We start from the raw sequence: 432,086 nt of genomic DNA on the forward strand, positions 1-432,086 counted from the left end.
AGAATCCGGAGCCGATGCTGCAGCAGATCCTCGATGATCAGCTCGATCTGCTGATCTTCACCGATATCGGCATGCACCCCGCCAGCAAGGTGACCTCCGTGTTGCAGTTAGCACCGGTGCAGGCCCAGGGCTGGGGCCATCCGATCAGCAGCGGGTCCCGCACCATGCACTACTACCTGTCGGGGGCGGGCATGGAGCCTGACGGCAATGAGGCCCACTACAGCGAAACCCTCTACCGGCTGCCAGGCACTGGCCTCAACTACGAAACCCCGGCCGCCCTCCACGACGGCCAGCTGCTGTTCGACAAGTTCGATCTTCCCCGCGATCGCCCGATCCTCAACTCCCTGCAGAGCACGTTCAAATACCTGCCGCGCAACGACTGGACCTTTGCCGAAATCGCCAAGCGCCACCCCGAGGCATTCATCGTGCTGGTTGGTCACATGGGCAGCGGAGGCATCGCTGAACGCCTGTTCGAACGCCTGCGTCCCCATTTCGAGCAGCGCGACCTGGTGATTGAGGAACATCTGCGCATCCTGCCCCGGCTCGATTACGGCGATTTCATGGGCTTGTTCTCCATCAGCCACCACACGATCGACACGATCGACTGGAATGGCGGCAACAGCTCCTTGCAATCGTTCTCCCTCGACTGTCCGGTGGTCACCCTGCCCACCGCCTTCATGCGCGGGCGCCATACGGTGTCGATGCTCGAGGTGCTCGAGCTTCCTGAGCTGATCGCCAGCAACGTCGACGACTACATCGCCATCTCTAGCCGCCTGCTCGACGACGAAGCGTTCTACAAGGCGATGCGCAGTGCCATCGCAGAACGCAAGCAGCGGCTGTTCCACGACAAGCGTGTGGCGGAGGCGTTTCAGGTGGCCGTGGAAACCATGTGCCGGCAAACGCCCGCAGTGGGTCAGCAACCCGCAGAGGTGTTGCCTCTGGCCATGGCCGCCTGATCTTCATGCTCAGCCTTCAACCCTCGGATCCTCTCCCAGGCTTGCGTGTGCGCACCAATGCCGATTGGGCGGCGGTGCAGCAGGCGATGCAAGCCGGCGCCTCGCTCAGCCCCCTGCTCTCCCTCGGCGATGATGCGGGTTTGGTGTGGATTCCCAAGAATGGCTGCTCCAGCCTGAAGCGGGCCTGGCTGCAGCTGCGCTTTGGGGTGATGGCCAACGACGCGCTGCTTGATGATGTGCATGGGGCCGTGCAAGTGCACAACCACTGGCTCAGGCCTGAAGAACGCAAAGCCGTGGCCCAGCACAGGGCCATCGTCGCCATTTGGCGCGATCCGATTGATCGCTTTGTGTCGGCCTGCCGAAGCCATCTGGTGGAGCTCACCACCGGCCGGATTGTGGTCAAGCTGTGCAGTCACGCTGGTGGCGATGAGGAAGCGCTGCAGGCGTCGTTGCAGTTCCATCAGCAACTGTTCAGTCGGCATGGCGTCAGCAGCTTCAGTGATGACGCTGATCCTGTGGCTGTGATGAATCAGGTGGCGCAGCAGCTCCCCGCCTGGATCCCGTGCCACGTCGATTGGAGCCACCACACCCTGCCGCAGGTGAGCTTCCTGGGGGGTGATCCCTCGGATTACTCCACAATCCTGGGCATGGAGCAGATCCAGGGCCTGATCAGCCATTGGGCCCAGGCCTCCGGTGTGGCCCTCGACCTGGCGCCCCAGCACGTCTCCCAGCCCCTGGAGGCCGCCGATCCCTGGAGACGGTTGCGCCGCGACCAGCTCACCTCGGAGGCCCTTGCGACGCTGGAGCAGTTTTATGCCGCCGATTGGGCTTTTCTGGAATTAGCCCAGCAGCAACTGGGCGCCTGGCCGGCTCAGCAGCGCGAGGTGGCATGAGAGGCATCCCGGCCTTTCCACCGTTGTTGCGTGATCGCCCGGAAGCGGAACGGCAGCAATGGGTCCGCTGGGTGCTGGGTAGCCACAGCGATCAGTTCCTGCCGGAGATGGTTGCTGCGGTGGATGCGATGGAGCGGGACGATCCGATTGCCCTGGGCCAAACCGTGGTAGCCCCTGGAGCCCGAGGCGATGACCTTGTCGTCATCGCCTGTCAGCGCGGTCGCCACTGTGTGGTGTTCGACCAGCCGTTGCCCTGTCGTGTCGTGTTGTTCGACTGGACCGGGGAGGGCCTTGAGCCAGGCAGTAATCCCCAAGGCATTGATGTCATCAGCGTGGCGACCGAATGCAAGGGGCATTTGATGGAGGAAGCCTGGCGGCGTCTCGGTTCTCCGGCCTCTGGTCACTACATGGGTTTCATTGACGATGATGTGTTGCTGCGCAGCAGCGACATCCACACGCTGCTGGCGGTTGCGCGTATCCATCAACTCAGTGCGGCCCAGCCGGCGGTGAGTTTCACCAGTTCCCTCTGCCGCGAATACGGCTGGCTCCGCCAACGGGCCGGAAGCAGCCTGCATCGGGTGCCGATCGTGGAAATCATGGCTCCCTTCATTCGAGCTGATCTTCTGGATCTCGCGATCCCGTTTCTCCGTGGCGTGCGCAGTGGCTATGGCCTGGATCGTTTTGCCTTGCCCCTCTGTGCCGATCACCTCGGCGCCTGGCGGTTTGCGGCCGTTGATCTCACGCCGTTGTCCCATGTGCGCGTGTTTGGTTCACTCGAAAAGCGTTTCACCAATGGTTTGCTCAGCAAGGAGGAGGAGTTGCTGATCCGTCAGCGGTTGATGCTGGCGATGGGTTTTGATGTGGATCAAGTGCTTTATGGACGACTGGAGGGGGCAGCGAACTGATGACGGAGACTTCTCCTCTTTCTGTCAGCTTTGCTGCGGCTGCTGAATCTTCGGGTAGTGATAAGTTTCATCAGCATGGTTATCACCGCTTTTATCCCCGTCATCTTGATCGCTTTCGCCACCGGAAGGGGAATCTCGTGGAGATCGGTGTTGATGAAGGTAAAAGCCTGCAGCTTTGGCGCCAGTACTTACCAAACGCATTTCTTCATGGTGTCGATATTGGGATGGAAGGCGAAGGAGATCGCTTCCTGGTTCATCGCTGTGATCAGGGCGATCCTGGCCAGTTGCGAGTGGTTGCTGAGCGAATCGGGGCTGCTTTCGCGATCATCGATGATGGATCCCATATTCCCGAGCATCAATTGCTCACGTTTGATCTCTTTTTTAGCGCTGTGCTGGAACCCGGAGGGGTTTATATCCTGGAAGATATCGAGGTTTCGTACTGGCGGCGTGGAGTTCTCTACGGCTATCCAACCCGGTACGGGCTGCATTATTCACGCACTCTGATGGCGGCCATGAAGCTGTTGGTGGACTGGCTGAATCGTGAATTCCTCTCTGATGCGGATCGCTCTGTGTTGTCCACACGGTTGCAAGACGCAGGATTGAGCATTGCAACCTGTCATCAGGTAGCCTCAATTGAATTTGCGCAGAACTGTGTGATTCTGCGGAAGCGCGAGCCGTGGGAGCAGGCTTTTGATGGACGGCCCTATCAGTTTTCTGAGTACGTATAGGGGCCAAGCACGGATTTCTATTGCAGTTCAGTCGAGATTTCTCATGCTGGTGCAGAGCCAAACCGCTCATAAAACCAGCCATACCGCTGGCGAATCCAGTCGCAGAGGTGTGCGCATAGTACCTCTTCTCCGCGGCTCGGTTGAGGCTCTACCTTTCGACGGATTGTGTGATCGCCGAACACGCCATACACCTCATCATCTTCCACCGTGATTTGCTCCACATTGTTGAAATCGTGGTCTTCGTAAGACGGCAACCCCAGGTAGGCATAAAAGCGTTCCAGCTCTTGGCCGGGGTTGGCACAGAGATCCTCATAGCGAATGAACAACATCTGCTGATCGATGCCATGACGCAGGATCTCCAGTAGCCGCTCCATCGCCAGCCCCACTGGTGGCGTCACCACCCAATGATCCAGGCGTTTCTCCAGGCTGGTGTTCAACATCTCGCTGTGGTTCACCAGGCCTGGATCCCGCAGCGTGGCCTTGCGGTAATTACGTTCCATCGAGCAGAGAATGTCCACCGGATCGCGCAGCATGCACACGATCTTTGGGTTTGGATAAAAGGCATCCAAAAACGTGTAGTGCACCCCCCAACCGCGGCTTTTGTCCAGGAGCCAAGGCTTGCTTGTCAGCGCCGAGGCATAGCCCTCCAGCCCGCCGCGGCAGAATCCGATGAAGGCCCGCTCCATTTCATCGCGGTTTTGCGCTTTGAATTCCTCGCCCCGGCTGAACTGGCTTCGGGCTGTGTAGAGGAGATCCAGCAACCCCGATGTCGGTGTCACATGAAACTCGGGATTCTGCCCCACGATGTTGCTGAGCAACGTCGACCCTGAGCGCGGCAACGACGACTGAAAAGCGATCCGCGGCGGCATGGGTGGTGTGGTTCTTAACCCATCATCGCTCTTAAAGGCGATTCAGTGGCTTGCCATGCCCCTGCCTTGAGCTAGGGGACGTTGTTCGTGCTCAAATCGAGTCGTGATTTGCGTGAGCAAAGCCCGTTCGGCTGCCCATTGATCGCCGGTAACGGTCATCAGCAGCACACTCAGCTCCACCGGGTTTGTTGATACCGTGGTCTCGACCCCTTGGATGGCCGGTGCTCTTTGCCGATGCTCAGGGCTTGGCGCACCCTCTTGGATAGGGAAGCCGCGCATGCTTGCCCACGCAGATGCTGTTGAGCCCACCGATTTCATTGAGGGAGCTGAAGCCGTACTCCTTCAGTCCCCACATCGTTCCCGAAGTTATCTCGCGCATCTCTAATCCACCTGATTGGTCACGGGCCTGGCTGATCGGTACCCACTGAAAGATCGGTTGATCACCGTGGGCAAACTCGTGCAGGGGGTCTTGTAGTGGCTGGTTCTGGCAACGGGCGCTTCATCCCGTTGTGCATGGGCCGCTGCTGAGATCACCACCATCCCAACCACGATGAGTGCCCGGCACAGCTTGGTGGCATTGCGGTGGGTGTTCGTCATGGCTCGGAGGGCCTGGGCCCGGGCAGCTCTTGGATCCGCTCCATCTCAGCATCAACGCCGCACGGCGGTGCTTAGCGGATCGTGTTGCATCAGATCAGCGCAGCACTGTTGCCATCGCCGCTTGGCCGTGGCTATGGCCTGGATAGTGCTCAAGATCCCCTCCAATGAAGTCTGTTGCGCTGTTGATGGCTGGAAGCCTCCTGGTTGGTAGTGGTTTCGGAATGCATGCCTCGGCCATGGAGCCGATTGTGCTGGCCACCACCACACCAGAGGTGCAGCAGCCTGTGGCTCAAGAACAGAACCACCTGCAGGCCGCGTCATCGGAGATGCGCCAGGGCGTCACGCGTGATGGCGATCTGCCGCTGGAATTCAAGAAGCCCACAGGCCCGAAGGCTCATCACGTGATCAATCTGAGCTTTTAGGCGTTTCATCACTCAGCCCCAGCAGCTGCTGCACGGTTTGAAGAATCTTGCGGCTGCTGCTGGCCACGCGTTCGAGGTCTTGCAGTGTGCTGAGCAATAAGGGCTGGCTCTGTTGCAGGAGTTGCTGAGCTTGGCGGGAGGTTTGCTCGGCGCTGCTGCCGGTTGAACGCAGCTGTTGCAGTGTCTGCCGCAGCTGAGGTGTGGTGGTTGCCGTTTCCCGTTCTAGCGTGGAGGCCAGCTTGTTGATCCCGCGAAGGGTGGCGGGGATCTCATGGCTGGTGAGGCGCGTTGTGTTTTTGAGCGTCGCCAGCAGTTCGGTTTGCGTGTCGATCAAGCGATGCATCAGGTTGTTGATCGCCACGGGTTGCACATAGGGCAAGGTGCGCTCTGCCAATTTGGCGCCAGGTTCAGTGGCCTGTGGATCCGCGCTGATGATCACGAAGTGATCACCCACAACGCCTTCTTGGCCAAGGCTGGCCATGCTTTTGGGGCCAATCAGATCAGCATGCTGTTCTTGCACCCGCAGGGTGACTTTCACCTTGGCATTGGGTTCGAGCTGTAGGGCCTGCACCTTGCCCACGGGGATGCCTGAAATGCGCACGTCCTGCCCGGAACGCAGCCCTTCGGCATTGCTGCTCAACAGATGCAACAACACCCAGCGTGTGCCCCATTGCTGTTCGCGTGCCATCCCCACCACCAACGCAACTGCCAGCACCAGGCCGGAACCCAAGAACACATAGCGCTCGCGGAGGCTGTTCGGGGGGATGGTGGGACTCATTGCGGGCTTGCGCTTAGGTGCAAGGGATCGATCACGCTGATCCATAGCAATTTGAGTGATAGCAGCAAGAGAAATCCTTCGGCGAGCTGATCGCTCACCAAGAGGCCTGGATCCTGGCCGCGCAGCAGAGCACGTCGGCTACGCCATTGGCACCACCCACTCATTGCGGCAAGAAACACGCCTGCCCGCAGGCACGAGCGGGCTACATCCGGCAGCAGAACTCCATAGAGCAGATCACGAAATTCACCCACCAGATCGCTACGCGGCGTTCCCAGCACCCCGCCACACATCGCGGCTGCCAGAAACAGCAACTGGAGCAGAGCGCCCGCAAGACCTGCCGCTGCGAGCCGCTCAACGCGGTAGGCGTCTCCCACGACTTGAAGACGCTGGATCCAACGGGGCAGGAGCAGTGCCAGCGCAAACAGCGCCACCATCATGGGCCCCACCAGCTGCAGCACTAGCAGGATTAATAACTCCAGGCTGAAGCGGCTGGTTTGTGCCAGTGGCCCGCTGGCCAGCTGCACAATTCCAAGACCCACCACGAAGCCGGCGACAATCACAGGACCACCGCAACGCTCGCCATAGCGCTCAGCCAGCTTGGCCATCGCGGAGAGGCTCTGAAGGCCAGCCATCGCTTTCATGATTCCCTTGATCATTCCGTGATGTGCGTGCACCAGGCACGGCTTACCGCGAGGGCCAGGGCACGCACGGTTGGCTACTCAATTGCGCTGTGGCCGATGAAGCCGATGTGACGTCCCAGGTCGCTCTTACTGGAAAAGAGTATTGAGCAGGTTGCCGAGGGCATTGCCCACAGCGGCATCGCGGTTGCTAGTGGTGTTGCGGTTGGAATTCTCTTGGGTGGCCACCAGCTTGTAGTCACCGAAGCGGAAGATACCGGTGTTGCCGTGGTCGATGAAGGTCACCGGCCAGGTGCCACCAAAACCATCACGAGTCTGGAAGCCCCCACCCACTTGCTGGAAGGTGTAGGTGTTGCCGTTCTGAAGTTGCACCTCGTAGCGGTTCTGGCCGCCCTGGCTCACCTGCTTGAGTAGGCAGGGGCCGTCGTAGACGCGTTGGCTACCGCGGCTGAGGCTGCAAAGCCCTGTATCTCGGCTCACCTGGGCCTGGCCGGGCCTGGTGCTGGAGCCGAACAGCTGATTGGTGAGTCCGGCTGCCACGTTGCGTTCACCCCATCCGTCGTTCCAGCAGGTGCGCTTGGCCACGCTGCAGGCCTGGCCAGTGCTCAGGCGGAAGTCGCGGCTGCTGGTTTGGCTGAGGTTTTTGGAGAGATGGTTGGCGGCCTTCTTGCCGTACACCTCTGAGGTGATCCCGATGGAGGGCCCGTAGCTGTCGTAGCAGGTTTTGCCAACCGAGTCGCACACCACGCCAGGACGCGGGTAGCTGAGGCTGGCGGGTTGGGCGAGGGCTGCGCTGCTGATCACCAAAGGGAGGGCTGCTGCCAGGGTCAGCGTGTGTCGGAGCATGGCGAGCAGATCCTTGAGGTGATTGGCAAACCCTAGTGAGCAAGAGTTTGGTTGTCTTGTCTCCTGCTGAGTCTTGCGCTGACAATCCTGGTTGGTGTCATCACAATGACGCCAACCAGGATTGTGTGATGGCAGGCGGTAGTAAGCGACGTGATCGGCTAGCGGCTGGGATTCTCTCCCTTGCCATGGCGACCTGCATGCCGGCGATTGCCAAGGCTGAACCGCAGCAGGCGTTGGCGATCTTGCTGCGTGAGCTCCATGCCAAGCCACTTGGGCTTTACGACGGGGTGCGTCTGTTTCGCATCAACCAACCTGGCGGCGGCACCCTCACCCTCACGGTGAGCTGCGAGCGCGAACAATGGCGTGTGCAAAACAGCGACAGCGCCAAGGGGCAGCCGAGTTTCTACGACACGCCCTTTCTCTCCGCCAAAGGCATCAACCGCACCTGGGTGTGCACGGCGCCAGGGAGGGTGTTGGAGTGACTGCGGTTCAGCTGGCGGCCATGGCCTGGGCTTGAGCCATGGGGAGTTGGTCGCGCTCAAACCGCGCCACGATCTGAGTGAGCAGAGCCCGTTCTGCCGCCCACTAATCGTCGGCATGGGTGATCAACAGCACGCTCAGCTCCACAGCCAGCTCCTGGTGTGGGGGAGCGGCACGGTGAGCTCGATCCCGGAGCGAAGGCGGGTGTGATTCACCACGTGCTCCAGCAGCAGTTCCGAGAGTTGTTCGGCCTGACGGCATAGGGCTTGATTGGCATAGAGCAGCCGTAGCTGCGCATTCACCACCGACTGCTCGCCATGCAGCTGTGGTGACGCCACCACGAGTGCCGGAACCCCAAGGATTCGGATCGGCGCCACCTCGTAGCTGCCGGCGCTGCGGCTGCCCACAACGTGCCGGCTGCCGCGTACGTATAGGCCGTAGAGGTTGGATTCGCGGCAGCGGGGATGCTCGCCGATCACCGCGATCTCCAGGGCTTCGAAGGCCAGGCGGAGCTGCTGCCATTCCTGTTGATCGGTGCGTTCGCGGTGATTGGGCCTGAACAGGGGGATCGGCAGCACAAACGCGAGGGCAAGCAGTGTTGGGATCATGGAAGGCACTTGATCGGTTCTGCTCGCTCAAGGCATGTGATTCATCAGTGTGTGAGCTCAAGGGGCCTTGCACTGCAGGAGTTGGCCGTTCCAGTTGATCTGCGTGCTGCCCTGGTGCTCCCAGAGCTCCACACCCGCAGCGCTGTAGCGAGCGCCGCTACCCGAAGGCGCGATCGGAACCACCAGGGTCTCGTTCCCAATCGCGAGAACAACGCTGGGGGGATCTGCTTGGTTCAGGAACACCACCGATACAGGCGCCGTGATTGGGCCAGAGCACTGAAGCGGTTTGCGCCAGAACACTTGCAAGGTGAACTCCCCTTCTCTGGTGAAGCGGATGCCATCGGCGTTGTCAGCATGTTGGTGGCTGATCCCGTGTTGATTGGCCGCGAAACTGAACGTTCCATGTGGCTGCATCGACACTGTTATGTCTCCATCGCGTTCCCTGAACGCACACGGCCCTCGCTGAATCGGTAGCGTGTCATCGTGGCGTCTCAGGAGGCAGTAGGCCTCTAGCCCACGCCCCTCGGCCGCCCGATGGCCTTTCATCGCCTGGCCGTAGATGAAGCCGATGATGTAGCCCTGGCCCCAGTAAAGGGCGGCTACGGCGGCACCGATGCAGGCTGCCGCCGTGGCCAGTGGTTTTACCACTGCTTGAACTCGTTCACCGTGCCGTCGTAGTTCACATTGCAATAGCCCTTGGCTGTTTTGCCGTCCACGGCCCAGTTGAAGCTGAGGCCGCTGGCCTTCACGTCTTTCATGGTCATCGCGCCGGAATCGAGGCTTTGCTTCAGCGTGGCGCCGAGGCTGATCCGCGCTTCAGCCATGCTCACGTCAAATTGCTCCACCACGCGCAATTTGCATGCGTTGCCTAGACGCTGGCTGACAGCGTCGAGTTTGTTGGCCAGGGCTGGGGCACTGATCACGGTGACTAGTCCGGCCGTTAGGCCAAGGCTGATCAGATGAGGTAGGGGGCGTGTCATGGCGAAGTCGGAGCTCACCGCATTCTGAACATTGGAAAACCTTTTTCACCCCATGGATCGAGTCTTGCGAGTTGGGATCTGAGACCAAGCGGTTGTGGTGTCGTTGTGTTGCTCGCAGTCATCACGGCCAGCGCCAGCTTCCGGTCCGGGTGCAGATGTCGCCAGTGGGACTGCCTGGCCAGGGCCTCTCGCAGGCTGATTTTGATCAGAGCAAAATGCTCTCGGGTCATCGGTGCAACCAAAAATCCCCGCCTTGCGGCGAGGGTTTGAGGACGAACGAGTGATCGAGGCGATCAGTCGAGGACGGGCATGGTCAGAGTGGGCTCGGCCTGACGGACGATGCCTTTCTCGAAGCCAGCAGCAGCGACGCGGGCGCGGCCGGCGTGCCAGAGGTGGCCCACCAGGAAGAAGAAGGCAAGCATGAATTGAGCCGCAGCCAGCCACTGGCGGATGTTCACGAATTTCACCGAGTTGGGCTCGGTGATGATGCCGCCCACCGAGTTCAGAGAGGCGTTGGGTGCGTGGGTCATGTCTTCAGCCGCACGGCGCACTTGCCAGGGCTCAGCGGCCGTGATGTCAACAGACCTGGCTGCAAACAGATGGCTTTTGGGGCCACCATCTCATAGCTGCACGGGATTCTGCCGCCTGCTGCTCCTCAGGCGTGGTGGTAGCCCATTGATTGTGGATGCCTGCACTGCCGGTGTGTTCTGGATGCGCCTGCTGCAGCCAAAGGCTTGGCAGATGTGGCTCAGTCGAGTGCAAACACGTTGATCCCAGGGGCAACCTCACGCATCTCGCGGATCTCCTCGTCGATGGCCGCAAGGATCTCCTGGCTGTAGTCGGGGTGTTGCTTGAGCGTACGCACGATGTTTCGCACGCTGTCCACTGACAAACCACCATGCAATACCTGCTGATGAATCTGTTCGCGGAACTGCTGCAGAGCCAGCTCTTCTTGTGGTGATAGGGGGCGCTTTGGCGCGGGATGGTTGATCTCCATGTTCTCGCGAGCAGACCTCGCTTGAACCGTAGAGAGGTTCAAGTGATCTTCAAGGTTTCAGGGCCTTGGGTTTACGAAACAAACCATGCTGGAGCGGTAGGGGCGTGGCTTGCGCGGGGCGCCGCGCCGTGGCATCAGCGCAGCCGCTGAAGCACTGCCGTGCCAGCAGCGCCACGTCCTGAAGGAGCAGCGGCACCGGTGTCTTAACCGAAGCCGTCAAGCCAAAGTGGCGATGTTGGTAGCAGCGTTTGCGTGGGTCCAAGCTCCAGGCTTCCCTATCCAAGAGGTTGCGCTGCGCATTAAGCACTCACACCTTGTTTGATTCCGGCCAGCGCCAGCTGCCTCGCTCCAGCGTTGTTTGTGCTTGCACCTGGGTGGCCCCCAGCTCTCGTTCGAGTTGGAGATGCCGGCATTGGGGCTGTTGGGCCAGGGCGTTGATCAGCGCTGGGGCATGGGCGATCACCCACACCTGCGTGCGCTCGGCCGCTGCGTGAATCAATCGGGCTAAAGGGGCCAAGAGCTCTGGGTGCAGGCTGCTTTCCGGTTCGTTCAAGACCAACAGAGGCGGTAGCCGCGGGCTGAAGAGCGCCACGGTGAGGAGGAGATAACGAAGTGTTCCATCGGAAAGTTCCGCTGCCTCCAGCGGCCGCAGTAGCCCTGGCTGATGCACATGCAGGCGAAACGATCCGCCATCGGTTTGAACACTGAGATGACAGCCCGGGAAGGCATCATCCATCGCCTGTTGCAGACCGTTGCCATCCCCGTTTTCAAGAATTGTCTGCACAGCGGCTGGTAGATCACCACCATCGCCGCTGAGGGCAAAGCAACGGGTGCCCACCCGCGGCTGTCTGGCTGGCGCCTCAGGATCGGTGCGGAAGCTGTCGTAGAAGCGCCAACTGAGTATCTGCTCACGTAGCAGCATCACCTCCGGTTGTTGATCAGGATCAAAGCCGCGTTGAAACAGTGATTGATCGGGATGGTGTTGAGGCCCTGAGCTGCTGAGCACCGCCCTGGGGTGGAATCCCTCGCCCGCCCAGATCCATTCCCCTTTGAGCTGGGGATCAAGGGCAAAGGCGCTCTGTCGTTCCTGTGGGTAACCCAGTTCCACGGCATAGGAGAAGGGCTCGGCCGCAAACCCCAGCCGCAGCCGCACCGCCTGTTGGCGCGGACCTCCTTGAACGGGCTGCTCGCCTTGGCGCATCGCCCGGCTGAGGCGCTCCGGTCCAGCCCACATCACGGCTGGCAGGCCTCCCTCCTGGGCCAACGCTCCCACCATCGTTCCTCGAGCTGCGGCTGTGAGCAATCGCAGGGCCCGGTAGAGGTTCGATTTGCCACTGCCGTTGGCGCCGGTGACCAGCGTGAGCTGGCCGAAGGGCACGACCACGTTCTGCAGAGAGCGATAGCCGCTCACGGCGAGACGGTGAATCATCGCGTTTGTTCAGCCTGCAGCCTCATCATTCCCTTCTGCTCACACGTTGTCCTCTGGCTGCAGGATCGATCGCAAGGGCCATGCAAGCCACCACTTCCTCGTGCCTGAGATTGTGCGCGCATTGGGCATCAGCAAGGTAGCCGTTGACCAGCTGCGCCGTTTGAAAGATTGAATCATTGATTGCTGAGCAGGGAATGCTCAAAGCATTCCCCTGCAGCTCTCACCAGCGCAGCTTGAGCCCCCCGCCATAGCTGAGCTCGTTGCCATTGCTCCAGAAGGCACCACCCACGCCGGCATAGAGGGAGAGGGCTTCAGACGTTTCGTATTCCAGCGAGAGGCCCACATCAAGCGCATTAGCCCCGCGGTTCTGACCGAGCACATCAACAGAGCCGAGGGCCGGCACGTTTGCGAAGGAAGCGGTGAGCTGGTGCTCCTCGTTGGAATCACCGTTGAAGTCGTACTCGTAGCCGAGGGAGAGGCGCGGGATCAGGCGTGATGTTTTGCCAGTGACGATTGGCGTCTCGATCTGGAAGCCGATGCCGTAGATGAGGGAATCGGCGGTGTGTGAGTTGAGGGCCAGGTTGAGGGAGTCAGCGCCGGTTTCCGAGAACGCTCCTTGGTTGTGGAGGGCGTAGGAGAAGAAGGTGTTGGGCTTGATGCGCACAGCGGAGCGGCTGGTTTTATCGGAGGAGAGCACCCAGTCGTATTCGGCTGCCAGAGCTGCTGTGAAACCATTGCCGCTCCAGTTGGCATTGGCGGTGCGGTTGAGCCCCCCGAAGTTGATGTTGCGGTCTGATTCGTACTGGAGGTTCATGTAACCGGCCAGCGCCGTGAACTTCCAGCTCTCGGATGGGCGATAGATGCCCCATGCAGCACCGGAGTAGGTGGAGGATTCGATGCGAACGTCGGCGTATTCGTAGTTGTAGAGATTGGCACGCCCGTAGCCAAAGGCAGCACCAGCACTCCAGTTGCGATTGAAGTCGTACTGGAGGCCGTAGGAGCTGGAGAAGATGTTGTAGTCGAGGGAAGCGAGATCGTTGGTGCCGTTGAGGGTGGCTTGGGTGTTGGTGCCATCGATCAGCAACGACCAGGGCGTGAGCCTTTGAACGGTGCGCGGCTTGCAATCGGGCTGGAGCTGCTGGGCGCCATCGGCACGGGGCTCGACGTTGCCATCAACAGTGCAGACCTCTTCTTCTGCAATGAAGGGAATGGCCTTGGTGCCAGAGGTGAGGGCGAGTGTGTTGGCACGAAACTGCTCCATCGCTTCCAGGGCCACTGATTGCATGGAGGCGTAGGGCTCAGCGGAGATGGAGTGGAGGGCTTGGTTGAGCTGTTGCCGGGTGGGAACAGCAAACAGCGCAGCGATCACATTGGCGAAGTCAGGCGTGACGAGCGCTGCACTGGTTTGATTGGTGGTGTAGCCGGTTGTGCCGATTGCCTTGCCACCCGTTACACCAGATGTGACAGCTGCACTGACAGAAGCCCAGCCTGCATCGAGTGCCTTGGCAGTAGCCACTGTGTTGTTGTTGTTGCCAGAAGCCCCTGTGCCAGGCTTGTTCTGCTGCTGACAAGCCGATGCAGAACCACCGTTGCTGGTGCAGGTGTTGGTGTTGGAGTTGGGATTGCCGGATGAAGCTGTTGTAATTGCCCCACCAGTCTTATTGACGTTGGCAATGGTTTCCTTTCCGGGCAGCTTGGTGGTATTCGGATTTAGTGGTTGACCGGTTGTGGGATCATTCTTTACCCAGGCGAATTGCAGCTTCGTGCAATTCTTTTGAATATTGGGATCCGAGCTGGTGCAGGTGGCGTAGTAGTTGGGATCGATTTTGCCAAAGAGTTTGTCTGTTTCGCGCGCGAAGGTGAAACCAGATGAGCCAATAACATTAAGACTGGTTGTCAGGCCAATTCCCTCTCCAGTTGAATCGGCACCGGTAACGTCAATAGCGGTATAGATCTTGTTGGCAGAGATGGGTGCACCTTGATAGGAGCTGATGTTCAGCTTGCCTCCCAGGAGTGCAACACGGTTAGGGCCTGTGATCTTCAGCAGGTCAGAGTCTGATCCGTTGACATCGATATTGAGGCTGGCGCTGGGATTTGTTATGCCCTGGAGGTAGTTGCCATCCACGGTGAGCGTGCCGATGTCATCGTTGCCCGGGGATACATTGCCTTCATTGATGACATCTCCAAAAATAGTTCCTGTACCCTGTAGTGTCCCCCCAGTTTCTACCGTGGTCTCTGATGTGATGGATCCGATGATTGCGAGTCTCCCACCTCTAATGATTGTTGCTCCTGTATATGTATTTGTTCCGCTGAGAGCCTGAAGGTTGCTGCCAGTTTTGATGATTTTGCCTTTCCCTGAGGAGTCTATGATCGAGCCTGTAAATACTGCCGGGCTCGATGATGCGCTGCCAAGGGATAGACTATTGCCTTCTAGGTTCACGGTAGCGGTCCCGTGGGTCGACCTTAGTGAGGCAATTGTTTCGTCGCCGCCTAGGATGGCTAGCTTGCTGTCGGGAGAAAAAAGGTATACATCTGAGGAGTCGGGTATGGCACCATAGCGGCTCACTAAAGTACTATCTCCGTCGATAATGGTGATTCCTGTATAGGTATTTCTGCCGCTAATCTCGATGTAGTTGCCGTTCGGTCTGAAGGTGATGTTTCCTGATGCGCCTGACGCGTCGCTAAAAATACCTGAAAACTTAACGGGAAATCCTTTGTTGTTGATGGCATTGTCGGTTGAGCTGCTTAACGTAAAATCTTGGTTATATGTCTGATTGTCTTGGTCGACAGTAAGCGTTCCTCCTTCGAACTGGGGCAGTAATCTGCCTGAAGACAGGTTGCTACTTACATTGTTATTGGTGCCATTAATGTTTCCCGCTGGATTGATCGGAGCAGTCGTCGGTGTAGGTGGAGCGGGATTAGGCACCGGTGATCCAAATGCCCATGGGAAAACGTTGCTATTGGATGTAAATGCTGCAAAACCATCGGAACTGCATTGGGATTTGTCTAGAGATGAGCAAACACCGTATACAGTGGTTTGACCTGCTTTGTAGGCGAAGTTTACAATCTCTGTATCTCCGTATTGCGCACTCCAGCTATCCCTAAAGTCTTTGGCGAGCCACTCATCTCCCCACCAGGGAGAGTTTTCGTATCTTGGATCCTGTTGTGCAGTATTCCAGGGTTGCTTGTTAGGCCCGTAGCCAACTGTGTAGGTTTTGTTGTTGACGGTTATTATATTGGGGTTCGCTGATGCGGCTTGTGGGTTGCCTAGGTAGCAGAGCGCCAATGGCACAAGGGTTGTGCCCATGAGTGAGTGCAGTGAGACTCTTATGGCGTTGCTCAAGACTTGATCTTTTTGAATTTTTCTATTTTATTCTGTGACAGACTGCCTGTCATTATTTCTTTGGCACTTCAAGAACTGGCTCTTTTTCGGGGCTAAGGGTCAGCAGGATTTGGGGGTTGCGGCCTGCAGGAATGCACTGGAGCCCACGCTTTTATGAAATCTCCGCAGAAGATCGGAATCCGACACTAGCGAGTAGACGCTGTGTCCATCACCTCGGCTTGCACGTGTTCTCTCTCGCCTTTTCTGATTGTTTCTGGTGAGTACTGTTTCGGATTCTTTCTTCGCTACAGCTTGATAACTACCCAATTCCAGATAAAAAAGCCCCCGCCTTGCGGCGAGGGCTGAGGGTCGTTCGCTGATCTGAGATCAGTCGAGGTCGGGCATGGCCAGAGTGGGCTCGGCCTTGCGGTCGATGCCTTTCTCGAAGCCAGCAGCAGCAGCGCGGGCGCGGCCGGCGTGCCACAGGTGACCCACCAGGAAGAAGAAGGCGAGCACGAACTGAGTCGCAGCTAGCCACTGGCGGATGTTTACGAAGTTCACCGAGTTGGGCTCGGTGATGATGCCGCCCACCGAGTTGATGGAGGCGTTGGGGGCGTGGGTCATGTATTCAGCCGCTCGGCGCACTTGCCAGGGCTGAATGTCGTTCTGGAGCTTGTCGAGGCTCAGGCCGTTGGGGCCGCGCAGGGGCTCCAGCCAGGGACCACGGAAGTCCCAGAAGCGCATGGTTTCACCACCAAAGATGATCTCGCCCGTAGGGGAGCGCATCAGGTACTTACCCAGACCGGTGGGGCCCATGGCTGAACCGATATTGGCGCCAAGGCGCTGGTCACGCACCAGGAAGGTGAAGCTCTGAGCCTGGGAGGCTTCGGCGTTGGTGGGGCCGTAGAACTCCGAGGGGTAGGCGGTGTTGTTGAACCAGATGTAAGCCGAGGCGATGAAGCTCATGAAGCTCAAGGCGCCCAGGCTGTAGCTCAGGTAGGCCTCACCGTTCCAGATGAAGGCGCGGCGCACCCAGCCGAAGGGCTTGGTGATCACGTGCCAGATGCCACCGAAAATGCAGGTGAGTCCAAGCCAGATGTGGCCACCGATGATGTCTTCCATCGAGTTCACACCGATGATCCAGCCCTCGCCGCCGAAGGGGGCGCGGAACAGATAACCGAAGATCACACCAGGATCAAGGGTGGGGTTGGTGATCAGGCGCACGTCGCCGCCACCAGGAGCCCAGGTGTCGTAGACGCCACCGAAGAACATGGCCTTGAACACCAGCAGCAGGCAGCCCACACCCAGAAGGATGAGGTGGTAGCCAATGATGTTGGTCATCTGGTTTTTATCGCGCCAATCCTGCGAGAAGAAGGCGGAATAGTTTTCCAGAATTTCGGGTCCACGCAGTGCGTGGTACAGACCGCCGAGGCCGAGCACGGCGGAGCTGATCAGGTGCAGCACACCCACCACGAAGAAGGGGTAGAGGTCAACAACCTCACCACCTGGGCCCACGCCATAGCCAAGGGTGGCCACGTGGGGGAACAGGATCAGGCCCTGCTCATACATCGGCTTATCGAAGGTGAAGTGGCTCACCTCGAACAGCATCATTGCGCCAGCCCAGAACACCATCAAACCGGCGTGGGCGACGTGGGCTCCCAGCAGGCGACCCGACAGGTTGATCAGACGAGCATTCCCCGACCACCAGGCATAGCCCGTGGAGTCGAGGTCCTTCCCGCCGATCCCGGAGAGAGAAGGATTAGAGAGCGTTACCACGGGGCAGAACCTCTTCAGGGAAGACGAAGTTTTCGTGCGGCTGGTCAGCCGGTGCCATCCAGGCACGCAGACCTTCATTCAGAAGAATGTTCTTCGTGTAGAAGGTCTCGAATTCAGGATCCTCAGCAGCGCGGATTTCCTGCGACACGAAGTCGTAGGCACGCAGGTTGAGGGCCAGTCCGATGATGCCGATGCTGCTGGTCCACAGACCCATCACCGGCACAAACAGCATGAAGAAGTGCAGCCAACGCTTGTTGGAGAACGCGATCCCGAAGATCTGGCTCCAGAAGCGGTTGGCGGTGACCATCGAATAGGTCTCTTCTTCCTGGGTGGGCTCAAACGCCTTGAAGGTGTTGGCCTGCTCACCGTCTTCAAACAGGGTGTTCTCCACCGTGGCGCCGTGGATGGCACACAGCAGAGCGCCACCGAGGATGCCGGCCACGCCCATCATGTGGAAGGGGTTCAGCGTCCAGTTGTGGAAGCCCTGCAGGAAGAGCAGGAAGCGGAAGATGGCGGCCACGCCAAAGCTGGGTGCAAAGAACCAGCTGCTCTGGCCGAGGGGGTACATCAGGAAAACACTGACGAACACCGCAATCGGGCCGGAGAAGGCGATGGCGTTGTAAGGGCGGATGCCCACCAGGCGGGCGATCTCGAACTGACGCAGCATGAAGCCGATCAGGGAGAAGGCGCCGTGCAGGGCCACGAAGGTCCACAGACCGCCGAGCTGGCACCAGCGCACGAAGTCGCCCTGGGCTTCAGGGCCCCAGAGCAAGAGAAGGGAATGGCCCATGGCATCAGCCGGGCTGCTCACCGCAGCGGTGAGGAAGTTGCAGCCCTCCAAATAGGAGCTGGCAATGCCGTGGGTGTACCAGGAGGTGACAAAGGTGGTGCCGGTCAGCCAGCCACCCAGCGCCAGGTAGGCGGTGGGGAACAGGAGCAGACCCGACCACCCGACAAAAACGAAGCGGTCGCGCTTGAGCCAGTCATCGAGGACGTCAAACCATCCCCGCTGCGGCGCGCGCCCTACAGCGATCGTCATGGGTGGAAAAAACCGCGGGCTGTGGGTTACCGGGCGATGGTAACAACGTTGAACCGCAGCGCGAGGCGGGTTTTGGCGGGCTGACACGGCCCGTCACCATTGCGTTTTGGGTATTTGTGCTCAGGCCCTGGCCAGCCTGGGCGCAAGGCGCGCCAAGATGGCAGGCCACCGGTTGTAACGCCTGTATGGCCTCGGCATCTGCAGCGAAGGCTGCCTCTTCCTCCGAGCTGCTCGAGCAGGATGTGTTGGGCTCCCGCCGTCTGTCCAATGTGTTGGTGGCGGCTGTGGTGAGCACCGGCGGGCTTGGTTTTCTGCTCACCAGTGCCTCCAGTTACTTCGGAAAGGACCTGCTGCCGATCGGCAATCCGGCGGCCCTGAGCTGGGTCCCCCAGGGCCTGGTGATGGGCCTGTATGGCATCGCTGCAGCCCTGCTCTCTTCCTATTTATGGGCTGTGATCGCTCTCGATGTGGGCGCGGGTGCCAACAGCTTCGATAAGAGCTCCGGCACCCTCACCGTGACGCGCCGTGGCTTCCGTCAGCGGATCAGCGTGACCACCCCTCTCAAAGACATCCAGGCCGTGAAGGTGGATGTGCGCGACGGCCTCAACCCCCGCCGCCGCCTGGCCCTGCGGGTGCAGGGTCGCCGCGATCTGCCCCTCACCCGCGTTGGCGAACCGATGCCCCTGGCCGATCTCGAGCGCGGTGGTGCCGAGCTGGCCCGCTTCCTCGGCGTGCCGCTGGAGGGTGTGTGATGCCCGCGATGCGTTCCCTTCTACTGGCGCTGCTGCTGCTGCTCAGCCCCTTCGGCCCCGTGGCCTGCGCAGCCCCTGGCCCGTCTACCAGCGTTGGCTGCGGCAGCTCTGGTGTGCCTTGCCTCAAGGGCACGGCCCTGGTGGAGCTCAACACCAGCAAGGGCAAGGTGGAGCTCAGCCTGGATGGCGCCGCCGCCCCGCTCACGGCTGGCAACTTCGTGGATCTCGTGCGCCGCGGTGCCTACAACGGCACCCTGTTCCACCGCGTGGTGAAGGAGCCCATCCCCTTCGTGGTGCAGGGGGGCGATCCCCAGAGCGCCAACCCCAACACCCCGGTTGATCTGCTGGGCACTGGCAGCTTCATCGACCCCACCACGGGCCAGCCACGGCTGATCCCGCTGGAGCTCTTCCTTGATGGTGAGGGCAGCCCGCGCTACGGCGAAATCACCGTGGGCCCTGGTCAGGCCGAGCGCCTCAAGCTGCAGCATCAGCGCGGAGCGCTGGCGATGGCCCGATCCAACGACCCCAACTCGGCCAGCGCGCAGTTTTATATCGCTCTTCGTGCTCTGCCTGAGCTGGATGGTCGCTACGCCGTGTTTGGCCGGGTGACCAAGGGGATGGATGTGGTCGACCAGATCAGCCAGGGCGACAAGCTGATCAGCGCCAAGCTGCTGCAGGGCGGCACCCTGGTGCAAGACGCCAAGTAAGCCGTTGCCGGCTCAGGCCGGCACGCGCTTATCAAGGCTGGTGACCTTGAGATAAGGGGTGCTCACGCCTGAGGCACGTTCCAGGGAAATGCGGCCTGTGCGGGCGATTTCGAGGATGCCGTAAGGCTTGAGCACGTTTTCCAGGGCGACCAGCTTGCCTGGATCACCCACCACCTCCACGGTGAGGGCTTCGCTGCCGAGATCCACCACACGGGCACGGAACACCTGCACCAGATCGAGGATCGCCGACCGCTTGCTCTCGGGTGCTGACACTTTCACGAGCATCAGTTCACGCTCCACGGCCGGGATGCGGGTGAGGTCGGTGACCTCGAGCACGTTGATCAACTTGTCGAGCTGTTTGCTCATCTGAGCGAGGGTGCGATCGTCGCCCTCCACCACCATCGTGAGCCGAGAGACACCCTGGCGTTCAGCTGGCCCCACCGCCAGGCTCTCGATGTTGAAACCGCGGCGGGCAAACAGGCCGGAGATGCGGCTGAGCACGCCCGATTCGTCTTCCACCAGCACCGACAGGGTGTGCTTCATGCCCAGGGCTGTGCGCGTGGCTAATCAGCACCCAAATTACGCGCCAGCCAGCTCAACACGTGCCGATTGAACAAGGCCGGTTGCTCGTCATGGGGGCAGTGGCCCAGATCGGGCAAGAGCTGCAGCTCTAGATCCGCTTTGTGCCGCCGCAGTTGGCCGCTGATCACCGGCGGCACCAGCCGGTCGCGGCTGCCCCACACCACCAGCAGCGGCTGCTGCATCCGGGCCAGCAAGACCGCCGCTGTGGCGCCATGGGGCCGTAGGGCCATGCCGATGCTCATCGCCCGCAGCGCCTGGGGTGCCCGAGGTCGTAGCGCTGGCCGCGCCACCAGGCGGCGCAGCTCCCTGTCGATCGCTTCGGGATCGGTGTAAGCGCTGCGCAGGCCTAGGTCAAGCAGTGGTGAACGGGCGATCAGTGGCACCAGCAGCTCGAGGGGGAGCAGCCGGCAGAGCACCACCACCACTTGGCGCTTCAGCTGCCGGCGCCAGGGGCGCTGCCGCCGCCGCATGGGCATCAGCAGCGTGGGATCCGGTAGCGGTGCTGCCACCACCCCGGCCACCCACACCGGATAAAACACGGCACAGGTGATCGCCACCAGGCTGCCCAGGGAGTTGCCCACCAGCACGGCCGGCGTCTGCACCACCTGCTCAAGGAAGCCCTGCAGCTGGCGCGCCCAGAGGCGGTTGTCGAGCGGGCGGTGGCGTTGGTGCCCCGGCTGGCTGGAGGCGCCAAAGCCCACCAGATCGATCGCATACACACACCAGCCCGCTGCGGCCAGCTCTGCAGCGTTATGCCGCCAGTGGCCGCTGGCGGCACCGAAGCCATGGATCAGCACCAGAGCTGGATGGCGCCGATCGCCCAGCACGCGCCAATGGCAGGCATGCTCCTGCCATTGCCAGGTGCCGTGTTCACCCCACTGGGACCCCGTGGGGGCAGGCTGGGGGTAGGGCGCAGAGGCTGGGGAAGCGGTGGTGGCCGACACGGCAGAGCGCTCTGGGCAGATGCATCACTATTGCGAAGGTGCTGCGGCGCTGGAGCTGGGGGCCGGATTTTTTCGGCCGGAATCCCGCCCCTCCCGCGATCTGGGGGTGCTGCTGGCAGCTCAGTTGGCCCAGCAGTCGCCGCTGCGGGTGCTGGATCTGATGGCCGGTTGCGGCATCCGCGCTCTGCGCTACGGCCTTGAGGCCAGGGCGGCAACGGTGTGGGCCAACGATGCCGATGGTGAGCGCCTGCCGCTGTTGCAGCGCAACCTCGCCCCCCTGGGCGACGCGGCTGCCATCACGGATCTCACGGCCCAGAAGCTGTTGGCAGGGTGCCTGCTCGAGGAACGCCGCTTCGGGTTGCTCGACCTCGATGCTTTCGGCTGCCCCACCGCTTTGGTGCCCGCCGCGCTGGAGGCCTTGAAGTTTGAAGGAGTGCTGTATCTGGCTAGCACCGATGGCCGCTCCCCCACCGGCCACGACCGCCCTGCCGCCATCCGCTCTTTAGGTGCCGCGGCTCGTGCCCATCCCGCCAGCTGGGAGCTGGCCCTGCGCCTGCAGATCGCCGTGGTGGCCAGAGCTGCCTGGGCCCTCGGCCGAGGTATCCGGCCGCTGTTCAGCTTCAGTGAAGGCCGCACCTTCCGCACCGCCATTCAGTTGCAGCGCCGTGCGGATACCCATCAGGAGAAGCTGCTGGGGTTGCTGGCCCATTGCCACACCTGCGGCGATCAGCTGCAGCAGAGCCTGCTGCAGCTGCGGCAATGGCCCGCCTGCGCCTGCAGCGGCCCCGATCCCGCCCCGCCGCTGGCCGTCTCTGGCCCCCTTTGGCTGGGGCCGCTGCAGCACCCCCCCACCCTGAAAGCGATGTTGGCTGCAGCCGCAGCCGCGCCCGCAGATTTCGTCGCCCCGGCTAGCCGAAGGCTGATCGAGCGTTTGCTCGCGGATCCCGGCGAGCCGGCCCGTTGCTGGCCCAGCGCTGAGTTAGGGCGGCGCTTGGATGGTGGCACCCCGGCCACCGAGCCGCTGCTTCGCGCCCTGCGCGCCGAGGGCTACATCGCCCTGCGCTCTGGGGTGATGGATGGATTGTTTCGCTGCAATGCTCCCTGGCCACGCGTGTTGGAGCTGGCGGCTGCGCTAAACAGGTAGCCGTAACTGCACCTGGTCATGGCCTCGGAGATCTTCGGCACTGCAGCGCTGTTCTGGGTTCTGATCCCCATCGGCCTCGTGGGTGGTGCTCTGCTGCTGAAGCTTGAGGGCAACAGCTGAGGTTCTGGCGAGCGCGCGGCAGCAGGCACACCACTAGGCTCGTGCCTCGCTGAACAAGCCTCATGCAGGTGCTGGTGATCGGTGCTACGGGCACGCTGGGCAGGCAGATAGCCCGGCAAGCCCTCGATGCCGGCCATCAGGTTCGCTGCATGGTGCGATCGCCTCGGCGTGCCTCCTTCCTGCAGGAGTGGGGCTGCGAGCTCACCCGTGGTGACCTGCTCGAGCCCGACAGCCTCGATTACGCCCTTGAAGGCCAAGAGGCGGTGATTGATGCCGCCACGGCCCGGGCCAGTGATCCCGGCAGTAGTTACGACATCGATTGGAGCGGCAAGCTCAACTTGCTCAACGCCTGCGAGCGCGCCGGGGTTAAGCGGTTTGTGTTCGTGTCGCTGCTGGATGCGGCTAAGCATCGCGATGTTCCGTTGATGGACATCAAGCACTGCACGGAGCAGGCTTTGATCGATTCCGATTTCGATTACACGATCCTGCGCTGCGTGGCCTTTATGCAGGGTCTGATCAGCCAGATCGCTATTCCGGTGCTGGAAAACCAAACGGTGTGGGTGAGCGGCACCCCCACGCCGATCGCCTACATGAACACGCAAGACGTGGCCCGTTTTGCCGTGGCCGCTCTAAGCCGGGAAGAAACGATTCGCAAAGCTCTGCCGGTGGTGGGGCCCCGCGCCTGGAGCACGGGTGAAATCACCCAACTCTGTGAGAAGTACAGCAGCAAGAGCTCACGCTTGTTCCGCGTGCGCCCCTTCCTGTTGCGCATGATGCAGGGCGTTGCATCGTTCTTTGAGCCGGCCGTCAACGTGGCTGAGCGCCTCGCCTTCGACAAGGTGATCGGTGGTGGCACCCCTCTCGATGCACCGATGGAGGAGAGCTACGCCGCCTTCGGCTTGGATCCTGCCGATACCACCAGCCTCGAGAGCTACTTACGCGAGTATTACGACACCATTCTCAGGCGCTTGCGCGAGATGGAAGCCGACCTTGATAAGGACGCCAAGAAGAAACTGCCCTTCTGAGGCCTGGCCTAAAGCCGTGACCGCACGGATGGCACCGTCTGTGGTGCGCCTGTACTATTGATTCAGTGTTGGCGCCGGCGGCGCGTGTGTGATGGGCATTGCGCAAACGAAGAATCTCCAGCGCCGCCTCGGTGTGCTCGAGCAAGAGGCCATCGAGGAGATCACTCGTGCCTGCGGTCATGAGCTCTGGCAGAGCGTGGGCTTCGAAGCCCTCGACAGCCTCTCTGATCCCGATCGGCGTGCCCGCGCCAACTACTACTACGGGCAGTTGCAGGTGGTGCGTGAGCTCAAAGACACACTGGGCTGAGGTTGGCGCCTCGTTCGCTAAGCCGCCTTATCCGCCGCCAGCGCCCCGGCCTGATTTCCCGCCTCCGGCTCGGCCGCCGCGACCCGGGGAGCGTCGCCCTGGTTGTTGAAGCAGAGCCTGCAGCCGTCGTTCCTCATCGCGATCCACCCAGCGCCACTCCCCGGGTCCAAGCCCTTCGAGCCTGAGAGGCGGTGCACCATCCATCAGATCGATCCCCACCCGCAGCAGCCTGAGGGTGGGCAGGCCTACGGCGGCCGTCATGCGCCGAACCTGCCGGTTGCGTCCCTCCCGCAGTTCTATCTCCAGCCAGCTGGTGGGGAGATGGAGGCGTTGGCGGATGGGTGGATTGCGCTCCGGCAGGCCCGGATCATTGATCGTTCGAGCCCGAGCTGGCAGGGTGCGCTGTTTCTGGATCAGCAGCCCCTGTTCGAGGCTGCGTAGCTGATCAGGAGCAGCTTCCCCCTCCACCTGCACCCAATACCGGCGCCAGTGGCCCCAACTCGGATCGGTGAGCCGCTGTTGCAGCCGCCCATTGGCGGTGAGCAGGAGCAGACCTTCACTGTCGGCATCGAGCCGGCCTGCCGCGTATACATCCGGGATGGGGATGTGCTCTGCCAGGCAGCCCCAGCGGCTGCCCGGCTCCGGGGTGAATTGGCTCAGCACCCCATAGGGCTTATGGAAGAGAAGCGTGCTCAGGAGGCCTGGCGAGCGCGCCACAAATTCACCACCCCGATCGAGATCAGCAGCAACCCAAGATCCATCGTCACGGGAGGCAGCATCATCAGGGTCTCGGCTTGTGGGGTTGAGCGAGCGCCGACCCTAGCGGTTCTGGTGCGCGAACTAGACTCTGATGAGCAGTACGTCTTTCCAGCGGCAGCCGCGCATGATCGAGACTTCCGGTGTGATCGAGAAGGAGCAGGGCAACGGGTTTTACCTGGTCACCCTCGAGCAGCCAGCAGGCCACCAATGCCTCTGCCGGGCGGCCGGAAAGCTCACCAAGTTCCGCATCAAGTTGCTGGCCGGCGACAAGGTGCTGGTGGAGATCAGCCCCTACGACCTGAGTCGCGGCCGCATCACCTATCGCGAGCGCAATGCTGCAGCGGGCGGCCCTCGCCCCGGTGGCAACCGTCCCGGCGGTCCGCGTCGTCGCTGATCGCTGATGACAGCAGCCGGGAATCAGGTGCTCTGAAGCCCTGACCCGGTTTGCTTTGGGTGTGTGTGTTGATGCTGTCCAAGTCGGGATATCCACGGATATCCCGACTTGGACACTCTGTTGATGGGGCGACTGTGCCGCCCGGCTGGCTCGTCAGCCCACAGCAGCGCCTAGCAGCTGTTCGATCGCGGCCTTGAATTCGCTGCGCTGTTTCACGCCGCGGAATTGCTGCTTGAGCTCTTTCTGGAAGAACAGCTGCACCGTGGGGGTGCCGCTGACGCCAGCTTGTTGCGCGATGTCCTGATCGGCATCCACATCGATCTCAACGCCCTGCGCGCGGCCGCCGAGCTCATCGAGTACCCGTTTCAACTGGGGCTTGAGCACATGGCAGGGGCCGCAGGTGGGTGAGGTGTAGACCACCAGCAGGGGTTTGTCGCAGTCGTGGTACAGCTTGCGCAGGGCATAGCTGCCTTTTTGCCAGAGGGCGTTGGCATCGAAGTTGCTCTCATCGCTTTCGGCGGTGCGTTTCACCTCGCCCACCTCGGCTGGCTCCACCGGCTCCTGGCTCACGGTGACGGCCAGGTTGTGGTGGGTGAGCCAGCGCTCGGCCGCTAGGGCGGCCTGGCAGCCGCTGCCGGCGGCGGTGATGCCTTGGCGCCATTCGGCATCGGCCACATCGCCAGCGGCATACACGCCGTCAATGCTGGTTTCGGGGCGGCCTGGCTGAGTCACCAGGTAGCCGTGGTCATTCACCTCCAGCTGGCCCCGCACAAGGCGGGTGTTGGGGGTGTGACCGATGGCATAGAAGAGGCCCCGCACGGGCACTTGTTCGCTGGCGCCGCTGCCATCGGTGGCCACCAGGTCGATGGCTTCGAGCCATGCGCCGCCGCTGCAATCACGGATCTGGCGGTTCCAATGCACCGTGATGTTGGGGTTGGCCAGCACCCGATCCGCCATCGCTTTGCTGGCCCGCAGCTGAGCGGAACGCACGATCAGATGCACGCGGCTGCCGTATTTGGTGAGGTACACCGCTTCTTCGCAGGCGGAGTCGCCGCCGCCCACCACCGCCAGCTCTTCATTGCGGAATTGAGGGGTGGCTCCGTCGCAAATGGCGCAGGCGCTGATGCCGGCATTCCAGAAGCGCTCCTCACTGGGAAGGCTGAGGCGGTTGGCGCTGGCGCCGGTGGCCAGGATCACCGATTGGGCGCTGATCGTTTGGCCGTCGGCCTGGATGCGGAAGGGGCGTTGAGAGAGATCAATGCTGTCGGCATCAGCCTCCACCAGGCGGGTGCCCCAGCGCACGGCCTGGGCCTTGAGCCGATCCATGAGATCCGGCCCCAGGATGCCGTCGGGAAAGCCTGGGAAGTTCTCCACGTGGGTGGTGGTCATCAGCTGACCGCCAGGGATGCCACCGTCTTGAAAGCCCGTGATCACGATGGGGCGCAAATTGGCGCGGGCGGCGTAGATAGCGGCGGTGTAACCAGCAGGGCCAGAGCCCACGATCACCACGTTTTCAACGGCAGCACCTGCGGCACTGGGAGCGGCATCGGCCACGGCTTATGCGGATCGACTTCGCATAAGAGCCTAGCGGTGTGAAAGGGGCGGTTGGTTGACGCCCGGGGGTAAGCGGCTTTAGGTTTTTTTCAGATTTCTAAAAGTCCGTCGCTCTCGCTGCTGCCGCTTGATTGATTCAGCTTGCTGAAGTCGGGAACCATCAGCACCTGGTCTGCCATCAGCTCCGGATGCTGATCCACGCAGAGGATCCACTCGCGGAATTCCTCGGTGAGTGCATAGCTGTCTTCGTAGCGCTCCCTGTCGTCGAGGCTGGCAATGCGGGCTGCCGACCAATTGATCGCAACGGTGAGGCGGCGCTGGATGGAGCCGTTCATAAGTGTCCCGCGATGGCACCACGCTGGTCGGCAGCTAGGCCGATTGGGGTGCGATTTCGCAAAAGGTCGCACTTTTTGCTGCAATCGAATGTATTTATCGCTGCACAAGGAAGTTCGGCAGCTCCGGCCCGCGCATGCGGATCACGGCCCCGGCGCCATCTTCCACGGCCTGCAGCGGCAGTGATGCCCCTCGCATCGCTCCACTGCTCTCGGGTTCAGCTTCGTTGGTTTTCGGGCGCAGCACGTAGGGCTCGCTCAGCGACCACGTGCGGGCGTATTGCATCAGCAGCGGGTCGGCCGGGGCAAACACATACGACGGCTGGCGTGGCACCGGTTCGGTGGCGGTGCGCTCACCATCCATGCGCACGGCTCGGGTGATGCCCTGCACGAAGCGGGTGCGGGTCACCACGGTGGTGAGGTACGCCACCACCCGCAGACGCGGTGCATCGAAGCCCTCGGCGCACATATCGATGCTCACCAGCCAGTCGGCCTCGCCTGCCTTGAAGGTGTTCATGCGCTGCGAGGCCTCCGGATCCTGGGAGTGCACCAGGTGCACCCGATCGCCTTCTTCTTCGAGTAAGCCGCAGATGCGGCGGGCATGGGCGATGTCGCGGGCGATCACCAGGCCGCCGGCACCGGGGTGCTCCCGCCGTACCGCCTCTAGGCGCCGGCGGGCATTGAGCAGCAGCCGCAGGGCGATGCTGCTGCTGTCGCCCAGGCGGATGGCGCGGCGTAGGTTGCGGGCCCGCCAGCTCTCGCGTTGCTCCTGCGAGAGGGGTGAGCGCTCGCTGTCGCCCAGTTCCCCCTGGCGGCCGTGGTCGACCCATCCATCCTGGAAGCGGAATTCCAGGGGGCGCACATCGCCGGCGGCGATCAGCTCCCGGGGCTCCACGCTCAGGTCTGGTGCGATCTGCTCCACCCAGCCCTGGCCATCGTGCACCTGGATGCGGCGGGCGGCGCAGAAGGCCAGATTGTCGGCTCGGAAGGGTGTGCCGGTGAGCCCCAGCCGCAGGCTGGCCCCCGCGCTCAGCCGACTGAAGGCGTGGCCCCAGGCGGTGGCGTCTGGTTCCTCCGGGTCCATGCCCAGGTGATGCACCTCATCGGCGATGGCTAGCCAGGCCCCCCAGCCGGCCTGCTGCAGCTGTTGCTCGAGCGCTTCGAGATTGCGCCCTGCGGCCTGATAGGTGATCAGCAGGCCGTGCTGTGGCCCCTGGGGACTGCTGCTGGTGGTCCATTCCCGTAGATCCAGCCCCAGGCGCTCGGCGGCCCCCAGCCATTGGCTGGCAATGGAGCTGCGGTGGCAGAACACCAGCAGATGCTGGAGCCGGCCTTCGCGCTCCAGCCGCTCAAAGCTGAGCAGCGCGCCGAGGGTTTTGCCGGCGCCTGGGCCGGCGTTGATCAGCACGTCGTGGCTGCCGGGGCGCTCCAGGCGCCGGCGCAGCAGCTGGATCAACTGCGTTTGCCACTGGCGCGGTTGCAGCCCTGCTTGGGGGCGCCCCGGCGGGCTCAGATCGAACGACGGCAAACCCATCCCGCCATTTTGTGGGTATGCAGCGAAAAAAGTTGAGGGTTTCTACCTATTCGCTTTGGCGCTGGAGTCCTTAACTTCCGGCCATCACCCCCGCTCCGGGCCCCAACCCGTCAGCCCATGCTTGAGCGCTCCCCCTTTTCCCTCAGCCCCGACGAACTGCGTCAGCGCTTTGAGCGTGCCCTCGATCTCGAGTGCGACCTCGATCCGATGATCCTGCGGGCTCGCCAGCTCAGACGGCAGGGCTCCACTCCCCAGGCCCGCTGCCTGGAGCAGGAGCTGCTGCCGCTGTTTTGAATCGGGCCGGGTGCGGACTTGTGCGGATGTGAGCACACGCCCCTGAAAAGCGTTGCCCGTGCGGCCTCAGCAGGCAAACACTGGGCCGTTGTGACATGAAGGCGGCGAAGGATTGACTCGTGTGTTGGTGCCGCGGGAGTGCCGGCCTGGTGAAACCCGTGTGGCAGCCACCCCTGAAACGGTGCGTCGTCTCAGTGCCAAGGGCTGCACGCTGCATGTGGAGCAAGGGGCAGGAGCGGCCAGCGGCTTTGATGATGCGGCCTACAGCGAGGCCGGTGCTCAGTTGATCGACCCCGCTGCGGCGGCCGATCTCTGGCGCCAGGCCGATGTCGTTCTGGCAGTGCAGGCGGCAGCCCTTGCCGAGCAGCGGCCCGAACTCGAGACCTTGCGGCCGGGCGCACTGTTGCTGGGCTTGCTGGAGCCCCATGGCAATGAGCCGCTCAAGCAACGGCTTGAGCAACGGCGCCTTTCGGCGATGGCGCTGGAGCTGCTGCCGCGCATCAGCCGCGCCCAGAGCATGGATGTGCTCTCGTCTCAGGCCAACATCGCCGGCTACAAGGCTGTGCTGCTGGCAGCGGCAGCCCTGGATCGCTACGTGCCGATGCTGATGACGGCTGCTGGCACGATTCAGCCGGCGCGTGCCCTGATTCTTGGGGCTGGCGTCGCTGGCCTGCAGGCCTTAGCCACGGCCCGGCGCCTTGGGGCGGTGGTGTACGTGAGCGATGTGCGCGCTGCCGCCAAAGAACAGGTGGAATCGCTGGGTGGCCGCTTCATCGCACCCCCGGAGCAGGAGCAGAAGCCCGGTGAATCCGGCGGCTATGCCCAACAGGCCACGGAGGCCTTCCTGGCCGAACAGCGCCGCCAGCTCACCGAGCAGTTGTCCCTGGCCGACATGGTGATCTGCACCGCCCAGGTGCCCGGCCGGCCGGCACCGCGCTTGATCGACGACGCCATGCTCCAGCACATGCGCGCCGGCAGCGTGGTGGTGGATCTGGCGGTGGCCCAGGGCGGTAACTGCGCAGGCAGTGAGCCCGGAACCACGGTGGTGCGCCATGGCGTGCAGCTGATTGGTGCTGATCAGCTGCCCTGCAGCGTGGCCAACCACGCCAGTGCTCTCTATGCGCGCAATGTGGCGGCCCTGCTGGAGCACGTGCTCGCAGCGTCCGGCAGCGAGCCCAGCGCACTTCAACTCGACCTGGAGGATCCGATCGTGAGCGGTTGCCTATTCACCCACCACGCCCCGGCAGGAGTGGCGGCATGACCACCCTTTCGCAAGCGCTCTGGGTGCTCCTGCTCGGCAGCCTGCTGGGCCTAGAGCTCATCGGCAAGGTGCCCCCCACCCTGCATACGCCGCTGATGAGCGGTGCCAATGCCATCAGCGGCATCACGGTGCTGGCCTCGATCACCTTGATCGCCAAGGCTCAGGGCAACCCGGCCCTGCTGATCCTCGGTTCGCTGTCGATGGGCTTTGCCCTGTTCAACGTGATCGGGGGCTTCCTGGTAACGGATCGGATGCTCGCGATGTTCAGCCGCAAATCCACCAGCAAGAAGAGCGGAGGCGCACGATGAACGTGCTCGATCTCTTTGGCTACCTGATCGATCTGCTGGCGGTGCTCCTGCTGGCCCTGGGGCTAAAAGGCCTCTCCACGGTGCGTTCAGCCCGCTCTGCCAATGGCCTCGCAGCCTTGGCGATGGGCCTGGCGGTGCTGGGGCTGTTGCTTCAGCTCCAACCCGACCCCATGGCTTGGCTGTGGATCGCCATCGGCACCTCCATCGGTGGTCTGTTGGGGCTCCTCACTGCCCGACGGGTGCCGATGACGGCCATGCCCGAAACCGTGGCCCTGTTCAACGGCTGCGGCGGCATGGCTTCGCTGCTGGTGGCCATGGCCGTGGCCCTCTACGACAGCGATGGCGCTGATTTGGTGGAGCTGATCTCCATCGTGATCTCCGTGTTCGTGGGTGCGATCACCTTCAGTGGTTCGATCGCCGCCATGGGCAAGCTGCAGGGGTGGCTCGGCACCCCAGGCTGGACCCAGAGCAGCGTGCGCCATGGCGTGAACATCGCCCTGGCCATCGCCGCCCTGGTGGGGGCCTTCGCCTTGCCGGGCGATCCCACCGGTTCTCCCCTGTGGCTACTGCTGGTGGCCTCCAGCCTGCTGGGCATCGGCGTGACCCTGCCGATCGGCGGCGCCGACATGCCGGTGGTGATCTCGCTGCTCAACTCCTATTCGGGTGTGGCGGCAGCCGCAGCCGGCTTTGTGGTGGGCAGCCAACTGCTGATCGTGGCGGGCGCCATGGTGGGCGCGGCTGGCCTGATCCTCACCCAGGTGATGTGCACGGGCATGAACCGCTCCCTGGTGAGCGTGCTCTTCGGTGGGGCCCTCGGCGGCAGTGCTCCGGTGGGTGGTGGCGGCGGTGAGGCCGGCTACAGCCGCATCGTGAGCTGCAGCGCCGAGGAGTGCGCCATGGCACTGGAGAACGCCGAGCGGGTGGTGTTTGTGCCCGGCTATGGCCTGGCGGTGGCCCAGGCCCAGCACGCCCTGCGCGAGCTCTCCAAGCTGCTGGAAGCCAACGGCTCTGAAGTGAGCTACGCCATCCATCCGGTGGCGGGCCGCATGCCTGGCCACATGAATGTGCTGCTGGCGGAGGCTGATGTGCCCTACGAGCAGCTGCTCGAGATGGACACGATCAACCCCGAATTCCCCCGCACCGATGTGGTGATCGTGCTAGGCGCCAACGATGTGGTGAACCCCGACGCCAAAAACGACGCCCAGAGCCCCCTCTACGGCATGCCCGTGTTGGAGGTGGATCAGGCGCGCCAGGTGTTTGTGGTGAAGCGCAGTCTCGGCGCCGGCTACGCGGGCATTAAGAATGCTTTGTTCGAGCTGCCCCAGACGGCCATGGTGTTCGGTGATGCCAAGGCCGTGCTGCAACAGCTCTGCACGGAGCTGCGCAGCCAGGGTGTCGGAAAAGCTGCCTGATCACGTGTTGGATTCCAGGCAGGCCGCGGCGCTGCCCGCGGCCCTGGGCCTGCCGCTCTTTCGGCCACGACTGCCCTGGATCAACGGCGACCTGCAGACCCTGCGCGACACCCTGCGGCCGGAGCCCCTCCCGCCGGACACAGGCCTGCCCGTGCCGATTTCCGTGGGGCGTGGTGATCAGCTGCTGGGTTTGCTCGATCCGCCCCTGGATCAGGCCGAGCCGCGGGGCCTTGTTCTGTTGATGCATGGCCTGGGGGGCAGTAGTTCCCGCAGCGGCCTGCGCCGCATGGGCCACACCCTCCAGCACGCGGGCTTGGCGGTGCTGCGGCTCAACATGCGGGGCGCTGGCCCCGGGCGAGAGCTGGCCCGCGGCACCTATGCCGCCAGCTGCAACAGCGATCTGCTGCCGGCCCTGGCCCGCGCCCGCGAGTTGGCCGCGGGCCGGCCGCTGCTGGGCATGGGTATCTCCTTGGGGGGCACCAAGCTGCTCAATGGGCTCCTGGCCTCGCCCGGCCAGCTCGATGGCCTGGTCACGATCAGCTCCCCGCTCGACCTGGCTGCCTGCTCAGCCCAGATCGAGCGGCCGCGCAATCGGATCTACAAGCGTTGGCTGCTGCAGCGTCTGGTGGCCCAAACCCTCGCCGATCCCTTTGGTGTGAGCCAGCCGGAGCGTGAGCTACTGGAGGGCCGCAGTGCCATCGGCCCGATCACCAGCATCCGGGCTTTTGATGCCGCGATCACGGCACCGCGCTGGGGTTATCAGTCGGTGGAGCACTACTACCGCGAGGCCAGTCCGTTACAGCAGCTGCGGGCCCGCCCATCCGGGCTGCCGCCCACCCTGGTGCTCCATGCCATCGACGATCCCTGGGTGCCGGTGGATGGGGCCCGTGAGCTGGCAGCTCTGCAGCTACCGGGGGTGGAGGTGTTGCTCACCGCCGCAGGCGGCCACAACGGTTTTCATGCCCGCTGCGATGGCCGCGGCACTGAGCCGGGTAACTGGGGGGATCGGCTCACAGCCCGCTGGTTTGACCAGCTGCTGCGGGATCAGCAAACGGCATCCGCTTGATGATCCAGGCCTCGATCGGCTGCCGGCCGATCACGTGCTCCCGCAGGATTCGCTCGATCCGCTCGGGCGTAACCCCGCCGTAGACGATCCCCTCTGGCCAGATCAGCAGCACCGGCCCCTCGACGCAGATCCGCAGGCAATCAGCCTTGGTGCGCAGCACGATCCCCTCTGGGCGGGCAGGATCCTCCAGCCCCCATTCGCGCACCAGGCGTTTGAGGGTGTCCCAGCTGGCAGGTCCCACGGCCGGATCTGGGCAACAGAGCGCCTTAGCCGGCGTCGCACAGAGCAGCAGGTGGTGCGAAATCACGCCGGCAGCGCCGCCGAGGCCTGGGAATGAACCGTGGCGTTGAGCCGGGCTGCAGCTTCACGCACCGCCTCACGGCTCCAGGCGTCCACGGCCAGCACGTCGTCGAGAGAGGGGTTGGTTGTGAGGTCGGCCTTGTGGCGATCACACACCACGTCGATCAAACGCGGGATATCGAGGAAGTGGATCTGCTCCTCGAGGAAGAGCGCCACCGCTTGCTCGTTGGCGGCGTTCATCACCGCCGGCATCGTGCCGCCGGCGCGGCCGGCCGCGTAGGCCAGCTCCATGCAGGGGTATTTGGCCGGGTCGGGCTTGCGGAAGGTGAGTTGGCCCACCTCCGTGAGATCCAGTCGGCGCCAGGGGGTCTCCAGGCGCTCGGGCCAGCTGAGGCAGTAGAGGATCGGCAGCTTCATGTCGGGCCAGCCCAGCTGCCCCAGCACCGAGGAATCGGCCAGCTCCACCATTGAGTGGATGATCGATTGCGGGTGAATCACGATCTCGATGTGGTCGTAATCCAGGCCGAAGAGGTAGTGGGCTTCGATCACCTCCAGGCCCTTGTTCATCAAGGAGGCGCTATCGACCGTGATCTTGCGCCCCATGCTCCAGTTGGGGTGGCTGGTGGCATCAGCCACGGTGGCCTTGTGCAGATCGGCGGCATCCCAGTCGCGGAAGGCGCCGCCGCTGGCGGTGAGCTGAATGCGGCGCAGGCCAGGGTTGGGCACACCGGTGCTGAGGCGGGCGGTGTCAGCCCAGGGAGTGCCCTGCAGGCACTGGAAGATGGCGGAGTGCTCCGAATCAGCCGGCAGCAGGCGCGAGCCGCTCTTGGCCAGCTCCGGCAGCACCACTGGCCCTGCGGCGATCAGGGTTTCCTTGTTGGCCAGGGCGAGATCCTTACCGGCCCGGATCGCCGCCAGGGTGGGCAGCAGCCCGGCGCAGCCCACGATGCCGGTCACCACCAAATCAGCCGTGGGCCAGGCCGCGGCGGTGCAGAGGCCATCGGAGCCGCCCACCAGCTCAGGCAGCCTGGCCGGACGGGCGCCGGGTTCAAGCGCGTCCAGCCGCTGGCGCAATTCGGCCACGCGTTCGGCATTGGCCAGCGCCACCACTTCGGGAGCGTGACGTTGGATCTGGCTGATCAGCAGGTCGAGGTTGTTGCCGGCCGTGAGGGCCACCACCCGGAATCGATCGGGGAAGTCCTCCACGATCTCAAGGGTTTGCGTTCCGATCGAGCCCGTGGAGCCGAGCACAGAGAGGGCTTTCACGGCGGGATCGGCGAACGGCGCGGCCAGTCTCCCACTGTTGCGGGTTGCTTCGCCCCGATGCTGAGGCTGGTTAGCCCGGCAACCCTGGCTGCTTCCAGCAGTCTGGGGCTATGGCTGATCAGGCAGGGGCAGCGCCAGATGCGAGCGGCCTCCAGCTCCAGTGCATCCAGGATTGACAGCCACGGGTGCGTTGGCTGGTGCCGAAGTGGCCCCAGCGGCAGAGATCGGATGGCGACGCCGGTGTGAAACGCCATCAGGACCGCCGGCAGGCTGAGGCCCTGCGGTTCTCCCTTGCGCTGGTTCGTTTCGAGGATCTGAAGGGCACGCATCAGCGCCATCTCGCTGCTCACCCAGGCGTCGTTGCTCTGCACAAACCAACGCCGCACTGCATCGCTGGTGGGGCCACTGCCCACAAGCGCGACCAGGATTGTGCTGTCTACGTAGCAGAGGGATGGGCGGCTCATCACTGATCTGCCGCCGTCTGCAGGGCCTCACACAGGGCTAGGCGGCTGCGGCGCGGTGTTGGGGTGAGCAGCAACTGGCCACTCGGGAGTAGCTGAAGCTCCAGGTCATCGCCCAGTTGCAGGCGCAGCAGGTTGCTCAGTGCCTGCGGAAGCCGCACCGCCAGCACGTTGCCCCAGCGTCCGATCCGAAGCCGGCGCGGCTGAACGGGGGTGGAGTGAGCGTTGATGCCGTGCTGTTGGGAGTGGGCTTGGCTGGCGGGATGGGGTGGTGGCGCGTGTCCAAGACGGGATATCCATGGATATCCCGTCTTGGACGGTTCACCAGACCCACCATCGCCCCCCTGTTGAGGGCTGGCTGATCTCCCCAGTTGCAGGCGCGATCGGGTCATGGGCGTCTTGAGGCTGAACTGCCCAGAGCGTTCCCCGATTTGCAGCTCATGCCCCGCAGCCGGGAAACTGGGCACACCTTTCCAGCGGCCCATGCAGGATCAGATCGGTGCGGAGCGGGGACAGCCGCCCGAGCAGTGGGGCTCCTCGCTCGGCTTTGTGTTGGCAGCGGCCGGTAGCGCCGTAGGGCTGGGCAATCTCTGGGGCTTTGCCTATCGGGCCTCGCAGGGGGGCGGAGCAGCGTTCGTGCTGCTCTACGTGTTGATCGTGGTGGTGGTCTGCCTGCCGGTGCTGGTGGCAGAGATGGTGCTAGGCCGAAGCTCCGGCCATGCACCGCTGGTGGCGCCGATGACCGCTGGTGGGCGCCGTTGGGCGCCGCTCGGCTGGCTCTACATCGCCGCCTCGGTGGGGATTCTGAGCTACTACGCCGTGCTGATGGGCTGGACCGGCCGCAGTCTCCTGCACGCCATCAACGCACCGCTGCCTGCCGATATCGCCGCCGCAGAAGACTTCTTTGCAGCCATCAGCAGTGGAGGTGATGCCGTGCTTGGCCTCCTGCTCAGCCTGGCGATCACCGGGTTGGTCGTGGCGGCCGGAATCCGCTCGGGCATCGAGCGACTGTCGCGCTGGGGGATCCCGCTCCTGTTTGTGATGCTGCTGGCCCTGCTGGTGTGGGCGGCCTTCCTACCCGGTGCCAACAGCGGCTACGCCGAGTTCCTCCTGCGCTGGGACATCAGCAAGCTCACCGACCCCACCACGATTCGCAACGCGTTCACGCAGGCCTTCTTCTCAATCGGGGCCGGGATTGGCTGCATCCTGGCCTATGCGTCCTACCTGGATCGGCGCAGCGGCATTCCCGGTGAGGCGGTGGCCGTCGTGGGGATGGATACAGCCGTGGGCCTGATGGCTGGTTGCATCACGTTTCCGATCGTGGCGAGCTTTGCCCTGGGGGATGTGGTGAGCAGCAGCACCGTGGGCACGTTGTTCATCGCGCTGCCTACCGGTCTTGGATCGCTTGGGCTGGCGGGCCGGGTGGTGGCTGCTTGTTTCTTTGGCCTGGCCTATGTGGCAGCGATTACCTCCTCGGTGTCGTTGCTGGAGGTGCCGGTGAGCTCCGTGATGGATCGCCTGGGCTGGAGCCGCCGCCGGGCGGTGTGGCTGATGGTGTTCGTGATTGCTGTGATCGGCCTCCCCTCGGCGCTGGATGTGGGGGTGCTGGAGCGGATGGATGCGGTGTTCGGCGGGGTGTTCCTGATCACTGGTGGACTGCTGATGGCCCTGCTGATGGGTTGGCAAGCCCCGGCACGCTTCAGCGCGGATCTGCGTGCCTCGGGAACCTCTCCGCGCTTGCTGGCGTTGATGCTCTGGAGCTTGCGTTGGGTATCAGTGCCGGTGATCAGCCTGGGCCTTCTGGTGTCGGTTGTGGATCTTGCGAAGAGCTGGTCGGGCGGCTGAGGCAGCAGATGGTGTGGCGGAGAGCGCTTAACTGGCCGCAGCAGGTGGGCCTTTTCCATGGCGCTCGGACCGCAGTGGTTGCAGCGTTTCAATTTCATCGAACGCGCCAAACTCGAGCGCGAGCTCTGGGAGGCCTTCGAGCGAGGTGAGCCGATCGAGCAGCTGGTGGAGCAGTGCCAACCCGGCTTTCGCAAGGAGGTGTGGAGCACCACTGCCGTGCGCATTCGCAAGATCGAAGCGATGATGCGCGATCAGCAACGTCCCTCTGATTGAGGGATCCTTGCGACATCAGCCCTGATGCCCCGCTCTCAGTCGACGGCAGTGGCTTTCCGCACGGCTGTGGGCTCCATGCTGCGGTCCCGCCCCGGGGCCCAGTGGCGTAGCTGAAGTCGTGTGGCAGGAGCGAGGCTGAGGTTGGTGCGCCAGCCGCTGATCCAGTTGATCACCACGTCGGTTCCCTCCATGTGCCACACGCCCCCGGCCTGAGCATCGATGTCGTTGAAGGCCAGTCCGTTGGAGAGGAGCGCAGCGGTGTAGGGCTTCAGATCGCTTTGGGCTGGAGGGAAGAGATAGATGCCCACAGCTTCGGCAGCTGCTCCACCCAGCTTCACCGCCGTGCCGAAGTTGGCGGGAATCTCGCTGCGTACCTGGCCTGGGCGCCAGGCTGCATGACTGAGCCCGCTCGGCCCTACGTAGATCCAGTCGCTCCAGCCATCGGAATAGTCGACCCGGATGCCATTGCCCCAGGCCGACCAGCGGCCCAGTTCGCGGAACTGGGAATTGCGTAGTCGGGCTGATCCAGCGTTGGGTACACCCGCTGTGCCCACGGTGCTCACCGCCTTGCCATCGGGCTGGATCCGCACGTTGAACAGGTTGTTGTTGTTGTCGGTGAGTGCCCAGACACCGATGAAGGCGCGGCTGGCTTCATCGGGTGAGGCGCGCAGTGCGGTGCTCGTTGCGCCCTCTCGCGGCTGCGCTGATACCGGCGCCACCACGAGGCCCGGAGCTGTGATGTGGAGAGCAGCCCCCAGGCTGAGCAGGGCTAACGACCGGCGCATTGGCGGATCAGGGCAGTGGTGATCCCATATTGGGAAGGATTTAGGCGCGAAGCCACTCGGTGACGCCGCCAGGTTGATCGATGAGCTCGATGCCCTGGGCCTTGAGGGCCGCGCGGATGGCATCGGCGGCGGCGAAATCGCGGGCGGATTTAGCGGCTTTGCGCGCTTGGATCAGCTCCTCGATCTCCGCATCGCTGAGGCCAGCGGCGTTGGTTTCACCGCCCGCTTGCTGGCTCGCTTGAAGCTGCTCGTGCTGCAAACCGAGCACTCCCGCAAGCTCCTGAAGAAGGCCGGCCTGGGCCACGAGGTTGGGGGCAGACGCTTCGCTGCGGGCGCTGCTGTCACCACGATCGAGGCGGTTGGCCAGAGCCCGCAGCGGTTTGGCCAGCTCAAACAGCACCGCCAGGCCAGCGGACGTGTTGAGGTCGTCGTTCATCGCAGCGGCGAAGCGCTGGCGGGCTGCGGCCAGCGATGGAGGGAGATCTGAAGAGGTAAGGGCAACCTTGCTGCCGGTGCTGTCCGCCAGGCCCAGGGCGGCGTTGAGGCCCTTCCAGCCGGTGGCAGCTGCTTCGAGGGCTTCGGCGGTGAAGTCGAGCGGTTTGCGGTAGTGGGCCTGCAGGGTGAACAGGCGAAGCGTCATCGGCGAGACACCTGAATCCAGTAGGGCGCGAATGGTGGTGAAGTTGCCGAGCGATTTGCTCATCTTCTGGCCGCCCACATTCACCATGCCGTTGTGCAGCCAGTAGCGCGCCAGCTCCTTGCCGGTGGCCGCTTCAGATTGGGCGATCTCGTTTTCGTGGTGGGGAAACACCAGATCGGCGCCGCCGAGGTGGATGTCGATCGTGTCGCCGAGCTCCTCGCGCACCATGGCCGAGCACTCGATGTGCCAGCCCGGCCGGCCGGCGCCCCAGGGGGAGGGGAAGCTCGGTTCGCCTGGTTTGGTGCCCTTCCAGAGGGCGAAATCAAACGGGTGCTGCTTGCGTGCTTCCTCCTCGGAAGCCACGCGGCCGGCGGCGTTGTCTTGCTGCTGCTCGAGGTCGCGGCCGCTGAGCTTGCCGTAGCCGGCGTGTTTCATCACGGCGAAATACACATCGCCATCGGCGGAATAGGCGGCGCCTTTGGCCTCCAGTTCGCCGATCAGGCTGCGGATTGCATCAAGGCTGCGGGTGGCCCGCGGCATGCGATCGGGGGGGAGGATGTTGAGGCGGGCCATGTCGGCCACGAAGGCCTCGATATTGCGCTCGCTCACGGCCTCCATCGAGCTGCCTTCTTCGGCGGCGCGGTTGAGAATCTTGTCGTCAATGTCGGTGTAGTTCTGCACGAACGTCACCGCGTAGCCACTCCAGATCAGGTAGCGGCGCAGCACATCCCAGGCGATGTAACTGCGGGCGTGCCCGAGGTGGCAGAGGTCATACACCGTGACCCCGCAGCAATAGATGCTCACCTTGCCGGGCTCGAGCGGCCGGAACTCCTCAACGCGGCGGGTGAGGGTGTTGGTGAGCTTCAGGGTCACAGGTGATGGTCGAGCTGAGGTCCGGGTCGCATGGATCGTGGCACACGTGCTGGCGCTGATCCGCCGGTCAGATCAGGTCAACCTGATGAAGTGAGGCCTTGGTTGCCACCGTTTCTTGGGTTGTATCAGTCGCTTTTGCATCCGCCTCAGGCACTGCCCTGCTGGCCGCGGCAGGAAATGATCCAGACCTGATGACGCCCTGAGATGAAGGAGACTGCGGCAAGACGATCTGCGCGCGCGTCGGATCCGGCCTATTGCTTGTGCAGATCTGCTAGCCACTAAGTGGCTGTTGTATGTGATCACTAGATACGACCAGTTGTCCTGGTCCAAGGTGATCTCAACAGCGCATCTGGGCTGGCAGGTGGAGCCTGAGATGGCCGGCTGGCTATCAAGGCTCCAACTGAATCGAGGCTCAGCCTTTGGTGGGTCGAGGATCCGCGATGTGCGATTGGCTGCCTATCGGGGTGCACAGCTTGTGGTCTTGAAGGTGTCGGCGGCTGGGATCTCCGATCTGCGCTTTCGTCATCATCCCGGCATGGTGAGCATCGCGATTCCCACCTGCGGCCGTTTTCAGGGTGTAGCTGCAGGTCGTGCTTTTTCGGCGGTGCTCAATCAAGTGAGCTGTGTGCTGCTGCCCGACGACCCTCTCGCTTTGACGGTGGCATCCGATGTGCTGTCGGCTCTGGTGATGCAGCTGCCGCTGCAGAGCCTCCTGGATGCATGTCGCCGCCAGGGCTTAGTGCAGCCAGATCTGCGCTTGTTGCTGGACGCCCTCACGGGACAGGAAGCGCTGTTAATGGCCTGCTGTGAGCGGTTGCTGGAGCTGGCCCTGCAGCCCGAGGGTGACGCGCGCTCCACATTGGCGCTGCCACTTGAGGCATCCGTGCTTGGTGCGATGGCGAGTGTGCTGGTGGGGCGCGATCAGTTGCCGCATGGTTGTGTGCAGGATCCGCATGCTCTGCATGTGGAGCACGCTATGGCTTACATGGAAAGCCATCTGGCCGAGATGATCGCTTTGCGGGATCTGTGTCAGGCCTGCTACATCTCGGCGCGCACACTTCAGGTGTCGTTTCAGAGGGTGCGTGGCTGCACGCCTTTGCAGGCCCTGCAGGAGATCCGTCTGCTCAGTCTGCGCAAGCATCTGTTGAACCGGGTGGATTTAAGAGAAGCCTGCGCGTTGGTGGGTTTGCCGCCTACAGGTCGGATGGCTGCCAATTACAAGCGACTGTTCGGTGAACTGCCGAGTCGGACCCGTCAGCGCGCAGGCTGGGTGATCAGTCCGGTAGACGGTTTGAGAGCTCCTGCAGCAGACTGCGATGGGCAATGCTCAGATAATCAACATCGCGCCGAAGCCTGGTGATCTGTGCTTCACAGTCGTAGGCAGCTCTGACCAGTTTCTGGGCTTCATCGCTGAGATCAGCAATCGGATAGCTGCGATCACCGATGGTGAGCGTCGCAGCTTTGTTGCCGTTCTCTGTACGAGTGATGGTGGGTTGTTCCATAACGTTGAAATGAAGAGGGGGATGGTCTGATCTTGCTGAGCGTGATGAGCCGGTCTGCTCTTTCAGGGTGAACGTGAGCGTGTACACATCAGCGCCGCTCTGCCATCGGCTTGAAGATGTCCTCAAGAAAATCAAAAACCACGGCAATCACTGGCTTTTCATGCAGCACAACTCGGGCGGTAACGCCCATACCAGATCTCAGAGACTCCGCCGGGTAATGCTCGGGAATACCGCTTTTGTTAATGCGGATGCGGGCGATGTAGGCCTGTGCCTGCCCCTTGCTGTCCAACGCAGATGTGGTGGGAGATAGCGATTCCACGACACCTCGAAGGGTGCCGTGCTCATTGGCCGGGAAGGCATCCACGGTGATCTCCGCTTTTTTGCCCTGGCGGATGGGTGCCGCCAATTTTGATGACACCTGCACCGAGGCAATCAGGCCATCACTGGGCACCACTTTCGCGAGTACTTCACCTTGGTCTACCCGTTGACCGGTCACCTGAATCGCCAGTTGCTGCAGCGATCCTCCAATGGGTGATACCACATCAAATTGTGCAGAGCGCTCGCGCAATTCGCGGAGTTGCATGCTCAGATCGTTAATCTCGATCCTGCGCTGCAGATCCAACTTGGCTTTCTCTTCCAGCAGGGCCTCACGCTCGGCTTTGCTCTGAAAAAGCTCGTTTTCCTTATCGAGTAATTGCACCTCCTGAGCGGAACCTTGCTGCACCAGGTTGCGCAGCCTGGCCACCAGGCCGGTGTTCAGCTGGATACGTGCCTTGGCCTGACTGAGGCGGATGGCAAAGGCGAGGTCATCGCGTTGGCCCTTTTGCTTGAGGAGTTCAAGCTTGAGGGGAATGCTCTCCAGTCGTGGCTGAAGATCAGCACGGCTGAGGGTGAATAGAACCTGGCCCCGTTTCACCATTTGGTGTTGCACGGCATTCACCCGCTCCACAACGGCTGCATCGGGACTTTTGATGCTGGCCTCCGCACGGATCGTCTCGAGCTGTCCAGGCAGATTGCTGGTTTCTTCAATGCGGCTGAGGCATGACCAGCTGAGCAAAGCCAGAGAACCCAGGCCCAGGGACCAGATCAGAGTGCGGCTCCAGCGCGGGGGAGGTGTGAGCAACATCTGGTGACTTGCTGTTGCCTCGTTGGCTTGCTGAAGCTTGTCTTTGGTCAGCTGTCTTAAATCGGATAAGAGTGATTTCATTTAGCCTCCAAACTGTTGTTGGTAGAGGGCGTAGTAGCGACCTGATTGGGCCATTAACTCGTCATGACTTCCTACGGAGTCGATTCGGCTGTTGTGCATCAGGACAATCTGATCGGCGTGAATCAAGGTGGAGAGTCGGTGGGTGATCATCAGTAAGGTTCGGCCTTTGGCATGGCTCCGAAGGTTCCTCACGACCTGCTGTTCTGTATCCACATCCAGGGCACTGGTGGCTTCATCCAGAATCATCAGATTGGGGTTTTGCAGCAGCATCCGCGCCAGGGCAATCCGCTGCCGTTGTCCGCCGGATAGGCCTGCTCCCTTCTCCCCTACCGGTGTGCTGTAGCCATAGGGAAGGCCCATGATGAAATCGTGGGCACAGGCCAGGCGCGCCGCTTCTACCACCTGATCCGTTGCGGCTTCCGGATCGGCTACGGCGATGTTGGAGTAGATGGAGCCTTCGAACAGCAGGCAGTCCTGAGGAATAAAGCCCAGCTGCCTGCGTAGGGAATAAAGCTCCACCTTGCTCACATCCAGGTCATCAATCAGCACCTTCCCCCGACTCGGTTCATACAGCCTGGGAATCAACTTGAGCAGGGTGCTCTTGCCACAGCCGCTCTGCCCTACCAGGCCGGTGAAGCTGCCCTTGGGGATCGTCAAGCTCACCCCCGATAGCTGTGCGGAACTGGTGGCCCCGTAGCTGAAGCTCACCTGATCAAAGCGAATCGTGCCTTCGATCGGGGGCATGCTGATGTTGGTGTCTTCGATGTCCTCGGTTTCCAGCGGTTGGTTCACCACATCCCCAAGTCGTTCCACGGCTAGAGAGACCTCCTGGAAGTTCTGCCAGGTGCCGGCCAGGCGCAGGATCGGTTGGGTCACATAGCCGCTGATGATTCGGAACGCGATCAAACCGCCCAGTGTCAGCTGGTTATCCAGCACCAGCCATGCCCCCACCGTGATCACCAAAATGTTGCTGCTTTTATTGATTAGTTGTAGGGCGTTGGAGCTGGCCGTATTGGCTAGAACCGACCGAAATCCCTTGTTGATGCCATCGAGGTGCCTGTCTTCCCAGTTCCGCCTTGTGCTCAGCTCACTGTTCTGCACCTTCACGGTCTGGATGCCGTTCAGCACTTCCACCATGTAGGACTGGGTTCTTGAGTACGCCTCAGCGCGCTGCCGGATCAGGCGCTGGGTGATCGGTGTCAGGCCAAGGATCACCAGTAGCAGTAGTGGAATGCTGCCAAGGATGATGCCGGCAAGAATCGGCGAGTAGAAAAACATCACGCCGAAGTAGAGCATCGCAAACAGCGCATCAAGCACCACCGTGAGTGCTGTGCCGGTGAGGAAGCTGCGGATCTTGTCGAGTTCATTGAGCCGGCTGGCCAGCTCGCCCACAGGATGCTTTTCGAAATAACGAATATTCAGTCTCAGTAGGCGAGAGATGATTGCTGAGCCCAGGCTGATATCCACCCTGTTGGAGATCTCCATGAACTGGAAGGTGCGCAGATTGCCGAAGATCAGTTCCAGAACCATCAGTAACACCATCACAACAGCAAAGCCGCCGAGGGCATTTACCGAACCCTGGCCGATCACGCGGTCGATGATCTGTTGAAACAGCAGTGGTGTCGCCAGAGCAAACAATTGCGCCAGAAAGCTGGAGATGAATACCTCCACCAATCCCACCTTGTAGCGGCTCAGGAAGGGCAGCACCCAACTCAGGCCAAAGCGCTGCTGTGGCGTATGCCGGCCCGCGCTGATGGTTACAGCCGTCAGATCCAACCCGTACTGCTGGCTCAGGGCATCACTGTTGAGGCGCTTAATCTTGGTGCTTGGGTTAAGAATCAACAGGCCTGATCCATTGGCTTCAACAATCAGGCTTGGATTTCCCTGGGGATCAAGGATCACCGCAGGCGTGGGAATGCGGCTGGCATCGCCAGCGCGAAACGCCACGATGCGCCCGGCCAGCCCGAATTGATCCACAACACTCACCAGCTTTTCAAGGCTGAGGTTCTGTTCGCTGGCGGCGAGAAAATGACCGGCTTTGCGCAGATTGTCTCGCCGCATCGGCAGCCCATAGAACTGGGCCAGCATTGTGAGGACAGCGGTATGGCACTCTGCCGCGGTGCCTCCTCCCACGGGGCGAAACCCTAGTTGTCGGACCTGCTGGGTCAGGCTGGGTAGATGTTCATCTAGTGCTCCGGTCTGGAGCGGCCTGCTGGCCGGGGCCTCTCTTCGATCAAGCGGTTGTGGCTTGATGGCGTGTCGGGAGTGCTGTTTGGTGAGTTGTTCAGCATCGCTCCAGATCAGCACGCGCGGATTGTCGTCACCCAGGAAGCAGCGCAGCGCTTCCGCGGTGATCAGTTGTCCGTAATGAAACCCTTTCTTGGAGCGATCGGCATAGATCAATGGTCCTTTCAGATGGCTTTCGGGTGGAGGATTTCCTGTTGGTAGCAGCTGCCAGCGCCGCAGATAGATCTCAGGAGTTTGCTGATCCGCAGGTACGTTGATCCCGTAGCCCTGGATGTATTTCTGGATGAGCGGTAGTTCACTCGGGGATAGGCCGCTGCGTAAATGATCTAGAACTGCTTCCTCCAGTTTTGGATCCAAGGGCAGCGTGCCGAGCACGATGGCTTCGCAGTCTGTGGAGGCCATCAGCTCTTCCCCCAGGTCGCTATTCAGCAGGGTCAGGGCACCGCAGAGATAGGGACTCTCCGGTCGCAGCACGGTGTGGCTGCCGAACCAGCGATCGGGATCCAGCAGCCGGCAATGCCCTTCCACCACCAGCAGCACTTCGGGACTTGAGCCACTGGTCTGCAAGACCGATCCTGCGGGGAATCGGCGTTGGTCACAACCCAGTTGTTGTGCTAGAGCGCGCAAGGCATCTGCATTCGCCGTTGTGAGTTGCATCACGGAATTGACCCTGCAACCAGCTCGAGAGCTGTTGCAGTTCGGTCTTGAGATCGCCGCAGATCCTCGACTTGAAATTCATTTCCTCGAGAAAGTTTTGCGTATGTGCGTCGTATACGCTGTCGAACCGGTACTCCAAGCGCAGCAGCGTGTGCCACTCAGCGGCTTCAAACGGGCCGATCAACTGGCCGGCCTGAGCCGTGCGCAACCGGCCGGCGATCTCCGGATGGGGGGTGGTCAAGTCGACAGGGCCGACAATGCCCTGGGTTTTTGCTTCCGGTCCCCGTGAATGGAGACGTGCCGCTTCACCGAAGCTGATCTCGCCGGCTTCAATGGCATAGAACAGTTCGCGGCAGAGACCCGGATCATCCACGCGAATCAAGCTGTATAGCACCCTGTCCAGATTATCCTTGTAGCGTAGGTAAAGTGATTCGATATTGCTGCTGGATTGCTCGCGCAGTTCTGTGCGGCGCCAGTCATGAATGGCTTCTGACAAGAGGTCGGCCTGGCTCATGCCGTGCTTCAGGCACCATTGTTGCCGCTCTTGCTCGTTGCTGAGCCCATGTTTGCTGCAATATTCTTTCATGGCAGGCTCGGCAACCTGATTGGGATCGGACAGGTTGTTGTGTTCAAAGACCACGGCTCGTTCTTTCAGTTGCCTTAGGAAAGGTTCCACTAAACCGAAGCGAAATAGCAGTGCAATCAGCTCTAGATTGCTGGCATCCTGAAGCGCTGTGAAAACTGATTCAGCTCCCTGATTCGACTGTTCTGTTGTGCTGGTGATTGCAGTGGGTGTAGCAGTAGTCATGGCAGTGCTCATGGCGATGGCATTCGTTGTGCTTGATGTGTTCAGGTCATGGAGGGCATCAATCCCAGCTGCACTTGGCAGTTGAGGAGTTCACTCACCATCAGGGCATCAGCCATGGCCTGATCAATGCCCTGGGCCAGCAAGAGTGATTGCTGCAACTGCTGCAGTTGGATTCGGTTGTCACGGTTGGCGGAAGGATCGCGGTGCCGTGCCATGTGATCCAGCCAGCTTCGCCAATTCAGCTCCTCCTCCTGGTGGTGGAGCACGCGCTCGAGCATGCGGCTTACCTCGGCCAGCAGCGCGCCTGGATGGCTACTGCCGCAGATCAGCCGCCAGAGAGAAGCCTGCTGATCAAGATCACGGGTGACCAGCAAGCTGGTCGGCGCATGGCTCTGATCGCTCTGCAGGCTGATGCGGCCGTGCTCGATCAGCAGTTGCAGCGGCACTGGAGTGCCGCTAACCGGGCAAAGCCACAGATGCCATGCCGCTTTCAGCTCCGGATTGCGGCGCCGCAGCTGAATCGCCCGGCCTAGTTTCGATTGGAGGACCAGGGAGCGCAGACCACGCTCACCACCGGCAGGCATCGTCATCATCGTGATCACCAGGCCCGCCAGGCTGGCCGGATGCTGGAAGGCCTCGAGCAGATTCCGCAGGATGTTGCTGAAGGCATCGGGTTGGCGCGCTTCCACTCGCCGCCGTTGTTGCCAGGGTTCGATCCCGGTGTTTCCCTGATCATCAGGATCTCCGGTTTGCTGCAGGGGTCGGCGCTTCAGGGCTGACTCGCTCAGGAGAGATGCGGGTTCATCCGTCTGCCTGGACTGGCTTCCTGCTGTGGGCTCGGGTAATAGCAGCGGTTGGTTGTTCCCCCGCATGTCGCGGCGCACTCTTCCGTCGTCCAGGGTCGGGAATTCGGCTGTGCGTGTCTCTGGTCCAGTAGGTGCTGGCGTGAACAGCTGCACCGGAGTGGTTAACTCTGCTGCTGATTCGGGGATCAGTTGGGGCACGATCAGCCTTGTTTCCATCCATGGGCTTTGCTGGATGCCGAAGCGACTGCCGTCATCACCGCGAACCCTGGTCCTGGTGGACACCGCCAGGAAGATGGCACCATCGCTGTTGGATTCAGGGGTGATCTCAAGCCAGTTGAGGTCAAAGATATCGCCGTTGTCTGCCAGCAGGGCAAGTAGCTCGGAGATCGGAATCGTCAGCTGTGTTGTGTCGGAGTCTTCCCCCGATGCACCCGTGTTCTGCCACTGGCGCTCCAACCGCCCAGCCTCAGCTGCGGAGAGGCCTGCTAGCGCCCGGAAGCTGTCGGAGAGGTGAACTCGCACCGGTTGGCTGCTGTTGATCTGGAGTTCGGTGCTATCCGCTTCGTCCTCGAAGAACAAAGGCTGTGCCTGCAGTAGTTTTCCCAGCGGGACGGACTCACCCTGCGTGTCATAGCGCCGGGGGGGGCTGGCATTGATGCTGACCATCTCGGCTGAGGGGATCAGCTCCAGATCAAAACTCTGGCTGGTTGACAGCTGTCCGTCGCTGGCAATGATTTCCACATTGCCACTCAAGATCTCTAGAAGACCTGGTGTCTTGAGCAGCAGCCGTGGTGTTTCAGTTGATTGATCAATCCTTAGTAGCTGGCTGAGCAGCTCGGTTTGTATTGGGCTCTCGCCACGTACCTTGAGGTTGTAGCTCAAGGTTGATCCACGTGATGGTGTTGTGTCGGGATCATCGAATAGCTCAGATAGATCCAGGCTGATGATGCTTTTCTCCTTCAGCCTAGTGCTGCCAATGGTTCCGATCACCAGCGGTGCCAGGTTTGGCTTTGGGTTTGCTTCCCTGATGGGGCTCGTCGTTGCTATCGCACTGAATGAGCTGCTAGCCCTGACGTTGTTGCTCAGCATGGCTATGAGATCTCGAAGGCGAATGTTTTTTGCTCTGTTCTCTCCCTGGCGAATCAATCGATCAATCAACGTTTGACTGCTCAGCGACTTGATCTCCAGTTGTCCTCCTCCACCGCTGCCATCTGCCAGGGCGAGACCCAGTCCACCCGCTGTCTCCTGATTGAGCATCAGATCGAGGCGGATCGGAGCAGTGGGATCCGTGAGCTCAAAATCAAGGACAACAAATGTCTCAGCGCGTTGGTCGCCGAGCGCTTCGCCCAGGCCCAGTGCCGGCAGGCTGGCAGCGCTGAAACGCAGGCGATTCTCATCTAGACGGCTTCGATCCACCTGCCGGAACAGGGGGAACACCTCACTGATCGATTCCTCCAAGGGACGATCTGCTGGCTGTTTCAGCTCCAGACCTGTCCAGCGCAGATCCAGATCAAGCCCGATGACCCCTGGATTGAGGCTGTTCTGTCGCTGGTCAGTGAGTTCCACACGCATGGAGAGTTGGCTGCCAGCCGGCAGGCTCCCCAGCTGCTCCGGACGGATGCTCTCGCCGCTCGCCGAGAGATAGAGGTTGGATTGAATGTTGAGCAGGTTGTCCTCACTGTAGGTCGGCTCCATGTCTCCCCCCTGCTCAGCCGTGATGACATCGAGGTTCAGCTGGTAAAGGCTGCTGGCACCACTGCGATCCGTTGCGGTGAGAAATAGTCGGTGTAGGCCTTTATCGCTTTCATCTGGTGAGAACCTCAGTTCACCTGTGCCAGGATCAAAGCCCAAATTGCTTTTGCGGTTTGTTTGGAGGCTGAAGCTGAGTTCGTCGCCATGAATTAGATCGAGATCTCCGAATAGATCCCTAGCATCCAGCCATAGATCGCTGCTCACCAGTATGGGGCGCTCGTCAAAAGCACCATCCAGGCGAAAGGGGGCCTGGTTGTTATTCTCAACCTGCAGCAAGAAGCGCTTCTCCGCTAGGGATCCAGCTCGATCAATCGCCTGCAGTCGGATGGCATGCCGGCCCACGGCATCGTTATCCGCGCTACCGATCAGGCTGTTGCGCTGTGGATCGAATTGCAGCCAGTTTGGAGCATCCACCTCAAACCTGAGACGGTCACCAATTGGGATATCATCGTCCTGAAAGAGATTGCTGATCTCCAATTGGAATGTCTCGCCTTCCTGCAGGGTGATCTGCTCCAGCTCTGGACCAATCCGATAGGGGCTGCGGTTAAAGTCGTGATCAACCACCCTCAGACGCAGAGGCGCAGAGGCTGACGCACCGGCGAGATCCGTTGCGACCAGCTGAAGGTTCAGCACTCCTGTTTCATTTGCTGGAAGCAGGCCGCTAATCGTCCCACTTCCTGCATCGATTGTCAGTATCGAAGCAAGCTGCTGAGCATCCTGTAGATCCAAGCTGTAGCGCAGCTGATCTCCGGCATCAACATCGCTGAAGCTTTGCTCCGGCAGCCTGATCTCAAACGGACGGTCCTGCCGAACCCAGATCTCCGGCAGAGGTTGACCATTCCAGAGCGGTGCATCGTTGGTGTTGATCACCACAAGCTTCACGGTTTGCTCAGTGGTGGCTTCACTCTGATCCCGGGCTTCCACACCGATCTGCCAGCTGCCCACCTCGCCATTGCCCGGTTGCCCGCTTAGTAAGCCGCTTCGTTCATCCAGCACCAACCAATCCGGAGATCCGTTGCTCAGCTGATACCTGAGGCTGTCACCTACGCTGACATCGTCATCCTGGAAGGCATCAGCCAGGCTGATCGTGAAGGCTTCGTCCTCCAAGATCTCGAACGCTTCCATCGCAATGGCCGTGGGCGCATCATTGACATTGAGAACGTTGAGAACCACCGTCTGCTGCCACGCTTGACCTGCGTTGTCGATGGCTTGTAGAACCAGTCGGTGCTCACCCACCTGTGCCTGCTGGGCCAGGCCGAACAGCACTGGAATGGGGCGGCTCTGACTGTCGACCACCACTATCTGTTCCGCAGAGAGGGTGGTGTTCCCGCGTGCGGGATAGTTGCGGGGAATGATCGTGAGATCGGGGCCTTCTGTCCCATTGCCGAGCAGCCGATAGTTGAGCTGCGCAAAGCTCTCTCGCCAGTTGTCGCCAAGAATTTCACCGTTGCCACTGCTGGGCAGGCTTGCGGCAACCAGCCCACTCAGGCTTCCTGCTGCTGCATCGAGGGTGCCTGTATCACGAAACAGCGGCAGTGATGGTGTGAGGTTGACTCGCTCCAGCTCCACTGCATCGGACTTCCAGAGCAGATCCAGCTCCAGGCCGATCAGGCCGAGGCCGTCATGGCGCGTGTCTGTGACCACCACATCCAACTGCATCCCATCGCCTAAGGGATCTTGGAACAGGCCTTCAATCACCACCTTCTCTGCCAAGGTGGCATCGGGTAATCGCCACTCGTAAGTCAGCCAGTCGATGGGCTGACCGTCTGCCTGATTCAGGATCTGGAGCTGCTCCACGTTCTGCGCTTGCGGCAACAGGCTCTGAAGCTCAAGGCTGAAGGGGCGGTCTTCAAGCACCAGTCTCTGTTGCAGCGCCAGCGGCTGATAGGTCAGAAACGCGTCCTGGCCAATGGCTGATTGCAGAAGGGGGGGGGTGCTGACCTCCGTGGGACCTGTCAGTTGATCCGGGACGGTGGTTGTTGTGATCTCTCCTCCAAGGGCCGCGATGGCTGTATCCAGCTGATCGAACTGCTCTGGTGATCGGACTGGAGGTGTGCTGTCCAGAACTCCCAGCGTGTTCATCACATCGCTGGCTGTCTCAATGGGTTCGCTGAGCGGTGACGTCAGTGGCTCCTGTAGATCAACAGAGGCGCTGAAGTTGCTCTCGGTCTGCAGAGGATCGCTTGTGAGTGCCATACACCAACCAAGACCTCAGCCATGGTGATCAGCCGGTTTGTGAATGGCCTGGCTCAGGCATTGGAACGTCGCTTTTGGGACAAGCCTGCGTTTTGTGCTGCCTGAGTGCGCAGGTTTGTCCGATTTACGCGGTTCTGGCGTTCTGCCCCAGAAGGTCGCTGATCAGCTCGTCATGGTTATGGAGGTCATAGCTGGAAAGGCCTCAGGTTTCGTAGGCCTCCCTTGGCTATGTCACTTCCTCCTGTGCACTTCCTCGGACACAGTTCATGGCCAGTTCATTCCACGTTAATTACGCCGACTTACAACGGATTCTTGAGAATATCAAGATTGCCGAGCGCGAATCTGCCGGTGAGAACCTGCTCGACATCATTACAGAGGTAGCCACTGGCTCCCCTGCGATCACGGGAACAACCTTTGTCAATGCGGCGAATCTTCCCCTGGGCCTGCGCCATGTTGATGGTAGCTACAACCAGCTGATTCCTGGATCGCCAGACGGGGTTCTCACGGGCGCGGCTGATCAATCATTTGCTCGCCTGGTTGATCCCAGCTACATCAGCGAGACCGGAAGCCCCAGCCTGGATCTCAATCCTGATCCCGCCAGTTTGCTTGAGGTCACGAACAGCAGCTATGACCCAGAGTCTCCCAACCCTCAGAACGATCCGGGCATTCATCCCAACAGTGTCGTTGATGCATCTGTTCGCACCATTTCGAATCTGATCGTTGATCAGACCATCAGCAACCCTGCTGCTATCGCATCCGCTCTACGTTTGGCGGGTCACGAGGATCCTGATGGCCAGGCGCTCATCCTGCATGAGCAGGCGCGTGTGCTCCTTGATCCTTTGGCCGCCGAGGCGGACCAGGCTGATGCGCGAACGGCATTAACGAATGCCCTGGCTGAAACCGGTGTCACGATCACGTCGGATGGCTCCATTGTTGTGGAGCATCGCAGCGCTGATATCGGCCTTTCGCCGGGTAACAGCAGCTGGATGACGATTTTTGGTCAGTTCTTCGACCACGGACTTGACCTGCTTGCCAAGGGTGGCCAGGGAACGGTGTACATCCCGCTTCAACCTGATGACCCTTTGTATGTGGAGGGCAGTTCTTCCAATTTCATGGCTCTCACTCGAGCCTCTGGCAACCCTGGCACGAATCTGATCACACCCTGGATTGATCAGAACCAGACCTATACCTCTCATCCCTCGCATCAGGTCTTCCTGAGGGAGTATCAGCGCATTGATCGTGTCACTGGTGCTCTGCTGACCGATCCTGCTCAGCCTGAGTGGGAGGCCGGTCTCACCGTGGCCACAGGCCGCTTGCTGAACGGTGCAGACGGTGGTGTTGCGACTTGGGCTGACGTGAAGGCACAGGCACTCACCTATCTCGGCATTGCTCTGGATGACCGGGATGTGCTCAAGATCCCCCAGGTTCTGACCGATCCTTACGGTCGCTTCATTGCGGGCCAGAACGGCTATGCCCAGTTGCTCGCTGTGGATGCACAGGGTCAGCCGATCACTGTGGAAGGCACTGCTGAGGGTGTGATTCCATCCGCGCTAAATGTGAGCCGGATTGCCCAAGCTTTCCTGGATGACATCAATCGGGCCGCTGTTCCCGTGATCGTTGATGGACAGCTGCTGCCGGATGCCGACATGGCTGTTGGCCTCTCTGACGCGGTGCCGGATGCTCGGGGTGGCTTCACGACGTACGACAACGAACTACTGGATGCTCACTATGTGACCGGCGATGGTCGTGGTAACGAAAATATCGCCCTCACGGCCATCCATAGTGTTTTTCATGGCGAGCATAACCGTGTGCTTGAGGCCAACAAGCTCACGATTCTGCGCAGCGGTGACCTGGAGGGTATCAATGAGTGGTTGCGTATCCCCCTCGCTGACGCTGTTGAACTCACGTCCGCTCAGGCCAGTGATGCTGACCTGACTGCTTTCGCTGCTGGGCTGCAGTGGGATGGTGAACGCCTGTTCCAGGCGGCAAAATTCTCCACCGAGATGCAGTATCAGCATATCGTTTTTGAGGAATTTGCTCGTCGAATCCAGCCAAATATTGCTCCATTCGTGTTTACCAACTCGGCAGATCTTGATGCTCGTATTGTTGCCGAGTTCGCCCACGCGGTCTACCGCTTTGGTCACTCCCAGCTGGGTGATGGAGTCGCCAGACTGGAAGCGGATCTGGCTTCTAGCGATCTCGGCCTGATTCAATCCTTTCTCAACCCGCTGGAGTTTGCCAATAGCGGCCTCGATGCCGAGGCGGCTACAGGTGCCATTGCCCGCGGGATCACGCGTGTGGTGGATCAAGAGATCGATGAGTTCATCGTCGAAGCGCTGCGCAACAATCTGCTAGGGGCGCCGCTTGACTTGGCCAGTCTCAACTTGGCCCGCGGACGTGAACTGGGGATCCCGTCACTGAATCAGACCCGGGCTCAGCTCTATGCGATGACCGGGGCTGTTCAGCTCAAGCCCTACACCGGCTGGACGGTTGATCCAAATCAAGCTGATTCCCATGGTTTCTTCCAACATCTGAAGAATCCGATGTCGGTGGTGAATCTCATCGCTGCCTATGGCACACACACCACTATCACAGAGGCTACAAGCGTTGAGGCCAAGCGTCGCGCCGCGATGTCCATCGTGTTCAACACGTCGCTGGATGGTCAAGTTCCCCCTCCTGATGCTCTGGATTTCCTGAGGGGTACGGGTGCGTATGCCGACCAGGAGACGGGCATCAATGATGTGGACCTCTGGATCGGGGGTCTGGCAGAGCAGGTGAATGAATTCGGCGGCCAGCTGGGAGAAACCTTCAACGCAGTCTTCCAATACCAGATGGAGCAGCTGCAGAACGGAGACCGCTTCTATTACCTGAGTCGTACGCAGGGGATGAACCTACTGACCCAGTTGGAGGCCACAACCTTCTCCGATCTGGTGATGCGGAACTCGGATCTTGGCGATCCCCATGCGACCCACCTGTCTGCGCACATCATGGGTGTGCCGGATCTCATTTTAGAGCTCGATCTGAATACGGCTCAAGCCAATTACAGCGGTGATCAAGCCCTTGATGATTTGGTTGGAAGCCAAAATACAGCTGAGCAACGCGGCTCTCTAGACCCCACGGCGTCCACGCTCTTCGATTTTCTCCTGGGGGGTGCGGCCACGAGCAAGGTTGTCCGTCAGTACGGATCTGTAGATCTTGACGGTAACGGTTTTGTGGATGGCAACGTCTTGCGTTTCACCGGCGGTGAACATGTTGTTCTGGGCGGAACAGAGGGGAATGATGCCATCTATGGCGATAAGGGCATCGATACGCTATGGGGCGATGGCGGTGATGACTATCTCAATGCCGGCATGGAGTCTGATCAGGTCTTTGGCGGCGACGGCGATGACATTATTATTGATCCCTTCGGTGATGATTTTCTCCGTGGTGAAAATGGAGATGACGTGATCGTCAATGGTGCTGGCCTTGATGTTGATTTTGGCGGTGCGGGTCAAGACGCGATGTTTGCCGTCGTTGATAGCACTGAAATGTTTGCCGGTGAGGATAACGACTTTATGCGTGGCGGTTCAGCTCCTGATCTCATGATGGGAGGTGAGGGCGACGACTGGATGGAGGGTGGCGAAGGCTTTGATTACATGGCTGGCGAAAATTCGGAGCTGTTCTTTAACAGCCCCATTGTTGGTCATGACATCATGAATGGCCAAGGTAACGATACTGATTATGATGGTGAAAATGGCGATGATATTATGGTTCAGGGCGTAGGCATTCAGCGCAATAATGGTATGAACGGCTTTGACTGGGCTATTCATAAGGGCGATCCCGTTGCGGCTGATACGGACCTTACGCCGCAGATCCCCGGTCTAGTTGAAATCCCAGATGCTGCCTTGGCGGTGATACTGCGTGACCGTTTTGATTCTGTTGAAGGCTTATCGGGCTGGAAGTATGACGACTATCTGAGGGGATCTGTTCGTTCCATTGACCAGAATCCCTGGTTCCAGAACCAGCTCACACAGGCTGGTGTCGACAGGATTCGTGGCCTGCGCGCTGTGCTTGGTGGTGAAGATCTTGCTGATCCAGATGCTGTTGCCTTCGGTGACCCCAATATCGATGGGAATTCGGACGGCCAGATCTTCCTCGGCGGTGATGGCAGTGACACCATTATGGGTGGAGTTGGCGATGATCTCATTGATGGTGATGCCTGGCTCAATGTGCGTATAGAGGGGACTCGTAAAGACGGTTCTTATTTTACGGTCGACAGCCTTAGCGATTTGTTCGTTGATCTCGTTTCAGGGGCCATTGATCCTGGTGAGATGCATGCTGTGCGTGAGATTCTGTATGACGATCGCGCTGACGGCTCTAACCCCGATGATGTCAATCTCGATGTCGCTGTCTTCCAGGACCTGAGGGACAATTACGACATTGCTTTTGACGCAGACGGTGCTGTCATTGTGTCGCATCTGAATGTTTCCGCGGGCCTGCAGAGTGACGGGACGGATCGGCTTCGCAATATTGAGGTCGCACGTTTCGCCGATCAGGATCTGCGGCTGGTTAATGATCCTGCACTCTCTTCGGGTCTGCTGGCAACCACGGAGCTGTCGACAACTGGCATTTTCGGTTTCTTCGGTGCCGCTAACCGCGTTGGCCTTGCCGCTCCTGCCCTTTTTGACGCGAATAACGTCACACCTGGTAATCCGCTAGGGCTTGTTGATCCAAGCTCAGTTTCTGTTTCCTTCTTTGATGCCGCTGATTCTGCCACTGCGCTGCCGCTCTCGGCTGCCGGTGAGCTGGTGTTGGCCGCCACGCCCGGCCGGCAGCTGTCGATGACAGCCAGCTATATCGATGCAGCTGGTTTCACTAATACCTTTGAGGCACCCATCTTCAATGCAATTGTTGGCACTGCTTCTGCCAATACGCTGACGGGTACGGCTGATCTGGATTATATCTTTGGTGGTGCAGGAGCTGATATTCTGCTCGGTAATGGTGGTGATGACTATCTCTCTGGTGGCGTTGGTTCCGATCTGCTCAATGGCGGTGACGGTGTTGACCTTGCCAACTTTGCCGGAGTGGCCACTAGTCTTTTCAACGCGGCTAATCCTCCAGCACAGGCAGTTGTGGATGCCAGATTCGACCTGAATGGCGTCAACCTTACGGTCTCAACTCTCACCGGCGGTCTTGACACGCTTGTATCGATTGAACGCCTGCGCTTCAGTGATGGCGTCTTTGATCTTGTCGCTGGTGCCACCAACGCTGCTGATGATCTGATTTATAGCGGTGAGCAGCGTGCGTTGCTGTTTGGTGGTGGTGGTGATGACCATCTGCGTGGCGGAGCTGACGATGATGTTTTCACCTACACCGCAGCCGGCACGATTGTCGAGAACGCCAGTAGCGGCGGCGGCCGCGATTCTGTTGACGGTGGTGCTAACCGTGAGCTTGGTGATCGCCTGGTGATTCAAGGTGATAACACCACAGAGACGTTCCGTGTGATTGCCGTGGCAGGGGATGTCAATGCATCACACCGTGCTGATTTAGCGGCGGCAGGTTTTGCGGCCATCGCTGACACTACCGAGATCGTGATTCTTCGGGGTACCGGTAATCTGTCTGCTATTGCGCCACTGACGACCGATAACTTTGCCGTCATCGCTGAAGTGATAGAGATTGAAGAGTTAACGATTAATGTGAGTGGTGCTGGCCGAACTGGTACCCAACGTGTTCAGGTGATTGGTGACTTTAATCCCACCAGCCTGCGCACCAACACCATCACGATCAGTAGTGATGGCGCTGGCGTTGATGTTGATGTGACCAGCCTTGAATCCGATCACCGTGTTGTGCTTGATGCCGGCACGATCCTTGGTCAGCGCCCTCAGGATGTTGTTCAGACAGCTGCGAACGAAATCATGAAAGCTGATCCCATGACGCCTGATCAGAACAATGAACTTGCTGATGGCAACGTGTCTGCATCGCTCACCTTGCGAGACGCCCAGGATCTTCTTGATCTTGTGCGTGGGATTGCCCCAGAGCGTCTCGATCCCGAGAATGCCGATGCGGTTGGTGTTCGTGATCTGGCTGGCGCTGAGAACAATCGCGCCAATGCCTCCTTCGGTGCAGCGAACGAACCGTTCATTCGTCTCACTGAAGCGCGATTTGGCGCTGTTGACCCCGCCTCTGGCACCGCTGAGATCAACCCGATCTTCGCTGGGCTCGACCCCCGCCTGATTTCCAACAGTGTGGCGACCCAGCAGCCGCAGACTCCCCCCAGCAGACAGGCGAACCTGTTCTGGATGTCCTTTGCCCAGTATTTCGACCACGGCCTCGACTTCGTTGTGAAGGGTGGCAATGGGACCATTCCCATCGGCGGCGTCGGTTCTGGTGGTGCCGATAACCCTGCAGATCTCACGCGGGCAACGATCACCGGTTGGGATGCTGATGGCCCGCAGCACCTCAACCAGACATCCCCCTTCGTTGATCAAAACCAGGCTTATGGCTCCACTGCCCTGGTTGGTCAATTCCTGCGTGAATCCGACGGCGCGCGTGGTTTGGGATCTCATTTGATGTCAGGTGGCGATGATCCTTCCGCTCCCGGATTCAAGTTGCTGCCGACACTGCGCACACTGCTGGACCACCACATCGCAGCTCAGACTATTTTCACTGGCACCAAGCTTGGTGACTTGACCCTGACGGAGTACTACCCCGCTCTGATCAACGCTGACACCTCTGACTACGACTCGGCTGTCATCGCCGAGCTCAACCGTGATTTTCTCGGATCGGGCTACTCCCTGCTTGTTGATCTCAACCCATTTGTCTCGCCTCTCGAGCATGTTGTCGCTGGTGACGGCAGGCCGAACGAGAATGTCGCCCTCTCTTCGATTCACTCGATCTGGGCGCGTAATCACAACTATCACGTTGACCAACTAACGGAGCTCTACTCAGCGGCTGGTCTTGATGTTACGCCGGAGGAGGTCTTCCAGGCAGCCAAAACTATCAACGAAACGGAGTATCAGCGCATCATCTTTACTGAGTTTGCCGAGATTCTGTTGGGGAGTGCTGGGATACGTGGTTCTGGCGAGCACGGCTTCGATGATTATCAACCGGCTACGGACGCCCGCATTAGCCACGAGTTTGCAGCAATGGCCTATCGCGTGGGCCACACTATGATTGCTGACGATTTCACGATCCTTGATGCTGACGGGCAGCCAGTGCGCGTGCCGCTGGTGGATCTTTTCCTCAACCCCACCAATGAGGCGGGGGCCTTCACGTTTGACCCTGATGGTCCAGGCTCTGCGGCGCCCCTCACCGGCGATGCCGCGCTGAGTGTCTTGGCCTCTAGGGGTTACACCCCCGTGCCTGGCTATGAGCAGCTTGGCGTTGCCCGCATCCTCGGAGGTATGGCTCTGCAGCCTGCTGAGGAGGTTGATCCGCAGGTGGTCGATGCCGTTCGCAACGATTTGGTGCGGGTGCGTGCTGATCTGGCTGCCTTCAATATCGCCAGGGGCTGGGATCTTGGCCTCGGCACGCTCAATCAGGTCAAGTCCGGCTTGCTTGCTTCCTCTAATCCTTATGTGCAGGAAGCCATCAGCTTTGTGGGTCTTGAGAGCATGACTCCCTACGCCAGCTGGGAGGATTTCCAGCTCCGTAATGGTCTTGCTGATGCGGAGCTGGAGCGGTTGCGTTCCGCCTATCCCGACCTTGAGATTCTGGCCACCGACGTGGAGGCCTTCCGTCAGTTCAATCCTGATGTACACCTGTTGATCCAGGACGACGGCAGTGCCTTGGTTTCGGGTATTGATCGCGTTGATGCCTGGGTGGGCGGTCTGGCTGAGCAGAAATTCGAGGATTCACTGCTGGGCTCCACCTTTTGGACCATCATTCATGAACAACTGGATCGTCTGCAGGAGGGTGATCGCTTCTACTACCTCTCTAGGGTCGATGACCTCGACTTTTATGAGGCCTGGGCCAAGGAACAGAGCTTTGCCGACATTGTTGAGCGCAATACTGGCCTCACAGGTCTACCCAAAGATATTTTTGCAGTCTCTGATTCCGAAGTATTAGTTGGATTGCCTGCTGCGGATGGGGCTCCTGCAGACGGTGGCGCTCCTGCTCCTGTCGATCCTGACCCCGCCGATGGGCTTTTGACTGACGCTGAATCCGATGTTGTGGCTAAGGCTTTGCATCTCGGGCTGAGTTTGCACAAGCTTCCGGATTTCACCGGCGATCAATCGAATGAGCTCGTGCTGCGCCCCTTCGGTTCACAGGCTGAGCGCTCCGCTCAGTTCTACCTGATGCTCACGGCTGAGTCGTTGCGCGATGCCAGCATCGACACCCTGGATGTCACCTTCGACCTTGGTGACGACTTCCTCAATGTCTTTGAGCTCAGTGGGGAGCAGATCTTCTTCTCCGATGACCTTGCTGTGCAGCGTCGCGTCCAGCTTGATGGCAGCACCCTTCGTTTTGAAGGTGCTGGTCTGGGCGCCATGGGCGCTGGCCAGGGCATCTCGGAAAAAGCTCCGATTGCCGTGATCTCTCTCACCCCGCGCGATGATCTTGACCAGCAGATCCTTGCTGAGCGGCTGGCCGATCGCTACGGCTTTACGAACTCTGAATCCTGGCAGCAATCGCTGCAGTTCAGTGTTGCTGCCAATGTTCATGAGATCATGTTCTCTGACCTCATGTCGCTCGGTGATCTCGGCGGCGAGGCGGCCTTGCTCACCGATGAGCTTCAGCTGATTGCCCGTGCTGCGCAGGTGGATCTGTTGACGGATGATGTCTTCGCCTTGGGGACTGAGCGCCAGGTAATCAAGCCGGGTGAAGGAGGATTCACCAATCTGATTCGTTCAGGAGACACTCTAGAGCGCACCACACAGTGGCGTAATGAAGGTGAATTTACCCTTCAGGATCTGTCGCTCACTGACCTCAGCCAGGCTGGCGTTGCCACCTCTAAGAGCTGGATTGCAGGTGGTTCAGACGCCTTGGCTGTTGGTGCTACAGCCGAGATCACCACAGAGATCAATGTGTACGGTGATGCTGGATCGGTTCTTGACAGTGCAGCCCTCGGCTTCCAAATTGACGCGCTCGGTGGCTATCACTGGGATACGGCTGCCATGTCTGCATTCCAGCAGAAAAATCTGGTCACCTACCAGGCCGACCTCAACTATGACGGTCGCGTCAGCATGAAAGACTTGGCCTTCCTGAATGCAGGTGTCAGCCGTGGTTACAGCCGTGATGTTGATGCCAACTTTGATGGTGCCCTCGATATCAATGATCTCGCGGTGATTGATGCCGAATGGGGGCAAAGCCTGCATCAGGGTGAAGGTCAGTACTTAGGTTCTGATTCCATGTCTATGGCTGATCTCTCTCAACAGGGCATGCAGCAGTGGGACAGCTCAGCCTTCATTGGCCAAAACGCCATTGAAGCGGAGCAGCAGGTGCCGGATCCTGTTGCTGAATCCACGGGCACTCTCGTGACGGTGCAGGGCTTTGACGCGCTCCTTACTCAGCTGGAGCAGCAGCAGACTCAGCAGTACGACATGACTTAACGGCGATAGCCCCTCAGCCTTAGGGCTGAGGGGCTTCTCGTCTTCAGAAGCTGGTTAACAGATCGATGCAGGAGGGTGGCGACTCCTGCATCGATTGTTTTGTGTCCTTCAGCGATTGATCTGTGTTGGAGGGTTCCGAGCTGCTAGGTGTTCAGTCTCAGCAGGTTGGTCAGCTGACAAGAAGGTGTGAGGCCGCTACGGGTTGAGGTGCGACCCAGCAACCCAGACCTCACGCCCCATGCATAGCCATCCCAATGCCCGACTGACACAGAAGAGCCGTCTCAGGCTCGTCAATCAACACCTCCAAGACCGTCGTCCCCTCGCTGAACTGGCTGCAGAAGCAGGCATCAGTCTCCGCTGCGCCTACAAGTGGCTGGCCCGCTACCGCTCAGGTGGTGCTGCTTCTCTGGCTGATCGACGGAGTGTTCGCCGCACCCAGCGGCGGACGCTCGATCCGCGGCAACTGCAGCAGGCCGTGGATCTCCGTCACCAACGCCTCCACCTCCGCCACATCGCCAGGCTTCTGGTCGCACCCTTCTCCACCGTGGCCAGGGTGCTCAACCGCCTTGGTCTGGGGCGGTTGCGGAATCTCGAGCCCAAACCTCCAGTCCAGCGCTACGAGCGGGAGCATCCCGGAGAGCTGATCCATATCGACGTCAAAAAGCTCGCCCGCTTTCGCAAAGTCGGTCACCGCATCACTGGCAACCGCCAGCAGGGCCGCTCCACGGGCGTTGGCTACGACCGCGTCCACGTCGCCATTGATGACGCCACACGGCTTGCTTATGTCGAGGTGCTCGCGGACGAGCAGCAGGCCACGGCCATTGGCTTTATGAGCCGAGCTGTGGCTTGGTTCAACAGTCAGGGCGTCGAGTGCCGGCAGGTCATGTCTGACAACGGTCCCGCCTACGTCTCACGCAGCTTTGCCAAGGCGTGCAAGGTCCTGGGCCTCAGGCACATCCGCACCAGGCCCTACACGCCGAGGACCAACGGCAAAGCCGAACGGTTCATCCAGACCCTGTGCCGGGAATGGGCCTACGGGATGCCGTTCCAGAACTCAGAAGAACGCAATCAGTGGCTGCCTCGCTACCTGTCGATCTATAACCGTCTCAGGAAGCACACAGCACTCGGCGGCCGATCACCTCAGCAGCGGCTCAACGAGCTGCTCTGCTGATCAACGTGGTGAGACACAACAGCTAGGGCTGAGAACGCTCTGTCGGGTTGGCTGCGCTGAACACTTGTTCAGCGCCACAGAGTTGATTCGGTAGCTGAAGCGGAGGGCCATGCGGTCTGCTCGCTGTGTTGCTGAGTTCAGACGTTTAACTTGTTTGCAACGGCTTGTGATCAACCGCTGTGCATTTGCCCCGCGGCTGCATCAGTGCTCTTACTTCGCTTCCATCCAGTTGGGGCCGACGCCTGTTTCCACCCGCAGGGGAACAGATAGCTCAACCGCGCGCTCCATGGTTTCACGTGTGAGGTTCAGCACCTGCTCGAGGGCGTCGGGGGCGGCCTCCAGCACCAGTTCGTCGTGCACCTGCAGCAGCAGCCTGGCCGGCAAGCCGCTGGCGATGAGCTTGTGATGGAGCTGCACCATCGCCACCTTGATGATGTCGGCGCTGGAGCCCTGGATCGGCGCATTGGCCGCGGCGCGTAACTGCTGGGCCTCCATGCCCCCTCGGCGGGCGACCTCCAAATCGATCTCCAGCGGGTCTTTGCCCAACAGGCGCCCCAGGCCACTTGGGTCGAAGGCGAAGGGGCGCCGGCGGCCCAAAATCGTTTCCACGTAGCCGCGGCTCAAGGCCAGCCGCTCTTGCAGCTCCAGGAAGGCAAACACCTTTGGGTAGCGCTGCTTGTATTTGCTCAGAAACTCCTTGGCCTGAGCCTGGCTGACGCCGGTTTCACGGGCGAAGCGCTGGGCACCCATGCCGTAGATCACGCCGAAGTTGATCGTTTTGCCGAGGCGGCGTTCATCGGCGCTCACCTCGTCTTTCTCCAGCAGCAGCCGGGCGGTGAGGGCGTGTACGTCGTCGCCGTTGCGGTAGGCCTCCACCAGCACCTCTTCACCGGAGAGGTGGGCCAGGATGCGCAGCTCGATCTGGGAGTAGTCGGCGCTGATCAGCTGCCAGCCGGCTTCCGGCAGGAAGGCCTTGCGGATGCGGCGCGAAAACTCGGTGCGCACCGGGATGTTTTGCAGGTTGGGATTGCTGCTGGAGAGGCGCCCGGTAGCGGTCACCGCTTGGTTGAAATCGGTATGCACCCGTCCCGTTTCCGGTTCCATCAACGCCGGCAGCGCATCCACGTAGGTGCTCTTGAGCTTGCTGAGGGTGCGGTGCTCAAGCACCAGGGCCACCACCGGGTGGGCGTCTTCCAGCTTTTCAAGCACGGCGGCATCGGTGCTCCAGCCGGTTTTGGTTTTGCGGGATTTCTTGCGATCCAGGCCCAGTGTGTCGAACAGCAGTTCGCCTAGCTGCTTGGGCGAGGCGAGGTTGAAGTCCGTCCCGGCGGCTGCTTTGGCTTCCGCATCAAGGCGCAGCAGTGTGCCGCCCAGTTCGGTGCTCAGTTCCGCCAGATAGGCCGTGTCGATGCGGATGCCGGTGGCTTCCATCAGCGCCAGCACCGGCTCCAGGGGTAGCTCCACCTGATCCAGCAGCTGCGGCAACTGCGGGCCGAGCTCTTCCAGTTGGGCCCGCAGCAGCGGTGCCAAGCGGCGGGTCACGTGCACGTCCATGCCGCAGTAGAGAGCGGCCTGCTCGATCGGCACCACAGAAAAATCAGCGCCCTTGGGCACCAGCTCGCTGTAGCTCGTCGGCAGGAAGCCGAAGTTGCGCTGGGCCAGCAGCTCCAGGCTGTGCTTGGCGTTGGCATCGCGTAGGTAATCGGCCAGCAGCGTGTCCATCACCACGCCTTCGAGGGGCAGGCCATGGCGCAGCAGGATCAATCGGTCGTATTTGGCGTTTTGCAGGGTTTTGGGGTGCTGGCGGCTGCCCAGCCACGGCGCCAGGGCGGTGAGCACCTGATCCAGGGGCAGCGGATGACCAATCGGGATGTAGGCCAGATCCGCTGGCCCGTCTCCCCAGGCCACCCCCACCCCCACTAACTCGGCCTGGAAGGGGTTGAGGCTGGTGGTTTCCGTGTCCAGCGCCACTGGTGCTGTGGCGGTGGTGCAGGCCAGCAATCGCTCCGTCAGGGCCGCCAGGGAGTCGGCGCTGTCGATCAGCTGGGGCTCTAGTTGCGGGGCTTCGCTCGAGGGGGGCGTGGTTGTTGCGGTGGTGTCCGCGTCTGGATATCCGTGGATATCCGGCTTCGGAGAGTCCTGCTCAGCGCCGGTCGCTTCCGCTGAGAACACCTCAGCAAACTGGTTCACCTGGCGCCGCAGGCTGAACAGCTCCAGCTCCTCGAGGCTTTCGGCCAGTGCTTCGGCATTCACCGCACCTAGCTGCAGGCGCGGCTCCTGGGGCAGCGGAATGTCCACCAGGATTTCGGCGAGCATGCGCGAGCGGTAGGCGCTGTCACGGTCGGCATCAAGCTTGCCCAGCAGTGCCCCCTTGAGCACGCCTTTGGGGTCCTTGGCCTTCGGTCCCGCGGCCTGGAGATCGGCTAGGGCGGTGTAGATGCCATCGAGATCGGTGTAGGCGTTCAGCAGGTTGATCGCCGTCTTCGGGCCGACGCCCTTCACGCCTGGGATGTTGTCGCTGCTGTCGCCGGTGAGGGCCTTGAGGTCCACCACCTCTTCGGGGGTGACGCCGAGCTTGGCGACCACGCCATCGCGGCGCATCTCTACCGGGCCGCTGCTCTTGGCGTAGGGGCCGCCACCCATGTAGAGCACCGCGATGTCGCGCTGGTCATCCACCAGCTGAAAGAGGTCGCGGTCGCCCGACAGGATCCGCACCCGCCAGCCGGCGTTGGCGGCGCGGTTGGCCAGGGTGCCGAGCACGTCATCGGCTTCGTAGCCGGGGGCCATGCACAGCGGGATATCGAGCGCCTGCTGCAGGATCTGCTGCAGGTTGCCCAAGTCCTGGAAGAAGTGCTCAGGCGCCACATCGCGGTGAGCTTTGTAGGTCTCATCCGCTTCATGGCGGAAGGTGGGCTCGGCCGTGTCGAAGGCGATCACCACCCCCTGCGGGACCAGACCTTTGCAGTTATCGAGCAGGGCCTTGAGGAAGCCGTAGGTCACGGAGGTGGGTACGCCTTCCTTGGTGCTCAGGCCTCCCTCGCCTCCTTTGCTGAAGGCATAGAAACTGCGGAATGCCAGCGAGTGGCCATCCACCAGCAGCAGCAGAGGTTGGGTGCTGGTGGAGTTGGCCGCCGCCACGGTGGATCGCCCGAATCGGCTCAGCCTGCCAGATGTGCTGCGGCGATCTGCACAACAGCTTCTGCGGTGGTCAGTGCTTCCTTGCTGTCGTTCGCGTCAAACAAATCAATGGGGGCCTCGTCTCCATGGGGATAACAGGTCTCACTGCTCATCCTGCTCAAGGGTTTGAGACGAAGAGCACGGATGGCGGCGGTATCGAGGTCGTGTTGCTCCAGAACCTCAACCAAGCGCTCCAACGCATGGCTGTGAGGCGGTGTGATCCCGATGGCAACAACCAAAGCCTTCAAGGCCTTCTCGGCCGCTTGCCCTGCGAGATAGCAGGCCTGCGCATAAAAACCTTCCGACTTCATGCAACGCCCAGCCTTGAGATCGCTCGTGGCTTGACGGATCCAAGCCTCTGCTCGCGGTGTCATGGCCGGACGAGTGGCAGGGCTTCTTGGCCGATCGCGCGCCAGTACGGATCGTCTCCGTTTTTCAGCTGCTGCCAGCGATCGGTGCTGAGGGCAAGGACATCGTCACCAATGCAGGCAGCTTGCAGGGCATCCGCCAGTGCAGCGGCGTCTGCCTTCGAGGGAGCAACCGCGAGCAAATCGATGTCTGAATAGGCATCCCCGTCGCCCCGAGCTAAGGAGCCAAACAGCCAGACCTCTGATCCGGGGTGATGGGGAACAATCGCGCCGACTTCTTTGCGCAGCTGGTCAAGCCTGCTGCTCCGTAGGCGCTCGCGGATGGCGGCAAGGCTGGCCATGGCATCAGGCTAGATGGAATCTTTTCAACGCAGGTGGTTGCGATCGCTCTGCCACACATCCTCTTTGGGGCGCAGTTCAGCCCCTGCGGCCTCTACCGCTGGAGGCTCGAGCGCGTGTGGGATCCGGCCCGGCCGCGGCTGCTGTTCATCGGCTTGAACCCCTCGCGGGCGGATGCGGAGCGCGACGATCCCACCCTGCGCCGCCTGAGTGGTTTTGCCCAGAGCTGGGGGTTTGGGTGCCTGGAGGTGGTGAATCTGTTTGGTCGTTGTTCGGCCAGCCCCGCCGTGCTGCGCCGCTGCAGCGATCCGATTGGCCCTGAGAGCGATCATTGGCTCAGGCAGGGTCTGGCGCGGCTCCAGTCTCAGGCCGGCGATGCCCTGTGGCTGGGTTGGGGCAACGGTGGCACCTGGAGGCAGCGGGATCAGCAGGTGCTCGCGCTCCTGGCGGAGAAGCTTCCCGCGGATCTGCCGCTCTTGGCGATCGGGCTGACTGCCAGTGGCCAGCCCCGTCACCCGCTTTACGCCCCAGCTGCTGCACAACCCTTGCTGCTGCAGCATCCTGGTGCTGCGCTTCGGCTCCTCGAGTCTTTTTGATGGCCCGGACCCCCAGTCGCTACGCGATCCACCTGTTGCTGGCCGGCGGGCACACCCAGGTGGTGCACTTCGCTTCACTCGATGCGTTCCAGCAGTGGTACGGCACCGTGCTCAACGCAGGCCCTGCCGACGCCTTCATCAACGTGCCCATTACCGAGCTTCCCGGTGAATATCTGGTAGTGCGGCCCAGTGCCGTGCAGGGCATCAGGGTGGAGCCCATCTACGGCGCCCTGGATGACGACGAATTCTGAGCTGATCTGGGGCGCGTCTTTCTTCTCAGGCTCTCTGGCTCAGTTGATCGCCCGCTTCAGCGGCTTGCCATCAGTGGTGCTGCTGCTGGCACTGGGGTTGTTTGTGGGCCAGGCGGGTCTGGATCTTGTCCAACCTGAGGCGCTCGGTCAGGGCCTTGAGCCCCTGGTGGGGCTGCTGGTGAGCCTGGTGCTCTTCGACGGCGGCCTCAAACTGCGGCTCGCTGGCCGGGAGCTTCAGCGCACGGTGATCCAGTTGGTGCTGGTGCGCGGGGTGCTGGGGCTTGTGGGAGGTGCCGCACTGGCCCATGAGTTGGCTGGGCTGGGTTGGCCGCTGGCCTGGGTGTTTGGAGCGATTGCACTGGCCACAGGCCCCACTGTGATTTCGCCGATGGTGCGCCAGATGCGGCTGCTTCCGGGCCTGGCGCAGGTGCTGGAGGCGGAAGGGTTGATCCTTGAGCCCGCAGCAGCGGTGCTCGCCCTGCTCCTGTTGCAGTTGGCTCTCGGAGCCTTGCCCGATTGGCCGGCGGTGGCGGAGCTGTTGCTGCTGCGGTTGGGAGGCGGTGCGCTGCTGGGTGCTCTCACGGGTGGCCTGTTGGTGCTGTTGCTGGAGCGACTGCCGGCCGATTCCGATGGTTTGCGGCTGCAGCTGGTGTTGGGTGTGTTGTTTTTGCTGGTGGCCGGCACCCAGATGCTGTTGCCGGAGGGGGGCTTCCCGGCGGCTGTGATGGCTGGTGTGGTGGTGGGGCTACGCCTGGAACAACAGGCGACGCAGCTGGATGAGTTGATTTTTCAGTTGGCCCAGCTGGCGATCACGGTGCTGTTTCCCCTGCTGGCGGCTGATGTGTCGTGGGGGGAGCTCAGCCCGCTGGGTTGGGGCGGGGTGGCGTGCGTGCTCTGCCTGATGCTCTACCGCTGGCTGGTGGTGCAAGTGGCCGGGCTGGGGATCGGCTCGCTGGCCTGGCGAGAGAAATTGATGCTCAGCTGGGTGGCCCCGCGCGGCATCGTCACCGCTGCTGTGGCCAGCTTGTTCGCGCTTCAGCTCGATGCCGCCGGCGTGAGCGGCGGTGGATCGTTGAAGGGTCTGGTGTTTCTCACCATCCTGCTCAGCGTGGGGTTGCAGGGATTCAGTGCCCCATGGCTCGCCCAGCGACTCGGGTTGGTGCAGGTGGAAGCCCCTTCAGAGGCTGCGCTCGATGCGGCCTCGGGCCTCACCGCTGGGCTGGAGCAGCAGCCAGGTGGTGAGCAAATCGGGGCCTTGAAGGCTGCCGAGTAGGGCGGCGCGCAGGGTTTTCATCAGCACGCCTTTCTTCACACCGGCGGTCGCCACGGCTTCGCCCAGCAGAGCCTGGGCGGCTTCTGCGGTGAGCGGTCCTTCTGGCAGGTGCTCCAGCAGCGCTGACAAGGCAGGGCGAGCCCCGTCATTAGCCAGCTGCTGCTGAGCCGCCTCGTTGAGTTCGGGCCGCTCGAAGAAGGGGCGGGCCTGTTCGATGCCGTCTTTCAGGGTCACCAGTGATGGGCCAATCAGGGCGCAGAGCTGCTGGAGCCAGCTGGCCGCGGCGGTATCGGTGCTCCAGCCCTGGGCGCTCCAGAGCGGCAGCAGGTCGGATAGCAGCTGCTCGGGGCCGCGCTCGTGCAGCACCTGGCTGTTGAGCCAGTTGAGCTTGTCCCAATCGAAGCGGGCGCCGGCTTTGTTCACCCGATCAAAAGAGAACACGCCTGCGGCGTCGGCGAGGCTGAAGCGTTCGCCCATGCCCTCCGGCGGCGACCAGCCCAGCAAGGTCATGTAATTGGCTAGGGCCTCAGCGGTGTAGCCCTGGTTGCGAAAGTCGCTCACCGACGTGACGCCATCACGCTTGGAGAGCTTCTTGCCCTCCTTGTTGAGGATCAGCGGCGTGTGGGCAAACACCGGCGCCGAGGCACCAAGGGCCTCGTAGAGCAGCAGTTGTTTAGCGGTGTTAGCGATGTGGTCTTCGCCGCGGATTACGTGGGTGATCGCCATGGCGGCGTCGTCCACCACCACCACCAGGTTGTATAGGGGGTCACCGATCTGATCGGCGGGCGCCCGGCGGGCGATCACCATGTCGCCACCGAGATCAGCGCCGCTCCAGCGCATCTCGCCCCGCACCAGATCGGTCCAGGTGATCACGGCGTTGTCGTCGATGCGGAAGCGGATCGTGGCTTCGCGCCCTTCGGCGATGAAGGCCTGCTCCTGCTCGGGGCTGAGATCGCGGTGGCGATTGTCGTAGCGGGGAGCGCGGTTCTCGGCGGCCTGCCGCTCACGCATCTCGGTGAGTTCGGCCTCGGTGGCGTAGCAGCGGTAAGCCCGGCCGCTGTTGAGCAGTTGCTGAATGGCGGCCCGGTGTTCAGCGATGCGCTCGCTTTGCACCACCGGCTCGCCATCCCAGCTCAGACCAAGCCACTGCAGGCCTTCGAGGATGTTGGCGGTGTACTCCGGCTTGCTCCGTTCCTTGTCGGTGTCTTCAATGCGCAGCAGGAACTGGCCGCCGTGATGGCGAGCAAACAGCCAGTTGAACACCGCCGTGCGGGCCGTACCGATGTGGAGTGTGCCGGTGGGGCTGGGGGCGAGACGCACACGCACCGCCGCTCCAGTTGCCACCACTGGCTTTGTCCTCAGATGAAATGGAACGGGACTGACGGGGCTCGAACCCGCAACTTCCGCCGTGACAGGGCGGTGCTCTAACCGATTGAACTACAGTCCCATGAGTGCTCCAAGAGCTCTCGCAGACAGGGGTTTGAAACCTGCGCTGCATCGCGTCGGCGACCACAAAAGTATCCTCTGTCGCCCTGCCCTCCGTCAACTGGGCTGGGGTAGTGGAGAGGCTGAAGGATGGTTGGCCAAAGCCGTTGCCGTGGTTTTTTGAACGCTCTCCAGATGTGGATATCCATGGATATCCCGAGTTGGACAGTTCCCTTGCACCCCTGCCCCACCGGCCAGCCTTAGTCGTCAACTCGCGATCATGGCGCTCCTACGAAGGAATTCGCTCCAGCAAGCCCACGGGAGCCTTCTTCCAGGATGAGAGGGATCTCGCGCGCATGAAAAAAAGCCCGCCATGGGACGGGCTTGAGGAGTCTGCGGTGGATTCGCAGCTCAATCAGGGGCGAAAGCCAGCGGGTTCGATCAAGCGCACCTGGTTACCGCGAGCAGTGAATTCACGACCTTGATCGCTTTGAACGACGACGCGACCACCAGATTTCACACGGATCACCCGGGCACGAACCCAGCCGAGGGCGGCGGATTCGAGAACCTTGACGACATCACCGGGCTGTAGATCCAACTCCATGTCCGGAACGTAGAAACTGCAGGGAGGAAACACCGAACGCGCCGTGGAGGACTTGAACCCCCGACATCAGGTTTTGGAGACCTGCGTTCTACCAACTGAACTAACGGCGCAGGGCCGATGTTCCCTCAGCCGGATGATTGGGTTGGTGACCAAATCATCCGGCGGGCCGATCAACAAGTGATGGCCAGGTGCTGAAGGCGGAAAGCGATCAGCGATCGAAGCGCTGCTTGACGCGGGTGGCTTTGCCCACTCGGTCGCGCAGATAGAAGAGCTTCGCTCGACGCACCTTACCCCGGCGCTCCACCTTGATGGAAGCCACCTGGGGGCTGTGGATCAGGAACACACGCTCAACGCCCACACCCTGGAAGATGCGGCGCACGGTGATGGTCTCGTTGAGGCCGCCATGGCGCTTGGCGATCACCACACCCTCGTAAGGCTGGATGCGCTCTTTGTTGCCCTCAGTGATGCGCACGCCCACGCGAACGGTGTCACCCACGTAGATCTCGGGGTGATCTTTGGCTTGCTTGGCGATCTGCTCGGCCTCGAAGGCACGGATCAGTTCACTGGCGCTCAGCTTGCCCACACTCACTTTGGCGGCAGGCTTCTCAGCTACGGCCACGCTGGGCTCAGCTGCGACCTCGGTGCTGGTGGTGTCGCTGGTGGTCTCTTTGATGTCGTCAGTCATGTCCTTGGATTCCGCTGCCATCCAGCTCCGAAAAACGCCTGGCCAAACAACCAGTGTACTGGCTCAGGGTGCAGGGGTGCCTCGGGGCTTTCTCTGCTGCCAGCGCCTGATGAGCAGCAGGGCTCCACTGCCCAGCATCCAAAGGAGCCCCAGACCATTGAGCAGCACATAGACGGGTTCTGCCCAGGGGCCGAGCCACTCGCCCTCATGCACCACCATCAGCCAATGCACCTGATCGCGGCCCAGTCCACCCCAATCCTTAAGTAGCCGGTAGCTCATGCCGCTCAACACAGTGATCAGCAGCGGTGCCAGCACCACCGGAGCCACAGCGGCATGCCAACGGCGCAGGTGAACCAACGGCGAGCTCATGGCAAGGGATCGGCCGGGCTGTGGTTTCAGGTTCTAACTTGAACCAAAGGGCCCGTATCGCCGAGATGAACCTGTTCGCTGAACTGCTCGCCGCTACGCAGAAGTCTCAAGGTGGAGCTGAACAAGCTGCAGCCTCTGCGGTCACCCAAACCGGCCCGCGCATCCAGAAGAGCAGGCGCGGTGTGGAGGTGAAGAGCGCTCGCGAGCTCGCCACGATGCGCCAGGCCAGCCGCATCGTGGCCACGGTGTTGCGGGAAATCATGGAGATGGCGGCCCCCGGTATGACCACGGGCGATCTCGATGCCCACGCCGAGAAGCGCATCCGCGAGATGGGTGCGGTTCCGAGCTTCAAGGGGTACCACGGCTTCCCGGCCAGCATCTGCGCCTCGATTAACAACGAGGTGGTGCACGGCATTCCCAGTAACAAGCGGGTGATCAAGGCTGGTGATCTGATGAAGATCGACACCGGTGCTTACTTCGACGGCTATCACGGCGATAGCTGCGTGACCATCTGCGTCGGCGAAGGGGTGCCTGAACACGCCCGCACCCTCTCCCGCGTCGCTCAGGAATCTTTGATGAAGGGCCTGGCCACCGTGAAGGCCGGCAGCACCCTGTTCGAACTGGCCGGTGCTGTGCAAGACCATGTGGAAGCGCATGGTTTCGCTGTGGTGGAGGACTACACGGGTCACGGCGTGGGCCGCAACCTGCACGAGGAGCCTTCGGTGTTCAACTACCGCACCCGCGAGCTGCCCAACATGAAGCTCCGGCCGGGCATGACCCTGGCGGTGGAACCGATTCTCAATGCCGGCAGCAAGGCCTGCCGCACCCTCAAGGACCGCTGGACTGTGGTGACCGTGGACGGCAGTCTTTCGGCGCAGTGGGAGCACACGATCGCTGTGACCAGCGACGGCTGCGAGATCCTGACCGACCGCAACTTCTGATCCAGCCCAGGGCCTGGTGAATGGTGATCAGGTCGCAGCTTTGCTGACAACCCTGAAATACAGCCAGCGGCTCAGGGCGGTCAGCGGCATCACCGCATAGGTGAGCGGGTTGGGGGTCACGATCACCAGCCCGCAGTTCCACTCCACCTGCCGCAGGATCTCGCGGGCCACAAAGGCTGCACTCATCAACCCGATCGGGTTGAGGGCCGAGCGGAAAGGCCCCAGCACCAGCCGGCGCAGCCGCAGCTGTGGTCCGGCCAGGTCGAGGCTGCGCAAACTCAGCAGCTGCCCTTGCAGGCGTTTGCTGATCTCGTAGAGCGGGCTCACGGCGGCCTGGATTTCCGCTTCTGAGGTGTTCATCCACAGCTCGCGGCGGGGGCGACCGGTGGGGTCGGCCCGGGCGATCTCTGCAAACAACTCCAGCAGCCGCCAGCTACTCAAAGCATTCACCTCCAGGGAGCGCCCTACGGCCTCGGGGCTGCGATCGCCATGGCTGTTGAATCCGTGGTTGATCACCAGCACATCGCAGCGTTGCAGCACCGGCTGCAGGGCCTGTTCCGCGCCGCAGCGCCACTGCACCTGCTCCAGCTGGATCGGGCTCCCCTGCGCATCGATCAGCGCCAGCTTGGCTGGGGAGCTGGTGAGCGCCACCAGTGCTGCGCCTTGGTGATGCAGCTCCAGCAGCAGAGCCTGCCCCAGGCTGCCGCTTGCTCCGGTTACGGCCACCGTGCGTCCGCTGAAGGGCTTGTGTGACATCGGCCATGGGCGATGCGGTCAGCTTGCGGCATCCTCTGGGCAGACGGAGTGGTGCGGATGTCGGCGGCATTGGTGGCCCTCTACGCCCCCTATTGCCAAGGCGACCAACTCGAAACTGGGCTGCAATGGTTGGCTCGAGGTGAGCTGCTGGGCCGGCGCCAGCTGCGGCCCGCAGGAGAGCGGCCGTTTGTGTTGCGCTGGCAGCCGGGTGTGGCTCCGCTCGAGACCACACGCGCCCAACTGGAGGTGATGGCTGATGGTGTGGAGCAGCCGGTTCGCTACAGCTTTGAGCTGCCCACCCATCAGCTGCTCAGTTGGCTGATCGGCTGGCTCGCTGCCGGCGGCGGTTCCGCTCAGCCGGCCGACCTGCCAGAGAGCTTCTGGCAGTGGTTGATCCTCGGGCTCGAAACCACAGCGCCGCAGCCCTAGATTCGTTACACCAGCCTTCGTTATATGGGTCACGACAGCGCGTCCACCCAGGCTCGTTCGTCGGCCCTGCTGATCGGTTCGTGTGAGCCCTTCAGCGGTAAATCGGCTGTTGTGCTCGGGTTGGCACGGCAGTGGTTGCAGCGCGGCGTTCCGGTGCGGATCGGTAAACCCCTCGCTGATAGCGCTGAGTTGAGCGAGAGCAGCACGGGTGCGCTGATTGATGACGACGTGCGTTTCGTGGGCCAGATCCTCGGCCTCAGCGATGAACAGCTCGTGCCTTCGGTGCATCTGCAAGGGGCCGACGTGGCTCGCGAGCGTTTACTGGCTGGCAACTTGGACCCGGGTGCTGGCTTTGCCGCCCTCCAGCAGCAGCTCGATCAATCCGGCGACGGCATCACCCTGCTGGAGGGAGCCGGTGGCCTCAGCGATGGCCTGCTCTACGGCCTGAGCTTGGTGCAGGTGGCCCGGGGGCTGCAGGCGCCTGTGGTGTTGGTGCACAGCTGGAGTGGATGCCACAGCGCTGAGTCGCTGTTGGCTGCGCGTGAACAACTGGGTGATCTGCTCTGCGGGGTGGTGCTCAACGGTCTTCCGCCGGACCAGGTGCCACTGGTGCGCGCTGAGGTGGCTCCTGCCCTCGAGCGGTTAGGCGTGCCGGTGCTCGGTGTGATGCCCCGCTCACCGCTGCTGCGCAGCGTCACCGTGGAGGAGCTGGTGCGCCGCCTCGATGCTCAGGTGCTGTGCTGCCGCGATCGCCTCGATCTGCTGGTGGAAACCCTGTCCATCGGCGCGATGAATGTGAACTCCGCAATGGAGTTTTTCCGCCGCCGCCGCAACATGGCGGTTGTCACCGGCGCCGATCGCACTGACATCCAGCTGGCAGCCTTAGAGGCGTCCACCCAGTGCCTGATCCTCACGGGTGCTGGTGAGCCGTTGCCGCAGTTGATCTCCCGGGCAGAAGAGCTTGAGGTGCCCTTGCTGAAGGTGGAGCACGACACGCTCACCACCGTTGAGGTGATTGAAAGCGCTTTCGGTCATGTGCGCCTGCACGAATCGGTGAAGGCCACCTATGCGTTCCGCCTGGTGGAGGAGCACTGTGATTTTGAGCCGCTGCTGACGCGGTTGCGACTGCCAACCCCCGCTTGAACACTGCTAGTTTCAACCCGTCAGCTGGTGGCGTGCGTTGACCCGGTCTCTTGATCTACCGGCCCTCGACCGGATCGACACCTTGGCCCAGGAGCTCGCCTTGCTGCAGGACCGCAGCAAGCGCCGCATTGCGATTCTCGGCAGCCGGCATGTGCCGGTGGTGTCTGTGCATCTGGTGGAGCTGGTGTCACGCTCTCTGGCCCAGGAGGGCCACAGCCTGATCACCTCTGGTGCCCAGGGGGTCAACTCGGCGGTGATCCGCAGCGTGCTCGAGATCGACGCCTCGCGGCTCACGGTGTTGCTGCCCCAGAGCCTCGATCGGCAGCCGCGCGAATCACAGGAGCAGCTCGAGCGGGTGCTCCACCTGGTGGAGAAGCCTGAAAACGACGAGCTGCCCCTGCCCATGGCCAGCAGCCTCTGTAATCAGGAGATCATCCGCCGCTGTGATCAGCTGATCTGCTTTGCGTTCCACGACAGCGAAACCCTGCTGGCGAGCTGCCGCACGGCTGAAGACATGGGGAAGGTAGTGAGTTTGATGTTCTTTGACTGAATCACAGTCAAAGAACGAAACTTCTCAGGCTATCGAGATACAGAATTCCGGTACACACCATCGCCCCGGCCCAGCACAACGACCGCAGTGGCGGCAAGTTGGCCACGTAGGCAGCGATGTAGGCCAGGCGCAAACCGGGGTAGATCCAGGCCGCTGCGATGGCGACGGTGTTGTCGACCTTGCCAATCAGACAGAGCAGTGCGGCCGGTGCAAACAGCACAAACGCTTCGAAGCTGTTGAGGTGCGCCCAGTTGGCCCGTTTGCCCCATTCCGGCAAGCGATCAAACATCGCGCGTGGGGCCGCCAGGTCGCTGATCTGGAAATCGGCTTTCGAACGGGCAGCGCCCAGGGGAACGAGGCTGGCCACCACCACGCCGGCGGCCAGGCAGAGCGACCAGGCAAACGCAGATTGCATCGGGGCTAAACGCCGTTGGGCCGGCGGTTGGAATCAGCCTCCTTTTCTAGGGTGGGCCAAGTTCCCACCGTTGCCGCTGTTCTGCCCATGGCCGACACCTATTCCTTCGACGTGGTTTCCGACTTCGACCGTCAAGAGCTGGTGAATGCCATCGACCAGGCCCGCCGTGACGTGTCGACCCGCTACGACCTCAAGGACTCCAACACCGAGATCGATCTGGAGGAGGCCAGCTTCACGATCACCACGGCTAGCGACATGACCCTGCAGGCGGTGGAGGATGTGCTGCGCCAGAAAGCCACCAAGCGCAATCTTTCGCTGAAGATCTTCGATTTCCAGACTCCCGAGCCCGTGGGCGGCAACCGGGTGAAGCAAGAGGTGAAGCTGCGTAAGGGCCTTAGCCAGGAGCTGGCCAAGAAGCTCAGCAAAACCGTGCGGGATGAGCTCAAGAAGGTCACGGTGGCCATCCAGGGCGACACCCTGCGGGTGACGGGCAAGAACAAAGACGACCTCCAGGCCGCCATCAATCTGCTCAAGGCTCAGGATGTGGAGGTGCCTCTTCAATTCCAGAACTACCGCTGAAGGGCAGCGGCAGCATCTGGATCTCCGGGAGGTGCGAGGCCAACTGGCACAGCCTGTGGTGCAGGGTGGTGGCCAGTTGCTTGAACTGCGGCGTGGAGGCAAACTCCCGCCGCACCACCAGCACTTCCCCCGAGTTCACCGGCAATTGCAGTGCTAGTCGCTGCATCGCCGGGCCCAGCAGCTCCAGGCTCAGCGCTGTTCCGTAGCCGATTGTGAGCTCCTGCTCAGTTTTGCCTTCCCACAGCTGCCGCTTGTAGCGCCGCATTCGCACCGGTGAGCTCCATAGGCCAACCTCCTTCAGAGCGGCCTCCACCAGGGGGTAGGCACCTTGCGGCAGCGCCAGGCTCGGGTAGGGGCGCAGATCCTCAAAGCTGATGCTGCTGCGCTGGAGCAGCGGATGGCCGGGCTGCACCAAGCAGTGCACCGGCATCTGGCAAAGGCTGATGCTGGTGAGCTCCGGGTCATCGGGCTCCGGTACATCCGGCAGGCCTGCTAGCCATACATCCACAACTCGCTCGCGTAGCAGCGCGAAATTGCGCGCGATGCCCACGATGTTGCAGAGCCCCAGCACCCACCCTGGCGGTACCGGTTCGCAGAGCAACGGACCCGACCAATAGGTGCCCTCCAGCCGAAGGGCACGATGGCCGCGCCAGCGGGCCAGCTGATGCACCTGCCGTTCGGCTGCCAGCAAAGGTGCATCACCGATGAGGTCCCATTCCCCCTCGAGTTTTCTCACGTCAACGTCAAACACCCGCAGGCAGCGGCGGGCCTGCCGCGAGACCGACGACTGGCTCAGTGCGAACCGCTCTGCCACCGCCTCACCTGAGCGCAACCACAGCAAACCATCGAGTGCGGCCAGGCTGTCTTGGTCGATCACGGCTCTCAGCAAGCGGGGCTGAATTCAATCAGTCGGCAGGGTGAATTCAGCAGGGTTTCTAAGATTCTTCTTGCCGAACAAGGCGGTGAATGGCTTCGGCTGGCTGGCGCTTTTGGATTGATCGTGGTGGCACGTTCACCGATGTGGTGGGGTGCACGCCGCAAGGTGTTCTGCAGGTGACCAAGGTGCTCTCGGAGCAGCCTGAGCAACAGGGTGATCCAGCGGTGAATGCTCTGCGGGCCATGCTTGGCCTGCCAGAGGCGGCAGCCCCGATCCCCGTTGGCTTGATCGAGGAGGTGCGGCTCGGCACCACGGTGGCGACTAATGCATTTCTTGAGCGCAAGGGAGCGCCGAGCCTGCTGCTGCTCAACAGCGGTTTGGCGGATCTGTTGGTGATCGGTGATCAGCACCGGCCCGATCTGTTTGCCCTGGCGATTGAACGTCTGGAGCCTTTGGCGGAGCAGGTGCTGGAGGTGAAGGGGCGCCTCGCTGCGGATGGCGCTGAGCTCGAGCCGTTGCAGCTGGATGATCACTTGGCTGATCAGTTGCAAGCCGCCCGTTCAGCCGGGGTGCGCAGCGTGGCTGTGGCGTTGCTGCACAGCGTGACCAATCCTGCCCATGAGCTGGCCCTGGGCCGTTGGCTGGAGCGCTTTCGCTTTGAGCAGATTGCGCTCTCTCATCAGGTGAGCCCGCTGCCGCGGCTGGTGCCGCGGGCGCATACAAGTGTGCTTGAGGCCTACGTGGGGCCTGTGCTGCAGAGCTATCTGCAGCGGGTGCAACAGGCCCTCGGCCCCGCTGTGCCGCTGCAGGTGATGCGCTCCAGCGGTGTGCTGGCGGAGCCAGGAGCTCTGCACGCCAAAGACACCATCCTTTCGGGGCCTGCGGGCGGCCTGGTGGGGGCCGTGCGCACGGCTGCCATGGCTGGTTTTAGCCGCATCGTGGGCTTCGATATGGGCGGCACCTCCACCGATGTTTGCTATTGCGATGGGCCCTGGCCCCGACGCGATCAGGTGGAGCTGGCCGGATTGCCGATCCAGGCACCGATGCTCGACATCCACACGGTGGCCGCCGGTGGTGGCTCGCGGTTGCAGTTCGATGGTCTGCGGCTGACGGTGGGGCCTGACTCGGCTGGTGCCAACCCCGGCCCCGCCTGCTACCGCCGCGGCGGGCCTCTCACCATCACCGACGCCAATCTGCTGCTGGGTCGTCTCAGGCCTGCATTCTTCCCCGCGTTATTTGGCGCCGGTGGGGATCAGCCCATTGATGCAGAGGTGGTGCAGCAGGGATTTGCGCAGCTGGCCGAGGCGATGGGCTGCAGCCCGGAGCAGGCAGCCGAGGGGGCGTTAACGGTGGCGCTGGAGCGAATGGCTGAGGCGATCCGCCGCGTTTCGATTGAGCGCGGCCATGATCTGCGCGAGGCGGTGCTCTGCAGCTTTGGTGGCGCCGGTGGGCAACATGCCTGCGCCCTGGCCGATCTGCTGGGGATGCGCCAGGTGCTGTTGCATCCACTGGCGGGAGTGCTCTCGGCTTATGGGATCGGCCTGGCCGAAGAAGGCCGCCTGCTGGAGCAGCCGGTGGGCATGCCCCTCAGCGCGGCGCTGCTGCCCCTGCTCGAGCAACGGGCCAGCAGCTTGCTGGCCCAGCACGGGGTGTTACCGCTTCCTGAGGGGATGGCGATGCAGCGCACCCTGCAGCTGCGCTTGGCCGGCAGCGACCACACCCTGCCGGTGCCCTGGCCTGAACACACCTCACTACAGGCGTTGCTTGATGGCTTTGCGCGGCTCTATCGCCAGAGTTTCGGCTATGTGTCTGCCCAGCTGCCGGTGGTGGATCGCATCAGCCTTGAGCTCCATCGGCCCCAGGATCCGGTGGCGCTGCAACCGCTGCCGGAGGCCTTTGGCGCTGCCCCGCAACCGATCAGCTTGTATGTGCAGGGCGAGTGGCGGCCGGCGCAGCTCGTTCAACGCCAGCACCTGCGTCTCGGCCAGCGGCTGGCGGGGCCTGCCCTGATTAGTGAAGCCACCGGCACCATCCTGGTGCCGCCCGGCTGGAGCGGCCAATGCCTCGAGGCTGGGGTGTTGCTCTTGGAGCAGCAGGCAGCACCTGCGCAGGTGCTGCCCGAAGCATCTGGCCTCGATCCGATCAGCCTGGAGTTGTTTAGCCATCGCTTCATGGCGATCGCCGAACAGATGGGCACCCGGCTGCAGCAAACCAGCGCCTCGGTGAATATCCGCGAGCGGCTTGATTTTTCCTGCGCCCTGTTTGATGCCTGCGGCCAGCTGGTGGCCAACGCGCCCCATATTCCCGTGCACCTGGGTTCGATGGGGGAAAGCGTGCTGGCGCTCCTCGCCGCGATAGCGCGTGGTGATCACCAGCCGCTCGCGCCCGGGGATGCAGTGGTGTCTAACAACCCGTTCAACGGCGGCACCCATCTGCCGGATCTCACCTTGATCACGCCGGTGTTCTGGGCGGACCAGATGGTGGCGTTTGTGGCCTGCCGGGGTCATCACGCTGATGTGGGCGGCATCACCCCGGGTTCGATGCCACCCCACAGCACCAGCATCGAGCAGGAGGGCCTGCTGTTCGACAACGTGCCGTTGCTGCACAACGGTGAATGGTTGGAGGCGATGTGGCGTGAACGGCTCACAACGGGAGCCTTTCCTGCGCGCAACCCCGACCTTGTGCTCGCCGATCTTCAGGCGCAGCTGGCTGCCAATCAGTTGGGGGTGGAGCGCTTGCAAGCCTTGATGGCAGCCCAAGGCACCGATCGGGTGCAGCGGGCAATGCTCCAGGTGCAAGCCCATGCCGCTGAGGCCGTGCGGAGGGTGATCGGCCGCCTGAACAGCGGCAGTGCGCGTGTGGAGCTTGATGCAGGCCTGCAGATCGCGGTGGCGGTGCAGGTGGATCAGGCCAAGCGCTGTGTGCGCATCGATTTCAGCGGCACCTCAGCCCAACAGGCCAGCAACCTCAATGCCCCGCTGGCCGTCACCAAGGCGGTGGTGCTCTATGTGTTTCGCACCCTGGTGCAGCAACCGATTCCGCTGAATGCCGGCTGCTTTGAACCCCTGGAGTTGGTGGTGCCACCGGGCTGTCTGCTCAATCCGGCTCCCCCGGCTGCGGTGGTGGCTGGCAATGTGGAAACCTCACAGGCGGTTGCCAATGCGTTGTTTGCTGCTCTGGGGGTGATGGCCGCGGCCCAGGGAACGATGAACAACCTCAGCTTCGGCAATGGGCGCTGCCAGTACTACGAAACGATTTGCGGCGGCACTGGTGCCGGAGAGGGATTTGATGGCGCTTCGGCGGTGCAATCTCACATGACCAACTCCCGCCTTACCGATCCAGAGATCCTCGAACAGCGCCTACCGGTGCGGCTCGAGCGTTTCGCCATCCGCCGCGGTAGTGGCGGAAGCGGCCGCTGGCGAGGTGGCCATGGTGCTGTGCGGGAGCTGCAGGCGCTCGAGCCGCTCACCCTTTCGCTCTTGAGTGGTAGCCGCCGCGTGCCCCCCTTTGGTTTGAATGGAGGTGGCGCAGGGGCGTGCGGCGAAAACTGGCTGTTGCGCCGGGATCAGCAGCCTGAGCGCCTCGCCGGATCCACTGCTGTGGAGCTGGCTGCGGGGGATCGGGTGCGGGTGCTCACCCCTGGTGGCGGTGGCTTCGGGGCAGCAGCTCCAAACTGATCCCAGTCCGCGCTCCATCTCGCTGTGCTGCATCACCGGCTCTTCACGGTCTGCGCAGCAGCTCTGCTGGCCTCTCCTGCCCACGCCAATTTGCTTCAGGAGCGCTCCCAGCGCTTCCACCCGATCGAATCGGGCGGCGGCATGGTGGCGGCGCAAGAAGCCCAGGCCGCCGCCGTGGGTGCGGCGATCCTTAAGCGGGGCGGCAATGCCGTGGATGCTGCGGTGGCTACCTCGTTTGCCTTGGCGGTCACCTTGCCCCAGGCCGGCAACCTTGGCGGTGGTGGCTTTCTGGTGCTGTGGCTTCCGCGCACAGGCCCGATCAGCACGTGTCCGGCCGTGGCACGCTCCACCCCCTTGCCGGAAACGATCGCGCTCGGCCGCGGCGAGGCAGTGGCGCTCAACTTCCGCGAAACGGCGCCCCAGGCGGCCCGTGAGGATCTCTTCCTCAATCCCGATGGCAGCGTGAACCGCCAGCGTGCGCTGCGCAGCCTGCTGAGCACAGGCGTGCCGGGAACGGTGGCCGGTCTGACCCAGGTGCAAGCGCGCTATGGCTGTTTGCCGCTGCAGGTGGTGATGCAGCCTGCGGTCGACCTGGCCGAGCGCGGCTTTCCGGTGGGAGCTGAGCTCAGCGCCTCACTCCAGGCGGCTGCTCCTCTGCTCAAGGCTGATCCCGCCAGTGCTCGTCAATTTTTCAAGGCCGATGGGGAGGCCTACCAGCCGGGCGACATCCTGCGGCAACCGCAACTCGCAGCCAGTCTTCGCTGCATCGCCCAAGACGGAGCGTCCTGTTTCTATGCCGGCAAGCTGGCTGGTCAGCTTGCCTCGCTGATGCAGGGGGGTGGCGGATTGATCACGGCGGCCGACTTGGCGGCCTACCGAGCTCCCTGGGCTACACCTCTGCAGGGTCAGTTTCATGGCCACCGGGTGCTCACCATGCCGCCGCCAAGCGGCGGCGGCGCCACGTTGCTTCAGCTGCTCAAGGTGTTGGAGCCCCTGGATCTGGCCACCAGCGGAATAAACAGTGCTGCCACGATTCACCTGATGGCGGAGGCGATGAACCTCGCCTATCGCGATCGCAATGTTCTGCTGGGCGATCCCGACCAGGTGGTGATGCCACTCAACCGGCTCCTCAGCGATCGCTATGCCACGGAGCAACGCCGACGCATTCGCCTTGATCGCCACCGCCCTGCGGCGGAGCTCGAGGCTGAGCCGAGGCCGTCTGGTGAAGGAACCAACACCACCCATCTTTCGGTGGTGGACCGTGATGGCGGACTGGTGGCCACCACCACCACACTCAACACCGCCTATGGCAACGGCATCACGGTGCCTGGGGCGGGCTTCCTGCTCAACAACGAGATGGATGACTTCACAGCCAAGCCGGGTGTGCCGAATGCCTATGGCCTGCGCCAGGGGCGTCAGAACGCCATTGCCCCTGGTCGACGGCCTCTCAGTTCGATGACCCCCACCCTGGTGTTCCGCCCGGATGGCGCACCCCTACTGGCCACGGGCAGCCCTGGCGGCAGCCGCATCATCACCACGGTGTTGCAGGTGTTGCTGAACCGCCTGATCCATCGTCTCAACCTGGCCTCAGCGGTGGCGATGCCTCGGATCCACAGCCAGCTCTGGCCGGATCAGATCAGCATCGAGCAGGGCATCAGCCCGGACACGCTGAGGTTGCTCTTGCAGAAGGGACATGCCGTCAAGCTGGTGCCAGCGATGGGTTCTGCTAATTCCGTCGAAGTGCGCTACGGGGTTGAATCTCCTGTTGCGCTCCCGATGGGCAGCTACGGAGTAGCGGATCCGCGTCGCCTGGATGCGGCAGCGGTGCGCGAGCGGCCGTAGGTCTTTGTGTTTGGCTTCGTCTTTCCGGCAAGTGCGCCCTTTGGCTGTTTGCTGGGTGGGGGTGGCTGCCTTTGTGGCAACCGGCAGGCCAACGGGCGGTCGGGATAGGAGATATCGGTTTTGTGATTGTGTTCGGAGGTTTCGAACATGCTGTGTGTGTTCATCGCCGTGATGTTGCGCACGCCGGCGAGAACAACCGGCACGTTTGAGAACACAACAGTGGCCAGCGGGTTGAACCAGTTCACAGCTGAGCCAATGGCTGTCACCAGGGAGGAACCCACGAGGAGGCCGAAATTGCTGTTGGTAACGCGCTGGAGCCGCCGGCTCAGACTGATCATCCGCGGTAGCCAGTGCACATCTGGCCCGATCACGACATCGCAGATGCAGGAGGAGAAGATGCTGTCGGCGTCAACCTCGATGCCGATGGAGACATCAGCCTGCGAAAGGGCGGGCATGTCGCTGAGAACATACCCCACATAGGCCACCCCCTCGTTTTTTTTCTGCAGTTCACGAACAAGATTCATGCGTTCTTCGGCATGAAAGTTGCCATGTAGGTGGCTTTCGTGTTTGATACCTAGTGGTTTGATGAGCTCCATCATTTTTGCGTTGTTATCAACGCCCACCACATGAACTTCCAGGCCCAGTTCCTCCAGCGTTTCGCAGACGCCGCTCCAGCCAGGGCCAGGTTCCGTGATCAGATCGGCGTAGCCGAGGAAGGTTTCACCTTCCCAGATCTGGAGGGGATTGAGATGTCGCTGATGAATGTCTGACCCAGCCTGCCGCAGTTCGCTCATGATCAGCACGCGTCCGTCAGCAAGCGTGATGCGCCAGCCTTCGGTGAGCAGGTCGTTGATTTCCACATCAACAACCTCCGTGGGCGCATTCACTTTGTGAAGCTGGTCTGACCAGATGGGAACATCATCGTTTTCCAGTAGGAAATTCTGAATGCCCGCCAGGATTTTCAGGATGTCACCCTTCTTTGCGCCGCTGCTGAGGTTGATGTGTTCATGGGTTTTGATGCCGCCCATGCGATCCAGGCAGCTTCGGCTGATCACGATGTGCTTCACCTTTCCCAGTGCGATGAGAGCCTCCGGGTCGTTCAGGTGAATGCCATGTAGATGCAGTGTTGCCATGGCGGTGAGCCTGGCGGAAATGCTGCTGGTTTCCCAAGAGTAAACCGGTGTGAACTGCAGAAAACCAAGGGCGCGTTCGGTTGCGCCCAAGACTGCTGATGCGCCGCCCGCGGTAAGGAGGACCGGCGTCATCCAGTTGTAGTAAGTTTCGATGGATTTTTCGGCTTGTACCTCATCCAGAGAAGAGCGCTCGTGGCGGTGAGGGATGTGATAAGTGGAGCATTCTTTGAGTGATTTGACGACCTCCAAAAGGCCATGGCCTTTGACGACGAAACCACCAGCGTGAACCACGTCGCCTGTCTTGAGGTGCAATGGTTTCCAGTCACCATCGTAAAGCCTGTTAATCACAATGAAGTCGCCTTCAATGACCCGGCTTAATAGGAAGATGTGTGATTGCAGTGCTATGTGATAGCGGTCGCCTTTCTTGGCTTCTGATAGTTTGCAGGTGCTGCGACTGCTATTGATTAGATCAAGCTTGATGTGTTCCCCGAGGCGATCGATTAGCTCGTGGGATTCGGCGTGAAATTCTTCCTCTCCAGACACCACGCCTTTGATGGTTTGCGTTGCATCGCCGAACAGTTGATCCAGTAGGGCTTCGCCGGGGAGCCCTTGGCTGATCAGAAGACCAGAAAAGGCCAGTTCGAGAATGCTGTGATTCGATGATTCCTTGTGTTGTAGGCGGTGTTTGATCTCTTTGAGCAGTGGAATCAGGCTCAGGATTGCCCCGGCCGTCATCACGGCTAGAGGCATCGGGAGCAGGATTTCGGCGATCAGTAATGCACCGATGGCTGCGCCATGCCGGGCCGCAAGCCTGCCAGCTTCATTGGCTTGCCAGCGTGCTGCCCTGAGCTCGCCCAAGGGAGAGACCAGCTCGTTATCAATGGTGGGCAGTTGAAGGGCCAGCGTTAGTAGGGCCTTAACGTCGCGCTGGCGGTGCCGGGGGAAGCGGAGAATGATGCTGCCAGTGAGGCCGTTGATCCTGAAGCCCTGCAGCCAGTGGCAGCACGTGAGGGTGACGTTGCAGTGGTGGCGCAGAACCGGGGAGTTGACCAGCTCAGCGCTGTTGACACGGAGCCGCTGCGGCAAGCTGCTCTGCATCACCCACAACGTTTCCCGCGTTCCGGCCTGCGTCGTGCCCTGAGCCGAGCCGGGATTCACGGCAGTTGTCATGGCCCGCGTGATTCCCGAACGGTCGCTCACGTTAACCGCCCAGGAACAAGGTGCCAGCGCCGATCACCGCATACAGGGTGAGGAGAAGACTTCCCTCGTACCAGCTCAACTTGCGGTTTTCCGTGATCCAGTGCACGGCCAGCACGGTGGCTCCCAGGCAAAACAGCGATGTGGCTGGAACGGCGAGATGCAGATAGCGGCCCATCGGCACGCCACAGATCACCAGGAGGGGGAGCACGAACAGCAGGAGCTGCACACTCGACTCGACCGTGCTGGCCATTGCCAGATCCATGCGGTTGGTGGCGGCCGCTTTCACGGCAATCAAGGCCTCAGAGAAGCATCCGAAGAGAGGGAGTAAAAACAGGCCAACAAACAGAGGATTGAGATGGGCTCCATCCACCATCAGCTGAAGCGATTCCACCAGGTTCTCCGACACCCCCACCAGCACGATGCTCACCAAGAGAAGCATGCCCAGGATGACGCTGAGGGGTTTGTTCTCGCCCTCTGGAGGTAGCACGCGCTCTTCTTCTTGTCGCAGGTAGAGGCTCCTGCCTGTTCCCATCTGATAGACGAAAGACAAGAGGTAGAAGGCTAGAACCAGAATGGAGACGATCAGCGAATAAGAGGCAAAAGAGTCAAAGATATTGCTTCCATCGCTGAGAGCGGCTGCTTTTTCGCCGAGGTTAAAATTGTTGGCTAGGTGAAAAATTGTAGGAACGGCAAGAAAAATGGTGCTGATCAGGAGTTGTTGGCTTTGCAGCCCAGTGCTGTAGGGGTGGATTTCGATGGTCGCTTTTTTGCGTGCGCCCACGCAGGTGCTGATGCCCAATACCAGCAGGCAGTTGGTGATCACGGCGCCAGCTACGGAGATCACCACCAGGTGATACAAACCACTCGCCAGTGCCGTGAACGACACCACCAGTTCCACCAGGTTGCCCAAGGCCACGCTGATGAGGCCTCCGATGCGATCGCCGAGCTTGTCGGCGAGGGCCTCTACCATTTCTGCGATCATTCGGGCCAGGGGCACCAAGCCAAGGCCGCAGATCACAAACCAGCCCGCCAGTTGGCTGATGGGTAAGCCTTCTTCAATATGTCCAAACAGCGCTGCGATCGTGAAGATCAGTAGGAGGCTCCAGCGGCTAGACAGCAGGTCGCGGCCGAGCCCTACCCATGCTCTGATCATGTGTGCCTCTCGCTTTACAGCTCAGGTGATGCACCCATGCTGCGCAAGATGGCAAGGAATGTCACCTGGTTGTTCAGCCTCCGAGATAAGCGGCTTTGAGTTGGGGGTTGCGGAGTAGATCTGAGGCCTGGCCGTTCAGGTGCAATCGTCCGGCTTCGAGCACATAACCCCGATCGGCGATCTCTAGAGCGGCCTGGGCGTTCTGCTCAACCAACAAGATGGTGAGGCCGCTGCGATGCAGCTCCGCCAGGATCGTCATCACGTCCGTGACCAGTTTTGGGGCCAGACCAAGGCTTGGTTCATCCAGCATCAGCAGTTCCGGTTGTCCCATTAAGGCTCGGGCGATGGCGAGCATTTGTTGTTCCCCGCCGGACAGGGCTCCTGCCTGCTGCTGCCGTCGCTCCGCCAACCTGGGGAATAAGCCGTAGCACCGCTCGAGATCAGCGGCGATGCCCTCGCGATCGCGGCGCAGGTAGGCCCCAAGCTCCAGATTGAAGGCCACACTCTGGCGGTTGAGCAGCCGGCGCCCCTCGGGACAGTGGCCGATTCCTCGTTTCAAGGTGCGGTGGGCTGGCACGGCGGCAAGATCAGCCCCGTGCCAGAGGATCCGGCCTGCAGTGGCATTCACGAGCCGTGAGATGGCTCGCAGGGTGGTGCTTTTGCCAGCGCCATTGGATCCCAGCAGGGTGACCAGCTCACCGCGCTGCACCGTTAGGGAGATGCCGGCCAGGGCCTGCACACTGCCGTAGTGCACCTGCAGCTGTTCGATTTGAAGCAGGGCGGGGAGGCTTGGAGCGTGGGTGTGCACGGTGCTCATGCGCTGCCCCCCAAATAGGCCTCGATCACGCGCGGATCCTGCTGAATCTGCTCAGGCGTGCCGAGGGCGATCAGACGTCCGAAATCCAGCACCGCCAGCCGGTGGCAGAGCTGCATCAGCAGGGGCACGTGATGCTCGATCACGATCAGGGTGAGCTGGTGCCGCTGTCGCAGCTCGGCGAGGAGGGCGCAGAGCTTGTCTTTTTCGCTGGGGTTCATGCCAGCGGCGGGTTCATCCAGCAGCAGCAGCTTGGGGCTGGTTGCCAAAGCACGGGCAATCTCCAGCCGGCGGCGATCGCCATAGGCCAGTCCTCCGGCCTCACGGTGCGCCTGATCTGTCAGCCCCAATTCCTCCAGCAGGCCAAAGGCGCGCTCCTGAAGCTCCCGTTCACCACGACGGAAGCGGGGGGTGTTGAGCAAAGCATCCACCCCATGGCCCTGGGACCGGCGGTGCAGCGCGGCCATCACGTTGTCGAGCACGGTGAGGCCGGTGAACAGACGGAGGTTCTGAAAGGTGCGGGCGATACCCAGGCGGTTGTGGCGGTCGGGGCTGAGCCCCTGCATGGCCCGGCCGCGCCAGCGGATCGAACCGCTGGAAGCTGGGGTGACGCCCGAGAGCAGATTGAACAGGGTGGTTTTGCCTGCGCCGTTCGGACCAATCAGCCCGAAGATCTCGCCCTCCTGCACGCTGAAGCTCACCTCGCTGAGGGCCTGCAGTCCGCCGAAGCGGCGGTTGATCTGATGGAGCTCCAGAAGGGGAGCTGTGGCCGGAGCAGAGGACGTGGCGCCGCTCATGGCTTCCACCTCCCGATCCGCTCGAGCAGCGCCGGCGTGACCAGCCCCTGGGGGAAACACACCGGACCCAACAGGATCACCAGACCAAACAACACCAAGCGCAGATCGCCCACGGGGCGAAGCAGCTCGGGTAGCGCGGTGAGCAGCAGGCCGCCGATCACGGGGCCGAGCCAGCTGCGGGAGCCCCCCAGGATGACGAAGGCCAGGGTGGTGATGGCCACGTCAAAGCTGCCTTGGCGGGCGTTCCAGGTGTTGAGGTAGTGGGCGGCGATCACGCCTGTGATCCCAGCCAACATGGCGCTGGCCACGAAGGCGGTGAGCTTCACCCGGGTGGTGTTGATGCCCATGCAGCGGCTCGCTAATTCGTCGTCGCGCACGGCGGCCATCGAGCGCCCGAGTGGGCTTGCTTCAAGCCGCTGAAAGAGCCAGCCCACTAGGGCCAGTAGAGCCCCGCTCAACCACACGTATCCCAAGGGCTCCTCGAAGGGTTGGGGAATGCCGAAGATCCCTGTGGCGCCGCCGGTGAAGGGCAGGTTGAGGATGGCCACCCGCACAATTTCCACCAGGGCGATGGTGGCAATCGCCAAATAGATCCCCCGCAGCCGCAGCACCGGCAGTCCCACCAACAGGGCCAGACCTGCTGTGAGTGCCGCTGCAAGCAGCATTTCGCCCAACACAGCCCCCAGGCTGATGGTTGCTTGCGGGCTGCCTTGAGTGGCCAGCAGGGCGGCCAGGGTTCCGCCAATGGCATAGAAGGCTGGCGTGGCTAGCGACAGCTGCCCCGCAGCCATCGGCACGTACACCGATAACCCCAGCAGTGCTCCAAGGAGCATCTGCACCAGCAGGCCGTTATCGATCAACGCAGATCTCCCATCGCTTCAAACCTTCTCCAGCTGTCGCCGCCCCAGCAGGCCGCTGGGGCGCAGCACCAGAACAGCGAAGAGGATGGCGAAGGCCAATGCATCACGCCAACCGGACGCTGACGGCGGGATCAGAGCCTCGGCCATCCCCATCACCAGGCCTCCCACAATCGCGCCGGGCACGCTGCCCAGCCCGCCCAGCACCAGCACCGCCAACCCCTTCAGGCCATAGCTGATGCCGAAGTAGGGCCCCGCCAAGCTCACGCTCATGCCGATCAGGCCGCCGCCTAGCCCCGCCAGCATGCCGCTGAGCAGGAAGGCCAGGCGCACGATGGCTTCGCTGTTGATGCCCAGCAGCGTTGCGGTGGTGGCGTCTTCTGCCACGGCCCGCATCGCCTTGCCGCTGCGGCTGCGCTCGAGCCAGAGGCTCAGCGCGGCAACCGCCAACGCCGAGATCAGCAGCAGCAGCACCTGAATCGTGCGGATCCGGGCACCACCGATCAGCAAGGATTCCGGTAGTTGGCCCAGGGTCGCGGCGCCCTGGGGGAAGGCATAACCCTCTGCTCCCATCAAAATCTGAAGCAGGTTCACCAGCACCACCCCGGCTCCGAGGCTGGTGATGAGCGACAGCAGGGGCTCGGCGCCGCGGCGTCGCAGCGGCGCAAAGGCGATGCGCTCCACCACCAGGCCCACCAATCCGGTGCCCAGGGCTGCCAGCACGAGGGCTAGCAAGAAGGGCAGGCCCACCGGCAAGCCCCAGCCCGGCAGCGCACCGTTCACGCCGATGTTGCCCCCCATGAATAGATACGTGAGGTAGCCCCCCAGGCTGAACAGGGCTCCCTGGGCAAAGTTGATCACCCCAAGCACCGAGAAGATCAAGGTGTAGCCCAGGGCTACCAGGGCATACACCCCGCCGCTGGCGGCGCCATTGAGCAGCGTTTGCAGCAGCGCCTCAATCACGGCCCTCCCTCCGGTAGATCCTGCTCTCGCACCAGGGTGAACTGGCCGCTGCGGCCTGAGGCATCCATGCGCACTTCGGCCACGTAGAAACGCTCCTGCACCACCTCGCCATCGCTCCGAAAGTGAATGGGGCCCAGGGGGGTGTCGTAGTGACCGGCCAAGAGTTCTTGCATCAAGCGCTTGCGGGCTTCGCCCAGGGTCACCCCGTCCAATCCGCCGCGGGCTTGCAGCCTCTGAATCGCCTCAAACAGCACCTGATAGGCGCTCCAGGCCTGGGCCGCAATCTGCCCGGGGATGCGGCCCTTGTTGGCCTCAGCAAAGACACGCCGGAACGTGCGGTTGATCGGGGTGTTGAGCTCCGGGCTGTAGGCCTGGGCGATCAGCACGCCATCGCACCAGCGCTGGCAGATCGGATAGATGTTTGGCGTGTTGAGGCCATTGCCCACCACGATCTGGCCGCGGTAGCCGAGCTCGCGCAGCTGCCGGATCAGGTTGCCGCCATCCACCGCCTGGGCTGAGATCACCACCAACTGCGGCCGCTGCTGTAGTGCGGCGGTGATCGGGTTCTGAAAATCGTTGTCGGCTAGTTGGGTGCGTTGCACGCTCACGGGCTTGAGCTTCCGTGCAGCGAGCGCCTTCTGGAAGATGGCGGTTTCGGTGGTGCTGTAAGCATCATCCTGGGCGAAGAACACAGCTACCCGCTCGGTGCTGGGCTCGCGCCGCAACGCTTCATCGATGGAGAGCGGTGCAATCACTGAGCTCTGCGCAGAAACGCGGCTGATGAACGAGCCGATCTGCGGAATGCCGCTGGCGGTATTGGACGGCGCCACCACGGGAACGGCCTGTCGCTGGGCGATCGGATCAGCGGCGAAGGCCTGCTGGGAGAGGGTGGGCCCGATCAGGGCCACCACACCCTGGCGGATCAGCAGGTTGAAGGCGGCGATGGCGCTGGGTTCGTCCGAGGCACCGTCTTCGAGTTGCAGCTGCACCGGCCGCGTCTGGGGCTTGGCTTTAAACCACTGCCGCGCCAGGCCAATGCCCATGCGCTGGTCTTGGCCATAGACATTGGCGTTGCCTGTGAGAGCTAGGGCTGCACCAAGGCGGAGCGGTGCACTGGATGGCAGCGGTTTGGCGGCCGGGTCCGTGCTGCGTCCCAGCAGGGCGAGCAAGGCCACAGCAACGGCTAGCGCCGCGGCAACGCGTGTGCTGCCGCGGCGTTTGGCCTTGATCGGATCGACGGAACTCAGGCCACCGCCGCGAAGCAGTCGCGGAAGGCACTGATGGTGGTGTCAATGTCCTCGTCGGAGTGGGCCAGCGAGGTGAAGCCGGCTTCGAAGGCGCTGGGGGCCAAATAGATGCCGCGCTCGAGCATGGCGCGGTGCAGCTTGCCGAAGCGAGCGGTGTCAGCCGCTTTGGCTTCTTCGAAGTTGCGCACAGGGCCTTCGCAGAGGAAGAAGCCGAACATGGCGCTGATCGAGCCGCCAGTGATCGGCAGGCCGGCGCTGCGGGCGCCCTCCATAATTCCTTCCACCAGCCGCTTGGTGATCGCTTCGAGGCGCTCGTAGCTACCGGGCTGCTTCAGCAGCTCCAGCGTTTTGATGCCGGCTGTCATCGCCAGGGGATTGCCGCTGAGGGTGCCGGCTTGATACATCGGGCCGGCGGGCGCCACCATGCTCATTATGTCGGCGCGGCCGCCATAGGCACCCACCGGCAGACCACCGCCGATCACCTTGCCCATCGTGGTGAGGTCGGGGGTGATGCCGAATTTGGCTTGGGCACCGCCGTAACTGATGCGGAAGCCGGTCATCACTTCGTCGAACACCAGCAGCGCACCGTTCTCTTTGGTGAGTTCGCGGATGCCTTCGAGGAAACCGGGCTCGGGGGTGATGAAGCCGGCGTTGCCCACCACGGGCTCCAGGATTACGCCAGCGATTTCGCCGGGGTTCTCAGCGAAGAGCTGCTTCACCGCCTCAAGGTCGTTGTAGGGGGCGGTAAGGGTGCTGGCCGCCGTGGTGCGCGGCACGCCCGGGGAATCAGGCAGGCCGAGGGTGGCCACGCCGGAGCCGGCCTTCACCAGGAACATGTCCGCGTGGCCGTGATAACAGCCTTCGAACTTGATGATCTTTTCGCGGCCGGTGAAGGCTCGCATCAGGCGCAGCACCGACATACAGGCCTCGGTGCCGCTGTTCACGAAGCGCACCATCTCCACCGAGGGCACTGCGTCGATCACCATCGCGGCCAGCTGGTTTTCCAGGGCGCAGGGGGCGCCGAAGCTGGTGCCCTTCTCAAGCGCGTCATGCAGGGCGCCGATCACCTCGGGATGGGCATGGCCGCAGATGGCGGGACCCCAGCTGCCGATGTAATCGATGTAGCGGTTGCCGTCCACGTCCCAGGCGTAGGCGCCTTTGACGCGGTCGAACACGATCGGCTGGCCGCCTACGGAGCGGAAGGCGCGCACGGGCGAGCTCACCCCGCCGGGCATCAGCGTCTGAGCGGCACTGAACAGTTCCTGGGACCGGGTGGTGTTGTGCACGGGAGCCGAAACAGGTGCCGAGGTCAAAACGGAATCCGCAGACGGGAGCTAGAGCGCACCATCCTTACGCAATTGCAGGCCCGAGAGTCCAGAGGTGGAACTCTCGTTAAGGTCTTGCCACCGAGACCAATCCTTGTGACGCCTGATTGGGGCTTGCTTGAACGCCGTCTACGGCCCCTGCTGCCGCCGCGTGCGGTGGTGTCCAAGCGTCAGGAGTTGCTGGCCTACGACTGTGATGGCCTCACCCTGAACCGCCATCAGCCGCGCCTCGTGGTGCTGCCAGAAACCACCCAACAGGTGGCGGCGGTGGTGAAGCTCTGCGCCGAGATGCAGGTGCCCTTCATTGCCCGCGGCAGCGGCACCGGGCTCTCGGGCGGTGCCCTGGCGGAGGAGCCTGCCTTAGTGATTGCCACCAGCCGGATGCGCCAGGTGCTTGAGGTGGATCTGGCCAACGAGCGGATCACCGTGCAGCCCGGGGTGATCAACAGCTGGGTCACCCGCGCTGTGGCCGGCGATGGCTTTTATTACGCGCCCGATCCATCCAGCCAGGTGGCCTGCAGCATCGGCGGCAACGTGGCCGAGAACTCCGGTGGCGTGCACTGCCTCAAATACGGCGTGACCAGCAACCACGTGTTGGCGATGGAGGTGGTGCTGCCGGATGGCTCGATCACCACCTTGGGTGGTGAGCTGCCAGACATGCCGGGCCTGGATCTGCGCGGCGTGTTCATCGGCAGCGAAGGCACGTTGGGGATCGCCACGGCAATCACCTTGCGGCTGCTGCGCACGCCGCAAACGGTGGCGGTGTTGCTGGCGGATTTTGCCTCGATGGCAGCGGCTGGAGAGGCCGTGCGCCTGGTGACTGGTGCAGGCGTTCTGCCGGCGGGGATGGAAATGATGGACAACCCCTGCATCCAGGCAGTGGATGATTACTTCGGGGTGGATGAATATCCGCGCGAGGCCGCTGCCGTGCTGTTAATCGAGCTCGATGGCCACGAGCTTGAGGTGAAGGAATCGGTGCAGATCGCCAGCCGCCTTTGTTTGGAAGCAGGCGCCGGCGCGGTGCGCGAGGCCTGGAGCGACGAGGCACGCGCGCGTCTGTGGAAAGGGCGCAAGAGTGCGATCTCGGCCCTCGGCCGGCAGTTCCCCAGCTATTACTTGCAAGACGGAGTGGTGCCGCGCACGGCGTTGCCCGGTGTGTTGGCGGCGATTGATCGGCTGAGTGCGGAGCATGGCCTGGCGGTGGCCAATGTGTTTCATGCCGGTGATGGGAACCTGCACCCGCTGATCCTGTACCGCGCCGGCGAGGCGGGGGTCAACGAGCGGGTGAAGGCCCTGGGTGCAGACATCCTGAGGTTGTGCATTGAGGCCGGTGGCAGCATCAGCGGCGAACACGGTGTCGGCAGCGACAAGCGCTGCTACATGGACTGGATGTTCAGCGTGGACGATCAGGCCACCATGCAGCTGGTTCGCCGGGCCATGGATCCAGAGGGCCTGGCCAATCCAGGCAAGTTGTTCCCCACGCCCAAAACCTGCGGTGAATCGCTGCGGCGCCAGGTGGAGTTGCGGGCAGCGGGCGTGAAGCTACCGGTCGAGGCCTTGGTGTTCTGAGGGCATTCGAGGCCTTCATCCCCAGTCGTCTTGTTCATTCTCTTCGGGGGGCCAGATGAGGTTCACCACCACCGGTGCGTGATCGCTGGGTTGGGTGTTACCGCGAGGTGCCTTATCGATGACGCAACCTGTGGCGCAGCTGAGCAGATCCTCTGAGAGGTAGATGTGATCGATGCGCCAGCCCTGGTCACGGTCCCAGGCGCCGCTGCGGTAATCCCACCAGCTCCAGTGGCCGCTGGACGGTTCGAACACACGAAACGCATCGGTGAGGCGCCCCGCAAGGGCAGCCTGCAGGGCCTGGCGTTCGGGGGCGCTGGCCATGATCCCGCCGGTGAGGCGTTCGGGATCATGCAAATCGCACGCTTCGAGGCCGATGTTGAAGTCGCCCACCATGCAGAGCGGATCAGCCTGAGCTTCCTGCCTCTCCAAATAGCGCTTCAGGCATCCCAACCACTGCAGCTTGTAGGGGTACTTCTCACTGGAGAGTGAGCTGCCATTAGGCACATAAAGATTGAGCACCCGCACTCCGTCGATCAGGGCGCTGATCACGCGCTTCTGGTCACTCAGCGCCGATGCTTCCGGATCGTTGGGCAGCAGGGCGGTGAAGCCGATCTGCTCATCTTCAATCGGTAGCCGGCTGATCAAGGCCACGCCGTTGTAGGCCTTCTGGCCACTGATAGCGCAGCTGTAGCCGAGCTCCTCGAAGGCGGCATGGGGAAACAGCTCATCGGCCACCTTTGTTTCCTGAAGGCAGAGCACATCGGGCTGTGCCTGCTTCAGCCAGGTCAGCACCTGATCAAGCCGCGTGCGCACGGAGTTCACGTTCCAGCTGGCGATGCGCATGGGCGGGGCCGGTGGTGTGGCAAGGCAATCGACCCCAGCTTCTCGTAGCGCCGCAGCACACCATTTGCAAAAAGGGCCCGCCTACGATTGCTGCACCAATCGCATCGAACGGTGATGGATCGCTCCTTGTCATTCCGACGCGGTGCATTCCTGATGGGCGGGGCTGTAGTGCTCATGGCCGCCGCTGCACTGCCCCCGGCAGCCGTTCGCGCTGATTACAGCTCCTGGGGAATGTCCACCCAGGAGCAACAGATTTATGACTACGGCCCCGGGGGGAGCAACACCGGTGGTTCAAAGAGCAACAGCGTGCTGGATTCAGCCAATCCCATTGATCTGATGAACAAGATCCGACGCGGCACCGCGATGGATGACGCCACCCCTCCAGGTGATGCCATCGATGCGGCCCTCAAGGAGCTGGACGCTCAGAATTCGGGGGTGTCGTCCCAGGTGAAGGCTCCTTAGGCGATTCAACCTTGCCTTGCCGCAGTTGGGTGATTCCCCAGCTGGCAGCCACCCGATCCAGTCGTGTGTCCTTGTTGCCGGGCTGACGGTTGCGGGCTTGAGCCAGCGCTTCCTGGGCGGCCTTGCTGTTGCCCTGTTCTTGGCGGAGCAGGGCAAGCGCTAGTAGCGGCCTGGGATCCCTGGGAAACTCGGCCGCCAGCTTGGTGTAGGTAGCGGCGGCTTCGGCCTGTTGCCCCATCCGCTGCTGCAGGTCTCCCAGGAGCAGGCTTAGCGGCAGCACCTGGGGTTGCACGGCCGGCTTTCTACCGTTCACGATCAGCGTCTTCAGCTGCGCCTGGGCCTGGCCGCCTCGGCCCTGCTCCAGTTGCAACAGAGCCATCAGTTGCAGAGCCTCGATTCGGTTGGGGCTGAGGTTGAGCAGCTGGCGCAGCTCCCGCTCAGCCGCCGCGCGATTGTTGTTTTGGCGATGCAATTCCGCCAGCAGCAGTCGCAGCTGCCAGCGCCGGGGCTGCTGATCGGCCAGTTGCTCCAGCAGCGCCGTTGCCTCCTCTGATTGGTTCAACACCAGCAGCAGCTGCACCAGGCGCTGTTGTTCAGCTTCGCTGGCGCCGCCATCCAACAGCTTCTGGCGCAGTTGATCGGCTTGGCGCTCCACCGCGGCCTGGGAGCGGTCGCTCTCCACACCGCGGCTCCGCTGCCCCAGCCACCAGCCGCCCGCCATGGAGCCGCCCACCAAAACAAACGCCCCCAGGCCGAGCAGTAGCCCTCGGGGATTGGTGCTGGCGCGTGGCGGCATGGTTCAGCGCATGGATGTGACTCAGTCTGGGGCCATGGCAAGGGCTGGTTACATTGGCGGCCGGGCCATGGACAACACGAGCGCCCAGAGGGTTTCAGCCACGATGCGTCAACACCCCATTTCCCCGGTCACCGAACCGATGCAGTACCGGGCCATCGGTGTGGTGCGGGGGACCTATGTGCCCGAAGATCCCGAACAGCTCACCCGCGGCACTCTGCAGGCCGAAGACGGCACCGAGATCGAAGCGGTGGTGCTGGGCAGGGTGCTCACGCTGATGCGCCGCCATCTCGATCTGAGCAAGCCTCACCTTTGGGTGGCCTATCCCCGCTTTCGCGACCCCGACAAACTCCATCTGCAGCTGGTGGGTGTATGGGAACCAAGCACCCTGGCTGCCACGGCGATCGCCACCGAGAGCGCTGCTGAAGCCGAGGCCGATGCGCCCCCCAGCGATGATCTGCCGGAGGGAGATGGCTATTTCTCCGTGCGCGGTGAGCTGATCTACACCCGGCCCGAGGATGGAGACCTGGTGGTCAAGATCCGGCAGCAGCCGCGTGCGGACGGCTCGCGTCCCACGCCGTTCAAGCTGCAGCTGCGCGGAGAGATTGCGGCTGAGCATCTGCGTCACTTTGTGTCGCTGGATCTGCGCCGGCAGGGGCAGCAGCTGCAGGTGGAGGAGCACGAAGTGATTGCGCCCGTGCCCCAGCGTGGTGGCAAGGGCCGCGGCCCCGGCCGCGGTGGGCGTCCCGCCGGCCGGCGCTAACCATGGCGCCGCCGGAGCGGGGTCCCAGCTCCGACCAGGGCTCCACGGCAGCCCTCTCTGCCGGCGGCGCTGTGGCGGTGATCACCGTGCTGGCGGTGGTGGGGCCACCCCTCGGCCTGTCGCCTTGGTTGATTGCTGTGGCGGCCGGTGGAGGCTTGGTGGCTCTCACGCTGGATGCGGCCCGTTTCGGCGGGTTGGGTGGCCATCTGCTGGCCGAAGCGTTGCCGGCTGGCATCGGCACCGCTCGTTTGCGGCGTATCGCCATTCATGAAGCAGGCCATGTGCTCGTGGCCGCCGACAACGATCTGCCGGTGAAACAGGTGTTCGTGGGTAGCCGCGCCTGCCTGCGCGAAGGGCTCAGCGCCAATGGCACCACGCAGCTCGAACCTCCGGCCCACGCCAAACTGCCGCTTGAGGATCTGCGCCGATGGAGCCGTGTGCTGCAGGCCGGGATGCTGGCCGAGCAGTTGGTGTATGGCGGATCCCGTGGCGGTGCCGATGATCGAGCCCTGCTAGGCCGGCTCTGGGGGTTATCGGGCTACGACGTGACCACTGCTCAGAACGAACAACGCCGAGCGCGCCGTGAGGTGGAGCAGTGGCTGCGGCAGCGCCGCAGCGAGCTGGAAGAGCGCGCTGAGCGTTTGCTGGTGGAAGCCCGATGAGCGCAGCCCAGCCGCTGGCTTGGGTGGATTGCCCAACGGGTCTGGCCGGCAACATGTTGTTGGCGGCCCTGCTGGATCTCGGGCTGCCTGAGGCGGTGGTGGCTCAACCACTGGCGGCCCTGGGCTTGGGCGAGGCCTATCGCCTGGAATGCCGGGAGACCCGGAGCTGTGGCCTGCGGGGCATGCAGCTGGAGGTGGCACTGACCGAACCTTCTCCGCCCCACCGGCACTGGGGCGAGCTGCGCCAGCAGATCGCAGCAGCGCCTTTGGAGCCGGCGCTGCAACAGCGCGTGCTGGAGGTGTTTGCCCTGTTGGCTGACGCCGAAGCGGCGGTGCATGGTTGTGCGGCCGAGGCGGTGCATTTCCACGAGGTGGGTGCCGTTGATGCGCTGGTGGACGTGGTGGGTGTGTGTGCGGGCTTCCAGCATTTCGGCGTGAAGCAGCTGGTGTGCACGCCGCCACCTGCAGGCCATGGCCGTGTACGCACCGCCCATGGCCTGCTCCCTTTGCCGGCACCAGCGGTGCTGGAGCTCGCCAGGCGCCGGCAGGTTCCGCTCGCCGCCAGCGACGACTTCCCCGCCGCGGAACTCACCACGCCAACGGGCATGGCGCTGATGGCGGTGCTGGCGGATCGTTTCGGCCAGGCTCCAGCACTGCGTCCAGGGGCGGTGGGTGTTGGCCTTGGCACCCGTCAGTTGGATCGCCCCAATCTGCTGCGGTTGGTGCTGGCTGATCCGCTTCAGTCTGGCCAGGGAGAGCTGCAGGAAACGCTGTTGCAGCAGCAGGCCCAGCTGGATGATTGCAGCGCTGAAGATCTGGCGTTGTTGATGGAGGCCCTGCGTAACGCCGGTGCCCTGGAGGTGTTTCACCAGCCCCTGCTGATGAAGAAAGGGCGCCCTGGACATCTGGTGACCGTGCTGGCCCAGCCGGATCAGGGCACAGCCCTACGCTCCGTTTGGTGGCACTACGGCAGCAGCATCGGGGTGCGGGAGCAGCTGCAGCAGCGGCTGAGCCTGCCGCGCGAGATCCTCTCGATCGAGACCCCCTGGGGCGTTGTGCGCGTCAAGCGCTCGCGGCGGCCGGATGGCAGCTGGCTGTGCAAGCCGGAGGCCGATGATCTGGCAGCCATGGCTGCCCGCCATCAGCTGCCGGTGGAGCGGCTGCGGCGTGCTGTGCTGGCCCTGGTGGAGGAGCCCCTGCCATGAAGCGCTTGCCTGCTCTGCCTGGTGGGGCGAAGCTTTGGGTCTCGCTGGTCAGTGGTGGCTTTGTGTTGGCGGCCTTGCTGGGCCATGGCCGGCAGCTGCTGCAATTGAGCCTTGATGGCCAGGGTTGGTGCTGGCTGCTCTTGGGGGTGGGGCTCAGTCTGCTCAGCCTGGTGGCCAATGCCTGTGCCTGGGGCTTCTGTCTGCGCTGGCTGGGGCAGCAGCCCCGCTGGATCGCTCTGATCGCACTTTTTCTCAGTTCCAACCTGCGCAAATACCTTCCTGGTGGGGTGTGGCATCTGGTGGCGCGGCTGCGGGCCCTCAAGGCCGATCCGGGGCCGGAAGCACCCGTTGCGCTTCAGCCCCTGAGCACCCCACAGGCACTGGTGGCGGTGCTGCTCGATCCACTGCTGGCAGCGGTTGCGGCGCTCGCTCTGGTCCCCCTAGGGGGCTGGCAGTCGGGGCTGGCTCTGGGCTGTCTGCTGCCTCTGCTGCTGTTGCTGCCACGCTGGCTGAATCCGCTGATGCAGCGCTTGGAGCAGCAGCGGGCCCAGCAGTTGGCCCAGCGCGGGCTCTTGGACGGTGAGCTCGATGCCTTGCCGCCGGCGCTGCCGGGATACCCCTGGCCGCCTCTGCTGGCTGAGCTGGGGTTTGTGTTGCTGCGCTTCGCTGGATTTGCCTGTTGCGTGCAGGCCTTTGATTTGTCGTTTGCCCTTGGCTGGGGCAGCTGGCTGGCGGGCTTTGCTCTGGCCTGGACCGCGGGGCTGGTGGTGCCGGGAGCGCCTGGAGGTCTTGGTGTGTTCGAGGCGGTGCTGCTGCTCCGTCTGGCCTTTGCGGTCCCCGAAGCGCCTCTGTTGGCGGTGGTGATCAGCTACCGGCTTGTGAGCACGCTTGCCGATCTGATCGGGGCTATCAGCGCCCGTGCGGACGTGGCATCGGTTCGCAACAGCCGTTACTGTTGAGAAGAGCGCCACGTCTGCCTGCATGCCTGCCGTACCGGCGCCCGATCTGCCAGCGGAAGCGTTGCGCAGCAGCCTGCATGGCCGCGGCCAGAGGCTCACGCCCCAGCGTCAGCGGGTTCTGTCGTTGTTTGAGCGGTTGGGCGAAGGCACCCACCTCAGCGCCGAGGAGGTGCACCAGAGGCTCCTGCGCGCCGAGGAGCGTGTATCGCTAGCTACCGTATATCGCACCCTGCGGCTGTTGAGCTCCATGGAGCTACTGCGGGAGCTGGAGCTGCCCGAAGGCGGTCGCCGCTTTGAGCTGGCCAGCGATGACGATCATCGCGATCATCACCACCTGGTATGTGTGCGCTGCGGACACACCGAGGAATTTGAAAGCCAAGCCGTACTCATGGCTGGCGAGCAGGCGGCCGGTGACCACGGCTTTCGTCTGCTGGAGTGTGTTCTCAATGTGAGGGCGCTATGCCCGAGTTGTGCCGCAGCTGAATCAGCGCTGATGCCGAGCTGATCGCACTGGCACCAGCACCGGCTGCATCAGACCGCCACCACCGTTGTCGTCATCAGAGCCGGCAGCCAACCAAGCGATCACTCCAGCCAAGGTGAACACGGCGGAGAGCAGAATCAGATCGGCCAAAGCGCTGGACGCGATTGGGATCACGCTAGCGGGATTGTCCAGCGCTGGTGTTGCAATGGCTGCCGTTACAGCGGCGCGAGGGCCAGAACACCACCGAGCAGAGCAAGCGCACCGGCTGCCCACTGGCTCTGGCGCTGATTGAACTGGCGGCCTGCCAGGAAGCTCAGCCCGATCACCAGCGAGGCGGTGAGCAGCGCTCCCAGCCACCAACCGGCGGTGCCACTGGCTTCTTGACCGTGAAGCATGGCGTGAACGGCCACAGCCGCACCCATCACGCCCCCGAGCACGGGCAGCGGTCGCATCAGGTTGCGGCTCAGGAGCAGTGCTGCACCCAGGCCACTCACAGCCAGGGCTGCTAGCACTTCGGCGCCGGGCAGATGACCGCCAAAGCTGCCGAACACGCTTCCCAGGAGTGCTCCGCCAAGGGCGACGCCCAACAGCAAAGACCCGAACTGGGCAGCGGCAAAGCCCACGCCCACCAACAGCAACAGGTGATCAATGCCCAGCAGGGGATGCAGGGCCCCACCCAAAACGCCGGCATCGGCGTTGCCGTGGGCGCCGGCAGGAAGGGTTGAAAGCAGGCTGAGGCCAAAGCCTGCGGCGCTGCTGAGCAGTAGGGAGCGAGTCAGCTTGGAGGTCATGGGCAGTGCCGGTCCGCGCCGGTGCTGATAAGGAAACGAGAGGCAAAGAGCGGCGAGCGTTCTGACTGAGGGGTCTGCCCTACCGGCAGGCCCCATCACAGCTGCGGGACAGTGCCGGAATAACAGCCAGGGCTGCTCACCGGACTTTCCTCGTTGCCATCCCGGGCTGAATCCGGAAAACCGCTCTTTGCAGTATGGCCTCAGACGAAGCCCTTGCCTGCATCCTTGGCCACGCAGGCTTGGAGCTGCTTGCGCAGCAGGGCATGGTCGAGGTTCTTGCCGATCAGCACCAGCTGGTTCTTGCGCTCAGCGGCTGAGCTCCAGTCGCTGTCGTCGATGGAGAAGCGCTTGCCGGCCAGGTGGAACACGTGGCGTTTGTCGCTTTCGTTAAACCAGAGGATGCCCTTGGCACGGAATACGCCGGCCGGCAGCTGGTTGTCGAGGAAATTCTGGAATTTGCGCAGGGCGAAGGGGCCTTCGCTGCTGAATGACAGCGAGGTGAATCCTTCGATTGCCAGGTGATCGGGATGGTTGTGGCTGTGATCGTGCGCGTGGCTGTGGCTGTGGCTGTGGCCGTGGCTGTGGCTGTGGCCGTGATCGTGGCTGTGATCGTGGTGGTCATGGCTGTGGCCGTGCTCATGCTCATGCACGCAATGGCCGTGGTCGTGATCGCAGTCGTCATGGTTCTGCTTGGCGACCACTTTGTCGCTTTCAAACAGGCCCACGCTCAGCAGCAGCGGCAGGCTCACATCACCCTTCACCGAATGCAGGATGCGGGCATCGGTCTTGATCTCTCGCAGACGGCTTTCCACCTCCGCCAAGCGCTCCTCTCCCACCAGGTCGCACTTGTTGAGCAGCAGGATGTCGCCATACACCACCTGGGCGCGGGCCACCTCACCATCGAGGATCTCGTCGCTGAAGTTCTCGGCGTCAATCAAGGTGATGATTGAATCGAGCCTGGTGGTATCGCGTAGATCACTACCGAGGAAGGTCATGGCCACCGGCAGGGGATCGGCCAATCCAGTGGTCTCCACCACCAGATAATCCACCCGTTCGGGCCGATCGAGGATGCGATACACCGCATCGAGCAGCTCGCCGTTGATCGAGCAACAGATGCAGCCGTTGCTCAGCTCCACCATGTCGTCGCCGGTGGCGATGATCAGGTCATTGTCGATGCCGATCTCCCCAAATTCGTTCACCAGAACGGCCGTTTTCACCCCCTGCTGGTTGCTGAGGATGTGATTCAGCAGCGTGGTTTTGCCGGCGCCCAGGAAGCCGGTGAGGATTGTGACGGGTAGGGGAGCGGTGGTGGCGACGCTCTTGGTCGCAGGGGAAGTCGCGCTGGCGGTCACGTGCGGGCAGGTGTGATGGCGATGGGGAGAGTCTGATCCCTAAAAGGAGAAGCTGGTTTTCACGAGGCCCCCCAATTGCGCGAAGCTCTGGCCAGAGGGTGTGTCAGCCCCCAGTGGGCGACTCAGATAGAACAGCCCCGGAGTGATGCTCACGTTGTCGCTGATCTGGTAGCGATACCACCACTCCCAGATCAGATTCCCATCGTTCGGGGGGGCACCGCTGGTGAGGCTGGTGGCAAAGGTGGGCTCCCCAACGGCCATGCCAAGGATGTTGCCCGGCAAGAAGGCGTCATCCCACTGCAGGCCCACGCTCCACGATTGACTGACGCTGACAAGCGCGGGGTTGCTTGCCTTGGCGCTGTACGTCGTCTGGTTGATCCCCCAGCCGGCACTGATCGACGGCGCCCAGCCACGTTGTGTTGGCTGCCAGTAAGCGCTGACGCCGAAAGCGTCGGTGCTGCCGCTGCGGCTGAGGCTGGTGATGGTGAAGGTGGTGCCGTAAGGAACTGCACGTCTGTCGTTCTCCAGGTGGGAGTAGATCGCTGCGATGCCCCAGCCCGGCGCCTGATAGCCGATCTGAACGCTGGTAGCACCTCCTGAATCAGACGTGGAGGCAAAGTTGGAAGCTCCATTGGCAGCCACGTAATTAGCGCTGATCGCCAGCCCCTGGCGCTGCCACCAGACCCCTGCCCCAGCACCGAGAGTCATGTTGTTGGCCCCGATGGCACCGGCAAACGACATCAGATCGAGGATGCTTTCAGTCGGGTAGAGACTGGGGGTGATCGCCAACATGTTGTCTTGTTCAACCCGGCCACCCAAGGTGAATGTGAAATCACCGATAGGAACTTGGTAGAAGATCCGGTTGATCGCTAGTCGGTTGGGGCCAGACTGCTCTTGAAAGGCAACTTCTAGTTGCGAAAGGGTGCTTGGTCCGGCACCGGAAAAGCTGTTATTTAGCTTCTCAAAGTTTCCGGATCTCAATCGTATGTGGAGTAGGTCGCGCCCTGTGAAGCTGGTATCTAGAATGAGTTTGACGTCGTAATTGAAGGTGGTAGCTCCAAACGATTGCTTGCTTGTATTAACTAGTCTCTTCGCGCTTCCTTGAAAGTGATTACTGCCAGTTACAAAGCTCGAGTTGATGGTGAGGGTGGTGGTGGGTGAGAAGCGCAACGCATCCAGTGCTTGGATGCGTTGTTCAAGCTCAGTGTGCTCGTCTTCAGCTTTTGCGGGGGCCGTGCTGATGCTGAGACCGATCAGCAGGGCAAAAAGGCTTCGAATACGTGGCACGATCGTATGGTTTGTGTGTTATCCGGCTAGTTCTGTAGCGCTAGCTATTGACGGCTCAGAAAGGATTTCAGACGCTCGCTGCGGGGGGTTGTGAAGACATCGGCGGGCTTGCCTTCTTCTTCGATCAGGCCGTTATTAAAGAACAGCACATGATTGGAAACCTCACGGGCGAATCGCATTTCATGGGTCACGACCAACATTGTCATCCCGGTTTCCGCAAGCAGCCGCATGACTTGCAGCACCTCAACGACCAGCTCGGGGTCGAGAGCACTTGTGGGCTCATCAAACAACATCACCGCGGGGTTCATGCACAGGCTGCGGGCAATTGCCACGCGCTGTTTCTGTCCACCCGACAGCTGAGCGGGATAGGCGGCGCTGCGATGGCCCAGGCCGACTTGCTCGAGGTGGTGCCGTGCGCGCTGTTCGCATTCGGCTAGAGATAGTTGCAGCACCTGGCGCGGCGCGAGCACCAGGTTTTCCAGAACGGTGAGATGGGGAAAGAGATTGAATTGCTGAAACACCATGCCAACGTTCACGCGGAGTTGGCGCAGGTTTTGCCAGTGCATGGCCGTGCCTGGAACGGCCTGCCCCATGACCTCCAGGCTGCCCTGCTCAAAGCTTTCCAGCCGGTTGAGGCAGCGCAGAAACGTGCTTTTGCCGCAGCCGGATGGTCCGATGATCGACACCACATCGCCGGCATGAACGGTGGCACTCACTCCGCGCAGCACGCTGATATCGCCATAGCTTTTGTGCAGATCACGGCACTGCAGCACAGGGGCGGAGGTTGATGTGCTGATCATGGGAGCTCTGGGAGGACGCCTCGGTATGGCCCATCCGCTTCGGCGCAGTCTGCATGAACACATCCGCAGGTGGCGTGGCTGGGTTCTGGCCTTGGTGGCGATGGTGGCGGTGGTGCTGCCGGCTGGCAGTGGTGGCGCCTCAGGCGCTCCATGGCGGGTTGGAACCGATCCCACGTTCCCACCTTTTGAGTATCGCAATGCTCAAAACGGCGCGATCTCTGGTTTCGATATTGACCTGATGCAGGCGATCGGTGAGGAAACCGGTCATCCAATCCGATGGGTGCCGCTGCCCTTCGATGGCTTGATTCCCGCTCTGCAGGCTCGCAGTGTGGATGCGGCCATCAGTGCGATGACCATCACGGCTCAGCGCTCGCGTGCGATTGATTTCAGTCGTCCGTATTTCAAGGCAGGCCAGGCGATTGTTGTGCGGGATAACGGCCCTGCCTACGAACAGTTGGCGCAATTACAAGGCCGCCGCATTGCCGTGCAGATCGGCACCACCGGCGCCTTGGAGGCCAGCCAAGTGCCTGGCGCCAAGGTGAGCAGTTTTGATTCCACGCCTCTGGCCCTGCAGGAGTTAGCCAATGGCAATGCCGATGCTGTGGTGAGTGATGTGCCTGCGATTCTCTATGCCATTGACCAGGCCAAGCTCACGGGCCTGCGCATCTCAGGGGAGCATCTCAGCACCGAGTTTTATGGGATTGCGTTGCCCATGAACTCGCCAATCACCGCTGATGTGAATCGCGGGCTGGATGCCCTGATCCGGAGTGGTCGCTACGCTGATCTGTATCGCGAGTGGTTTGCGGCGGATCCTGCAGATCTGCCGGAGCGTGCTCCCGCATTGGATGCTGCCTCATCGCCTCTTGCGGGTCTTGACCTTCATGTGTTGGCGCTGAATCTGCTGAAGGGGGCCGCCATCACTCTGATGCTCACGGCCCTCTCTTTCAGCTTTGGTTTGATGGGGGGAATCGCGCTTGCAGTGTTGCTGCAGGCTCCCTGGCGGTTAGCCCATGGGCTCTGCCGCGTCTATATCGACTTCTTCCGCGGCACCCCAATGTTGGTGCAGCTGTTTCTGATCTATTTCGGCCTCCCGGCGCTACTGCAGAGCATGGAGGTGCCGTTCACGATCAACCGCTTAGCGGCGGCGGTGACTGCTCTTAGCCTCAATGTGGCGGCCTATCTGGCGGAAACCCTGCGCAGTGGCATCGAATCGATCGATCGGGGGCAATGGGAAGCGGCAGATGCACTGGGGCTGAGCCCGCTGGAGCGAATGCGCTTCGTGATCGCACCTCAGGCTCTACGCCGTGTGCTGCCGCCACTGGCCAATGAATTCATCACTCTGATCAAAGACACCAGCTTGGCCGCGGTGATTGGTTTTGATGAGTTGTTCCGCCAGGGGCAGTTGATGGTGGCCACCACCTACCGGGCTTTTGAAATTTATATCGCGGTAGCTCTTGTGTATTTGCTGATGACCACCACGGCGTCTCTATTGTTTAAGCGGCTAGAGGCCCGCTGGCAGCTTCCTGCCTAAGCCCCAGGATCGAAAGGCGTTTCGATCCTGGCGGGACGCCTGAGCATGGCTACGGATCCCTGGTCGCTCGTCGACCTGCTACGCCGGCAGGGCTGACACGGCAGCTTGCGCTAACTAGGGTTTTGACAGGAACAACACGTTCTCCATGATTGCCGCTCCTCCTATTGACATCGGTATCCCTGCCGATCAACGCGCCAACATCGCTGAAGGGCTTGGTCGCGTGCTTGCTGACAGCACTGTGCTGTATGCCAAAACCCATGGCTTCCACTGGAACGTGACGGGGCCGATGTTCAATACGCTCCATTTGATGTTTATGGAGCAATACACCGAGCTCTGGACGGCCCTTGATGAGATTGCTGAGCGCATCCGGGCTTTGGGCCACAAGGCTCCCTTTGGGGGCAGCATCTACAGCAGCTTGTCGACGATTCCTGAAACTCAGGGTGTGCCTGCTGCCATGGAGATGGTGCATGAGTTGGTGCAGGGTCATGAAGCTGTGGCACGCACGATCCGTGTGGTGTTTGCCATGGCTGACGAGGCGAATGATCAGCCCACAGCTGATCTGCTAACCCAGCGACTGCAAATCCACGAGAAGACAGCCTGGATGCTTCGCAGCCTGTTGGAAACCTGACACCCCCTCGTGCCATTGCTTACACGCCCTGTCTCGCAGCGGCAGATCGCTGCTGTTCTGCTGTACAACATTTCAACACTGCTCCGACAGGATGAAAGAGCTCACCCGCGCGATCAACAACCATCTGTCGGCCGAATTCCAGGCCAGTCATACTTACCTGGCGATGTCGATCTGGTTGCGCGAAAAAGATCTGGTGGGCTTCTCCTCCTACATGCTCAACAAGAGCAATGAGGAGCGTGGCCACGCCTCGCGTTTGATTGCCTATTTGGTAGATAGCGATCAGCAGGTGGAATTGCCCACTATCGAGGCCCCCGAGCGCGATTGGCCTTCTGTGCAGACCTTGTTCGATGTGGTCTACGACCTAGAAAAAGGAGTAACAGCCTCAATTCACCATCTCTATACGTTGGCGGAGGGGCTGGGCGAACGCAGTGCCACCGCCATGCTCGATTGGTTCGTCTCTGAACAATTGCAGGAAGAGGCTGAGGCGCGTTTCGTGTGTAAGCGCCTCAGGTTGGCTGGTGAGAACAGTGCAGCGCTGTTGTTGCTTGATCAGCAGTTTCTTGAAGGCACCGCTCTGGCCCACGTGAAAGGCGGCATGGGCGGTGCTGGGGCGCGTGACGTCGGTTGAACTCGGCTCAGTCGCGGCCGCAGCGGCATTGGCCGCCTTTCCAGTGGGAGCACTTCTTTTGCTTGCAACCCTTCTTTTTGGCATGCTCGCCGCTCGGCCGCTTCATGGGGGCTTCGTCGCTGTGGCGGCCGATCTCCTGAGCCATTTTGCTGTTGAGAATCAATCGCATCCTATGGGTTTTTGGGGGCGCCCAGGCTCCTCTGGTGCGGCGATGACGCCCTGATGTGACTTTTGTCACAGGTGCGGTTCAGCGGATTGCATCCCAGCTCTGCACCAGCGCTTCAGCGCCCTGGCGATTGCACGTTCCACCCAGGGCATCCACGATCAAGCAGGTGTTGCTGGTGAGGGTGGTCATCAGGTGGTCGCCAGTGGTGTCAGCCATCAGCGGCTGCGGTGCCAGGCGCACGCCGCTGAGGCTGCTGATGCGCTGCAGCGATTTGCTGGGCGGGCTTTGTTCTGCAAACAGGCTGAGCACCCTGCGTTGCTCGAGCGTGCTTACCGCTGAGGCGAGGGCCTGGGGGCGAATAGATGCGCTGGTGCTGGTGGCATCGATCACTGCTAGCTCTTCCAGGTCGTAGGCCCGGGTGAGGCTGGCAAAGGCGCGATGGCTGCTGGCCAGGATCCGGGGTGAGGGGATGGTGGCGAACTGTTGCTGGTTCCAGCTGTGCAGAGCCTTCAAGCTGGTTTGCATCGCGGCAGAGCGGGCCTGGATCTTCGCCGCTGCTGCTGGATTCAGCGCTTGCAGTCGCTGGCTCACCAGGTCCGTCATCGCTGCGGCCTGGCGAGGGTCGTGCCACACGTGCGGATCCTGATCGCCATGGCCATGGCCATGCCCGTGGTCGTGGTGGTCCGAAGCCTGTTGGGTCTGCAGCGCGGGGCTGTCTGGCACGGCGATTTCTGCCACCTTCACAGCCCCGGGCAGTTGCGCCAGTGCGGGGGTGAGTCCGTAGCCATTGATCAGCACCAGCTGCGCCTCGCGGATCTGGCGGGTTTGCTCGGGCGTGAGCTGGAGCTGGTGGGGGTCGTCCTTTGGTCCCAGTAGGCACTGCACGCGCAGGTCTGCCCCTGCGAGGCGGCGGGTGATGTCGCACAGGGCCCCATCGGCAGCGATCACCTCAGGCTTAGGGGCTCGGCTGCAGGCCTGGCTGATCAGTAGCGCTAGGGCCGCCATCGATACCGCGAACACCCGGCGCATGAGGAGCAATTGGGGTATTTAATGATAACCGTTCTCATCCATGGGCCTGTGCAGCTGTTTCTGGCTGGGGTCTGATGGGGGGTGGTCGGCCTTCGCGCGGTGCTGGTGCAGGTGGGCGATTGAGGTGTGCCCGATCACTAACGTGAGTTCAGTGATGCCGTGATCGGTGCTCAGCGTTCAGCAGCTGTGTGTGCGCCGCGGCCCCGAGCTGGTGCTCGATCACCTCAGCTTTGCCTTGCAACCCGGCAGCCTTACGGCTCTGGTGGGTCCTAACGGAGCCGGCAAGAGCACGTTGCTGCAGACCCTCGAGGGCAATCTCACCCTGGAAAGTGGTGCCATTGCCTGGGAAGGAGTGCCCCTCAGCCGGCCTCTGGCACGGCAGATGCTGGCGCTGATGCCCCAGCGAGGGGAGATTGCCTGGAGTTTCCCGATCACCGTGGGTGAGCTGGTGGCGCTGGGGCGTTTGGCGGGCCAGAGGCCGGGTTGCTGCGATGTGGAGGCGGCACTGCAGCGGGTAGGGCTTGCCGGTTTGGCCGGGCGGCGCCTTGATCAGCTCTCAGGTGGCCAGCAGCAGCGGGCACTCCTCGCCCGCACCCTGGTGCAACCAGCTCGTTTGCTGTTGCTAGATGAACCGTGTGCGGCCATTGATCCGCCTTCCCGTACGGAATTGCTGCGTGTGATGCGCCAGCTCAGTGATGCTGGGCTCACCCTGCTGGTGAGCAGCCATGACTGGGGCCGTGATCTCGATGCCTACGACCGGGTGCTGGTGCTGGATCGTCAGATGCTGGCCGATGGCACGCCGCAACAGGTGCGCCAGGCACTCGGGGATCTACGCGTGGGGAACCACTGCTGCGGCTAGACGCTCTGGCGCTGCTGGCAGTGGCTGCACAATCCGAAGAATTCCAAGGTGTGAAACAGCAATTGGAAGCCATCGGCCTGATCCCCGTGAAGTTTCACGTTATGCATCGGGCAGTGTTCCAGCACCAGAGTGGCGCCGCAGTCCACACAGGTGAGATGGTGCTCATCGCGCTCCATGGGTGCAAACAGGGCTTCTCCGCTCGGTAGGTGGCGACAGCGGATTAAGCCGCGTTGCTGCAGCTGACGCAGGTGGCGGTACACCGTGGCCAGCCCCATGGGCTGTGGCCCCTGGCGCAGCAGGGCGTGCAGGTCTTGGCCGGAGAGTTCTCGATCTGCTCGCTTCAGTTGTTCGAGCAGGAGCTGCTGGCGATCACTCGAAGCGGCAACCTGGGGGGGCATGGCCGAACCAGCGGGGCAGATGCCCTGATCCTATGGAGCGTGTGTGGTGGCTGCTGCCCTTGCTTGTGGCCTTGGTGGTGGGAGGCCTCTGCCCGCTGGCGGGCACTCTGTTGCTGGTGCAGCGCCGGTTGTTTCTGGTGAATCTGGTGTCGCACGCCGTGCTGCCCGGGTTGGCCATAGCCCTGGCGCTGCGGATTGATCCCGGGGTGGGTGGAGTGATCAGCGGCTTGGCGGGTGCCTTGCTGGCTGAGCGCTTTAGCGGCGGATCACGGCCGGGACAGCCTGGCGATGAAGCCGTGCTCAATACGGTTCTGGCTGGATTTCTGGGCCTTGGGGTGTTGCTGATCCCGTTGCTGGGGATCCGTGTTGACCTGGAGGCTGTGCTGTTCGGCGACCTTCTGGCGGCGGCGCCGGTGGATCTGTGGCGCAGCCTGATGGCCTTGGCGGCGATGGTGCTGTTGTTGGGTTTCCGCTATCGCCATTACGTGTATTTGGGGGTGGATCCGCTCGGTGCGGCCAGCGCCGGTCTGCCTGTGCAGAGGCTGCGGTTGCTGCTCACGTTCGTGACGGCGTTCACCGTGGTGAGTGCGATGACGGCTGTGGGGGTTGTGCTGGTGATCGGTTTGATGGGAGCACCAGCCCTGTTGGCCCTGCCCGGTGCCAGCAGCCTGCGTCAAGCCCTGTGGCGTTCGGCCGGGCTCGGCACGCTGCTGAGTGGTGGTGGTTTTCTGCTGGCGATTCAACCCTGGGTGAACCTGCCACCCGGGCCCTTGATCGGCGTGCTCTGCCTTCTATTGCTGCCCCTCCAGCTAGCCAGGCGGTAGCCAGAGGGCCCGGCGCACCGCTTTGGCCAGGGGTTCCAGCTGCAGTGTGGCCACCGGGATCAGCACCGGTTGGGCCTCCTGTTTCCCAGGTTTCCGCAGGGTGAGCAAGAGCTGCTGTCTGGTTGGGTCGTAGGCCATGGGGGCACCTGGCTCCACTTGCCAGTCAGCCAGATCTTTTTGGCGCACGATCTGCCCCTTGCGGTTGATTTCCAGCAGCCGGTTGCGCTGAGCATCACGCCAGTGGCTGAGCAGCAGCCATACCCGTTCCCCACCGCGATCGCAGGCGGTGCTCAGCACGGCATCGCCGCCCAGCCACAACTGGCGTGGCGGCTGCCCAGGCTCGACCAGCTCCAATGAACGGCGGAAATCGGGCCAATGCCGCACCAGCAGTGCTCTCCCGCTCACAGGGCAGAAACTGCTCAGGTCACGGCTACCCGGCAGCAGCTGGCGGCGTTCGGGCCTGCCAGGCAGATTGCGCAGGCTCAAACCCTCCAGCTCAGGAACCACCAGCGCTCCCCCTTCCGGTAGCAGCTGCATGGGACCGGAGGCCTCCAGCTCCAGTTGCTGGCGGTTGCCCTGGCGCGGCCAGAAGCTGGTGATCGAGCGCCCCAGGGTTCGGGCGCTCCACTGCACCAATAGGTCGCCCCGTTGGTTGCTGCTCAGGTGGGCAAAGATCAGGGGCTCCGGCAGCAACGCCTGCAGCGAACCGGCCTGCACCTCCGCGCTGCCCGGTTCGCCCTCACGCTGTAGGGCGCTCTGCTTCAGCGGCAGCAGCCAGAGTTGTTCGCTGGTGTTGTTGCGGCTGGCCATGGCAATGCCCGACCCATCCCCCAGCGGCGTCACCGCTGTGATCCGATCGACTGTCGGGGTGAGTGGCCGCCAGGTGCCGTTGCGCTGCATCAGCTGTAGTTGCTCACCGTTGCCGCTCGGCACCACGGCCAGTAGCCGTGGCCTTGGGTCCCAGCTCCAGCGCTGCGGCTGCATGGCAAGGCCCCGCCGATCTGCTCCGCGAATCAGCATCGCGATCGCGCCGTTGATCGGTTGATTGGCTGCCAGCAACAAGCGCAGGGGATTGTCGTCGCCCAACCATTGGTGAGGCAGGGGAGGTTGTAGGCGGCTGTGCTTCGCCAGGCTGGCGCGATTCATCGGCCGGCTGAAGCGCAGCGAGAGAGCTGCTGGGCCTGAGCTGGCGGTGCTCGATTGCAGCTCCAGCAGCCGCGGCGGGCGGCGCAGCAGCCATTGCTGTTGCATCAGCGCCAGCAGCGCTCCACCAGCCAACAGCAGGGCTGCGGTGTTCATGGCTCGAGCGGCCTCGCGGGGCGAGGGATCGGGCGGATGCGGGCTGGTAACACCACGTTGCGCTGCTGTCCGGCCACGCTGTCCACCCCCATGGCTCCCTCAATGGCAAGCCATTGATCGGGTTTTGGTGTGAAGCCAGGCGGCCACCGCACCGACAGCCCGATCGGCGTGGCATCGGCCAGGCAGCACCGCACCAACAATCTCCCCAGCTGGGGCGGGCCATTCGGTTGCGTGAGTACGAATCCGCTGATGCGCACCGGGTCGCCCTGATAAAGCTGTGGGTCGGGCTGGCTGCGCAGCAGCCGCACCCAGTCGGTGAGGCTGCGCTGGCCAGGGGGCAGCAGGAAATCCAGTTCCACGTCGCTACCCAGATCGCTGTTGCGGTTAGAGGCCAGATCGCTGAAGGAGGGATTCGGTGGTAAGGCCAGCACCGCGATCGCCAGCAGACTGCTCAACGCCCAACTGCGATTCCAGCGCCGCTCGCGGCGGCGCTGCCATGCCTGCTGCAGGGCGATGGCCAGCAGCACCACGCCGCTAAGCCCCACCAGCGGATGAAACACCCCGCGCAGCAAGAGGTCGAGCCGGCCCGAGAGGGTGCTCACCAGCAGCACCGCACCCCAGAGGGCCAGGGCGAGTGGCCGGATCAAAGCAGCCAGAGATTGACCCATTGCCCGATCAACAGCACCACCACACAGGCGCCCGCCGCCGTGAGCGCAATCGCCCGGGGCTGCAGCACCACGCCAAACAACCCCAGCAGTTTCAGATCCACCACCGGGCCCAGCACCAGAAAGGCCAGCAGCGCGCCGGGGGTGATCTGAGATGCAAAGCCCAGGGCGAGAAAAGCATCCACGCTGGAGCACACAGACACCACCACGGCCATCAGCATCAGGCTGAGCACCGAGAGCGTGGGGCCGCCCCCCACAGCCAGCAGCCAGGTGCGGGGTAGAAGGGTTTGTACCACCGCAGCCAGGGCACTGCCCAGCACCAGCAGCCCTGCCAGATCTAAAAATTCCCGGCTGCTGTGGTCCAGCACCGTGGCCAGGCTTGGCTTCTCCGGTTTGGGCGGCGTCGTCGCTGCTGTCGCCGCTCCCACGAGGCCGGTACGGCGCTCGAGCAGCCCCACTTCAGCCAGGGGCTGGCTTAGGCGGCGCTCCTCTAGCAGGGCAGGCTCCAGTAGCTGCCCCTCGGGCCATTGCTGCAAGAGGGCTGAAAGAGCAAGTGCCAGCAGCAGGGCAGCAAGCGGGCGAGCGGCCAGCAGCCAAGGCTGATGCGGAAAGGCGGCCCAGGTGCTGGCCAGCACGATCGGATTGAGCACAGGGGCTGCAAACAAAAAGCCCAGGGCTGAGCCCAGTGGTGCGCCGCTGGCTAGCAGCCGCCTTGCCACAGGCACATTGCCGCACTCGCAGGCAGGCAGCGCAAAACCCAGGGCGGCTCCGGTGAGCGGTGCCAGCAGGGGTTGGCTGGGTAAACGCTGCAACCAGCCCCCACCCGGTGCGATCCAGCGGGCCATGCCTGCGATCAGCACCCCGATCAACAAAAAAGGGAGCGCCTCCAGTAGCAAGCCCTGAAAGATGGCCCAGATGGTGGCCAGCCTGCTCAATGCGGATCAGCCACAGCGGATGGCTTGCAATCAGAAGCCCATCATGGCTTCGTGCTCAGGGCTTCTGGCGAGCCGCCGATGGCCAAGGGGGCCGAGGGTTGGTCGATTGGCGTGGTGGTTGGTGTGTCTTCCTCGATCAGTGAGCTCAGGAGCTCAGGCCGGTTGGATTCGAAGTGGAGGTGAGGCCCGCTGCTCCAGATGCCGGTGTTGCCGCAGGTGCCGATTTGATCGCCCCGTTTGTACGTGCCGGCGGGCATGGCGGTGTGGAGGTGGCTGTAGCTGGTCTCTAAGCCGTCGTCGCCCCGTAGTTCAAAGGTGGTGCCATGGGTGCGGCTGTTGCGTACGAAGCCCCGGCCGTCGTGGGCTGCGCGCACCGGGGTGCCAGTGATGCAGGCGATGTCGATGGCGGGATGGCCCTCTCTCACTCCCTGGGTGATCACCCCGGGCATGGGGTGGAGCAGCTGCAGGGCAGGAAGAAGCAGGGCAATGGGCAACAGGCTTACGCGGGATGAACAACCGCGACGCAAATCTGAAGCAGATCTTAAATTGCGACGTGCTGGTCCCGTCTGTTGTCTACGCGACTGGTTGCCGCCTTCTGGTTGTGGCGTTAGGGGCGCGCCTTCAGTGGGGCTTGTGGTCGGTTGGATGCTCGGCGCAGGGCATCCACAAGGAGCCCATGGCGTGCACGCCCTCGCAACCGAGTTCCCGTGCTTTGTCGAGAGCTACCTGTTTGCTGGGGTAGGCCATCAACTGTTCCTGGGCGGCTCTGCTGCTGTGGTGTTGATGCGCGCTGCCCGGGCTGAGCGACCAGATGCCCATGGCATTGAAGCCGGCCACCACGACGCCCATGCCCACGACGCAGGCGTTGACGACGCCCATGCCTACAACTCCAAGGCTGAGCACCCCCATGGGTACAACCCCGATGCTCACCACTCCCATGGGCACAACCCCAATGGAGATGATCCCTAGTGGGGCGATCCCGAAGGCAACCAGTTTGGGTGGTTCACCGCAGCTGCTCATCGTGTTGGCTCAGTGATGGTTGTTGGCTGAAGGGCTGGTCTGGCTGTGTTGGGCGCAGGGCATCCATTGGTTGCCCATCGGATGGGCGCCGGTGCAGTTGAAGTGCTTTTTGGCTGCCTCTTCTGCTTCTGCCTGGGTGGCGTACAGCGCGGGGACGCCACCGGTGTTGGCATGAACCGCGGCGCCCTGTAGCTGGAGGCCTGTCGCCAGGCCGATCGCGCTCAGTAGCTGGGGCAGCTTGCGGGTTGTCTGAGCTTGGGGCATGGCCTAGCCGAAGCGGGCAGAGGCGCAAGGTAGTGCAAGTCTCTGGCTGGGTGGACTTAGTGGAGGGTTGATGTCGTCAGATCGGCATACGGGCTTGCTCCTTAGGGTTGCAGCAGATTCCTGTATCTGGAGGGTTGTTGCATGGAGGTTCCGGCTCTGCGGATCGGGCAGGTTGCCCAGGCCAGTGGCTTGCCCGTGAAGACCGTGCGCTTCTACAGCGATGAAGGGCTGATTCATGCCGCTGGCCGCTCTCAAGGTGGCTATCGCCTCTTCGATCCCGAGGTGGTAGCTGAGTTGAGCCTGATTCGTGCGCTTCGCACCATGGATGTGCCGCTGCCTGAGCTCAAGCGCATCCTCGATGTTCGCCGGGAAGGTCAGTGCAACTGCAGCGCTCTGAAAAGCAGCATCCAGACCCGCATTCAATCGATCGATCAGCGCCTGACGGAGTTGGTTGCGATGAAAGCTGAGCTGGTGCAGTTGTTGCGTTCCTGGCAGGAGTGCGGCGGTCTGAAGCCCAACGAAGGCTCAGCCCAGGTCCGCTCGCTCAAACCACTCCGGTAGAGCCTCAAAGCAGGCGGCATTCTTCTCATTTTCGCGGGCTTCTACCTTCCAGCAGCAGCTGCGCCCGTTGTCGCGCTCCTCGAGAAGCTCGTTCGCCCAGGTCCACACCAGCTGCGCACTCGCTTCCATTCCCACGTTGTCCATCACCCGTAGATCAAGGGCGCCCTGCGCATGCAGCGACTGCCACTGAGCGAGCAGCGGGTCGTCGGCATTGACCAGAAACGTGTGGTCAAATTGCTGCGTGAGCTGCGTTTGCAGGCTGCTCAGGCTTGAGAAATCCACCACGAAGCCGTGCTGATCGAGCTGCGTGGCCCGGAACCAGCAGGTGAAACTACGGCTGTAGCCGTGCACGAAGCGGCAATGGCCTGGATGGCGCCACTGCCGGTGGCAGCAGGGGAAGCCGCTGAACGTCTTCGTGCAGGTGAAGGCGGCGCTCATTCCCGGGGCCTGACGGTGGTGATTCGGTGTTGCGGGAGGATCAGACCAGATGGTTGGCCACTCCTTGCAGGCATCATTTCAGCTCCCTGATCCGGCCCTGATCGACTCCCTTCGATTTAATGAGGCCGGCTTGATTCCTGCTGTGGCTCAGGACTGGCTGGACGGAGCGGTGTTGATGGTGGCCTGGATGAACCGCGAGGCGATCGAGCACACCCTGGCCACCGGGGAGGTGCATTACTGGAGCCGCTCTCGCCAGGAGCTCTGGCACAAAGGCGCCACCAGCGGCCACACGCAAACCCTGCGGGATCTCCGCTACGACTGTGATGCCGACGTGCTCCTGCTCACGATCGAGCAGAGCGGTGATGTGGCTTGCCACACCGGTGCGCGCAGCTGTTTCTTTGACAACGGACCGGCAGCCACGGCCGGTGGCAGCGCGGCAGCTCCGCCACCGGCGGATGTGTGCACCGAGCTGATGCGGGTGATCGAGGGCCGCCGTGATCGGCCTGAACCTGGCAGTTACACCAACAAGCTGCTGGAGGGGGGCGACAACCGCATCCTCAAGAAGATCGGCGAGGAGAGCGCCGAATTTGTGATGGCCTGCAAAGACAACAACGCCGCTGAGATCGCTGGAGAAGCGGCCGACATCCTGTTTCATCTGCAGGTGGCCCTGGCACATCACGGCGTCAGCTGGCGAGAGGTGCAGCAGGTGCTCGCCCAGAGGCGCGGAGCCCCAAGGCGCGAGTGAGTGGCCTCAGGGCTTGAGCTGCACTGGGCTGCCATGCCGCAGGCCCATGCTGCCGCTGAGGATCACCCGGTTGTTGCTGCTCAGGCCGCTCAGCACCGGGTAGAGCTCCCCCTGCAGAGGGCCGAGGTTCACTGGTTTCTGTAGGGCTAGCAGGGTTCCCTTGGGTAGGCGGCGTAGGGAGGCGAGATCCGCTTTGCCTGGATCACGCTCGAGGTCGCTGAGGGTGCCCACCACAAACACAAAGCTTTGACCGAAGCTGCGGGTCACCGCTGAAAACGGCACCGCCAGCTGCCGGTCTGCACCCAGGATCACGCGGGTGCGGAGCCGCTGGCCGTTGCGCAGCAGGCCTCGGGGGTTCTCGATCGTGGCCTTGGCTAAAAGGGTCTGGCTGGTGTTGTTCACACCGGGGTCGATCAGGTTGATGCGCCCTTCGGCCAGAGGGCGTGGGTTGATGCCATCGAGCAGTTGCACCCGCTGGCCCCGCGCCACAGCATTGGCCTGGTTGGCAGGCACATCGATACGGGCCTGCAGCTGGTTGTTGCGGATGATGCGACTGAAGGGCGTGCCGGCTTGCACCACATCCCCCGCCTTGATGGTGACATCCGCCATTACCCCACTGATCGGGGCGCGTACATCCTTGTAAGCCAGGTCGGCCTGTTTCGAGCGCAGAGCTTCTTGGGAGCCGATGGCCTTGGCGCGCACTTCATCGCGCTGCAGCGCCGTGGCCGCTCCCTGGCTTACCAGCCCCTTGAAGCGCTGATAGGAAATGGCATCGGTTTCGGCCGCGGCCTTGAGGGCCGCCACATCAGCCAGCAGCTGGGTTTGATCAAGCACCACCAGCAGCTGCCCAGCACTGACGGGCTCGCCTCCCTGCACCAACACCCGCTGCACGCGGCCGCCCGCCTGGGACGCCAGTTCGATCTCCGTGGTGGCCTCCAACGTGCTGACAGTGTCGAGGCTGCGCACAAAGGCTTCCTGGCGTGGCTGCTCCGCCAGCACACGCATTGGTGGGCGGGCAGCACGGGGCCTGTTGCAGCCGCTGAGCCCCAGTGCTGCAGCGGCAACGGTGGCAGCGATCACCAGCTTCAGGCTGCTCTGCATCACCATGACCTTCGGTTCAGCCATGCTGGCCTCCATGCACCTGCCGATGGGGCCGTGCAAGCTCCCAGCCCTTGATCAGCCTGTACACCCCCGGCACCACAAATAGGCTTAAGCCCGTGGCCACCAGCAGCCCCGAGAACACCACGGTGCCGATGCTGATGCGGCTGCTGGCGCTCGAGCCCGTGGCCAGCAGCAGTGGCAGGAAGCCAGCCAGCGAAGAGATTGCCGTGAGCAGGATCGGCCGTAGCCGGCTTGTGGCCGCGTCTCGGATCGCCGCATCCAGCTCCAGGCCTTCCCGCAGGCGCTGATTGGCGAATTCCACGATCAAGATGCCGTTTTTGGCGGCCAGGGCCACCAGCACCAGCAGCCCCATCTGCCCATAGACATCAAGGGGGAGCCCGCGCACGATCAGGCCACCGACAGCTCCTAGTAGGGCCAGGGGCACGGTGATCAGGATGATCAGCGGGTCGAGCAGGTTTTCGTAAAGAGCTCCCAGCAGCAGACCCATCACCACCACCGCCAGCACGAAGGCGCGAATGCTGCCGCCGCCGGCCTCACGCTCTTCACGGGCCAGGCCTGCCCACTCCAGCTCCACGTTGGTATTGCCCTGCTGGCGCTGGATTTGTTCAAGAGCGGCCATGGCCTGACCGGTACTCACCCCTGATGCGGGTACGGCTCGGATCGAAATCGAGCGCACCAAGCGGGTGTGGTTGATGGCACTGGGTCCGGTGGACGGCACCACCTGCACCAGTTGGCCGATGGGAATGAGTTGTCCGTTGCGGTTGCGCACCTGGAGGGCGAGCACGTCATTCGCATCCCGGCGCCCCTCGCCCTCCAGCTGCACGATCACCCGCCGCACCTGGTCGCCTTCGAAGCTGTCGTTCACGTAGGTGCTGCCGAAGCTGGCCTGCAAGGTGGCGACCAGCTCATCGAGCTCCACCCCCAGGGAAGCCAGCTGCAGCCGATCGGGCTCCAGGCGCAGCACGGGGGAATCTGCATTGAAGCGAGTGGAGACACGGCTGAACCGCCCGCTGGCATTGGCCGACTGGATGAAGGTCTGCGCCTGCTGGGCGAATTGCTGAATGCTGAGCTGACCATTGCTGGTGTCCAGCAGCTCCACCTCGAGCCCACCTTCGCTGCTGAACCCGCGCACGGTGGGGGCTTCGCTCAGCATCACCACCGCCCCTTGCACGCGCTGCATCAGTTGGCGGTTGAGTCGCTCAGCCACCGCCGAGGTGGAGCTGTTGCCCTCACCCCGATTGCCGATCCCGTGCAGCCTCACAAAAAAGATTCCTTTATTAGGGCTGCTGTCTCCGAAGGAGCGGCCGGCGTAGAAGTTTGCGCTTCGCAGGGCCGGTTCCTGCGCCAGGGTGCTGCGAACTTCTTCCATCACCGCCTGGGTGCGTTGGAGGGATGAGCCGTCTGGCAGCACCACCACGCCCCGCAGCTGACCGTTGTCCTCTTGGGGAATGAAGGCGCTGGGGCGCAGGCTTAACCCAGCAGCGGTGAGCACCAGGCCTAAGGCCAGGGCGATCAACACGCGACCGCGGTGATGAAGGCTCCGGTCAAGCCAGCGGCCGTAGGGCTGCTCCATCGATTCCAGCCAGCGGCGTGGCGGATCGATCCAGCGCAGCAGCCAGGCAGGCTCCTTCTGCTCTGCGTGCAGGATGCGGCTGGCCGCCACCGGCGTGAAACTGATGGCGTTAAGCGTTGACACCACAATTGCGGCCCCGATGCTGATGGCGATCGGGGCATAGAGCCGGCCCACGCTGCCCTCCATGCCCAGCACCGGCAGAAACACCACAAGCAGCACCAGTGAGGTGGCCACCACGGCTCCACCCAGCTCGGCCATGGCCTCCCGGGCCGCTGCTCGTGGTGAGGCGCCCCGCTCAAGGCGCCGTCCGATGTCTTCGCTCACCACGATGGCGTCGTCCACCACCAGGCCTGAGGCCAGCACCATGCCGAACAGGCTGAGGGTGTTGATTGAGGTGCCGCTGAGGTTGATCAACGTGATCGAGCCCAGCAGCGATACCGGCACGGCCAGGGCGCTGATCAAGGCCAGGCGGCTATTGCCCAGGCCCAGCAGTAGGGCCAGAAACACCAGCAGCACTGCATCGCGCAGGCTGCCAGCCGCCTCGCCGATGCTCTGGCGCACCGTGTCGGCTTCGTTGACGATCAGCTGCAGCTCCACCCCTGGTGGAAAGCGGGGCTCCAGGTCAGCCAAGGCCCGCTCCACCGCCTCGCTCACCGTGAGCGCATTGCTGCCATCACGCTGGAACACCCCCAGGGCCACTGTGGGATCGCCTTTGAGGTTCCTGGCGACGCTGCCGTAGTTCTCGCTTCCCAGGGACACCCGGCCGATATCGCTCAGCAGCACCACGCCGCCGTCGGGCCCTTTGCCCACCACCAGCTGCTTCAGCTCCTCGGGGCTGCGCAGCCTCCCTTCCATTTGGAGGGGCAGGGTGGTGGCCTGACCGGTTGGAACCGGGGCATCTCCCACCTGGCCGAGGGCTGCCAGCACGTTCTGGCCTTCAAGGGCACGGCGAACGTCGTTGATCGTGAGCTCACGCTCCAGCAGGGCTGCCGGATTCAGCCAGAGGCGGAAGGCCAGGGGGCTGCCGCCGAACAACGTCACATTGCCTACGCCATCCACCCGCTGTAGGCGCTCCTTCACCACCTGATTCACCCAGCCGCTGAGAAAGAGCTCGCTGTAGCGGCCGTTCTCGGCGCTGAAGCTCAGCACCATCAAGAGATCGTCGGAGCTGCGACGCACCTGCACCCCGAGCCGTGCCACCTGAGCCGGCAGCTGGCGCAGCACCTGGCTCACCTCGTTCTGAGCATTCACCTGATTGAGCTCAGGGGCGCCGCCGCGGAAGCTGAGGTTGATGCTGCTGCCGTTGGCGGTGCTGGTGGAGCGGATGCTGTCGAGCCGCTCGAGGCCATTGAGCTGGCGCTCCAGCAGAGCGGTGACGCCCTGCTCCACCACTTCCGGGCTACCACCGGGGTAGGTGCTGCTCACGCTCACCCGCCCCGGTGCGATGGCCGGCAGGTTTTCCACCTGCAGCGACAGCAGGCTCAGGCCCCCCATTAGGAGCAGCAGGGCAGTGAGCACCAGGCTCAACACCGGCCGGCGCAGGAACAGATCGGAGATGGTGCGCTTGGGCTGGCTCATGGCCTTGCCGGCTGGGTCAGCCCCGGTTGCTGCTGCAGCCATTGAAGGGTGCGCAGGTCACGATCCGTGAGTTGAAGAATGGGTTTGCCTCCCGGGATTGCTGCCATCACATCGCCGGCCTGGTCGCTGTGTCCCCAAAGGCCAAAGGCATGGCCGAGTTCATGCAGAGCTGTGGCCTGAATCGCTGGCTGGGCCTGGCCCGGGCTGATCATCACGGTCACCTTTGGCTCCAGTTGCCAGCGTCCCTGGCGCTGCACCTCCAATAACTGCAGCTCAGCCCGGCCATGGCTGGCGCGGTTGTTGCGCAGGGGAGGGCGTCTGCGTTCCAACAGCACTTGGGCTTGCTCTGGTTGGTCCACCAACGTGATGGCTAGGTGCTGCTGCCAGGTGTTGAGGGCATCGATTACGGCCTGATGCCAGCGCTGCTCCCAGATTCCCGTGGGCCCGCTCGTGTAAGTGGGCTCCACCCACACGCACCAGTGCTGCTGGATCGGCCAGCCCGCCGGGGTGGCTTTTAGGCGGTGGCGGTAGTCGGCTGGATCAGACGCTGCTCGTACGGCGGCGATGGGTGGAGTGGGGTCTGGGGATGTCCATGGCCGGATATCCGTGGATCTCCCGCATGGGACAGCTAATGGTGGTGGTAACTCCACCGCTCTCTCAGGCAGCAAGCGTGCCGGGAAGCCCCACGCCGCGCGCCATCAGCGTGGCCAGCAGGGGGATTAGGGCAAAGCCAACCAGCTCAATATTGAGGATCCACGCCAGCCGGTTGGCGAGGGCTTCGCTCACTTGGGGCAGTTCGCCCTTGCGCAGGGGGATAGCCCAGAGGATGTAGGTGATGGTTGGGTAGAGGGAAAGCCCACCAACGCTGAGGTAGAGGCCAACCTTCCACCAGAAAAGAGGATTTTCTGTGTAAAAACTGCCTCCTTGACCGAAGTACATCACCCGCAGGATGCCGCTCACCAGCAGGGCAAGAGCCGCCAACCCGTACACGACATCGGTGATCACCATCAAGGTGGCGTCTTGCTTACTGGGGTTGGGGCGGATCAGGCGTCGTTCCAGGACCAGAGCACCGAAGCAGAGCATGAAGCTCAGGTAATGCACGTAGGCAACCCCGGCCCTCGGCAGCACGTCGGTGGACAGGTCGGCGAACAGGGCCGCAAGGGCGGACATGGGGCTGTGGGCAGCGCGGAGAAATGACCGTAGCGACATCCCTGATGCGCTGCCGGGCTCAACGCGTTGCTCGGCGTTACCGAGTCAACTTGCCCGTGTGCCGTTCATGGTGCTGGGTGGAGGCAGTGCGGGTGAGCTTTGCACCAGAAGAGTTTCGTTTCCGGTGTGGATTTGTAGAGTTCTTGGGCTGCAACATGCGAAGCAAAGGTGAAACTTGGAAGCCTTTTGGATGCTTTCCTCGATGAGCGAAAAAGCTTCTAGGTTCAATTCAGTGGATGGAACCGCGCATGGCCAGCTCTTTGAGTGCCTTCCTGGGTGAAATTGGCCGGCACCAGTTACTCACTCCGGAACAGGAGTTGATGCTGGGCCGCAAGGTGCAAGCCATGGTGGCTCTGCACGAGCGTTGCGCTAGTGCTGGTGGTGTGGGTGAAGCTTGCACTTACGACGACATGGAAAAGCGCACGATGCGCGTGGGTGATCGGGCCAAGGATCAGATGATCACGGCCAATTTGCGCCTGGTGGTCAACCTGGCCAAGCGCTATCAGGGCAAGGGGCTTGATCTCCTCGATTTGATCCAGGAAGGCACCCTGGGCCTCACTCGGGCTGTCGAGAAATACGATCCCACCCGCGGCCATCGCTTCAGTACCTATGCCTATTGGTGGATTCGGCAGGGTCTCAATCGCGCGCTCTCTACCCAGAGCCGCACCATTCGCATCCCCGTGAATGTGAACGAAAAGCTCACGCGCCTGCGTGCCGCCAAGGCGCGCCTGTTGCAGAGCAATGGCATTCAGCCCACAGCTCAGCAGCTCGCGACGGCGATGGATCTGCCGCTTGATGAGATTGAGGATCTGCTGGGTTGTGAGCTGCGCAGTGTCACCGTGAGTTTGCAGGGGGTGGTGAAGTCCAAGTCAGATCCCACTGAGCTGGTGGATGTGCTCCCCAGTGAAGATCTGCCGCCCATGGAGCGCTGCGAGCGCGCTGAACGCAATGCCGCGGTGTGGAAGCTGCTGGATCAGTCGAATCTCACCCCCAAGGAGCGCACTGTGGTGATGCTGCGTTTTGGCCTCGACGGCAGTCATGAGTGGCGCACCTTGGCTGAAGTAGCGCGTCTGCTCGGGTGCAGCCGAGAATATTGCCGCCAGGTGGTGCAACGTGCGTTGCGCAAACTGCGCAAAGCCGGCATCCAGACCGGGCTGGTTGAGGTCAGCTGAGCGTTCATCTTCAGCTGCGCCAATCCATGATGGAGGCATCGGTTTAAGGAGGCTTTGCCCGTGGCCGCCAATTCCTCGGCTCGCATGGACGCTGACTGCGTGGATGCGGAGGTGCTCGGGAGCACCGAGGTTGACGAAGGGGCGCTGCGACGCCTCTTGCGTCGCGCCGGGCGCACCCTGGCTCGCCCCGCCCTGGAGTGTCTGGAGCTGTTGCTGGACGCCAACACCCCTCCCCAGGTGAGGGTCACCATGCTCGCTGCACTCACCTATCTGCTGATGCCGATGGATCTGATTCCGGATTTCATCCCAGCAGCTGGTTTCAGCGACGACCTGGTGGCCCTGACCGCCTTGCTTGGGCTGTGCACCACCCACATGAGCGATGCCATCCGCTTGCGCGCACAGCGCAAACTGGATCGCTGGTTTCCCCTGGGGCGCTGATGACCACGCTCACCACTGAGCAGCTGGATGACCTGCAGGTCTTCCTGAAGGATTGGTTGCGTCACAGCGGCCGTACCCAGGCTGATCTGCGCAGAGCCCTGCGCGCTAGCTCCATTCGTATGCCTGTGTTGCTGGAGGAGCTGGCCGGGGTGTACGGCCGTGATGGCCTCACTGGGCTGGCCCAGCGCTTGTGCGAGATCGAATCCCTCTGGCAGGGGGAGGATCAGGGCGGCGAAGCCGACGATCAGGTCTCAGCATCTCTTGACGACTCCCTCGGCCAGCTGGATCTGTTGCTCCAGGAGATTCGTTTGGATTCAGGCGAAGCCTGACGGTGCTGCGCGGACACGTCAAAGTGGGTGCACGCTCCGCTGCCGTTATGTCGCTGCATCGTCTGTTTGTTACGCCGCTCACCACCGCTGGATCGATGCTCATGGCAGGTGCAGCGGCTGCCGTGATGGTGCTGCCGGCCCAGGCTCAGGTGGAAAGCTTTCTCTGGGGGCCGGGCAGCAACGTGGGCCCTGCAACGAAGGTGGAGCCGCAAAACTGCGTGACAGCTCCCGATGGCAGCATCACCTGTGACACCAAAATCGTGAATCCACCCGGCGATACCCCCGCCAAGCCTCAGTACCGACCGTTCAGTTACTGAGCGGGAGGGGTAGATGCGCTTTTTCGACGACCGGGCTTTTCTTCGGGCGATCACGCTGTTTGAGCGAGCCCTGGCCAAGGTGCTCTCCGTGGTGCTGACCGGTGTGCTGGTGGTGGCCACCTTGCAGTTGTTGCTGTTCCTGGGCAGTGATCTGCTTGATCTCAATGTGAACTGGACCGGCGAAGGGCTGGTGACCCTGCTGGATCAGGTGCTGGTGATCCTGATCGCGCTCGAGGTGTTGCAGAACCTCACGGCGTATCTGCGGGAGCACGTGGTGCAGATCGAGTTGGTGCTGGTGACGGCGCTGACCGCCGTGGCACGAAAAGTGATCGTGATGCCGCCCGGCGTGCAGAAAAATCCCGCCGATCTGATCGGCTTGGGCTTCGCAATTTTGTCGCTGGCGGGGGCTTACTGGCTTGTGCGTCAGTCCCACGTCAGGCGTCTGCCGACCAGAAGAGAGCAAGCCACAGCGTTCCAGGATCCGGATCTGTTGTGACCACGCGGTGACGGCGATGCGGGGCAATCAGCAGGCTGTCCCCCGCGCAGAGATCCCTTGGTTCTGCTTCGTCGTGAAACTGCAGCTTGGCGCTGCCCCGCAGCACCATCACCCACTCGCTTTCGCTCTGGTCATACCAGAACCCCTCGGGGCTGCTGGCCTGGCAAGAGTGAATGCGTTCAAGCCGCCAGCCAGGCCCCTCGATCAGGAGCTCCACCCGCTCCTGCCCCGTTGGGGGGCAGGCACTGGCTAGCAGATTGCTCTGGTCGCTGGAGCTTGTGTGCTGCTGCGTGGCCGCGGGGCCGCTGTCACCCCAGCGCCGCCCGATTTCGAAACCGTTTTGTGCCGCCAGTGCCACCACTTCATGGTGGTTACTACAGGCGCTGAGTGCTTCCCTGACATCGGTTTTCGCTTGCGTCAATGCCACAAAGGCATTGAGCTGACGCACCTTCTCGAGAAACTGTTGGAGTTGGGCTTCGGCCATCGGCTCAGTATCCCCGTTGCAGCTGTTTGTGCATGCGGAAGCGCAGGAAGGGCACGCCACCAATGCGCAGCTCCTCTCGCCAGCTCACCAGCCAGCCCAGCTGTTCAAACAGGGGTTTGGAGATCAGGCTCGCTTCGGTGCTCAGCACCTTGACGTCAAGAGCCTTGGCCTCTTGCTCCACCGCCTCAATTAATCGGCGGCCGAAGCCCTGGTGTTGTGCAGTGGGATGGCAATAGAGAAGAGCCAGGCGGTCATGGGGATGGCGCAGGCTAAAAGCCAGGGGCTGATCCTCTGCATTGCAGATCACGAAACCGTGGCCCTGGCTGAGCAGAGGCTGCAGTGCCTTGCTCTGTTCAGCCCAGGCCCTTTGCTGTATCTCGCTGTAGTGCTTGGCGGTGCTAAGCAGAATGGCCTGGCGATAAATCTCCGGGAGCGCATCGTGATCATGAGCTTCGAGGCGCCGCAACCGATTGGCCATGGTTACTGCTGATCAGTGCTGAGTCATTGTCGACCCCCAAGGCCTGGATCTTCGATATCTCAGCCATGGCAACACAGGCATTGATGTTGTAGGTTCGGATTGTCTTCTTAAACAACCCACTCCGGCAATGCTCACAGGAACGGATCTGCTGGCCAAAGTCAAGGAAATGGGCGATGTAGGCAAATCAGAAATTGTCCGCGCTTGTGGCTACGTCTCCAGCAAGAAGGATGGCGGCGATCGTCTGAACTTCACTGCCTTCTACGAGGCTCTGCTCGAGGCCAAGGGCGTTGAGCTTGGCGGCTCCGGCAAGGTTGGTAAGGGCGGTCGCAAGCTCAGCTACGTGGCCACCGTGCAGGGCAACGGCAACCTCTTAATCGGCAAGGCTTACACCGCCATGCTTGATCTACAGCCAGGCGATGAGTTCGAAATCAAGCTCGGCCGCAAGCAGATTCGCCTGATCCCTGTCGGCGGCACCGACGAAGACGAGGAGTGATCCTTCGCCGGCAGCTTTGCTGATCTCCTCAGCTCAGTTCCACCAAGACACGCTCTCTCTGCTCTCCCAGCTCTGCTGAGATCCCCTCGAGCTTCTCGGGGGGATTTTTTTTGTCTGCATCGAGCGTCGCCGGCAGCAGAGAGAGGTAGTCCGTGGGGTGGCAGGTGAGCAGCACAATCTGCGTGCCCTGGTCGACGCCTCGTTGCAGCATCCGCCGGAGCCCTTCCAGGCGCTGGCGGTCACTGTTGGTGAAGGCGTCATCGAACACCAGCGGCAGCACATCGTCGTAGGCCGGTTTGAGCACCTGAGCCATGGCCAGTCGTACGGCTGCTGAGAGTTGCTCACGCATGCCTCCACTCAAGCGCTCAAAGGCAAAGGCTTCATCGCCCTGGCGTAGTTGCAGTTCGTGGAATCCCTGTTGTGGGTCAAAGGCCAGCAAGGGCTGCTGGGGATCGGTGGCTAATTCCGCCAGATAGGGCGCGATCGCGGCGCGAAGCGGTTCGCTGTAGCGGTTCGCTAAATGACTCTGCTCGCTGTAAAAGCGCTCGAGCAACAGCTGCAAAGCCTGGCCGCGCTGCTCGAGCGATTGACGTTCTGCATCGGCTTCAGCCAAGGCGGCCTGCCGCTGTTCGAGTTCGGCCACCGGGTTGATTGCTCCCAGGCTCTGGCAGCGCTGTTCGGCTTGGCCCCGCTGGCTGAGCAGTTGATCCTTTTCCTGCTCCAACCTCTCGAGAGAGGCTCCTGCATCTGTATTGCCGCGGCTGTTGGCTAGGTGCTGAAGTTCTCTTTGCAGGGCTTGCAACTGCTGTTGCTGAGCCTCAAGGTTGCTGTTGGGGTGTTGCTGTTGGCGGAGGGCTTGCAACCGCTGGCTGAGCACCTGCAGTGATCCCTCGAGCTGGTCCCCTCGGCTGCGAAGTTGCAGCAGGTTGCTCTGGATTTGTTGGAGGGTCTGATCCAGATCTTGCAAGCGTTGCTGGTTGCGCTCTTGATCTGTGATGAGGTCAATGGCGCTGTTGCGCAGCTGCTCCTGCAGATCATGCAGGGCTGCTTGATCCATCTGCTGGGGGGCGCAGCCGTCTTGCGCCTTAGCCATGGCGATCAGCAGCGGCTGTTGTTGGTGAAGGGCCTGTTGCAAGCGCTGGCGCCGGGGGGTGAGTTGCTCTAACCGCTGCTGCAGCCCCGACCAGGGAATGGCCTTGGCGGCCTGGCGCAAGTTGGCCAGCTCCTGCTCGATCGCCTGGCGCTGCCGTTCAATCGCTTCGGCCTGATCGCTGCTGTTGAGTTTCAGCGCCTGTTGCAGCTGGGCCAGTTGTTGTTGCGCGCGCTGCTGGAGATTGAGGGCCTGGGGCAGGGCCTGGCCGCCGCCGGGCGTGATGGTGATCTGCACGCCCGCTCCCACCTCGAGCTGCGCGGCTTCGCTGATGCGGCGACGCTCCCCTCGGCTCAGGGGTTTGCCGTTGAGGCGGATTGTTTGATCACTGGCCAGCACCTCAAGGTTTGAGGCCATCGCTTCGCAGCGGGCAGTGGCCTGCGCCAGGGCCTGCTCTGCCTGGCGCAACTCACGCACTTGATCGGCGCTGATCTCCGGCAGCTGCGCCAGCTGTTGTTTGAGCGTTTCGGCCTGTTCCTGAAGCCTCTGCAGCTGTTGCTGGTGTTCCCGCAGTTGCAGTTCCTCGCTCTCCAGTTGCTGCAGATCGAGCAGCAACTGCACGAGCTCCTGGCGCTGCGCCTGTTGCTGCAGCTGGGCGCTGAGCTGTTGCGCCCGTTGTTGCAGCTGCTGCTGCTCAGCCAGGAGCCGGGATTGCTCCTGGCTGAGGCTGTTCAAGCTCTTCTGCAGCTGCGTGTGCTCGTTCTGCTCTTGACGCTGCTGCTGCTCTAGTTGCTGGCGCTCCTGCTCCTGCCGCAGCATTGGCGCGAGCTGGGCCTGAAGCAACGTGATGTGCTGCTGCAGCTTCAGCTCACGCTGCAATGCCGGTCGCTGTTCAGCTTCGATTGTCTCCAGCCGTTCGTTGATCCTGCGCCATTGCTCCATGGCGGCCTCAAGATCAGACAGCTGCTCTTGGGCGTTGTGGTGGGCTGCCTCAGCTTCCTTGCAGCGGCGCTGCGCTTCGGCCAGCACTGAGCCCGCCTTCACCCGGCCTGTGGCGGTGTAGAGCTCGGCCACCTGCTGCTGGATCTGCTCCATCACCAGCCGATCGAGGTTGGATTCCAAGGCGCTGCTACTGCCTTGCAGCTGCAATTGCTCTACCAACCGGTTGTGGTCGTAGCGCTCCTGGTTCCCACCCAAGGGGTTCAGCCCGCCATCCCCCTGACGCACCCAGAGGTGTGCCCAGCGCTCGGGTAGCTGGGCGATGCGACGCCCTTCTACCGGGGCTTCGAAGCCCAGCAGCCCCGCCAGGTGATCTTCGGCCGTGGCGCCGTTAAGGGCCAGGCCACTGCCGTTGCTCAGCTGGCAGGTGCCGCTGCTGCCGGCGAAGCGCTTGCGCAGCCGCCAGAGATCCCCCTGCGCCGCGAAGCTGATCTCCACATCCGGCAGGCCTGGATGCAGCCGAGAGCGCAGCTCCTCCACTCCCCGCCCAGTGGCGGTAGCCCGCAGAAACAGCACCTTATGCAACGCCTCCACCAGGGTGCTTTTGCCCGTTTCGTTGGCGCCGCCGATCAAGGTGAGCTCCCGCCCGAAGCGCAACGCCAGCTCCCTATGGCGGCGCACGTTTTGCAAGCGGCAGGCAATCAGGCGCATGGCATTGCCCCCACGGCACGATGCAGTTCCGCCATCGCCAGCTGCAGCAGGCGGCGTTTGTGGGGATCTTCTGCGGTTGCAGCCTGTTCCAGCTCGATCTTCAAACCATGGGCCACACGGGCAATCAGGGGATCTTCCGCCCGTTGGAGCAGTTGCTCGAGTTCGGCGGGGTCTGGGCTGTGCTCGATCACGCCGCGTCGCTTCAGGCGCAGCAGCTGGGCTTCGAGCCGCTCTAGCAGCTGCGCATAGCGCTGGTGGGCTTCCAGGCTGAGGCTGCCGCTCTGCTCAAGCAACAGCAGCTGTTGGCCTGGTTCGGCTGCCAGCAGCGGTTCAAGCCGCCGTTCCAACTGCTCAAGATCCTCAGGGCTTAACAGTGCTGCCTGGAGCTGCTGCCAGTTCAAGGCAGCTGTGGGCTGGGGAACAACGCTGATGCTGCCGGCGCGCTCAACGCTCACCTCCAGAACCTGGCCGCCTTGGTAGTCATTGGTGCGCGGAAAGCGATCCGGCTCCGGTGTTCCGGAATACCAGGTGCGTGGATTGACCTGTTTCAGCCCGTGCCAGTCGCCCAACGCGACGTAATCAACTTGCTCGAGCAGGCCGCCATCGAGCTGCAGACGATTGTTGGCACTGCTGGGGTTGTCATCGTCGGCATCGAGATCAGCTGCAGCGAAGCCATGGACCGAGCCATGGGCAAGCAGGATGCGCGGTTTGGCCGCTGGAAGCCTCTCCCAGTTGAGCTGCCGCATCCATGTGGTGGGATCGGTGCTGTCGCTGCGGCGCAGCAGGGGGCAGGGCAGCACCACGGCCTCCTCCAATTCCACAGGCTGCCGCTCCAAGAGCACCTGCAGGTTGGCGGCGCGCCGCTGCTGCTCAGCAAGGAAGAAGGGGCTGTGCCACACGCTGCCGGGTGCTCCGTGGTCGTGGTTTCCAGGAATCACCAGCACCGGGATCTCCAGCTTGCCGATGGCCTGACACACCGCGCTCACATCGCTGTTGCTGGGGGTTGGCGAATCAAACAGATCGCCAGCCACCACAAGAAAACGCGCCTTTGATCTGGATAGCAACGCGCCGATGCGGCTGATCACGTCGATGCGGGCCTGCCGCAGCCGCGCGCGCTTATCGGGGTCTTGCACCCGGGCGTAGGGCTTGCCGATCTGCCAGTCGGCGCTGTGCAGAAAGGTGAGCATGCATCAGCGCATCAGCGCACCCATTTCAGCGTGCCGGGGCCATCGGTGCGCCGGGATGGATCGGCAGACTGATGGGAGCCATTCACTGGGCCTTTGATCTTTGTTTCCGTGTTCTGGCGCCGCACCTGCCGCTGCTGGTGGGCGATGGTGGCCGCGGCAGCCCTGCTGATGGGGCCTGCCCAAGCTTTCGCGGATGGCAGTGAGCTGTTTCAGCTGCACTGCGCCGGATGTCACGTGAATGGCGGCAACATCCTTCGCCGCGGCAAGACCCTCAAACTGGCGGCACTGGAGCGTCAGGGTTTGGCCTCTGAGGAGGCCATCGCCAGCATTGCCGCCGCGGGCGTAGGGCAGATGAGCGGATACGGGGCTGTCCTCGGAGAGCAGGGCACTACTGATGTAGCGGCCTGGGTGTGGCAGCAGGCCCTGGCGGATTGGCCCAAGACCTGAATCAGAAGGCTTGGATCCATGGATACACCTGGAGCTCCGTCCAGATGCCATTGCGCCAGTACACATCGGTGTGCAGGAGGTTCTCCACCTGTGTTTTGGTTTCCGCTTCGTAGATGCCGAACACATGGGTGCTGCCCTCGGTGGGGCCGAGGGTGATCAGCACACCAGCATCTTTCTGCTGCTGGAGCCCGGCCAGATGCTCCTCGCGGTAGGGGGCGCGCTTCTCAAGAGCGTTGTCGCAGTAGGTGCCCCAGAGAACAAACCGCATGGCCAGGCCTTCCTAATGAACGGCCGAACCTACAGCCAGCCTGCGGCGAAGATCGGCTGACGGATCCGCGATGGGAAGAGAATCGGGCGGTCGGTGGGCTGGGCTTTCGCGCTGTCGCTCCAGCGCACCTTGCAAAGGAAGGTGTTCCCGCTCTTGTTGGTGTTCACGCTGTAGCGAAACTCTTGCACCACGGCCTTCTCAGGCATCAGGTATTGGGCCTGATTGCAAGCATCCACCTCTGAGATGGCTGAGCTGTACTCGCTCCAGCCCGCCAGAGCTGCAGCAGGTGAAAGGGCAATGCCGCCCGCTATCAAACCGGCGGTGAACAGAAAACGGTGGGCCATCGATGCGGCTGAAGCGGAAACGGATGGCCTGATTCTGACGGCTTCGGCAAGGTTCAGCGGGTGATCACGCCCCAACGCCCCATGAACGGCCAACGAGCCAGAAGGCGCTGGCGGCCATGACCAGGCCATAAGGCCCGCATGGTGTCGACGAGCTCGGGCAGGGGATCCACCCCGGCGCGCCGCGCCGTTTCCACGGCCGACCAGGTGCCCAGATACCCAGCTAGATCGTCGAGGGTCCATTGCCGTTCGATCCAAAGGTCTTGCGGGAAAGGCCACTCCTCACCAGGAAACGGCAGGCCTGCATAGCGCTGATCGACCCAGCGGCGCTCGTTGGGCCACCAGGGTTCAAGGGTGGTTGCATAGAAGCCATCGAGGCACGTCTGCAGCACCTCCGAGGTGAGCTGTAGTGGCAGATAGCCAATCCAGGCCATTACGGCTCCCGCTTTGGCGACACGCCTTACCTCTGTGTTGAAGGCATCGCCTGCAAACCAGTGGACCGCAGCTGCAACCAGCACACCATCCACGCTCGCGGCCTCGAGCCCGCTTGCCCAGGCGGAGGCTTGGCGGTAATTGATGCGCGGATGAGGTTGGGCTTGCTCGAGCTGAGCGCCACTGGCATCGGTGGCCAGCACCTGATCAAAGTGCTGCGCCAGGGTGAGTGAGGCTTGGCCGCTGCCGCAACCGCAATCCCACACCCGCTGGTGACTCGGGCAACGCTCGGCGAAGGCCGTGAAGAAATGATCGGGATAGGTGGGGCGGTGGGCGGCGTAAGCCTGCGACACCGCACCAAACAGCTCGGAGGCGCGATCAGTCATCTAGGGCCTTGCGCAGCAGCCGGCAGAACTCTCCAGCTGCTGCTGCCACATCGCCTTGTTGGGCATAGGCCTCGGCCATCACCTTCACCAGCGCGCTGCCCACGATGGTCCCATCAGCCCCCCAGTCGCGCACCTGGCGCGCCTGGTCGGGACCTGAGATGCCGAAGCCCACGGCCACCGGCGTGGGCCCCATGCCCTTCAGCTGTTGCACCAAACCGGCCACCCGGTTTTCCAAGTTGGTGCGAACGCCTGTCACGCCGGTGACGCTCACCAGATAGGTGAAGCCTCGGCTTGCCGCAGCGATGCGGCCCATGCGATCGGCGGGCGTTGTGGGTGCCACCAACAGCACCAAATCCAGGCTGTGTTGCTGGGCGATCGCCGAGAGTTTCTCCGCTTCCTCCAAGGGGAGGTCTGGCACCACGAGCCCGGCGGCACCTGCTGCTGCTGCGTCGCGGCAAAAGCTCTCCATGCCGCGGTTGAGGAGAGGGTTGCTGTAGGTGAACAAGATCACCGGAATGCGCAGCTCGCCTTTGAGGCTGCTGAGCATCTCCAGCACGCGGCCGGGGGTGGTGGCTGAAGCCAGTGCGCGGCTGGCAGCTGCCTGAATCACAGGCCCGTCGGCCAGGGGATCGCTGTAGGGAATACCCAGCTCGATCATGTCGGCCCCGGTGCCCTGCAATGCCAGCAGGGTGGCGCGGGTGGTGGAGAGATCCGGATCGCCAGCCATCAGGAACGGCATCAGCGCACATTGGCCGCGCTGCTGAAGCTGACTGAAACGCTGCTGAATCGGGGTGCTGGTGCTCACGGCAGCGCTGGATCTGCCGGTGAGCCTATGGGGTCGTGTTCAGCCCGGCCCTAAAGCTCGCTGCTGTCTTGCAGCTGTCCCAGTTCCTTCAGCAACGTCTCCTGCTCTTCAGGAGTGAGCGCATCAAAGCGCTTCTGCAGTTCTTCGTCGGTAGCGCTGTCGTAGGCGGAGCGATAGCGGCGGCGTTGCTCCATATAGGTCATGTTGCCGGTCACCACTCGGAACAGGTAGGAGCCCGTCCACACCAGCACAACCGCCACCAGCACGGCTTGGGCCGCAATACCGGCACTGAAACCCTCAAGGCCTACAGCCTCGAAGCCCCAATAGCCAAGCCCGCCAAGCCCAAAGATCGCCAGGCCTACCAGCAGAGCCTTCCCACGCGTAATCCCTGGGTTCATCCCACTTGCCCCTGACCCTGCATCCGCAGATTCACGAACGGTGCGAACACGATCAAGCCAGGGAAGAACAGGAACACCAACCCGTACACCGCCGTGCGTTCAATCTTCCCCATCGCCGTCCAGCGCTTGGTCATCCAGGCCATCAGCGCGAGAGGCACCACCACCAGATAGGCACCGGCGAGGGCTACATAAGCTGCGATCACCAGCAGCGTTTCGCTCGTAAGGGAGCTGAGGATCCCAGGCAGGGGCACGGCGCTGAAGCGGTTGCTAGGGAAATCTAGGATGAGCCTCCGGAAGCCGGGTTGTGCTTCCGGCCGCGGGAGCATGGCGGAATTGGTAGACGCAGCGGACTTAAAATCCGCAGACGGCAACGTTGTGGGGGTTCAAGTCCCCCTGCTCCCATCACGCGACAAACGCTGCTAGGCGGTTGTGTCGCCGTAGCAGTTGGCAAATCATCACAGCCGGATGCCGCTGCTTGAGCTGCTCGCCAAGCTGGAGGTAGTGCTGGTTGGACCGCCCCCATGCTTGAGCTGCTGCCGCCGCTCAACGACAAAAACCTGCCCTGGCTCGACGTCATTCACCCGATCGTGGTGCACTTCGTGATCGCGATGGCGCTGATCAGTGTTGTGTTTGATCTGATCGGTGTCGTGACCCGCAGGCAAAACCTGTTTGAGGTGAGCTTCTGGAATCTGCTGGTCGCCACGGTGGCGATCTTCGTGGCGATCATTTTTGGGCAGGTGGAAGCTGGCCTCGCCAATCCTTACGGTGCTTCCCGCGACATCCTCAACATCCACAGCACCATCGGTTGGTCGTTGGCGGGTGTGCTGGCGGTGCTCACCGGTTGGCGTTATGTCGCGCGACAGAAGGATCCCACCGTGTTGCCAGGTGGATTTCTGGTGGTGGATGGCCTCTTGGCGGCCCTGGTCTTCACCCAGGTGTATCTAGGTGACAAGTTGGTTTGGGTGTATGGCCTGCACACGGTCCCGGTGGTTGAGGCGATTCGCAGCGGGGTGATCTCATGAGCCTGCTATCTGCCATCACGTCGCCCATCAACGAGATCGTTGACTCGCTCGGGCCTAACGATCTTCCTTACGCCATCCCCATTCATCCCAACCTGGTGCACCTCACCATTGGGTTGTTCTCCATCGGTATCGCGTTTGATTTCGCCGGGGCGTTCTATCCGCTAGAGAAGCGTGTGTTTCGCTTTCTCGCCCTACCTGTAACCCGCACGGGGTTCCATGACGTGGGTTGGTACAACGTGCTGGCCTGCAGCATTATTACCTTTTTCACGGTGGCAGCAGGCTTCTACGAAATGCTGCTGGCGGTGCCTCTGCCAGGCGTGAAAACGATCCTGGGCCAAGGTGCGATCACCACCATGCTTTGGCATGCCGTGGGCGGTGTTGCCCTGCTGCTGATCATCGTGGCGATGACGATCTGGCGTGGTTACCAGCGCTTTGTTTGGCGTAAGGATCTGGGCCGTCAGGTGAGCTGGATTTATTTGTTTTGCGGTGTGCTGATCCTGCTCGTGATGGGTGTGCATGGAAGCTTGGGTGCCTGGTTGGCCAGTGAATTCGGGGTGCACATCACGGCTGACCAGCTGATCGCCTCCGGCGCCAACTTGCGGGAGGCGCTGCCATGACATCCACCACACCAAAACCCTCTGGTGGTCTGCCCATACGGCTCGTGCTTGTGGTGCTGGTTGCCACTCTGCTCGATGCCCTGGCCAGCGTTCAGATCGCGCGCGCTTCCCTGGGTTGGCTGCCCGTTCCAGCTTCGACGGCCGCTCCCTATGTGGATGGTCTGTTCCAGGTGGAAGTTGGCATTGGCGCGTTCATCTTCCTGGGGTGCGTTGGTTTCATTCTCTGGGCCGTAATCTTCAATCGTGCTGAAAAGTACGACGAAACGGATGGCCTGCCGATCGAGGGCAACACCAAGCTGGAGATCATCTGGACGGTGATTCCGTTCGTGATCGTGATGGTTCTGGCGTATCAGGCTATTCATGTGAGCGAAACACTGTCGGCTCTGGGGCCCAAGGCGAAGTACGACGTGGAGGGAGGGCTGAGCCCGGAAACGAAGGAGCGAGTTGACCCCATCCAGGCTTACGGCCCCATTCAGGTGCTCGCACGCCAGTGGAACTGGGAGTTTGTCTATCCCAATGGTGTACGCAGCTCAGAGCTGCATCTGCCGATCGATCAACGGGCCAATTTTCAGCTCAGCAGCGAAGACGTGATCCACGGCTTCTATGTTCCGGCCTTCCGCCTCAAGCAAGACATCATTCCTGGCAGCGTGATCTCCTACAGCATCACGCCCACTCGCGAAGGGCGTTATCGCCTTCGCGATTCACACTTCAGTGGCGCTTACTTCTCACAGAACCAGGCTGACGTGGTGGTGCAGTCGCCGGAAGCCTTCAACACCTGGCTTGATCAAGCAGCCCGTCATCCTTTGGTGCCTGGGTTCAGTCCAGCCACAGCTCTCTATGCCGACAGACTCGCTCGAGGCGATAAAGGTTGGGCCACGGTGAAACCGGCGCCTCCTCCCATGGTCAATGACCCCGGCACTCCCGACGCTCCCCACGACGCCTGATTCACCATGACCACCACTAACTACGACCCGAGGGTGCTGAAGGCCCAACACCCTGTGCCAGGTGCCCCCGATAATTGGAAGCGCTTTTTCACCTTCAACACCGATGCGAAGGTGATCGGCATTCAATACATGGCGTTGGCCTTGTTTTTCCTGCTGGTGGGAGGGCTGCTGGCGATGGTGATGCGTGGTGAATTGATCACGCCCCCAGCTGATCTGGTGGACCCCACTGTGTACAACGGTTTGTACACCATGCATGGAACAGTGATGCTGTTCCTCTTTCTGTTTCCGATCCTCAACGGCTTTAACAACCTCCTGATCCCCACCATGATCGGCGCCCCCGACATGGCCTTCCCCAAGGTGAACGCGGCAGCCTTTTGGCTGGTGCCGGTGTTCGGTGTGATCTTGATGGCAAGCTTTTTTGTGCCGGGTGGTCCAGCCTCCGCGGGCTGGTGGTCGTATCCGCCCATCAGCATTCAGAACCCTCTTGGCCATTTTATTAATGGCCAATTCCTGTGGATTTTGGCGGTGGCCCTTTCGGGGATTTCGTCGATCATGGGGGCGATTAATTTCGTGACCACAATCATTCGGATGCGAGCCCCCGGCATGGGCTTCTTCCGTATGCCGGTGTTTATCTGGACCGCTTGGGCTGCTCAGACCCTGCAATTGATTGGCTTGCCTGCGCTCACCGGCGGCGCCATCATGCTGCTGTTTGATCTGAGCTTCGGCACCAGCTTCTTCCGGCCTGAAGGTGGTGGTGATCCGGTGCTTTACCAGCACTTTTTCTGGTTCTATTCGCACCCGGCTGTGTATGTGATGGTCTTGCCGGTGTTCGGGATTTTCTCAGAGCTCATTACGGTGTATTCGCGAAAGCCACTGTTTGGTTATAAGTTTGTGGCGTTGGCTTCATTTGTGATCACGTTCCTGGGGTTGATTGTGTGGGTGCACCACATGTTTTACTCGGGTACACCTCAGTGGATGCGCAATATCTTCATTGTGACCACAATGCTGATCGCTGTGCCCACTGGTGTGAAGGTGTTCGCTTGGCTGGGTACCCTTTGGGGCGGCAAGATTCGACTCACGACCCCCATGCTGTTCGTGCTGGGTGGGCTGGTGAACTTCATTCTCGGTGGCATTACGGGCATCATGCTTGGCACAGCTCCTGTGGATATTCACGTGGGCAATACTTATTTCGTGGTTGCTCACTTCCACTATGTGATCTTCAATACAATCGGCTTTGGAATCTTTGCTGGTATTTACCACTGGTTCCCCAAGTTCACCGGTCGTATGTACTACGAAGGTTTGGGTAAGGTGCACTTCGTGCTCACCTTCATCGGTGCAACCCTGAATTGGCTGCCGCTGCACTGGGCCGGTCTTTACGGCATGCCACGACGGGTGGCCTCCTACGACCCTGAATTTGCAATCTGGAATGTGATCGCCAGTATTGGCGCTTTCATGGTGGGCGTCGCCGCCATTCCTTTCATCCTCAACATCGTGAGCTCCTGGGCTAGGGGTGCGAAAGCACCGCCTAATCCTTGGAATGCCATTGGTTTGGAGTGGCTTTTGCCGTCTCCCCCACCATCTGAAAACTTCGAAGACGACGTGCCCACCGTCATTAGCGCTCCCTATGGCTATGGCTTGGGTCAGCCCCTCGTGGAAGACGAGGAGTACTACGTGCGCCGTGCTCTTGAGGCTTAAACCATGACCACCGCGAACCCTGATCTCCCTCTCAAGCACCGTCCAGGTCACATCAAGCATGATGGTCATAATCTGACGGGATTTATAATCTTTCTGTGCTCTGAGAGCATTATCTTCTTGGCTTTTTTTAGCGGGTTTACTCTGCTGAAAATTACTTCACCCGAATGGCTACCTCAAGGAGTTGAGGGTCTTGAGACACGCCTGCCGCTGATCAATACCGTGATCCTGGTGAGCTCGAGCTTCGTGGCCTACTTCGCGGAACGCTATTTACACAAAGAGAACCTCTGGGGTTTTCGTGCCCTGTGGCTGCTCACGATGGCGATGGGTAGTTATTTCGTGTATGGCCAGTATGTGGAGTGGTCAAATCTTCCGTTTGATCTGACGAGTGGTGTTTTTGGGGGCACCTTCTATCTCCTCACTGGCTTCCATGGTCTTCACGTGATCACTGGCATCCTGCTCATGAGCCTGATGCTCTATCGCTCCTTCCTCCCAAACAACTATGTCAAGGGGGAGATGGGCGTCACGTCAGTGAGTCTCTTCTGGCATTTTGTGGATGTGATCTGGATCATCCTCTACCTCCTCATTTACGTCTGGCAACGCACCACCTAAAGCCATGATCATCGATGACATCCACTACGACGTAATTGTGATCGGCAGCGGTGCCGGTGGCGGCACGATGGCTTCCCAGTTGGCGGCTGCTGGTAAGAGAGTTTTGTTGCTTGAGCGCGGAGGTCCACTGGCGCTCGCTGATCAAAACGTGGCTGACACGGATTTGTTCCGCAAAGACCGTTACCACCCAGGTGAGCAATGGTTTGGCCCCGACGGTGATCCCTTTTATCCACAGACCGTCTACGCCCTTGGTGGCAATACCAAGATCTGGGGCGGAGTCTTGGAGCGCATGCGCGAGCGGGAGTTCACAGGTTTGACCTATCAGGAGGGGGCTGTTCCCGACTGGCAGCTGCGCTATGCGGATTTTGAGCCCTATTACGCCAGGGCTGAGCAATTGTTTCGTGTGCATGGTGAGGCGGGTATCGATCCCTCTGAACCACCCCGGACTACCGCCTACCTCCACCAACCCAAGCCGATTGAGCCCTTCATGCAGGAGCTCAAGGCTTCCCTTGAACGACAGGGCACCCATCCCTATCTGCTTCCGCAGACCTGGTCGGAATCGGCTGCTGATCCCAGTGGTGATAGTGAGCTGTTTGGGGTGGATCCTGCGCTGCAAACCCCTGGGTTTCAGCTGCGTGATCGCGCCCGTGTACGCCGCCTGCATGTGAATCCCACGGGCACCGAGGTGCGCGGTGTGGAGGCCGAAATTGAGGGGGTCACCTGGTTGTTCCGATCCGATGTGGTGGTGTTAGCCGCCGGTGCGATCAACACGGCTGAGATTCTGCTCCGCTCCGCAACGGAGCATCACAGTCGTGGCTTGTCGAATGGGTCCGATCAGGTGGGTCGCAACCTGATGAAACCCCAGCTCACCTCGGTGATTCAGCTGGCGACCGAACCTAATTCTGGTCGTTATGGCCGCAGCCTCGGCATCACTGACTACTACTGGGGGGATAAGAATGTGAGCTTCCCCCTGGGCTCTGTGGCGACAGGGGGCGGGGTGCTCCAGGACGCTTTGTTTGCTGAATCGCCACCAGTGTTGTCGCTGGTCACCAAGTTGCTGCCGAACTTCGGACTCGAGCAGCTGGCGGCGCGATCGGTGGTCTGGTGGGCGATGAGTGCAGTGTTGCCCGATCCCCATAACCGCATCACCCTGCGCGGTAACCAGCTGCAGATCAACTATCTCCCGAATAACCGGGAGGCTCACGACCGCTTGGTCTATCGCTGGATCGACACGCTTAAACAGGTGGAAAGCGATCCCGACTGCCATGTGGTGAAACCAGCGCCCACCCACCCTCGCGGTGAAGCTCCACTCACGGTGATGGGGAGCGTGTGTGGCACATGTCGAATGGGTTCTAACCCCGCTACCTCCGTTGTTGATCTGCAGGGACGTAGCCATGAGCTCAATAACCTCTACATCGCTGATGCCAGCGTTTTCCCGAGTTGTCCTGCAGTGGGACTTGGGCTCACCGTCATTGCTAATGCCCTTCGGATCGGTGATCAGGTGGTAGCTGCATTGTGACTGCACCGATCCCTCCATCAGCGGGCGCTTCCGAACACCGCCGCATAGCTGAGCGCGATCGTGAAAATGTGCCATGGAGGCGTTGGGGTAGTTATCTGCCAGAACGGCAATGGGGCACTGTCCGCGAGGATTACTCGGCTGATGGCAATGCCTGGGCGTCCTTCCCCCACGATCATGCTCATGCTCGTGTCTATCGCTGGGGAGAGGATGGTCTGCTGGGGATCTGTGATGACCAATGTCGACTCTGTTTTTCCCTGGCTCTCTGGAATGGTCAAGACCCCGTCTTGAAGGAACGTCCATTTGGCCTGGCCAATGGAGAGGGCAATCACGGTGAAGACATCAAGGACTACTATTTTCATTTGGCTAATACCCCCACCCATAGCTTTATGCGGGGGCTTTATAAATATCCGCAACAACGTTTTCCCTATGAGCAATTGCTTGACGAGAACCGCAGCCGGGGGCGTGATCAACCAGAATATGAATTAGTGGATACCGGCATCTTTGATGAGAGCCGTTATTTCGATGTCTTTATCGAGTATGCCAAGGCTTCGCCGGATGACATCGCGATCAGGGTTCGTGCGATCAATCGCGGGCCCGATCCAGCACCACTCACCCTTCTGCCCACGCTCTGGCTGCGCAACACCTGGAGCTGGGGCTACCCCGATGAGCACGAGCATCCCATGCAGCTCGATGGCGATACCGTTATCGCCGACGTGGGTGGGGGATTAGGCCAGTACCGCTTTGCATGCCGTGATCAGGGTGAGTGGCTCTTCACCGATAACGAAACCAATACGGAGCGCCTCTACCAACAACCGAATCGAAGGCCTTTCCAGAAGGACGGCTTCCATCGCTACATCTGTGAGGGTGAAGAAGCGGCGATAAATCCACTCCTTAAAGGCACCAAAGTGGCCCGATTGCTGCAAAAGACGCTGCAGCCTGGAGAAGAATGGCAGCTTGAGTTACGCCTTGTTGGTCCTGAGACCAGCAGCCAACTTGAATGGTTTGGCGAAGGTTTCGATGCCTTGTTCCGTGCCCGAGAGCAGGAATGGCATGATTTCTTCGAGAGCGCTGTTCCCAATCTTTCGCCAGACGATCGCCTCATCCACACCAGCGGTATGGCTGGTTTGCTTTGGTGCAAGAAGTATTACGGCTGGAGTGTGCTGCGTTGGCTGGATGGTGATCCCACCTCACCTCCTCCCCCTGCGCAGCGCTGGCATACACAAAATGGAGGTTGGCAACGCCTGCATGCCCATGATGTGATTTCCATGCCGGATGCATGGGAGTACCCCTACTTTTGCCAGTGGGATCTCATGTTTCACGCAGTGGCCTTCGCGATTGCTGATCCCGCTACGGCCAAGCAACAGTGCATGTTGCTGCGTTCACCCCACTACACCGCGCCCAATGCGCAGACCCCTGCTTACGAGTGGGCGCTTTCCGATCCCAATCCGCCGATCGGTGCTTGGGCGGCCATGCGCATCTTCCAGATTGAACGCAAGGCAACGCAGGAGCCTGATTATGGGTTTCTGAGGGCAGCTCTGCGCAAATTAATTTTGGAATATGGCTGGTGGGCTAATCGCAATGACCGATCTGGCGATAACGTTTTTGAAGGAGGTTTTCTGGGCCTCGACAATATTGCCGTTTTTGATCGTCGCTTTCCGCTTTCTGACGGCAGCCGCATTGAGCAGTGCGACGGCACCGCTTGGATGGCCTCACTTAGCCTTAATCTGCTGAACATTAGTGTTGAGCTGAGCCGAGAGGAGCCTGAATACGCCGATATCTGCGAGCGATTTGTCTATGACTTTGTGCAGTTAGCGCTAACTCTCAATACCCAGGGAAGTCGTGGGTTTGTTAATTGGGATGAAGAAGATGGATTCTACTACGATGTGATCAAGCGTCCTGATGGCAGTACAACCTTTCTAAAGACGCGCTCGCTGTCTGGATTGGTTCCTCTCCTTGCTGTGGCTAGTTTCGATGTGGACGCAGTCAAGCGTTTGCCGGTGTTAAACGTTCCTGAGAGTCTTCGTTGGTTCCTGCATGAGCGCACCAGTCCCAAATGGCTGATCGACAACTTTGGCCAGTGGCGCAACGATCGGCTTTTATTTTCGCTGGTTCCGGAGGATCGTCTGCGCAGGATTTGTACGCGTTTGTTTGACGAGGCCGAGTTCCTTTCGCCCTATGGCATTCGTGGGCTGTCGAAGGTCTATGCCGATCATCCCTACACCTTCACAGAAGGTTCAGAGAGTCAAACTTTGGCCTATAGCCCTGCCGATAGTCCTGTGCCGATGTTTGGTGGCAATTCCAACTGGCGTGGGCCCGTATGGATTCCCGTCAACTTTCTCTTGATTGAATCACTTCAGAAGTTTGGTCATTACTATGGTGATACCTTTAAGGTTGAGTTTCCTACAGGCTCTGGTCGGTGGGTGAATCTCTGGGATGCCTCGCTACTCCTGCAGGAGCGTTTGGTTAATATTTTCCGCAGAGGCCAAGATGGCCGGCGACCCTTCAATGGGTCTGTGGATCTACTGCAACATGATCCCCATTGGCGTGATCTGATTTTGTTTAATGAATACTTCCACGGTGATAATGGCTCGGGTGTTGGAGCCAGCCATCAGACCGGCTGGACGGCCATGGTCTGCAAGATGATCAACCAGCTCAGCCGCTACAGCAACGCTGCCAAAGGGTCGTGACAATCTGCGGACAGAGTGAGCGCTCGCTTCTAGTTTGCGAGTATTGATGATCGTCCTGTGGAACACCTCCAGTCGCTTGGTCAGCTGAAGAAGCCTGATGCTTTGCACTTCGATGTGTTGATCATTGGCAGTGGCGCTGGTGGCGGCACCTTGGCGCGGGTGTTGGCTCCAACGGGCTTGCGGATTTTGATCCTCGAGCGCGGTGACTGGTTGCCGCAGGAGCCTCAGAACTGGGATGCCGATGAGGTGTTTCAGAAAGGCCGCTATCTCTCCAAAGACATTTGGTACGACGGCAAGGGCAAGCCCTTTCAGCCAGGTACCCATTACTTCGTGGGTGGTGCCACCAAGATGTATGGCGCCCACCATTTCCGCTACCGTCAGCGCGATTTTGAAGAGCTGGAGCATCACGACGGCATCTCACCGGCTTGGCCTCTGCGCTACAGCGACTTTGAGCCTTGGTATCAGCAGGCCGAAGCGATGTATCACGTGCATGGCCTGCGCGGCGAAGACCCAACCGATCCACCCAGCTCATCGCCTTACCCCCATCCGCCGATCAGTCATGAGCCTCGGATTCAGAAACTCGCCGATGATCTGCGCAGTGCTGGCCTGCATCCGTTCCATGCCCCCAGTGGCGTGATGCTGGATGAGGGCAACATGCCCTACAGCCGTTGCCGGCGTTGCAATAACTGTGATGGCTTCCCGTGCCTTGTGCACGCTAAGGGTGATGCGGAGGTATGTGGTGTGCGCCCGGCGTTGGCGGCCAGTGCCAATGTGTCGCTGCTCACCAGGGCGGAGGTGAAGCGCCTGGTTACGGATGCGGCTGGCACCACGGTTAGCGCAGTGGAGCTCGTTCGCGATGGCGAAGAGCTGCGTTACAGCGCCGATCTTGTGGTGGTGAGCTGTGGTGCTGCGAACAGCGCTCGGCTGCTGTTGATGTCGGCCAATGACAAGCACCCGAACGGCCTAGCCAACGGCTCCGATCAGGTGGGTCGCAACTATATGTTCCATAACAGCAAGGCGGCTGTGGCGCTCTCCCACGAGCCCAATCCCACCATCTTCCAGAAAACGATCTCGATTAACGATTGGTATTTCGGTGACGCCGACTATGACTACCCCATGGGCAATATCCAGATGACGGGTAAAACCCGTGGGGCGATCATGAAGGGTTATGCGCCCCTGGAAACCTTCCTGATGCCCAACTGGGGCATGGATGAGATCGCCGCCCATGCGTTGGATTTCTGGATTACGACGGAAGACTTGCCGGATCCAAACAACAGGGTGACCGTGGATTCAGCCGGTCATGTGCATCTTAATTACACCGTGAACAACCAAACTTCTGCTGATCGACTCTGGAGCCGTCTGCAGGGGTTGCTCGACAAGCTTTATCTCAAGAAGCACTTGGTTGAACGCCAGATCTACATCAAAAATCCGATGGGCATTGCAGCTGTTGGCCACCAAGCCGGCACCTGCCGCTTCGGCATTGACCCCTCAAGCTCGGTGCTTGATGTGAATTGCAAAGCGCATGAACTCGATAACCTTTACGTGGTTGATACCAGCTTTTTCCCCAGCATCGGCGCTGTGAATCCCTCCCTCACGGCCATTGCGAACGCGATTCGCGTTGGGGAGCACCTCAAGGAGCGTTGTGCTGTGTAGGTGGGGGGTTATATCCCCAGCCAGATACGGATCAGATCCTCGATCAGCAACGTGTCGAGCGAGAGCAGTCCACCACCGCAAAACATGAGCACCAGGCACATCACCACATACATGGCGGCTTTCTCCCAGCTGGGAGGCTCACCCACTCCCATCGGGCCCGCGTAATCACCTTCGGGAATCAGATAAGGATCGGCCGCGATAAACGGAAAGCCAGCGCGGATTTCCAGAACCATGGCGTAAGCCATCGACACCAAAATCGCAAAAGAAGCTAGTGGGGTGAGAAGGCCCACGATTAAGGCAATGCCACCGGCCCACATCGATCCAGCCGAGAGAAAGCAGAGCCAGGCCGGTGTTTTCAACATTTGGGCCCAGGTCTGAAGGTTGCGCAGCTTCGGCCAGCCATGGCGGATGAAGCAGATGCCCATGAACACCCGCAGCACGAACAGGGCGGCCTGGGCAAAGGTGGATGGTGCGGCTGGCACCAGCAGCTCCACAACAGTGATGTCCATGGGTTTGCGGGGTCTTGAGAAAAGTTAGATGGGGTTGTTCAGCAGCGCAGCGCAGCTGTGATCAGCTGCACACCAACTGCAGCTGATGGCCGTCGGGGTCGCGGATCTGCAGTGCTTGGCAAAAGCCCAGCGCTGTGGCCTGGTCGTTGCTCAGCTGGATCGCCCCTGGGCTCACCATGCTGCCGCCGAAGTGCTCTAGCTGGGAGGCGATGGCCTCGAGATCGCTCACCTCCAAACGGATCTGCCAATGGGCGGTGTCGGCGGCGTTTTGATCTCCAGGTAAGGAACGTCCGCCGCCAGGGTGGAGGTAGTTGAGGCACTCCACGCCAGCTCCTTCAGGGCAGCGGTGGCCTGTGATCCGCACCTCTGTGCCGTTGAGGCCATCGAGGTGATCTTGTTCCATCCCGCTGTTCACACCATCGCCGCCGAGGCGTAGGCCCAGCAGCTCTTCATAGAAGCGGCAGCTCCGCGGGGTGTCGGCATTGGCGATGGCGCTGTGGTCGATCCCCAGATATGGCGACGCTGCAGCCGGAGCGTGCCAGCGCGCCTCGCCTTTATCGGCTGGAAACTGCAACAGCTCGAGGCAATGGCCTTCCGGGTCGTGAAATTTGAAGGCCTGGATTCCAGAGGCGGCTTTGTTCCAGCTGGGGAGCGTTTGGGGGCGGCTGGAGATCGTGCGCAGTTGTCCTTGCTCGATCAGAGCTTGGATGGGTGCTGCGGCGGCATCCATGTCAGCCACCACAATGCAGATGTGCTGAAACCAGAGGTCGTTGCTGCGGGCGTCGGCGGGAATGGGCCGGCCAGGGCGTAGGCCTGGACCCAGCTCCACCACCTGCAGCAACTCCAGCTGTTCAGCCCCAAGCTGCAGCCGCACCAGCTTGAGTTGGCTGCCGTTCAGCCCAACAAGCTCGGCATAGTCGCCGCCGTTGATCTCCAGCGTGCTGCTGTGCCGGCAGCCCAGGTGCGTGCTGTAGAACTTCGCCACTGCCTCGGCGTTCTGGCAGGTGAAGCCGATACTGCGGATGTGAGGCGTTGCCATGCTCGAGGGTTAGCGAGACGTGCTGGTTAAGGCGTAGGCACCTGCGGCGGCAATAGCCGCATCGAGCTCGGGTGTCATGCCCGACACGCCAATGGCTCCGATGCACGCACCGTTGTGCAGCAGCGGCAGGCCGCCGCCCATGGCGACAGCTGCTTCCTTGAACACGGCTGAGAGTTGCAGGAGTGCAGGCCGCGCGCCATTGATCGCCGCTTCCTGATCAGCGGTGGGTTTGCCATTCAGCGCTGCCATGCGAGCTTTGGCCAGGGCCACCGAAGCGCTGGATGGGCTGGCCCCATCCAGGCGTAGCAGCAGCAGTGGATGGCCACCCCCATCGCAGATGGCCAGGCTCACCGTGGCCTGATGTTGCGCGGCCATCGCCTCCGCGGCGGCGGCGATGTGTTGGCAGTCGGCGAGCTCGAGTGCGGGGATCGTGCGCATTGGCCCTTCAGCTCCACACGATCTTCATCAGCCAGAGGTGGCCCTCCAGCTCCACCCCAGCGGCTGCAGCCTCAAGATCGCTGTCGCTCAAGCGCAGGGTGGCCTCGGCTTGATGTTTGACCAGATCCACGCCGGTGAAGCTGAAACCCTGTTCGGCCCCGAGCGCGGCGATCGCGTTGAGATTGGAACAGCTGCTGAAGCGTTGCAGCAAGGCGGCGTCGCCTTTCACCTGGTTGAGAAACGCTTCGAGTTGGGGATTGGCCATGGGACTGGAAGAATTAGCGCTGCCAGGTGGCACCGCGTGTGTTGGTGAACAGGGAATAGATCGCCGTGGAGGCGCACAGGAACAAACGGCTGCCATAGCGATCGCCGAAGCAGAGGTTTGACACGCGCTTCGGCACGAGCACTTTGCCGATCAACACCCCATCGGGTGCGATCACATGCACCCCATCGGCCGCGCCGCACCAGAGGTTGCCGTGCTCGTCGACGCGGAAGCCATCGGCCCAGCCTGGGCTGATCTTGTGGAACACCTCTCCACCGCTGAGGCTCATCCCATCGCTGTTGACGTGGAAGCGCCGGATGGATTGCCGCGGCTCGCTGGCTCCCGGCGCGCCGGATTCGGCCACATAAAGCAGTTGCTCATCGGGCGAGAAGGCCAGGCCGTTGGGACCGTCGAAATCGGTGGCCATCGCCTGGGCTACACCGGTGGCTGGATCGAGCCGGTACAGCGCTGGCGCTTGCTCGGAGGCTTGGCGTCCACCCTCGTAGTCGTTCATCAAGCCGTAGAGCGGATCGCTGAACCAGATGGAGCCATCGCTCTTCACCACCACGTCGTTGGGGGCATTGAGCCGTTGGCCGCGGGCCTGGCTCACCAGCGTGGTGATCGCACCGTTGTGTTCGTGGCGGGTGAGGCAGCGGCTGCGGTGATGGCACTGGATTAGCCGACCCTCGAGGTCACGGGTCTGGCCATTGGCGAAGTCGGATGGCTCGAGGAAGGTGCTGATGCCGTGTTGGGCGCTCCAGCGCAGGGTGCGGTTGTTGGGGATGTCGCTGAAGAGCAGGCATGCGTGGTCGCCAAACCACACCGGCCCTTCCAGCCAGCGGAAGCCCTCGGCTAGTCGCTCGAGCTCAGCGTTGAACAGCACCAGCTGCTCAAATCGCTTGTCGTAGCTCTCGGTACAGGTCGAGGGATACGTGGTTGCCATCTCAGCCAGCTAGCTCCGGGATCGGGGGCGGAGGCACCTCCGGGCCGAACTGCACCAGCATCAGCACCGCCGGCTGATCGCCCACCGTCCAGGAACGATGTCCGCGCTTGCCGTTGTGCTCTGTGGTGGCTTGGTCGGCGCCGAATGACACCATGCCCGGCCCCATCTCCACCCGATCGCCATCCATGGTTTCGACGCCCCAGCTGCCGCTCAGCGGCACGATCCATTGCGGAGCGGGGTTTTCATGCCAATCGCCTTGCCAACCTGGGGGCAACACGGTGAACAGCAGAGTCATGCCGCCTTGAACGCGCTGGCCAATCCATTGGGCGCTGGCCCCGGCGCTGATCGCGTTCATCACAAAGCCATCAATCCGGCCCTGCCGTTGGCGGCTGATGCCCTTGGCATCGGTGAACACATGCCAGTAGGGAATGGAGGGTGGATCTTGCTGAGCCATTGGAACGTGCCCCTGCCTGCTGGGGTTGTTGCTGCAACGTAGGGATGCTTCGCCAGTTGTCAGCCGATTGTCATCGCAATGGAGAGGTCGGTTGGCTCAGCAGGTGTTGCGAGTGGTGTTGCAGCTTGCAGCGCAAGATCGATGAAGTCTCTAGGTTCTGATGAACAACATCGATGGCCCGCCATCATGACCACCACCAATCCCTACGCCCTTGAGACCCTCTCCAACCTGCTCAAGGGCAAGGTGATCGTCGTGACCGGTGGCAACAGCGGTATCGGTAAATCGATTGTGGAAGTGGTGGCGCGCCTTGGCGCCAAGGTTGTGATCGACTACCGCTCCCACCCCGAGGCCACCGAGGCGATTGAAGAGGAGATCGGTGAGCTGGGCGGTAGCTGCTGCGGCGTGCAGGCCGATGTGTCGAACCTCGACGACCTACAGCGCCTGGTGCAGGAAGCGGTCAATCGCTACGGCCGTCTCGATGTGATGGTGAACAACGCTGGTATCGAAACCCGCACCTCGATCCTCGACACCACGCCTGAGGATTTCGACAAGGTGCTGAATGTGAACCTGCGCGGTGTGTTCTTTGCCACGCAGTACGCCGCCAAGCAGATGATCGCCCAGGGCAGCGGCGGCCGCATCATCAACATCTCCTCGGTGCATGAAGACTGGCCGATGCCAAACAACACGCCCTATTGCGTGGCGAAAGGTGGTGTTCGCATGCTCACCCGTACCGCCGGTGTGGAATTGGCTTCCCAAGGCGTGTCGATCGTGAATGTGGGCCCAGGTGCAGTGGCCACTCCGATCAACGACTCCACGATGAACAATCCAGAGCTGCTTTCCAAGCTCAACGCTGCCATCCCCATGGGGCGCATGGCCCAGCCTGAAGAGATCGCCAAGGTGGTGGCCTTCCTGGCCAGTGATGCCGCCAGCTACATCACCGCCACCAGCATCTTTGCCGACGGCGGCATCATGCAGAGCAGCCCTGGTCTGTGAAGCTCACCCGCGAGCAGCTGCAGCGGATCCGCCATCGCCATCTCGGCTATCGGATCACGCTGGTTTACGAGCTGGTGCTGTTGCTGATGCTGCCGCTGGCGCAGCTGTTCATACCGCTGTTGTCGCTGTTGCTCATCGGCCAGGCGTTGGTGCTCATGGTGTTCGTGAGTCGGTTCAGTTCGTTGAAGCGCACGCGTCCATTGATGTACGGCCTTGGCTGCACGGCCATCGCCTTAGAGGTGATCTGGCATCTGGCACTGACCTTCAGCCCGGGCTTCGGCCGAGCGCTCACCCTGCCTCATGTGGTGGTTTGGGTGATGTTTCTGCTGGTGGCCGTGGTGCGCAAAGTGCGCTCCTTGATCCGGGAGCCTTTCGTCACCATGTCGGTTGTGCTGGGTGCGGCATCCGGCTACCTCACGGTGGGGATTGCTGGCGGTGTGTTGCTCACGGCGATGTGGGTGCTTCAGCCTGCGGCTTTTTTGACATCGGCGTTGCCAGCCCTCACGGCCAGCGGAGATGCCAGCGTGGCGATGGCGCCTTCCCTGATGGCAGCCTCCTTCGGCTTGCTGACCACGGTGGGCACTGACGTGCTCACCCCCAGCAACGTGGCTGTTCAGGTGATCGCCAACGTGATCACCATTGCTGGTCAGCTATACGTGGCCATCTTGATCGCGCTGATCCTGGGTCGCGTTCAGAAACGGCTCTCCTGACTGACTGAATGACGCAATTGAAGGCATTGATCCGGCGGCTGCTCCAGCTCGGGATCCTGGGTTTGTTTGTTGGTCTGCTCTGCTGGCCGTTCAACCTCTTGGATCGTTGGGGCGATCAGCTGCTCGAGCTGTTGCCAGCGTTCAGTGGCACCCCCTGGCGTCCGCTCACGCTGTTGCTTGCACTAGCCCCTCTGCTGGTGCTGCCTCTGCTGCTGGTGCTTCAGAGCAGATCGTTCAGTCGCGGTAAGGGGTCGGGTATACCCCAGGCGATGACCAGCATTGAGCATCCCGACCAGGCTGGATCGCTTTTGGGGCTAGTGCCCACTGTGCAGCGGTTGCTGTTGTGGGGCCTGGCCACCCTCAGCCTGATGCCCTTGGGGCGGGAGGGTCCGGTGGTGCAGGTGGGTGCGACAGCGGCTTATTGGTTGCGGCGCCGCTTTCCTGGTTGGCTGCGTGAGTTGAACCACGCAGATCTGCTTGCGGTGGCTGGTGGTGCAGGCCTGGCCGGAGGTTTCAACACCCCGCTGCTGGGGGTGGTGTTTGTGGCGGAGGAGTTTATGGGCACCTTCTCGGTGGGGTTGATCTGGCCAGCTCTGGTGATCGGGGCTTTGGCCGCAGCCTTCAGCAGCGTGGTGGGCCAGCCCGAATTTGCTCTGGGCATGGTGGGCGTCGCTCCCTCTGAATTGAGCCAGCTGGCCTGGGCCCTGCCGATCGGTGCTCTGGCGGGAGGGCTTGGCGCTCTCTTCGCGCGTTTGCTCCTGGACGCCACGCGCCGCTGGCGCCGCATCGTTCAGCAGCAACCACTGCGCTTCGGGTTGCTGCTGGGGGGGGTGCTCAGTGTGTTTCTGCTGATCAGCGGAGGTGCCGCCGGCTGTGACGGAGAGCTCTTGATGACCCACATGATCGAGGGCGGCTCACCCACGAATTTCCTGCTGCCAGGGCTGTTTGGTGATCTGCTCACCCTTGTGCTGCGGGTGGTTGGGCCCATCCTGGCCCTGGGTGCAGGCATCCCCGGCGGCCTGATCGACCCTTCCTTCACCTTCGGTGCTGTTCTGGGCCACAGCCTGGGAGATACCGCCATGGCCGCTCAGCTCGGCCTCACCCTCGGGATGGTGGCTGGATTGGCCGGGGCCACCCAGTTGCCCGTGCTGGCCGTGCTCTTCGGTGTGCGCATGGCCGGTGATCAGCAGCTCTTGCCCGGATTGTTGTTGGCGGCCGTGATCGCGGCTTATGTGAGCCGGCTGGTGGTGGCCAAGCCGGTGTATCACGCCCTCAAAGATCTGGCCGATCAGCCGATGCCAGCTGCTGAGCCCGCTCTATGACGGTGCGCCAGTAATCACGAGGGCCGAGCGTTCGCGGGTGAAGATCAGCCACAGCCATTTGGTGAGCAGTGTTAACCGGTTTTCGCGATCGGGCATGAAGGCCAGGTGAGCCAAACCCCAGAGCAGCCACCCGAACACGCCACTCACCTTGACGCCCCGAAGGTCTGCAACGGCGAAGAGCGAGCCCACAATCGCCATTGTGCCGAAGTCGGTGAACGCAAAGGCGGGGTGCTGTTGGTTTTGCTGTTTGGCCAGGATGTCTTTGGCGACCCACACGCCCATCTGCACAGCTGGGCCAGCCATCCCGGGTAGCGGTTTGCCGTCTTTGGTGTGGGTGTAACTGCAGAGATCGCCCAAAACACGAATCTCTGGATGCCCAGGGATGGAGAAATCGGGCTCCACCGGGATGCGGCCACCGCGATCGGTGTTGCAGCCGGTGCGATCCGCCAGCAACTTGCCCAGAGGTGATGCGGCTACACCAGCGGTCCAGCAGATGGTTTGGGCCTCCAGGGTGACCTCACCATCGCTGGTGGTCACCGTGAGCTTGCCCTCTTCGATCGTTTTCACCCTGCCCCCTAGCAGCAGTTCCACGCCACAGCGCTTGAGGTGGTCGCCGGCGGCTTGCGAGAGCTGGGGGTCCATCGCCCGCAGCACCCGATCGCCGGGGTCAACCAACGTCACCTTGCAATGGGTGGGATCGATCTGTTTGAAGTCGCGCTCAAGGGTGTGGCGCATCAAATCGTTGAGGGAGGCCGCGAGCTCGCAGCCTGTGGGGCCGCCGCCCACCACCACCACGGATTGCAACAGGCGGCGCTTGTCGAGATCGGGGGTTTGCTCAGCTTCCTCGAGGGCTCCCAGCACCCGCTTGCGAATGCCGTAGGCATCTTCGAGCGATTTCATCGGCGTGGCGTATTGCGCCCATTCGTCGTGGCCGAAGAAGCTGCTGGTGGCGCCGGTGGCCAAGATCAGATGGTCGTAACGCAGTCGCCGGTCGTTGAAAACCACCTCCTTGGCGTTGGCGTCGATGTCAACCACCTCCCCCATCAGGATCTGAACGTTGGGGGCCTTGCCGATCATGATCCGCAGCGGTGAAGCCACGTCGGTCTGCGACACCAGGCCTGAGGCCACCTGATACAGCATGGGCTGAAACAGGTTGAAGTTGCGTTTGTCGATCAGGGTGACCCGCACGGTCTTGCCGGCGAAGGTCTGAGCCGCCTTCAAGCCCGCGAATCCCGCGCCCACGATCACCACATGGGGCGCTTGCCTGAGCAGCTCAGACGGTGGTGTGAGTTCGAGAAAGAACCGCTCCGGTGCCATCGATGCCTACAGCGTTAGCCGCACGCTAACGAGACTTGCCTCGAATCACAGCCCGATCTTCACGTTGACGGGAGCCTTGGGCTGTACGTCAACCTCCATAGGTTTGTCCTCACTCATTTTGATTTGAATCGGATTGGGATTGCTGACTTCCACCTGCACAGGGGTTCGGTTGTTCACGCTCAACTGGATCGGTGATTGCTCGGTGACCTGAACCTTCACGTCTCCGCTGTGGAGCATTTGTAGTGGCTTCGGCATGCTCAGCACACCTTCAACCTGACCAGCGAGGTTGAGCGGTTCGGCAAAGCTCAGCACCAAGCGCAGCTGGATCGGATGTTGGCTGCTGCGCAACAGAACCCCGATCAGCATCGTGCCAAGAGCCAGCACCGTGAGAGGCCAGCGCAGCTTCAGCCAGTAAGGATCCATCGGCCCATGGGTGCAGGGGCCCATTCAAGCGAGTGAACGTTGTTGCTGCAGGCGTGCCTCAGCGGCGGCCCAGCAGCTCTTCCCACGTGGGTTGGTGGGGTGTTGGACGCTGTTGTTGGGCTTTGGGGCGGTGGCTAGGGGCCTTGGTTGGTTTGTGGGTGGGGATGTGAATGGTCATCGTTGTGTTGCTTTGAGTTATCTGTCGCTTTGCCTCGATGACAACCGAGATGACGGCTGCCGTTCAAACTCCCTCTCAAGGGAGAGCGGATCGGGCGTGAAGGGATGCGGCGCGTTGGTGCTCGCCGATCGGTTCACAGAGTCACCATAGACCCTGTCGAAAGAGAGCGCTACACGTGCCTGCTCAACCCGTGCTGATTCTGGGTGGATTTCTGATCACCGAAGAGGCCTATCAGCCGATGTGCAGCTGGTTGCAGCAGCACACGCATCAGCCGGTTGAGCTGGTGCCAGCCAACCGTTTCGATTGGCTGCTCACTTCCTGGGCCTTCGGCTGGCGGCGCTTGTTGGATCGGGTGGCCGCTCAAGCAGAGGTGTTGGCCGCTCGCTCAGCCACAGGCAAGGTAACGCTGATCGGCCACAGCTCTGGTGGTGTGATGCTGCGCCTCTTTCTGGCAGATACTCCCTTCGCTGGGCGCCGATACGACGGCAAGCGAAGGGCTGATCGGCTTTACACGCTGGGGAGCCCCCACACAGCTCTGCGGGCCACACCGCTGCGGCAGATGGTGGATCGCCTTTACCCCGGAGCCTGCTTCGCCGATCAGGTGCACTACCTCTCTGTGGCCGGTGCCTTGTCGGCCGGTGATGGCTCGGCCCTCAGTCAACGCATGGCCCCGGGCTCCTACCAAGCCATCGCTGGTTGCCGTGATCTGAAGGGGGATGGCCTGGTGCCGGTGCAGTCGGCGCTGCTGGATGGTTCGGAGCAGATCACGCTGTCGGGCGTTGCTCACGGGGGTGCCTTTGGTGCTCACTGGTATGGCACACCTGCGGTGGTGCAGCAGTGGTGGCGGGGCTGAGGCCGAGCTGCTGATCGGCCCAGTGGGCCATCAAAGCCGCCATCAGGCTTTGGCGGTCGCCATGCAAGCGCAACATCGACGGAGGGGGGTCGCTCCCGGAAGCATCTCGCCGGCGCTAGATCCCTGCGGAACGATTGCTGCCGGAGGGAGCAGCAAAAGACACACCCCGAGGTTCAGCGTCGCTCGAGCCGCTCCAAGCTGGGGATCAGCGCTATGGCAGCCAGGATTCCCAGCGCCAGGATTAACAGGGCTGGAACCAGGGCTGCCCCCACCCGCTCATCACTGGCGTACTGGTATACCCGCACAGCCAGGGTGTCGAAATCAAAGGGGCGCAGGGCAAAGGTGAGGGGCAGCTCCTTCACGGTGTCCACGAACACCAGCAGTCCACCCACCAGGAGTGGACCCCGCAGCAATGGCAGATGCACACGCCGCAAGACTCCGAGCCAGCTGTTGCCGAGGGAGGTGGCGGCTTCATCCACGCTCGGTGGGATCCGCTCCAGGGCGGCATCGAGCCCGCCCTTCGAGACCGCCAGGAAACGATCGCTGTAACCCCACACCAGCAGCAGCAAGGGAGCCAGCGATAGCGGACCCCCGATCAGCATCAGGGCTAGGGCCAGCACCGTTCCGGGGATCGCGTAGCCCAGACCAGCGATGAAGGTGAGACGGCGCAGCGCGCTATTCGGGATCCAGCGCTTGGCGATGGCCAAGAGCAGGCCGCCGGCCACGGTGAGGGCCGCTGCTAGGAGGGCCAGGCCGAAGCTGCGACTACCGAGTGTCAACAGTTCGGTGGTGTCTTCAGCGGGGATCTGATCCCAGCTCAGGGCAGCCCAGATCACCGGGAGCCCCAGGGTGATCAGCGGTGGAATCAGGCATAGAGCCTGGCCGAACCAGCGTCGCTGCCCCTCAAGGCGCCACTGGGGGTCGACGTCGCCGTCGTTGCCAAGGTTCCAGCAGCGGCTGCGCTGGCGCAGGTTGCGTTCAGCGCCCACCAGCAGGGCCACGATCACCAGTGCCATCAAGGCCAGAGCTACGGCACCCTGTGGATCGCCATCCTGTTGCCAGCGATTGAGAATGCCGGTGGAGAGGGTTGGCACGCCGAGCAGCTGCACCGCGCCAAGTTCATTCACCACCTCCATTCCCCCCAAAGCCACGCCGGCACCAATGGCCGGTAGTGCCATGGGCAGGGCGACACGCCAGAAACTTCCCCAGGGGCCCACGCCCAGGCTGCGGCAGGCTTCGAGCTGGCGGCGGCCGCTCACCGAGAAGCTCTCAGTCGAGAGCAGGAACACGTAGCTGTAGGTGCTCAGCACCATCACGATCAGCGCGGGGGTGAATCCGTGCACCCGTACGCCATAGCGGCTGCCAAGGTCGATCCAGGTTGCGGCCAGCAGATAGCTGGGGGTGGCCAGGGGCAGTAATTGGGCAATGCGCAGCCAACGGCGGCCTGGAAAGGCGCAACGGGCCGTGAGCCAGCCTGTGGCGGTGCCCAGTAGAGCGGTGAGCAGTCCCACCAGGGCCACCAGGGCGAGGGTGTTCACCACCTGCTCCACCCCGCCGTAGCCGAGATCGAAGCGGGATCCCTCGCTGGCAGCGAAAGCAAACCAGCCCAGGCTGAGCACCGGGGCCAGGGCCAAGCTGCAGAGAAGCAGCACGCCCGCCCCAAGCAGGCCGCGCTGTGGACTTTGTGGCGCTGCCTGGTCTGGGAGAGGAACCATCGCCAAAAAGCCTACGGGCAAGGCCTTTGCACGCGTTGATGTGACATTTGTCACACCCTCGGGTTGGCAATGATCGCTCTCCTACTCCTGAGGAGTTGCTGCTGGCCATAGTGCCGAGCAAGAACACATTTCATCCCTTGACGTTCCCTTCGTTGCGTTCATTGCGCCGACCCGAATCCATCGGTGCTTTCGTCCTGTTGGCGGTGACCGGGGCCGGTGCGGCGATCATGGCCACCGGCGTGGTGACAGCCCAGGGCCAGAACCAAGAGATCGGGGTCTACTCCGGCCGTCACTACAACACCGACAAGGAGCTCTACCGGCAGTTCACGGCTCGCACGGGCATCAAGGTGAAGTTGCTCGAGGCCAAAGACGATGCCCTGATCGAGCGGGTGCGTACCGAAGGCCAGAACAGTCCCGCCGATGTGCTGGTTCTGGTGGATGCCGCCCGTCTCGACAAGGCCTCCGACATGGGTCTGTTCCGTCCCACCTCCTCGGTTGTGCTCAATCGCGATGTGCCGGCCAATCTGCGCGATGCCCAAGGGCGCTGGTTCGGGCTCACTCGTCGCGTTCGGGTGCCGGTGGTGAACCCTAAGTTGGTGAACCCAGCCAGCATCCGCAGCTATGCCGACCTGGCCAATCCGGCCTTGAAGGGCAAGCTCTGCCTGCGGGATAGCAAGAGCGTTTACAACCAATCGCTCGTTGCGGATCAGATGATCCTGCGGGGTGATGCCGCCACGGCGACCTGGGTGAAGGGCATGACCTCCAATGTGACCAAGCCCTACTTCACCTCCGATACGCCCTTGATCCGCGCTGTGGCCAATGGCCAGTGCGGCGTGGGCCTGGTGAACACCTATTACCTCGCTCGGATGATCTCGGGTGACAACGGTGCGGCCGATCAAGCCATGGCAGACAAGGTGAAGGTGGTGTTCACCAATCCGGCACACGTGAATATCTCAGGTGCAGGGGTGGTGAAAACCTCCAAGAACCCCCAGGCCGCTCTGAAACTGATTGAGTTCCTGGCCTCACCTACCGGTGGTCGCGGCTACGCCGAGGCCAACAACGAATATCCGCTCAAGGGCTACGGCAATAACGCGATCCTTCAGCAGTTCGGCACCTTCAAGGCCGACGGCGTGTCGGCGGAACAGATGGGTGCCAAGAACAAGGCGGCCGTGCAGCTGATGGCGCGCAACGGCTGGAAGTAGAGGTGATTTGAAGCGGGAGCAGCTCCCGCCTCGCATTGCATCGAGCCGCCTGGGCCATCCGCCCGAGGCGGCTTTTTGATGCCCTAGAGGCCCTTTGGTTCGCAGTTGCTCAATGCTATTGAGAATCGCTTGCAAAAAGCGCCAAGCTTCTCTACATTGCGACGCATTCGCAATTAGCCCTGCTTTGGATGGGTCCATGAGCTTTCGTTTCCTTCCCGAGTCCCCTGTGAGCGCCGTGCGGATGCCGGTTGGGCAGACCGTGCTGCTCGATCCCTCCCTGCGGCCAGAGGGCAGCTGCATCGAAGTGTTGGAGGGGATGGCCCGTGTGTATTGCCCCTGTGAGGAAACCGAGGGCATGACCCTGGCCTTCCTGCAACCTGGTGATCAGCTGCGCACGGATCGCCTCTGCAGCGAAGGCGTGTGCGTGGAGGCCCTCACGCCCTTGTTGTTCAGCACCGAGGCGGAGCCCACCGCTGAGGCTGGCTTTGATCCAGTCAATGAATGGACGCTGCAACTGCTGCGCATCCGCCATCTCGGCAACGCCGAGCAACGCCTGCACGCTTTGCTCAGCCTTTTGGTGCGGCGGATGGGCCGCCGCTGTGGTGATTGGTGCGATTTGCCGTTCCGCCTCACCCACGAGCGCATTGGGGAGTTGATCGGTGCCACCCGGGTGACCACCACCCGGATGATCTCCAAGATCCGGCAAGCCAAGTTGATCGAGGTTCCCGCCGGCGACACCTGCCTGCGGCTGGCTCCGGCGCTGGTGGAGTCGGCACCCCTGGTAGCCGCTTGAGGATTACGCCTCTGGATCGTCAGGGAATTCCCTGTGATGCAGAGCCTTGAGTTGATCGGCTTCGAACCGCCGCCGGTCTGCCTCCTGCAGCTGTAGGGCCTTCGCCATCGGGCACCAATCTTCCAAAGCTGGCTCGTTGAGGGTGTAGCTGCCGAACTCCGCCCGCATCCTTTCCATGCACTCCAAGGAGCAGTGCTGGGGAAAGCGGGGGCAGTGCTCGATGGGCTGCGTGGTTGGTTCAGGCATGAGCTGATGTTCTCGTCCCCGAAGCCAGGGGTGTGACGGTGATGGTTTTACCCACAGACTCCGGCAGGTTTTTGGAAATCGGGCACAGCTTCATCCGCTCCTGCATGTAGGCCATCACCTCGTTGCTGGCATTGGTGTTGCGCTCGATGCGGATGCGGAAGTCGCCCTGCACGTGCTCGATGATCCACTCACTGCTCGTGGTGACGTTGAAATCGGCCTGCACCTCCTGCAAAGCAATGCCCTTCTCATGGGCATTGGCCACCAGGTAAACGTGCTGACAGAGCAGCAGGGAAATCAGATAAATCCGGAATCCCGGCATGGTGAAGCTCAGTTGCTGAGGCTCCCAGAGACCGGAGTCGCTCAGGAACTCCACCACCAGATCACGGGTGCCTCGCTCAGGCGGGCAATGGCTGCTGCGCAGCTTGAAGCGAAAGGTGCGCTGACTCATGGTTTTTGTGCCACAAAAGAGTGCCCGCGGCTGACCAGCAGCTCAGGGGCAACGTGTTGGGCCAGTTCATCGCGTTCACTGGCGGGTTGACGTTTCCAGGCTTCAAGGCCGCTCATCAGCGCTGAGCCGATCAGCAGGATCGAGAACCCTTGGCGTAGGCGGCGATCGCTGAGATGGGGTGCGAGCCGTTGGCCCACCACGGCGCCCACGGCGCCGCCTCCGAGCAGGGGCAGCATCAGCTGCAGGCTCTGGCTAGGCCAGTGGCCGAGGGCGCCTAAGGCCACCAGGGCATTCACGGCGATCAGGAGCAGGCTGGTGCCACTGGCTAGCTGCATTGGCAGACCTGCCAGCAACACCAGGGCCGGCACGATCGCAAAGCCGCCGCCGACGCCGGCGATCCCGGTGAGGAGGCCCACCAGCACGCCTTGTATGGCAAGGAGTGCAGGGCGCGGCCGAGGCGCCTGATCGGAGCCTTGGCCGCGGGTGAGCAGCCAGGAGGCCACCAAGGCCGCCGCACTGAACACTCCCAGCTGCACCGATTCCGGGATCAGGCCGGCCTTCACCCAGCTACCCCCAAGCCAGCTGCCGGCCAAGGCGGGAATGCCCAGGATCAACGCCGGGCGCAGAGCGAACTGGCCGCGGCGCACATAGGGCCCAAGGTTGGCGAGGGCCAGGAGCATCACCACCAACAGCGACAGCGGCACCGCCTCACGGGTGGGCAGGGCCGCACCACTCACCAGCAGGGGCAGCAGCAGGATTGAGCCTCCGGCTCCCAGCACCGAGAGCAGGAAGCCGATCAGGCCGCCGCCAAACCCAAGGAGCAGCAGAGCGCTGAAGGCCATCAGATCGACACCCGATTCCAGGGCATCACGGCCAACAGCCGGGCCATGCCACAGAAGCCACTCACGCCGGCGAAGGTGAGGCCTGCACCCACAAACCAGGTGATGGCAATCCAGCCGGGGGCCACCACGTTGCTGAGGATCAGCCCCAACAGGATCAGCGATCCAGCCGCGATCTGCACCTGACGCATCAGCGGCAGGGGAGCGTTCTTGAGCTTGCGCAGTGGATAGCCGGCCTGCTGCCAGTTGGGCACCCCGCCGGCCAGATCCACCACGGGATGGGGATGACCGCGATCCAGCAGACGATTGAGCCCTTGGGCACTGCGGTTACCGCTTTGGCATACCAGCACCAGGGGGCCTTGGGGTAAGTCGGCCTGATGCAGGCGGTTGAGGGGCACGTTCATGCTCCCGGCGATGTGGCCGCTGGCGTATTCCATCGGCTCCCTCACATCAATCACAGTGATGCGCTTGCTGGCCAGTTGATCGGCCAGGTCTTGGGCGGAGATGCTCTGTGTGCTGTTCATGGTTCGCGTGAAGAGGGTTTGATTCAGAGAGCGGCTGTGCCGCAGAGGGGATAGCCCTCATCGCTCCAGCGGCTCAGGCCGCCGCGCAGGTTGGCCACATCGCCGAAGCCTTCCTTGAGCAGCTGCTGGGTGGCGAGGGCCGAGCGGCTGCCGGAATGGCACACCACCACCACCGGTTGGTCGGAGGGGATCTCCTGGCGGCGCTGCTCTAATTCCGGCAGGGGGATGTTGAGGCTGCCGCTGATGTAGCCATCGGGGCCCTCCAGCTCCTCGGGGCCACGCACATCCAAGATGGTGAGATCGCTCTGATGGGCGGCCACCCAAGCCGGTGCGAGTTCGGGCAGCCCCGCATAGCTGCGCTGCACCGGAGCCCAAGCCACGCGCGCCTGGGCTTCGCGTGGCTTGCCTGCGCGCATGTTGCCCGGCAGGGCCTCGGCGATTTTGTGGGGGTGGGGGAGCTTCATGTTGTGCATGTGGCCCACGAAGTCCCGCTCGGTAGCGGCGCCGCCGAGGCGGGCATTGAACGCCTTTTCCTCCACCACCGACGACACGGTGCGGCCCGTGTAGTCATGCCCCGGATACAGCAGGCAGGAGTCGGGCAGGCTGAAGATCTGCTCGGTGATCGAGGCCCAGAGGGTGTGGGCATTGCCCTGCTGGAAGTCGCAGCGGCCGCAGCCCCGCACCAGCAGCGCATCGCCGGTGAAGGCCATCGATTGATCGTCGAGCACGAAGCTGACGCAGCCATCAGTGTGCCCCGGGGTGCTGCGCACGTCGATAAACCGGCTGCCGAAGGCGAGGCGATCACCGTGTTCCAGCGGGCGGGTGACATTTTGGGCTCGGGCGGCGGCGGCCAGGCCGATGGCACAGCCCGTGGCTTCATGCATCAGCCAACTGCCCGTCACATGGTCGGCATGGGCGTGGGTATCGATCGAGGCCACCAGGTCGATCCCCAGTTCGTGAATCAGGGACAGGTCGCGGCTGTGCTGCTCAAACACCGGGTCGATCAAGAGACCCTGGCGGCTGGCGACGTCAGCGAGCAGATACGTGAAGGTGCCGGTGGCGGCATCAAACAGTTGCCGAAACAGCAGATTGCCGCCACCGGCAGCAGCCATCAGCGAGATGGCGGGGGCGGCGGCCGTGGTTGCGGTCATGGGCGAACGGTCACACACTGGTATGACCATACACGCATAACCCCATCATTGCAATGGCTGTCTGGATGGGCGCGGTGGTTAGTCGCTAGCTGGGTGGTCTGGTTTGCGCCCCAGCGCCTGCACCACGGCGCTCTGGCCGTGGTGGTAGCGACCTTCTTCGATCCAGCGTTCGCGCTCCTGCAGCACCAACCAATCCAGTCCCTGCAGTTCTTGGCGTAGTTGATTCGGTTCGATCAGCAGTTCGGCGGTCGGTGGGCCGCCGCTGCCGTGCGGAAGCTGGCGTGGGGTGTAGGCCTCAAGGATGATGTGGCCGCCTGGGCGCAAGGCCCGCACGGCCCGCCGGTGCACCACGGCTCGCAGCTCCGCCGGCAGGTGCATCCAAATCGCCACGATCAGATCGGTGCTTTGTGGGTCTGGTTCAAAGTCGGCAAGATCGCAGCAGAGGCAGTGCACCTGCACGTTCTTCGCGGCGGCGAGGGTCTGCGCCCGCTCCAGTCCCACGCTGCTGAGGTCTTGCAGGGTCACGTGATGCCCCAGCTCCGCCAAGAAAATGCCGTTGCGGCCTTGGCCTTCTGCCAGGCAGAGGGCATCTCCTTGGGGCAGCAGTGGGGCCTGTTGGCGCAAGAAGTCGTTGGGTTCGCAGCCGTAGGCCCAGTCCTGTTCCCTATAGCGGTTGTCCCAGAACTGGCTTGGGTGGGCCTGAGGAAGGTCGGGCATAATGCGTCTATCGTCATAGGTCATTGTCATGGGTGCCTCAGGCTCCATGCCGTCTCCTCAGTTACTCGAGGAGTACAGCCAGTTTTTTCGTTTGCTGAGTGAGCCGGCCCGGCTGCAGCTGCTGTGTCATCTCAAGCAGGGGCCAACCGATGTGGCCACCTTGATCGATGCCACCGGTTTTTCTCAGTCGCACATCAGTCGTCAGCTCGGTCAGTTGCAGCGAGCTGGTTTAGTGCGCTGTGATCGCGACGGCGCTCGCACCATCTGGCAGGCGGAGGGGGATTTGGTGGATGAGCTCTGCCATTTGGTGCAATCGCGTCTCAAGCAGCGCTTGGAAAGCCAGCTTCAGCAATTGGAGGCGGCCTGATCTGCTGCCTCAGCAGCACCCAAACAGGCGGGCATCGGCTTCGAGAAACAGTTGATACGTGGTTTCATCGTCTACGCCAGCCACAGCGATCGACACGGTCTGGCGCGGCGGGCAGACTTCCACCGCTAGAGACACAGCGCTGTCGCGATGGACGGCGTGAAACGTGGCGCTCTGCGCATCTCCTGAGTAGAGGGTCTCTGCGTCCCGGTTAAACCCCAGTTCGCGAGAGATCAAGGTGATGCCTGCCAGGGATCGGGTTAGCCCAGCGTCGGAATGGAGTGCCGTCACGTACACAAACGGGGCGGTTTGCGGTGTGTTGTCGGCTAACGGACTAGCAAGCGTTTGGAGCAGCTGGCGCATGGCTCGAAATGGGGCTCCCGCAGAGCGACGGGCAGCTCGCGTTTGGCTTGAATTTTATGCCTGATCCACCAGATCTGCAGGCTTGGTTTGGTATTGCCTCCATGGGTGGTGTTTCGTGCGGGTTGCTGGCGTTTGCCTGATCTGGTTCAGCGTTCTTGTCGCCATGCACCGAGGTGGCGGATGGCGCCGACCAACTCGGCCCTAGGGCCCGATGCCAAGCCTCGTAACAATGAGTGGGTGGGCCTCTGGCGCTGGGCTGCACACTGAACGGGTGCGTGATCGCCTGCCCTGAAGCCTGATCTGATTGTTGTTGGCAGCGGCCTGGGTGGCCTCTGTTGCGGCGCCTTGGCCGCATACCACGGCTTAGACGTGTTGGTGCTCGAGGCCCACGACCGCCCCGGTGGAGCGGCCCATGGTTTTGAGCGCCGCGGTTTTCACTTCGAATCGGGCCCATCGCTGTGGAGCGGCCTAGGGCGCTGGCCATCCGCCAATCCCCTGGCTCAGGTGCTGCGGGCGGTGGGGGAAGCGGTGCCGGTGGTGTCCTACGAGGAGTGGGGCCTGCTCTTGCCGGAGGGGCAGCTGCGCATCGGTGTGGGCGCCGAGCCCTTTCTCCAGGCCGTACAGCAGCTCAGGGGTGCTGCAGCTGTCGAGGAATGGCGCACTTTCATGGCGTGGCTCGAGCCCTACTGCCGTGCTGCTGCATCGCTGCCGTTGTTGGCGATGCGTCCGGGCTTAGGGATGGCTGGTGTGTTGGGGGCTCGTGGCTCGGCCACCCTGCTCCGTCAGGCGCCGCGGCTGGCGGCTCTCGGGGGTGCCTTTGGGCCTATGGCGCGGCGGCATCTGAGGGATCCCTTCCTGCTCCATTGGGTGGAGATGCTCTGTTTCCTGATCTCCGGCCTGCCGATGGATCAGACCAGCGCCGCCGCAATGGCCACGCTCTTCGGCGAATGGTTCGAGCCCAATGCCAGCCTCGACTACCCGCTAGGGGGCAGTGCTGCGGTGGCAGAGGCGTTGGTGCGTGGCCTTCGCCGCCATGGCGGTGAGTTGCGCCTGCGCGCGGTGGTGCGCCGGATTCGCCTGGAAGGCAACCGGGCCATCGGAGTGGAGCTCGACAATGGCGAGTTGCTGGATGCACGCCTCGGCGTGGTGAGCAATGCCAGCCCCTGGGACACCCTCAATCTCCTGCCTGAGGAAGGTGTTCCTCGCCGCTGGCGCCGTCAGAGTGCCGCCACGCCGGCCTGCGCCAGTTTTCTTCACTGGCATGTGGGCCTGCGGGGTGAAAGCCTTGAAAGCCTTCCCATCCATCACGTTTGGGTGGGCGATTGGCAGCGCGGCATCGGCGCCGAGCGCAACATGTTGGTGTTCTCAATGCCGTCCCTGCTTGACCCGCAGCTGGCACCAGAGGGCCAGCATGGATTACACGCCTACAGCCCTGCCAATGAACCCTGGGAACTGTGGCGGGATCTCGAGCAGGGCACCAGCGCCTACGAGGCGTTGAAGGCCGAGCGCTGCGGGATTTTCCGTGAAGTCTTCAGCCAGCTGGTGCCGGATCTCGCGGATCGGATTGTGCTGGAGCTCCAGGGCACACCCCACACTCACCGGCGCTATTTGCGGGTGCATCAAGGGAGCTACGGGCCGGCCATCGGCGCTGATCGATCGCCGTTTCCTGGCGGGAGTACGCCAATCGATGGATTACAGCTCTGCGGGGCAGGAGTGTTTCCGGGCATCGGCGTTCCGCCGGTTGCCGTGAGCGGTGCAATGGCCGCCCACAGCTTCGTGCCGGCGGCCAAGCAAAAAGCACTGCTGCAGGAGCTAGGGCTTTAACGCTGCGTCAAGCTCAGCCCGTCAGCTGATCCAGTCGGGGTTGAAGGTGGTGATGCCATCCAACTGAATCTGAAGATTGGCAGCACCGTCTCCATTGAGGTCCCCTTGGAGCAGTCCATCTGCAAAGCGCAGCTCACCAGCCAAGCCGCTGAATGCAGCGTTGGCAATGTATGTCCAACCCTGCCCGACCAGGCTGTCTGACATGCCCAAGACGGCATTGATGCCAAGGCGATCACCTTGCCGTGGATTGAAGTCGAGAATGCGATCAATCTCTCCAGGTTCGGTGTCAGCCTCGCTGAAGCGGAAAAAGTCTGCACCGGAGCCGCCTCTAAAGCGTTCATCCCCTCCTTTCCCTTCCAAGACGTCGTCGCCCCGGCCGCCTGAGAGCAGTTCATTGTTGCCGCGACCGATCAAGACATCATTGCCGCGTCGGCCTTTTAGGATCTGATCATTGCTTTTGCCGATAATCAGATCGTTCTTGATACTGCCTTTCACAACTTCAGCACTGCTCTTGATGGTGTTGGTGAGCGTTGCGGCTGCTGTGCGACTGCGCACACTCTTCAGCGTGAGTTCAACAGCATTGCCCAGCATGTGGTGACCGCTGCTGGTGGGATGTAAGTCGTCGAAGTAGAGGTAGCTGTTGGTTGGTTTGTCGGCCGGATCGAGCGGGCCTTGGGCAGAGCCAAGCGTGTTGTCGATACCGTAGCTGGCAAAATCGCCGAGCTTTTTGCCGAAAGTGGCGTATTGCGCTTGGTATTCGGGATTGAAGTTGATCAGATTTGCGTAGGGGAATGCCTTTTGGACGTCGGCCACCATGGCTGCGACATCATTGCGAAATTGATCAATGATGCCGGCATCGATTTGGTTGCCCCATTCCTTCAGCCAGTCGGGGGCTGTAGGCAGACTGGCGGCCAGGATTAAGCCCGTGAGGAAGGGAGCTTCATAGGTCACACCATTCACCACGCCTCGAATTGGGGACACGGCCGTGAGCATGGCTTGGCGTGCATCGCCAAAGCGCAAGACTGTTTCCAGGTCGTTGCGCAGTTGTTCGACCAGTTGGTTGAGCGATGCATCCAGTGGCTGTTCTGCGGAATAAGCCAGAAGGAGGTCATTCCCTCCCGCCCACGTTACGGCGAGATGATCACTGTCGAGGCGTACGCCCTGCTGGCCCAGGGCGTTGTTGATCTGCGATGCAACCCCGAGATTCTCAAGTTGAAGCTCTGCTGCCGCGGTTGGATCGGCGAACTGATAAAGCGTTGTGGGGCCACTTGTGGCGCCTCCCATGGCATACGACGTACCAGCCTGTGTTTCTGCAGCTAGGTCTGGAGGGCTAACGAGTTCATTGGCATAAAGGTAGTAAGGGTTGGCCGGTAAATCGGCTTGATCTGTGAGCCGCCCTGGGCGTAGGCCTAGGGTTTTGGAAAGGCGAGTTTGCCAGTTGCTTTGACCGTTACTGAAGGTGACACCACTCCAGGTAGGTGAAGCTTCCGGGCTAAGCACATCACGCTGTGCTTCTGCTGCTCGAGAGCCGTAATCGCTGAGGCTGTCGCCAAAAACATACAAGCCATCAAATTGGCGGCTCAGGCTTTTCGAGCGAGAGGATTTTCCCATTTTTATTCCATATCCTTTCTACTCTAGTCGTTTGCGTTGGTTGTGTTGTGATTGTTGCCAATGTTCATTGGCTGCTCGTGTGTTGCTCGGTCTTTAGGCGGCGGAGCGATCCTTTGCTTGCGAGATGTTTGGTGCTGTGGGCGGGAGTTTCTGCCTCTTGCGGCCGCTGGTTTTGTGTTGCCGTTGGTTTTGCTATCGCCGCGTGAGCCTGATGCACTTAGTGAGAGCTTGGTGGTGAGAGTTCCTGGATCTGATCCGCTAATGCCTCGGCGCTACGTAGGGCTCCTTCCACCCTGCCGAAGCCCAGGCCCGCTATCGCATCGCCGCAGAAGCCGATTCGGCTGTTGGCGCAGAGACTGAGCTCAAAAGATAGGCCGGGCGTCTGTGGGAAGGCCGCTCCCCAGCGCATCAGTTGACGCTCCGCTCCGGCGGTGTTGATCTGCAGGGCGTCTTGCACGGCTTGATCCAAGGCCTGCATCACCTGGGCCTCCGCTAGGGGGTCTGGTCCGGCACCCAGCAGTTGCGCCGCGGAGGAGCGAGAGCCAAACACCTGCATGTGTTGCGCCGCAAAGGCAGGGCTCGATTCCACCACGACCCCCCAGCGTCCGCCAGCCATCGCCTGCTGTGAGACGCGCCGGATGCCCCAGCGCTGCTGGGCTGCAGCGCTGAACTGCAGCAGCTGCCAGGGTTGTTGCCGCCAGGCGCCAGCGCTGGCTTCGCTGAATGTGAGCAGCAGATTGCTACTGGCGGTTGATGTGATGTCGCCCAGAGCTGCCGTGGCTTGGAGCAACTGCGGATCGCCCAGCCGAGCCGCTGCTTGTTGCAACGGCACCTCTGACCAGCCGAACACGCTTTGGCAGCGGGGGGAGGCCAGCAGGGTTCCACTCAGCACCAGCCAGCGGCATCTCAGGAGTGCTTGGCCATCACTTCCTCGCAAGATCCAGCCTTCGCCATGGCCGATTGGCTCCAGCTGGCGCACCAAGGTGTTGGTGCGCAATGGCGTGGGCTGGTTCCGTTGCGCCAGGTTTAACAGGCCCCGGCAGAGATGATCCATCTGAGGTGTCCCTTGCCAAGTGGCTCCACTGCTAAGCGGATCGCGCAGTGCTCCCCCGAGCCGCCCTTCGCCATCGAGGCTGCAGATCGCTCCGGAGAAGGGTGATATCCAGCCGGCATCACGCAGAGGGGTCAGCAGCTTGGGCTCAGGCTTGCCGCTGATGTTGAACAGAGGCGCGCCATGGTTGAGAGCAAAGCCTGGATCTCGTCGCGAGCGCCGCGTGGCGGTGCGCCCTCCCGGGCCTCGGCCGATTTCCAGCAGGGTGAGTGAACCGCTCCAGCCCCCGAGGCGCAGGGATGCGGCCAAGGCACACCCGGCGGTGCCGGCACCGATCACCGCCAGGTCTACGGCGTCTGGGCTAGTGACCAAGTTTCTCCAGGAGCACGTCGGTGAGCTTGATCTCGCAGTTGGTTACGAAGATGCCGAAACCGGTTCCTTGAAAGGCCAGGGAATTCATGTAGGCGCAGGCTTGGTTGCGTGCCGCGCGGAACTGTTCGTATTGCACCTGCGGATCGGCGCTGCTTTTGAAAAAGCTCGTGAGGGTGTCACTCCAGAGCGGCAGAAAGCGATGGCCGGGCATCGCCTCCGCCTCGGTTCTGATGGTCTGCATGGCCTGTTTCAGGGCTGCATCCCTGGTCTTCAGTACTGCCATCACGCAGCGCGTCATCTCCACGGTGCTGCCGGCTTCGCTGCACTCAGCTGGCTGCGCTTGAGCTGGATGCACCAGCGCCAGTGGAAGCAAGGATGCTGCAGCGAGGTTGACTAGGTAACGGGGCATAAGTTGCGGTGGGTGTCTGCAGTGTGGGCGCTCAGAGCCTGATCTACACCGTTAGCGTTGCAGCCGATTCGCAGGATGGCGCGTGGCGGTTCAGGTGCTCAGTGAGGCCCAGCGCCGCAAGTGGGATAGCAGCGATGATCAGCTCTTTTACGCCGAGCCCCGCTTCGTGCAGCACCTGGATGCTGGGTTCCGTGACCGCCTCACCCAGCTGTACCGCGATCGAATTCCAGAGAGGGCAGTGGTGCTCGATTTGATGTCGAGTTGGGTGTCGCACCTTCCCGACGAAGTGATCTACGAGCGGGTGATCGGGCACGGGCTCAATGAGAAAGAGTTGGCGGCGAATCGGCGGCTGGATAGCCACTGGATGCAGAACCTCAACCTCAATCAGGAGATCCCTCTGAAGAGCGGCAGTGTGGATGCCGTGCTGATCGTGGCCGGATGGCAATACCTCCAATACCCCGAAGCGGTGGCGGCCGAACTGCTGCGCATCACCCGCCCTGGCGGGCAGGTGATCGTGTCGTTCTCCAACCGTATGTTTTTCACCAAGGCGCCGCAGGTGTGGGCCGATGGCAGTGATCGCGATCACCTCGGCTACGTGGCGGAGGTGTTGATGGCGCAGGGGTGGTCGAAGCCCGAGCTGGTGGCCGAGGAGACACGCGCTCAGGGCTTGAAGGGCCTGGTGGGTGGCAAGGGCGATCCTTTCTTTTCGGTGATGGCCACCAGGCCTGAATGAAGCCTGCTGCTACTCCGCCGTGCTGCGGCCGCCGGCCATCAGCCCCAGCACGGCGATCGCCCCGAATAGAACGCCAACGCCTGCAGAAATGGCCACTGACAGCAGCGGCTTGTCTTGCACCGGCTGGCTCAGGCGAGGGCGCAGGCTGGCATCGAGTTCATGCAGTTTTGCGTCGAGTTGTTTCTGGAGAGGCTCAATGGCTTCAATCACCTGGGACCGCACACTGCGGTTCTCCTGAGTGGTTTGCTGTTCCTGCAGCATGTTGAGCTCCTGCCGCTCAGGTTCCGCCACAGCGGCCTTGCCGTTGCTGGAGATCTCGGTGTTAAAGGGGGGCACCATGACGCATCAATGAGGAAGGTCTACTGATTCACTAGCTCCGTCCCCCCGCCCTGGTGCTGCGACTTTTTGATGCCTTCAGGTTTCCATGCTCATTGCTTTTGAGCGCAATTTCCCTTACAAATCTTGGCTCGATTGATGGCTCTTCGACCCGATGCTGATCGCCTGTTCGTGCTGGAGCAGAAGGCGCGCCAGAGCGGAACAGGCTTGCTGGCTGCGGATCTGCAGGGATGTTGGCGGCTCGAGATGGTGTGGCCGAAGGGTTCGCGCCGTGCCGCTGCCTTCAGTGGCTGGATGTTGAGGGGCCTGGCGGCGCGGCTGGAGATTGGCTCCGATGCCGAGGGGCTGCTCCTGAATAATGCGGTGAACCTTGGCACCATCGAGCTGCGCTTTCGCGGGCGCGGCTGGCTGCAAGGTTCGCGGCCGCTGTTGCAATTCAGCTTTGATCAAGTGCACCTCAGCATCGCTGGCTTCACGCTGTTGCGGCGCAGTCTTCCGCAACCGCCACCCAAGCGGCTGCCTTTTTTTGCCTTGATTCACCGTGATCCCAGCGGTTGGCTGGCGGCAAGGGGCCGTGGAGGTGGCCTGGCGTTGTGGTGTCTCGCCGATGGCGTGGCCATAGCTGCCAACATGGGCCCCACGGCATCCTGAGCTCGCCATGGCTTGTTCGCGCTGCGGAAGCTGGTCTGTTCGTTCTGATCGCAGCTTGGCCGGGCGGATGGTGTGCGGTCGCTGCGGAACTCCGTTGCAGGGGGTGCAACGCGGTGGCGGTCGAAGGATTCTGCCGGTGTTGCCAAGCCGTGGGCGCTGGCGTTGGTGGGTCCTGGCGTTAGTGATTGGAGCGGCTGCTTTGGCCGCGATTGATCCAGGATCACGTCAGCCCCTGATCCCCCATGGTTCCAGCGATCGCCCTCTCGAACGGTGGCAGTGATCGCTCGTCGTATCAGCTGATCTGGCTTCCAACTCTTTTGGGCAAGCTTGGATGCGGTGGTTGATGGGGCTGGTGGCTTGCCGTTGGCGCTCTGCTTGAGCGAGGGGTTAGGTATCCCTCGCGTAGGCAGGCGCCGCGGGATTGGTGTTGTGGCACGAGCCATAGCGCTTGCTTGACGGGTAGTACTCCGAAGCGAGTTGAACCCTTGATGCGGATTCCTCGCCTGCCACTGCTGCAATGAACGCGAGGGTCATGTCAATGCCTGCCGAAATTCCTGCAGAAGACCATAAGTTCTCGTCTTGAACGAAGCGCTCTTCGACTACGGTGACGTTGCCAAGTGCTCGCAATCGTTCAAGTGATCCCCAGTGTGTCGTTGCCTTCTTGCCTGTTAGAAGACCGGCGGCATGCAGCACAAATGAGCCAGTGCAGATGGAGAGAATCGCCTGGCATCCTTTACTGCGAGTAGCAACGAACTCAAGGAGCTTTGTATTCGTGACTTCAACTCGGGTTCCTTGCCCACCAGGCACAAGCAGGTAGTCCAGCGGCGGACAGTCTTCGAAGGTGACGTGCGGGTTGACCGAGAGGCCCTTCGCGCAATTGATTGGTCCAGCATGCTCCGAGACCACGAGGCACTTTGGTCCACCTGCTACCTGCTGCCACGTCGTGAGCATTTCCCACGGGCCAACGAAGTCGAGTTCCTCGACGTTGGGGAAGATGAGTATTCCGAAGGTCATGGCTTGCTGCGAGAGGCGTATTGGGATGCCTAACCACCGTATACAGGGAGACATGTATTGCCCGGGTTTCTTGCTGGAAGATCTGCCTGCCGTCAGACATCACACGAGGTGGTGTCGGATGTATGCAGAGAGATCCATCAGGAGCCGATGGTATCCATCCGCTACGGCTTGGAAACAAACCATGAACGGTTTCTTGTGCTCGGATATGTCAAGGGGATGGCTCTTGGTGGCTGTTGTCTATAGGAGGAAGGAAGGCTTTAGTGGCGAGTTTAGTTTGGGCTAATTGCATGAAAAGATGTTATTCTATGCTTGCGCGTGTGTAGTGGCTGGGCGGGCGCTTCGGAGAATCGCATTGGTGCGATGATTGCGGGATCAGGATTCATGGCGAGACTGGTGCTCGCTACAGGTTCATGAAGGTATTGATCTCCTTCAGTTCTATCTGAAGAGACGGCTTCGTTTTGATCGCATCACTTCTAAGGGCTCGATAGCGATTGACTGTCTCTTGGGTGGGCTGTCTACGGGGTTTGATCCCTTCTGTTTCTAGGTATGGAAGAACTCCCAGCCACATCACCTGTTTTCTCTTCTCGTATGTGCACTGCGAGAACACTCTTCCTCGAACCCTCTTCTCCGAGCTTCTGAGGTGGTCCTCGATCTCCTGCTTGATCGTTCAGCTGACGTCCTTGCGCCTCATGCGGTTCTTCTAGGTCTCAGGGTTGGTATGACCGGTAGTAGAACGCCAAGGGGTCGAGCTCCTAGCTGAGTCCCTCGCCGCTGCCGTTGAAGACCATGGTTCTGCTGTGGAGCTTGGGCATCTTTGGAGACTTCTGACCTCATGGACCGAACCACGCCAGAACTCAATGACAGACCTGATATTGCGCTCACAATCGGCGGTAGTGATTCCGGTGGCGGCGCCGGCATCCAGGCCGATCTGAAAACGTTTCTTGCCCTGCAAGTGCATGGCTGCTCCGCGATCACCTGCGTCACGGCTCAGAACACCTGCGGTGTGAGCCGGGTGGATGCGCTGCCACCGGAGGCTCTCTCGGCTCAGATCGAAGCAGTGCTCACCGATTTACCGGTGGCGGCCTTGAAAACCGGGATGCTGCTGAATCGCTCGTTGATCGAGGTCACCGCTCGCGCGCTGGAGCCACTCACAATCCCTCGTCTGATCGATCCGGTGATGGTGTCGCGCGCTGGATCAGTGCTGCTGGAGCCGGAGGCGATCGAGGCCTACCGACAACGTTTGTTGCCCCTAGCTGTTGTGTCTCACCACGTTGATCAGCAGAGCAGCTCGTTGAGCCGCTGCTGAGGTGATCGGCCGCCGAGTGCTGTGTGCTTCCTGAGACGGTTATAGATCGACAGGTAGCGAGGCAGCCACTGATTGCGTTCTTCTGAGTTCTGGAACGGCATCCCGTAGGCCCATTCCCGGCACAGGGTCTGGATGAACCGTTCGGCTTTGCCGTTGGTCCTCGGCGTGTAGGGCCTGGTGCGGATGTGCCTGAGGCCCAGGACCTTGCACGCCTTGGCAAAGCTGCGTGAGACGTAGGCGGGACCGTTGTCAGACATGACCTGCCGGCACTCGACGCCCTGACTGTTGAACCAAGCCACAGCTCGGCTCATAAAGCCAATGGCCGTGGCCTGCTGCTCGTCCGCGAGCACCTCGACATAAGCAAGCCGTGTGGCGTCATCAATGGCGACGTGGACGCGGTCGTAGCCAACGCCCGTGGAGCGGCCCTGCTGGCGGTTGCCAGTGATGCGGTGACCGACTTTGCGAAAGCGGGCGAGCTTTTTGACGTCGATATGGATCAGCTCTCCGGGATGCTCCCGCTCGTAGCGCTGGACTGGAGGTTTGGGCTCGAGATTCCGCAACCGCCCCAGACCAAGGCGGTTGAGCACCCTGGCCACGGTGGAGAAGGGTGCGACCAGAAGCCTGGCGATGTGGCGGAGGTGGAGGCGTTGGTGACGGAGATCCACGGCCTGCTGCAGTTGCCGCGGATCGAGCGTCCGCCGCTGGGTGCGGCGAACACTCCGTCGATCAGCCAGAGAAGCAGCACCACCTGAGCGGTAGCGGGCCAGCCACTTGTAGGCGCAGCGGAGACTGATGCCTGCTTCTGCAGCCAGTTCAGCGAGGGGACGACGGTCTTGGAGGTGTTGATTGACGAGCCTGAGACGGCTCTTCTGTGTCAGTCGGGCATTGGGATGGCTATGCATGGGGCGTGAGGTCTGGGTTGCTGGGTCGCACCTCAACCCGTAGCGGCCTCACACCTTCTTGTCAGCTGACCAACCTGCTGAGACTGAACACCTAGCTGACCTCATCACCCCCAACATCCATGAGGCTCGCCTGCTTAGTGGCGAGGTGGTGAAGGAGGTGTCGGATGTGGAGCGCGCTGCCGAGCGGCTGCTGGTGATGGGCCCACAGGCAGTGTTGATCAAAGGCGGGGGGCTGCCGGGGCTGCGCGGACGCGACTACCTGCTGCAGAGCAGCGGCTCGGGCCAATGGCTTCAGCATGCCCTGGTGGAAACGGCCCACAGCCATGGCAGCGGGTGCACCCTCGGGGCGGCGATCACCGCCGAGCGGGCGAAGGGGCTGCCCCTGGTGGATGCTGTGCGGGCTGCGAAAACCTTCGTGGAAAACGGTTTGCGCACAGGGCTGGCCATCGGGGCAGGCCAAGGCCCACTGTGTCATTGGCACCCGTTGCTCTAAATCCCATGGCTGACGCTCCTTATCTGATCGCTCTGGCTCTGCTGGAGCAAAACGGCGAGCGGGCGTTGCCGTTGCAGGGCAAATCGTTGCGAGAGCCATTAACGGCCGATGGCGATCCAGGTGAGGTGGGCCGGCAGCAGGCTCTGGAGCTGTTGGTGCGGGTGTGGCAGCGCAGCGATCAAGGCGCGCTGAACCGAGCGGCTGGCGATCACAGCCTTCTGTTGGTGGCAGTGCCGATCGAGGCCTTGCAAGAGGAGTTGCCGGCGCTCAAAGCCCAATGGCTCAACAGCGGCGACACTGCCGTTCTGGTGCAGGGTCTCTCTGCGCTGGCCTCAGGTGTCTGGAGTCTCAATCAGGAGCCGCGTCAGCCGCTCACCTACGCCCGTCTTGGCTAGAGCCGCAACAGAGCGGGCCTCAGTTGTATTCGCCGGGGATGTCGTTTTTGCGCACGGTGACTCGGTCAAACTTTTTTCCTGACACCCGCAGCAGCTCATCCCCAGAGAACTCAAACCCCAGCTTGAGGCCGATCTGAGCGACGTCGTCAGCGGTGGCGGCGGCGAGCACATCACGCTTCAGGGCCGCATCGTCTTGCATCCGCGCCAGAAAAGCTTTCAGCTGATCAAGAGACATGGCAGCGGCTGCGAGTGACCCAGCTTCTCAGGCCACTTCACGGTTGAGGATGGGCCGCTCGGCCAGTTCGTCACGCCAGGCCTGGGCCCAAAGCAGCTGGCTGCGTTCGTAGAGCGCCGACAGCTCTGCTACGGCGGTGTCGTGGTAATCGATGCGGAGGTCGAGCAGCGGGAAGGCTGCTTCGCCGCTCACCTGCAGGGCCGCTGAAGTGGCATGGGGAGAGCGGCGGTCGCCGCCGGCGGTCTCACCGGCCTGTAGGGCCTGCATCAGGCGGCGGCCCAGCTTCCAGCCGGGATCACTGCTGAGATAAGCCTCTTCCATGGCGATCAGCACCTCCTCCCCCACCAGTAAATTGCCGGCCACCGCCATGCCGTCGCGACTGCGGTGTCCGGCCCAGTCGCCGCAATCGGCACCGGTCCAGGCGGCAGTGCTGCCGCGGGCATCGATCAGATGAAACTGGCGCCGATCCCGCTGGGGATCATCGCGCAGCAGGCTGTCTTTCACCTCCTCAGCGCTGCGGTTCTGCTCGAGCCGCTCAAGCCCGCAGATGCCGAGATAGGGGTTGGTGTGGGCCTGGGTGGCCACGGCCCCAACTCCCGAGCGGATGTGTGGCACGGTGGACCCCACCGCTAGATGGCAGGTCGCCACCGCTACCCCAAAACGACCATTGCTGGGATCCCGCGCCAGGATCGAAAAGGTCATGGGTCTCAGCCGGGGTTGAGATCCTGATCGAGCTTCAGCAGGCTGGCGAGCAACACGCTGGTTCCGGCCAGGCATTGCTCAAGGCTGGTGTATTCCGCGGCGGAATGGCTGAGGCCCCGATGGCTGGGTACGAAGATCATGCCCATGGGCCAGCGGCGTCCCATCTCCTGGGCATCGTGGCTGGCACGGCTCGGCAAGGGGCTGGCGCTGTAGCCGAGGTGGGCGGCGCAATCGGCGATGGTTTGCATCAAGGCAGGTGCTGCTGGGGTGGGCTTCACCTCGAACTGCGGCTCGATCAAGACACGGCAGCCACTGCGTGCTTCGACTTCGCTGAGGCGCTGGCGTAGGTCGCCCTCGAGGCCGCTGAGCACATCAGCACTGAGATCGCGCAGATCCACGCTCATCACCACCTCGCCCGGCACCACATTTGCGGCATTGGGCCAAACCTCCAGCTTGCCAACGGTGGCCACGGGGTCACCGGGGTGCAGCGCCGCCAGTTGCTGCACTGCGAGCACCACATGCGAGGCGGCCACCAGGGCGTCCTGACGCTCATCCATGGGCGTGGTGCCGGCGTGATTGGCCTGGCCATTCACGCGAATGGTGAAGCGTCGCTGCCCCACCACGCCTTGCACCACGCCGATGTCGTGCTGGCGTTGCTCCAGCACTCCCCCTTGCTCCACATGCAGCTCAACAAAGGCGGCGATGGCGTGATCGGAGCGGTTGGCACTGGCCAGATGCGCCCAGTCGCCTCCGATGCGGGCCAGGTTGCGCTCGATCGATTCGCCGTTGCTGGTGGCGTAGGCGGCAGGATCAGCACTGGCGCGGCCCGTCATGCCTTTGCAGCCCACCATCGTGGATTCCTCGTCGGCAAACACCACCAGCTCGAGTGGATGCCTGAGGGGATGGTTGCTCTCTTGCAGGCAGCGCAACACCTCCAAACCGGCGATCACCCCGAGGGTGCCGTCGTAACGCCCCCCGGTGGGAACCGTGTCCAGGTGGGATCCGGTCACCAGGGCTGGCAGGCTTGGTTCCAGCCCCTCACGCCGTGCAATCAAATTGCCGGCCGCATCCACCCGCACGCTCAGACCGGCTTCCCTGAGCCAACGGCCCAACAGCTCGCGGCCCTGGCGGTCTTCTGGACTGAAACCACGCCGGCAGATACTGCCGTCAGGTTGGGCTCCAACCTCGGCCATGGCTTCGAGAGCGGCCAGCAAACGCAGGCCATTGGGTTCAAGCCGCTGGGCTTCTTTGGGTTCTGCGTAGGCGGAAAGACTCAAGCCAGGACGCCAACAAAACGCTCAGCGCAGCATCTCTTGTCTGCTGGCGGCATCTTGTAGCGACGGCGACGGTTCGGGATGCCAGCCCAGATCGTCAGCCATGGCGCGAGCCTTGGCGGGGATGTCGCTGGCCACAAACAGGCGATGCAGCATCTGCACCCCCAGCAGGTGGTTAATCACGGCGTCCATCTGCACGCGATCGGAATCTCTGGTAGCCGGGTCATCGTGACGGGCAAAGAGATTGCGCACACCTTCAGCGCTCAGCAAGCCCGCTTCTTCGATGGCTTCATCGCTGAGGTGCCGATCAGCAAGCTCCTTCATCTGCTGCCATTTCTTGGGTTCGGTGTGGGCTGGAGGGGCCATGAACGCAAACTTTTCTCGCTTGTAGAGCACCTCCGGTAGTAGGCCGGCCATCGCTTCGCGCAGCACATATTTTTCGGTTTTGCCCTTGATCCGCAGCTCGGGTGGCACCTGCACCGCTACCTCCGCCAGGTGGTGGTCGAGGAAGGCTGGTCGCGCCTCCATCGAGTGAGCCATATCCACCCGGTCACCCCCCCAGGTGAGGATCTGGCCTTCGAGCATTGTTTTAATCCACACGTATTGGGCCCGATCGAGGGCGTGGCGACCCTCAAGTTGGGTGGGATCGAGCTGATCGGCGATCGCTTTCCCCGGCGAATAGTTCTTCAGCGCTTCACGATGCTGCTCCGCGAGGAGCTCTGGCACCAACGGCGCACAGGCCAGCCACGGTTGCAGGCAGCTCGGGGTGAAGCCCACCACCGCCTCTAGATCGGGATCATCGATCTGGTTGGCGGCCAGCATGGCGCCCTGAACCAGAGCGTTCGATTGCTCGAGCAGTTGCTGACAGGTCTGCCGCTCCTCTTGCGGTAGGTCGTCGAGCCCGTGCAGATACATATCGCGCCGGAAGGCGGGATAGCCGCCAAACAGCTCGTCTGAGCCTTCGCCGGTCATGACAACCTTGTAGTTCACCTCGTTCACATGGCGGCTCATCAGGAATTTGGCCACCGCCAGGGTGTTGTAGATCGTGCGTTCGGTGTGCCAGATGGTGCGCTCCATCCAGCCGTAGAGCTGTTCACCTGACAGGCGCAGTACATCCTGTTCGGCACCTGTGGCCTCCGCCATTTCCCGGGCGACCGGTGTTTCGTCGTAACGGGCGTCGTCGAAGCCGATGGTGAAGGCCTTCACCGGGCTCTGGCTTACGGCTGCTGCCAGGCCGAGGATTGAGCAGCTATCGATACCGCCGGAGAGATAACAGCCCACCGGCACATCAGCCACCATGCGTAGCTCCACCGCCTCCAGCAGTGCTGCTCGAATCGCTTCGATGTGGTGTTGTTCGCCAAGGCTGCGGTCGCGCTCTCCCTCGCGCGGAAAGTTCAAGTCCCAGTAGCACCACTCCGCTACCTGCAGCTCGCCATTGCGGCGCTGCACCTTGAGCACGTGGCCCGGTTTCACCTGTTGAATGCCGGCAAAGGCCGTGCTGCCGGGCACCATGGTCTGCATCAGCTGATGAAACAACCCCTCAGATGTGAGGCGCCGCTCAACAGCCGGGTGAGCAAACAGCACTTTCAGCTCGGAGCCGAACACCAGCCCTTCTGGAGTGTGGCACCAATATTGAGGTTTGATCCCGAAGCGATCGCGCACCAGGTAGAGGCAATCCTCACCGCGGTCGTAGAGCGCAAAGGCGAATTCTCCACGCAGCTGCGGCAGAGTGTTCTCCAATCCAACTTGTTGATAGAGGCGTAGCAGGATTTCAGAATCGCTCTTGCTGCTGAAGCGCAGACCACGGGCGGTGAGATCAGCGCGAATGCGCTGGAAGTCGTAAAACTCACCGTTGTGGGCCATCAGCAGCTGATTGTCGTCGCTGCCGAAGGGCTGGCGCGCCCTATTTTCGTTGAGATCGATAATGGAAAGGCGGGCATGGCAGAAGCCCACGCCTGCATCTTCGAAGTGGCGGATGCCGAAACCATCAGGGCCGCGATGCACCTGGATGGCAGCCATGTTGACCAGCAGTTGTCGGTCAACGGCCTGCTGAGGATTGTTGTGAAAGATTCCTCCGATTCCACACATAGGTCAGATCACATCCATCACGCGGTCGGTGCGGTTCACCAGGCAGGTGAGCAACGCCATTCTTAGAAACACAGCGCCACGTGCCTGGCTAAAGTACCAATTATGTGATGTGTCATCCATGCACGTGCTTAATTCAGGGCCGCGTGCCAGGGGGTGGAGCACGATGGCATCTTGTTTGTAGGGCAGGTCACGGGTGAGGCGGAATGAGCTCCCATGCACTTCATAGCCATCGCCAACCCAGGCAATGGCATTGATGTAAATCACATCTAGGTTTGGGATCTCGGCATGCAAGTTCGTGCTGAGCCGCAGGTTGAGCCCGGCCTCTTGCAGCTCTTCGAGCTGTCCCGGATCGAATAGATCGGTGGATTTGTGAGCCTGATGATCATGAATGATCACCACTTCGCTGGTGATGTAGGGGAATTTCGCCAGGATGTGGAGAAGAGAGCGCACCGTGCGCATCCGATTCGGTAGGCCAACGATGCCGATGCGCACCTTGTGGGAGGCTTCAACCTCTGGAGAAGCAAGTGCTGGTCTCCATTTGAGAATGGTGAACAGGTCAGCCATGGCCTGTGTTGGGTGCTGATCAATGCCATTGCCGGCATTGATGATCGGGATGTGCAGCCCTTCGGTCATCTGGTAGACGGCCTCGGCATGGTTGTCGCGTAGCACAACACAGTCGCCATAGTTGTTGAACATATGTGCGATGTCCATCAGCGATTCACCTTTGGCGATGCCGGTGCTGCTGCGATCGGTGATGTTGATCGAATCGCCCCCAAGTCGGTGCCAGGCGCTGTCAAAGGAGAGGCGTGTGCGTGTGCTGGGTTCGTAGAAGGCGTTGATCAGGATCTTGCCTTTCAGAGGTGTGTTGTGAGTGATGTAGCGGTTGGGGTTGCTTTCAAATTTCGCCGCCAACCGGAAGAGCTGCAACAGGGTTTCCGGCCGGAACTGCCGGATCGACACCACGTGCTGGTCGCAGAGGTCTTGCAGGGCCTCTCCGTCTTCTTGAATGCTGCTGAGTAGTGCCTGCGGTTGCGTGGCGCCGTAAATATCGGGGCCAAGGGGGCGAAACCGCAAGGCTGCGGCGCTGTCGGAACGCTTCTCGGGCGAGAGAATGGTCATGAACTGGGGGGACGACAACAGGGCCGCATGAGCCCTGATTGACGTGGAAGAGCGCTGTTCACACCCTGCACGACCGCTCTGCCGCATTCACTGAATGACCAGTGAATCTTCAAATTATCACTGGATTTAGTAGCGGTTGCTGCATAAAAGTGGTGAATCGATTTACATCTCTTGGTTTACCAGGCCTTGCCTGAGCGCCATTCGCGCCACCAGATCGCGAGCAGGATCACCACAGCCAGGGCTAAGCCGGCGAGGCTGCCGTACACCACCAGCCGCAGCAGGCCAAGGCTGGCTTGCCAGGTGGTGGTGGCCAGCAGTGCCGAAACGGGAACCTGGGTCATTGGATTAGCCCTCTCGCAGGATGCGCCATTGGAATTGTTCGGGCTTGAGCTGCGTGCCCACAGCCATCACCACCGCGGAGACGGCTGCTGAGAACAAGGCGGCGCAGTAGGGCGCGATCAGCACGTAGGCGCTGAGCCCCACCGCGCTGCCGGTCACCATGGCCGCGATGGCGGCCTGGCGATTGGCGCTGGGCCAGTAGAGGCCGTAGGCCACTGGCCAGATCGTGGAGGCCACCAGGGCGCCGGTGAAAAACAGCACAGAGGCGAGGGAGTCGAGCCTTGGCCATGACAGCGCCAGTGTGAGCACGCCCAGCCCCACAACCACCAGCTTGGTGGCCTGGCGCAGCTGTGCATCGCTGAGTTGCGGGTTGAGCAGTTTGAACACCACGTCTTCCGCCACTAAATCCGCCGTTGAGGCCAGCAGCGAATCAAGCGTGGAGGTGAGTGAGGCGAACACCACGACAAACACCAGCGCCGCTCCGCCAGCTCCCAGGAGCTGGGAAGCCATCACGGGAAACACCATGTTCACCTGGGGGAGATCCAGGTTCTCGGCCAAGGCCACCAGCCCGATCGAGCCAGTCACAATCGGCACGGTCATCCAGGCCAAGCCGCCAAGGATGAAGGAACTGAACACCACCGAACTGCGGCTGGAGAACACCCGAGACCACCAGATGTTGTTGTGAAACACCTCGCCCATCGAAAACAAGGCTGAGTTCCAGGCGATCAGCAAGCCGGCGGGAAGCAACAGGTTGAGGCGGTCCGGGTGTTCGGCGCTGAGGTTGGTGTGCACCAGCTCCAGGGGGAAACGCTGAAAGGCGAGCACCGCCACCACTACGAGGAGGCCCATGATCAGCAGCGACTGGATGAAGTCGGTGCCCACCACGGCGCGCATACCGCCATACAACGTGTAGATCGTGGAGACTCCGATCACCACCACCATTCCCAAGCGGTAATCGAAGCCGGATAGCGCCTCCAAGAGAATGCCGGCTCCCATGGCCTGGGTCATCAAGAAGCCCAGGGTGTAGATCGCGGTGATCACCATGAACACCCACCAGGCGGTGCGGCCGTAGCGCAAGCGGATGAAGTCACCACTGGTGCGGCCGCGGGGCATCAACTGTTTGATCCGGATCGCCAGTGGTGCAAACAGGATCAGGCCAAGACCGGCCAGGGAATAGCTGAACATGCCCCATAGGCCGTTGCGGTAACCGAATTCCGGTGCCAGCAGCGTGGTGTTGCCTGTGACCCAGGAGGCCATCAAGGTGGCAGTGCTCAGGGCCAGGCCGATGTTGCGGCCTGCCAGCATGTAGTCGTCGGCATCGCCCTTGCCGCTCCGCCCCCACGACACACCGAGGGCGATCCATAGCACCGCAAAGATCACCACGAGGGCCCAGGCGATGCCGGGCGAGAGCAGGGGTGTGGTTGCGAGGAGATGCATGGTTTAGTCCTCCCCCCAGGGATCGCGCCCGCGCCAGCTCAGATGCCCCCGCAGGATCATCCCGGCGGTGGAGGCGGTTACCACGGCGCCCACGGTAAAAATCAGCAGGGCTTGCTGGAATTCATTCACAGGTTGAGCTGAGCTGGGCACAAGCTACCCCTCTCATGGCCATGAAAATAGGCTTACGTTTTTGGTGTCTAATTGCGCTGTTTTGCCTGCGTACTCGTTTGTGTGAACGATGCCGAACCGCAACGTTTTGACCAAATCTTTTAGCCGCTGATCCAGGGATCGAGAAAGCTCAGTGGCCGGCTCATCGTGGCGGAAAAGCCCAGGATGCCTTGGTCGCGGTGGCTGTAGAGAAGGCTGTCATTGGCATCGAGTAGGAACGTGCCGCCCCGCTGGGTGATGAAGTCGTCGCGGGGCACATAGGTGCGCCAGTTGCTGAGCACCTCGTTCATGTTGCGCAAGCGCACCGTGGCCAGCTCGAACGGCCGCTGGAAGCCTTCGCCTCCCGCCCAGCGAAACAAGGGGCTATTGATCCGCTGAGGGGCGTTGCGGTCGCCGATGTAGCCGCGAAACACCTCCGCCAGCGTTCCGGGGGAACCGATTCCGGCGCACATCAGCAACAGCCCGGGCCAGGCTCCGCCGGGGCTCTGCAGGCCCTCGTACAGGCCCAGTTCTCGATGCAGCAGTGGTTCTGGATCCACCTGGAGGTTGGCCCGCGGGAAGCCTGTGTAGTGGCAGAAGCGATCGGCGCCGGGGTCGTCGCCGATGGCGATGGCCAGGGTGCTGATCCCGGCAGCCTCAAGTTGCGGCAGTGCAGGCACAAGCGCCTGGGCGTATTCCATGGAGTCGAAGTCGCCCAGCTGGGTGAGCAGCAGCACCAGGCGGCGCCCGCTCTCCAGGCCTGGGGTCTGCCGCAGACGTTGCAGCAGGGGGGCGGGCGCTTGCATGCCAGCAGGGGTGGCGGGTGGCACAAACTACCCAGGCTTCTCCAACCGTATGGATCGCCGCCACTGGCTGCTGTTGTTGGCCGCCGCCGTCTGCATCGCCGGCCTTGTGCTTTGGATCGGGGAGATCGATCTGGGGATGGAGGAGTCGATCACCCCCACACCTGTTCCTGCCACCACCACTCAGCCATGACCGCCCTGCTGCTCACCCTCACCCTGGCGTTGTTCCATCTGATGGGGCCCGTGCCCGCCGATCTGGGGGTGCACAACGGGGCCCTATCGCCCTGCGAAAGCACAGCCCATTGCGCCCGCGCCGAGTGGGCGGTGGCTGATCCCCAGACGGCGCTGGCTGCCCTGACCCCGGTGATTGCAGCCACGCCACGCACCGAGATCGTGGAGCAGGCCGATGGCTACCTGCATGCCACGGCCACCAGTGCCTTCTTCGGCTTTGTTGATGATCTGGAGCTCTACGCCGATTCCACAACAGGCGTGCTGCAGGCCCGCTCGCTCTCGCGGCTGGGGGATTCGGATCTTGGGGTGAATGCGAAGCGGTTGGCGGCTCTGCGGGAGCAGCTGGGCTGAGCTTTCCCGCTGTGACAGCGCATCTCGATCGCGTTGACACCACCCATCAACCTGCAGAGCCTGCGTGAAGAGCAATGCAATGACATGAACGGCGCTCAGGTTTTGGTGAAGCTGCTCGAGCAGCATGGTGTGACCCATGTGTTCGGAATCCCCGGGGCCAAAGTCGACAGCGTGTTCGAGGCCCTGCTCGATTCCTCGATTGAGCTGGTGCTGTGTCGCCACGAGCAGAACGCGGCCTTCATGGCCCAGGCCGTGGGACGTATGACCGGCACGGTGGGTGTGTGCCTGGTGACCTCCGGCCCGGGGGTGACCAACCTCGTGACCGGCCTGGCCACGGCAACGTCTGAAGGGGATCCTGTGCTGGCCATCGGCGGCGAGGTGCCGATCGACGACCGCTTTAAACACACCCATCAGGCCCTCGATGGGGTGGATGTGATGCGGCCGGTGTCGAAATACGCCCAGTCGGCACTCTCCATTCACAGCCTGCCGGAGGTGTTTGGCAATGCCGTGCGCGCTGCTGAGAGCGGGCGGCCCGGTGCGGCCTTTCTGGGCTTGCCCAAGGATGTGGGGCTGGCTGAGTTCCCTGGTGAGCTGTCGCCTGGGTGGGCGCGGCCCATCGTTCAAGGGCAGGCAGCAGCGGCTGAAATCAGCCGCGCCGCTGAGCTGATCAATGCCAGCTCCCGCCCGCTGCTGCTGCTTGGGATGCAGGCGTCGCAGGGGCCCTTGGCTGAGTCGCTGCAGGGCTTTATTCGCAGCACAGGTCTTCCCTATTGCGCCACGTTTCAGGGGCCCGGGGCTTGGGTGGCCCCAGATCAGTTCGCCGGCCGGGTTGGTCTGTTCCGCAATCAGCCAGCCGATCACCTGCTCGATGCCGCCGATTGCGTGATCACGGTGGGTTTTGATGCGATTGAGTTTGATCCGAGCCTCTGGAACAGCGGCAACAACCGCTCCCTAGTGGCGATTGATGTGTTGGCACCGGATCAGGATCAGGCTTTCCTGCCGAGCGCCGAGTTGATCGGCGGCATCGATGCCAACCTCACCGCCTTGGCGCCGTTGATCAAGGTGACGGTGGAGGAGGCCTTCCGCCGCAGTGGAGATACTGCTGCCGCCGAGCTTCATGCCACGGCGGCTGAGGGTGCCCAGCTTGGAGGCACGCCCCTGCATCCGCTGCGGGTGATTCATGAATTGCGTCAGGTGGTCACCCCCGACACCACCCTGGCGCTGGATGTGGGCTCCCACTACATCTGGATGAATCGCTACTTCCCTGCCGGCCATGCCCGGCAGGTGCTGGTAAGCAATGGTCAGCAGACCCTGGGTGTGGCCTTGCCCTGGGCGATGGCCACCAATCTCTGCCGCCCCGGCCAGCCGGTGATCTCCGTATCGGGCGATGGCGGGTTCCTGTTCACCGCCACGGAACTGCAAACGGCCACGCGGATCGGTAGCCGTTTCGTGCACCTCATCTGGAACAGCGGCAGCTACAACATGGTGGCCTTCCAGGAGCAGGCCCATTACGGCCGTACAGCTGGTGTGCAGCTCGGCACGTACAACGTGGAAGCCTTCGCCGAAGCTTTTGGCTGCAAGGGCTATCGCATCACGGCAGCCGATCAGCTGGGGCCAGTGCTGCGGGAAGCGCTGCAGCAAACCGTGCCTGTGCTGATTGATATTCCGATCGATTACTCCCAGAACCTCAAACTGATGCAAAACGTGCATCAAGACTTCATTCACTGAGGGAGCGATTCCGATGACATGCTGCCCGGATTCCCACCACGAGCTCCATGTGCGCCTCGGTGATGGGTTGTATGGAGCTCTCCAGGAGCGCTGTCGGCGCACCGGTGAAAGTGCGAGCCATGTGATGCGTGAGGCCCTGGCTGAATGCCTGGATCTCGAGCATCACACCATCTATCAGGTGTCCACCTCCGGCGCCCTGGTGCAGGGGATCTATCAAGGCTGCGTCACCGTTGGTGATCTGCTCAAACACGGCAACTTCGGCCTTGGCACCTTCGATGGGCTCGATGGTGAGGGGATCCTGCTGGATGGGATCTGCTGGCAGGCCCGCTCCGATGGCACGGTGCAGCAAGCGCCCAACGATGCGCTGGCGCCGTTCTGGGCGGTGACGCAGTTTCAGGCTGATCACACCGATCGCCTCACGGATCTCACCAGTTGGGCTGATCTCACCAGCCGGCTCGATCAACTCCGCGACAACGCCAACTTGTTTGTGGCGATTCGCCTGCGCGGGGTGTTCGAGCGGATCCGCTATCGGGTGGCCTGCAAAGCGGAAGCCGGCGTTGACCTGGTGAGTGCCACCAACGCCCAGGCGATGTTTGATCTGGAGCATGTGACAGGCACATTAGTCGGCTTCTGGACCCCCACCTACGCCCGCACGATCAACGTGCCGGGCTATCACCTACATCTGCTCAGCGACGATCACCGCCACGCCGGCCACGTGCTCGAACTGCAGAGCCGTGAGCTGCAGCTTGAGCTGCATCGCGAAAGCCATCTGCAGCTGGTGCTGCCAGAAACGCCGGCGTTTCTCAAGGCCGATCTGAGCGGGGATCCGGCGGCAGCCCTGGCCAAGGCAGAGGGGGATCACCCCTGAGACATCCGATCAGGGATTGAGCCGCTCTTCCGCCCAGGCCTGATCAGCCCGCCAGCGGCGGCGCTGGTGGGGATGCCCGGTGAGTTCCAGCAGCTCCACCTGCTCGATCGCGATGCGCACCAGCTCAAAGCAGGCCGGCATCGGGCTGCCATCGGCCAACTCGGCTGGAAAGGTGGCATCTGCCTCGAAGGATGCGCCGGGTTCGGGCCAGCCCCAGAGGGATCGGGCTCCTGGATGAAGCTGTTGCCAGTGCTGCTGGCTGGCTTCCTCGATCGCCTGCGCTGTCATCGCCAGGCGCTGGCCCCGCAGGCGAAATTGCGAGCGGGCTTTGGGCAGCAGCCAGCACAGTTCCACCCGTGGTTCGGCCGAGAGCTCAGTGCTTTTGCTGCTGCGGCGATCGGTGAGGAGGTCGAGTTCAGCGGGCCCAGCCCAGCCGCGAAACACCAGGGTGCGAACCCGCGGGGCGCCATCGGCTCCAAGGGTGGCCAGCTGCAGCCAGCGGGCCTGCGGGGATCGCCCCTCCCGCTGGCGAGCGCCGCGCAGCAACGGCCGCCAGGGGGGGAGCGTCATCGCGGTTCAGCCGACAGGAGGCGTGTTCAGTTTGTAGCCGCTGTCGATCGTGCTCTCGGGCAGTGGTTGGCTCTCCTCGTTGGGGATCATCACCTCGATGTAGGCGGCGCCATCGTGGGTGTCGATCTGATCGAGCACGGCATCCAGCTCGGCCACCGTGCTCACGCGGGCGCTCAGCCAGTTCTTGCAGCCGAAGGCTTCCGGCAGCAGGTGGTAGTTCACCGGAGCCAGGTCGTCGTAGCCGTGGCCGCGCTCGCTGATCACATCCTCGATGCCGTAGAGGCCGTTGTTGAGCACGAAGATCCGCGGTTTCACGCCGTAGCGGCCCATCACGGCCAGTTCGTTCAGGGTGAGCTGGTGGGATCCATCACCGGTCACCATCCAGGTGTGCCCTTCGGCTTTGGCCATCACCACACCGAGGCAGGCCGGCGTGGCCCAGCCGATGGAGCCCCAGAGACCCTGGCCTTCGGCGCTCACACCTGCCGGCAGCAGCACTTTGTTGAGGTGGGTCATGCAGGTGCCGGTTTCGATCACCAGCGTGTCGCCGGAGCGCAGCCGCCGCTGCAGACGTGGGTAGAAGCTGGCTGAGCTGGTGGCATCGCCGGGTCCACCCACCAGCGGCATCGCCTCCATCTTCAGGCCGTGATCGTTGCAGCGGGTGGTGACGCGTTCGCACAGGGCATTGAGCACATCATCGATCGCCACATTCACGAACACCTTGCCACCGGCGCGTACGAAGTTGTCCTGAATCGACACCACCTTGGCGGGGTCATAATTACCTGTCCACAGGCCGGTGTTGAGTTCGGTGGTGACGATCCCGCCGATGTCGAGCACGAAGTCGGCATGGCCGACCAGATCGCGCACCTCGTTCGACGATGACCAGTCGCCCGCATAGAGCCCCGCATATTGCGGTATCGCTTCGTCGATGGTGCCTTTGTCGTTCGGGGTGAGGGCGGTGGGCAGGTTGGCTTTGCGGATCAGTTCCAGCGCCTGCTCGCGCACGCCATAACGGCTCACGAGATGGGTGAGCACCGCCACGGGGCGTTGCGCTGCATCCAAACGGGCCAGGATCGTGCCCACCGCGGCTTCCAGTTCTTCGGGCACGCTGTGTTGCCGCTTGATGACCGTGAGCGGTTGTCCGGTGACCGGTGTGCCGAGCACGGGTTGGCCGCCGTTCACCTCCGAGATCACCAGGTAGGCGGGCTTGCTCTGGCGCAGGGCTTCACGAATCACTCGCTCCAGCTCGTCCACGCAGTTGTCGGGCGTGAGCACGGCGCTCACGCAAGCGGCTTCGACGGAGAGGGCCTGGAAGCGGTCGTAGACCGCATCGCCCAGGTTGTGGTGGGTGATCAGCCCCTGCTTCTGGATGCGTTCGCTGGGCATGCCCACCAGATGGAACACCGGCAGGCGATGGGCTTTGCTGCCCATCACGCCATTGATTGCCGACAGCTCACCAACGCCGTAGGTGGTGGAGAGGATGGCAGCACCGCGGATACGGGCGTAGCCATCGGCGGCGTAGGCGGCATTCAGTTCGTTGGCACAGGCCACCCAGGAGAGGCCGGGCACCAGTTCCGCGGCATCGTCGATCGAGAAGGCGTAGTCGCCCGGTACTCCGAAGATCCGATCGAGGCCAAGCTGCGACAGACGGCTGAGGGTGTACTGGGCAACGCTTGGAGCAGTCATGGCCCTGAAGTGAAGGTGAGGGGTCTTACACGGCTTAGCGGGTCTGGTTGCGCTCGACTCTGAAGAGAATCGGGCAATCCGGCTAGTGCTCACTCAAGCCGTGGATTGAAAGCCTATTTCTGTTTTTGCGGGGCCTGTTCTGTTCTGAATCGATGGCTTTGCTGACAGGCGTGACTGGTTGATCTAGATGTCGGTGAGTGATTGCTTGGGAGTCGGGCGTTGTCGATCGGTCGTCCCCGGATTCTGGTGGCTTCGCGCATGCTCACCATGGATCCTGCCTGCCCCATCGCAACGGCGGTGGGGGTGAACCCGGAGGGTCGCATTGCGGCGGTGGGCGATCTAGCAAGCTGCCAGAGGCAATTGCCAGATGCGGAGGTGATTGATCTGGGTTCTGATGTGCTGTTGCCGGGCTTTGTGGAATCCCACTCTCACCCTGTTCTCTCTGGGGTGGCAACGCAGCCTCCGGCTTACTGGATTGCGCCTTATGTGGGCTATCCCACCTGGACGTCAGTTACTGATTTATTCGAGAAACTGCAAGCTGAGGCTCCGGCTGGTCAGGCCTTGCTCTTTAATGGTTTTGACAAATTGCTGCATGGCGCTCCACCGCCAACCCGTGACGTTCTCGATCGCTATTTCCCGGATCGTGAAGCGCTGGTGGTGGATAACTCGGGGCATGGAGCGTATTTCAATTCGGCGGTGATTGAGCGCATGGGGTGGACCCAGGGCCCGCCCCCTGACCCTGTGGGTGGCTCCTTTGGCCGGCATCCTGATGGCACGTCGAATGGTCAGGCTTTTGAAGCACCTCCGTTGATGTTGCTGATGGAGGCCTTGATGCCAGATCTGGTTCCGCATCCTCTCGCCTCGGCGGCTCAGTGGTACGCCTTAATGGCAGGAAACGGCATCACCACGGCCTCGGAGATGACCTACAACAGTTCGCAAAAACAGTCGTTTGAGGCCCTGGCGCAACTGCCTCACTGTCCCTTGCGCGTCTCCCTCTATCACGTGTCGACGGCTGCCGATTGTGCTGGGCCCTTGGAGTCGGATGTTGCGCCCGAGATGCTGTGCAAGCAAGGGATCAAGCTTTGGGCCGACGGCTCCCCCTGGGTGGGCAACATCGCGCTCACATTCCCTTACCTCGATACGCCGGCTGTGCGAGCCGCTGGTATCAAGCCGGGGGTGCCGCAGGAGATGAATTATTCCCGTGAACAATTGGATCAGATTCTGGATCAACTAGCTGGCGATCGCCTTCAGTTTGATTTCCAGGATCAAAGCTCTATTTGCACGCAGAACTGGCAGATGGCCATTCATGTGAATGGTGATGCGGCCTTGGATGTGGTGCTGGATGCGTTTGAGGCGGCTCTCCAACGTCACAATCTGCTCGGCACAGATCACCGCTGGCGCTTGGAGCATCTCGGTGCAGCCAGGCCGGATCAGCTTCGACGGGCGGCTGGTCTTGGGGTGTATGCCTCAATGGGCCCATTCCAATTCCAGTACTGGGGAGATTTATTGGATGGCGAGATGTTTGAACCGGAGCAAGGATCCCAGTGGTGCCGCGTTAAAGATGCCACGGAGGCTGGCCTCAGGCCCTCGTATCACAACGATGGTTCGGTGAGCCCACCCTCACCTCTTGGCAACCTCAAAACGGTTGTCACACGCACCACACAGTCCGGCGCCCTGCATGGCCCTGAACAGCGGGTCAGTCTGGATCAAGCTCTGCGCGCACAAACGATTGATGCAGCCTTCATCCTGGGCCGTGAGCACGAGATTGGCTCGATTGAAGTTGGCAAGCTCGCTGATTTTGTTCAGCTTGATGTTGACCCCCACGATGTAGAGCCGATGCATCTCGAAGACGGGATCAGTGTGCAAGCGACCTGGCTGGGCGGTGAACGCCTTGACATTGCTGCCTTTGAGCGCGCGGCTGGGGTGAGCGACCCCGAGCCCCATCGCCATTTGGCCACGGCTGTGGTCAGACGGTGTTGCTGATCAAAACCTCCTTCTCAAGAGCCACCCGCAGCTTGCTTTGTTCTGATGACTGTCGCCATTGCTGATCTCATCATTCATGGGGGCTCCATCCTCACGATGGAGGAGTCCCAGCCCCGAGCCGAGGCGATCGCCATCGCCGGCGGTGAGATCTTGGCGGTGGGAGCTAAGGCGGATGTGATGGCTCACGCTGGGCCCAACACCCAGCAGCTGGATCTGGCGGGCCGCTCCTTGCTGCCTAGCTTCATTGACGCTCACGGTCACTTCGCCAATGCCCTGCAGGTGGTGGGCTGGGCCAACATTCAGCGGCCCCCGGCGGGGCCCGTGACCAGCATCGCCGACCTGCTGCAGGTGCTGCGCGAGCACGTGGTGCGCCACCCCGTTGCCAATGGCGCGTGGGTGATCGCCTATGGCTACGACCCGGATGGCTTCAGCGACGGCCGCCCGCTCGATAAGGCCGATCTGGATGCGCTGTTTCCGGAGAACCCGGTGATGGTGATCCATAACTCCAACCACGGCGCTGTGCTCAACAGCTGCGCTCTGGCACTGGCGGGTTACGACGCCAGCACCCCCGATCCGGCTGGTGGTGTGATCGTGCGCCGCCCCGGCAGCACTGAGCCCGCAGGTCTGGTGATGGAGACGGCCTTCATCCCGTTGTTCCTGCACATGCCACAGCCCTCCGAGGAGCAGCGGCTGGAGCAGTTTGAGGCGGCACAGCGGCTCTACACCGCGAAGGGCATCACCACCGTGCAGGACGGCGCCACGGTGGCCGCCGATCTGGGCCTGTTTCAGCGGGCGGCGCGCGAAGGTCGCCTCTGTGTCGACCTGGTGTTGCTGCCGCTGGTGCTCGATGTGCCATCGATGCTGCGCGAGCGCTTCCCCGACTTTCACGGCCAACCACTGGAGCTCCCCCAGCCCGCGCGCGAGGCCTTCGGCAGCTACCGCGATCGCCTCAAGCTTCAGGGCATCAAGCTGCTGGTGGATGGCTCACCCCAGGGCAAGACGGCCTTCTGGGGCGAGCCGCTGCTCACACCGGGCCCGAATGGCGAGGCCAACTGGCGCGGTCAGCCGTTGTGTGCGCCTGAGCAATTGATGGAGGCGGTGGCGCGTCTTAGTGCTCAGGGCATTCAGCTGTTTTCCCATTGCAACGGTGATGCTGCGATCGGCTTGATGATCGAGGCCTGCCGCCGGGCCGGGCTTCGGCCCGAGCAGGACCACCGCACGGTGATCATCCACTCCCAGTTCATGGCGCCCGGCCAGCTTGAGCAGTATTCGGAGCTGGGCCTGCACCCCAGCTTTTTCACGGTGCATGCCTTTTTCTATGGCGATGTGCACCTGGCCAACCTGGGGCCTGAGCGGGCTGGGCGCATGAGCCCGATGGCCAGTGCCATGGCTCTGGGGCTGCATTGCTCGAACCACAACGATTTTTCCGTCACGCCGATTGAGCCGATGCGCATGGTGGAAACGGCGATGACCCGCCGCACCCGCACCGGTGTGGTGCTGGGCGCCTCGGAGTGCGTGAGCGCTGAAGCGGCCCTGCGGGCTCTCACCATCGAAGCCGCCTGGCAAATCCGTGAGGAAACCAGCAAAGGCAGCCTGGCTCCTGGCAAGCGGGCCGACCTGGTGATCCTCGATGCAGATCCCACTGCTCTGGCCCCCGAGCAGCTCAATGGCATCGCCGTGGTGGCCACACTCAAAGACGGCGTTTGTGTGTACGGCTCCCTGGAGGGAGGTCAGGCATGAGCAACGCCTCAGCTGTGGCAGGCCTGCGCGGTGTCCCCGTCACGGTGGTGGGGGGCTACCTGGGTTCAGGCAAAACCACTCTGATCAATGGTTGGCTGCAGCAGGGCGCCTGTGAGGGCTGGGCCTTGCTGGTGAATGATCTCGGCCAGATCAACGTGGATGCCGAACGCCTCCGCCAGGGCGATGGTCGTGTGCTGGAGCTCGGCGGTGGATGCGTCTGCTGCACCCTGCGCGATGGCTTGGGAGTGGCGCTCCTGGAGCTGGCCAAGCGCGAGCAGCCCCCCGTTCATGTGCTGATTGAAACCAGCGGCATGGCGGTGCCCCGGCGGGTGGCCAGTCAGCTGCAGCTGTTGGGTTTGACCATCGCGCGGGTGTTGCAGGTGGTGGATTTGGAGCGGATTGAAAGCCTTTGGCACGACCCCTGGGTTGGTGAGGTGGTGCAACAACAGTTCGAGGGGGTCGACGTGTTGCAGTTCAGCAAGGCCGATCTGCTGGAACCGGTGGAGGCCAAGCGGCGTCAGCAGTGGCTGCTTCAGCAGCTGGAGGGCCTCCAACAGCAGCCTGCTCCCCCCTCCCACAGCGAACGGCAACTGGTGCGGAGCGATGTCTGGCTGCAACTCGAAGCGCTCGAGCGCAGTCAGGTGCTGGCCTGGGCCGAGCAACTCGGTCCAGAGGTGCTGCGCGCCAAGGGGGATCTGTGGCTGGCGGATGCCCCCCATGGTCCGGTGAGCCTGGATGTCACAGGCCCTCGGCTCTCGTTGGCTGCGGCTCCCAGTCGCCCCTGGCCCAGCCCTTTGCAACGGCGCGGCCAGCTCGTGGTGATCAGCCGCGCCAATGCGGCTGCGCCCCGTTGGCCAGCCACCGTTTCGTCTCCCCGCCTCATCCCTGCATGAACAAGTCATCACCGCAAGCGTTGGCGGTGCCCTTTCTCGGGGTGCTGGCCAGCTTGCAATTGATCGATCCCACCGTGGCCAACACCGCCTTGGTGAAGGCGGGCGAGGCTCTGAACATGCATGGAGCCACCTTGGCTCTTGCCGCCAGCATCTCCACCCTGGCTCAGGCCGCCACGGTGCTGCTCATGGGTTTTCTTGGCGATCGTTTGGGTCGCCGGCAGGTGTTGATGGCCAGCCTGGTGCTGTCGATCGCTGGCGATGGCATCGCCTTGGCGGCTCCGAGTGCAGGCCTGTTTCTTGTCGGCCGTGCCCTGGTGGGGATCGGCGTGGGTGCGGTGCTGGCGCTCACCTTTGCGTCGGTGCGGTTTGTGAGCAAGCCCGAGGAGCTGGGTCAGGCCCTGGGTGTGTGGAATCTGCTGATCATTGCCGGCTTCATCGGCGGCTCCCTGGTGGGGGGCGTGTTGGCCGACAGCAGCTGGCGCCTGGCGCTCGGCTTGGTTCCGCTGATTGCGCTGCTCTGCCTGCCGCTTGTTCCGGTGCTGTTGCCCGCCATGCCCGCCAACCGCGAGTTGCGGGCGGACTGGCCGGGGCTGATCAGCATCGCCGCGGCGATGGTGCTGTTCCTCAGCGGCATCAGCCATGCGGTGAGCGGATTCACCTCACCCCAGTTCCTGATTCCCACCTTGGCCGGCGTGGTGCTCTTCGGCGTGCATGTGTTGATCGAACGCGGCCGCCAGGCACCGATCTTTCCGGTTTCCCTGTATGGCCGTGGCTGCTTTGCCGCGGCGATCGTGAGTGGCATCGCCTGGAACTTTGCTCAGGCGGTGGTTCAACTGCAGACCAGCAATTTCTGGCAAGTGGTGCAGCGCTACAGCACCAGCCAGGTCGCCCTCGCTCAGGTGCCGCTGCTGATCTGCTTTGCCGTTGGCGGCGTCGTGGCAGGTCGCCTGATGAGCCCAGGCCGCCGTACCACGCAGCTGATGGCGGGCGGAACGATCACCTTGGTACTCGGATTGTTCCTGCTCGCCGGTCTGCGCACCACCACCAGCTATGCCTCGCTTGTGGTGCCGTTGGTGTTGGTGGGAATCGGGTTGGCGTTCATTTCTGTGCCCCAGTCGGCGTTGTTTGTGCAGGAAGCACCGCCCCGCTATTTCGGTTCGGTGACCGCCTTCCGCACCACCACCGGACAGTTGGGCTTTGCCCTGGGCTTTGCCGCCAGTGGCGCCATGGTGAATGGATTCGGTTTTGCCAGCCTGCGCGATCGCTTGCTCAAGCTGGGAGCCTCCCCTGCTGAGATCCCGGAGCTCGAAGCCAAGGTGCGGGCTCTGTTGAGCAGCGGCGCCCTCACGCATCACCAAGACACAACCTCGAAGGCCCTTGAGGTGATCGGCCAGGCCTACGCCAGTGGCTTGGCGGGCACGATGATCGTGGTTGGGTTGCTGGTGGCGTTGCTCGGTGCCATCAGCCTGCTGCTGTTGGTGATTGGTCATCAGCAGGGCAGCCGGGCGGCTCAGGTCTGAGGCGCCCGGTCACAGCTGTAGGTCTCCCAGTCGCCACGCCGCTGGGCGAACTCCGGATGGTCGGGATCCAGCGCCTGCCACCACCAGCGCCCATCGCTGTAACTGGGGGTGCCGGCGTTGTTGGTGCGCGGCAGCTGCAGGCTCACGCCGCGCCACTGCAGCACGATGAAGGCCCCAGGCACGGTGCCGCTGGAGCTGTTGGGGATTTCGGCTGCATCCACGGCGCCGAGATGCACAGACGCCACCAGGGGATCGGCATCGCAGAGGAAGTGCTCTGGAGGCGGATCCGCCAGGGCTAAGCCAGCTGGCGCCGCGATCAGTCCCCAGAGCGGCAGCATCAAGGCCAGGATCAGAGCCAGGAGCTGGGTCACGGCAGAGGGGCAAGCGTCATCAGGATGGCGCAATGACCCTGGTGCTCGTGTACGACGGCGGCTGCCCCTTTTGCCGCCACTTCGCCCTCCGCGCTGAGCTGGTGGGAGGTGTTCCCGGCCTGCAGATCCGCGATGGCCGCGCCGAGCATGAGTTGCGTGCTCAGCTCAACAGCCGAGGCCTGGATCTGGCCCGTGGTGCCGTGCTTCTGGAGGGGGATCGGGCCTGGCATGGCGCCGAGGCCATTGCCGAGCTTTGCAGCCGCCTCCACCCCAGCGATCCGTTGCTGGCCTTGCTGCGGCAGCTGTTCGCCGCGCCTCCGCAGGCTCGTCGCTTGTACCCACTGCTGCTTTGGGCCCGGCGGATGGCGTTGCACTGGAAAGGCCTGCCGGAAGACCCCGATCAAGCGGGGCTCCGGCAGGCCTAGGGGGATCAGCGCTGACCTGGATCAGGCAACAGCAGCAGCAGCCCGATCGAAGTAGGTGCCGATCTCGCTCATCAGAGCGGAGCAGTCGCCGGGGGTGATGCCATTGCGATCGTTAGCGATCGCGATGGCGGCGTCCTTCATCTTGCGCACGCCTTCTGCCACGGAAGCGCCAGGAACGCCCAGGGCCAGGTAGGTCTCACGCAGGCCGTTCAGGCAGCGATCTTCCAGCACAGACGCATCGCCGGTGAACACGGCGTAGGTCACGTAGCGCAGGATGATCTCCATGTCGCGCAGGCATGCAGCCATGCGACGGTGGGTGTAAGCGTTACCGCCGGGGGCGATCAGCGCAGGCTGCTGGTCGAACAGCTCGCGGGCAGCGTTGGTGACAATCTTGGAGGCGTTGGAGGTGATGCGGTTCACCGAATCCATACGCTTGTTGCTCTCGGCCACCATGGCGGAGAGAGCGTCGATTTGACCAGCGTTCAGGAATTCGCCGCGGGCATCAGCCTGAGCAACAACCTTGGTGAAGGCGTCGAACATGATGGACAGCATTCTTCAGATGATTAATCTAAGGAGAGGCTTTGCCGCTTCGCGAGCCTGGAGTGGCTTCGCCGCCCTGGCTGTGCTCGCCTCAGCTGCCCGGGCCGAACTGCCTCCTTCGGTCTACGGCCATGAGCAACGCCAGGCCCCCTACGCCCTGGAGCTGCTGGTGCGCAGCGTTCACACCAGCGGAGCCATCATCGAGGTGCAGGCCCAGGTGCTTGAGGTGCGGCGTCAACCGTCAGGTTCCCTGCTCACGCCTGGCGACCGCATTGCGGTGGTGTACCCCGTGCCGCCGCCGCGCCCACAAGGTTGGGTAGGGCCCTCCCCCCTGCCGCGGGTGGAGCCAGGGGAACACGTGCCGGCCTGGTTAATCACGGATCCGAATCGGCCGGCTGCTTACAAGCCTGCGGCCGGTGGGCGTTCCTTTGGCCCGTCGCTTGAACGGCAGTAGGTGCTGTTCCCTACGGTTTACGAAACCATCGCGAGCCCGGGGATTGATGCAGGAGCTGGTGCAGGCCTACTACGGCCAGGAGCTGCAGAGCAGTGCTGATCTCAAAACGAGCGCCTGCTGCGACGCCGATGCCGTTCCCGCTTGGTTGAAGCCCTTCCTGGCCAAGGTGCACCCCGACGTGAGCAGCCGCTATTACGGCTGCGGTTTGGTGTGTCCGCCTCTCCTGGAAGGCTGCCGCATCCTGGATCTGGGCAGCGGGAGCGGCCGCGATGTGTATCTGCTGGCCCAGCTCGTGGGCGAACGCGGAGAGGTTGTCGGTGTCGACATGACCCCGGAGCAGTTGGCGGTGGCCCGTGAGCATCAGGCCTTCCATGCCGAGCAGTTCGGCTACGCCAATGTGCGCTTCCTTGAGGGGCAGATCGAGCAGCTGGAGGAGCTTGATCTCGAGCCTGGAAGCTTCGATGTGATCGTGAGCAACTGTGTGCTCAACCTTTCCACCGATAAACCGGCGGTGCTGCGCGGTGCCAAGCGGCTGCTTAAACCTGGTGGTGAGTTTTATTTCTCTGATGTGTATGCGGATCGGCGTTTACCTGCAGCTGTGCAGAGCCATCCGGTGCTCTACGGCGAATGTCTTGGTGGCGCCCTGTACTGGAACGACTTTCTGCGCATGGCGCGCTCCGCAGGCTTTCACGATCCGCGTCTGGTGAGTGATCGCCCCTTGGAGATCACGGCATCTGAGTTGGCCGCGCTGGTGGGTGAAGCGCGCTTCTTCTCGGCCACCTACCGCCTGTTCAACATCCCTGAGCTGGAGGATGCCTGCGAAGACCATGGCCAGGCCGTGATCTACCGCGGCTCCATCGCCGAATCACCCACCAAGCTTGTCTTGGATCAGCACCACAGCATCGAAGCCGGCAAGGTGTTCCCGGTGTGTGGCAACACCTATCGGATGCTTCAGCAAACGCGCTTTGCAGAGCACTTCAGCTTCATCGGTGATTTCGATCGCCACTTCGGTCTGTTTGAAGGTTGCGGCAGTGCCATTCCGTTTGACACCGCCGCCTCAGCCTCAGCGGCCGATGAGAGCCTCAGCCAAAGAACCCCTTGCTGTTGAGCCAGAGCCCTAGCGCCAACATCGGCACAAACACAGCCCCTGCAATCTGCAGCTTGATGGTGAGAGCTTTGGGGCTGGATTGGCTTGGCTGTGCAGCCGGAGCTTTTTTCTTGTTGGTGGTGTTGGCCATGGGAGCGGGGTATCGGGGCGTTGGCGGCTGATCAGCGATGTTCGATTAGATCGGCTGCCGAGTAGCGCACTTTTGCGAGGCTTGCGTATTTGTCGCTTGCGCTGCGGTAGCCGCAGGCGCACACCACGCAGCTCTGATACTCGCTGTTCTCCAGGCCAAGGATGCGGTCGTAGTCAGCTGGGCTGAAACCCTCAATTGCACAGGTGTCCACACCGAGCAGGGCCGCACTGGTGAGCAGGTTGCCTAGGGCGATGTACACCTGATTGCCAGCCCACTGGCCGATCTTTTGGCTGCGGGGGCCATCAATTAGATCCACCTGGATCATTTGGCGGTAGCCATCGAGCAGGTTGGCCTCAATACCGCGGGTGGTGGCCGTGGCCTCGATGAGTCGATCGGCGTCAGCGGCCGTGATCGTGCGCTTGTTCAGCAGCACCACCAGGTGGGAGCAGTCGGTGATCTGGCTTTGGTTCCAGGAATGGGGCCGCAGTTCGCTGCGGATCGCCGCATCGGTGATCACGAGAAATTTCCAGGGCTGCAGCCCGTAGCTCGAAGCGGTGAGCACCAGGGATTGCTCGAGGCTGGCCCAGGTGGCGGAATCGATCTGGCGACCTGCTTCAAAAGCCTTGGTGGCGTAGCGCCACTGCAGCGCGTTCAGAAGGGTTTCGGAGCTGGCAGCCATCCGGAATCAAGCCCAAGGCGGTGGTGAGCGCATTCTCCGTCTTGGTGGATCAGCCATGCGAAAAGCCCCAGCTTGCGCCGGGGCGGGGGGTGTGAGGAATGGTGCATCTCAGTGAGGTGCCCCATTGCCGCCGGCTTGGAGCAGTGGGGCGCTGGTGGCCGCGCCGTCACCTCGGCGGTAGTCCATCCCTAGCCACGCTGGTGCTTACTGGGCAACAACCAGGGTGTTGGTGCCGCTGCGGCGCACCAGATCTGCCAGGGCGTGCATGTCGTTGGAGCGGATCAGGCCGATGCAGCCTGCGGTGCCGCTGTTCCAGTTGCGGCCGGCGCTGGGGTCGAGGTGGATGCCCAGTACGCGCCGGCCGGTGGTGAATTCCGGTTCGATGCCGATCCAGATCGGGCCCAGCTCCCTGGGGCCTTGGCGGCCGAGGGGCTCGATGGCGCCGATGCGATAGCTGCCTACAGGAAGGGGCGCCTCGCTACCCATCCGGTCGCGATTGGCGCTCTGCCGGTCGGCCCGGCCACTCACCGCATCGAAATGGCGGTCGGGTTCCCCAGGAATCTGCAGTCGAAGGTCCCAGATGGGATCACCAGTGCGCGGCAGACGGCGTGTTGTGCGCGCCAGCGTGAGCAAGGGGATGGGCTGCAGCTCCGCCGGTGGCGAGGCAAGCCCCACCTGCACGGCGGAGGCGGCGAGCAGCATCGGTAGGGCCATCAAGCGTCACCAGCGCGAAGCTGATGACAACTAGGCGTGATTGTTTTGCTCTAGTGAAACGAAATCCGGTTGGGCGGCTGGCACCCGCCCCTAGAAGCCGTAGGGCAGGCAGGCCTGCTGCACATCGGCCACCGAAGCCATCACCTCGGTAGGCACCGCATCCCGCATTGGCAGCAGCTTGATCACGGCCTCCAGCTCGCTGATCTCCTCTTTGCACAGGTGGGAGCTGTTGGCGTAGGCAGGGTTGCTTTTCAGGGCGTTCACCCGCGCTTCCGCCTGACGGCAGGACTGGGCGCTGCTGCTTTCGATGCAGGCCTGGACGCCGCTCTCCAGCGCCCACAGGCTCTGGCCAGCGGCGGCTGGACCTGCCCCGAGCACCACAAGGACAGCAAGGGCTCGGTTCAGCGGGCGTTGCGGGGAGAGGGTGAACATTGATCGGCTCCGGTCGCCACCGATTGTGGCGTCGTTGCTGACATCGCGCCTGCCCCTGGCCAGCTTGTGGTCAGCTCACCCACGCCTGTGGCTGATCACCAGCACCGCCTCAGCCATCCCTACCGCATCACCAGCGGCGATGGCTTTCAGCTCCATCAGATTGATCCCGGCAGCACCGATCACACCCAGATCAGTGACAAACACGCCGCTGAGGCTGCTCTGGCCAATGGGGTGGAGCGCATGGCCGAGCTGCAAGACAAGCTTTATGCCCAGGACCGCTGGGCTCTGTTGCTGGTGTTTCAGGCGATGGATGCCGCCGGCAAGGACGGCACGATCAAACATGTGATGAGTGGGGTCAATCCCCAGGGCTGTCAGGTGAGTTCGTTCAAGGCACCTTCAGCCCTCGATCTCGATCACGATTATCTCTGGCGGGCTAATCAGTGCTTACCAGAGCGGGGCCGGATCGGCATTTTCAACCGCAGCTACTACGAGGAAACCCTCGTGGTGCGGGTGCACCCAGAGCTGCTGGCACGGCAGACCATCCCAGAGGTTCTCGTGGGCCACGACATCTGGCAGCATCGCTTTCGTGACATTCGTCATTACGAGGATTACCTTAGTCGTAATGGCGTTGTGGTGCGCAAGTTTTTCTTGCATGTGTCGAAGCAGGAGCAGAAGCGTCGTTTCCTTGAGCGGTTGGAGAATCCCGAGAAGAACTGGAAGTTTTCGGCAGCGGATATTCGTGAGCGGGCCCACTGGGATGCCTATATGGAGGCCTATGAGCAGATGATTCGCCACACCGCCTCAGAGCACTCTCCCTGGTATGTGGTGCCTGCCGATCACAAATGGTTCACCCGTCTAGTGGTGGCTGATGCGGTGATTGATGCGCTGGAGTCGCTCCATCTGGGTTATCCAACAGTGAACGACCAGGCCCGGCGCGCCCTCGCCGAAGCTCATCAGCAACTTTTGAACGAATAACAATCCAGGCTCAGCTGACCGCTCGACCGAGAATTAGCAGGCAAAGGGCTCCGGTGATTGTGGTGATCTGATAAACCAAATCAACCCGGTTGATGCGGTCCATCACTTGAGTGTGCTCGGCCTCTGGTGCACGGCTGATCAGATTCGTACCCCACACGAACAGCCAGAATTCAGCTGTTGCCACCAGATAACCGAATAGATACAGTTTGTCGAGAAAGGTGAGGTAATCGAGGGCAGGTAATTGAGAGTGTGCACCTTCCTGCAGAAACACCAGGGTGAGTAGGGCCGTTGAGGGGATCGCCAGGCGGAGGTCGTTGAGATTGCCCTCTAGATTGGGTGCCAAGAGCAGGATCACCATCACCGCTAGCCAGGGCAACACGAAGCGATAAAACGCAGCCCAGCCATTGGTTCGGTAGTTGATCTCAAAGGTGGCCATGCTGTAATCACCCGCATTGGCGACGCCTTCTTCGCCAAAGCCTGTGGTGTAGGAGTGAATGGCACTGGAACTGGTGGCTCCTTCTACTGCGTAGCCGTTGAGATTTACGGAATCACCCTTGAGTTCTGCATTGCTCACCTTTGGCACCAGTACCACTCCCTCAGAGCCCATGGAAAATTGGGATGGACGTGTCTCAAGCATGATCGGAAGCTCCAGGCTTTCGAATGGAAAATTGCGCAGGTTCTGCCGATTGTCGTAGAATTTGCTTGAAAATCGGAACAGCTGTAAGTAACGCCCGCCCGGCAGGGCTAGAGGTTCGTTGCTATCGAGCTCGAGTTGTGCGTCATAGCTCTCCACCTGATTCACCAGCTCCACAAGTTCTGTCAGTGGAATCTGATCAGCCGCAATCAATTGTTGGATGGTTTCGGGCCATTTCAGCCAAAACCATCCCTCGGCTGAGAAAGTTTTGTCTTTGAGCGAAAGATTGTAGATATTTTTGATATGCATGCCCACCTCGATCTGGCGGGTGGCCGGCACCACAGGTGCCGGCTTCAGCTGTGGGTTGGGGTCTTCGGCGCTGCCCAAGGTGGAGATGCTGAAGATCACTACCACCACCAGGCTGATCAAGCCGGCCAGCCAAGACCGTTTGAGCTTCATTGCGCAGCCGGATCCCCTAAGGGGCTCAGGCTACGGGCGGTAGGGATGTGCTGACACGAGCGCTCCGCAGCGCGGCATGGCGGCGAACATGACCGCATGTAAAGGAGATCACGAGATGACCGAGACCAAGCGTTCGCTGGGCTGGCTGAAGAAGTTCATCCCTTCCGCCCTGCGTTCCGGCTCGGCTTCCACGCCCGCGCCTGTCGCTGATGTTCCTCAGGCGCCGTCTACATCCCCTTCGCGAGACCTGGCATCAACGGCCATGAACACCCACGTGGTGTTTCTGCCCCGTGACCCGCAGTGGGCCTACTGCTTCTGGGCCATCAGCGAGAGCGATCGCCACAAGGCCATCGAGGCTGGTGCCACCAGCTTGTGCCTGCGCGTGGCCGATGTCACCGGCCTTGGCCTCGATCAATCCCGCCCCCACGCCTTGCAAGAGCTGGTGGTGGATCAGCACGCCAGCGAATGGTTTCTGCCCGTGCCGGTGGATGGGCGCGACTACCGCGTCGAGCTGGGCTACCGCCTCCGTGGTGGCGGTTGGTATTCCCTGGCCTTTTCGGCTGTGGCCCAGGTGCCGTCCATGGAGCCCAGCCAGCGGGTGGCGGATGCCTTCGTGCCCTTCAGCCTTGATCAGCCGGTTGAAACCTCCACTCCTGAGGCGAGCGTGGGTGGCGGTGTAACCCACGAGCAGATCTATCAGATCGCCACGGCTGCCGGAACCCGCAGCCGCCGCGTGGGCTCCGAAATCCTGCATGAGTCAGAAGGTGGCCAGCAGGGGCTGCTCAATGATTCAGGCGCCGGCATCTGGGTCAGTGGCCGCAGCGAGTCTGGCAGCGGCCTCGTGCGGCAACGCTCTTTCTGGCTGGTGGCCGATGCTGAGCTGATCGTGTACGGCGCAACTGATCCCAGCGCCAGCCTGTTCATCGGTGATCAGCAGGTCCCCCTCTCGACCGATGGCACCTTCCGGGTGCATGTGCCCTTCCGCGACGGACAACAGCTCTATCCCATTCGTGCCATTGCGGCCGACGGCGAGCAGGAGCGCTCGATCCGCTTGGAATTCGAGCGCACCACTCCCGAAGCCCGCGTGAATAGCCGCGAAGACGCCGTGGCTGAGTGGTTCTGAACCCTCAGGCCACGTCGACGGTTTGGGCGATCCGCTGGAACATATAGCCCATACCCCGAGCTGTGAGGATCAGCTCGGGGTTTTCTGGATCGTGCTCGAGCTTGGCCCGCAGTCTGGAGATGTGCACATCCACCACTCGGCTATCAGAGGCGCGCTCAGGTTTGTAGCCCCACACCTTCTCCAGCATGTCGAGGCGGCTGATTGGCTCACCTGATCGGCTGATCAGTAGCTCCAGCAGATTGAATTCCATGCCGGTGAGACGGATGCGTTCATCGCTTCGGAATGCTTGGCGGCGGTTGAAGTCAACGATCAGATCACCCACGACCACGACATTGGCGGCCTTTCCGCCCGCTCCCCCTGCGGCACCATTGCCGGTGTTGGCCCGGCGCATCACACAGCGGATGCGCGCTTCAAGCTCCTTGGGGCTGAACGGCTTCACCATGTAGTCGTCAGCGCCGAGCTGCAGGCCGGTGATCCGATCCGCCACATCCCCCAGGGCGGTCAGCAGGATGATGGGAACTTCGGATTGAGCCCGAATCCGTTCCACCACCGCGAAGCCATCAAGCTCCGGCATCATCACGTCGAGCACCACAAGATCGGGCTCAAAGCCGCGGAAGATCTCCAAGGCTTCAGCGCCGTTTTTGGCCGCCAGCACCTCATGGCCCTGCATGGCCAGACGGGTTTCGAGGATGCGGCGGATATTGGCCTCATCGTCAGCCACCAGGATCTTGAGCCCTTCATCCCGGCTGGATTCACTGATCTGGGTCATTACTACACACCGTCTCTCCAGGCAGTGTCCCTTTGAAGCCAAGCGGAATGGGGTGAATCGGCTGAGGTTAGGGGCGACTGTTACATGGCAGCTCTGGCGCAACACCGGCACGGATATCCGTCATCTGGAGCACCCCCACTCGCTTCAAGGCACACCAGAATCATGGTGGGAACAGGGAAATAGACATGCAAGAGATGGTGTTCGAGCTTCTCAGTGATCAACCCGGGCATCTCCAGGCGCTGGAGCCCCGGTATCGGCTTCGCATCCAGGCCACCAACCTTGAGGAGCTGCAGCATGAGGCGCGTGAGGCCTTGATCGCCCAGTTCGGCCCTTCTCATGTGGCCTACAGGGTGAAGTTGCGTCGTTCGGTGCGGCATCAGACACATGGCCGCGCAGCGGCTGCCGGAACGACTGCAGTTTTCGGCTGATCGGGGCAAAATGGCAGCACTTCATGGTTCAGGCCTTGGCTCAGCCGGATCTGGTGCCGCTCTCCCAGCTGGAGAACGACCTGGGCATCAGTCGGGTCGACCTGTTGCTCTTGCTGCGGCGTTTGGGGATTCAGCCGATCCGGCGCGGCATGCGCACGTTGCTCAGCGCTGATCAGGCTGAACAACTGGCGGCTCACGTTGGTAGTGGTGCGTCGCTGGAAACGATCACGGCTGAACTGGTGCTGGATGAACCAGGCCACGACAACCTGCCAGTGCCGGTGGGTGAGAGCTGGGGTGAAGCGGCCCGCTATGCCCAGTTGCGCCTGCTGCGCGAACGGCTTGAGATCCTGGAAACCCTGATGCGCAGCGGCATCGAGCTCGATAGCCGCCAGCTGTGCGATCTGCTGGAGTTGCGCCGTCTTCCGGCTGCTCAGCCATTGGATGACGGCTCGATGGGTTTTATCCGCTTGGGTCTCCAGTTTTCCCGCAGCCAGCGGCTGGGTCAGCGCAGCAGCTGGCGGATCGCCAAGATTTGAACACCATGGCCCAACATCCGGTCGCCTTTGGGGATCTGGGCCGAGGCCTACGGGCTTTGGTGTTTGGCACCGCAGTGATGGTGGTGGGGCTATTGGCCCAGCTGCACCCCGCTGAGGCACTCACCCTGTCGATCCTCTTCACCATGCTGGTGGATCTGTTGCGCATGGTGCAGGCCTCGCTGCGGCTAGATGCTCAGCGCACCAGACAGGTGTTCTCCACCTGGCAGCCGAATGGCAAGCGGCTGTTGCGCCGCACGGTGTTTCTGGCCTTCTTGAGCGTGTTGGTGCTCAGCTTCTGCGTGCATGATGTGAAATTAGGGCAGGGGCTGTTGCCGCCACCCTTGCGCGTCAGCTTGTTCTTTGCAGCACTATTTACCACTTGGCTGGAGTTGCATCTCAGCTTCGCGGTGTTTTACGCCAAAACATATTTTGCAGGTAATCCTGAGCCTGCAGCAGATGGCGATCAGGCTCAGGTGTTTATCTTTCCTGGCTCTGATGAGCCTCTGTTTACTGACTTTCTCTATGTTGCGTATTCGGTGGCTCTCACTTTTGCCATGAGCGATGTTGACCTTGAAGATGGCGTGGCCCGGCGCATTGTGCTCCTTCAGGCGATTGTGAGCTTCCTCTTCTATTCAACGATCTTTAGCATGGTCACCAATCTCATGGTGAGCTAGCTAGAAGGATTCGCGCGTATGGCTGCGGAAACTATTGATATTGCGCAGCTCCGCCAGGAGCAGGGGTATATCGGCCAAGAGCACTGTTTGCAGCGGGCTGATCGCCATCCCGGCTGTGGCCACCGATGACAGCATATGGGTGAGGCCGATCATGACGGCATTGCCATCAGCGGTGTCTTTTAATCTCCTGCTCAGTACTACCAACCTTGGCAGCCATTGGGGATCTCGGCTTAACGACAGATCGCAAAGCTTGTTGGTGAGCATCCCGGCCTCATCAAAATCAAGGCCGATGGCCACATCGGCTCTGGTCAAGGCGGGGAGGTCGTGGATCACATCACCCATGTAGCCCACCCGTTGGCCGCCAGCCTGGTATGCCTCCACCTTCTGCAGACGTTCGCTGGCCTCGGCTGGATCATTCACGGAGCGGCCCACCACTTCCACGGCAATGCCCAGCTGCTCCAGTTGCTGTTGTACTTGCTCCCAGTTCTGATTGGGGGTGCGTTGAAGGTTCACGGTGCCCAAACAGCGCTCGTTCTCACGGAATTCCAGGGGTTCCACCACCACGCCACGGCTCAGGCCTGAGGCCTCAGGTCGGCTGCCCATCACAACTTGCAGTTGGCGGCCGTCCTCAAGCTCAACCTGCCAGCCCTCTTGGTTGAGATCGTTTAGTTCAAGATGCTTCACCGGGATCGGATTGATCACGTTTTCCAGTTGCGCGTTCCACAGAGGCACGGTGCTGTCTTGCACCAGCCACTGCTGCACGCCGGCCAGGATCCGCACCAACTCGCCGCGGCGGAGCCCGCTATCGGGAGCGGGGGCTTCCATGATCTCGAGTTGAAGGAGCCGCTCCGCGCAGCTGTGGCTCACCAGCAGACGTTGGATCTGCCCCAGATCGCAGAACACATCCGGGTTGGCGATGTTGATCCCATGCAGACGCAGCTCGGTGGCCGCTGCGAGGCGATTGGCGTTGCGGCTGGTTTCCCAGTCGTTGATCGGATTGAACTGAAACGCCGCCAGGGCCTGCTCACTGGCGCCGCGCACCGCCCAGAAGCTACCAAGGGCAAACAGCAGCGGGTTGATGAAGCGCTGGCCGGCTTGCCATCCCAACCGCTTGCTTTGTTCCTGCCGCGGTGGGGGTAGTTGGAACAAGGGGCAGTCGGCGAAGGCCTGCACAACCTCCACTTCTGCTGTGCCCGACAGCACGAGGCAGCCCGGCTCCATTGCATCGCTGGGACGGAATTGGTGCGGATGCCAATCGCCGGTGAGCTGTCGGTTGATGGCCACCAGCGCACCACTCACAATCCGGCAGGGCACGAACACCGGATCGCCCGGCTCTAGCAGGATCCGTTCTCCCTTGCAGAGCTGGCCGATGGGTTTGTCGCATCCTCCAGGTTCTGCTGTGCGCGCCCGTTCCTGTTCGGCCAGCCGGGTGATGAGATTGCGGTAGTCGGCGCGGCTCAGTTCGTGATGGCTCGCCTCTTGCAGGATTTGGCTGCCGTCATCGAGGGCGAGATCCATCAGAGCCTCCCTCGGAAGCCCTTGCTGGAGCAGCACAGCGCTGAAGCCCAGATCCAGCGCTTCCACCGGCACCACGCGCCGGCGCCGCAGAGTTCGGATCAGCTCCAGCAACACCGGCACCATCAAGAGGGCTGTTGTTGCCTGCAAGGCCAGCAACGGCACCCCCACCAGCCAATCCACTCCGAGGAGTCCGGCACAGAGTGCTGCATGGCGCACACTGCGTTGGCTGCGCCGGCTGCCCCGTGTGATGTCTTGCAGGGAGGTGAAGCCGTGGGGAAGCGTGAGGGCCAGCTGCAACAGGGCGTTGAGCCCCTCGCGGCGCCTGGCCGGGAATCGAAGGCTCAGGCATCCGGCAATGGGGTTGATTCGGAAGCCCTCGAGCCAGTGGCAGCCTGTGAGCACCGTGCGGCAGTGGCGCCGCAGGGCTTCCGATTCACTGAGCCCTTGGCAGCGCAGCCTCAGTCGGCCTGGCAGATCGCTGCGGATCTCCCAGGCCGAAGCCACCGATGCCAACGCCACCATGTCCACCACGTCAGAGTGCAGGGGCAGCGGTAAACGGGCGCCGCAGCTTGAAGGCGGTTTCCACCAGGACAAACGCCAGCAACAACAGAGGAAATCCCGGTGCGAGCGGCAGGATCAACCCCACGATCCCTGCGAGCAACAAGAAAGCCGCTAAGCCCAGCAGCCCACTAGCGGCCAGAAAGCTGGCCAGGTTGGCCGGCGCCAGGAACCAGTGCCTGAGGTGCGAAGGCCACTCACGCACCACCTGCACCCGCACCTGCACCACATCGGGTTGAGGTGGCGTGGCGCCACTGCGCGCGAGAGCTGCTACAAGGCTTTGCCAGCCCTGTTGTTGCTGGTGCGGAGCAGAGGTGTTGGCTTCCAAGAGCAGGGTGCTGCAGTGGCGGTTGAGGCGCCAGCGCCATTGGCCGGGGGGGAGAGCTGCCCCAAGCTGCTGCTCCAGTTGATCCCACTGAATCGGCGTTGCGCTGCGCAGCCGATACCGCCACCGATTCGGTAGGGCATGCACCAGCTCTGCGCAAGTCGACACCATGGCTTAGGCCGTTGCGCGCAGATAGCTGTTGGAGCGATGGCAATACGACCACGCATAGCCAGCGGGATCGAGCGACTGAATCCAGCTGCCGAAATCGCCGCGCTTGCGTCGTGCCGTGATGCTCTGGTGTGCCACACCCAACCGCTTTGAGAGCGCCGACAAGCTGATGGCCTCAGGCTGCTGCTGCTCCTGCGTCTCGATCACGGGAGCTGCAGGCTCGCTGGCCGGAGTTGGGGCCGGGGCCGGCGTTGCAGTGACCTTGGCTGGGGCCAGTTGCTTGCCCTTAAAGCCAAGCACGCGCATGGCGTTGGCGGCAGCCACGAGGGCAGAGCCATTGTTGAGCACTACGGCGGCGATTGGGCTCACGGGCAGGAAGGTGCCCAGCAGCAGCGCCGAGAGGTTCGGAACACCCACGATGCCGATGTTTTGCTTCACCAGGCCGAAGGTTTCACGGGCCAGGTCTTGAGCCACGATCAGATCCGACACCTTGTCGTTGGTGAGCACGATGTCGGCCGTTTCGCGGGCTAGATCACTGCCGGAGGCAAAGGAGATCGATACATCGGCGTAGGCCAGAGCGGCGGAGTCGTTGATGCCATCACCCACGAAGGCCACCTTGTGGCCCTGGAGGCTGAGCTCCTGCACGAGCCTGGCTTTCTCATCAGGCAAGGCATCGGCATGCACCTCTTCTGGGCGTAGGCCCAGCCGCTTGGCCACGGCATGGGCCACGCTGCTCACATCGCCGGTGAGCATGTGGGCCTGGATGCCGCGGCGGTGCAGTTCAGCCACCATCGCCTGGCTATCCGGGCGCAGGGCGTCAGCGGCATAGATCACCGCCACCACCTTGCCATCCACGGCCAGATACACAGGGGTAGCCGTTTCAAGCTCCGGATCCACGCTCGGTGTGGCCGGCTCTAGCTGTTCTTCGCGCAGCAACTTGGCATTGCCCACCAGCACTTGGTGGCCGGCGATGGTGGCAGCCACGCCACGGCCGATGCGGTAATCCCAGGCTTCGCAGGCATCGGCTTGCACGCCGAGGTGTTCGGCGTGCTTCACGATCGCTTCAGCCACTGGATGGTTGAGGCCCTGCTCCGCTGATGCCGCCAGCTGCATCAACTTGTTGATCGAGTGGGCACCAGACACCACTTCCACATGCACCACCGAGGGATGGCCCTGGGTGAGGGTGCCGGTCTTGTCGAACACCACCACGTCGATGTCGACGAGTTGCTCAAGCGAACGGCCGCTGCGGATCAGCAGGCCCTGGCTGCCAGCCCGGGTGAGGGCCGCCATGATCGCCGTGGGAACCGACACACGCAGGCCGGTGCCCAGATCAAACATCAGCAGTGAAGCGGCCTGGGCCACGTTGCCGCCGCTGAGTAGGAGCGAGAGGCCTGCCAAGGCCAGGGTGGGCAGCACGAAGCGATTGGCCACCTTGCCCGCCACGTTGCCGACACGGGTGTCGTACACCGGGGCCGATTCAATCATCGCGGTGATCTGACCCACGCGGGTGGCTTCACCCACGGCTTGGGTTTCCACCACGAGGTTGCCTTCGAGAAGAATGAAGCCAGCCAGCACCTCATCGCCAGGGCCGGCGTGGCGGGGCACAGATTCACCGGTGAGCTTCACCACATCGAGTGAACCCTCGCCACTTTCGATGCGGCCATCCACTGGGATCTGATCGCCGGGGAAGAGCGCGATGCGATCGCCGATTTGCAGGCTGGTGCTCGGCACGATCACCTCGGCGCCATCCACCAGCAGACGCACATCGGTCTGCAGGCTGGCCAACAGATCGGTATTGGCGGAGTGGGCGATGCGCTGGGTGGCATCGCGCACAGCTTCGCCCCCTTCGATCATCGTGATCATCATCGCCGGGCCCAGCAGGAAACCCTCCAGGCTGTGAAGGGTTACGGCAAGTGCGTCGAGGAAGTCAACGTTGATCTTGCGTTCTTCCTTCAGGCCCTGCCAGGCACGCTTGAAGCTGAGGTGGGCTGACACCAAGATGAAGCCCGCTACCGCGAGCGGGGGTAGCGCCAGGGGGCCGGCCAGCAGGGCCAGGGCCAAGGAGCTCACCGGCAGGATGATCCGGCTGGGCACGAAGCTCTCGTCGTCTTCGCCATTGCCGCTGTTCTCGGCTTGTTTGGCTGCAGGTTTGTTGGCGGGTTTCTCAGCCAACTGTTCGAGCGCAGGCAAGGCACCGGGCAGCTGCTTCAGCCACTGCAGCGGATCCACCCCGGCCTGCTGGTCAAACTCCACAACGCAGCAGCCGGCGACGCTGTTGAGGCGTACATGCTTCACCTCGCTGGCCTGGCTCAGAGCCTGCTGCAGCTTGGGCCAGCTGTTGGTGGAGCCGCCAACGCGGAAGCGCACCCGCTTAGGTCCGTGGTGCAGCACCTGCTCCACGGTGTAACCCGTTACGACCGAGCTGCCTTTGGCAACAGGCACAACGGAAAGATGGGGCAGGCGGGGCGATTCAGCGAGCACGGTGTCGGAAGCGAGAAGGAATCAGAGGCAAGAGGTGCGCGTGGGCTGAGTCAGTCGACCTTCACCTTGGTGATCGCCTTCTCACTGGCAGGAGCAGCGTCGCTCGCTGCGCCGCTCTCATCCATCTCAGATTTGGCTTCAGCCACCAGATCCACAAACGATTCAGCCGCCTCCGCAGCCGTGCGAGCCACATTGCGGGCTGCCGTGCCAGCCACGCCCGCCACCGTCACTCCCACCTTGATGCCGTTCTTGGCCATGGATTTGCCCACAGTGCTCATCGAGTCGCTGAGCTGGTGATTGCCCATGCGGCGCACCATGGGCGCCATGGCCACGAGGCCGGCGCCAACGCCGAAGGCAAGGGCGGTTTCGAGCTCGAACACTGCGCTAAGGGTTATCAATTTGTGGCTGAGTGTAAAGCTGATTCGGCGCGATGTTGCTGCATGGCGGCATGGATCAGCACACCGTTAAGTGTCAATGCTTTTGCAACGCTTCCAACTGCATTTCGTGAGCGCGGATCTGCCCTCGCTGGCTTGCGCTGTTGTAGCCGCCCAGGGCCGCGGTGCTGTGCTGGATCTCAGCGGCGAGCAATGGCTTTCGCAGCGTGCAGCCCTGCTGCCTGAGCTTGAGCTTGAGCTGCACACCTACCGCGCCGTGCCCTATGCGCTTGGGCTCTGGCAGCAACTAGAGCCGCGCTTGGCCGATTGGTTGCAGTTGCTCGAGCTGCAGGCGTTGCAGCCCTTGCTGATTCCGCCGCTCCCTGGGGTCGACATGCTGCTGCGTTGCCTGGCGCTGGCGGAAGCCTTGGAGCAGAACGCTGAGCTCACAGTGCTGCTGCCGGCCCCCTCTGAGGCAATGGCGTTGCTGGAGCTGGCTCGCACTGGCCCAGCCTTGGTGGAGACGCTCCTGGAGCCCTTGCTCAGCTGGTGGGATCAGACCCGCCAAACGTTGGCCAGTTTTGAACTGGTGCTGCGTTTGCGGTTGCCCTCCGCAGGCAGCCTGCGCCTGGATCAGCGTTGGCGCCAGCGGCTCGAGCACATGGCTGCCCTGCTCGCCGTGGATGGGCCCTGGCAGCTCAGCCTGGCCTTGGAATGCGCCGACACGCAGGCCGAGCTGCTGCGTCAGCGGCTCAGCTGCCTCTGCATGCGCGGTTTTATGCCCAATCGGCTGGGTTTGCATGGCCCTGCAGCTGGGGCTGTGTTGGCCGACCCTCCGAGTTGGTGGCCCCAGCAACTTCCAGGCGTTGAGCTCTCCGATCCCTTCAGCATGGACGCTGCCTCAGCGTTGCTTCATCTCGAAGCTGTGCGTTTGCAGAGCCGGTTTGATGCGGCTGCAAGCATGGTGCGGTTGCCGCTACCAGGGGTCACCAAGGCCGAGCTCGACGTGCAGCAGTGCGGCGCCACTTTGGTATTGATTGTGGGCGGGCAGCGCAAGCTTGTGAGCCTTCCTGATGGGTTGCAGGAGCGGCAGTGCTCAGGCGCCCGTTTGGAGCAGGGTTGGCTCGAGTTGCGTTTCGTCTGAATCCGCCCGCTTTTCAGGCCGCCAACCCAGCCACCAGGCCATTAGAAAAAATGGTGTGCCCGGCAGGATCGGAAGGGCCCAGCCTGCAATCGCCAAGGCCATGAGCACTTTGATCGACCCTTGCCGGGTTTGCCCCAACCACCGATCCATGGGGGTAGGAGGCGCGGCTGGACCATGCACAGCTTGAGCTTCCAGGGCGGCTTGCAGGAGGCCCGCAACCAGAGCAGGGCAGATCACCACATCCGGCTCATGGCAGATCACCACGCCCTGGCGGTGGGCTGTTGCTCGAACCTGAATGCCGGGGTGTAGGCGCTCCAGAACGGAGCTCATCAGCTCCAGCTGAGTTGGCGTGAGGCCTTGGGTGCAATGAAGCCGGAGCCGATGGGGTAGCTGATGGCGAATAGCCAGCGCACCAACGGCTCCGGATCGACTCACTTGGCGGCCTTACCAGGCTGGGCCAGATCGGCTTTGGCTTCGGCCAGCACATCGGTAAAGCTCTCGCCCACCTCGGCCAGGCCGCGGCTGATGCCTTTCACGGCACTGGATGTTTTGTCGGCGACGACCAGGCCAATCTTCAGGCCCTGCTTGGTGATGCTGCGACCGGTGCCGCTCACGGCACCGGTGATTTTGCTGTCTTTGCCGGCTACGGCCGCCACCACGGGCGCCAGTGCCATCAGTCCCGCACCGAGACCAAAGGCCAGCAGAGTTTCGAGCTCCAGCATGACGAATCAGAGTTGATGTGTTGGCGGCAGAGTAACGCTCGCGAGCGGCTCATGCCCTATCGCGGCTTGGATTGAGCAGCATGGTGTGAGCCAGACCACACAAATCGGGAGCTCACGGTGGACGCGTTGCCTCTCCAGTTGATGCACTCCACACCACAGCGGCTGCGGTTGCGTTGTTCAGCCGACCGACCGGTCGAGGTGTTGAGGGAGTTGGTGGCGGCCCTTTCGGCTCAGCCTTGGGTGCAGGCCGTGCAGCTGCGCCAGGCCAGCCGCAGTGTGGTGATTGAACTGGTCGCTGGCTGCTCGCCGCTGCGCTGGCAGCTGGCTCTCTCCGATCTCGGCTGCCACTTGGTGGATCGCCGCCTCCACGACTCTGCTCCCGTTTCCACCTGGGAGCGGATGACGCGCCAGATCGGCGGCAACATCATCGGCGCCACAGTGGGCCAGGTGGTGCTCGGTGGCGGGGCGGGGTTGCTGGGGGCGTGGTTGCTGGGGCCGCGGGTTGGTTTGCTCGCTGGAGCCTGCGGTGCCCTGGTGGGATCGGTGGTGGGATCGGTGGCGGGAGGGGAGCTTGCCGACGGCGAGAGCCCTTTGCGCAAGGGCGATCTTGGTGCCGTAACGATCCGCAAGATCGGCGGCAAACTCGGTGAGGAGGCCGGCTGGAGCACTGGTGCTGCCATCGGAGCGGCCCTAGCCGGGCCCGCTGGGGCCGTGGCTGGCATGACACTTGGCTCGATCGTGGCCGGGCAAGCCGTGGAGGATTTGATTCAGAACCGCGGCCGTGCCAAGGGGGTTGGTCGTCTGAGCTGGCTCGTGAGCCTGAGTGAAGATCAAGCGGGTGAGCGAGTCACCGAAACGGTGATGGCCGGCTTGGGGCGTGGCCTCAGCGGCGGGCATGAGTGGGGGGCTCAGCTGGGTACGCGCCTGGGCGCCTCTGTGGGCCGCAAGATCGACTGGGCCAGTTCCTGGAGCCACCACCAACTGGTGAGCCGGATTAAGCCCCGAGCTGCGCTCCCAGCCACTTGACCTCGAGGTTGTGCAGCTCAAAGCAAGCCGCGTGAACTTCGAGCTCACCGCTGTTTAAACGTTCTCGCAGCAGAGCGCTGCTCTTGATCATCTCCTGCGCTGTGATCTTGGAATGGAGGGTGTAGGCCGCCGCCAAATCCACCGGGGGCACCAGAGCCAGCCCACCGGCTTTGAGTCCGTTGCGGATGTGCCCCACGTGATCCATCAGGTTTGGCGTGAGCAGATGCTCGGGGGAGCACGCGGCCCCCACTGCACCGCAACCGGCGTGGCTCATGACCACCACCACCGGCACGTTCAAGGCTTCAACGGCGTATTCCACCGAGGCCAGGCTGCCGGGTGTGGAGGCGTTGCCGGCGTTGCGGATCACGAACAGATCACCGAAGCCGCTATCAAACAGCAACTCCACGGCCACGCGTGAATCCGAGCAAGTGAGCACGGCCGCCTGCGGGGTCTGGCCGGCCTCCAGCTCATGCAGTCGTGCTTGGCTCGCATGGGGGTGAATGGAGCGCGCCTGGCGAAAGCGCTCGTTGCCCTCTTGAAGGGCCTGGATCACCTCAGCGGGGGTGGCAGTGCAAGTCATGCTGGTTAGTGTGCCGAAATCTGGGCTTTTGTGCTGTGAGTCCATCGCATCCAGCCTGTTTCCGCGATAGCAGCCGCTTTCTACGGTCGCTCTCGGTTGGGATCGTGGTCACCCTGGTGTTGGTGGAGCCACTCCGCCTTAGAGAAGCTTTCCCGATCGGCTTCCTGGCGGCGATTGCCTTCGATCAGACCCTCTTTTTTTTGGAGTCTTTTCGGGTGAACGCCCGCGAGACACGCGAGATCTTCGGCCGCTGGCTACCGAGCCGAGCTTTGTTGCTTGAGCGCACGGTGATCTTCACCTTCATCAGCGTGGGGCTGCTCAGCCTCTGCGTGCGTGATGTGCACAGCACTCAGTCGGTGTTGCCTCAAGACTGGCGCACCTTGATCTACTTCGCTTCGTTGTTTGGGTCCTGGTTGCAGATGCATAACGGCTTTGCGATCTTTTACGCCAAGAAATATTTCAGGCTCAACCCTTTACCATCGGCAGACGGCCCGAATCCCCAGGGGTTCGTGTTCGCAGGGTCAGATGAGCCCGAATTCACCGATTTTCTCTACGTGGCGTATGCGGTGGGGCTCACCTACGCCATGAGCGACACCAACCTCGAAGACAGCTCGATTCGGCGCGTGGTGCTGTTCCACTCTGTGGTGAGCTTTCTCTTCTACTCAACAGTGATCTCGGCGGTGATCAACCTGTTCACGTCTGGCTGAGTGCCGCCTGATCCCGCAGGCTGTGAACGTAACGAAATGCGTGCAAACCCGATCGGATGGCTTGAACGGTAGCGGCGTGAACGCCCCTAGATCGGCCGCGGCCCCAGACTGTGCTCGTAGCAATTGCTACAAAAGCGTTCACCTTGCTTCTGCGAGGCGCAGTTCGATCCAGGCCATGGAACGGGGACCTGGACTTGTCTGTGGACAACAACCATGACCCTCACCTATCGCGGCCAGAAGTACGAGCAAGCCAAGCAGGCTGCTCCTCAGCAGCACCATGCCCTCGCTTATCGCGGCATTCGCTACCAGAAGTGATCCAGCCTCGGTGTTGATCACTGAGCCCCGCTTCGGCGGGGCTTTTTTGTGGCCATCAACCCACCTGGCTGATTCAGCTCACGAAACGCTTGTAGAGCCAGCGCACGAACCCACCCAGTACGGGCACGGGGCCAAAGGTGGGGCCCACAAAATCGAAATAGTCGCGGTGATCCACGATCTTGCCCTCGTCGTTGAGCAGCAAGCGCGTGGCTCCCGGATAGATGAATTCAATGCCCTTGATCTTGAGGCCCATCTCCCACTCCACAAAGGCTGTGTTGCCCTCCAGGGCAATCGAGAGCGGCTTCAGCAGCACGTCATCGCAGCGTTTTAGCAATCCCTCCTGGGCTGCCAGGTAGGCATCGAGCCCTTGTTGTTGTTGGGTGGGGTCTTCAAAGATCACCGCTTCGCTGTAGGCGGCGCGCCACTGTTCGGCGCTTGGGGCTGGTGCTCCGTAAGGCTTGCTGAAGAGGGCGCGCAGGCTGGACGTGTCCACGGTGATGAGCGGCGGTGACCATTGTGGCCAGGCCTTCTGTCTCGTTGCCATCCTGAAGGCAGCTGATGCAGCAGTGGATGGTGGTTTCCGGCGCGATGCAGCGTGACCCGCTCACGCTGCTGCTGGATCAGGAGACGCAGCGCCTGGAGTGGCTGCTGCCGGTGCGCCATAGCCGCATGGCCGAGAGCCCGTTTGCTTACTTCCGCGGTGCGGCGGCCGTGATGGCGGCCGATTTGGCTCGCCACAACCATTCAGGCCTGCTGGTGCAGCTCTGTGGTGATGCCCATCTGCTCAATTTCGGGTTTTTCGGCTCGCCGGAGCGCCAGTTGTTGTTTGACATCAGCGATTTCGACGAAACATTCCCAGGCCCCTATGAGTGGGATGTGGTGCGCTTGGCCACCAGCTTTTTGCTGGCTGCCCGCAGCAATGGCATCGGTGATGCCGAGCAGGAGGCCATCTGCTGCCGGGCTTTGCGTTCCTATGCCAAGGCGATGCATCAGTTCGCTGCCATGCCGTTCATGCCGATGTGGGTGGCGCGGCTGCCGCTTGAGGCCTTGATCAAGGAGCGTGGCAGCCGCAATTTCCGCGAGCACCTGCGCCATGTGGTGGCCGCCGCTCTCCATCGCGATAGCCGGCAGGCCGTGCGCAAGCTCTGTGAAGCCGATGCCAATGGTGGGCTGCGCTTTCGCCACGACCCGCCGCTGCTCTGGCGGCATGTGGAATTACCGCCTGGTCTGCTCGGGGGGCTGCACTGGCGCGAGTGGGCGGAGCATCTGTTCGAGAGCTACAAAGACACGCTCCGCGCTGACATGCGTCATCTGCTCTCGCGTTACCGCTTGGTGGATGCGGCGCTCAAGGCCGTGGGTGTGGGTTCGGTGGGCACCCGCTGTGCGGTGGGGTTGTTTATGGGGGAATCCGCCGACGACGTGCTGGTGCTCCAGAGCAAGCAGGCGGTGGGCTCGGTGCTGGCGCCCTACCTATCGGGGCCGGCGCCGGAGCATCAAGGTGAACGGGTGGTGCAAGGTCAGCGGTTGCTGCAAACCGCGAGTGATGTGTTTCTGGGGTGGACTCGCTCGCTGCTCCATCACGACTTTTACTGGCGCCATTTCCGTGATTGGAAAGGCTCTGTGGAGGTGGAGTGCCTCAATGCCGACGGCCTGAAGGATTACGCCAGGCTCTGCGGCTGGACCTTGGCCAAGGCCCATGCCCGCAGCGGTGATCGCCGAGCGATTGCGGCGGATCTCGGGGCGCCGAAAGCGTTTGCCCAGCGGCTCGGTGATGTGGTGGCTCAGCATGCCCAGTGGGCGCAGGATGATCACGCCCTGTTGCTGGAGGGCATTGCCCGGGGCCAGATCTCGTCGAGCCCCGTCGTTTGATCCGAGCGGGGCAATAGCCTTGGCCCCCAACGATCCGTCAGCGTGGCAAAACCCGACTATCTCTACGAACCACTGGAAGCCTTTGGCGAAGGGCTTACCACGCGGCGCCCTTGGAACACCACCGCATTGGCTGCAGTGGAGCGACTCAATGGCCGGGTGGCGATGCTGGGCTTTGCCGCCGCTCTGATCGGCGAGTGGCTCACCGGCTACGGACCGGCTGGTCAGGTGGTAGCGCTACTGCGCTGGTATCTCTCCTGAGCACAAAAAAACCCGGGTATTAGCCCGGGTTTATGGGGTCAGACGATCGTCTGAAGCTTCAGAAGCAGAACGGCAGGAATTGGGTCCGGCAGGCGGCGTAGCCATCCACGAGTGCACCCAAGCCGATCTGATGGGCAATGCCGGAACCGGTGAGCCCTTCAGTGATGATCCCGATCACGATGCCGAGCATGGCTGCTCGGCCGTTGAACAGTTCAACGCGCTTCAGCTGCTCCATGTGGATTTGCTGAGTGGCGCGATTCCAGTACCACTTCTCGTTCGCGGGAGTGTTGGTCATGGCTTCAGCCCAGTCCGATTTGGGTGAGGATGCCTTGGCCGGTGAGCAGCTCGGTGCCCAGGCCGATCACGAAGCCGAGCATGGCCAGGCGGCCGTTCCAGGTTTCGGCGAAAGCAACGAAACCAAAGCGGGAAGTGGTGTCGGACATGAGACGTTAAGGAACGTTTCAACGACTGTAACGGATCGTGAAACCTTGTGGCCATGGACGTGCGGGTTTCCTGTTTCGATGCAGACACATCGGCGAGTGGATCCCACGAGAATGCCGTCATGGACAACCGTTTCCCCCTCTCGATCCTTTTTTCTGTGCTCGTCGTGGCGGTGCTGCCCCTGATGCTCGGGCTCTACTGGCGTGGACACATGGATCTCGGCGCCGTGCTGAGCCATCTGCGCACCTGATTCGGCTGGTGGGATGAGTCCGATTTTTCCGTGCAAAGGCTGCGGCACGTTCATTGAGCGATCCGCCCAGCACTACCGGCGTCTGAAGGGCATGGTGCTCTGCTCCACCTGTGCCGATGCCCGCAGAGAGCAGGAGGCGCGAGCGCGGTTGCACCCGTTGCAGCGGTTATGGAATCGCTGGTTCAAGGCGGGCTGAGCCTGGTTGACAGGCGCAGGCAGTATGGCTAGTACATGCGTACTTCGCTTGGTTGCTATGGCGGTTGCCTCTCCTTATGCGGTGTTCCGTGCTGCCGATGTGATCTGGCCGCCGCCTTTGCCGCCGCTGCCGCCAGTGGCTTCCGCTGTGCGACCCGCCAAGCGACCACGCCAGCGACCCATCTCGGCGCTGGTGCATCAAGGCGAACTGTTTCCGCTCAGCCCCGTTTCCGTGTGAACTGCGTGAGCCAGTGGTGCGGCATGTCGTTGTCACGCACCTGGAGGCGAAACATCGAATTGGCCAGAGCTCCATGCCCACCGTGCCGTGAATGTTGATCCTGTCTCCGGGTGCCTGGGCCGGCAGGCGAATCCAGCGTCGATTGTGGTTGGCTAATGCCACTACTCCGCTTAGCCATGCCAGAGGAACCAGCGCGGCTACGCCACCATGCAACAGCCGCAGTAAGGCGGGCTGATGCGGAGGCGTAGGAGGCATGGCTGGATGGGGCGTCTAGACGTTGGCTGCGTAGATCTTGCTGACCTTGGTGAAGACACCGTCTTTGTCGGGGTCGCTGAAGGTGCTGATTTCGCTCCCGTAGCGCTCTTGCTCCGTTCTGATCAGGTTGGTGCCGTCAAAGCTCCAGGTCTCGTCGTAGTCAATGCTTTCTGGCTTCCAGTGGCCATCGTTGAATTCCTGAAGATTTGTCACCTGTCCATTCACTAGGTCAAAGCGATAAGCATCCTCTCCGTAGCCTGATCTGTACTTCCGATCATCATCGTGCCAGTCGTCATCGCGGCTGCGATTCATGGTGGATGTTCCGCCAGAAATCACCAGATCGGAGCTGGTCTCTTGGGCAAAATTGTTGGCCTTGCCGAGGTTTGTGCGCTGCCAGATGCCATCGCCATTGTCGTCGTTGTAATAGCGCACACGGTTCCGGCGCTCATGCACCAGTAGGCCATCCTGAAGGTAGTAGCGATCGTTGCGGTCGATGTCTTCGCGCTTCCACTGCCTGTCATCCCATTCCTTCACTTTCACCACCTTGGAGCCGCGGGTGCGGATCTTCAGGGCGTCATCACGATCATTGCTGTAATCGTTGCCGTAGTTGCCTCGAGACATCGAGTGGATTGTTCCGAACTGATGCAAACGTAGCGAGTAACTCGTGAAGAAGTCGTGAGCGGAATTGCTGCAATTAAGGGCTTATTCGCTCTACTCTGTAGCGCCTGATCGTGCTGCTGGCCAAGTCCGGAGGATTGTTGTGATGAACAGGTTGAGGCGTGCGGATTTCTTGACTGTCGTGTTAGGGCTGGTTTTGCTCAGAAGCCATCGCGGTCTATCGGGTTCTCGTGTGACTATTTGAGCCTTTCAGCATGGTTGGCAGCGAAACAGATCGGGTGCCTGGGGTTTGGCAGTGGTCGCTTTGTGCAACAACGTGCAGCTCAGTCTGTCGTTGGTGGGATTGTCGAAGCTCAGCACCAAGCGTTGCGCTTCGCCGTTGCGGATTTCTCGCCGGCCTTTGCGGCCTGAGATCAGTTCTTGGCCGAGGTACCAATTCAGGCTTGGTCGTTCATCCTGCTGCAGTAGAAGCACTGGGGCCCGCGCTAGAGCTTGGGGTTGAGCCTTGATCCCGCTGAGCACCTCTAGTGCCGACCAATTCTCCTGCAATTCCCATAGCCAAAGCTGGCTGGAGAAGAGGCCAAATAGGGCCAACCAGAGCAGCAGCACCAGTGCAGCTGCCCCAAGGCGCCGCTGGCTGGATTGCGGTCTCATTAAGAGCCCTCCACCCACCACGAGGGCCAGGCCAGCCGGTGTGGTGATGGTGGCCGGCAGATTGAGCTCTCCTTGCAGTGTGAGCAGGAGCGCGCCAGCAAGCATCCAGAAGCATGGCAACCACTTGAGTGCATGTGCCAGCCAGATCGGCTGCTGATTCGGGCGGCGGATCAGTTGCGCAAACAGTGGGCCAACGCTCACGGCAAAGGCTGGCCAAAGGAGATGGCTGTACCAAGGCAGTTGTGTGCGCAGCGGCAACACCGCGGCCGCGGTGAGCAGCGTGAGCCCCAGGGCCCAGTAACCCCAGCGCTCATGCCGTTGCCTGAGCGCTGCAACCATCGCGATGGGCCAGAGGGCCAACCAGGGCCAGCCGCCCTCGAGCACCTCCACCACCGGCACGATCACCCCATCCCGGTGCCCTTCAACGGCATTCACGATCCGGGCGAAGCCCTGACCTCCCCACATGCTGAGGGCCTCCGGCCCCCGCTCCAACAGATGCCAGCTATGCCAGAGCACCCCGGGCAGGAGGCCCACGCCGATCCACCCCAGCAGCGGCCACCAACGCTGAAGAGGCCAGCGCCGTTCGCACGCGAGGAGCAAGCAGGCTCCGAACAGCAATGGCAGGGCTGTCGGAGCCTTGATCAGCAGCATCGCCGAACCGGCGAGGCCAGCCACAATTCCCCACGTGCTTTGCTCGGCTGCTCTCGGCTGACGAGGGAGGCTCAGCAGTGCCCACCACTGCAGGGTCATTGCAGCAATCAGGCTGCCATCGAGCATCGCCAGGCGGCCATGTCGCATCAGGGGCAGCAGGGTGAGGCTGACTGCCGCGGTGCACACAGCGGCAAGGCGATCGCCTGGTCTCAGTCGCCACTGCACGAGGGCCACCAAGGGCACGATCAGGCTGGAGCAGAAGGCCGGCACGGCCCTTATTAGCCACTCTGGCGGCACCTGCCGGCTCACTTCAGCCCCATGGCTGCTTCGCCAGAGCTGAATCGCTGCTGCGATCAGCCCGTGGATCAGAGGTGGCTTGTTGAGATAGTGAGCTCCCCAGAGGGTGGGCAGCAGTTGGCCTGGGAAAGGCCGGAGGCTGATCTCCTCGGCCACGCGGGCTACCAGCCCTTCATCCCAGTCGCGCAGGGGCACATCGCCGAGATGGCTGAGCAGCAATACCAGAGCCCCCACCCAGGCCAGGACCACCCACGAACGCCAAGAGATCTGAATGGCGATCACACCAGAGGACGCTGAAGCCTTTCAGGTCTGAGTGAAGAACTGGTGAAGAGCTGGTGAAGAATTCGCCTTCATGGGCAGCTGGGCAAGAGAACCACCATGCGGCAGCCGCCCGAGCTGGTCGACTGCGCTTCGATCGAGCCTCCGTGCACGTCTGCAATGCTCCGTGCGATGGAGAGCCCCAAGCCTGAATTTGGCCCTGTGCGGGATGCATCGGCCTGCCAAAAACGCTCAAAGACCAGCTGCCTTTGCTCGGGCGGAATGCCTGGACCCTGGTCATCCACCACCAGCGCAAGCTGATGCCCTTGTTGGTGGATTGCCACGCGCACGGAGGAGCCAGCGGGTGTGATTTGCATCGCATTCACCAGCAGATTGATCATCAGCCTGCGCAGCTGATCGGGGTCGCCGGTGACCCAGGCGGGCCGTTGCAGATCCAACGCCAGCTGAACCCCCAGGTTGCGGGCGCGCTCCTCATACAGCGCCAGTAGATCCTCCGCTAGCTCCGCTAGGTCGAAGCGGCGCCAGTGCTTGTGATCCGGCATGGTGCGATCCAGCCGAGTGAGCAGCAGCAGGTCGTCCACAAGGGTGGCCATCGCCGTTGTGGCTTGATCAACCAAGGCCAGCTTGTGCGCCAGCTCTGGCTCGGCTCGCTGCAGATAGCCCCGCTCTCGCACGCTGCCCATCACGGCGCGAATGGCGGTGAGGGGGTGGCGCAGCTCATGCGAGGCATCACTGGTGAATCGCACCAAGCGGTGAATCTGATCGCGGATGGGCTTCAAGGAGGTGCCCACCATCCACTGGCTCAACACAGCGGCCGCCAGTGCTCCCATGGCGCTGCCCACCAGTAGTCCATTGCGCAGACGCATGAGTTCGCGATCCGCATTCGCCGTGGAGACAGCGCTGAGCACATAGCCCTCCAATTGCCGATCGGATGCGGATGTTTCGCGCAGATAGACCGGCCGCCAGTAGGCGATTCCGCTTGGAAGATTCAGATATTGGCGCTGATCAAACTGGGATGTGGGCAAGACAGCCTGCAGATCAAAAGGCATCGTGCCGAATTGGCTGAGCACGATGCGGTTTTTGTTCAGCAAGACGATGCGCTTTTGGTCAAGGTTGGTGGATCCTGCATCCAACAGAGCTACATGCCCTGATTCCAGATGAGCGGTCTGACTGGGCAGCAGGTTGTATTCCTCCACCTCATGCAGGATCAGCGGCATCTGGGATGCAGCTGCTGAAGCCAGTTGTTGCACTTGTTCGCGCAACAGGGCTGTGCGTGCCCGGCTGACTTCCAGGAATACCGCCAGGCCGAACACCAGCAAAACAAAGGCAGAGATCACCACATAACGGCCTGTGAGTTTCCGGCGGATGCGGCTGAGATCAGGCTCCATGGCTTGCGGCACCCTCAAGCGTGGCTGGCGTTGAGCCTGAAACCAACGCCATACACCGTTTCCACCAGATCGGGAGGAGCGCCGGCTGCACTGAGCTTGGCCCGGATGTTCTTCACATGCGTTTTCACACTTTCATTGCCCGGCACATCGGCCCAGTGCCACGCCGCTTCGATCAGTTGATCCTTGGAGCAGGTGCGCCCAGCTGCCTTGAGCAGAGATTCGAGTAGGGCATGTTCTTTGGGGGTGAGATGCAGGTCCTGATCGTCGTAGCTGGCGCTGCGCCCATCCAGCGTCAGCATCAGCAATCCCCAGCGCCAGTCGTGTTGCAGCGGTCGCGATGCCCGCCGCAACAGGGCCTGAATCCGTGCTCTGAGCAGGGTTGGTTCAAAGGGTTTCACCAGGTAGTCGTCGGCCCCTTGCTCGAGCCCGGTCACGTTGTCATCGAGGCTGTCGCGGGCGGTGAGCATCAGCACCAGCGGCTGGTTGATGGGCAATCGCCGCAGCCGTCGGCATACCTCCAGGCCATCGAGGCTGGGCAGATTGAGATCCAACAGCACCAGATCAAATGCACCGGCCTCCAGCAGTTGCAGCGCCTTCAGTCCGTCGTCACAGGCTTCGGTCACCAGGCCCCAGTGTTCGAGGAGCTCGATCAGCGCATCTCGGATGACGGGGGCGTCTTCAACGATCAGCACCTTCATGCCAGGGGGGAGAGCTGCCCTGCTCCAGCTGGTGGCTTGATCATCGATCCCCTCCGGTGAAGAACTCGTGAAGCCCTTCACGGTTTCTTTACGCCGGCTTGGGTCAATGGGATGTGTTTCTTGCGCCGATGCGTGCGCCTGTGATCGATGCGTGAGCTTGTTGTGATGTGCGTTGGGGTGTGCGGTGCGCTGCTCGCTATCCCTTCTTCGGTTTGGGCCTCCCCAGATCGCAGCGGCTCCTGCACGGCCCACCTGCAACGCCTTGGCTACACCCGGGTCGACCTCGAGGCGGTAGCGGCCCACTCTTCTCTCTACGAAGCCAGACGGGGCCGCGACGAGGTGAAGCTGATGGTGAACAACGGCAGCTGTGCGGTGGAGCGGGTGTGGCTGGATGACTAATTCCCTGATCTCAGCCACGCCCAGCAACGGCATCTCCTTTGCGCGCCAGTGACAACGTCAGCGGGGCCGCTTGCTCAAGCCCAGGCCACCAGCGTGGCCCCGATGGCCATGAACACCACCCCCAGCCACACCCGCAGCCCCAACGATTCCCCCAGCACCAGCCAGGCCAGGAGCGCCACCAGAACAACGCTCAATTTGTCGAGCGCGGCCACAGCTGCCACTGGCCCCAGTTGCAGCGCGCGGTTGTAGCAAAACCATGACACCCCAGTTGCCAAGCCTGATAGCACCAACGCGGCAAGGCTCATGGCCGGTAAGTGGCGCAGCGCCGCCCAGGTGAACTGGCCGTTACCCAGGAGCACCAGGGCCAGGGCAACTCCCACCACCAGGGTGCGCACCAGCGTGGCCAGGCCGGCATCGATGCCTTGCACGCCAAGTTTGGTGAGAAGGGCCGTGAAGGCCGCAAACAAGGCCGCAGCCGCGGCCCACAGCTGCCAAATCTGCACGGGGAGTGGTTCGATTTCGAGGGGTGCGCATGCTGCACCAGCCAAAAACCCCCGAGCAATGCCCAGGGGTTATGGATGGATCACGATGAACGTGCAGTGGATCGAAGCTGCTGGCGTTGGCGCCTGGGGCCGAACGTTCCAGGTGTGGTGCAGTTGGTTCTCCTGGGGGCACCTGTGGCGGTGCAGATGGAGTGTCGACCAGTCAGACGAACATTCGGGGTCCGCACGGACGACCTGCCCACGGTTGGGTGAAGACTGTTGGAGCAGGGGCCTGCAGTCAGCGTTGCTTCTTGGCGTGCTGCGGTGGGGTATCAGCCATTGGTGGCTCCTCCCTGGGTTGATGGCTGCAGCATCGCCAGAGCCGGGGGGGCAAGGCAATCGGGATTTACACGCATTGCCACGGCGGCGGATCGGGAGCAAGTTGGTTGGTTTGGGCTGGTCGTCAGCGCAGGGCCGCTTGCCCCTGGAGGCTGCCCAACAACCCCATCAAGGTTGCGTAGGCCAGCTCAGCGGATCGAGGCGCAGATGGGCATGGTCTTCCGCGTTGAAGCAGGGCCGCACGCCGGCCTGGCGCTGCTGTTCGTAGTCGTTCAACACGCGCAGGCCGAGCGGCATCAGCAGCACAAGCGCCACAAGGTTCACAAGTGCCAGCAGACCCATGGTGAGATCGGCAAAGCCAAACACGGTGGCGAGATCCTGATTGGCTCCCCAGATGATCAGCACCAAGGTGGTGAGCCGTAAGGCAGTGAATAGTTTTTGGTTGGAATCACTGAAGTAATTCAGCGCGTTTTCGCCGAGGTAATAGTTGTAAATGATTGAAGTAAAGGCAAACAGCACCAGGGCCACGGTGATGAATGCCTGTCCCCACCACCCCAGGCTGTAGCCCAGCGACTGCTGGGTGAGTGTGACACCCATGCTGCTACTTCCGGGTTGATAAAGTGGGGTCACCAGGATCAAGAAAGCAGTGCAGCTGCAGAGCACAATCGTGTCGATAAAAACGCTGAAGGCCTGAATGATTCCCTGCTCCACCGGGTGCCGCACATAGGCCACAGCTGCCACATTGGGAGCACTGCCGAGGCCCGCTTCATTGGAGAACAGCCCTCGCTTCACACCGAACACCACGGCGGCTCCCAGGCCGCCGCCGATCGCTGGCTTCAGCCCGAAGGCGCTACTGAGGATGTCTGCGAGTACGCGGGGGAGTTCACTGGCGTTCATCACCAGCACCACCAACGCCAATAGGAAGTAGCCGATGGCCATAAAGGGCACCACAAACTCAGCCACTTCCGCGATGCGCTTCACACCCCCGAAGATAATCACGCCCAGGAGCACCATCAGTCCTGCACCGGTGATGGCTTCCGAGATGCCGAAGGTGTCGGCCACGGCCGTCGCCACCGTGAAGGATTGCAGTGCATTGAAGCCCAGTCCAAAGGTGAGCAGCAGCAGGATGGAAAACAGCACGCCCATCCAGCGCAGGCCGATCCCCCGCTCGATGTAATAAGCAGGTCCGCCGCGATAGCTGCCATCGCCCTCGGCTGTTTTGAACACCTGGGCAATCGTGCATTCAAAGAAGCTGGTGGCCATGCCGATCAGGCCTGTGACCCACATCCAGAACACTGCACCTGGCCCGCCCAGGCTGATCGCCACCGCGACACCAGCGATGTTGCCGGCACCAACCCGGCCCGCCACGCTGAGCACCAGGGCTTGAAAAGAGCTGAGGTGATTGCCCTCCTGGTGAAAGGCGCTGCCCAGGAGGCCAAACATGGCCCCGAAATAACGCAGCTGCACCCAGCGGGTTCGGGCGCTCAGCACCAGCCCGATCGCTAAGAGCGCCACGATCAATACCCGCCCCCAGAGCAGTTCGTTCAGAGCCTGCACGGGCCTCCGCATGCACAACCCTTCCAGCCTGACGCCGCTTGCCCTTGGCGTCAGTGCCTGAGGCCACTGCTTGGCAGTGATCCATAGCGTTGGGCGATCAGCAGGGCGCGGGCTAAGCGCAGCGCCACGGAAAGAAGCGCTGCTGCGAATGTGATGCCCACTGGCATGACCTCATCGCATCGACCATCAGCCTGTGCACGCCGTTGATGGATGGCGGGAGACGGCGAGTATGTGATGCGTTTGTGCCTAGAACGAGGGTTCTCCGCCGTTGTAGTTGTGTCAATCACTGTCTGGCAGGCCAGGGAACCCGGTGCGCCCCTGGAGCGAGCGGAGCGTCCGATGTTGGAGCCGGCGGTCGATGAGCTGGTGCTGGAGGTGCTGCACTGCGGCCTTTGCCACAGCGACCTGTCCATGCTCGAGAACCACTGGGGCGTGAGCAGCTTCCCCCTGGTTCCAGGGCATGAGGTGGTGGGCCGTGTGGTGCAGGTGGGTGAAGGGGTAGACCCCGGCGTGATCGGGCAGTTGCGCGGCTTGGGTTGGATCAGCGGCAGCTGCTCTCACTGCGGGCAGTGCCTAAGCGGCACCGGCAATCTCTGTCCGTCGCTGGAGGCCACGATCGTGGGCCGCCAGGGAGGCTTCGCCAGCCATGTCACTGCCCGTCAAGACTGGGCCATCCCCTTGCCCGAGGGGATGGATCCGGCCGTGGCTGGACCTCTCTTCTGCGGCGGAATCACCGTGTTTGCCCCGCTGATTGATGAGGTTGTCTCCCCAACAGCCCATGTGGCGGTGATCGGCATCGGGGGGTTGGGTCATATGGCCCTGCAGTTCGCCCGGGCCTGGGGCTGTGAGGTCACGGCGCTCACCACCACCCTGGCCAAGGCGAACGAGGCCAAGCGCTTCGGAGCCCACCAGGTGGAAGCGCTCGACAACCTGGCGAACCTCGCCGGACGCTTTGACCTGGTGATTAACACCGTGAACCATTCCCTCGACTGGGCTGCGGTGATGGCCTCCCTGGCTCCCCTCGGCCGCCTGCACCAGCTGGGCGCCGTGCTGGATCCGATTCAGGTGGGCGCCTTTGATCTGATCATGGCGCGGCGCTCCATCACCGGTAGCCCCACCTCTTCACCAGCCAGTTTGCTGAAGATGGTGGAGTTCTGCGTGCGCCACAACATCCGCCCGCAGGTGGAGCATCTGCCGATGGATCGCGTCAACGACGCGATCGCCCGTTTGCGTCAAGGCGACGTGCGCTATCGGTTTGTTCTGGATGCGCCCGCCGCCGCCAACGGCTGATGCGTTGCCGAGCCATTTCTGAAATGAATGGGATCGACGGCACCACCGATCGCCATCCCTTGCTCCCATTCATTGGTGGGTCAGAGAACGTTCGGTGATGGCATCAGGTTCTGCTTCCTTCAAATGGCCTCATCGGCTTGGGCTTGGGCTGGGTCTGGCCGCTGGCCTGGGTGCGCTGGCGTTTGCCCAGGCTGTGCGTTCGGGGGGCGAAACGTCGCCACGCCCACCGGATCTGGTTGAGAGTGAGCCGATGACGCAGGCTGATGCACGCTTGATCGCCGCCGGCTGGGCTCCTGATCCCGATCGGGAGCCCTTGCCGTTTGAGCGCAAACTCGCGGGAAACAGCCTTGCCAGCCTGAGCGCCTGCTCAGGAACGGGCCTGGGCTTTTGCCGGTACGACTACAAGCGCGGCAGCCAGACCATCGCGGTGATCACGATCCCAGGTGCTAGCGGCGAAGGCATCGTGCATTTGGGGCTGTAGCCAAGCAGTTGTTGCTCTGAGTCTTGGGTTTTGATCGAACGCAAACAAGTTCAGCCGATCTTCAACGGCTCAGGGCCTCGGGCTTGCGAAACAACCCATTGAGGTAGTGCTGCACCACTGGCTTGTCCTGGCAGCCCTGTTGAAAGAGGAATCCCGCTAGGGCGGATTGCATCAGCCGGTATTGATCCCATTGGGGGTGCTGCTCGATGAATCCCACCATCGATTCAAAGAGATCAGTTGGGAATTGGTTTTCCACACTCACATGTGGCGCCATTGCATCAGGAACCTCAGCCAACCAACACCTCATTGCTTTCACCCACCCATCACCGCACGGGAGCCGGCCTGCGGTCAAAGGTCGGTCTCGAGGTGCGATCGCAGGTGTCTTGATTTAAGAACTGCTGCGCTGCAAGCATTTTGGGGCTGGTGTTCATGCATCTCTGGACCTCCCTCACCTGGTGTCCGGCGTCTGTCAAGGGGAGAACTGTTTTCCGGAGAATTTCCTTGAGATGCCCTTGGCGGCTTGAGTCTGTATCGGGACCAATGGGGAAAACCTGTGGAAAACAGCCGCTCCCCTGGGAGTTGATCGGCTCTTCAGGGGTGCTGATCGATCGGGTTGTCTGCTCAAGCAATCCCGATCAGCGGTGATTTCGGTGCATCAGCCCCTTGACCAGCAGCCCACTAGCGCGCTCCAGCGATTGCGGGACCTGCAGCAGCAGCCATCTGGCGAGGCGAAGCTGCGGCCCTGGCGGTACTTGAGGCTTTGCGCGGCGGTCCCCTCAATGTGACGGCTGTGGTGCAGCGCCGGCCAGTGGGATCGCTGGTGTTCAACGCGGTGAACGACAACGCTGTGTTCAAGCTGATGGCTCAGGCTGAGAAGCGGCTGCTCGCCTCCCGCCGTCAGCACTTCGATGCTCTGGCTGCGCGAGATCAGCGTGCGTGCACCTGCGTGAACGCATCACCGGCGCTGGACGGCTTTCCAAATCCACCAGACCACCATCGCCAGGATGACCCATGGCAACAGGGACCTGAGCAGCACAACAGCCAGAAGCAGCACAAGCGCCGAAACGGCCACGCGCTTGGTGAGCGCCTTGGCTTCGTCGGTCATCATTTGCCAACGGGGGATCAAGGCCATGGCGGTGGGATCGATCAGTGCGTTCTGCCTACCGATAGCGCAGACGCCCTTGCCACTGAATGGTCACCTGTGCCATGACCGAGCGGTGCTCGTTCACCAGCCGGGAGAGGTCCTCACCCCCCGGCGGTCCTATGGCGCAGCACCGGGCCGCACTCCTCACACCGCGGCCCCCACATTCGCTCTGGATCTGATGGCTGGGTTTTCCGTGTTCTTCTGCGATGCCCAGCGCTGCAGCATCCAGCCGGTGCGGGCGATGGATCCGGATCACGCCATTGCCCAGGTGCGCAGCGCCACACCCGACCTGCGACGTGTGGCGGTGATTCCTGATGCGCTGCTCGAGGGCGTGGATCCTGAACAGCTGCTGCAGGAGTGGATCCAGGCAACAGTCTGAGCAGCGGCCCATGAATGGTTTCGCCCTCAACCCGATGACGCCATCGATGTTCAGGTCTGCGTGGTCGCTGCGACTGAGTTCATCCAAGGACGTGCCCGCCCTCCTGTGGATCTGGACCGCAGAGGCCTGAGCGGCTGCTCACCAGGGCAGTGGCCCGCGACCAGCGGAGACATTGCACCCCACCTGCGAGCCGAGCAGGGCACCGAGTGGAATGGCCCAGGCGCGGCCGTCATCGCGTGACATGGCATAGGCCACCGCTCCCCCTCCGAGACCGCCGATCAGCCGGCCGGTGTTGCAACGCTGGGCCTGCTGCTCAGGGGTGAGTGGTGGCGCGCCGTAGGCCTGATAGCCACTGCTGGCTGGTGCTCCATAGCTGTCAGTGGCATCTCCCCTCCACCAGGGGCGTGCCATGGCCATCTGGGGAAGCAGAGCGCTGATCGATGCCGAGACGCCAAGGCAGCTGACAACAGTTCGACGCAGCCAGCGGCGCTGAATTGCACGCAAGGTCATGACGGTGATGGAGTGTCTGAGGTGTGAGGGGGCCAGGGAGCGGCAGCGCTCATTGACCTCTCACCAGCCAAATCCGACCTCCTGGAGCAAGCGTGACTGAAGGTTGATCAGGGTCTAACGAGATGTGACTGAAGGGCTCGATCGAGCCTGTGAAAAACAGCAATTCAGGGTCTTCTGTCGATCAGCTCTAAGCACGCATAGGCCGAAACGGCTACCGCATGACTTAGCTGACCTGCCTATTGCAGCCGCCATGACGACAACCAGCCAGCTGGATTGGGCGGACTGCTCCGCCATGGCATGCCTAAGCCGGTGGCTGCCCTGTTTCAGAACCCTGAGGATGGCGTTTCCCTGGCGGAGTTCGTTGAGCTCTTCCTTGGGGTGACGAGGGAGCAAGCACGGCTAATCAGGTGGTGGAGGTGGTGGCTGAACTGACAGCCGGCGACGACCGCGAGCTGCGCATTCCCTGATTCGCCCAACGGGAACAGAAGAAAGGCTGGTCATCGCCGGCCTGGCCCTCGGAGCGCTGATCAAGACGCCTGTCGCTTCATGGCATCTGCCTGGCGTTCCAGCCAGTACGCCGCGGTGTTGGAGAGGGAGCGGCCTTGCTCATCGCTGGTCTGGCTGAGCGCTTGGTAGGTCGACCAGGGCACGGTGATCGTGATGCGCTGCGGCTTGCGGCTGACGAACCCGAGCGACGGGGGAACCTGAGCGCTGATTGAACGGAGACGTGCCTCGGACATCCCAAGAAAATGAATTAGAAAGGGATTCTCAAGGATCGCCTGCTCTTGGAATGTCTCCAAATGGGGGGGGGGGGGGTAGAAGTGTTCTCGAAGCAGTTTTGTGAGCTGGTTTATAAAACTGCTCTATGCAGTTTGCGTATAACTCAGGCCGGGTAGGGCGTCTCGGGGATGCCAAGCAGATCTTGCATCGTTCTTTTTGCAGCAGATCTGCCGCGTCTGATCGATTGCTTTTTTTACCTTCGTGGTCTGCCGCGCTGCGCCTTGCTGCAGCCGCAGCCGCCTGCCCCTGCGGAGCTAAGCCGACATGCAGCAGACCTGCTGGACAGGTGCGATCGAGGCAGCGGCTCGATCTGCTGTTCTTAGCCTGATCTCAAGCTGAGAAGAGGATGGAATGGCGGCCTGTGAATTGACGGTTCCCGAGGCGACGAATGCTTCGGCTGCTGCACTGCATCAGCTCAAGGAGTTGCTCCAAAGCGATCCCGGTTTCGCTCAAGCCATGCGCGCCACGCCGTCTTCGGAGGACGCTGCTCGGTTGGCCGCCGACCATGGAATTTTGGTGACACCGGAGGCTCTGTGGCGCCATCGCGGCACGCTGGGCAGTGGCGGCCTCCCCACCTGGCGCGGCTGAGCGAGCTAGCGATGCCTGGAGCGCCAGTTGGTGAATCGTTGATGCACTTCTCAGTCATGAGTTCGCGTGGACAGCAGCAGGCGGTAGTCACCAGGGCTGGAGCTGATGGTGCTAATCAACAGCAATGTCGGGTCGGATTGAGTGCTTGCTTGCAATGTTCAAGATATCTTCCTCTGTTTAGGCTTTGGATGTGACACGATGGAATGCACATGGATGCAAGCACAATTGCAAGCAGGTCTATCCTCGAGGAAGGTTTCGCTGCAGAGGTTCTGACTCAATTTTCTGAGCGCCTCGCGGCTCTTGAGTTGGAAAAAGAGTTAACCGTTCTGCATCCAACCTGGCAGGCCTGTTGTGGTCGTGCTGGATGTGGCTGGAAAGGTTCGGTAACGAGCCATTACCCAGAATCGATGGATAGCGCCTACGCACATGCAGCCGAGAAGCATGAGGGATCTATCCAGGGCATCGTTGTTTTGAAAGGCTCGTAGTTGCTGAGCCAATGGCTCAAGATCACTTCTGTGATGGATCAGCGTGGGTCCATGGGATGGAACGATTGGCTTCAGGGCTGCCAATGCGGAATGGTTTGGTTGGCCATACAGGCACACAGCGCTTATGACTTCTATCTACTGAAATAGCTGATCACAGCATTCGCCTGTCAATAGCTTGAGCTGTGACCAGGAGAGGCGAATGCCAAAGCGCAGGCTCTGGTCCCTGTCACTCACCATCGTTTACTTGTTGCTATGAATAGCTCCGTGATCGAGATTCTGGTTGCCTATGGCTTCGTCATCGTGCTGTTTGTTGGATTGCCGGCGATTGTTTTTCTTGTCGTATTCATGCCTGCTCTTATGCGTACTGCCGGTGAAACAATTGGAGCCTCTCAGTTGAATCGTAAGGAGTGGCCCGGAGAATCAATGGCAGAGCCTCACGCAGGAAAATCTGCACGGCATTTAACCATGGCGAATACTGCCTAGTCGATCGGTTCTTTGGTGCGTTAGGTGCTTCCTGAATGGGATGAATTGATCGGATCATCTGCTGGTTCAATCTTATGAACCCAAGAGGGTGCCCTGAGTGTTGACGCCTCATTGGTCAGCACCTCGGCAGTCTGGATGTGCTGCTCTGCGATGCGGGTCATGACGTCAGGGATGCAGGCGCTGTTTATGGCGAGAGCGGCTGCTGTGAATCATTGGACAGTTGCGCGATCCTGTGCCATCGCAGGCGACCAGCTCTCAAGCGAACCATCTCCAGGGAGCAGCAAAACCAAGCCGGCAACCGCCGGCCTGGTCCTCGGCGCGCTGCTCAAGCCCCCTGCCGCGTCATGGCACCCGACTGGCGTTCGAGCCAGTAGGCCGCCGTGTTGGAGAGGGAGCGGCCTTGTTCATCACTGGTCTCCAGCAGGGCTTGATACGTCGACCAGGGCACTGTGATGGTGATGCGTTGGGGCTTGCGGCTGTAGATCCCTGCCCTGAAAACCTGGCTTGGGTTGAGCGGCAAATGAGCGTCAGACATGTCAGGGTGAATTGATTCCGAAGAAACTATTAAATAGATCAGGCGAATTCGCAAGTACCCGTGACTAGGTAGGGAGCGCTCTGCCAGTTGTTTCCCTCTGCTTTGCATCGAATTACACATTTGCCTCGCTATGCATGATCTGAATTCGGCCAGTCATGTCAACACATTTCGCGGCTTCTATGCGGCTTCTGCATAGAAGCAATCTGCAGCAGATTTGCTACATCTAATGGATTGCCTTTTTGCTATCGCGATCTACTTCGCTGCGGCTTGCTGCAGTCGCAGCCACCTACGTGTGCGGAAACAAGCCGTCATGTAGCAGGTGCATGGCGTTGAGCAGCACAGTGGATCCCACGGCCCAGGTCAGCGCCACGGCCCTGCCGCGACCACCATGATCCTGCGCGCCTTTTCACATGGCGCCTTGCACCGTGAAGGCGATAAACAGGCCAAAGGCCTGTAGGACCCACAGAAGTGGGTAGTAAGCGTGCATCACAGTGCTGCATGCAAACTGCACTCTTGCGCACCGGCCCGGTTTGCGGCACCCCCTGATGAGGGGATGGCCGGATTGAATGGCCTGATCGGATGGAGTTGGTGGCTGACCGCTTTGCAGGCGACGCCTGCGAATTGCGCATCCCCTGACCTGCCTAACGGGACCAGCAGAAAAGGCCGGCCTCCGCCGGCCTGGCCCTCAGCGGGCCTGATGAGCTTTGAACTCCAGCTCCTGATCGGCCTCAATCGCTCGATCAATCGCATCCACCCTTGCGAGAAACACCGCCATCACGGGCAACAACTCTTCCTCGAGCAATGCGATCTCCTCTTCCGCGTAGGGGTGATCGATCCAGGGCCTGGGGATCAAGAGCCCTTTGGCGGTGTGGGTGGCAAGCAGCCACTCCACGGCCCGATAACAGGACTCCACCAACCCAACCGGATCCTCGGGACCAAAACCAACTGCATGGCTGGCCCTGCTGAACCATGGCCGACCGAGCCAAACACCTGCAGACCCTGGGCGCCATGAGCCGCTGTGATGCCCTGCAGCGTCGGCGCTTACCGGCGCAGCTCGTCCAGGGTTGGAGGCGATGGGGGAGCCATGCATTCATCGCGGCTCCTGGCTGATATGTCGCGAATTCCCTGGTGCTGCGCTCATGGCCATAGGCCTTGAGGTTTTCCCTTCCAGCCCGCACCAGCATCGGCTCACCACACAGCCGCGGCGGGCCTCTGTCGGGGTGTTCCACGCCTTCCCCGAGGGATTCCTGCAGAAGATGCCCATGCCATGGCCCGGCATGTCCAGGGCCAAAAGGGCACCACAGGCTCGGTGACCTGAGCCACCTCGGGAGGTTCCGCCTCCCGCCCGCCGGTCTTGCGGCCGGTTTTCTCAGTGCTGACGAGGGGTCTGGCGGAGTGTGATCTGCGGAACCTGGCGCACTCCAGATGCCCTTGGCATGGTGAGAGGCCCCGGGGTTCCTCTCCCATGAGCTGGTCAGAGCTGGAGCGTTTTGTGGCCGACGTGGAGGCGGATGCAGCGCTCCAACGCGCGCTCAAGCACTGCCGCTCCCGCAAGGAGCTGATCCTGGCGGCAAGGCGCCTCGGCTACCGGATCACGCGCATCGATCTGCAGCGGGCCTGGCAGGAGGAGCAGTTGGAGAACGAGCGGCAGGTGAAGGGATGAACCGATCCCTCCCCCCACAACAAGCTGCAGGTTCACAACTGCCTCTTGCAGCACGGCGAGACTGCCACGGCGCGGGTATGTGGCACCACCGCCGGCGACGGCGTGCATGAGCGCTGGCCTGCTTGGCTGTCGATACCCGCATCGACTGGTCCCGGCCTGGCTTGAGGGGGAGCAGCTTGATTGGAGCGGTAGTCCCACGGCCGCGTCAGGCCACCCTTGACGCTCCACACGCCAAGACTCTTCAGCCGGGCCGCGTTTTCCAGTCGTCCGTAGGTCTGCCGATCACAGCCACTGATGTACTGCCAGTACACAAAGGCCACACCGGAAGCCACGAGGGCCTGATTGAGGTTGCGGCCGCCTCTAGTCAGTTCGGCAACGGAGCGGCCATAGCGATCGGTGGCCTTAATCCTCAGCTCCACGTTGCTTCCGATCGGGGCCAGTGTCTGTAGTTGTTGTCTGGCCTGTGTGCCAAAGGGAGCCTGGCTGGATTCCGGTGCATCGATGCAGGCCAGGCGCACGTTCACGGTGCGATTGCCCTCGCGCACGCGCAGGGTGTCGCCATCGCCGATGGAGAGCACTGTTGCCGTGCGGGTTTGCGCGAGCGTGGCAACGGCTGCCAGCGGCAGGGCCAGGGTGATCATGCCTGAGCTGCCAAGCGATCGGCATACCCCGCTGGAGCTAATCCATCGAGCACCATGTCGCTGGCGTTATGGCCTTTGTCAGCCGCCGTCACCAAGAGAGATGCCTCGGGTTTGTGCTCCAGGGAGGCGATGAAGCGGGTCTTGCGCAGCAGCCAGGGCTCCTTCTCCCCACTACCAGGTGTGCCGCTGGTGTCAGTGCAGTCGCGCACGATGTCGGCCACGGTGCTGCCAAAGCGCTCATCGAAGCCTTGGCTGATGGGTCTCCATCCTGCGGCGGCTTGGCTGGTTTTTGGTTGTGCGCTGCACAAGGAAGTTGCATTCAGCCGCAGACCCGGTTGCAGATCACAAGCACCAGCGGATCGCGCCGTCATCATGAGCTCCGATTCCCGGCCAAGCAGCCGCACGTCACACACCATGAGCCGCACACGCACCTTCTTGACTGATTTCCGAGCCTTCATCAACCGCGGCAATGTGGTTGATCTGGCTGTGGCCGTGGTGATTGGCGGAGCTTTCGGGAAGGTGGTGAATGCGGTGGTGACTTTAGTGATGGAGTCATTGCTGCAACCTGTTCTCAAGGCGGCGAACGTGGACGCCATTGCCAGCTGGCCAGCCGGTGAGGTGCTGGTAGCAGCGATCAATTTCCTGGTGATTTCATTTGTGGTGTTTCTGATCGTGCGCTCCATCGAAGCCCTACGACGCAAGGAAGAAGCCGTATCGCCACCTGATACCCAAGCCCAACTAGCCGCAGCGGTGACGCGCTTGGCGGATGCCCTGGATCGCCGCCAGCTCTGAACCAAGCCCGGTGTGGTTCTCTCCCCCACGAATCCGGTCCCCTGGCCGGTTTTTTCATGCCTTGATCGGGAATAATGGCAACAATGCCTGCACTTAAACGGTGCGGATGGCCCGTGATTTACTGGCTTTGTTGGCTGGTGTACAGAACAGACGAGGAGATGCATTCTATTGCGTGGTGCGAGTGTAAAGGCCGAATATTGACTCAGGCTGTCTTGCCTTCGTTGTCAGTTCTTGCGCACTGTTGGGTGCTTGGGGTGTAGTGCTGCTCGAGCATGTCCTCTTTTCACCTAAAGCAGGAAAAGCGAAACGTCAAATCCACTAAGCGCATCACTATCACGATCCCCTATGCGACTCTCGAAAAGCTTTGGGAGCGAACCAAATTGGAAGGCCGCTCGCTCAGCAACCTTGCCGCGTATGTCTTTGTCTTGGGGCAATGGTGGCAATTGCCGTCATTGCCCTCAAGTTGGTTGCGGCTAATACTCGCCGAGCTCCTGGTCTAGAACCTCCAGTATTAATTCTTCGATGGAGCGCCCGGTCTTCAGGGCAAGCTTCTGAAAATGCTCGGCTAGTTCAGTTGGCAAGTCGATCGAGAGTTGCTTGGGGAACTTTTCGGGATCCAGTTTGTATGGCTGTTCTGAGGGGGATTCGCTTGTCATGCAGGATCCTCCGAACGTTGAGTCTGGATGTAAAGGTCAAAGCCCCCTTCTCGTTTGAGGTAATCGACAAGTGCTTCTTGCACTACAACGTTGATTTTCGCATTCTTTTGCAAGGCGAGCAGATTTGGTGCCAAGTGATTCCTGTCGCTCAGCGTAATCGTGATACGTCCCATCAACGCGTTTGCAGTTCATTCGAGATACTACTAAGAGATGCTTGTTTCTCCATTTAGTGCTTCCGCGCCAAAGTGCAAAAGCACTAAACCTGCTGTTGGCAGTCCTGGGGACCCCGCGGTCGCTCCTGTTCAGAGGAGCACGGAATCTGGCTTGGAGCCTAGTTCTAGGCAGGATGAATAGAGAGGGGCTCTGAAATGGTGGGCTTCAAAGGACTGCAGATGTCATGAATAAAGCCTTGCTGTGAGGACGTCATGCCGCAGAGCTACGGTATTTTATGCGCCAATCTGATGTGTCTCAATTAACACACACGTTACATGGGTAACCTGCCTTATTCGTACTGACTTCAGCCCCTGTGGCCGATCTCATTGACATCCGCTTGCTGACAGTTGCTTGCTTAGAGCAGGCGCGCCTGGCTCAACATCTATCGCCAGGCCTCTCGCGCATCGATCTTCTTGATCGCACCGCTGCCGCCATGAGTGCCCTCGCGCCCCGCCTGCCAGGCGCCGTTCTGGAGTTCGCCATGAATGAGGCAGCCCAACTCCTTATGGCATCCCCGGCCTGATTTACCCGATCAGCGGCTCTTGCGCACGAAGCTGGCAGGCCTCGAGCGATCGATCGCATGGCGCCCGTGATCAGGTTCTTCTGCCTGATCGCCATGGACTTGCTTGTGATCGAGCTTGCGCTCCTCGGCTGGCTCCCAGGTCGTTCCGTTTTCGGCATCTGACTCCGGCATGAACTGGTGATGAGTGGCAGACATCGCCGATCGCGTTGCTGCCGTCATCCAAGGCCCCGTTCTCCACCGAGGCGGGCCCTGCTGCGGATCAGCAGGCTTAATCCATCAATAAGGCGCCCCGTAGCGGGCGCCTTATCACCGGTTGCGGATGGTCACCTTGGCAGTTGGGGTGCCGTCCGGTCGGGTGCCTGTGGTTCAACGATCTCGATGGATTTGATCCTTTCTCTGTCTCCCTGCCGTGTCGCGGCAGGGATCGAATGGACGAGTGACGGCACTGAGCAGAGATGCTCAAGGCTTGGCCTGCTCAGTTGTTCACTCCGCCTGGGTTATGCAGCCCAGGTATGGACGGTGGGGAGTTTGTTGGTGGCCTATGACTCAAGCTCTACGGGATGGCGTTCGCGCCACGCCATCGAGGACAAGGTTTGTGCTGGTGCTTGACGCCTATCGAGCGCACCTCCGTTGTGCGCACCGGCTCGGGTGATCCCTGGCCGGACTCTGTTGGAGGCAGAGGTGCCGGGCTGGTTCCCGCTCCTCCCCTCAACTTCAAGATACTGCGCTTCTCAAAGCCTGAGCGCAGCCTTGCGGTTCCTCTTCCCGTACCTGCCCGTGGCGCTACAGGCTCTCAACTGCCGTCACGAACCAGTGTGATGCGTCATCAGGCCTGGGCTCAGCGGTTCGTTCTTACCACTGCACGCAGATTGTTGGGTGATGTCACGTGCGTTAAAAGACCCCCGGCGAATGACCAGGGGTCGCGGGAATCAAGGGATTGTTCAGGCGATCACTCGTCCTCGTCCACACCACCCACGGGGATCAGGCGCACCTGCTTACGCCCGAGCTTGATTTCAAACTCATCGCCAGGCTTGAGGTCGAGCATCGCGGTGTAGGCCTTGCCCACTAGCAGGTTGCCGTTGCCTTGCACGGTGGCGGTGTAGCTGAGTTTGCGGCCACCCTTGCCCCGGCCTACGCCGTCGTTACCCAGGCTCAGGCCTTTGGCTTCCAACAGGGCTTCATAGAAGGCCGTGAAGTTGAGGCGCTCGCCCCCATCTTTTTTGGTGCTCACGTAGCCGCAGCTGCGCACCAGATCCGATTTGGACACATCGCCCAGCTCTTTCACTTTGGTGAGCAGGTCAGAACCGGTCAGCATGGTGCGGGTGGAGATTGATGGGTTAAGAGTAACGAATGAAGTGACCGTTCTCCAGGTTCGGCCCGACTTTTGTTGCCACTAAAAAAGGAGGTCTCCTCAGACCTCCTTGCATCAGCAGGTGTCATCCTCTGCTGTGGTTCGCTTGTAACACCTCTGCTGGGGTTCGTGCCATCAAAGGCTCTGCAGCCATCGCTCCAGCCGCACCAGCTGATAGCGGTTAGCTTCTGTGGGTAGCGCGTTTTGCATCGCCCAGCACTTGCGCAACTGGCCCTCCAGACCCAGCCGCACGTGGTGATCGCTATGCAGGGGAACGGCGGCCATGGTGGGAGTGATGGTCATGGGTGATTCAGTGCAACTGCTGGAAGTGTTCCCAGTTGTGCTCTGAGTAGCGCCGCGCTTGGCCACTGCCAATGGCGGTGCTCACGTAGTCGCCCCATACCAGGACGGCTTCTCCGTTGGGGTTGTGCATCAGCAACTGGCCCTTGCCTGGATTACAGCCGATCACCAGGCTCCAGTGGCCGCCACCGGAGGGTGAGGAAACAGGGCCTCTGTGTAACCAACCCACGGGTATGGGATCCCTAGCCCTTGAAGACTCCAGGTTTCAGAATGGCAGCAGCCATGGCGTAACTGGAGGAGAAGCACACTCGGCTGCCCTGGCTGGTGGTGCTGTCGTTCTGTCTCAGCTAGGGATCCGTTAGCTGAATGAGGCCAGGTGTGTCCGGTTTAGGTGGCTCATTGGATGGTAACGATGGAGTGCGTAACACCTCCGCAAAGGCACTCCGCTGCTCCGGTGTGAGCGAGCGCTCCAGCTGCAACCAGGCCTCTTGCTGATGCGCCAATCCATTGTGACGATGCACGGCATCGATCAACTCAATGGGCTTGTTGTCGAGCACCTGCGCAGCCGGCCTCAGACGTGGTACCCCTCTCAGGTTTTGAGCAGTGTCCAGCCCTCAGGGGTGAGTGACATTGAGGCGAGAAAGAGAACCCCTGAGGGTTATGGCATCGGCCAACAGGCGCGGCAGGATTGGGCCATGACACACCCGCAACCTGACCTCACTCCCGACGACTGGAGCCGCATCTGTGATGCATTGCGTTATCAGGGCCGCGATCTGCACCACCGCTCCTTTGCGGTGACGGCTGAACGCAGGCAGCTGCTGTGGGCAGAGATGGATCGCTGCCTGGAGCTGGCGGATCGGCTGAGCAGTGCTCAGCTGGCCCCTGCTGATTAGGATGATTAACCCCAGTTCGCCAGCTCCAGTCCTGGCACCCTGTTGACTTCACGCGTGGTGTTGGTGACCAGCGTGCTCTGCTGCAGCATCGATCAGCGCGATTGATAACATCGGCTTTGAGAAAGGTGCACGCGCCTGGAAGGCTATCTCAATCCAGGCGGTTATCTCGTGGTATCGGGCATTACTTAGCTGCCCCCCGAGCGACCCGCCGAACTCACCCAACACTGGGAATTGGAATACTCAGAGATCGGCTTGGCACCTGAGAAGTTTGAGGTCCTCGAACAACTTGGCTACGTCCCGGAGACCTGTTTTGACCTCCCAGACGACTGCTGGATCGATCACGACTACAAGCTGATGCAGGATCGCTTTGCGGCTTACCTCGAGCGCAACAACCGAACCGACGATGCGCGTGGAGTCTTGGCCGACGAACAGGTGGAAATCGATCTGTTCAAGACGTTCAGTTCTTTCTTCAGTTGCGGCATGGATCTGGCCCGTGTGCCTGTGATGAGCGGACTCCGGCCCCCCCCCATCAAAAAACCCCGAGCGATGCCCGGGGGTCATGAGTCAATCAACATTCCAATGGCTTTCGTTGGTCGAAGCTGCTGGCGTTGACGCCTGGGGCCGATCGTTCCAGGTGTGGGTTGGTTGTTCTCCTGGGGCACCTGTGGCGGTGCAAACGGAGTGTCGACGGTTCAGACGTCCCTCATCCAGTGTCCGAACTGACGACCCGCCCACGGTTGGGTGAAGACTGTTGGAGCAGGGGCCTGCGGTCAGCGTGCTTCTGGCTGGTAGCGGGGTGGCGTGTCGTCCATTCGGGCGCCTCCTTGGGTGATGCATTCAGAATCGCTCCGTCTGCTGCGCCAGGCAATCGGCGTTTACACGGATTGCCTTGGCGTCCGAGCGGGAGCAAGCTGGGCTTTGGCTTGTGCCTCCGGCTTGGGCTGGGTCTACGTGGTCAGACCAAGCTCCAGCATGAATGGCGCTCTATGAGTTTCCTGACGTTCAGGCTTGGACGATGCCCACGGTGTCGATCGTCAGCCGCCGGTCGGCAGGCCGTCACTGCGTTGCACTTGATCGGTGCCATACGCGCAACTGCAAAGCTTGCGGTGGCTGCCGTTGAGGACCGCAGGGCTTCCACCCCTCCGTCAAGTGCTGACGCCATGCCTCAACTGCTCGCTCGCGGTTGTGCCGCGCACGCCGCTGTTGCAATGGCACCGGCTGAGCGGGCAACAGCTCCCGCTGGTGATCTCCAGCTCCTGCTGTCACTGATTCCAAATCAACGGCTTGATGTGCAGCACCCGCCGACCATCACTGAACCAGTCCTCAGCTGGAGCCGATGGAATCCGCTGGCCCTTCTGTTTGTCGAACACCCCTCAGTCCTCTTCAGGCGCCCAGCCTCTTTGGCGCACCTGTCATCGGCCCAGTTAGGCAGCGCCGAATCAGCTGCTCGCCCAGGGCTGCACTCGGCACCGGCGTGGTGGCGAAACCAGTGGCAGGTCAAGCAGACCTTGCTGCTGCGGCTCGGGTCCAGCACACCGCCATCAGTCACGGCGGTTACGCCGGTCGCTCCTTTGATCTGATGCTCGCTATCGCTGACGTTCTTGAGGCGGAGCACGGTTGGAGTTTTGAGCAGTCCGATGGCTGGCTCGCGCGGATGGGGCCCTGGGAGGAGGAGGTCTGAAACTTGGTTCCCTCCCCAGTGTTCTCAGGCCAGTCGTTGACGCACCGGTTTCGCCCGGTGCGTTTTTTGTTGGCTGCGTGTGCTCGAGACACTGGGCCCCAGCCGGTGGGCGGAGCGCGCTGTTGCTTCGCTCATGGCGTTCTGGCAGTGATCCAGGTCGTCTCGGTCGACTCCTGTCCAACCCCCTCCGATCAGGGCCCGATCGGGGCTGAATCGGGTCCTTTTCCCCGGCTTTTGCACACATCATGCGCGCATTGACCCAAAAACAGCCACAAAAAAGGACCCTCAGAATCGCTGAGAGCCCTTCTGCTGGAATGAATCGGGGCGACAGGATTCGAACCTGCGACCTAGTGCTCCCAAAGCAGGTTGGTCTGGGGCGCCCAGATTGGTGAGTCGAGTATTTGCAAAGGTTCTGGCTTGGTCTGTCGTGGCCTGTCTGGTCTAAATCGGCTAGTTTTGAGCCCGTTTTGAGCCCGCTTGTCAGATGCCGGTCGTGAAGCGGGCCCAAAGCTGGGAGCTGCTCTTTCGTGAGGAGGCATCGGCGCTGGCGTCCTCCTGGACTGTCCGTGAGCATCGGGGCAAGGTCAAGCTCGTCGTCCGAGCTCCTGGGGCGCCGATGGAGACGGTGACCCTGCCGTTCGCCTGGGAGAAGAGCTCCATGGGAGATGCGTATACGCGGCTTCGCAATATCTATGTGCATTGGAGTGAGGGACATTCCCTGCGTGCCGCCGCGGATTTGGCAGATGGGAAGTCACCGAGCACTGTTCTCAATTGGAGCCAGGCTGCAGTTCATTTCCAGGATCAGAAGCGCAACCATGGCAACCACATCAAAGAAGCCACTTGGAATCACGCCTATGAGCCAGTGGTTTCGATGGCGGTTAGCCTGCTGAACGGCCGCAAGCCCCCTGGCAATCCTGCTGATCTCATGGATGCGTGCATTCGTGACTGGGCTCCCGGAAGTCGGATGCGCCAGATCAGAGCTCAGTCCCTCGCGCAGTTTCTCTCGCATTGTGTTCAGCGTGAGAAGTTTCCAGAGATCTGGCTTCCACCTGCAGATCTCAAGCGTCACGTCGGTCGGCGTGATGCCACGGTCACTCGCGCTCAAAAGGGCGACCCCTTTGCATCTGATCAGCAGATCCTGGACTTGCTTGCCCAGTTGCCCACCGATTCCGCCGCTCAGCGCTGGATCGATGCCCTAAAGCTACTGGCGGAGCTCGGTCTACGGCCGATTGAGCTTTTGTACCTCTCCGTGAGGATCGACGACGCAATTGGCGATCCCTACTGGTGGTGCAGTTATCAGAAGCGCTCGGGTGGCGGCGACACCGCTGAGCGCCGTGTCTTTCCGTTGGTTCTCGATGGAGGTGAAGGCTCACCTCCTGACTGGCAGCTTCTCGAGCGCTGGCAGGCGGGCGACATCGTTCTCCCTCCGCTCCGTAGTGGAAATGGAGCTGGTGATTCTTTTGGCACTTATCTGAATCGACAGCAAGCCTGGATTCAGCTGCGTGCAGCCTGTGAGCAGGGCGGCCGCCGGATTGTTCCCTACAGCTTCCGGCACACCTACAGCCTTCGTGGCCACCGCCGCGGGATCGATCCGGGTGCGATGGCCCACAGTATGGGCCATTCGCTTGAGGTGCATCTTCGTAGCTACCCCTGGGCGTCAGCGAGTAATACGGCCGCAGCCTTTGCACGGGCTAGCGAGGCGGCGGTTCGGTGACCCCGGGTGGCCGGAGATCGCCGCCAGCACCTACGCCTCTTTCTCAACTATTCCTCCCAGAGCCCCATGCGCACCAACCAGGCTTCTGACTGCTCGATGGACCAGCCGTGATCGGCCTCGAGGACGTCCGCGATGCAGACCATCAGGTCAAAGGCACGGCCGTCGTAGGAGCCACGGGCTAGGGCCGAGCGCTGCAGGGCCTGGCCAAGTTGTAGGAGATCCAGTTCAGCCAGCCAGTCGCCCTGCTCAAAGGCGGCGAGGGCGTGCTCCTGCTGGAAGGTCGTGGGCGGCAGGGCTTCGTTGGAGACCGGGCTGGTGGCGGCGGTTGTGCGCGATGGCGCGTGGCAGCTGAACATCGGCAGCAGCGACGGGATCAGAGGAAGCAGAGAACGAAAGAAAGCGACCAAGGAAATCGGCGTGAGGCCCCATAGGGTTCCGAACCCCTTGCGCTGCCCCTGGCAGTTGAGCCATGACGGAGAGGCAGTGCGAGAAGACACAGACCGGTAGGACCCACTTGCCCCGGGCCATGGGCGCCCGGGGCTTCTTCTTGGAGAGCGCCAGCGGAGCCGCGCGCAGAGCCAATGACAACTGGATCAATCCCTGCTAGTACATGCGTACGCATGCAGGGCTGTGATGGCGCGTTTTCCCTTCTCTTCATCCCCCTCGGGCACGTGCCGCTCAGGCGGCGCAGCCCGGGCTGCAGACGACCCCGAGGCCTGGCCCTACCTGGATCAGGGCGTCCTCCGCTCCAGTCGCAGCCGCAAGGTCTGCATGACCTGCCACTGGTTTCGCCACCACGCCGGTGCGGAGTGCATTCCGCTGCTCACCTGCCGGCTGCACCACGGCCTGATTGCCCAGGGTGAGCACCTGATCAACCGCTGCCAGGGTTGGACCGACGACATGGCCCGCCAGCGGGGCTGGGCACCAGAAGCTGGTTGAGGCGTGTTCGTTCATAAGACGGGCCAGCAGATTCCATCGTCTCCGGCTGAGGGCTGGCTGAGCGATGGCCGACAGGTGCTGCATTTCCGGCCCGTGATCTGGGAGCGCTCGCACCAGGAGCTGGAAGTCACCAGTGGTGAGTGGCTGGCGGGACAGGCGGCACCACTGCTCAAACGGCGAAAGCGGCTCGAGCGCCACAAGGCCCTGGCGCTCTGGCGGCAGAAGCGGCAGGAGGGCTGGATGCCGTGCGAACCGCAGTGGCAGCCGCCGCAGCCGCTGCAATGGCCGCATTGGCGCTGACTGCAGCACAAACCATCCACCCTGCTCCCGCTCAGCGCCAGAGGCAATGCGTCTAAATCCCGATTGCCCAGCGCCATGGGCGGCGCGATTCTGTGTCCATCAACCAAGGAGGCGCCCGCATGGACGACACGCCACCCCGCTACCAGCCATAAGCACGCTGACTGCAGGCTCCTGCTCCAACAGTCTTCACCCAACCGTGGGCAGGTCGTCAGTTCGGACACTGGATGAGGGACGTCTGAACCGTCGACACTCCGTCTGCACCGCCATAGGTGCCCCAGGAGAACCAAGAGCCCACACCTGGAACGTTCGGCCCCAGGCGCCAACGCCAGCAGCTTCGACCAACGACAGCCATTGGACTATTGATTGACTCATGACCCCTGGGCTGCGCCTGGGGGTTTTTGATTGAGCAGAGCTAAGTGTTTGTGGATCAGCCCTATTGCTCGCCAGGTTCAACACGTGGCGATGCCTCGTCACCGGAATAACAGCAGTTCGTCGACCAGGCTCATCACACCCATGGGCCGCAGCCCGGGGTGATGCAGTGCTGGTATCTGAACACAGGCGTCAATTCTGGCCGCTCTGACCTGCCCACAAGACCGAGCGATAAACCCGGATCAATCTCTCGCCGTTGATCTCCTGGAAGAGCAACAAGAGCCATGCAAGCATGCCGCCAGAATCAGAACGCCGGTGGACCCTGATAGTCACTGAGACTGGCGAGCTGCTCCAGAGGTTTGACGCCGGAGTCGATCACACCATTGATCTCCCAGCTCGGATAGCCCTCAATCCCTTTCTCCTTGCACAGAGCAGCCTGGTTGTTTCGGCCATCTGGTGCACATTCAATGATTGTTAGTTCAGTGACCGCTGCCTGGCCAAAAAGCTCTTTCTGGTCGTGGCAATGGGGGCACCAATAAGCCGTATACAGCTTGGCGCCGATCCCGGTGAGGTGCTTCGCCAACGCCACCTTGGCGGGCGTGCTCTCATTCCGGACCGGCGGCGGGACACCGGGGCCACCCTCGACAACAGGTTGATCAGCCAGCGAGGCCCAGCCCAGACCGATCAGAAACACCAGAACACCGGTGATCGCCACCCGAAAGATCAATGTCCCGCGGTCTTCTCCACGGTTGAGCACCACGCTGAGCAGGAACAACGCGCCACAGAGTGCGGCGGACAGCACACAGAACGCACAGATCGCCTTGATGGTGAACAGCATCAAACCCACGAGCACCAGGCTGAAACCAGCCATGGCCGTGCACAGAAGCAGCAGAAGCTGTTGACTCCATTCATTCAGGTTCCGGCCACCTTGATGCCCGTGCACCAGCGGGGCGAGTGCCAGAACCAGTGCCAATCCGTAGGCCAGTGCTCCGTAGAGGGAGAGGGGCTGGCCGAACAGCGTGCCCCAGGCACTGCCGAGCACCTTGTCGCAGCCATCGCTGCCGCCAGGGCAGGTGAGGCTGCCGATCAGACCCCAGCGTTTGAGGGTGATCGAGGCGGTGTCGAGCAGGCCGATCGTGGCCAAAACACCCATCGCCACCCGCAGCCAGGGGCCACGCGTTGGGGAGCTGGGCTGCTTCTGCCGCAGCCTCTCACTGAGCAAAGAACTGGTCACGACAGCGTTGGGTGTGGCTGCCTCAGCAAAAACCCTCAAGCAGCTAGAGGGTCAAGATGCTCTGCCCTGGGGCGAACCAACGGGCGCCTCCGGCGGTTTCGCTTGACCCTGCAGCAACTCCAGGGTTGATGCTGCAACTGAACGCCTCCTGCAGCCCGATGGTTCACGACCGCGACCACGGTCACCACGACTGCTGCGGCACTGACCATCGGGCTGCGCAACCAGCTGATGGCTGCATCAGCTCCGCCTCGGCGACTTGTCCGCCACGGGCAGGCGCCGGAGAGGTGCTCTGGCGCATCAACGCCATGGACTGCGCCGCAGAAGAGAACGAAATCCGCCAGGCGTTGGCGGGTGTGACCGGCATCGCTGATCTGCGCTTCCAGCTGGCTTCCCGCACGCTGGCGATCCGGGCCAAGCCGGCCGCTCTGAGCACGGCCGAAACGATCCTGCGTCGGCTCGGGTATCCGCCGCAGGTGCTGGAGTCAGGAAGCCCCGCTGCTCCGGTGACCGGCTCAGTGCCCTGGACACGCCTGATCGCCGCACTGATGCTGGCGGCGGCGGCTGAGGGGATCCATGCGCTGTTGCCTCAGTCCTGGCTGCACGAGGCTCTGGAGATCGCCCTGGCACTGGGAGCCATTCCCCTGGCTGGGCTGCCGGTGTACACCAAGGGCCTGGCGGCCCTGCGCCTGGGGCGGCTCAACATCAACGCCCTGATGACGGTGGCTGTCACGGGGGCCTTCCTGATCGGCCACTGGCCTGAGGCCGCCATGGTGATGGCGCTGTATGCCATCGCCGAGGCCCTGGAGGCCCAGGCCGCTGATCGGGCCAGAGCGGCGATCAGCCGGCTGATGGAGCTGGCACCGGAGCAGGCGCGGATCAAGCAGGACTCAGGCGAATGGGCCTTGGTTGGCGTTGCCGCGGTGGTCATCAACCAGCTGGTGCGGGTGGAGCCAGGCGAGCGCATTCCTCTCGATGGCGTTGTGGCCACTGGAAACAGCGCCGTCAATCAGGCGCCGGTCACCGGCGAGAGCCTGCCGGTTGAAAAGGGAGCGGGTGATCAGGTCTTTGCGGGCACGGTCAACACCCACGGCAGCCTTGTGATCACGGTCACCGCGCCTGCTTCAAAGAGCACCCTGGCGCGCATCATCCATGCGGTGGAGGAAGCCCAGGCATCGCGGGCCCCGATCCAGCGCTTTGTGGATCGCTTCGCAGCGCGCTACACCCCGGCGGTGTTTGTGCTGGCGCTCGCGCTGGCGTTGCTCTCCCCGCCACTGCTCGGTCTCACACCGATCGATGCGGTGTATCGCGCATTGGTGCTGCTGGTGATCGCCTGCCCCTGCGCCCTGGTGATCGCCACGCCGGTCACCCTGGTGAGCGGGCTGACCGCCGCTGCTCGTCGCGGGATTGTGATCAAGGGCGGGCTCTATCTGGAGCAGGCGCGTCAGCTGCGCACACTGGCCTTCGACAAGACAGGCACGCTCACCACCGGCCGGCCAACGCTGGAGGCTTTTCAGGTGATCGATGGACGCGTGCCGATCACGCTGCAACAGCAATGGGCGGCGTCGTTGGCTTCGCGCTCTGACCACCCGATCAGCCGCGCCATTGCAGCCGCCCTCAATGACGAGCGGCTGGCGGTGGAGGCGCTGAAGGCCTTGGGAGGACGGGGCGTCAGCGGAGAGATTGATGGCCAGACACTGCGTCTCGCCAACCACCGCTGGGTCCACGAACTGGGGCTCTGCACCCCGGATCTGGAACAGGCGATGTCGGCCCATGAACAGCGGGGCCGCAGCGTCAGCCTGTTGACGGATGCCCATGGCGTTCTGGCTCTGATCGCTGTGGCGGATCAACCCAGGGCCACGGCAGCAGCCGCCATCACTGGCCTCAGACAGCTGGGGCTGACCCCGGTGATGCTCAGCGGCGACAACGCGCGCACCGCCGGCGTGATTGCTGATCGGCTGGGGATCGAGCAGGTTCGCAGTGAGCTGTTGCCTGAGCAGAAGCTGGCAGCAATCGCGCAACTGCAGGCGCAGGCACCCACCGGCATGGTGGGCGACGGCATCAACGACGCCCCCGCCCTGGCCGGTGCCGCGATCGGAGTGGCGATGGGCGCCGCCGGCAGTGATACCGCCATGGAGGCCGCCGATGTGGTGGTGATGGACGACGATCCGCAGCGCCTCGTGGAGCTGATCCGGCTGTCGCGCTGCACCTGGGCCGTGCTCTGGCAGAACATCGCCCTGGCACTGGGAATCAAGGGCGCCTTCCTGGTGCTCACCCTGCTGGGAACCGCCACCATGTGGCAGGCCGTGTTCGCCGACATGGGCACCAGCTTGCTCGTCATCGCCAATGGCCTGAGGCTGCGGCGTCAGCAATGGGCCTGAGTGAGCTGTTCAAGTGAGGGGGGTGCCTGCACCGCAGTCAGGTAAGGCCAGGGTGGAGTCGGGCTGACAGCTCAATGATCAGGTTGAGCTGCCTGCTCCAGACTCTGGAGAATGCCGCAGTCAGCGGCGGTAGCCGGGGCCGTGCAGCAGGAGCGCAACTGTTGCAGTTCTGCCTGCAGGTCCTGCAACTCGCGCAGGCGGTGGTCCACCTGCAGGAGCTTCTCGTCCAGCAGCCGGTTCACGGCAAGGCAGCTCTGGTTGGGATGGCTCCGAAGTGACAAGAGACGTCGGATCTCGTCGATGCCGATGTCGAGGCTGCGGCAGTGGCGGATGAAGCGCACCTGCTCCAGGTGATCCTCGGTGTAGAGGCGGTAATTGGCGCGACTGCGCCGGGGCGGGGTGAGCAGCTGTTCCTGTTCGTAAAAGCGCAGGGTTTCAACAGCAACGCCGGTCGCACTGGCGAGCTCGCCGATTCGCATCACCGCATCCACCGATGGCTGATCAGGCTAGAAGCAGTGGGTGGTACGTGATCGGGTTCACCAGGGCTGCCACGCGCGTGGCACGGATGCGCTGCGGCTCCTGGCAGAGGTCCGTTCAGTTCAGAGTGGACCCGATGCGTCGGCAAACAATCCACATTGATCCCGCTCAGCGCCAGAGGCAATGCGTCTAAATCCCGATTGCCCAGCGCCATGGGCGGCGCGATTCTGTGTCCATCAACCAAGGAGGCGCCCGCATGGACGACACGCCACCCCGCTACCAGCCAGAAGCACGCTGACTGCAGGCCCCTGCTCCAACAGTCTTCACCCAACCGTGGGCGGGTCGTTCAGCCGGGCATGAGGAGGAATGGTATCAACAGCCGCCTCAACCTGTGCGCCTGACTGATCGACACTCCGTTTGCACCGCCATAGGTGCCCCAGGAGATCAAACAGCCCGCACCTGGAACGTTCGGCCCCAGGCGCCAACGCCAGCAGCTTCGATCCAGACCAAACGCTTCATTTGACGTGAATAGCCAATGACCCTCGGGCTTTGCTCGGGGGTTTTTGATTGACCCTGGCCTGATCTCTCAAGACCTTCCCGCATCACCATTCAGTGATTCAGGCAGGCTTGGTTTCATATCAACCGATCATACAGTCGTCGCCAATCACCACTTCAGGAACCAGAGGAGCGTGTTCACTGGTGTCTGTGACGGTGGTGCGCGTCGCTCACATGGGGATGCTTGTGCTCAAGCTCCTCGTGCTCATGTTCATGGGCATGCCAATAGGGCCGATCGCCTGGATAAGCCAGTTGAGCGTCGGAAGGATGGGCGTGGTTGTGATGGGGATCTGGGTCGCTCGGGTCATGGCGGTGGCGATGGTGATGGCGCTGCGCCGCGTGGTGATGCCTGTGGCTGTGCTCGTCCCTGAGCAGTAGAACCACACCGGCGACCATCAGTCCTGCAGCCATCGCCAATGGCAGGGTGAGTGCATCACGCAACACCACCACAGAGAAGAGCGCTCCAACGAAGGGTGCCGTGGCAAAGATCACGGCTTCACGGGCAGCACCAAGGGCACGCAGTGCCAACAGATCCAGCCAGATCGAGAGGCCATAGCCCAGCGCTCCAATCAGCAGCACCAGAGCCATCTGGGCAGGCGATGGAAAGCGCTCCTCCAGAGCCCACGCAAGCGCAAGCATCGGCAGGGCGGCTCCGATCGCTTTGAAGCTGGCGATCTGCAATGGGTCCCGGAGCGACAGCCGCTGGCTGATGTTGTTGTCGATGCCCCAGGCCAGGGTGGCCAGAGCGATCAACGCCGTGCCTGGCCAGGTGCTTCCTGCCAGCGATCCGCCTGAGAGCAGGGCGGCGCCGGCGAGGGTGAGCGCAGCGGCAAGCAGGCCACGCCGACCCAGATGTTCCTTGCCGATCACTACGGCAATCAACAAGGTGAACACCGTTTCCAGATTGAGCAGGAGTGAACTGGAGGCGGCGGGCAACAGAGCCAGGCCATGCACCAGGGCCAGAGGGCCGATCACTCCGCCGAGCAGCGTCAACGCCACCAGAGCCTTCCAGTCGCTCGGTTGCACCGGGGCTTCCTGCGTCGCCGCTGGCTGCACCAAGCGCAGCGGCCAAAGCACCAGGGCCGCACCGCCATAGAGCAGCCCAGCCAGGCTGAGGGCCGAGCCTGCGTGCGTGAGCGTGCTGATCACAGGAGCACTGCAACCGAACAGCACGGCAGCGATCAGTCCGGCCCACTGGCCTCGCGCCTGCGGATCAGCGTGCAGGCGCATCTCCCTGGAGCAACACAGCCGTGTTGCCACTGAGGATCTGCTCACCGCCCTGTAACCCCTGCACAATCTCCAATTGATCCGATCGGGCTGGCCCGAGTACCACCCGCACCGGCTCGGCGGAGCCGCGCTGATAGCGGTAGACCACCGGCTCACCGTTCAGCAGTTGCACCGCTTGACGGGGCACGGTGAACTGCTGCTCGCTCGACGGCACCAGGGCAAAGGCCGTCACCGCTGTTCCGGTGGGGGGTAAAGCCCCTGCCACGGGCGTGGCGCGCACGATCATCACGCGGTTGGCGCTGGCGGAATCCGGCGCCACGGCCACCACCCGGGCGCGCATTTCCTGGCTCCCTGCTTTCACGCGCAGCACCTGATCGCTCTTCAGGTTGGCGGCCAACAGAGGCGACACCATGAAGCGCAGTTCACGGCCCGAGGTATCGGTGATCTCCGCCAGATCACTACCGGCCGGCAACACCGATCCTGGGGTAGCATCCAGAGCGGCCACCGTGCCGGTGATCGGGCTGCGGATCTGAAGCACACCAGCGCTGGTGGGAGAACCGATGGCCCTGACCTTCGCCTGAGCTGAGCGGGCATCAGTGCGCGCCTTCACGCTGGCGATCCGCCGTGTTTCGAGCTCATGCCAGGCCAGGGCACCCTGGCGTGCCATCGGCAGGGCCCGCTGATACTGCTGCTCCAGCGATTGCGCTGTGGCGGCGGAGCCGTCGGCTTCTGCGCGGATGGCTGCCGCCTCCGGGCTACGCACCTCGGCCAGTACCGATCCGGCCTGCACCCTTTGTCCCGGGGCCACGAGCAAACGCATCACCTGGCCCGCCACCGGCATCCCCACCAGCGCGCGGGCACCCACATGGGCCTCCACGAATCCGGTGATCGGCCGCTCGATGGTGGTGCTCAGTTCAGGCCGGATCAGCGTCAAGCCCGCCTGGCGGAGTTGCTGCTCCGTGAGGGGAATGGTTCGGTTTTCACCTGAAATCTGAGCCGAATCGGCTTGCGGCGTTGTGCTGTTCGGTGATCGGCTGTGGCGGCCCAGGCCGAAAGCGAGGAGCAATGCCACCACGAAAACGAAGGGCAAGGCCACAGCACGGTTGGCGATCCACCAGGCCTTCTGCGGGCTGGCATCCAGCTTCCCGGTGAACCGGGTGAGCGTTCTTGCGAGGGTGTTGGTCATGGGGGATCAGAGGTCTGCAGAGAGCGACGACAGTTGCGCTGCGGGGAGCAACCAGCGTCCGAAACGGGCATAGAGAGCCGGGATCACCAGCAGGGTGAGCGCGGTGGAGGTGATCAGGCCGCCGAGCACCACCACCGCCAGCGGCTGGAGGATTTCACTGCCGGCGCCAAAGGCCACAGCCAGAGGCAGCGTTCCCAGGGCCGAGGACAGCGCCGTCATCAAGATGGCGTTCAGGCGCTCCAGGCTTCCCTCCTCAATCACGGTGTGCAGAGGCTGGCCAGCGGCATGGCGGCGGTTGTAGTTGTCCACCAGCAGCAATCCATTGCGCACGGCCACACCGAACAACGTGATGAAGCCGATCAACGACGCCACCGACAACACCGCACCGCTGAGCAACACCGCCACCACACCACCCACCAGCGCCAGCGGCAGATTGAGCATGATCGCGACAGTGGCGGGCACTGATTTCACGGCCGTGATCATCAACAACATGATCACCACCACCGCCACCAGGCTGTAGAGCACCAGGCTGCCTGTGGCACGTTCTTCTGATTCGAATTGACCTCCGTAGCGGATCGCATAGCCCTGCGGTAGGCGAACCTCGCGTGCCACGACCCGCTGGATGTCCCGCACCACCGAACCGAGAGCGCGGCCGCTCACGTTGGCGGAGACAACGATCAGGCGGGAGACATCTTCCCGGTTGACGATGTTGTTGCCGAGACCCTCCTCCACCCAGGCCACGCTGCCGAGGGGCACGGTCATGCCATTGGAGAAGGCCACCGGCAGGGCCCGGATGGCGTCGAGACTGCTGCGGCTGGCGGCATTGAGCTGCACGAGCACATCGCTGCGCACGCCGGCTTCCACAACATGGCCCGCCACCTTGCCGTTGAGGGCGATCTCCACGGCCTGGGCCAGATCCTCGATGCTCAGTCCGAGGGCGGCCGCCAGGGGGCGGTCGTAGTGGATCTGAATCTGGGGGATGGGCAGTTGGGGCTCAAGCTGCAGATCCACTACCCCCTCAATCGGCTCCACCACCTTCACCACGGCTTCGCCGAGGCGCCGCAACTCCGCCAGATCGGTGCCATAGATCTTGATGGCGATGGCGCTGCGCACACCGGAGAGCACCTCATCCATGCGGTGCGAGATGAAGCCACCGATGTTCGGGGCCACACCGGGAATCTTCAGGAAGGCCTTGCGCAATTCCGCAAGCGCGGCGGGCCTGTTGTCCATGGCCCTGGCGCTCAGCTCCACATCCACGTGGGCCAGGTTCACCCCGGCTCCGTCGGCATCGCCGGGAGCACGGCCGGTGCGCAGCTGCACCCACTCCACCAGCGGACTGTCCTGCAGCGAGCGCGTCAGCGCCAGGCCGGCGCGATTGGTCATCTCCAGCGACACACCTGGATAGAGCACCATCGAATTCACCAGCGACTGCTCGCGGAACTCCGGCAGGAACACCCGGCCCAGGCTGGGCAGGATCAGCGCGGTGCCCACCACCAGGCTCAGGGCGATCGCGAGCAGCCGCTGCGGTTGCGCCAGCGCCATCGCCAGCCAGGGCCGATAGATCCGTTCGCAGCGGTTGGCGATCCAGGTGTTTTCGGGCGGCAGCTGCACCGGCGCGAGCAAAATGGCGCAGAGAGCCGGCGAGAGCGTCACCGCCACCAGGGTGGACGCGCCGATCGAGAAGAGATAGGCCAGGCCCATCGGCGCAAAGATGCGGCCCTCCACCCCCGTGAGCGAAAAGATCGGGGCAAACACCACCGCGATAATCAGGGTGGAGAACAGCACCGGCTGACGCACCTCCACCGAGGTGTCGAACACCACCTGCAGCGGCGACCGTGGTGTGGGACTGCTCTGATTGCGGCGCAGACCGCGGTAGCAGTTCTCCATGTCGACGATCGAGTCGTCGACCACCGAGCCGATCGCCACCACCAAACCGCCCAGGGTCATGGTGTTGAGGCCAAGGCCAAAGGCCTTCATCAACATCAGGCCAACCAACAGCGACAGGGGAATGGCGCTGAGGGTGATCACGGCTGCGCGCCAGTTCATCAGAAAGGCCACGATCACCAGGGACACGATCACAATCCCGAGCAACAGCGATTCGCTCACATTGCGCAGCGCAGTGTCGATGAAATTGCTCTGCCTGAAGGTGCGCTTCACCCGCACATCCGTCGGCAGGGTGCGATTGAGCTCAGCGATGCGCTGCTCCACCGCACGGGTGACCGTGGGCGTATCCACATCCGGCTGCTTGATCACCATCAGCACCACCGCCGGTTGACCGTTGAAGCTGGCGTCGCCCCGTTTCAAGGCAGGCCCCCGCTGCACCTCCGCCAGGGTGGAGAGCAGCACAGGCCGGCCCTGCTGATCGGTCACCGCTACATCCGCCAGATCGCTCGTCTGCTGGATCTGAGCCAGCGGCCGGATCAGGCGCTCCTGGCCGCCAGCTACGAGGAAGCCTCCCGGGCTGGTGGACATCGCCGCAGAGACCCCCTGCATCACAGCTTTGAGGCTGACCCCTTTCACCTGCAGTTCCTGCGGATCGAGGAGCACCTGATACTGCGCTTCTTCCCCGCCATAGACAGTGATCTGCGCCACCCCAGGCACCGCCAGGATCGGGTTGCGATAGGAGCGCAGCACCAGCTGTTGCAGATCCATCAGCGACGTGGTGCCGCCGGGTTCCACTGTGAAGGCGACCTGAAGAATCGTGCCCAGGGGCGATACCAGCGGTGAGATCTCCGGCGCTGCGGCATTGGCCGGCAACTGGGTCTCCACCTGCTGCATCCGCTCGGACACCGATTGGCGGGCCCGATAGATGTCGGCGTTCTGGTTGAACACCACCTGCACCATCGAGAGCCCCGCCTTGGAGGAGGAGCGCACGGTCTCCACGCCGGCGATGCCATTCAGCGCCGATTCCACCGGCAGGGTGATGCGCGTTTCCACCTCCTCCGGCGACAGGCCATCGGCTGTGATCTGCACATCCACCTGCGGTGGGGCGAACGGCGGAAACACATCCAGCGGCATCTGGCGGAGCATCCCCAGGCCAGCAACGCTGACCACCACGGCGGCCACCACCACCAGCCAGCGGCGGGCGATCGAGAAGCGCAGGGTGGTGTTGAGCAGCGCTTCGATCATTCGCCCTGCTGCTTGCGGCGCAGGGTCAGCGTTGCCCCGGCGGCCACCACCAGGGCAGCAGCGACGCCACCGGCGATCAGAGCGCTGTTGCCTTCAGGTTGATCAGCTGGGCGATCGGCGCTGGCCTCAGCGGCGGAGGGTTCGGCCTGCTGCGTTTTTTTCGATTCGGCATACAGCGAGAGGGCACCGTTCACCACCACGTCGTCGGTGGGATCGAGGCCCTCGGTGATCACGATCTGATCGCCAAGGGTGGGACCGGTCTGAACGAAGACCGGGTCGTAGGTGGTGGCCGTTTTCACGAACACCAATGGTTTGCCATCCGCCTGCACAACCGCGGCCGTCGGCACACTCAGACCCTCCGGGCCCTGTTGTGGTTGCGTGGCCGTCACACCCAACAGGGCATCGGTTTCGGTGTTCGCCTTCACCTGGCGCACATCCCCTTGCTGCTGAAATTCATCCCCATGGCCCACGTGGGACCAGGCCGGGGCCGTCAGCAGCAACGCCGCGGAGGCGACCAGAGCGGAGGCACTCCCTTGAACAATGCGGTGGATCAAGGCTGGACAGAACAACACTGCGCGGAGGATGGCGCAGGCGCGATGAAAAACAGATGAAATCCGCTGCCCCACCTAGCCTTTTGGCGATCTGAACCGCACGCCATGCCCTTGCGGATCCTGCTGGTGGAAGACGAGCCGGATCTGGCTGAATCCCTGGTCGCCGTTCTGGAGCAGCAGGGCCATGTGGTGGACCACTGCAGCGATGGCCTCTCCGCCTGGACCTTGCTCAGTGGTGATCTGGCGCGCTACGAGCTGGCGCTTGTGGACTGGATGGTGCCGCAGCTCAGTGGTGTTGAGCTCTGCCGGCGCCTGCGCGCCGCAGGCTTCACCGTGCCGGTGTTGTTGTTGACGGCCCGCGATGGCACCGCCGACCGGGTGGAAGGACTCGATGCGGGTGCGGACGACTACCTGAGCAAGCCGTTCGCCATGGAGGAACTGCTCGCCCGGGTGCGCGCCTTGCAGCGCCGCCATCCGGGCTACCGCGAGCCGCAGCTGCAGGTTGGCAGCTACAGCCTGGATCCCTCCCGCAGCGAGCTGACGGTGCAGGCGCCAACTGGCGCGGTGCGTGTGCCGCTCTCGGCCAAGGAATTGCAGCTGCTCACGTATTTCATGGAGCACTCCGGAGACATCCTCAGCGGGTCTCGCCTGCGCAACCAGCTCTGGGACCTGCATCAGGACCCGGTGAGCAATGTGGTGGCGGCGCAGGTGCGGCTGTTGCGCCGCAAGCTCGCCGATCACGGTCTGCCGTCGCCGATCACCACGGTGCCCTCCCGCGGCTATCGCTTTGATGCAGACGCCACGGGCAGCGCCTCGCAGCCGAGCTGATGGCAGGGCTTGAGCACAACTTGATCCGGCGTGCACGCCTGCGGCTGGCGGGCCTCTCCCTGCTCGTGATGGGGAGCATCCTCTATGCAGCGGGATTCTCGATGGGCCGGCTGTTGCTGCAGGCCCAGGAACAGGCCCTGCAGAGCGAGCTGGTCAACCTGGCCGGCACCCTGCACGACAGTCTCAAGCCCGTGCTCCCGCCGCCTTCGGCAGGACCTGCCTCACTGGCCACGGTGCTGCCTGGGCTTTGCCTGGCGGATCGCCCCTGCCCTGCGCCCACAACCCTGATCGAGCGCCATGCGCTCGGCGTCACCGATCCGGAACGGTTTCAGCTGCAGATCCTCAACGGTGAGGGAGAGGTTGTGGCCACATCCCCACCATCTCGGGAGCCAACCCCCGGTTCGCTGATGCTCACCACCAGCGTTGTGCTGCACCGCTCTCACGGCGATCAGGAACAGGACTGGGGCAGCTTGCGCCTCAGCCGCAGCCTCGCTGGCCTGGAGGCGGAGGCACAGCGCCTGTGGTGGCTCGGCCACGGCGTGTTTGTGCTGGCGTTGGTGGTGATCGCGCTGGCGAGCTGGTGGCTGGCCGGCCTGGCGATGGCACCGTTGATCGAGGCCTACCAGCGCCAGGAGCAATTCAGCGCGGATGTGGCCCATGAGCTGCGCACGCCCCTGGCCAACTTGCTTGCTGTTGCTGAGGCTCAACGTGCCCAACCTGGAATCGAGCGGGTTCTGGCTCAGGGCCAACGGCTGCAGCAGCTGATCGCCGATCTGTTGCTGTTGGCCAGCCTGGAGCGGCCCGGCGCCAAGACGCCGATGCAGCGCTGCGACCTGGCTGAGATCACAGCGGATGTTGTGGAGGACTGGTCCGAGATCGCGGTGGCATCGGAGCAGACCTTGTCGATGGCGCTGGAAGCAGAGACCACCACGCTGCGCGGAAACGAGCGGGAACTGAGCCGGCTTCTGATCAATCTGATCAGCAATGCGCTGCAGCACTCACCCTGTGGTGGAACGGTGGAAGTGCGCCTGGAAACTCAGGGCCGCTGGTTGGCTTTGAGCGTTCGCGATCAAGGCCCCGGCATCTCGCTGGAGGATCAACAGCGGATCTTTGAGCGCTTCACACGCCTGCAACCGGATCGCTCGCGTCAGAACGGTGGTAGTGGCCTGGGGCTGGCCATCGCTCAGGCGATCGCAAACCGCCATGGGGGAGAGATCCGCGTGGCGTCAGAACCGGGGCACGGAGCCACATTCACGGCACTGCTGCCAGCGATCGGCTGAAGCCGCCCAATCGCCTTGACTCTCCACCCACTGGAGACTATACGGTTGATGGAGATGTCTGATCCCGTGATGCCCGCGCTCCCCCTAGCCCTCGCCCTGGCGGGCCTCTCCGTCGCCGCCGCCGCACCAGGTCACGCCGCTGAGGTGGTGTCGGCCTACCGCTCCGCCAGTTGCGGCTGTTGCAAAGGCTGGCTCGATCACATCCGGAAAGCCGGCTTCACGGTGCAGGACCACGTTGTGAACAACCTGCCGGCGATCAAGCAGCGCTATGGCGTTCCCGGCGCCCTCGGCTCCTGTCATACCGCCACGATCAACGGCTACGTGATCGAGGGGCATGTACCGGTGTCGGCGATCCAGAAGCTGCTCAAGGAGCGCCCCAAGGTGGCTGGCATCGCTGTGCCAGGCATGCCCCTGGGCTCACCCGGCATGGAGTCGGCGCTGCGGAGTGAGACCTACACCGTATTCACCTTCACCAGAACAGGGGTGATCAAGCCGTTCCAGACGGTGAAGGGTTGATGGAGCAGACCCCGACCAGCGGCAGCGCAGCTCTGCGCGATGTGCGTCTCTACCGAATGGACACGGCTGATCACGCCTGCCCGTGGGGGCTGCGGGCGGTGGCGCTGCTGCAGAGCCAGGGCATTGCGTTTGAGGACCACCGCCTGCGCAGCCCTGAGGAGGTGGAAGCGTTCAAACGCGCCCACGGGGTGAGCACCACCCCGCAGGTGTTCAGCGGCCAGCAACGCATCGGTGGCTACAGCGATCTGGCGGCACGGCTGGGGGTTCGGGCCGAGCGAGCAGACGTGAGCTACACACCGGTGATCGTCGTGTTTGCCACCGCGGCCTTGATGGCCCTTGCCCTTGGCGTGGGTGTGCGCAGTTTCATGGGCCTGGCCATCACTCTGCTGGCCATGCTCAAGCTGATGGATGTGCCGGCCTTTGCCGCCAGCTTCCTCAAGTACGACCTGCTCAGCCAACGCTGGCGAGTCTGGAGCCGCCTCTATCCAGGCCTTGAACTGCTGGTGGGGCTGGGCATGCTCACGCCGCCGTCCATCTCCGCTCTCGATGGGCTGGTGGGAGCGGTGGCGGTGTTGTTGGGCGGAATGGGCATGCTGTCGGTGGGCAAGGCGGTGTTCATCGATCACCTCGCCCTCAACTGCGCCTGCGTGGGTGGCAACACGCGCACACCGCTTGGCGTGGTGAGTTTTGCCGAGAATCTGATCATGACCTTGATGGGCGCGGCGATGGCACTGGATGCCGTTGCTCATCGCTTGCCGTGGAGTGGATTGCCATGAATCGCCGCTCGTTTCTGGCGTTGACGGCCGGTGGCGCCGCCGCCGCTTCTGCAGGGCTGGTGGGTCAGCGTTGGCTGAGTCATGCCCGTGAGGTCGCTGCGGCCGGTGCGGCTAGGGCTGTGCGATCCAGCCAAGGTGTTCTGAACCTGGATCTCGTCGCGCAGGAAACGCGGATCGCGATCCCAGGAACGGCTGGTCGCGCTCTCACCTACAACGGCCTGCTGCCAGGGCCGTTGCTGGAATTAGAGGCTGGTGACGCTGTACAGATCCAACTGCACAATCAACTCAGACAACCCACCAACCTTCACTATCACGGCCTTCATGTCTCGCCAGAGGGGAATGCCGACAACGTATTTCTGAGTGTTCAGCCCGGGGCCAGCCAGAGCTATTCCTTCCGGATTCCCGAGGATCACCCTGCTGGCCTGTTTTACTACCACCCCCATCACCATGGAACGGTGGCCGATCAGGTGTTCGGCGGGCTTGGTGGTGCCCTGATCGTGCGCGGTGCTCTCGACCGCATTCCGGAGGTGCAGGCCGCCCAGGAGGAGGTGCTGTTTCTCAAGGATCTCCCAGCCGATCGGGAGTCATCGATGGGTGGAGCGATGCTTGGCCGCGAGGGTTCGGTGCTCACCGTGAATGGGCAGTTGAACCCCAGGATTGAGATCCCTGCCGGGGGATTACTCCGGCTGCGATTGGTGAATGGCTCCAATGCACGCTTCTGGCGCCTGGCGCTGGAAGGGCATCGTCTTCATCTGATCGCCACCGATGGCGGTGCACTGGAGCGGCCGGTTGCGGTGGAGGATCTGCTGCTGGTACCCGGCGCACGCGCCGATGTGCTGGTGCAGATCTCACCGAGTGGCGGACGATTCCGCTTGCGCAATCGCGCCTACAACCGTGTTGGCCGGCGCATGATGGGAATGAGGCGGATGATGGCTCCCTCCCAGGGTGAGGAGACCATTGCCACGGTTCAGACCGATGGCACCACAACGCCAAAGCCGCTCCCTCAGCAACTGCTTCCCGTCCAGCCGCTCAACAATCCGGTGCGCACGCGCCGCTTTGTGATGAACCATGGCATGGCCCCAGGCATGGGCATGGTGTTTCTGATCAACGGGCAGGCCTACGACCATCAACGCATCGATACCCGGGTGCGCCTGGGTGAGATCGAGGAATGGGAGCTGATGAATACCGGGGTGATGGATCACCCCTTTCACGTGCACGTGAACCCCATGCAGGTGATCAGCCGCAACGGACAGCCGGAGCCATTCCCGGCCTGGCGCGATGTGGTGTTGGTGCGGGCGGGAGAAACGGTGCGGGTGCGGACGCAGTTCCGCGATTTCCCTGGTCGCAGCGTGTACCACTGCCATATCCTCGATCACGAGGAGCTGGGCATGATGGGCAACCTCCTGATTGAGGCCTGATCAGCGGCCCCCGCAGGATTGCCAGCCGGCGAGCATCGCCTGCAGATCCGATTCCAGGCTCTGGAGAGCTTCGATGCGGCTTTGGATCTCACCGAGCTTGCCGCGGATCGTGGCCTGCAGATCCGCGCACGTGCACACCCCGGAGCGGCGCGCGCTGAGCACGCCATGAATGGCGCTGAGGGGAAGATCCATCGCCCTGAGATTGCGTATCAGCGCCAGGTCGGCGAACACGCTCTGATCAAACAGGCGGTAGCGCCCCTCCGAGCGCGAGGTGGGCTGCAGCAGGCCCTCATCGCAGTAGAAGCGGATCGTTTTCACCGGCACGCCCGAGCGCTGCGCCACCGCACCGATCTTGAGGAGCTCATCGGCCACCGCTGCACCCATGCGTCTTGACTCTCCACCTGCAGGAGAGTGCATCGTAGGAGGACTGTGCCACCGCTCATGCGCCTTCTGCTTGCACTCGCGGCCTTCGCGCCCCTTCTGGCGCCCCCGGTCCTGGCTCAATCAGGCCATGAGCACCACGATCATGGGCAACACGCGATGCCGATGCCGGCAAGCGGCGCGAGCGACCATGGCGCCCACGGCAGCCATGGCCATGACGTTGGCCCCGCCGGAAGCACCTACGACCTGCGCTGGATCGACGCGATGGTGCAGCACCACACCGGCGCCCTTCGCATGAGTGAATTCGTGTTCAACGTCGGCTCCCCGGGAGTGGGGGCTCTGGCGAACACCATCTGGAGCGATCAAGCCCGCGAGATCAAGGCGATGGGGCAATGGCGCAAAGCTTGGTATCCCCAGGCGCCTGTGTATCCGGTGACGCTGCCGCCGGGCGGCGACCCCAACAGCTTGGCGGCGCTCAGGCGCATGTCTGCCGCGCAGATCGCGGCGATGCAGATGGCGGGAACGGCACCGAGCCCCGACACACGGGTGACTTGGTTCCTCGAGGGAATGCTCGAGCACCACGGCGGGGCGCTGCAGATGGCCCACGACGCCCTGGACAAGAGCACCACCCCCACCATCCGCCGCCTGGCGCGGGAGATCATCGTGGCCCAGCGCCGCGAAATCATTGAGCTGCGGCGCATGCTCCGCCACGACGGGCTCAACAAGCCCGCCTACTACCAGTACGACGCGCTTTTTTCCCTGTGAATCAGCACGTGCTTCACCGTTTCAGCCTCGCCGCTGTGGCCATTGGCATGGCGTTGCTACTGGGCCCCGAGGCCGGCTGGTCCCACAGCAGAGGTCTGTACGCCACCCAGGCGGAGGCTGAGCAGCGCGCCAAGCAACTGGGCTGCAAGGGCGTGCATCAGAACAACGGTCAGTGGATGCCCTGCAGCAATGAGTCGATGTTGCATAAGGAACTGCGAGAGGAATGAAGCCTGTGTCTCGCGCTCGCAGGCTGCATCGGCTTCTGGTTCCCCTGGCCGCTGCGCCTCTGCTGCTCACTGCGGCCAGCGGATCGCTCTACAGCCTGTTGCTCGAGCAGGGGGTGGATGCCTTCTGGCTGCTCAAGATCCACACGGGCCGCTTTGGACCGGTGAATCTCCAGCCCTACTACTCGATCCTGTTGGGCCTGGCCACGCTGGTGGTGATCGTCTCCGGGGTGGTGCTTCTGCTGCCGCGCCCGCGGAGCTCGGTGCGCTGACGGCAACCGCAGGGTCTGTATCAGCGCCTCTGCAACATTGCCTCCCCAAGAAGCACGCTGACAGAAGGCCCCTGCTCCAACAGTCTTCACCCAACCGTGGGCGGGTCGTTCAGCCGGGCATGACGAGGAAGGGCATCACAGCCGCCTCCACCTGTGCGCCTGACTGATCGACACTCCATCTGCACCGCCACAGGTGCCCCAGGAGAACCAACTACCCCACACCTGGTACGTCCGACCCCAGGCGCCAACGCCAGCAGCTTCGACAAGCCACAGCCATTGGAATGTTGATTGACTCATGACCCCTGGGCTGCGCCTGGGGGGGGTGATGGGCGCGCCGGCATCAGCTCACCGCAGGCACGCGGGCCACATACACGCCGTAACTGAAGAGGGATCTGAACTTTCTGTACAGAGCGATTTCTACCTCCATGTCGGCGACCACAGCACGTGCTTCGGCTGAGTGGTTGTTGCGCTCGAGGTAGGCCGCGAAGCGCTCCTGCATCGGCATGTAGAAGTGATCGATCCAGCAGTCTTCTGGAAGCGCAAAGTAGGCCTCCGGCGCATATCCAAGCTGCTCCAGAACGGCTAACTTCTCAGAAGCCAGGCCAATCTCGGGGTATTCCGTCTCCCAGTGCTGGCTGAGTTCGGCGGGCCGCTCAGCGGTGAGCCAGGTGATTTCCGAGACCACAAGCCATCCGCCGGGCTTGAGATAGCGCTTCCAGGTACGCGCACCTTCGGCAAAGCCGATGTTGTAGATCGCTCCCTCCGACCAGATCACATCCAGCGATTTGTTCTCGAAGGGAAGCGCATCGATGCTGCAACAGAGGGTCTCAATTTGATCACTAATACCTCGTTCTCGAGAGCGGCTTATAAGCGTATCGAGAAAGGGTTGCAGGAAATCAACGGCGATCACTTTGGCGTTGAGTTCTTCCGCTAGCACCATCGCTGATGCGCCGGTGCCGCAGCCAAGATCTGCAATCTGCAAGGGATGCTCTCGGTTCAGTCCCGTTAGCTGCAGGGCTTTTTTGGTGCAGGCGTCGCTTCCCGGTCCCTGACGCTCGCCATCCACATGGAGATCGATCAACAGGCTCAGATCATCCAAGGGGGGATCAATCGCTCTCTGCAATTGTAGTCCGCCATAGCAAGCGCTATTGAGACTGGTGGCTGCCTACTCAGGTGTGCAGCAAAAAGCCCCAGGCCTGAGCCTGGGGCATGGGAGAGCCGGTGTCTGGAGTCCAGGCGTCAACCCTTGGTGGCTCTGACCTCCCAGAATGCCGCGCCGAGGCTGTAACTGGCGAGACCGCTCTGTTGTTCATAGCTCTGGCGTGCCTTGAGCTGGCACTCGATCTCCTTGCAGTCGATGGAATAACGCCACTGCTTGCGGCCGGGGCGGCGGTTGAGCACCAGGTCCGGGGTGATCTGATAGCCGTTGCCGTCTTTACCGGCAGGCATGCAGGTGAGCAGGTCGCCGCGCAGGTGGGCCAGGCGCAGCTGCTCGTTCAGTTCCTTCTGCTCGGAAGCCAGGAGGTCCTGCTGCTGCTTGACCTCAAGCAGGCGACTGACGCAGCTGGTGATGGCATCGGCGGAGAAGCGCGGGTCGTCTGCACCGGCACCGGCCGGGAGAACACCTGCAGTCGCAAGAAGCAACAGGGCCTCGGGGGTTCCCGGTGCCGGTTCGCCGAGTGCGGCGGGAGCAGTGGTCGTGACGGTTGCGGTCATGTGCGTGTGTGAGGTGTGAGCGAGTGGACGTGGCCTGAATTGCAAGGGGCCCCTGGCCCCCCACTGGCCCCTCAGACGCCGAGGGCCTGGATCTGGTTGAGGGCCTCGATGAGTTCGTTGCGGCGCAGGCGTTCGATGGCGGAGGGCAGGGAGGTGCGATCGATCGGGTAGCTGCGCAGCAGGGAGCGGAGTTCGACCACCGAGAGCTCATCCCAGAGGGGCGAGAGGTTTACCGGGCAGCAGGGGGCTGGCTTGGTGGTGCTCCGGGTGGGGACCTCCTCCATCCAGGGCTCTGCCGCCGCGGCGGTGGGCTGGTTGATCGGGAATTGCTGGCTGAGCTGGCTCACCAGTTGGGTCAGCCCTGTGATCGCCTGTAGGAGTGCGCTCTGGAGCTCGGTGGCGGCCAGCTCAGTGCTGAGCTGGGCAGTGGCGCAGGTGCCGATGGCACCGGTGGTGGTGGAAACGGTCATCAGACAACAACCTGGAAAACGACAGAAGGGGTGTGGAGCTTGCGCTCGCTCTTGGGGCAGTAGGCCTCCCATTCGGCGGCAAAGGGGTAGGGCTCGATGCCGGTGACGTCCTGCAGGTCGACCTTCATCCCATCGATGGCGCCAGAGCCTTTGGCATCTGTGCCTTTGGCACCGGTGACGATGTGGATGTTCTGCGCGGCCTTGCTGCAGAAGTTCAGACCGGCTTCTGAGTAGGCATTGCTGCCCACCAGCGAGGCATTGCGGGCGTGGTAATCGCCGATGGCGCTGGCGTGTAGGTGGCCAAACAGCGTGTAGTCGACCGTGATGCCTTGAGCGGCGTACTTGCCGGTGATCTCTTGCACCGACTTCTGCACATTCGCGCCGATCTGGTGGCCGTGCAGGCACAGGAAGGTGCGGCCCATCACCTCAAAGAGGAGCTCGTTGGCCCGGAAGCCGCAGAAGTTGATCCCCTCTGTGCCGGCAAAGCCGCGCTTGAGGATCTCATAGATCATCAGGTCGTAGCTGTCGGTGGCGAGTGCATCGCTCCAGCCCAGCTCTTTGTTCACGCGGCTTTCGTTGCCGGTGATGCCATACACCTCCAGCTCGAACTGCGCGCGTAGATCGAGCAGAAAGGCCCGCAGGATGTCGACGGCAAGCAGGGTTGCTCTGGAACGGTTGGTGCTGTTGGAGAGCAGCTCATCGAGGCGCCGGTCGCTGTTGAGGAAATCCCCCAGACAGGCGACAACGACTTTGCGGGCGCCATAGCTCTGGCCCAGTTGCTTGACGCGTTGGGCGAGCTTGGCCAGGCGCTGCGCGGCGACGGTGAAGTCGTAGCGATTGGACGGCAGTTCAACCCGCTCGTTGAAGTGCAGATCGCTCAGTTGCACGATCAGGACGGAATCCCCGCCTTCCGGGATGCGGGAGAGCGTCACGCCCTGGGTAAAGCCCCGCTCATCCAACAGGGAACAAAGTTCCCGGGTGTAGGCGGTGACGGCGTTCTCGATGCGGGCGTGTTCGCGGAAGGCCTTGCGCTCAATCCGGTTGGTGTCGGCCTGGGCCTGGCGTGCCTTGGCGAGCCGCACGTTGAACTGCAGCAGTTCGCGGTCTTGATCGGTGTTGCTGGCCGGTCGTGCTCCCCGTCCGGGGAGATGACGGGCTGGTTGGTGGCGGTGCTTGGCTGAACCCATAGGAAAGTGCAGGTGCGGGAGGCTACTGGGGGTGGTTGAACAAACTGGTGAGACACCAAAGGGTTCCGGCTGGATATGCACAACGCGCTCAATCGCGCTGGAGTTCATGCAGCGGAATCGGCCGTTGCGCGCAGGCGCGGCGACAATCCAGCCAGCGCTCCAAGGGGACGTTGAGTTGATCGGCGATCTGCTGATCGCTGAGGCCCTGGGCCACCAATCGGCGGGCTTTGATCCACAGCTCCCGCAACCGATGGCTGATGCGCAGCGAGAAGCCCGTGTCGCGCAGGTAGTGCAGCAACTCGCCTTTCACCTTGGGCACGAGATAGCTGGAGGGGCGATACCCCAGCGTGGGATCAAAGCCAATAGCGCCCTTACAAAGACCCTCGTAGGCGGGGCCGATCAGGTCGTCGACCGCCATCGACCAGCGGCGGGCAAAGCGGTGCGCCTGTTGATGCGCCAGCCCCAGGTGTTGGCAGGCAAAGGCCCGCTGCTCACTGGTCATCGGCCGGCGCAGGCAGCGTCTTGGCATTGAGGTGTTGCAGGTGCGGGAGGCTATTGGCCTTGCCTTGAACTCCCTGCGCTGCAAAGGATTGGCGGGCATGCATGGGCTGAACCAACGCCCCACGCACCACCGCGCCGAGCGGTGTCGGCCCACACGCCTGCATCACCAGAGCGATCACACCGCCAATGGCGGCACCGCGAAACACAACAGGCATCAACAGATCGCAACTCCCCAAGGGTTCCGGGGGGCAGAGCCCCCTTTTCGGTGGGATTGGGGCTGCGGTTGAGGGGAACTGGCTGGAAGAAAAGCTGACGGAATGGCTGGTTGCCAGTCCCACTCGGTGCGTCAAATCACGCATTCCAACTGGCAGGTGCTGTTCCACCACCTCCGGGCATGTCACACCTGTGGCTTGCTCATCCCACGGCTGTGGCGCAGGTGATGCCACACCTGTGGGCGGTGCCGCTGAGGGCCTCAAAGCCAGAACAGGTGCAGTGATTCCTGACTGCCATGACCACCAAGGTTCTGCTCACCCATCACCACCGCGATGCGATCGAGAACGCCGCCGATCGCGGCTTCTGGATGCCACTGCCCCTTGAGGCCGAGCAACTCAAGGACGTGATGTACCTGACCTGCCTCAGCTACGGCGAGATCACGCTCAAGCAGCTGGTGGAGGTTGTCAGCTTTGAGCCCTGGCGCGAGGACGATGGCCTCGAGCGCTGGTTGCCGTTCCTCGGTCAACGTCTCGAGCTGCCCCGCCCGCTGCCGCTGGGTGATCGCCGTCTCCTCGCCGGCTGGCTGCCCCGTCAGCGGGAGGCGGTGCAGATCGTGGAACTCGATGCACTGCTGGAGGCCAAACGTCTCAGCGATGTGTTGCCCGGCTCCGGTGCCTGCTGCCACCTGCCGCGGCGGAACGAATTGGTTTCCGTTTCAGCTGCAGTGCACCGTTCAGGAGCTGCGGCCTGAAACCGTTGACGCTGATCAGCGTTCAACGGTGGATCATCAAGAGGCTGGCTTGAGGAGAAGGAAGCCAGCTTCTGGATGGTCGTTGAAGTAGCGAATCTCCTCCAGCCTTGAAAGGATGAGCTGGGCTGTGGCTGCATTCGAGGCATTGCCAATGGCCAGGCAGATCACCTTCGGAGGCCAGCCGAGGCTCAGGCTCATTCCAAGGAAGTCGTCATCCTTGGTCAGCAGCAGATAGCCCCCGGCTCTTGCTTGCTCCCACACCGAACGGTCATCGACACCGCCCAGGCCAAGGATGCGGATGTGGCTCGAATCTGGAAACGCTTCGCTGAGTAGTGGAAGCAAACGCTCAGAAAGGTTTTGTCGAGAAGCAGCTTGATGCTCAACCCACCCCCGTGGACACCATCAAGGTGCGTTCACGTTCAGCGGCAAAGGCTGTGCAAGCCAACACATCCTCATGGCTGAGCTGTGGGAAGTCCTCAAGCAGCTCGGTTTCGCTGCACCCGGCAGCCAGGGTGCCCAGAACATCACCAACCGTGAGTCGGGTCCCCCGCACGCAAGGCTTGCCAAACCGGATGGCGGGGTCGACGGTGATGCGATCGAGCAGATCCATTCCTTCACGCTAAGCCCGTTGTGTGGGCTTGGCGGAGGTGATGCCGCAGGCGGCCAAACGGCTCAGCGATGTGCTCCCCGGCTCCTGTGCCTGCTGCCACCTGCCGCGGCGCCCTGCTCTGGCCCCGGCCGTTGATGCAGCCCGCAGGCGAGATCTGGCTGCTTGAGCACCCCGTGCTCGAGGCCCCATACCAGGAGTCCGCCTTGGTTGCGGGCTCCGGTTTTGCCGTACAAGGCACTCAGCCGGCGCCGCACCGTGTCGGTGCGCACCTGCAGTTGTGAGGCGATCTCGCGGGTGCTGCGGCCGCCCGCCACCAGGCGCACCAGTTGCTCCTCTTTCACAGACAGCACAACGGCTTCTTGTTGCAGCGGCGTGTTGGCGAGCAGTTGGCGGATGCGATCAGAGAGCTGGGGGTCTTCATAGCGGCCGTTGCGCAGGAGCACAGCTACGCACTGGAGCAGGCGGCCACTGCCGCAGCTTTCGCGGCAACTAATCCCATCGGGGCGCAGACGCCACAGGCGCACCAGCCGTTCACCGCTGATCGCCGCATCCAGGCAGAGCAGGAAGCGGCAACGCTGGGCTCCGTGGCGCTCGCGCAGTTGCGTGATCAGCTCGGCGGCCCCGCCATCGGGGCTTTCGTCATCGCAGAGCACCAGCAACTGCCCTGTTTCAGGTAGCGGCAGTGCCAGGAGTTCTGCGGTGCTGCTCGCGCTGTATTGCAGCTGCGGGAGCAGAAGCGCTGTGGTGTCCCGCATGCGCTGGTGGTGACTGCAGACCACGACGGTCCAGCCATCGAGAAGGCTCGTAATCGCGCTTTGCAGGGTCTGAACGTGACGCCGTAAGTCCTCGGGTTGCATCACCCCCAAGCCAATCACCCACTTGTAGCCACGCTCTACAGAAGCGCGCAACAACAGCACAAACGCCCGAGGACGACTGGCCCCCGGGCGTTGTACGGCCAGCCAGTGGCTGGTGATGGATCAGAGCTGAATCTTGAGGTTGTGCTCGGTGGCGACCTGGCGCAACTTGCCAAGGGCGGTTGCTTCCAACTGCTCCAGTTGCTCGTTTTGCATCCCGCCCATCGAGCGGCGCAGTTGACAGGGACTCAGGGGCGGCCGGCGCAGGTAGCGGTTGCGAATCAGCCGGTGCTCCTGTTCATCCAGGCAGCTCATCAACTGCGGCAAGGCCGCGTGTTGTGGGTCTGATTCGGACTCCTGCTCCTGTGCGCTTGCTTGCAGCAGAGACGCCTGATCCAGGCGGGTGCATCCACCCTTGTCGTCACTGTCATCCTCTGCGCCATCCAGCGAGCCGGTGCGGGTGGCATCCCACTGGCGGATGAACTCCGCCAGGCGCTCAGCGCTCATCGCCTTGCCATCGAACTTGAGCTGGGCTGCTAACCACTCCAGCGCTGGCTCATCGCCCGTGCTGGCCTGATGTTGTTGGCTCAATCGCAGAGCCTTGAGCACCACCGCTGCTTTCTCCGCCGGGAAGCGAATCGCGCGCTTGGCGCGTTGTTCGAACTCCGCGAACCCCCGCCGCACCCAGAAGGTGGCGTAGGTGGAGAAGCGATAGCCCTTGGCCGGATCGAATTTTTCTGCTGCGCGCACCAGATTCAACGCTGCTTCCTGCAGCGCATCGGCGGTGGTGTCGTCATGGGCAGGCAGGCTGCAGCGATGGCGGCCCCAGGTGTGGGCCACCAAGCCGAGGTTGTGGCGCACCAGTTGCTCCCGCGCCCGCAAGGCGCTGCGGCGCACGGGCTTGGGGGCATGGCTTGGGCCATCGGGGTGTTGTTGCCAGCGCTGAATCCGGCGGGAGAGTTCCATCACCGTGCGCTCGCACAGTGGGCGATGGGCACTGCTGGTGTTCAGCCAGGTTTTGACGGTGGAGGCAACGGGGGCATGACGGGGAGGCATCAGAAACAGCGGCAACTGCTGCGAGCATTCCCCGTGGTTTCACGCTTGCGCCGTTGACCTGTGTTGGGTTACTGCGATGGCGTGTGCAGTGCGCTGCACTCAGAGCTCAGAACGTGGGAGGGCCCATCGGCTGATTCCACTTAGGCTTGATCCATGAGCGAGCGGATCACCTACAACCCGCAGCAGTGCGGCGGTAAGCCCTGTATTCGGGGAATGCGGATCCGCGTGGCCGACATTCTCGAGCTCTATGCCGCTGGCCTGAGCAGCGCGCAGATCCTTGAGGATTTCCCGGATCTTGAGGCCGAGGACCTAGAGGCTGCCCTGCGCTACGCGGCCCATGAGGTGGATCACCCCGTCCTCGTGGCATGAAGCTCTGGCTGGATGCCCAGCTACCACCGTCTCTGGCGGGGTGGATCAACCAGCAGGGTTTAGGGCTTGAGGCTGTTGCGGTCCGCGAGTTGGGTTTGCGTGACGCACTCGACCCCCAGATCTTTCAAGCGGCTCGGCAAGCCAATGCGCTGGTGATGACCAAGGACCGTGACTTCATCAACCTGCTCGAGCAGTACGGCCCGCCGCCGCAGGTGATCTGGCTGCGCATCGGCAACAGCAGCAATCAGGCTCTGCAGGAGACGCTGGCCAGCACATTGGCTCCGGCCCTCGACTTGCTGCGTAGCGGAGAACCCTGGGTGGAGATCCGTCCCCGTTGATGCTCTCTTTGGTGATGCACCCCATGCCTCACCTCCGAGTTGGATGGTGTTGAGCAGTGCTGCACCCCGTGTATCAGTGACTGCTGCACCCCGTGCATCAGGGGTGATGCATCCCGTGCAGCACATCTATATCTCTCAAAGGTTTTAGAGAATCAATCCAAAACAACAGCCCAGAGCAGACCAACAGCCGGCTTTGTGGGGAAGAGGGAATCAGGGGAAGCGCTCGATCAGAGCAAGTAAGCGCTCTCGATGTCGAGCAACAAGACACCACCAGTAGCCTTCCGCACCTCGTCAGGAGCAGGTCCTCCTGAGACCACCGTGCAGTTCTTCTGCATCCGCAATGAGGCGATCCGCCAGACCTACAGGGCCTTGCAATCCCTCAACGAGCAGCGCCAGGGATCACTGCGGCCTGGACGGGTGATGCGCGTGGCGCAGCTCTACGGCTATCTGCAGTGGCGCAGCCGGGGCAAGCGCCAGGTTCAGGTGACCTTGCGGGATCTGGGGGCGGCCTGGCTGGTGCAACCACGCCTGTTGCGCGCTGATCTTGACGACCTGCAGAGCCTCGGCTGGTTGCGCTTTCGCAGTGATGCCAACGGCACCACGGTGCAACTCCTGAGCGATGCCCAAGGCGACGAGATCACGGCGGAGGACAGCAACCCTGCGGTGGAGGAGCGCTGGGAGAACGGTTCGGATGTTCAGCCCAAGGGCAGAGCTGGGGACCATCGGCCGGAGACCAGCACGACTGAGCCGGTGTTGATGACTGGCGGGGCAGAGCCGCAGGTGATGCCCGCTACCAGGCCGGAACCCTCAGCTGAGCCAGAGAGCACACCCGCGCACAACCCGTTGATCGCTCAGTTTGTTGCCACCTACAACCAGAACAAGCCCCAGAGCTGGCCGGCTTACAACCCCACTGGATCGGCCTTGGCCCGCCGGCTGCAGAAGGCGATCCGCCACGCCGGTGGCGCCGAGGCCTTCTGGGCGGTGCTGATCCAGGCGCTACGGCGCATGCCTGAGTTCTGGCGCCTCACCTACCCCCAGGGCCGCAGCGGCTCTGACTGCGCCATGGCGTTGCTGAGCGCTGATCGCAAAGCAGCAGGCCTGGGGGTGGAGTTCTGGCATGTCTTCTGCTGGGGCAGCCAGGGCCAGACGGCTGGTTTATCGGGTCCGTACACCCAACGGCTCAACGGCGGCATCGGTGGGAACACTCCAGGAGTGGGCCAAAAACGCCAGGCTCCCGCCTTCCACCCCGACCACCTGCGTGCCTGTGAGCTTCTGCTCTGGGACGGTCATGAGTGGAAGGGGAAGGGCATGGCGGGCCGCGAGCTGCCGGCGAGCGAAAAACAACACCTGGCGGAAGTTCTGGAGGCCGCCGGTTTCGGAATTCCAGGCAAGGCGGCCGAGCAGTTCGCCGCGGAGGCCAAGCGCTGAATCCAGGGCCCACACGTCCCATCGCTGTTCACCGCCATGACCACCACCCCCAATGCCAACTCCTCTGCCGGCACCAACGACCCCGGCAACGAGGAGCTCAAAACCACGATGCCCGGCGCCTTCGACCCATCGCTGATTCAACGGCTGATCGATGAAGGCGTCTTCATTGAGACCGCCGCCGGGTTGATGGCAGCTGAGGTCCCGGACGTGCCTGCTGATCACTCCCTGGCGGAGCACGAAAAGAATCTCCTGGCCGCTGTCCTGGTTGGAACGGACGATCAGCGCGAGCGCTGGGGCCTCTTCCGCCGTGCCATTGGGCTGCGGTTTGACGAGGTGGTGCCGGGCTCGATCTGGACCCAGCCGGGCCTGCGCGCTCTTGCGCTGGAAATCGACGAACTCTTTCGCGGCCGCCGCGACATCGATGTGCTGAACGCCTATGCGATCCGAGAAGACGTGCGCCAGCGCGCCCTGGAGGGTCGTTTCCGGGGCTCGCTCCTGCAGATGGAAGAAGCCCTCTCGGAGGTGATCGCCTGGGGGGATGACGGCCTGATCCACCCGGAACTGGACTTCAAGATCGCCTGCCGGCTGTTCCAGAGCGCCAAGGCCCGGGCCCTGTTCTATTCAGGCGTGCGCAAGCTCCTGGCCCGTGAGGAGATCGATTGCAGCATCGACGGCGAACTCGAGCGCTGCCGCGAGTTGTTGAACGCGGCCACCTCAATCACCGCTGGCCGTTACCGCCAGAGCTTTCAGGTGTGCACAGCGAGCGATGCCGGCCGCGAATGCCTCGCGCTGGCGTCTCTGCCCGCTGACCAACGCCCCAAACCGATCTCCACGGGTATCCCCTCGCTGGATATCGACATGCGCGGTGGCGTGATCCCGGGGACGGGCGACAGCACCTGGGTGTTGGCTGCAAAGTCCGGCGTGGGCAAGACCACCGTGGGCATCGCCGCAGCGATGGGGCTGGCCTACAACGGCGCCTCAGTGCTGGTGCTCTCCTGCGAATTGAGCCGCCGCGCGATCGGTGCTCGCCTGTTTGCCAATTACTGCCGTAAGGCCAGCGGGGTCTTCTCCTCCCGCTATTCGGCCAACGAACTGGAGGGCCGCGGTGAGGTCATTGAGGGCCGTGATCTGGAGCGGCTCCAGGAACTGGAGGCACAGTTCTCCGCCGGCATCGCCCCCAATGGCGAGCGCATGGGCAAGGTGCTGTACCAGAGCCAATTCGCAGCCACGGTGGAGGAACTCGCCGCGCTGGTGGAGGACTGCAAAAGCGCCAACCCGAGCCTTTCGGCTGTGTTCCTGGATCACTTCCACGCCATGGGCCCCACCCCAGGCTTTGGGAGCAACACCACGGCTGAATTGGCGGCCCGGGCCACCACGATCAAGGCGATTGCTGGACGCTGTGAGCTGGATGTCTTTGTGATTGCTCAGCTGAACCGCGGCGCCTACGGCAATCCCACCGGCCCCGATGTCTCCCACCTGGCGGGCACATCAGAACTGGAGCGCTACGCATCGGCGGTGTGGCTGATCGATCGTCCCAAGCTCGATGAATTCACTCCCGCTCAGCCGGGCCTGCTTGATGTGCACCACGGCAAATACCGCCACGGTCAGATGGCCGCCGGATCTGACCTGAGCAAGACCACGATTCGCCTGGACCGCAGCCACTGCTATCTGGAGGGCGACGAGGCCCGCAAGCTGTTCACCGGCAGCGACCTGTACCCAGGGGTGGAGTGCCTATGAGCAGCAGTGGCACAGCCAGCGGCGTGGCCGCAGCTCATCGCGGGTTTGCAGGGGCAGTTCGGCGTGCACCCAGCGGGCACCCCTCGGGTCGCCCGGCTGGGCTGCTCACGCCAGCGGTGTTGGAGAGCGTGCGCGAACGGGCCCAGGTCATGGATCTGTTTGGGCCCACGGAACTCAAGAAGTCCGGGCATGAGTTCCTGACCCGCTGCCCCTGGCACGACGATCGCCGCCCCTCGCTGACGGTGAGCCCCAGCCGTAATCGCATTCACTGTTTTGTGTGCGGCAAGGGCACCGATGCCATCGGCTGGCTGCAAGACCGGCAGGGGATGTCGTTTCAGGAGGCGGTGCTTGAGCTCGCTCGGCGCACCGGTGTGACTGTGGCCGAGGGAGATCCCGAGGCCCAGGAGCGCTTTGAGCAGGAGTGGCGGGAGCGTCGTCAGCTGATGGCCAAGCGCACCGAGCAGCGCACCCAGTTCCATCAGGCGCTGGTGCAACAGCTCGAGCAGGGCGGCGATGGCGCCGACTACCTCCAGGCCCGTGGCATCAGTGCCGACACCGCTCGCGCCTGGCAGCTGGGTTTTGCCGGTGGGCGCCTTGTGATTCCCCTCAATGACGCCTCCGGCCAGACCGTGGGCTTCTGCGGCCGGGCTATCGGGAACCAGGAACCCAAGTACCGCAACAGCGCGAACGACCTTTTGTTCCAACGCAATGGAGTGGTCTTTGGCCTGGATCAGGCGGCCGAGGCCATCCGTAAGGAGGGCACAGCGCTGTTGGTGGAAGGCCCGCTGGATGTGATCCAGCTCCACCAGGCTGGGTTCACCCATGCGGTGGCCTGCCTGGGTACAAGCGTCTCGGAGTTGCAGCTGCAGCTGCTCAGGCGCCAGGGGATGAAGCACCTGGTGATCGCCCTCGATGGAGACAGCGCAGGTCAGGCCGCCACGGAACGCCTGATTGAGCAGTTGCAGTCGCAGCTCGTGGCTGGTGGGTTGAGTGCCTCTGTGGTGCAGCTGCCCGAGGGCCAGGACGCGGACGGGCTGATTCGCAGTCAGGGGACAATGGGCCTTGAGGGCTTGATTGCCTCAGCCCGGCATTGGCTGGAGTGGCGATTGGACCGGCTTCTGGCTCCTCTGGCCGCAGACAGTGCTTCCCTATCACTGAGGACTCTCCAAGCGGTTGAACAGGCCGGTCAGGCCCTGGTGGAGCAGCTGCCCGATGGGGTGCTCCGGCGCTCGGCCGAGCAGCGGTTGGCGCAAGCACTGGCCGGTAATGGCTTGGCGAGTAGTGATGAGTTGATAGCAATTCCAGAAGCGCTCGAGGTCGGCGCAGGGAACGCGCGCCAACGTTTTGAGCGCCGTGCCCTGCGGCTCTTTGTGCATGCCCCGGAGTGCCGGGAGCTCCTGCAGTGCCTCAATCTTCAGGCCCCGACTTGTCGCGTGGCGATGGAGTGGCTGGGCAGCCTTGAGATGGTCGCGGTTGATGGCTCGATCGCCGGCTTGGCACTGGAGCTGGCGGGGCAACTCCATGGAGCTGTGGGAGCAGAGCTCAGCCAAGCTGCAGCTCCAGGGCTAGACGTGATCGCGGTGTTGCAGCGGGAGCCGCAGGCGGAATTGCAGGCGGTGTTGGATGTGCTGGAGCCCAGTCATGACGGTGTGGTGCTCGCACCAGCCACCTCAACGGCTGACGCCTGGTTTGACGGGCTGTGACGGAAGAGGCTCCTTGCATTCACGTTGCACCGACACCCAGTAGGTGTCCCAACCGTCGCGATCGCTCAGGGGTGTGATGTCGATCTCCACCCAGAACGGTCAGCCATTCTTTTGGTAGTTGAGCACGGTCTGGCGCACCGGCTGCCAGTGGCTCATCGCGTCTCGAAAGGTGCGCAAGTCCGCAGGATCGGTATCAGCGCCCTGGAACATTCTTGGGCTGGCCCCAGGGACTGTGGGCATAACTCACCAGGAGATCCTCATGCTCCATGGCCGGCGGTGGGGCTGTCTCCGTCATGGCGATGCCCATGTGCTGCGCCAGGGCTGATGCGTTCTGAACGGCTGGGGATGGCCGCACCCGCATCCAGGTTCTTCAGGAAAGCTTTCGCTTCCCGTAGCTGTTGGGGCTCACGCCTGAACCACAGCAATCCGTAGGGTCAAAGCCATACCCGCTCCAGACCATGACCCCCGCTCACCGTGCCGTGGCTCCGGCCGCCCTGCAGTGGCAGGACGACGGTGCGCTCATGCCTGATGAGCTGTTCCAGCTGGTGCAGCGCCTGCGCAGCGTTGAGCCTGGTCACACCAGCAATGAACTCTGGCGACTGGGCCACAAATATCCGCAGCGCTGTCACTCAACCCCAGTGGGACAGAGCCAGCTGCAGCACCACCAGGCCCATTAGCGCTGAGGCCACTAGTAGAGACAGGCTTGCCGCCATGGGGGCCCTCTGGTGAGGGATCAAACCTAAAGCGAATCAGTAGGGCCAGGGTTCAGCGTTTTGACTCTTCACAGAGGTGCAGATCTTCAGCGTTTTGTAACGTCGCTGCGTTGCTTCTTGAAACGGTCATATATTTCCCCGGCAGGTCATGATTCAGGCCCACGGGCCTTGGCAGAACATGGCGTGGATTGAGCCGCTTCGTGGTGGTCAATTCAGCGCTAACTATGCGGCAGATTGTTTTGCTGCGGCCGCTGATCGGCGCCTGTGATCCTTTGCATTCGCTTTGATGACTCTGGTGCGCGCCGCTCAACTGGGCATTGATCGCTTTGCTAATGACGCCGGCAACGAGAGCTGGTCCCTGGCCTCTACAGAGGAACAAAGCACTCTGATCCGTGCTGTGTATCGGCAGGTGCTCGGCCAGCAATACCTGATGAACAGCGAGCGTCTTGTCGGCGCTGAATCCCTGTTCCGCAATGGCTACCTCAGCGTTCGCGAGCTGGTGCGCACCGTCGCCCAGAGCGCTCTGTATCGCAGCAAGTTCTTTGAGCACAGCAATGCCTATCGCTTCATTGAGCTGAATCACAAGCATCTGCTCGGCCGCGCGCCCCATAACCGCGATGAGATGCTCCACCACTTCACGATCCTGCAGGAGCAGGGTGTTGAGGCGGAGATCAACTCCTACATCGACAGCGCTGAGTATCAGCAGCGTTTCGGCGAGACCACGGTTCCCTATCTCCACGGCTGGGGCTACTCCAAGGGCCATGAGGGACGCCAGTTCTCCTGGCTGATGCAACTCGCCCGTGGGGCGGCTGCCTCCGTGAAGGGCTCCAGCACTGGCCACCAGTCGGCCCTGAATCGGTTCCTGCACCAGAACCGAGCCGTGGCCGTTCCCGGTGCACTGCCGGCGGTGGCGGTGGGTCATGCACCCGCCAACCTCCAGGATCAATACCGCTACATCAGCACCGACGGTCCCTTCCGCGCCCAGGTGTCTGAGGAGACCCATCTCTACGCCGGTGAGCTTGTGGGTGGTAGCCGCAACACTCCGGCCCAAACCCATCGCCAGGCGGCCCTGCTGGGCAGCTCCGGTTATCGCGGCAGCCAGGCCCGTACGGCCACGATCAGCATCAGTGGCGTCGTCAACCAGGGCTATGTGCGCAGCGGCGACTACGTGATGCGTGTGCCCCTGGCCCGCTTGAACGAGGCGCTGCAGCGCGCCACCCGTCTGGGCACGGTCACCCAGGTCTCGGTTCACTGAGCGCCGCAACGGCGCTGCACATGCCGGGTTGTGGAGTTCAATGAACGCCCTGACGATCTAAACTCCACCCCACGCAGGCCCCATGAGTCGGCTTTCTGATGCGGAAAGCCGCTTGAACAACGCAGCTCTCTCATCCATTGCTGTGAACCACACCAGGTTGGATCCCTCAACACCGCCCGGGCTCCACATGGCGGAGCGCTTCACGGCTGAGCAACGCGCAACGGCAGAAACCATCTGGTTGCCTCTGTTGAGGCGTCTGCTGCCGGCTTTGCCTGGCCTGACGCGGCTGGAGTGCGCTCACAGCCCCAATGGACTGGTCTTAGAGAGCAGCGAGGGTTGGGTCATCACCTTGTGCTCACTGGAGGGGCAACGCCTGCCTCATGTCATCGGTGTCAGGAGGCTCGACCAGGGGGAGGAGGTCTCAGCCGTCAAAGCCTTTCTCCTTGAGGGCGGCTATGGCCTGCAGCCCAACGCTGACGCTGACCCTGTCTTGATGCGGGTGCTCCGCCAGTGCCTCAATAGCCTGTCCGCCTTTCACGTGGATAGCGATGGTGTCTCGCGGCGGGTTCGCTCGCCGCGGCTGCAGCGGGCCAACCGATCTAACCGTGCGGCTTAGCTGCGAGGGCTGAAGGCTTCTGCGGAGCTGATGGGTTGGCGAGGCGCTGGAACATGTAGCCCATGCCCCGGGCCGTGAGGATCAGCTCTGGATTGAGCGGATCGGGTTCCAGCTTGCCGCGTAGGCGGGAGATGTGGACATCCACCACACGGCTGTCGGAGGCGCGCTCGGGCTTGTAACCCCAGACCGCCTCCAGCATGTCGAGGCGGTTGATGGGTTCGCCGTTGCGGCTGATCAACAGCTCCAACAAGTGAAACTCCATCCCCGTCAGGCGGATGCGCTCGCCGCAGCGGAAGGCCTGCCGGCGGTTGAAATCAACGCTGAGATCACCAACCGCGGTCACATTGGAGCTGGCTGAGCCGACGCCGGATCCGCCCTGGCCCTGACTGGCCCTGCGCATCACGCATTGGATGCGTGCCTCCAGCTCCTTGGGGCTAAAGGGTTTGACCATGTAATCGTCGGCGCCCAGCTCCAGCCCAGTGATGCGATCAGCCACGTCGCCCAGTGCGGTGAGCTTGATCACCGGCACCTCCGATTGCGCTCGGATGCGCTCGAGCACCGCAAAGCCATCGAGCTCGGGCATCATCACGTCGAGCACCACCACATCGGGTTCAACGCTGCGGAACAGCTCCAGTGCTTCTGTGCCATCCTGAGCAGCAGCCACCTGGTGGCCTTGCATCGCCAGGCGGGTTTCAAGGATGCGGCGGATGTTGACCTCATCGTCCGCGATCAGGATTTTGAGGGGTGTCTGCGCTGTGTCAGTCATGGAGAATCTGGTTTTAACTGTGTTCAGCTAGCAACGGCCTGGTGGCTCTCAACATCGCGCTTGACCATGGCGTAATGCACAACAGGGTCGCGGTACTGACGGGGCAGGGTGGTGTGGAGCAACTGCAAGCGATCCCAGCAAACGGTGCGCTTGATTTTGTTTAGTGAGAGACCGTCTTGCACCAACATCCTCAGGGCTTTGCAATAGGCCGGATAACTGGCTTCCAGCTGCGCCACGGTGATCGCCGGAGCCGCGGAAGTATGAATCGCGATCATTAGTGGTGGGCTGGAGCCGCTGACGGGCGGATTTCGAGCGAACCTACGTGTCCTGAGACCAGCACAAAAGTCTTGACAGATTAACGAGCACATGCTGCAGCGATTGCCCTTTGTCGCTAGCGCTGCATCAGGTCAGGGCAAAGCCAGTGACAGCCAAACGCAAGGCCACACAACTGCAGTAATCTAAAGAAATCCCAAAGAAGCGGTTCGCGGTCTTTGGGCGGTGGATTTGCAGCCTTTGCGGCCAACAGAAAGCCCTCGGCGGGTGAACCGAGGGCTTTCTGTTGGCCGGGCAAGGGAGATGGGCGCTCAAGCAGGTATGGCTGTCTCGTCAGCACCTGCGTGGATTGTGCGTCTGCTCTACGGCTGCGTCATCCCCGTGCAACGAATGCTCACCTTTGATCGCTGTAAGGGCTAGACGCAGCAAGCCCTTGCACTTTGGTCATCACCTGAGCCATGAGTGGGCGGTGCTCGTTCACCAGCCGGGAGAGGTCCTCACCCCCCGGCGGTCCTATGGCGCAGCACCGGGCCGCACTCCTCACACCGCGGCCCCCACATTCGCTCTGGATCTGATGGCTGGGTTTTCCGTGTTCTTCTGCGATTCCCAGCGCTGCAGCATCCAGCCGGTGCGGGCGATGGATCCGGATCACGCCATTGCCCAGGTGCGCAGCGCCACACCCGACCTGCGACGTGTGGCGGCGAGTCCTGATGAACTTCTGGAGGATGTGGATCCCGAGTGATTGCTGTAGGAATAGACCCAGGTCCAGGCATGAAAAAGCCCCGCCTTGACGGGGCTTAATGGTCAACGGATCGGGTAGATCACATCTTGTAGGCAACACCGCGGTAAAGGAGAACAGGGTGCTGTTCGGGAGCAGCTTGCTTGGTCTGCACGTACTTCTGGCCGCGATAGGTGAGGGTCATGACCTTGATCCACAGGTAAGTCCAGATCCCCGTTCCATGGCCTGGATCGAACTGCGCCCCGCGGGTGCGAGGTGAACGCTTGGTAGCGGTTGCTACGTGCAAATCATCCGTCCGGGTGAGCAGAGCTGTGGTTCGCTGGGTTACACAGCGAGGGCACCAAGGCGCTTTGCACGCACTTCTTCATGCTGGCCTCGGCTGAGTAGAGCATCAGCGCTGCTTGAGCAGCTGCCTCAGCTCGGTGTCTGAGATCGGAGCCAGATCCCAGAGTCCATTCCAGCCAGGCCTAAGCAGACCGCGCATGACCAGCGCATCAAACACCTGCTCCGCCTGTTCCGCGCTGGTGGGATCTCCCAGCCTCAGGGCAAGGGTGAGAAGCATCTCGGAAGCACTCAAGTAGACAGCCACGGGCCATAGCGCCGCTGCGCCTGTCGTAGCAACAGCAGCTGGCCCCTGGAGGACTCCATGAAGAAGTGATTCGCGCTGATTTCTGCATGCAGAACCTGCATCAAGCGATCGAGCAGGTCTGGATGCGCTGAGTGCCCTGATGATCAGATGAAGGTGGTAATCGCGCCACCGGGCACTCCTGATCGCCACCCGGCGGCAGGGAATTCAGGATGTCACACGGCGCCAGGGCTTCGCGAGCCGGTGGTCGCTGCGCGGACACCGGCCCTGGCGCTCGTGTGATCGTTATTTTCCTTGCCGCCGCCGGGATGTGTGGCGTTAGTTCATCACGCACAGCGTCCTCCCGCGGCTGCGGTGGCCCAGCGCATTGGGGCCCGTCTGAGGCACTTAGAAACGGCAGTGATGGCTGCGTTCTGGGTGCTTGATGGATGCTCGCCTTTCAGAAGAGTTGCCCTGCTACTGATGCCCCAGGTGCCTGGATCTAGAGCCATAAAGATTCAAGAAGAGAGCCTCGCAGGCCCCGTCTCATCTGGCGCAAAGTACGCCTGTACTGATACAGTAAAAAGGTGATCAAGGGATGGTCTCCGCTGTTGCTGGAGCCCTTGAAAGAAATCCTCCTGCGCTCATTTTCTTCCCATGCTTTCGCTAGCCCAGGCCGCCGCATTGGCGCCGCCTGATCCTTCCCTGTTTGCCTCGATCTTTCTGCCAGGTAGTGGCCAGCTGGTGATCGTGGCCGGTGGTGGCCGTGATCTCACCTGGCCCTCCGAATCGATCGCCACCCATCTCCTGCGCGCCACCCGTGGCCGCTTGGTGCAGGCCCTGCTCCATGGCGCTGCCCGCGGGGCTGATCAAGCCATCGCCGCCGCTGCCGATCAGCTCGGCTGGCCCCAGATCGCCTGCCCTGCTGCCTGGCAGCAGCACGGCCGCGCCGCTGGCCCGATCCGTAACCGCCAGATGCTCGAGCGCTCGTTGGATCTGGCCTCCGCTCTTCCGCTTGGCGATGGCTTGCTCGTGGTCGCTTTCCCGGGTTCCCGCGGCACCGCCTCGCTGGTGGATCAGGCCCATCGCCTCAGCCGGCGTTCGGCCATCCCCATCGAGGTGATCCAGATCCCCCAGGAGGCGTAGGCCTCCCTTCTTCTCCCTCCCATTCCTCACACACCTCATCCATGTCTGTCGCCATTCCTGTCACCACCCCTCCTGATGTCACCCCCGAGCTCCCCACCCTCTGGGAGCTCGGGGCCGATCTCCAAGCCGAAACCTCTTGGATTGCTCGCCTCTCCGAACGCCTCGACACCGAGGACGACGACGAACGTGCCCTCGCCCTTGCTGATCTCGAGGAATCCCTCGCCCTGGAAGACAACAAACGCGAGGCCTTCCTGCGCAAAGCCGATGCCACCTGTTGGGTGATCGAACGCCTCCGCGCAGAAGCCAACTACCACTCCGGCCAATCCAAGCGCTTCTCAGCCCTCGCCAAGCGAGAAGACAACCGCGCTGACGCCCTCGAATCCACCCTCATCCACCTGCTCTCCCGCCTCGATCCATCCGCCACCGCCCACAACCTCCTCGATCACCGCCTCACCTCACGCACCACAGAAGCCATCGAGATCGATGACCCCGATCTCCTCCCTCCAGATCTCCTCACCACCCAAACCACCACCACACCCAACAAAACCTCCATCAAGGCCCGCATCCGCTCCGTCATCTCCTCCGCCATCTCAGGCCTCCCCAAACCAGAGGCCACCCACCTCGCCTTCTCCCTCTCCTCCACCGCCGTCCCCGGCGCACGCCTCATCAAACGCCGCCACTGGTCCATCACCTGAGGGGGCCAGGGGCCCCTTCTCGATGGGGTTTTGCAGGTGCGGGCCCCATTCCCTTTTCTCCACTCCACACATACGGATTCATCGCCATGGCCATCACTTCCACAGCCACAACCGCCAACATCCACACGGCCCCGCTGCGCCGCTCAGCCCCAGGAGCGAATCGCTCGGCCTCAACGCTGCAGGCCCTGCGCGACAGCCTCAGCGAGGAGGCCAGCAGTGCTCAACCATCGACTGCACCTGCAACCGCCCACTTCGAGGGGGCCCCTGGCCCCGCCCCCGGCGGGGGATTTAGTGAGAGGCAGGTGGCGTTGCTTTCGGCGCCGTTGGATCGGGCCAATGTGCGCCAGCGGGAGCAGGGGCGCAGCCGGGTGAGCTATCTCGAGGGGTGGCAGGTGATTGCAGAGGCCAACCGCATCTTTGGTTTTGATGGCTGGGAGCGCTGCACCCTGATCAGCCGTTGCGTGGCGGAACACGAGCGCCCTGTTGGGCGGGATCGCAAAAACGGTTGGGGCGTGACCTACACGGCCCGCGTGCGCATCACGGTGACCGCTGGCCACCGCACCTTGATCCGCGAGGGCTCTGGCGCCGGCCATGGCATTGATGCTGACAAGGGCCTGGCGCATGAATCGGCGCTGAAGGAAGCGGAGACCGATGCCACCAAGCGGGCGTTGATGACCTTTGGCAATCCCTTTGGCCTGGCGCTCTACGACAAACAGCAACGCCAGGTGAGCAGCTCAGGTGCGCCCATCACGGCGACATCGGCTCCTCTTGCCCAGAAGGTTCGAGAGGCCGTGGCTGACATCCCACTCGAGCCCGCAGTGATTGCTGGGCTCCACGAGCGCATCAAGGCCCTGGCCCCTGCTCAACTCGAGGCCTTCTCCAAGGGCTTCCGCGCTGCCTTCCAGGTGCCCGAGGCTCAACACTCCCTGGCGGGGCTGATTACCACCATGCGCCACCAGCGCTGGATTGAGGGCTTCCTGTCCCAGAGCTCTGGGACCTGATCCGTTCACTGGGAGCAGCAGAAAAGGCCGGCTCCTGCCGGCCTGGCCCTCAGCGGGCCTGATGAGCTGCCACCTCAGCCTCCTGCTCGGCTTCGATCGCCTGATCAATGGCCTCTACCCGCTCCAGGAACCCAGCCATCGCTGGCAGCAGCTCCTCCTCGAGCAGGGTGATCTCTTCCTCCCCATAGGGGTGATCGACCCAGGGCCTCGGGATCAACAACCCCCGGGCGGTGTGGGTGGCCAGGAGCATCTCCACGGCTCGGTAGCAGCACTCCACCAAGGCAACGGGATCTTCTGGGCCACCAATGAATTCAGGGCTGAGCATGACGACCTGACGCCCTACGGCGCAGCGACGGGACGCCTACAGGACCGCTCCGCCAGTCAAGGGGCGAGTCCATCCGTTGATGCGCGGTGAGCACCGGCAAAGCCGGGGCGATCGCGCCACACCAACCAGTCCGCTCGCCTCGCGTCAGCCCTTGACCAGGGGCGATCCTGGAGGTGCCCGGCGCGGCGCATCTTGCGGTGCGTCTTGAGCCGGTGGGGTGCATCTGGTGCACTGCTCACACCTCTGGTGATCCGCTCATGGCCATAGGCCTTGAGGCTCTCCCCTCCGGTCCGCACCAGCAATCGGCTCACCACACAGCTGCGGTGGCGCGTGCCATGGAAGCGGCGTGGCCCCTCCCAGCGTGCCCACTGCGTCGAAGGCGGCAAGGATCAGGCCGGGCCGCTGCGCGGTCCTTGCCGCCTCCGCCACAGCGGGCCTCGGTCGGGGTGTTCCACGCCTTCCCCTTCCATGGCACGCCCCACCGCTCCCTGCTGTGAGATCCGCTTCCTGGTGCTCCACACCTATCCCGATGGCATCAAGGCCTATGGCCATGAGCGCATCACCACCCCCATCGGTCGCCGCGGGAAGCCCGTGAAAAAGCTCCGCCTGATTCCTGCAGAAGATGCCTATGCCATGGCCCGATATTTCCAGGGCCAAAAGGGCACCACGGTCTCCGTGATCTGAGCTGCCTCGGGAGGCTCCGCCTCCCGCCGGCCGGTCTCCCGGCCGGTTTTCTCAGTGCTTATGCAGGGGCTCAGAAAGTTTGATCCAAGACACTTCCGCACTTCAGGGATCTTTGCCGGAGCCGAGGGACCTTGGCTCCGGCATGTCGTTAGCCAGTCAGTCGCTGGGAAGCCCTGAAAGGGCTTGGTGGCTCTAACCACCCACCACCAACAACAACTTCATCGGTGCTCATCGCAGAGATGGTGGCTGATTTCCAGTTGCAGGGTGGTTTTGCGGATACCAAGGGCGGCCAGTGCTTCGTGGGCCTTGTGCATGAGTTGCTCCTGGCTGAGCTGACTGGCAGCCAGGGCGGGGGGATCAATCACCAGATGGGCGGTGAGGGCGGTGCGCGAGGTACTCAGGCTCCAGATGTGCAGCGCCTCCACAGCCTGAACGGCGGGCAAGGCGAGCAGCGTGGCGCTCACCTCGGCCAGGTTGATGTGGCTGGGTGTGGCATCAAGGTTGAGGGCGATCGCTTCTCTGAGCAAATTGATCGCGCTCCAGATCACCACCGCTCCCACGCCGATGGCGGTGAGGGCATCGAGCCAGATCCAGCTGGTCACTCCCACCAGGAGAGCACTGATCAAGACGGCCACCGAGACGGCTGCATCGGTGAGCAGATGCAACACCGCGGCCCGTTGGTTGAGGTCGTGGTGGTGGTCGTGTCCAAACAACTTGGCTGAGCCGAGGTTGATCACGATCCCGGCTGCAGCGGCCCAGGCCACCGGGCCGGCAATCAGCGGAACGGGGTTGAACAGTCGCTGAATCGCTTCCACCACCACCACCGCGCCGGCGCCAAAGATCAACAGACCGTTGATCAGCGAGGCGAGTTGGGTGCTGCGCCCATAGCCGTAGGTGAAGCGACCGCTGGCGGGGCGGCGGCTGAGGTGATCGGCGCCCCAGCCGAGCACCAGGCCGATGACATCGCCGAGGTTGTGCAGCGCATCGCCGATCAGGGCAAGGGAGCCAAAGCCAAAGCCAATCGCCAACTGAAGGGTGGTGAGGCCGGTGTTGAGGGCAATGCTCCAGCGGAAGGCTCGCCCAGCTCGGCTTGAGGCCTCTTGGTGGTTGTGGTGATGCGCGTGATGGCCGCCCATCGCTCAGCTCTCCTGCTGGGTAGCCAAGTAGAGGGCGATCATCTCTTCCATCCCCTTTTGAGTGCGGCCGTGGGGACGATGGCCCTGGGCGGCCCAGACCCGATCGAGTTCCATACGCAGCTCGGGTGTGATCCAACAGGAGAGCAGCACCTTGCCCTCACGGCTGGAGGTGCAACGCTTGGCGGCCATGGAGCTGGATCGAGACCTGATCGCAATGTATACAAGTGTGCGAGCGACTCTGTTGTTGGGGTTGGCGCTGCTGCCGCAGGCCGCTGCCAGGGCTTTGGACTGCCAGGCCCTCAACGACCAGCGCGATCAACTCGTGCGGCGTGCCATGAAGCAGGAAGTGGTTGTGCTGCATGAGCTGCGGCTGAAGCTCTGCCCGCAACAGGAAGCCAGCGCAACGGCGGAGGGTTCCGCATCGGAGAGCCAGCTGGATTTCGGGGCCTACATCCGCTGCCGGCAACAGGCTGAGGTTCAGCTGCAGAACTCCAAGCCAGTGCTCTACACAAACCCCAGCGGATTCCGATGGTTCACCCCGCAAGGTGCTCGTCTGGCCAGAGAGGCTGATGCGCTCCTTAGGGAGATGCAGCAACACTGCGCCGCCCCGTCACCAGCAGGCCCGCCGCCATGAGCCCGATCACGCCCGCGGCATGGGCTGAGGACAGTGCTGAGATCTCCAGTAGGGATGCAAGGCCAGGAATCAGCTGCACCACCAGCCAGAGGCCAACGCCAATCAGCGCCACAAACAGAAGCAGAATTCCTGCTTCTGAGGCTTCGCCGGCCCACAGGTAGATCAGCGCACAGGCCAGGAGCAGCAGGTTGGTGGGCTCCAGCAAGGCCATCCGATCAGAGCCCAACGGGGGGAATGTGGCCCCAGGATTCAGCGTTACCCCGCGGTGTCGCTGATCTGTCTCAGCCCCCTGATGACTGCGCCGCAGTGGGGTGCACCACAAAACTGGCGCCCGTGATCCGGTCATCCACCCGCAGGCGCAGTGGATGCACGGCTTCCACGCAGACGCCCACTTTGTTGCCAGGGGTGTAGTCCCAGAAGAAGCCTGTTGTGCCCAGCTGAGCGGGCCCATCCAGGCGTTGACCATCACTGAGGGTCAAGTACACCTCCTCCACACGAGAGCCGGAGGGCGTTGCATGCGGCTGGCCGTAATGGCGTTCCACAACCACAGCATCCGAGCAGGATCCAGCCGTTGGCTTCGGAGCGGCCAGCCCCTGCAGCGGTGCGGAGCCGATCAAGACAGTTGCCAAGAATCCAGCTCCCGTCCACCGATTCATACGCTGCATCGCATCACTCAATCTGTTTCAACCGTAGACCTGATTGGCCTTCCTCACAGGGTTTTAGATCCAGTGATGGGGGTAGTGATCAGACAGCGCATGCAGTCGGCTGAACACCACGGCCATGGCTGTCAGCAAGACGGATCCTGTGAAGACGGGCAGCATGACAAACAACGGTTTGGCGTGTAGCAAGACACCCAACAGTGCTACTGCACCAGCCGGTGGATGGAGGCAGCGGAGGCGTTGCCCCAAGGCAATGGTGATCCCTACCGCGAGACCCATGACCCAGGGATCACCCCCAAGCCAGTGGACGCAGGCCACGCTCACCAGGGCGGCCATGGTGTTGCCCATGACGATGTTGCGTGGCTGGGCCAAGGGGCTTCTGGGATGGCCAAACAGCAACACTGTGGAAGCACCAAAAGGAGCAACGACCAACGGGTAGTGGCTCCAAAGGCTGATCAAACCCAGCAGCGTGATGGCGAGGACTCCACCAAGCCAGGCGGCGATCACTTCTTGATGCTCAAACCGTGGCTGATAGGCACGACCACGGGCACGGTCGGCCTGGAGCCAGCGCCACACCATCTCTTTGGTATCAAGCGATACCAGATGCTCGTGTGATCTGGTTGCTGGCGTCAAGCCGGATCAGCGAGCGAACCCTGCCAAGGCCACTGCGCCCAAGTCATCATTCGTGGCTCTCGATCAGCCTGGAGGTACCGGAAGAGGCGCTTGTGGTGGGGTTCCCCGTAGCGGGCGCTCACGCTCATCGAAGCCTTGGCTGATGGGCCTCCATCCTGCGGCGGCTTGGCTGGTTTTTGGTTGTGCGCTGCTCAAGGCAGCTCCATCCAGCCGCAGACCCGGTTGCAGACCACAAGCGCCAGCGGCTCGCGCCGGCATCATGAGCTCCGAATCCCGGCCAAGCAGCCTCACGTCACGCCATGAGCCGCACGCGCAACTTTCTGACTGACTTCCGAGCCTTCATCAACCGCGGCAATGTGGTTGATCTGGCTGTGGCCGTGGTGATCGGCGGGGCCTTCGGGAAGGTGGTGAATGCGGTGGTGACTTTGGTGATGGATTCATTGCTGCAACCTGTTCTCAAGGCGGCGAACGTTGACGCCATTGCCAGCTGGCCAGCCGGTGAGGTGCTGGTAGCAGCGATCAATTTCCTGGTGATTTCATTTGTGGTGTTTTTGATCGTGCGCTCGATCGAAGCCCTGCGGCGGAAGGAAGAAGCCGTTGCGCCACCCGACACTCAGGCCCAACTGGCCGCAGCGGTGACGCGCTTGGCGGATGCCCTGGATCGCCGCCAGCTCTGAACCAGGCCCGGTGTCGTTCTCTCCCCAGCGAATCCGGTCTGGCGGTCTGTTTTCTCATGCCTTGATCAGGAACGATGGCCACAATGCCTGCATCAGGAGGACACGAATGGCAGGTGGTATGCGGTCTTTGCTGGCTGGTGTGGCCCTCACGCTGATCCACCTCACACCGGCTGCTGCGCTCACCTGGAGAGAGGAACCGCTCCTGCAACCGCTGTTTGAGAAGGCTGGTGTGGAGGGCACGTTCGTGGTGCTGGATGAGCGCAATGGCGTATGGCGCGGGCGCAACAGGTTGCGTGCAGAGCAGCGCTTCTCTCCTGCTTCCACTTTCAAGATCCCCAACAGCCTGATCGCCCTCTCGCTTGGGGTAGTGGCCAACCCCGATGAGCTGATTCCCTACAAGGGTGATCCCAACCCGTTCATGCGCGAGTGGTTAGCGCCGATGGGGATGCGCGGCGCGATCAAGGTGTCGAATGTGCCGCTGTATCAGGAGCTGGCCCGGCGGATTGGGTTGAAGCGCATGCAAACCGCATTGCAGCAGTTGCAATACGGCAATGAGCAGATCGGCGGCAACGTCACCACATTTTGGCTGCGCGGACCGCTGGCGATCAGTGCCCTTGAGCAAACCCAGTTTCTCCTGGGCCTGGCCAAACGCACGTTGCGGTTTCCAGCGGTTGCCCAGCAGCAGGTTGCTGAGATCACGCGCATCGATGGCGGCCCTGGCTGGAGCCTTCATGCCAAGACCGGTTGGCAGAACGCTCCCGGCGCCGGTGTGGGCTGGTGGGTGGGTTGGGTGCAACAGGCCGATCGCATCACTCCCTTTGCGCTCAACATCGACATCAAGGGCAGTGACGACGCCCCCAAGCGTGAGCAGTTAGGTCGGCGCAGCCTGCAGCTCTTGGGGCTGTTGCCGAAGGGTGATCAGAGACCAGCACCGTGATCCAGCTGCTGCCCGCGTGAGCGACCAGTTTTCTCAGTGCTGATGCAGGGTTTGGCGGAGTGTGATCCGCGGAACCTGGCGCACACCAGACACCCTTGGCATGGTGAGAGACCCAGGGGTTCATCTCCCATGAGCTGGTCAGAGCTGGAGCGTTTTGTGGCCGATGTGGAGGCTGATGCAGCCCTGCAACGCGCCCTCAAGCACTGCCGCTCCCGCAAGGAGCTGATCCTGGCTGCACGGCGACTGGGCTACCGGATCACGCGGATTGATCTGCATCGCGCCTGGCAGGAGGAGCAGCTGGAGAACGAACGCCAGGCGCAGGGATGATTGGACCTAAGAAGGGTCATGGTCATCCCACGAAGCCGGATGCAGATGACGTTTTCTATTCGCCTGATGCATAACACCAGTGCTTGACTGGGATCAGTCGTGACATGTTGGAGCGTAGCGAGTAATACCCGCGGCGAATGATGGTTAGGATTAGAGGTGGTTAGCCCAGGCTCGAAGGATTGTGGACAGCGGTACTGCTCCCGACCAGCTAGCCCTGTCAGTTGTCGATCCCGAGTCGACTCTTCCGCCTTTTCACTCAGCCAAGAATTTCCCAGTTTCTCCCCGACCTGAAAAGCTGTCAGAGCTATATGCCGAATGCAGGAAGGCACTTGTTGATTCCAATGAAGCAAGATCCCTTTTGAGGGGCAGGATGGCAAAGAAGAAGCAGGTTATCGATGCCATTAGAGCTGAGATCGACAGGCTCGAGCAGGACCTGGCGCTTGAAGCGGGTACTCGCTTGAAGCTTCATGCCATGAATGAGCACCTTGTTGGGGTCCTTCGAGATATGGAGCAGATGGCTGAAGAAGTCAGTGCAACCATTGCGTCAGCTCATACTGGACGACGCACTGGCTTGAAACTCCTGATAGATCGCTTGAAGCTTCTGATCCGGAACTGGCGGTCATTCAAGACGGACCAACGAGTCTCGACAGCCAACGGGCTTCCTGGTGTGCAGGATGATGAAGAAAGATCTTGAACTTATGCCTGAGAGTGCTGATCCACCGCTAGATCATTCTGGGTCCATTGCCGATCTGTTCCTGGCTGCTAGCCGTGAGCTCGCCAACAGTGACGCACGTCTCTACCGCTCGCTGGATCGGCACCTGAAGCTAACAAGGGAACTCCTGGATCGAGATGATGATCAGTCTCACCTGATAGGCGAGCGGCCGAACTCTTGCCCCCTGCTTTGTTCGGCACATAGCTATGACCGGCAAACCAGGCGCTCTCTTCAGGAGCTGTGCAGAGACAATGGCATTACTGGGTATTCGCGCATGACAAAGAAAGTGATGATTGAACGTCTAGTCGCCAAAGGTATTGAGGCGCCTGAAATTCCACTGGAAGCCCTAAGTAAGGCCGAGCTGATCGAGGCCTTGCGGCACATGATGGATCAACAACGCAATGCCTGAGAATGACCCCGACGATCTAAGTGGGCTCCCGCTCAATCCTGATTCGCGGGACTTGGCTGATCTCTATAGCCAATGCCGCGCCAAGCTTGTTTCTGCAAACAGATCGCGCAGCTCCCTGAAGGGGCATGATGCTCGCCGGAGTTCAGTCATTGCGGAGCTTCAGCAACAGCTGAATGATCTTGAGGTAAGCCTCCAGGAAGAAGCTTTGTCGCGACTCCGCGTGCATGAGCTTAATGCTCGCGTAGCAGAGATTGTTCGAGATCTTGAGGAAGGTCTCGAGCAGGCGGCCGAAATTATCGAAGAGAAGGGTGAAGGGGGGCTTACCAGTTGGGTGGTTCGAATTGCCAAGCTGTTGCCAGTTGCCATTCGATTAAGAGAAGTCAAGTCTTCTGCGCTCCGCTTTTTGGGTCGAGATCCGGAAGTCGCCGATGCATTTGCTCTGAAATCCCAGGTGGCGTCAAATGATGCAGGTGAAAGCAGCCAGAAATTCGAATCGGAGCAGCTCAAGATCCAGATTCCTTTGCACAATGAGTTAGCTCAAGAGCAGACTGGGGCCTCGAGAGAATTACGTTTGTCTCAAGGGCAGGCGCAGGCACAGAGTGACTTTGGACCATTTGTTCTGAAAGATCTCACAGATGCTTATGGCCTTTTGCTCCTGCACAGTGACGGAGATTTTGTCCCCAAGGGTTGGTGCGTTGTTCATGACTCTCTCTGGCTTCCAGGCGCGGCGCTGTTGGCACTTGAGAATCCTGAAGATCCTAGTGATGGGCCAGTCGAAGCAGCGCTTGATGCCCTTAGTGGAAATGACGTTGTACTACCCGGACTAAAGCCTTGGTTGGATGCAGGAATTCTTCCGTTTGCACGTGATGAAAACCTCAAGCAATTACGTCTTCTGTCACTCGGTTCGATTGGAGAAGCAACGCATGTGCTTGTCAATCAGAAATTTGCAGCCCGGTTTGAAGATGTCGAGGCCTCGCCGCTTTCCCTGGATCTTGATGACGACATTTGGACTGGTTTTGCCCTCTCCTATACAGAAGAGAAAGAAGTTCTCCGTACTCTGCTGCAGCGCCCTGGTCAGTCTTTACCTGTAACTCCTCGTTTAAGCACCCGTGGCGGTGTTCGTATGCCGGAAGGGCAGGGCTACCTGGCGACTGGCCTTGGCTTGCCATTACTGGGCGTCCCTCTTGGTACGAAACCAGAACAGGTGGAACTAACCCTGTCGGACGGCACGGCACTGACTTATCAACCCTTACAGGTAGATGATCAAACTATTCAACGAATTCTTTATCAACCCTCTCAAGAGGACCGGAGGCGTTCTGCTTTAGTTCCAGGATCGGCTCGATTTGTCGTTAGACAGCAGGATGCCCCAGACCTCGAGCGATCGTTACAGCTCACCGCCCTGCCTCTTGATGTTCAATTTCACCGGGGTTCCGAGCTGGACTTTCGCGAAGACTGGGGGCTGATTCTTGGAGTATTAGCTCTGCCTGATCAGGGTCATGGGTATCAATCACCTGATGAGAGTGCGCAACAGTGGGCTCGTCACCGACTCAATCAGGGCGATCTGATGGTGAATCCCCTCTTTGAGCAGCAAATGTTGGAGAGCCTGTGTGCCTTGTTTCAACGGCGAGCTTCGATTCAAAGGTGTGAATTCTTCAAGCTGTACAGCCAGTTGCGCAACAAGCCTGATGAGTGGCCGGGTTTTCCCGAGGCGGTGTTGCGTGGTTGGTGTGAGGGTGGCTGGATCGAGGAAGGTATGGAGCGCGGTAAGGGTCGCTGGCGCATCCAACCTGTTGATCCTCGCCTTGTACGCATCCGTGAGAATGCGGTTCAGTTGGTTGGCTTGTTGACGGCGCGAAGGCTCGTTGATGTTGTGGCGTTGGCCCATCAGCTCGAGCTGACGGTCCAGATGGTTCCGCCCTCATGCCCCGATATGCCAAGGGGCTGGAGATTTCTCGGGGATATCGAACGTCTTGCCTCAGCCTCCAGCCTTCCTCTGATTGACCTTGAGGATTGGGTTCCGGATCCAAGGAGTCATCACTGGATCATCGAAGATCCATTGCCCAGTGATAGTCCCCCATGGCCAACGGGGGCTGGTGTACGGCGCATGCGAGATGCAGTTTGCGGTATGCGTGGGCTTGACGGGCACTGGATGCCTAAAGAACGATTTCCAGAACGTGGCCGAGCACCAATTAGCCAAACAATTCAGGTCGAAACCAGCCAATATGGGAAACGTCGCTGGCTCAGCCACGATCCAGTCAGTGACTCATGGTTCAGTAGCTGCCATCGCAATCGTGTCGCGATGCATGCGTTGATCGTGGCAACCGATGGCCTATGGCCTTTTGGCTTCACCGATTTAGAAACGGGCCAATTAGACCGTCTCTACGATGCAGAGGCTTACTTACCTTTGCCGCTTGGTCGCTATGCAGCTCTGTTCGGTAGCAAGATGCCAGGGCCGACACGTCATCAACCCCAAGACCATACGTATCGTTATTTTTTCGATCGGAACTTCAGGCTCTATCAGGCAGATAACCGAATCCTTCCGCTAACTAGTCTTCCTACATCACGCTGACCCTAGCGATGCGGGTTGAGATTATGCCGCAAGTTGTGGGTTGGCGCGCTCCCTGATCAGACTCAGAAGATCGAAGATTCGACCGGCCTCCTCTTGGGGAAATAGATCTTCGGGGCCCGTAGGGGCAAGATCGCTAAATGGTGGATCGTAGAGTCGAGAAGGTTCCATGGATCCTTTGCTCGTTAGTTCATCAATCACTGCGTCGATAAACCTGATCTGAACCAGGCTGTGGGTCCCTTCGGCTAGATAGTCCGCAAAGAGCTCTTTCGCAGCATTGCGGTCAATACCAACTAACGAGCGCACAAAGAGCCCAAAACCGTTGCATTCTTCCTTCGCGCGCTCAATAGCCTGAGCATCGCCGATGCCATGGTTGATGAGGAACTGCTCCAGCTCCTCTAGATCGGAATTGGTCAGGGGTTGATTGCGCCGCAATCGCTGCATAGTCAGGTGATCTTCGTGAGCCTTTAAAAATTCCTGAGCCCTCAGCCGGAATTGCTTGAAGGCGTCGGACGTCAGTAGTCTTGCTCCATCAAGTTCCTTGATCTCGACTAACTCATCGCTGAAGTCACTGTAGAGAGGCTCCTGAGCCTTGGTTTCAATCAGTCCAATAAGTGCTCGTAGTCTGCGTCGTACCTCTTCAAGCATCGGAACCGTCACGTCTTGCCACCACTCATCGCGCAGCAGGTCTTGAATGAGGTCGAGTTGTGCGGCCACCATTGGGATGGAATGTCGTGCCTCGAGCAAGCCAGCGAGTTCGCGCAACTTACTCTGCAGGTTGATTAAACGCGGCTCACTGCGTAGCTGCGCTAGTTGAAGGCTGTACAGCAGTACATCAAATCGACGTGCCGTGGCATCGGTGTCGCCGACCTGATCAGCATGGGACGAGGGTAATGGGGCGATTGTGTGGCCCAGTAGCTCAATGTTGTCGGGTGTGATCTGGCTCCATGCCTTCTCGTCAGAGAAGTACTCCACCTGCTCGAGGTGGGGCCGAACCAGAAAATTGTCGGCTGGGCAAGCTGCCACATGGCAACGCAACAACTCGGCCAGGTCACTGCGATGGTCTTTCAGCTCGGGAGCTAGATCTGCAGCCTGAGCTTGTTGATCGATCGCATCCACCAGCGCTAAGCGTGCTTGGAAAAGACGCGTGGCCAGCGTGGCTGGGGGTGTAGCGCCATCGGCGCCGCTATTTCCCAGGAAAAACTCCAGATTCTGGCAAAAATCAAAAATCCAGAAGCATTGCTTGTCTTGTCCGGGACCGAACAGATCGGGACACAAGCGTGTGCCCCTGCCTACCATCTGCCAGAACTTGGTGCGAGACCGTACTGGTTTGAAGAACACCAAGTTTACGATCTCAGGGATATCGATCCCCGTATCGAGCATGTCGACTGAGATTGCAATCATCAAATCGCTGTTGGGATCAGCAAAGTCATCGATCAGGCTTTGGGCATAGGGAGTCTGGTTGTCGATTACCCGAGCTGTTTTGCCGGTCAGGTGGGGATAGTTGTGGTCAAAACGCTCCTGGATGAATTGAGCATGACGATGATTGCGAGCAAAGATCACCGTCTTGCCTATTCCATCACCATTTCCCCTGGGACAACCCTGGGTCATCAGTACCCTGAGGCCCTGTTCGATGGTGTTGGCGTTAAACAGCCAGTTGTTAAGAGCCCCTGAATCAACCTGCCCACTCCGTTGCACGTCTTCATCCCAATCCAGCAGGTCCCACTCGGCTTGTTCTGCATCGCTGAGATCGGTGTAGCGGATCCCTTCGCGCGGGAACTTCAGCGATACAGAAATCGGCCTAAAAGGAACCAGGAAGCCGTCGGCGACGGCCTGGTCAAGCCCGTATTCATCGGTGGGCATGCCGATGTCGAGCTCAAACAGCTGGTAGGTATTGCGGTCGATCTCATCGCGTGGGGTTGCAGTGAGGCCTGTTAGCAGGGAATCGAAGTAACTGAAGATGGCGCCATATTTCTGATAGACGCTGCGATGGGCCTCATCAATGATCACTAAGTCGAAGTGCCCTACCCCAAAACGCCTGATACCATTGCCGTCTTCTGAATCGATGAGTCTCATCATCGTGGGATAGGTCGACAGGAATACGCGCCCCTCTCCGCCCTTATTGGTCACGAGATTGACCGGTGAGCAGTCCGGTAAGAACGAACGGAAAGCACGCTCTGCCTGCAGTACGAGGGCCGTGCGGTCTGCGAGGAACAAGATGCGCTTAACCCAGTTGCAGCGGATCAGCAGTTCGCTTAAGGCAATGGCTGTGCGGGTTTTGCCTGTTCCAGTGGCCTTCACCAGAAGCACCTTGCGGCGGCCGTTCTCAAGAGATTCGGCAATCGCGCGAATGGCGCGCTGTTGGTAGTAGCGCCCCGCAATTTCACTGTTGATACTGGCCTGGCTGAGCTCCTCGCGGGTTTCGCGGCGCCGGATCAGGGTGACCAGCTCAGCTTTTTTGTAGAAGCCCTGGATGTCTCGGGGTGGGTAGCGTAGGTCGTCCCAGATTCGATGCTTGTAGCCATTCGAGAGGAAGATCAGCGGGCGCTGCTTGTAGCGCTGCTCGAGGCAGTCTGCATAGAGCTCCGCTTGCCGCTGGCCGTCCATGGGGTCGCGGCTGGTGCGCTTGGCCTCCACCAGCGCCAGGGGTTTGCCGTCATCACCCCAGAGCACGTAGTCGACGAAGCCTTGCCCGGATTCATTGGGCATCCCCTGTACCTGTTCTTCATGGGTGCACCCAGCACCTAGTTTCCAGCCGGCTTCCTCGAGATAGTGATCGATGTAGCCCTTCCGCGTTGCCCATTCCGGGAGCTCCGGATCTGGTTTGGCGGCTGCCTGATTGGCCTTGCGTTGTGCAGTGATTTCGGCACGTAGACGCTCGATTTCCTCTTGAGACGCCTGTGAAGCCAGGCGTTGAGCACGGAGCTGTTCATCCCGTTCGGACAGTTGCTTAGCGAGTGCTTCTAGTTGCTCGCGGCTCTGAACCTGGGCTGCATCGGCAGCTGCTTTGCTCGGTAGGCGATCGGCATCAAATCGCTGTCCTCGGACTAGATCAGGGTCAACGCCATAGGTGATCACCAGCCAGCGCAACACCTGGAACAGTTCACCGGCTGCCAGCACTGCATCACCGGGCCGGATCGGATCGATGCGATGAACAGCCTTGTTACCGAGATCTTTGAGCAATCGGAAGCGACGGATCTCTTCACCAGCTAGTTCCCGAAAATCAGGCGCATAGATCAAATCGGCCAGGGTGCCATAGCCAGGAGGCTGCCGCAGCTGGCTGTCGTTGTCATATACCCACTCCACCAATAGCTCGATGGTGCGGCGGGCATAGAAACAAGCGGTGCGCGGATCATTCAGGGCGCACTCCTCAACCCGTACGGCTTCCACATGCAGCTCAGGCCACTGGCTGGCGATTAGGGCGTACTGGGAGGGGGAGGCACTCATGTGATCAATCCGTTAAGGCGTCCCCTCGTTCTCATCGAGCTGTCGCTCTAACGATTGGCGGATCAGACCTATGGCATAAGGCACTTCGTCCAGGGTGGCAACACCTAGCTCTACATCGCCATTGCCCCAGCGGCCGATGCCGGTGACGTTCTTGGACAGGCCCTTGGGGTCATCGAGGTCAGCGAAGGGCATGTTGAGGCTCAGGCGTAGACGCTTGGCCTGGGGAACGATGTCGACGAAGTTGGTCTCGGCCTTATAGGCGATGTAGAGCTTGAGCACCTCCTGGGTCACGTTGGGATCTAGCGCCCGGATGCGCGCATCCAGTGCGTCGAAGACCTCGCGGATCTGTGGATTCGCCAGTTGGGGGTGGTCAGCCAGGGTGTAGCTAGCCGCCTGACCCTTGTTGGGCTTGTAGTCCTGGCGTTGCTCATCGCTGAGCCGGGGTGCAGCCCACACCTCAAGCGCTCGCATGGCAAGGGTTTCTCCGCGGGAGCGGATGGCATTGGAATCCCATTGCTCCAGCTGCCCAATGCCCTGGTTCAGGCGAAGGGGGCTGGTGCGGAATCCTCCCTCCTGGTGGTCGCGCTTTTCGAGGAAGGAGCGGTCGCTGAGTTCGGGGTTGTAGCCGGTGAGGGTGAGGTTCCCGAGGCGGTGCAGCCATTCCTCATGGATCTGTTTCCAATCGGGCCCTAGTGACTGCCGCCAGGGGGCTGACAGGTCTGGGTTCTGGGGAAGGATGTGCTCGATCGTGTAGTCTGCCACGACGATCGGCTCTTTGCGCTTGTGGTTTTCCAGGCGACGGAGCCAGTAGCTGCAGCTCTTGTTGAACTTGTAGAGGTTGCGCACCTGGATCTCACGGCGGAACTCCTCGTCGGATGGGAAGCGCCGGTAAGAGGGGAGGTCGAGCAGATGGGCTTTGAAGCTGGGCAGGTAGTGACCGGGTTCGCGGCGTAGAGCCCGGCTGAAGGTGGCGAAGGTTTTCTGTTGGGAGTTCGAGGGGATGGCGCAGACAGCCCGCCTGAATACGTAGGCCTCAAGCAGTCGCAGGGCCTCGAGCAGCTCTTCGCGGCTCAGCAGTTCGGCCTGGTAATCGCCATAGAGCTCCAACAGCAACGGGGTGACGACGTTCACCTTGAGCTCGCGCAGGTCATGGAATGCGGTGCGTAGCTGTGGGTCCGGTTCCTGGCCCAGGGCAACGCGGCAGTAGCGGATGGCGGTGGCATGGAGATCCGCCAGCAAGGCCTCGATGCCGGCAGCCGCGACAGCCGGCTGACGCTCGTATTGCTTGAACACCTCGTAGACCAGATCGAGGCGAGGTACCTCAGCGGTTTTGAGGGTGAGGAAGTCGCGCATGAAGGCGCTGAACTCATTGCCGCTGTAGGCCTCTTGGCCGAAGGCCATTTCCATCGGCCGCCAGTGCAGGGTGTAGAGCCGCTCCTGGAGTTCGGGCGGGTGCGCCATCAGCACGTAATTGCGGATCAGGTCGGCCTGGGAGAGCTCCCGTCCAGTGGAGTTCATGCTTTCGAAGATCAGCTGGGGATTGTCCTGATCGCGGGAGAGAGCCACATCCACCACGAGCAGCTTGCTGATGCCACGGCACACCACGGCTAGATCGGTGGCGGTGGAGCACAGCTGTTCGAGGAAGAATTGGTGGTTTTCCTGGATTCGGATCGAGGGCTCTTGTGGCAACACCGCTGCGGTGGGATCCACTAGCGCCATCAGGGTGGCGCGATCGGTATCAGAAAGCAGCAACTTGAAGTGCTTGTCGCCTTTCTGGTGCCGGCGGGTGAGGTAGGTCTCGCGGATGATGGCCGGAGCAAACTCCTCGATCGGCTCCTGCTGATCTTCTGGAAGTGCATCGAGCACATCTGCCAGGGCGGTGAGCAGCAGGGTGACGGTGGTGAGCCGCTGCTGGCCATCGATCACCAGCTTCGGGGCCTGCACCGCGAGGTTGCCAAGGCCCTCATCGATGTGAACCACCGAGCCAATGAAGTGCACACCGATCTCATCGGAGGCACCGGCGCGAAGGATGTCAGCCCAGAGCTGATGGCATTCCTTCAGCGTCCATGAATAGGTGCGCTGATAGATCGGAATGATGAACTGGGAGACGGCACCCAGGATCTGGAGGAGCTTGGCTTCCGTGGCTTTCATGCCTTCACTAAGAAGCAAAAGATACTGATCGCAATGAGCTCTTGAGCTCGGCCGTTCTCCTACGCCTTTGCGTTGATCTTGACAATGTGCATCTTAGTGCAAGAATCGCTACATGAAACTTTTGTAGCGCGGTCTCGCTCGGCACGGGAATAGACAGGCCTCTCAGGATCTCTAGATTGATATTCTTTTGGGCGGACTCAGGCGCCATCTGCTCGATATGACGCTGCAAGAATGACATCCAGCATTGGACGTAGGTGATAATCGCTGGATTTCTCGCTTGAAAACCAACTACGCTGTCCGGGAAGCATGCATCAAAGTCTAGTATTCCCGTCTTCGCTATATTGGCGGCGATAGTGATACAAAGGGTGCCTGCCGGCCAAAGTCGGCTTTGAGCCAGGCCTTTATCTGAGTAGGTCGCGCTGAAGGTAGTTATTTCCCCACCGCATCCAGCGACGTCTCCCGTCTGGATGAAAGGGTATGGCCCATCCATGAGGGAAGGATCATTCCTTGGTCTGTGCTTTGAAATGCCACGCTCAAGTGAGCCGAGTTCTCCTAGCTGTGCAACGGGCCACAGGGTCTTTCCAGGGAATGGAGACCCGAAACATTCCAGAAACAGATGCTTTTCAGCTTCTTCAAGAAGTCTCGACTGTTTCGCCGACAAGTCTTCAAGTGCAGTTGCCTTATCCAGAATTGCCGCAATGCGCCGCTGCTCCTCCAGTGGGGGGAGGGGGATTTCTAGGGAGCTGAGTCGGTCAATGGTGACGCCCTTGACTGTTGCTCCTTTCCCAAGAGACTGAATCTCTCCGCATTTAGCAACAAGCGCGTGCATCAGATAGCGGGTTAAGATCTCGCCCTTTGGCTTAAGGGCTTTGAGGTCTTGGTTGATTGCGACGTCAATCGAGTTAATTGCGGCTTTGCCAAGTGCCATCCGTGTTGGAATAATCACATGTCCAGCCGGGATGATGGTTGAACTGCTGTTGGCGAGACCTTGAGGCGTAATTGATTCTTTTGTTCCGTCGATACTCTGTCCCTTGAAGTCCTTTACGGATGCCCAGGGAATATCCCCATTCCAATAAGACTCGATCTCTCTAGAAGGAGTGCCTCCGCCGACAAAATCCACGATCTCGCCAAGCGCTACATAAGGGTGTTTCATCGCAGCATCCCCTCCAGCTCCTCGATCCCCTGCAGGATCTCCTGCTCGATCTGGCGCAATTCCGCCAGGATTTCCAACGGTGGTCGGTGCTCAACCTCCTCGTGTACCAGCTCCTTGTAGCGGTTGAGGCTGAGGTCGTAGCCCTGGGCGGCGATTTCCTCCTTGGGCACACAAAAGCTCTTCTCGGTGCGCGCTCGCTCCCGTTCTGACTCCTTGCGTTCGCGCCAGCGTCCCAGGCAATCAGGCAGATTGTTCTTCTCGTGCTCGCCTTCAGCGAGGGCTGCCTTGGGTGAGGGGCCGAGCTTCTCCAGCGTCAAGAGCGGGTTGCGCTTGTCGTCGAGGCTCCAGCCGTCGGCTGTCATGTCGTAAAACCACACCTGATCGGTGCCGCCACGGCCGGTCTTGGTGAACAGCAGGATCGCGGTGCTCACGCCTGCATAGGGGCGAAAAACACCACTCGGTAGCGACACCACGCCTTCGAGGAAGTGGTCTTCCACCAGTGCGCGGCGTAGTTCCTTGTGAGCCTTGCTGGAGCCGAACAGCACGCCATCGGGCACGATCACCGCCGCGCGGCCGCCTGGTTTGAGCAGCTGCAGGAACAGAGCCATGAACAACAGCTCAGTCTTCTTGGTCTTAACGAACCGCTGCAGCTTGCCGCTGGTGCTCTCGTAATCGAGCGACCCGGCAAATGGCGGATTGGCCAGGATCAGGGTGTATTTGTTCTCCTCAATCGCGCCATCTTCTGAGAGCGAATCGCGGTAGCTCACATCCGGCTTCTCCACCCCGTGGAGGAGCATGTTCATTGCCCCGATGCGCAACATCGTGGTGTCGAAATCAAAGCCATGGAACAGTCCATGGTTGAAGTGCTCACGCAGCTCCGGATCGCTGAGGATCTCGGGATGGTGCTCGCGTAGGTATTCGCCTACCGCCACCGGGAAGCCGCAGGTGCCGCAGGCCGGATCCACCATCACATCGCGTGGGGTGGGTTCTGTAATCGCCACCATCAGCTCGATGATGTGGCGAGGCGTGCGGAACTGGCCATTGGTGCCGGCGGTAGCCAGCTTGCCCAGCATGTACTCGTAGATGTCGCCCTTGGTGTCGCGGTCCTCCATCGGCACCGCATCGAGGAGCTCCACCACCTTGCTCAGTAGGCCAGCCGTGGGGATCGTGAAGCGGGCATCCCGCATGTGGCCGGAGTAGGCCGAGCCGTCGCCGCCCAGTTCGCGCAGGAAGGGGAATACCTGCTCACCCACCAACTTGAACATGGTCGCTGGATCGCCCAGTTCCTTGAAGCGGCTCCAGCGCAGCTGTTGCTGGTCGTCTGCGAACAGTCGACGCCGCATCGGCTGGCCCGAGCGCTGGCTGCGGCGCTCTTCCAGGGTTTCCAGTTCATCCAGCCGGCGGATGAATAACAGATAGGTGAGCTGTTCCAGCACCTCCAGTGGGTTAGCGATACCACCACTCCAGAAGGCATCCCAGATCCGGTCGATCTGGTTGCGCAGCTCGCCGGTGAGCACCGAGGCGGCCGTGGTGCCTGGGGCGATGGCCGATTGAGGAGCCGGCGCGGCCGAGCCCGATCCCTTGCGCTGCCCGCGCGTGCCGGCGCTGGCTGGTTTGGCGGGTGGGCTCACTCCGACGGCCTTGAGCCCTCCACCAGGACCGCGTGCTTTCTCAGCGGCGCCCATCGTTACGACGAGATTTTTGGCCTCTTCCAGCTCGAGATCGGTGATGGTCTCGCCAACCTCTCGCTCAAGGGCAGCCTTGAGCTCCGAGTTGGTGATCCGGCTGCCATCCTCTGGGATCAGTTCGATCAGGGCGTCGGTGAGTTCGGTGCGGGTGGTCATGAGTGGAGTAGGTCTCGGGCGTCGGGTACGGAGTCGGTCAGTCCTTGCCGGTGAGGTCGAGCACTGTCCAGGTCGTTTCCCACACAGGGCCACACGCCACGCCGAAGCTGTTCACCTCAAAGGCCACCCAACCTGGTTGGTCCACGCTCTCCAGAAAAGCCGCCACATCTAGATCGGAGTCGTCTTCCTCAATCTTGTCGAGGTAGGCCTGCCAGGGCTGCTGGAGCTCCTGTGCGAGCTCAAGCGGTTCATTGGGCACTTCCTGATGCCAGCCGCCACGGAAGGTTTCGGCATTAACCCCGCCCTCCTCCTTGTAGACCTCCTTGCCGGTAACGGGGCAGAAGAAGTTCCAGTGGCCGTGTTCGAGGGTGATCAGTTGCATGGGTAGAAGGTGTGGTGTGGTCTGCTCTGATTGTGTGTTGGCTCCTGGTAATGGCCCGTCAGGACGTGCGAAAGACCAGTTGAGTGGGATGTACTAGGCACTCACGTTCGCTTCTTTCGTCGTGGCCGCGCCCCCTGAGAGGCCATCCACTGCCTTGTGCGTCCGGGCCGGCGTGTGAGGTTGAAGGTGTCCCAGCAGAGAACGCTCTCTCCGGGTGATCTCTCTTGGAGCTCAGCAGCAAAGTCGGCCAATGGACCGCTCTCGAGACCCCAGCGCCAGAGTGGATGCCGCACGATCACCCATGGCCGTTTGGGTCTGCCTGATGCCGGCAAGCGGAATGCCACCAACTCAAGGCCTGAGGCCTGTGAGCTTTTTTGAATGTCGGTCTTCGATCCTCCCCACAGCTCTAGGTTCAAGAGTGCTGCACGCTCCGCGTATTCAGGCCAGTCCCGCAGTGGTCCCCAGCTGAAATCCCCATCAAGGCCGCACAACCAACTGGGTTGCACAAAGGCCCGTAGATAGGTCAGTGCAAGGCGCCAGTCGAGCAGGCCATGGAAATATTGGTTTTCATAGGTCTTCAGGCAGTCGTAGCAACTATCGAGGCAATTGCCTTGATGCGGGGTTTGACTCCACTCCTCAGCCTCATTTAGTAGGCACCGCTCGATGTACTGCAGGATCGGAGGCTCGGAACGGCGGCCTTCACCCAGGTAGGCGCTGAAGCCGGCACCGTTCACATGGGCATCCACGATCTGGATTAGCGGCAAGAGCGCCTCACCGGTGCCGAACGGTCTGGGCTCCACCCCTTCCAGCGAGCGGTGGTCGATATCGAGCTCGCGGGTCGCCCGAGCGATCAACAGTTCGGTGGCTGAGATCGCCGCGGCGCGGACCCCTTGCCAGTAGTTGATGCCCCTCGGGGCGTTGGCGCCTTCCAGCTCGGCTGCCGCGCCAGGAAGGCGCAGGTTGTTGCCCAGTTCAGCGATGGCCAGCTGGGGGTTAACCGCTTTGGGCAGAAGGTAGAGGCCGTCGGTCACCCGAGGAGCCACCAGAAACACCTTGTCGATCACGCTCGGATCGTCTGGCTGTTCCAGGGGCTCGGCAAGGATGCTGCGGATTGCGTCGCCACTGAGCAAGCGCCGATCGATGGCCTGCGCCTTCAGGGCCGGATCGTCGGCTGCGCGCAGCACCTTGTTGGCGTACATGCGCCGTAGTTCGCCTTCTCGCCAGGTGAGCTGAAATCCTTCGCCTTGCGGCCCGCGGTTGAGCCGGTACACCGTGCAGCCAGCGTTGGTGAGCAGCTGAAGTTCCAGCACTCCGAATTGGCTTTGTTCGGCCCACTGTTTCCAGGCCTGAGCCTGAGGTGGTGCCGCATCGGCACTCAATGCATAACTCTGACTGCCGCTGAGACCCTCAAGATCTCTCGATGGAGTGAAGTTGGTGCGGAACGCCGCCGGCTCCAGACAGCTGCGGATTTCCCAATCCTCTGCTGCCGACGTGGTGCGGCAGCTGGGGCACGTCAGCGCGCTGTCATCTCTTTCATTGGCAACGTCTTGCCAGGCTCCACACACGGGGCAACAGCCCAGCTCCAGCCGTAGATCCCAGGGGCGATCCTGCAGTGTTTTGAGTTGGTGGCCCACACGACCGATGCGTGGGCTGAGGCCGATGCAGTGATGCTCCTGTTTGTCATGCACCAGAACGTTTCCCGGTGCGAATTCGTAGATCGCGACTTCCAGATCGCGGTTCAATGTGATTGTCTCCCTCCTGGCGCGGTCTTGTCCCACCACAAGGTCGCGCACGCGCGTTGGCAGCCCATACATCGGTAGAACGCCTTCATTGGCAAGATGCGCTGCCAGCCCTGACGTGTTCGCACCAATCCGCTGGGATCCCGTGGCGACGGTGGCCACCAGCTCAGGGACAGGCTCCAAAATCAGCTCCTCGGTATCTGGGAGCTCGGCCTGCCGCTCCCGGTCAAGGGCGGCACGGGTCCGCGCTGCTTGGTCGGCTGTTGCCTCTAGGGCCTCCTGAAGCCAGCGCTGCCATTGCGGCCGTAAAGCAGCATCAGCGATTGCCGTGGCGGGGATGAAGTCGCCATGCACATCAACGGGGCGGACCAGATCACCAGCCCAGAAACCGTGCTCTGCGCGTTGCCGCCGCTCAATCCAACGAAAGGCCTGGATCAGGCGATCCTTGCGCAGGAGCCGTTCCGCAATCCGAGCCAGTCGCTTCACCAGGAATGGTGGCGGTGGTGAGGCGCCCGTGATGATCTCTGGATTGCGGAAGTAGTGCAGGTCGTGGCTGCGGGATCGGCACAAGGTGACCACGAACGAAAACGACTGACCGCGGCGACCGGCCCGCCCTACGCGTTGCTGATAGTTGAAGCGCTGCGGCGGCATGTTGGCCTGCAACACCGCCTCCAATGGACCGATATCGATACCCACTTCCATCGTGGTTGTCACCGACAGCATCTCGATGCCATGGGGCTCCAGAGCATGGCGACGATCTTTATCCAGCCTGATTCCACGGAACTCGCGCTGGCGGCTACCCGGATCCACCGTTTGCCCTGTGAGTTCTTCGCAGCGCAAGCGGAACAATTCATTACCAGAGCTGCCAGCCTTGCTCCAGGCATCAATCGTGCGTCGCAGCCGCCTACCAAACACATGGCTGCGGATCAGGTCACCACGCAGCCCGCTGGCTTCATCATCGAGGGTTGTGCCGCAACGGGTGCAGGCGCCGATCCCGCGGTGCAGGTGCACTCGCCCACAGTTTGAGCATCGCCAGAACGGATCGCCATCGGCAGGCAATTGAAAGCCGATACGTGTGAGCTCCACGTAATCGTGGTTTGGACTGGAATGAGCGCCATAGCGGCGGAGCAAGGCTTGAGCTTTGAGTAGATAATCAATTGGCTCACCGCCTTGTTTTTGGGCAAACTTCAAAAGCAGCCGTGAGATATTCGAGCGGCCACTCGCCAAAGAATCAGCATTGATGGGAGCCTCCTTTGTTGGCCAAGGGCACGGGGCGTAGCGGTAGTCATCGGCATAGATCCGAAGCCAGGCTGCCGCGCGCCGCAGCTCAGCCACGTCAAAGGTTTCCTCTGCTAACTGTTCAGATGTCGGCAGAGGTACCGGGAAGGCCAGGCCCGTGGCCTCAATCGCAAAGTAGCTCTTGTGGAAGACCACATCAGCCAGAGCCTTCAACACCCGCCGGCGCACCATGTCGCCAGCAGCTCGGCTGAAATCGGCCTTGGTGAGACCTTCACCCGAAGGAAGGCACCAGCGGTATCCATCTCCGTCAGGGTCCTGCTCAAACAGTTGCCACCAGCGCAGGCGGCGCGATGTCTCCGTCTCCACCCAGCTCATCCCTCGGTCATCGAAGGGGTGGACGCCGAGATCAATCAGCTGCCGGAGAAAGGGCCGAACCTTGTCACCAGGGGATGGGTCCTCAACCTCCAGAATCTCGCTGAAGGGGATCACGCCAAGGGCTTGTTGTTGCAGGGGTACAGCCAGCTTTTGTCGCTGCTCCAGCAGGGCTCGCACAGCCGGCGAATCCTCGGCGCGGCCGGCCGCGCGCAACGCCTGAAGATCTTCATCTAGCTCTGTGAGCTCTTTTTGATCGGGATGGTCGCCCTCTGCATGTCGTCGCCGTTTGGCATCCACCTCCATCAAGGTGACCATGAGCACCTCACGCAGTAGATCGCGGTGATGAAGGTGCTCGACATCCAGTGCGGTTCGCGCTGCGGTCTGGCGGCTGTCGGCGAAGCTCACCAGCTTCGGCGCTCGATCCTTGCCACGGGCCAGGGCGTCGTAGACCTCAGTGGCCAACAGTTGGGTGGTGCGGCTGAAGCCTGGGCGCAGGCTCTGGATGGGTGAGTACTGAATCAGGCTTTTGGTGAACCCGCGCCGTTGGGCGTAGTCGCTTTTGCAGCGCGGGCAACGGCAGGGACGGTGGCTAGTAGCGCTGCTGTTGTTCAGCCCACGAACGTCACCACGGCTGGTGCGCTGGAACAGATACGCCGGCTGCCAGTTTTGATGGTTAGGGGCCTGGCGATGCAGGACACCGCTTACGGGATCCAGCCAAACGGGCAACCAGGTTTCGTTGTTGTCCGGATCGACTTCGGCGGAGGAGTTGTCGTCCTTGGGCCAGACAATCGCGTAATCCTCGTAGCTGAGGTCTTCAAAGCGCTCTGCCAGCGGCTGGTCTGGTAGCCGTTCCGTTTCAGCTTCATGGGGCAACAGCTCCTCGACCTGCTCCTGTCCCTGCTCTTCGTGACGCCCTCGGCCCCGAACACCGCCCAGAAAGGTTTCGCCGCAGCATTCACAGTGCAGGAGCTCAAACTGACGCCTGAGCTGTGCTTCACCGCTGGATCCGCTCTGCTCCAGTCTTCGGCCCGCAAGGTTGAGCGAGAGAGGTCCTTGCCAACGCATGGCATCGCCACTATCCCGTTGGCCTGGTGGGATAACGCTGGCGTAGAGCCCTTCAGGGCTCTTAAAAAAGGTGTGCAGGCGGAAGCGCGGCAACGCCGCACCCTTGCCAGAGGCTCCCTCGCCGGTGCAACCCACAGCCGCACAGAGCAGCCGTAACACCTGTTCCACATCACGCTCAGCCCAGCCATGGCTCGGCCAGATCCTTCCGGCAATCACCCCGAGGGGTGTGGCCCGGGTGTGATCAGGCGCTTCGGGATCGCGGCACGCTTCAACCAGCGCATGTCCGGCGGCTTCAGCAAACGTCAGCCAACGGCTGGCGGGATCCTCAGCTGGAGGCACCTCAAGCGCATCCAGTAGCGCCATTCGCTCTGGGGTTGCGGTATCGAGGGAATCCAGTGGAAGAAGAGCGTCACTGTTGTCTCCGGTGCCAGTGGCTTGCCAGAACTGCCTGCAACCCAACAGCACCTGATTTGGATCCGTGGGAAGCCCCCAATGGCCCTTGGGTTTAGCCGGCGGAACTACCTCGCCTGGAACGATCGCCTCCCGCCAACGCTCCCTCGGAGAACCGAGGGGGAGCCCAAAATCAGCGAAAGCATCACGCAGGTAATCGAGGCTCTGTTCAGCGCCATCACCTTCAGAAGGCAACGAAGCACTGGAGGCCAAAAGACGGAGTTGCTTGTGGCGCTCAGGCTGATCAAGGCCAAGGCGGACCAGCAGAAGCCGCAAGAGATACATGAACTCCGTGCCTTCGCTGCCGCGCTGGAGGTGTAGCTCATCGATCACCAGGGTGAAGCGATTACGCGAGTCGCTGGCCAGCCAGTCTCTTGTTTGCTCCAGCATTCGCTGCTCACTGGAGCGGCTCAACATGGCGTTGAGCATGCTGATGTTGGTGATCAGGATGTCGGGCGGAGTCTCCTGCATATCCCAGCGGGAAAGCATCTCAGCCCCATCGGTGGATGGAAAGGCAAAAGCTGTTTCTCGCTGTTCGTCGCTTTGACCCCATCCCGCTTGTTGATCATGCTCAAGCCCTAGCTGAGAACGAACAGCCCGCTGCAGATCCTCCATTTGTGCATAAGCGATCAGCATCTCTTCGACGCGCCGCTGACGCGACGACTTCGCCTGTTGCTTCCACTGCGTCAGAGTCTGAGTGCTACCGCAGCCAGGGATTAGATCCTTGAGCTCGCTTGCGCCGCTGCCTGTAGTAAGACCAGCCAGAGCCCTTTCGTGTTGCCGCCAGTAGCAGGGTCCACCGGGTGTTTGCCCGGTATATCGCCCAAAGAAAATACGATTGCCTTGTAATTCTTGGGTTAGAAGATCCCTGGCATTCTGCGAGTCGATCGCTGCACGTAAACGGGCCATCTGGTCTTCGACCAGGGCATTCATTGGATAGAGAACCAGTGCTCGGATGGCAGCCGGACGGGTTTCGCCTGCCCGCTGATGGCGTTTATGGAAGCCATCCCACTCCAATCCTCGAATCTTGATTCCCTCTCGAAGGCCATAGACACCCTCGCGGTCACGCTCCGCGAAGGGCTTTCCCTGCGGATCGCACCACCAGCGATGCTTTAGGTAGCCCGGTGCTGGTGCACTCCACCCCCCACGCTCTCGCTTCGCCTCAGCAAGGATCGTGGCTAACACGGGAAGTAGGAACGACTCGGTTTTGCCCGAGCCGGTACCTGAAGTCACAATCCCAGCCTGTCCGTCTCGCAAGCCTCTGGCCAACATCTGCAGTTGATGCCGGTAAGGACGGAACAGTTGTCCTTTGGTATCTCGGCCAATCAGGCCGCAGCCAATCAGCTTGAGGAATAACTCCCGCGTCTCAATCGCCAGCGGAGCGAGAACGGCCTGATCTCCACTCTCCGCAAGCAGGTCATGGAAGTCGTGCTGATCTTTGGCCCACTCCGGCTGCGGCTCAAGCAGCGGCTCAGTGCAGAGCGCGCCTGCTGAACGCAGAAGCTTTTGGCGTTCTTCGGCAACGTCCTGGTCCTCGATCCGGAACGCCGTGTCCAGATAGCTGAGGTACAGCTCGCGAATCCTGGTAAAAGCTCCGATTGGGTCGTGCATGAAAGGTCTCTCGGCTCCCTACACCCAGGTGTCATCCAGGCCCGTTTCAGACTGAATATAGAGTGGGATCAAATAGAGCAAGTCTTCGCCTGAAATGCAACTGCATTCTGCCGACGGATCAATGTTTGTTTTTGCATGGACAGATTGGTTCATGTCTACTTTATTTATTTCAACCTATTGTTTGCTAGCTGGCTTAAGTGGTCGGCTAGCTTCCGTGTCTCTGCGTCAGCATTCTCAAACCAATCCGTAGACCATATCCGATAGATCTGCCACCCCAGACCCTCCAGCACCGCCTGGCGGTATTTATCCCGATCGCGCGCTGCTCTGGCTGAGTGATAGGTGGCGCCATCGCACTCCACACCCAGGAGATAGGTGTCTGGCTTTTCAGGATGGCGAATCGCGAGATCAATGAAGTAGTTCGCTACGCCCACCTGGCAGTCCACCTCGTAGCCATGGCGCTGAATCGCTTCGGCAACGACCACTTCAAATGGGCTATCAGGTTCACGCCCCGATGGGCGACCCGTTTCGAGGGACTGGTTCTCGACAAACTTGAGGTAGTTGCGGAAGGCGTGAACCCCCTGGCTCGAGGTTGCCGTGGGCTGGATCTGGTGTGATTCGATCGAGGTGACCAGCTCAATCGCGCGCTTGGCCCGGGTGAACAGCACATTCAGCCGGCGGTGACCACCCTGTTGGTTGATCGGACCAAAGCGCATCGCCACCGGTCCGCCAGGTTCCGAGGGGCCATAGGTGCACGACACCACGATCGTGTCGCGCTCATCGCCCTGCACCTTCTCCAGTGATTTCACGAATAGCTCTTCGCTGGTGTCTTTGAGCTCAAGGCGGCGGCGCAGCTCCTCGTGTTGCGCCGACAGCATCTCCAGTTGTTCGCCGATCTCTGACGCCTGGGCTTCGTTCATCGCCACCACACCAAGGCTGCGATCGGGATAGAGCTCGAGCTGCTCCAGCACCACATCGCAGGCCAGCTTCACCTCGGGCAGGTTCACGCTCTTGGTGTAGCGGGCATCGCTCACGAGGTGCCTGTGAATCGCAAAGTCGCGATCGCACGAGGGGAACACCACCAATTCACTGTTGTAGAAGTGCTTGTTCGAGAAGGCGATCAAGCTGCCGTGGCGCGAGCGGTAGTGCCACTTGAGCCGGCGCACTGGATGGAAGGTTTTTGTGCACAGATCAAGAATGGATTCCTCATCCAGCACTTCGGTGTCCACCTCGCTATCGGCTTCGGTTTCATCCACCGAGGCGGTGCGCTGGAAGAACGAGGTGGGTGGCAATTGCTTCGGGTCACCAACCACCACGCACTGACGGGCGCGGCTGATCAAACCAAAGGCGCGTTCTGGCGGCATCTGTGAGGCCTCATCCACGATCACCAGATCGAACTGCTCGATCGCTTCGCGCGGCACCAAGGAGGCCAAGGTGCCTGGCGACATCATCCAGCAGGGCTTCAGTCCTCGCAGGGATTCACCTGCGTACTGGAACAGATGCCTCAGCGGGCGATGGCGTTTCTGCTTGCGGCATTCGTTCTGGATCAGACCCATCTCGGTGAACTCTCCCCGCAGTCCGCGGTTCACCCCATCAGGCAAGGTTTCTGGGGCTTGATGGATGGCCGCCACCACTTCCGCGCGATCCAGGGCTCGCAAGTCTTCTTCCATCCGCTGGAAGCGTTCACGCCGTGCAACCTGCTCGCGGCTGCGCAGCTCCTGCAAGCCGGGGATGGCCTTCCCCATCTGGCGCAGTTGGCTGCGCACCAGGGTCCAGCGGTAGAGCCGGCTCCAGTGTTCACCCTCAACGGTTGAGGCCAGCAAACGCTCGGCAAGGTCACGCAAGCCATCGCCAGGGAGTTGATCCAACACCTGATGGCGCTCCACCCAGGTTGGGTAGAGATCACGGCTGGCTACCACCGTCTCCAGCCACTGCCGGAGCGCGTCGGCGTTCACGCCAGGCATGTCTTCGGCGCCGGCACCGCCCACCAGGCTTGGCTCGGGTTCAGCGGTGGTGATAAACCGATTCGCGGCGGCTGCCTCAGCCTCGAGGGCTTGCGTCAGCTGTTCTGCCTGTAGCCGTCGCTCAGCGATAAACGCCGCTGCACCAACTTGCAGACACCGATCTTCTACATCAGTCGGTAGCCCTGCCTGACGCAACAGGCCGATCCAACTCATCACCTGCCGCAGTAACTCCGGTTGAGCTCCTGCCACCTCCGGCCCCGCCTGTTGCTGGAAGGTGGCCAGGGCTTGGATGACGTCGTCGCGGCGGCGATGGGCCAGGGCTAAGTCAACGGGGAGTTGGAGCAGATCCGATAGCGATGCCTCAGGTTGGAGGCCAGTGTCCACCCATTGCTGCAGCAAGGCCTGGTAGCCCTGCGCAGCCTCTTGGAGGCCTTGGGCTAACAGGTGCAGCGCACGCTGCTTGGCATCGGCGGGCAGCAGATCCGCCTGCTCCATCAACTCATTCACCAACGGCGCGAGCTGGTGTTGCAGCGTGAGCAAGGCTTGGCTCAGCGCCGCCGGATCGGCCTCCATCAAGGCAGTGGCTTGAACGCCAAGGCCCGAGCTCGCCACCAGGCTGCGGGTGCGTTCCGCTGCGTTCAACACGGTGTCGATTTGATCGACGGCCAGGCCACCGGCCATCAGGGCATCGAGTTCCTGCTGCGGGAACGCCGCAACGCGTTGTGTGGTGTTTTGCACCTGCTTGAGCCAAAGCACCATGGCTTCGCCGTCGCCAAGGCCAGCGGCTCGCGCCCAGGCGGCGACTGGTTCAACCTCGGCTAACAGCTCCTGGTCTTGCCGGCTCTGTTGGAGGGCGTCCTCCAGTGAGCTCAGATTGCGCCCCAGAACAGACGAGGGCCAAACGCCATGGCCAGCCAGCGCCTGCAAGGTGCTTTCACCGCCTTGTGCGTAAACCGATAAGGCGGCCTGCAGATCAGCCGCTGGTGCCTCGCGCAACCAGCTGCCCCAGAAGGGGCCATGGCTGGAGGTTTCAAGGGTTCGCTTGAGCGCCTGCAGTTGCTCGGCGACCGGCAGTAGGCGCTCGGAGGGAAGATCGAGCGAAAGCATCCGCTGCTTCCAACCCGGGCCATAGGCCTCGCGCAGCTCCACCACTTTGGCGACATCGCGGAGCGCTGCCGCACGCTGATCGGAATCATTCGCTCCGATGTCCCGGGCCAAGCTCACTGCACGCCCCTTGGTGCCCGAGACCCGATTCACCAATCTCTGGAACAGAGGCTTCTCTTCCAAGAGGTCAGCGGCTTCGCGCAATTCGCTGACACTGTGACCATCGACAACCCTCAGCCCCGCTCGCTCCAGTGCTTGTTCCCGTCGCTTGAGGTCTTGTTCGCCGTCCAGCGCCCAGCGCAGTGCTTTGAGATCCGCTGACCACAGCGAGCTGGAACGCAGGTTGATCGCATCGGCGTCCATCGCCGTGACAGCCCGCAGCAGTTCTGGCAGCGTCAGCAGTTGCCCAACGCTGGCGGATTCCCTGAGCTGGCTTGGCAGAGAGGTCGTCAGACCTGAAGCCGTTTGATCCAACAAGGTTTGGGCTTGAGCGATCTGCTCCGCCCAACGCACAGAGGCTTCGGCTTGCGCCAACACAGGCCCTAAGCCGCGCTCGCAGCAGCGTTGGAGTCGCTGGAGCGCTTGATCAAAGTTCAGGTCCTGTGGCCTCTGCGGAGCTGCTTGATCCAACTGGAGATGCACACGCAGGCTTTGCAACGTGGTGTGCTCGTGAACGAGGGCGCGGACCTGGCTTGGATCGGCGTTCCAGATCGCTTCGCGGCGCTGACGCAAGACCCACTCCGGTAAGGCACTGAGGTGCTCCACCAGCGGCAAAAGCGCTTGCAGGCTCGATGGGCTGAATCCCGCCAGCGGTAGGCCCGTGGTGGAGGCCTGAAGCAGTACCTCCAAACGATCCGCTGTCTGCGCTGCTTTCCGCAGACGTTGCCGGAGCTGTTCTCGCTCAACCTGCTCGCTTGGAATCGCCAAGCTGCCAAGCCGCCACTGACTCAGGGCCGCCACCAAAGCCTGAATGGCCTCGACATCGGGGAGTGGATCGGGCGGGCGGATAAAGCGCTTGGCCACCTCAGCCTCCAGCTCAGCGTCGAGTTGCAACGCGTCGAGCAAGGTCTGCGCCATGCCCGCGATGGCAGGTGAACCGAGGACATGCAACAGCGCTTCACCGTCTGCTCCCAGCGGGTCGGGGAGGCGCGCAGCCATGGCAGCGGTGTCGCTAGCGCTCAGGCGCAGCTGATCCAGCGTGAGGTTGTCTGAGGCGATCAGTGGGCTCAGCGCAGCCTCGAGCGCACCCAGCGCTGCGGCCCATTGCGCCGCTTGATCCAGCAATGCCTCGCGGCCTAAGGCGTCGCCGGGCAGAACGCGCAACGGTTGGAAGGTCTTCTCCAGCTGTTGCCGGTCCAAGCCTTGGAGCAGCCGGGCCAGGTCATTCAGCAGCTGACTGTTGCGTTCGATCCGTTGCTTGCTGTCGGAACACGCATCGAGGATCTCAACCTCATAGGTGGATGGATCAACGGAGGCGGCCGTGAGTTCGCAGCGCAGCTGCAGTTCCTGCCAGAGCAGATCGTGTTGGCTTTGCTCTTCGTGGCCATGGGGTTGATTGAGTAACGCCGCAAAGTGATTGAGCTCCTGACGGAGTTCGTTGAACCCCTCCTGCACGCCATCACGGCGTGGGCGCATCGGTGTCGACAGGTCAATCCGTTCGGCGAGCTCGTCGTACACCTGGCGCTTGTTGGCCTTGTCCGACTCGATCCGCAGGCAGTAGGGCTTGAGCCCGGCTTCTGAAAGGCGGGTGTACACCACATCAAGCGCCACCTTCTTTTCGGCGACAAACAGGATGCGTTTGCCGGCGTACAGCGCGTTGGCAATGATGTTGGTGATCGTCTGACTTTTGCCGGTGCCGGGCGGGCCCTCGATCACCATGGAGCGGCCAGCCATCACATCGGCCACTGCCGCAAATTGGCTGGCATCGGCCTGGGCAATCAAGACAGGCACGCGTTCAGCGATCTCTGGCTGATCCACATGCACGTCTTCCGCGATCACGTCGGCCTCTTCTGGGAGCTCGTCATCGCTCACCTCTGCCGCCAGGAGCTGGCGCACCAGCGGTGATCCCTGCACGGATTCAGGAATCAGGTCTTCGTACAGGCCAAGACCACTGAAGTTGAACAGTGCGAGGTTGAGATAGGAATGCACCTGCCATCCCTCCACCTCGGACACAGACTCCGCCACAGCCTTGAGGTAACCCTCAAGGTCCACAACATCGGCGCCGAGCTCTGGCATCGGTAGCTCAATTCCGAAATCACGGCGTAATCGTTCCTTGAGCGTCACATTGGCGACCGGAGCGTCATCAGAGGCGCTGAGGTAAAAGGTTTTGGCTCCACCACGATTGGCGGTCTTTATGAGTTCAACTGGGAGGAGAATCAGGGGCGCGAAAAAGCTTTTGTTCTTTTCCGTCCACTCCAGGCAGCCAAAAGCCAGATAAAGAATGTTGTTGCCTGTCTCTTCGATGGAGCTTTGCGCTTGTTTGCGGATTCCTTCCGCAACGCGTTCCATTCGTGGCTCGAGGAGGAGCGCCCGGATCGAGCCCTGATGGTCTTTGGGTTCTTTGGTCAGTGGCAGTGAATAGGAGGGGTTGACGCCTTGCTGTTCAGCCCAGGCGAAGAGATTCTTTCCGGATTGCGTATCTTTCGCTGCTTTGCCAAGGTCTTCGAGGACAGCTGCGCGAAGCCGGTCATCAGCTTGGGCGAGGGCGCTTTTGGCTGCGTCATCACTTGAGCTATCAGCGAGAATCTGTTGGTAGAGGGGGTCTTCGGCACGTGCCTTCTCAAGAGCGGCCTCAACCTCGGCTTCGTCGAGTGTTGGTTGTTTGTCTTTCGGCGGCTCGGGTAAGGCGCTGAGACTGTATTGGCGCCCGCTCATCAAGCCATCCAAGACGCCCTGCAAGTTGCAATCAACGAAGCGCAAGAGCCGTGCTGTTCGTTGACTCTTGAGGCTCAGGTTGAGCAGGTTGTTGCGCGTCGTGAGGTCGAGAAGCTTGTTGCGGAACCCCTCAAGGGTGGGAACGATATAGGCGGCGTCGGCTGCAGGAGTAACGGTCATACCCAAATCCGGAGTGCGGCTGGACGCTGAGCCCATCTCATTTCTACAACGGAGCAGCAGGGCCTGTGCAGCCCCGTTTGATGGCGCCCGAGCATTTTTATGCGCTGGGTGAATAGATCAGCCCTGATCAGGGAGCCGAGCCTGCTCCGTGCGCCGGGAGACTTGTTGCCCCGCTCCGCTCCAACAGCAGATCCAACTTGCGGTCCTGCCGCTCCAGGGCCCCCAGGAATCCCGCCACCGTGATGCCGAGCACCGCCATCCAGGCCAGGGATGTCCAAGCCACGACGGTCCAGGGGTTGGGCCCAGTCCAGGGGGTTCTGTCGACCGCTGGGCCCGGCATCCGCCAGCGCTGAGTCCCCGGAGTCACCTGCCCCTGAGGCTCCAGATCAAGCATCAGCCGAAGCAGGGCTTCTGGAGTTGCCGGCACCAGGGCGGAGCAAGCCTCCGTCTCGCTGATCCGTTCGGCTAACACTTCCCTGCAGCGCTGGATCCCGCCACCGGCCCAGAACAGGCCCCACGCCCGCTTATTGAGTTCCAAGGCCACCCAGCGGTGGGGCCGCGCGTCGTTGCGGATCAGTTGTGCGGCCTTGGCCAGGGTCCAGCTGCGCCCCGCGGCCACGGAGGCTTGGGCTTCCAAGAGCAACTTGCCCTGGGGGTCGCGGGTGTAGCCCGTGGCCACCTGCAGGGACAACACATCGATGATCTGCACCTTGGTCCCCTGCCGCCTTGGGCTGGGTGGCGGCGCCCAGAACACCAGCGCTCCGCGCTCAGTGGCGATGCAGCTGTCGGTCTGGCTGTTGGTGGGCATCAGGGAAGTGGGGGTCTTGTTTGTTTGGGCGAGGCGGGCATCATGAGCGCCCTGATCAGGCTGCGATGGAGTCCAACGAACAGACCAATCCGCAAGAGAAGGTGTTGGTCACACTGGAACTCCCGCGGGATGTGGTGGATTGGATTGATGGGCTCAAAGCCCAGATGGGTTTTCGCAACCGGGGGATCATCGTGGCTGAGTTGCTCCGAGAACTGATCCCGGCACTTGTAGAAGAGGACGACCAGTCAGAGGCCGAGAAAGCTGCCTGAGCCTCAGAGGCGGCTGAGTGCCGCATCAAGGCCATTGACCACCTGGCAGAAGAACGGAAGATCAAGCGTGTCGACCGTGTCGCTCATCTGGTGGTAATGCGGATTCCGCATATACGAGGTGTCCGTCACCATCAAGGCGTTGTAGCCCTGATCCCAAAAGGGGCTGTGATCGCTCAGACGCACATCGGGCATGCCGGCGCCGCGGTTGGGCACCGGCAACACCTTGGTTTTCACGTAGCGGCCCATTGCTGCCGATAAGCCAGGGAGCATCAGTCCGGCGGATGTGTTGGCCACCAGCGCGATGAAATCGCCCGTGCTGCCATACACCTGGCGCATGGCGGGATGGGGGTAGGCCTGCTCTTCGCTGGTGAACGCCAGCATCTCCAGGCTCACCATCAGCTTGAGCGGCTGGCCAGTGGCCCTGAGCTCAGTGGCCAGCGCCTCACTGCCCACCATCCCCCATTCCTCCTGATCAAAGGCCACCAGCCACACCGGCCGCCGAGGCGGTTCTGCCCGCCAGCGCTGGGCAAGCTCCAGCAAGGCGGCCAAGCCACTGGCGTTGTCATCGGCGCCGGGTGAGTGCAGGGGGCCGTCATAGTGCGCCCCCACCAGCAGGGGCGAGGCGTTGGCCCGTTGGCCAGGCAGCTTGAGAATCAAATTCACCCCTGCTTCGCCGGCGCGATCGAAGTGGTGCTCCTCGAGCTCGCCCATTGCAGAGAGCCGTTCGCGCAGGCTCTCCCGCACACCCATCAGCCCGAGCGGATCCCAGCGGGCATGGCGCGGAACGGCGAACTGATGGAGATCCGCCAGCAAGCGCGCTTGTAGCTCAGAGGTCATCACGGCCCTCCTGATTGCGCAGCTTGCGTCCGCGGGCCCGCATGAACGATTGCGTGCCCATCACCTTGCGCGCCAGTGAGAGTTTGTTGGTTGAGATCAGGTCCAACAACTCACCCAGCAACTTCCTCTCCTGATCGATCTCAGGGCTACTAGGTGCTCGATCCAGGCTGTGCAACGCAGCCTGAACCGAGTAGAGCATCTGCGTGGAATCTCCCTGATCGAGCTCCTCCATCGCCCGGAGCCGTTGCCCCGCCGTTTGTTGCAGCAACACCTCCCGCTGCACGTCGGGATCCACGGGTAATGCCCGCCACTCTTCGAACTCCACGACGGGCAAGCGCATCACCGCTTCCCGTTGCTCGGGTTCATCGTTTGCATTGATCCACTGCGCTTCCACAGTGAGCAGATCGCGCACTTGCTCCTGTGACTGGTCCTCGGGAGCGATCTGCAGCCGCACGGCGAGCGTGGGCGTGATGCCTGCTTGCAGCGCGCCGAGCTGAATCCAGCTATCCGCCCCGGGCTCCAGCGGGTTATGGATCTGCTTGAGCTTCACACCCTCCGCCAGGTTGAGCCGTAGGCGCAGATCACGCCCCAGGGTGAGGTTCAGGCCCTCCAGTTCCGCGGCAAACACCGCCTCCAGTTGTTGCGGGCTGGTGAGGTGCACCAGATTTCCAGCGCCGGCTTCCGCCATGGCGGTGAGCAGCCGCTCCTCGTAGTCCTCCCCTAAGCCGATGCAGCTGGTGCTGATCGCTTGTTCATTCGCCTGCCCCACCAGCGGCGCCACCTCCGATCGGCGCGTGAGACCGGCGTTGGCCTGCCCGTCGGTCAGCAGCACCACCCGTTTTTGATGGCCCGTGAGCGCTTCGGCCTGGAGCAGCGATTCCATCCCCACCCGCCAACCATCGAAGAGCGCGGTCTGCCCGCCGGAGCGGATCCGGCCAATGGCCGCGATCGCCGCTTGGCTGGGGGCGCTGAGGGGAACCACCGTGCGCACCTGGTCATCAAAGCTGATGACGCTCAGCCGATCGGCCGGGGTGAGTTGGCGCACCAGCTGTTGCGCCGCTGCGCAGGCGGCCTGGAGCTTCGGGCCCGCCATCGAACCGGAGCGATCGATCACCACTGCGATCGCAACGGGCTTGCGCTGCTCGCTGACACCGGCCAGCGGCGGTGACTTCAGCTGGATCAAGGCATCGAACTCGCAGCCCTCACGGCAGATGCCCGGCCGTTCGGGATGGGTGCTCAACACCGTGGTCGGTAAACGGGATTCCATACACAGCTCCTTGCTTGGTTGAACCCACTGTTTCCCGCCTCAGGGCTGATCGAGGCTGATCTCGTGCGAAGGACGGCCGAGCCCCTGCGCGTGTTTCTCGCCAGACTCAACACAGGCTGGGCGTTACATCGGTGCTGCTCAACTTCTTCGACGTCGATACAGCGACTGGCGAGCGCAGCGTTGAACTCCAGGTCGGTGACTACCCCCAGTTGGGGCTCCAGAGCGACCTCCTGGTGGTGTCGGCTTTTCGGGGGCATTACGCCCCGGTGCCCCGAACCCTGCTCGGGCGGCTCCATGAGGCCTATGGGCTGAGGCTGTCGGAGCTCGACGTTGCCCTTGATCTGCGCTCCAGCCCCTTGAAGGCCTGGGTGAGTGCACCGCTGGACCTGGGTGATCAGGCGCCTCCAAGCCGGTTCAAGCGGATTGCCGTGGTTGAAGGAGCTATTGAGTGGCAGGAGGGCGATCTGGTGCCCTGGCCGCCGTTTAACCGCCTGTTTTCGCTGTTGGCGCTCCTGCCGATGCGCGGTATCGCTTGCGCCGCGGTGGCCTCACCTTTGTTGGGGAGTGGCAATCAAGGCATTGATGCGCTCTCCCACGTGCCTGAGCTGCTCGAGGCCTATCGCGAAGCCTTTCGCCATTTGCCCGATCTGGAGCGGTTGATTCTGTTCGACAAAACCGATCGCCATCTCAGTGTTCTTGGCGAGGCCATTGATTCGACCCTTGCGCGGGTGGACGCGCAGGACTTGCGGATTCCCTTGCCCACCGGCTTGCCGGGGTTGGAACGGTTGAACGGTTTGCTGCGGGATCGCGTCGATCCACGCCAGGAGCATTCCAGTGCGCTGGCCCATGATCTCGGCGAGCTCCTAGAGATCCTGCGGGCCGAGCAGATCGCCCCCATCGCCTTGGGCATTCATGCCCGCCGGGTGGTGGAGCAATTGGTGTTGCACAGCCTCCGTGATGTTCCTCATCAGGGCCGCCTGAACTTGTATGGCGGCATTCGCCAGCTCCGCAAGCGGGGAGCGAACCGTTGGTTGATCAGTTGCCTGGACCAGGTGCGGGAGTTTGGGAACTGGATGGGCCATCCACAAGCTGCTGGACAACAACGGCAAGTGCAGCTTTATGACGTGTTGGCGGTGTTGTCGTCGCTGCAGAGGGTGTTGGAGGAGTACCCCTGGACTGTTTGATTCGGCCCTCTCGATACTGCCAATCAGGTGCAAAGCCGAGCGCAGATCTCAAGCACCAGCGGATCGCGCCGGCAGATCAACACCACGGCGCCGTTGCGGGCGCTGCGCACCTCCACCAAGGTCAGGGATACGGCTTCTTCAGCGGAGAGGCCTGGCACCTCCTCCACGGCAATCGCATCAAGCAGCTCCAGGCTCAACAGCGGGCGCCACTGCTCTTGCTGTTGGCGGCCCAGCCGAATCCATTGGGCCCAGGGCACTCCGGAGAACGCCGCCTCAAGCTCCCGGCCGCTGCCCACCCGCAACACCCCACCGGTGAGGCGGTGGTGGTTGATGCCGCGACGCAGAAACGGAATCCAGGGGGCATCGGCAAAGCGGCGGCCTAATGGGGCATCGCTCTGACGGGCAAGCCCTAGGTCGCGAGCGACCGAGCGGTAGCGGCGGCTCACGCTCGGTTGAGACATGGTGAGCAACTCCGCGGTGGCGGTGGTGCTCCCGGTGAGCTCGAGCAGATCGAGCATCACCAGATCCCGCAGGGACGAAGGGATTCGGTAGGGCCGGGAATCGGCAGTGGCGCTCATCAATGCGCAGTGCAGGGCTCCGCTCAGCTTTTGCTGCCAAGGCGCGATTCAGCCCAATGTCCGTGCGAAGAACCCCGGCTCCGGTAGCGCCCGATCGTTCTTCGCAGGGCGGAGCCGGCAAGGCCGGGCCGGGATGCCCATGATGCGAACACCTTGGCTGTGGACATGGCCGCCGCGCTGCGCTGCCACCTATTGATCGGCCCGCCCGCCAGCGGCAAGACCACCATCGCGGCCTTGCTGGCGCCGCTGCTTGACGCCGAGCTGTTCTCCACCGACCGCATCCGCGAGGAGCTGTACGGCGACTCGATGATCCAGGGCCACTGGCATGAGGTGGAAGAGCGCCTGCACGCCGATGTTCAGCGCTGCGTGGCCGAGGGCCGCTCGGTGTTGATCGACGCCACCCACGCGCGGCGTCCCTGGCGCCTGGCCTTCACGCAGCGCCTGGAGCTTGCTCGCCAGGTGGAGTGGATCGGCTGGTGGCTGCGCACGCCTGTCGAGGTGTGCCTGGAGTGGAACCAACAGCGCGCGCGCCAGGTGCCGGAGTTGGTGGTGCAGCAGTTTGCAGCTGCCCTGAACGATCGCGACTTCCAGCCCGACCGCCAGGAAGGCTTTGCTGCACTGGTGGACTTCGATCCTTCACTTGGTGCCGATCTCAAGGCGGATCTGCAGCTGGAGATCGCTCGCCTCGACAAACGCATCGCCGCAGCCCGCAACCGCGAGCAGGCCAAAGAGCTCCACGGCTACTCACGCTTATTGGATCTGGAGCGACTGCTCTATCTGTTGCAACTGCTCAGCCGCTTCCCCGGGCTGAGCGCTGGTGATGCCACCACCCGCGCCGAACTGGAGGCGATCTGCAATCCACTTCCGGAAGGCTCGATGGCCCAGAGGGCGGCGGCGTTGCTCTCTCGGTTGCGGGGCGAGTGCTACGGCGAAGTGGAGGCTCTCGAAGTTGATCTGCTCTGGCTGCAGAGCCAGGGGTTCCTCGATGCAACGCCAACCCAGCAACCCCTGGAGCCGCCGATGGCCCCAGTGGAGCTGAGCGAGAAAAACCTCGGTGGCTGGCCGCCGATGGCGGACCGCAGCGTGTTCATCCGCGTGTTGTCACTGCTGCGCCATCTGTTGCATCACCCCTTTGATTGCGAAAAGGGCGTGCCGCTGCCCGAGCACCTGATTGCCCAATTGGCTGGGGTCTACATGCCCGGTGAGGCCTCCACCCTGCGCAAGGACGTGGAGCGTGTGCTCACGCCATACGGCTTCCGCACCCGCAATGACAACGCGCGCCACGGCTACGGCCTGGGAACGGCAGTGCTCTCCGCCGCGCGCCTGCGGGAGGTTCATCAGGTTGTGAGTCAGGCGGCGGGGCGACTGGGGGACCCCACCGCCCAGGACCTCTTGGCTGAGCTGGATGAACGCTTGCGCTGGGGAGGCGTGCTGCGCGAAGACGAGCTGCCAGTGCGGGTGTTTGCCAATCGCTCGATCGTGCACCCCGATCTGGTGCGGCGCGACTCGCTGGCGGTGCCCGAACAGGCCGAGAAGCTTGAGGCTGCGATCGCAGGTGGCCAACGCGTTCTGCTGGAGCGCTTCAGTGATGCAGCCGAGCACGGCGAGGAGCCCCGAGATGCGATTCGGGTCTGGCCGCTGCAGCTTCTGTTTCACAACATCGGTTGGTATCTGGCCTACGAGGACGACGCCATTGGCCATGACCATGGCCTGATCCGCACCGAACGGCTGGATCGCCTGGCCTTGCGCCAGGTGGAGAGTGGTTTTCGCCGGTCACCGCAGCAGCGCGCCGATGGCATTCGGCGCCTAGCCCGGCTGATGGAGCTCAGCGGCGGGATCTATTTCGGTGATGACGCCGGGCTGCAGCAACAGCTGGCGGCTGCAACCATCGACGAGCTACCAGAGCTGCTCACCACCGTGCGCTTTCGCTGCACCGAGCGGGTCTATCGCTTCCTGCGGGAAGGCCTACAGCGGTATCCCCTCAACCAGATGCGCTTCTCCAAGCCGCTTGCCGGTGACCGCTGGCGTCATTCCGCGAAGGCACCGGTGGTGCTGGAGCCGGTTGCTGGCGACTCCCATCCTTTCCCTGTGGAACTGGATCTGCCCCCTTGGACCGTGGCGCGTGATGTGGACTTCAGGCGTTGGCTGTTTGGTTATGGGTCGGATGTGGTGATCGAGGAGCCCCAGGAGCTCCGGATGGAGCACGCTCGCCGCGCATTAGCTGTGGTGGCGTCTTATTCACAGGCACACCAGAGATGAGAGCTGTTGATGACTCAGGTTGAAATCCACGACTTGAGATCAAACGCCTGATCCCGCTGACCTGGCAACGCTCGAGCGGCGCTGCAAATCGCGCCTGCCATCAGCCAGATCTGGGCCCCTGGGATCAGCGCTATGGCCAAGCTCACCGCTAGAGACAGAGATGCTCCGCTGATGGACGCCAGACCAACGGATCGCAGGGTTTTGATCAAGCGATCGCGCCGCGCGGACGCTGTCGCCTCGAGCCAGGCAGATCGGTTGCGCGTCAATTCCCAGCCAAGGGTGATGACAGCTGCAATCACGGCCGCCTCCAGGCAGTGGCCGGCAAGATCAGCCGCGACTCCAGGCGCCTGGATGGCATCGAACCCTCCATCCACATGGGCCCGGCCCACCTCCAGCGGAGTCATCGGCTCGGCGCCCCGACTGCGATTCCAGCTGGCGGTTTCAAATTGCCAGCCCTGTGCGGCTGATCCGCCTTGCGCCTGGGGAACCCAGTGGCTCAGATCTTTATCCGAAAGCCAACTACGGATCGCTTCCTCAGGGCTGTTGCTCCGCAACAAGAGTTCGGGGAGCTGGCCCTGCAGTTGGGCTCCATGGGCGGCCAGTCGTTCCTGGAGGGTGGCGATCAGCTGAGGGTCGAAGACCAGCTCTGGGATGCGTGTGATGAACGCTGATGTGAGCCCGATGGCGAAGGCGCGACTCATACCGCTTGAGAGGCCGTACCCGCTCCACTGATGAGGCGGCTTAGGTTCACGCCCGCCTCAAAGGCAGCGCGATGGAGGTCTGAGCGCTGGGCCTCGCTGAGGCCATCCCAAAAGGCGTGGGCAAGGTCCACCGAAGCCTTACCCAGGCCAACCATCCCGATCAAGCTCAGCGGTAAGCCAAGCCAGGGGAAGACCAGAAGCACCACGCCGAGCACTGCACTCACGGCGGCACCTTGCTTGGTGGTTTCCCAGACGCTCGCCACGATGACCTTGACCTGGGTGTTGCGGTCGATCTCACCGCGTTTGCGCATGGCTTCGGTGCGCAGCCCAGTGAGGAGGGCCTGGTAAATCGCATAAACGAGCATTCCGCCGACGGTGCTCTCGCCGACGAACTCACCACCAGTCAATGCACCGTGGTTGCCGTTCAGGTCGATCGACGCCACGCCTGCCGTTGGGGCGATCTCCCAGCCAGCGCGGGGAATCCGATAGGGGTCGCGTTCGCGTGTCATCTGGGGGTCAAGACGCTGAACCAACTCTCCGGTGGCTTCGTCTCCAAAAGCTCGAATTACGTGCGAAGGACGGATGCAAAGACGCTGCTTGCGGTTCTTCGCACGAAAACCAGAGACACCTCAGGCCGCCTACCCGAGGGTGACGGCATCCGCATCAGTCCTGATGGCGTCTTTTTTCAAGCGTTTCCGGCACAGCAACAATTTCAAGCCCGATCCGAATGAGAACCGGGGGCCATTCCCCAAGCCCTCCGAGATTGCCCAACCAGAGCCAGAGGTCGCTGCGGAGACGTCAACACCAGGGACGATCCAGGAGTTGCTCGCCATGCAACATCTGCAGCCGTGCGCCTATGGGCCTGTCGCCAAGGCAGACGAGGGCAGCGGCAAGGTCCAAGAGGTTTTGGGGTTGATCGCTGAACTCTCCACCAGCCCTCTGGAAGACCAGCAGATCGCTCTGGCCCTTATTGGAAGGCTGGAGGGGCTGCATCAAGCGGTGGTGCAGCAATTCCAACAGGACCCGGAGGCCAATCACCGGTCGATCTCCTTGTGGAGCATCGACTCCGATCGACTGCTGCATGCCCGCAACATGCTTGCCAATGTGGATCTGGGCTGATGGATCGAAGCCGGATGTCTCGGATCACCCCAAGCAAGCTCTCCCTCTTCTCCCGCAGCCCGGTGATCGGCGCCTGGTGGGAAGAACTGGAAGCACGCGGTCTCTTTCAGGAGAGCAAGCCCGAGCCCAGTGCGCTCGATCAGCAGCTCTTTGCCGATGGTCTGCGCCATGAGCAGGTACTGCTGAGCAAGTTGGAAGCCCAGGGTCATCGCATCGCCCGTCTTCCTGGAAAGCAAAACGACGCCGACTACACCACCACCAGGGCGGCGATGGCGGAGGGTTTTGATTTCATCCACCAGGCTTCGCTCTGCAACGACGAACTGCGCGGCTCTGCCGACCTGTTGCGCCGGATTGAGCAACCCTCAGGGCTGGGCAGCTGGAGCTACATCCCGATTGAGTGCAAGCTGGCCTCCAAGCCCAAAACCACGTTCTTGGTGCAGGCCTCGGCTTATTGCGAGCTGTTGACTGCGCTGCTTGGCCAGCGACCTGATCACTTTGAGCTCTATCTCGGTGGTGGTCGCTTTCAGCGCTACGCCACCGATCAGTTCTGGGCCTGGTACCAGCTGCTGCGTCAGCGCTACCGCAGCTTCCGCGCAACCTTTGATCCTCAGGCTGTCCCAGAAGACATGCCCGGTGATCACGCCGGCTGGACCGCCTTTATTGACCAACGGCTGGCAGATCAGGGCGATCTGATGCTCGTGGCCAACATGCGTCAGAGCCAACGGCAGAAGCTGCGCGCCGCAGGGATCGCGACGATCGACGACTTGGCAGCGTTGCCCGCCGGTACGGCAGTTCCCGGACTCAACCCCGAAGCGCTGCATGAGCTGCGGCAACAGGCCGAACTCCAGCTCACGCCAGCTGCTCCTGATGGCCGCCCGGCTTATCGGCTCCGCCCCGTGATCAAAGGCAAGGGCCTGGCTGCCTTGCCTGCGGCCGATGACGGCGATATCTGGTTCGACATGGAGGGCATCCAGGACTCGGTGGCTGGCACCAAGCTCGAATACCTCTTTGGTGCCTGCTACCGGGACATCCCCGGCGGCCCACCGCAGTTCAAGGCCTGGTGGGCCCACAGCCCGCTGGAGGAGAAGAAGGCCTTTGAAGCATGGGTGGACTGGGTGGAAGACCGCCGCAGCCGTTATCCCGGCCTGCGCGTCTACCACTACGCCAGCTACGAGAAGACGGCGATGCGCCGCCTGGCTCAACAGCACTGCACGCGGGAGGCGGTGATCGATGAATGGCTGCGCTCGGGCTTGTTGGTGGATCTTTTGCCGGTGGTGACCGGCTCAATCGTGCTCGGTGAGCCCAGCTACTCGATCAAGAAGGTGGAGCACCTCTACATGGAGAAGCGCGCCGCTGAAGTGACCAATGCCGGCGATTCGGTGGTGGCCTACCTCAACTGGCAGAACTCCGGTGAACCGAATCACCCTGGTGCTCTCCCCGACGGCAGCCCGCTGCTTCAGGGCATCGAGAACTACAACAAGGAAGACTGCGAGTCCACGGTTTTCCTGCACGACTGGCTGCGGGGGCTGAGGCGTGAGCGAGGTCTTCCGGAGAACCCGCTGGAGACAGCGTCAGATGAAAAGCCGCAGAAAGAACCGTGGCCGCTTGGGCAGCTGAGCGCCGAGCTGTTGGGTGAACTCCCGGAGGCACTGCAAAGCGATCCAGGGCCAACCGGAAGTGATGAACGACTGGTTGCGCAGGAGCAACGCGGACCGCGGGGCCTGAGCTGGCGTGTGCAGCGGCTCCTGGCGCAGTTACTGCCTTTTCACCACCGTGAAGCGAAGGTGGCGTGGTGGGCCTATTTCGATCGCCGCAATAAAGCAGAGCTCAGCCCGTCGGATCTGATTGATGACAGCGAATCCATTGCGGAGGCCCGCTGGCGCAGCGTGCAGGCCCGTGAGAGCAAGCGCACCGGCGCTGACTATCACACCTTTTCCTTTGATCCATCCCAACCCCTGAAGATCGGAGCGCGGGATGCCGATCGCTCCCCGCAGCTCGAGATCGCAGATACGGGCCTCAAGCTCGACATCGATGCCCTCGACGCCGAGCGTGGCCGCATCACCCTCAAGCTGCCCTGGAGTAAGCGGGACCAGCGGCGCAGTGAAGGCCTCGGTGATGGCATCCCTGATCAGCTCTGCAGTCTGATCGCGGTTCCTGCGGACATCACTGAGAAATTGCGCGACAGCCTGCTCGAGCAGGCCAAGGCCTGGCACAGCGGAGCATCACCGATCCCTCAGGCGATGGTGCAGCTGCTCGAGCGCCAAACCCTGCCCGAGCTCAAACCGCTGAACGCCGCGGTGGCAGCTGATCCCTCTGGTGTCGCTGCGCGCCTGGCTGATTTCCTCGCTAACCGCAGCGGCTGCACCCTCGCTCTGCAGGGGCCACCTGGAACTGGAAAAACCACGGTGACAGGACAGGTGATTGCAGATCTCGTGGCACGGGGCAAGCGGGTGGCGATCAGCTCCAACGGCCATGCAGCGATCAACAACCTGCTGATCAAGGCCAAGTACACCTGCGCGGAGCGCGGACTCAGCGGCGCGGTCGTGAAATGCAACACCAGCAAAAAAGAGGAGTCGCTCACCGGCAAAGGGATTCCTCTGGTGCATCCCGATGGCATCACCCCTGCGATGGCCGTGGTGGGTGGCACCGCTTGGATGTTCGCCCGGGAGGTGTTGGCTGATCAGTTCGATCTGCTCGTGGTGGATGAGGCGGGCCAGATGTCATTGGCGAATCTGTTGGTGATGGCCCGCTGCGCTCGCTCGATTCTGTTGGTGGGTGATCAACAACAGCTGGCCCAGCCTTCCCAGGCCGATCACCCCGGCTCCTCCGGGGACTCCTGCCTCGAATACCTGATGCAGGGGGCCCATGTAGTGCCACCTGATCAGGGTGTGTTTCTTTCCACCAGTTGGCGGATGGAGCCCTCGATCACGGCGGTGGTCTCCGAGCTCTTCTATGACGGGCGCCTGCAGGCAAGCAGTGCCAACGCCGTGAACGCGATCCAGTGGGCTAGGCCGTGCCTGACTGCATCAGGGCGTGCACTACCCGATCGGGGCATGGTGTTTGAAGCCGTGCACCACAGCGGCTGCAGCGTGACCAGTGAGGCCGAGATCGAGCGGATCGATGAGATCGTGGCGGCACTCCTTGGTGGGTCGTACACCCATGCCAAAGGCAGCGGCAGGCTGAGCTCAGAAGAGATCCTCGTGATCGCTCCCTACAACGTGCAGGTGAATCGCCTACGCCAGCGCCTGGACGGCAAAGCCAGAGTTGGCACGGTTGACAAATTCCAAGGACAGGAGGCACCGGTTGCGATCCTTTCCCTCACTGCGAGCAGTGGCGATGACGCACCAAGGGGGTTGGGCTTTTTGCTCTCACCGAATCGCCTGAACGTGGCGATCAGTCGGGCTCAATGCCTGTCGATCGTGGTGGGCTGCCCCGGATTAACGAGCGGCCTGGCCAACACGATCGAAGAAGCAGAGCAGATCAACCGGTTGTGCCGGATTATTCAGAGCAGCGAAACATGACCATCACCAGGAACCTCTGGGAACCCTTTGTGGGGGTGCTTCTACCCCTAGGACTGATCGCGTCTTTTGGCCCAGTCGCGATTGCCCAACAACCTGTGCAACCCCTCCCCAAAGTGGGAGGGTGCCCACTGGGCTACCACGCCTCCGGGAGCTACTGCGTGCCATCCAAGAGCAGCAACACCCGTGGTGCACTTGAGAAGACTGGCGGCAGCTGCCCGCTTGGCTTCTACAGCTCAGGGTCCTACTGCGTGAGTAGTCCAAGCAACAACCGCGAAACGATCCAGAAGCAGGGCAGCAGTTGTCCTCTGGGCTGGTACAGCTCGGGCAGTTACTGCGTGAAGAGCCGCTGATCAACAGCGGCTCGCTGCAACTCTCAGGAGATCACTCCTCCTCGTCCACACCGCCAGCGGGAATGAGGCGCACCTGCTTGCGACCGAGCTTGATTTCAAACTCATCGCCGGGCTTGAGGTCGAGCATGGCGGTGTAAGCCTTGCCCACGAGGAGGTTGCCGTTGCCTTGCACGGTGGCGGTGTAGCTGAGCTTGCGGCCACCTTTGCCCCGGCCCACGCCATCGTTGCCCAGGCTCAGACCTTTGGCTTCCAGAAGGGCCTCATAGAAGGCGGTGAAGCTGAGGCGCTCGCCACCATCTTTCTTGGTGCTCACGTAGCCGCAGCTGCGCACGAGGTCTGATTTGGACACATCGCCCAGCTCTTTCACTTTGGCGAGTAGGTCAGAACCGGTGAGCATGGTGACGAAGGAGATTGCTGCACGGACAGTAACGAATGCAGCGATGGATCTCCATGTTCGTCCCACCTTTTGTGGCCACTAAAAAAGGAGGCCTCCTCAGACCTCCTTGGACAAGCAGTTGTCATCCTCTGCTCTGGATGGGTTGTAACACCCCCTGTGGGTTTGATGCCATCAAAGGCTCTGCAGCAAGCGCTCCAACCGCACCAGTTGATAACGGTTGGCTTCTGTTGGCAGAGCGTTGTACATCGCCCAGCACTGGCGCAACTGGGCTTCCAATCCAAGTCGCACATGGTGATCGCTGTGCAGGGGGATGGACGCCATGGCGGGAGTGAAGGTCATGGGTGATCTGGAGCAACTGCTGGAAGTGTTCCCCGCTTTGGCGCGTCAGGCCCCCGGGCTGATCTCTATCCACCAGCCGCTGCCGGCGCCCTCCACCATCCAGCGGCGCCCCCAGTTGCGCTCGGAGTAGCGCTGGCCCGCTCCGCTGCCAATGGACGTGGTCACGTAGCCGCCGTTCACTAGATCGGCTTCTCCGTTGGGGTCGTGCATCAGGAACTGGCGCTTGGCTGGATCCCAACCGATGGCCAGGCTCCAATGGCCCCCGCCCTTGGGGGCCGAGACAGGTCCTTTGTGGAGCCAACCAACTGGGCAAGGGAGTCCCCGTTTGAGTTGCTCGATCAGGTCTTCGCTGGAGCCGTCGGTGCGGAAGCGTGCTTGCAGCCCAAGGCTTTGAAGCGCTTTCACTTGGGCATTGGCATCAGTGGTGTCGCTGTGGCGTTGCACCAAGGCCAGGTATTGATCGTCCAGTTGGCCGGGGCCACGCAGCGCATCGGGTTTCACGAAGGCAGCAGCCATGGCGCAACTGGATGAGAAGCACATGCGCGGCCCTTGGCTGGTGGCGCTGTCGTTCTGGCTCAGGTAGGGCACCGGCAGTTCGATCAGGCCGGGCAGCTCAGGTTGGGAAGTCGCGTTCGATGGTGACGCCGGAGTGCGAAACATCTCCGCGAAAGCACCCCGTTGCTCTGCGGTGAGTGAGCGCTCCAACTGCAACCAGGCCTCTTGTTGGTGCGCCAACCCCTTGTGGTGATGCACCGCGTCCAGGAGCTGGATCGGCTCGTGGCTGGGGACCGAAGCTGATCTCGCCGTTTGGGTTTGTGGAGCAGCGGCCTCTGACGTTTGTGCATGGGACACCTCTGCAGCCCTTCGGCGCTTGAGCCCTTCCAGCGGGCTCTTGGGGCCCTTGTTCCAGCGCGGGAGCTCCTCGGCGATCACATCAGCTGACGATTCCCCGGCGAGTAGGCGCTTGCGCAAGGTGGAGCGCTCGAGGGCTCCCGCGCCGACGTTGAAGCAGAAGCTGATCAGGGCATCGCGTTGACGGGGGGTGAGCGTGACGCTGATCAGGAGCCGATCCACTGCAGCGGCAGCCTCAGCGACATCTTGCTTGAGCCAGGCCTCTGCCTGCTCTTGCGTGATCGTCAGCCCCGGCACCACCTCCGCGCCGGTGTGGCCGTAGCCGATGGTCCAGGGAGCAGCGCCGCTGGCGGGGTCGGGGTAGGCGCTCAGGCGGCAGCCCTCCCAGGTTTTGAGCAAGGTCCAGCCCTCAGGAGTGAGTGGCATTGAGGAGTCGCGGAGAACCCTTGAGGGTTCCGGCGGGGTCATCTGCGGCAGGCAGGATCAACCCATGACCGATCCCTCCCACGAACTCAGCTCTGCTGACTGGCGCCGCATCTGCGATGCCTTGCGTTATCTCGGCCGCGATCTGCACCACCGCTCCTTTGCTGTGACCTCAGAGCGGCGGGAGTTGCTCTGGGAAGAGATGGACCGCTGTCTGGAATTGGCAGATCGGCTCAGTGCTCAGTTGCCTGACGAACCCATGGCGGATGGATCAGGCCCGGAACCCTTCTGAGCAGTTCGCCAATGCTCCATGGATTCCCGCCGGCTGGTGGTCTGGATCTCCACCGGGATCCTGGGATTCCAGGGCGCCACGTTGGCGTTTGACCTGCTCAATTGCACTGCCCTGAGCTGGCTGTACGTGCGGATGAATGGGTTGCCGGCGCTGGAGCGGCGGGTGGACGAGCCTCGCCGCTCGCGTGGTGTTGTGGATCCCGATGCGCCGAAGCAGTCCTCGGTCGGTTCCACTCCAGAGCACCCCGTGGCGTTGTTCTGTGCCCGGCCCCAAGGCCTCATTGATGAAGCAGTGAATCAGGGGCTCAGCATCCTGGCGGGGTTGGCCCTGGGGAGCTCCGTTGGCGGGAGGGGGCAGGGCCAGCCCTGAGGACCGTCTTCAGCGGCGCTTGAGGTTCTCGCGTGAGCACTGGGGTGCCCGCTCGAGCTGCTGCCAGGGACGTGCGCAGGCGTGGTTCATGGCTTCCTCGCAGCGCTCCAGGTGATAGAGCAGCGGGCTGTTGGGCGAGGGGAACTTCCGGCGGAAGTGCTCGCCCGGTTTGAGTAGGCCGGCGGAGCGCCAGCGATGCAGCGTCCGCTCGCTCACGCCCAGGCAATCGGCGGCCTGACGTTGCACGGACCAGTGGGGGGTATGGGTCATCGTTGTGGATGCGAAAGACAGGAACTCCTGGGACCGGAGATCTGCGATCGATCCATCAGCGGATCCGGCGAAAGGGGATGGATGCGTTCAGAGATGACGCAGCTCGGTATCGCCGCCGTTGAGGCTTGCTCGCACTGGAGGCTACGGGGGACGGCCCTGACAACCCCGGACGCTCCCAGACACTCCCAGCCTGAGTGGGACGGATTTTTGAGCCCGTTTTGAGCCCGCCTCTCAGGCCTGGTTGGTGAGAAGTCAATCGGGGCGACAGGATTCGAACCTGCGACCTAGTGCTCCCAAAGCACCCGCGCTACCAAGCTGCGCCACGCCCCGCCTGCTGGGAGCTTACCCCTCGCCCTGGCTGGCTGCTTGGAGAGGAGCCCGTTACAACGGGCCAGCCTCTGCGCTGGGTGTGTGAAGCCAAGGTCACTGCTGCTTGCCCTGCTGTCGCTCTGCGCAGTGTTGGTGGTTGGGGTGCGGGCTGAAACCCTGGCTGTTCCTACCGGCCAATCAACGCTGCCTCCGCGGCCAGAACTGATTCCTGCCGAAACTCAGGTGGCTGATGTGGTGCTGGTGAGCAGCGCTCTGGCTGGGTTACCCAAGGATGATGCGTGGCCTCTGCGGCCCGGCGAACCACTGCGGTTGGTGTACCCGCTGGCGGTTGCTGCAGAGGAAGTGGATCCCTACGGCTGGCGTTATTCCGACAGCCGTGGCGCTTGGCGCATGCACGCTGGCCAGGATTTGGTGGCGCCTGAGGGCACTCCTGTGTTGGCCATGCTTCCAGGCCACGTGGTGCTGGTGGAGGAGCTCGATGGCTATGGCCTCACCGTGGTGCTCGATCACGGCCGGGGTTGGCAGACCCTCTATGCGCATCTGCTCTCGGCCTCGGTGCAACAGGGAGATTTCCTGCCCGCTGCCACACCCCTAGGACAGCTGGGCCAGAGCGGCCGTGCCAGTGGCCCCCACCTGCATGTGGAGCTGCGTCGCCGGGATGGTGACCGCATGCTGGCGCTCGATCCCACTCCCTTAATTGATCAGGCCACGCGGCTGTTGCCGGTGGCCCCGCCGCCGCTGCAGCAGGCTCAGGGGACCACCAAGATCGGCTCTCCATCGCCTTGATCCGCATTGAGCGTTCTGGTTTGCAGCTGCGCCATGGCTCAGCCTGGTTGCAGCAGCAGGGCATCGGCACCCAGGATCTGCGCCAGCGCTTGGTTGATGGGCTGGTTTGGCAGCAGCCGTTGGTCACCGTTTATGGCAAGCAGCACCGCACGCCGCGGCTCACCTGCTGGGTGGCTGATCCAGGCTGCAGCTACCGCTATAGCGGTCTCCAGCAGGAGATCCATCCTTGGACTAGGGATCTCGAGACGTTGCGGGATCTGCTGCAGCAGCAGCTTGAGGTTCGCTTCAACAGCCTGCTGCTCAACCGCTACCGCGATGGTGCCGATCGGATGGGTTGGCACGCCGACGATGAGGCTGAGCTCGACGATCAGGCCCCTATTGCCTCCCTCAGCCTCGGCGTTGCCCGTGATCTGCGCTTCAGGCCACGCCGAGGAACGGAAGCGGCTTTCGCCGTGAACCTTGCAGATGGCGACCTCTTGGTGATGGATCCACCCAGCCAGAACCACTGGCAGCACGCGCTGCCGCCTCGGGCTCGCGTGGTGGCCGAGCGGATCAACCTCACCTTTCGAGTGATTCGGCTTCGCTGATTCAGCCCAGCACGGCAATGCAATCGATCTCGACCCGTGCACCCTTGGGCAGGGCGGCAACCTCCACGCAGGCCCGAGCTGGGGATACGCCGGCTCCGAACATCTCGGCGTAGAGGGCATTCACCTTGGCGAAATCACTGAGGTCGGCGAGAAACACCGTGGTGCGCACCACCTGTTGAGGTGTGCAGCCTGCTTCGCTCAGCACCGCCTTGAGGTTGCTCAACACCTGCCGGGTTTCTGCTTCCACATCGCCTGCACCCACCATCGCGCCGCTGGCGGGATCGAGGGCGATCTGGCCGCTGCAATAGAGCACGCCGCCTGCTTTCACGGCCTGGTTGTAGGGGCCCACCGGTGCAGGAGCAGCGCTCGTGGTCACGGCTTCGATCGCAGGGCTGGTCATGCTGGAGGGAAGATGGGCGCTGAGCCTATGGCCAGAGCGCCTGATGCGAATCGAGTTGTCCAACCCTGAGTTGCCCCTGCGGCCCCAGGTGGAGCTCGATGGTCTGTGGCATCGCTACAGCGGCCCGGCCTCGAGCGGCGATTGGACCCTGCGCGATATCCACTTTCAATTGCGCCCAGGCGAACTGGTGGGTTTGCTGGGCCCCTCGGGCTGCGGCAAAACCACCTTGCTCCGATTGATCGCCGGCTTTGAGAAACCAGATCGCGGCGTGGTGCGTATCGGCGGGCAGGAGGTGGCCGGCCCCCATCGCTGGCTGCCGCCGGAGCGGCGCGGTGTGGGCATGGTGTTTCAGGACTACGCCCTGTTTCCCCACCTCGATGCCTGGCGCAATGCCTGTTTCGGTCTGCGCCGCGGTCAGGACAGCAGCCGCGCCGGCTGGTTGCTGGAGCTGCTCGGTCTGAAGGGCCTCGAGCGCCGCTACCCCCATGAGCTCTCGGGCGGTCAGCGTCAGCGCCTGGCCCTGGCCCGTGCCCTGGCCCCCGGCTGTTCGCTCGTGCTGCTCGATGAACCCTTCTCCAACCTCGACGTGGAGGTGCGGCTGCGCCTGCGCGCCGAGCTCCCGGGGGTGCTGGCTCGCTGCGGGGCCAGCGGTGTGATCGTGACCCACGACCCCGAGGAGGCCCTGGCCATCTGCGATCGGGTGGCGGTGCTCGAATCGGGCCATCTGCACCAGTGCGCCAGCCCCAAGCAGCTGGTCACAGCCCCAGCCACGGCCTTTGTGGGGCGCTTTGTGCTGCAGAGCAATCTGCTGCCGGCCCAGTGGCAGGGGCATGGACTCACCACCCCGCTGGGTGCCTTGAACATTCCCGCCGAGGCGGAGCTGCTCCCCCGCAGCAGCGCTGATGATCTGGAGGTGTTGGTAAGCCCCCAGGGCATCGAACTCACGCCAGACGACACAGCTGAGGCTTGGGTGATCGGTCGTGAATTTCTGGGCCGCGAGTGGCTGTATCAGGTGCAGTGCGGTGAGCGCCGCCTTCGGCTGCGGCTCCCCCTCGAGCAGGACTACGCCCGCGGGCAGCGCTGCCGGCTGCGGCTGCGGGCTGGTGAGTTGGTACGCCTCTTCCCCGCCGGCGTAGAGCTCTGCGCGGCTGCCCACTGAGCGCTCAGCCCTTCCAAAGATCCTTGTGGCCCCGCAGGTGGCGCAGCACCTCTGGGCTCTCCGCCCGCACAAACAAATTGGTGGCCCGCTCCAGCGCAATCGTGCTGGGCAGGGTGGGTTGCTCCTGCTCCCGTAGGGCCAGGGTGGTGGTTAGCCGCTCGCTGATCGCGCGATCGGTGGGAGCTTCGGCCGCAGCCCAGCGCAGGTTGCCGGCGGTGTATTCGTGGGCGCACCACACCTGAGTGGGCCCCGGCAGGGCTGCCAATTGCTGCAGCGAGCGGTGCATCTGTTCAGGTGTGCCCTCAAACAACCGCCCGCAGCCCCCGGCGAACAGCGTGTCGCCGCAGAAGAGATGCCCGCTATCCCCGCCTGCGGGGGCGAGATAAAAGGCGATGTGGTGGGCGGTGTGGCCGGGCACGTCGATCACCTGCACGGTGCGTCCCAGCAGCTCAAACCGATCGCCCCCCTGCACACCTTGGGTTTGCAGGGGAATGCGGGCAAGATCAGCGCTGCTGGCAATCACCGCAGCCTGCGGCCAGTGCTGCAATAGCTGCGGTGTGCCGCCGATATGGTCGTGATGGTGGTGGGTGTGCAGGATGGCTGTGAGCTCAAGCTGCCGCTGCTCCAGCCACGTGATCACCGGTTCGGCTACCGCTGGATCCACCACCACGGCAGGTCCCGGTTGATCTCCATGCAGCACAAACACATAGTTGTCGCTGAGCACCGGGATCAACGACACCCGGCTGGCGATCGGGGCTGCGGTGGCGGCCTGTTGCATCGTTAAAGTCCCGGTTCAGGCTGACTCCCATGATCACCGTTGCGCTGGCCAAGGGAGCCCTCCTCAAGGATTCCGTGGCACGTTTCGCTGCTGCCGGCCTCGATTTCGCGGCGGTACTCGAGCCGGGTAATCGCCAGCTGATGGTGCCCAGCGCCTGTGGCCGGGCCCGGGCGTTGCTCGTGCGCAATGCCGATGTGCCTGTGTATGTGGCCTACGGCCAGGCCCAGCTGGGCGTGGTCGGTTACGACGTGCTCCGTGAGCATCAGCTGCCGGTGGCTCATCTGGTGGATCTGGGCTTCGGTGGCTGCCGCATGAGCGTGGCCGTGAAAGCCACAAGCCCCTACCGCCGCACCGCCGATCTGCCCGCTCACTGCCGCGTCGCCAGCAAGTTCACCCGCTGCGCTGAGGAGTATTTCGAGGCGCTGGATCTTCCGGTGGAGCTGATTCATCTGGCCGGTTCCGTGGAGCTCGGCCCGATCACCGGCATGAGTGAGGCGATTGTGGACCTGGTGGCCACCGGCCGCACCCTTGTGGAGAACGGCCTGATCGCGATTGAAGATCTGTTCCACTCCACAGCCCGCCTGGTGGGGCATCCCCTGGCGCTGCGCCTTGATGACGGTGAGCTGCAGGGGATCGTGGATCAAATCGCTGCCGTCTCCAGCCGGCCTGGAACCTGATGGCCAATCTCGATCGGCAACGGCTGCGACGTTTGCTGCCCTACCTGGGCCGCGACCGCAAGCGATTGCTGCTCACCATGGTGCTGCTGATTCCCGTGGCGGGAGCCGCGGCGGTGCAGCCCCTCCTGGTGGGACAGGCGATCTCGGCGTTGCGGCAGGAGCCGGTGCTCGCCTGGCTTGAGCCCTTGCCCCTGGCCCAGCAGCTACGCACCCTGGTGCTGTTGCTGCTCGCCGCCGTGGGCGTGCGTCTCGGCCTGCAGGGGCTTCAGAGCTTCAACGTGCAGGCGGTGGGCCAGCGGCTTACGGCCCGCATCCGCAACGACCTGTTCGCCCACGCCCTCGATCTTTCGCTGCGGTTTCACGACCGCACGCCGGTGGGCAAGCTGCTCACCCGCCTCACCAGCGATGTGGATGCCTTGGCGGAGGTGTTTGGCAGCGGGGCGGTGGGCCTGCTTGCCGATCTGGTCACCCTGCTGGTGATCGCCGCCACGATGATCACGATTGAGCCGCGCCTGGGCCTGCTGCTGCTGGCTTCGCAGGTGCCGGTCACACTCACGATGCTCTGGCTGCAGCGCCGCTACCGCAAGGCCAACTACCGCGTTCGCGAAGAGCTCAGCCAGCTCAATGCCGATCTCCAGGAAAACCTGCAGGGTCTGGAGGTGGTGCAAATGTTTCGCCGTGAGGCCTACAACTCCGCTCGCTTCGCCAAAACCACAGAGGCCTACCGCCAGGCCGTGAATGGCACGATCTTCTACGACTCGGCCATCTCCGCCCTGATCGAGTGGGTGTCGCTCGGTGCGATTGCCCTGGTGCTGGCGCTTGGTGGCTGGATGGTCACAGCCGGCGCGATGGGTTTGGGCACGCTCACCACCTTCATTCTTTTCTCCCAGCGCCTGTTTGATCCGCTGCGCCAGTTAGCGGAACGCTTCACCCAGATCCAAGGCGGCCTGACTGCTGTGGAGCGGATCGGTGAACTGATGGAGCAGCCGATCGAGATTCAGGAGCTCCCCCAGGAGCAGCGCTCGGCCGCTGCACTTCTCAGTGGTGCTGAGCGCAGCAGCGCGGGCGAGGTGGTGTTCGACAACGTGTCGTTCGCCTACCGCGCCGACGACCCGATCCTCACCAACCTCTCCTTCCGCATCGCACCGGGTGAGCACGTGGCGTTGGTGGGGCCCACCGGATCCGGCAAGAGCACCGTGATCCGTCTGCTCTGCCGGCTGTATGAGCCCCAGCAAGGCCGCATCCTGCTGGATGGCATCGACATCCGCGAGCTGCCGATTCCCACCCTGCGCCAGCGGCTGGGTGTGGTGCTGCAAGACACCTTCCTCTTTAGCGGCAACGTTGCCGACAACTTGCGCCTCGATGCGGCGATCAGCGACACCGAGCTGCAGCGCCTCTGCAGCGATCTGGGGCTCGAGCCGCTGCTGCAGCGCCTGCCCCAGGGCCTGGCGACCGAGTTGCGTGAGCGCGGCGGCAATCTTTCTTCCGGTGAGCGGCAGTTGCTGTCAGTGGCGCGCGTGGCGATCCGCGATCCATCGGTGCTGGTGATGGATGAGGCCACGGCTTTCCTCGATCCTTCCACCGAAGCCACCCTGCAGCGTGATCTCGATCGGCTGCTATGCGATCGCACAGCCATCGTGATCGCCCACCGCCTGGCCACTGTGGAAGCGGCCGATCGCATCCTGGTGCTTCAGCGTGGCCGCCTGATTGAACAGGGCAGTCACAAGGTGCTGCGTGCCGCCGGTGGCCTCTACGCGCAGTTGGCTGAGCTCCAGGAACGGGGGCTGGCCAGGCTCTGAGACTGCTCGCGGCTCGGAGCTATGCCCTGCTCCTTGAGCCAGCGGTTCAGCAGCTCTGCCAGCGGCACAGGAGCCGTGCGCATCGGCAGGTGTCCTTCGCCCTCCAACAACGCGAACTGGTGCTCCGGGCTGTAACCCGCTAGGTGGCGCACATAACGCGGCTCCATCACCGTGTCGCGGCTACCGGCCACCCACAAGCTGGGCACCTGGAGTTGGGCCACCATGGCCGGCAGTTGCTGCACCGCACCTCTCTGCATGCTTGAGGCCAGCAGGCCCTGCGCCGCCCTCAGCTCCGCCAGCAGCGGGCTGCGAATCGCTTCGGTTCCCGGGATTTGGGCCAGCCAGCCCGGTCGCCAGCGCAGAAACGCCGCTCCGCCGCGGCGCACCATGCGGAAGGGGCGGGGTTGGAACACGCCGCCGCCAGCGGCGACCTGCACCACCGCCGCTAGTTGCGGCCCGAGATGGGGAGCTGCGTGCACCACCAGGCTGCCGCCGAGGGAATGGCCGATCAGCACCAGCGGTCGATCCCCCGCCTGCTCGCGCGCCGCCTTCGCCAGCCAGCGGCCGTAGCTGGCAAGGCTCGGCTGCAGCCCCCGCGGGCGCGGCTGCGCACCAAACCCCGGTAAATCGGGGCTCCAGGTGTCCCAGGCTGGATTGAGCTCAGCGGTGAGCGGCTGCCAGAGCCGCCCGGAGAGCAACCAGCCGTGCACGAACACCAGCAGGGGGGAGCGCTCCAGGGGCCTTCCGGTGATTGAACGGTCTCCAGCCTGGCTCAGCTTTCGCCAGAGTGGGAGAGGATCGTGCCAATGCTTAGCTCTCCTCCTACCGAGCTCCAGGGCCTTTATGGGCAGGGCCATCGCCTGTGCTCGACGCCCAACCCACAGCTCAGCCTGGTGCTCAGCACCGAGCGGGAGATTGACCTCTATGAGCTGGAGCAGCTCTGCGATGCCGTGGGCTGGAGCCGCCGCCCCCTCCGGCGTGTGCGCAAGGCCTTGGAGAACAGTTTGCTGGTCGTGGGCCTCTGGCGCCATGACCCACGTGTGCCTCGTCTGGTGGGCTTCGCGCGTTGCACCGGTGATGGGGTGATTGAAGCCACCGTGTGGGATGTGGCCGTGCACCCGCTGTATCAGGGCGTGGGCTTAGGCAAACAGCTGATGACGTATGTGATCGATCTATTGCGGGCCCAGCAGGTGGAGCGGGTGAGCCTCTTTGCCGATCCGGGTGTGGTGGAGTTCTACAGCGCCCAGGGCTGGCAGTTGGAACCGCAGCAACGTCGCTGCGCCTTCTGGTACGCCCCCTGATCGCTTAGGCGCTCGATGGCTGTTTGAACAAATAACCCTGGAAGAGCTCCACCCCGCGTGTTTGCCAGTAGTGCAACTGCGCTTCGGTTTCAATTCCCTCCAGGATCACACCGCAATCATTGATGTCGCCATACCGCACCAGAAAGTCCACCAGCGCATCCACGTTGGCATCGTTGAGGCGTTGGCTGTAGCTGAGGTCGAGCTTGAGAAAGTCAGGCTGCAGCTGAAACAAATACCCGATCGAGGCATAGCCCATCCCAAAGTCGTCGATGGCGATGCGGATACCGAAGTCGCGCAGCTGCTGCAGCTGCCGCTCCATCATCTCTGGCTTGGCCACCAGTGCCGTTTCGGTCACTTCCAGCACCAGCCGCCGCCGCACCGTTTCGGGCAGGGCGCGCAATTGCGCCAGCAAGTTTGTGATGTGAGCGTCGGATCCGATGCTCAGCGCTGAGATATTTACCCCTAGCTGTTGCGTCTCGTCGCCGTCTTCCTGGAGAAGCGTGATCGCCCGCCGCAGCATCAGCTGATCCAGGAGATACACGTTGTTGTTGCGCTCGAGGGCCAGCACCAGCTCCTGCACACTGATCGAGTCTTCGAGTTCCGCCGGCAGCCGGAACAGCATTTCGCTGTAGGCCACGTGCCGCTGCCCGCTTGCCAGGTTTAACACCGGCTCCAGGGCATAGCGGTGCTCCTGCAGGCTCTTCATTGAGCGGGTGAGATCGAAGTCGCGGCTCTGTTGTTGCCTCAGCTTCCTAGCCGTTGGGGCCACCCCTTCGGCGATGCGCTGCATACCGCTAGGGGCGTCGCCATGGCTGAGCAATAGCGCCAGGTCTGCCAGTTGCTGGGCCACATCTGCTGTATCCAGCCGGGTGAAAATTCCACCCACCGCCAATTGCATCGCCTCAGCCATGGCTTGCTGCAGGTCTGACAGATGCTGTTCGAGCTGGCGGTGCTCCTCGTGTGCTTCGGCGCTTGATGGCTTAAGCACCTGCAGCAGAGTGTTGTTGTCCCCGAGTGCCAGGTGCCGGGTGTGCTCCAGCTGCTGCAATCGCTCCCCCAGCCAGGCCAGCGCCAGGTTTTGGGCCTGACCATGGTGATGAATGGAATCGCGGAAGAGAATCACCTTCAGCTGTAGGGCCGCAATCCATAGCTCGCTCGGATCCTCACCGGGTTGGCGCATCGCCTGCAGCAACTCGCTGCGACTCAACAGTGGGCCAGGCAGCTCCTGGCGCAGCACCCGCAACTGATAGCGCCGGTTGCGCTCCACGTGTAACTCCCGCCGGCGGACCTCCCGCAAGCTGAGCAGCCCTCCGACTCCGATGACGCCCACCAGACCATTGATTCCTAGCCAGGGAGGTGCCATCTCTTCGAGGGCCAGCCAGCCCTGCTGCCAGGGTGAGCGCGGTGGTTGCAGGTAGAGCTGCTCTTCGCTCGCTAGCAGCTCATTGAGGCTGTTGGCTGGGGTGGCCTCCCCGCTCGGTTGGTTGCGCAGGCTGGCGTTGATGCGTCGAAAAGCGGCATTCACCTCCGTGTTGTAGCTGGGGCGTTCAATCCGGCTGAAGTGCATCAGCCAGCCCCGTGGTTCGCCACCGCTGTCGCTGCGGCGGATCCCCGTGACGGCCCCCAGCACCGAGCGCTCTCCAGCCTGGCAATGAAATCCGTAAGCAAGGCCACTAACGACAGCACCCGGTCGTGCTTCCAGGCGTTGCAGATGTCCCAGCAGGCATTGCAGAAGCTGCGGCGTCATCCCATCGGCGATCGCGTCGCCCCGTGCGAGCAGTGCCTTGCTGCGCTCGTTCACCACCAACAAGCCTTGTCCGTCTTGGAGGATCGAGGAGTTGTTGAGCTCCCGCGCCTCAAAGCCTGGGTCGTTGCCAACGGCGTAGGCGTAGACCGGATCCCAGTGACCCCAGTCGAGGGCGGTGATCTTGTGGCTGTTCACCCGCAGCTGCAGCAGGCCTTGATCGGTTTGCCCCTGCCGGGCTTGGCGCTGTTGCAGCAGCAGCCAGCGCTGCTGCCAGAGCAGCCCCGCCAGCGATCCGCTCAGCAGGAGCCAAACCACCACCACGGTTCGCAGACTGCGGGGATGCTCAAGCCGCTGGTGCCGCCATTCGCGGCCGATGCTGCGCCACCAGCCGGACCTTTGGTTCATGGCGTTCATTCTGGTGAAGCTGCACCATTTGCACCATCTCTGCCGTAGTAGTGCCGGGCCAGCACCTCTGTTGCAGCGCCCCGCCGCCAGGCTCGCCGCAGGGCGGCATTGCGCCAGGCTGTGCCCAGCACGCCATGGCGCTGCCAGCGGCGGCCATTCACCTGCAGCGGTCGTTGCAGGCTGCGAATCCGGCTGAGCTTCTGCAGACGCTGAATCAGCAGCAGGTCTTCCATCAGGGGGAGCTCGGGCATCCCGCCCGCCCGCTCAAGCAGCAACCGCGGCAGCAGCAGTCCCTGATCGCCGTAGGGGAGCTGCCGCCATCGGCAGCGCAGCCTCACCGCCAGCTCCAGCAGCCGCAGGTTGATCCCAGGCGCTTCGATAGCCAGCTCAAAAGCCCAGGCGGCAGGCGGTTGCTTGATCGCTCGGCGTACCACCGCAGACCAATCCCGGCAGAGGCGGGCGTCGGCATGCAACAGCAGCAGCCAGGGAGCGGTTGTAGCGCTGATGCCGCGCGCCAGTTGTATTCCCCGCCCGGCGAGGCTGTGCACCACCTCGGCACCGCCGAGCCGGGCGAGCTGGGGGGTGCCATCGCTGCTGCCGCCATCCGCCACCACCAGCTCCGCAATCAGATCACTCGGCGCCTGGGCCAGGTCGGCGAGCAGCAGGGGCAGCCGGCCTGCTTCATCGAGGGCCGGGATCACCACGGCCAGCTCGGCTCGGCTCAGGACCACTGGCTGGGGTCGTTGCTCAGTGGTAGGCCTGCCAGGCCATGGCCTGAGCCCAGCAGGTCGGTGCTGATGGTGCGACACACCACATCCATGGGTACGCAGAAACTGCTGCCGTCTTGATCAAACGGACCCTCCACGTAGGCGCCGATGCGCTCGGCGGTGACAAATCCCAGGAACAACACCAGACCTGTGAAGACCAGCCCCCGGTGGGTGAAAGTCAAGAACAGGGCGTAGCCGTAGAGCCAGCAGATCAGGCGAATGAACACGTCGTAGGTGGGGGGAAGCGGGGTATTGCGGATCCGTTGCAGCCCGCCCAATGCATTGGTGAAGGCCTCCGTGCCCCTGAGTAGGGCATCGCGGCCCCAGTCGTTGATGGCATCGTCTCGGTACAAGCCGCCGATCAGGTCGGCTCGCAGCGCCATCGTTTGATCGAGTCTCACGCTGTCGGCTAAGCCCAGGCTGTGGCTCAGTTCGCTCACCAGCTGTCGGGCATCCCGGCGCCAGAACCCCCGCAGCTCAAAGTTGAGCAGCCAGCACTGCAACACCTGCAGGGCCACCAGGCGTTGTTGCTGCGCCTGCAGGCGGTTGTCATCGCCGATCAGTGTGCGCAGTGTGTCGCGCCAATGGCGACTGCAGTTGGTGATGTCGCCCCACAGCACCCGCGCTTCCCACCAGCGGTTGATGGCCTGGGTGTTGCGGAAGGCCACAAAGATCGACACGGCGATGCCCAGCATCGAGAGCCCCGATCCATCGATGAATTCCAGCCGCTTCATGGGCATCTGTTGCTTAGCCACCAGCACCAGGCCGCAAAGCATCGCCAGCAGCAGCAGGTCGAGCCGCATGCGTGCAGCCATCTGCCAGGCCACGCGTAGGGCGTTGCGGCGCGCCAGTTTGGGCGGCTGGCTGTGGACCGGCTGACGCTCCGGCATCGATGCAATCGCCACTTCAGTGATCATCGGCTGCCCTTGGCCCGCAGCAACCACGGCTCCAGCGCAGTACGCCGATCCAGATCGCTCTGCTCCCGCAACAACGCCACTGGCAATTGCAGGTTCACCGCAGCGGCCAGGGTGGAGCCCAGCACTTGGTCGCTGCCCCAGGCGATGCCACTCATCAGCGCGGCCCCGCAGCGATCAAAGCCCACGCGGTTGAGCCCGATCAGCCAGTAGCCGCCATCACTGGCCGGCCCCAGCACCAGTGGGTTGTGCTCCAGCAGAGCAAAGGCCTGCCGTAGATCGCCAGGCTCCAGGCCTGGTAAGTCGCTGCCGATTAACACCACCTGCTGGCAACCGGCTGTGAAGCCCCGTTGCCATTGGCGTTGCATGCGACAGCCGAGCGTGCCGCCACCTTGAAGGGTGAGCTGCAGCTGTGTTGTTGTGCTGCCTAGTTGCTGTCTCCAGCGCCGCAGGGCACGCGGGCCCAGGCCCGCTGCAGCCAGCAGCAGTTCAGCTTCGGCTTGGTGGGCGCCTAGCCCGGCGGTGTGGATCGTGTGCCAGGTCAGCCGCTTTTGCATGGCTGCCGCCTGGCGGCTGGAACCGCAGCTGGCGGCCAGGCGCCGCTTGCAGCGCCCGGGGGCCGGCCAGCGGGCCAGCACCACCAGGCGCCGGAGACATCGGCTCATCGGCTCAGTTCTGGCGGGGCAGTTCAGCCGGCTTTAGCTCAAGGTTGAGCTGGTCTTCACCGCGTTGCACCTGCACGTTGAGTGGTTCGCCGACCCGCCCTTGATCCACGGCCACCTGCACTTCCGAGGGGTTATCCACCTCGGTTTTGCCCACACGCTCGATCAGGTCGCAGGCTTGCAGCCCGCCCCGTGCAGCTGGACTGCCCGGCATCACCTCCACCACCACCACGCCGTTGGTTTCCGGCAGCTTGCATTCGGCGTTAGTGGCGTTCACCTCGCGGGCCAGCTGGGGGGTGAGCGATTGCAGTCGCACGCCGATATAGGGGTGGGAGGCCCGGCCCTTCTCCAGGATCTGGGCGGCAATCTGGCGACCCAGGTTGATCGGGATCGCAAAGCTCAGGCCGGCGCCTGGTGCCTGGCGAATCGCGGTGTTGATGCCAATAACCTGGCCCCGCTCATTGATCAGCGGACCGCCGCTGTTGCCGGGGTTCACGGCGGCGTCGGTCTGGAGATAAGGCACGCGCTGGCCCTCGCCCACCGCATTGGTGCGTTCCACCGCGCTGATGATGCCGGCGGTCACCGTGTTGTCGAGCCCGAGCGGGTTTCCGATAGCGATGGCCCATTCACCTGGGCGCACCTTGGCTGAATCGCCCAGCGGCGCCACGGGAAGCCCTGCAGCAGCCACCTTCACCACGGCTACATCCGTGATCGGATCAGCCCCGAGCACCTTGCCCCGGAAGCTGCGGCCATCAGGCAGCGTCACACCCACCTCGCTGGCTCCCTCCACCACGTGAGCATTGGTGAGGATCACGCCATCGGAGCGGGTGATGAATCCCGAGCCCTGTCCCTGCTGCTGCTGGATGGAGGGGCCACCACCGAACAGGCCGCCCAGCGGATTCACCACGCGCCTCACCGTGTCGATGCGCACCACCGCTGGCCCCACCTTGTCCACGGCGCTCACGATGAAGTTATTCCCGGGTTGTAGTGCTGCGCTCGGCGGTGCATCACTCACCCGGGTGGGGTCGCCGCCCCGCCGCCCGGGCAGGCCACCGTTGCAGGCCGTGAGCAGGCCTGACAGCAGCAGGGCTCCCAGCAGCGATGGGCGGCTTGGGTTGCGCATCATAGGTAACGTTTCCCCTTCGGGCACTGCCCCTATATTCGGTGGCCGGCGGGGTTGATTGGCGGTGCAGCAAGGCGAAACGCTGTGGCGTCAGGTTCAAGAAGCCCTGCAGGGCAACCTCTCCAAGCCCACCTTCGAAACCTGGATCCGTCCGGCCCGCTGCGCTGGTTTCAACGGCACGGAGCTGCAGCTGATTGCCCCGAATGCTTTCGCCAGCGGCTGGCTGCGCAAGAACTATCTGGTCACCATCGCGGCGGTGGCCAGCGAGCTCGCTGGCCAGACCATCAGCGTGCAGGTGGAAGCCGGCACCGATCCCGAGCTGGCTCAGGGGCTCAATGGCCACGGTCTTCAGGTGGCCGCAGCACCCGGTGAGGCCAGCCCAGTGGGGGAGTCGTCACTGCCGGCGGCGGCCGCTGCCCAGCGGCTGCCCACCGGTGAGGCGCCTCGCAAGCTCGCGCCTGGGCTCAACCCCCGCTACGTGTTCAACCGCTTTGTGGTGGGCCCTAACAGCCGCATGGCCCACGCGGCGGCCTTGGCAGTGGCTGAGGCACCGGGCCGCGAATTCAATCCTCTGTTTATTTGTGGTGGGGTGGGGCTTGGCAAGACCCACCTGATGCAGGCGATTGGCCATTACCGCCTGGAGATTGATCCTGAGGCCCGCGTGGCCTACGTGAGCACCGAAACCTTTACCAACGATCTGATCCAGGCCATCCGCAAGGACGGCATGCAGAAATTCCGCGACCGCTACCGCGCCGCTGATCTGATCTTGGTAGACGACATCCAGTTCATCGAAGGGAAGGAATACACCCAGGAAGAGTTTTTCCACACCTTCAATGCTCTGCATGAGGCAGGACGCCAGATCGTGATTGCCAGCGATCGGCCCCCCTCGCAAATTCCGCGCTTGCAAGAGCGCTTGATCTCCCGCTTCTCCATGGGCCTGATCGCCGATATCCAGACGCCTGATCTGGAAACGCGCATGGCGATCTTGCACAAGAAGGCAGAGCAGGAGCGGGTGAGCCTGCCGCGTGACCTGATCCAGTACCTGGCCGGCCGTTTCACCTCCAATATTCGCGAACTCGAGGGTGCGCTAACGCGAGCTGTGGCGTTCGCTTCAATCACCGGACTGCCGATGACGGTGGAATCGGTGGCACCGATGCTCGATCCCGCCGGTGTGGAGGTGGAGGTGACCCCCGCTCAGGTTCTGAACAAGGTGGCCGAGGTGTTTGGCGTGAGCGTAGAGGAGATGAAGAGCCCCAGCCGTAAACGGGCCGTGAGCCAAGCGCGCCAGGTGGGAATGTATCTGATGCGCCAGGGCACCAATCTTTCGCTCCCGCGCATTGGCGATGAATTCGGCGGCAAAGATCACTCCACCGTGATGTACGCGGTGGAGCAGATCGATAAGAAGCTCGGCGCCGACCCTCAGCTGGGCAGGCAGGTGCAGCAGGTGCGTGACCTGTTGCAGATCGATTCACGCCGCCGCACCAAGTGAGGCGCTGGCTTAGCCCGTGATGGGCTCGCTCGGATCGAGCCCTTCCAGCTGGCCAGTAAACACGCGGCTTGCGGTGATGTCGTCGGCTTCGATGGTCATCAGGTCCAGCTTGGTGAGCGAGCCGCTTGTCATCCGGTTGAACAGGCGGTTGGCCTGGCGCATGCGGGCGCGATCGATGGCGTTGCGGATCGAGCGGGCGTTGGCAAAGAAGGGCAGCTGCATCCGCCGCTGGATGTAGTCGGCGAAGGCGGCCAGCGCTTCGTCGCTGAAGCGGTAGTTCTCCTCCGCCAGGATTAGCCGCGCGATCGCCAGCAGCTCTTCTGCGCTGTAGTCGGGGAAATCGATGTGGTTGGCCACCCGGGAGGAGAGGCCGGGATTGCTCTGATAGAACACATCCATCCGCTCTTTGTAACCGGCGAAGATCACGACCAGATCATCGCGGTTGTTCTCCATCACTTGCAGCAGGATCTCGATTGCTTCGGCGCCGTAATCCCGCTCGTTTTCAGGCCGGTAGAGGTAATAGGCCTCATCGATGAACAACACGCCACCCATCGCCTTCTTGAGCATCTCGCGTGTTTTTGGGGCCGTGTGGCCGATGTACTGGCCCACGAGGTCGTCGCGGGTGGCGGTCACCACATGGCCTTTGCGCACATAGCCAAGGCGGTGCAGGATCTGCGACATCCTTGCGGCCACGGTTGTTTTGCCCGTGCCAGGCCGTCCGGTGAACGACATGTGCAGGCTGGGGGCGGTGGTGGAGAGCCCCACCTGCTTGCGGGCCCGGTCAACGACCAGCAGGGCTGCGATCTCGCGGATCCGCGTTTTTACCGGCTTCAGGCCGATGAGCTCCTGATCGAGCTGCTCAAGCACTTCGTGCACCTGGGCCCCCTCGTAGGCGGCCTCGAGATTCACCGGAGTGTTGTCTGGATGCTCAGACGAGGCCATCGATCGCTGCGGCGAAGGCGTGGTCAGCCTCGCCGATGTCGGCACCTTCTTCCTCAGCTCGCAGCGTGATGTTCACGTATGTACGCCCGAAGCTGATATCCGGGTAGCGGCCTTCGGTTTCGCAAAAATCATTGAGCCGATCGAGAAAGGCGCGGTTGCTGGCGTAGTCATCGAATTCGATACGGCGCTCCAGCCACTCCACGCGATCTGGCTTGGGCCGGGGGGTCCACTGATGATCCATAGGGTCAAAATTACGACTTCAGGCAGCCAGGCAATCCGTTCGGGCGATGCCAAGGCGCTGGGACCACGCTTCGGCATAGGCATCGTTGGCGGCCTGGGCTTCCGGATCGCTGCTCTCGAGTGGGTGGGGCATGGTGCCGTTGATGGCGGCGTTGGTGACGCAGAACATCGACTTCTGGAAGCTCATGCAGATCTTCACGCGCACATCACCTTCCATTCGAGTGCGCTCCAGATACCACTGATGCAGCGTTTCGGGCAGGTGGCGATACATGTCCTGCATCAGTAGGCTCGGTGGGATGCCAGCCCCCATGCTGGGCAGGGGATCGGCATACAGCGCCCCATAGGTGAATTGCGCCTGATCGGGGGAGATCTGCTGCGCCTGGGCGTTGAAGCTCACGGTGCCCAGAAAGGGTGTTCCCCGCAGGAACACCGCTTCCACGTAGGGCACAGCGACATCCACAAGGAAGGTGAGGCCAGCCTCCGGCGGCAGCACCCAGAAGCGTTCACCGTGGATCATCACGCTGTATTGGATCGGATTGGCGGCGGCGGTTACAAGGCCGTCTTTGATGAACGCCACCACCTCAGGGATGGAGCGCACGCGACCATCGCGTTCGGCAGCAGCCAGATCGAGAAACAGATCGCTCATCACCCGCCAGAACTGTCCCAGGGCATGGGTGGTGGCGGCGGAACGGATCAGTTCCGGTAAGAAGCCCGGGAATAGGGGATTGAGTAGAGCCAGCAGCGGGTCACGCCGCCGTTTGGCAGCGATGATCCGCTGGCAATGATCGGCGAAGTCCTGGCTATCGAGATAGGCGTCCATGCCGCCTGTGGCGTGCCAGAACATCGCCTTCTGGCAATACTCCGCATATTCAAAATTGATGCGGTCGTGGTTGAGGTGGCGCCAGATCTTGGCTGGTTTGAGGTCGCCGTCGAGATATTTGAAGATGGGGAAGGGATTGAGAAACTGCTCTTCCGCTTGATAGATCAGGTTGATGCTGTAAGCATCCAGCACCTCGCCATAGCTTTCCAGCACACCCACCACCTCAAGCAGGTGATCAGCTGTATCGCTGAGCAGGGTTTCACCGCTCAGTAGGCGGCGCTTCACCTCCTGCTGATCAATCGACAGATTGGCGTGAACCAGCTCTTGGGAGATTACGGGCATCTCAGCTCACTCCGGTTGCAAGGTTGGCTAAGGCAGTGGTCGCCACTTCGCTCAGATTGCCGAGGCTGCTCGGCACCAGGCCTATCACCACGATTGCTGCAGCCAGGGCCAGGGCAGGGATGGTTTCGCGTGGCGCCACGCTGTTGAGTTGTACATCCAGGCGGGAATCGCGCACGGGATCGCCGCTGGCAGGGGTGATCGCCAGTCGGCCAAAAAAGGCTCGGTTCACCAGCAGCAGGAAATACACAGCCGTGAGGCCTGAACCCACCATCGAGAGCAGCGTGGCCAGTGGGAAAGCGGTGATGCTGCCGCGGAACACCAAAAACTCTGAAATGAAGCCCGCCATGCCTGGCAGGCCGGCGCTCGCCATCACCGCCACAATCATCAGCGAGCCGGTGAGCGGCAGTCCACGCTCCGGGTTGAGCAGGCCCCGCAGCACATCGAGATCGCGGGTGCCGGTCTTGCGGTAAACGATGCCCACCAGCAGAAACAGCAGGGCTGAGATCAGGCCATGGCTCACCATCTGGAACACCGCCCCCAGCAGGCTCACAGGCGTATTGGCAGCTGCGGCTAGCAGCACATAGCCCATGTGGCCCACGGAGCTGTAGGCCACCATCCGTTTCATGTCGGTCTGCGCGATGGCTGCCAGTGAGCCGTAGAGCACTGATATCGCTGCCCAGATCGCTAACGCTGGGGCCAGCTTGGCCCAGGCTTCGGGGAAGAGTTGCAAGCCGAAGCGCAACAGTCCATAGGTTCCAAGCTTCAGCAGCACACCGGCCAGCAGAACCGACACCGGTGTGGAGGCTTGGGTATGGGCATCTGGCAGCCAGTTGTGCAGCGGCACCAGCGGAATCTTGATCCCGAACCCGATCAGGATGGCCCCTAGTAGCCAGAGCTGGCCGCCCATCGCCAGGCGCTCGCTCACGACTGGTGTGAGGCTGAAATCAACCGTGCCTGTGAGCCATGCCAGCCCGAGGAAGGCGCCCAGAATCAACATTCCAGACACGGCTGTGAAGATCAGGAATTTCGTGGCTGCGTAGCCGCGGTTCACGCCGCCCCATACGGAGATCAGCAGCCAGAGCGGAATTAATTCCAGCTCATAGAACAGGAAGAAGAGCAGCAGGTTTTCGGCCAGGAAGGCACCATTCACCGCGCCGCTGATCAACAGCAACATGGCGAAGTAGAGACGCGGACGTTTGCTGATATCGCGCGTGATCACCGCTGACACCAGCGTGAGCGCTGCGTTAATCAGCACCAGGGGTAGCGAGAGGCCATCCACCCCTAGGGCGTAATCGAGGCCGATGCTGGGTACCCAGCGGTGGAGTTCCTGCAGCTGCATGCCCGGCAGCTGTGGCTGGAACTGCAATGCCGTGAGCAGGCTCAACGCGAGCTGCAGCACCAGAATCACGATAGTGATTTGGCGCAGCCTGGCTGGGCTGGGCTGCCCCGGCCAGGCCAGTAGCGCCAGGGTTCCCAGGAAGGGAACAAGCAAAAGAGAAGAGAGCAGCATCGCTTCAGCCCACGCCTCGCAACACCTGCAGTGAGCCGATGAAGAGCACCACAGCCACGATCACTGTGAGCACATAGCTCTGCAATTGGCCGCTCACGCTGAGCTTCAGCCCCTCCGCCGTGGCGAGTGAGACACGCCCCAGTCCATCCGCAGCGCCCTTGATCACGGTGATGTCAAACCAGCGGGTGAAGCGTGCCAGTGAGGCCACCAGGGCCACAATCGTGCGCCGGTAAATCTCAGGGGTATAAAAGTCGTAGGCGAGCAGGTTTTGCACCAGGCGCACGTTGGGTTGGCGGGAGCGTGACCAGAAGGCATCGAGAGGGGTGAGCGACCCGAGCACCACGCCCACCACACCACTGGCCACTACTGCAATGGCAACGGGTATCGAGAACGAGGCGATGCCCGGCACCGGATCGATGCGCTGCATGATCAGGGGGAGCAACAGCACGATCACCGTGAGGCTCACCATGGGCAAGGCCATCAACCAGTTGGCTTCCGGTGCACGTTTGGTCTTCGGCAGGGCCGGCCCGAGGAACAGTGAGCGATACACGCGGGTCACATTGGCGGCCGCCAGCACGTTGGTGAGCAGGAACACTGCTGCGAAGGCCGGTGCCAGATGACGGAAGTCTTCCACCAGCAAGCCGTAGCACCAGAAACCGCCCAGAGGGAGGAGGCCCACCACGCCGGCACTGCCGACCAGGAAGGCCGTTGCCGTTGCAGGCATGCGTGTGCCTAGACCCCCGAGCTCGGTCAGGTCTTGGCAGTTGGTGGTGGCAATGATGCTGCCAACACTCATGAACTGAAGCGCTCGGGCTAGGCCATGAGCAAACAGAAGCAGCAGGGCCAGACCCGGCTGCTGCAGGGCAATGGCGATAAACACCAGGCCCAAATAAGACGTTGTGGAGTAACTGAATGCGCGCTTGAGATCCACCTGGGCGATCGCCACCAGGCCTCCCCCGATCGCGCTGATCGTGCCCACCGCCAGGAGCACATCGGTGGCGATCGGTGAGAGGGCCACCACTGGCATCAGCTTGAGCAGCACGATTGCTCCGCACGTCACCACCACGGAGTTGCGCAGAATCGAGGCAGGGTTAGGACCCTCCATCGCCTCATCCAGCCAGAGGTGCATCGGGAATTGAGCGCATTTGCCCATCGGACCGGCAATCAGGCCCAGCCCTAGCAGCGTTCCGGCCAGTGGGCTGATCAGGTTGTGGTCTCTGGCCTCCGCTGCCCAGGCATAGAGATCGTTGAATTCCATCGAACCGGCCCAGGCCGAGATCGCCACCACGCCCATCAGCAGCAACACATCTCCCACCCGTTTGGTGAGGAAGGCATCGCGGGCGGCTGTGACCACTAAGGGCTGGGCGTACCAGAAGCCCACCAGCAGATAGGTGGACAGGGTGAGCATCTCCAGCAGGAAATAGCTCATAAACAGATTGCTACTCAGCACCACACCAGCCATGGCCCCTTCAAAGAAGCCCACCAAGGCGTAGAAGCGGGCCAGCGACCACTCTTTATCGAGATAACCCAGGGCGAACACCTGGGTGACCAGGCTCATGGTGGTGATCAGCTCCAGCGCCGCCAAATTGGTCAGCGAAAGGTCGAAGCCGATGCGTAGATCTAAATCGGCCGCTTGGAACCAGGGGAAGTCGAGGTGTTGGGGGCCAAGGCTCACCACCTCCGTGATGGCCAGGCTGCCGTGCAGCACCGCGAGCAGGGTGACCAGCAGGTTCAGATAGGCGGCAGGCCTGGGCCCATTGCGTTTGATCCAGCCTGTGGCCCAGGGCAAAGACAGCAGCATGCCGCTGAAGCCGTACAACGGCACCAGCCACATCAGCTGCAGCGGAAGCGGGAGGGCGTCGCTCAAAAGGTGGCTCTGGAGCGGCGATCGCGGCGATCGGCGTTGGTGGCGTAGAGGGCGTAACCGCGGCGGCGGCGGCCGCCCAGCTGCAGCAGCCAGGCTTCCAGGTCACGGCTGTGGTTCTGTTCGTCCTCCAAAAGTGCCTGGAAGAAGGCAGCATTGGCCTCATCGTGGATCACACGGCAGAAGCGAGATGCCTCGTCGTAGTGATCGATCAGTTGCTGCTCGAGCTCAGCATTGAGCTCGAGTAATCCCACGAGATCCGGCGCATGGCCCACCGGTTGGAGTTGGGAGGCGGCCGGAGCCACACCAAGCTGGAGCATGTGCTGAACAATGCGCTCGGCGTGTTGCATCTCCTCCACGGTTTCCTCACGGAAGCGCTCAGCGGAGGCCTCATCACCCCAGAGCCCCACCAAGGAGGCCTGGGTCATGTACTGCTGCACAGCTGTGAGCTCAAGGCTCAGGGCGCGGCCCAGATAGCCCAGGACGCGTGGATGCACGGCGTCCATGTTCATCAGGCGCGGCGGTTGTTGGTGCTAGCCAGCGCGGGCTCCACTTCGCCGTGGGGCCGGGCGATGATGTGGGCTGCCACCAAGCCGTCGCCCACACGCTCGCAGGCGTCAGCGCCGGCGCGCACAGCGGCATTGACGGCACCTGTTTCGCCACGCACCATCACGGTCACGTAGCCACCACCCACAAACTCCCGGGCGATCAGGCTCACCTCGGCAGCCTTGGTCATGGCATCAGCAGCCTCAATGGCTGGCACCAGACCGCGGGTTTCGATCATGCCGAGGGCAATGCCCTGAACGGAAGAGGCCATGGGGAAGAGGCTGCTGGAGGAAGACGAACGGTTGTTGCCACCACCACCGCCGGTGCTGCTGCCACTGCTGCCGCGGCCGGCGGCAGTGGAACTGCGGGTGGTGCTGGTGCTGGTGCTGGTGCTGCGGCGGCTGGCCGCGGGTTGACTGGCCACAGCTTTTGTGGTCACGGTCTGGGCGGTCACGGTGACGGCCGTGCTGCTGGTTGCGGCAGGCTTGGCCGCCGGAGCGGGAATGGCCGTCACGGGCGTGGTGGAGGTGGCAGCGGCTGGCGTGGCTGCCGGCTTACCGGAGGCCGAGGCGCTGGAAGCTCGGGATCGGGGAGTGGCCATGGCGGTGGTGGGCTGAGCCCGGTGGGAGGTCGCAGTGGAACGGGGTGGACCTGGCGATGTTCAGGGTTGAACGGTGCCGGGAGGAACGGGGTTGGTTCCTTAGCCGTCGGGCGACCAGTGGTCGATGATGCCCCCGATCGTGAGATCGGTGAACAGGTTGGCGTTGCCGGTGGCGTGGCGAGCGGCCGAACCACTCGCGGTGAACACCCAGTTGCCGGGAGAGGCGCCCACGGGGTCGCAGGCCACATTGAGCTTTCCTTTACTCGTGCGCAGGATGCGTAGGTTTTGGTGAGCAAAGCCCTCAACCCGTTGGGTGCACACCAGCGACCCCATCACCTGCATGATCTCCATTATTTGAGACCTCCACCGCTGCTGGGTGCAGCGGGGTTAGCTGGTTTGCCGGCAGCCATGTCCTTAGCGGCGTCGGGATCCCAGTGATCGATGATCCCCACGATTGTGAGGTCGCTGGGATAAGACTTGCTGCCTGCGGCTTCGCGGGCTGCTGAACTGCCCACGCAGATCACCCAGTCGCCTGGGATGGCTCCCACGGCATCCACGGCCACCTTTTGTGTGCTGCCATCGAGCACCACCTGAAGATGCTTGTGCTGGAAGTCAGCGATGCGGTTGGTGGAAACCAGTGGCTTCACCACTTTGCAAATCAACATCTCAGTGACCCCCTCCGGTGTTGAAGGTGATTGAGGAACTTACGGTTTCGGCCGGCACATGCCGATCGCGATCCCGCACGGTCAGCAAGGTATGCAGCAGGCCCTGCTGGCAGAGGTCGCTGTAGCGGGCTTCGATGGCGGTCTTGACCCGCTCGCAGTGGGTGATGGCTCGCTCGCGCGCACCCGGCACCCCACCGTGATAGTCGAAGCGGAGCACCACAGGAATCGGCAGCCCACGCGACACGTTGAGGCCCTTGAAGATCTTCACGCCCACATCAAGGTCGGGAGCGCCCTCTTCCACGGTGTCCATGTAGGCGAAATAGGTGAGGTTGCGCAGATGCACTTCCTTGAAGCCGATGCCCACGCCAATGAAGCGCTCGGCATGCCCGAAATCGCTGTAAGCCCCGCCGTGGTACTGACGCACGTAATCGATTTGGGAGATGTTGTGCTCCATGAGGCGGGCGATGAGCTTCACCATGCCTGCATCAGGTGCGGCTGCCGCGGCCTCCTGCACCATCGCTTCAATCCGCTGACGGCCCTGCTCGGCGTTGAGGCTGCGGGTGGCTTCGTACACATCGCGGGCATCAAGCCAGTGATCAAGATCTGTGCCGCCTTCGCTGCCTGGTACGTGCACGCGGATGGCATCGGTATCGGTATCCATCCCAACCAGCAACAGGTCGACTGACGCCCCACAGCAGAAGCTGTTCTCAACGGCCTGCTGGAAGTCTTTAAGGCGTTGCAGCCCTTGAGCAGCGGCCGCTTGATCGTCGCTGCCGTGGGCTGCGCAGCCCTCATGGCAGGGATCCTTCGAGCTGAAGTGATACACCACCACCTTGAGGTAGCGGGTCTCGCTGTGGGCGGGGTTGGGTCGACCCTCGCGATAGCGGCGGTGCTCGGTCTTCACCCAGCGATCCACCGTGTTTTCAACATCAAACATGGCGCCGGCGTGAGAGCGGCGTCGCACTGAGCTAAAAGGCAGTCGCAGCACGTAGGCGATGGCGTGAGCTAGGCGGCCATCGGCGCAGGGGGTGATGTCGAGCAGGTGAAAGCCACACTCGAGCAGAAACGTGTTGAACCGTTCGGCATCGGCGCTACCCGATTGAGCAGCCAGAGGATCGTCGTTGAAGAACGACAGGCTGCTCTGCTCGTACGCCTCAAACACACACCAGGCAAACAGGGTGCGCATGTCCAGTTGGCTGGTCCATGCGGTTTCCAGCACCGCTAGAGGCAGCTCATGGCCGAGCTCGGCCATGGCAACCCGCTGGGCTTGGCCGATGAACTCTGGTTCGTGCTGCAGCGCGGAAATGCGCTTGAGCACGGGCACGATGTGATCGAAGGCCCCGAGGGTGCGCTCCTCATAGGCCCGCAGCGCGGCATTGGCTTCGCCGTGGCTGAGGGGATGTAGACCGCCGGAGGAGGGGCGGATGACAACTTGGGCCGCCACAGGGCGAACCCGCCGGGTTGACCGGGATGAACCAGCGTCCACCTCAGGTTTGGGCCTGGTGGATGCAGCCTGCCGGCTGCTGCGGGAGTTGCCGGTGCGCGCACGACTCGCCAGTTCGCGCTGACGTAGCACCTTGCTCAGCGACGACGTGGGATTGAGTGCAGCCGGCTCCTGATCAGCCGTTGGTCCTGCCGGATTCGATTCCCCAGCGCTGTTGAATCGGCGTCGGGGAGCCGTTGGGCCCTGGGCCCGCTGGTTGATGGCGGTTCTCCGACGCATGTTCATGGTCTCCTCAGCCCCGGGCGCCGCCGGACACCGTGATCAGGGAACCCTGATCGGTGCTGCCGCTGGAGCCGGTGACCTTGTTGTTGGGAGGAGGAAGCTCCTGATTGCGCTTGTTTTGCTGACCGGGCATGCCGCTCATCGGACCGACGCGGGTGGGGTTACGGCGTCGGGCTGAGCTGCCCTCAGTGCCGGTCACGTGGTCGCCACGATCCCAGTCGTCGCCGGTGACTTTGGTACCCGATCCCTCGCCGGTCACTCGGGAGGTGGGGCGCAGATCCTCATCCATGCTCACAGGAGCAGAGCCAGCGGCGGCCAGACGTTGGCTGGCGCGACGGTCGAATCGGAATTGCTCCGTGCCGGTCACCTTGCCGCTGGCCATGTCAAAAGGGCCGGTGATCTTCCCGCCTTGCTCGTAGGTGCTGCCGGTGACCGCGCCGCTGCGTTCGCGTTCCACCTGTGCGGCACGGGCTGGTGATTGAACGCTGAACTGCTGCCAGGTGGCCTGGTTCAAGGGCTGGGGAAAATCGGCATCGCGGCTGGGCGCGGTGCCGCAGGCTGCAGCCTGTTGATCAGCACCCACATACGGGGTTCCGGTGACGTCTTCGCAGGCACCGCGCTCAGCCCCCGTCATCACGCCGCCAATTCCGGGTTGGATGCCGGTCATACGGTTGGCGTTGCGCACGGCGGTGCGCTCACGGGTGGCGCGTACTGCCTGGGCGTTGCAGAAGTCACCAGCCTGCTCAAGACCTGCGTAAGGGGTGCCGGTCACCACCTTGCAAGTGCCGGGCTCATCGCCGGTCACATTGGCGGAGCGGCCGGTGCGTGTACCGCTCACCACCTGATTTCGGTTGGTCACGCTGAAACCCACCTTGGCGGCTTCAGGGGCAGGGCGATTGCCACAGAACCCTTCGAATTGTTGGCTACCGATGTATTCGTCGCCGGTCACGATGCGGCAGCTTCCGGGCTCATCACCGGTGACGCGCTCGCTGCGACCCACCGCAGTGCCGGTAATGCCTGTGCCACGCAGGGTGTTGAAAGCATTCACCTTGGCTGGGGCCTGGCCGGTGGCGGGCAGTTCAGCGCCCAGGTATTGATCACCGGTGAGCTGGCGACCAGAACCGGGCTCATCACCGGTGACGCGCTCGCTGCGACCCACCATCACACCACTCACGGCCTGGCCACCGAGGGTTTGGCTTTGACCCACCTTGCGCACAGACGGCGTAGTGCCGCCGCAGTAGGTGGCGGACTGGTTGGCGGAGATGTATTCGGTGCCGGTGACTTGCTTACAGGTGCCGGGCTCATCGCCGGTGACCTTTTCACTGCGGCCTACTTCGTTGCCGGTCACCCGGTTGCCGTGGCTGGTGGCGCTGACACGCACCTTGGCTGGTTGAACCGGTGCAGCGGGCTTGGTGCCGCAGAACGTTTGGAACACTTCAGCGCCGAGGTATTCGGTGCCGGTGATGGAGCGGCAGGTGGCGGCTTCATTGCCGGTGGTCTTCACCGAACGGTTGGCCTGCGTGCCGGTGACGGTCTGGCCGGAAAGGGTCTCGCTCACGCCTACTTTCCAGGAGGCATCGGCGGCAGCGGCTTGCTTGGCGCCGTGGCGGTTGGGGCCGCTCGGGCGGGTGCCGCTGTTGCGTGCGTTGCCAGCAGCGCCGGTCTTGCTCTTGAGCTCGCGCACCTTCTGGGCCAGCTCGCGGGCGCTGAGATCGGGGTTGATCTGGCGTGCCACAGCGGCGGCGCCACTCTTGCTTGTGCTGCTAGCTGATTTGCCACGCTTGGAGAGCGCCTCGCGGCGGGCCAGCACCAAGGCGCGGCTGGGGTTGTGCTGCGCAGCTGCCTTGCGGGTGGCAGGGCGATTAACGCTGGTATTGGTGGAGCCTGAGCGGCTGGTCAAAGACAGGCTTGCGGCCTGGCTGCGGTTGTTGTGGGCAGTGTCGTGCTCTTGACACTTGCATTTGTGCTCAGTCGCCGCGGTTTTAGGAGCTTCTTTCGGAGCCTCCTTCGCCAAATCTGTACGCGTGCGATCGCGCGATTGAGACGCTCGCTTGCCACCGCGTGCAAGGGCCTCCCGCCGAGCCAAAACCAGGTCGCGGCTGGGATTGCTCACGCGCTTGGGGGTAGAAGTGCTGCGCACGGGCGTTGTGGTCGGAGCACGCAAGCTGCGACTGGCCTGAGGAACGACCGCAGCGGACGACGTTGGCGCTGCAGCCGGAGCGGCCTGGGTGCGGGTGGGGCGGGCATCCGCTGCGGTGCGCACGCGCCCACCGCCTGAACTCACACGGCTGGAGGCTTTCTTGCCTCCGTCAGTGAGGGCCTTACGGCGCTCCAGGGCTGCTTCGCGACTCGATTTGGTGGCCATGTCCGCCCGGCGTATGGAATGACTGGGGTTGCAGCACGACCTGCCCTGTGATTGCACAGGCCTGCAGGACGTTGCAAGAAAAATACCGATCGCTGACTAGAACGATCAGTGCAAAAAGGTGTGGTCCCGGATAAACCGGGACCTAAGTCGACAGGCGCTGAATCAGCGGCCTTCGAACACCACGAAGCAAGCGCCTTGGCTCTGGGTGTAGGCGTCGTAGCCCACGAGACGCACGTGATGGTCGGGGTATGCGCGATGGCAGGCCTCGAGTTCGTTCACGATGACGCTCAGATCCTTCTCACCGAAGAAGGGCAGCTTCCAATAAGACCAATAAGTGGCCATGGAGTTGCTGGGGTGGACGTGCTCGACGAGCGGGCTCCAACCCTGGGCAATGATGTACGCGATCTGGTCATAGATCTCGTCCTGGGTCATCGGCGGGAGGAAGCCGAAGGTCTCCAGGGTGGCGACTGTTTGGTAGTCACCCACGGTGCTCTTGAAAGGCATGGGGTTCCTTGAGATGGATGGAATGAATGCTTGGGAGGGAAACAACAAGGTGTTGCTTCCCAATTCCCGTTAGCGATTGGCTCAGTTGACGTCGAGCTTGTCGACGGTGTCGAACTCGAACTTGATTTCCTTCCAGGTCTCGAGAGCGATGGCCAGCTCAGGGCTGTGCTTCGCGGCTTCCATGAGGATGTCGCGGCCTTCGCGCTCGATTTCGCGACCGGCATTGCGTGCTTTGACGCAGGCTTCGAGAGCCACGCGGTTCGCAGCAGCACCAGCAGCGGAACCCCAGGGGTGACCGTGGGTACCACCACCGAACTGGAGCACGGAATCGTCGCCAAAGATGCTCACCAGCGCGGGCATGTGCCACACGTGGATACCGCCGGAGGCCACGGCGAACACGCCGCCCATGGAACCCCAATCTTGATCGAAGAAGTTACCGCGGCTGCGATCTTCGGGAACGAAGGATTCACGCAGCTGGTCGATGTAGCCGAGGGTCGACTGACGGTCACCCTCGAGCTTGCCCACCACGGTGCCGGTGTGGAGTTGGTCACCACCGGAGAGACGCAGGCACTTAGCCAGCACACGGAAGTGAATGCCGTGCTTGGGGTGACGGTCGATCACCGCGTGCATGGCACGGTGAATGTGCAGCAGCATGCCGTTCTTCCGGCACCACTTCGCCAGACCGGTGTTGGCCGTGAAGCCACCGGTGATGTAGTCGTGCATGATGATCGGCTGGCCGAGTTCTTTGGCGAACTCAGCGCGCTCGTACATCTCCTCGGGGGTCGCTGCCGTGCAGTTGAGGTAGTGACCCTTTTTCTCGCCGGTTTCTTGTTCCGACAGCTTCACAGCTTCGGCCACGAACTCGAAACGGTTCTGCCAGCGCTGGAAGGGCTGCGAGTTGATGTTCTCGTCGTCCTTGGTGAAGTCGAGGCCGCCGCGAAGGCACTCATACACCACACGGCCGTAGTTCTTGCCGCTCAGGCCGAGCTTCGGCTTGATGGTGCAACCCAGCAGGGGACGGCCGTACTTGTTCATACGGTCGCGTTCGACCTGGATGCCGTTCGGGGGACCCATGCAGGTCTTGATGAACGCCATCGGGAAGCGGATGTCTTCCAGACGCAGGTGACGCAGCGCCTTGAAACCGAACACGTTGCCGACCAGGGAGGTCAGCACGTTGGTGACAGAACCCTCTTCGAAGAGATCGAGGGGGTAGGCGATGAAGGCATAGAAGGCTTCCTTGTCGCCAGGAACGTCTTCGATGCGGTAGCAGCGGCCCTTGTAGAAGTCGAGGTCGGTGAGGAGCTCGGACCACACAGTGGACCAGGTGCCGGTGGAGGATTCAGCAGCCACAGCAGCGGCAACTTCTTCCTTAGGCACACCTTCCTGGCCGGTGCACTTAAAGCAAGCCAGCAGGTCGGTGTCGAGGGGAACGTAATCAGGAGTCCAATACGTGTCGCGGTACTCCTTAACCCCAGCGTCGTACTTCTTAGCCATGGAGGATCTCCGGGTGGGTCGAGGGAAATGAGTCAGAGAATGGAGCGGCCCTCAAGGGCGCGCTTCAGGCCTCAGTCCTTCGAACCAACGAAGCCGGCGCTGCTGTTCAGAGCAGGCTCCACTTCACGGTGGGGGCGAGCAATGATGTGAGCAGCAACCAGGCCATCACCCACGCGCTCGCAGGCATCAGCGCCGGCACGAACGGCAGCGTTCACAGCGCCGGTTTCGCCACGGACGAGCACGGTGACGTAACCGCCGCCCACGAATTCGCGGCCAATCAGGCGCACTTCGGCGGCCTTGGTCATGGCGTCAGCGGCCTCGATCGCGGGCACGAGACCCCGGGTCTCGATCATGCCGAGGGCGATGCCCATGGTTTCGTTAGCCATTACCTGCTCCTGGAGGAGGGGTGGAATGTTCGCCTGCAACCTTGCTCGCCAGCTCAACCTCCCGTCAAGCCATTTGGGGACTCTTCACGATCACTGTCTTCGCTGCCGCTGATAAGCGGCGCTGATCAGTGCGTTACAAACCTTTGGGAATGCTTCTTGTGATCGGCCCAAGACCTCTTGGAATCGTTGTGCTCGGCACTGTTTTTGCCGCTGGGTTGCCTCCGGATCAAAACGGTTCTGCATCGGAGACGAAGCCAACTCCGCCGTAGCGATTCAGCAGCGGCCGCACGCCATCCCGCAGTGGAGCGAGCAGGTCGGGCCTGCAGAACACCACCACGTGAGCATTCGCCCCCACGCCGCTGAACGCCAGGCTTTCCGAGACGGTGCCCCGAGGGCCTTTGCCCGTGACCTGCTTGATCACGGTGTAGCCACTGCAGCCGGCTCGATCAATGGCCTGCAACACCGCCTCCAGTTCCCGTTCGCTGAAGATCAGATCCACACGCTTCATGGCTGCAACCGATTCACCAGGGCCATGTACAGGGGAATCCCTACGGAAATGTTGAAAGGGAAGGTCACCCCCAGGGCCGTCGAGATGTAGAAGCTTGGATTGGCTTCGGGCACCGTCATCCGCATGGCTGCTGGAACAGCGATGTAAGACGCGCTAGCGCAAAGCACCACGAACAAAAGCCCATTGCCTTGGCCCAGCTGCAGACCCCTGGCGATGAAAGCTCCAAGCAGCGCGTTAACGAGCGGCATCAACAACGCGAAGCCAATCAGAAAGGCCCCTGCTTGTTTGAGATCCCGCAACCGCTGAGCCGCCACGATGCCCATGTCGAGCAGGAAGAAGCTCAGGGCGCCATAAAACAGCTTGTCGGTGAAGGGGAGCATTTTTTCGGCGCCCTGGGGACTGTTGGCTGCGGTGAGCACACCCACCAGCAAGCTGCCCACCAGCAGATACACCGATCCGTTGAGGAAGGATTCTTTGAGCACTGCGCCCCAGCGCATGGTCTCCGCGTCTGTCTTGCTGGTCGGCGTTGCCAGCTTCACCAGCAGCAATCCCACGATGATGGCTGGCGATTCCATCAGGGCCAGTGCCGCCACCATGAAGCCGTCGTGGTCGAGGCCGAGAGTGTCGAGGAAGCTTTCGGCGGTGATGAAAGTCACCGCACTGATCGAGCCGTAGGTGGCGGCGATGGCGGCGGCATTGAAGCCATCCACCTTCAGCCGCAGCAGCGCAAAGCCGTAGAGCGGCACCAGCATCGACATGGCCATGGCTGCCCCGATGGTGAGCAGCACCGTTTCGCTGAGGCCTGACTGCTGGAGCTCAAGGCCGCCCTTGAAGCCAATCGCCAGAAGTAGATACAGCGAGAACAGCTTTGGCAGCGGTGCTGGGATCTCCAGGTCGGAACCCAGGACGACCGCGAAGACCCCCAGGAAGAAAAACAGAACCGGCGGTGTGAGCAGGTTTTGCAGGATCAGGCTGGTGTCCAAGGCCGTGTTCGCTGCATCGGAAGCACGCTAGAGCGAGCGCGCCGTCCTGTTCGCGCACGCACACAGGTCGGGCGGCGGCTGTTGATTCAATCAGCAACCCTCCTTACGGTTGATCAGAGGCAGGAACCCCTGGAGTTTGTTTCGGGGGGTGGAATGTTCAACCCGTCCCTGCCTCCCCAATTCACTTGATCCCCATGGGTTCACAATGGGCCACCTGCTGTGGCTCAGGCCTTGATGCGCTCCTCTTCGATCCGGCCGCGGCTGGTGATCGCCAGCGGCAATGCCAGCAAGGTTGCTGAGATCAGCGCCATGCTCGACGCGGTAGGCCTGGATGTGCTTCAGCAGCCCGATGGCCTTGAGATTGAGGAAACCGGCAGCACGTATCTGGAAAACGCCCGCTTGAAGGCCTGCTCAGTGGCCCGCCTCACCGGCGCCTGGGCCTTGGCCGATGATTCGGGCCTGGAGGTTGATGCATTGGGTGGCGCTCCAGGGCTCTACTCAGCCCGCTACGCCCCCACGGATCACGAGCGCGTCCATCGCCTCTTGAAGGAGCTGGGAGAGACCCCCTATCGCAGCGCCAGCTTCAATAGCGCCATGGCCTTGGCTGATCCCAATGGTGATGCCGTGCTGGAGGCCCAGGGCATCTGTCGCGGAGAAATCCTCACGGCACCAGATGGTCACGGAGCTGGCTACGACCCGATTTTCTGGGTGCGTGAAGCGGGAATGACCTATGCCCGCATGGGGCAGCACCTCAAGAACAAGCTGGGTTCCCGTGGCAAAGCAGCCCGCACCCTGGCCCCTGATCTCAAGCGCTTGCTGGGGATCGGCTGATCTAGCGGGAGCGGCGGTTGATCTGCTCCACCGAGCGCATGGCCGCCGCGGCTGCTTCGTTCACATCCCCTTCCCACCCCGCCAGGGTGAGGCGCCCAAAAGCCCCCACCGCTTTCACATCCACAACGGTGATGTTGCTCGCTTTCTCCGCTTCGTTGGCCGCCAGCAGCACGTAGCCCGCGGGCTCGGTTTCCAGGATGTACATGCTCATCCCAGCTTGAATCATCGAACCGCGGCGGTTCTGACGGTTGATCAGCACAGCGTGGTCGGGTGTGATGGCTCGAATCACTTCGGTCCAGGTCACGCTGCAACGGGTGCGCTGCTCCACGCTGCTGCCGATGGCTTCCAGCACCACATCACCGGAATGGAGCACGTTGCTCTGATCACGGTGGTAGAGCGCCAGCGAGCCAAACGCCCGCTCCACCACCATTTGGCCAAGCCGCACAGTGCTCGCCTTCAGGGCGATATCTGTGACCCTGTGGACGGCCATGCCTGGGGATACCTCGAGCCACAGGCAGGCATCGCCTGGGATCGGCAAAAAGCCCTGGCTCACGGTTCCCATGTAGGCCGCCAGCTGCGGCTGCAGGGAATCAAGAAAAACGTAGGTGCGCAGCTCAATCGATTCCACCGCGCTGGCCTGGCTCACCAGCCGGGCCTCGCTATCGGTGGTGATCACGCAGCTGGCAGCCGAGGGGTGCAGTTCATCCAGCGGCGTGCCGCTGCCCCTGAAACCCACGTTGGTGCCGGTGATCTGCACAGCAGAGGAGCTTCGCCTTGGGATCCGCTGCGGCAAGGCGAGGCGTGCTCTCTAATGCGGCGCGATCTTACCGCCCTGATCCCAGTGCACAGTTGCTGACGCCGCGAATCCCTCGCGATCGAGGGCCTGGCCTTCCCTCGAAACCGAAGGATGAGTTGCGCCGCAATGGTCTTGCGCCTCCGGCCGCAGCCGGTACCGTCCGCGCATACACCGCAGGAGTGCCCGTGGCCGCTAAGCGTTCTGCATCCCCCGCCGCCAGCCAGGAGGCTGCTGACCTCAACGCTGAACAGGCTCTGGCCCTGGTGGGGATGGGCTTGATGCAGAAGATGGCCGCAAGCGGTGAGTTGCCGTGGGTGTGGCAAGAATCTGAAGATGGTGGCGCTTGTGACGTTGGAGCCCTGCGCCAACGCCTAGAGCTCACGCAGTTAGCCCTGCAGACCGGCGCACCCTTAAGCACTGCCGAGGTCACGTATCTGATGGGAGCCCGTCCTGGCGGTGCCGACGTGGAGCGCGGTGGCCTAAGGGCACGGCGCGTGAGCCGCAACGTGTGGAAGCTCAGCGAGGCCCGCGGCGCTGAGCGTCGCGGTGAGGTAACACCGTTTGGCAACTTCAACGATGGCCGTCGCCGCTTCGCCTGACGGCTTTACGGCAGTTCTCCACCGGTGCTGATTTCGCGGTCCCAGGCGGCGATCAGTTGATCCCTGAGCTGCATGGCCTGGTTTAGAGCGACGTCCAAGCCGCCCCACCAATTCACCAGGGCTACCGGTATGGGCATGGCATTGCATTCCAGTTCGAACGACTGGATCGTGTCGTCACCGTCCACCAGCACGGTGATCGAAAAGTCCAGTAGCCCCTGCTGCCAAGGGTGAAGCGTCACCGTGGTGATGTTGCCCAAGGCCACACAACCCACATCGATGGTCCACCAAGGACCAGCTGAGCCGCGCTGGTGGTGGATGTCTGGTCTGTCGATCTTCGGCCAGCCCCGCCGCACCAACTGCTGCAGCAGATCGTTGAGCGTGGAGCGCATCGGCCCTCCCTCCGCTGCGTTGTCTCTGTCATGGCACCGGAGGGTTGCAGCGGGCAAGGGGGCTTCGGTGCATCCTGGGTGCAGATCCAACGCATCCTGTGCTGTTCAAACTCGCCAGGCGGCTTCTGGGTAAGCCCTTACCGCGCAGCCAATCGGATTCCGAGCGGTTGCCCAGCTTTGAGGCCCTGCCGATCCTGAGTTCTGATGCCCTCTCCTCAGTGGCGTATGCCACTGAGGCGGCGCTTGGGGTACTGATCCTGGCGGGCAGCCGCGCTTTGGAACTGTCGCTGCCGATCACCGGGGCGATCGTGTTGCTGATCGCGATCGTGGTGCTCTCCTATCGGCAGACGATCGAGGCTTACCCCCAGGGTGGTGGTTCCTACGTCGTAGCGCGGGAAAACCTCGGCACCTGGCCCAGCCTGATTGCGGCGGCCTCGCTGTTGGTGGATTACACCCTCACTGCCGCGGTGAGCCTGATGGCTGGCACCCAGGCCCTCTCGTCGTTGCTGCCGGGGTTGCTGCCTTACGAAACGCCATTGGCGCTGCTGCTGCTGGTGCTGGTGGGTTGGGCCAACCTGCGCGGTGTGAAGGAAGCTGGCCGCGCCTTTGCGATCCCCACCTATGCGTTTGTGGTGATGGTGGTGTTGCTGGCCCTGTTCGGCTTGCAAAACCTGGTGTTTGCCCATGGCTTCACGCCGGATGCACCACCGCTGGTGCGGGCGGTGGAGCCGCTGGGCCTGTTTCTGATCCTGCGGGCGTTCAGCTCCGGTTGTTCCGCCATGACCGGGATCGAGGCGATCGCCAATGGCGTGAAGGTGTTCCGTGAGCCCGCCGCCAAGCGTGCCCAGCGCACCATGTTGGTGATGGGCGTGATGCTCGCCCTGATGTTCCTGGCTGTGAGTGGCCTGGGCTGGCTGTATGGGGTGTCGCCCAGCCCCGATCGCACCGTGCTCGCGCAGATCGGCATCCGGGTGTTCGGTGAGGGAAGTCCCCTGTTTTGGGCGCTGCAGATCAGCACTCTGCTGATCCTGGCTCTGGCGGCTAACACGGCCTTCGCGGGCTTTCCCCGCCTGGCGGCCATGTTGGCTCAGGACCGCTTCCTGCCCCGCCAGATGGCCTGGATTGGCGATCGGTTGGTGTTCCAGAACGGCATTGCCGTATTACTGGTGGCCGCTGGCCTGGTGATCGTGGTGTGCCGCGGCGACACCACCGTGGCGGTGAACCTCTATGCCCTGGGCGTGTTCAGCGCCTTCACCCTGTCGCAGGCGGGGATGGTGGTGCGCTGGTGGCGGCTGCGGGGTCCGGGCTGGCTAGGCCGGTTGCTGATGAATGCCCTCGGATCCCTCACCACGTTTGTGGTGCTGCTGGTGATCGTGGTGAGCAAATTTGATGAGGGGGCCTGGACGGTGGTGATCGCCATCCCCCTGCTGGTGTGGATGCTGGCTCGGATCCGACACCGCTACGACACGATTTACCGCGCCATTGGCCTGCGACCAGACGAAGACCGCACCCTCCACCTGCCGCAGCGCCGCGACCCCCTAGGTAACACCAGCCTGGTTTGGGTGCCGTCGTTGAGTCGCCCCAGCCTGGAGGCGCTTCGCTACGCCGCTACCGTGTCTGATCGTGTGGTGGCCGTGTGGGTGCTTGCCGAGGGGGACGATCCCAAGGCCATCCGCGACCAGTGGCGCCGCTGTGTGGGCGAGGAGGATGGACGGGGCTTCGAGTTGCGGCTGCTGGAGAGCCCTTTTGCCTCGCTGATCGATCCCTTCGTGGATTACGTGGCCCAGGAGGAACAGCGCCATCCCGAAACTACCTTCACGATCGTGATGCCGATGGGCATTCCTCGCTATCGCTTCGATGGTGTGCTGCTCAATCAGCGCGGGGTGAATATGCGCCGCAGCCTGGATGCCCATCGCAACAGAGTGTTCACCCTGGTGCGTTACTACCTGCCGGCCTGACCCAGCGATCCGTTGAGGCGATTACGTTTCAACCACCCTGAACCTCCATACACGTGTCCTGGCTTGGTACGGCCTGGTTGGTTCCCATCTACCCGCTGGTGGGAGCCCTATTCAGCCTGCTCTGGTCGCCTGGGGTGATCGCCCGCACGGGCCCGCGCCCATCGGGCTACATGAATCTGCTGATGGTGTCGATCGCGTTCGGCCACAGCTTGATGGCCCTGCTCGGGCTCACGGGCAATTCGGCCGCAGGTCAGGCGGCGATCTATGCACCCCCGAGCTTTCAGTGGACTTGGCTGAACACCGCCGGCCTGCGCATCGGGTTTGACGGCCTCGTCACCGAGCCTGCGCTGATTGCCATGACGGTGATCACCGGTTTGCACGTGTTGGTGCAGATCTACGCGATTGGATACCTCGAGATGGATTGGGGTTGGCCGCGTTTCTTTGGCAGCCTCAGCTTTTTTGAAGCGGGCCTGTGCGGCCTCGTGCTCACCGATTCGATCTTCTTCAGCTATGTGTTGTTGGAGCTGCTCACCGTGGGTACCTACGTGATCGTGGGCACCTGGTTCAACCAGTCGCTGGTGGTGAAGGGGGCTCGTGATGCCTTTCTCACCAAGCGCATTGGTGACCTGATCCTGTTGGCCGGTGTGATCGCTCTGTTGCCGATCACCGGCACTTGGAACTTTCATGGCTTGCAGGCCTGGGCCGCTGATCTCACCAACAACGGCCAGCCCCTGCCAGCGGGTTTTCAGCTGATCCTGCTGGCGTTGATTGCGGGGCCCATGGGCAAATGCGCCCAGATCCCCCTGCACCTCTGGCTGGATGAAGCCATGGAGAGCCCTCTACCGTCCACCGTGCTGCGCAACTCGGTGGTGGTGATTGGTGGGGCCTGGGTGCTGCTGCGCCTCGAGCCGCTGATCGAACTCAGCCCCTTGGTGCAGGGGGTGCTTGTGGTGGTGGGTGGCACCACGGCCTTGGTGGCCGCCCTGATCGCACTCGGCCAGATCGATGTCAAGCGCGCGATGAGTTTTCTGGTGAGCAGCTGGCTGGGGCTGCTGTTTGTGGCTGTGGGCCTTGGCGGTATCGGTGTGGCCGATCACCTGCTGCTGGTGTATCCGCTGCCGATGGCGCTGATGTTGATGGCGGTGGGCACGATTGTGATCGGCAACATCACCCAAGACCTCACTCAGCTCGGTGGCCTGTGGAGCAGGCGCCCTCTGGTGGGTATGGCCTTTCTGGTGGGTGCAGCGGGATTGGTGGGTCTGCCGCCGTTTGGGGGATTTGCGGCGTTGCGCGAACTGTTGGAGCTGACGGCTACAAGCCGATGGCCCTGGCTGCTTGGGGGGCTGGTGTTGCTCACAAATGCCCTGCTCTGCGCTTGTTTGATGCGGGTGTTTGGTTTGATCTGGGGCGGTCGTCCCAATCCCTTCACCGTGCGCTCTCCAGAGGTGCTCTGGCTCATGGTGTTGCCCACCATGCTCTTGATGGGCCTGGTGCTGCACATCCCCCAGCTCCTGGTGCAGCTTGGGATTTATGAGCTCTCGCCCTTGCCAGGCTGGGGGCCGCTGGGTTGGCCCTTGCTGGCTTCCAGCTTTGTTGGCGCAGGGGTTTCCGCGTGGTTTTACTTCCGGCCCCACCCGCTGGCGCAGCTGCCCTCCAGCCTGGGCGGCGTGCAGCACTGGCTCGCAGAAGACATGCGAACTGAGGCCTTCTATCACCGCACCGTTGTTGCGTTGGTGGTAACCCTGGCGCGCGTCAGCGCCTGGGCGGATCTCCAGTTGGTGGATGGCTTCAGTGCCGGTGCCGGTGGTTCCGCGATGCAGGCAGCACGGCGGCTCAGCTTCACCACCAGTGGCCGCTCCCAGGCTTATGCCCTTTCCTTCGTGCTCGGCGTGCTGCTCATGGCTGCCTGGCTTCTGTTCCGCTGAGCCGATCGCCATGACCCTGTTGTTGCTTCTGCTCCTGCTTCCGCTGCTCACGGCGGTGGTTCTGCCCGTGCTGCCCTCGGGCTTGCCCTGGGTGCGCCGTGCTGCGTTGGTGGCCCCTCTTCTCCAGGTGGTGGCAGCACTCCTGTGGTGGCGCCAGCCAAGCGCTGAGCTCTCGTTGAGCTGGCTCCCTCGGCTCGGATTAAGGCTGGATCTGGGCCTTGATGGCATCACCCTGCCGTTGGTGTTGCTCACCGCTTTGATCACCGCGATGGCCGTGCTGGCTGCCCCGCCGAATCAGAGCCGGCCCAAGCTGTTTTTTGGGCTGTTGCTGGCGACAAACCTGGGTCTGATCGGCTCATTTCTGGCCCGTAACGCTCTGCTCTTTGTGATGGCCTACGAGCTGATCCTGATTCCCACCACCCTGCTGGTAGCCACTTGGGGCGGCCAGCGTCGTGCCGGAGCGGCGATTCGTTTCCTCACCTATGGAGCCGTGTCTGGGGTGGCCCTGCTTGCCGCGGTGCTCGCTATGGGCTGGCTGCAGCCAAGCGGCCTTGATTTCAGTTACTCAGCCTTGGCGCGCCACAGCCTCAGCCCTGTTCAGCAAGGCTGGATTCTGGCGTTGGTGCTGTTGTCATTCGGCTTGAAATTGCCGGTGGTACCGCTGCATGGTTGGCAGCCGCTCACCTACAGCCAGGCCCCCACACCCGTGGCCATGGTGCTGAGTGGTGCTGTTTCGAAGCTTGGGGCCTATGGGCTGCTTCGTTTCGGGGTTGAGTTTCTACCTGATGCCTGGAGTGCCTGGGCTCCTTGGCTTGCGGTGGCAGGAGCGGTGAGTGCCATCTATGGCGCCCTTAATGCGATTGCGCAGCTCGATATGCGGCGTCTGGTGGCCTACAGCTCCCTCGGACATATGGGCATCTTGCTGCTTGCCCTGGCTGCGGCCACACCCCTGAGCCTTCAGGGGGTTGTTGCTCAGATGCTTGCCCACGGCCTGATCATTGCGCTGCTCTTCTGCCTGGTGGGTCTGATTGAGCGCAAAACAGGCACCACTTCGATTCCGGAGCTCTCTGGGCTGCTCAATCCCCAGCGTGGTTTGCCATTCACGATGGGGTTGATGTTGCTCGCTCTGCTAGCTGCCGCTGGCGTGCCGGGTTTGGCTGGCTTCGTGGCAGAGCTGCTGGTGTTCGAAGGTAGCTGGGTGGCGTTCCCCTGGCCCACCCTGGTCTGTCTGCTGGCATCAGGGCTCACCGCCGTTTATGCCATCCGCCTCTTCAACCGGGTTGGCTTTGGCCGGCTCGACAATGAGCGTGCTGATTGGGTCAGCACCACCTGGCAGGAGCGAACTCCGGCCTTGGTGCTCACGTCGCTGGTGCTGCTTGCTGGCCTCTGGCCAACAGCCCTCACCGGTTTCAGTGAAAGCTCCACGGCTCCTTTGGCATTGCGCTCCAGTGCCGCGGTCACCGTGATCGCGCTCGCTCCCACCTCCACTACTGAGCTCCCCGCATGACTGCCGCTGTCACCTCGGAGCGAACCAAGGCTCCCCTCCTGCCTCCTTCCACCCACCCTTATGCCGATGTGATTCATCGGCTCGAGGCCGGTGGTTCGATGTTGCCCGATACACCGGAGAACCTTCAGCAGATCATCGGTATCTACAAGGCCTATGCCGTGCCGATGGATTTCTATTGGCGCGATCTTCTCTACATCGCAGAGCGGGTGTTTCTCAATCCGCTACCTGCTTTCAAATACTTCATCCCGCAAGAGTATCTCGATCGCCCCAATAGCTATGCGGGTGATCAGGCACAGCTGCGCATCTGGCGTGGGGGCGAGACGGTGCATCCTGAGCTGCTGGCCTTCATGGAGCGCGGTGAAACCACCCGCATGCCCAAGCTCCTCCACCACCTCTGGCATGACCGGGTGAATATGGAGTTTGCCGAGGCCTGCATGCGGGCGATGCTCTGGCACCAAGGCATGGGCGGCCGCTTCAATGATTACCTCGAGAGCGACGCCTACCGCACCAACGCTGATCGGGCGATTAAGGCCTATTTCAAAGGCAATCCGCTGATGCTGGGGCTGTATGCGCTCTTCCCAGAGATGTTCCTGGAGCAGGTGCGGCAGCTCAGCTATACCGCCAACCTTGGCCTGTTCTGGGAGGTGATGGCGCCGGTGTTCTTCGAGATGAGCGACCTCTACGACGAGGGCAAGCTCACCTCTGTGCCTGAAGCCATGGACTTTCTCGTGAACGGCATCTTTGCGGTGGCCGGCCGCCCCATTTATCACCACCTCTACATCGGTGACGACTGCTACGAGATCATCCCGAAGAGTGAAGGGTTCACCTGGCTTTATGAAGCGGCTCTGCCCTATGTGGAGGCGGTGTTCTATCGCACCTCACCCTTCCGCGGTACCAAGAGCTACAACGCTCAGGCCCATCAAGTTCCTGCGGACCAGGCGGATTTCCACTACGGCATTCTTTACGCCGATGTTTTCCCCGTGGGCTCTGCAGGGATTCCTCCCACCCTGCTGATGCAGGACATGCTGCATTTCCTGCCGCCTTATCTCAAGGCCCTTTATCAGCAGCACAAGCGTGGCGACGAGGATGAACTGATTCAGCTGGGTATCACCTTTCAGCGCTCGATGTACAACGTTACTTCAGCGGTGATTCAGGCCCTTCGTGGTGCTGTGCTCTATCCGCTGGATGACAACGATCCCGAGCATCTGAAGGCGAATCGCAGCTTTTTTGAGGCGCAGATGGATCGCTTCCTGCGGCCTGAGGCACGCCTCTCCGATATTCAATCCCAGAACTACCGCTAATGGCTTCGATTCTCGAAACCGCCGCCTCTGTGGGCATCTTCAACACCCTGCTGGCCGCCGTGGATGCTGCTGGTTTGCGCAGTGCCCTCGAAGGGGATGGCCCGTTTACGGTGTTCGCACCCGTGGATGAGGCGTTTGCGGCTTTGCCCCCCGGCACGGTGCAAACCTTGGTGGATAACCCCCCGCAGCTGGCGAGAATCCTCAAATACCACGTGATCTCTGGTGCTCGATCACGCGCCCAGCTGGTGGTTCAGGAGAGTTGGGAGAGCCTTGAAGGTGCACCGATTCCGATCCGCCGCGCCGAGCCCTTTGAGGTGAAGAACGCCACAGTCGTGCAGGCCGATGTGATCTGTGACAACGGCGTCGTACACGTGATCAACCGCGTGATTTTGCCAGGCTAATTCAGGCAGCCCTTTGGTTTTTGCCGTCGAGGTAGTGATCCCAGCTTCCGCGCCCACGTCGAGGCTGGCTCACCTGGTTGTGCAGCCGACGGACCCGCAGGATGCGCTCGCGCTCGAGCGTGCGGTAGTGCTCGATCGTGCGTTTGCGGCTGCGGGATTCATCGAAGAGGATGGCGCTGGCCAGCGCCACCGAAGTGCCGATGATGCCGGCGGCCAGCAGCAGGGCGAAGGTGTCAGGCATGGCCAGATCGCAGGCGTCCGTGGAGCTTTTGTATCGGATCGCCGCCTTTCGTCAAGGGTGTGTTTCAGGGGCGGAGTGCTGCAAGGCCTGAGCTGATTGCGGCGTAGCACTGATGCAATTGCGCCTCACTCATGCACAACGGCGGCAGCATGTACACCACGTTGCCCAGGGGACGGATGTACACCCCTTGCTGGAGGCAGTGGCGCTGCAGTTCTTTGCCGATCGGGTTGAGGTAGCTGCTGCTGCCGGCATCCAACTCGAAGGCAGCAACGGTGCCTTGGCAGCGCACGTGTTTCACCAGGGGATGCAGGGCCAGCTCTTCGAGGAGCGGGATGTGGCGCGCATCGAACTGTTGATAGCGCTCCGGGTTGTGCTGCAGCAGATCAAGGCTGGCTAGGGCTGCAGCGCAGCCGAGCGGATTGGCGGTGAAGCTGTGACCGTGGAAGAAGGTGTGCGTCGGCTCTTGGCTGATGAATCCTTGGTAGAGCTGTTCACGCGCCAGGGTGGCACCCATTGGCAGGAAACCACCGGTGAGCCCTTTGGAGAGCGCCATCAGGTCGGGTTGAAGGCCAGCTCGCTGGCTGGCGAACAGGGAACCGGTCCGCCCGAACCCTGTCATCACCTCATCGGCGATGAGCAGGGCGCTACAGCTGCGCACCCGCTCCTGCACCGCACGCAAGAAGCTGGGACGCACCATGTGCATCCCAGACGCACCTTGAATCAGCGGCTCCATAATCACCGCTGCTGTGGGTGTGGCCAGGGCCTGCTCGAGCTCCAGCAAGGCCTGGGCCTCGCGCACGTCCACGCTGTCGTCGCCCCAGTGGGTGTGGGGCCAGCTGATGCGAGCCACATCAAACAGCAGCTCCTCGTAGGGCGCGGTAAAGATCGATCGATCACCCACCGCCATCGCGCCGAAGGTGTCGCCGTGATATGCGCCCTCAAAGGCAATGATTTGCTGGCGATTGCTGCCCTGGTTGCGCCACCACTGCCAGGCGATCTTGAGGGCTACCTCCACGGCTGTGGAGCCGTTGTCGGAGAAGAACAGCCGCTCCAAGCCACTGAGAGCCGCAAGGCGGGTGGCCAGCTGCTCAGCGGGGGCATGGCTGAAGTTGGCGAAAATCACCTGCTCGAGCTGCAGCGCTTGGCGGCCGATTGCGGCAGCGATCGCCGGTTCGGCGTGGCCGTGGAGGGTGACCCACCAACTGCTGATCGCATCGATGAGCTGCCGCCCGTCGTGCAGTTCGAGCAGGCAGCCCTGAGCGCGTTTGATTTGCAGCGGTGCGGGGCTGGTCGCCACCTGAGTGGTGGGATGCCAGAGGTGGGGATGCCAGCTCATCGAAGCAGCTTCAAGCTTCTAAGTAGTCGATCACCCGCTCCGATAGGCGGCGGATCGCAGCGTTGGCGCGCCGCTCCACGCCACGTGCTTGGTCACGGCTGAGGCCCATCTGCCTGGCCACGGCGCTGAGGTTCATCGGTGCCTGTTGATCGATGCCGTAGCGCAGTCGTAGCAGCTCCGCTTCCTGTGCTGGGAGCTCATCCAGCAGCGCCACCAGATCCTTCTGCAGGTGGCTGGCTGTGAGTTGGTCGCTGGGCAGCTGGGCATCGCAACGCAAGGTGTCGAGCAGCCGCAGGTCGTCTTCCGGTCCGTGTCCACTGTCCAGGCTCAGGGGTTCTTGAGCGCGGAACAGGGCCTCGCGGATGTCGAGCGGCTTGAGCTCGGTGGCCTCGGCGAGTTCTTCGAGGTTGGGTTCACGCCCAAGCATTTGCCGGAGCTCCTGCTGGCAGCGGCGGAGGCGCTGCAGCCGGTCTTGCATGTGGGCCGGCAAGCGAATGGTTCGGCTCTGCTGCTGCAGGCCACGGCCCATCCCCTCGCGGATCCACCAGGTGGCATAGGTGGAGAATTTGTAGCCGCGGCTGGGGTCAAAGCGCTGTACCGCCCGGATCAGCCCCAGCGTTCCCTCTTGGATCAGATCCTCAAGCTCGAGGCGTCTGTGGCTGATCCGCCTCGCGAGGCTCACCACAAGGCGCAGGTTGGCCGTCACCATCCGCTCGCTGGCACGCTCGGCCGCTTTGAGCTGCCGTTGCAATTGGCGTGGTGTGATCCCCACCTCTAGGGCCCAGGCTTGAACGCTCGGGGTTTGGCCGCCGGAGCGGAGTTTCATTTCTTCGGCTGTCTCAAGCAGCCGTTGTCCGTTCTGAACGGCCCGGCCCAGGCTGATTTCCTCATCGGCAGTGAGCAGAGGAATCCGGCCAATGGCACGTAGGTGCCGGCTGATCGCGTCGCAGTCTCCTCGGCGGAGCTTCTGTGGCGCAGGCATCGAAAGAGATGTCTGTGGGGTGGCGAAAGACTAAAGACTCAACCGTGGTGCTGGGGCGGTTCGGGCGGGGATGCAGCAACTGCAATCGTGTTGATCAGTGCTGCTGATCATTGTCTGAGATCAACCGTGAGGGCTGGGTTTTAATCGTGATAAGCCTGCGTAAGGCGTAGCTGTTAATCAGCATCGACTGGCATCTAATCCGTTGGAGATTGATGCCAATGAGTGATTGGGATTACAGACTTTCTGATAGTGATGTGGGCTGCGGATGGCGGCGTGCCATGCGCACCAACCAGTAAGCCGCTGCTAAACCCACCACAATCACGCCGAAACCGGCCATGAGGGCCGGCTTGTTTTCGGTGCCGGGTGGGAGCACGATCACTTTTCGGGCCACGGCTGTCAGGGCGGTGAGCAGCACCAGTTCGATCTGCACAACCTGATCGCGTAGGTAAGCCGTCACGTTTTGGAGCACCTCCAAAGCGATGAAGATCAGCAGCAGCCGATCCAGCAGTTTGATCAGGCTGCCGTCAAACCAATTGGTCTGCCGCTGCACCAAGCCGATCGCTGTTTCCACCACCAGCTCGATCGCTGCGAATCCCACGACCGCCGCCAGCAGCACAGCCAGCAATTTGGCCAGCTGCCGCTCATAGCCATGGATGGCGGAGAGGAACTGCTTGTCATCGAACAGCTTCATCAGGGTGAGGGGAAGTGCAGGAGGAATCCACGAAAAAGGGCATCCCTCTGGGGATGCCCTCGTTTGGATGTGGAGGTTGAATCAGGCGAGGGCGGCCACAGCCTGCTGCAGGGCAGCATGGCGAGCGATGGTGGTGCGCTCAGCCGGAAGCTTCTTGAACAGGCCCAGTTTTTCGAGGCGCCGCAGGGTGGTGCCGCTGGCGCCCACCACAAACACCTCACGACCTTTTTCGATCGCTTCCTCGACGGCGTTTTCCACCGCCAGGGCGGCGGTCACGCCCAGGTGCGATACCTCGGTGAGATCAAACACCACGGCTTTGCACTCGCCAATGGCGTTGTGCTCGCGGCCGATCGCTTTGGCCACACCGAAGATCATCGCGCCGTTGAGTTGGAACAGCAGCACCTGACCGCGGCCCTGATCGAGCAGGCGGCGCTCGTCATCGCTGATGTCGAGATCACCATCGCCGGTGCTCACCGACTTCACGCTTTTGCTTTGCAGCTCACTCATCTTGTCGATGGTGAGGATGTTGGCGATGAACACGCCGATGCCCACAGCTGCGATCAGATCAACCAGCACGGTGAGGATGATCACCAAATACATGATCAGCGCACCGCTGATCGAGATGCGGTGAGCCCGCTTGATGAAGCCCCAATCCACGATGTCGACACCCACCTTCAGGGCGATGCCAGCTAGCACGGCCTGTGGGATCTGAGCGGCTACACCGGTGAACGCCAGGATCACCACCATCAGGATGACGGCCCGGCTGATACCCGAAAGGGCGCTACGGCCGCCGGCCTGAATGTTCACCACCGTGCCCATGGTGGCGCCAGCACCGGCGATGCCACCGAACAGGCCAGAAGCGATGTTGCCCAAGCCCTGGCCGATGAGTTCTTTGTTGGAGTTGTGCTCCGTTCGCGTGATGCTGTCGGCAACCACGGCGGTGAGCAAGGCATCGATGCAGCCGAGCATGCCCAGCACGGCCGCATCGATCAGCATCTTGCTGAGATGCGGCAGATCGACGTAAGGGGTGCGCAGCTGGGGGAAGCCCGAGGCGATCTCGCCGATGCGGCGGATTTCTTCGCCTCCGCCCTGGAGCAGGCTGAGGGAGAGGATCGTGCCGAGCACCAGGGCAATCAGCTGGGGTGGAGCGATCTTCTTCACCTTGCCGGGGGTGAGCCAGAGGATCGCCAGGGTGATCAACGCCAGCACCACCTCTGCGGGGCGGGCATTGGCGATGAGCTGAGGGAGAGACTGAAGTGTGCCCATCACGCCACCTTTGGGGATGGCCTGACCCAGGAAGGGACCGAGCTGAAGAATGATCAGGATGAAGCCAATCCCGCTCATGAAGCCCGAGATCACCGTGTAGGGCATCTGGGTGACGTAGCGGCCCAGCTTCAACAAGCCGAAGGCGATCTGGAACAGGCCGGCCAGCATCACCACGGTGAACGCCATGGCCATGCCGTTCTCGGGATCGCTGGCCGTGAGGTTGGCGATCACCGCTGTCATCACCACCGTCATCGGGCCGGTGGGCTCTGAAATCAGCGTGGGGGTGCCGCCAAAGAGGGCGGCAAACAGGCCGACGAGCACGGCGCCCCAAAGGCCTGCGGCAGCACCTGCACCTGAGGCCACACCGAAGGCCAGGGCCATCGGTAGGGCGATCACCGCAGCGGTCACACCGCCGAACAGATCGCCCTTGATGTTGTTGGTGCTGATGTGGTTCAGCAGCCGCAGCGGTGAACGCCCGGGTGGGGCCGAGGCGGATGTCATCGCGACAGAACAGGGTTGGCGCGGAACCTTAGGGGGTGCTCGCGAAATGTGGGTGGGGTTCTGCTGCCACAGCGGTGGGTTGTTAGAGCAGCCCGCGATGACGCAAGAGGCGCTGCACCATCGCCCAGGAGCCCAGCGTGACTTTCAGGGCCACAAGCAAATTGAGCACTGGAATCCAGCCGCCGCTCAGCAGGCTGCCGAACGGCCCTGTGGCGGGCGTGAGCTCTAACAACGCCAGCAGGGCGATCAGGAGGAAGCCCATCACGGCTGCTTTTTCCCACAGATCGGCGCGGTAGAGCCTGTAAAGACGCTCGCTGCGGTCGGCACCACCACTAATCAGCTGCAGGCCGATCGCGGTGCCGCCCGCCACCCCTGCCGCAAAGCCCCCTCCCGGGGTGAGGTGCCCCCGCAGGGCCAGCTCCGCTGCCACCAGTGCCGCAATGGTGGAGCCCAATTCGCACAGCACCTGCGAGGGGGCATCGTTCAGCGAACGGATTTGTTTGCGTTCTGGATCAGCCGCCAGCACCATCCGCACGCCGATGGCCGCGAGGGTGAACACCACCACCTCCGCCACCGTGTCGAACAAGCGGGTGTGCAGGATCACGCCCGACACCAGATTGGGCACCTGGGTTTGCTGGCTCAGCGCGTCGATGAGAGGGCCCATGCCGCTGGCTGCCGGCAATGGGCTCGCCAGAGGTGCCGCAAACAGGGCAATCGCTGCCAGCAGATAAAGCCAAGTCATGATTGGCTCTCTTGGCTGAGGTGCAACGCACCGCCGCTGGCGCGCCATTGCCCATAGCCGGGACATTGCTCGAGCTTGTTGAGCAATTGCGGCTGAAGGAGCACGAGATGGCCGTTATCGCCAAGCCAGCCATGGCTACCAGTGATGGCTGGGGTGCCGGGCTTGTTGAGCCGCAGGCGCAGATGCAGAGGGGCAATCCAGGCCGCTAACTGAGCATCGCGACTGGATTCGGATTGCGTGCGGCGATCGTCCAGCCGTAAGGCCATTGAGGAGCGAAGGGCTACGGCATAAAGCGTGGTGGACAGCAAGGTGCCCACCAACGCCTCGGTGAGCGCCACATCCGGCGCTCCAAGTAAGGCGTAAACCAACGTGGCCACCGAGCCGAGAATGCCTCGCAGCACCAGGGTTTGATAAGGATTGCTCTGGCTGACCAGCAGCAGAGCTGTGATCGGGAGCAGAGCCGTGATCGGCAGCAGGAGATCAAGCTCACTGCCGAGGGTGAGGGGGGCGTTCATCGTTTCGGCTCCACCGGTTGCGAACTGCGGGCTAGCACGTAGCCAAAGATCGTGTTCCACACCACCAGCCCCAGCAGGGCTAGGGCCAGCAGGGGCCATTGCCCAGGAATGCGAAGCAAAAGGCCCAACAGCATGAGGCCCGAGCCAAGGGTGTCGGACACAGACAACTTGTGCAGTTTGCTGAGATAGCTGCCTTGTTCCAGCAAGGGCCAGGTTCCCCAGAACCACAGCACCAGGCCCGCACCCAGCAACAGCAGGCTCATCGCTCCACCTCCCTTAGGAGGTTGGCCAGCAACAACATGCCTGCATTCCCGGCACTGAGGCTGATCGCTCCGACGAGCGCCAGCATCCAATCGCCGCGCAGCACCGCCACCACCATGGTGATCAGGGCCACTTTGGAGGCGATGCTGCCGAAGGCGGCCATGCGGTCCCACACGCTGCAGGGTCGGCACACCACGGCGATGGGAATCAGCAGGGCCAACACCATGCCCCAGAGCACCAGCGTCATCGCTGCACCTCCTTCTGCTGCCGCAGGCGTGGACGCAGCTGGTGGACTGTGTAGCAGGCTCCTCGCTCGCCATCGCTGAGGCCGAGCACGATTGTGAACGGAGTGAGCGTGATGGCAAACACCTCGAGGAACACCAGTAAACGGTTGCGAGGATCACTCGCGGGTCGCTGAATCCAGCTCTCTTGTTCGCGATCACCACCCACCATCAAGGCCAGCGCTTCGCCGTAGGCCAACGGAACAGCGAGCACGCTGCGCCATAAAGCCCGCAGTGTGGGGCCCAGTGGCTGCCCAGGGCCGCGGGCATGGGGCAGGAGCATCGCTAGGCCCAGCCCAATGGCGAGGTTCAACGGGCTGAGATCCGCCGTGAGCAGAGCCCAGAGCAGCAGTCGAAAGAGGCAACTCAGCAAAAAGACCATCACTTGAACTCCGCCCCGATGGCCAGCAACAATCCAGCTCCCACAAGCCCTAAGCCACCCACAAGATCTGGTAGACGATCCAGCGAGGGCAGCGCGCGTGGGTTTCGCTGGCGCTGCTGCTCGAGCAGCTGATCGAGTCCGATTCCCAGCCCCAGCACCAGCACGCTGATCAGCCAGCCGCTCTTCACCTGGCCCACCAGGGTGATCCCGCTCCCTAACAGAGACGCCATCAACACCCATGCACCCCAGGGCTGAAGCTGCACCGTTGTGGTGGCCCCGGTCGCCCAGGGAGCGCGGCAGAGACGGCAGTACACGGCAACACTTCCCACCGACAACACCACCAATCCAGCAGCAACGAGAGGCGAAACGCTTGTTTCCAGCTGTTTTTTTGCGGTGTAGCCAAGCAAGGGTGCGAGGCCAGCGATAGACACGGAGCCCACGAAAATCGTGAGCATCTGTGGCCATGGTTGTGGCTGCTCACGCCACTGGGTGAGTGAGCGGCTGGGCCAAGAGCGGGCCGTGAGAAACAGCCCGCTCTTGGCCACACCATGGGAAAACGCCATCAGCCCGCCGGCTGCCGGAGAGAGCAGCACGAGTCCCATTTGAGCCAGGGTGCTCCAAGCCAGTAGCCGTTTGGCATCGCTCACGCCGAGGGCATAGATCAGGCCCAGCACGGCGCTGGCCAGGGCGATCGGCAGGAGTAGCTCGTTGATGCTGCCATTGAGCTCCTCGAGGCGCAGTAGCGGCAAAGCACCTCCTCCAACCACCACACCGGAGAGCAGGGCAGACACCTCGGCAGGGGCTTCGGCATGGGTGCGCGGAAGCCAGAGGCCGTTGAGAAATACGCCGGCTTTGGTGAGTAATCCCACCAGCACAAACACCAAGGGTGCCCCGGGTGCGAGCTCGGCCAGCGCCTGCAGCTGGAAGCTGCTCGTTTGGGCGTACACCAACCCAGCTCCCACCAGATACACGGCCATCGCGGTGTTGCCGATCAGCAGGTAGCGCAGGCCGATCCAACTGGCGTTGGGGCTTTGGCCTTTCAGGATCAGCAGAAAGGCGCTGATGCCCACCACTTCAAGGCTGACGTAGAGGCTGATTAGGTCTGTGGTGAGAAAGCTGGTGTTGAGGGAGCCCAGCAGCACCAACAGCAGCATCCAGCCGGTGCGATCCCAGTGCTGACGCCGGGCCTCTAGCCATACCGCGAGGCACACGAGGCCGTTGAGCAAAAGAAACCACCCCGCTAAGGGATCGAGGCTCAGTTGAACGCCGAAGTCACCCAGCAACTGCAGCGTTGTGCTTTGGCCCGTCAGGAGCGGCATTGCGCCTACCAAAGCGGTTGCCGCGCAACAAAGCACCACAAGGGCATTGCTGAGCGATGGCAGCAACACCGCCAGAAAAGCGGCCAGGTAGGGCACCAGCAACCAGATTGTCAGCAGCGCTTCAGAGCTGCTCCAGCTCAGCGTCATGGCTGATCGTTGGGTTCAAAGCTGGCTGTATCCAGGCTGGGGTCGATCCGCGCCATCTGGGTGATCACCACCAGCAGCAGGGCCTGGATGGACAGCCCGATCACGATGGCCGTGAGAATGACCGCCTGGGGAATCGGGTCGGCGTAGTCCTGGGCGAGCAGTTCGCCCGAGCGCGGCAGGATCGGACTGCGTAGGCCAGAGCGAGCTGCCAGCAGCACAAATAACGCCACAACAGCGCTGCCCATCACATCCATCGAAAGCACTTTGAGAAAGAGGTTGCGGCGTAGCAGCAACCCCGCAAAGCCGGCCAGTGCCGCGAGCAGGATCAGCAGCTCCAGCAGTCGGATCGGTGCCATGCAGGCGTGTCAGTGGCGGGAACTTAGGCACAGCCAGCCCCAGCCTGGGTGAATTCGATCCAAGCTCACCTGAGTGTTTGGTCACACAGGATGACCTTGCTGGTGTTGGCCCAGGTTGAACGCCACACCCCCGAAGCTCAGCTGGGCCGCGACTTCCCCCAGGAGCTAGAGCAGCGTGGTCTGATGCAGCAGCCACCCAGAACCCCCTGAACCACCCCTATAACCAGCTACCCGTTTCTGGCAGTTCATGCTTCCCCCATCGGCGTTGATCGCTGAGATCAGCCCCCATCAGATGGAAGTGGCGGAAACCCTCATCGGGGTGGGCCGCTTTCTGGTGATTTTCATCGCAGCCCGTGCCATCGCGGAGGTGATGGTGCGTCTGCAGCTGCCCACGATCCTGGGTGAGTTGGTGGCCGGTGTTCTGATCGGCGCGTCTGGCCTTCACCTGATCGTGCCGCCCGAGGCTCAGGCTGAGATCAGCGGAGCTGTGCTCTCGCTGCTCGGATCCCTCGCTGAGATTCGGCCCCAGGATGTGACCGAGATCTACAACGAGACCTTCCCCAGCTTGCAGGCCGTCTCGCAGATCGGACTGTTTGCACTGCTGTTCCTGACCGGCCTCGAAAGCGAGCTGGATGAACTGGTGGCTGTGGGTGTTCAGGCCACCACCGTGGCCGTGGCGGGTGTGCTGCTGCCATTTGCTCTGGGCACCGCAGGGCTTTACTACCTGTTTCACGTGCCCTTGATCCCTGCGGTTTTTGCAGGAGCAGCGATGACAGCCACCTCGATTGGCATCACAGCCAGCGTGTTTGGCGAGCTCAAGTGGCTAAAGCGCAAGGAGGGCCAAATCGTGATTGGCGCGGCCGTTCTCGACGACATCCTCGGCATCGTGATTTTGGCTGTGGTGGTGGCGATCGTGGGTGGCGGCAGCTTCACCATCGGCCCGGTGATCAAGCTCGGCCTGGCAGCGGTTGCCTTCGTGGCGGTGGCATTGGTGCTGAGCCGTAAGGCAGCTCCTGCATTCGATTGGGTGGTGGATCAGCTCAAGGCGCCGGGCGATGTGGCGGTGGCCAGCTTTGTGGTGCTCACCCTTTGCTGCTTTGCGGCCCAGGCGATTGGTCTGGAGGCTGCACTAGGGGCCTTTGCTGCAGGTTTGATTCTCAGTGCCTCAAAACACACCCACGACATCGACGCTGCGGTGAAACCACTGGTGGCGTTGTTTGCCACGGTGTTTTTTGTGCTGATTGGCACAGGTATGGATCTCTCGGTGCTCAACCCGTTTGATCCCGCCAACCGTGAAGGCCTGATCGTGGCTGCCTTCCTCTTGGTGGTGGCGATGCTGGGCAAGGTTGCGGCTGGCTGGAGCTATCTGAGCTCTGAACCCACCAATCGTTTGGTGGTAGGGCTAGGCATGATGCCGCGCGGTGAGGTTGGTTTGATCTTTCTAGGGCTGGGCAGCCAGGCTGGGATCCTCAGCCCTTCTCTGGAAGCAGCGATCTTGTTGATGGTGATCGGAACGACCTTCCTGGCTCCGATCTTGCTCCGGGTGGTGATTCCGTCCACCCCGTCCACCGTTTCCGAAGCAGTCTGAGCGTTGCGTCATGGTTGGGCGCCTCCCGCTTCAGGGGGAGGTGCCTTTTGCTGTCAGGAGTCGTGTGATGTGACGTTCCCGTGGCACACCCCAGGCTGGGCTCGGTTGGTGCGTTTAGTCTTTTGATTGCTGCAGGCGTGAAGCCGAGCTGGTGGTCTGTTCTGTGCCACGGCGCGTGTGCTGCACCAGCCACAACTTTGCAAGCAGTCTTTTGTAGCTGTGGAAGCCTGAGCGAAAGCACTTCTTGCATGTGTTGGTTAATCGGCAGCGATTGACCCGCCTCAAGCGCAAGCTGCAAGCCCCTTCCTAGCAAGGTTGAGTGCATCGCTAGTGCATGCAATGGATCGTAAGTCGTCAGCACCAGAAGGCGCCTTTAACTGTTGCGGCGGAACAGTAGATGGGGGTGAATTTGGATTGGTTGGCTCTTGGCGCAGCAGTTTCAATCGCATTGATAAGTATTTTTGAACTGATTTCAGTGCCGATGTTCTCTGGCTGCAAAAGAGTGTTCTTGTTTGACTGATTCTGTGGTTTGTTCAAGCCAATGCAGGTCTTGTGGCTCTCGCGATCAGCTCCTGCATCCATCGGCCTTAGCGTTGGAGCGATCTGTATTGGGTTGATGGTTTGCAGGCCTACAGCGGCCGATTGATCTGTCTCACGACCCGCCATAACAAGCAGCGGGCGTTAGGTCTGCCGTTTCAACGGGGTCTTGGCGCTGAGCTTCAGCTCTGCGAGCAAGACACCGATCGGCTCGGCACCTTCAGCGGAGAGATACCCCGGCTCAGCGATGCCGAGGCCACGTGTCGCACCAAGGCGCTGATGGGCATGCAGCGCACCGGCCTGATACTCGGGCTGGCCAGTGAGGCCAGTTTCGGTCCACACCCGGCGATGCCGCTGCTGGCGGTTGGCCAGGAGTTGCTGATCTTTCTGGATCAGGAGCGTGATCTCTGTGTGTTGGAGCAACGGCTCGACTGGCGCACCAACTACAGCCAGCATGAGCTCGCTGCCGACCAGGAGCCCGATCGCTGGTTAAGCCAGGTGGGTTTCCCTTCCCATGCGGTGATCGCTAGGCCGGCCGCGCCGATTCCCGAGCTGCTCTTCAAGGGTCTGCGCAGCCGTTTGGCCCTGAACGAGGCCATCGAGCAATGCCGTGCTGTTGATCCCGAGGGCCGGGTGTGGCTGGAAACCGACATGCGGGCCCACTGCAATCCCACCCGCATGCGCTCGATCCGTCGCCTGGGGCTGTCCTTGGTTCGCCGGCTGCGAACGCCTTGCCCTGCCTGCGGCAGCCCCGGCTGGGGATTGATCAACACCAAATCCGGCCTGCCTTGCAGCGCGTGCCGCACGCCTACTGAGCTCACCCTTGCCGAACTTTGGGGCTGCCCAAGCTGCGGTGCACGCCGTGAGCAGCCTCGCCGCGATGGCCTGTTGCAGGCCGATCCCGGGCAGTGTCCCTGGTGTAATCCCTAGCTCGATCGGCCAGATCGGTCATCCTGGGCGGAGACGAGACCATCGCTGATGGCCCAACCCACCAGCCTCGCTTCTCTGGAGGCCGGTTTCGAGCAGGAGGCTCGCCTCGATGAGCCGTTTGTGGTCCTCACTGTGGCCGCGAGTTTGATCGCCACCCTGGGGCTTCTTGCCGACAGCGCCGCCGTGGTGATCGGAGCGATGTTGATTGCTCCCTGGATCCTGCCGTTGCGCAGTGCCTCCTTCGCGATCATCGATGGGCGGCTCAACCTGGCCGGCAAGGCTCTGCTCACCCTCGCGGTGGGTGTGACCATCACCATCGCGCTCTCCGCCAGCCTCGGCTGGTTGGCTCGCCTTCCGGTGCTGGGGGATGAAGTGCTGCGCCGCACCACCCCCAACCTGCTGGATCTCGGCATTGCTTTGGTGGCGGGATCGATCGCCACCTACGGCCGGCTACGGCAGGAAGCGGTGTCATCCATCGCTGGCACGGCCATTGCCGTGGCCCTGGTCCCGCCAGTGTGCGTGCTCGGCTTGCTCCTCTCGATCCAGCAGTGGGAGCCGGCGCGCGGTGCTGCTTTGCTGTTTGCCGCCAACCTGCTGGGCATCCTTTCGGGGGGGTTGCTCACGCTGGTGGTGAGCCAGGCAAGCTTGCGCCAGAAGCTCTGGCGCAGCCGGGTTGGTTTGGTGAGCCTCCTGCTCACAGGCCTGCTGCTGATTCCGCTCACCGGCAGTTTTCTCACCCTGGTGGCTCAGGCCCAGCGGCGCGTGGCCCTGCAGGAGGTGGAGCGCGCTATCACCGAGAGCCTGCGTCAACGCACGCTCACCCTTGGCAAGGATTCCGAGCTCACGGGCGTCACGATCGACTGGAACCAGAACCCGCCGCTGATCAAGGCGGCGGTGAGTGTGATCAAACCGAACCTGCCTACCCCCAAACAGGTGGCCGCCGTGCAGGATTTCATCAATAAGCAGATGAAGTTCAACTACCGCCTGGTGGTTAAACGGGTCTCGATCGATGTGATTGGTCCCGAAGCTGCTCCCAACTTGGAGCCCGCCACGGCGGATGAAGAGGGCCCGCCTAAACCGCTCACCCCGCCCCTGCCGCCGCCACCACCTCCAGTGCCTGCCACTGAGGAATCCCCTGCTGCGGACAGCAAGCCGTTGTTGAACGAGAATTGAGGCGTGTGTTGCGTGCCACATGCCTTACGCCTTGAGTGGCTTCCAGATCGTTGCCGGCATCCTGCTCCTGTTCGGCGGCGGTGAGCTGTTCGTTGCCGGTTCGGTTTCGCTGGCCCTGCTGCTGCGGATCCCTCAGATCGTGATCGGTCTCACGGTGGTGTCGCTGGGGACCAGCGCCCCCGAGCTGTTCGTGAGCCTCACCTCCACGATGCAAGGGGGAGCTGGTGGTGACGCGATCGCCGTGACCAACGTGGTGGGTTCCAACATCTTCAATGTGCTGGTGGTGCTTGGCGCCAGTGCGGTGGTGCTGCCCTTGCGGGTGAAGAGCCGTCTGGTGCGTCGAGATGTTCCTCTGCTGCTTGGGGTCTCGATGGCGACCTGGGGCATGGCCTCCGGTGGGCGGCTCACCTGGATTGTTGGGTTGGCTCTGCTCACCGGTATGGCCCTGAATCTCGTCTGGGAGGCACGCACCGCCTCCGAGGAGGTGCAGGACGGCGACCTCAGCGATGAGGCCCTGATCCCTTGGCCGATGGCCGCTGCCAAGTTGGCTGCAGGTCTGGCTTTGCTGGTGCTGGGGTCGCAGGTGCTCGTGAGCGGGGCGATTAGCGCGGCTCAGAGTTTGGGGGTGAGTGAGGCTGTGATCGGTCTCACGATTGTGTCGGCTGGCACGTCGATGCCAGAACTGGTGACCTCCCTCGTGGCGGCCTATCGGGGTAAAGCCGATCTGGCTATTGGCAATGTGGTGGGCAGTAATTTGCTCAATCAGCTGCTGATCCTGGGGACCTGTTCGCTGTTGTCAGGCCCAGAAGGAATCGAGGTGTCGGGTCTGTTGATCACCCGTGATTTTCCAATCATGGTGGCCACCACCCTGGCCTGCCTCCCGATTTTCTGGAGTGGAGGCGTGATTAGTCGAGCCGAAGGCTGGGTTCTGCTTGGGCTTTACGGCCTGTTCCTGGTCGAACAGGTCATGCACACAACGGCCTATTCCGGTCTCGATCAATTCCGTTTTGTCGTGCTGGCCGCCGTGGTGCCGCTGGTATTGGTGTTTGTGGTGTGGAACGCTCTCGAATGGCGCCAGGCCCGGCTCAGATCACACTGAGGCGGGCCACGTTCAGTCCGGCGTCCACCGCGTCGCTGCAGAGGTGATCACAGCTGTCGGCTTTCAGCCGAACGGCTCCCGAACAGATCAGATCCCAGGTGTTGGTCTCGAAGTGGGTCTGCAACCACAGCATGCCCATCACGGAGCGTGGCAGGAGCTGATAGGTATCGCCCTTGGCCGTGAGGCTGAGATCGGTGCTGCTGCGCTCCATGACCCAACAAAAAACCTCCCCCCATTGCAGGGGGAGGTGGGTAGGGCCGTCGTAACAACAGCCACCGAAACTGGATTTGGCTGGAGGATCAGCCTTGGTTCACCTGCTGGGAGGCTTCGGCTTGGCGGTGGTGGTAGGCGTGGCCGCGGTACTGGAGCTCCACGTCGGCATCCACCACGGCTGCTTCGTGGCGCAGGGGAGCGTCGTAGTGCTGGCCGCGATAGGCGTGGTCAACGGGTTGGGGGCTGGGTAGCTCGTGGGTGGCGTTGTCGTAGCTGACGCCGCGGTAGTGAAGTTTGGTCATGGGGTAGGGCCTCGAAGGGTGGGTTGAAGGTCTGCGGGGCAGACGGTTCCGCTTCGTGGGAAGGAGCGTTGCTTCGCCTTGCGGTGGGCTACTTCCGGTGAACCAAGGCCCAGAGGCGGTTCACCCAACGTTTTGTCCTTCTGGAGGCTTTCTAGCGGAATAAGACTGTTCATGGTGAACATAACGCCAAAAGCTTTGCAAAAAGCCGTGCGCTTTGTGCTGTCTTGAACATGGCTGTCGCGAATCTCTCTCGTCGCGGCGGCTCGATGCTGGTGTTGATTTTTGACTTTGTATCAGCAGTAACGTTTTGGTGCCCCGTCTTCGCGAATGATCTCTTCCTAATGGCGGTTACCCGTCATCACCAACCAGCGATTCTTATGACTGTTGCCTCGCCCTCTTCTCGGCGCCGGCCGAGAAGTTTGCAGGAAGCGAGTTTGTTGGAAGCTCCCGAGCTGCTGCTGCGCAAAGTACGTGGCCTCTCCTCCAACCGCACGCTCACCTGGCTGGCCTGCGTGCCCATCGCCTTGATGGGCCTTGGCCTCTTCAACCTCTCCGCCCATGCGGCTGAGCTGCCCGAGCTCAACGCTGCATTCCTGGCGAACAACCTTTGGCTTCTGGTCGCCACCATCCTGGTGATCTTCATGAACGCCGGCTTCGCCATGGTGGAAGCCGGGATGTGTCGCCAAAAGAATGCGGTCAACATCCTCGCGAAGAACCTCTTCGTGTTTGCCCTGGCCGTGACCGCCTACTGGTTCGTCGGCTATTCCCTGATGTATGGGGATCCTGTGGCTGCAGGCGTTCTCTACTTCAACGGTCTGTTCTTCGATCCAACTGTCACCCCTGAGCTCATCGCTGAGGGCGGATTGGTCCCCAGTGTTGACTTCCTCTTCCAGGCAGCTTTCGCCGGCACCGCAGCCACGATCGTTTCTGGCCTTGTGGCTGAGCGTGTGAAGTTCGGCGAGTTCGTGATCTTCGCTCTCGTTCTCACCGCGGTGATCTACCCGATCTCCGGTTCCTGGCAGTGGAATGGCGGTTGGTTGAGCGAGCTGGGATTCATCGACTTCGCCGGTTCGTCCATCGTTCACTCTGTTGGCGCATGGGCCGGTCTGGTGGGCGCCATGTTGCTTGGCCCCCGCATCGGCAAGTTCGTCAACGGCAAGGCCCAGGCCATCCCCGGCCACAACATGTCGATTGCCACCCTGGGTGCTCTGATCCTTTGGATCGGTTGGTATGGCTTCAACCCTGGCTCTGAGCTGGCCATGGACCAGTACGTGCCTTTCCTGGCCGTCACCACCACCCTGGGTGCTGCCGGCGGTGCCATCGCCGCCACCATCGTGTCGACGACAACATCCGGCAAGCCTGACCTCACAATGATCATCAACGGCACCTTGGCCGGTCTGGTGAGCGTTACCGCCGGTTGCGGCAACCTCACCCTGGTGGGCTCCTGGGTTGCCGGTGCAGTAGGCGGCATCATCGTTGTGTTCGCCGTTTCCGCCCTGGATGCTTCCGGCATCGACGATCCTGTGGGCGCGTTCTCCGTGCACGGCGTGTGCGGTGTGTGGGGCACCCTCGTGATCGGTCTATGGGGTGTGGATGGCATGGATCCTGGTGCCGCTGGTATCGGTCTGCTCAACGGTGGTGGCATCTCCCAACTGGGCACTCAGGCCCTCGGTTGTGGTGCTTATGCCATCTGGACTCTGGTCACCTGCTGGATCGCCTGGTCTGTGATCGGCGCCATCTTCGGGGGCATCCGCGTGACCGAATCTGAAGAGGTGGAAGGCCTCGACATCGGTGAGCACGGCATGGAGGCTTATCCAGATTTCGCTTCGGCGAAGTGATCCTGGGCTTCTGTTGATCTCTCTCCAGCCCGCCGTTAGGCGGGCTTTTTGCTGTTCTGTCATCCTGGGGTGCAACATGCTGGCGTGGTTGTGGCCTGCCCCAGTTGCGGAGCGCGCCTGGTGGCTGTTTCATCGCAGCCACCAATCCGTTTGATCTGCGCCCAGTGCGCCAGGCCCTTACCGATCAAGCCAGGCCTGCCGCCTTATCTCTGGCTACAGCTCAATGCGCGGCGCTGGTTTCTGTTGCTGGTGTTGCTAGTGCTGCCCTTGTTCGCCCTCACCCTCTCGCCGCCTCCCAGCAGCAGAGCCCCTAGCGCTGTTCAGCAGCCGAGGCGGCTGGGGCGGATAACCACCCGGCGGGTTCTGCAGAAGCGTAAGGATCAGCAATCGGCTGCAGAGCGGCGGCGGCCGAGGCCGTAGAGCTTCTCGAGCTCGAGATACAGCAGCAGCAACAGGCTGAATCCCACGCAGATGAGTAGCTCCTGCCCACTCAATGGGGTGGTGCCAAAGAAGCGTGCCAGGGGGGGCACGTAGAGCAGCAGAAGCTGTAACGCCGATGTGAGCGCCACGGCCACCAAGAGCCAGGGATTGCTGAAGGCCGGCACCTGCAGCAGCGGTTGTTCACTGCGAGCTGAGAGCGCGTGGCCCATTTGAGCCAGGCAAAGGGTGGTGAACACCATCGTGGGCCAGGGCCAGCCTGATCGCTCCGCTAGCAGCATCAGGCTGATCACGATCAGGGCAAACACAACTCCGATTCGCAGGATGTAGCGCCCTAGCCCTCGGGCGAAGATTGACTCACCTGGTTGGGCAGGACGCCGTTGCATCAGCTGCGCGTCGCCCGGCTCGAGTGCCAAAGCCAAGGCCGGCAAGCCGTCGGTTACCAGATTCATCCAAAGAATCTGCAGAGGGGTGAGCGGCACACCCACGAGTCCCAGTAGCGGCGCTGAGCCGATCGTGAGCAGCTCGCCAACGTTGCTGCCGAGGATGTATTTCACGAAGCGGCGAATGTTGGCGTACACCAGTCGTCCCTCCTCCACCGCATTCACGATCGAAGCAAAGTTGTCATCGAGCAGCACCATGTCGGCCGCTTCCTTGCTCACATCGGTGCCCGTCCTACCCATGGCCACGCCGATGTGGGCCTGTTTCAGGGCTGGGGCATCGTTGATGCCATCGCCGGTCATCGCGACCACCTCCCCGCTGGCCTGCAGGGCTTTCACGATGCGCAGCTTTTGCTCCGGTGCAACCCGCGCATAGATGTTGCAGCGGGCCACAACTTGGCGCAGCTCCTGATCATCCAGCTGTTCCAGCTCTCGGCCCAGCAGCACCTCGCTGCCAGCGCAGGCCAGCCCGATCGAGGCGGCGATGGCCCGAGCGGTGAGCGGGTGATCGCCGGTGATCATGATTGGGCGAATGCCGGCCTTGCGGCAGGTGGCTACCGCTGCGCCGACCTCCGGCCTCGCTGGGTCGAGCTGGGCCATCAACCCCAGTAACACCAGCCCCTGCAGCTCCTGGCTGGGGCTGGGATGGTGGGGCGCACAGGCGAAGGCCAACACCCGTAGGCCTCCTGCCGCCAGCTGCTGCGCCTGATCCATCCACCACTGTCGCTGCGTTGCAGATAAGGGAATGACCCCACGCCCATCGATCCAGCGCTCGCACAGGCTGATCACTGTTTCCGGGGAGCCCTTGCTGATCAGCAGGCGTGTGGAGCCCGCGGCGCTCACACCCAGCGGCTGTTGAAGGGCACCTTGAGGATCATCGATCCATACAGCCATCAACTGGCGGTCGGAGCTGAACGGGATTTCGGCGACGCGGCGGAAATGGCTGCGTAGCTCGAAATCATCGATGCCGGCCTTGAGGGCAGCCACCGACAGGGCCCCTTCCGTGGGATCGCCGAGCACCTCCCAGTGACCATCACCCCTCTGTTTGTGCTCGGCATCGCTGCACAGCACGCCTGCCTGCAGCAGGAGTGTTCTTGCGCCGGGCGCGCAGCCGCTCTCAGCGCCAACTGGTGCTGTCAGCCCTCGGCTGGTGAGGCGGCCGAGGGGCTCATAGCCCTGACCCGATACCGCCACCGCTTCGCAACCCACGCGCAGCTCCTGCACCACCTGCCGGTTTTGGGTCAGGGTGCCGGTCTTGTCGGAGCAGATCACCGTCACCGAGCCAAGCGCCTCCACCGCCGGAAGCCGCCGGATCAAGGCGGCACGCCGCACCATCCGCTGGGTGCCGATGGCCAGGGTCACGGTGATGACAGCCGGTAGACCCTCCGGCACGATCGCCACCGCCATCGACAGCGATACCTCCAGCAGGTTGAGCAGAGGCTGGCCCAACAGCCAACCCAGCACCACCACCACGGCTACCAGGCTCAGGGCGCTCATCACCAGCGCTTTGGCAAGCCCATCCAGACGCGCTTGCAAAGGCGTGCGTTCGCCGCCGGCTGTGTTGAGCATTCCAGCGATCTGCCCCAGCTGAGTGCCCATGCCCGTGGCGGTGACCACGGCCACGCCGCGGCCGCGCACCACATCGGTGCCCTGGAAGAGGCAGTTGTGGCGCTCCAGCACCGGGGTATCCACAGCGAGAACGGGATCGGAACGCTTGAACACCGCCTCGGCTTCGCCGGTGAGGGCGGCCTCCTGCGCGGCCAGATCCGCCACCTCCAACAGCCGGGCATCGGCGGGCACCCGATCGCCGGCCTCCAGCCGGATCACATCACCGGGCACCAACGTTTCACTGGAGAGCTGCTGCCAGTCGGCATCACGGCGCACTTGCACCAGTGGGGCGGCCATGTTGCGCAGTGCCAGTAAGGCTTGCTGGGCTTTGCTTTCCTGCGCATAGCCCAGCAGGGCATTGAGCAGCACGATCACCAGAATGGCGATCGCATCCTTAGGGAAGCTGCGCTGATGCAGGGCCACTGCCCCTGAGACGGCTGCCACAGCCAGCAGCATCAGCAGCATCACATTGCTGAACTGATCCCAGAGGATCCGCCAGGTGCTGCGCCCTTCGCCCAACTCGAGCCGGTTGGGGCCATGGGAGGCCAGACGCAGCTTCGCGTCTGTGCTGCTCAGGCCGTCAATTCCGCTGTGCAGGGCCTGGCAACACGCCTCGGATGCCATGGCGTGCCAATGGATCGAGGCAGGATCGGTCAACGCAGCCTGAAGCAGCTGTGTTGAGTCTGTTGGATTAAGGCGGCTTGTCTGCACCTCGCATGCATGAATAGAACGGTCATCACGTGCCCGTGATCGATGACCTCCCAACAACCTTGGGATCGTGCGGGCTTGTCCTCCTGGACCTACCGCAGCGAGCGTTTCACTCAATCACTGGCCTGTGGTCGGCCACGCGAACGATCGACCTGAAAACGGCGATTGGCTGAAGTTGATCGGCTCTAATCGCTACAACGAGTTGGCCGAGTTGGTGAAGGCCTCGTCGTGAATGAACAGGAGCCGTTCAGATGAAGTACATCGTCTGAGCCTGCAACATTGCATCGCGTTTGGAGAGGAAATCCGCCAGGGTGATGTACTTCAACTTGGCCACCCGTTCAGCGCGCAGCTCTTCTGCTAGGGCGCTGATCAGTCGCAACTCGCAGGTTCCCTGACTCGGCTCGAGCTGTTCAGCTTCGCCTTCAAGGCAGTTGATGGCATCTGCCAGGGAGATTTCTGTTGCTGGCTTGGCCAGCAGGTAGCCGCCGCGGGCGCCGCGCACGCTGCGAACGAAGCCTGCACGGCGCAGGCTGGTCATCATCTGCTCGAGGTAACGCTCAGGCATGGCCTGGCGAGCGGCGATCTCGCCGACCTGGAGGCGTTCGCCGCTGGCTTCTACTCCTGCCAGCTCCATGAGCGCCAGGAGCCCATAGGTGGTTTTGGCGCTGAATCCCAAGCAAGCGCTCCCTGGTGCGGGCGAGTCTGGCACTTAAACCCCGGTAAGTAGCTCGGAAATGGGTTCTTCGAGGGCGTCAACGGGCGAGGCTGGCTGGGCTAAGTCCGTAAATCCGATCTGAACACCGTTGTATGGTGGTTCTCCCTGGTGGGCGCCCGTGGCTGATCTGCTCTCCGCCGTGCTGCAGCCAGGGGCACTGATCACTCTGCTGGTGCTGGCTGGTTCGGTCGTGCTGTTTGTGAGCGGTTGGCTAGCGCCGGAGCTCACCGGCCTGCTAGCGGCAGCCCTGCTGATGGCCAGTGGTGTGCTCACCCCCGCAGAAGCCGTGGCCGGTTTTGGCAGCCCGGCCTTAATCACCCTGATGGGTCTGTTCGCCATTTCCGCTGGTTTATTCCGCAGCGGAGGCCTCGATCGCTTGCGGGCCCTGATCGGTTCCGATGCGGTGCGTAGCCCCAAGCGAATGATCGCGGTGATGGTGGCTGCGGTCGGGCCTGTGTCGGCTTTTGTGCCCAACACGCCCATCGTGGCCAGCCTGCTGCCGGTGATGGAAGGGTGGTGTCAACGCCGGGGGGTGTCGCCCTCGAAGGTGTTGCTGCCCCTCTCGTTCGCCACGGTTCTCGGCGGCACGCTCACCCTGCTGGGCAGTTCGGTGAACCTGCTGGCCAGTGAGGTGAGCAGCAAGCTCGGCTACGGCAGCTTCGGCTTATTCAGCTTCACGCCGATCGGCATCGCCGTGTGGCTCGTGGGTGGGGCGGTGATGCTGTTGCTGGCGGATCGCCTGCTGCCGGATCGCGGTAGCGACGATGACGACCTGATCGCTTCGCTCGCCAGCAGCGGCTACCTCACGGAGGTGCAGATCCCCTTTGGCTCGGAGCTCATTGGCCAGTCGCTGCATGCCAGTCGCCTGCAGCGCCGCTTCGATGTGGATGTGCTCGAGCTGCATCGGGGCAGCGAACGCTTTCTGCCCCCTCTGGCCGATCGCACTCTGGCACTGTCTGATCGCTTGCTGCTGCGTTGCAGCCGTGAAGATCTGCTCCGCCTCCAGCAGGATCACACGGTGGTGTTGGCCCCCACCTCTGAGGAGCCCATCGGCCCCGACAGGCAGAACAACCAACGCATGGTGGAGGTGCTGTTGCCCGCCGGCTCCACCCTGGCGGGCGATTGCCTGCGGGATCTTCGCTTTCGCCAGCGCTACAACCTCACGGTGCTCGCTCTCCGCCGCGGCAATGCGGTGTTGCGGGAGCGCCTGGGCCGTGCCCAATTGCGCGAGGGCGATGTGCTGTTGCTGCAAGGCCCCAAAGATGCGATTCGTGGCCTGCAGGCCAATAACGACCTGGTGGTGCTCGAGCAGCTGGAGAAAGACTTGCCCACCGTGAGCCGCAAGCGGGTGGCGCTGCTGATCGGAGGCTTGGTCATCCTGCTGCCCAGCTTCAATCTGATCCCTCTGGTGGCCTCGGTGCTGCTGGGCACCGTGGCGATGGTGGCCAGCGGCTGCCTCCGGCCCGGTGAGCTGCAGCGCGCGATTCGCCTCGATGTGATCCTGTTGCTCGGTTCGCTGGCCTGCTTCAGCCAGGCCCTGGAGAAAACGGGCCTGGCCGCCAGCCTGGCCCAGGGGCTGCTGCTGGGGCTGCAGAACTGGCCGATCTATGCCGCCCTGCTGGTGGTGTTTCTGTTCACCACTTTGCTCACCGAGGTGATGAGCAACGCCGCCACCGTGGCGATGTTGATTCCGATCGCTGGCCAGCTGGCCCAGGGGCTCGATCAGCCGCCCATGGCCTTCATCTATGCCGTGCTCTTTGGCGCCAGCCAGAGCTTTCTCAGCCCTGTGGGTTACCAAACCAACCTGATGGTGTTCGGCCCCGGCCGCTACCGCTTTCTCGACATCCCCCGCTACGGCTTTCCCCTCACGATCACGATGACCGTGGTCGTGCCCTTCCTGATTTGCCGTTGGTTCGGTCTTTAAACCTTCAGCCTCTGGGGGCCATCGATCAAGATGGGTCTCCCGTGTTGCGCTCAGCCGCTTTGCCGCCCGTTCACCGGCATAAGAGCCTGCTCCGCTTGCTGCGGCAGCGCATGCTCTGGCTCTGGCATCACGAAGGCAGCCACGGCCAGCGGGCCCGCGGCCTTGCCGCTGGTGTGTTCATGGGCTGCTTTCCCTTCTTCGGCCTTCAGATTTTGTTGGGGGTTGCCCTGGCCAGCTTGGTGCGCGGCAATCACATCCTGGCTGCGGCGGGCACCTGGATCAGCAATCCACTCACCTATGTGCCCCTCTATTGGTTCAACTACCAGCTGGGCTGCGCACTGCTCGGTCCAGGCCCGGTGATGCCCTCCCTGCAGCAGCTGCGCCAGGTTCCCGTTTGGGAGTTGGGGCTGGCTATGGGGGGGCGGTTGATGCTCGGCTCAGCGGTGGTGGGTCTGGTGAGTGCGGCGCTGCTGGGCGGCGGCTACTGGCTTCTGCTGGAGCACCGCCAAGGGCGCGCTCACAGCTGAGCTTCGCTGGGCAAGCGCTTCCATCCTGCGAGGACACCCAGGATGTCGGCGGCGCTCACCAGCCCCACAAACGCGCCGAATTCATCCACCACCACCCTGACGGAGCTGCGATCCCCCCGGCGGAATGTGGTGAGCAGCCGATCGGCTCGGATCATCTCTGGCACGTATTGCGGTGGGTCACACAGCTCGCACACCAGCCGCTGGCTGCCGCCTTTGAGCAATTCGCACAGCGCTTCCTCGCGGCTCTGCACCCCGAGCACTTCATCCACCTCCTCGCCGAGCACCACCCACCAGGCATCTTCCGGAGCCTGCACAATTTCCTCGCGCATCGATTCCAGGCTGGCGGTGCCAGGCAGCGAGGGCGTGGCCACGCGCGACACCATCAGATCGCGGGCCGTGAGGTCGTTGAGAGCGAACACTTTGCCGATCATCGCGGCCTCATCGGCTTCGATCTGGCCCTGCTGGGAGCCCAGCCGCGCCATCAGATGAATCTCGCGCTCGTTGGTGGTGAGATCGGCCTCAGCGGTGATGGCCGGCATCAGTTTTTCCAGCAACAGCAGCAACGGCAAGCTGAGCCGTTCCATCAGCAGCAGCACCCGCGAGGCGGTGAGGGCAATCGGCATGGCGAAGCTGTTGCCGATTGCCTTGGGCAGGATTTCGGCCAGCAGAATCACGGCCACGGTGAAGCCGATGTTGAACAGCAGCAGCCCGGCCTTGCCGCCTGGAAGTTGCTCGAAGGTGTGATCGGCCTGGCTGCCCAGCAGCATCGAGCCGGAGATATTGAAGAGGTTGTTGATCACCACCAGCAGTGCCAAGGCGCGGCCGGGGCGGGCTTTGATCCGCTCCAGGGCGCGGGAGCCCGGCACCCTCTGCTGCACCAGGGTGTGCACCTGGATCGGATTCACCGTGAGCATCGCCGCCTCGGTGCTGGAGGCCAGAGCCGAGCCCACCAGGATCAGCGCTGCCATGGCGAGCAGCACAACGATCGGATTCATGGGCTGGGATGGGATGCGGGTTGGACCGGACCTTACCTACGGTTTGCGGGATGAACTCGTCTCCGAGCAATCCCGTTCAGACGGTGCAGCGCTGGCGCCACCAGCTCACGGTGCCGCAGTTCACTGTGGTGACCGGCTTGCTGGTGATCGTGGTGGGCACCTTTGTGATGGCCTCACCGCTTTGCTCTAGAGAGAGTGTTGGCCTTTGGCAGGCCCTGTTTACGGTCACCTCGGCGATCACGGTGACCGGGCTCTCAGTGATTTCGGTGGGCAGCGACCTCACCCCCTTTGGCCAGGTGGTCCTTGCCGCGTTGATCGTGACCGGTGGCTTGGGCCTGATGGCGATCACCACATTTCTGCAGGGCTTTGTGCAGGGCCGCAGTGGTTTGCGGCATCGCCTCGATAAAGGGCGTGCCCTCGATGAGTTTGGCGTAGGGGGAATCGGCCCCACCTTCAACAGCATCCTGATCACCGCCACCTGTGTGATGGGCCTAGGGGCCGTGGCGCTCTACGCCTTCGGCTTCAACGACATCGAACAACCCAGCCAGCGGCTTTGGGCGTCTGTATTTCACGCCATCAGCGCTTACAACAACGCCGGTTTCAGCCTGTGGGACAACAGCCTCACCGACTACCGCGACAACGCGGTGGTGAATGGCGTGATCGCCTCGATGATCGTGATCGGCGGCATTGGCTGGCGGGTGATCAACGATCTCTGGGCGAATCGTCTGCATCTACGCAAGCTGCGCCGACTCAGCCTGCACACGCGGTTGGTGATGCGCAGCACGGTGTTTTTAATCGCTGGTGGCGCGGTCGGATTGATGATCACAGAACACTTCGGCTATCGCGCTTCCTTGATGGGGCAGATGGGCTTGTGGCAGAAGCTGCAGATCACGGTGTTTCAGTCGATCACCACACGCACAGCCGGCTTCAACACGGTTCCCATTTCGGCCGAGTTGATCACCGATGCCGGCCTGCTGCTGATGATCCTGCTGATGTTCATCGGCGCCAGCCCCGGTGGCACGGGCGGAGGCATCAAAACCACCACCTTCGCGATCCTGATGGGAGCTACCCGCTCCACGTTGGAAGGTCGCAGTGATGTGTTGATGCATCGCCGTCAGATTCCCGATGCAACGGTGCTGCGGGCGGTGGGAGTCACCCTCGCTTCGGTGCTGTTCGTGGTGCTGATGGCCTTGCTGCTGGGCATTGGTCCTACGGCCGGCGGAGTCACAGGGCACCAGAGTTTCAGCTTCCTCGAAAAGTTGTTCACTTGCGTGTCGGCCTTCGGCACCGTGGGGCTGGATCTGGGGGTGACGGCCAACCTCAATCGCTGGGGGCAACTGGTGCTGATGGTGGGGATGTTCGTGGGCCGGATCGGCATCCTTCTGCTGCTCTCTGCCCTCTACGGCAGTCGGCCGCAGCTACGCGTGGGCTATCCCAGGGAAGACCTCTACGTCTAGAAAAGGTTGGCTTGCAGGGGCAACCGTGAATCAGTGGTGGCAGTGGGGTGCCGATGGTGATGTTCGCCGTGGCGGGTTCGCGGTGATCGGTGTGGGGCGTTTCGGCTCCTCGGTGTGCTCGGAGTTGCTGCGTGCTGGAGCCGATGTGCTCGCCATCGATTCCAGCCAGCGGGCCATCGATGCCCTTCGCCAGAGGGATTCCTCGATCGAGTGCCGGGTGGTGGATTGCACCGATGAGGAGGCCCTGCGGGCGGCAGGGGTGCTTGATCTGGAAACCGTGGTGGTGGCGATGAGTGAGCCGATTGAGGCCAGCATCACCGCCACGTTGATTTGTAAAGACGCTCAGGGCACCCGTGTGAAGCAGGTGATCGCCCGCGCCACCAGCGATCTGCACATGAAAATGCTGCAGCGCGTCGGTGCCGATCGCGTCGTGTTCCCTTCCAAAATGATGGGGCAGCGCCTTGGCCTAGAGCTGGTGCGGCCCAACCTGCTCGAGCAACTGCGGCTCGACGATCGCAGCTGCATCGAGGAGATCAAGGTGCCGGGTTCCTTTGTGGGGCATTCCCTGCGGGATCTCAACCTGCGCAAGCACTACAACGTGAATGTTCTGGCCGCAGGGCCCGTGGGGCATCTGGATGTGAACCCTCCGGCTTCGCACGTGTTGGCCCCAGGTGAACTACTGGTGGTGATGGGTTCGGAGGAGGCGCTGCGCTCCCTGCCGGGCAGCTGAAACCTCCACGGCCTGTGGGTATTCCCACACCGCGGCTTTAAGGGATGTGCACAAGGGGTGTGCTGGGCGGCTAGCTGGCGCTAGCGAGGGTGGTGCACGGCAGGAGGCCGGCCATGGCATCGAGCATCGCCACAAGGTCTACAGCGGGGACGGATCTGCCCCCGCCCCTCAAAGAAAGCGGCCAGCGGGAGGTGTTTTGCGGGCTCACCTCGATCGTGTGGCTCCATCGCCGCATGCCCGATGCCTTTTTCCTGGTGGTGGGCTCCCGCACCTGTGCCCACCTGATCCAGAGCGCCGCCGGTGTGATGATCTTCGCTGAGCCCCGCTTTGGCACAGCGATCCTCGGGGAGCGGGATCTGGCTGGTCTGGCGGATGCCAACGAGGAGCTTGATCGCCTGGTGGATCAGCTGCTGCAGCGACGCCCCGAGATCCGCACCCTGTTTCTGGTGGGCAGCTGCCCCAGCGAGGTGATCAAGCTCGATCTGGCCAAGGCGGCTGAACGGCTCAACCGCCAGCACACCGGCCGCGTGATGGTGCTCAACTACAGCGGTAGTGGCATCGAAACCACCTTCACCCAGGGGGAAGATGGCGCCCTACAGGCACTGATCCCGCTGATGCCCAGCAGCGACCAGCAGCAGCTGTTGATCGCCGGCACCCTGGCCGATGCGGTAGAAGATCGCCTGGTCGGCCTGTTTCACAAGCTCGGCATCGACCGGGTGGCCAGCCTTCCGCCCCGCCGCTCCTCCGAGCTCCCCAGTGTGGGGCCCGGCACGAAGTTGCTTCTGGCGCAGCCGTTTCTGAGTGGTACGGCCAGGGCGCTGTTGGATCGCGGTGCTGAGCTGATCCGTGCTCCCTATCCCTTTGGTGTGGAGGGCAGCCGCGCCTGGATGGCCGCGGCTGCCGCGGCCTTTGATGTGGCGCCCGCGCGGATCGCCGAGGTGCTTGATCCGCTGGTGGAGCGGGGGCAGCGGGCTATGGCGCCACATCGCGAGGCGTTGGCGGGTAAGAAGCTCTTCCTGTTGCCAGATTCCCAGCTCGAGATTCCCTTGGCGCGCTTTCTGAGCCGCGAATGCGGCATGGAGCTGGTGGAGGTGGGTACTCCCTATCTCGATCGTCAGCTGATGGCTGAGGAGTTGGCGTTGCTGCCGCCTGGCACCCAGCTCAGCGAAGGCCAACACGTTGACAACCAGCTGCTGCGGGTGCGTCAGCAGCGCCCTGATCTGGTGGTGTGTGGCCTGGGCCTGGCCAATCCCCTTGAGGCTGAAGGCATGGCCACCAAGTGGTCGATCGAGCTGGTGTTCAGCCCCATCCACGGCATCGATCAGGCCTCTGATCTCGCTGAATTGTTTGCCCGCCCTCTGCGCCGCCGCGCTGCACTCTCTTTCGCCTGATGGAACTCACCCTCTGGACCTATGAAGGCCCCCCCCATGTGGGCGCCATGCGCATCGCAGCTTCGATGGAGGGCGTGCACTACGTGCTGCATGCCCCTCAGGGCGATACCTACGCCGATCTCCTGTTCACGATGATCGAGCGGCGCGACAAGCGCCCGCCTGTGACCTACACCACCTTTCAGGCCAGGGATCTCGGCGGTGATACGGCTGAGCTGGTGAAACGCTCCATCGCCGACGCCGTGGAGCGTTTCAAGCCAGAAGCCCTACTGGTGGGGGAGAGCTGCACTGCTGAGCTGATTCAGGACCAGCCGGGTGCCCTGGCGGCCGGGATGGGTTTCGGCGAGCTGCCGATCGTGAATCTCGAGCTGCCGGCCTACTCCAAAAAGGAGAACTGGGGTGCGGCCGAAACCTTCTACCAACTGGTTCGCAGCTTGCTCAAGCCGCAACTGCCAACACCGGGCGCGCCGAAGCCGGATCCAGCCCGCTGGCGCACCGAAGGCCGGCGGCCACGGGTGAATCTGCTGGGCCCCTCGCTGCTGGGTTTCCGCTGCCGCGATGACGTGCGTGAGATCTCGCAATTGCTGGCCAGCTACGGCATCGATGTGGCCGTCGTGGCTCCCTTGGGGGCACGCCCCGCTGACCTACAGCGCATTCCCACGGCTGACGCCAATGTGTGTTTGTATCCCGAGGTGGCGGGCACGCTGTGCAGTTGGCTCGAGCGTCAGTTCGGCATGGTTTGCGCGCGCACGGTGCCGATCGGTATCGGAGCCACCGTGCGCTTTTTGCGCGAGTTGCATGGGCTCTTGGATCTGGAGCTGCCAGCGGAGCTGCAGCCGGGCACGAATGAGGTGTGTGAGGCCGAATGCCGCTCACGCCTGCCCTGGTATTCGCGTTCGGTGGATTCCACCTATCTCACCGGCAAGCGGGTCTTTGTGTTTGGCGATGCCACCCATGCCATCGCTGCTGCCCGCATTGCCAGTCATGAACTCGGTTTTGAGGTGGTTGGCCTGGGCAGCTACAGCCGTGAGATGGCTCGGGAGGTGCGTGCCGCTGCCAGCGAACTTGGCCTGGAGGCGTTGATCAGTGACGACTACCTCGCCGTGGAGGCCGCCATCGCTCAGGCGGCTCCAGAGCTGGTGCTCGGTACGCAGATGGAGCGCCACAGCGCCAAGCGCCTCGGCATTCCCTGCGCCGTGATCAGCACGCCGTTGCACGTGCAGGATGTTCCGGCCCGCTACGCCCCTCAGATGGGCTGGGAGGGGGCGAACGTGATCTTTGATTCCTGGGTCCACCCGCTGATGATGGGCTTGGAGGAACACCTGATTGGGATGTTCCGCCATGACTTCGAATTCGTGGACGGCCACCGCAGCCATCTCGGCGATGGAGCAGCGGCAGGAGACAAACTGACCACGGAATCTCCGGCCGTGGACCTGACGTCTGCCACCGCTCTGGCGTGGAGTGCCGAGGGGGAAGCCGAACTGGCGAAGATTCCGTTTTTTGTGCGCGGCAAGGTGCGCAAGAACACAGAGGCCTTCGCCCGCGAGCAAGGCCTCGCGGTGATTGATAGCGAGGCGTTGTACGAGGCCAAGGCGCACTTCAGCCGCTGATGGCGGCTCCAGCCGATGGCAAGGCCGACCTTGCACCAGATCCTTGATGCGCTCAGCGGTGTGCGGCAGCTGGGTATCAACCCGAAGCTCACCCTCGCTCACTCGCCTCAAGCCGTTGATCACGAGCACAGGGATTTGGTGCATCGGTTTTTAGCCTGTGGAGCGTGCGATTGAGACTGATCGCTACAACAAGATGTTCCGCTTTGGTCGTTTGCAGCGAGACCATGGCGTGACTGTGGCCTTGGACAGTGATTGGCCCGCATTCAAGTGATCCGCTTCCACCGATGCAGGATCTGTTCACACTCGATGGTGCTCTAGAGGCTTATCCCGTTGCCGGTGCGCGCCAGCTGGGCATCGAATGCATGACGGGCTCGATCAAGGTGGGCATGAGGGCTGATCTCTGTGTGTTTGATCAAGGCATCACCCGTCTCGCCAGCGATCAGATCTACAGCGCAGCCTGCGAGCTCACCTTGATGGACGGCGAGGGTCGTCCTGATGCTCGTAGAACGAATTAGGTTGATTAACCTTTGAGCGTTCTCAACGTTTCTGAGTGGGCATTAGGCTAAGTATTTATACTTATCGCTAGTGTGATTCTGTGTGGGGATCAGCACGGTTTCTGCTCTGATGTTTCGCTTTGCACGAATCACTGTTGCGATTTGACCTCGCAGGGGTTGGATGACAGAAGACGCGATCCGCCGATGACCACCACACTTACGCGGCCTGATGGGGAGGGCAGCGTTCAGGTGCATCAGGAGGTGGGTCTCCAGATCGAGGAGGGGGCCTTGGTGATCGCCGTTTATGGCAAGGGCGGCATTGGCAAAAGCACCACCAGCTCCAACCTTTCGGCTGCTTTTTCCAAGCTGGGCAAGCGTGTCCTACAGATCGGTTGCGATCCCAAGCACGACAGCACCTTCACGCTGACCAAGCAGATGGTGCCCACGGTGATCGACATCCTTGAAACCGTTGACTTTCATACCGAAGAGCTGCGCCCAGAAGATTTTGTTTTCGAGGGCTTCAACGGTGTGCAGTGCGTGGAATCGGGTGGTCCGCCGGCGGGCACCGGTTGCGGCGGCTATGTGACCGGCCAGACCGTGAAGCTGCTCAAGGAGCATCACCTGCTGGAAGACACCGATGTGGTGATCTTTGATGTGCTCGGTGATGTGGTGTGCGGTGGCTTTGCGGCGCCCCTTCAGCACGCTGACTACTGTTTGATCGTGACCGCCAATGATTTCGATTCGATCTTTGCGATGAACCGGATCATTGCGGCGATTCAGGCCAAGGCTAAGAACTACAAGGTGCGCCTCGGTGGCGTGGTGGCCAATCGCTCCAAAGACACCGATCAGATCGATCGCTTCAATGAGCGGGTCGGGATGAAGACCATGGCCCACTTCCCCGACCTTGATGCGATCCGTCGCTCACGCCTGAAGAAGTGCACGATCTTCGAGATGGAAGCCACACCGGAGGTAGAGGCGGTTCAGAACGAATATCTCCGCCTGGCTCAGTCAATGCTGGAGAACGTGAAACCCCTGGAGGCGGAATCCTTGAAAGATCGCGAGATCTTTGATCTCCTGGGATTCGACTAGATCCGCAGCCTGGTCACCTCAGCCTGAATCGCACCGCGTCGGGTGCTTACTGCGATCGATTCACGCGTGAAGATCTCCACGCGGATTCCCGCTCTGCTGATCAGCACGAGGCTGGTGCAAAGCGCGCCTGTGCTGATCAGCACCACAGCGGGCCAGAGCAGGCGCGCTGGTAGGGCTCCGATCAGCAGGATGATGAGCACGCCGGCGCTGAAGCCCAACAGCACGAGAGGAATGCGGCGAAGGAGATCGGCTGGGCCCATTGCGTTGGATTAGAGGGTGGTGCAGACCGCTACCAGCAGGGTCTCTGCAACGGTTCCGGTTTGGGGAACCCGCCATTCACCCCAGTTAGCGCCAGCGCGCTTGCGGTTCAAGGTGAGGTTGTCGCAGTCGATGGCGATGGCGCGCTCGGGGATCTCTTCCTGCCCCGTGGTGTTCACGGCCTCGGGCCAGTGCAGGCCGCCAATGCTCCGGGGTTTCGTTGTGGCGCGGCGCCACGCTGTCACCCACACCGATGGAGCACGTTTTAAGGGCTGCCAGTTTTGCCAATCCACTTCAATGTCTCCGTAGCGTCTCCAGCGATCAGCCTCATCCTGTTGCCGATCCTTCAGTCGATCGCGGATCTCTTGCTCGCGTGGGCTTGCCTGCGGTTGATCCAGGTTGGTGGTGTACTCCTGGGCCAGCACACCTGTGCTTGGCGATAGGCCAACCACACCGATGGCGCTGAGACTCAGGAGACGTCGCCGATGGGATGAGCGTGGCTTCAGCATCGTGGGGATCGGCTCAGGGCAGCGGAATCGGTGACAGGCTCTTCACCGCATCGCGCAGCTGCACATTCACCTGTCCGGCGACTTGATCCACCCCAACGGTGCCATTCACATTGAGTGGTTCGTCGTTGCTGACATCCACGCGGATCTCCTGCTTGATCTCACTCACCGCTACAGGCTCTTTGATCGCGTCGACGTTCACCACGCCATCTACTTGAAGAGGTGTTTCCGTTTTCACGGCCACGGGCCGTTCCACACTCACCGAGCCCTTCACGCCCAGAGGACTGTCTGAGTTCACGCGCACCGGTTGGGCGATTCCTTCAATCTTCAGAGCACCGTGCACTTGTACCGGTAGAGGCTTCTCCAGCGGCAGCCCGATGGGAATCGGTTGCTTGAGGATTGTGATCGCCGCTGCGGCGATGGCCCATGCCGAAAGCACAAGGGCCAAGGGCCATCGGCAGGCCATGGCCAACTTGAACCACAAAACAGAGGCTTCCGGGTTTGCGGGCCCGGGTGCTTCGGGAATCACGGGGGACACGCCACTGGCCAACAGGATCCCCGAAACCTGGGGGCTTGTCACCCCCCAGGTTGGACTTACGCCAGTCCCACCAGCTTCATCGATTCCTCCCACACGCCCTGAGCGGTTTCGGGATTGCTGGCTTGATCGGAGAGCTCCTGGCTGAACTGTTTGCCTTCCTTCGTCTGGCGATTACCCCAACTCCAGTGCACGCCGGAGGCGGCGAAGGCAGGATCCGCAACCACCTGAGCCACGCGCTCGCCTGCCAGTGCCTGGCTCACATAGCCGCCTGTGATGTTCTTCTGGAACCAGGGAAAGATCGTTTGGAACGCCTTGGGGGTGTTGCGGAACAGTGGGGTGTCAGCCACGCAGCCCGGATAAAGCGAGCTAAATACGATGCCGGTGGAGGTGTGCAGCCGGCGGTGCAGCTCCTGGGTGGTGATCATGTTGCAGAGCTTGCTGTCTTTGTAGGCCTTGCCGGGCTTGAACGGTTTGCTGTTAGCCATGGCGATCGGCTCCTTGAAGCCGGCCTTGAAGCCGCTGAGGTCGCCCAGATCGGCCGGAGCCGGGATGGGGATCTTGCCGCCCAGCTCCTTGGAGTTGGCCGTCACCGTGCCGAGGATGACGACGCGGCGTGAGGGGTGCTGGGAAGCCTGCAGTTCAGGCAAGAGCAGTTGGATCAGCAGGAAGTGGCCGAGGTGGTTAGTGGCCATCGAGATCTCATAGCCCTGGGGGGAGCGCTCGGGCTCCTTCAGGCGGGGCTTGTAGACCGCTGCGTTGATCACTAGGGCATCGAGGCCGAAGCCCAGGGAGCTCACCAGGGTTTCAACCCCCACCCGCACGCTCTCGAGATCGCCCAGATCGATGCGAAGGTGGTGCAGCTTGTCGCGGGGGATGCCCAGGGCATCGGCGGCGGCGGCGGCGCGCACTGGATCGCGATTGGCGGTGACCACCGTCCAGCCAAGTGCCACCAGGGCTTTGGTGGCATTGAGGCCCACCCCTGAGGTGGTGCCGGTGATCAAAACAGCGCCTGGGCTGCTGCTGGAGCTGGACACGCTGCTGCTGGCCACCATGAAGCCCGGGATACGGCGGGCAACAAACTATCGAGCGGCCTGGGGCTTCTCGCTGCTTGACGGGCCCTGCTCAACAGTTGGAAATGGGGCCGTGCCTTGGGGCTGAGGTTGTTTCCACACCACACGCATGCGATTTGGGGCGATCCACTGGTCTTGCTCCTGGATCAGCCGCTGCTCTCCGCCGGTGGTGAAGAGGTTGTCAAAGCGTTGCTGGGCTTTGTTGAGCTTGGCCTGCTGGATGTTCAGCACGGCGGTGATCTCGCCGTAGCGATCCAGTCGTTCGCGGTAGGCCCCGCCCAGCCGCACCAGGCTCACCACGGCCACCAAGGCCAGGCCGGTCTTGAGGGTGAGCCCGATGCCGCTGCAGATCAGCTCCTGGGCCGGTGTGGAGGGGCGCAGGGATGCGGGCCGTGTTGGAGGCGTCTGGGGGGCCGGCCTCGCTGGCCGGCGTTGACTCAGGCGCTGACCCCGTGACGCGGATCGCCTCTGCGATGGCTGGGCGGTGCGGGGCGAGCTCAAGGCTGGCGGGTGCAGGGGGGTTGTGGCCTGCTTCTAGCAGGCCACAACCCCCCTGCCAAGGGATCAGGCGCGGTAGAGGCTCGCAGCCAGACGCACGGCGAGTACGCCAGCATGGGCAGCCACCACCAGGGCAATCAGCACTTCGGCCTGGGTGAGAGACGTCATGGCCTGATTCAAAGCAGAATTCACAACCATTCTTTCGCAATTGCCCGGCCTTGCCAGGGCAAAGCGGCTGGCCTGTCACAGCTCGATACCCCCCGGACGCAGCTGATGGCTACGGTCAGCGTCCATTGCTGGCCGCTGCCTTGCCCCCTGCACGACCCGTGTTAATCGAGCAGCAGCAGGTGCTGGAGCGCAGCCTCGTGCCGCTTGAGCCATGGTTTTCGCTGGCGCCTGAAGCCCTGTTGCAGCAGAGCGACAGCCTGGAGCTCACTTTCCACTGGACCCGCTCCAGCGATGATCCCCGCGAACTTTCCGAGATCCCCGAGCTGCGGATCTGGAGCCTGCGCGCCGATGCTCTCTGCCCCTGGCTGCCCGTGCTGCTGGAACGCAGTACTGGCCAGCTCACCCGCCATGTGGCGATGCTGCTCCCTCATAGCTTCAGCCGCAGCGAAGGCATTCGCTTCGCACCCGAAAGCCTGGAGCTGTGGATGACCCATCGGCTGTTCCTCTTGGATCATTGGTCGCGCAGCCATGGGCTCAACTGCCGCGGCAATCTTGAGCAGATGGCAGCCGTGCTCGGCTTCGAGCTGGATGGCAGCTTCTGGCAGGGGCTTAGCTAAGCGCTAAGGGCGAGCTGCACCGCCCGCCGTCCCGCATCGAGCGCGAGCAGCGCGCACAACGCTCGCAGCAGCCACACCAGCTTGGTTTCACTCACGGATTGAAGCCGCGAGGCCGACCATTGCGCTGCCACCGCTGCGGCTCCGCCCAGCAGGAATCCCATCCCGAGGTTGCCGCGCCCATCACCGGTGAAGGTGATGGCTGCGGTGGCTGCGGAGGCGCATACAGCGATGGTGCTGAGCCGGATCGCCTGGTAGACGCGGATCTTTAATCCCTGCACCATCAGCGGCACCATCACCAGGCCGCCGCCCACCCCCAGCAACCCGCTCGACCAGCCGGCTACCAGACCCACGGCGGTGAGCCCCGGCAGGGGCAGACGCACGTCGGCATCAGCGCTGTCGCTGCGGCGGGGCGAGATCACCAAGGCCAGCACGCCATACATCAGTGCCTGCAAGCTGAGTAGGTGCCAGCCCTGCAGGCCGTCGCCGGCGCGGCTGAACACCATGGCTCCCGCAATGGCTCCAGCTGCGATGGCCAGCACCGCGCGAGGTGGCACCTGTCCGCTGCGCAGGTGGGCCCAGCTGCCGGCCATGGTGGTGGGCAGGATCGCCAGGGTGCTGGTGGCGAGAGCCTGATGGGGTGTGAGCCCCATAGCCAACAGCAAGGGCGAGAACACCAGGCCGCCGCCGATGCCCAGCAGGCCGGAGAGCAAGCCGGCTAACAACCCCAGCGGCAGCAGCGGCAGCAGGTCCCATGGCATGGCGTGCCGCGGCAAGGTGTCACCAGCATCCCTGAACCCGGTTGAGCCCCCCCCTGCTCTGGCGCTGGATTCCGCCGCTCACGGCGCCGGGTCGCATCCAGATGGCGATCGATCGCTGGATGCTGCAGCAGTTGCTGCGCGGTGGGCCACCGATGCTGCGGCTCTACCGATGGAGCGCTCCAGCCCTCTCGCTCGGACGTCATCAGCAGCGCTGGCCTGACCACTGGCGCACCGCCGGAGTGGAATTGGTGCGACGTCCCAGTGGCGGCCGGGCCGTGCTGCATCACGGCGAGCTCACGTACGCGCTGGTGATGCAGCCACAGCTGCGCAGCCGGGAGGCGGTGTATCGCCACTGTTGTCTCTGGCTGCAGCACGCCCTGGCCAGCGCCGGTCAGCCGCTGCAGTTCGGCCAGGCCGCTGCCAGCACAGCCGCTCAGCGCAGCAGCTGCTTTGCCACGGCCACCGCCGCTGATCTTGTGGCGGGCGATGGGAGTAAGCGGATCGGTAGTGCTCAGCTCTGGCAGGGGGCCGCGCTGCTGCAGCACGGCAGCCTGCTGCTCGATCCATCAATCGAGCTATGGCGCCGCTTGTTCGGGGCTGATCCGCCCAGGCTTGCTCCGTTGCCTTGGGACGCTCAGCAGCTGGAGATTGAGCTGCGTCGGGCCGCGGAGCACCACCTGTGCGGCGGTGCCCTGATCGATCAGCCCCTCAGCCCAGAGGAGTGGAGCGCCATCCGTGCACTGGAACCAGGTGCCGCGGTGGGGTAGGCGCGGCGGCAGCTCAGCCTTCCCCGCTCGCTTCGATGCTGCGGGCCACCGGAGCCAAGCCCATGCCCAACGGATACACCCCCTGGCGCCGCGCCGCCTCCAAAATCGGTGGGGGCAGACGCACGCCCAGCTTCTCGAGCACCCGCTCCGCCAGCTCAGGCCGCTCAAGCGTGCCGCTGGGCAGGCCTGCGGCACCGAGCACCAGGAGGCGAGGCGTGTCGGGTTGATCGAGCCGCAGCACCGCTTGCCAGAGCGGAGCGCTCTCTTGGATCTGGGGCAGTTGATCGAGCGGTTGGAGGTGATCCCCCACCAGCTCCTGCTCCCAGCGCTGCACGGGCAGCTCCTGCAGCGGTGCATCGGTGATCAAGCCCAGCCAACGGCCCTGGCGCGTCACCAGCAGCCAGTCGGGCAGGCCGTCGCCATCACTCAGTCGCAGGCGGCTGAGTTGTTTGAGGTTTGCATCGGCCTCCAGCACGCGGAAGCGCCGCTGAGCCGCATCTTTCACGTTGAGCTGCCGCAGTGCTGCCTGCAGGGCCAGCAGCTGGCTCTGGCTTCGGGCAGCACCCAAACCAAACCAACCCAACAGCATCAGCCACAGGCCGCCTACACCAGCACCGCGAAGCAGCAGCACCACCCCCAGGCCGATCGCCAGCAGGGAGAGGAAGCGACCAGTGGCGGTCGCCACCTGGGTGCCCTTGCGCTGGCTGCCGCTCACTTGCCACACCAGCGCCTTGAGAATCAGCCCGCCATCAAGGGGCAGACCAGGCAGCAGGTTGAACAGGGCCAGGATCAAATTGAGCCCCCCCAGCTCGTTCACCATGGCGCCCAGCAGCGGCGAGGCGTGGGCCACGCTGTGGCCGCTTGCCAGCAGCAGTGCCGCCAGCACGAGGCTCACCAAGGGGCCTGCAGCGGCCACCATTAATGAGCCCAGGGCGGTGGGGCACTCGCGCTCCACACTGGCCACCCCCCCCAGCAGAAACAGGGTGATGCTGCGCACCTGTACGCCCTGGCGAATCGCCACCAGGGAGTGGCCCAGCTCATGCAGCAGCACTGACACGAACAGCAGTAGCGCCGTGAGCAATCCAAGGCCCCAGAGCTCCAGAGCGCTGCCACTGGCCTTCAACTGCTGGCTGTATTGCTGCTGGAAGGCCACGGTGGCCAGGCCCAGGATCACAAACCAGCTGGGGTGGATCCGCAGGGGAATGCCACGGATCTTTAGCAGCTGCCAGCCCTCGCCCACGCGTTGCGCCCCAATGCCCCGATCCTAGAAAGGCTCTGATGCAGCGGCCGAGCTGATGTTGCTGAAGGTGTGTGGGCTGCGCCAGCCGGCTCAGGCGGCGGCGGTGGCCGCCCTCGGGGCTGATGCGATCGGGGTGATTGCCGTGCCCCAGTCGCCGCGATGGCTTGAGCCGCAGCTGAGGCCGGCACTGTTTGCGGCGGTGCGCGGCGCCAGCTCCACCTGTTTTGGGGTGTTGGTGGTGGCCGATCCGGCCGATGGGGAGTTGGACGCGCTTGGGCCGGCGGCGGGGCATCAGGTGCTGCAGTTGCACGGCGCGGAAACACCGCAGCGCTGCGCTGAGCTGCGCCAGGCCCTCGGGCCGGATTTGAAGCTGTGGAAGGCGCTGCGGATCCGCAGTGAGGCTGATCTGGCACAGGCGCAGGCCTATGCGCCTGTGGTGGATGCGCTGCTGCTGGATGCCTGGGTGCCTGATCAGCTGGGGGGTACGGGCCACCGCATCCCGATCGATTGGCTCGCTTCGTTTCAGCCCTCGCTGCCCTGGTGGCTGGCTGGGGGCATCACGGCTGAGCGGGTTCCCACGGCTCTCGCCGCCCTGACGGCATCCCCGCCAGTGGGGGTGGATGCCTCCAGCGGTGTGGAACGGGCCCCAGGCGATAAGGATCTGGCGCGTGTGGAACAGCTGGTGGCTGCGGTAGCCGCGTTCCGCCAGGATCGCCCCAGCTGAATTGCTTCCATGCCCCCCATGCTTCGTCGCCTGCTGTTGCTGGCGCTCCCTGCAGCGGCCGCCACGGCCCTGCCGCTGCAGGCTCAAGACTTGGTGGGCTGTCGCTTAGTGGGCGCCAACCTCCAGTGCGTGCCCGGTGTGGATGAGAGCCCGCAGCTGCAGATCCAGCAGTTGCAGCAGCAAATCTCCACGGATATTCAGCTCGAGGGTGTGGTGCAGCACCGGATTGATGGCCTTCAAAAGCTGGTGCTCGAGGGCGATGCAGCGGTAGGCGCCGCCCTCACCGCCACCGCTGTGGCCGATGCCCAGGCAGCCCTGCCAACGGCCAACTACCACTGGTATCGGATCAAGCCAGGCCAGCGCAGCTGGGTGTTGATTGAAGGTGCCAATGGCACCACCTATGTGCCTGCGCCGGTCGATATCGGCCAGAACATCATGGTGGTGGCTGTGGTGAACCAGAACGGGCAGGTGAAGCGCGTTGCATCCCAACCACTCGGTCCGGTTCAGCCATGAGCTGATCCAGGCGGATGATCAGTGAAGCAGCAGGGATTCCTGTTGCTTCACCAGCTCAAAGAATTCAGCTTTGAGGCTTGGGTCATGGCGGAAATCGCCACGCACCACTGAATTCACCATGCTGGTTTGCGGCTCCTTCACACCACGCCACTTCATGCAGTAGTGCTGGGCTTTCACAAGAATTGCCAGACCCTGAGGCTCACACAGCCGCTCGATTTCATCGGCCAGGATCATCACAGCCTCTTCCTGGATGTGCGGGCGTGAGAACACCCAGTCGGCCACGCGAGAAAACTTGGAGAGGCCGATCACCCGATCGCCGGGTTTGATCCCGATCCAGCAGTTACCGAGGATGGGAACCAAATGGTGAGAGCAGGCAGAGCGCACCGTGATCGGACCAACGGTGTAGATCTCATCCAGCTTCTTCACATTGGGGAAGCTGGCGATCTTGGGCTGATGGTGGTAGCGACCCTTGAACACTTCATGCAGATACATGCGAGCGACACGCTCGGCTGTTTCCTCGGTGTTGTGGTCGTTGTCGATATCAATCACGAGGCTGCGCAGCAGTTCGCGCACCTTGCCGGCCACCTCAATTTCCAGTTGATCCAGCTCACCATCCTGGAGATGGTCGGCGATGTTGTCGTTGGCGAGGTAAGCCACGCCAGCTGCATCAAGACGGTTACGAATACGGCGGCTAACAGGAGCCAGCTGGCCGGAAACGCTTGAAGGAAGAGTTGATGTCATGGGTATGTCCCGCTCAGCGGTCAGAGAACGCCAGCGGCGGGCATAAGGGTGAGGTCCTCCACGATCTGGGAGGAGGGTTGCTGGGCCAAAGACAACAGCGCTTCGGCCACGCGCTCTGGAGAGAGCATGGCACGGCGATCAAACGAACTGTGGACCGTTTCGCTGTCCCAGAGAGGCGTATTAACCGCACCGAGGGTGAGGGTGGAGACGCGGATGCCGTGCTGCCGCTCTTCTTCAGCCAGGCAACGGCTGAATGAGGCCAGCGCTGCTTTGCTGGTGCAGTAGGCCCCCCAATCAGGAAAGGCGTTGCGGGCGGCATGACTGCTCACATTGATGATGTGCCCGCCCCGCTGGCGCAGGGCCGGCAGCACCGCTTGGCACACCTGAAACACGCTGGTGAGATTGAGCTGCAGCAGCCACTGCCAGCGTTCCAGTGGCATGGTGGCCAGGCTTCCCGTGTAGGCCGCACCGGCGTTGTTGATCACCACCGTGGGCTGCAGGCCGCGGCTCAGCAGCGCCTCGAGCGCAGCCGCGATACCGGTGGGGTCTGCCAGGTCCACGGTGGCGGTCTCGACGCGCAGGTGGTCATTCCGTAGCTCAGCTGCCAGCTGCTCGAGGGAATCACCTGAGCGAGCCAGCAGGAGCAGGTCGTAGCCCGCGGCCGCAAACGCTCGCGCGGCGGATGCCCCAATCCCGCGGGAGGCCCCGGTGATCAGTGCCGCTGGTCTGGCGTTGGCTGGACTGGTGGTCAAACGCAAAGGACCACCAGGCGGCCGTCCAAGAAACGAAAGGAAACCTTAAGAGCCAACGCTCGCGTCTTGTTGGCCGGCCTCGAGGAAGCGCCCCATTCGCCTGAACTTGGCGTAGCGCTGTTGGGTCAGCTCGCTTTCGCTGAGGCTCTGAAGTTCGCCCAGGTGGCGCAGTAGAGCTGTTTTTAGCGTTTCAGCGGCCTGGCGCGGTGCCCAATGGTTGCCGCCGGAGGGTTCGTTGATCACATCGTCGATGATGCCGAGCTTGAGCAGATCCGCCGCCGTGATTTTTAGAGCCTCGGCGGCCACCGGGGCCTTGGCGGCATCACGCCAGAGGATCGAGGCGCAGGCTTCGGGGCTGGCCACGGTGTAGACGCTGTGCTGGAACATCAGCAGACGATCGGCCACACCGATGCCAAGAGCGCCGCCGGAGCCGCCCTCTCCGATCACGGTGGCCACAATCGGCACACGCAGGCGGAACATCTCGCGCAGATTCACAGCGATGGCCTCGCCCTGGCCCAGCTCTTCGGCGGTGAGCCCGGCGTAGGCGCCGGGCGTGTCGATAAACGAGAAGATCGGGAGCCGGAAGCGATCGGCGTGGTCCATCAGCCGCATGGCCTTTCGGTAGCCACCGGGTGAGGCCATGCCGAAGTTGCGCGCCACATTTTCCTTGGTGTCACGGCCCTTCTGGTGGCCCAGTAGCACCACGCCCTGATCGCCGATGCGGCCAATGCCTCCCACTAGGGCCTGGTCATCGCCGCCGCGACGGTCGCCGTGTAGCTCGATGAATTCATCGGTGACCACTTGGATGTAGTCGAGGGTGCTGGGGCGCTGGGGGTGACGCGCCACCTGGATCTTCTGGGCGGGGCTGAGGCTCGAAAAGATCTCCTCACGCCGGCGGGCGGCCAGGGTTTCCAGCTGCAGCAGCTGCTGGCTCACATCCACTTCGGAATCTTTGGCCAGCTGCCGGATCTGCTCGATTTGCTCCTCCAGCTCCACCAGAGGTTTCTCGAAATCAAGCAGCGGACGGCGGGCCATGGCAGCAGGAGAAGGGCTGGGCTGGACGGTGGACGGTGTGGTGGGAACGGCTCAGGCCGCCGCCAGTTCCACGCCTCCCTGGGTTGCCCGGCTCAGTTGGGCAGGGTTGAGGCCGATGGCCTGGAACCCATGGCGCAGCGAGGCATTGCCGATCAGGTCCATGTTGGCCAGCGAGATGTTGTTGCGGCCCCAGCTGAAGTTGGTGTGGATGCCCTCAAATTCCAGCAGCATGGCCTCAGCAAAGCAAGCGAAAAGCTGGCGTTTGGGATTTTCCATCTCGGCCACCTCCATCATCTGCCAGCCGATGTCTTGCCAAAACTCCACAATGCCGCCTTTCAACACATGCACCCCATCGCCGGCCACCTTGGCATCAAGGTTTTTGGGGTAACCGCCATCAATCATCAGACAGGGTTTGCGGAGGCTGCCCTGGTCGATGGTCAGGGTTTGGGGAAGGCTGGCTACCCACACGACCACATCGGCTTGGGGGAGAGCTTCCTCAAGGCTGAGGATCGTGCCGCCGCCCAGAGAGGTTTGTAGGTCTTGCAGGCGTTGCTGCTGCCGTGCCACCAGCAGCAGTTCGCCAACACCTGTTTTCTGGCTCAGCCAGCGGCACACTGCGCTGCCGATGTCGCCCGTGGCGCCCACTACAGCCACCTTGGCCTGGCTGAGATCGATGCCCAGCAGGGGTGCATTGCGCTCCACTTGCTGGCAGATCACCCAGGCGGTGTGGGTGTTGCCGGTGGTGAACCGCTTCCACTCCAGGGTGGTGTTGCGGATTTGCTGGAACTTGGAGAGGTCGTAGTTCTCGAAAATGATCGAGGTGAATCCGCCCAGAGCGGTCACGTTGATGTCGTGCTTCTGGGCCATCTCCATGGCGTTCTGCACCTTGCGAGTGGCCGTTTTGAAGCGGCTCAGCATCTCCGGCACAAAGCAGGAATCGATGTAGGTGCCCTCGATCGTTTGCCCTGTGCGGCTGGTCACCTGGAAGGTTTCCAGTAGCTGGGGCGGGGCGGAGCACCAAGCCAGCATGTCGGCTTCGGCCATCTCCTCGAGTCCGAGCTCGCGGGCTTTGTCCTGGGCCTGGGCAAAGCTGCTGGAGTGACCAATCAGACCAAACATGCGTTCAGATGCTCCTGGTGACACACCGGCCTTGAAGACACCCGATTAAAGGGCAACGCCGGTTTGAGGCAGGGTTGGCTCAACCCACCAGGGCGGCAGCGGCCATGCGTGCGATTTCGCGGGTACTGAAGCCGATCTCTGTGAGAGCTTCCTGGTAGGCGATCAAGAAGTCCTCGATCAGGTCTTCCTTGTCCATGTGAAGCACAGCAGCGTCACCAGCTACCTGATCGAGCATGCGGCGGATCAGGGGCAGGTTGTCGCGGTTGGCCTGCTCCAGCTCCTCACGGCAGCTTTCCAGGTTGGCCTTGAGCCACTCCTGACCGTAGTTGAGGTGGGTGTACTCGTCTTTCACCACGCCTTCGGTGATTTTGCGAGCGAAGGGATCGGCGACCGGGATATAGATGTGATATGCCGAGATGGCGAAGGCCTCAATCAGCAGAGCCTGGATCAGCAGGCAGGTAGGCACTTTGCCCGCGGCCAGGGCGGTTTTGAAGTTGTCGTGCAGGGGGGCAAAGAACTCTTTGGCGAAGGCCATGTCGGCCACAACGCCCAGATTGTTGGCGCAAGCGGTGAAGCCCTTCATGTGCTTCAGCTCCATCCGGGCCAGCTTGGTGAGCTCATCGGCCTGCTCAGGGAGCAGGGTGCCGATCGAGATGTAGTTGTCGTGGGCTTCCTGCTCGCCCTCGATCACGATCGCGTTGATGCGGCTGTAGGCGTCCTTGTAGGTGTCGGTCGTGAAGTCGGGCAAGTTGCCGGCTGCTGCACAGACGTCCGGAGCTTCAAGGGTCGCCATGGCTACCTAGTACACAACGCAATGGAATCGACTGTAACCATCTCCTGCGGTTTGGTTAGGGGTTCTGAAAGCTTTTGAGCATCTGCGATCCGCCCGATCAGGGTCGGTTTGCCGGCCCCGGTGGCCAAGAGCTGCCCAGCAAGGCGGTGAACAGGCCGCACCATCCCTCCACCAGACGCTGCTCCAGCGCCGCACCGAGCCCCTGGTTGGCGCCGCGGCTGTCGCCCACAACCCCGCTGCTGGAGAGGTCCGCCGTGAGCCACGCCTCCGGTACGGCACCTTCCAAGCTCCAGCCGGCGGGGGGTGGCTCCGGGAGCACGCCATCGATGGGCCGTTCAGGCCCCACAAGCTCCGGCGCCAGTTGCAGCATCAAGCTGGTTTCCGCCAGGCCGGCGTGCAGACCCTGGCTGCGTTCGGGTTCTGGAAGCAGCTCCCCAATCTCCTTAGGTCCGCTCCAGAGAAAACAGGGCAGCACCGCCAGCTCCGGCCGGCTGGCCCGCAGCTGGCGGGCGGCCACCTGCAGTAGAGCGATCTGGCCGCCATGGGCGTTAAACAGCACCAGGCGTTGAAAGCCTGCATCGGCCAGTTGGGCTCCGATGCAGGTGATCTGGGCGATCAGCAATTCCGACGGCAGGCTCAGGGTGCCAGGAAAGCTCTGGTGCTCAGGTGAAAACCCGAGGCTCTGCACCGGCAGCCTCCAGATCGGAAGCGCTGTAGGTAAGGCGGCTAGCACCTGATCCAAGAGCCGATCGGCAAACAGCGCGTCGGTGCCCAGCGGCAGCTGCGGGCCGTGTTGCTCGAAGGCGCCAAAGGGCCACACCACCGTGCTTCCCGACTGGGCCGCGGCCCGCTGGAGCTGGGGCCACTGGAGCATCTCCAGCTGACGCTGGCCGGATGTGCTGGAGCGCGTCATGGGTGGGCTGGTCTGAACGAGGCCTGCCTACAGTGTGGAGCTGTGTATGTGCTTGTTCATGGCCGGTACCGGCAACCAGCAGCCCTCCCAGCCTTCGGCCAAGCAAGCCCAGTCGCCGCGCCCTGTTCCGCCGGCGTCTCCGCGCCCCCCGGCGGCTCCCCCGGCGCGCAAGCCGCCTCAGGTGCTGCAGATCAATAAAAAAGACGAGCAGCTGAAGCTCGAGCGCCAAGCCGTTGAAGCCCGCGCTGCCGCAGAAGCTGCTGCTCAGCACGCTGCCGAGCTGGAGAACGCCGTGCGCGCCTCCCGCGGTGAAGCGCCGCTCTCCCCGCAGCGTCCCAGCGCTCCCTCCGCCCCTGCCCGTCCTTCCGCCGGTGACGACGAGCTGTTCGACATGAGCGGCTTTGAGGGTCTCACCATGGCCGATCTGATCGGTCCAGACGACAAAGGCAAGCGGCGCGGAGGTGGTGCCTCCGGCGGTTCCCGCCAAGCTGCACCCCAGCCCGAGCGCTCGGCGGCTGTGCCAGCCCGCACAGTGGACGACTTCGATTTCGACGCCGACGCCTTCCTGGCTGCTCTCGATGAGCAGGAGTTTGTGGGCACCACCGGCGAGGTAGCCATGGGCACGGTGGTGGCCCTCGAGAGCGATGGCGTGTACGTGGACATCGGCGGCAAGGCTCCGGGCTTCATGCCCAAGAAGGAGTGCGGCCTAGGGGTGATCACCAACCTCAAAGAACGCTTCCCCCGTGGCACCCAGGTGGAGGTGCTGGTGACTCGCGAGCAGAACGCCGACGGCATGGTGACCGTGAGCGCCCGCGCCCTGGCCCTGCGCCAGAGCTGGGAGAAGGTGCGCGTGCTCGAAAAGGAGGGCAAGGTGCTGCAGGTGAAGGTGAATGGCTTCAACCGCGGCGGCGTGACCTGCGATGTGGAAGGCCTGCGCGGCTTCATCCCCCGCTCACAGCTGCAGGAGGGCGAAAACCACGAAGCGCTCGTGGGTAAAACCCTTGGCGTGGCCTTCCTGGAGGTGAATCCGGAAACCCGCAAGCTGGTGCTCTCGGAGAAAAAAGCTGCCACGGCTGCCATCTTCCAGAACCTGGACGTGGGGCAACTGGTGGAAGGCCAGGTGGTGTCGATCAAGCCCTATGGCCTGTTTGTGGACCTGGGCGGTATCAGCGGCTTGCTGCATCAATCGGCGATCACCGGCGGCCAAATGCGTGACCTGCGCGAGGTGTTCGGCCAGGGTGATCGCGTCAAGGCGCTGATCACCGAGCTCGATCCAGGCCGCGGCCGCATCGCCCTCAACACCGCCCTGCTGGAGGGGCAGCCCGGCGAGCTGCTGATCGATCGCGACAAGGTGATGGCAGAAGCCGCCGATCGGGCCAACCGTGCTCGTAGCGTGCTGCGCCAGCAGGAACAGAGCGCCGGATGAGTCAGGCCACCGAGGAAGCGCGTCCGAACGCCGGGCGCGCCCCCTCTCCCTACCCGGATCTCCTGCAGGCTGACTGGGAACTCGACTACTACTCCCGTCCGATTCTTGAGCCCGATGGCAAGAAGCGGTGGGAACTGCTGATCTGCAGCACACCCCTGCAGAGTGCTGAAGGCAGCGGGTTTCGCTTTTCCCTCAACTGCCCAGCGGCCAGCGTGAACTCCCAGTGGCTGAAGCAGTCACTCGAGCAGGCGATAGAGCAAGCGGCCCGCGAGGGCTATGGCACGCCCCGCAAGCTGCGCTGTTGGCGTGCCTCCATGCGCACGATGGTGCAGCGTGCTGCTGAGCAGTTGGGCCTGGAGCTGATTCCCAGCCGCCGCTGCTACGCCCTGGTGGAGTGGCTGCAGGAGAGGCAGCTCAAGGTTTATCCGGCGGAGGAGGGCTACATGGCGGGCCCCCTGGCCCCTGCGCCCCTGCCGATTCAGCCCGTGGCGGTGCCCCTGCCGGAGGCGGCTCGCGGTGATCGCTGGAGCTGGGCCTCCCTTCCGCTCGGAGCCCTGCGCGAGGCCGCCGATTGGGAGGTGAGTTTTCCTGGCCTTGTTCCCCTCGCTGGCGCCGGATCCGATGAGGCGATGGTGAGCGGCTTGCGGCTTTTCAGTGCCACACGATCCCTGGCCATTGCCGGTTGGATTGCTGGCTTGGAGCCTGTGCGACTGGAGGTGAGTGGTGGCCAGCTGGTGCTGGAGGCTGGTCTGGAGGATCGTTGGCTGTTGGGGAACCTTGACGCAGAGGAGGCTGAAGCTGCTGCCCAGGCATTCCGCGCTGCCCGCGAGCAGGTGGGCGGTGTGCAGTTTCTTGCCGTGCAGAGCCATGAAAACCAGAGCGGCTTCGATGGCTTCTGGGTGCTCCGCGATCTACCTGATGCCTGAACCGATGATCCATGGCTGAGTCGGTTGATCGCCCTTTCAACCGGCAGGACGCCCAGTTCAACCTCCTGGAGGGGTGGACTTGGGTGGGCTGCTACGGCGGCTATTACCTCCAATCCGATCTGCTGACGGACTTCGAGCACGGCTTTTTCACACGCCAGTGGCAGGGCCGCGGCCCCGAGGTGCTGGCTGGCTACGTGAGCGCCGGGGTGAGCGTGCATCGCCCGAAGCAGGTGCATAGCGCTTTGGTGCTGCAGGCCAGCGCCGCCAGGGCTGAACCCTGGCCAGAGGCCGATGGACTGGTGAGCGATGCCGGTGGCCAGAGCCTTTGGGTGTGCGGTGCCGATTGCACGCCTGTGCTCATCGCCGATCCCGTGAGCGGCCGGGTGGCGGCCTGCCACGCAGGATGGCGCGGTGTGGCTGGTGGGATTCTGCTGCGGGCGATCGAGCAGCTCGAGCAGGTCGGTTGCCAGCGGCAGAGTTTGCTGCTGGCCCTCGGTCCTGCCGTTAGCGGTGTTCGTTATCAGGTGGAGCTCAGCGTGGCCCAACGGGTGGCAGCGTCGCTACCCGCGGCGTCGAGCCTCGAGGCGCTTGAGGCCTGCGGGGCTGTGATGCCTGATTCAGAGGTGGGTCGTTGCCGGCTCGATATCCGCGCCGCCACCCGTCTCCAGCTTGAGCAGGCCGGGATCCCGCCCGAACAGATCAGCGTCTGCCCCCTCTGCACCGTGAGCGAAGAGCTGCTGTTTCATTCGTGGCGCCGCGATCAGGTGAAGGCCGTCCAGTGGAGCGGCATCGTGTCCCAGCAGCTGCCGGTCTGACCTGGAAAGGGGCTCGACGGGCAACTGAGGCCACCGGTTCAGCGTTGGGAATCCAAGGCGAGCCCGAGATCCAGGCTGAGCTGCCCAGGGCTCGGCTGTGTCCGGCGGCTGCGCCGACGGCCGCTTGTCTGCGGGCGTGTGGCCCCATTGGTGCGGCTGCTGCCGCTGAACCAACTCATCAGGGCCTTCCATCCCGCGGGATCAAGCCGCTCGAGATCCACCGCGTTGGGTTGCAGCGCGTGAGGCGGCTGGTACCCCCAGAGATCCGCCCAGGCCACATCGGCTTGGGTGATGCGCTCGTAGCCGAAAGGATGCAGATATCTCGGAAGCCGAGCCATAGCCGTTTGAACGTCTCCAATAAGGAGACGTTGTTCTTGCAATGTCTCTAGCCGCAGCCGACGAGCGCTCTCGTAGTTGAGTATTGGAACGGGGTAATCGGCCATGGTTGGCGGACTGCCCAGCTGGTCGTTGGTGAGGGCACGCAGCTCCGGTAGCCAGCGGCGGATGAACAGCCCCTGGGGATCGCAGCGATCCACTGCCACCTGACCCGGGTGGTAGATCCGCGTCCAGGCCTTGGATCCGTGATACGTCACCCCGGCCTGCATCGCCCATTGGTAGTGATCAATCGGACAGTCACCGTCGATCAGATGGCGCATGTAGTGCAGGGCGCCATACCGCCAGTCGATCCCGCAGAGGTTGGTGAGGAAGCTGGCGTAGATCGCGCGGCTGCGGAAGTTGAGCTCTAGCCAGCCGCCTTCGGCCTGCAGGCAGCGCGCTGCCGCATCCACGATCGGGAATCCCGTGCGCCCTTCCTGCCAGGCGGCGTAGATCTCCTCCTGCTCGTCACTCAGTGGCGCCGCTGTGGTGGAGTCGAAAGGGCTCCAGAGGGCACTGAGCTCCAGCTGCGGTAGATAGCGGAAGCGCTGATGGATTGCGCAGCCCCAGCGCAGTCGGCTGGCGAGTTGTACTGCGCTGCGGCTGCGAGGATCGCGGCGCCCGCCCTCACCGCCTCGGGGCCGGTGCCAGGCCAGCCGCTGCAGGCACTGTCGCGGGGTGATCACACCAAATTTCAGGTAGGGGCTGAGCCCTGTTGTTACCTTCGCCGACGGATAGCTGAGCTCCCAGTAGTAGGTGCGAGAGGCGGCGCCTTCGCAAAACTGCTCGAGCCGGTTTAGGGCTGCGGCGCTGCCGCCGGGGGGGATGGGCTTGGCATCTGGTCGTAGGCCCAGCGCTTCGAGGTTGGGAACGGGCTGATCAGGCAGGGCGCTGGAGGGTGCCGGCACCACCAGCTGCTCCGGTGCCGGCAGGGCCGGGCTCGCCATGGCCTGATGCCACTGGTGGCTCCAGCTGCTGTAGGGCATCAGATCCCCTGTGGCACCCGCAGGCTCCAGCCAGCGCAAAGGGATGCCGGCGGCCGCTAGTGAGCGGCTCACGCGGGCGTCGCGCACCCGGCCCACCAGCCGTTCGCTATCGGTGTGGGCGATTACCCCATCAGCGCCGCTGGTACGCACCAGCTGCACCAGCACCTCAGCAGGGTCACCCCAGCGGGTGAGCAGGCGCCCGCCGCGCTGCCTCAGTTCGGCATCGAGGGCCTTGAGACTCTCGAGCATGAAGGCCACCCGAGCAACAGCAGTTTCCGGGTGAAACAGCAGATCGCGATCGAGCACAAACAGCGGCAAAACGGCGCCGCGGCTGCAAGCTGCGCTCAGGGCCGCATGGTCGTTCAGGCGCAGATCGCGCCGGAACCACACCACCGTGCACCCCATACCGTTTCACCGTTTTGGCGGAATCTTTGGGCATTCTGGTGGCAGTACCTCCGCTGCGGTGCAATAATGCAGTTGTTGCATAACTAACAATCTGATGCTCACAGGAGCAGAACTGCTTGCCAAGGTTAAAGATCTTGGTGATGCCAGCAAATCCGACATCGTTCGGGCCTGCGGCTACGTATCCGCCAAGAAGGACGGCTCTGAGCGTCTCAACTTCACGGCCTTCTATGAAGCGCTGCTCAACGCCAAGGGTGTGGAGTTTGGCGGCTCTACCGGCAAGGTTGGCAAAGGCGGTCGAAAGCTGAGTTTCACTACCAAGGTGCAGTTCAACGGCAACTTGATGGTGGGCAAGGCCTACACCGCTCTATTGGATCTCAAGCCTGGCGACGAGTTTGAAATCAAGCTCGGTCGTAAGCAGATTCGTCTGGCGCCACTGGGTGCTCCTGACGAAGAAGAGTAAGGGCCACGGCCTCCGCTACGCGGATGCCATCGATGGCAGCGGAGAGGATGCCGCCGGCAAAACCGGCGCCTTCTCCGGCTGGATAAAGCCCTGGTGTATTGCTGCTTTCCAGGCTTTCGCATCGCTGCAGGCGCAGCGGTGAAGACGTGCGGGTTTCCACGCCGGTGAGCATGGCGTCGTCCATCGCATAGCCCTCGATCTTGCGGGTGAACGCAGGCAGCGCCTCGCGCAGGGCCTCGATGGCGAAGTTCGGCAGGGCACTGCTCAGGTCCGTGAGCGTGACGCCCGGCGCGTAAGAAGGCTGCACACTGCCGGTGGCTGAGCTGCTGCGGCCCGACAGAAAATCGCCGAGGCGCTGGCCGGGGGCGGCGTAGCTCTCGCCACCGAGGGCGAAAGCCTGCGCTTCCCAGTGGCGCTGAAAGGCCACTCCCGCCAGCGGATCGCCGGGAAAGGCGCCGTAGGGCTCCACATCCTCGGGCTCAATGTTCACCACGATGCCGCTGTTGGCATTGCGTTCGTTGCGAGAGTGCTGACTCATGCCGTTGGTCACCACCCGGCCTGCTTCCGAGGTGGCACCCACCACCAGTCCCCCCGGGCACATGCAGAAGCTGTAGACACAGCGGCCGTTGCTGGCGTGGTGCACCAGCTTGTATTCGGCAGCTCCCAGTAGCGGATGACCGGCGCAGCTGCCCCAGCGGGCCGCATCGATCAGCGGTTGCGGATGCTCGATGCGGAAGCCCACTGAAAATGGCTTGCGCTCCATCGCTACACCCTGCGCTTGCAGCATCGCGAAGCTGTCGCGGGCGCTGTGGCCCACCGCCAGCACCACCTGCTCGGCGGCGATGAAGGTGCCATCGGCAAGGGTGACCCCACGCACGCGACGGTCGCCGGCATCGAGCTCGAGCTGATCCACCCGGCTTTCAAACCGAATCTCACCGCCCAGCTCCGTGATCTGGGCCCGCAGACCCCGCACCACCGTGGCCAGTTTGAAGGTGCCGATGTGAGGGCGATGCAGCACCAGGATCTCGGGGTTCGCGCCGGCACCCACCAACTCTTCAAGAACCTTGCGGCCAAGGTGGCGCGGGTCGCGCACCTGGCTGTAGAGCTTCCCGTCGGAAAAGGTTCCTGCCCCGCCCTCGCCGAACTGAGCGTTGGACTCTGGGTTGAAGGGGCGTTTGCCCTTCCAGAAGCCAAAGGTGTCAGCGCTGCGTTCTTTCACCGGTTTGCCGCGCTCCAGCAGCAGGGGCCGCAGACCCATCTGGGCCAGCAGCAGCGCGCAGAAGTAGCCGCAAGGGCCTGCACCCACCACCACAGGCCGCGGCAGGTTCGCCTTGCCCGGCGCCTGAGCCACCAGCTGATAAGTGGTGTCGGGCGCCGGCTGGAGGTGCGCGTCGCGCGCGAAGCGTTTCAGCAGCCGCTGCTCTAGGCCGGTTTCAAGGCTGAACTCCACGCTGTAGGCCAGCTGGATATGGCTCTTGCGCCGCGCATCAACGCTTCGCTTCACCACCTGAGGTGGGCCCTGGAGTTGAGCCGGCTTCAACTTCAGGCGGCGGCAGAGCGCGTCGCTGATGGCCTCGGGTTCGTGCTCGAGGGGAAGCTTCAGTTCGTTGAGCCGCAGCATCCGCCGTTGACGCCCTGAATTGCATTCCAGCACCCGCCTTGCGGTGCTCCTTAGTGTCTAATCCACTGCCCCTGCATCCATGCATGCCACTTACTACGGCGCTAACGGCTGGCTGCTGGAGTTCGGCTGCCTGCGGGTGCTGGTGGATCCATGGCTCATAGGCGCGTTGCAGTTTCCGCCGGGTCCCTGGTTTTTCGAGGGACAGCTTTCGGTCAGCCAGCCGGTGCCGCCCGATCTCGATCTCGTGCTGCTCACCCAGGGGCTCGATGATCACGCCCACCCGGCCACCCTTCAGCTGCTGCCACGCAGCCTGCCGGTGGTGGGATCGGTGACAGCCGCGGCGAAGGCCCTGGGCCTGGGCTTTGAAGCCGTGCGCGCTCTCAAGCCCGGCGAGTGCTTCCAGCATGCCGATCTGCTGATCACGGCCACCGCCGGGGCGCCTGTGCCTCAAGTGGAGAACGGCTACCTGCTGGAGCATCCCGAGGGGTCGTTGTATCTCGAGCCCCACGGCTATCTGCCGGCGGATCTACCGGCCCAGCCCCTTGATGCGGTGATCACGCCGGTGGTTGATCTGGGGCTACCTGTGGCCGGTGCCTTTGTCCGCGGACAGGCTGTGCTCCCTCAGTTGCTGGAGCGCTTCAAGCCCCGCACGGTGCTCGCCAGCACGGCGGGCGGCGATGTGCAGTTCAGCGGTTTGCTCACCCGCCTGTTGTGGATGAAGGGCAGTGCGGCGGAAGCGGCAGGGTCGATGCCGGCTGGCAGCGCGTTGATCGATCCGCAGGTGGGCCATCGCTACCACCTATGCCGCACAACTGATGCATCGCCCGAGCGGCCCGCCATCACTCCATAGGTTTGCCCGTAGTTCTGCAGCCTGTGACCGCTTCGGTTTCGCCTCGCCCGTTGATTCGCGACCTGCACGCCGCCGTTGCTGATTTGCAGGCCAAGCCCATCCAGCCGGCGACCACCCGTCTTGTGCTGCTCCTCAGCCTGTTGGCCCTCGGCGGCATCGGCTACTGGTTGCTGCCGTCATGGCCCCTGCGTCTGGCGGCGGCCCTGTTGGTGGCATTGGCGGAAACCCTGCTGTTGATCGCCACCCATGAGGCCTGCCACGGCACCTTGCTGGGCCGGCGCCATCTCGAGCTGGTCTTGGCGGCACTGATCAGTTGGCCCATGGCCTGGCCCTTGTTCACCTATCGCTTGCTGCACCGCCTGCATCACCGCTGGAACGGCTGCGATCGCCGCGATCCGGAACGGGTGGATCTGCCCCGCCGCGCTCCCTGGCGGCAGCTGGTGCTGGCTGGGGGGGCAGGTTTGATTGTTCACACCCTTCAAGCAGCGCTTGTGCTCCAGGCGCAGCAGCCGGCCTTACGCCGGGCGTTGCTGATCGATGCCATCGGGGTGCTGTTGGTACAGGGGTTGATTCTGGTGCTGGTGGTTCAGCATGGGCAATGGCTGGCCTATGGGTTGTGCTGGCTGGTGGTGGAGCGCGTGGCCGGTGCGATCTTGCAATTGCGCGGTGCCATTGAGCATTGGCTGCTCTGGCAACCGCAAACTCATCCCTTGCTCACGCAGCTCTACTGCTCCCGCACCGTTGTCGTGCCGGGCTGGCTCAGCCCCTTGCTCGGAGGTTTGCCTCACCACAGCGTCCATCACGCCTTCCCCGCGATTCCTACGGATCGGTTGAAGCAGGCCACCCAGCGGGTTGATGCGGTGTTGGCGAGGCACGGCTACCCCCCTCTGCCCTGTTGCCAGGGATACAAGGAGGCCCTGATGCTGCTGGGCTGATCTCGGCAGACTGGGTTCTTCCAGCACAGAGAGCCGATGGGGGCGGAGCGCGGCGTGAGCCTGCTCGAGGCTTCGCGTTTTTGGTGGCGCCTCGGCTGGGTCAGTTTTGGTGGGCCTGCCGGTCAGATCGCGCTGTTGCACCACGAACTGGTGGAGCAGCGCCGTTGGCTGAGTGAACGGCGCTACTTGCATGCCCTCAATTTCTGCATGCTGCTGCCGGGGCCTGAGGCCACCCAGCTGGCCACCTACTTGGGCTGGCTGATGCATGGCTGGCTGGGTGGTGTGATCGCCGGTGTGCTGTTTCTGCTGCCCTCGGCGCTGCTGCTCAGCCTGCTGGCCTGGCTCTATGCGCTCTGGGGCGCGATGCCCTGGATGGAGGCGCTGTTCGCCGCGCTCAAGCCGGCCGTGTTGGCCATCGTGATCGTGGCTGCCTGGCGGCTGGGGCGGCGCACCCTGCGTACGCCCTTGCATGGGGCATTGGCGTTGGTGGCGTTGCTGCTGTTGAGCAGTGATGCTGTTCCCTATCCGGCACTGGTGCTGGGGGCAGCCCTTGTGGGTTGGCTGGCGATGCGGCTGCGGCCGGGCTGGCTGCTGCCACGGGCGCAACGCGCCATCGCGGCGGCCACGGGCCCAGGCGATGGCGAGTTGCCGGAGGCGATCCATGGCGACCACACCCCCACCCCTGCCCATGCCCAGTTCAGCCGTTCAGCACTGTTGCGTGCCCTGCTGGCCTGGGGAACGGCCTTCATGCTGCCGTTGGCGGCGCTGGTGTTGGCGAGCGGTTGGGATGGGGTGCTCAGCCAGATGGGGCGCTTTTTCACGCAGGTGGCCCTGGTGAGTTTCGGGGGGGCCTATGCCGTGTTGCCCTACGTGGCCCAGGGGGCCGTGGAGCATCACCACTGGCTCTCGGCAGGGCAGATGCTGGATGGGTTGGCGCTGGGTGAAACCACGCCCGGGCCGCTAATCATGGTGCTGGCCTTTGTGGGCTTCATGGGCGGTTGGAACACCGGTGCCGGCGGCTGGGCGGCAGCGGCCGTCACCGTTTGGTTCACCTTTTTGCCCTCTTTCGGTTTCATCCTGGTGGGTGCGCCGCTGGTGGAGGCCAGCCGCGGCGATCAGCGCTTCACAGCTCCGCTTACGGCGATCACGGCAGCCTTGGTGGGCGTGATCGCCAGCTTGACCATCTTTTTCGCTGTGCCCGTGTTGTGGCCCAGCGCTGGCTTTGATGCCCCAGCGGCTCTGGTGGTGGCGGCATCGCTGCTGTTGCTGTTGCGATGCCGCTGGGGGGTGATTCGGCTGATCGGCGCGGCAGCGCTCCTGGGGCTGCTGCGCTACAGCCTCAGCCTGCTGCCTTGGTGAGCTTTTCGAGTAGAGGGGCCATCCAGGGTTTCCAAATCTCTGCGGCGGCCCCATGGCTGCACGGCCGATACAGGCTTCGCGCGCGGATCGTGTTGAGAAACAGCAGTAGTTCCTGCTCAGTCAGCTGTACAACCACAGAGCGCATAGAACCCGGACGCAAAGGAGTGGCCCGACGAGGGAACACCAGCTTGATGGCCAGTGTTCGTGGAGAATCAAGCGTTGCTGCAGCTTTCCTGCAGATTGCCTGCGATGGTGAGCGAATGGGTCGTTCACGGCCAGGGTGACCAACCGCAATCGGTGATCAGGCCAGCTCTGCTGTGGGCTTTGGTGCTGCCGCCAGATCGAGGGGGAATTGGTGGGCGTTGCGCTCATGCATTGCTTCGATGCCTAGGTTGGCGCGGTTGAGTAGATCGGCCCAGGTGGCAATCATGCGGCCCTGGTGATCGAGCACTGACTGATTGAAGTTGAAGCCATTGAGATTGAACGCAAAGCTGCTCACGGCTAGGGCCGAGCACCAGATGCCGATCACGGGCCAGGCAGCCAAGAGAAAATGCACACTGCGGCTGTTATCGCTCGTGGCGTAAGGCATGATCAGCCGACCCAGGTAGCCATGGGCCGCCACAATGTTGTAGGTGGGTTGCTCCTGCCCGAATAAATAGCCCCGGTTGATTGATTCTTGTTCGGTGGTTTCGCGCACCAGGCTGCTGGTGACCAGCGAGCCGTGCAGCGCCGCCAGCAGGGCTCCGCCAAAGCTGCCGGCCACGGCCAGCATGTGCAGTGGGTGCATTAACACGTTGTGCTCCGCCTGCAGCACCAACATGAAATTGAAGGTGCCGGAGATGCCCAACGGCATCCCATCGGAAAACGATCCCTGCCCCATCGGATACACCAGAAACACCGCCATCGCAGCCGCCCATGGTGCTGAATAGGCCACAGCGATCCAGGGGCGCATCCCTAACCGATAGGAGAGCTCCCACTGGCGGCCCATCCAGGCGCTGATGCCGATCAGGAAGTGGAACACGATGAGTTGATAAGGCCCGCCGTTGTAGAGCCATTCCTCCAGGCTGGAGGCTTCCCAGAGGGGATAAAAGTGCAGGCCGATGGCATTGGAGCTCGGCACCACAGCGGCAGTGATCAGATTGTTACCGCTGAGCAGGGCTCCACTCACGGGCTCACGGATTCCATCCACATCCACCGCTGGTGCTGCCACGAATGCCATGGCGAAAACCACCGTTGCGGTGAGCAGGGTGGGAATCATCAGCACGCCGAACCAGCCGATGTAGATCCGGTTGCCGGTGTTGGTGATCCAACTGCAGAAACTCGGCCAGGGATTCACCCAGGCCGCACGAAGCGTTGTTGTCATGGTTGTTCAAAAAATCTGTCTGATGGCGAGCACCCGTCGGTGGCACTGCTCTGCAGTCATGGGGTCTTGTGGGCCAGACCAGCAGGCAGGCTTCCTGGAGCACTGCGGATGTCGCCTGCTGCAGGCTGATCCAGGTCGTGGATGACGGAGGCGTCTGCCGCATCACTGCCGCACCGCTGATCACTCCCGCTGCATCAGGCTGGATCAGTTGCTCAGGTTGCATGACTGCCGCGATCGTGATCCTGTTGGTGATTGGCACTTTGGTGGTGGTGATCATGCCCAGCCAGGACGACTTCGCCTGGTTCCTGCGTCTGCGCCGGCCCGGCTGGCTCACCTTTGAAGCACTCATCCCGCTGATCTGGTTGACGATCTACGCCTGCTTCTATGCCTCGGCGTTGCTGGTGTGGTACCGCACAAGCAGCTGGTGGTTGATGAGCGGCTACCTGCTCCTGCTGCTGTTGGTGCAGAGCTACACCTGGCTGATCTGCCGCACCCGCCGCTTGGCCAATGGCACCGGCGTGGGGCTGGCGGGTTGGCTCTGGGGCGTCGCCCTGAGTGTGTTGGTGCTTCGGGTGTCGCAGCCGGCGGTCTTCCTGTTGATTCCCTATCTGCTGTGGAGCCCGGTGGGCACGCTGGTGACCTGGCAGATGCAACGGCTCAACCGCTGATCGCAGCCGCTGCCGTCGCCGCGCATTTGCCGCATGGCGATCAGCGTTGCAGCCGGCTGTGATGCCTAAACCGGGAGCAGGTTCGCCTCGGCTCCATGTTCCTGAGAACCCGGCAGGATGGCTCCCTGATGGAGGTGTTGAGCCTGCCTCAGCTGTTCGATCCCTTCTGCCCCGCTTTGCGGGGCCGGTTGCACGCCGGGGAAGAACTGCAGGAGCCGGATTCCTTTCTTAAGACCGAGCTGATCTTTCCTTCTGGTGAACCGCTGCCGTGTTGTTGGCTCGACCCCCACTACAAGCAGCCATAAGCGCGAGCACCTCGCGATCGCTTACCGGTTCAAAGCGCTGATACCAGGCCCCTACGGCCCAGAGGTCGTCGACCTCCGCCAGGGCAATCAGATCATCGAGCCCGGGTCGTAGCTGGGCCGCCACCTGCCGGTCGATCACCGGCACGGCCAGCACCAGCAGGCTGGGCTGCACCTGGCGCAGGGATTCCAGCGCGGCCCGTACCGTGAGGCCTGTGGCGACGCCGTCGTCAACGACCAGTAGCGGGCGGTGCCGCAGGCTTGCCGGAGCCGGGTCGCCGTAGAGGCGCCGCCGCCGCTCCAGCTCATGGCTTTCTGCCGCCACGATGCGCTGCCGAAGGCTTGGATCCAGGCCATAGCTGCTGGCAGTGGGTTCATCCCAGATCAGGATCCCGCCGGGGGCGATGGCTCCGAGGGCCAGCTCCGGCGCACGCGGGTGCGCCAGCTTGCGCACGGCCCAGCTGGCTAGGGGCAGTTGCAGGGCGCGGGCTACTTCCGCGGCGACCACCACACCTCCGCGCGGGAGGCCCAACACCAGCGCATCGCTTTGTTCACGCCAGGCGCTAAGCCGTTGGGCCAGTGCCTGACCGGCGGCATGGCGGTTAGGCCAGAGAGCGTTGGCTCGGGCCATGGCGATAGGACCTCCAGGCGATACGGATCTGATCAGCCAGCAATGGTGCGGGGATGCAGAGCAACAGCCACCACCACAACTGTGACGGGATCGGCGCCATCTGGAAGGTCTGCGCCAGTACCGGCCAGCCCTGCAGGGCGCAGAAGGCCACCAGCTCGAGGCTGATGCCGATCAGCAGGAAGAGATGGGGGCGTCTGCGCGAACGGCCGCGGCAGGCGAGGGCTGTGCCCACCTGGGCACACACGATCGATCCCAGGGCCACCGCTGAGGCCTGGTGCTGAATCATCAGCAAGGCCGCAGTGGCTCGGTGGTGCAGGAGGTCTGGCGCCACAAGCTGGAGCTGGGCTAGGCCCAGCCCGTGGCTCCACCAGGTGAGGCCGTAGCCGAGCATCGCCAGGATTCCTTCTAGGAGGCCGAAAAACAGATAGGCCTGCTCCAACAGTTGGCGATCCAGCAGGGGTTGGTCACGGCGGCGGGGGAGCCCTTCCATCACCGTTGTTTCGGGCGGTTCCGCCCCGAGTCCCAGCGCTGGCAACAGATCCGTTCCAAGATCAACCGCGAGGATCTGCAGCACCGTGAGGGCGGCAGGGATCCTCAGCACGAGCATGGTGAAAAAAGGAGCCACCTCGGCAACGTTTGAAGCCAGGATGTAAAGCAGGAAGCGGCGGATGTTCTGGTACACGCCTCGGCCGTGCCGCACCGCGGAGATGATCGTGGCGAAGTTGTCATCCACGAGCACGATGTCGGCGGCCTCGCGAGCCACATCCGTTCCACTGCGCCCCATGGCAATACCCACGTCGGCTGCGCGTAGGGCTGGAGCGTCATTGACGCCGTCCCCGGTCACCGCGACCACCTCGCCGAGGGCTTTGTAGCTCTTCACCAGCCGTAGCTTTTGTTCCGGTGCCATCCGCGCGAACACCAGCCGCGAGCGGAACTTCAGCAGTTGACGCAGCTGGGCATCGCTAAGCCTGGCTAGATCGCTGCCATTGATCACCCGCACCGGATCATGTTGGGCATGGGCTGGAGTATCCAGGAGGCCGATCTGTCTCGCGATGGCTTCGGCCGTGAGGCCGTAATCCCCCGTGACCATCGTGACCTTGATGCCCGCCTTGTGGCAGGCCGTGATCGCTTGATGCACCCCCGGGCGGGGTGGATCGTAGAGACCCACAAGACCCATCAGCACAAGCTGTTGTTCCTCGATCTGCGGCTGATCGCACGGACGGCAGGCAATGGCCAGCACCCGGTAGCCCTGCCGCGCCATCACGTTGTTGGCGGCGTGCACCAGATCCCGCTCTGGTGCGGTGAGGGGCGTCATCACACCGGCATGCCACCAATGGCTGCAACGCTCCAGCAGTTCCACTGGAGCACCCTTGCTGCATTGCATCCATGTGCAGGGCAGGGGCCAGCGGCGGTCGTTCTGCCAATGCAGCAGCACGCTCATCAGTCGTCGCGCCGAATCGAAAGGCAGCTCCTGCAGCCTGGGTAGCCGCTGCCGCTCCTGGTCTGGGTCAATGCCGTTTCGTTGGGCACCCTGCAGCAGAGCCGTTTCGGTGGGATCGCCAACGTTGAGCGAGGCGTTGCAGCACAGCGATGCCATCAACAGCAGGAGCGGACGATCGCTGCCCCAGGTGTCCTGCAGGGTCATCGCATTGGCTGTGAGTGTTCCGGTTTTGTCGGTGCAGATCACGCTCACGCAGCCGAGGGTTTCTACCGCTGAAAGCCGCCGCACCAGCGCCCGCTCCCGCGCCATGCGTTTCACAGCCAGGGCCAACACCAGCGTCACTGTGGGCAGCAGGCCCTCAGGCACGTTGGCCACGATGATGCCGATGGAGAACACCAGGCTCTCCAAAGGCGGCACTCCCACCAGCGTGATGCCGGCCAGAAAGGCGATGGCGCCAAGGCTCAGGGCGATGCCGGTCACGGTCCGCACGATGCGGCCCACCTGCACTTCAAGGGTGCTGGGGGAACGCTCGATGCCGGCACTTAGGTGAGCAACCTGGGCAAACTCTGTTTCAGCGCCTGTTGCGTAAACGAGGGCCTGGCAGCGCCCCGCAGCCACGCATGTTCCTGCCGGCAGCAGATTGGCTGCTTCCGAAGGATTGCGTTGCTGTGCCAACGCCGCCGACCCGCGCGCCAGCGGCAGTGCTTCACCCGTGAGGAGCGATGCATTGAGCGACAGGGCCGATGCCTCAATCACCCGGCAGTCGGCTGGCACCTGGTCGCCGGCCTCAAGCTCCAGCAAGTCGCCTGGAACCAGAGCATCCGATGGGAGCTGGGTCATCAACCCTTGCCGCCAGACGCGCACGTGCTGTGGCAGTACCGCTGTGAGAGCCGCCAGGGTGCGTTCAGCCTGAAAGTCTTGCCAGAAACTGAACAGGCCATTGATCAGCACCACGCCCCAAATCGCCCATCCGAGGGAGGGTGTGCCGGCCACGATGGCCATCGCCCCCGCTGCCCAGAGCAGCAGCGCCATGAAGTGCGTGAGCTGATCGCCCAAGCGCAGGATCAGGGGGCGATGGCGCTGGGGTGGTAAGCAATTGGGCCCGAAATGGGCCAGCCGGAGGTTGGCTTCGAGGCTGCCGAGGCCTGCTGGGCTGCTGCCTAGGGCAAGCAACGCCTGCTCCGGGCTCAGGCAGCTGATGGGTTGGGCCGCAGGCACTGCCACGGGGATCACGCCGCTGCTTGCCGGCGCAGGCTGCCCTTGGCCGCCTCCAGCACCTGGCGCTGCTCAGGATCAAGCTTGCGGCCGGCGCGGTTGACATACAGGCAGAGCATCGCCATGGCACTGGCGTAGGCACTGCGCTTGCGGCGCGTGCTGCCATGGGCAGACTGGAGTAAGGAGGCGGCGATGCGCTCCGGATCGCTCCAGGTGAACAGGCCGGCCTCAAGATCCAGTGCTGGTGGCCGCTCGGCCACCTGAGCCGACCAGCGGCCGTGGGCTGATACGGGGGTGCTGCTGATTGCCATGGCGCCAGCCTGATCAGAGCAGTGCTGCGAGGGCGATGGCTGCCGCGCGCCTACGGCGACGCAGCGTTGATTTCACCTCAGATGCACCGCGGCGGGCCCATGCATCCTGTAGCGCCGATTGGGTATGGCGAGTGTTGCTGTTGCCATGCCTGTTCCGGCCAGTCTTGCCGCCATCGCCGAGGCGGCTGATGTGCGCTTCAACGGCGATCGCCCCTGGGATCTACGGGTGCATGATCCCCGCCTTTATGGGGCACTACTGCGGCAGGGCTCGCTGGCCCTGGGCAACGGCTACGTGCGGGGGGCATGGGATTGCGAGCAGCTTGATGAGCTGATTTGCCGCCTGCTGCGCAGCAATGGCAATCGCCCGCTCAGCCTGCGCTCAAGCCTGGCTGAACTGGTGCGGATCCTGCGCGACCAGTTCAGCAATCCCCAGGCGCTGCGCCGCTCTTTTGTGGTGGGCTATCGGCACTACGACATCGATCCGCGGGTGTACGCCGCCACGCTGGATCCGCTGATGGTGTACAGCTGTGGCTATTGGCGCCAGGCCGACAACCTTGAAGCCGCGCAGGATCACAAGCTGCGGCTGATCTGCGAAAAGCTGGAGTTGCGGCCGGGCATGCGCCTGCTGGATGTGGGATGCGGCTGGGGATCGTTGGCGGCCTATGCGGCCAGGCATTACGGCGTGGAGGTGGTGGGCATCACGGTGTCAGCCCAGCAGGCCAGCTGGATTGGTGAGCATCTGGCCGAACTACCCATTCGTGTGGAGTTGTGCGATTACCGGCAGCTGCCGGCGCTGGATCCGGGGTGTTTTGATCGCATCGCCTCGGTGGGCATGTTTGAGCATGTTGGTCGCCGCAATGATGCCGCTTTCTTTGGCACGTTGCAGCGCCTGTTGCACCCCGATGGGCTGGTGTTGCTGCACACGATTGGATCGGCCTGCAGTACTCGCCGCATCGATCCCTGGATCGATCGCTACATCTTCCCAGGTGGGCGCTTGCCATCGGCCAGCCAACTTGCCGATGGGCTTGAGGGGCGTTTCCTGATTGAAGATTGGGAAAACTTTGGTCTCGATTACGACCGCACCCTGCTGGCCTGGTGGCAGAACTTCGAAAGCGCCTGGCCCAGGCTGGAGAACGACAGCACGCCTGAGTTTTTTCGTTTCTGGCGTTATTACCTGCTCAGCTGTGCCGGCTTCTTCCGCTCGCGGCAGGGGCAGCTCTGGCAGGTGGTGCTGAGCAGGCCGGAGCGTTCAGGCAGCTATCAATCCTTGCGGCCCGCGCGTCAGGAGGAGCCCACATCCGCGCAGCACGACGCGGCGATCGAAGGGCAACCATGCTCAGCCTGATGGTGCAATCGCTGTTTCGCCGGAGGATTGAGCGCCATCAAGAACCGCGTCCATGAGTGATGCCTTTGGCGACTATCTGCGCAACATTGGCCGGATCCCTTTGCTCACCGCCCAGGAGGAGGTTCATCTCGGAACGATTGTGAAAGACTGGATGGAGAGTGATGCTCCATCACCTGTTCTCCAGCGCCGCGGTCGGCGTGCCCTGCAACGGATCGTGAGTGCCAATCTTCGATTGGTGGTGACGGTCGCCCTCCGCTATATCCGCCGGCTCAAGCACCTGGCCCATGACCCCATGGATCTGGTGCAAGCTGGCAATCTTGGTTTGCTGCGCGCTGCGGAGAAATACGATCCCACCCGCGGTTATAAATTTTCAACCTACGGCTACTGGTGGATTCGCCAGTCGATCAATCGCTACCTGCAGGAGCACAGCGGCAGCATCCGTATTCCTGTGAACCTGGTGAGTCTGGCCAATCGAGCAGATGCCATCCAGAGCCTCCGCACTGATCCTCTGAGTGTGGAAGAATTGGCGGAGCTGCTGGATGAAACACCGGAGCGACTGCTCTATGCCATGGCCATTCAGCATCGCAGCAACACGGTGTCGCTTGATCAGCAGCTCAACGGCAGTGATGGCGACATGACCTTGCTCGATACGGTGAGCGATGACCATCTGCCCTGCATCCACGACGACTACCACTGGATGCATAGCCAGCTCGAGCATCTTTCAACGCCCGAGCTCACGGTGATTCAGTTGCGCTATGGGGAAGACAAACAGCGCTCCTTCGCGGAGGTCGCCCGTCTGATTGGTCGCAGCAAGGATCAGGTGCAGCGGCTCGAGCGGCACGCCCTCAGCAAGTTGCGCCGCCACCTCACGCCTGCATTGGATCCGCGTTGAGGCCGCCATGGCCCGGAGATCGCGTGACAGATCTCCGGGCGGGCTTCCCATCAGAAGCCCCGTGTCTTCATCCGGGCAGCCGCGTTGACTGAAGGTTGCAGGCCATTGGTGTGGGTCTGGCCAGCGCCACTGGTCTGCGGAGTCAGTGTGCGCTGTTGGTCACGCAGGGCATCTTCTAGTAGGAATGCACACAGATTGGAGACCGATCGCCCCTCTTCCTCAGAGCGGGTGAGAAGAGCCTCATGCACGTGATAGCTCAAGGTGATGGAGATGCGCTTGGGCTGGCGCTGTAGCACGCGAAAACGCTCGTTCATCTCAAAATCCGCAGGTGAATGTGCAACAGATGCCGGGAGACTTCAGCTTTGCTGCATCTCTCAGCAGCTTGAGAATACGAGCGTTAAAAGGTGGCGGAGTGCTCCGGTGTGATGAAAGCAAACGGTGCTTCTGCAGCACCTTGCATGCTTCATCTACAGATCACCTGCAGAGCTGATTGGGCTCCGGCTGAACTGCTCAGCGAACCAGCGGTAGGCGTGCTCCGCTACCGCATCGAGACTGCCAGGCTCACTGAACAGATGGCTCGCTTGGGGGATGACCACCAGTTCATTGCGCACTTGCAGTTGTCCGGCGGCCCATGCATTGAGCTCCAACACGTCGAGATCGTGCTCGCCCACCAGCAGCAGCACCGGGCAGCGCACCTCCGCAAGCCGTTGGAACACCAGATCCGGTCGCCCCCCACGCGACACAACCGTTTGCACCCGCTCGGGCCGTTCTGCCGCCCCCACCAGCGCCAGGGCGGCCCCAGTGCTGGCGCCATAGAGGCCTAAGGGAAGCATCTGTAGCTGCGGGTGTTGGCTGGTCCAATCGATCACGCTGAGTAGGCGTTGTTGCAGTGGTGGCAGGGCAGCCAGGGTGTGGCCATGGCAGGCGTGGTTGTGGTGCTCCAGATCAATCAGCAGGGTGGCGAGACCGCCGTGTTGCAACTGCTCGGCCACGTATTGGTTGCGGGGGCTGAGGCGACTGCTTCCTGATCCATGGCAGAACAGCACCAGGCCGGCCGCAGCGGCCGGCAGGGTGAGCTCGGCGAGGAGCGAGCCGCCTGGGGCGGGGATGGTAAGGCTGGTGCGGCTGGCGGTGGTGGCCATCGCTGTTGAACCGGAAGCGTTTCCATCAGAGAAAGCCGCGTTGGCTGTGGTGCTGAGCGCTGCGGTTTTGCCCTGTATTGGTGACAACCCATCCCGGTCGATGCGGCGCTGTTCAGCATCCGCTTCCCTACAGCGGGATTGATGGCGACTTGGCAGGTGTTGCTGATGCCCCCCTCAGGCATGCAGCGGGCGCGGCCGCGTTGGCTGCGCGCCGATGGCGGGTTCAGCCTTCATCATCGCCTTGCCTGGCAGGTGGTCGAACCCAGCTGCGCCGTTCACCGCATTCAGCGCTGGCTGAAATGGAAGCGCCATGGGGCCAGGGTCTTAGAGCGCATGCGATTGGTGCACTGCTGCAGCAATCGAGCCGCAGAAGCAGTTGATCGTGAACCCAGCCCGATTGGCTGCGTTTAGATCATTGCCGCTGCTCGCTGCCGCCATGCTCCAAGGGGATCAACTGCTCGCCAAACTTGACCAGCTGCGCGGTCTGAATCGTTCCGATCTAGTGCGGGCCTGTGGCTACGCAACCCACACTGAGGCCGGGCGTGAGCACCTGCACTTCACTGACTTCTACGAGGCGATCCTGGAGGCAAAGGGTGTGCATCTGCCGGGGCAGGGAGCACGTTGGCGTGCCCGCCGCAATGCCCAGGGGCGCCAGCTCAGCTTCAACACCCATGTCCACTTCAATGGAAATTTGATGGTGGGGCGGGCTTACACCGAGAAGCTGCAGTTACAGCCCGGCGATCAGTTCCGCATTCAGCTCAGCGATGGAGAGATCCGCCTCATCCCGCTCGAGCAGCGCCGGGAGCAGGCGGTGGCCGAGGCGGCTGCGGCGTGTTGAGCCCTTGTTGATCTGTTGTTTGCCTTGCGGCCATGACGCCCTATCCGGACTATCCGATCCCCGCCGACGAGGAGCAGCGGCTGCGGGCGCTGCGGCGCTTTGCGGTGCTGGATGCGCCCGCTGATCCCCATTTCGATCGCATCGTGGCGCTGGCGTCTGAAGTGTTGGGGGTGCCGATCGCGCTGGTGTCGCTGGTGGACCAAGACCGGCAGTGGTTTCTCGCTCGCCATGGGCTTGAGGTGCAGGAAACACCGCGCACCATGGCCTTCTGCGCCCATGCCATCGCCCAGCAGGAGCTGATGGAGGTGCCCGATGCCCTCGACGACGCCCGCTTCAACACCAACCCGCTGGTCCTTGATGCCCCAAAGGTGCGCTTCTACGCCGGTGTGCCTTTGCAATCAGACGACGGTTATAACCTCGGCACGCTCTGCGTGATTGATCGCAAGCCGCGGGTGCTCGATCCCCATCAGCGGGTGATGTTGAAGCTGATGGCTGATTTGGTGATGCGGGAGCTGGAGCTGCGCCAACGCAGCATGCAATGCCCTGTCACCGGGCTCTACAACCGCAGCGTGTTTTTCCGCTTCGGCGAGCAGGAATTTGAGAATGCTCGTGCTGAAAGTCTGCCGGTAGCCCTGTTCAATTTCGACATTGATGATTTTCGGCAGATCAACATGCGTTGGGGTCACCAGGCTGGCGATCAGGTGCTGCTCGATCTCTGTGCGGTGGCGCGGCAGCACCTCAGCCACGAGGATTTATTTGGCCGCATCGGCGATGAGGAATTTGCGATTCTGCTCGTCAATGCCTCCATCAGCCGTGCGATGCAATTGGCTGAGGAGATCCGCCTGGCCGTTGCTGCCATGCGGGGTGTGTTTGATCAGTCCGACTACCATCCCAACATCAGCGGTGGTATTAGTGCCATGGCCGATAGCGATCAGAGTTTTGCTGATTTGTTTTACAGGGCCGATCAGGCTCTCTATCTAGCCAAAGGCAATGGCCGCAATCAGATTGCCTCATTGCTAGTGGAGTGAGCCGCCTGCTGGATCACGGCAGGCGGCCTTGGATGCGCTAATCAGTCAACGGGCACGGTGATTGGTTTGGTTTCTTTGGTCCCGGCTCTCTTGGCAATGCTCACGGTGAGCTCACCCTTTTCGCAGTGGGCATGCACGGTTTTAGGGTCGGCATCATCGGGCAAAGAAAAGCTGCGGCTGAAGCTGCCGTAGGAGCGCTCAACCCGGTGGAAATGGGGCCTGGTTTCCTCGCTTTCGCGTTTGCGCTCCCCTTGAATGGTGAGCATGTCATCAGCGATGGAAACAATCAAATCTTCTTTATTCATGCCAGGAATATCGGCTTTGAATAGATAGGTGCCGTCGCTTTCGCAGATATCCACACGTGGACCTAATTCGGCCAGAGCCATGCTGGTTCCGAGGCGCAATGGTGGCCAGTTGAAGGCGCGATCGACGATCGCTTCGATGTCAGTGAGTGGTTCCCACTTGGTTAGGCTCATCGGAATGCCTCCTGGAAGATTGGTTGGCAGCTTTAGGTTATGGATGGCTTTCATTGCGTTCTCCTGATCACCACGATCTGGCTCAGATCAGCGGCGCAGCCCGCATCCGTGTTCGGCGGGCATTTTCTTCCAGGTCGCAGGGTTTGTAATCCCCGCAGATCTGGTTGCGGCTCGTGAAGGGCCAGAGAGCCATGGGCACCTGCATATCGCTAAGGCCATCACCGGCGGCGTAGCCGCTGAAATGCTGGGCGGCTTCGCTGATCTCCACGCTCTGCAAGCTGAACAGATTGGGCGAATGGCGTGTGCACGGCGCAATCGCGCCGAGTGAGGTGATATCCAGGCCATGGGCCTGATCCCAATAGGAGCAGGTTTGGCAGTGCTGGGTGTTCATCGCAACGATGTGCAGACCTCCTCAGCCAAAGCGTGAGGGGTCTGCCTTGCGGCGGCCTCGGCATCACTGCAGCTGCTTTTCGCTCAGTCGCAGCAGATCCA

Annotated in this window: 467 protein-coding genes, 4 tRNA genes, 2 pseudogenes and 2 riboswitches (2 of these 475 cut by a window edge); of the genes and pseudogenes, 200 read left to right on the forward strand and 273 right to left on the reverse strand. The window is 62.4% G+C overall.

Translation table 11 applies throughout. From position 1 onward, the window contains the following. The 4 genes in view from KJJ24_RS00285 to KJJ24_RS00300 are tightly spaced (at most 5 nt apart) and all read left to right on the forward strand, a layout consistent with a single transcriptional unit that may run on beyond the window. Positions 1-956: the 3' portion of a sulfotransferase family 2 domain-containing protein gene (locus KJJ24_RS00285; protein ID WP_250544813.1), read on the forward strand. 2,224 nt of this gene lie to the left of the window's left edge; the window shows 956 of its 3,180 coding nt (coding positions 2,225-3,180); its start codon lies off the left edge, out of view; the stop codon is at positions 954-956. A gap of 5 nt (positions 957-961) precedes the next feature. Continuing rightward, complete coding sequence (locus tag KJJ24_RS00290) at positions 962-1,849, forward strand: sulfotransferase family protein (RefSeq protein WP_214339960.1); 888 nt, start codon at positions 962-964, stop codon at positions 1,847-1,849. Then, entirely contained in the window at positions 1,846-2,754 is a 909-nt protein-coding gene (locus KJJ24_RS00295) for a hypothetical protein (protein WP_214339962.1), read from the forward strand. Before KJJ24_RS00290 ends, KJJ24_RS00295 begins: the two co-directional genes overlap by 4 nt. After that, positions 2,754-3,482, forward strand: a complete 729-nt coding sequence (locus tag KJJ24_RS00300) for a hypothetical protein (protein WP_214339964.1) — start codon at positions 2,754-2,756, stop codon at positions 3,480-3,482. The genes KJJ24_RS00295 and KJJ24_RS00300 overlap by 1 nt, the downstream gene beginning before the upstream one ends. Before the next feature lie 41 nt (positions 3,483-3,523). Here KJJ24_RS00300 and KJJ24_RS00305 read toward each other — a convergent pair whose 3' ends face one another. Next, positions 3,524-4,351 carry a sulfotransferase gene (locus KJJ24_RS00305; protein ID WP_214339966.1) on the reverse strand — a complete coding sequence of 276 codons (828 nt, stop codon included), beginning with the start codon at positions 4,349-4,351 and terminating at the stop codon, positions 3,524-3,526. A 782-nt stretch (positions 4,352-5,133) separates the two neighbouring features. Between KJJ24_RS00305 and KJJ24_RS00310 the strand changes: the two genes are divergently transcribed. Continuing rightward, a complete protein-coding gene (locus tag KJJ24_RS00310; protein WP_214339967.1) occupies positions 5,134-5,370 on the forward strand; it encodes a hypothetical protein in 237 nt (78 codons plus the stop codon). Here the strand turns inward: KJJ24_RS00310 and KJJ24_RS00315 are convergent. From KJJ24_RS00315 to KJJ24_RS00325, 3 genes are all read right to left on the reverse strand, one after another. After that, entirely contained in the window at positions 5,354-6,148 is a 795-nt protein-coding gene (locus KJJ24_RS00315; protein ID WP_214339968.1) for an MlaD family protein, read from the reverse strand. The genes KJJ24_RS00310 and KJJ24_RS00315 overlap by 17 nt on opposite strands. Then, on the reverse strand, positions 6,145-6,780 hold the full coding sequence (locus tag KJJ24_RS00320; protein ID WP_250544814.1) for a hypothetical protein: 636 nt from the start codon (positions 6,778-6,780) through the stop codon (positions 6,145-6,147). The genes KJJ24_RS00315 and KJJ24_RS00320 overlap by 4 nt, the downstream gene beginning before the upstream one ends. A 135-nt stretch (positions 6,781-6,915) precedes the next feature. Then, positions 6,916-7,632, reverse strand: coding sequence for a YcgJ family protein (locus tag KJJ24_RS00325; protein ID WP_214339969.1), 717 nt, complete (start codon positions 7,630-7,632; stop codon positions 6,916-6,918). 128 nt (positions 7,633-7,760) lie between these two features. Here KJJ24_RS00325 and KJJ24_RS00330 point away from each other — a divergent pair, with 128 nt between their 5' ends. Then, on the forward strand, positions 7,761-8,114 hold the full coding sequence (locus KJJ24_RS00330; protein WP_250544815.1) for a hypothetical protein: 354 nt from the start codon (positions 7,761-7,763) through the stop codon (positions 8,112-8,114). 135 nt (positions 8,115-8,249) lie between these two features. Here the strand turns inward: KJJ24_RS00330 and KJJ24_RS00335 are convergent, their stop codons facing one another. The 10 genes and pseudogenes from KJJ24_RS00335 to psbD form a co-directional block, all read right to left on the reverse strand. Then, the gene (locus tag KJJ24_RS00335; protein ID WP_214339970.1) at positions 8,250-8,720 is read right to left on the reverse strand and encodes a hypothetical protein; all 471 of its coding nucleotides are present in this window, start codon (positions 8,718-8,720) and stop codon (positions 8,250-8,252) included. A gap of 57 nt (positions 8,721-8,777) precedes the next feature. Next, entirely contained in the window at positions 8,778-9,368 is a 591-nt protein-coding gene (locus KJJ24_RS00340; RefSeq protein WP_214339971.1) for an MliC family protein, read from the reverse strand. After that, positions 9,362-9,700, reverse strand: coding sequence for a hypothetical protein (locus KJJ24_RS00345; protein WP_214339972.1), 339 nt, complete (start codon positions 9,698-9,700; stop codon positions 9,362-9,364). Before KJJ24_RS00345 ends, KJJ24_RS00340 begins: the two co-directional genes overlap by 7 nt. Positions 9,701-9,993: 293 nt before the next feature. Then, a pseudogene (locus KJJ24_RS00350) lies at positions 9,994-10,263 on the reverse strand (Photosystem II reaction center protein); the annotation flags it as partial. Positions 10,264-10,448: 185 nt separating this feature from the next. Continuing rightward, positions 10,449-10,697: a hypothetical protein gene (locus KJJ24_RS00355; RefSeq protein ID WP_214339973.1), complete on the reverse strand. Its 249-nt coding sequence runs from the start codon at positions 10,695-10,697 to the stop codon at positions 10,449-10,451. Positions 10,698-10,746: 49 nt separating this feature from the next. Next, positions 10,747-10,917 (reverse strand): hypothetical protein, encoded by a 171-nt coding sequence (locus KJJ24_RS00360; protein ID WP_214339975.1) that lies wholly within the window; start codon positions 10,915-10,917, stop codon positions 10,747-10,749. Between the two features lie 87 nt (positions 10,918-11,004). Beyond that, positions 11,005-12,126: an AAA family ATPase gene (locus KJJ24_RS00365; RefSeq protein ID WP_214339977.1), complete on the reverse strand. Its 1,122-nt coding sequence runs from the start codon at positions 12,124-12,126 to the stop codon at positions 11,005-11,007. Between the two features lie 220 nt (positions 12,127-12,346). Continuing rightward, entirely contained in the window at positions 12,347-15,433 is a 3,087-nt protein-coding gene (locus KJJ24_RS00370) for an autotransporter domain-containing protein (RefSeq protein ID WP_214339978.1), read from the reverse strand. A 402-nt stretch (positions 15,434-15,835) separates the two neighbouring features. Further along, on the reverse strand, positions 15,836-17,224 hold the full coding sequence (psbC, locus tag KJJ24_RS00375; protein ID WP_214339979.1) for a photosystem II reaction center protein CP43: 1,389 nt from the start codon (positions 17,222-17,224) through the stop codon (positions 15,836-15,838). Then, the gene (gene psbD, locus KJJ24_RS00380; protein WP_214339501.1) at positions 17,208-18,263 is read right to left on the reverse strand and encodes a photosystem II D2 protein (photosystem q(a) protein); all 1,056 of its coding nucleotides are present in this window, start codon (positions 18,261-18,263) and stop codon (positions 17,208-17,210) included. Before psbD ends, psbC begins: the two co-directional genes overlap by 17 nt. A gap of 185 nt (positions 18,264-18,448) precedes the next feature. On the opposite strand from psbD, the gene KJJ24_RS00385 reads away from it, so the two are divergent. Both KJJ24_RS00385 and KJJ24_RS00390 read left to right on the forward strand, forming a co-directional pair. Continuing rightward, on the forward strand, positions 18,449-19,015 hold the full coding sequence (locus tag KJJ24_RS00385; protein ID WP_214339981.1) for a photosystem I assembly protein Ycf4: 567 nt from the start codon (positions 18,449-18,451) through the stop codon (positions 19,013-19,015). Positions 19,016-19,023: 8 nt separating this feature from the next. After that, positions 19,024-19,722, forward strand: a complete 699-nt coding sequence (locus tag KJJ24_RS00390) for a peptidylprolyl isomerase (protein ID WP_214339989.1) — start codon at positions 19,024-19,026, stop codon at positions 19,720-19,722. Between the two features lie 12 nt (positions 19,723-19,734). On the opposite strand, the gene ilvN is transcribed toward KJJ24_RS00390, so the two are convergent. Continuing rightward, positions 19,735-20,265, reverse strand: a complete 531-nt coding sequence (gene ilvN / locus KJJ24_RS00395) for an acetolactate synthase small subunit (protein WP_214339994.1) — start codon at positions 20,263-20,265, stop codon at positions 19,735-19,737. Positions 20,266-20,285: 20 nt separating this feature from the next. Further along, positions 20,286-21,248 (reverse strand): alpha/beta fold hydrolase, encoded by a 963-nt coding sequence (locus KJJ24_RS00400; protein WP_214339996.1) that lies wholly within the window; start codon positions 21,246-21,248, stop codon positions 20,286-20,288. Between KJJ24_RS00400 and KJJ24_RS00405 the strand changes: the two genes are divergently transcribed. The 4 genes from KJJ24_RS00405 to KJJ24_RS00420 all read left to right on the forward strand — a co-directional run bounded on the left by KJJ24_RS00405 (position 21,238) and on the right by KJJ24_RS00420 (position 23,844). Continuing rightward, the gene (locus KJJ24_RS00405; protein WP_250544816.1) at positions 21,238-22,392 is read left to right on the forward strand and encodes a N2,N2-dimethylguanosine tRNA methyltransferase; all 1,155 of its coding nucleotides are present in this window, start codon (positions 21,238-21,240) and stop codon (positions 22,390-22,392) included. The genes KJJ24_RS00400 and KJJ24_RS00405 overlap by 11 nt on opposite strands. A gap of 18 nt (positions 22,393-22,410) precedes the next feature. Beyond that, the gene (gene petM, locus KJJ24_RS00410) at positions 22,411-22,512 is read left to right on the forward strand and encodes a cytochrome b6-f complex subunit PetM (protein ID WP_214339998.1); all 102 of its coding nucleotides are present in this window, start codon (positions 22,411-22,413) and stop codon (positions 22,510-22,512) included. Positions 22,513-22,574: 62 nt separating this feature from the next. Beyond that, complete coding sequence (locus KJJ24_RS00415; RefSeq protein ID WP_214340000.1) at positions 22,575-23,537, forward strand: NAD(P)H-binding protein; 963 nt, start codon at positions 22,575-22,577, stop codon at positions 23,535-23,537. A gap of 91 nt (positions 23,538-23,628) precedes the next feature. Beyond that, entirely contained in the window at positions 23,629-23,844 is a 216-nt protein-coding gene (locus KJJ24_RS00420) for a hypothetical protein (protein WP_214340002.1), read from the forward strand. Positions 23,845-23,871: 27 nt separating this feature from the next. Here KJJ24_RS00420 and KJJ24_RS00425 read toward each other — a convergent pair whose 3' ends face one another. Then, entirely contained in the window at positions 23,872-24,561 is a 690-nt protein-coding gene (locus tag KJJ24_RS00425) for a pseudouridine synthase (protein WP_214340004.1), read from the reverse strand. A 166-nt stretch (positions 24,562-24,727) separates the two neighbouring features. Here KJJ24_RS00425 and infA point away from each other — a divergent pair, with 166 nt between their 5' ends. Further along, positions 24,728-24,997, forward strand: a complete 270-nt coding sequence (gene infA, locus KJJ24_RS00430; protein ID WP_214340006.1) for a translation initiation factor IF-1 — start codon at positions 24,728-24,730, stop codon at positions 24,995-24,997. Positions 24,998-25,150: 153 nt separating this feature from the next. Here the strand turns inward: infA and trxB are convergent, their stop codons facing one another. From trxB to KJJ24_RS00445, 3 genes are all read right to left on the reverse strand, one after another. Then, positions 25,151-26,551, reverse strand: a complete 1,401-nt coding sequence (gene trxB, locus KJJ24_RS00435) for a thioredoxin-disulfide reductase (protein WP_214340008.1) — start codon at positions 26,549-26,551, stop codon at positions 25,151-25,153. A gap of 89 nt (positions 26,552-26,640) precedes the next feature. Further along, positions 26,641-26,886 (reverse strand): hypothetical protein, encoded by a 246-nt coding sequence (locus tag KJJ24_RS00440; protein ID WP_214340010.1) that lies wholly within the window; start codon positions 26,884-26,886, stop codon positions 26,641-26,643. Positions 26,887-26,980: 94 nt separating this feature from the next. After that, positions 26,981-28,417 (reverse strand): DEAD/DEAH box helicase, encoded by a 1,437-nt coding sequence (locus KJJ24_RS00445; RefSeq protein WP_214340012.1) that lies wholly within the window; start codon positions 28,415-28,417, stop codon positions 26,981-26,983. Between the two features lie 117 nt (positions 28,418-28,534). Between KJJ24_RS00445 and KJJ24_RS00450 the strand changes: the two genes are divergently transcribed. From KJJ24_RS00450 to KJJ24_RS00470, 5 genes are all read left to right on the forward strand, one after another. Next, positions 28,535-28,711, forward strand: coding sequence for a hypothetical protein (locus tag KJJ24_RS00450; protein ID WP_214340014.1), 177 nt, complete (start codon positions 28,535-28,537; stop codon positions 28,709-28,711). A gap of 112 nt (positions 28,712-28,823) precedes the next feature. Then, complete coding sequence (locus KJJ24_RS00455) at positions 28,824-29,972, forward strand: NAD(P) transhydrogenase subunit alpha (RefSeq protein ID WP_214340016.1); 1,149 nt, start codon at positions 28,824-28,826, stop codon at positions 29,970-29,972. Next, the gene (locus KJJ24_RS00460; protein ID WP_214340018.1) at positions 29,969-30,280 is read left to right on the forward strand and encodes an NAD(P) transhydrogenase subunit alpha; all 312 of its coding nucleotides are present in this window, start codon (positions 29,969-29,971) and stop codon (positions 30,278-30,280) included. The genes KJJ24_RS00455 and KJJ24_RS00460 overlap by 4 nt, the downstream gene beginning before the upstream one ends. Then, on the forward strand, positions 30,277-31,692 hold the full coding sequence (locus KJJ24_RS00465; protein WP_214340021.1) for an NAD(P)(+) transhydrogenase (Re/Si-specific) subunit beta: 1,416 nt from the start codon (positions 30,277-30,279) through the stop codon (positions 31,690-31,692). Before KJJ24_RS00460 ends, KJJ24_RS00465 begins: the two co-directional genes overlap by 4 nt. A 4-nt stretch (positions 31,693-31,696) precedes the next feature. Next, positions 31,697-32,758 carry an alpha/beta fold hydrolase gene (locus tag KJJ24_RS00470; protein ID WP_250544817.1) on the forward strand — a complete coding sequence of 354 codons (1,062 nt, stop codon included), beginning with the start codon at positions 31,697-31,699 and terminating at the stop codon, positions 32,756-32,758. On the opposite strand, the gene KJJ24_RS00475 is transcribed toward KJJ24_RS00470, so the two are convergent. From KJJ24_RS00475 to KJJ24_RS00490, 4 genes are read right to left on the reverse strand one after another with little or no spacing between them, the layout of a single operon-like run. Beyond that, entirely contained in the window at positions 32,703-33,065 is a 363-nt protein-coding gene (locus KJJ24_RS00475; RefSeq protein WP_214340024.1) for a ferredoxin, read from the reverse strand. The genes KJJ24_RS00470 and KJJ24_RS00475 overlap by 56 nt on opposite strands. Next, positions 33,062-34,324, reverse strand: a complete 1,263-nt coding sequence (locus tag KJJ24_RS00480) for a 1-deoxy-D-xylulose-5-phosphate reductoisomerase (protein ID WP_214340026.1) — start codon at positions 34,322-34,324, stop codon at positions 33,062-33,064. Before KJJ24_RS00480 ends, KJJ24_RS00475 begins: the two co-directional genes overlap by 4 nt. Beyond that, complete coding sequence (locus tag KJJ24_RS00485) at positions 34,321-34,788, reverse strand: hypothetical protein (protein WP_214340028.1); 468 nt, start codon at positions 34,786-34,788, stop codon at positions 34,321-34,323. The genes KJJ24_RS00480 and KJJ24_RS00485 overlap by 4 nt, the downstream gene beginning before the upstream one ends. Then, the gene (locus KJJ24_RS00490; protein ID WP_214340030.1) at positions 34,788-35,177 is read right to left on the reverse strand and encodes a hypothetical protein; all 390 of its coding nucleotides are present in this window, start codon (positions 35,175-35,177) and stop codon (positions 34,788-34,790) included. Before KJJ24_RS00490 ends, KJJ24_RS00485 begins: the two co-directional genes overlap by 1 nt. 91 nt (positions 35,178-35,268) lie before the next feature. Between KJJ24_RS00490 and KJJ24_RS00495 the strand changes: the two genes are divergently transcribed. Both KJJ24_RS00495 and KJJ24_RS00500 read left to right on the forward strand, forming a co-directional pair. Further along, positions 35,269-36,630 carry a sodium-dependent transporter gene (locus KJJ24_RS00495; RefSeq protein WP_214340032.1) on the forward strand — a complete coding sequence of 454 codons (1,362 nt, stop codon included), beginning with the start codon at positions 35,269-35,271 and terminating at the stop codon, positions 36,628-36,630. Between the two features lie 57 nt (positions 36,631-36,687). After that, positions 36,688-36,903 carry a hypothetical protein gene (locus KJJ24_RS00500; protein ID WP_214340033.1) on the forward strand — a complete coding sequence of 72 codons (216 nt, stop codon included), beginning with the start codon at positions 36,688-36,690 and terminating at the stop codon, positions 36,901-36,903. Between the two features lie 35 nt (positions 36,904-36,938). On the opposite strand, the gene KJJ24_RS00505 is transcribed toward KJJ24_RS00500, so the two are convergent. Then, positions 36,939-37,688 (reverse strand): hypothetical protein, encoded by a 750-nt coding sequence (locus KJJ24_RS00505; RefSeq protein ID WP_214340034.1) that lies wholly within the window; start codon positions 37,686-37,688, stop codon positions 36,939-36,941. A gap of 40 nt (positions 37,689-37,728) precedes the next feature. Continuing rightward, on the reverse strand, positions 37,729-39,201 hold the full coding sequence (gene cysS / locus KJJ24_RS00510; protein ID WP_214340035.1) for a cysteine--tRNA ligase: 1,473 nt from the start codon (positions 39,199-39,201) through the stop codon (positions 37,729-37,731). A gap of 316 nt (positions 39,202-39,517) precedes the next feature. Here cysS and KJJ24_RS00515 point away from each other — a divergent pair, with 316 nt between their 5' ends. Then, on the forward strand, positions 39,518-40,561 hold the full coding sequence (locus KJJ24_RS00515) for an AraC family transcriptional regulator (RefSeq protein ID WP_214340036.1): 1,044 nt from the start codon (positions 39,518-39,520) through the stop codon (positions 40,559-40,561). On the opposite strand, the gene KJJ24_RS15095 is transcribed toward KJJ24_RS00515, so the two are convergent. The 5 genes from KJJ24_RS15095 to KJJ24_RS00535 all read right to left on the reverse strand — a co-directional run bounded on the left by KJJ24_RS15095 (position 40,476) and on the right by KJJ24_RS00535 (position 50,376). Then, complete coding sequence (locus tag KJJ24_RS15095; RefSeq protein WP_371811816.1) at positions 40,476-40,703, reverse strand: DUF6447 family protein; 228 nt, start codon at positions 40,701-40,703, stop codon at positions 40,476-40,478. The genes KJJ24_RS00515 and KJJ24_RS15095 overlap by 86 nt on opposite strands. An 88-nt stretch (positions 40,704-40,791) precedes the next feature. Then, entirely contained in the window at positions 40,792-41,826 is a 1,035-nt protein-coding gene (locus KJJ24_RS00520) for an HlyD family secretion protein (RefSeq protein ID WP_214340037.1), read from the reverse strand. A gap of 84 nt (positions 41,827-41,910) precedes the next feature. Then, positions 41,911-44,784, reverse strand: coding sequence for a peptidase domain-containing ABC transporter (locus KJJ24_RS00525; RefSeq protein WP_214340038.1), 2,874 nt, complete (start codon positions 44,782-44,784; stop codon positions 41,911-41,913). Beyond that, on the reverse strand, positions 44,753-45,634 hold the full coding sequence (locus KJJ24_RS00530; protein WP_214340039.1) for a peptidylprolyl isomerase: 882 nt from the start codon (positions 45,632-45,634) through the stop codon (positions 44,753-44,755). The genes KJJ24_RS00525 and KJJ24_RS00530 overlap by 32 nt, the downstream gene beginning before the upstream one ends. 29 nt (positions 45,635-45,663) lie before the next feature. Beyond that, the gene (locus KJJ24_RS00535; protein WP_214340041.1) at positions 45,664-50,376 is read right to left on the reverse strand and encodes a putative Ig domain-containing protein; all 4,713 of its coding nucleotides are present in this window, start codon (positions 50,374-50,376) and stop codon (positions 45,664-45,666) included. 266 nt (positions 50,377-50,642) lie between these two features. Here KJJ24_RS00535 and KJJ24_RS00540 point away from each other — a divergent pair, with 266 nt between their 5' ends. Together KJJ24_RS00540 and KJJ24_RS00545 are read left to right on the forward strand one after the other, a co-directional pair. Next, positions 50,643-59,906: a peroxidase family protein gene (locus tag KJJ24_RS00540; RefSeq protein ID WP_214340043.1), complete on the forward strand. Its 9,264-nt coding sequence runs from the start codon at positions 50,643-50,645 to the stop codon at positions 59,904-59,906. A gap of 238 nt (positions 59,907-60,144) precedes the next feature. Next, entirely contained in the window at positions 60,145-61,077 is a 933-nt protein-coding gene (locus KJJ24_RS00545; RefSeq protein WP_214340046.1) for an IS481 family transposase, read from the forward strand. A gap of 210 nt (positions 61,078-61,287) precedes the next feature. Here KJJ24_RS00545 and polA read toward each other — a convergent pair whose 3' ends face one another. The 3 genes from polA to KJJ24_RS00560 are packed head-to-tail and all read right to left on the reverse strand — an operon-like array spanning position 61,288 to position 64,963. Further along, positions 61,288-64,215 carry a DNA polymerase I gene (gene polA, locus KJJ24_RS00550; RefSeq protein WP_214340048.1) on the reverse strand — a complete coding sequence of 976 codons (2,928 nt, stop codon included), beginning with the start codon at positions 64,213-64,215 and terminating at the stop codon, positions 61,288-61,290. Between the two features lie 20 nt (positions 64,216-64,235). Continuing rightward, positions 64,236-64,628 carry a HEPN domain-containing protein gene (locus tag KJJ24_RS00555; protein ID WP_214340050.1) on the reverse strand — a complete coding sequence of 131 codons (393 nt, stop codon included), beginning with the start codon at positions 64,626-64,628 and terminating at the stop codon, positions 64,236-64,238. Then, a complete protein-coding gene (locus KJJ24_RS00560; RefSeq protein ID WP_214340052.1) occupies positions 64,625-64,963 on the reverse strand; it encodes a nucleotidyltransferase family protein in 339 nt (112 codons plus the stop codon). The genes KJJ24_RS00555 and KJJ24_RS00560 overlap by 4 nt, the downstream gene beginning before the upstream one ends. A 33-nt stretch (positions 64,964-64,996) precedes the next feature. Here KJJ24_RS00560 and KJJ24_RS00565 point away from each other — a divergent pair, with 33 nt between their 5' ends. Genes KJJ24_RS00565 through KJJ24_RS00575 form a run of 3 tightly spaced genes read left to right on the forward strand, consistent with a single transcriptional unit; the run spans position 64,997 to position 67,081 of the window. Next, positions 64,997-65,557, forward strand: coding sequence for a DUF1643 domain-containing protein (locus KJJ24_RS00565; protein ID WP_214340054.1), 561 nt, complete (start codon positions 64,997-64,999; stop codon positions 65,555-65,557). After that, positions 65,557-65,808, forward strand: a complete 252-nt coding sequence (locus tag KJJ24_RS00570; RefSeq protein ID WP_214340057.1) for a hypothetical protein — start codon at positions 65,557-65,559, stop codon at positions 65,806-65,808. Before KJJ24_RS00565 ends, KJJ24_RS00570 begins: the two co-directional genes overlap by 1 nt. Continuing rightward, positions 65,792-67,081 (forward strand): cation:proton antiporter, encoded by a 1,290-nt coding sequence (locus KJJ24_RS00575; protein ID WP_214340059.1) that lies wholly within the window; start codon positions 65,792-65,794, stop codon positions 67,079-67,081. The genes KJJ24_RS00570 and KJJ24_RS00575 overlap by 17 nt, the downstream gene beginning before the upstream one ends. On the opposite strand, the gene gltX is transcribed toward KJJ24_RS00575, so the two are convergent. From gltX to KJJ24_RS00605, 6 genes are all read right to left on the reverse strand, one after another. After that, positions 66,986-68,428, reverse strand: coding sequence for a glutamate--tRNA ligase (gltX, locus tag KJJ24_RS00580; protein ID WP_250544818.1), 1,443 nt, complete (start codon positions 68,426-68,428; stop codon positions 66,986-66,988). The genes KJJ24_RS00575 and gltX overlap by 96 nt on opposite strands. Positions 68,429-68,454: 26 nt before the next feature. Continuing rightward, a tRNA-Asp gene (locus tag KJJ24_RS00585) sits at positions 68,455-68,528 on the reverse strand. A gap of 393 nt (positions 68,529-68,921) precedes the next feature. Continuing rightward, the gene (locus KJJ24_RS00590) at positions 68,922-69,110 is read right to left on the reverse strand and encodes a hyperconserved protein Hcp (protein ID WP_006043540.1); all 189 of its coding nucleotides are present in this window, start codon (positions 69,108-69,110) and stop codon (positions 68,922-68,924) included. A gap of 37 nt (positions 69,111-69,147) precedes the next feature. Continuing rightward, positions 69,148-69,220, reverse strand: a tRNA-Trp gene (locus KJJ24_RS00595). Between the two features lie 98 nt (positions 69,221-69,318). After that, entirely contained in the window at positions 69,319-69,795 is a 477-nt protein-coding gene (rplS, locus tag KJJ24_RS00600; RefSeq protein ID WP_214340061.1) for a 50S ribosomal protein L19, read from the reverse strand. Positions 69,796-69,858: 63 nt separating this feature from the next. Continuing rightward, the gene (locus tag KJJ24_RS00605) at positions 69,859-70,164 is read right to left on the reverse strand and encodes a peptidase (protein WP_214340063.1); all 306 of its coding nucleotides are present in this window, start codon (positions 70,162-70,164) and stop codon (positions 69,859-69,861) included. A gap of 65 nt (positions 70,165-70,229) precedes the next feature. Between KJJ24_RS00605 and map the strand changes: the two genes are divergently transcribed. After that, positions 70,230-71,105 (forward strand): type I methionyl aminopeptidase, encoded by an 876-nt coding sequence (gene map, locus KJJ24_RS00610; RefSeq protein ID WP_214340065.1) that lies wholly within the window; start codon positions 70,230-70,232, stop codon positions 71,103-71,105. A 27-nt stretch (positions 71,106-71,132) separates the two neighbouring features. On the opposite strand, the gene KJJ24_RS00615 is transcribed toward map, so the two are convergent. After that, the gene (locus KJJ24_RS00615) at positions 71,133-71,861 is read right to left on the reverse strand and encodes an NAD-dependent epimerase/dehydratase family protein (RefSeq protein WP_214340067.1); all 729 of its coding nucleotides are present in this window, start codon (positions 71,859-71,861) and stop codon (positions 71,133-71,135) included. 57 nt (positions 71,862-71,918) lie between these two features. On the opposite strand from KJJ24_RS00615, the gene ebsA reads away from it, so the two are divergent. From ebsA to KJJ24_RS00630, 3 genes are read left to right on the forward strand one after another with little or no spacing between them, the layout of a single operon-like run. Then, complete coding sequence (ebsA, locus tag KJJ24_RS00620; RefSeq protein ID WP_214340069.1) at positions 71,919-72,290, forward strand: type IV pilus biogenesis protein EbsA; 372 nt, start codon at positions 71,919-71,921, stop codon at positions 72,288-72,290. A 24-nt stretch (positions 72,291-72,314) separates the two neighbouring features. After that, positions 72,315-73,433, forward strand: a complete 1,119-nt coding sequence (locus tag KJJ24_RS00625; RefSeq protein ID WP_214340071.1) for a phosphotransacetylase family protein — start codon at positions 72,315-72,317, stop codon at positions 73,431-73,433. A 37-nt stretch (positions 73,434-73,470) separates the two neighbouring features. Beyond that, entirely contained in the window at positions 73,471-73,983 is a 513-nt protein-coding gene (locus tag KJJ24_RS00630; protein WP_214340073.1) for a DNA-protecting protein DprA, read from the forward strand. A 7-nt stretch (positions 73,984-73,990) separates the two neighbouring features. On the opposite strand, the gene KJJ24_RS00635 is transcribed toward KJJ24_RS00630, so the two are convergent. After that, positions 73,991-74,398 (reverse strand): MAPEG family protein, encoded by a 408-nt coding sequence (locus tag KJJ24_RS00635; protein ID WP_214340075.1) that lies wholly within the window; start codon positions 74,396-74,398, stop codon positions 73,991-73,993. An 87-nt stretch (positions 74,399-74,485) separates the two neighbouring features. On the opposite strand from KJJ24_RS00635, the gene KJJ24_RS00640 reads away from it, so the two are divergent. Next, entirely contained in the window at positions 74,486-74,977 is a 492-nt protein-coding gene (locus KJJ24_RS00640) for a YajQ family cyclic di-GMP-binding protein (RefSeq protein ID WP_214340077.1), read from the forward strand. Here KJJ24_RS00640 and KJJ24_RS00645 read toward each other — a convergent pair. Beyond that, entirely contained in the window at positions 74,928-75,854 is a 927-nt protein-coding gene (locus tag KJJ24_RS00645) for a LysR substrate-binding domain-containing protein (protein ID WP_214340079.1), read from the reverse strand. The two genes, KJJ24_RS00640 and KJJ24_RS00645, sit on opposite strands and share 50 nt — an antisense overlap. An 89-nt stretch (positions 75,855-75,943) precedes the next feature. On the opposite strand from KJJ24_RS00645, the gene KJJ24_RS00650 reads away from it, so the two are divergent. Together KJJ24_RS00650 and ggt are read left to right on the forward strand one after the other, a co-directional pair. Further along, on the forward strand, positions 75,944-79,531 hold the full coding sequence (locus tag KJJ24_RS00650) for a hydantoinase B/oxoprolinase family protein (protein WP_214340081.1): 3,588 nt from the start codon (positions 75,944-75,946) through the stop codon (positions 79,529-79,531). Between the two features lie 24 nt (positions 79,532-79,555). Next, a complete protein-coding gene (gene ggt, locus KJJ24_RS00655; RefSeq protein WP_214340083.1) occupies positions 79,556-81,373 on the forward strand; it encodes a gamma-glutamyltransferase in 1,818 nt (605 codons plus the stop codon). Here ggt and KJJ24_RS00660 read toward each other — a convergent pair. The 8 genes from KJJ24_RS00660 to hemL form a co-directional block, all read right to left on the reverse strand. Then, positions 81,316-83,706, reverse strand: coding sequence for a hypothetical protein (locus KJJ24_RS00660; RefSeq protein WP_214340086.1), 2,391 nt, complete (start codon positions 83,704-83,706; stop codon positions 81,316-81,318). The two genes, ggt and KJJ24_RS00660, sit on opposite strands and share 58 nt — an antisense overlap. A 1-nt stretch (position 83,707) precedes the next feature. Next, positions 83,708-84,859, reverse strand: a complete 1,152-nt coding sequence (locus KJJ24_RS00665; protein WP_214340088.1) for a calcium:proton antiporter — start codon at positions 84,857-84,859, stop codon at positions 83,708-83,710. Between the two features lie 73 nt (positions 84,860-84,932). Further along, positions 84,933-85,676 carry an ABC transporter ATP-binding protein gene (locus KJJ24_RS00670; RefSeq protein WP_214340090.1) on the reverse strand — a complete coding sequence of 248 codons (744 nt, stop codon included), beginning with the start codon at positions 85,674-85,676 and terminating at the stop codon, positions 84,933-84,935. Further along, entirely contained in the window at positions 85,673-86,470 is a 798-nt protein-coding gene (locus KJJ24_RS00675; RefSeq protein ID WP_214340092.1) for an ABC transporter ATP-binding protein, read from the reverse strand. The genes KJJ24_RS00670 and KJJ24_RS00675 overlap by 4 nt, the downstream gene beginning before the upstream one ends. Continuing rightward, positions 86,467-87,330: a branched-chain amino acid ABC transporter permease gene (locus tag KJJ24_RS00680; RefSeq protein WP_250544819.1), complete on the reverse strand. Its 864-nt coding sequence runs from the start codon at positions 87,328-87,330 to the stop codon at positions 86,467-86,469. The genes KJJ24_RS00675 and KJJ24_RS00680 overlap by 4 nt, the downstream gene beginning before the upstream one ends. Positions 87,331-87,348: 18 nt before the next feature. Further along, a complete protein-coding gene (locus tag KJJ24_RS00685; RefSeq protein ID WP_214340094.1) occupies positions 87,349-88,290 on the reverse strand; it encodes a branched-chain amino acid ABC transporter permease in 942 nt (313 codons plus the stop codon). Next, positions 88,287-89,465, reverse strand: coding sequence for an ABC transporter substrate-binding protein (locus KJJ24_RS00690; protein ID WP_250544820.1), 1,179 nt, complete (start codon positions 89,463-89,465; stop codon positions 88,287-88,289). Before KJJ24_RS00690 ends, KJJ24_RS00685 begins: the two co-directional genes overlap by 4 nt. A gap of 68 nt (positions 89,466-89,533) precedes the next feature. Beyond that, entirely contained in the window at positions 89,534-90,772 is a 1,239-nt protein-coding gene (gene hemL, locus KJJ24_RS00695) for a glutamate-1-semialdehyde 2,1-aminomutase (protein ID WP_250545045.1), read from the reverse strand. 204 nt (positions 90,773-90,976) lie between these two features. Between hemL and KJJ24_RS00700 the strand changes: the two genes are divergently transcribed. Further along, positions 90,977-92,431 (forward strand): FAD-linked oxidase C-terminal domain-containing protein, encoded by a 1,455-nt coding sequence (locus KJJ24_RS00700; protein WP_250544821.1) that lies wholly within the window; start codon positions 90,977-90,979, stop codon positions 92,429-92,431. 15 nt (positions 92,432-92,446) lie between these two features. On the opposite strand, the gene xth is transcribed toward KJJ24_RS00700, so the two are convergent. After that, complete coding sequence (gene xth / locus KJJ24_RS00705; RefSeq protein ID WP_214340100.1) at positions 92,447-93,274, reverse strand: exodeoxyribonuclease III; 828 nt, start codon at positions 93,272-93,274, stop codon at positions 92,447-92,449. Between the two features lie 114 nt (positions 93,275-93,388). Between xth and KJJ24_RS14875 the strand changes: the two genes are divergently transcribed. After that, the gene (locus tag KJJ24_RS14875; RefSeq protein WP_250544822.1) at positions 93,389-93,736 is read left to right on the forward strand and encodes a hypothetical protein; all 348 of its coding nucleotides are present in this window, start codon (positions 93,389-93,391) and stop codon (positions 93,734-93,736) included. Here the strand turns inward: KJJ24_RS14875 and KJJ24_RS00715 are convergent. Then, positions 93,681-94,532, reverse strand: coding sequence for a lipopolysaccharide assembly protein LapB (locus KJJ24_RS00715; protein WP_214340102.1), 852 nt, complete (start codon positions 94,530-94,532; stop codon positions 93,681-93,683). The genes KJJ24_RS14875 and KJJ24_RS00715 overlap by 56 nt on opposite strands. 103 nt (positions 94,533-94,635) lie before the next feature. On the opposite strand from KJJ24_RS00715, the gene KJJ24_RS00720 reads away from it, so the two are divergent. Genes KJJ24_RS00720 through KJJ24_RS00740 form a run of 5 tightly spaced genes read left to right on the forward strand, consistent with a single transcriptional unit; the run spans position 94,636 to position 98,623 of the window. Beyond that, positions 94,636-95,292: a hypothetical protein gene (locus KJJ24_RS00720; RefSeq protein WP_214340104.1), complete on the forward strand. Its 657-nt coding sequence runs from the start codon at positions 94,636-94,638 to the stop codon at positions 95,290-95,292. Between the two features lie 2 nt (positions 95,293-95,294). Continuing rightward, on the forward strand, positions 95,295-95,954 hold the full coding sequence (locus KJJ24_RS00725) for a hypothetical protein (protein ID WP_214340106.1): 660 nt from the start codon (positions 95,295-95,297) through the stop codon (positions 95,952-95,954). Then, positions 95,951-97,159 (forward strand): nickel pincer cofactor biosynthesis protein LarC, encoded by a 1,209-nt coding sequence (gene larC, locus KJJ24_RS00730; protein WP_214340108.1) that lies wholly within the window; start codon positions 95,951-95,953, stop codon positions 97,157-97,159. Before KJJ24_RS00725 ends, larC begins: the two co-directional genes overlap by 4 nt. Beyond that, positions 97,156-98,118 (forward strand): lysylphosphatidylglycerol synthase domain-containing protein, encoded by a 963-nt coding sequence (locus KJJ24_RS00735; RefSeq protein ID WP_214340110.1) that lies wholly within the window; start codon positions 97,156-97,158, stop codon positions 98,116-98,118. The genes larC and KJJ24_RS00735 overlap by 4 nt, the downstream gene beginning before the upstream one ends. 22 nt (positions 98,119-98,140) lie before the next feature. Beyond that, positions 98,141-98,623, forward strand: coding sequence for a Fur family transcriptional regulator (locus tag KJJ24_RS00740; RefSeq protein WP_214340112.1), 483 nt, complete (start codon positions 98,141-98,143; stop codon positions 98,621-98,623). Here KJJ24_RS00740 and KJJ24_RS00745 read toward each other — a convergent pair. The 5 genes from KJJ24_RS00745 to KJJ24_RS00765 all read right to left on the reverse strand — a co-directional run bounded on the left by KJJ24_RS00745 (position 98,603) and on the right by KJJ24_RS00765 (position 102,829). After that, complete coding sequence (locus tag KJJ24_RS00745) at positions 98,603-98,749, reverse strand: hypothetical protein (RefSeq protein WP_214340115.1); 147 nt, start codon at positions 98,747-98,749, stop codon at positions 98,603-98,605. The genes KJJ24_RS00740 and KJJ24_RS00745 overlap by 21 nt on opposite strands. Positions 98,750-98,814: 65 nt before the next feature. Continuing rightward, a complete protein-coding gene (locus KJJ24_RS00750) occupies positions 98,815-99,390 on the reverse strand; it encodes a HupE/UreJ family protein (protein ID WP_214340117.1) in 576 nt (191 codons plus the stop codon). A 33-nt stretch (positions 99,391-99,423) separates the two neighbouring features. Next, a riboswitch (cobalamin riboswitch) is annotated at positions 99,424-99,590 on the reverse strand. Next, on the reverse strand, positions 99,591-100,742 hold the full coding sequence (locus tag KJJ24_RS00755) for a GTP-binding protein (protein WP_214340119.1): 1,152 nt from the start codon (positions 100,740-100,742) through the stop codon (positions 99,591-99,593). Positions 100,743-100,781: 39 nt separating this feature from the next. Further along, complete coding sequence (locus tag KJJ24_RS00760; RefSeq protein ID WP_250544823.1) at positions 100,782-102,029, reverse strand: iron uptake porin; 1,248 nt, start codon at positions 102,027-102,029, stop codon at positions 100,782-100,784. A gap of 44 nt (positions 102,030-102,073) precedes the next feature. After that, positions 102,074-102,829 carry an amino acid ABC transporter ATP-binding protein gene (locus tag KJJ24_RS00765; RefSeq protein WP_250544824.1) on the reverse strand — a complete coding sequence of 252 codons (756 nt, stop codon included), beginning with the start codon at positions 102,827-102,829 and terminating at the stop codon, positions 102,074-102,076. On the opposite strand from KJJ24_RS00765, the gene KJJ24_RS00770 reads away from it, so the two are divergent. The 3 genes from KJJ24_RS00770 to KJJ24_RS00780 all read left to right on the forward strand — a co-directional run bounded on the left by KJJ24_RS00770 (position 102,828) and on the right by KJJ24_RS00780 (position 105,616). Continuing rightward, a complete protein-coding gene (locus tag KJJ24_RS00770; RefSeq protein ID WP_250544825.1) occupies positions 102,828-104,360 on the forward strand; it encodes an ABC transporter permease subunit in 1,533 nt (510 codons plus the stop codon). The genes KJJ24_RS00765 and KJJ24_RS00770 overlap by 2 nt on opposite strands. A gap of 145 nt (positions 104,361-104,505) precedes the next feature. Then, entirely contained in the window at positions 104,506-104,988 is a 483-nt protein-coding gene (locus tag KJJ24_RS00775; RefSeq protein ID WP_214340121.1) for a Dps family protein, read from the forward strand. Between the two features lie 91 nt (positions 104,989-105,079). Continuing rightward, positions 105,080-105,616, forward strand: a complete 537-nt coding sequence (locus KJJ24_RS00780; RefSeq protein ID WP_214340123.1) for a ferritin — start codon at positions 105,080-105,082, stop codon at positions 105,614-105,616. A gap of 7 nt (positions 105,617-105,623) precedes the next feature. On the opposite strand, the gene KJJ24_RS00785 is transcribed toward KJJ24_RS00780, so the two are convergent. Both KJJ24_RS00785 and KJJ24_RS00790 read right to left on the reverse strand, forming a co-directional pair. Next, the gene (locus KJJ24_RS00785; RefSeq protein WP_214343796.1) at positions 105,624-105,785 is read right to left on the reverse strand and encodes a hypothetical protein; all 162 of its coding nucleotides are present in this window, start codon (positions 105,783-105,785) and stop codon (positions 105,624-105,626) included. A 78-nt stretch (positions 105,786-105,863) separates the two neighbouring features. Then, positions 105,864-106,811: a metal ABC transporter substrate-binding protein gene (locus tag KJJ24_RS00790; protein ID WP_214340125.1), complete on the reverse strand. Its 948-nt coding sequence runs from the start codon at positions 106,809-106,811 to the stop codon at positions 105,864-105,866. A 166-nt stretch (positions 106,812-106,977) separates the two neighbouring features. Between KJJ24_RS00790 and KJJ24_RS00795 the strand changes: the two genes are divergently transcribed. Then, a complete protein-coding gene (locus KJJ24_RS00795; protein ID WP_214340127.1) occupies positions 106,978-107,670 on the forward strand; it encodes a metal ABC transporter ATP-binding protein in 693 nt (230 codons plus the stop codon). On the opposite strand, the gene KJJ24_RS00800 is transcribed toward KJJ24_RS00795, so the two are convergent. Continuing rightward, positions 107,667-108,068, reverse strand: coding sequence for a Fur family transcriptional regulator (locus KJJ24_RS00800; RefSeq protein ID WP_214340130.1), 402 nt, complete (start codon positions 108,066-108,068; stop codon positions 107,667-107,669). The two genes, KJJ24_RS00795 and KJJ24_RS00800, sit on opposite strands and share 4 nt — an antisense overlap. A 32-nt stretch (positions 108,069-108,100) precedes the next feature. Between KJJ24_RS00800 and KJJ24_RS00805 the strand changes: the two genes are divergently transcribed. Then, positions 108,101-108,892 (forward strand): metal ABC transporter permease, encoded by a 792-nt coding sequence (locus KJJ24_RS00805; protein WP_214340132.1) that lies wholly within the window; start codon positions 108,101-108,103, stop codon positions 108,890-108,892. Here KJJ24_RS00805 and KJJ24_RS00810 read toward each other — a convergent pair. The 6 genes from KJJ24_RS00810 to KJJ24_RS00835 form a co-directional block, all read right to left on the reverse strand. Beyond that, complete coding sequence (locus KJJ24_RS00810; RefSeq protein WP_214340134.1) at positions 108,878-110,191, reverse strand: hypothetical protein; 1,314 nt, start codon at positions 110,189-110,191, stop codon at positions 108,878-108,880. The genes KJJ24_RS00805 and KJJ24_RS00810 overlap by 15 nt on opposite strands. Then, the gene (locus tag KJJ24_RS00815) at positions 110,188-110,859 is read right to left on the reverse strand and encodes a TIGR03943 family protein (protein ID WP_214340135.1); all 672 of its coding nucleotides are present in this window, start codon (positions 110,857-110,859) and stop codon (positions 110,188-110,190) included. Before KJJ24_RS00815 ends, KJJ24_RS00810 begins: the two co-directional genes overlap by 4 nt. Continuing rightward, positions 110,835-111,791: a permease gene (locus tag KJJ24_RS00820; protein WP_214340142.1), complete on the reverse strand. Its 957-nt coding sequence runs from the start codon at positions 111,789-111,791 to the stop codon at positions 110,835-110,837. The genes KJJ24_RS00815 and KJJ24_RS00820 overlap by 25 nt, the downstream gene beginning before the upstream one ends. Positions 111,792-111,832: 41 nt before the next feature. Then, on the reverse strand, positions 111,833-112,285 hold the full coding sequence (locus tag KJJ24_RS00825; RefSeq protein ID WP_214340144.1) for a M23 family metallopeptidase: 453 nt from the start codon (positions 112,283-112,285) through the stop codon (positions 111,833-111,835). Positions 112,286-112,412: 127 nt separating this feature from the next. Next, the gene (locus tag KJJ24_RS00830) at positions 112,413-112,811 is read right to left on the reverse strand and encodes a hypothetical protein (RefSeq protein WP_214340146.1); all 399 of its coding nucleotides are present in this window, start codon (positions 112,809-112,811) and stop codon (positions 112,413-112,415) included. Positions 112,812-112,820: 9 nt separating this feature from the next. Next, positions 112,821-113,075 carry a DUF3721 domain-containing protein gene (locus tag KJJ24_RS00835; RefSeq protein WP_214340148.1) on the reverse strand — a complete coding sequence of 85 codons (255 nt, stop codon included), beginning with the start codon at positions 113,073-113,075 and terminating at the stop codon, positions 112,821-112,823. Positions 113,076-113,216: 141 nt separating this feature from the next. On the opposite strand from KJJ24_RS00835, the gene KJJ24_RS00840 reads away from it, so the two are divergent. Next, positions 113,217-113,636 (forward strand): MerR family transcriptional regulator, encoded by a 420-nt coding sequence (locus KJJ24_RS00840; RefSeq protein ID WP_214340150.1) that lies wholly within the window; start codon positions 113,217-113,219, stop codon positions 113,634-113,636. Here KJJ24_RS00840 and KJJ24_RS00845 read toward each other — a convergent pair. Further along, positions 113,601-114,074 (reverse strand): 6-carboxytetrahydropterin synthase, encoded by a 474-nt coding sequence (locus tag KJJ24_RS00845; RefSeq protein WP_214340151.1) that lies wholly within the window; start codon positions 114,072-114,074, stop codon positions 113,601-113,603. The two genes, KJJ24_RS00840 and KJJ24_RS00845, sit on opposite strands and share 36 nt — an antisense overlap. 49 nt (positions 114,075-114,123) lie before the next feature. On the opposite strand from KJJ24_RS00845, the gene hisIE reads away from it, so the two are divergent. Next, a complete protein-coding gene (gene hisIE, locus KJJ24_RS00850; RefSeq protein WP_214340152.1) occupies positions 114,124-114,819 on the forward strand; it encodes a bifunctional phosphoribosyl-AMP cyclohydrolase/phosphoribosyl-ATP diphosphatase HisIE in 696 nt (231 codons plus the stop codon). 6 nt (positions 114,820-114,825) lie between these two features. Here the strand turns inward: hisIE and KJJ24_RS00855 are convergent, their stop codons facing one another. From KJJ24_RS00855 to KJJ24_RS00870, 4 genes are all read right to left on the reverse strand, one after another. After that, a complete protein-coding gene (locus KJJ24_RS00855) occupies positions 114,826-115,944 on the reverse strand; it encodes an efflux RND transporter periplasmic adaptor subunit (RefSeq protein WP_250544826.1) in 1,119 nt (372 codons plus the stop codon). Next, a complete protein-coding gene (locus KJJ24_RS00860) occupies positions 115,937-119,092 on the reverse strand; it encodes an efflux RND transporter permease subunit (RefSeq protein ID WP_214340154.1) in 3,156 nt (1,051 codons plus the stop codon). Before KJJ24_RS00860 ends, KJJ24_RS00855 begins: the two co-directional genes overlap by 8 nt. Next, a complete protein-coding gene (locus KJJ24_RS00865; protein WP_250544827.1) occupies positions 119,089-119,559 on the reverse strand; it encodes a matrixin family metalloprotease in 471 nt (156 codons plus the stop codon). Before KJJ24_RS00865 ends, KJJ24_RS00860 begins: the two co-directional genes overlap by 4 nt. A gap of 190 nt (positions 119,560-119,749) precedes the next feature. Then, complete coding sequence (locus KJJ24_RS00870; protein ID WP_214340155.1) at positions 119,750-120,262, reverse strand: DUF2214 family protein; 513 nt, start codon at positions 120,260-120,262, stop codon at positions 119,750-119,752. Between the two features lie 287 nt (positions 120,263-120,549). On the opposite strand from KJJ24_RS00870, the gene KJJ24_RS00875 reads away from it, so the two are divergent. From KJJ24_RS00875 to KJJ24_RS00895, 5 genes are all read left to right on the forward strand, one after another. Then, entirely contained in the window at positions 120,550-121,473 is a 924-nt protein-coding gene (locus KJJ24_RS00875; protein ID WP_214340156.1) for an RNA polymerase sigma factor RpoD/SigA, read from the forward strand. An 84-nt stretch (positions 121,474-121,557) separates the two neighbouring features. Beyond that, a complete protein-coding gene (locus KJJ24_RS00880; protein ID WP_214340157.1) occupies positions 121,558-121,911 on the forward strand; it encodes a YkvA family protein in 354 nt (117 codons plus the stop codon). Then, positions 121,911-122,240 carry a hypothetical protein gene (locus KJJ24_RS00885; protein WP_214340159.1) on the forward strand — a complete coding sequence of 110 codons (330 nt, stop codon included), beginning with the start codon at positions 121,911-121,913 and terminating at the stop codon, positions 122,238-122,240. The genes KJJ24_RS00880 and KJJ24_RS00885 overlap by 1 nt, the downstream gene beginning before the upstream one ends. 47 nt (positions 122,241-122,287) lie before the next feature. Next, the gene (locus KJJ24_RS00890; RefSeq protein WP_371811755.1) at positions 122,288-122,557 is read left to right on the forward strand and encodes a hypothetical protein; all 270 of its coding nucleotides are present in this window, start codon (positions 122,288-122,290) and stop codon (positions 122,555-122,557) included. A 13-nt stretch (positions 122,558-122,570) separates the two neighbouring features. Then, complete coding sequence (locus tag KJJ24_RS00895; RefSeq protein ID WP_214340161.1) at positions 122,571-123,053, forward strand: phosphate-starvation-inducible PsiE family protein; 483 nt, start codon at positions 122,571-122,573, stop codon at positions 123,051-123,053. Here the strand turns inward: KJJ24_RS00895 and KJJ24_RS00900 are convergent. Further along, complete coding sequence (locus KJJ24_RS00900) at positions 122,992-123,537, reverse strand: Nif11 domain/cupin domain-containing protein (RefSeq protein ID WP_214340163.1); 546 nt, start codon at positions 123,535-123,537, stop codon at positions 122,992-122,994. The two genes, KJJ24_RS00895 and KJJ24_RS00900, sit on opposite strands and share 62 nt — an antisense overlap. Before the next feature lie 4 nt (positions 123,538-123,541). Then, entirely contained in the window at positions 123,542-124,015 is a 474-nt protein-coding gene (locus tag KJJ24_RS00905; protein ID WP_214340165.1) for a GNAT family N-acetyltransferase, read from the reverse strand. 127 nt (positions 124,016-124,142) lie between these two features. Between KJJ24_RS00905 and KJJ24_RS00910 the strand changes: the two genes are divergently transcribed. Further along, positions 124,143-124,508, forward strand: coding sequence for an AbrB family transcriptional regulator (locus KJJ24_RS00910; RefSeq protein WP_214340167.1), 366 nt, complete (start codon positions 124,143-124,145; stop codon positions 124,506-124,508). 28 nt (positions 124,509-124,536) lie between these two features. Here the strand turns inward: KJJ24_RS00910 and KJJ24_RS00915 are convergent, their stop codons facing one another. Together KJJ24_RS00915 and KJJ24_RS00920 are read right to left on the reverse strand one after the other, a co-directional pair. Continuing rightward, positions 124,537-127,248, reverse strand: coding sequence for an AAA family ATPase (locus KJJ24_RS00915; RefSeq protein WP_214340168.1), 2,712 nt, complete (start codon positions 127,246-127,248; stop codon positions 124,537-124,539). Beyond that, the gene (locus KJJ24_RS00920; RefSeq protein WP_214340169.1) at positions 127,239-128,435 is read right to left on the reverse strand and encodes a DNA repair exonuclease; all 1,197 of its coding nucleotides are present in this window, start codon (positions 128,433-128,435) and stop codon (positions 127,239-127,241) included. The genes KJJ24_RS00915 and KJJ24_RS00920 overlap by 10 nt, the downstream gene beginning before the upstream one ends. Before the next feature lie 144 nt (positions 128,436-128,579). Between KJJ24_RS00920 and KJJ24_RS00925 the strand changes: the two genes are divergently transcribed. After that, positions 128,580-128,882 (forward strand): c-type cytochrome, encoded by a 303-nt coding sequence (locus KJJ24_RS00925; protein ID WP_214343111.1) that lies wholly within the window; start codon positions 128,580-128,582, stop codon positions 128,880-128,882. Position 128,883: 1 nt separating this feature from the next. On the opposite strand, the gene KJJ24_RS00930 is transcribed toward KJJ24_RS00925, so the two are convergent. The 6 genes from KJJ24_RS00930 to KJJ24_RS00955 are packed head-to-tail and all read right to left on the reverse strand — an operon-like array spanning position 128,884 to position 131,763. Beyond that, complete coding sequence (locus tag KJJ24_RS00930) at positions 128,884-129,150, reverse strand: YciI family protein (protein ID WP_214340170.1); 267 nt, start codon at positions 129,148-129,150, stop codon at positions 128,884-128,886. Positions 129,151-129,179: 29 nt separating this feature from the next. Beyond that, positions 129,180-129,494, reverse strand: coding sequence for a hypothetical protein (locus KJJ24_RS00935; protein WP_214340171.1), 315 nt, complete (start codon positions 129,492-129,494; stop codon positions 129,180-129,182). 53 nt (positions 129,495-129,547) lie between these two features. Beyond that, a complete protein-coding gene (locus KJJ24_RS00940) occupies positions 129,548-130,309 on the reverse strand; it encodes a class I SAM-dependent methyltransferase (RefSeq protein ID WP_214340172.1) in 762 nt (253 codons plus the stop codon). After that, the gene (trpA, locus tag KJJ24_RS00945; RefSeq protein WP_214340173.1) at positions 130,302-131,114 is read right to left on the reverse strand and encodes a tryptophan synthase subunit alpha; all 813 of its coding nucleotides are present in this window, start codon (positions 131,112-131,114) and stop codon (positions 130,302-130,304) included. Before trpA ends, KJJ24_RS00940 begins: the two co-directional genes overlap by 8 nt. Before the next feature lie 50 nt (positions 131,115-131,164). Beyond that, positions 131,165-131,512 carry a DUF3007 family protein gene (locus KJJ24_RS00950; protein ID WP_250544828.1) on the reverse strand — a complete coding sequence of 116 codons (348 nt, stop codon included), beginning with the start codon at positions 131,510-131,512 and terminating at the stop codon, positions 131,165-131,167. Then, the gene (locus KJJ24_RS00955) at positions 131,509-131,763 is read right to left on the reverse strand and encodes an NAD(P)H-quinone oxidoreductase subunit L (protein WP_214340174.1); all 255 of its coding nucleotides are present in this window, start codon (positions 131,761-131,763) and stop codon (positions 131,509-131,511) included. The genes KJJ24_RS00950 and KJJ24_RS00955 overlap by 4 nt, the downstream gene beginning before the upstream one ends. A 67-nt stretch (positions 131,764-131,830) precedes the next feature. On the opposite strand from KJJ24_RS00955, the gene KJJ24_RS00960 reads away from it, so the two are divergent. The 9 genes from KJJ24_RS00960 (at position 131,831) to KJJ24_RS01000 (ending at position 142,258) form a co-directional block, all read left to right on the forward strand. After that, positions 131,831-131,914: transfer RNA gene (locus KJJ24_RS00960), tRNA-Leu, on the forward strand. A 119-nt stretch (positions 131,915-132,033) separates the two neighbouring features. Beyond that, the gene (locus KJJ24_RS00965) at positions 132,034-132,534 is read left to right on the forward strand and encodes a DUF2231 domain-containing protein (protein ID WP_214340176.1); all 501 of its coding nucleotides are present in this window, start codon (positions 132,034-132,036) and stop codon (positions 132,532-132,534) included. Beyond that, positions 132,531-133,151 carry a DUF2231 domain-containing protein gene (locus KJJ24_RS00970; RefSeq protein ID WP_214340178.1) on the forward strand — a complete coding sequence of 207 codons (621 nt, stop codon included), beginning with the start codon at positions 132,531-132,533 and terminating at the stop codon, positions 133,149-133,151. The genes KJJ24_RS00965 and KJJ24_RS00970 overlap by 4 nt, the downstream gene beginning before the upstream one ends. Continuing rightward, positions 133,148-134,095 carry a cytochrome c oxidase subunit II gene (locus KJJ24_RS00975; protein WP_214340180.1) on the forward strand — a complete coding sequence of 316 codons (948 nt, stop codon included), beginning with the start codon at positions 133,148-133,150 and terminating at the stop codon, positions 134,093-134,095. Before KJJ24_RS00970 ends, KJJ24_RS00975 begins: the two co-directional genes overlap by 4 nt. A 6-nt stretch (positions 134,096-134,101) precedes the next feature. Continuing rightward, entirely contained in the window at positions 134,102-135,790 is a 1,689-nt protein-coding gene (locus tag KJJ24_RS00980) for a cbb3-type cytochrome c oxidase subunit I (RefSeq protein WP_214340182.1), read from the forward strand. Positions 135,791-135,793: 3 nt separating this feature from the next. After that, on the forward strand, positions 135,794-136,399 hold the full coding sequence (locus KJJ24_RS00985; RefSeq protein ID WP_214340183.1) for a heme-copper oxidase subunit III: 606 nt from the start codon (positions 135,794-135,796) through the stop codon (positions 136,397-136,399). Between the two features lie 4 nt (positions 136,400-136,403). Further along, a complete protein-coding gene (locus KJJ24_RS00990; protein WP_214340185.1) occupies positions 136,404-137,918 on the forward strand; it encodes a GMC oxidoreductase in 1,515 nt (504 codons plus the stop codon). Further along, positions 137,915-140,605 carry a glucosidase gene (locus KJJ24_RS00995; protein WP_250544829.1) on the forward strand — a complete coding sequence of 897 codons (2,691 nt, stop codon included), beginning with the start codon at positions 137,915-137,917 and terminating at the stop codon, positions 140,603-140,605. The genes KJJ24_RS00990 and KJJ24_RS00995 overlap by 4 nt, the downstream gene beginning before the upstream one ends. A 57-nt stretch (positions 140,606-140,662) precedes the next feature. After that, positions 140,663-142,258, forward strand: a complete 1,596-nt coding sequence (locus KJJ24_RS01000; RefSeq protein ID WP_214340187.1) for a GMC oxidoreductase — start codon at positions 140,663-140,665, stop codon at positions 142,256-142,258. A gap of 8 nt (positions 142,259-142,266) precedes the next feature. On the opposite strand, the gene KJJ24_RS01005 is transcribed toward KJJ24_RS01000, so the two are convergent. The 6 genes from KJJ24_RS01005 to KJJ24_RS01030 all read right to left on the reverse strand — a co-directional run bounded on the left by KJJ24_RS01005 (position 142,267) and on the right by KJJ24_RS01030 (position 145,903). Further along, the gene (locus tag KJJ24_RS01005; protein WP_214340190.1) at positions 142,267-142,767 is read right to left on the reverse strand and encodes a DoxX family protein; all 501 of its coding nucleotides are present in this window, start codon (positions 142,765-142,767) and stop codon (positions 142,267-142,269) included. A 61-nt stretch (positions 142,768-142,828) separates the two neighbouring features. After that, positions 142,829-143,806 (reverse strand): VOC family protein, encoded by a 978-nt coding sequence (locus tag KJJ24_RS01010; RefSeq protein WP_214340191.1) that lies wholly within the window; start codon positions 143,804-143,806, stop codon positions 142,829-142,831. A 9-nt stretch (positions 143,807-143,815) separates the two neighbouring features. Further along, complete coding sequence (locus KJJ24_RS01015) at positions 143,816-144,244, reverse strand: heme-binding protein (RefSeq protein WP_214340193.1); 429 nt, start codon at positions 144,242-144,244, stop codon at positions 143,816-143,818. 7 nt (positions 144,245-144,251) lie between these two features. After that, a complete protein-coding gene (locus tag KJJ24_RS01020; RefSeq protein WP_214340195.1) occupies positions 144,252-144,509 on the reverse strand; it encodes a Nif11-like leader peptide family natural product precursor in 258 nt (85 codons plus the stop codon). A gap of 13 nt (positions 144,510-144,522) precedes the next feature. Then, a complete protein-coding gene (locus KJJ24_RS01025; RefSeq protein WP_214340197.1) occupies positions 144,523-145,449 on the reverse strand; it encodes an SMP-30/gluconolactonase/LRE family protein in 927 nt (308 codons plus the stop codon). Position 145,450: 1 nt separating this feature from the next. Beyond that, positions 145,451-145,903, reverse strand: a complete 453-nt coding sequence (locus tag KJJ24_RS01030; protein ID WP_214340199.1) for a cupin domain-containing protein — start codon at positions 145,901-145,903, stop codon at positions 145,451-145,453. A 186-nt stretch (positions 145,904-146,089) separates the two neighbouring features. Here KJJ24_RS01030 and KJJ24_RS01035 point away from each other — a divergent pair, with 186 nt between their 5' ends. Genes KJJ24_RS01035 through KJJ24_RS01045 form a run of 3 tightly spaced genes read left to right on the forward strand, consistent with a single transcriptional unit; the run spans position 146,090 to position 148,928 of the window. Continuing rightward, positions 146,090-146,896 carry an SDR family NAD(P)-dependent oxidoreductase gene (locus tag KJJ24_RS01035; protein WP_214340201.1) on the forward strand — a complete coding sequence of 269 codons (807 nt, stop codon included), beginning with the start codon at positions 146,090-146,092 and terminating at the stop codon, positions 146,894-146,896. Further along, positions 146,893-147,606: a hypothetical protein gene (locus tag KJJ24_RS01040; protein WP_214340203.1), complete on the forward strand. Its 714-nt coding sequence runs from the start codon at positions 146,893-146,895 to the stop codon at positions 147,604-147,606. The genes KJJ24_RS01035 and KJJ24_RS01040 overlap by 4 nt, the downstream gene beginning before the upstream one ends. 8 nt (positions 147,607-147,614) lie before the next feature. Next, on the forward strand, positions 147,615-148,928 hold the full coding sequence (locus tag KJJ24_RS01045) for a chloride channel protein (protein WP_214340205.1): 1,314 nt from the start codon (positions 147,615-147,617) through the stop codon (positions 148,926-148,928). Here KJJ24_RS01045 and KJJ24_RS01050 read toward each other — a convergent pair. Further along, positions 148,923-150,245 carry an NAD(P)/FAD-dependent oxidoreductase gene (locus tag KJJ24_RS01050; RefSeq protein ID WP_214340207.1) on the reverse strand — a complete coding sequence of 441 codons (1,323 nt, stop codon included), beginning with the start codon at positions 150,243-150,245 and terminating at the stop codon, positions 148,923-148,925. The genes KJJ24_RS01045 and KJJ24_RS01050 overlap by 6 nt on opposite strands. 45 nt (positions 150,246-150,290) lie before the next feature. Then, a complete protein-coding gene (locus tag KJJ24_RS01055) occupies positions 150,291-150,668 on the reverse strand; it encodes a hypothetical protein (RefSeq protein WP_214340209.1) in 378 nt (125 codons plus the stop codon). A 353-nt stretch (positions 150,669-151,021) separates the two neighbouring features. On the opposite strand from KJJ24_RS01055, the gene KJJ24_RS01060 reads away from it, so the two are divergent. Continuing rightward, entirely contained in the window at positions 151,022-151,699 is a 678-nt protein-coding gene (locus tag KJJ24_RS01060; protein ID WP_214340211.1) for a triacylglycerol lipase, read from the forward strand. Positions 151,700-151,872: 173 nt separating this feature from the next. Here the strand turns inward: KJJ24_RS01060 and KJJ24_RS01065 are convergent, their stop codons facing one another. Continuing rightward, complete coding sequence (locus KJJ24_RS01065; RefSeq protein WP_214340213.1) at positions 151,873-153,414, reverse strand: iron ABC transporter permease; 1,542 nt, start codon at positions 153,412-153,414, stop codon at positions 151,873-151,875. Between the two features lie 161 nt (positions 153,415-153,575). Between KJJ24_RS01065 and KJJ24_RS01070 the strand changes: the two genes are divergently transcribed. Together KJJ24_RS01070 and KJJ24_RS01075 are read left to right on the forward strand one after the other, a co-directional pair. After that, positions 153,576-154,616, forward strand: coding sequence for an extracellular solute-binding protein (locus KJJ24_RS01070; RefSeq protein ID WP_214343117.1), 1,041 nt, complete (start codon positions 153,576-153,578; stop codon positions 154,614-154,616). Positions 154,617-154,812: 196 nt separating this feature from the next. Continuing rightward, complete coding sequence (locus KJJ24_RS01075) at positions 154,813-155,409, forward strand: Crp/Fnr family transcriptional regulator (protein ID WP_214340220.1); 597 nt, start codon at positions 154,813-154,815, stop codon at positions 155,407-155,409. A 3-nt stretch (positions 155,410-155,412) separates the two neighbouring features. Here the strand turns inward: KJJ24_RS01075 and KJJ24_RS01080 are convergent, their stop codons facing one another. The 6 genes from KJJ24_RS01080 to KJJ24_RS01105 all read right to left on the reverse strand — a co-directional run bounded on the left by KJJ24_RS01080 (position 155,413) and on the right by KJJ24_RS01105 (position 159,334). Continuing rightward, positions 155,413-155,655 carry a hypothetical protein gene (locus KJJ24_RS01080; RefSeq protein WP_214340221.1) on the reverse strand — a complete coding sequence of 81 codons (243 nt, stop codon included), beginning with the start codon at positions 155,653-155,655 and terminating at the stop codon, positions 155,413-155,415. Beyond that, the gene (locus KJJ24_RS01085; protein ID WP_214340222.1) at positions 155,648-156,103 is read right to left on the reverse strand and encodes an OsmC family protein; all 456 of its coding nucleotides are present in this window, start codon (positions 156,101-156,103) and stop codon (positions 155,648-155,650) included. The genes KJJ24_RS01080 and KJJ24_RS01085 overlap by 8 nt, the downstream gene beginning before the upstream one ends. Further along, positions 156,100-156,945, reverse strand: coding sequence for a sulfite exporter TauE/SafE family protein (locus tag KJJ24_RS01090; RefSeq protein WP_214340223.1), 846 nt, complete (start codon positions 156,943-156,945; stop codon positions 156,100-156,102). Before KJJ24_RS01090 ends, KJJ24_RS01085 begins: the two co-directional genes overlap by 4 nt. Continuing rightward, positions 156,945-157,466 carry a rhodanese-like domain-containing protein gene (locus tag KJJ24_RS01095; RefSeq protein WP_214340224.1) on the reverse strand — a complete coding sequence of 174 codons (522 nt, stop codon included), beginning with the start codon at positions 157,464-157,466 and terminating at the stop codon, positions 156,945-156,947. The genes KJJ24_RS01090 and KJJ24_RS01095 overlap by 1 nt, the downstream gene beginning before the upstream one ends. Positions 157,467-157,489: 23 nt before the next feature. Continuing rightward, a complete protein-coding gene (locus KJJ24_RS01100) occupies positions 157,490-158,617 on the reverse strand; it encodes a rhodanese-like domain-containing protein (RefSeq protein WP_214340225.1) in 1,128 nt (375 codons plus the stop codon). 78 nt (positions 158,618-158,695) lie between these two features. After that, entirely contained in the window at positions 158,696-159,334 is a 639-nt protein-coding gene (locus KJJ24_RS01105; protein ID WP_214340226.1) for a bifunctional 2-polyprenyl-6-hydroxyphenol methylase/3-demethylubiquinol 3-O-methyltransferase UbiG, read from the reverse strand. Positions 159,335-159,380: 46 nt separating this feature from the next. On the opposite strand from KJJ24_RS01105, the gene KJJ24_RS01110 reads away from it, so the two are divergent. Continuing rightward, positions 159,381-159,701 carry a helix-turn-helix transcriptional regulator gene (locus KJJ24_RS01110; RefSeq protein WP_214340228.1) on the forward strand — a complete coding sequence of 107 codons (321 nt, stop codon included), beginning with the start codon at positions 159,381-159,383 and terminating at the stop codon, positions 159,699-159,701. 9 nt (positions 159,702-159,710) lie between these two features. Here the strand turns inward: KJJ24_RS01110 and KJJ24_RS01115 are convergent, their stop codons facing one another. Then, a complete protein-coding gene (locus KJJ24_RS01115) occupies positions 159,711-160,061 on the reverse strand; it encodes a hypothetical protein (RefSeq protein WP_214340230.1) in 351 nt (116 codons plus the stop codon). A 345-nt stretch (positions 160,062-160,406) separates the two neighbouring features. Here KJJ24_RS01115 and KJJ24_RS01120 point away from each other — a divergent pair, with 345 nt between their 5' ends. Then, a complete protein-coding gene (locus KJJ24_RS01120; RefSeq protein WP_250544830.1) occupies positions 160,407-161,885 on the forward strand; it encodes an NAD(P)/FAD-dependent oxidoreductase in 1,479 nt (492 codons plus the stop codon). 21 nt (positions 161,886-161,906) lie between these two features. Here the strand turns inward: KJJ24_RS01120 and KJJ24_RS01125 are convergent, their stop codons facing one another. From KJJ24_RS01125 to KJJ24_RS01135, 3 genes are all read right to left on the reverse strand, one after another. Beyond that, a complete protein-coding gene (locus KJJ24_RS01125) occupies positions 161,907-163,496 on the reverse strand; it encodes an SGNH/GDSL hydrolase family protein (protein WP_250544832.1) in 1,590 nt (529 codons plus the stop codon). A gap of 217 nt (positions 163,497-163,713) precedes the next feature. Further along, positions 163,714-164,919 (reverse strand): NAD(P)-binding protein, encoded by a 1,206-nt coding sequence (locus KJJ24_RS01130; RefSeq protein WP_250544833.1) that lies wholly within the window; start codon positions 164,917-164,919, stop codon positions 163,714-163,716. Further along, on the reverse strand, positions 164,909-165,292 hold the full coding sequence (locus tag KJJ24_RS01135; protein ID WP_250544834.1) for a lysozyme inhibitor LprI family protein: 384 nt from the start codon (positions 165,290-165,292) through the stop codon (positions 164,909-164,911). Before KJJ24_RS01135 ends, KJJ24_RS01130 begins: the two co-directional genes overlap by 11 nt. A 118-nt stretch (positions 165,293-165,410) precedes the next feature. Here KJJ24_RS01135 and KJJ24_RS01140 point away from each other — a divergent pair, with 118 nt between their 5' ends. Further along, complete coding sequence (locus tag KJJ24_RS01140) at positions 165,411-166,061, forward strand: class I SAM-dependent methyltransferase (RefSeq protein ID WP_214340233.1); 651 nt, start codon at positions 165,411-165,413, stop codon at positions 166,059-166,061. Between the two features lie 9 nt (positions 166,062-166,070). Here the strand turns inward: KJJ24_RS01140 and KJJ24_RS01145 are convergent, their stop codons facing one another. Beyond that, positions 166,071-166,400, reverse strand: a complete 330-nt coding sequence (locus KJJ24_RS01145; RefSeq protein WP_250544835.1) for a hypothetical protein — start codon at positions 166,398-166,400, stop codon at positions 166,071-166,073. A gap of 135 nt (positions 166,401-166,535) precedes the next feature. Here KJJ24_RS01145 and KJJ24_RS01150 point away from each other — a divergent pair, with 135 nt between their 5' ends. Further along, positions 166,536-167,048, forward strand: coding sequence for a hypothetical protein (locus KJJ24_RS01150; RefSeq protein ID WP_214340234.1), 513 nt, complete (start codon positions 166,536-166,538; stop codon positions 167,046-167,048). A 387-nt stretch (positions 167,049-167,435) separates the two neighbouring features. Here the strand turns inward: KJJ24_RS01150 and KJJ24_RS01155 are convergent, their stop codons facing one another. After that, positions 167,436-168,062: a DJ-1/PfpI family protein gene (locus KJJ24_RS01155; protein WP_250544836.1), complete on the reverse strand. Its 627-nt coding sequence runs from the start codon at positions 168,060-168,062 to the stop codon at positions 167,436-167,438. 832 nt (positions 168,063-168,894) lie between these two features. Between KJJ24_RS01155 and KJJ24_RS01160 the strand changes: the two are divergent. Beyond that, positions 168,895-169,323 (forward strand): annotated as a pseudogene (locus KJJ24_RS01160) (bifunctional hydroxymethylpyrimidine kinase/phosphomethylpyrimidine kinase); the annotation flags it as partial. Positions 169,324-169,337: 14 nt separating this feature from the next. Here the strand turns inward: KJJ24_RS01160 and KJJ24_RS01165 are convergent. Continuing rightward, complete coding sequence (locus KJJ24_RS01165) at positions 169,338-170,270, reverse strand: IS481 family transposase (protein WP_214340046.1); 933 nt, start codon at positions 170,268-170,270, stop codon at positions 169,338-169,340. Positions 170,271-170,328: 58 nt separating this feature from the next. Here KJJ24_RS01165 and KJJ24_RS01170 point away from each other — a divergent pair, with 58 nt between their 5' ends. Together KJJ24_RS01170 and KJJ24_RS01175 are read left to right on the forward strand one after the other, a co-directional pair. Then, positions 170,329-170,763: a PfkB family carbohydrate kinase gene (locus KJJ24_RS01170; RefSeq protein WP_214340238.1), complete on the forward strand. Its 435-nt coding sequence runs from the start codon at positions 170,329-170,331 to the stop codon at positions 170,761-170,763. Between the two features lie 5 nt (positions 170,764-170,768). Then, positions 170,769-171,158, forward strand: a complete 390-nt coding sequence (locus KJJ24_RS01175; RefSeq protein WP_214340240.1) for a hypothetical protein — start codon at positions 170,769-170,771, stop codon at positions 171,156-171,158. Between the two features lie 19 nt (positions 171,159-171,177). Here KJJ24_RS01175 and KJJ24_RS01180 read toward each other — a convergent pair whose 3' ends face one another. The 9 genes from KJJ24_RS01180 to KJJ24_RS01215 form a co-directional block, all read right to left on the reverse strand. Then, on the reverse strand, positions 171,178-171,393 hold the full coding sequence (locus tag KJJ24_RS01180; RefSeq protein ID WP_214340242.1) for a Nif11-like leader peptide family natural product precursor: 216 nt from the start codon (positions 171,391-171,393) through the stop codon (positions 171,178-171,180). A 27-nt stretch (positions 171,394-171,420) separates the two neighbouring features. Beyond that, the gene (locus tag KJJ24_RS01185; protein WP_214340244.1) at positions 171,421-172,095 is read right to left on the reverse strand and encodes a DUF1028 domain-containing protein; all 675 of its coding nucleotides are present in this window, start codon (positions 172,093-172,095) and stop codon (positions 171,421-171,423) included. Positions 172,096-172,100: 5 nt separating this feature from the next. Beyond that, positions 172,101-173,372, reverse strand: coding sequence for a Zn-dependent hydrolase (locus KJJ24_RS01190; RefSeq protein WP_250544837.1), 1,272 nt, complete (start codon positions 173,370-173,372; stop codon positions 172,101-172,103). A 21-nt stretch (positions 173,373-173,393) separates the two neighbouring features. Continuing rightward, positions 173,394-175,457, reverse strand: coding sequence for an asparagine synthase (glutamine-hydrolyzing) (gene asnB / locus KJJ24_RS01195; RefSeq protein WP_214340246.1), 2,064 nt, complete (start codon positions 175,455-175,457; stop codon positions 173,394-173,396). Between the two features lie 3 nt (positions 175,458-175,460). Continuing rightward, entirely contained in the window at positions 175,461-176,576 is a 1,116-nt protein-coding gene (locus KJJ24_RS01200) for an aspartate carbamoyltransferase (protein WP_214340248.1), read from the reverse strand. 176 nt (positions 176,577-176,752) lie between these two features. Then, a complete protein-coding gene (locus KJJ24_RS01205) occupies positions 176,753-176,917 on the reverse strand; it encodes a hypothetical protein (RefSeq protein ID WP_214343798.1) in 165 nt (54 codons plus the stop codon). 4 nt (positions 176,918-176,921) lie between these two features. Further along, positions 176,922-178,352, reverse strand: a complete 1,431-nt coding sequence (locus KJJ24_RS01210; protein WP_214340250.1) for an urea transporter — start codon at positions 178,350-178,352, stop codon at positions 176,922-176,924. A 3-nt stretch (positions 178,353-178,355) separates the two neighbouring features. Beyond that, the gene (locus KJJ24_RS15025; RefSeq protein WP_256437243.1) at positions 178,356-178,481 is read right to left on the reverse strand and encodes a hypothetical protein; all 126 of its coding nucleotides are present in this window, start codon (positions 178,479-178,481) and stop codon (positions 178,356-178,358) included. Between the two features lie 140 nt (positions 178,482-178,621). Then, positions 178,622-179,305: a peroxiredoxin-like family protein gene (locus KJJ24_RS01215; RefSeq protein ID WP_214340252.1), complete on the reverse strand. Its 684-nt coding sequence runs from the start codon at positions 179,303-179,305 to the stop codon at positions 178,622-178,624. Between KJJ24_RS01215 and KJJ24_RS01220 the strand changes: the two genes are divergently transcribed. Genes KJJ24_RS01220 through budA form a run of 4 tightly spaced genes read left to right on the forward strand, consistent with a single transcriptional unit; the run spans position 179,304 to position 182,480 of the window. Next, positions 179,304-179,495 carry a hypothetical protein gene (locus KJJ24_RS01220; RefSeq protein ID WP_214343800.1) on the forward strand — a complete coding sequence of 64 codons (192 nt, stop codon included), beginning with the start codon at positions 179,304-179,306 and terminating at the stop codon, positions 179,493-179,495. The genes KJJ24_RS01215 and KJJ24_RS01220 overlap by 2 nt on opposite strands. Next, positions 179,492-179,884, forward strand: coding sequence for a DUF1499 domain-containing protein (locus KJJ24_RS01225; RefSeq protein WP_214340254.1), 393 nt, complete (start codon positions 179,492-179,494; stop codon positions 179,882-179,884). Before KJJ24_RS01220 ends, KJJ24_RS01225 begins: the two co-directional genes overlap by 4 nt. A gap of 33 nt (positions 179,885-179,917) precedes the next feature. Further along, complete coding sequence (alsS, locus tag KJJ24_RS01230) at positions 179,918-181,612, forward strand: acetolactate synthase AlsS (RefSeq protein ID WP_250544840.1); 1,695 nt, start codon at positions 179,918-179,920, stop codon at positions 181,610-181,612. A gap of 13 nt (positions 181,613-181,625) precedes the next feature. Further along, positions 181,626-182,480: an acetolactate decarboxylase gene (budA, locus tag KJJ24_RS01235; protein WP_250544841.1), complete on the forward strand. Its 855-nt coding sequence runs from the start codon at positions 181,626-181,628 to the stop codon at positions 182,478-182,480. Between the two features lie 9 nt (positions 182,481-182,489). Here budA and KJJ24_RS01240 read toward each other — a convergent pair whose 3' ends face one another. Both KJJ24_RS01240 and KJJ24_RS01245 read right to left on the reverse strand, forming a co-directional pair. Further along, entirely contained in the window at positions 182,490-183,050 is a 561-nt protein-coding gene (locus KJJ24_RS01240; protein WP_214340262.1) for a pyridoxamine 5'-phosphate oxidase family protein, read from the reverse strand. A gap of 6 nt (positions 183,051-183,056) precedes the next feature. After that, a complete protein-coding gene (locus tag KJJ24_RS01245; protein ID WP_214340263.1) occupies positions 183,057-184,733 on the reverse strand; it encodes an alpha-keto acid decarboxylase family protein in 1,677 nt (558 codons plus the stop codon). A gap of 267 nt (positions 184,734-185,000) precedes the next feature. Here KJJ24_RS01245 and KJJ24_RS01250 point away from each other — a divergent pair, with 267 nt between their 5' ends. From KJJ24_RS01250 to KJJ24_RS01265, 4 genes are read left to right on the forward strand one after another with little or no spacing between them, the layout of a single operon-like run. Further along, entirely contained in the window at positions 185,001-186,716 is a 1,716-nt protein-coding gene (locus KJJ24_RS01250; RefSeq protein WP_250544842.1) for an amidohydrolase, read from the forward strand. A 45-nt stretch (positions 186,717-186,761) separates the two neighbouring features. After that, positions 186,762-188,456, forward strand: coding sequence for an amidohydrolase (locus KJJ24_RS01255; protein ID WP_214340265.1), 1,695 nt, complete (start codon positions 186,762-186,764; stop codon positions 188,454-188,456). Beyond that, on the forward strand, positions 188,453-189,349 hold the full coding sequence (locus tag KJJ24_RS01260; protein ID WP_214340271.1) for a GTP-binding protein: 897 nt from the start codon (positions 188,453-188,455) through the stop codon (positions 189,347-189,349). The genes KJJ24_RS01255 and KJJ24_RS01260 overlap by 4 nt, the downstream gene beginning before the upstream one ends. Continuing rightward, positions 189,346-190,869, forward strand: a complete 1,524-nt coding sequence (locus KJJ24_RS01265) for an MFS transporter (protein WP_214340273.1) — start codon at positions 189,346-189,348, stop codon at positions 190,867-190,869. The genes KJJ24_RS01260 and KJJ24_RS01265 overlap by 4 nt, the downstream gene beginning before the upstream one ends. Here KJJ24_RS01265 and KJJ24_RS01270 read toward each other — a convergent pair. Continuing rightward, positions 190,860-191,240 (reverse strand): hypothetical protein, encoded by a 381-nt coding sequence (locus tag KJJ24_RS01270; RefSeq protein WP_250544843.1) that lies wholly within the window; start codon positions 191,238-191,240, stop codon positions 190,860-190,862. The two genes, KJJ24_RS01265 and KJJ24_RS01270, sit on opposite strands and share 10 nt — an antisense overlap. 32 nt (positions 191,241-191,272) lie before the next feature. Here KJJ24_RS01270 and KJJ24_RS01275 point away from each other — a divergent pair, with 32 nt between their 5' ends. After that, complete coding sequence (locus KJJ24_RS01275; protein ID WP_214340281.1) at positions 191,273-191,665, forward strand: DCC1-like thiol-disulfide oxidoreductase family protein; 393 nt, start codon at positions 191,273-191,275, stop codon at positions 191,663-191,665. Between the two features lie 21 nt (positions 191,666-191,686). On the opposite strand, the gene KJJ24_RS01280 is transcribed toward KJJ24_RS01275, so the two are convergent. Then, complete coding sequence (locus tag KJJ24_RS01280; RefSeq protein ID WP_305803604.1) at positions 191,687-192,208, reverse strand: phycocyanin subunit beta; 522 nt, start codon at positions 192,206-192,208, stop codon at positions 191,687-191,689. On the opposite strand from KJJ24_RS01280, the gene KJJ24_RS01285 reads away from it, so the two are divergent. Both KJJ24_RS01285 and KJJ24_RS01290 read left to right on the forward strand, forming a co-directional pair. Next, the gene (locus KJJ24_RS01285) at positions 192,207-192,659 is read left to right on the forward strand and encodes a hypothetical protein (RefSeq protein ID WP_214340283.1); all 453 of its coding nucleotides are present in this window, start codon (positions 192,207-192,209) and stop codon (positions 192,657-192,659) included. The genes KJJ24_RS01280 and KJJ24_RS01285 overlap by 2 nt on opposite strands. A 46-nt stretch (positions 192,660-192,705) precedes the next feature. After that, positions 192,706-193,767, forward strand: a complete 1,062-nt coding sequence (locus tag KJJ24_RS01290) for a methyltransferase domain-containing protein (RefSeq protein WP_214340285.1) — start codon at positions 192,706-192,708, stop codon at positions 193,765-193,767. Here the strand turns inward: KJJ24_RS01290 and KJJ24_RS01295 are convergent. The 4 genes from KJJ24_RS01295 to KJJ24_RS01310 form a co-directional block, all read right to left on the reverse strand. Next, positions 193,742-193,897: a hypothetical protein gene (locus KJJ24_RS01295; protein WP_214340286.1), complete on the reverse strand. Its 156-nt coding sequence runs from the start codon at positions 193,895-193,897 to the stop codon at positions 193,742-193,744. The genes KJJ24_RS01290 and KJJ24_RS01295 overlap by 26 nt on opposite strands. A 31-nt stretch (positions 193,898-193,928) precedes the next feature. After that, positions 193,929-194,576 carry an NAD(P)H-dependent oxidoreductase gene (locus tag KJJ24_RS01300; protein ID WP_214340287.1) on the reverse strand — a complete coding sequence of 216 codons (648 nt, stop codon included), beginning with the start codon at positions 194,574-194,576 and terminating at the stop codon, positions 193,929-193,931. Positions 194,577-194,780: 204 nt separating this feature from the next. Then, the gene (locus KJJ24_RS01305; protein ID WP_214340288.1) at positions 194,781-195,290 is read right to left on the reverse strand and encodes a L,D-transpeptidase; all 510 of its coding nucleotides are present in this window, start codon (positions 195,288-195,290) and stop codon (positions 194,781-194,783) included. Positions 195,291-195,380: 90 nt separating this feature from the next. Further along, entirely contained in the window at positions 195,381-195,722 is a 342-nt protein-coding gene (locus tag KJJ24_RS01310) for a hypothetical protein (RefSeq protein ID WP_214340292.1), read from the reverse strand. Between the two features lie 87 nt (positions 195,723-195,809). Between KJJ24_RS01310 and KJJ24_RS01315 the strand changes: the two genes are divergently transcribed. Then, positions 195,810-196,697 (forward strand): polyphosphate kinase 2 family protein, encoded by an 888-nt coding sequence (locus KJJ24_RS01315; RefSeq protein ID WP_214340294.1) that lies wholly within the window; start codon positions 195,810-195,812, stop codon positions 196,695-196,697. Positions 196,698-196,707: 10 nt separating this feature from the next. On the opposite strand, the gene KJJ24_RS01320 is transcribed toward KJJ24_RS01315, so the two are convergent. After that, a complete protein-coding gene (locus KJJ24_RS01320; RefSeq protein WP_214340296.1) occupies positions 196,708-197,790 on the reverse strand; it encodes a hypothetical protein in 1,083 nt (360 codons plus the stop codon). 115 nt (positions 197,791-197,905) lie between these two features. Between KJJ24_RS01320 and KJJ24_RS01325 the strand changes: the two genes are divergently transcribed. Then, positions 197,906-198,913: a DUF4912 domain-containing protein gene (locus KJJ24_RS01325; RefSeq protein ID WP_214340298.1), complete on the forward strand. Its 1,008-nt coding sequence runs from the start codon at positions 197,906-197,908 to the stop codon at positions 198,911-198,913. Between the two features lie 4 nt (positions 198,914-198,917). Here the strand turns inward: KJJ24_RS01325 and rpaB (KJJ24_RS01330) are convergent, their stop codons facing one another. Further along, positions 198,918-199,682, reverse strand: coding sequence for a response regulator transcription factor RpaB (rpaB, locus tag KJJ24_RS01330; protein WP_214340300.1), 765 nt, complete (start codon positions 199,680-199,682; stop codon positions 198,918-198,920). Between the two features lie 194 nt (positions 199,683-199,876). Here rpaB (KJJ24_RS01330) and KJJ24_RS01335 point away from each other — a divergent pair, with 194 nt between their 5' ends. Genes KJJ24_RS01335 through KJJ24_RS01345 form a run of 3 tightly spaced genes read left to right on the forward strand, consistent with a single transcriptional unit; the run spans position 199,877 to position 201,320 of the window. Next, positions 199,877-200,110: a hypothetical protein gene (locus KJJ24_RS01335; protein ID WP_250544844.1), complete on the forward strand. Its 234-nt coding sequence runs from the start codon at positions 199,877-199,879 to the stop codon at positions 200,108-200,110. A gap of 23 nt (positions 200,111-200,133) precedes the next feature. Continuing rightward, the gene (locus KJJ24_RS01340; RefSeq protein ID WP_214340304.1) at positions 200,134-200,646 is read left to right on the forward strand and encodes a hypothetical protein; all 513 of its coding nucleotides are present in this window, start codon (positions 200,134-200,136) and stop codon (positions 200,644-200,646) included. Positions 200,647-200,651: 5 nt separating this feature from the next. Next, positions 200,652-201,320 carry a DUF1345 domain-containing protein gene (locus tag KJJ24_RS01345; RefSeq protein WP_214340306.1) on the forward strand — a complete coding sequence of 223 codons (669 nt, stop codon included), beginning with the start codon at positions 200,652-200,654 and terminating at the stop codon, positions 201,318-201,320. Here the strand turns inward: KJJ24_RS01345 and KJJ24_RS01350 are convergent, their stop codons facing one another. From KJJ24_RS01350 to KJJ24_RS01365, 4 genes are all read right to left on the reverse strand, one after another. Then, positions 201,321-203,360, reverse strand: coding sequence for a hypothetical protein (locus tag KJJ24_RS01350; RefSeq protein WP_214340308.1), 2,040 nt, complete (start codon positions 203,358-203,360; stop codon positions 201,321-201,323). Positions 203,361-203,370: 10 nt separating this feature from the next. Next, a complete protein-coding gene (locus KJJ24_RS01355) occupies positions 203,371-203,892 on the reverse strand; it encodes a hypothetical protein (RefSeq protein ID WP_214340310.1) in 522 nt (173 codons plus the stop codon). Between the two features lie 3 nt (positions 203,893-203,895). Beyond that, positions 203,896-206,331, reverse strand: a complete 2,436-nt coding sequence (locus tag KJJ24_RS01360; RefSeq protein WP_250544845.1) for a heavy metal translocating P-type ATPase — start codon at positions 206,329-206,331, stop codon at positions 203,896-203,898. Between the two features lie 89 nt (positions 206,332-206,420). After that, the gene (locus KJJ24_RS01365; protein ID WP_214340312.1) at positions 206,421-206,750 is read right to left on the reverse strand and encodes a hypothetical protein; all 330 of its coding nucleotides are present in this window, start codon (positions 206,748-206,750) and stop codon (positions 206,421-206,423) included. Between the two features lie 94 nt (positions 206,751-206,844). Between KJJ24_RS01365 and KJJ24_RS01370 the strand changes: the two genes are divergently transcribed. Then, positions 206,845-207,888 carry a hypothetical protein gene (locus tag KJJ24_RS01370; RefSeq protein WP_214340313.1) on the forward strand — a complete coding sequence of 348 codons (1,044 nt, stop codon included), beginning with the start codon at positions 206,845-206,847 and terminating at the stop codon, positions 207,886-207,888. On the opposite strand, the gene KJJ24_RS01375 is transcribed toward KJJ24_RS01370, so the two are convergent. Beyond that, a complete protein-coding gene (locus KJJ24_RS01375) occupies positions 207,841-208,218 on the reverse strand; it encodes a hypothetical protein (protein WP_214340314.1) in 378 nt (125 codons plus the stop codon). The two genes, KJJ24_RS01370 and KJJ24_RS01375, sit on opposite strands and share 48 nt — an antisense overlap. A gap of 101 nt (positions 208,219-208,319) precedes the next feature. Continuing rightward, the gene (locus KJJ24_RS01380; protein WP_214340315.1) at positions 208,320-208,610 is read right to left on the reverse strand and encodes a hypothetical protein; all 291 of its coding nucleotides are present in this window, start codon (positions 208,608-208,610) and stop codon (positions 208,320-208,322) included. Positions 208,611-208,751: 141 nt separating this feature from the next. Here KJJ24_RS01380 and KJJ24_RS01385 point away from each other — a divergent pair, with 141 nt between their 5' ends. Further along, positions 208,752-209,636 carry a hypothetical protein gene (locus KJJ24_RS01385; protein ID WP_214340316.1) on the forward strand — a complete coding sequence of 295 codons (885 nt, stop codon included), beginning with the start codon at positions 208,752-208,754 and terminating at the stop codon, positions 209,634-209,636. Here KJJ24_RS01385 and KJJ24_RS01390 read toward each other — a convergent pair. Then, positions 209,605-210,216, reverse strand: coding sequence for a carbonic anhydrase (locus tag KJJ24_RS01390; protein ID WP_214340317.1), 612 nt, complete (start codon positions 210,214-210,216; stop codon positions 209,605-209,607). The genes KJJ24_RS01385 and KJJ24_RS01390 overlap by 32 nt on opposite strands. Positions 210,217-210,251: 35 nt before the next feature. On the opposite strand from KJJ24_RS01390, the gene KJJ24_RS01395 reads away from it, so the two are divergent. Then, a complete protein-coding gene (locus KJJ24_RS01395; RefSeq protein ID WP_214340319.1) occupies positions 210,252-210,923 on the forward strand; it encodes a DUF1345 domain-containing protein in 672 nt (223 codons plus the stop codon). Positions 210,924-211,136: 213 nt separating this feature from the next. Continuing rightward, entirely contained in the window at positions 211,137-211,238 is a 102-nt protein-coding gene (locus tag KJJ24_RS01400; protein ID WP_214340321.1) for a DUF4278 domain-containing protein, read from the forward strand. A 73-nt stretch (positions 211,239-211,311) separates the two neighbouring features. On the opposite strand, the gene KJJ24_RS01405 is transcribed toward KJJ24_RS01400, so the two are convergent. Then, a complete protein-coding gene (locus KJJ24_RS01405; RefSeq protein WP_214340323.1) occupies positions 211,312-211,782 on the reverse strand; it encodes a nuclear transport factor 2 family protein in 471 nt (156 codons plus the stop codon). Positions 211,783-211,808: 26 nt separating this feature from the next. Between KJJ24_RS01405 and KJJ24_RS01410 the strand changes: the two genes are divergently transcribed. Together KJJ24_RS01410 and KJJ24_RS01415 are read left to right on the forward strand one after the other, a co-directional pair. Beyond that, entirely contained in the window at positions 211,809-213,107 is a 1,299-nt protein-coding gene (locus KJJ24_RS01410; RefSeq protein WP_214340325.1) for a DUF2252 domain-containing protein, read from the forward strand. Between the two features lie 42 nt (positions 213,108-213,149). Beyond that, on the forward strand, positions 213,150-213,365 hold the full coding sequence (locus KJJ24_RS01415; protein WP_214340327.1) for a chlorophyll a/b-binding protein: 216 nt from the start codon (positions 213,150-213,152) through the stop codon (positions 213,363-213,365). Between the two features lie 58 nt (positions 213,366-213,423). On the opposite strand, the gene KJJ24_RS01420 is transcribed toward KJJ24_RS01415, so the two are convergent. Beyond that, complete coding sequence (locus tag KJJ24_RS01420; RefSeq protein WP_214340329.1) at positions 213,424-213,660, reverse strand: chlorophyll a/b-binding protein; 237 nt, start codon at positions 213,658-213,660, stop codon at positions 213,424-213,426. Positions 213,661-213,664: 4 nt separating this feature from the next. Then, the gene (locus tag KJJ24_RS01425; protein ID WP_214340331.1) at positions 213,665-213,808 is read right to left on the reverse strand and encodes a chlorophyll a/b-binding protein; all 144 of its coding nucleotides are present in this window, start codon (positions 213,806-213,808) and stop codon (positions 213,665-213,667) included. Between the two features lie 119 nt (positions 213,809-213,927). Between KJJ24_RS01425 and KJJ24_RS15030 the strand changes: the two genes are divergently transcribed. Genes KJJ24_RS15030 through KJJ24_RS01435 form a run of 3 tightly spaced genes read left to right on the forward strand, consistent with a single transcriptional unit; the run spans position 213,928 to position 214,489 of the window. Next, positions 213,928-214,056 carry a hypothetical protein gene (locus KJJ24_RS15030; protein WP_256437245.1) on the forward strand — a complete coding sequence of 43 codons (129 nt, stop codon included), beginning with the start codon at positions 213,928-213,930 and terminating at the stop codon, positions 214,054-214,056. A gap of 13 nt (positions 214,057-214,069) precedes the next feature. Continuing rightward, positions 214,070-214,252, forward strand: coding sequence for a hypothetical protein (locus KJJ24_RS01430; protein ID WP_214340333.1), 183 nt, complete (start codon positions 214,070-214,072; stop codon positions 214,250-214,252). 57 nt (positions 214,253-214,309) lie between these two features. Further along, positions 214,310-214,489, forward strand: coding sequence for a hypothetical protein (locus KJJ24_RS01435; RefSeq protein WP_214340335.1), 180 nt, complete (start codon positions 214,310-214,312; stop codon positions 214,487-214,489). A 270-nt stretch (positions 214,490-214,759) separates the two neighbouring features. On the opposite strand, the gene KJJ24_RS01440 is transcribed toward KJJ24_RS01435, so the two are convergent. From KJJ24_RS01440 to KJJ24_RS01455, 4 genes are all read right to left on the reverse strand, one after another. Further along, on the reverse strand, positions 214,760-215,365 hold the full coding sequence (locus KJJ24_RS01440; protein WP_214340337.1) for a hypothetical protein: 606 nt from the start codon (positions 215,363-215,365) through the stop codon (positions 214,760-214,762). A 246-nt stretch (positions 215,366-215,611) separates the two neighbouring features. Beyond that, positions 215,612-217,213 (reverse strand): glycosyltransferase family 39 protein, encoded by a 1,602-nt coding sequence (locus KJJ24_RS01445; protein ID WP_214340340.1) that lies wholly within the window; start codon positions 217,211-217,213, stop codon positions 215,612-215,614. Between the two features lie 101 nt (positions 217,214-217,314). Further along, positions 217,315-218,631: a HAMP domain-containing sensor histidine kinase gene (locus KJJ24_RS01450; RefSeq protein WP_214340342.1), complete on the reverse strand. Its 1,317-nt coding sequence runs from the start codon at positions 218,629-218,631 to the stop codon at positions 217,315-217,317. 14 nt (positions 218,632-218,645) lie between these two features. Continuing rightward, on the reverse strand, positions 218,646-219,329 hold the full coding sequence (locus KJJ24_RS01455) for a response regulator transcription factor (RefSeq protein ID WP_214340344.1): 684 nt from the start codon (positions 219,327-219,329) through the stop codon (positions 218,646-218,648). Between the two features lie 147 nt (positions 219,330-219,476). On the opposite strand from KJJ24_RS01455, the gene KJJ24_RS01460 reads away from it, so the two are divergent. After that, positions 219,477-219,728 (forward strand): hypothetical protein, encoded by a 252-nt coding sequence (locus KJJ24_RS01460; protein ID WP_214340346.1) that lies wholly within the window; start codon positions 219,477-219,479, stop codon positions 219,726-219,728. A 74-nt stretch (positions 219,729-219,802) separates the two neighbouring features. Here KJJ24_RS01460 and KJJ24_RS01465 read toward each other — a convergent pair whose 3' ends face one another. Both KJJ24_RS01465 and KJJ24_RS01470 read right to left on the reverse strand, forming a co-directional pair. Continuing rightward, complete coding sequence (locus KJJ24_RS01465; protein WP_214340347.1) at positions 219,803-220,231, reverse strand: EamA family transporter; 429 nt, start codon at positions 220,229-220,231, stop codon at positions 219,803-219,805. A 486-nt stretch (positions 220,232-220,717) separates the two neighbouring features. Next, complete coding sequence (locus KJJ24_RS01470) at positions 220,718-222,106, reverse strand: sodium:alanine symporter family protein (RefSeq protein WP_214340348.1); 1,389 nt, start codon at positions 222,104-222,106, stop codon at positions 220,718-220,720. Between the two features lie 276 nt (positions 222,107-222,382). Here KJJ24_RS01470 and KJJ24_RS01475 point away from each other — a divergent pair, with 276 nt between their 5' ends. After that, positions 222,383-223,396 (forward strand): NAD(P)-dependent alcohol dehydrogenase, encoded by a 1,014-nt coding sequence (locus tag KJJ24_RS01475; RefSeq protein WP_250544846.1) that lies wholly within the window; start codon positions 222,383-222,385, stop codon positions 223,394-223,396. Positions 223,397-223,493: 97 nt separating this feature from the next. Continuing rightward, the gene (locus KJJ24_RS01480) at positions 223,494-223,877 is read left to right on the forward strand and encodes a hypothetical protein (protein ID WP_214340350.1); all 384 of its coding nucleotides are present in this window, start codon (positions 223,494-223,496) and stop codon (positions 223,875-223,877) included. Between the two features lie 61 nt (positions 223,878-223,938). Here KJJ24_RS01480 and KJJ24_RS01485 read toward each other — a convergent pair whose 3' ends face one another. Further along, positions 223,939-224,151: a DUF2811 domain-containing protein gene (locus KJJ24_RS01485; RefSeq protein WP_214340352.1), complete on the reverse strand. Its 213-nt coding sequence runs from the start codon at positions 224,149-224,151 to the stop codon at positions 223,939-223,941. A 681-nt stretch (positions 224,152-224,832) separates the two neighbouring features. Next, positions 224,833-224,982 (reverse strand): hypothetical protein, encoded by a 150-nt coding sequence (locus tag KJJ24_RS01490; RefSeq protein WP_214343802.1) that lies wholly within the window; start codon positions 224,980-224,982, stop codon positions 224,833-224,835. A gap of 217 nt (positions 224,983-225,199) precedes the next feature. Here KJJ24_RS01490 and KJJ24_RS01495 point away from each other — a divergent pair, with 217 nt between their 5' ends. Further along, positions 225,200-225,400, forward strand: a complete 201-nt coding sequence (locus tag KJJ24_RS01495; protein ID WP_214340354.1) for a hypothetical protein — start codon at positions 225,200-225,202, stop codon at positions 225,398-225,400. Positions 225,401-225,538: 138 nt separating this feature from the next. Here KJJ24_RS01495 and KJJ24_RS01500 read toward each other — a convergent pair whose 3' ends face one another. Continuing rightward, complete coding sequence (locus tag KJJ24_RS01500; RefSeq protein WP_214340356.1) at positions 225,539-225,910, reverse strand: glycine zipper 2TM domain-containing protein; 372 nt, start codon at positions 225,908-225,910, stop codon at positions 225,539-225,541. Between the two features lie 527 nt (positions 225,911-226,437). Then, a complete protein-coding gene (locus KJJ24_RS01505) occupies positions 226,438-226,650 on the reverse strand; it encodes a hypothetical protein (RefSeq protein ID WP_214340357.1) in 213 nt (70 codons plus the stop codon). A gap of 391 nt (positions 226,651-227,041) precedes the next feature. Here KJJ24_RS01505 and KJJ24_RS01510 point away from each other — a divergent pair, with 391 nt between their 5' ends. The 3 genes from KJJ24_RS01510 (at position 227,042) to KJJ24_RS01520 (ending at position 228,246) form a co-directional block, all read left to right on the forward strand. Then, a complete protein-coding gene (locus KJJ24_RS01510) occupies positions 227,042-227,278 on the forward strand; it encodes a Nif11-like leader peptide family natural product precursor (protein WP_214340358.1) in 237 nt (78 codons plus the stop codon). 209 nt (positions 227,279-227,487) lie between these two features. Continuing rightward, on the forward strand, positions 227,488-227,763 hold the full coding sequence (locus KJJ24_RS01515) for a hypothetical protein (protein ID WP_214340359.1): 276 nt from the start codon (positions 227,488-227,490) through the stop codon (positions 227,761-227,763). Between the two features lie 264 nt (positions 227,764-228,027). Continuing rightward, positions 228,028-228,246, forward strand: coding sequence for a hypothetical protein (locus KJJ24_RS01520; RefSeq protein WP_214340360.1), 219 nt, complete (start codon positions 228,028-228,030; stop codon positions 228,244-228,246). A gap of 325 nt (positions 228,247-228,571) precedes the next feature. Here KJJ24_RS01520 and KJJ24_RS01525 read toward each other — a convergent pair whose 3' ends face one another. Together KJJ24_RS01525 and KJJ24_RS01530 are read right to left on the reverse strand one after the other, a co-directional pair. Then, complete coding sequence (locus KJJ24_RS01525) at positions 228,572-228,781, reverse strand: hypothetical protein (protein ID WP_214343804.1); 210 nt, start codon at positions 228,779-228,781, stop codon at positions 228,572-228,574. Positions 228,782-229,466: 685 nt separating this feature from the next. Next, positions 229,467-229,694 carry a hypothetical protein gene (locus KJJ24_RS01530; RefSeq protein ID WP_250544847.1) on the reverse strand — a complete coding sequence of 76 codons (228 nt, stop codon included), beginning with the start codon at positions 229,692-229,694 and terminating at the stop codon, positions 229,467-229,469. A 56-nt stretch (positions 229,695-229,750) separates the two neighbouring features. On the opposite strand from KJJ24_RS01530, the gene KJJ24_RS01535 reads away from it, so the two are divergent. Beyond that, entirely contained in the window at positions 229,751-229,891 is a 141-nt protein-coding gene (locus tag KJJ24_RS01535; protein ID WP_214340362.1) for a hypothetical protein, read from the forward strand. Positions 229,892-230,246: 355 nt separating this feature from the next. Beyond that, a complete protein-coding gene (locus KJJ24_RS01540) occupies positions 230,247-230,444 on the forward strand; it encodes a Nif11-like leader peptide family natural product precursor (protein WP_214340363.1) in 198 nt (65 codons plus the stop codon). Between the two features lie 32 nt (positions 230,445-230,476). Here the strand turns inward: KJJ24_RS01540 and KJJ24_RS01545 are convergent, their stop codons facing one another. Both KJJ24_RS01545 and KJJ24_RS15100 read right to left on the reverse strand, forming a co-directional pair. Beyond that, positions 230,477-231,085: a thermonuclease family protein gene (locus tag KJJ24_RS01545; RefSeq protein ID WP_250544848.1), complete on the reverse strand. Its 609-nt coding sequence runs from the start codon at positions 231,083-231,085 to the stop codon at positions 230,477-230,479. After that, positions 231,082-231,456 (reverse strand): hypothetical protein, encoded by a 375-nt coding sequence (locus KJJ24_RS15100; RefSeq protein WP_371811756.1) that lies wholly within the window; start codon positions 231,454-231,456, stop codon positions 231,082-231,084. Before KJJ24_RS15100 ends, KJJ24_RS01545 begins: the two co-directional genes overlap by 4 nt. A gap of 43 nt (positions 231,457-231,499) precedes the next feature. On the opposite strand from KJJ24_RS15100, the gene mscL (KJJ24_RS01555) reads away from it, so the two are divergent. Together mscL (KJJ24_RS01555) and KJJ24_RS01560 are read left to right on the forward strand one after the other, a co-directional pair. Continuing rightward, entirely contained in the window at positions 231,500-231,877 is a 378-nt protein-coding gene (gene mscL / locus KJJ24_RS01555; RefSeq protein ID WP_214343139.1) for a large conductance mechanosensitive channel protein MscL, read from the forward strand. Positions 231,878-232,149: 272 nt separating this feature from the next. Next, positions 232,150-232,377, forward strand: a complete 228-nt coding sequence (locus tag KJJ24_RS01560; protein WP_214340365.1) for a hypothetical protein — start codon at positions 232,150-232,152, stop codon at positions 232,375-232,377. Here KJJ24_RS01560 and KJJ24_RS01565 read toward each other — a convergent pair. Together KJJ24_RS01565 and KJJ24_RS01570 are read right to left on the reverse strand one after the other, a co-directional pair. Further along, positions 232,351-232,533 (reverse strand): ribbon-helix-helix domain-containing protein, encoded by a 183-nt coding sequence (locus tag KJJ24_RS01565; protein WP_214340366.1) that lies wholly within the window; start codon positions 232,531-232,533, stop codon positions 232,351-232,353. The genes KJJ24_RS01560 and KJJ24_RS01565 overlap by 27 nt on opposite strands. Next, positions 232,530-232,706: a hypothetical protein gene (locus KJJ24_RS01570; protein ID WP_214340367.1), complete on the reverse strand. Its 177-nt coding sequence runs from the start codon at positions 232,704-232,706 to the stop codon at positions 232,530-232,532. Before KJJ24_RS01570 ends, KJJ24_RS01565 begins: the two co-directional genes overlap by 4 nt. Before the next feature lie 353 nt (positions 232,707-233,059). Between KJJ24_RS01570 and KJJ24_RS01575 the strand changes: the two genes are divergently transcribed. Beyond that, complete coding sequence (locus KJJ24_RS01575; protein WP_214340368.1) at positions 233,060-233,269, forward strand: hypothetical protein; 210 nt, start codon at positions 233,060-233,062, stop codon at positions 233,267-233,269. 9 nt (positions 233,270-233,278) lie between these two features. On the opposite strand, the gene KJJ24_RS01580 is transcribed toward KJJ24_RS01575, so the two are convergent. From KJJ24_RS01580 to KJJ24_RS01595, 4 genes are all read right to left on the reverse strand, one after another. Continuing rightward, complete coding sequence (locus KJJ24_RS01580; protein WP_214340369.1) at positions 233,279-233,464, reverse strand: hypothetical protein; 186 nt, start codon at positions 233,462-233,464, stop codon at positions 233,279-233,281. 754 nt (positions 233,465-234,218) lie between these two features. Continuing rightward, entirely contained in the window at positions 234,219-234,584 is a 366-nt protein-coding gene (locus tag KJJ24_RS01585) for an AbrB family transcriptional regulator (RefSeq protein WP_214340370.1), read from the reverse strand. A 171-nt stretch (positions 234,585-234,755) separates the two neighbouring features. Beyond that, the gene (locus KJJ24_RS01590; RefSeq protein ID WP_214340372.1) at positions 234,756-234,923 is read right to left on the reverse strand and encodes a hypothetical protein; all 168 of its coding nucleotides are present in this window, start codon (positions 234,921-234,923) and stop codon (positions 234,756-234,758) included. A gap of 7 nt (positions 234,924-234,930) precedes the next feature. Further along, positions 234,931-235,149, reverse strand: a complete 219-nt coding sequence (locus KJJ24_RS01595) for a hypothetical protein (protein WP_214340374.1) — start codon at positions 235,147-235,149, stop codon at positions 234,931-234,933. A gap of 466 nt (positions 235,150-235,615) precedes the next feature. On the opposite strand from KJJ24_RS01595, the gene KJJ24_RS14880 reads away from it, so the two are divergent. Then, complete coding sequence (locus KJJ24_RS14880; RefSeq protein ID WP_250544849.1) at positions 235,616-235,813, forward strand: hypothetical protein; 198 nt, start codon at positions 235,616-235,618, stop codon at positions 235,811-235,813. 240 nt (positions 235,814-236,053) lie between these two features. Here KJJ24_RS14880 and KJJ24_RS01605 read toward each other — a convergent pair whose 3' ends face one another. Together KJJ24_RS01605 and KJJ24_RS15105 are read right to left on the reverse strand one after the other, a co-directional pair. Then, positions 236,054-236,374: a hypothetical protein gene (locus KJJ24_RS01605; RefSeq protein WP_214340376.1), complete on the reverse strand. Its 321-nt coding sequence runs from the start codon at positions 236,372-236,374 to the stop codon at positions 236,054-236,056. 495 nt (positions 236,375-236,869) lie between these two features. Further along, complete coding sequence (locus KJJ24_RS15105; protein ID WP_214340378.1) at positions 236,870-237,079, reverse strand: DUF1651 domain-containing protein; 210 nt, start codon at positions 237,077-237,079, stop codon at positions 236,870-236,872. Between the two features lie 208 nt (positions 237,080-237,287). Between KJJ24_RS15105 and KJJ24_RS01615 the strand changes: the two genes are divergently transcribed. Together KJJ24_RS01615 and KJJ24_RS01620 are read left to right on the forward strand one after the other, a co-directional pair. Beyond that, positions 237,288-237,494 (forward strand): hypothetical protein, encoded by a 207-nt coding sequence (locus KJJ24_RS01615; protein ID WP_214343806.1) that lies wholly within the window; start codon positions 237,288-237,290, stop codon positions 237,492-237,494. A 616-nt stretch (positions 237,495-238,110) separates the two neighbouring features. Next, on the forward strand, positions 238,111-239,208 hold the full coding sequence (locus tag KJJ24_RS01620; protein WP_250544850.1) for a site-specific integrase: 1,098 nt from the start codon (positions 238,111-238,113) through the stop codon (positions 239,206-239,208). Positions 239,209-239,255: 47 nt separating this feature from the next. Here the strand turns inward: KJJ24_RS01620 and KJJ24_RS01625 are convergent, their stop codons facing one another. After that, entirely contained in the window at positions 239,256-239,564 is a 309-nt protein-coding gene (locus KJJ24_RS01625) for a hypothetical protein (RefSeq protein ID WP_250544851.1), read from the reverse strand. A 277-nt stretch (positions 239,565-239,841) separates the two neighbouring features. Between KJJ24_RS01625 and KJJ24_RS01630 the strand changes: the two genes are divergently transcribed. Together KJJ24_RS01630 and KJJ24_RS01635 are read left to right on the forward strand one after the other, a co-directional pair. Continuing rightward, on the forward strand, positions 239,842-240,147 hold the full coding sequence (locus KJJ24_RS01630) for a galactose oxidase (protein WP_214340391.1): 306 nt from the start codon (positions 239,842-239,844) through the stop codon (positions 240,145-240,147). A 3-nt stretch (positions 240,148-240,150) separates the two neighbouring features. Further along, positions 240,151-240,447 carry a DUF1651 domain-containing protein gene (locus tag KJJ24_RS01635; RefSeq protein ID WP_130128803.1) on the forward strand — a complete coding sequence of 99 codons (297 nt, stop codon included), beginning with the start codon at positions 240,151-240,153 and terminating at the stop codon, positions 240,445-240,447. 673 nt (positions 240,448-241,120) lie between these two features. On the opposite strand, the gene KJJ24_RS01640 is transcribed toward KJJ24_RS01635, so the two are convergent. Continuing rightward, positions 241,121-242,050: a vitamin K epoxide reductase family protein gene (locus KJJ24_RS01640; protein WP_250544852.1), complete on the reverse strand. Its 930-nt coding sequence runs from the start codon at positions 242,048-242,050 to the stop codon at positions 241,121-241,123. Positions 242,051-242,178: 128 nt separating this feature from the next. On the opposite strand from KJJ24_RS01640, the gene KJJ24_RS01645 reads away from it, so the two are divergent. After that, a complete protein-coding gene (locus KJJ24_RS01645; protein WP_250544853.1) occupies positions 242,179-244,428 on the forward strand; it encodes a cation-translocating P-type ATPase in 2,250 nt (749 codons plus the stop codon). A 71-nt stretch (positions 244,429-244,499) separates the two neighbouring features. Here the strand turns inward: KJJ24_RS01645 and cadR are convergent, their stop codons facing one another. The 5 genes from cadR to KJJ24_RS01670 all read right to left on the reverse strand — a co-directional run bounded on the left by cadR (position 244,500) and on the right by KJJ24_RS01670 (position 251,556). Next, a complete protein-coding gene (gene cadR, locus KJJ24_RS01650; protein ID WP_130130350.1) occupies positions 244,500-244,907 on the reverse strand; it encodes a Cd(II)/Pb(II)-responsive transcriptional regulator in 408 nt (135 codons plus the stop codon). A gap of 691 nt (positions 244,908-245,598) precedes the next feature. After that, positions 245,599-246,690, reverse strand: a complete 1,092-nt coding sequence (locus tag KJJ24_RS01655; protein ID WP_130128804.1) for a DMT family transporter — start codon at positions 246,688-246,690, stop codon at positions 245,599-245,601. Then, entirely contained in the window at positions 246,674-247,873 is a 1,200-nt protein-coding gene (locus tag KJJ24_RS01660; RefSeq protein ID WP_130128805.1) for an efflux RND transporter periplasmic adaptor subunit, read from the reverse strand. Before KJJ24_RS01660 ends, KJJ24_RS01655 begins: the two co-directional genes overlap by 17 nt. 6 nt (positions 247,874-247,879) lie before the next feature. Beyond that, the gene (locus tag KJJ24_RS01665) at positions 247,880-251,002 is read right to left on the reverse strand and encodes an efflux RND transporter permease subunit (protein ID WP_130128806.1); all 3,123 of its coding nucleotides are present in this window, start codon (positions 251,000-251,002) and stop codon (positions 247,880-247,882) included. After that, positions 250,999-251,556: an efflux RND transporter periplasmic adaptor subunit gene (locus KJJ24_RS01670; protein ID WP_250544854.1), complete on the reverse strand. Its 558-nt coding sequence runs from the start codon at positions 251,554-251,556 to the stop codon at positions 250,999-251,001. Before KJJ24_RS01670 ends, KJJ24_RS01665 begins: the two co-directional genes overlap by 4 nt. A gap of 108 nt (positions 251,557-251,664) precedes the next feature. Between KJJ24_RS01670 and rppA the strand changes: the two genes are divergently transcribed. The 5 genes from rppA to KJJ24_RS01695 are packed head-to-tail and all read left to right on the forward strand — an operon-like array spanning position 251,665 to position 256,371. After that, entirely contained in the window at positions 251,665-252,381 is a 717-nt protein-coding gene (gene rppA, locus KJJ24_RS01675; protein WP_165381008.1) for a two-component system response regulator RppA, read from the forward strand. Next, positions 252,381-253,661, forward strand: coding sequence for a cell wall metabolism sensor histidine kinase WalK (locus tag KJJ24_RS01680; protein ID WP_130128808.1), 1,281 nt, complete (start codon positions 252,381-252,383; stop codon positions 253,659-253,661). Before rppA ends, KJJ24_RS01680 begins: the two co-directional genes overlap by 1 nt. 54 nt (positions 253,662-253,715) lie before the next feature. After that, complete coding sequence (locus tag KJJ24_RS01685) at positions 253,716-254,177, forward strand: DUF411 domain-containing protein (protein WP_250544855.1); 462 nt, start codon at positions 253,716-253,718, stop codon at positions 254,175-254,177. After that, complete coding sequence (locus tag KJJ24_RS01690; protein ID WP_130128809.1) at positions 254,177-254,953, forward strand: MauE/DoxX family redox-associated membrane protein; 777 nt, start codon at positions 254,177-254,179, stop codon at positions 254,951-254,953. The genes KJJ24_RS01685 and KJJ24_RS01690 overlap by 1 nt, the downstream gene beginning before the upstream one ends. Beyond that, on the forward strand, positions 254,950-256,371 hold the full coding sequence (locus tag KJJ24_RS01695; protein ID WP_130128810.1) for a multicopper oxidase family protein: 1,422 nt from the start codon (positions 254,950-254,952) through the stop codon (positions 256,369-256,371). Before KJJ24_RS01690 ends, KJJ24_RS01695 begins: the two co-directional genes overlap by 4 nt. On the opposite strand, the gene KJJ24_RS01700 is transcribed toward KJJ24_RS01695, so the two are convergent. After that, positions 256,372-256,755: a MerR family transcriptional regulator gene (locus KJJ24_RS01700; RefSeq protein WP_130128811.1), complete on the reverse strand. Its 384-nt coding sequence runs from the start codon at positions 256,753-256,755 to the stop codon at positions 256,372-256,374. A 57-nt stretch (positions 256,756-256,812) separates the two neighbouring features. On the opposite strand from KJJ24_RS01700, the gene KJJ24_RS01705 reads away from it, so the two are divergent. The 3 genes from KJJ24_RS01705 to KJJ24_RS01715 are packed head-to-tail and all read left to right on the forward strand — an operon-like array spanning position 256,813 to position 258,013. Then, entirely contained in the window at positions 256,813-257,517 is a 705-nt protein-coding gene (locus KJJ24_RS01705; RefSeq protein WP_130128812.1) for a DUF305 domain-containing protein, read from the forward strand. 8 nt (positions 257,518-257,525) lie between these two features. Continuing rightward, a complete protein-coding gene (locus KJJ24_RS01710) occupies positions 257,526-257,744 on the forward strand; it encodes a DUF3721 domain-containing protein (RefSeq protein WP_130128813.1) in 219 nt (72 codons plus the stop codon). Continuing rightward, on the forward strand, positions 257,741-258,013 hold the full coding sequence (locus tag KJJ24_RS01715; protein ID WP_130128814.1) for a hypothetical protein: 273 nt from the start codon (positions 257,741-257,743) through the stop codon (positions 258,011-258,013). Before KJJ24_RS01710 ends, KJJ24_RS01715 begins: the two co-directional genes overlap by 4 nt. Before the next feature lie 340 nt (positions 258,014-258,353). On the opposite strand, the gene KJJ24_RS01720 is transcribed toward KJJ24_RS01715, so the two are convergent. The 6 genes from KJJ24_RS01720 to KJJ24_RS01745 all read right to left on the reverse strand — a co-directional run bounded on the left by KJJ24_RS01720 (position 258,354) and on the right by KJJ24_RS01745 (position 262,102). Continuing rightward, the gene (locus KJJ24_RS01720) at positions 258,354-259,112 is read right to left on the reverse strand and encodes a class I SAM-dependent methyltransferase (protein ID WP_130128815.1); all 759 of its coding nucleotides are present in this window, start codon (positions 259,110-259,112) and stop codon (positions 258,354-258,356) included. Between the two features lie 140 nt (positions 259,113-259,252). Further along, positions 259,253-259,729, reverse strand: coding sequence for a hypothetical protein (locus tag KJJ24_RS01725; protein ID WP_130128816.1), 477 nt, complete (start codon positions 259,727-259,729; stop codon positions 259,253-259,255). Positions 259,730-259,800: 71 nt separating this feature from the next. Continuing rightward, the gene (locus KJJ24_RS01730) at positions 259,801-260,199 is read right to left on the reverse strand and encodes a hypothetical protein (protein WP_130128817.1); all 399 of its coding nucleotides are present in this window, start codon (positions 260,197-260,199) and stop codon (positions 259,801-259,803) included. Then, entirely contained in the window at positions 260,199-261,386 is a 1,188-nt protein-coding gene (locus KJJ24_RS01735; protein WP_214340393.1) for a hypothetical protein, read from the reverse strand. Before KJJ24_RS01735 ends, KJJ24_RS01730 begins: the two co-directional genes overlap by 1 nt. An 88-nt stretch (positions 261,387-261,474) precedes the next feature. Then, positions 261,475-261,888, reverse strand: coding sequence for a sigma factor (locus tag KJJ24_RS01740; RefSeq protein WP_214340395.1), 414 nt, complete (start codon positions 261,886-261,888; stop codon positions 261,475-261,477). Further along, on the reverse strand, positions 261,878-262,102 hold the full coding sequence (locus KJJ24_RS01745; RefSeq protein WP_214340397.1) for a hypothetical protein: 225 nt from the start codon (positions 262,100-262,102) through the stop codon (positions 261,878-261,880). The genes KJJ24_RS01740 and KJJ24_RS01745 overlap by 11 nt, the downstream gene beginning before the upstream one ends. A 293-nt stretch (positions 262,103-262,395) precedes the next feature. Between KJJ24_RS01745 and KJJ24_RS01750 the strand changes: the two genes are divergently transcribed. Continuing rightward, the gene (locus KJJ24_RS01750) at positions 262,396-262,851 is read left to right on the forward strand and encodes a hypothetical protein (protein ID WP_214340399.1); all 456 of its coding nucleotides are present in this window, start codon (positions 262,396-262,398) and stop codon (positions 262,849-262,851) included. Positions 262,852-262,887: 36 nt separating this feature from the next. Here the strand turns inward: KJJ24_RS01750 and KJJ24_RS01755 are convergent, their stop codons facing one another. The 4 genes from KJJ24_RS01755 to KJJ24_RS01770 form a co-directional block, all read right to left on the reverse strand. Continuing rightward, positions 262,888-263,193, reverse strand: a complete 306-nt coding sequence (locus tag KJJ24_RS01755) for a DUF5615 family PIN-like protein (RefSeq protein WP_214340402.1) — start codon at positions 263,191-263,193, stop codon at positions 262,888-262,890. Between the two features lie 37 nt (positions 263,194-263,230). Continuing rightward, positions 263,231-263,461 carry a DUF433 domain-containing protein gene (locus tag KJJ24_RS01760; RefSeq protein ID WP_214340404.1) on the reverse strand — a complete coding sequence of 77 codons (231 nt, stop codon included), beginning with the start codon at positions 263,459-263,461 and terminating at the stop codon, positions 263,231-263,233. A 62-nt stretch (positions 263,462-263,523) separates the two neighbouring features. After that, a complete protein-coding gene (locus tag KJJ24_RS01765) occupies positions 263,524-264,369 on the reverse strand; it encodes a LuxR C-terminal-related transcriptional regulator (protein ID WP_250544856.1) in 846 nt (281 codons plus the stop codon). Between the two features lie 69 nt (positions 264,370-264,438). Then, entirely contained in the window at positions 264,439-265,386 is a 948-nt protein-coding gene (locus KJJ24_RS01770; RefSeq protein WP_250544857.1) for a sigma-70 family RNA polymerase sigma factor, read from the reverse strand. A 138-nt stretch (positions 265,387-265,524) separates the two neighbouring features. Here KJJ24_RS01770 and KJJ24_RS01775 point away from each other — a divergent pair, with 138 nt between their 5' ends. From KJJ24_RS01775 to KJJ24_RS01795, 5 genes are all read left to right on the forward strand, one after another. Next, positions 265,525-265,740, forward strand: a complete 216-nt coding sequence (locus tag KJJ24_RS01775; protein WP_214340406.1) for a DUF433 domain-containing protein — start codon at positions 265,525-265,527, stop codon at positions 265,738-265,740. Continuing rightward, a complete protein-coding gene (locus KJJ24_RS01780; RefSeq protein WP_214340408.1) occupies positions 265,737-266,078 on the forward strand; it encodes a DUF5615 family PIN-like protein in 342 nt (113 codons plus the stop codon). Before KJJ24_RS01775 ends, KJJ24_RS01780 begins: the two co-directional genes overlap by 4 nt. A gap of 249 nt (positions 266,079-266,327) precedes the next feature. Further along, positions 266,328-267,506, forward strand: coding sequence for a hypothetical protein (locus KJJ24_RS01785; RefSeq protein ID WP_250544858.1), 1,179 nt, complete (start codon positions 266,328-266,330; stop codon positions 267,504-267,506). A gap of 36 nt (positions 267,507-267,542) precedes the next feature. Beyond that, positions 267,543-269,243: a DnaB-like helicase C-terminal domain-containing protein gene (locus KJJ24_RS01790; protein WP_214340410.1), complete on the forward strand. Its 1,701-nt coding sequence runs from the start codon at positions 267,543-267,545 to the stop codon at positions 269,241-269,243. Next, the gene (locus KJJ24_RS01795; protein WP_214340411.1) at positions 269,240-270,946 is read left to right on the forward strand and encodes a DNA primase; all 1,707 of its coding nucleotides are present in this window, start codon (positions 269,240-269,242) and stop codon (positions 270,944-270,946) included. The genes KJJ24_RS01790 and KJJ24_RS01795 overlap by 4 nt, the downstream gene beginning before the upstream one ends. A 193-nt stretch (positions 270,947-271,139) precedes the next feature. Here the strand turns inward: KJJ24_RS01795 and KJJ24_RS01800 are convergent, their stop codons facing one another. Then, positions 271,140-271,307: a hypothetical protein gene (locus KJJ24_RS01800; RefSeq protein WP_214340413.1), complete on the reverse strand. Its 168-nt coding sequence runs from the start codon at positions 271,305-271,307 to the stop codon at positions 271,140-271,142. Between the two features lie 97 nt (positions 271,308-271,404). Here KJJ24_RS01800 and KJJ24_RS01805 point away from each other — a divergent pair, with 97 nt between their 5' ends. The 3 genes from KJJ24_RS01805 (at position 271,405) to KJJ24_RS01815 (ending at position 273,530) form a co-directional block, all read left to right on the forward strand. After that, positions 271,405-271,623: a hypothetical protein gene (locus tag KJJ24_RS01805; RefSeq protein ID WP_214340415.1), complete on the forward strand. Its 219-nt coding sequence runs from the start codon at positions 271,405-271,407 to the stop codon at positions 271,621-271,623. A 322-nt stretch (positions 271,624-271,945) separates the two neighbouring features. Further along, positions 271,946-272,914 (forward strand): phycobilisome rod-core linker polypeptide, encoded by a 969-nt coding sequence (locus KJJ24_RS01810; RefSeq protein WP_214340417.1) that lies wholly within the window; start codon positions 271,946-271,948, stop codon positions 272,912-272,914. Between the two features lie 82 nt (positions 272,915-272,996). Then, on the forward strand, positions 272,997-273,530 hold the full coding sequence (locus KJJ24_RS01815; protein ID WP_214340419.1) for a hypothetical protein: 534 nt from the start codon (positions 272,997-272,999) through the stop codon (positions 273,528-273,530). Here the strand turns inward: KJJ24_RS01815 and rpaB (KJJ24_RS01820) are convergent. Both rpaB (KJJ24_RS01820) and KJJ24_RS01825 read right to left on the reverse strand, forming a co-directional pair. Further along, a complete protein-coding gene (rpaB, locus tag KJJ24_RS01820; RefSeq protein ID WP_214340422.1) occupies positions 273,514-274,296 on the reverse strand; it encodes a response regulator transcription factor RpaB in 783 nt (260 codons plus the stop codon). The two genes, KJJ24_RS01815 and rpaB (KJJ24_RS01820), sit on opposite strands and share 17 nt — an antisense overlap. 23 nt (positions 274,297-274,319) lie before the next feature. Continuing rightward, positions 274,320-274,571, reverse strand: coding sequence for a DUF3136 domain-containing protein (locus tag KJJ24_RS01825; protein ID WP_214340424.1), 252 nt, complete (start codon positions 274,569-274,571; stop codon positions 274,320-274,322). 572 nt (positions 274,572-275,143) lie between these two features. Between KJJ24_RS01825 and KJJ24_RS01830 the strand changes: the two genes are divergently transcribed. Continuing rightward, positions 275,144-275,311, forward strand: coding sequence for a hypothetical protein (locus KJJ24_RS01830; RefSeq protein ID WP_214340425.1), 168 nt, complete (start codon positions 275,144-275,146; stop codon positions 275,309-275,311). A 79-nt stretch (positions 275,312-275,390) separates the two neighbouring features. On the opposite strand, the gene KJJ24_RS01835 is transcribed toward KJJ24_RS01830, so the two are convergent. Both KJJ24_RS01835 and KJJ24_RS01840 read right to left on the reverse strand, forming a co-directional pair. Continuing rightward, positions 275,391-275,492: a DUF4278 domain-containing protein gene (locus tag KJJ24_RS01835; RefSeq protein WP_214340426.1), complete on the reverse strand. Its 102-nt coding sequence runs from the start codon at positions 275,490-275,492 to the stop codon at positions 275,391-275,393. A 207-nt stretch (positions 275,493-275,699) separates the two neighbouring features. Next, complete coding sequence (locus KJJ24_RS01840; protein WP_214340427.1) at positions 275,700-275,870, reverse strand: hypothetical protein; 171 nt, start codon at positions 275,868-275,870, stop codon at positions 275,700-275,702. A 660-nt stretch (positions 275,871-276,530) separates the two neighbouring features. On the opposite strand from KJJ24_RS01840, the gene KJJ24_RS01845 reads away from it, so the two are divergent. The 3 genes from KJJ24_RS01845 (at position 276,531) to KJJ24_RS01855 (ending at position 278,715) form a co-directional block, all read left to right on the forward strand. Further along, positions 276,531-277,019, forward strand: a complete 489-nt coding sequence (locus tag KJJ24_RS01845; protein ID WP_214340428.1) for an SLOG family protein — start codon at positions 276,531-276,533, stop codon at positions 277,017-277,019. Positions 277,020-277,060: 41 nt separating this feature from the next. After that, on the forward strand, positions 277,061-277,714 hold the full coding sequence (locus KJJ24_RS01850; RefSeq protein WP_214340433.1) for a siphovirus Gp157 family protein: 654 nt from the start codon (positions 277,061-277,063) through the stop codon (positions 277,712-277,714). A gap of 86 nt (positions 277,715-277,800) precedes the next feature. Then, a complete protein-coding gene (locus KJJ24_RS01855; protein ID WP_250544859.1) occupies positions 277,801-278,715 on the forward strand; it encodes an RAD52 family DNA repair protein in 915 nt (304 codons plus the stop codon). Between the two features lie 49 nt (positions 278,716-278,764). Here KJJ24_RS01855 and KJJ24_RS01860 read toward each other — a convergent pair whose 3' ends face one another. Together KJJ24_RS01860 and KJJ24_RS01865 are read right to left on the reverse strand one after the other, a co-directional pair. Further along, positions 278,765-279,040, reverse strand: coding sequence for a hypothetical protein (locus tag KJJ24_RS01860; RefSeq protein WP_214340435.1), 276 nt, complete (start codon positions 279,038-279,040; stop codon positions 278,765-278,767). A 56-nt stretch (positions 279,041-279,096) separates the two neighbouring features. Then, positions 279,097-279,426, reverse strand: coding sequence for a hypothetical protein (locus KJJ24_RS01865; protein ID WP_214340437.1), 330 nt, complete (start codon positions 279,424-279,426; stop codon positions 279,097-279,099). 82 nt (positions 279,427-279,508) lie between these two features. Between KJJ24_RS01865 and KJJ24_RS01870 the strand changes: the two genes are divergently transcribed. Next, complete coding sequence (locus tag KJJ24_RS01870) at positions 279,509-279,724, forward strand: hypothetical protein (protein WP_214340438.1); 216 nt, start codon at positions 279,509-279,511, stop codon at positions 279,722-279,724. A 218-nt stretch (positions 279,725-279,942) separates the two neighbouring features. Here the strand turns inward: KJJ24_RS01870 and KJJ24_RS01875 are convergent, their stop codons facing one another. Together KJJ24_RS01875 and KJJ24_RS01880 are read right to left on the reverse strand one after the other, a co-directional pair. Beyond that, the gene (locus KJJ24_RS01875) at positions 279,943-280,860 is read right to left on the reverse strand and encodes a cation diffusion facilitator family transporter (protein ID WP_214340441.1); all 918 of its coding nucleotides are present in this window, start codon (positions 280,858-280,860) and stop codon (positions 279,943-279,945) included. Between the two features lie 3 nt (positions 280,861-280,863). Beyond that, complete coding sequence (locus tag KJJ24_RS01880) at positions 280,864-281,049, reverse strand: hypothetical protein (protein ID WP_214340449.1); 186 nt, start codon at positions 281,047-281,049, stop codon at positions 280,864-280,866. 37 nt (positions 281,050-281,086) lie between these two features. Between KJJ24_RS01880 and KJJ24_RS01885 the strand changes: the two genes are divergently transcribed. Next, positions 281,087-281,494 carry a hypothetical protein gene (locus KJJ24_RS01885; protein ID WP_214340451.1) on the forward strand — a complete coding sequence of 136 codons (408 nt, stop codon included), beginning with the start codon at positions 281,087-281,089 and terminating at the stop codon, positions 281,492-281,494. Here KJJ24_RS01885 and KJJ24_RS01890 read toward each other — a convergent pair. From KJJ24_RS01890 to KJJ24_RS01900, 3 genes are all read right to left on the reverse strand, one after another. Next, on the reverse strand, positions 281,439-281,705 hold the full coding sequence (locus KJJ24_RS01890) for a hypothetical protein (protein ID WP_214340453.1): 267 nt from the start codon (positions 281,703-281,705) through the stop codon (positions 281,439-281,441). The genes KJJ24_RS01885 and KJJ24_RS01890 overlap by 56 nt on opposite strands. A 70-nt stretch (positions 281,706-281,775) precedes the next feature. Then, positions 281,776-282,123 (reverse strand): hypothetical protein, encoded by a 348-nt coding sequence (locus KJJ24_RS01895; RefSeq protein WP_214340455.1) that lies wholly within the window; start codon positions 282,121-282,123, stop codon positions 281,776-281,778. Positions 282,124-282,213: 90 nt separating this feature from the next. After that, entirely contained in the window at positions 282,214-282,732 is a 519-nt protein-coding gene (locus KJJ24_RS01900; RefSeq protein WP_214340463.1) for an HPP family protein, read from the reverse strand. 353 nt (positions 282,733-283,085) lie between these two features. On the opposite strand from KJJ24_RS01900, the gene mscL (KJJ24_RS01905) reads away from it, so the two are divergent. The 6 genes from mscL (KJJ24_RS01905) to KJJ24_RS01930 all read left to right on the forward strand — a co-directional run bounded on the left by mscL (KJJ24_RS01905) (position 283,086) and on the right by KJJ24_RS01930 (position 288,417). After that, the gene (gene mscL, locus KJJ24_RS01905) at positions 283,086-283,463 is read left to right on the forward strand and encodes a large conductance mechanosensitive channel protein MscL (RefSeq protein ID WP_010302940.1); all 378 of its coding nucleotides are present in this window, start codon (positions 283,086-283,088) and stop codon (positions 283,461-283,463) included. Between the two features lie 118 nt (positions 283,464-283,581). After that, positions 283,582-284,400 carry a class D beta-lactamase gene (gene blaOXA, locus KJJ24_RS01910; RefSeq protein WP_250544860.1) on the forward strand — a complete coding sequence of 273 codons (819 nt, stop codon included), beginning with the start codon at positions 283,582-283,584 and terminating at the stop codon, positions 284,398-284,400. Positions 284,401-284,529: 129 nt separating this feature from the next. Then, positions 284,530-284,727, forward strand: a complete 198-nt coding sequence (locus KJJ24_RS01915) for a Nif11-like leader peptide family natural product precursor (RefSeq protein WP_214340474.1) — start codon at positions 284,530-284,532, stop codon at positions 284,725-284,727. A 370-nt stretch (positions 284,728-285,097) separates the two neighbouring features. After that, positions 285,098-285,421, forward strand: coding sequence for a hypothetical protein (locus KJJ24_RS01920; protein ID WP_214340476.1), 324 nt, complete (start codon positions 285,098-285,100; stop codon positions 285,419-285,421). After that, the gene (locus KJJ24_RS01925) at positions 285,405-285,848 is read left to right on the forward strand and encodes a hypothetical protein (protein WP_214340478.1); all 444 of its coding nucleotides are present in this window, start codon (positions 285,405-285,407) and stop codon (positions 285,846-285,848) included. The genes KJJ24_RS01920 and KJJ24_RS01925 overlap by 17 nt, the downstream gene beginning before the upstream one ends. A 52-nt stretch (positions 285,849-285,900) precedes the next feature. Beyond that, the gene (locus KJJ24_RS01930) at positions 285,901-288,417 is read left to right on the forward strand and encodes a hypothetical protein (RefSeq protein ID WP_214340481.1); all 2,517 of its coding nucleotides are present in this window, start codon (positions 285,901-285,903) and stop codon (positions 288,415-288,417) included. 21 nt (positions 288,418-288,438) lie between these two features. On the opposite strand, the gene KJJ24_RS01935 is transcribed toward KJJ24_RS01930, so the two are convergent. From KJJ24_RS01935 to KJJ24_RS01970, 8 genes are all read right to left on the reverse strand, one after another. Next, positions 288,439-291,861 carry a DEAD/DEAH box helicase family protein gene (locus KJJ24_RS01935; RefSeq protein WP_214340483.1) on the reverse strand — a complete coding sequence of 1,141 codons (3,423 nt, stop codon included), beginning with the start codon at positions 291,859-291,861 and terminating at the stop codon, positions 288,439-288,441. Positions 291,862-291,873: 12 nt separating this feature from the next. After that, complete coding sequence (locus tag KJJ24_RS01940; RefSeq protein ID WP_214340485.1) at positions 291,874-294,012, reverse strand: DUF262 domain-containing protein; 2,139 nt, start codon at positions 294,010-294,012, stop codon at positions 291,874-291,876. Between the two features lie 7 nt (positions 294,013-294,019). Next, entirely contained in the window at positions 294,020-295,165 is a 1,146-nt protein-coding gene (locus KJJ24_RS01945) for a restriction endonuclease subunit S (protein WP_214340487.1), read from the reverse strand. Next, positions 295,162-297,009, reverse strand: a complete 1,848-nt coding sequence (locus KJJ24_RS01950; protein WP_250544861.1) for a class I SAM-dependent DNA methyltransferase — start codon at positions 297,007-297,009, stop codon at positions 295,162-295,164. The genes KJJ24_RS01945 and KJJ24_RS01950 overlap by 4 nt, the downstream gene beginning before the upstream one ends. Positions 297,010-297,046: 37 nt before the next feature. Beyond that, positions 297,047-297,391 carry a hypothetical protein gene (locus KJJ24_RS01955; protein ID WP_214340489.1) on the reverse strand — a complete coding sequence of 115 codons (345 nt, stop codon included), beginning with the start codon at positions 297,389-297,391 and terminating at the stop codon, positions 297,047-297,049. A gap of 101 nt (positions 297,392-297,492) precedes the next feature. Then, entirely contained in the window at positions 297,493-303,870 is a 6,378-nt protein-coding gene (locus tag KJJ24_RS01960) for a DEAD/DEAH box helicase (RefSeq protein ID WP_214340497.1), read from the reverse strand. 164 nt (positions 303,871-304,034) lie between these two features. Beyond that, on the reverse strand, positions 304,035-309,989 hold the full coding sequence (locus KJJ24_RS01965; protein ID WP_214340499.1) for a DUF4011 domain-containing protein: 5,955 nt from the start codon (positions 309,987-309,989) through the stop codon (positions 304,035-304,037). 127 nt (positions 309,990-310,116) lie between these two features. Then, complete coding sequence (locus KJJ24_RS01970; protein WP_214340501.1) at positions 310,117-310,797, reverse strand: hypothetical protein; 681 nt, start codon at positions 310,795-310,797, stop codon at positions 310,117-310,119. A 65-nt stretch (positions 310,798-310,862) separates the two neighbouring features. Here KJJ24_RS01970 and KJJ24_RS01975 point away from each other — a divergent pair, with 65 nt between their 5' ends. Beyond that, positions 310,863-311,066, forward strand: a complete 204-nt coding sequence (locus KJJ24_RS01975) for a hypothetical protein (RefSeq protein WP_214340503.1) — start codon at positions 310,863-310,865, stop codon at positions 311,064-311,066. Between the two features lie 3 nt (positions 311,067-311,069). Here the strand turns inward: KJJ24_RS01975 and KJJ24_RS01980 are convergent, their stop codons facing one another. Both KJJ24_RS01980 and KJJ24_RS01985 read right to left on the reverse strand, forming a co-directional pair. Next, positions 311,070-311,903 (reverse strand): M20/M25/M40 family metallo-hydrolase, encoded by an 834-nt coding sequence (locus tag KJJ24_RS01980; protein WP_214340504.1) that lies wholly within the window; start codon positions 311,901-311,903, stop codon positions 311,070-311,072. Beyond that, a complete protein-coding gene (locus KJJ24_RS01985; protein WP_214340505.1) occupies positions 311,893-313,170 on the reverse strand; it encodes a VWA domain-containing protein in 1,278 nt (425 codons plus the stop codon). The genes KJJ24_RS01980 and KJJ24_RS01985 overlap by 11 nt, the downstream gene beginning before the upstream one ends. A 131-nt stretch (positions 313,171-313,301) precedes the next feature. Between KJJ24_RS01985 and KJJ24_RS01990 the strand changes: the two genes are divergently transcribed. After that, positions 313,302-314,354: a hypothetical protein gene (locus KJJ24_RS01990; protein ID WP_214340506.1), complete on the forward strand. Its 1,053-nt coding sequence runs from the start codon at positions 313,302-313,304 to the stop codon at positions 314,352-314,354. Positions 314,355-314,377: 23 nt separating this feature from the next. Here the strand turns inward: KJJ24_RS01990 and KJJ24_RS01995 are convergent, their stop codons facing one another. Further along, complete coding sequence (locus tag KJJ24_RS01995) at positions 314,378-314,932, reverse strand: LysR family transcriptional regulator (RefSeq protein ID WP_214340507.1); 555 nt, start codon at positions 314,930-314,932, stop codon at positions 314,378-314,380. A gap of 165 nt (positions 314,933-315,097) precedes the next feature. On the opposite strand from KJJ24_RS01995, the gene KJJ24_RS02000 reads away from it, so the two are divergent. Beyond that, positions 315,098-317,191, forward strand: a complete 2,094-nt coding sequence (locus KJJ24_RS02000) for an AAA family ATPase (RefSeq protein WP_214340508.1) — start codon at positions 315,098-315,100, stop codon at positions 317,189-317,191. 14 nt (positions 317,192-317,205) lie between these two features. On the opposite strand, the gene KJJ24_RS02005 is transcribed toward KJJ24_RS02000, so the two are convergent. After that, positions 317,206-317,892: a hypothetical protein gene (locus tag KJJ24_RS02005; RefSeq protein WP_214340509.1), complete on the reverse strand. Its 687-nt coding sequence runs from the start codon at positions 317,890-317,892 to the stop codon at positions 317,206-317,208. Next, positions 317,889-318,401, reverse strand: coding sequence for a hypothetical protein (locus KJJ24_RS02010; protein ID WP_214340510.1), 513 nt, complete (start codon positions 318,399-318,401; stop codon positions 317,889-317,891). The genes KJJ24_RS02005 and KJJ24_RS02010 overlap by 4 nt, the downstream gene beginning before the upstream one ends. 163 nt (positions 318,402-318,564) lie before the next feature. Here KJJ24_RS02010 and KJJ24_RS02015 point away from each other — a divergent pair, with 163 nt between their 5' ends. The 3 genes from KJJ24_RS02015 to KJJ24_RS02025 are packed head-to-tail and all read left to right on the forward strand — an operon-like array spanning position 318,565 to position 322,882. Further along, positions 318,565-319,011, forward strand: a complete 447-nt coding sequence (locus tag KJJ24_RS02015; RefSeq protein WP_214340515.1) for a hypothetical protein — start codon at positions 318,565-318,567, stop codon at positions 319,009-319,011. 14 nt (positions 319,012-319,025) lie between these two features. Next, positions 319,026-322,532, forward strand: a complete 3,507-nt coding sequence (locus tag KJJ24_RS02020) for a TM0106 family RecB-like putative nuclease (RefSeq protein ID WP_214340517.1) — start codon at positions 319,026-319,028, stop codon at positions 322,530-322,532. Beyond that, positions 322,529-322,882: a hypothetical protein gene (locus KJJ24_RS02025; protein ID WP_250544862.1), complete on the forward strand. Its 354-nt coding sequence runs from the start codon at positions 322,529-322,531 to the stop codon at positions 322,880-322,882. Before KJJ24_RS02020 ends, KJJ24_RS02025 begins: the two co-directional genes overlap by 4 nt. A 31-nt stretch (positions 322,883-322,913) precedes the next feature. Here KJJ24_RS02025 and KJJ24_RS02030 read toward each other — a convergent pair whose 3' ends face one another. The 3 genes from KJJ24_RS02030 to KJJ24_RS02040 all read right to left on the reverse strand — a co-directional run bounded on the left by KJJ24_RS02030 (position 322,914) and on the right by KJJ24_RS02040 (position 324,896). Next, positions 322,914-323,279 (reverse strand): AbrB family transcriptional regulator, encoded by a 366-nt coding sequence (locus KJJ24_RS02030; protein ID WP_214340519.1) that lies wholly within the window; start codon positions 323,277-323,279, stop codon positions 322,914-322,916. A 171-nt stretch (positions 323,280-323,450) separates the two neighbouring features. Continuing rightward, positions 323,451-323,618, reverse strand: a complete 168-nt coding sequence (locus KJJ24_RS02035) for a hypothetical protein (RefSeq protein ID WP_214340521.1) — start codon at positions 323,616-323,618, stop codon at positions 323,451-323,453. Positions 323,619-323,663: 45 nt separating this feature from the next. Beyond that, positions 323,664-324,896 (reverse strand): glycoside hydrolase family protein, encoded by a 1,233-nt coding sequence (locus KJJ24_RS02040; protein ID WP_214340523.1) that lies wholly within the window; start codon positions 324,894-324,896, stop codon positions 323,664-323,666. A gap of 64 nt (positions 324,897-324,960) precedes the next feature. On the opposite strand from KJJ24_RS02040, the gene KJJ24_RS14885 reads away from it, so the two are divergent. Next, a complete protein-coding gene (locus KJJ24_RS14885; protein WP_250544863.1) occupies positions 324,961-325,185 on the forward strand; it encodes a hypothetical protein in 225 nt (74 codons plus the stop codon). Between the two features lie 18 nt (positions 325,186-325,203). Continuing rightward, positions 325,204-325,554, forward strand: a complete 351-nt coding sequence (locus KJJ24_RS02050) for a hypothetical protein (protein ID WP_214340525.1) — start codon at positions 325,204-325,206, stop codon at positions 325,552-325,554. Positions 325,555-325,563: 9 nt separating this feature from the next. Here the strand turns inward: KJJ24_RS02050 and KJJ24_RS02055 are convergent, their stop codons facing one another. Then, positions 325,564-325,824: a helix-turn-helix domain-containing protein gene (locus KJJ24_RS02055; RefSeq protein WP_214340527.1), complete on the reverse strand. Its 261-nt coding sequence runs from the start codon at positions 325,822-325,824 to the stop codon at positions 325,564-325,566. 256 nt (positions 325,825-326,080) lie between these two features. Continuing rightward, positions 326,081-326,154: transfer RNA gene (locus tag KJJ24_RS02060), tRNA-Pro, on the reverse strand. 81 nt (positions 326,155-326,235) lie between these two features. Here KJJ24_RS02060 and KJJ24_RS02065 point away from each other — a divergent pair. Then, a complete protein-coding gene (locus tag KJJ24_RS02065; protein ID WP_250544864.1) occupies positions 326,236-326,940 on the forward strand; it encodes a M23 family metallopeptidase in 705 nt (234 codons plus the stop codon). Continuing rightward, the gene (locus tag KJJ24_RS02070; RefSeq protein WP_214340529.1) at positions 326,937-327,527 is read left to right on the forward strand and encodes an alpha-ketoglutarate-dependent dioxygenase AlkB; all 591 of its coding nucleotides are present in this window, start codon (positions 326,937-326,939) and stop codon (positions 327,525-327,527) included. Before KJJ24_RS02065 ends, KJJ24_RS02070 begins: the two co-directional genes overlap by 4 nt. 1 nt (position 327,528) lies before the next feature. On the opposite strand, the gene KJJ24_RS02075 is transcribed toward KJJ24_RS02070, so the two are convergent. Next, positions 327,529-327,927, reverse strand: coding sequence for a Rid family detoxifying hydrolase (locus KJJ24_RS02075; RefSeq protein WP_214340531.1), 399 nt, complete (start codon positions 327,925-327,927; stop codon positions 327,529-327,531). Positions 327,928-327,970: 43 nt separating this feature from the next. On the opposite strand from KJJ24_RS02075, the gene KJJ24_RS02080 reads away from it, so the two are divergent. Continuing rightward, positions 327,971-329,086, forward strand: coding sequence for an ABC transporter ATP-binding protein (locus KJJ24_RS02080; RefSeq protein ID WP_214340533.1), 1,116 nt, complete (start codon positions 327,971-327,973; stop codon positions 329,084-329,086). Between the two features lie 4 nt (positions 329,087-329,090). On the opposite strand, the gene gloB is transcribed toward KJJ24_RS02080, so the two are convergent. Beyond that, the gene (gloB, locus tag KJJ24_RS02085) at positions 329,091-329,864 is read right to left on the reverse strand and encodes a hydroxyacylglutathione hydrolase (protein WP_214340535.1); all 774 of its coding nucleotides are present in this window, start codon (positions 329,862-329,864) and stop codon (positions 329,091-329,093) included. Positions 329,865-329,893: 29 nt separating this feature from the next. Here gloB and hisG point away from each other — a divergent pair, with 29 nt between their 5' ends. Together hisG and KJJ24_RS02095 are read left to right on the forward strand one after the other, a co-directional pair. After that, a complete protein-coding gene (hisG, locus tag KJJ24_RS02090; RefSeq protein ID WP_214340537.1) occupies positions 329,894-330,541 on the forward strand; it encodes an ATP phosphoribosyltransferase in 648 nt (215 codons plus the stop codon). Beyond that, positions 330,541-332,340, forward strand: a complete 1,800-nt coding sequence (locus tag KJJ24_RS02095) for an ABC transporter ATP-binding protein (protein ID WP_214340539.1) — start codon at positions 330,541-330,543, stop codon at positions 332,338-332,340. The genes hisG and KJJ24_RS02095 overlap by 1 nt, the downstream gene beginning before the upstream one ends. Here the strand turns inward: KJJ24_RS02095 and KJJ24_RS02100 are convergent. Continuing rightward, positions 332,292-333,050: an alpha/beta fold hydrolase gene (locus tag KJJ24_RS02100; RefSeq protein WP_250544865.1), complete on the reverse strand. Its 759-nt coding sequence runs from the start codon at positions 333,048-333,050 to the stop codon at positions 332,292-332,294. The genes KJJ24_RS02095 and KJJ24_RS02100 overlap by 49 nt on opposite strands. Before the next feature lie 96 nt (positions 333,051-333,146). Between KJJ24_RS02100 and KJJ24_RS02105 the strand changes: the two genes are divergently transcribed. Then, on the forward strand, positions 333,147-333,641 hold the full coding sequence (locus KJJ24_RS02105) for a GNAT family N-acetyltransferase (RefSeq protein WP_214340543.1): 495 nt from the start codon (positions 333,147-333,149) through the stop codon (positions 333,639-333,641). A gap of 4 nt (positions 333,642-333,645) precedes the next feature. On the opposite strand, the gene KJJ24_RS02110 is transcribed toward KJJ24_RS02105, so the two are convergent. Genes KJJ24_RS02110 through KJJ24_RS02130 form a run of 5 tightly spaced genes read right to left on the reverse strand, consistent with a single transcriptional unit; the run spans position 333,646 to position 339,262 of the window. Next, a complete protein-coding gene (locus KJJ24_RS02110; protein WP_214340545.1) occupies positions 333,646-335,793 on the reverse strand; it encodes an EAL domain-containing protein in 2,148 nt (715 codons plus the stop codon). A gap of 5 nt (positions 335,794-335,798) precedes the next feature. Continuing rightward, positions 335,799-336,524 (reverse strand): TIGR04283 family arsenosugar biosynthesis glycosyltransferase, encoded by a 726-nt coding sequence (locus KJJ24_RS02115; RefSeq protein WP_371811758.1) that lies wholly within the window; start codon positions 336,522-336,524, stop codon positions 335,799-335,801. Beyond that, positions 336,515-337,477 (reverse strand): bestrophin family ion channel, encoded by a 963-nt coding sequence (locus KJJ24_RS02120; RefSeq protein WP_250544866.1) that lies wholly within the window; start codon positions 337,475-337,477, stop codon positions 336,515-336,517. The genes KJJ24_RS02115 and KJJ24_RS02120 overlap by 10 nt, the downstream gene beginning before the upstream one ends. Then, complete coding sequence (locus KJJ24_RS02125) at positions 337,474-338,139, reverse strand: TIGR04282 family arsenosugar biosynthesis glycosyltransferase (protein WP_214340547.1); 666 nt, start codon at positions 338,137-338,139, stop codon at positions 337,474-337,476. Before KJJ24_RS02125 ends, KJJ24_RS02120 begins: the two co-directional genes overlap by 4 nt. Positions 338,140-338,143: 4 nt before the next feature. Further along, positions 338,144-339,262, reverse strand: coding sequence for a trypsin-like peptidase domain-containing protein (locus KJJ24_RS02130; protein ID WP_214340549.1), 1,119 nt, complete (start codon positions 339,260-339,262; stop codon positions 338,144-338,146). A gap of 55 nt (positions 339,263-339,317) precedes the next feature. Here KJJ24_RS02130 and dnaA point away from each other — a divergent pair, with 55 nt between their 5' ends. After that, on the forward strand, positions 339,318-340,748 hold the full coding sequence (gene dnaA / locus KJJ24_RS02135) for a chromosomal replication initiator protein DnaA (protein WP_214340551.1): 1,431 nt from the start codon (positions 339,318-339,320) through the stop codon (positions 340,746-340,748). A 9-nt stretch (positions 340,749-340,757) separates the two neighbouring features. Here dnaA and cbbX read toward each other — a convergent pair whose 3' ends face one another. From cbbX to KJJ24_RS15065, 7 genes are read right to left on the reverse strand one after another with little or no spacing between them, the layout of a single operon-like run. Further along, complete coding sequence (gene cbbX / locus KJJ24_RS02140) at positions 340,758-341,690, reverse strand: CbbX protein (protein WP_214340553.1); 933 nt, start codon at positions 341,688-341,690, stop codon at positions 340,758-340,760. Beyond that, positions 341,677-341,931, reverse strand: a complete 255-nt coding sequence (locus tag KJJ24_RS02145; RefSeq protein ID WP_214340555.1) for a 4a-hydroxytetrahydrobiopterin dehydratase — start codon at positions 341,929-341,931, stop codon at positions 341,677-341,679. The genes cbbX and KJJ24_RS02145 overlap by 14 nt, the downstream gene beginning before the upstream one ends. 18 nt (positions 341,932-341,949) lie before the next feature. Then, complete coding sequence (locus KJJ24_RS02150) at positions 341,950-343,092, reverse strand: CO2 hydration protein (RefSeq protein ID WP_214340557.1); 1,143 nt, start codon at positions 343,090-343,092, stop codon at positions 341,950-341,952. A 1-nt stretch (position 343,093) separates the two neighbouring features. After that, positions 343,094-344,602, reverse strand: coding sequence for an NADH-quinone oxidoreductase subunit M (locus KJJ24_RS02155; protein WP_214340560.1), 1,509 nt, complete (start codon positions 344,600-344,602; stop codon positions 343,094-343,096). 4 nt (positions 344,603-344,606) lie between these two features. Beyond that, positions 344,607-346,469, reverse strand: coding sequence for an NAD(P)H-quinone oxidoreductase subunit F (locus tag KJJ24_RS02160; protein WP_214340561.1), 1,863 nt, complete (start codon positions 346,467-346,469; stop codon positions 344,607-344,609). Next, positions 346,466-346,972, reverse strand: a complete 507-nt coding sequence (locus KJJ24_RS02165) for a ferritin-like domain-containing protein (RefSeq protein ID WP_250544867.1) — start codon at positions 346,970-346,972, stop codon at positions 346,466-346,468. Before KJJ24_RS02165 ends, KJJ24_RS02160 begins: the two co-directional genes overlap by 4 nt. Positions 346,973-346,977: 5 nt before the next feature. Continuing rightward, a complete protein-coding gene (locus tag KJJ24_RS15065; protein WP_305803598.1) occupies positions 346,978-347,526 on the reverse strand; it encodes a BMC domain-containing protein in 549 nt (182 codons plus the stop codon). Here KJJ24_RS15065 and KJJ24_RS02180 point away from each other — a divergent pair. Next, on the forward strand, positions 347,444-347,629 hold the full coding sequence (locus KJJ24_RS02180; protein ID WP_214340568.1) for a hypothetical protein: 186 nt from the start codon (positions 347,444-347,446) through the stop codon (positions 347,627-347,629). The genes KJJ24_RS15065 and KJJ24_RS02180 overlap by 83 nt on opposite strands. A gap of 83 nt (positions 347,630-347,712) precedes the next feature. On the opposite strand, the gene KJJ24_RS02185 is transcribed toward KJJ24_RS02180, so the two are convergent. The 9 genes from KJJ24_RS02185 to KJJ24_RS02225 form a co-directional block, all read right to left on the reverse strand. Further along, positions 347,713-347,964, reverse strand: coding sequence for a carboxysome peptide B (locus tag KJJ24_RS02185; protein WP_214340570.1), 252 nt, complete (start codon positions 347,962-347,964; stop codon positions 347,713-347,715). Next, entirely contained in the window at positions 347,964-348,278 is a 315-nt protein-coding gene (locus KJJ24_RS02190) for a carboxysome peptide A (RefSeq protein WP_214340572.1), read from the reverse strand. The genes KJJ24_RS02185 and KJJ24_RS02190 overlap by 1 nt, the downstream gene beginning before the upstream one ends. 1 nt (position 348,279) lies before the next feature. After that, positions 348,280-350,001 (reverse strand): carboxysome shell carbonic anhydrase, encoded by a 1,722-nt coding sequence (locus KJJ24_RS02195; protein ID WP_250544868.1) that lies wholly within the window; start codon positions 349,999-350,001, stop codon positions 348,280-348,282. A 13-nt stretch (positions 350,002-350,014) separates the two neighbouring features. Further along, positions 350,015-352,369 carry a CsoS2 family carboxysome shell protein gene (locus tag KJJ24_RS02200; protein WP_214340574.1) on the reverse strand — a complete coding sequence of 785 codons (2,355 nt, stop codon included), beginning with the start codon at positions 352,367-352,369 and terminating at the stop codon, positions 350,015-350,017. A gap of 162 nt (positions 352,370-352,531) precedes the next feature. Beyond that, positions 352,532-352,873: a ribulose bisphosphate carboxylase small subunit gene (locus KJJ24_RS02205; RefSeq protein ID WP_214340576.1), complete on the reverse strand. Its 342-nt coding sequence runs from the start codon at positions 352,871-352,873 to the stop codon at positions 352,532-352,534. Positions 352,874-352,954: 81 nt separating this feature from the next. Next, a complete protein-coding gene (locus KJJ24_RS02210; RefSeq protein ID WP_214340578.1) occupies positions 352,955-354,367 on the reverse strand; it encodes a form I ribulose bisphosphate carboxylase large subunit in 1,413 nt (470 codons plus the stop codon). 71 nt (positions 354,368-354,438) lie between these two features. Further along, positions 354,439-354,753: a BMC domain-containing protein gene (locus tag KJJ24_RS02215; RefSeq protein WP_094587519.1), complete on the reverse strand. Its 315-nt coding sequence runs from the start codon at positions 354,751-354,753 to the stop codon at positions 354,439-354,441. A gap of 226 nt (positions 354,754-354,979) precedes the next feature. Continuing rightward, positions 354,980-355,261 carry a P-II family nitrogen regulator gene (locus KJJ24_RS02220; protein WP_214340579.1) on the reverse strand — a complete coding sequence of 94 codons (282 nt, stop codon included), beginning with the start codon at positions 355,259-355,261 and terminating at the stop codon, positions 354,980-354,982. After that, a complete protein-coding gene (locus KJJ24_RS02225) occupies positions 355,258-356,244 on the reverse strand; it encodes a sodium-dependent bicarbonate transport family permease (protein WP_214340580.1) in 987 nt (328 codons plus the stop codon). The genes KJJ24_RS02220 and KJJ24_RS02225 overlap by 4 nt, the downstream gene beginning before the upstream one ends. A gap of 234 nt (positions 356,245-356,478) precedes the next feature. On the opposite strand from KJJ24_RS02225, the gene rdgB reads away from it, so the two are divergent. Continuing rightward, positions 356,479-357,075 (forward strand): RdgB/HAM1 family non-canonical purine NTP pyrophosphatase, encoded by a 597-nt coding sequence (gene rdgB / locus KJJ24_RS02230; RefSeq protein ID WP_214340581.1) that lies wholly within the window; start codon positions 356,479-356,481, stop codon positions 357,073-357,075. Position 357,076: 1 nt separating this feature from the next. On the opposite strand, the gene KJJ24_RS02235 is transcribed toward rdgB, so the two are convergent. Further along, positions 357,077-357,811: a BMC domain-containing protein gene (locus KJJ24_RS02235; protein ID WP_250544978.1), complete on the reverse strand. Its 735-nt coding sequence runs from the start codon at positions 357,809-357,811 to the stop codon at positions 357,077-357,079. A 245-nt stretch (positions 357,812-358,056) separates the two neighbouring features. Here KJJ24_RS02235 and KJJ24_RS02240 point away from each other — a divergent pair, with 245 nt between their 5' ends. Next, positions 358,057-358,470, forward strand: a complete 414-nt coding sequence (locus tag KJJ24_RS02240) for a hypothetical protein (RefSeq protein WP_214340582.1) — start codon at positions 358,057-358,059, stop codon at positions 358,468-358,470. Positions 358,471-358,475: 5 nt separating this feature from the next. On the opposite strand, the gene KJJ24_RS02245 is transcribed toward KJJ24_RS02240, so the two are convergent. Continuing rightward, entirely contained in the window at positions 358,476-358,859 is a 384-nt protein-coding gene (locus KJJ24_RS02245) for a hypothetical protein (protein WP_214340583.1), read from the reverse strand. A gap of 98 nt (positions 358,860-358,957) precedes the next feature. Here KJJ24_RS02245 and KJJ24_RS02250 point away from each other — a divergent pair, with 98 nt between their 5' ends. From KJJ24_RS02250 to KJJ24_RS02270, 5 genes are read left to right on the forward strand one after another with little or no spacing between them, the layout of a single operon-like run. Continuing rightward, positions 358,958-360,817: an APC family permease gene (locus KJJ24_RS02250; protein WP_214340584.1), complete on the forward strand. Its 1,860-nt coding sequence runs from the start codon at positions 358,958-358,960 to the stop codon at positions 360,815-360,817. Positions 360,818-360,870: 53 nt separating this feature from the next. Further along, on the forward strand, positions 360,871-362,742 hold the full coding sequence (locus KJJ24_RS02255) for an NAD(P)H-quinone oxidoreductase subunit F (protein WP_214340587.1): 1,872 nt from the start codon (positions 360,871-360,873) through the stop codon (positions 362,740-362,742). 10 nt (positions 362,743-362,752) lie between these two features. Beyond that, positions 362,753-364,249, forward strand: coding sequence for a NuoM family protein (locus tag KJJ24_RS02260; protein WP_214340589.1), 1,497 nt, complete (start codon positions 362,753-362,755; stop codon positions 364,247-364,249). Further along, a complete protein-coding gene (locus tag KJJ24_RS02265; protein ID WP_214340590.1) occupies positions 364,246-365,550 on the forward strand; it encodes a CO2 hydration protein in 1,305 nt (434 codons plus the stop codon). Before KJJ24_RS02260 ends, KJJ24_RS02265 begins: the two co-directional genes overlap by 4 nt. Then, complete coding sequence (locus KJJ24_RS02270) at positions 365,550-365,951, forward strand: fasciclin domain-containing protein (RefSeq protein ID WP_214340592.1); 402 nt, start codon at positions 365,550-365,552, stop codon at positions 365,949-365,951. Before KJJ24_RS02265 ends, KJJ24_RS02270 begins: the two co-directional genes overlap by 1 nt. Before the next feature lies 1 nt (position 365,952). Here KJJ24_RS02270 and KJJ24_RS02275 read toward each other — a convergent pair whose 3' ends face one another. The 12 genes from KJJ24_RS02275 to KJJ24_RS02330 form a co-directional block, all read right to left on the reverse strand. Then, a complete protein-coding gene (locus tag KJJ24_RS02275; RefSeq protein ID WP_214340593.1) occupies positions 365,953-366,192 on the reverse strand; it encodes a hypothetical protein in 240 nt (79 codons plus the stop codon). A 64-nt stretch (positions 366,193-366,256) separates the two neighbouring features. Further along, on the reverse strand, positions 366,257-367,528 hold the full coding sequence (gene bioA / locus KJJ24_RS02280; protein ID WP_214340594.1) for an adenosylmethionine--8-amino-7-oxononanoate transaminase: 1,272 nt from the start codon (positions 367,526-367,528) through the stop codon (positions 366,257-366,259). Between the two features lie 10 nt (positions 367,529-367,538). Beyond that, entirely contained in the window at positions 367,539-368,510 is a 972-nt protein-coding gene (locus KJJ24_RS02285; protein WP_214340595.1) for a sigma-70 family RNA polymerase sigma factor, read from the reverse strand. Positions 368,511-368,742: 232 nt separating this feature from the next. Then, positions 368,743-369,201 carry a phosphate-starvation-inducible PsiE family protein gene (locus tag KJJ24_RS02290; RefSeq protein ID WP_214340596.1) on the reverse strand — a complete coding sequence of 153 codons (459 nt, stop codon included), beginning with the start codon at positions 369,199-369,201 and terminating at the stop codon, positions 368,743-368,745. An 81-nt stretch (positions 369,202-369,282) separates the two neighbouring features. Continuing rightward, positions 369,283-370,968, reverse strand: a complete 1,686-nt coding sequence (locus tag KJJ24_RS02295) for a SulP family inorganic anion transporter (protein WP_371811760.1) — start codon at positions 370,966-370,968, stop codon at positions 369,283-369,285. 82 nt (positions 370,969-371,050) lie between these two features. Then, on the reverse strand, positions 371,051-371,710 hold the full coding sequence (locus KJJ24_RS02300) for an MnhB domain-containing protein (RefSeq protein ID WP_214340600.1): 660 nt from the start codon (positions 371,708-371,710) through the stop codon (positions 371,051-371,053). After that, a complete protein-coding gene (locus tag KJJ24_RS02305) occupies positions 371,707-372,225 on the reverse strand; it encodes a hydrogenase subunit MbhD domain-containing protein (RefSeq protein WP_214340601.1) in 519 nt (172 codons plus the stop codon). Before KJJ24_RS02305 ends, KJJ24_RS02300 begins: the two co-directional genes overlap by 4 nt. After that, entirely contained in the window at positions 372,222-372,488 is a 267-nt protein-coding gene (locus KJJ24_RS02310; protein WP_214340602.1) for a monovalent cation/H(+) antiporter subunit G, read from the reverse strand. Before KJJ24_RS02310 ends, KJJ24_RS02305 begins: the two co-directional genes overlap by 4 nt. Beyond that, positions 372,485-372,733 carry a hypothetical protein gene (locus KJJ24_RS02315; protein WP_214340603.1) on the reverse strand — a complete coding sequence of 83 codons (249 nt, stop codon included), beginning with the start codon at positions 372,731-372,733 and terminating at the stop codon, positions 372,485-372,487. Before KJJ24_RS02315 ends, KJJ24_RS02310 begins: the two co-directional genes overlap by 4 nt. Next, on the reverse strand, positions 372,730-373,149 hold the full coding sequence (locus KJJ24_RS02320; RefSeq protein ID WP_214340604.1) for a Na+/H+ antiporter subunit E: 420 nt from the start codon (positions 373,147-373,149) through the stop codon (positions 372,730-372,732). The genes KJJ24_RS02315 and KJJ24_RS02320 overlap by 4 nt, the downstream gene beginning before the upstream one ends. Then, complete coding sequence (locus tag KJJ24_RS02325; RefSeq protein WP_214340606.1) at positions 373,149-374,615, reverse strand: proton-conducting transporter membrane subunit; 1,467 nt, start codon at positions 374,613-374,615, stop codon at positions 373,149-373,151. The genes KJJ24_RS02320 and KJJ24_RS02325 overlap by 1 nt, the downstream gene beginning before the upstream one ends. Next, on the reverse strand, positions 374,612-374,971 hold the full coding sequence (locus KJJ24_RS02330; protein WP_214340607.1) for a cation:proton antiporter subunit C: 360 nt from the start codon (positions 374,969-374,971) through the stop codon (positions 374,612-374,614). Before KJJ24_RS02330 ends, KJJ24_RS02325 begins: the two co-directional genes overlap by 4 nt. A 247-nt stretch (positions 374,972-375,218) precedes the next feature. Between KJJ24_RS02330 and KJJ24_RS02335 the strand changes: the two genes are divergently transcribed. Further along, entirely contained in the window at positions 375,219-376,559 is a 1,341-nt protein-coding gene (locus tag KJJ24_RS02335) for a cation:proton antiporter (RefSeq protein ID WP_214340608.1), read from the forward strand. 354 nt (positions 376,560-376,913) lie between these two features. Here the strand turns inward: KJJ24_RS02335 and KJJ24_RS02340 are convergent, their stop codons facing one another. Next, a complete protein-coding gene (locus tag KJJ24_RS02340) occupies positions 376,914-377,141 on the reverse strand; it encodes a hypothetical protein (protein ID WP_214340609.1) in 228 nt (75 codons plus the stop codon). Positions 377,142-377,180: 39 nt separating this feature from the next. Here KJJ24_RS02340 and KJJ24_RS02345 point away from each other — a divergent pair, with 39 nt between their 5' ends. Genes KJJ24_RS02345 through KJJ24_RS02355 form a run of 3 tightly spaced genes read left to right on the forward strand, consistent with a single transcriptional unit; the run spans position 377,181 to position 380,298 of the window. Next, positions 377,181-378,026, forward strand: coding sequence for a DUF6671 family protein (locus tag KJJ24_RS02345; RefSeq protein ID WP_214340610.1), 846 nt, complete (start codon positions 377,181-377,183; stop codon positions 378,024-378,026). A gap of 48 nt (positions 378,027-378,074) precedes the next feature. After that, complete coding sequence (locus KJJ24_RS02350; protein WP_214340611.1) at positions 378,075-379,199, forward strand: DUF389 domain-containing protein; 1,125 nt, start codon at positions 378,075-378,077, stop codon at positions 379,197-379,199. A gap of 19 nt (positions 379,200-379,218) precedes the next feature. Then, entirely contained in the window at positions 379,219-380,298 is a 1,080-nt protein-coding gene (locus KJJ24_RS02355) for a calcium/sodium antiporter (protein WP_214340612.1), read from the forward strand. Here KJJ24_RS02355 and KJJ24_RS02360 read toward each other — a convergent pair. Then, complete coding sequence (locus KJJ24_RS02360) at positions 380,285-380,509, reverse strand: hypothetical protein (RefSeq protein ID WP_214340615.1); 225 nt, start codon at positions 380,507-380,509, stop codon at positions 380,285-380,287. The genes KJJ24_RS02355 and KJJ24_RS02360 overlap by 14 nt on opposite strands. An 88-nt stretch (positions 380,510-380,597) precedes the next feature. Further along, on the reverse strand, positions 380,598-380,813 hold the full coding sequence (locus KJJ24_RS02365) for a DUF4278 domain-containing protein (RefSeq protein ID WP_214340617.1): 216 nt from the start codon (positions 380,811-380,813) through the stop codon (positions 380,598-380,600). A 62-nt stretch (positions 380,814-380,875) separates the two neighbouring features. Then, positions 380,876-380,945, reverse strand: a riboswitch (Glutamine riboswitch). Between the two features lie 245 nt (positions 380,946-381,190). Here KJJ24_RS02365 and KJJ24_RS02370 point away from each other — a divergent pair. After that, positions 381,191-382,651 (forward strand): ammonium transporter, encoded by a 1,461-nt coding sequence (locus KJJ24_RS02370; RefSeq protein WP_214340619.1) that lies wholly within the window; start codon positions 381,191-381,193, stop codon positions 382,649-382,651. 380 nt (positions 382,652-383,031) lie between these two features. On the opposite strand, the gene KJJ24_RS02375 is transcribed toward KJJ24_RS02370, so the two are convergent. Further along, positions 383,032-385,761 carry a cation-translocating P-type ATPase gene (locus tag KJJ24_RS02375; RefSeq protein WP_214343168.1) on the reverse strand — a complete coding sequence of 910 codons (2,730 nt, stop codon included), beginning with the start codon at positions 385,759-385,761 and terminating at the stop codon, positions 383,032-383,034. Positions 385,762-386,092: 331 nt separating this feature from the next. Then, the gene (locus KJJ24_RS02380) at positions 386,093-386,521 is read right to left on the reverse strand and encodes an Rrf2 family transcriptional regulator (RefSeq protein ID WP_214340621.1); all 429 of its coding nucleotides are present in this window, start codon (positions 386,519-386,521) and stop codon (positions 386,093-386,095) included. Between the two features lie 157 nt (positions 386,522-386,678). Here KJJ24_RS02380 and KJJ24_RS02385 point away from each other — a divergent pair, with 157 nt between their 5' ends. Both KJJ24_RS02385 and KJJ24_RS02390 read left to right on the forward strand, forming a co-directional pair. Continuing rightward, entirely contained in the window at positions 386,679-388,484 is a 1,806-nt protein-coding gene (locus KJJ24_RS02385) for an SLC13 family permease (RefSeq protein ID WP_214340623.1), read from the forward strand. A gap of 110 nt (positions 388,485-388,594) precedes the next feature. After that, on the forward strand, positions 388,595-389,011 hold the full coding sequence (locus KJJ24_RS02390) for a DUF2062 domain-containing protein (protein ID WP_250544869.1): 417 nt from the start codon (positions 388,595-388,597) through the stop codon (positions 389,009-389,011). Here KJJ24_RS02390 and KJJ24_RS02395 read toward each other — a convergent pair. Then, on the reverse strand, positions 389,002-390,006 hold the full coding sequence (locus KJJ24_RS02395; RefSeq protein WP_214340625.1) for a CNNM domain-containing protein: 1,005 nt from the start codon (positions 390,004-390,006) through the stop codon (positions 389,002-389,004). The two genes, KJJ24_RS02390 and KJJ24_RS02395, sit on opposite strands and share 10 nt — an antisense overlap. Positions 390,007-390,056: 50 nt before the next feature. Between KJJ24_RS02395 and KJJ24_RS02400 the strand changes: the two genes are divergently transcribed. From KJJ24_RS02400 to bchL, 6 genes are all read left to right on the forward strand, one after another. Then, on the forward strand, positions 390,057-391,463 hold the full coding sequence (locus KJJ24_RS02400; protein ID WP_214340627.1) for a TrkH family potassium uptake protein: 1,407 nt from the start codon (positions 390,057-390,059) through the stop codon (positions 391,461-391,463). Positions 391,464-391,488: 25 nt separating this feature from the next. Further along, the gene (locus tag KJJ24_RS02405; RefSeq protein WP_214340629.1) at positions 391,489-392,193 is read left to right on the forward strand and encodes a TrkA family potassium uptake protein; all 705 of its coding nucleotides are present in this window, start codon (positions 391,489-391,491) and stop codon (positions 392,191-392,193) included. A gap of 113 nt (positions 392,194-392,306) precedes the next feature. After that, the gene (locus KJJ24_RS02410; RefSeq protein ID WP_214340632.1) at positions 392,307-393,584 is read left to right on the forward strand and encodes a ferredoxin:protochlorophyllide reductase (ATP-dependent) subunit N; all 1,278 of its coding nucleotides are present in this window, start codon (positions 392,307-392,309) and stop codon (positions 393,582-393,584) included. After that, positions 393,584-395,191 (forward strand): ferredoxin:protochlorophyllide reductase (ATP-dependent) subunit B, encoded by a 1,608-nt coding sequence (locus KJJ24_RS02415; protein ID WP_214340634.1) that lies wholly within the window; start codon positions 393,584-393,586, stop codon positions 395,189-395,191. The genes KJJ24_RS02410 and KJJ24_RS02415 overlap by 1 nt, the downstream gene beginning before the upstream one ends. A gap of 284 nt (positions 395,192-395,475) precedes the next feature. Further along, complete coding sequence (locus KJJ24_RS02420; RefSeq protein ID WP_214340636.1) at positions 395,476-395,706, forward strand: amidohydrolase family protein; 231 nt, start codon at positions 395,476-395,478, stop codon at positions 395,704-395,706. A 183-nt stretch (positions 395,707-395,889) separates the two neighbouring features. Continuing rightward, the gene (gene bchL, locus KJJ24_RS02425; protein WP_214340638.1) at positions 395,890-396,774 is read left to right on the forward strand and encodes a ferredoxin:protochlorophyllide reductase (ATP-dependent) iron-sulfur ATP-binding protein; all 885 of its coding nucleotides are present in this window, start codon (positions 395,890-395,892) and stop codon (positions 396,772-396,774) included. On the opposite strand, the gene KJJ24_RS02430 is transcribed toward bchL, so the two are convergent. The 6 genes from KJJ24_RS02430 to psaM all read right to left on the reverse strand — a co-directional run bounded on the left by KJJ24_RS02430 (position 396,771) and on the right by psaM (position 399,812). After that, entirely contained in the window at positions 396,771-397,034 is a 264-nt protein-coding gene (locus KJJ24_RS02430; protein ID WP_250544870.1) for a hypothetical protein, read from the reverse strand. The genes bchL and KJJ24_RS02430 overlap by 4 nt on opposite strands. Positions 397,035-397,043: 9 nt before the next feature. After that, the gene (locus KJJ24_RS02435) at positions 397,044-397,541 is read right to left on the reverse strand and encodes a hypothetical protein (RefSeq protein ID WP_214340640.1); all 498 of its coding nucleotides are present in this window, start codon (positions 397,539-397,541) and stop codon (positions 397,044-397,046) included. 13 nt (positions 397,542-397,554) lie between these two features. Then, complete coding sequence (locus KJJ24_RS02440; protein WP_250544979.1) at positions 397,555-397,977, reverse strand: hypothetical protein; 423 nt, start codon at positions 397,975-397,977, stop codon at positions 397,555-397,557. Positions 397,978-398,132: 155 nt separating this feature from the next. After that, a complete protein-coding gene (locus KJJ24_RS02445) occupies positions 398,133-399,128 on the reverse strand; it encodes a protochlorophyllide reductase (protein WP_214340644.1) in 996 nt (331 codons plus the stop codon). A gap of 27 nt (positions 399,129-399,155) precedes the next feature. Next, positions 399,156-399,647, reverse strand: a complete 492-nt coding sequence (locus KJJ24_RS02450) for a hypothetical protein (protein WP_214340646.1) — start codon at positions 399,645-399,647, stop codon at positions 399,156-399,158. A gap of 63 nt (positions 399,648-399,710) precedes the next feature. Further along, the gene (psaM, locus tag KJJ24_RS02455; protein ID WP_043717315.1) at positions 399,711-399,812 is read right to left on the reverse strand and encodes a photosystem I reaction center subunit XII; all 102 of its coding nucleotides are present in this window, start codon (positions 399,810-399,812) and stop codon (positions 399,711-399,713) included. 140 nt (positions 399,813-399,952) lie between these two features. Here psaM and KJJ24_RS02460 point away from each other — a divergent pair, with 140 nt between their 5' ends. Then, positions 399,953-400,429, forward strand: a complete 477-nt coding sequence (locus KJJ24_RS02460) for a CRR6 family NdhI maturation factor (protein WP_250544871.1) — start codon at positions 399,953-399,955, stop codon at positions 400,427-400,429. On the opposite strand, the gene KJJ24_RS02465 is transcribed toward KJJ24_RS02460, so the two are convergent. Next, entirely contained in the window at positions 400,426-401,187 is a 762-nt protein-coding gene (locus tag KJJ24_RS02465) for a sulfite exporter TauE/SafE family protein (protein ID WP_214340648.1), read from the reverse strand. The genes KJJ24_RS02460 and KJJ24_RS02465 overlap by 4 nt on opposite strands. Before the next feature lie 41 nt (positions 401,188-401,228). On the opposite strand from KJJ24_RS02465, the gene KJJ24_RS02470 reads away from it, so the two are divergent. Beyond that, positions 401,229-401,954 (forward strand): lipoate--protein ligase family protein, encoded by a 726-nt coding sequence (locus KJJ24_RS02470; protein WP_250544872.1) that lies wholly within the window; start codon positions 401,229-401,231, stop codon positions 401,952-401,954. A gap of 13 nt (positions 401,955-401,967) precedes the next feature. On the opposite strand, the gene KJJ24_RS02475 is transcribed toward KJJ24_RS02470, so the two are convergent. After that, a complete protein-coding gene (locus tag KJJ24_RS02475; RefSeq protein WP_214340650.1) occupies positions 401,968-403,194 on the reverse strand; it encodes a site-2 protease family protein in 1,227 nt (408 codons plus the stop codon). 55 nt (positions 403,195-403,249) lie between these two features. On the opposite strand from KJJ24_RS02475, the gene KJJ24_RS02480 reads away from it, so the two are divergent. After that, positions 403,250-403,918, forward strand: coding sequence for a phosphoribosylanthranilate isomerase (locus tag KJJ24_RS02480; protein WP_214340652.1), 669 nt, complete (start codon positions 403,250-403,252; stop codon positions 403,916-403,918). A 9-nt stretch (positions 403,919-403,927) separates the two neighbouring features. Further along, positions 403,928-404,431, forward strand: coding sequence for a hypothetical protein (locus KJJ24_RS02485; RefSeq protein ID WP_214340654.1), 504 nt, complete (start codon positions 403,928-403,930; stop codon positions 404,429-404,431). 18 nt (positions 404,432-404,449) lie between these two features. Here the strand turns inward: KJJ24_RS02485 and folE are convergent, their stop codons facing one another. The 6 genes from folE to KJJ24_RS02515 all read right to left on the reverse strand — a co-directional run bounded on the left by folE (position 404,450) and on the right by KJJ24_RS02515 (position 409,784). Beyond that, a complete protein-coding gene (gene folE / locus KJJ24_RS02490) occupies positions 404,450-405,172 on the reverse strand; it encodes a GTP cyclohydrolase I (RefSeq protein ID WP_214340656.1) in 723 nt (240 codons plus the stop codon). 20 nt (positions 405,173-405,192) lie between these two features. Further along, positions 405,193-405,924 carry an SDR family oxidoreductase gene (locus KJJ24_RS02495; protein WP_371811761.1) on the reverse strand — a complete coding sequence of 244 codons (732 nt, stop codon included), beginning with the start codon at positions 405,922-405,924 and terminating at the stop codon, positions 405,193-405,195. Positions 405,925-405,969: 45 nt separating this feature from the next. Beyond that, complete coding sequence (locus KJJ24_RS02500) at positions 405,970-406,959, reverse strand: acetyl-CoA carboxylase carboxyltransferase subunit alpha (protein ID WP_214340661.1); 990 nt, start codon at positions 406,957-406,959, stop codon at positions 405,970-405,972. A 51-nt stretch (positions 406,960-407,010) separates the two neighbouring features. Then, complete coding sequence (locus KJJ24_RS02505) at positions 407,011-408,078, reverse strand: long-chain acyl-[acyl-carrier-protein] reductase (RefSeq protein WP_214340662.1); 1,068 nt, start codon at positions 408,076-408,078, stop codon at positions 407,011-407,013. Positions 408,079-408,157: 79 nt separating this feature from the next. Further along, positions 408,158-408,871: an aldehyde oxygenase (deformylating) gene (locus KJJ24_RS02510; RefSeq protein WP_214340665.1), complete on the reverse strand. Its 714-nt coding sequence runs from the start codon at positions 408,869-408,871 to the stop codon at positions 408,158-408,160. Between the two features lie 97 nt (positions 408,872-408,968). Continuing rightward, positions 408,969-409,784 carry a creatininase family protein gene (locus tag KJJ24_RS02515; RefSeq protein WP_214340667.1) on the reverse strand — a complete coding sequence of 272 codons (816 nt, stop codon included), beginning with the start codon at positions 409,782-409,784 and terminating at the stop codon, positions 408,969-408,971. Positions 409,785-409,842: 58 nt separating this feature from the next. On the opposite strand from KJJ24_RS02515, the gene KJJ24_RS02520 reads away from it, so the two are divergent. From KJJ24_RS02520 to pgeF, 3 genes are read left to right on the forward strand one after another with little or no spacing between them, the layout of a single operon-like run. Continuing rightward, on the forward strand, positions 409,843-411,210 hold the full coding sequence (locus tag KJJ24_RS02520; protein WP_214340669.1) for a S1 RNA-binding domain-containing protein: 1,368 nt from the start codon (positions 409,843-409,845) through the stop codon (positions 411,208-411,210). Beyond that, positions 411,207-412,136 (forward strand): Tab2/Atab2 family RNA-binding protein, encoded by a 930-nt coding sequence (locus KJJ24_RS02525; protein ID WP_214340671.1) that lies wholly within the window; start codon positions 411,207-411,209, stop codon positions 412,134-412,136. Before KJJ24_RS02520 ends, KJJ24_RS02525 begins: the two co-directional genes overlap by 4 nt. 11 nt (positions 412,137-412,147) lie before the next feature. After that, a complete protein-coding gene (gene pgeF / locus KJJ24_RS02530) occupies positions 412,148-412,951 on the forward strand; it encodes a peptidoglycan editing factor PgeF (RefSeq protein WP_214340673.1) in 804 nt (267 codons plus the stop codon). 38 nt (positions 412,952-412,989) lie between these two features. Here the strand turns inward: pgeF and KJJ24_RS02535 are convergent, their stop codons facing one another. Beyond that, positions 412,990-414,717, reverse strand: a complete 1,728-nt coding sequence (locus KJJ24_RS02535; RefSeq protein WP_214340675.1) for an FAD-binding domain-containing protein — start codon at positions 414,715-414,717, stop codon at positions 412,990-412,992. A gap of 94 nt (positions 414,718-414,811) precedes the next feature. On the opposite strand from KJJ24_RS02535, the gene KJJ24_RS02540 reads away from it, so the two are divergent. After that, entirely contained in the window at positions 414,812-415,177 is a 366-nt protein-coding gene (locus tag KJJ24_RS02540; protein WP_214340677.1) for an AbrB family transcriptional regulator, read from the forward strand. On the opposite strand, the gene KJJ24_RS02545 is transcribed toward KJJ24_RS02540, so the two are convergent. Continuing rightward, a complete protein-coding gene (locus KJJ24_RS02545; protein WP_214340679.1) occupies positions 415,116-416,798 on the reverse strand; it encodes an NAD(P)/FAD-dependent oxidoreductase in 1,683 nt (560 codons plus the stop codon). The genes KJJ24_RS02540 and KJJ24_RS02545 overlap by 62 nt on opposite strands. Before the next feature lie 79 nt (positions 416,799-416,877). Between KJJ24_RS02545 and KJJ24_RS02550 the strand changes: the two genes are divergently transcribed. The 3 genes from KJJ24_RS02550 to chrA are packed head-to-tail and all read left to right on the forward strand — an operon-like array spanning position 416,878 to position 419,942. Next, a complete protein-coding gene (locus KJJ24_RS02550; RefSeq protein ID WP_214340681.1) occupies positions 416,878-417,648 on the forward strand; it encodes an MBL fold metallo-hydrolase in 771 nt (256 codons plus the stop codon). A 23-nt stretch (positions 417,649-417,671) separates the two neighbouring features. Further along, positions 417,672-418,583 carry a fatty acid desaturase gene (locus tag KJJ24_RS02555; RefSeq protein ID WP_214340683.1) on the forward strand — a complete coding sequence of 304 codons (912 nt, stop codon included), beginning with the start codon at positions 417,672-417,674 and terminating at the stop codon, positions 418,581-418,583. A 36-nt stretch (positions 418,584-418,619) separates the two neighbouring features. Continuing rightward, positions 418,620-419,942 carry a chromate efflux transporter gene (chrA, locus tag KJJ24_RS02560; protein ID WP_214340685.1) on the forward strand — a complete coding sequence of 441 codons (1,323 nt, stop codon included), beginning with the start codon at positions 418,620-418,622 and terminating at the stop codon, positions 419,940-419,942. A 301-nt stretch (positions 419,943-420,243) separates the two neighbouring features. On the opposite strand, the gene psbA is transcribed toward chrA, so the two are convergent. Further along, on the reverse strand, positions 420,244-421,305 hold the full coding sequence (psbA, locus tag KJJ24_RS02565; RefSeq protein WP_214340687.1) for a photosystem II q(b) protein: 1,062 nt from the start codon (positions 421,303-421,305) through the stop codon (positions 420,244-420,246). A gap of 221 nt (positions 421,306-421,526) precedes the next feature. Between psbA and KJJ24_RS02570 the strand changes: the two genes are divergently transcribed. After that, a complete protein-coding gene (locus tag KJJ24_RS02570; protein WP_214340693.1) occupies positions 421,527-421,973 on the forward strand; it encodes a TspO/MBR family protein in 447 nt (148 codons plus the stop codon). 228 nt (positions 421,974-422,201) lie between these two features. On the opposite strand, the gene KJJ24_RS02575 is transcribed toward KJJ24_RS02570, so the two are convergent. From KJJ24_RS02575 to KJJ24_RS02585, 3 genes are read right to left on the reverse strand one after another with little or no spacing between them, the layout of a single operon-like run. Further along, positions 422,202-422,906, reverse strand: a complete 705-nt coding sequence (locus KJJ24_RS02575; protein WP_214340695.1) for a phosphoribosyltransferase — start codon at positions 422,904-422,906, stop codon at positions 422,202-422,204. Then, positions 422,878-425,571, reverse strand: coding sequence for a cation-transporting P-type ATPase (locus KJJ24_RS02580; protein ID WP_214340697.1), 2,694 nt, complete (start codon positions 425,569-425,571; stop codon positions 422,878-422,880). The genes KJJ24_RS02575 and KJJ24_RS02580 overlap by 29 nt, the downstream gene beginning before the upstream one ends. A 5-nt stretch (positions 425,572-425,576) precedes the next feature. Next, positions 425,577-425,873, reverse strand: coding sequence for a DUF3175 domain-containing protein (locus KJJ24_RS02585; protein ID WP_214340699.1), 297 nt, complete (start codon positions 425,871-425,873; stop codon positions 425,577-425,579). A gap of 145 nt (positions 425,874-426,018) precedes the next feature. On the opposite strand from KJJ24_RS02585, the gene cfa reads away from it, so the two are divergent. Continuing rightward, positions 426,019-427,218: a cyclopropane fatty acyl phospholipid synthase gene (gene cfa, locus KJJ24_RS02590; protein ID WP_214340701.1), complete on the forward strand. Its 1,200-nt coding sequence runs from the start codon at positions 426,019-426,021 to the stop codon at positions 427,216-427,218. Between the two features lie 52 nt (positions 427,219-427,270). Continuing rightward, entirely contained in the window at positions 427,271-428,110 is an 840-nt protein-coding gene (locus KJJ24_RS02595; protein ID WP_214340703.1) for an RNA polymerase sigma factor RpoD/SigA, read from the forward strand. Between the two features lie 50 nt (positions 428,111-428,160). Here KJJ24_RS02595 and KJJ24_RS02600 read toward each other — a convergent pair whose 3' ends face one another. The 3 genes from KJJ24_RS02600 to KJJ24_RS02610 form a co-directional block, all read right to left on the reverse strand. Next, positions 428,161-428,424, reverse strand: coding sequence for a hypothetical protein (locus KJJ24_RS02600; RefSeq protein ID WP_214340705.1), 264 nt, complete (start codon positions 428,422-428,424; stop codon positions 428,161-428,163). A gap of 153 nt (positions 428,425-428,577) precedes the next feature. Continuing rightward, positions 428,578-429,252, reverse strand: a complete 675-nt coding sequence (locus KJJ24_RS02605; RefSeq protein WP_214340707.1) for a dienelactone hydrolase family protein — start codon at positions 429,250-429,252, stop codon at positions 428,578-428,580. A 174-nt stretch (positions 429,253-429,426) separates the two neighbouring features. After that, on the reverse strand, positions 429,427-429,564 hold the full coding sequence (locus tag KJJ24_RS02610) for a hypothetical protein (RefSeq protein ID WP_214340709.1): 138 nt from the start codon (positions 429,562-429,564) through the stop codon (positions 429,427-429,429). 103 nt (positions 429,565-429,667) lie between these two features. Here KJJ24_RS02610 and KJJ24_RS02615 point away from each other — a divergent pair, with 103 nt between their 5' ends. Beyond that, entirely contained in the window at positions 429,668-430,090 is a 423-nt protein-coding gene (locus KJJ24_RS02615) for an AbrB family transcriptional regulator (protein WP_371811762.1), read from the forward strand. A 32-nt stretch (positions 430,091-430,122) separates the two neighbouring features. Next, complete coding sequence (locus KJJ24_RS02620; protein ID WP_214340711.1) at positions 430,123-431,118, forward strand: sensor domain-containing diguanylate cyclase; 996 nt, start codon at positions 430,123-430,125, stop codon at positions 431,116-431,118. A 41-nt stretch (positions 431,119-431,159) separates the two neighbouring features. On the opposite strand, the gene KJJ24_RS02625 is transcribed toward KJJ24_RS02620, so the two are convergent. From KJJ24_RS02625 to KJJ24_RS02635, 3 genes are all read right to left on the reverse strand, one after another. Continuing rightward, complete coding sequence (locus tag KJJ24_RS02625; protein WP_250544874.1) at positions 431,160-431,648, reverse strand: Hsp20/alpha crystallin family protein; 489 nt, start codon at positions 431,646-431,648, stop codon at positions 431,160-431,162. A 28-nt stretch (positions 431,649-431,676) separates the two neighbouring features. Next, positions 431,677-431,985: a hypothetical protein gene (locus KJJ24_RS02630; RefSeq protein WP_214340713.1), complete on the reverse strand. Its 309-nt coding sequence runs from the start codon at positions 431,983-431,985 to the stop codon at positions 431,677-431,679. Between the two features lie 83 nt (positions 431,986-432,068). Continuing rightward, positions 432,069-432,086, reverse strand: the end of a protein-coding gene (locus KJJ24_RS02635; protein ID WP_214340715.1) for an STAS/SEC14 domain-containing protein. It continues 708 nt past the right edge of the window; 18 of the gene's 726 nt are visible here — the last part of the coding sequence; its start codon lies off the right edge, out of view; its stop codon occupies positions 432,069-432,071.

The sequence above is a fragment of the Synechococcus sp. LA31 genome, assembly GCF_018502385.1.
Taxonomy (GTDB): Bacteria; Cyanobacteriota; Cyanobacteriia; order PCC-6307; family Cyanobiaceae; genus Vulcanococcus.

What these genes read in the sequence shown, in the direction of transcription:
- KJJ24_RS00570 (WP_214340057.1), top strand. Translation starts at nt 65,557, where the DNA reads ATGGCCCGGACCCCCAGTCGCTACGCGATCCACCTGTTGCTGGCCGGC.
- KJJ24_RS15100 (WP_371811756.1), bottom strand. Translation starts at nt 231,456, where the DNA reads ATGACGGCGCGATCCGCTGGTGCTTGTGATCTGCAACCGGGTCTGCGG.
- KJJ24_RS02095 (WP_214340539.1), top strand. Translation starts at nt 330,541, where the DNA reads ATGGCCAATCTCGATCGGCAACGGCTGCGACGTTTGCTGCCCTACCTG.
- KJJ24_RS01410 (WP_214340325.1), top strand. Translation starts at nt 211,809, where the DNA reads ATGGTGGTTTCCGGCGCGATGCAGCGTGACCCGCTCACGCTGCTGCTG.
- KJJ24_RS01265 (WP_214340273.1), top strand. Translation starts at nt 189,346, where the DNA reads ATGAACAAGTCATCACCGCAAGCGTTGGCGGTGCCCTTTCTCGGGGTG.
- KJJ24_RS02435 (WP_214340640.1), bottom strand. Translation starts at nt 397,541, where the DNA reads ATGCTGAAGCCACGCTCATCCCATCGGCGACGTCTCCTGAGTCTCAGC.
- KJJ24_RS01115 (WP_214340230.1), bottom strand. Translation starts at nt 160,061, where the DNA reads ATGCGCCAGCTGCTCCAAACGCTTGCTAGTCCGTTAGCCGACAACACA.
- KJJ24_RS01975 (WP_214340503.1), top strand. Translation starts at nt 310,863, where the DNA reads ATGGAGTCCAACGAACAGACCAATCCGCAAGAGAAGGTGTTGGTCACA.
- mscL (WP_214343139.1), top strand. Translation starts at nt 231,500, where the DNA reads ATGAGCCGCACACGCACCTTCTTGACTGATTTCCGAGCCTTCATCAAC.
- KJJ24_RS02500 (WP_214340661.1), bottom strand. Translation starts at nt 406,959, where the DNA reads ATGGCCCGCCGTCCGCTGCTTGATTTCGAGAAACCTCTGGTGGAGCTG.
- KJJ24_RS01260 (WP_214340271.1), top strand. Translation starts at nt 188,453, where the DNA reads ATGAGCAACGCCTCAGCTGTGGCAGGCCTGCGCGGTGTCCCCGTCACG.
- KJJ24_RS00910 (WP_214340167.1), top strand. Translation starts at nt 124,143, where the DNA reads ATGCTCACAGGAACGGATCTGCTGGCCAAAGTCAAGGAAATGGGCGAT.
- KJJ24_RS01955 (WP_214340489.1), bottom strand. Translation starts at nt 297,391, where the DNA reads ATGCAACTGATCACCCTCGAACACGGCCACTGGAACTTCTTCTGCCCC.
- KJJ24_RS02545 (WP_214340679.1), bottom strand. Translation starts at nt 416,798, where the DNA reads ATGCTGCGGCTCAACGAACTGAAGCTTCCCCTCGAGCACGAACCCGAG.
- KJJ24_RS02105 (WP_214340543.1), top strand. Translation starts at nt 333,147, where the DNA reads ATGCTTAGCTCTCCTCCTACCGAGCTCCAGGGCCTTTATGGGCAGGGC.
- KJJ24_RS01900 (WP_214340463.1), bottom strand. Translation starts at nt 282,732, where the DNA reads ATGGTGTGGCGCTGGCTCCAGGCCGACCGTGCCCGTGGTCGTGCCTAT.
- KJJ24_RS01560 (WP_214340365.1), top strand. Translation starts at nt 232,150, where the DNA reads ATGTCCTCTTTTCACCTAAAGCAGGAAAAGCGAAACGTCAAATCCACT.
- KJJ24_RS01015 (WP_214340193.1), bottom strand. Translation starts at nt 144,244, where the DNA reads ATGCGCACGATCCCCGCACTCGAGCTCGCCGACTGCCAACACATCGCC.
- KJJ24_RS01405 (WP_214340323.1), bottom strand. Translation starts at nt 211,782, where the DNA reads ATGGCAACGAGACAGAAGGCCTGGCCACAATGGTCACCGCCGCTCATC.
- KJJ24_RS02430 (WP_250544870.1), bottom strand. Translation starts at nt 397,034, where the DNA reads ATGGGCCCAGCCGATCTCCTTCGCCGCATTCCTCTCGTGCTGTTGGGC.
- KJJ24_RS01870 (WP_214340438.1), top strand. Translation starts at nt 279,509, where the DNA reads ATGGCACGCCCCACCGCTCCCTGCTGTGAGATCCGCTTCCTGGTGCTC.
- cbbX (WP_214340553.1), bottom strand. Translation starts at nt 341,690, where the DNA reads ATGGCCTCGTCTGAGCATCCAGACAACACTCCGGTGAATCTCGAGGCC.
- KJJ24_RS01055 (WP_214340209.1), bottom strand. Translation starts at nt 150,668, where the DNA reads ATGGATCCTTACTGGCTGAAGCTGCGCTGGCCTCTCACGGTGCTGGCT.
- KJJ24_RS02125 (WP_214340547.1), bottom strand. Translation starts at nt 338,139, where the DNA reads ATGAGCCGATGTCTCCGGCGCCTGGTGGTGCTGGCCCGCTGGCCGGCC.
- KJJ24_RS00560 (WP_214340052.1), bottom strand. Translation starts at nt 64,963, where the DNA reads ATGGCCAGCCTTGCCGCCATCCGCGAGCGCCTACGGAGCAGCAGGCTT.
- KJJ24_RS01985 (WP_214340505.1), bottom strand. Translation starts at nt 313,170, where the DNA reads ATGGAATCCCGTTTACCGACCACGGTGTTGAGCACCCATCCCGAACGG.
- KJJ24_RS00440 (WP_214340010.1), bottom strand. Translation starts at nt 26,886, where the DNA reads ATGAACGGCTCCATCCAGCGCCGCCTCACCGTTGCGATCAATTGGTCG.
- KJJ24_RS01715 (WP_130128814.1), top strand. Translation starts at nt 257,741, where the DNA reads ATGAAGCCTGTGTCTCGCGCTCGCAGGCTGCATCGGCTTCTGGTTCCC.
- KJJ24_RS01460 (WP_214340346.1), top strand. Translation starts at nt 219,477, where the DNA reads ATGCGTGAGCTTGTTGTGATGTGCGTTGGGGTGTGCGGTGCGCTGCTC.
- KJJ24_RS01815 (WP_214340419.1), top strand. Translation starts at nt 272,997, where the DNA reads ATGAGTCGGCTTTCTGATGCGGAAAGCCGCTTGAACAACGCAGCTCTC.
- KJJ24_RS01665 (WP_130128806.1), bottom strand. Translation starts at nt 251,002, where the DNA reads ATGATCGAAGCGCTGCTCAACACCACCCTGCGCTTCTCGATCGCCCGC.
- KJJ24_RS01145 (WP_250544835.1), bottom strand. Translation starts at nt 166,400, where the DNA reads ATGGTGCCCCCCTTTAACACCGAGATCTCCAGCAACGGCAAGGCCGCT.
- KJJ24_RS00505 (WP_214340034.1), bottom strand. Translation starts at nt 37,688, where the DNA reads ATGCGCCGGTCGTTAGCCCTGCTCAGCCTGGGGGCTGCTCTCCACATC.
- KJJ24_RS00295 (WP_214339962.1), top strand. Translation starts at nt 1,846, where the DNA reads ATGAGAGGCATCCCGGCCTTTCCACCGTTGTTGCGTGATCGCCCGGAA.
- KJJ24_RS02550 (WP_214340681.1), top strand. Translation starts at nt 416,878, where the DNA reads ATGCATGCCACTTACTACGGCGCTAACGGCTGGCTGCTGGAGTTCGGC.
- KJJ24_RS02410 (WP_214340632.1), top strand. Translation starts at nt 392,307, where the DNA reads ATGGCATCGAGCATCGCCACAAGGTCTACAGCGGGGACGGATCTGCCC.
- KJJ24_RS01240 (WP_214340262.1), bottom strand. Translation starts at nt 183,050, where the DNA reads ATGACGCTCCCCCCCTGGCGGCCGTTGCTGCGCGGCGCTCGCCAGCGG.
- KJJ24_RS02535 (WP_214340675.1), bottom strand. Translation starts at nt 414,717, where the DNA reads ATGGGGTGCACGGTGGTGTGGTTCCGGCGCGATCTGCGCCTGAACGAC.
- KJJ24_RS00530 (WP_214340039.1), bottom strand. Translation starts at nt 45,634, where the DNA reads ATGAGCACTGCCATGACTACTGCTACACCCACTGCAATCACCAGCACA.
- KJJ24_RS02260 (WP_214340589.1), top strand. Translation starts at nt 362,753, where the DNA reads ATGACCCTGTTGTTGCTTCTGCTCCTGCTTCCGCTGCTCACGGCGGTG.
- KJJ24_RS01010 (WP_214340191.1), bottom strand. Translation starts at nt 143,806, where the DNA reads ATGGCAACGCCTCACATCCGCAGTATCGGCTTCACCTGCCAGAACGCC.
- KJJ24_RS01660 (WP_130128805.1), bottom strand. Translation starts at nt 247,873, where the DNA reads ATGACCAACACCCTCGCAAGAACGCTCACCCGGTTCACCGGGAAGCTG.
- KJJ24_RS01630 (WP_214340391.1), top strand. Translation starts at nt 239,842, where the DNA reads ATGGCGCGTTTTCCCTTCTCTTCATCCCCCTCGGGCACGTGCCGCTCA.
- KJJ24_RS01625 (WP_250544851.1), bottom strand. Translation starts at nt 239,564, where the DNA reads ATGTTCAGCTGCCACGCGCCATCGCGCACAACCGCCGCCACCAGCCCG.
- KJJ24_RS00675 (WP_214340092.1), bottom strand. Translation starts at nt 86,470, where the DNA reads ATGAGCGGCGCCACGTCCTCTGCTCCGGCCACAGCTCCCCTTCTGGAG.
- KJJ24_RS00800 (WP_214340130.1), bottom strand. Translation starts at nt 108,068, where the DNA reads ATGCCCCCCCAGGTTGCCGCTTCGAGTGATCGCCAGCAGCTCCTGCTC.
- KJJ24_RS01790 (WP_214340410.1), top strand. Translation starts at nt 267,543, where the DNA reads ATGACCACCACCCCCAATGCCAACTCCTCTGCCGGCACCAACGACCCC.
- KJJ24_RS01425 (WP_214340331.1), bottom strand. Translation starts at nt 213,808, where the DNA reads ATGTCCGACACCACTTCCCGCTTTGGTTTCGTTGCTTTCGCCGAAACC.
- KJJ24_RS01830 (WP_214340425.1), top strand. Translation starts at nt 275,144, where the DNA reads ATGGCTGGGTTTTCCGTGTTCTTCTGCGATTCCCAGCGCTGCAGCATC.
- KJJ24_RS00555 (WP_214340050.1), bottom strand. Translation starts at nt 64,628, where the DNA reads ATGACACCGCGAGCAGAGGCTTGGATCCGTCAAGCCACGAGCGATCTC.
- KJJ24_RS02390 (WP_250544869.1), top strand. Translation starts at nt 388,595, where the DNA reads ATGCTCTGGCTCTGGCATCACGAAGGCAGCCACGGCCAGCGGGCCCGC.
- KJJ24_RS01430 (WP_214340333.1), top strand. Translation starts at nt 214,070, where the DNA reads ATGAGTCCGATTTTTCCGTGCAAAGGCTGCGGCACGTTCATTGAGCGA.
- KJJ24_RS02340 (WP_214340609.1), bottom strand. Translation starts at nt 377,141, where the DNA reads ATGGATGCAGGAGCTGATCGCGAGAGCCACAAGACCTGCATTGGCTTG.
- KJJ24_RS15030 (WP_256437245.1), top strand. Translation starts at nt 213,928, where the DNA reads ATGGACAACCGTTTCCCCCTCTCGATCCTTTTTTCTGTGCTCGTCGTG.
- petM (WP_214339998.1), top strand. Translation starts at nt 22,411, where the DNA reads ATGGCCTCGGAGATCTTCGGCACTGCAGCGCTGTTCTGGGTTCTGATC.
- KJJ24_RS01370 (WP_214340313.1), top strand. Translation starts at nt 206,845, where the DNA reads ATGCTTTTGCAACGCTTCCAACTGCATTTCGTGAGCGCGGATCTGCCC.
- KJJ24_RS01875 (WP_214340441.1), bottom strand. Translation starts at nt 280,860, where the DNA reads ATGGGCGGCCATCACGCGCATCACCACAACCACCAAGAGGCCTCAAGC.
- KJJ24_RS01095 (WP_214340224.1), bottom strand. Translation starts at nt 157,466, where the DNA reads ATGAACAGCACACAGAGCATCTCCGCCCAAGACCTGGCCGATCAACTG.
- KJJ24_RS00290 (WP_214339960.1), top strand. Translation starts at nt 962, where the DNA reads ATGCTCAGCCTTCAACCCTCGGATCCTCTCCCAGGCTTGCGTGTGCGC.
- KJJ24_RS01945 (WP_214340487.1), bottom strand. Translation starts at nt 295,165, where the DNA reads ATGAAACACCCTTATGTAGCGCTTGGCGAGATCGTGGATTTTGTCGGC.
- KJJ24_RS02625 (WP_250544874.1), bottom strand. Translation starts at nt 431,648, where the DNA reads ATGAAAGCCATCCATAACCTAAAGCTGCCAACCAATCTTCCAGGAGGC.
- KJJ24_RS00735 (WP_214340110.1), top strand. Translation starts at nt 97,156, where the DNA reads ATGAAGCGCTTGCCTGCTCTGCCTGGTGGGGCGAAGCTTTGGGTCTCG.
- KJJ24_RS02120 (WP_250544866.1), bottom strand. Translation starts at nt 337,477, where the DNA reads ATGATCACTGAAGTGGCGATTGCATCGATGCCGGAGCGTCAGCCGGTC.
- KJJ24_RS01075 (WP_214340220.1), top strand. Translation starts at nt 154,813, where the DNA reads ATGAGCTTTCGTTTCCTTCCCGAGTCCCCTGTGAGCGCCGTGCGGATG.
- bchL (WP_214340638.1), top strand. Translation starts at nt 395,890, where the DNA reads ATGACCACCACACTTACGCGGCCTGATGGGGAGGGCAGCGTTCAGGTG.
- KJJ24_RS00775 (WP_214340121.1), top strand. Translation starts at nt 104,506, where the DNA reads ATGATTGCCGCTCCTCCTATTGACATCGGTATCCCTGCCGATCAACGC.
- KJJ24_RS02210 (WP_214340578.1), bottom strand. Translation starts at nt 354,367, where the DNA reads ATGGCTAAGAAGTACGACGCTGGGGTTAAGGAGTACCGCGACACGTAT.
- KJJ24_RS01855 (WP_250544859.1), top strand. Translation starts at nt 277,801, where the DNA reads ATGGCCATCACTTCCACAGCCACAACCGCCAACATCCACACGGCCCCG.
- KJJ24_RS00365 (WP_214339977.1), bottom strand. Translation starts at nt 12,126, where the DNA reads ATGATTCACCGTCTCGCCGTGAGCGGCTATCGCTCTCTGCAGAACGTG.
- KJJ24_RS02150 (WP_214340557.1), bottom strand. Translation starts at nt 343,092, where the DNA reads ATGCCCGTAATCTCCCAAGAGCTGGTTCACGCCAATCTGTCGATTGAT.
- KJJ24_RS02220 (WP_214340579.1), bottom strand. Translation starts at nt 355,261, where the DNA reads ATGAAGCGTGTGGATCTGATCTTCAGCGAACGGGAACTGGAGGCGGTG.
- KJJ24_RS02015 (WP_214340515.1), top strand. Translation starts at nt 318,565, where the DNA reads ATGGCGTCTTTTTTCAAGCGTTTCCGGCACAGCAACAATTTCAAGCCC.
- KJJ24_RS02130 (WP_214340549.1), bottom strand. Translation starts at nt 339,262, where the DNA reads ATGATGCGCAACCCAAGCCGCCCATCGCTGCTGGGAGCCCTGCTGCTG.
- KJJ24_RS01185 (WP_214340244.1), bottom strand. Translation starts at nt 172,095, where the DNA reads ATGACCTTTTCGATCCTGGCGCGGGATCCCAGCAATGGTCGTTTTGGG.
- KJJ24_RS01275 (WP_214340281.1), top strand. Translation starts at nt 191,273, where the DNA reads ATGACCCTGGTGCTCGTGTACGACGGCGGCTGCCCCTTTTGCCGCCAC.
- KJJ24_RS02005 (WP_214340509.1), bottom strand. Translation starts at nt 317,892, where the DNA reads ATGAGTCGCGCCTTCGCCATCGGGCTCACATCAGCGTTCATCACACGC.
- KJJ24_RS01305 (WP_214340288.1), bottom strand. Translation starts at nt 195,290, where the DNA reads ATGGCCCTACCGATGCTGCTCGCCGCCTCCGCCGTGCAGGTGGGGCTT.
- KJJ24_RS02265 (WP_214340590.1), top strand. Translation starts at nt 364,246, where the DNA reads ATGACTGCCGCTGTCACCTCGGAGCGAACCAAGGCTCCCCTCCTGCCT.
- KJJ24_RS01915 (WP_214340474.1), top strand. Translation starts at nt 284,530, where the DNA reads ATGAGCTGGTCAGAGCTGGAGCGTTTTGTGGCCGATGTGGAGGCTGAT.
- KJJ24_RS01960 (WP_214340497.1), bottom strand. Translation starts at nt 303,870, where the DNA reads ATGCACGACCCAATCGGAGCTTTTACCAGGATTCGCGAGCTGTACCTC.
- KJJ24_RS02075 (WP_214340531.1), bottom strand. Translation starts at nt 327,927, where the DNA reads ATGACCAGCCCTGCGATCGAAGCCGTGACCACGAGCGCTGCTCCTGCA.
- KJJ24_RS14880 (WP_250544849.1), top strand. Translation starts at nt 235,616, where the DNA reads ATGACACACCCGCAACCTGACCTCACTCCCGACGACTGGAGCCGCATC.
- KJJ24_RS02315 (WP_214340603.1), bottom strand. Translation starts at nt 372,733, where the DNA reads ATGACGCTGGTGCTCTGGGGCATGGTGTTGGCCCTGCTGATTCCCATC.
- KJJ24_RS01080 (WP_214340221.1), bottom strand. Translation starts at nt 155,655, where the DNA reads ATGCCTGAACCAACCACGCAGCCCATCGAGCACTGCCCCCGCTTTCCC.
- KJJ24_RS02360 (WP_214340615.1), bottom strand. Translation starts at nt 380,509, where the DNA reads ATGGAGCGCAGCAGCACCGATCTCAGCCTCACGGCCAAGGGCGATACC.
- KJJ24_RS01355 (WP_214340310.1), bottom strand. Translation starts at nt 203,892, where the DNA reads ATGGTGTCGACTTGCGCAGAGCTGGTGCATGCCCTACCGAATCGGTGG.
- KJJ24_RS02335 (WP_214340608.1), top strand. Translation starts at nt 375,219, where the DNA reads ATGCTTCCCCCATCGGCGTTGATCGCTGAGATCAGCCCCCATCAGATG.
- KJJ24_RS00615 (WP_214340067.1), bottom strand. Translation starts at nt 71,861, where the DNA reads ATGTCACACAAGCCCTTCAGCGGACGCACGGTGGCCGTAACCGGAGCA.
- KJJ24_RS00385 (WP_214339981.1), top strand. Translation starts at nt 18,449, where the DNA reads ATGGCCTCGGCATCTGCAGCGAAGGCTGCCTCTTCCTCCGAGCTGCTC.
- KJJ24_RS01385 (WP_214340316.1), top strand. Translation starts at nt 208,752, where the DNA reads ATGCACTCCACACCACAGCGGCTGCGGTTGCGTTGTTCAGCCGACCGA.
- KJJ24_RS00930 (WP_214340170.1), bottom strand. Translation starts at nt 129,150, where the DNA reads ATGCGGTTTGTTCTCTGGGGCACCTACTGCGACAACGCTCTTGAGAAG.
- KJJ24_RS00335 (WP_214339970.1), bottom strand. Translation starts at nt 8,720, where the DNA reads ATGATCCCAACACTGCTTGCCCTCGCGTTTGTGCTGCCGATCCCCCTG.
- KJJ24_RS00635 (WP_214340075.1), bottom strand. Translation starts at nt 74,398, where the DNA reads ATGCAATCTGCGTTTGCCTGGTCGCTCTGCCTGGCCGCCGGCGTGGTG.
- KJJ24_RS01835 (WP_214340426.1), bottom strand. Translation starts at nt 275,492, where the DNA reads ATGACCCTCACCTATCGCGGCCAGAAGTACGTGCAGACCAAGCAAGCT.
- KJJ24_RS01175 (WP_214340240.1), top strand. Translation starts at nt 170,769, where the DNA reads ATGGCTGACGCTCCTTATCTGATCGCTCTGGCTCTGCTGGAGCAAAAC.
- KJJ24_RS01950 (WP_250544861.1), bottom strand. Translation starts at nt 297,009, where the DNA reads ATGACCACCCGCACCGAACTCACCGACGCCCTGATCGAACTGATCCCA.
- KJJ24_RS00315 (WP_214339968.1), bottom strand. Translation starts at nt 6,148, where the DNA reads ATGAGTCCCACCATCCCCCCGAACAGCCTCCGCGAGCGCTATGTGTTC.
- KJJ24_RS00935 (WP_214340171.1), bottom strand. Translation starts at nt 129,494, where the DNA reads ATGGCCCACCGTTTTCTGTTCACCGCCGGTTTGATAGCGGGCGGCATT.
- KJJ24_RS01165 (WP_214340046.1), bottom strand. Translation starts at nt 170,270, where the DNA reads ATGCATAGCCATCCCAATGCCCGACTGACACAGAAGAGCCGTCTCAGG.
- KJJ24_RS02505 (WP_214340662.1), bottom strand. Translation starts at nt 408,078, where the DNA reads ATGTTTGGTCTGATTGGTCACTCCAGCAGCTTTGCCCAGGCCCAGGAC.
- map (WP_214340065.1), top strand. Translation starts at nt 70,230, where the DNA reads ATGAACCTGTTCGCTGAACTGCTCGCCGCTACGCAGAAGTCTCAAGGT.
- KJJ24_RS00830 (WP_214340146.1), bottom strand. Translation starts at nt 112,811, where the DNA reads ATGAGCAGCTGCGGTGAACCACCCAAACTGGTTGCCTTCGGGATCGCC.
- KJJ24_RS01795 (WP_214340411.1), top strand. Translation starts at nt 269,240, where the DNA reads ATGAGCAGCAGTGGCACAGCCAGCGGCGTGGCCGCAGCTCATCGCGGG.
- KJJ24_RS01745 (WP_214340397.1), bottom strand. Translation starts at nt 262,102, where the DNA reads ATGCCTGTTGTGTTTCGCGGTGCCGCCATTGGCGGTGTGATCGCTCTG.
- KJJ24_RS01535 (WP_214340362.1), top strand. Translation starts at nt 229,751, where the DNA reads ATGGCCGACCGAGCCAAACACCTGCAGACCCTGGGCGCCATGAGCCGC.
- KJJ24_RS01375 (WP_214340314.1), bottom strand. Translation starts at nt 208,218, where the DNA reads ATGAGCTCCGTTCTGGAGCGCCTACACCCCGGCATTCAGGTTCGAGCA.
- KJJ24_RS00805 (WP_214340132.1), top strand. Translation starts at nt 108,101, where the DNA reads ATGGAGCGTGTGTGGTGGCTGCTGCCCTTGCTTGTGGCCTTGGTGGTG.
- chrA (WP_214340685.1), top strand. Translation starts at nt 418,620, where the DNA reads ATGGGGGCGGAGCGCGGCGTGAGCCTGCTCGAGGCTTCGCGTTTTTGG.
- KJJ24_RS01335 (WP_250544844.1), top strand. Translation starts at nt 199,877, where the DNA reads ATGGTGTTCGAGCTTCTCAGTGATCAACCCGGGCATCTCCAGGCGCTG.
- KJJ24_RS02310 (WP_214340602.1), bottom strand. Translation starts at nt 372,488, where the DNA reads ATGAGCCTGCTGTTGCTGGGTGCGGGCCTGGTGCTGTGGTTCTGGGGA.
- KJJ24_RS00785 (WP_214343796.1), bottom strand. Translation starts at nt 105,785, where the DNA reads ATGCGATTGATTCTCAACAGCAAAATGGCTCAGGAGATCGGCCGCCAC.
- KJJ24_RS01825 (WP_214340424.1), bottom strand. Translation starts at nt 274,571, where the DNA reads ATGATCGCGATTCATACTTCCGCGGCTCCGGCGATCACCGTGGCGCAG.
- hisG (WP_214340537.1), top strand. Translation starts at nt 329,894, where the DNA reads ATGATCACCGTTGCGCTGGCCAAGGGAGCCCTCCTCAAGGATTCCGTG.
- KJJ24_RS01440 (WP_214340337.1), bottom strand. Translation starts at nt 215,365, where the DNA reads ATGTCTCGAGGCAACTACGGCAACGATTACAGCAATGATCGTGATGAC.
- KJJ24_RS00750 (WP_214340117.1), bottom strand. Translation starts at nt 99,390, where the DNA reads ATGACCTCCAAGCTGACTCGCTCCCTACTGCTCAGCAGCGCCGCAGGC.
- KJJ24_RS00915 (WP_214340168.1), bottom strand. Translation starts at nt 127,248, where the DNA reads ATGCGCCTGATTGCCTGCCGCTTGCAAAACGTGCGCCGCCATAGGGAG.
- KJJ24_RS00495 (WP_214340032.1), top strand. Translation starts at nt 35,269, where the DNA reads ATGCAGGATCAGATCGGTGCGGAGCGGGGACAGCCGCCCGAGCAGTGG.
- rpaB (WP_214340422.1), bottom strand. Translation starts at nt 274,296, where the DNA reads ATGACTGACACAGCGCAGACACCCCTCAAAATCCTGATCGCGGACGAT.
- KJJ24_RS01045 (WP_214340205.1), top strand. Translation starts at nt 147,615, where the DNA reads ATGACGCAATTGAAGGCATTGATCCGGCGGCTGCTCCAGCTCGGGATC.
- KJJ24_RS01400 (WP_214340321.1), top strand. Translation starts at nt 211,137, where the DNA reads ATGACCCTCACCTATCGCGGCCAGAAGTACGAGCAAGCCAAGCAGGCT.
- KJJ24_RS01735 (WP_214340393.1), bottom strand. Translation starts at nt 261,386, where the DNA reads ATGGGTTCAGCCAAGCACCGCCACCAACCAGCCCGTCATCTCCCCGGA.
- KJJ24_RS01860 (WP_214340435.1), bottom strand. Translation starts at nt 279,040, where the DNA reads ATGCTCAGCCCTGAATTCATTGGTGGCCCAGAAGATCCCGTTGCCTTG.
- KJJ24_RS02000 (WP_214340508.1), top strand. Translation starts at nt 315,098, where the DNA reads ATGGCCGCCGCGCTGCGCTGCCACCTATTGATCGGCCCGCCCGCCAGC.
- KJJ24_RS02465 (WP_214340648.1), bottom strand. Translation starts at nt 401,187, where the DNA reads ATGCCATGGGACCTGCTGCCGCTGCTGCCGCTGGGGTTGTTAGCCGGC.
- KJJ24_RS00590 (WP_006043540.1), bottom strand. Translation starts at nt 69,110, where the DNA reads ATGGAGTTGGATCTACAGCCCGGTGATGTCGTCAAGGTTCTCGAATCC.
- blaOXA (WP_250544860.1), top strand. Translation starts at nt 283,582, where the DNA reads ATGCGGTCTTTGCTGGCTGGTGTGGCCCTCACGCTGATCCACCTCACA.
- KJJ24_RS01505 (WP_214340357.1), bottom strand. Translation starts at nt 226,650, where the DNA reads ATGTCCGAGGCACGTCTCCGTTCAATCAGCGCTCAGGTTCCCCCGTCG.
- KJJ24_RS01100 (WP_214340225.1), bottom strand. Translation starts at nt 158,617, where the DNA reads ATGACCGCAACCACGGCCGCCGCCCCCGCCATCTCGCTGATGGCTGCT.
- KJJ24_RS02215 (WP_094587519.1), bottom strand. Translation starts at nt 354,753, where the DNA reads ATGGCTAACGAAACCATGGGCATCGCCCTCGGCATGATCGAGACCCGG.
- KJJ24_RS01750 (WP_214340399.1), top strand. Translation starts at nt 262,396, where the DNA reads ATGACCACCAAGGTTCTGCTCACCCATCACCACCGCGATGCGATCGAG.
- KJJ24_RS01435 (WP_214340335.1), top strand. Translation starts at nt 214,310, where the DNA reads ATGGCGGTTGCCTCTCCTTATGCGGTGTTCCGTGCTGCCGATGTGATC.
- mscL (WP_010302940.1), top strand. Translation starts at nt 283,086, where the DNA reads ATGAGCCGCACGCGCAACTTTCTGACTGACTTCCGAGCCTTCATCAAC.
- KJJ24_RS01695 (WP_130128810.1), top strand. Translation starts at nt 254,950, where the DNA reads ATGAATCGCCGCTCGTTTCTGGCGTTGACGGCCGGTGGCGCCGCCGCC.
- KJJ24_RS01590 (WP_214340372.1), bottom strand. Translation starts at nt 234,923, where the DNA reads ATGACCATCACTCCCACCATGGCCGCCGTTCCCCTGCATAGCGATCAC.
- KJJ24_RS00920 (WP_214340169.1), bottom strand. Translation starts at nt 128,435, where the DNA reads ATGCTCACCTTTCTGCACAGCGCCGACTGGCAGATCGGCAAGCCCTAC.
- KJJ24_RS00860 (WP_214340154.1), bottom strand. Translation starts at nt 119,092, where the DNA reads ATGAGCCAGCCCAAGCGCACCATCTCCGATCTGTTCCTGCGCCGGCCG.
- KJJ24_RS01740 (WP_214340395.1), bottom strand. Translation starts at nt 261,888, where the DNA reads ATGACCAGTGAGCAGCGGGCCTTTGCCTGCCAACACCTGGGGCTGGCG.
- KJJ24_RS01980 (WP_214340504.1), bottom strand. Translation starts at nt 311,903, where the DNA reads ATGACCTCTGAGCTACAAGCGCGCTTGCTGGCGGATCTCCATCAGTTC.
- KJJ24_RS02320 (WP_214340604.1), bottom strand. Translation starts at nt 373,149, where the DNA reads ATGGTCTTTTTGCTGAGTTGCCTCTTTCGACTGCTGCTCTGGGCTCTG.
- larC (WP_214340108.1), top strand. Translation starts at nt 95,951, where the DNA reads ATGAGCGCAGCCCAGCCGCTGGCTTGGGTGGATTGCCCAACGGGTCTG.
- KJJ24_RS00465 (WP_214340021.1), top strand. Translation starts at nt 30,277, where the DNA reads ATGAACGTGCTCGATCTCTTTGGCTACCTGATCGATCTGCTGGCGGTG.
- KJJ24_RS02445 (WP_214340644.1), bottom strand. Translation starts at nt 399,128, where the DNA reads ATGGTGGCCAGCAGCAGCGTGTCCAGCTCCAGCAGCAGCCCAGGCGCT.
- KJJ24_RS01700 (WP_130128811.1), bottom strand. Translation starts at nt 256,755, where the DNA reads ATGGGTGCAGCGGTGGCCGATGAGCTCCTCAAGATCGGTGCGGTGGCG.
- KJJ24_RS01645 (WP_250544853.1), top strand. Translation starts at nt 242,179, where the DNA reads ATGCTGCAACTGAACGCCTCCTGCAGCCCGATGGTTCACGACCGCGAC.
- KJJ24_RS02570 (WP_214340693.1), top strand. Translation starts at nt 421,527, where the DNA reads ATGACTGCCGCGATCGTGATCCTGTTGGTGATTGGCACTTTGGTGGTG.
- KJJ24_RS00845 (WP_214340151.1), bottom strand. Translation starts at nt 114,074, where the DNA reads ATGAGCGCCGCCTTCACCTGCACGAAGACGTTCAGCGGCTTCCCCTGC.
- rpaB (WP_214340300.1), bottom strand. Translation starts at nt 199,682, where the DNA reads ATGACCCAGATCAGTGAATCCAGCCGGGATGAAGGGCTCAAGATCCTG.
- KJJ24_RS00420 (WP_214340002.1), top strand. Translation starts at nt 23,629, where the DNA reads ATGGGCATTGCGCAAACGAAGAATCTCCAGCGCCGCCTCGGTGTGCTC.
- KJJ24_RS02195 (WP_250544868.1), bottom strand. Translation starts at nt 350,001, where the DNA reads ATGCGTCGGAGAACCGCCATCAACCAGCGGGCCCAGGGCCCAACGGCT.
- KJJ24_RS02050 (WP_214340525.1), top strand. Translation starts at nt 325,204, where the DNA reads ATGGATTCCCGCCGGCTGGTGGTCTGGATCTCCACCGGGATCCTGGGA.
- KJJ24_RS00450 (WP_214340014.1), top strand. Translation starts at nt 28,535, where the DNA reads ATGCTTGAGCGCTCCCCCTTTTCCCTCAGCCCCGACGAACTGCGTCAG.
- KJJ24_RS00905 (WP_214340165.1), bottom strand. Translation starts at nt 124,015, where the DNA reads ATGGCCAATCGGTTGCGGCGCCTCGAAGCTCATGATCACGATGCGCTC.
- KJJ24_RS00950 (WP_250544828.1), bottom strand. Translation starts at nt 131,512, where the DNA reads ATGAACCCAGGGATTACGCGTGGGAAGGCTCTGCTGGTAGGCCTGGCG.
- KJJ24_RS01690 (WP_130128809.1), top strand. Translation starts at nt 254,177, where the DNA reads ATGGAGCAGACCCCGACCAGCGGCAGCGCAGCTCTGCGCGATGTGCGT.
- KJJ24_RS00415 (WP_214340000.1), top strand. Translation starts at nt 22,575, where the DNA reads ATGCAGGTGCTGGTGATCGGTGCTACGGGCACGCTGGGCAGGCAGATA.
- KJJ24_RS02055 (WP_214340527.1), bottom strand. Translation starts at nt 325,824, where the DNA reads ATGACCCATACCCCCCACTGGTCCGTGCAACGTCAGGCCGCCGATTGC.
- KJJ24_RS00790 (WP_214340125.1), bottom strand. Translation starts at nt 106,811, where the DNA reads ATGCGCCGGGTGTTCGCGGTATCGATGGCGGCCCTAGCGCTACTGATC.
- KJJ24_RS01340 (WP_214340304.1), top strand. Translation starts at nt 200,134, where the DNA reads ATGGTTCAGGCCTTGGCTCAGCCGGATCTGGTGCCGCTCTCCCAGCTG.
- KJJ24_RS00770 (WP_250544825.1), top strand. Translation starts at nt 102,828, where the DNA reads ATGGGAGCTCTGGGAGGACGCCTCGGTATGGCCCATCCGCTTCGGCGC.
- rdgB (WP_214340581.1), top strand. Translation starts at nt 356,479, where the DNA reads ATGCGCTCCTCTTCGATCCGGCCGCGGCTGGTGATCGCCAGCGGCAAT.
- KJJ24_RS15095 (WP_371811816.1), bottom strand. Translation starts at nt 40,703, where the DNA reads ATGGAACAACCCACCATCACTCGTACAGAGAACGGCAACAAAGCTGCG.
- KJJ24_RS00330 (WP_250544815.1), top strand. Translation starts at nt 7,761, where the DNA reads ATGGCAGGCGGTAGTAAGCGACGTGATCGGCTAGCGGCTGGGATTCTC.
- KJJ24_RS00895 (WP_214340161.1), top strand. Translation starts at nt 122,571, where the DNA reads ATGCGCTTTTTCGACGACCGGGCTTTTCTTCGGGCGATCACGCTGTTT.
- KJJ24_RS01450 (WP_214340342.1), bottom strand. Translation starts at nt 218,631, where the DNA reads ATGGAGCCTGATCTCAGCCGCATCCGCCGGAAACTCACAGGCCGTTAT.
- psbD (WP_214339501.1), bottom strand. Translation starts at nt 18,263, where the DNA reads ATGACGATCGCTGTAGGGCGCGCGCCGCAGCGGGGATGGTTTGACGTC.
- KJJ24_RS01345 (WP_214340306.1), top strand. Translation starts at nt 200,652, where the DNA reads ATGGCCCAACATCCGGTCGCCTTTGGGGATCTGGGCCGAGGCCTACGG.
- KJJ24_RS02510 (WP_214340665.1), bottom strand. Translation starts at nt 408,871, where the DNA reads ATGGCGACCCTTGAAGCTCCGGACGTCTGTGCAGCAGCCGGCAACTTG.
- KJJ24_RS00840 (WP_214340150.1), top strand. Translation starts at nt 113,217, where the DNA reads ATGGAGGTTCCGGCTCTGCGGATCGGGCAGGTTGCCCAGGCCAGTGGC.
- KJJ24_RS00740 (WP_214340112.1), top strand. Translation starts at nt 98,141, where the DNA reads ATGCCTGCCGTACCGGCGCCCGATCTGCCAGCGGAAGCGTTGCGCAGC.
- KJJ24_RS01350 (WP_214340308.1), bottom strand. Translation starts at nt 203,360, where the DNA reads ATGGTGGCGTTGGCATCGGTGGCTTCGGCCTGGGAGATCCGCAGCGAT.
- KJJ24_RS01290 (WP_214340285.1), top strand. Translation starts at nt 192,706, where the DNA reads ATGCAGGAGCTGGTGCAGGCCTACTACGGCCAGGAGCTGCAGAGCAGT.
- KJJ24_RS00725 (WP_214340106.1), top strand. Translation starts at nt 95,295, where the DNA reads ATGGCGCCGCCGGAGCGGGGTCCCAGCTCCGACCAGGGCTCCACGGCA.
- KJJ24_RS00665 (WP_214340088.1), bottom strand. Translation starts at nt 84,859, where the DNA reads ATGATCAGAGCATGGGTAGGGCTCGGCCGCGACCTGCTGTCTAGCCGC.
- KJJ24_RS00540 (WP_214340043.1), top strand. Translation starts at nt 50,643, where the DNA reads ATGGCCAGTTCATTCCACGTTAATTACGCCGACTTACAACGGATTCTT.
- KJJ24_RS02630 (WP_214340713.1), bottom strand. Translation starts at nt 431,985, where the DNA reads ATGAACACCCAGCACTGCCAAACCTGCTCCTATTGGGATCAGGCCCAT.
- KJJ24_RS01570 (WP_214340367.1), bottom strand. Translation starts at nt 232,706, where the DNA reads ATGGGACGTATCACGATTACGCTGAGCGACAGGAATCACTTGGCACCA.
- gloB (WP_214340535.1), bottom strand. Translation starts at nt 329,864, where the DNA reads ATGCAACAGGCCGCCACCGCAGCCCCGATCGCCAGCCGGGTGTCGTTG.
- KJJ24_RS01220 (WP_214343800.1), top strand. Translation starts at nt 179,304, where the DNA reads ATGCCAGCAGGGGTGGCGGGTGGCACAAACTACCCAGGCTTCTCCAAC.
- KJJ24_RS00500 (WP_214340033.1), top strand. Translation starts at nt 36,688, where the DNA reads ATGGCGCTCGGACCGCAGTGGTTGCAGCGTTTCAATTTCATCGAACGC.
- KJJ24_RS00890 (WP_371811755.1), top strand. Translation starts at nt 122,288, where the DNA reads ATGTCGCTGCATCGTCTGTTTGTTACGCCGCTCACCACCGCTGGATCG.
- rplS (WP_214340061.1), bottom strand. Translation starts at nt 69,795, where the DNA reads ATGACTGACGACATCAAAGAGACCACCAGCGACACCACCAGCACCGAG.
- xth (WP_214340100.1), bottom strand. Translation starts at nt 93,274, where the DNA reads ATGCGCATCGCCAGCTGGAACGTGAACTCCGTGCGCACGCGGCTTGAT.
- KJJ24_RS01125 (WP_250544832.1), bottom strand. Translation starts at nt 163,496, where the DNA reads ATGGGAAAATCCTCTCGCTCGAAAAGCCTGAGCCGCCAATTTGATGGC.
- KJJ24_RS01105 (WP_214340226.1), bottom strand. Translation starts at nt 159,334, where the DNA reads ATGCCCGACCTTCCTCAGGCCCACCCAAGCCAGTTCTGGGACAACCGC.
- psaM (WP_043717315.1), bottom strand. Translation starts at nt 399,812, where the DNA reads ATGACGTCTCTCACCCAGGCCGAAGTGCTGATTGCCCTGGTGGTGGCT.
- KJJ24_RS02415 (WP_214340634.1), top strand. Translation starts at nt 393,584, where the DNA reads ATGGAACTCACCCTCTGGACCTATGAAGGCCCCCCCCATGTGGGCGCC.
- KJJ24_RS01300 (WP_214340287.1), bottom strand. Translation starts at nt 194,576, where the DNA reads ATGGCTGCCAGCTCCGAAACCCTTCTGAACGCGCTGCAGTGGCGCTAC.
- KJJ24_RS02325 (WP_214340606.1), bottom strand. Translation starts at nt 374,615, where the DNA reads ATGACGCTGAGCTGGAGCAGCTCTGAAGCGCTGCTGACAATCTGGTTG.
- KJJ24_RS01545 (WP_250544848.1), bottom strand. Translation starts at nt 231,085, where the DNA reads ATGATCACCCTGGCCCTGCCGCTGGCAGCCGTTGCCACGCTCGCGCAA.
- KJJ24_RS00325 (WP_214339969.1), bottom strand. Translation starts at nt 7,632, where the DNA reads ATGCTCCGACACACGCTGACCCTGGCAGCAGCCCTCCCTTTGGTGATC.
- KJJ24_RS00390 (WP_214339989.1), top strand. Translation starts at nt 19,024, where the DNA reads ATGCGTTCCCTTCTACTGGCGCTGCTGCTGCTGCTCAGCCCCTTCGGC.
- KJJ24_RS00320 (WP_250544814.1), bottom strand. Translation starts at nt 6,780, where the DNA reads ATGGCTGGCCTTCAGAGCCTCTCCGCGATGGCCAAGCTGGCTGAGCGC.
- KJJ24_RS01890 (WP_214340453.1), bottom strand. Translation starts at nt 281,705, where the DNA reads ATGGCCTTGCTGGAGCCCACCAACCTGCTGCTCCTGGCCTGTGCGCTG.
- KJJ24_RS00605 (WP_214340063.1), bottom strand. Translation starts at nt 70,164, where the DNA reads ATGAGCTCGCCGTTGGTTCACCTGCGCCGTTGGCATGCCGCTGTGGCT.
- KJJ24_RS02020 (WP_214340517.1), top strand. Translation starts at nt 319,026, where the DNA reads ATGTCTCGGATCACCCCAAGCAAGCTCTCCCTCTTCTCCCGCAGCCCG.
- KJJ24_RS02375 (WP_214343168.1), bottom strand. Translation starts at nt 385,761, where the DNA reads ATGGCATCCGAGGCGTGTTGCCAGGCCCTGCACAGCGGAATTGACGGC.
- KJJ24_RS00720 (WP_214340104.1), top strand. Translation starts at nt 94,636, where the DNA reads ATGCGTCAACACCCCATTTCCCCGGTCACCGAACCGATGCAGTACCGG.
- KJJ24_RS01810 (WP_214340417.1), top strand. Translation starts at nt 271,946, where the DNA reads ATGACTCTGGTGCGCGCCGCTCAACTGGGCATTGATCGCTTTGCTAAT.
- KJJ24_RS01050 (WP_214340207.1), bottom strand. Translation starts at nt 150,245, where the DNA reads ATGGCACCGGAGCGGTTCTTTCTCGAACTCACACCACCGTCTGAGCTG.
- KJJ24_RS02040 (WP_214340523.1), bottom strand. Translation starts at nt 324,896, where the DNA reads ATGCCACTCACTCCTGAGGGCTGGACCTTGCTCAAAACCTGGGAGGGC.
- KJJ24_RS00490 (WP_214340030.1), bottom strand. Translation starts at nt 35,177, where the DNA reads ATGACCCGATCGCGCCTGCAACTGGGGAGATCAGCCAGCCCTCAACAG.
- KJJ24_RS00460 (WP_214340018.1), top strand. Translation starts at nt 29,969, where the DNA reads ATGACCACCCTTTCGCAAGCGCTCTGGGTGCTCCTGCTCGGCAGCCTG.
- KJJ24_RS01200 (WP_214340248.1), bottom strand. Translation starts at nt 176,576, where the DNA reads ATGACCATTCTCTCGCCCGAGAAGCGTTCCGACAGCGCCGCAGCCTTG.
- KJJ24_RS01525 (WP_214343804.1), bottom strand. Translation starts at nt 228,781, where the DNA reads ATGTCTGACGCTCATTTGCCGCTCAACCCAAGCCAGGTTTTCAGGGCA.
- KJJ24_RS02400 (WP_214340627.1), top strand. Translation starts at nt 390,057, where the DNA reads ATGAACTCGTCTCCGAGCAATCCCGTTCAGACGGTGCAGCGCTGGCGC.
- KJJ24_RS00625 (WP_214340071.1), top strand. Translation starts at nt 72,315, where the DNA reads ATGGGTCACGACAGCGCGTCCACCCAGGCTCGTTCGTCGGCCCTGCTG.
- KJJ24_RS02030 (WP_214340519.1), bottom strand. Translation starts at nt 323,279, where the DNA reads ATGCTCACCGGTTCTGACCTACTCGCCAAAGTGAAAGAGCTGGGCGAT.
- ebsA (WP_214340069.1), top strand. Translation starts at nt 71,919, where the DNA reads ATGTCGGCGGCATTGGTGGCCCTCTACGCCCCCTATTGCCAAGGCGAC.
- KJJ24_RS02275 (WP_214340593.1), bottom strand. Translation starts at nt 366,192, where the DNA reads ATGCCTGACACCTTCGCCCTGCTGCTGGCCGCCGGCATCATCGGCACT.
- KJJ24_RS01085 (WP_214340222.1), bottom strand. Translation starts at nt 156,103, where the DNA reads ATGAGTCAGCGCACCTTTCGCTTCAAGCTGCGCAGCAGCCATTGCCCG.
- KJJ24_RS01730 (WP_130128817.1), bottom strand. Translation starts at nt 260,199, where the DNA reads ATGACCGTTTCCACCACCACCGGTGCCATCGGCACCTGCGCCACTGCC.
- hemL (WP_250545045.1), bottom strand. Translation starts at nt 90,772, where the DNA reads ATGCCCGGCGGGGTGAGCTCGCCCGTGCGCGCCTTCCGCTCCGTAGGC.
- KJJ24_RS01540 (WP_214340363.1), top strand. Translation starts at nt 230,247, where the DNA reads ATGAGCTGGTCAGAGCTGGAGCGTTTTGTGGCCGACGTGGAGGCGGAT.
- KJJ24_RS01585 (WP_214340370.1), bottom strand. Translation starts at nt 234,584, where the DNA reads ATGCTGACCGGTTCTGACCTGCTCACCAAAGTGAAAGAGCTGGGCGAT.
- KJJ24_RS00925 (WP_214343111.1), top strand. Translation starts at nt 128,580, where the DNA reads ATGGTGGCCGCGGCAGCCCTGCTGATGGGGCCTGCCCAAGCTTTCGCG.
- KJJ24_RS02205 (WP_214340576.1), bottom strand. Translation starts at nt 352,873, where the DNA reads ATGCCTTTCAAGAGCACCGTGGGTGACTACCAAACAGTCGCCACCCTG.
- KJJ24_RS02290 (WP_214340596.1), bottom strand. Translation starts at nt 369,201, where the DNA reads ATGAAGCTGTTCGATGACAAGCAGTTCCTCTCCGCCATCCATGGCTAT.
- KJJ24_RS01725 (WP_130128816.1), bottom strand. Translation starts at nt 259,729, where the DNA reads ATGACCGCAACCGTCACGACCACTGCTCCCGCCGCACTCGGCGAACCG.
- KJJ24_RS02245 (WP_214340583.1), bottom strand. Translation starts at nt 358,859, where the DNA reads ATGCGCTCCACGCTCAACGATCTGCTGCAGCAGTTGGTGCGGCGGGGC.
- KJJ24_RS01245 (WP_214340263.1), bottom strand. Translation starts at nt 184,733, where the DNA reads ATGACTGCTCCAAGCGTTGCCCAGTACACCCTCAGCCGTCTGTCGCAG.
- KJJ24_RS00545 (WP_214340046.1), top strand. Translation starts at nt 60,145, where the DNA reads ATGCATAGCCATCCCAATGCCCGACTGACACAGAAGAGCCGTCTCAGG.
- KJJ24_RS02610 (WP_214340709.1), bottom strand. Translation starts at nt 429,564, where the DNA reads ATGGCGCTTCCATTTCAGCCAGCGCTGAATGCGGTGAACGGCGCAGCT.
- KJJ24_RS14885 (WP_250544863.1), top strand. Translation starts at nt 324,961, where the DNA reads ATGACCGATCCCTCCCACGAACTCAGCTCTGCTGACTGGCGCCGCATC.
- KJJ24_RS02605 (WP_214340707.1), bottom strand. Translation starts at nt 429,252, where the DNA reads ATGGCCACCACCGCCAGCCGCACCAGCCTTACCATCCCCGCCCCAGGC.
- KJJ24_RS02080 (WP_214340533.1), top strand. Translation starts at nt 327,971, where the DNA reads ATGCGAATCGAGTTGTCCAACCCTGAGTTGCCCCTGCGGCCCCAGGTG.
- KJJ24_RS00885 (WP_214340159.1), top strand. Translation starts at nt 121,911, where the DNA reads ATGACCACGCTCACCACTGAGCAGCTGGATGACCTGCAGGTCTTCCTG.
- KJJ24_RS02025 (WP_250544862.1), top strand. Translation starts at nt 322,529, where the DNA reads ATGACCATCACCAGGAACCTCTGGGAACCCTTTGTGGGGGTGCTTCTA.
- KJJ24_RS00670 (WP_214340090.1), bottom strand. Translation starts at nt 85,676, where the DNA reads ATGAGCACCGTGCACACCCACGCTCCAAGCCTCCCCGCCCTGCTTCAA.
- KJJ24_RS02270 (WP_214340592.1), top strand. Translation starts at nt 365,550, where the DNA reads ATGGCTTCGATTCTCGAAACCGCCGCCTCTGTGGGCATCTTCAACACC.
- KJJ24_RS02300 (WP_214340600.1), bottom strand. Translation starts at nt 371,710, where the DNA reads ATGACTTGGCTTTATCTGCTGGCAGCGATTGCCCTGTTTGCGGCACCT.
- KJJ24_RS01940 (WP_214340485.1), bottom strand. Translation starts at nt 294,012, where the DNA reads ATGAAAGCCACGGAAGCCAAGCTCCTCCAGATCCTGGGTGCCGTCTCC.
- KJJ24_RS00715 (WP_214340102.1), bottom strand. Translation starts at nt 94,532, where the DNA reads ATGCCGCCACGCGCCAGCACCAATCCCCGAGGGCTACTGCTCGGCCTG.
- KJJ24_RS00870 (WP_214340155.1), bottom strand. Translation starts at nt 120,262, where the DNA reads ATGTCCGCCCTTGCGGCCCTGTTCGCCGACCTGTCCACCGACGTGCTG.
- KJJ24_RS02420 (WP_214340636.1), top strand. Translation starts at nt 395,476, where the DNA reads ATGCAGGATCTGTTCACACTCGATGGTGCTCTAGAGGCTTATCCCGTT.
- ilvN (WP_214339994.1), bottom strand. Translation starts at nt 20,265, where the DNA reads ATGAAGCACACCCTGTCGGTGCTGGTGGAAGACGAATCGGGCGTGCTC.
- KJJ24_RS02525 (WP_214340671.1), top strand. Translation starts at nt 411,207, where the DNA reads ATGAGTCAGGCCACCGAGGAAGCGCGTCCGAACGCCGGGCGCGCCCCC.
- KJJ24_RS01320 (WP_214340296.1), bottom strand. Translation starts at nt 197,790, where the DNA reads ATGAAGCTCAAACGGTCTTGGCTGGCCGGCTTGATCAGCCTGGTGGTG.
- KJJ24_RS02350 (WP_214340611.1), top strand. Translation starts at nt 378,075, where the DNA reads ATGGCCCAACCCACCAGCCTCGCTTCTCTGGAGGCCGGTTTCGAGCAG.
- KJJ24_RS00965 (WP_214340176.1), top strand. Translation starts at nt 132,034, where the DNA reads ATGCTTGAGCTGCTGCCGCCGCTCAACGACAAAAACCTGCCCTGGCTC.
- KJJ24_RS01110 (WP_214340228.1), top strand. Translation starts at nt 159,381, where the DNA reads ATGCCGTCTCCTCAGTTACTCGAGGAGTACAGCCAGTTTTTTCGTTTG.
- KJJ24_RS01030 (WP_214340199.1), bottom strand. Translation starts at nt 145,903, where the DNA reads ATGGCTCAGCAAGATCCACCCTCCATTCCCTACTGGCATGTGTTCACC.
- KJJ24_RS00940 (WP_214340172.1), bottom strand. Translation starts at nt 130,309, where the DNA reads ATGACTGATCGCGCCTCCGAGCTGTTTGGTGCGGTGTCGCAGGCTTAC.
- KJJ24_RS02365 (WP_214340617.1), bottom strand. Translation starts at nt 380,813, where the DNA reads ATGACCAAACTTCACTACCGCGGCGTCAGCTACGACAACGCCACCCAC.
- KJJ24_RS01840 (WP_214340427.1), bottom strand. Translation starts at nt 275,870, where the DNA reads ATGCTTCTCACCCTTGCCCTGAGGCTGGGAGATCCCACCAGCGCGGAA.
- KJJ24_RS01515 (WP_214340359.1), top strand. Translation starts at nt 227,488, where the DNA reads ATGGATGCAAGCACAATTGCAAGCAGGTCTATCCTCGAGGAAGGTTTC.
- KJJ24_RS02520 (WP_214340669.1), top strand. Translation starts at nt 409,843, where the DNA reads ATGGCCGGTACCGGCAACCAGCAGCCCTCCCAGCCTTCGGCCAAGCAA.
- KJJ24_RS02185 (WP_214340570.1), bottom strand. Translation starts at nt 347,964, where the DNA reads ATGGAGATCATGCAGGTGATGGGGTCGCTGGTGTGCACCCAACGGGTT.
- KJJ24_RS01845 (WP_214340428.1), top strand. Translation starts at nt 276,531, where the DNA reads ATGCTTTCGCTAGCCCAGGCCGCCGCATTGGCGCCGCCTGATCCTTCC.
- KJJ24_RS01580 (WP_214340369.1), bottom strand. Translation starts at nt 233,464, where the DNA reads ATGTCTGCCACTCATCACCAGTTCATGCCGGAGTCAGATGCCGAAAAC.
- infA (WP_214340006.1), top strand. Translation starts at nt 24,728, where the DNA reads ATGATCGAGACTTCCGGTGTGATCGAGAAGGAGCAGGGCAACGGGTTT.
- KJJ24_RS01490 (WP_214343802.1), bottom strand. Translation starts at nt 224,982, where the DNA reads ATGACCGACGAAGCCAAGGCGCTCACCAAGCGCGTGGCCGTTTCGGCG.
- KJJ24_RS01995 (WP_214340507.1), bottom strand. Translation starts at nt 314,932, where the DNA reads ATGAGCGCCACTGCCGATTCCCGGCCCTACCGAATCCCTTCGTCCCTG.
- budA (WP_250544841.1), top strand. Translation starts at nt 181,626, where the DNA reads ATGACATGCTGCCCGGATTCCCACCACGAGCTCCATGTGCGCCTCGGT.
- KJJ24_RS02285 (WP_214340595.1), bottom strand. Translation starts at nt 368,510, where the DNA reads ATGCCTGCGCCACAGAAGCTCCGCCGAGGAGACTGCGACGCGATCAGC.
- KJJ24_RS02305 (WP_214340601.1), bottom strand. Translation starts at nt 372,225, where the DNA reads ATGAACGCCCCCCTCACCCTCGGCAGTGAGCTTGATCTCCTGCTGCCG.
- KJJ24_RS01965 (WP_214340499.1), bottom strand. Translation starts at nt 309,989, where the DNA reads ATGACCGTTACTCCTGCAGCCGACGCCGCCTATATCGTTCCCACCCTT.
- KJJ24_RS02600 (WP_214340705.1), bottom strand. Translation starts at nt 428,424, where the DNA reads ATGAACGAGCGTTTTCGCGTGCTACAGCGCCAGCCCAAGCGCATCTCC.
- KJJ24_RS02540 (WP_214340677.1), top strand. Translation starts at nt 414,812, where the DNA reads ATGCTCACAGGAGCAGAACTGCTTGCCAAGGTTAAAGATCTTGGTGAT.
- pgeF (WP_214340673.1), top strand. Translation starts at nt 412,148, where the DNA reads ATGGCTGAGTCGGTTGATCGCCCTTTCAACCGGCAGGACGCCCAGTTC.
- KJJ24_RS01420 (WP_214340329.1), bottom strand. Translation starts at nt 213,660, where the DNA reads ATGACCAACACTCCCGCGAACGAGAAGTGGTACTGGAATCGCGCCACT.
- KJJ24_RS02355 (WP_214340612.1), top strand. Translation starts at nt 379,219, where the DNA reads ATGCCTTACGCCTTGAGTGGCTTCCAGATCGTTGCCGGCATCCTGCTC.
- KJJ24_RS01210 (WP_214340250.1), bottom strand. Translation starts at nt 178,352, where the DNA reads ATGCATCTCCTCGCAACCACACCCCTGCTCTCGCCCGGCATCGCCTGG.
- KJJ24_RS01180 (WP_214340242.1), bottom strand. Translation starts at nt 171,393, where the DNA reads ATGTCTCTTGATCAGCTGAAAGCTTTTCTGGCGCGGATGCAAGACGAT.
- KJJ24_RS00310 (WP_214339967.1), top strand. Translation starts at nt 5,134, where the DNA reads ATGGCTGGAAGCCTCCTGGTTGGTAGTGGTTTCGGAATGCATGCCTCG.
- KJJ24_RS02370 (WP_214340619.1), top strand. Translation starts at nt 381,191, where the DNA reads ATGACTGTTGCCTCGCCCTCTTCTCGGCGCCGGCCGAGAAGTTTGCAG.
- psbA (WP_214340687.1), bottom strand. Translation starts at nt 421,305, where the DNA reads ATGACAACAACGCTTCGTGCGGCCTGGGTGAATCCCTGGCCGAGTTTC.
- KJJ24_RS01005 (WP_214340190.1), bottom strand. Translation starts at nt 142,767, where the DNA reads ATGGACATCACTGTTGTGGAGCTGCTGGTGCCAGCCGCACCATCCACC.
- KJJ24_RS01495 (WP_214340354.1), top strand. Translation starts at nt 225,200, where the DNA reads ATGGCTGGGTTTTCCGTGTTCTTCTGCGATGCCCAGCGCTGCAGCATC.
- KJJ24_RS02190 (WP_214340572.1), bottom strand. Translation starts at nt 348,278, where the DNA reads ATGTTGATTTGCAAAGTGGTGAAGCCACTGGTTTCCACCAACCGCATC.
- KJJ24_RS01685 (WP_250544855.1), top strand. Translation starts at nt 253,716, where the DNA reads ATGTCTGATCCCGTGATGCCCGCGCTCCCCCTAGCCCTCGCCCTGGCG.
- folE (WP_214340656.1), bottom strand. Translation starts at nt 405,172, where the DNA reads ATGACATCAACTCTTCCTTCAAGCGTTTCCGGCCAGCTGGCTCCTGTT.
- asnB (WP_214340246.1), bottom strand. Translation starts at nt 175,457, where the DNA reads ATGTGTGGAATCGGAGGAATCTTTCACAACAATCCTCAGCAGGCCGTT.
- KJJ24_RS01025 (WP_214340197.1), bottom strand. Translation starts at nt 145,449, where the DNA reads ATGGCAACCACGTATCCCTCGACCTGTACCGAGAGCTACGACAAGCGA.
- KJJ24_RS01880 (WP_214340449.1), bottom strand. Translation starts at nt 281,049, where the DNA reads ATGGCCGCCAAGCGTTGCACCTCCAGCCGTGAGGGCAAGGTGCTGCTC.
- KJJ24_RS01935 (WP_214340483.1), bottom strand. Translation starts at nt 291,861, where the DNA reads ATGAGTGCCTCCCCCTCCCAGTACGCCCTAATCGCCAGCCAGTGGCCT.
- KJJ24_RS14875 (WP_250544822.1), top strand. Translation starts at nt 93,389, where the DNA reads ATGGATCGCTCCTTGTCATTCCGACGCGGTGCATTCCTGATGGGCGGG.
- KJJ24_RS00575 (WP_214340059.1), top strand. Translation starts at nt 65,792, where the DNA reads ATGACGACGAATTCTGAGCTGATCTGGGGCGCGTCTTTCTTCTCAGGC.
- KJJ24_RS00650 (WP_214340081.1), top strand. Translation starts at nt 75,944, where the DNA reads ATGGCTTCGGCTGGCTGGCGCTTTTGGATTGATCGTGGTGGCACGTTC.
- KJJ24_RS01565 (WP_214340366.1), bottom strand. Translation starts at nt 232,533, where the DNA reads ATGACAAGCGAATCCCCCTCAGAACAGCCATACAAACTGGATCCCGAA.
- KJJ24_RS01800 (WP_214340413.1), bottom strand. Translation starts at nt 271,307, where the DNA reads ATGCGGGTGCGGCCATCCCCAGCCGTTCAGAACGCATCAGCCCTGGCG.
- KJJ24_RS01780 (WP_214340408.1), top strand. Translation starts at nt 265,737, where the DNA reads ATGAAGCTCTGGCTGGATGCCCAGCTACCACCGTCTCTGGCGGGGTGG.
- KJJ24_RS02165 (WP_250544867.1), bottom strand. Translation starts at nt 346,972, where the DNA reads ATGGACGCCGTGCATCCACGCGTCCTGGGCTATCTGGGCCGCGCCCTG.
- KJJ24_RS02330 (WP_214340607.1), bottom strand. Translation starts at nt 374,971, where the DNA reads ATGGCACCGATCCGACTGCTGGAGCTGCTGATCCTGCTCGCGGCACTG.
- KJJ24_RS01925 (WP_214340478.1), top strand. Translation starts at nt 285,405, where the DNA reads ATGAAGAAAGATCTTGAACTTATGCCTGAGAGTGCTGATCCACCGCTA.
- KJJ24_RS01215 (WP_214340252.1), bottom strand. Translation starts at nt 179,305, where the DNA reads ATGCAAGCGCCCGCCCCCCTGCTGCAACGTCTGCGGCAGACCCCAGGC.
- KJJ24_RS01805 (WP_214340415.1), top strand. Translation starts at nt 271,405, where the DNA reads ATGACCCCCGCTCACCGTGCCGTGGCTCCGGCCGCCCTGCAGTGGCAG.
- KJJ24_RS02485 (WP_214340654.1), top strand. Translation starts at nt 403,928, where the DNA reads ATGCCCCCCATGCTTCGTCGCCTGCTGTTGCTGGCGCTCCCTGCAGCG.
- KJJ24_RS00640 (WP_214340077.1), top strand. Translation starts at nt 74,486, where the DNA reads ATGGCCGACACCTATTCCTTCGACGTGGTTTCCGACTTCGACCGTCAA.
- KJJ24_RS00355 (WP_214339973.1), bottom strand. Translation starts at nt 10,697, where the DNA reads ATGGAGATCAACCATCCCGCGCCAAAGCGCCCCCTATCACCACAAGAA.
- KJJ24_RS01455 (WP_214340344.1), bottom strand. Translation starts at nt 219,329, where the DNA reads ATGAAGGTGCTGATCGTTGAAGACGCCCCCGTCATCCGAGATGCGCTG.
- KJJ24_RS01090 (WP_214340223.1), bottom strand. Translation starts at nt 156,945, where the DNA reads ATGGCCTTCAGCGCTCTGCTGCTCCTTGGGTTTGGCGGCGGCCTGATC.
- KJJ24_RS02035 (WP_214340521.1), bottom strand. Translation starts at nt 323,618, where the DNA reads ATGACCTTCACTCCCGCCATGGCGTCCATCCCCCTGCACAGCGATCAC.
- KJJ24_RS01605 (WP_214340376.1), bottom strand. Translation starts at nt 236,374, where the DNA reads ATGACCCCCGGGCATCGCTCGGGGTTTTTTGATGGGGGGGGGCCGGAG.
- KJJ24_RS00780 (WP_214340123.1), top strand. Translation starts at nt 105,080, where the DNA reads ATGAAAGAGCTCACCCGCGCGATCAACAACCATCTGTCGGCCGAATTC.
- KJJ24_RS01310 (WP_214340292.1), bottom strand. Translation starts at nt 195,722, where the DNA reads ATGTTCACCCTCTCCCCGCAACGCCCGCTGAACCGAGCCCTTGCTGTC.
- KJJ24_RS02155 (WP_214340560.1), bottom strand. Translation starts at nt 344,602, where the DNA reads ATGCTGCTCTCTTCTCTTTTGCTTGTTCCCTTCCTGGGAACCCTGGCG.
- KJJ24_RS01850 (WP_214340433.1), top strand. Translation starts at nt 277,061, where the DNA reads ATGTCTGTCGCCATTCCTGTCACCACCCCTCCTGATGTCACCCCCGAG.
- KJJ24_RS02595 (WP_214340703.1), top strand. Translation starts at nt 427,271, where the DNA reads ATGAGTGATGCCTTTGGCGACTATCTGCGCAACATTGGCCGGATCCCT.
- KJJ24_RS01655 (WP_130128804.1), bottom strand. Translation starts at nt 246,690, where the DNA reads ATGCGCCTGCACGCTGATCCGCAGGCGCGAGGCCAGTGGGCCGGACTG.
- KJJ24_RS01225 (WP_214340254.1), top strand. Translation starts at nt 179,492, where the DNA reads ATGACCGCCCTGCTGCTCACCCTCACCCTGGCGTTGTTCCATCTGATG.
- KJJ24_RS02395 (WP_214340625.1), bottom strand. Translation starts at nt 390,006, where the DNA reads ATGAATCCGATCGTTGTGCTGCTCGCCATGGCAGCGCTGATCCTGGTG.
- KJJ24_RS01775 (WP_214340406.1), top strand. Translation starts at nt 265,525, where the DNA reads ATGAGCGAGCGGATCACCTACAACCCGCAGCAGTGCGGCGGTAAGCCC.
- KJJ24_RS00880 (WP_214340157.1), top strand. Translation starts at nt 121,558, where the DNA reads ATGGACGCTGACTGCGTGGATGCGGAGGTGCTCGGGAGCACCGAGGTT.
- KJJ24_RS01295 (WP_214340286.1), bottom strand. Translation starts at nt 193,897, where the DNA reads ATGGCCAACACCACCAACAAGAAAAAAGCTCCGGCTGCACAGCCAAGC.
- KJJ24_RS01705 (WP_130128812.1), top strand. Translation starts at nt 256,813, where the DNA reads ATGCGCCTTCTGCTTGCACTCGCGGCCTTCGCGCCCCTTCTGGCGCCC.
- KJJ24_RS02145 (WP_214340555.1), bottom strand. Translation starts at nt 341,931, where the DNA reads ATGGATCATCAGTGGACCCCCCGGCCCAAGCCAGATCGCGTGGAGTGG.
- KJJ24_RS01760 (WP_214340404.1), bottom strand. Translation starts at nt 263,461, where the DNA reads ATGGATCTGCTCGATCGCATCACCGTCGACCCCGCCATCCGGTTTGGC.
- KJJ24_RS01390 (WP_214340317.1), bottom strand. Translation starts at nt 210,216, where the DNA reads ATGACTTGCACTGCCACCCCCGCTGAGGTGATCCAGGCCCTTCAAGAG.
- KJJ24_RS01255 (WP_214340265.1), top strand. Translation starts at nt 186,762, where the DNA reads ATGACTGTCGCCATTGCTGATCTCATCATTCATGGGGGCTCCATCCTC.
- KJJ24_RS01035 (WP_214340201.1), top strand. Translation starts at nt 146,090, where the DNA reads ATGACCACCACCAATCCCTACGCCCTTGAGACCCTCTCCAACCTGCTC.
- KJJ24_RS01920 (WP_214340476.1), top strand. Translation starts at nt 285,098, where the DNA reads ATGGCAAAGAAGAAGCAGGTTATCGATGCCATTAGAGCTGAGATCGAC.
- KJJ24_RS01480 (WP_214340350.1), top strand. Translation starts at nt 223,494, where the DNA reads ATGGCATCAGGTTCTGCTTCCTTCAAATGGCCTCATCGGCTTGGGCTT.
- KJJ24_RS00835 (WP_214340148.1), bottom strand. Translation starts at nt 113,075, where the DNA reads ATGCCCCAAGCTCAGACAACCCGCAAGCTGCCCCAGCTACTGAGCGCG.
- KJJ24_RS01485 (WP_214340352.1), bottom strand. Translation starts at nt 224,151, where the DNA reads ATGGCGCCACATGTGAGTGTGGAAAACCAATTCCCAACTGATCTCTTT.
- KJJ24_RS00990 (WP_214340185.1), top strand. Translation starts at nt 136,404, where the DNA reads ATGATCATCGATGACATCCACTACGACGTAATTGTGATCGGCAGCGGT.
- KJJ24_RS02575 (WP_214340695.1), bottom strand. Translation starts at nt 422,906, where the DNA reads ATGGCCCGAGCCAACGCTCTCTGGCCTAACCGCCATGCCGCCGGTCAG.
- KJJ24_RS00370 (WP_214339978.1), bottom strand. Translation starts at nt 15,433, where the DNA reads ATGGGCACAACCCTTGTGCCATTGGCGCTCTGCTACCTAGGCAACCCA.
- KJJ24_RS01785 (WP_250544858.1), top strand. Translation starts at nt 266,328, where the DNA reads ATGTCGAGCAACAAGACACCACCAGTAGCCTTCCGCACCTCGTCAGGA.
- KJJ24_RS00900 (WP_214340163.1), bottom strand. Translation starts at nt 123,537, where the DNA reads ATGGCCGAAGCCCAACTCCAACAGTTTCTCGAGAAGGTGCGTCAGCTC.
- KJJ24_RS01150 (WP_214340234.1), top strand. Translation starts at nt 166,536, where the DNA reads ATGGCTCTTCGACCCGATGCTGATCGCCTGTTCGTGCTGGAGCAGAAG.
- cfa (WP_214340701.1), top strand. Translation starts at nt 426,019, where the DNA reads ATGCCTGTTCCGGCCAGTCTTGCCGCCATCGCCGAGGCGGCTGATGTG.
- KJJ24_RS02110 (WP_214340545.1), bottom strand. Translation starts at nt 335,793, where the DNA reads ATGAACCAAAGGTCCGGCTGGTGGCGCAGCATCGGCCGCGAATGGCGG.
- KJJ24_RS01205 (WP_214343798.1), bottom strand. Translation starts at nt 176,917, where the DNA reads ATGACCCAGGTTCCCGTTTCGGCACTGCTGGCCACCACCACCTGGCAA.
- KJJ24_RS00970 (WP_214340178.1), top strand. Translation starts at nt 132,531, where the DNA reads ATGAGCCTGCTATCTGCCATCACGTCGCCCATCAACGAGATCGTTGAC.
- KJJ24_RS00810 (WP_214340134.1), bottom strand. Translation starts at nt 110,191, where the DNA reads ATGAACACCGCAGCCCTGCTGTTGGCTGGTGGAGCGCTGCTGGCGCTG.
- KJJ24_RS00815 (WP_214340135.1), bottom strand. Translation starts at nt 110,859, where the DNA reads ATGGGTCAATCTCTGGCTGCTTTGATCCGGCCACTCGCCCTGGCCCTC.
- KJJ24_RS01510 (WP_214340358.1), top strand. Translation starts at nt 227,042, where the DNA reads ATGGCGGCCTGTGAATTGACGGTTCCCGAGGCGACGAATGCTTCGGCT.
- KJJ24_RS02515 (WP_214340667.1), bottom strand. Translation starts at nt 409,784, where the DNA reads ATGACGCGCTCCAGCACATCCGGCCAGCGTCAGCTGGAGATGCTCCAG.
- KJJ24_RS01970 (WP_214340501.1), bottom strand. Translation starts at nt 310,797, where the DNA reads ATGCCCACCAACAGCCAGACCGACAGCTGCATCGCCACTGAGCGCGGA.
- bioA (WP_214340594.1), bottom strand. Translation starts at nt 367,528, where the DNA reads ATGAGCTGGCATCCCCACCTCTGGCATCCCACCACTCAGGTGGCGACC.
- KJJ24_RS02480 (WP_214340652.1), top strand. Translation starts at nt 403,250, where the DNA reads ATGTTGCTGAAGGTGTGTGGGCTGCGCCAGCCGGCTCAGGCGGCGGCG.
- KJJ24_RS01325 (WP_214340298.1), top strand. Translation starts at nt 197,906, where the DNA reads ATGACCGAGACCAAGCGTTCGCTGGGCTGGCTGAAGAAGTTCATCCCT.
- KJJ24_RS01020 (WP_214340195.1), bottom strand. Translation starts at nt 144,509, where the DNA reads ATGGCCAATCCCCAACTCGAAGCGTTTCTCAACCAGGTGAAAGGCGAC.
- KJJ24_RS01620 (WP_250544850.1), top strand. Translation starts at nt 238,111, where the DNA reads ATGGAGACGGTGACCCTGCCGTTCGCCTGGGAGAAGAGCTCCATGGGA.
- KJJ24_RS00855 (WP_250544826.1), bottom strand. Translation starts at nt 115,944, where the DNA reads ATGGCTGAACCGAAGGTCATGGTGATGCAGAGCAGCCTGAAGCTGGTG.
- KJJ24_RS01680 (WP_130128808.1), top strand. Translation starts at nt 252,381, where the DNA reads ATGGCAGGGCTTGAGCACAACTTGATCCGGCGTGCACGCCTGCGGCTG.
- KJJ24_RS02620 (WP_214340711.1), top strand. Translation starts at nt 430,123, where the DNA reads ATGACGCCCTATCCGGACTATCCGATCCCCGCCGACGAGGAGCAGCGG.
- KJJ24_RS01065 (WP_214340213.1), bottom strand. Translation starts at nt 153,414, where the DNA reads ATGGTTCCTCTCCCAGACCAGGCAGCGCCACAAAGTCCACAGCGCGGC.
- KJJ24_RS00305 (WP_214339966.1), bottom strand. Translation starts at nt 4,351, where the DNA reads ATGCCGCCGCGGATCGCTTTTCAGTCGTCGTTGCCGCGCTCAGGGTCG.
- KJJ24_RS02010 (WP_214340510.1), bottom strand. Translation starts at nt 318,401, where the DNA reads ATGACACGCGAACGCGACCCCTATCGGATTCCCCGCGCTGGCTGGGAG.
- KJJ24_RS02295 (WP_371811760.1), bottom strand. Translation starts at nt 370,968, where the DNA reads ATGACATCCGCCTCGGCCCCACCCGGGCGTTCACCGCTGCGGCTGCTG.
- KJJ24_RS00875 (WP_214340156.1), top strand. Translation starts at nt 120,550, where the DNA reads ATGGCCAGCTCTTTGAGTGCCTTCCTGGGTGAAATTGGCCGGCACCAG.
- KJJ24_RS00975 (WP_214340180.1), top strand. Translation starts at nt 133,148, where the DNA reads ATGACATCCACCACACCAAAACCCTCTGGTGGTCTGCCCATACGGCTC.
- KJJ24_RS00765 (WP_250544824.1), bottom strand. Translation starts at nt 102,829, where the DNA reads ATGATCAGCACATCAACCTCCGCCCCTGTGCTGCAGTGCCGTGATCTG.
- KJJ24_RS00485 (WP_214340028.1), bottom strand. Translation starts at nt 34,788, where the DNA reads ATGAGCCGCCCATCCCTCTGCTACGTAGACAGCACAATCCTGGTCGCG.
- hisIE (WP_214340152.1), top strand. Translation starts at nt 114,124, where the DNA reads ATGGTTGGCCACTCCTTGCAGGCATCATTTCAGCTCCCTGATCCGGCC.
- KJJ24_RS00980 (WP_214340182.1), top strand. Translation starts at nt 134,102, where the DNA reads ATGACCACCACTAACTACGACCCGAGGGTGCTGAAGGCCCAACACCCT.
- KJJ24_RS01155 (WP_250544836.1), bottom strand. Translation starts at nt 168,062, where the DNA reads ATGACCTTCGGAATACTCATCTTCCCCAACGTCGAGGAACTCGACTTC.
- KJJ24_RS01285 (WP_214340283.1), top strand. Translation starts at nt 192,207, where the DNA reads ATGGACAGCATTCTTCAGATGATTAATCTAAGGAGAGGCTTTGCCGCT.
- KJJ24_RS02200 (WP_214340574.1), bottom strand. Translation starts at nt 352,369, where the DNA reads ATGGCCACCAAATCGAGTCGCGAAGCAGCCCTGGAGCGCCGTAAGGCC.
- KJJ24_RS01500 (WP_214340356.1), bottom strand. Translation starts at nt 225,910, where the DNA reads ATGACCTTGCGTGCAATTCAGCGCCGCTGGCTGCGTCGAACTGTTGTC.
- KJJ24_RS01380 (WP_214340315.1), bottom strand. Translation starts at nt 208,610, where the DNA reads ATGCTGGAGCTCGAAACTCTGCTGGCCTTTGGTCTCGGTGCGGGACTG.
- cadR (WP_130130350.1), bottom strand. Translation starts at nt 244,907, where the DNA reads ATGCGAATCGGCGAGCTCGCCAGTGCGACCGGCGTTGCTGTTGAAACC.
- KJJ24_RS00445 (WP_214340012.1), bottom strand. Translation starts at nt 28,417, where the DNA reads ATGGGTTTGCCGTCGTTCGATCTGAGCCCGCCGGGGCGCCCCCAAGCA.
- KJJ24_RS01250 (WP_250544842.1), top strand. Translation starts at nt 185,001, where the DNA reads ATGGATCCTGCCTGCCCCATCGCAACGGCGGTGGGGGTGAACCCGGAG.
- KJJ24_RS00345 (WP_214339972.1), bottom strand. Translation starts at nt 9,700, where the DNA reads ATGACACGCCCCCTACCTCATCTGATCAGCCTTGGCCTAACGGCCGGA.
- KJJ24_RS00985 (WP_214340183.1), top strand. Translation starts at nt 135,794, where the DNA reads ATGACCACCGCGAACCCTGATCTCCCTCTCAAGCACCGTCCAGGTCAC.
- KJJ24_RS00535 (WP_214340041.1), bottom strand. Translation starts at nt 50,376, where the DNA reads ATGGCACTCACAAGCGATCCTCTGCAGACCGAGAGCAACTTCAGCGCC.
- KJJ24_RS00300 (WP_214339964.1), top strand. Translation starts at nt 2,754, where the DNA reads ATGACGGAGACTTCTCCTCTTTCTGTCAGCTTTGCTGCGGCTGCTGAA.
- KJJ24_RS02585 (WP_214340699.1), bottom strand. Translation starts at nt 425,873, where the DNA reads ATGGCAATCAGCAGCACCCCCGTATCAGCCCACGGCCGCTGGTCGGCT.